General features: G+C 52.5%; 391 protein-coding genes, 1 pseudogene and 3 riboswitches (2 of these 395 cut by a window edge). Of the genes and pseudogenes, 297 read left to right on the top strand and 95 right to left on the bottom strand.

The window, feature by feature from the left end; translation table 11 throughout:
* Positions 1-966: the 3' portion of an Imm51 family immunity protein gene (locus tag NSU01_RS34710; protein ID WP_076243659.1), read on the top strand. Its footprint begins 765 nt before the window's first position; 966 of the gene's 1,731 nt are visible here — the last part of the coding sequence; its start codon lies beyond the left edge, outside the window; it ends in the stop codon at positions 964-966.
* Between the two features lie 244 nt (positions 967-1,210).
* Here NSU01_RS34710 and NSU01_RS34705 read toward each other — a convergent pair whose 3' ends face one another.
* Positions 1,211-2,563, bottom strand: a complete 1,353-nt coding sequence (locus NSU01_RS34705; protein ID WP_339302387.1) for a collagen-like protein — start codon at positions 2,561-2,563, stop codon at positions 1,211-1,213.
* A gap of 710 nt (positions 2,564-3,273) precedes the next feature.
* Between NSU01_RS34705 and NSU01_RS34700 the strand changes: the two genes are divergently transcribed.
* Positions 3,274-3,942 carry an HAD family hydrolase gene (locus NSU01_RS34700; protein ID WP_076243657.1) on the top strand — a complete coding sequence of 223 codons (669 nt, stop codon included), beginning with the start codon at positions 3,274-3,276 and terminating at the stop codon, positions 3,940-3,942.
* Positions 3,943-4,041: 99 nt separating this feature from the next.
* On the opposite strand, the gene NSU01_RS34695 is transcribed toward NSU01_RS34700, so the two are convergent.
* From NSU01_RS34695 to NSU01_RS34685, 3 genes are all read right to left on the bottom strand, one after another.
* Positions 4,042-4,392 carry a helix-turn-helix transcriptional regulator gene (locus NSU01_RS34695; protein ID WP_076243656.1) on the bottom strand — a complete coding sequence of 117 codons (351 nt, stop codon included), beginning with the start codon at positions 4,390-4,392 and terminating at the stop codon, positions 4,042-4,044.
* A gap of 19 nt (positions 4,393-4,411) precedes the next feature.
* Complete coding sequence (locus tag NSU01_RS34690) at positions 4,412-4,759, bottom strand: helix-turn-helix transcriptional regulator (RefSeq protein ID WP_039310963.1); 348 nt, start codon at positions 4,757-4,759, stop codon at positions 4,412-4,414.
* 102 nt (positions 4,760-4,861) lie between these two features.
* Positions 4,862-5,221, bottom strand: coding sequence for a helix-turn-helix transcriptional regulator (locus tag NSU01_RS34685; RefSeq protein ID WP_039310966.1), 360 nt, complete (start codon positions 5,219-5,221; stop codon positions 4,862-4,864).
* A gap of 189 nt (positions 5,222-5,410) precedes the next feature.
* Between NSU01_RS34685 and NSU01_RS34680 the strand changes: the two genes are divergently transcribed.
* Both NSU01_RS34680 and NSU01_RS34675 read left to right on the top strand, forming a co-directional pair.
* Positions 5,411-5,887 carry a hypothetical protein gene (locus tag NSU01_RS34680; RefSeq protein ID WP_256703834.1) on the top strand — a complete coding sequence of 159 codons (477 nt, stop codon included), beginning with the start codon at positions 5,411-5,413 and terminating at the stop codon, positions 5,885-5,887.
* Positions 5,888-5,908: 21 nt separating this feature from the next.
* Positions 5,909-6,163: a hypothetical protein gene (locus tag NSU01_RS34675; RefSeq protein WP_042140475.1), complete on the top strand. Its 255-nt coding sequence runs from the start codon at positions 5,909-5,911 to the stop codon at positions 6,161-6,163.
* Between the two features lie 2 nt (positions 6,164-6,165).
* On the opposite strand, the gene NSU01_RS34670 is transcribed toward NSU01_RS34675, so the two are convergent.
* Positions 6,166-6,369 carry a hypothetical protein gene (locus NSU01_RS34670; RefSeq protein ID WP_039295077.1) on the bottom strand — a complete coding sequence of 68 codons (204 nt, stop codon included), beginning with the start codon at positions 6,367-6,369 and terminating at the stop codon, positions 6,166-6,168.
* Positions 6,370-6,510: 141 nt separating this feature from the next.
* Between NSU01_RS34670 and NSU01_RS34665 the strand changes: the two genes are divergently transcribed.
* On the top strand, positions 6,511-6,882 hold the full coding sequence (locus tag NSU01_RS34665) for a RidA family protein (protein WP_042140474.1): 372 nt from the start codon (positions 6,511-6,513) through the stop codon (positions 6,880-6,882).
* An 84-nt stretch (positions 6,883-6,966) separates the two neighbouring features.
* Here NSU01_RS34665 and NSU01_RS34660 read toward each other — a convergent pair whose 3' ends face one another.
* Together NSU01_RS34660 and NSU01_RS34655 are read right to left on the bottom strand one after the other, a co-directional pair.
* The gene (locus NSU01_RS34660) at positions 6,967-8,100 is read right to left on the bottom strand and encodes an SMP-30/gluconolactonase/LRE family protein (protein ID WP_052422160.1); all 1,134 of its coding nucleotides are present in this window, start codon (positions 8,098-8,100) and stop codon (positions 6,967-6,969) included.
* The gene (locus tag NSU01_RS34655; RefSeq protein WP_042140473.1) at positions 8,100-8,900 is read right to left on the bottom strand and encodes an SDR family oxidoreductase; all 801 of its coding nucleotides are present in this window, start codon (positions 8,898-8,900) and stop codon (positions 8,100-8,102) included. The genes NSU01_RS34660 and NSU01_RS34655 overlap by 1 nt, the downstream gene beginning before the upstream one ends.
* A gap of 296 nt (positions 8,901-9,196) precedes the next feature.
* On the opposite strand from NSU01_RS34655, the gene NSU01_RS34650 reads away from it, so the two are divergent.
* Positions 9,197-9,892 (top strand): TetR/AcrR family transcriptional regulator, encoded by a 696-nt coding sequence (locus tag NSU01_RS34650; RefSeq protein WP_179093497.1) that lies wholly within the window; start codon positions 9,197-9,199, stop codon positions 9,890-9,892.
* Positions 9,889-10,647 (top strand): sugar phosphate nucleotidyltransferase, encoded by a 759-nt coding sequence (locus tag NSU01_RS34645; protein WP_076243655.1) that lies wholly within the window; start codon positions 9,889-9,891, stop codon positions 10,645-10,647. Before NSU01_RS34650 ends, NSU01_RS34645 begins: the two co-directional genes overlap by 4 nt.
* 89 nt (positions 10,648-10,736) lie before the next feature.
* On the opposite strand, the gene NSU01_RS34640 is transcribed toward NSU01_RS34645, so the two are convergent.
* Positions 10,737-11,384: a Vat family streptogramin A O-acetyltransferase gene (locus NSU01_RS34640; RefSeq protein ID WP_076243654.1), complete on the bottom strand. Its 648-nt coding sequence runs from the start codon at positions 11,382-11,384 to the stop codon at positions 10,737-10,739.
* 146 nt (positions 11,385-11,530) lie between these two features.
* Between NSU01_RS34640 and NSU01_RS34635 the strand changes: the two genes are divergently transcribed.
* Entirely contained in the window at positions 11,531-12,796 is a 1,266-nt protein-coding gene (locus NSU01_RS34635) for a YncE family protein (RefSeq protein ID WP_042140470.1), read from the top strand.
* A gap of 33 nt (positions 12,797-12,829) precedes the next feature.
* Complete coding sequence (locus NSU01_RS34630; protein ID WP_042140469.1) at positions 12,830-13,051, top strand: hypothetical protein; 222 nt, start codon at positions 12,830-12,832, stop codon at positions 13,049-13,051.
* An 82-nt stretch (positions 13,052-13,133) separates the two neighbouring features.
* Here the strand turns inward: NSU01_RS34630 and NSU01_RS34625 are convergent, their stop codons facing one another.
* Positions 13,134-14,399, bottom strand: a complete 1,266-nt coding sequence (locus NSU01_RS34625; RefSeq protein ID WP_076243653.1) for a HAMP domain-containing sensor histidine kinase — start codon at positions 14,397-14,399, stop codon at positions 13,134-13,136.
* On the bottom strand, positions 14,399-15,076 hold the full coding sequence (locus NSU01_RS34620; protein ID WP_042140467.1) for a response regulator transcription factor: 678 nt from the start codon (positions 15,074-15,076) through the stop codon (positions 14,399-14,401). The genes NSU01_RS34625 and NSU01_RS34620 overlap by 1 nt, the downstream gene beginning before the upstream one ends.
* Before the next feature lie 333 nt (positions 15,077-15,409).
* Between NSU01_RS34620 and NSU01_RS34615 the strand changes: the two genes are divergently transcribed.
* The 3 genes from NSU01_RS34615 to NSU01_RS34605 are packed head-to-tail and all read left to right on the top strand — an operon-like array spanning position 15,410 to position 19,124.
* The gene (locus tag NSU01_RS34615; protein WP_076243652.1) at positions 15,410-16,153 is read left to right on the top strand and encodes a polyphosphate polymerase domain-containing protein; all 744 of its coding nucleotides are present in this window, start codon (positions 15,410-15,412) and stop codon (positions 16,151-16,153) included.
* Positions 16,146-16,829 carry a DUF4956 domain-containing protein gene (locus NSU01_RS34610; protein ID WP_042140465.1) on the top strand — a complete coding sequence of 228 codons (684 nt, stop codon included), beginning with the start codon at positions 16,146-16,148 and terminating at the stop codon, positions 16,827-16,829. Before NSU01_RS34615 ends, NSU01_RS34610 begins: the two co-directional genes overlap by 8 nt.
* Positions 16,830-16,856: 27 nt before the next feature.
* Positions 16,857-19,124, top strand: a complete 2,268-nt coding sequence (locus NSU01_RS34605) for a carbohydrate-binding domain-containing protein (protein WP_076243651.1) — start codon at positions 16,857-16,859, stop codon at positions 19,122-19,124.
* 81 nt (positions 19,125-19,205) lie between these two features.
* On the opposite strand, the gene NSU01_RS34600 is transcribed toward NSU01_RS34605, so the two are convergent.
* Entirely contained in the window at positions 19,206-20,120 is a 915-nt protein-coding gene (locus NSU01_RS34600) for a phosphatidate cytidylyltransferase (RefSeq protein ID WP_042140464.1), read from the bottom strand.
* Positions 20,121-20,511: 391 nt separating this feature from the next.
* On the opposite strand from NSU01_RS34600, the gene NSU01_RS34595 reads away from it, so the two are divergent.
* From NSU01_RS34595 to NSU01_RS34585, 3 genes are all read left to right on the top strand, one after another.
* A complete protein-coding gene (locus tag NSU01_RS34595; protein WP_076243650.1) occupies positions 20,512-21,057 on the top strand; it encodes a hypothetical protein in 546 nt (181 codons plus the stop codon).
* Between the two features lie 110 nt (positions 21,058-21,167).
* Positions 21,168-21,644 (top strand): DinB family protein, encoded by a 477-nt coding sequence (locus tag NSU01_RS34590; RefSeq protein WP_076243649.1) that lies wholly within the window; start codon positions 21,168-21,170, stop codon positions 21,642-21,644.
* Positions 21,645-21,888: 244 nt separating this feature from the next.
* Complete coding sequence (locus NSU01_RS34585) at positions 21,889-22,770, top strand: phosphotransferase (protein WP_042140461.1); 882 nt, start codon at positions 21,889-21,891, stop codon at positions 22,768-22,770.
* A 12-nt stretch (positions 22,771-22,782) separates the two neighbouring features.
* On the opposite strand, the gene NSU01_RS34580 is transcribed toward NSU01_RS34585, so the two are convergent.
* The 3 genes from NSU01_RS34580 to NSU01_RS34570 all read right to left on the bottom strand — a co-directional run bounded on the left by NSU01_RS34580 (position 22,783) and on the right by NSU01_RS34570 (position 25,310).
* The gene (locus NSU01_RS34580) at positions 22,783-23,670 is read right to left on the bottom strand and encodes a diacylglycerol kinase family protein (protein WP_076243648.1); all 888 of its coding nucleotides are present in this window, start codon (positions 23,668-23,670) and stop codon (positions 22,783-22,785) included.
* Positions 23,671-23,814: 144 nt separating this feature from the next.
* A complete protein-coding gene (locus tag NSU01_RS34575; RefSeq protein WP_076243647.1) occupies positions 23,815-24,774 on the bottom strand; it encodes a catalase family peroxidase in 960 nt (319 codons plus the stop codon).
* 80 nt (positions 24,775-24,854) lie between these two features.
* Positions 24,855-25,310 carry a GNAT family N-acetyltransferase gene (locus NSU01_RS34570; protein WP_042140458.1) on the bottom strand — a complete coding sequence of 152 codons (456 nt, stop codon included), beginning with the start codon at positions 25,308-25,310 and terminating at the stop codon, positions 24,855-24,857.
* 166 nt (positions 25,311-25,476) lie between these two features.
* Here NSU01_RS34570 and NSU01_RS34565 point away from each other — a divergent pair, with 166 nt between their 5' ends.
* Positions 25,477-25,818 carry a zinc ribbon domain-containing protein YjdM gene (locus NSU01_RS34565; protein WP_042140457.1) on the top strand — a complete coding sequence of 114 codons (342 nt, stop codon included), beginning with the start codon at positions 25,477-25,479 and terminating at the stop codon, positions 25,816-25,818.
* Between the two features lie 71 nt (positions 25,819-25,889).
* On the opposite strand, the gene NSU01_RS34560 is transcribed toward NSU01_RS34565, so the two are convergent.
* On the bottom strand, positions 25,890-26,633 hold the full coding sequence (locus NSU01_RS34560) for a hypothetical protein (protein WP_042140456.1): 744 nt from the start codon (positions 26,631-26,633) through the stop codon (positions 25,890-25,892).
* 180 nt (positions 26,634-26,813) lie between these two features.
* Here NSU01_RS34560 and NSU01_RS34555 point away from each other — a divergent pair, with 180 nt between their 5' ends.
* The 3 genes and pseudogenes from NSU01_RS34555 to NSU01_RS34545 all read left to right on the top strand — a co-directional run bounded on the left by NSU01_RS34555 (position 26,814) and on the right by NSU01_RS34545 (position 29,169).
* Positions 26,814-27,569, top strand: a complete 756-nt coding sequence (locus NSU01_RS34555; RefSeq protein WP_042140455.1) for a hypothetical protein — start codon at positions 26,814-26,816, stop codon at positions 27,567-27,569.
* 154 nt (positions 27,570-27,723) lie between these two features.
* A pseudogene (locus NSU01_RS34550) lies at positions 27,724-28,137 on the top strand (alpha/beta hydrolase); the annotation flags it as partial.
* A gap of 33 nt (positions 28,138-28,170) precedes the next feature.
* Positions 28,171-29,169: a sensor domain-containing diguanylate cyclase gene (locus NSU01_RS34545; protein ID WP_042140454.1), complete on the top strand. Its 999-nt coding sequence runs from the start codon at positions 28,171-28,173 to the stop codon at positions 29,167-29,169.
* 22 nt (positions 29,170-29,191) lie between these two features.
* On the opposite strand, the gene NSU01_RS34540 is transcribed toward NSU01_RS34545, so the two are convergent.
* Entirely contained in the window at positions 29,192-30,226 is a 1,035-nt protein-coding gene (locus NSU01_RS34540; RefSeq protein WP_042140453.1) for a stalk domain-containing protein, read from the bottom strand.
* Between the two features lie 175 nt (positions 30,227-30,401).
* Here NSU01_RS34540 and NSU01_RS34535 point away from each other — a divergent pair, with 175 nt between their 5' ends.
* The 4 genes from NSU01_RS34535 to NSU01_RS34520 all read left to right on the top strand — a co-directional run bounded on the left by NSU01_RS34535 (position 30,402) and on the right by NSU01_RS34520 (position 34,301).
* Positions 30,402-31,088 (top strand): TetR/AcrR family transcriptional regulator, encoded by a 687-nt coding sequence (locus tag NSU01_RS34535; protein ID WP_052422159.1) that lies wholly within the window; start codon positions 30,402-30,404, stop codon positions 31,086-31,088.
* A 68-nt stretch (positions 31,089-31,156) separates the two neighbouring features.
* Entirely contained in the window at positions 31,157-32,083 is a 927-nt protein-coding gene (locus NSU01_RS34530) for an ABC transporter ATP-binding protein (protein WP_042140452.1), read from the top strand.
* A complete protein-coding gene (locus tag NSU01_RS34525; protein WP_076243646.1) occupies positions 32,080-32,829 on the top strand; it encodes an ABC transporter permease in 750 nt (249 codons plus the stop codon). Before NSU01_RS34530 ends, NSU01_RS34525 begins: the two co-directional genes overlap by 4 nt.
* Before the next feature lie 53 nt (positions 32,830-32,882).
* Positions 32,883-34,301 (top strand): DHA2 family efflux MFS transporter permease subunit, encoded by a 1,419-nt coding sequence (locus NSU01_RS34520; RefSeq protein WP_042140451.1) that lies wholly within the window; start codon positions 32,883-32,885, stop codon positions 34,299-34,301.
* Between the two features lie 33 nt (positions 34,302-34,334).
* On the opposite strand, the gene NSU01_RS34515 is transcribed toward NSU01_RS34520, so the two are convergent.
* Positions 34,335-34,763 (bottom strand): MarR family transcriptional regulator, encoded by a 429-nt coding sequence (locus NSU01_RS34515; RefSeq protein ID WP_042140450.1) that lies wholly within the window; start codon positions 34,761-34,763, stop codon positions 34,335-34,337.
* 119 nt (positions 34,764-34,882) lie between these two features.
* Here NSU01_RS34515 and NSU01_RS34510 point away from each other — a divergent pair, with 119 nt between their 5' ends.
* Positions 34,883-35,467, top strand: coding sequence for an NAD(P)H-dependent oxidoreductase (locus NSU01_RS34510; RefSeq protein ID WP_076243645.1), 585 nt, complete (start codon positions 34,883-34,885; stop codon positions 35,465-35,467).
* On the opposite strand, the gene nudC is transcribed toward NSU01_RS34510, so the two are convergent.
* Positions 35,451-36,353 (bottom strand): NAD(+) diphosphatase, encoded by a 903-nt coding sequence (gene nudC, locus NSU01_RS34505; RefSeq protein WP_083705483.1) that lies wholly within the window; start codon positions 36,351-36,353, stop codon positions 35,451-35,453. The two genes, NSU01_RS34510 and nudC, sit on opposite strands and share 17 nt — an antisense overlap.
* 230 nt (positions 36,354-36,583) lie before the next feature.
* Here nudC and NSU01_RS34500 point away from each other — a divergent pair, with 230 nt between their 5' ends.
* The 6 genes from NSU01_RS34500 (at position 36,584) to NSU01_RS34475 (ending at position 43,435) form a co-directional block, all read left to right on the top strand.
* Positions 36,584-37,438: an SDR family oxidoreductase gene (locus NSU01_RS34500; protein ID WP_076243644.1), complete on the top strand. Its 855-nt coding sequence runs from the start codon at positions 36,584-36,586 to the stop codon at positions 37,436-37,438.
* A gap of 154 nt (positions 37,439-37,592) precedes the next feature.
* Positions 37,593-39,206, top strand: coding sequence for a copper amine oxidase N-terminal domain-containing protein (locus NSU01_RS34495; RefSeq protein WP_076243643.1), 1,614 nt, complete (start codon positions 37,593-37,595; stop codon positions 39,204-39,206).
* 255 nt (positions 39,207-39,461) lie between these two features.
* Positions 39,462-40,556, top strand: a complete 1,095-nt coding sequence (locus NSU01_RS34490; RefSeq protein ID WP_076243642.1) for an iron-siderophore ABC transporter substrate-binding protein — start codon at positions 39,462-39,464, stop codon at positions 40,554-40,556.
* A complete protein-coding gene (locus NSU01_RS34485; protein WP_042140445.1) occupies positions 40,549-41,589 on the top strand; it encodes an iron ABC transporter permease in 1,041 nt (346 codons plus the stop codon). Before NSU01_RS34490 ends, NSU01_RS34485 begins: the two co-directional genes overlap by 8 nt.
* A complete protein-coding gene (locus NSU01_RS34480) occupies positions 41,586-42,617 on the top strand; it encodes an iron chelate uptake ABC transporter family permease subunit (RefSeq protein ID WP_076243641.1) in 1,032 nt (343 codons plus the stop codon). The genes NSU01_RS34485 and NSU01_RS34480 overlap by 4 nt, the downstream gene beginning before the upstream one ends.
* Positions 42,617-43,435, top strand: coding sequence for an ABC transporter ATP-binding protein (locus NSU01_RS34475; protein WP_076243640.1), 819 nt, complete (start codon positions 42,617-42,619; stop codon positions 43,433-43,435). The genes NSU01_RS34480 and NSU01_RS34475 overlap by 1 nt, the downstream gene beginning before the upstream one ends.
* A gap of 38 nt (positions 43,436-43,473) precedes the next feature.
* Here the strand turns inward: NSU01_RS34475 and NSU01_RS34470 are convergent, their stop codons facing one another.
* Entirely contained in the window at positions 43,474-43,839 is a 366-nt protein-coding gene (locus tag NSU01_RS34470) for a hypothetical protein (RefSeq protein ID WP_256703833.1), read from the bottom strand.
* Between NSU01_RS34470 and NSU01_RS34465 the strand changes: the two genes are divergently transcribed.
* From NSU01_RS34465 to NSU01_RS34455, 3 genes are all read left to right on the top strand, one after another.
* Complete coding sequence (locus tag NSU01_RS34465) at positions 43,798-44,049, top strand: LytTR family DNA-binding domain-containing protein (protein WP_245647981.1); 252 nt, start codon at positions 43,798-43,800, stop codon at positions 44,047-44,049. The genes NSU01_RS34470 and NSU01_RS34465 overlap by 42 nt on opposite strands.
* 16 nt (positions 44,050-44,065) lie before the next feature.
* Positions 44,066-44,500, top strand: a complete 435-nt coding sequence (locus tag NSU01_RS34460; RefSeq protein WP_076243638.1) for a DUF3021 family protein — start codon at positions 44,066-44,068, stop codon at positions 44,498-44,500.
* Between the two features lie 142 nt (positions 44,501-44,642).
* Complete coding sequence (locus tag NSU01_RS34455; protein ID WP_083705481.1) at positions 44,643-45,878, top strand: dienelactone hydrolase family protein; 1,236 nt, start codon at positions 44,643-44,645, stop codon at positions 45,876-45,878.
* Between the two features lie 17 nt (positions 45,879-45,895).
* On the opposite strand, the gene NSU01_RS34450 is transcribed toward NSU01_RS34455, so the two are convergent.
* The 3 genes from NSU01_RS34450 to NSU01_RS34440 all read right to left on the bottom strand — a co-directional run bounded on the left by NSU01_RS34450 (position 45,896) and on the right by NSU01_RS34440 (position 48,372).
* A complete protein-coding gene (locus tag NSU01_RS34450) occupies positions 45,896-46,723 on the bottom strand; it encodes a GNAT family N-acetyltransferase (protein ID WP_042140439.1) in 828 nt (275 codons plus the stop codon).
* 151 nt (positions 46,724-46,874) lie between these two features.
* Complete coding sequence (locus NSU01_RS34445) at positions 46,875-47,813, bottom strand: hypothetical protein (RefSeq protein ID WP_076243637.1); 939 nt, start codon at positions 47,811-47,813, stop codon at positions 46,875-46,877.
* Positions 47,770-48,372: a sigma-70 family RNA polymerase sigma factor gene (locus tag NSU01_RS34440; RefSeq protein WP_256703832.1), complete on the bottom strand. Its 603-nt coding sequence runs from the start codon at positions 48,370-48,372 to the stop codon at positions 47,770-47,772. Before NSU01_RS34440 ends, NSU01_RS34445 begins: the two co-directional genes overlap by 44 nt.
* Positions 48,373-48,596: 224 nt before the next feature.
* Between NSU01_RS34440 and NSU01_RS34435 the strand changes: the two genes are divergently transcribed.
* Positions 48,597-49,466: an AraC family transcriptional regulator gene (locus NSU01_RS34435; RefSeq protein ID WP_076243635.1), complete on the top strand. Its 870-nt coding sequence runs from the start codon at positions 48,597-48,599 to the stop codon at positions 49,464-49,466.
* A gap of 379 nt (positions 49,467-49,845) precedes the next feature.
* On the opposite strand, the gene NSU01_RS34430 is transcribed toward NSU01_RS34435, so the two are convergent.
* Positions 49,846-50,772 (bottom strand): AraC family transcriptional regulator, encoded by a 927-nt coding sequence (locus NSU01_RS34430; protein ID WP_076243634.1) that lies wholly within the window; start codon positions 50,770-50,772, stop codon positions 49,846-49,848.
* Positions 50,773-50,928: 156 nt separating this feature from the next.
* On the opposite strand from NSU01_RS34430, the gene NSU01_RS34425 reads away from it, so the two are divergent.
* The gene (locus NSU01_RS34425) at positions 50,929-51,663 is read left to right on the top strand and encodes an SDR family oxidoreductase (RefSeq protein WP_076243633.1); all 735 of its coding nucleotides are present in this window, start codon (positions 50,929-50,931) and stop codon (positions 51,661-51,663) included.
* A 188-nt stretch (positions 51,664-51,851) separates the two neighbouring features.
* Here the strand turns inward: NSU01_RS34425 and NSU01_RS34420 are convergent, their stop codons facing one another.
* Complete coding sequence (locus NSU01_RS34420) at positions 51,852-52,943, bottom strand: GIY-YIG nuclease family protein (RefSeq protein ID WP_042140434.1); 1,092 nt, start codon at positions 52,941-52,943, stop codon at positions 51,852-51,854.
* A 140-nt stretch (positions 52,944-53,083) separates the two neighbouring features.
* On the opposite strand from NSU01_RS34420, the gene NSU01_RS34415 reads away from it, so the two are divergent.
* The 7 genes from NSU01_RS34415 (at position 53,084) to NSU01_RS34385 (ending at position 60,577) form a co-directional block, all read left to right on the top strand.
* Complete coding sequence (locus NSU01_RS34415; RefSeq protein ID WP_042140433.1) at positions 53,084-53,533, top strand: YdeI/OmpD-associated family protein; 450 nt, start codon at positions 53,084-53,086, stop codon at positions 53,531-53,533.
* A 93-nt stretch (positions 53,534-53,626) separates the two neighbouring features.
* Positions 53,627-54,469 carry a MerR family transcriptional regulator gene (locus NSU01_RS34410; protein ID WP_042140432.1) on the top strand — a complete coding sequence of 281 codons (843 nt, stop codon included), beginning with the start codon at positions 53,627-53,629 and terminating at the stop codon, positions 54,467-54,469.
* Between the two features lie 123 nt (positions 54,470-54,592).
* Entirely contained in the window at positions 54,593-56,584 is a 1,992-nt protein-coding gene (locus NSU01_RS34405; RefSeq protein ID WP_042140431.1) for an FAD-dependent oxidoreductase, read from the top strand.
* 74 nt (positions 56,585-56,658) lie between these two features.
* Positions 56,659-57,207 carry a hypothetical protein gene (locus NSU01_RS34400; protein ID WP_042140430.1) on the top strand — a complete coding sequence of 183 codons (549 nt, stop codon included), beginning with the start codon at positions 56,659-56,661 and terminating at the stop codon, positions 57,205-57,207.
* Positions 57,208-57,378: 171 nt separating this feature from the next.
* On the top strand, positions 57,379-58,803 hold the full coding sequence (locus NSU01_RS34395; protein ID WP_076243632.1) for a hypothetical protein: 1,425 nt from the start codon (positions 57,379-57,381) through the stop codon (positions 58,801-58,803).
* A 78-nt stretch (positions 58,804-58,881) separates the two neighbouring features.
* Positions 58,882-59,163, top strand: coding sequence for a hypothetical protein (locus NSU01_RS34390; protein WP_042140428.1), 282 nt, complete (start codon positions 58,882-58,884; stop codon positions 59,161-59,163).
* Positions 59,164-59,734: 571 nt separating this feature from the next.
* The gene (locus NSU01_RS34385) at positions 59,735-60,577 is read left to right on the top strand and encodes an EcsC family protein (RefSeq protein WP_042140427.1); all 843 of its coding nucleotides are present in this window, start codon (positions 59,735-59,737) and stop codon (positions 60,575-60,577) included.
* Positions 60,578-60,718: 141 nt separating this feature from the next.
* Here NSU01_RS34385 and NSU01_RS34380 read toward each other — a convergent pair whose 3' ends face one another.
* The gene (locus tag NSU01_RS34380; protein WP_039294950.1) at positions 60,719-61,042 is read right to left on the bottom strand and encodes an antibiotic biosynthesis monooxygenase; all 324 of its coding nucleotides are present in this window, start codon (positions 61,040-61,042) and stop codon (positions 60,719-60,721) included.
* A gap of 81 nt (positions 61,043-61,123) precedes the next feature.
* On the opposite strand from NSU01_RS34380, the gene NSU01_RS34375 reads away from it, so the two are divergent.
* The 8 genes from NSU01_RS34375 (at position 61,124) to NSU01_RS34340 (ending at position 69,607) form a co-directional block, all read left to right on the top strand.
* Positions 61,124-62,383 (top strand): nitric oxide synthase oxygenase, encoded by a 1,260-nt coding sequence (locus NSU01_RS34375; RefSeq protein ID WP_076243631.1) that lies wholly within the window; start codon positions 61,124-61,126, stop codon positions 62,381-62,383.
* 451 nt (positions 62,384-62,834) lie between these two features.
* Positions 62,835-63,383: a TetR/AcrR family transcriptional regulator gene (locus NSU01_RS34370; protein ID WP_042140426.1), complete on the top strand. Its 549-nt coding sequence runs from the start codon at positions 62,835-62,837 to the stop codon at positions 63,381-63,383.
* Positions 63,384-63,972: 589 nt separating this feature from the next.
* Entirely contained in the window at positions 63,973-64,959 is a 987-nt protein-coding gene (locus tag NSU01_RS34365) for an NAD-dependent epimerase/dehydratase family protein (RefSeq protein WP_076243630.1), read from the top strand.
* A gap of 90 nt (positions 64,960-65,049) precedes the next feature.
* Positions 65,050-65,406, top strand: coding sequence for a nucleotide excision repair endonuclease (locus tag NSU01_RS34360; RefSeq protein WP_076243629.1), 357 nt, complete (start codon positions 65,050-65,052; stop codon positions 65,404-65,406).
* 474 nt (positions 65,407-65,880) lie between these two features.
* On the top strand, positions 65,881-66,603 hold the full coding sequence (locus NSU01_RS34355) for a hypothetical protein (RefSeq protein ID WP_042140423.1): 723 nt from the start codon (positions 65,881-65,883) through the stop codon (positions 66,601-66,603).
* A gap of 5 nt (positions 66,604-66,608) precedes the next feature.
* Complete coding sequence (locus tag NSU01_RS34350; RefSeq protein ID WP_081970345.1) at positions 66,609-67,916, top strand: polysaccharide deacetylase family protein; 1,308 nt, start codon at positions 66,609-66,611, stop codon at positions 67,914-67,916.
* A 192-nt stretch (positions 67,917-68,108) separates the two neighbouring features.
* Positions 68,109-69,206 (top strand): 23S rRNA (adenine(2503)-C(2))-methyltransferase RlmN, encoded by a 1,098-nt coding sequence (gene rlmN, locus NSU01_RS34345; protein WP_039294932.1) that lies wholly within the window; start codon positions 68,109-68,111, stop codon positions 69,204-69,206.
* A gap of 113 nt (positions 69,207-69,319) precedes the next feature.
* A complete protein-coding gene (locus NSU01_RS34340; RefSeq protein WP_042140422.1) occupies positions 69,320-69,607 on the top strand; it encodes a DUF6509 family protein in 288 nt (95 codons plus the stop codon).
* Between the two features lie 150 nt (positions 69,608-69,757).
* On the opposite strand, the gene NSU01_RS34335 is transcribed toward NSU01_RS34340, so the two are convergent.
* The 3 genes from NSU01_RS34335 to NSU01_RS34325 form a co-directional block, all read right to left on the bottom strand.
* On the bottom strand, positions 69,758-70,507 hold the full coding sequence (locus NSU01_RS34335) for an alpha/beta hydrolase-fold protein (protein WP_042140421.1): 750 nt from the start codon (positions 70,505-70,507) through the stop codon (positions 69,758-69,760).
* A gap of 13 nt (positions 70,508-70,520) precedes the next feature.
* Positions 70,521-71,690, bottom strand: coding sequence for an ATP-grasp domain-containing protein (locus NSU01_RS34330; RefSeq protein ID WP_076243628.1), 1,170 nt, complete (start codon positions 71,688-71,690; stop codon positions 70,521-70,523).
* 89 nt (positions 71,691-71,779) lie between these two features.
* Positions 71,780-72,217 carry a MarR family transcriptional regulator gene (locus tag NSU01_RS34325; protein ID WP_039294917.1) on the bottom strand — a complete coding sequence of 146 codons (438 nt, stop codon included), beginning with the start codon at positions 72,215-72,217 and terminating at the stop codon, positions 71,780-71,782.
* 257 nt (positions 72,218-72,474) lie between these two features.
* Here NSU01_RS34325 and NSU01_RS34320 point away from each other — a divergent pair, with 257 nt between their 5' ends.
* Positions 72,475-73,959, top strand: a complete 1,485-nt coding sequence (locus NSU01_RS34320; protein WP_076243627.1) for a DHA2 family efflux MFS transporter permease subunit — start codon at positions 72,475-72,477, stop codon at positions 73,957-73,959.
* A 96-nt stretch (positions 73,960-74,055) separates the two neighbouring features.
* On the opposite strand, the gene NSU01_RS34315 is transcribed toward NSU01_RS34320, so the two are convergent.
* Entirely contained in the window at positions 74,056-75,495 is a 1,440-nt protein-coding gene (locus NSU01_RS34315) for an FAD-dependent oxidoreductase (protein WP_076243626.1), read from the bottom strand.
* 179 nt (positions 75,496-75,674) lie between these two features.
* Between NSU01_RS34315 and greA the strand changes: the two genes are divergently transcribed.
* Together greA and NSU01_RS34305 are read left to right on the top strand one after the other, a co-directional pair.
* Positions 75,675-76,157 (top strand): transcription elongation factor GreA, encoded by a 483-nt coding sequence (gene greA / locus NSU01_RS34310; RefSeq protein ID WP_039294914.1) that lies wholly within the window; start codon positions 75,675-75,677, stop codon positions 76,155-76,157.
* Positions 76,158-76,647: 490 nt separating this feature from the next.
* Positions 76,648-77,574, top strand: a complete 927-nt coding sequence (locus tag NSU01_RS34305) for an AEC family transporter (protein WP_076243625.1) — start codon at positions 76,648-76,650, stop codon at positions 77,572-77,574.
* A gap of 263 nt (positions 77,575-77,837) precedes the next feature.
* On the opposite strand, the gene NSU01_RS34300 is transcribed toward NSU01_RS34305, so the two are convergent.
* Both NSU01_RS34300 and NSU01_RS34295 read right to left on the bottom strand, forming a co-directional pair.
* Positions 77,838-78,680 (bottom strand): aldo/keto reductase, encoded by an 843-nt coding sequence (locus NSU01_RS34300; protein ID WP_076243624.1) that lies wholly within the window; start codon positions 78,678-78,680, stop codon positions 77,838-77,840.
* 357 nt (positions 78,681-79,037) lie between these two features.
* Entirely contained in the window at positions 79,038-80,243 is a 1,206-nt protein-coding gene (locus NSU01_RS34295; protein ID WP_076243623.1) for an MFS transporter, read from the bottom strand.
* A gap of 167 nt (positions 80,244-80,410) precedes the next feature.
* Here NSU01_RS34295 and NSU01_RS34290 point away from each other — a divergent pair, with 167 nt between their 5' ends.
* The gene (locus NSU01_RS34290; RefSeq protein ID WP_144026064.1) at positions 80,411-80,806 is read left to right on the top strand and encodes a helix-turn-helix domain-containing protein; all 396 of its coding nucleotides are present in this window, start codon (positions 80,411-80,413) and stop codon (positions 80,804-80,806) included.
* Positions 80,807-80,917: 111 nt separating this feature from the next.
* Here the strand turns inward: NSU01_RS34290 and NSU01_RS34285 are convergent, their stop codons facing one another.
* The 3 genes from NSU01_RS34285 to NSU01_RS34275 form a co-directional block, all read right to left on the bottom strand.
* Positions 80,918-82,093 carry an ATP-binding protein gene (locus NSU01_RS34285; protein ID WP_042140411.1) on the bottom strand — a complete coding sequence of 392 codons (1,176 nt, stop codon included), beginning with the start codon at positions 82,091-82,093 and terminating at the stop codon, positions 80,918-80,920.
* 8 nt (positions 82,094-82,101) lie between these two features.
* Entirely contained in the window at positions 82,102-85,707 is a 3,606-nt protein-coding gene (locus tag NSU01_RS34280) for a response regulator (RefSeq protein WP_256703830.1), read from the bottom strand.
* 171 nt (positions 85,708-85,878) lie between these two features.
* A complete protein-coding gene (locus NSU01_RS34275) occupies positions 85,879-86,454 on the bottom strand; it encodes a hypothetical protein (RefSeq protein ID WP_076243622.1) in 576 nt (191 codons plus the stop codon).
* A 233-nt stretch (positions 86,455-86,687) separates the two neighbouring features.
* Positions 86,688-86,791: riboswitch (purine riboswitch) on the top strand.
* 166 nt (positions 86,792-86,957) lie between these two features.
* Between NSU01_RS34275 and NSU01_RS34270 the strand changes: the two genes are divergently transcribed.
* The 20 genes from NSU01_RS34270 (at position 86,958) to NSU01_RS34175 (ending at position 111,174) form a co-directional block, all read left to right on the top strand.
* Positions 86,958-87,587, top strand: a complete 630-nt coding sequence (locus NSU01_RS34270) for a xanthine phosphoribosyltransferase (protein WP_076243621.1) — start codon at positions 86,958-86,960, stop codon at positions 87,585-87,587.
* The gene (locus NSU01_RS34265; protein WP_039304744.1) at positions 87,581-88,879 is read left to right on the top strand and encodes a nucleobase:cation symporter-2 family protein; all 1,299 of its coding nucleotides are present in this window, start codon (positions 87,581-87,583) and stop codon (positions 88,877-88,879) included. Before NSU01_RS34270 ends, NSU01_RS34265 begins: the two co-directional genes overlap by 7 nt.
* A gap of 140 nt (positions 88,880-89,019) precedes the next feature.
* A complete protein-coding gene (locus NSU01_RS34260; RefSeq protein WP_076243620.1) occupies positions 89,020-92,091 on the top strand; it encodes an ATP-binding protein in 3,072 nt (1,023 codons plus the stop codon).
* Positions 92,092-92,131: 40 nt separating this feature from the next.
* Complete coding sequence (locus NSU01_RS34255; protein ID WP_076243619.1) at positions 92,132-93,268, top strand: response regulator; 1,137 nt, start codon at positions 92,132-92,134, stop codon at positions 93,266-93,268.
* A 99-nt stretch (positions 93,269-93,367) separates the two neighbouring features.
* Positions 93,368-94,717 (top strand): MFS transporter, encoded by a 1,350-nt coding sequence (locus NSU01_RS34250; RefSeq protein ID WP_076243618.1) that lies wholly within the window; start codon positions 93,368-93,370, stop codon positions 94,715-94,717.
* 38 nt (positions 94,718-94,755) lie between these two features.
* On the top strand, positions 94,756-94,962 hold the full coding sequence (locus NSU01_RS34245; RefSeq protein WP_042140406.1) for a hypothetical protein: 207 nt from the start codon (positions 94,756-94,758) through the stop codon (positions 94,960-94,962).
* Between the two features lie 29 nt (positions 94,963-94,991).
* The gene (locus tag NSU01_RS34240) at positions 94,992-95,696 is read left to right on the top strand and encodes a hypothetical protein (protein ID WP_042140405.1); all 705 of its coding nucleotides are present in this window, start codon (positions 94,992-94,994) and stop codon (positions 95,694-95,696) included.
* On the top strand, positions 95,693-96,916 hold the full coding sequence (locus NSU01_RS34235; protein ID WP_076243617.1) for a glutathionylspermidine synthase family protein: 1,224 nt from the start codon (positions 95,693-95,695) through the stop codon (positions 96,914-96,916). The genes NSU01_RS34240 and NSU01_RS34235 overlap by 4 nt, the downstream gene beginning before the upstream one ends.
* Positions 96,903-97,556 (top strand): hypothetical protein, encoded by a 654-nt coding sequence (locus NSU01_RS34230; protein ID WP_042140403.1) that lies wholly within the window; start codon positions 96,903-96,905, stop codon positions 97,554-97,556. Before NSU01_RS34235 ends, NSU01_RS34230 begins: the two co-directional genes overlap by 14 nt.
* Positions 97,553-97,945 carry a DUF350 domain-containing protein gene (locus NSU01_RS34225; protein WP_042140402.1) on the top strand — a complete coding sequence of 131 codons (393 nt, stop codon included), beginning with the start codon at positions 97,553-97,555 and terminating at the stop codon, positions 97,943-97,945. Before NSU01_RS34230 ends, NSU01_RS34225 begins: the two co-directional genes overlap by 4 nt.
* A gap of 99 nt (positions 97,946-98,044) precedes the next feature.
* Positions 98,045-99,061: a potassium channel family protein gene (locus NSU01_RS34220; protein ID WP_076243616.1), complete on the top strand. Its 1,017-nt coding sequence runs from the start codon at positions 98,045-98,047 to the stop codon at positions 99,059-99,061.
* 184 nt (positions 99,062-99,245) lie between these two features.
* Positions 99,246-100,409: a glycosyl hydrolase family 8 gene (locus NSU01_RS34215; RefSeq protein WP_076243615.1), complete on the top strand. Its 1,164-nt coding sequence runs from the start codon at positions 99,246-99,248 to the stop codon at positions 100,407-100,409.
* A gap of 18 nt (positions 100,410-100,427) precedes the next feature.
* Complete coding sequence (locus NSU01_RS34210) at positions 100,428-101,975, top strand: hypothetical protein (RefSeq protein ID WP_076243614.1); 1,548 nt, start codon at positions 100,428-100,430, stop codon at positions 101,973-101,975.
* Complete coding sequence (locus NSU01_RS34205) at positions 101,972-103,522, top strand: hypothetical protein (RefSeq protein ID WP_076243613.1); 1,551 nt, start codon at positions 101,972-101,974, stop codon at positions 103,520-103,522. The genes NSU01_RS34210 and NSU01_RS34205 overlap by 4 nt, the downstream gene beginning before the upstream one ends.
* Before the next feature lie 37 nt (positions 103,523-103,559).
* Positions 103,560-104,810 carry a glycosyltransferase gene (locus tag NSU01_RS34200; RefSeq protein WP_076243612.1) on the top strand — a complete coding sequence of 417 codons (1,251 nt, stop codon included), beginning with the start codon at positions 103,560-103,562 and terminating at the stop codon, positions 104,808-104,810.
* 43 nt (positions 104,811-104,853) lie between these two features.
* On the top strand, positions 104,854-106,950 hold the full coding sequence (locus NSU01_RS34195; RefSeq protein ID WP_083705480.1) for a cellulose biosynthesis cyclic di-GMP-binding regulatory protein BcsB: 2,097 nt from the start codon (positions 104,854-104,856) through the stop codon (positions 106,948-106,950).
* Complete coding sequence (locus NSU01_RS34190) at positions 106,940-107,794, top strand: diguanylate cyclase (protein WP_042140397.1); 855 nt, start codon at positions 106,940-106,942, stop codon at positions 107,792-107,794. Before NSU01_RS34195 ends, NSU01_RS34190 begins: the two co-directional genes overlap by 11 nt.
* A gap of 49 nt (positions 107,795-107,843) precedes the next feature.
* Positions 107,844-108,632 (top strand): SDR family oxidoreductase, encoded by a 789-nt coding sequence (locus tag NSU01_RS34185; RefSeq protein WP_076243611.1) that lies wholly within the window; start codon positions 107,844-107,846, stop codon positions 108,630-108,632.
* 242 nt (positions 108,633-108,874) lie between these two features.
* Positions 108,875-109,123, top strand: coding sequence for a type B 50S ribosomal protein L31 (locus NSU01_RS34180; protein ID WP_039304788.1), 249 nt, complete (start codon positions 108,875-108,877; stop codon positions 109,121-109,123).
* Between the two features lie 476 nt (positions 109,124-109,599).
* The gene (locus NSU01_RS34175; protein ID WP_076243610.1) at positions 109,600-111,174 is read left to right on the top strand and encodes a diguanylate cyclase; all 1,575 of its coding nucleotides are present in this window, start codon (positions 109,600-109,602) and stop codon (positions 111,172-111,174) included.
* A gap of 92 nt (positions 111,175-111,266) precedes the next feature.
* On the opposite strand, the gene NSU01_RS34170 is transcribed toward NSU01_RS34175, so the two are convergent.
* Positions 111,267-112,304, bottom strand: coding sequence for a copper amine oxidase N-terminal domain-containing protein (locus tag NSU01_RS34170; protein WP_076243609.1), 1,038 nt, complete (start codon positions 112,302-112,304; stop codon positions 111,267-111,269).
* Between the two features lie 147 nt (positions 112,305-112,451).
* Between NSU01_RS34170 and NSU01_RS34165 the strand changes: the two genes are divergently transcribed.
* The 11 genes from NSU01_RS34165 to NSU01_RS34115 all read left to right on the top strand — a co-directional run bounded on the left by NSU01_RS34165 (position 112,452) and on the right by NSU01_RS34115 (position 124,046).
* A complete protein-coding gene (locus tag NSU01_RS34165) occupies positions 112,452-115,022 on the top strand; it encodes a DUF2339 domain-containing protein (protein ID WP_076243608.1) in 2,571 nt (856 codons plus the stop codon).
* Positions 114,988-116,307, top strand: a complete 1,320-nt coding sequence (locus NSU01_RS34160) for a hypothetical protein (RefSeq protein ID WP_042140392.1) — start codon at positions 114,988-114,990, stop codon at positions 116,305-116,307. The genes NSU01_RS34165 and NSU01_RS34160 overlap by 35 nt, the downstream gene beginning before the upstream one ends.
* 17 nt (positions 116,308-116,324) lie before the next feature.
* Positions 116,325-117,038: an HAD family hydrolase gene (locus NSU01_RS34155; protein ID WP_042140391.1), complete on the top strand. Its 714-nt coding sequence runs from the start codon at positions 116,325-116,327 to the stop codon at positions 117,036-117,038.
* Between the two features lie 30 nt (positions 117,039-117,068).
* The gene (locus NSU01_RS34150) at positions 117,069-118,181 is read left to right on the top strand and encodes an MBL fold metallo-hydrolase (protein WP_042140390.1); all 1,113 of its coding nucleotides are present in this window, start codon (positions 117,069-117,071) and stop codon (positions 118,179-118,181) included.
* Between the two features lie 69 nt (positions 118,182-118,250).
* Positions 118,251-118,529 (top strand): hypothetical protein, encoded by a 279-nt coding sequence (locus NSU01_RS34145; RefSeq protein WP_042140389.1) that lies wholly within the window; start codon positions 118,251-118,253, stop codon positions 118,527-118,529.
* A 280-nt stretch (positions 118,530-118,809) separates the two neighbouring features.
* On the top strand, positions 118,810-119,010 hold the full coding sequence (locus NSU01_RS34140; protein ID WP_019914790.1) for a cold-shock protein: 201 nt from the start codon (positions 118,810-118,812) through the stop codon (positions 119,008-119,010).
* Between the two features lie 196 nt (positions 119,011-119,206).
* Positions 119,207-119,437 carry a cold-shock protein gene (locus NSU01_RS34135; RefSeq protein ID WP_039304815.1) on the top strand — a complete coding sequence of 77 codons (231 nt, stop codon included), beginning with the start codon at positions 119,207-119,209 and terminating at the stop codon, positions 119,435-119,437.
* 207 nt (positions 119,438-119,644) lie between these two features.
* Entirely contained in the window at positions 119,645-119,893 is a 249-nt protein-coding gene (locus NSU01_RS34130; RefSeq protein ID WP_042140388.1) for a hypothetical protein, read from the top strand.
* A gap of 155 nt (positions 119,894-120,048) precedes the next feature.
* Entirely contained in the window at positions 120,049-121,824 is a 1,776-nt protein-coding gene (locus tag NSU01_RS34125) for a sensor histidine kinase (protein ID WP_042141796.1), read from the top strand.
* Entirely contained in the window at positions 121,808-122,608 is an 801-nt protein-coding gene (locus tag NSU01_RS34120) for a response regulator (RefSeq protein ID WP_042140387.1), read from the top strand. Before NSU01_RS34125 ends, NSU01_RS34120 begins: the two co-directional genes overlap by 17 nt.
* Before the next feature lie 112 nt (positions 122,609-122,720).
* Positions 122,721-124,046, top strand: coding sequence for an extracellular solute-binding protein (locus tag NSU01_RS34115; protein ID WP_076243607.1), 1,326 nt, complete (start codon positions 122,721-122,723; stop codon positions 124,044-124,046).
* 91 nt (positions 124,047-124,137) lie between these two features.
* On the opposite strand, the gene NSU01_RS34110 is transcribed toward NSU01_RS34115, so the two are convergent.
* Together NSU01_RS34110 and NSU01_RS34105 are read right to left on the bottom strand one after the other, a co-directional pair.
* Positions 124,138-124,740, bottom strand: a complete 603-nt coding sequence (locus NSU01_RS34110) for a class I SAM-dependent methyltransferase (protein WP_179093495.1) — start codon at positions 124,738-124,740, stop codon at positions 124,138-124,140.
* A gap of 103 nt (positions 124,741-124,843) precedes the next feature.
* Positions 124,844-126,223, bottom strand: a complete 1,380-nt coding sequence (locus NSU01_RS34105; RefSeq protein WP_076243606.1) for an MATE family efflux transporter — start codon at positions 126,221-126,223, stop codon at positions 124,844-124,846.
* 288 nt (positions 126,224-126,511) lie between these two features.
* Between NSU01_RS34105 and hxlA the strand changes: the two genes are divergently transcribed.
* Both hxlA and hxlB read left to right on the top strand, forming a co-directional pair.
* Positions 126,512-127,144 (top strand): 3-hexulose-6-phosphate synthase, encoded by a 633-nt coding sequence (hxlA, locus tag NSU01_RS34100; RefSeq protein ID WP_042140384.1) that lies wholly within the window; start codon positions 126,512-126,514, stop codon positions 127,142-127,144.
* A gap of 6 nt (positions 127,145-127,150) precedes the next feature.
* Complete coding sequence (gene hxlB / locus NSU01_RS34095; RefSeq protein ID WP_042140383.1) at positions 127,151-127,708, top strand: 6-phospho-3-hexuloisomerase; 558 nt, start codon at positions 127,151-127,153, stop codon at positions 127,706-127,708.
* Positions 127,709-127,875: 167 nt separating this feature from the next.
* On the opposite strand, the gene NSU01_RS34090 is transcribed toward hxlB, so the two are convergent.
* Together NSU01_RS34090 and NSU01_RS34085 are read right to left on the bottom strand one after the other, a co-directional pair.
* Positions 127,876-128,196, bottom strand: a complete 321-nt coding sequence (locus NSU01_RS34090) for a cupin domain-containing protein (protein WP_042140382.1) — start codon at positions 128,194-128,196, stop codon at positions 127,876-127,878.
* Between the two features lie 266 nt (positions 128,197-128,462).
* The gene (locus NSU01_RS34085) at positions 128,463-131,024 is read right to left on the bottom strand and encodes a heparinase II/III family protein (protein WP_179093494.1); all 2,562 of its coding nucleotides are present in this window, start codon (positions 131,022-131,024) and stop codon (positions 128,463-128,465) included.
* Positions 131,025-131,317: 293 nt separating this feature from the next.
* Between NSU01_RS34085 and NSU01_RS34080 the strand changes: the two genes are divergently transcribed.
* The 8 genes from NSU01_RS34080 (at position 131,318) to NSU01_RS34045 (ending at position 140,408) form a co-directional block, all read left to right on the top strand.
* Positions 131,318-132,214 (top strand): sugar ABC transporter permease, encoded by an 897-nt coding sequence (locus NSU01_RS34080; RefSeq protein WP_042140380.1) that lies wholly within the window; start codon positions 131,318-131,320, stop codon positions 132,212-132,214.
* A gap of 45 nt (positions 132,215-132,259) precedes the next feature.
* Positions 132,260-133,123 (top strand): carbohydrate ABC transporter permease, encoded by an 864-nt coding sequence (locus NSU01_RS34075; protein ID WP_076243752.1) that lies wholly within the window; start codon positions 132,260-132,262, stop codon positions 133,121-133,123.
* Positions 133,124-133,183: 60 nt separating this feature from the next.
* Entirely contained in the window at positions 133,184-134,947 is a 1,764-nt protein-coding gene (locus NSU01_RS34070; protein WP_076243604.1) for a sensor histidine kinase, read from the top strand.
* Complete coding sequence (locus tag NSU01_RS34065; protein WP_083705479.1) at positions 134,922-136,583, top strand: response regulator; 1,662 nt, start codon at positions 134,922-134,924, stop codon at positions 136,581-136,583. Before NSU01_RS34070 ends, NSU01_RS34065 begins: the two co-directional genes overlap by 26 nt.
* A gap of 91 nt (positions 136,584-136,674) precedes the next feature.
* Positions 136,675-138,069, top strand: coding sequence for a sugar ABC transporter substrate-binding protein (locus NSU01_RS34060; RefSeq protein WP_042140378.1), 1,395 nt, complete (start codon positions 136,675-136,677; stop codon positions 138,067-138,069).
* 156 nt (positions 138,070-138,225) lie between these two features.
* Complete coding sequence (locus tag NSU01_RS34055; RefSeq protein WP_042140377.1) at positions 138,226-138,609, top strand: helix-turn-helix domain-containing protein; 384 nt, start codon at positions 138,226-138,228, stop codon at positions 138,607-138,609.
* Between the two features lie 40 nt (positions 138,610-138,649).
* Entirely contained in the window at positions 138,650-139,789 is a 1,140-nt protein-coding gene (locus tag NSU01_RS34050) for an NADH-dependent flavin oxidoreductase (RefSeq protein WP_179093493.1), read from the top strand.
* Positions 139,790-140,000: 211 nt separating this feature from the next.
* On the top strand, positions 140,001-140,408 hold the full coding sequence (locus NSU01_RS34045; RefSeq protein WP_063779850.1) for a helix-turn-helix domain-containing protein: 408 nt from the start codon (positions 140,001-140,003) through the stop codon (positions 140,406-140,408).
* Positions 140,409-140,453: 45 nt separating this feature from the next.
* Here NSU01_RS34045 and pepT read toward each other — a convergent pair whose 3' ends face one another.
* The 4 genes from pepT to NSU01_RS34025 all read right to left on the bottom strand — a co-directional run bounded on the left by pepT (position 140,454) and on the right by NSU01_RS34025 (position 145,056).
* Positions 140,454-141,686 (bottom strand): peptidase T, encoded by a 1,233-nt coding sequence (pepT, locus tag NSU01_RS34040; RefSeq protein ID WP_076243603.1) that lies wholly within the window; start codon positions 141,684-141,686, stop codon positions 140,454-140,456.
* Positions 141,687-141,782: 96 nt separating this feature from the next.
* Positions 141,783-142,442 carry a sortase gene (locus NSU01_RS34035; protein WP_083705477.1) on the bottom strand — a complete coding sequence of 220 codons (660 nt, stop codon included), beginning with the start codon at positions 142,440-142,442 and terminating at the stop codon, positions 141,783-141,785.
* Between the two features lie 28 nt (positions 142,443-142,470).
* Positions 142,471-143,493, bottom strand: a complete 1,023-nt coding sequence (locus NSU01_RS34030; RefSeq protein ID WP_144026062.1) for a hypothetical protein — start codon at positions 143,491-143,493, stop codon at positions 142,471-142,473.
* 546 nt (positions 143,494-144,039) lie between these two features.
* Positions 144,040-145,056, bottom strand: coding sequence for an LLM class flavin-dependent oxidoreductase (locus tag NSU01_RS34025; protein ID WP_076243601.1), 1,017 nt, complete (start codon positions 145,054-145,056; stop codon positions 144,040-144,042).
* A gap of 1,401 nt (positions 145,057-146,457) precedes the next feature.
* Between NSU01_RS34025 and NSU01_RS34020 the strand changes: the two genes are divergently transcribed.
* From NSU01_RS34020 to pgmB, 5 genes are all read left to right on the top strand, one after another.
* A complete protein-coding gene (locus NSU01_RS34020) occupies positions 146,458-147,462 on the top strand; it encodes a LacI family DNA-binding transcriptional regulator (RefSeq protein WP_042141790.1) in 1,005 nt (334 codons plus the stop codon).
* 435 nt (positions 147,463-147,897) lie between these two features.
* Positions 147,898-149,328, top strand: coding sequence for an ABC transporter substrate-binding protein (locus tag NSU01_RS34015; protein WP_042140373.1), 1,431 nt, complete (start codon positions 147,898-147,900; stop codon positions 149,326-149,328).
* Between the two features lie 239 nt (positions 149,329-149,567).
* The gene (locus tag NSU01_RS34010; protein WP_042140372.1) at positions 149,568-150,683 is read left to right on the top strand and encodes a sugar ABC transporter permease; all 1,116 of its coding nucleotides are present in this window, start codon (positions 149,568-149,570) and stop codon (positions 150,681-150,683) included.
* On the top strand, positions 150,683-151,774 hold the full coding sequence (locus NSU01_RS34005) for a carbohydrate ABC transporter permease (protein ID WP_042140371.1): 1,092 nt from the start codon (positions 150,683-150,685) through the stop codon (positions 151,772-151,774). Before NSU01_RS34010 ends, NSU01_RS34005 begins: the two co-directional genes overlap by 1 nt.
* Before the next feature lie 31 nt (positions 151,775-151,805).
* Positions 151,806-154,922 carry a beta-phosphoglucomutase gene (pgmB, locus tag NSU01_RS34000; RefSeq protein ID WP_231575251.1) on the top strand — a complete coding sequence of 1,039 codons (3,117 nt, stop codon included), beginning with the start codon at positions 151,806-151,808 and terminating at the stop codon, positions 154,920-154,922.
* Between the two features lie 255 nt (positions 154,923-155,177).
* Here the strand turns inward: pgmB and NSU01_RS33995 are convergent, their stop codons facing one another.
* Together NSU01_RS33995 and NSU01_RS33990 are read right to left on the bottom strand one after the other, a co-directional pair.
* Complete coding sequence (locus NSU01_RS33995; protein ID WP_076243600.1) at positions 155,178-155,666, bottom strand: DinB family protein; 489 nt, start codon at positions 155,664-155,666, stop codon at positions 155,178-155,180.
* Positions 155,667-156,438: 772 nt separating this feature from the next.
* The gene (locus NSU01_RS33990; protein WP_076243599.1) at positions 156,439-157,416 is read right to left on the bottom strand and encodes a LacI family DNA-binding transcriptional regulator; all 978 of its coding nucleotides are present in this window, start codon (positions 157,414-157,416) and stop codon (positions 156,439-156,441) included.
* 345 nt (positions 157,417-157,761) lie between these two features.
* Between NSU01_RS33990 and NSU01_RS33985 the strand changes: the two genes are divergently transcribed.
* Positions 157,762-160,716 carry an ABC transporter substrate binding protein gene (locus tag NSU01_RS33985; RefSeq protein WP_076243598.1) on the top strand — a complete coding sequence of 985 codons (2,955 nt, stop codon included), beginning with the start codon at positions 157,762-157,764 and terminating at the stop codon, positions 160,714-160,716.
* Between the two features lie 150 nt (positions 160,717-160,866).
* Here the strand turns inward: NSU01_RS33985 and NSU01_RS33980 are convergent, their stop codons facing one another.
* Entirely contained in the window at positions 160,867-162,258 is a 1,392-nt protein-coding gene (locus tag NSU01_RS33980; RefSeq protein WP_076243597.1) for an aldehyde dehydrogenase, read from the bottom strand.
* A 74-nt stretch (positions 162,259-162,332) separates the two neighbouring features.
* Complete coding sequence (locus tag NSU01_RS33975; protein WP_042140367.1) at positions 162,333-163,037, bottom strand: Crp/Fnr family transcriptional regulator; 705 nt, start codon at positions 163,035-163,037, stop codon at positions 162,333-162,335.
* A gap of 144 nt (positions 163,038-163,181) precedes the next feature.
* On the opposite strand from NSU01_RS33975, the gene hcp reads away from it, so the two are divergent.
* Positions 163,182-164,834, top strand: a complete 1,653-nt coding sequence (gene hcp / locus NSU01_RS33970; RefSeq protein ID WP_083705475.1) for a hydroxylamine reductase — start codon at positions 163,182-163,184, stop codon at positions 164,832-164,834.
* A gap of 504 nt (positions 164,835-165,338) precedes the next feature.
* Here the strand turns inward: hcp and NSU01_RS33965 are convergent.
* Entirely contained in the window at positions 165,339-166,307 is a 969-nt protein-coding gene (locus NSU01_RS33965; protein WP_076243596.1) for an aldo/keto reductase, read from the bottom strand.
* Between the two features lie 5 nt (positions 166,308-166,312).
* Complete coding sequence (locus NSU01_RS33960) at positions 166,313-167,242, bottom strand: LysR family transcriptional regulator (RefSeq protein WP_076243595.1); 930 nt, start codon at positions 167,240-167,242, stop codon at positions 166,313-166,315.
* A gap of 96 nt (positions 167,243-167,338) precedes the next feature.
* Here NSU01_RS33960 and NSU01_RS33955 point away from each other — a divergent pair, with 96 nt between their 5' ends.
* The gene (locus tag NSU01_RS33955; RefSeq protein WP_076243594.1) at positions 167,339-168,256 is read left to right on the top strand and encodes a DMT family transporter; all 918 of its coding nucleotides are present in this window, start codon (positions 167,339-167,341) and stop codon (positions 168,254-168,256) included.
* A 67-nt stretch (positions 168,257-168,323) separates the two neighbouring features.
* Here NSU01_RS33955 and NSU01_RS33950 read toward each other — a convergent pair whose 3' ends face one another.
* On the bottom strand, positions 168,324-169,949 hold the full coding sequence (locus NSU01_RS33950; RefSeq protein WP_042140363.1) for a flagellar assembly protein A: 1,626 nt from the start codon (positions 169,947-169,949) through the stop codon (positions 168,324-168,326).
* Between the two features lie 102 nt (positions 169,950-170,051).
* Positions 170,052-170,145: riboswitch (cyclic di-GMP riboswitch) on the bottom strand.
* Between the two features lie 518 nt (positions 170,146-170,663).
* Between NSU01_RS33950 and NSU01_RS33945 the strand changes: the two genes are divergently transcribed.
* Genes NSU01_RS33945 through atzF form a run of 8 tightly spaced genes read left to right on the top strand, consistent with a single transcriptional unit; the run spans position 170,664 to position 178,971 of the window.
* Complete coding sequence (locus NSU01_RS33945; RefSeq protein WP_076243593.1) at positions 170,664-171,347, top strand: isochorismatase family cysteine hydrolase; 684 nt, start codon at positions 170,664-170,666, stop codon at positions 171,345-171,347.
* Between the two features lie 54 nt (positions 171,348-171,401).
* Positions 171,402-172,415, top strand: a complete 1,014-nt coding sequence (locus NSU01_RS33940; RefSeq protein WP_042140361.1) for an ABC transporter substrate-binding protein — start codon at positions 171,402-171,404, stop codon at positions 172,413-172,415.
* 13 nt (positions 172,416-172,428) lie between these two features.
* Positions 172,429-173,238: an ABC transporter ATP-binding protein gene (locus NSU01_RS33935; protein ID WP_083705474.1), complete on the top strand. Its 810-nt coding sequence runs from the start codon at positions 172,429-172,431 to the stop codon at positions 173,236-173,238.
* Positions 173,235-173,987, top strand: a complete 753-nt coding sequence (locus NSU01_RS33930; RefSeq protein ID WP_076243592.1) for an ABC transporter permease — start codon at positions 173,235-173,237, stop codon at positions 173,985-173,987. The genes NSU01_RS33935 and NSU01_RS33930 overlap by 4 nt, the downstream gene beginning before the upstream one ends.
* Positions 173,987-175,057 (top strand): ring-opening amidohydrolase, encoded by a 1,071-nt coding sequence (locus NSU01_RS33925; protein ID WP_076243591.1) that lies wholly within the window; start codon positions 173,987-173,989, stop codon positions 175,055-175,057. Before NSU01_RS33930 ends, NSU01_RS33925 begins: the two co-directional genes overlap by 1 nt.
* A 52-nt stretch (positions 175,058-175,109) precedes the next feature.
* Complete coding sequence (locus tag NSU01_RS33920) at positions 175,110-175,541, top strand: cupin domain-containing protein (RefSeq protein WP_076243590.1); 432 nt, start codon at positions 175,110-175,112, stop codon at positions 175,539-175,541.
* 13 nt (positions 175,542-175,554) lie between these two features.
* Positions 175,555-177,192, top strand: coding sequence for a PucR family transcriptional regulator (locus NSU01_RS33915; protein WP_042140357.1), 1,638 nt, complete (start codon positions 175,555-175,557; stop codon positions 177,190-177,192).
* A gap of 6 nt (positions 177,193-177,198) precedes the next feature.
* Positions 177,199-178,971, top strand: coding sequence for an allophanate hydrolase (gene atzF / locus NSU01_RS33910; RefSeq protein WP_076243589.1), 1,773 nt, complete (start codon positions 177,199-177,201; stop codon positions 178,969-178,971).
* A gap of 472 nt (positions 178,972-179,443) precedes the next feature.
* On the opposite strand, the gene NSU01_RS33905 is transcribed toward atzF, so the two are convergent.
* Positions 179,444-180,544 (bottom strand): FUSC family protein, encoded by a 1,101-nt coding sequence (locus tag NSU01_RS33905; RefSeq protein WP_042140355.1) that lies wholly within the window; start codon positions 180,542-180,544, stop codon positions 179,444-179,446.
* 294 nt (positions 180,545-180,838) lie between these two features.
* On the opposite strand from NSU01_RS33905, the gene NSU01_RS33900 reads away from it, so the two are divergent.
* Genes NSU01_RS33900 through NSU01_RS33875 form a run of 6 tightly spaced genes read left to right on the top strand, consistent with a single transcriptional unit; the run spans position 180,839 to position 185,167 of the window.
* On the top strand, positions 180,839-181,963 hold the full coding sequence (locus NSU01_RS33900; RefSeq protein ID WP_171720783.1) for an ABC transporter ATP-binding protein: 1,125 nt from the start codon (positions 180,839-180,841) through the stop codon (positions 181,961-181,963).
* Positions 181,953-182,759: an ABC transporter permease gene (locus NSU01_RS33895; protein WP_042140354.1), complete on the top strand. Its 807-nt coding sequence runs from the start codon at positions 181,953-181,955 to the stop codon at positions 182,757-182,759. The genes NSU01_RS33900 and NSU01_RS33895 overlap by 11 nt, the downstream gene beginning before the upstream one ends.
* A 20-nt stretch (positions 182,760-182,779) precedes the next feature.
* A complete protein-coding gene (locus NSU01_RS33890) occupies positions 182,780-183,607 on the top strand; it encodes an ABC transporter permease (RefSeq protein WP_076243746.1) in 828 nt (275 codons plus the stop codon).
* Positions 183,604-184,677, top strand: a complete 1,074-nt coding sequence (locus NSU01_RS33885) for an ABC transporter substrate-binding protein (RefSeq protein WP_076243588.1) — start codon at positions 183,604-183,606, stop codon at positions 184,675-184,677. The genes NSU01_RS33890 and NSU01_RS33885 overlap by 4 nt, the downstream gene beginning before the upstream one ends.
* 38 nt (positions 184,678-184,715) lie before the next feature.
* On the top strand, positions 184,716-184,886 hold the full coding sequence (locus NSU01_RS33880) for a hypothetical protein (protein WP_179093492.1): 171 nt from the start codon (positions 184,716-184,718) through the stop codon (positions 184,884-184,886).
* Positions 184,887-184,945: 59 nt separating this feature from the next.
* A complete protein-coding gene (locus tag NSU01_RS33875; RefSeq protein WP_076243587.1) occupies positions 184,946-185,167 on the top strand; it encodes a hypothetical protein in 222 nt (73 codons plus the stop codon).
* 486 nt (positions 185,168-185,653) lie between these two features.
* Here NSU01_RS33875 and NSU01_RS33870 read toward each other — a convergent pair whose 3' ends face one another.
* The 4 genes from NSU01_RS33870 to NSU01_RS33855 form a co-directional block, all read right to left on the bottom strand.
* A complete protein-coding gene (locus tag NSU01_RS33870) occupies positions 185,654-186,328 on the bottom strand; it encodes a hypothetical protein (RefSeq protein ID WP_076243586.1) in 675 nt (224 codons plus the stop codon).
* 136 nt (positions 186,329-186,464) lie between these two features.
* Positions 186,465-187,289 (bottom strand): class I SAM-dependent methyltransferase, encoded by an 825-nt coding sequence (locus NSU01_RS33865; RefSeq protein WP_042140351.1) that lies wholly within the window; start codon positions 187,287-187,289, stop codon positions 186,465-186,467.
* 53 nt (positions 187,290-187,342) lie between these two features.
* The gene (locus NSU01_RS33860; protein ID WP_042140350.1) at positions 187,343-188,194 is read right to left on the bottom strand and encodes a 1,4-dihydroxy-6-naphthoate synthase; all 852 of its coding nucleotides are present in this window, start codon (positions 188,192-188,194) and stop codon (positions 187,343-187,345) included.
* Complete coding sequence (locus tag NSU01_RS33855) at positions 188,194-188,877, bottom strand: futalosine hydrolase (protein ID WP_076243745.1); 684 nt, start codon at positions 188,875-188,877, stop codon at positions 188,194-188,196. The genes NSU01_RS33860 and NSU01_RS33855 overlap by 1 nt, the downstream gene beginning before the upstream one ends.
* Positions 188,878-190,087: 1,210 nt before the next feature.
* Between NSU01_RS33855 and NSU01_RS33850 the strand changes: the two genes are divergently transcribed.
* The 9 genes from NSU01_RS33850 to NSU01_RS33810 all read left to right on the top strand — a co-directional run bounded on the left by NSU01_RS33850 (position 190,088) and on the right by NSU01_RS33810 (position 199,818).
* Positions 190,088-190,561 carry a MarR family transcriptional regulator gene (locus NSU01_RS33850; protein WP_042140349.1) on the top strand — a complete coding sequence of 158 codons (474 nt, stop codon included), beginning with the start codon at positions 190,088-190,090 and terminating at the stop codon, positions 190,559-190,561.
* Between the two features lie 208 nt (positions 190,562-190,769).
* Complete coding sequence (locus NSU01_RS33845) at positions 190,770-191,171, top strand: DoxX family protein (protein WP_039308226.1); 402 nt, start codon at positions 190,770-190,772, stop codon at positions 191,169-191,171.
* Between the two features lie 127 nt (positions 191,172-191,298).
* A complete protein-coding gene (locus tag NSU01_RS33840; RefSeq protein WP_076243585.1) occupies positions 191,299-192,249 on the top strand; it encodes a ring-cleaving dioxygenase in 951 nt (316 codons plus the stop codon).
* A gap of 2 nt (positions 192,250-192,251) precedes the next feature.
* Positions 192,252-192,869 carry an alpha/beta hydrolase gene (locus NSU01_RS33835; protein ID WP_179093504.1) on the top strand — a complete coding sequence of 206 codons (618 nt, stop codon included), beginning with the start codon at positions 192,252-192,254 and terminating at the stop codon, positions 192,867-192,869.
* 261 nt (positions 192,870-193,130) lie between these two features.
* Positions 193,131-194,360 (top strand): multidrug effflux MFS transporter, encoded by a 1,230-nt coding sequence (locus tag NSU01_RS33830; RefSeq protein ID WP_042140346.1) that lies wholly within the window; start codon positions 193,131-193,133, stop codon positions 194,358-194,360.
* On the top strand, positions 194,357-195,223 hold the full coding sequence (locus tag NSU01_RS33825; RefSeq protein WP_042140345.1) for a DMT family transporter: 867 nt from the start codon (positions 194,357-194,359) through the stop codon (positions 195,221-195,223). Before NSU01_RS33830 ends, NSU01_RS33825 begins: the two co-directional genes overlap by 4 nt.
* A gap of 89 nt (positions 195,224-195,312) precedes the next feature.
* Positions 195,313-195,672, top strand: coding sequence for a FlxA-like family protein (locus NSU01_RS33820; RefSeq protein WP_042140344.1), 360 nt, complete (start codon positions 195,313-195,315; stop codon positions 195,670-195,672).
* A gap of 383 nt (positions 195,673-196,055) precedes the next feature.
* The gene (gene mprF, locus NSU01_RS33815) at positions 196,056-198,713 is read left to right on the top strand and encodes a bifunctional lysylphosphatidylglycerol flippase/synthetase MprF (protein ID WP_076243583.1); all 2,658 of its coding nucleotides are present in this window, start codon (positions 196,056-196,058) and stop codon (positions 198,711-198,713) included.
* A gap of 241 nt (positions 198,714-198,954) precedes the next feature.
* A complete protein-coding gene (locus NSU01_RS33810) occupies positions 198,955-199,818 on the top strand; it encodes a nitroreductase family protein (protein WP_042140342.1) in 864 nt (287 codons plus the stop codon).
* On the opposite strand, the gene NSU01_RS33805 is transcribed toward NSU01_RS33810, so the two are convergent.
* On the bottom strand, positions 199,811-201,730 hold the full coding sequence (locus NSU01_RS33805; RefSeq protein ID WP_076243582.1) for an ATP-binding cassette domain-containing protein: 1,920 nt from the start codon (positions 201,728-201,730) through the stop codon (positions 199,811-199,813). The two genes, NSU01_RS33810 and NSU01_RS33805, sit on opposite strands and share 8 nt — an antisense overlap.
* The gene (locus NSU01_RS33800; protein WP_339302386.1) at positions 201,727-202,545 is read right to left on the bottom strand and encodes an ATP-binding cassette domain-containing protein; all 819 of its coding nucleotides are present in this window, start codon (positions 202,543-202,545) and stop codon (positions 201,727-201,729) included. The genes NSU01_RS33805 and NSU01_RS33800 overlap by 4 nt, the downstream gene beginning before the upstream one ends.
* Positions 202,546-202,663: 118 nt before the next feature.
* Here NSU01_RS33800 and NSU01_RS33795 point away from each other — a divergent pair, with 118 nt between their 5' ends.
* Positions 202,664-203,272, top strand: a complete 609-nt coding sequence (locus NSU01_RS33795) for a biotin transporter BioY (RefSeq protein WP_042140341.1) — start codon at positions 202,664-202,666, stop codon at positions 203,270-203,272.
* 889 nt (positions 203,273-204,161) lie between these two features.
* On the opposite strand, the gene NSU01_RS33790 is transcribed toward NSU01_RS33795, so the two are convergent.
* Both NSU01_RS33790 and NSU01_RS33785 read right to left on the bottom strand, forming a co-directional pair.
* The gene (locus tag NSU01_RS33790; protein ID WP_042140340.1) at positions 204,162-205,646 is read right to left on the bottom strand and encodes an alpha-amylase; all 1,485 of its coding nucleotides are present in this window, start codon (positions 205,644-205,646) and stop codon (positions 204,162-204,164) included.
* Between the two features lie 98 nt (positions 205,647-205,744).
* Positions 205,745-206,590, bottom strand: coding sequence for a DUF72 domain-containing protein (locus NSU01_RS33785; RefSeq protein WP_042140339.1), 846 nt, complete (start codon positions 206,588-206,590; stop codon positions 205,745-205,747).
* A 271-nt stretch (positions 206,591-206,861) separates the two neighbouring features.
* Here NSU01_RS33785 and NSU01_RS33780 point away from each other — a divergent pair, with 271 nt between their 5' ends.
* A complete protein-coding gene (locus NSU01_RS33780; RefSeq protein ID WP_042140338.1) occupies positions 206,862-207,716 on the top strand; it encodes an MBL fold metallo-hydrolase in 855 nt (284 codons plus the stop codon).
* Between the two features lie 71 nt (positions 207,717-207,787).
* Here NSU01_RS33780 and NSU01_RS33775 read toward each other — a convergent pair whose 3' ends face one another.
* Entirely contained in the window at positions 207,788-207,916 is a 129-nt protein-coding gene (locus NSU01_RS33775; protein WP_256704016.1) for a hypothetical protein, read from the bottom strand.
* A 105-nt stretch (positions 207,917-208,021) separates the two neighbouring features.
* Complete coding sequence (locus tag NSU01_RS33770) at positions 208,022-209,614, bottom strand: histidine kinase N-terminal 7TM domain-containing protein (protein ID WP_076247682.1); 1,593 nt, start codon at positions 209,612-209,614, stop codon at positions 208,022-208,024.
* Between the two features lie 368 nt (positions 209,615-209,982).
* Here NSU01_RS33770 and NSU01_RS33765 point away from each other — a divergent pair, with 368 nt between their 5' ends.
* The 6 genes from NSU01_RS33765 (at position 209,983) to NSU01_RS33740 (ending at position 216,770) form a co-directional block, all read left to right on the top strand.
* Entirely contained in the window at positions 209,983-210,765 is a 783-nt protein-coding gene (locus NSU01_RS33765; protein WP_039305637.1) for an ABC transporter ATP-binding protein, read from the top strand.
* 2 nt (positions 210,766-210,767) lie between these two features.
* Positions 210,768-211,580: an ABC transporter permease gene (locus NSU01_RS33760; RefSeq protein WP_076247680.1), complete on the top strand. Its 813-nt coding sequence runs from the start codon at positions 210,768-210,770 to the stop codon at positions 211,578-211,580.
* Positions 211,580-212,479: an ABC transporter permease gene (locus tag NSU01_RS33755; RefSeq protein ID WP_083705706.1), complete on the top strand. Its 900-nt coding sequence runs from the start codon at positions 211,580-211,582 to the stop codon at positions 212,477-212,479. Before NSU01_RS33760 ends, NSU01_RS33755 begins: the two co-directional genes overlap by 1 nt.
* Before the next feature lie 165 nt (positions 212,480-212,644).
* On the top strand, positions 212,645-213,748 hold the full coding sequence (locus NSU01_RS33750) for an ABC transporter substrate-binding protein (RefSeq protein ID WP_076247677.1): 1,104 nt from the start codon (positions 212,645-212,647) through the stop codon (positions 213,746-213,748).
* A gap of 141 nt (positions 213,749-213,889) precedes the next feature.
* Positions 213,890-215,356: a CoA-acylating methylmalonate-semialdehyde dehydrogenase gene (locus NSU01_RS33745; RefSeq protein ID WP_076247675.1), complete on the top strand. Its 1,467-nt coding sequence runs from the start codon at positions 213,890-213,892 to the stop codon at positions 215,354-215,356.
* Between the two features lie 46 nt (positions 215,357-215,402).
* Positions 215,403-216,770, top strand: a complete 1,368-nt coding sequence (locus NSU01_RS33740; RefSeq protein ID WP_076247672.1) for an aspartate aminotransferase family protein — start codon at positions 215,403-215,405, stop codon at positions 216,768-216,770.
* On the opposite strand, the gene NSU01_RS33735 is transcribed toward NSU01_RS33740, so the two are convergent.
* Positions 216,736-218,424, bottom strand: coding sequence for a PucR family transcriptional regulator ligand-binding domain-containing protein (locus tag NSU01_RS33735; protein ID WP_042140331.1), 1,689 nt, complete (start codon positions 218,422-218,424; stop codon positions 216,736-216,738). The genes NSU01_RS33740 and NSU01_RS33735 overlap by 35 nt on opposite strands.
* Before the next feature lie 334 nt (positions 218,425-218,758).
* On the opposite strand from NSU01_RS33735, the gene NSU01_RS33730 reads away from it, so the two are divergent.
* From NSU01_RS33730 to NSU01_RS33715, 4 genes are read left to right on the top strand one after another with little or no spacing between them, the layout of a single operon-like run.
* The gene (locus tag NSU01_RS33730) at positions 218,759-220,147 is read left to right on the top strand and encodes an NAD(P)-dependent oxidoreductase (RefSeq protein WP_083705705.1); all 1,389 of its coding nucleotides are present in this window, start codon (positions 218,759-218,761) and stop codon (positions 220,145-220,147) included.
* A 26-nt stretch (positions 220,148-220,173) separates the two neighbouring features.
* Entirely contained in the window at positions 220,174-221,463 is a 1,290-nt protein-coding gene (gene preA / locus NSU01_RS33725; RefSeq protein WP_076247670.1) for an NAD-dependent dihydropyrimidine dehydrogenase subunit PreA, read from the top strand.
* 1 nt (position 221,464) lies between these two features.
* A complete protein-coding gene (gene hydA / locus NSU01_RS33720; RefSeq protein WP_076247667.1) occupies positions 221,465-222,892 on the top strand; it encodes a dihydropyrimidinase in 1,428 nt (475 codons plus the stop codon).
* 1 nt (position 222,893) lies between these two features.
* Positions 222,894-223,133, top strand: coding sequence for a hypothetical protein (locus NSU01_RS33715; protein ID WP_042140327.1), 240 nt, complete (start codon positions 222,894-222,896; stop codon positions 223,131-223,133).
* A 139-nt stretch (positions 223,134-223,272) separates the two neighbouring features.
* On the opposite strand, the gene NSU01_RS33710 is transcribed toward NSU01_RS33715, so the two are convergent.
* The 4 genes from NSU01_RS33710 to NSU01_RS33695 form a co-directional block, all read right to left on the bottom strand.
* Complete coding sequence (locus NSU01_RS33710; protein ID WP_042140326.1) at positions 223,273-223,770, bottom strand: GNAT family protein; 498 nt, start codon at positions 223,768-223,770, stop codon at positions 223,273-223,275.
* A gap of 110 nt (positions 223,771-223,880) precedes the next feature.
* Entirely contained in the window at positions 223,881-224,555 is a 675-nt protein-coding gene (locus tag NSU01_RS33705; protein ID WP_076247665.1) for a hypothetical protein, read from the bottom strand.
* Between the two features lie 231 nt (positions 224,556-224,786).
* The gene (locus NSU01_RS33700; RefSeq protein WP_076247663.1) at positions 224,787-225,881 is read right to left on the bottom strand and encodes a response regulator; all 1,095 of its coding nucleotides are present in this window, start codon (positions 225,879-225,881) and stop codon (positions 224,787-224,789) included.
* A gap of 11 nt (positions 225,882-225,892) precedes the next feature.
* Positions 225,893-229,018: an ATP-binding protein gene (locus NSU01_RS33695; protein ID WP_076247661.1), complete on the bottom strand. Its 3,126-nt coding sequence runs from the start codon at positions 229,016-229,018 to the stop codon at positions 225,893-225,895.
* A gap of 219 nt (positions 229,019-229,237) precedes the next feature.
* Here NSU01_RS33695 and NSU01_RS33690 point away from each other — a divergent pair, with 219 nt between their 5' ends.
* Positions 229,238-229,873: a TVP38/TMEM64 family protein gene (locus NSU01_RS33690; protein WP_042140322.1), complete on the top strand. Its 636-nt coding sequence runs from the start codon at positions 229,238-229,240 to the stop codon at positions 229,871-229,873.
* Here NSU01_RS33690 and NSU01_RS33685 read toward each other — a convergent pair.
* A complete protein-coding gene (locus tag NSU01_RS33685; protein WP_076247659.1) occupies positions 229,859-231,370 on the bottom strand; it encodes an aminotransferase class V-fold PLP-dependent enzyme in 1,512 nt (503 codons plus the stop codon). The genes NSU01_RS33690 and NSU01_RS33685 overlap by 15 nt on opposite strands.
* A gap of 169 nt (positions 231,371-231,539) precedes the next feature.
* Positions 231,540-232,016 carry a DsrE/DsrF/DrsH-like family protein gene (locus NSU01_RS33680; RefSeq protein ID WP_076247657.1) on the bottom strand — a complete coding sequence of 159 codons (477 nt, stop codon included), beginning with the start codon at positions 232,014-232,016 and terminating at the stop codon, positions 231,540-231,542.
* A gap of 128 nt (positions 232,017-232,144) precedes the next feature.
* Between NSU01_RS33680 and NSU01_RS33675 the strand changes: the two genes are divergently transcribed.
* The 5 genes from NSU01_RS33675 to NSU01_RS33655 all read left to right on the top strand — a co-directional run bounded on the left by NSU01_RS33675 (position 232,145) and on the right by NSU01_RS33655 (position 236,753).
* Positions 232,145-232,870, top strand: a complete 726-nt coding sequence (locus NSU01_RS33675) for a response regulator transcription factor (RefSeq protein WP_076247655.1) — start codon at positions 232,145-232,147, stop codon at positions 232,868-232,870.
* Positions 232,860-233,948, top strand: coding sequence for a HAMP domain-containing sensor histidine kinase (locus NSU01_RS33670; RefSeq protein ID WP_083705703.1), 1,089 nt, complete (start codon positions 232,860-232,862; stop codon positions 233,946-233,948). Before NSU01_RS33675 ends, NSU01_RS33670 begins: the two co-directional genes overlap by 11 nt.
* A 72-nt stretch (positions 233,949-234,020) precedes the next feature.
* Positions 234,021-234,899, top strand: a complete 879-nt coding sequence (locus tag NSU01_RS33665; protein WP_076247653.1) for an ABC transporter ATP-binding protein — start codon at positions 234,021-234,023, stop codon at positions 234,897-234,899.
* A complete protein-coding gene (locus NSU01_RS33660; protein ID WP_076247652.1) occupies positions 234,896-236,491 on the top strand; it encodes a hypothetical protein in 1,596 nt (531 codons plus the stop codon). The genes NSU01_RS33665 and NSU01_RS33660 overlap by 4 nt, the downstream gene beginning before the upstream one ends.
* A gap of 37 nt (positions 236,492-236,528) precedes the next feature.
* Complete coding sequence (locus NSU01_RS33655) at positions 236,529-236,753, top strand: hypothetical protein (RefSeq protein ID WP_076247650.1); 225 nt, start codon at positions 236,529-236,531, stop codon at positions 236,751-236,753.
* 12 nt (positions 236,754-236,765) lie between these two features.
* On the opposite strand, the gene NSU01_RS33650 is transcribed toward NSU01_RS33655, so the two are convergent.
* From NSU01_RS33650 to NSU01_RS33630, 5 genes are all read right to left on the bottom strand, one after another.
* The gene (locus NSU01_RS33650; RefSeq protein ID WP_076247648.1) at positions 236,766-237,650 is read right to left on the bottom strand and encodes a helix-turn-helix domain-containing protein; all 885 of its coding nucleotides are present in this window, start codon (positions 237,648-237,650) and stop codon (positions 236,766-236,768) included.
* A 156-nt stretch (positions 237,651-237,806) separates the two neighbouring features.
* Complete coding sequence (locus NSU01_RS33645) at positions 237,807-238,130, bottom strand: hypothetical protein (protein WP_042140314.1); 324 nt, start codon at positions 238,128-238,130, stop codon at positions 237,807-237,809.
* Positions 238,131-238,192: 62 nt separating this feature from the next.
* Positions 238,193-240,337 carry an EAL domain-containing protein gene (locus tag NSU01_RS33640; protein ID WP_076247646.1) on the bottom strand — a complete coding sequence of 715 codons (2,145 nt, stop codon included), beginning with the start codon at positions 240,335-240,337 and terminating at the stop codon, positions 238,193-238,195.
* A gap of 258 nt (positions 240,338-240,595) precedes the next feature.
* Positions 240,596-241,219, bottom strand: coding sequence for a GPR1/FUN34/YaaH family transporter (locus NSU01_RS33635; protein ID WP_042140313.1), 624 nt, complete (start codon positions 241,217-241,219; stop codon positions 240,596-240,598).
* A 120-nt stretch (positions 241,220-241,339) separates the two neighbouring features.
* Complete coding sequence (locus NSU01_RS33630; RefSeq protein ID WP_076247644.1) at positions 241,340-243,706, bottom strand: EAL domain-containing protein; 2,367 nt, start codon at positions 243,704-243,706, stop codon at positions 241,340-241,342.
* 172 nt (positions 243,707-243,878) lie between these two features.
* Here NSU01_RS33630 and NSU01_RS33625 point away from each other — a divergent pair, with 172 nt between their 5' ends.
* The 4 genes from NSU01_RS33625 to NSU01_RS33610 all read left to right on the top strand — a co-directional run bounded on the left by NSU01_RS33625 (position 243,879) and on the right by NSU01_RS33610 (position 247,677).
* Positions 243,879-244,799, top strand: coding sequence for a prenyltransferase (locus tag NSU01_RS33625; RefSeq protein WP_231575246.1), 921 nt, complete (start codon positions 243,879-243,881; stop codon positions 244,797-244,799).
* A gap of 38 nt (positions 244,800-244,837) precedes the next feature.
* On the top strand, positions 244,838-245,611 hold the full coding sequence (locus NSU01_RS33620; protein WP_076247642.1) for a DUF6081 family protein: 774 nt from the start codon (positions 244,838-244,840) through the stop codon (positions 245,609-245,611).
* Between the two features lie 33 nt (positions 245,612-245,644).
* On the top strand, positions 245,645-246,604 hold the full coding sequence (locus NSU01_RS33615; RefSeq protein ID WP_076247687.1) for a 1,4-dihydroxy-2-naphthoate polyprenyltransferase: 960 nt from the start codon (positions 245,645-245,647) through the stop codon (positions 246,602-246,604).
* 74 nt (positions 246,605-246,678) lie between these two features.
* Positions 246,679-247,677 (top strand): Gfo/Idh/MocA family oxidoreductase, encoded by a 999-nt coding sequence (locus NSU01_RS33610; protein ID WP_076247640.1) that lies wholly within the window; start codon positions 246,679-246,681, stop codon positions 247,675-247,677.
* Between the two features lie 462 nt (positions 247,678-248,139).
* Here the strand turns inward: NSU01_RS33610 and NSU01_RS33605 are convergent, their stop codons facing one another.
* Positions 248,140-249,507 carry a dicarboxylate/amino acid:cation symporter gene (locus tag NSU01_RS33605; RefSeq protein ID WP_171720733.1) on the bottom strand — a complete coding sequence of 456 codons (1,368 nt, stop codon included), beginning with the start codon at positions 249,505-249,507 and terminating at the stop codon, positions 248,140-248,142.
* 440 nt (positions 249,508-249,947) lie between these two features.
* Here NSU01_RS33605 and NSU01_RS33600 point away from each other — a divergent pair, with 440 nt between their 5' ends.
* The 5 genes from NSU01_RS33600 to NSU01_RS33580 all read left to right on the top strand — a co-directional run bounded on the left by NSU01_RS33600 (position 249,948) and on the right by NSU01_RS33580 (position 259,552).
* Complete coding sequence (locus tag NSU01_RS33600; RefSeq protein WP_076247638.1) at positions 249,948-250,790, top strand: hypothetical protein; 843 nt, start codon at positions 249,948-249,950, stop codon at positions 250,788-250,790.
* A 77-nt stretch (positions 250,791-250,867) separates the two neighbouring features.
* On the top strand, positions 250,868-254,596 hold the full coding sequence (locus NSU01_RS33595; protein ID WP_076247636.1) for an S-layer homology domain-containing protein: 3,729 nt from the start codon (positions 250,868-250,870) through the stop codon (positions 254,594-254,596).
* A gap of 307 nt (positions 254,597-254,903) precedes the next feature.
* Positions 254,904-255,659 carry an ABC transporter ATP-binding protein gene (locus NSU01_RS33590; RefSeq protein ID WP_231575454.1) on the top strand — a complete coding sequence of 252 codons (756 nt, stop codon included), beginning with the start codon at positions 254,904-254,906 and terminating at the stop codon, positions 255,657-255,659.
* A complete protein-coding gene (locus tag NSU01_RS33585; protein ID WP_076247634.1) occupies positions 255,652-257,316 on the top strand; it encodes a hypothetical protein in 1,665 nt (554 codons plus the stop codon). Before NSU01_RS33590 ends, NSU01_RS33585 begins: the two co-directional genes overlap by 8 nt.
* A 226-nt stretch (positions 257,317-257,542) precedes the next feature.
* Positions 257,543-259,552, top strand: a complete 2,010-nt coding sequence (locus tag NSU01_RS33580) for an EAL domain-containing protein (RefSeq protein ID WP_076247632.1) — start codon at positions 257,543-257,545, stop codon at positions 259,550-259,552.
* 143 nt (positions 259,553-259,695) lie between these two features.
* Here the strand turns inward: NSU01_RS33580 and NSU01_RS33575 are convergent, their stop codons facing one another.
* Positions 259,696-261,396: a methyl-accepting chemotaxis protein gene (locus NSU01_RS33575; protein WP_076247631.1), complete on the bottom strand. Its 1,701-nt coding sequence runs from the start codon at positions 261,394-261,396 to the stop codon at positions 259,696-259,698.
* 207 nt (positions 261,397-261,603) lie between these two features.
* On the opposite strand from NSU01_RS33575, the gene NSU01_RS33570 reads away from it, so the two are divergent.
* A complete protein-coding gene (locus NSU01_RS33570) occupies positions 261,604-262,035 on the top strand; it encodes a MarR family transcriptional regulator (RefSeq protein WP_076247628.1) in 432 nt (143 codons plus the stop codon).
* 101 nt (positions 262,036-262,136) lie between these two features.
* On the opposite strand, the gene NSU01_RS33565 is transcribed toward NSU01_RS33570, so the two are convergent.
* Positions 262,137-264,029, bottom strand: a complete 1,893-nt coding sequence (locus tag NSU01_RS33565; RefSeq protein ID WP_076247626.1) for an LTA synthase family protein — start codon at positions 264,027-264,029, stop codon at positions 262,137-262,139.
* A gap of 252 nt (positions 264,030-264,281) precedes the next feature.
* On the opposite strand from NSU01_RS33565, the gene NSU01_RS33560 reads away from it, so the two are divergent.
* Positions 264,282-266,594, top strand: coding sequence for an ATP-dependent DNA helicase (locus tag NSU01_RS33560; protein WP_076247624.1), 2,313 nt, complete (start codon positions 264,282-264,284; stop codon positions 266,592-266,594).
* A 51-nt stretch (positions 266,595-266,645) separates the two neighbouring features.
* Complete coding sequence (locus tag NSU01_RS33555; protein ID WP_042140302.1) at positions 266,646-267,614, top strand: Gfo/Idh/MocA family oxidoreductase; 969 nt, start codon at positions 266,646-266,648, stop codon at positions 267,612-267,614.
* A gap of 84 nt (positions 267,615-267,698) precedes the next feature.
* On the opposite strand, the gene NSU01_RS33550 is transcribed toward NSU01_RS33555, so the two are convergent.
* Both NSU01_RS33550 and NSU01_RS33545 read right to left on the bottom strand, forming a co-directional pair.
* On the bottom strand, positions 267,699-268,382 hold the full coding sequence (locus NSU01_RS33550; RefSeq protein ID WP_083705701.1) for a CidB/LrgB family autolysis modulator: 684 nt from the start codon (positions 268,380-268,382) through the stop codon (positions 267,699-267,701).
* Complete coding sequence (locus tag NSU01_RS33545) at positions 268,379-268,750, bottom strand: CidA/LrgA family protein (RefSeq protein ID WP_039305543.1); 372 nt, start codon at positions 268,748-268,750, stop codon at positions 268,379-268,381. The genes NSU01_RS33550 and NSU01_RS33545 overlap by 4 nt, the downstream gene beginning before the upstream one ends.
* Before the next feature lie 111 nt (positions 268,751-268,861).
* Between NSU01_RS33545 and NSU01_RS33540 the strand changes: the two genes are divergently transcribed.
* The 7 genes from NSU01_RS33540 (at position 268,862) to NSU01_RS33510 (ending at position 278,947) form a co-directional block, all read left to right on the top strand.
* A complete protein-coding gene (locus tag NSU01_RS33540) occupies positions 268,862-269,749 on the top strand; it encodes a LysR family transcriptional regulator (protein ID WP_076247622.1) in 888 nt (295 codons plus the stop codon).
* Between the two features lie 89 nt (positions 269,750-269,838).
* Positions 269,839-270,123, top strand: coding sequence for an aspartyl-phosphate phosphatase Spo0E family protein (locus tag NSU01_RS33535; RefSeq protein ID WP_076247620.1), 285 nt, complete (start codon positions 269,839-269,841; stop codon positions 270,121-270,123).
* A gap of 141 nt (positions 270,124-270,264) precedes the next feature.
* Positions 270,265-271,671, top strand: coding sequence for a hypothetical protein (locus tag NSU01_RS33530; RefSeq protein ID WP_052422144.1), 1,407 nt, complete (start codon positions 270,265-270,267; stop codon positions 271,669-271,671).
* Positions 271,672-272,017: 346 nt separating this feature from the next.
* On the top strand, positions 272,018-272,404 hold the full coding sequence (locus NSU01_RS33525) for a MarR family transcriptional regulator (RefSeq protein WP_052422143.1): 387 nt from the start codon (positions 272,018-272,020) through the stop codon (positions 272,402-272,404).
* Positions 272,397-274,157 carry an ABC transporter ATP-binding protein gene (locus NSU01_RS33520; RefSeq protein ID WP_076247618.1) on the top strand — a complete coding sequence of 587 codons (1,761 nt, stop codon included), beginning with the start codon at positions 272,397-272,399 and terminating at the stop codon, positions 274,155-274,157. Before NSU01_RS33525 ends, NSU01_RS33520 begins: the two co-directional genes overlap by 8 nt.
* Positions 274,154-276,058: an ABC transporter ATP-binding protein gene (locus NSU01_RS33515; RefSeq protein ID WP_076247616.1), complete on the top strand. Its 1,905-nt coding sequence runs from the start codon at positions 274,154-274,156 to the stop codon at positions 276,056-276,058. Before NSU01_RS33520 ends, NSU01_RS33515 begins: the two co-directional genes overlap by 4 nt.
* 663 nt (positions 276,059-276,721) lie before the next feature.
* On the top strand, positions 276,722-278,947 hold the full coding sequence (locus NSU01_RS33510; RefSeq protein ID WP_076247614.1) for an MMPL family transporter: 2,226 nt from the start codon (positions 276,722-276,724) through the stop codon (positions 278,945-278,947).
* Positions 278,948-279,044: 97 nt separating this feature from the next.
* Here the strand turns inward: NSU01_RS33510 and NSU01_RS33505 are convergent, their stop codons facing one another.
* From NSU01_RS33505 to NSU01_RS33495, 3 genes are all read right to left on the bottom strand, one after another.
* Positions 279,045-279,356 carry an antibiotic biosynthesis monooxygenase gene (locus NSU01_RS33505; protein ID WP_076247611.1) on the bottom strand — a complete coding sequence of 104 codons (312 nt, stop codon included), beginning with the start codon at positions 279,354-279,356 and terminating at the stop codon, positions 279,045-279,047.
* Positions 279,357-279,397: 41 nt separating this feature from the next.
* Positions 279,398-280,117, bottom strand: coding sequence for a 3-ketoacyl-ACP reductase (locus NSU01_RS33500; protein WP_039305517.1), 720 nt, complete (start codon positions 280,115-280,117; stop codon positions 279,398-279,400).
* Between the two features lie 163 nt (positions 280,118-280,280).
* Positions 280,281-281,834, bottom strand: coding sequence for an FAD-dependent oxidoreductase (locus NSU01_RS33495; protein ID WP_076247608.1), 1,554 nt, complete (start codon positions 281,832-281,834; stop codon positions 280,281-280,283).
* A 156-nt stretch (positions 281,835-281,990) separates the two neighbouring features.
* On the opposite strand from NSU01_RS33495, the gene NSU01_RS33490 reads away from it, so the two are divergent.
* From NSU01_RS33490 to NSU01_RS33395, 20 genes are all read left to right on the top strand, one after another.
* A complete protein-coding gene (locus NSU01_RS33490) occupies positions 281,991-283,358 on the top strand; it encodes a spore germination protein (protein ID WP_052422142.1) in 1,368 nt (455 codons plus the stop codon).
* On the top strand, positions 283,358-284,455 hold the full coding sequence (locus NSU01_RS33485) for a GerAB/ArcD/ProY family transporter (protein WP_076247606.1): 1,098 nt from the start codon (positions 283,358-283,360) through the stop codon (positions 284,453-284,455). The genes NSU01_RS33490 and NSU01_RS33485 overlap by 1 nt, the downstream gene beginning before the upstream one ends.
* Positions 284,452-285,558: a Ger(x)C family spore germination protein gene (locus tag NSU01_RS33480; protein ID WP_042140292.1), complete on the top strand. Its 1,107-nt coding sequence runs from the start codon at positions 284,452-284,454 to the stop codon at positions 285,556-285,558. Before NSU01_RS33485 ends, NSU01_RS33480 begins: the two co-directional genes overlap by 4 nt.
* A gap of 73 nt (positions 285,559-285,631) precedes the next feature.
* Positions 285,632-286,027, top strand: coding sequence for a transcriptional repressor (locus NSU01_RS33475; RefSeq protein WP_039305505.1), 396 nt, complete (start codon positions 285,632-285,634; stop codon positions 286,025-286,027).
* A 203-nt stretch (positions 286,028-286,230) separates the two neighbouring features.
* On the top strand, positions 286,231-288,285 hold the full coding sequence (locus NSU01_RS33470) for a methyl-accepting chemotaxis protein (RefSeq protein ID WP_052422141.1): 2,055 nt from the start codon (positions 286,231-286,233) through the stop codon (positions 288,283-288,285).
* A gap of 91 nt (positions 288,286-288,376) precedes the next feature.
* The gene (locus NSU01_RS33465) at positions 288,377-289,189 is read left to right on the top strand and encodes a uroporphyrinogen-III synthase (protein WP_076247604.1); all 813 of its coding nucleotides are present in this window, start codon (positions 288,377-288,379) and stop codon (positions 289,187-289,189) included.
* 200 nt (positions 289,190-289,389) lie between these two features.
* Positions 289,390-290,022 (top strand): ThuA domain-containing protein, encoded by a 633-nt coding sequence (locus tag NSU01_RS33460; RefSeq protein WP_042140290.1) that lies wholly within the window; start codon positions 289,390-289,392, stop codon positions 290,020-290,022.
* Positions 290,023-290,180: 158 nt separating this feature from the next.
* The gene (locus NSU01_RS33455; protein ID WP_039305489.1) at positions 290,181-290,537 is read left to right on the top strand and encodes an ATP synthase subunit B; all 357 of its coding nucleotides are present in this window, start codon (positions 290,181-290,183) and stop codon (positions 290,535-290,537) included.
* Positions 290,538-292,208 (top strand): AarF/UbiB family protein, encoded by a 1,671-nt coding sequence (locus NSU01_RS33450; protein WP_042140289.1) that lies wholly within the window; start codon positions 290,538-290,540, stop codon positions 292,206-292,208.
* Positions 292,209-292,633: 425 nt separating this feature from the next.
* Positions 292,634-294,550, top strand: coding sequence for a DEAD/DEAH box helicase (locus NSU01_RS33445; RefSeq protein ID WP_076247602.1), 1,917 nt, complete (start codon positions 292,634-292,636; stop codon positions 294,548-294,550).
* Between the two features lie 200 nt (positions 294,551-294,750).
* On the top strand, positions 294,751-295,710 hold the full coding sequence (locus tag NSU01_RS33440) for a M15 family metallopeptidase (protein ID WP_042140288.1): 960 nt from the start codon (positions 294,751-294,753) through the stop codon (positions 295,708-295,710).
* 945 nt (positions 295,711-296,655) lie between these two features.
* The gene (locus NSU01_RS33435) at positions 296,656-296,994 is read left to right on the top strand and encodes a DUF3243 domain-containing protein (protein ID WP_042140287.1); all 339 of its coding nucleotides are present in this window, start codon (positions 296,656-296,658) and stop codon (positions 296,992-296,994) included.
* Between the two features lie 229 nt (positions 296,995-297,223).
* Positions 297,224-298,249: an LLM class flavin-dependent oxidoreductase gene (locus tag NSU01_RS33430; RefSeq protein ID WP_042140286.1), complete on the top strand. Its 1,026-nt coding sequence runs from the start codon at positions 297,224-297,226 to the stop codon at positions 298,247-298,249.
* Between the two features lie 632 nt (positions 298,250-298,881).
* Complete coding sequence (locus tag NSU01_RS33425) at positions 298,882-299,361, top strand: glutathione peroxidase (protein WP_039309160.1); 480 nt, start codon at positions 298,882-298,884, stop codon at positions 299,359-299,361.
* Positions 299,362-299,615: 254 nt separating this feature from the next.
* Positions 299,616-301,250, top strand: a complete 1,635-nt coding sequence (locus tag NSU01_RS33420; RefSeq protein WP_076247600.1) for a formate--tetrahydrofolate ligase — start codon at positions 299,616-299,618, stop codon at positions 301,248-301,250.
* Between the two features lie 375 nt (positions 301,251-301,625).
* Positions 301,626-302,990, top strand: a complete 1,365-nt coding sequence (locus NSU01_RS33415; RefSeq protein ID WP_076247598.1) for an FAD-dependent oxidoreductase — start codon at positions 301,626-301,628, stop codon at positions 302,988-302,990.
* Between the two features lie 240 nt (positions 302,991-303,230).
* Positions 303,231-304,058, top strand: a complete 828-nt coding sequence (locus NSU01_RS33410) for a formate/nitrite transporter family protein (RefSeq protein WP_039309150.1) — start codon at positions 303,231-303,233, stop codon at positions 304,056-304,058.
* Between the two features lie 466 nt (positions 304,059-304,524).
* Positions 304,525-305,742, top strand: a complete 1,218-nt coding sequence (locus tag NSU01_RS33405) for an MFS transporter (RefSeq protein ID WP_076247595.1) — start codon at positions 304,525-304,527, stop codon at positions 305,740-305,742.
* A gap of 61 nt (positions 305,743-305,803) precedes the next feature.
* The gene (locus tag NSU01_RS33400) at positions 305,804-306,307 is read left to right on the top strand and encodes a GNAT family N-acetyltransferase (protein WP_039309145.1); all 504 of its coding nucleotides are present in this window, start codon (positions 305,804-305,806) and stop codon (positions 306,305-306,307) included.
* Between the two features lie 11 nt (positions 306,308-306,318).
* Complete coding sequence (locus tag NSU01_RS33395; RefSeq protein ID WP_083705700.1) at positions 306,319-306,963, top strand: MOSC domain-containing protein; 645 nt, start codon at positions 306,319-306,321, stop codon at positions 306,961-306,963.
* Positions 306,964-307,089: 126 nt separating this feature from the next.
* Here the strand turns inward: NSU01_RS33395 and NSU01_RS33390 are convergent, their stop codons facing one another.
* Positions 307,090-307,638 (bottom strand): GNAT family protein, encoded by a 549-nt coding sequence (locus NSU01_RS33390; RefSeq protein ID WP_039309141.1) that lies wholly within the window; start codon positions 307,636-307,638, stop codon positions 307,090-307,092.
* 40 nt (positions 307,639-307,678) lie between these two features.
* Positions 307,679-307,924 (bottom strand): DUF2164 domain-containing protein, encoded by a 246-nt coding sequence (locus NSU01_RS33385; protein ID WP_039309139.1) that lies wholly within the window; start codon positions 307,922-307,924, stop codon positions 307,679-307,681.
* Positions 307,925-308,171: 247 nt separating this feature from the next.
* Between NSU01_RS33385 and NSU01_RS33380 the strand changes: the two genes are divergently transcribed.
* Positions 308,172-309,884: a glutamine--tRNA ligase/YqeY domain fusion protein gene (locus NSU01_RS33380; RefSeq protein ID WP_076247591.1), complete on the top strand. Its 1,713-nt coding sequence runs from the start codon at positions 308,172-308,174 to the stop codon at positions 309,882-309,884.
* 102 nt (positions 309,885-309,986) lie between these two features.
* On the opposite strand, the gene NSU01_RS33375 is transcribed toward NSU01_RS33380, so the two are convergent.
* Positions 309,987-311,204, bottom strand: a complete 1,218-nt coding sequence (locus NSU01_RS33375; RefSeq protein WP_042140280.1) for an MFS transporter — start codon at positions 311,202-311,204, stop codon at positions 309,987-309,989.
* A 236-nt stretch (positions 311,205-311,440) separates the two neighbouring features.
* On the opposite strand from NSU01_RS33375, the gene NSU01_RS33370 reads away from it, so the two are divergent.
* Genes NSU01_RS33370 through NSU01_RS33360 form a run of 3 tightly spaced genes read left to right on the top strand, consistent with a single transcriptional unit; the run spans position 311,441 to position 314,977 of the window.
* Entirely contained in the window at positions 311,441-313,306 is a 1,866-nt protein-coding gene (locus NSU01_RS33370) for an ABC transporter ATP-binding protein (protein WP_042140279.1), read from the top strand.
* On the top strand, positions 313,236-313,907 hold the full coding sequence (locus tag NSU01_RS33365) for a response regulator transcription factor (protein ID WP_042140278.1): 672 nt from the start codon (positions 313,236-313,238) through the stop codon (positions 313,905-313,907). Before NSU01_RS33370 ends, NSU01_RS33365 begins: the two co-directional genes overlap by 71 nt.
* Positions 313,908-313,909: 2 nt before the next feature.
* Positions 313,910-314,977, top strand: a complete 1,068-nt coding sequence (locus NSU01_RS33360; RefSeq protein ID WP_076247589.1) for a HAMP domain-containing sensor histidine kinase — start codon at positions 313,910-313,912, stop codon at positions 314,975-314,977.
* Here NSU01_RS33360 and NSU01_RS33355 read toward each other — a convergent pair.
* Entirely contained in the window at positions 314,970-315,713 is a 744-nt protein-coding gene (locus NSU01_RS33355; protein ID WP_076247587.1) for an SDR family oxidoreductase, read from the bottom strand. The genes NSU01_RS33360 and NSU01_RS33355 overlap by 8 nt on opposite strands.
* Positions 315,714-315,986: 273 nt before the next feature.
* On the opposite strand from NSU01_RS33355, the gene tnpB reads away from it, so the two are divergent.
* Complete coding sequence (tnpB, locus tag NSU01_RS33350) at positions 315,987-317,126, top strand: IS200/IS605 family element RNA-guided endonuclease TnpB (RefSeq protein WP_042140275.1); 1,140 nt, start codon at positions 315,987-315,989, stop codon at positions 317,124-317,126.
* A 192-nt stretch (positions 317,127-317,318) separates the two neighbouring features.
* Here tnpB and NSU01_RS33345 read toward each other — a convergent pair whose 3' ends face one another.
* Together NSU01_RS33345 and NSU01_RS33340 are read right to left on the bottom strand one after the other, a co-directional pair.
* Positions 317,319-317,918 carry a TetR/AcrR family transcriptional regulator gene (locus NSU01_RS33345; protein WP_042140274.1) on the bottom strand — a complete coding sequence of 200 codons (600 nt, stop codon included), beginning with the start codon at positions 317,916-317,918 and terminating at the stop codon, positions 317,319-317,321.
* A gap of 108 nt (positions 317,919-318,026) precedes the next feature.
* On the bottom strand, positions 318,027-319,631 hold the full coding sequence (locus tag NSU01_RS33340; RefSeq protein WP_305954219.1) for a PLP-dependent aminotransferase family protein: 1,605 nt from the start codon (positions 319,629-319,631) through the stop codon (positions 318,027-318,029).
* A gap of 214 nt (positions 319,632-319,845) precedes the next feature.
* On the opposite strand from NSU01_RS33340, the gene NSU01_RS33335 reads away from it, so the two are divergent.
* From NSU01_RS33335 to NSU01_RS33320, 4 genes are all read left to right on the top strand, one after another.
* Positions 319,846-320,457: a LysE/ArgO family amino acid transporter gene (locus tag NSU01_RS33335; protein WP_076246058.1), complete on the top strand. Its 612-nt coding sequence runs from the start codon at positions 319,846-319,848 to the stop codon at positions 320,455-320,457.
* Between the two features lie 176 nt (positions 320,458-320,633).
* Complete coding sequence (locus NSU01_RS33330) at positions 320,634-322,025, top strand: helix-turn-helix transcriptional regulator (RefSeq protein WP_179093570.1); 1,392 nt, start codon at positions 320,634-320,636, stop codon at positions 322,023-322,025.
* A gap of 316 nt (positions 322,026-322,341) precedes the next feature.
* Positions 322,342-322,521, top strand: coding sequence for an aspartyl-phosphate phosphatase Spo0E family protein (locus NSU01_RS33325; protein WP_042140272.1), 180 nt, complete (start codon positions 322,342-322,344; stop codon positions 322,519-322,521).
* 85 nt (positions 322,522-322,606) lie between these two features.
* Complete coding sequence (locus tag NSU01_RS33320; RefSeq protein ID WP_052422139.1) at positions 322,607-323,923, top strand: helix-turn-helix transcriptional regulator; 1,317 nt, start codon at positions 322,607-322,609, stop codon at positions 323,921-323,923.
* A gap of 105 nt (positions 323,924-324,028) precedes the next feature.
* Here the strand turns inward: NSU01_RS33320 and moaA are convergent, their stop codons facing one another.
* Positions 324,029-325,030 carry a GTP 3',8-cyclase MoaA gene (gene moaA, locus NSU01_RS33315; protein ID WP_076246026.1) on the bottom strand — a complete coding sequence of 334 codons (1,002 nt, stop codon included), beginning with the start codon at positions 325,028-325,030 and terminating at the stop codon, positions 324,029-324,031.
* Positions 325,031-325,414: 384 nt separating this feature from the next.
* Here moaA and NSU01_RS33310 point away from each other — a divergent pair, with 384 nt between their 5' ends.
* On the top strand, positions 325,415-326,110 hold the full coding sequence (locus NSU01_RS33310) for a molecular chaperone TorD family protein (RefSeq protein WP_039309109.1): 696 nt from the start codon (positions 325,415-325,417) through the stop codon (positions 326,108-326,110).
* A 204-nt stretch (positions 326,111-326,314) separates the two neighbouring features.
* A complete protein-coding gene (gene cls, locus NSU01_RS33305; protein WP_042140271.1) occupies positions 326,315-327,823 on the top strand; it encodes a cardiolipin synthase in 1,509 nt (502 codons plus the stop codon).
* A 368-nt stretch (positions 327,824-328,191) separates the two neighbouring features.
* Here the strand turns inward: cls and NSU01_RS33300 are convergent, their stop codons facing one another.
* Positions 328,192-329,736, bottom strand: coding sequence for a phospholipase D family protein (locus NSU01_RS33300; RefSeq protein ID WP_083705631.1), 1,545 nt, complete (start codon positions 329,734-329,736; stop codon positions 328,192-328,194).
* 281 nt (positions 329,737-330,017) lie between these two features.
* Between NSU01_RS33300 and NSU01_RS33295 the strand changes: the two genes are divergently transcribed.
* From NSU01_RS33295 to ychF, 11 genes are all read left to right on the top strand, one after another.
* The gene (locus tag NSU01_RS33295) at positions 330,018-330,947 is read left to right on the top strand and encodes a MerR family transcriptional regulator (RefSeq protein WP_231575245.1); all 930 of its coding nucleotides are present in this window, start codon (positions 330,018-330,020) and stop codon (positions 330,945-330,947) included.
* A gap of 209 nt (positions 330,948-331,156) precedes the next feature.
* Positions 331,157-332,713 carry a phytoene desaturase family protein gene (gene crtI / locus NSU01_RS33290; RefSeq protein ID WP_076246029.1) on the top strand — a complete coding sequence of 519 codons (1,557 nt, stop codon included), beginning with the start codon at positions 331,157-331,159 and terminating at the stop codon, positions 332,711-332,713.
* Entirely contained in the window at positions 332,710-334,230 is a 1,521-nt protein-coding gene (gene crtI / locus NSU01_RS33285; protein WP_076246031.1) for a phytoene desaturase family protein, read from the top strand. The genes crtI (NSU01_RS33290) and crtI (NSU01_RS33285) overlap by 4 nt, the downstream gene beginning before the upstream one ends.
* Positions 334,223-335,080 (top strand): phytoene/squalene synthase family protein, encoded by an 858-nt coding sequence (locus NSU01_RS33280; RefSeq protein ID WP_042140267.1) that lies wholly within the window; start codon positions 334,223-334,225, stop codon positions 335,078-335,080. Before crtI (NSU01_RS33285) ends, NSU01_RS33280 begins: the two co-directional genes overlap by 8 nt.
* Before the next feature lie 2 nt (positions 335,081-335,082).
* Positions 335,083-335,868 (top strand): carotenoid biosynthesis protein, encoded by a 786-nt coding sequence (locus NSU01_RS33275; protein WP_076246034.1) that lies wholly within the window; start codon positions 335,083-335,085, stop codon positions 335,866-335,868.
* Complete coding sequence (locus tag NSU01_RS33270) at positions 335,837-336,577, top strand: lysophospholipid acyltransferase family protein (RefSeq protein WP_042140265.1); 741 nt, start codon at positions 335,837-335,839, stop codon at positions 336,575-336,577. Before NSU01_RS33275 ends, NSU01_RS33270 begins: the two co-directional genes overlap by 32 nt.
* A complete protein-coding gene (locus NSU01_RS33265; RefSeq protein ID WP_042140264.1) occupies positions 336,574-337,731 on the top strand; it encodes a glycosyltransferase family 2 protein in 1,158 nt (385 codons plus the stop codon). The genes NSU01_RS33270 and NSU01_RS33265 overlap by 4 nt, the downstream gene beginning before the upstream one ends.
* Complete coding sequence (gene crtI / locus NSU01_RS33260; protein WP_076246036.1) at positions 337,728-339,203, top strand: phytoene desaturase family protein; 1,476 nt, start codon at positions 337,728-337,730, stop codon at positions 339,201-339,203. The genes NSU01_RS33265 and crtI (NSU01_RS33260) overlap by 4 nt, the downstream gene beginning before the upstream one ends.
* Positions 339,204-339,342: 139 nt before the next feature.
* On the top strand, positions 339,343-340,482 hold the full coding sequence (gene fni, locus NSU01_RS33255; protein ID WP_081970319.1) for a type 2 isopentenyl-diphosphate Delta-isomerase: 1,140 nt from the start codon (positions 339,343-339,345) through the stop codon (positions 340,480-340,482).
* Positions 340,483-340,526: 44 nt separating this feature from the next.
* Positions 340,527-340,997: a GNAT family N-acetyltransferase gene (locus NSU01_RS33250; protein WP_256703950.1), complete on the top strand. Its 471-nt coding sequence runs from the start codon at positions 340,527-340,529 to the stop codon at positions 340,995-340,997.
* Positions 340,998-341,409: 412 nt separating this feature from the next.
* Positions 341,410-342,510, top strand: a complete 1,101-nt coding sequence (gene ychF / locus NSU01_RS33245) for a redox-regulated ATPase YchF (protein WP_039309103.1) — start codon at positions 341,410-341,412, stop codon at positions 342,508-342,510.
* 348 nt (positions 342,511-342,858) lie between these two features.
* Here ychF and NSU01_RS33240 read toward each other — a convergent pair whose 3' ends face one another.
* A complete protein-coding gene (locus NSU01_RS33240) occupies positions 342,859-344,313 on the bottom strand; it encodes an IS1182 family transposase (RefSeq protein ID WP_076248992.1) in 1,455 nt (484 codons plus the stop codon).
* Between the two features lie 495 nt (positions 344,314-344,808).
* Here NSU01_RS33240 and prfA point away from each other — a divergent pair, with 495 nt between their 5' ends.
* From prfA to argH, 76 genes are all read left to right on the top strand, one after another.
* Positions 344,809-345,876, top strand: coding sequence for a peptide chain release factor 1 (prfA, locus tag NSU01_RS33235; protein WP_039309100.1), 1,068 nt, complete (start codon positions 344,809-344,811; stop codon positions 345,874-345,876).
* A 4-nt stretch (positions 345,877-345,880) separates the two neighbouring features.
* On the top strand, positions 345,881-346,936 hold the full coding sequence (locus NSU01_RS33230; RefSeq protein WP_076246351.1) for a HemK/PrmC family methyltransferase: 1,056 nt from the start codon (positions 345,881-345,883) through the stop codon (positions 346,934-346,936).
* Between the two features lie 157 nt (positions 346,937-347,093).
* Positions 347,094-348,278: an FtsW/RodA/SpoVE family cell cycle protein gene (locus tag NSU01_RS33225; protein ID WP_076246353.1), complete on the top strand. Its 1,185-nt coding sequence runs from the start codon at positions 347,094-347,096 to the stop codon at positions 348,276-348,278.
* 602 nt (positions 348,279-348,880) lie between these two features.
* The gene (locus NSU01_RS33220) at positions 348,881-350,080 is read left to right on the top strand and encodes an FtsW/RodA/SpoVE family cell cycle protein (RefSeq protein ID WP_076246355.1); all 1,200 of its coding nucleotides are present in this window, start codon (positions 348,881-348,883) and stop codon (positions 350,078-350,080) included.
* 76 nt (positions 350,081-350,156) lie between these two features.
* On the top strand, positions 350,157-350,936 hold the full coding sequence (gene spoIIR, locus NSU01_RS33215; RefSeq protein WP_076246358.1) for a stage II sporulation protein R: 780 nt from the start codon (positions 350,157-350,159) through the stop codon (positions 350,934-350,936).
* Positions 350,937-351,119: 183 nt separating this feature from the next.
* Positions 351,120-352,397: an L-threonylcarbamoyladenylate synthase gene (locus tag NSU01_RS33210; RefSeq protein ID WP_076246360.1), complete on the top strand. Its 1,278-nt coding sequence runs from the start codon at positions 351,120-351,122 to the stop codon at positions 352,395-352,397.
* 100 nt (positions 352,398-352,497) lie between these two features.
* On the top strand, positions 352,498-353,070 hold the full coding sequence (locus tag NSU01_RS33205) for a manganese efflux pump (RefSeq protein ID WP_042140256.1): 573 nt from the start codon (positions 352,498-352,500) through the stop codon (positions 353,068-353,070).
* Positions 353,071-353,169: 99 nt separating this feature from the next.
* Positions 353,170-353,757: a low molecular weight protein arginine phosphatase gene (locus NSU01_RS33200; RefSeq protein ID WP_042140255.1), complete on the top strand. Its 588-nt coding sequence runs from the start codon at positions 353,170-353,172 to the stop codon at positions 353,755-353,757.
* A gap of 50 nt (positions 353,758-353,807) precedes the next feature.
* A riboswitch (ZMP/ZTP riboswitch) is annotated at positions 353,808-353,891 on the top strand.
* Between the two features lie 99 nt (positions 353,892-353,990).
* Positions 353,991-354,644, top strand: coding sequence for a TIGR01440 family protein (locus tag NSU01_RS33195; protein ID WP_081970317.1), 654 nt, complete (start codon positions 353,991-353,993; stop codon positions 354,642-354,644).
* Between the two features lie 69 nt (positions 354,645-354,713).
* Positions 354,714-355,961, top strand: a complete 1,248-nt coding sequence (gene glyA, locus NSU01_RS33190) for a serine hydroxymethyltransferase (protein WP_076246363.1) — start codon at positions 354,714-354,716, stop codon at positions 355,959-355,961.
* A 444-nt stretch (positions 355,962-356,405) separates the two neighbouring features.
* Complete coding sequence (upp, locus tag NSU01_RS33185; protein ID WP_020426095.1) at positions 356,406-357,035, top strand: uracil phosphoribosyltransferase; 630 nt, start codon at positions 356,406-356,408, stop codon at positions 357,033-357,035.
* A 67-nt stretch (positions 357,036-357,102) separates the two neighbouring features.
* Entirely contained in the window at positions 357,103-358,263 is a 1,161-nt protein-coding gene (gene wecB, locus NSU01_RS33180) for a UDP-N-acetylglucosamine 2-epimerase (non-hydrolyzing) (RefSeq protein WP_039309304.1), read from the top strand.
* 179 nt (positions 358,264-358,442) lie between these two features.
* Positions 358,443-358,676: an AtpZ/AtpI family protein gene (locus tag NSU01_RS33175; protein ID WP_042140254.1), complete on the top strand. Its 234-nt coding sequence runs from the start codon at positions 358,443-358,445 to the stop codon at positions 358,674-358,676.
* The gene (locus NSU01_RS33170) at positions 358,669-359,046 is read left to right on the top strand and encodes an ATP synthase subunit I (protein ID WP_042140253.1); all 378 of its coding nucleotides are present in this window, start codon (positions 358,669-358,671) and stop codon (positions 359,044-359,046) included. Before NSU01_RS33175 ends, NSU01_RS33170 begins: the two co-directional genes overlap by 8 nt.
* A 29-nt stretch (positions 359,047-359,075) precedes the next feature.
* Positions 359,076-359,843 (top strand): F0F1 ATP synthase subunit A, encoded by a 768-nt coding sequence (atpB, locus tag NSU01_RS33165; RefSeq protein WP_042140252.1) that lies wholly within the window; start codon positions 359,076-359,078, stop codon positions 359,841-359,843.
* A gap of 107 nt (positions 359,844-359,950) precedes the next feature.
* Complete coding sequence (gene atpE / locus NSU01_RS33160; RefSeq protein ID WP_036699216.1) at positions 359,951-360,163, top strand: F0F1 ATP synthase subunit C; 213 nt, start codon at positions 359,951-359,953, stop codon at positions 360,161-360,163.
* Positions 360,164-360,260: 97 nt separating this feature from the next.
* Positions 360,261-360,749, top strand: coding sequence for a F0F1 ATP synthase subunit B (gene atpF, locus NSU01_RS33155; RefSeq protein WP_039309309.1), 489 nt, complete (start codon positions 360,261-360,263; stop codon positions 360,747-360,749).
* Positions 360,746-361,297, top strand: coding sequence for a F0F1 ATP synthase subunit delta (locus NSU01_RS33150; protein WP_042140251.1), 552 nt, complete (start codon positions 360,746-360,748; stop codon positions 361,295-361,297). Before atpF ends, NSU01_RS33150 begins: the two co-directional genes overlap by 4 nt.
* Positions 361,298-361,308: 11 nt before the next feature.
* Entirely contained in the window at positions 361,309-362,820 is a 1,512-nt protein-coding gene (gene atpA, locus NSU01_RS33145; RefSeq protein WP_042140249.1) for a F0F1 ATP synthase subunit alpha, read from the top strand.
* Positions 362,821-362,973: 153 nt separating this feature from the next.
* On the top strand, positions 362,974-363,843 hold the full coding sequence (gene atpG / locus NSU01_RS33140; RefSeq protein ID WP_039309316.1) for an ATP synthase F1 subunit gamma: 870 nt from the start codon (positions 362,974-362,976) through the stop codon (positions 363,841-363,843).
* 124 nt (positions 363,844-363,967) lie between these two features.
* Positions 363,968-365,365: a F0F1 ATP synthase subunit beta gene (gene atpD, locus NSU01_RS33135; protein ID WP_039309318.1), complete on the top strand. Its 1,398-nt coding sequence runs from the start codon at positions 363,968-363,970 to the stop codon at positions 365,363-365,365.
* 57 nt (positions 365,366-365,422) lie between these two features.
* Entirely contained in the window at positions 365,423-365,839 is a 417-nt protein-coding gene (locus tag NSU01_RS33130) for a F0F1 ATP synthase subunit epsilon (protein WP_039309326.1), read from the top strand.
* Between the two features lie 281 nt (positions 365,840-366,120).
* Entirely contained in the window at positions 366,121-366,378 is a 258-nt protein-coding gene (locus tag NSU01_RS33125) for a DUF1146 family protein (protein WP_042140248.1), read from the top strand.
* 198 nt (positions 366,379-366,576) lie between these two features.
* Positions 366,577-367,959, top strand: a complete 1,383-nt coding sequence (gene murA / locus NSU01_RS33120) for a UDP-N-acetylglucosamine 1-carboxyvinyltransferase (RefSeq protein ID WP_042140247.1) — start codon at positions 366,577-366,579, stop codon at positions 367,957-367,959.
* A gap of 246 nt (positions 367,960-368,205) precedes the next feature.
* A complete protein-coding gene (gene spoIID / locus NSU01_RS33115; RefSeq protein ID WP_076246366.1) occupies positions 368,206-369,366 on the top strand; it encodes a stage II sporulation protein D in 1,161 nt (386 codons plus the stop codon).
* A 61-nt stretch (positions 369,367-369,427) separates the two neighbouring features.
* A complete protein-coding gene (locus NSU01_RS33110; protein WP_042140245.1) occupies positions 369,428-370,168 on the top strand; it encodes a M23 family metallopeptidase in 741 nt (246 codons plus the stop codon).
* Positions 370,169-370,394: 226 nt separating this feature from the next.
* Positions 370,395-370,682, top strand: a complete 288-nt coding sequence (gene spoIIID / locus NSU01_RS33105) for a sporulation transcriptional regulator SpoIIID (protein WP_019915029.1) — start codon at positions 370,395-370,397, stop codon at positions 370,680-370,682.
* A gap of 128 nt (positions 370,683-370,810) precedes the next feature.
* Positions 370,811-371,809, top strand: a complete 999-nt coding sequence (locus tag NSU01_RS33100; protein ID WP_042140244.1) for a rod shape-determining protein — start codon at positions 370,811-370,813, stop codon at positions 371,807-371,809.
* 46 nt (positions 371,810-371,855) lie between these two features.
* Complete coding sequence (locus NSU01_RS33095) at positions 371,856-372,734, top strand: flagellar hook-basal body protein (protein WP_042140243.1); 879 nt, start codon at positions 371,856-371,858, stop codon at positions 372,732-372,734.
* A gap of 67 nt (positions 372,735-372,801) precedes the next feature.
* Entirely contained in the window at positions 372,802-373,623 is an 822-nt protein-coding gene (locus tag NSU01_RS33090; RefSeq protein ID WP_042140242.1) for a flagellar hook-basal body protein, read from the top strand.
* A gap of 9 nt (positions 373,624-373,632) precedes the next feature.
* Positions 373,633-373,866 carry a DNA-directed RNA polymerase subunit beta gene (locus NSU01_RS33085; RefSeq protein ID WP_042140241.1) on the top strand — a complete coding sequence of 78 codons (234 nt, stop codon included), beginning with the start codon at positions 373,633-373,635 and terminating at the stop codon, positions 373,864-373,866.
* A 305-nt stretch (positions 373,867-374,171) separates the two neighbouring features.
* Positions 374,172-374,594: a 3-hydroxyacyl-ACP dehydratase FabZ gene (gene fabZ, locus NSU01_RS33080; RefSeq protein ID WP_039303787.1), complete on the top strand. Its 423-nt coding sequence runs from the start codon at positions 374,172-374,174 to the stop codon at positions 374,592-374,594.
* Between the two features lie 50 nt (positions 374,595-374,644).
* Positions 374,645-376,363 carry a phospho-sugar mutase gene (locus NSU01_RS33075; RefSeq protein ID WP_076246369.1) on the top strand — a complete coding sequence of 573 codons (1,719 nt, stop codon included), beginning with the start codon at positions 374,645-374,647 and terminating at the stop codon, positions 376,361-376,363.
* A 147-nt stretch (positions 376,364-376,510) separates the two neighbouring features.
* Positions 376,511-378,550: a DUF5693 family protein gene (locus NSU01_RS33070; protein WP_042140239.1), complete on the top strand. Its 2,040-nt coding sequence runs from the start codon at positions 376,511-376,513 to the stop codon at positions 378,548-378,550.
* On the top strand, positions 378,523-379,698 hold the full coding sequence (gene csaB, locus NSU01_RS33065) for a polysaccharide pyruvyl transferase CsaB (RefSeq protein WP_076246371.1): 1,176 nt from the start codon (positions 378,523-378,525) through the stop codon (positions 379,696-379,698). Before NSU01_RS33070 ends, csaB begins: the two co-directional genes overlap by 28 nt.
* Positions 379,699-379,705: 7 nt before the next feature.
* The gene (locus NSU01_RS33060; RefSeq protein ID WP_042140237.1) at positions 379,706-380,464 is read left to right on the top strand and encodes a WecB/TagA/CpsF family glycosyltransferase; all 759 of its coding nucleotides are present in this window, start codon (positions 379,706-379,708) and stop codon (positions 380,462-380,464) included.
* Positions 380,465-380,577: 113 nt separating this feature from the next.
* A complete protein-coding gene (locus tag NSU01_RS33055; RefSeq protein WP_042140236.1) occupies positions 380,578-381,705 on the top strand; it encodes an MraY family glycosyltransferase in 1,128 nt (375 codons plus the stop codon).
* 187 nt (positions 381,706-381,892) lie between these two features.
* Positions 381,893-385,528 carry an S-layer homology domain-containing protein gene (locus tag NSU01_RS33050; RefSeq protein ID WP_076246374.1) on the top strand — a complete coding sequence of 1,212 codons (3,636 nt, stop codon included), beginning with the start codon at positions 381,893-381,895 and terminating at the stop codon, positions 385,526-385,528.
* Positions 385,529-385,700: 172 nt separating this feature from the next.
* Entirely contained in the window at positions 385,701-386,042 is a 342-nt protein-coding gene (locus tag NSU01_RS33045) for a hypothetical protein (RefSeq protein WP_042140234.1), read from the top strand.
* A gap of 584 nt (positions 386,043-386,626) precedes the next feature.
* Positions 386,627-389,449, top strand: a complete 2,823-nt coding sequence (locus NSU01_RS33040) for an S-layer homology domain-containing protein (RefSeq protein WP_076246377.1) — start codon at positions 386,627-386,629, stop codon at positions 389,447-389,449.
* Positions 389,450-389,534: 85 nt separating this feature from the next.
* Entirely contained in the window at positions 389,535-390,098 is a 564-nt protein-coding gene (locus NSU01_RS33035) for a hypothetical protein (protein ID WP_076246379.1), read from the top strand.
* 191 nt (positions 390,099-390,289) lie between these two features.
* Complete coding sequence (locus NSU01_RS33030) at positions 390,290-390,562, top strand: alpha/beta-type small acid-soluble spore protein (protein ID WP_039303766.1); 273 nt, start codon at positions 390,290-390,292, stop codon at positions 390,560-390,562.
* Between the two features lie 203 nt (positions 390,563-390,765).
* Positions 390,766-391,968 carry a methionine adenosyltransferase gene (gene metK, locus NSU01_RS33025; protein ID WP_076246382.1) on the top strand — a complete coding sequence of 401 codons (1,203 nt, stop codon included), beginning with the start codon at positions 390,766-390,768 and terminating at the stop codon, positions 391,966-391,968.
* Between the two features lie 196 nt (positions 391,969-392,164).
* On the top strand, positions 392,165-396,199 hold the full coding sequence (locus NSU01_RS33020; protein ID WP_076246385.1) for a SwmB domain-containing protein: 4,035 nt from the start codon (positions 392,165-392,167) through the stop codon (positions 396,197-396,199).
* Between the two features lie 251 nt (positions 396,200-396,450).
* The gene (locus NSU01_RS33015; protein WP_076246564.1) at positions 396,451-399,168 is read left to right on the top strand and encodes a stalk domain-containing protein; all 2,718 of its coding nucleotides are present in this window, start codon (positions 396,451-396,453) and stop codon (positions 399,166-399,168) included.
* A 57-nt stretch (positions 399,169-399,225) separates the two neighbouring features.
* Entirely contained in the window at positions 399,226-400,383 is a 1,158-nt protein-coding gene (locus tag NSU01_RS33010; RefSeq protein WP_042141753.1) for a sensor histidine kinase, read from the top strand.
* A 4-nt stretch (positions 400,384-400,387) separates the two neighbouring features.
* Positions 400,388-401,110 (top strand): response regulator transcription factor, encoded by a 723-nt coding sequence (locus NSU01_RS33005; protein ID WP_039303779.1) that lies wholly within the window; start codon positions 400,388-400,390, stop codon positions 401,108-401,110.
* A gap of 320 nt (positions 401,111-401,430) precedes the next feature.
* Complete coding sequence (locus tag NSU01_RS33000) at positions 401,431-401,874, top strand: hypothetical protein (RefSeq protein WP_052770132.1); 444 nt, start codon at positions 401,431-401,433, stop codon at positions 401,872-401,874.
* 500 nt (positions 401,875-402,374) lie between these two features.
* Positions 402,375-404,651, top strand: a complete 2,277-nt coding sequence (locus NSU01_RS32995; RefSeq protein ID WP_076246388.1) for a helicase-related protein — start codon at positions 402,375-402,377, stop codon at positions 404,649-404,651.
* Positions 404,652-404,934: 283 nt separating this feature from the next.
* The gene (locus NSU01_RS32990) at positions 404,935-405,600 is read left to right on the top strand and encodes a ComF family protein (RefSeq protein ID WP_339302385.1); all 666 of its coding nucleotides are present in this window, start codon (positions 404,935-404,937) and stop codon (positions 405,598-405,600) included.
* Positions 405,601-405,742: 142 nt separating this feature from the next.
* On the top strand, positions 405,743-406,150 hold the full coding sequence (locus NSU01_RS32985; RefSeq protein ID WP_042218081.1) for a TIGR03826 family flagellar region protein: 408 nt from the start codon (positions 405,743-405,745) through the stop codon (positions 406,148-406,150).
* Between the two features lie 106 nt (positions 406,151-406,256).
* Entirely contained in the window at positions 406,257-406,544 is a 288-nt protein-coding gene (gene flgM / locus NSU01_RS32980; protein WP_039302663.1) for a flagellar biosynthesis anti-sigma factor FlgM, read from the top strand.
* A 12-nt stretch (positions 406,545-406,556) separates the two neighbouring features.
* Entirely contained in the window at positions 406,557-407,057 is a 501-nt protein-coding gene (locus NSU01_RS32975; RefSeq protein ID WP_039302665.1) for a flagellar protein FlgN, read from the top strand.
* 57 nt (positions 407,058-407,114) lie between these two features.
* A complete protein-coding gene (flgK, locus tag NSU01_RS32970) occupies positions 407,115-408,710 on the top strand; it encodes a flagellar hook-associated protein FlgK (protein WP_076246391.1) in 1,596 nt (531 codons plus the stop codon).
* Between the two features lie 14 nt (positions 408,711-408,724).
* The gene (flgL, locus tag NSU01_RS32965; RefSeq protein ID WP_076246394.1) at positions 408,725-409,642 is read left to right on the top strand and encodes a flagellar hook-associated protein FlgL; all 918 of its coding nucleotides are present in this window, start codon (positions 408,725-408,727) and stop codon (positions 409,640-409,642) included.
* A gap of 15 nt (positions 409,643-409,657) precedes the next feature.
* Complete coding sequence (locus tag NSU01_RS32960) at positions 409,658-410,224, top strand: DUF6470 family protein (RefSeq protein ID WP_076246397.1); 567 nt, start codon at positions 409,658-409,660, stop codon at positions 410,222-410,224.
* A gap of 123 nt (positions 410,225-410,347) precedes the next feature.
* Entirely contained in the window at positions 410,348-410,794 is a 447-nt protein-coding gene (locus NSU01_RS32955) for a flagellar assembly protein FliW (RefSeq protein WP_076246399.1), read from the top strand.
* A 1-nt stretch (position 410,795) separates the two neighbouring features.
* Positions 410,796-411,038, top strand: coding sequence for a carbon storage regulator CsrA (gene csrA, locus NSU01_RS32950; protein WP_076246401.1), 243 nt, complete (start codon positions 410,796-410,798; stop codon positions 411,036-411,038).
* Between the two features lie 245 nt (positions 411,039-411,283).
* Positions 411,284-412,666 carry a flagellin gene (locus tag NSU01_RS32945; protein ID WP_076246404.1) on the top strand — a complete coding sequence of 461 codons (1,383 nt, stop codon included), beginning with the start codon at positions 411,284-411,286 and terminating at the stop codon, positions 412,664-412,666.
* Between the two features lie 1,043 nt (positions 412,667-413,709).
* The gene (locus NSU01_RS32940; RefSeq protein ID WP_083705651.1) at positions 413,710-414,111 is read left to right on the top strand and encodes a flagellar protein FlaG; all 402 of its coding nucleotides are present in this window, start codon (positions 413,710-413,712) and stop codon (positions 414,109-414,111) included.
* Between the two features lie 17 nt (positions 414,112-414,128).
* Entirely contained in the window at positions 414,129-415,643 is a 1,515-nt protein-coding gene (gene fliD, locus NSU01_RS32935) for a flagellar filament capping protein FliD (protein WP_256703962.1), read from the top strand.
* Between the two features lie 29 nt (positions 415,644-415,672).
* Complete coding sequence (gene fliS / locus NSU01_RS32930) at positions 415,673-416,071, top strand: flagellar export chaperone FliS (RefSeq protein WP_076246406.1); 399 nt, start codon at positions 415,673-415,675, stop codon at positions 416,069-416,071.
* Positions 416,064-416,399, top strand: a complete 336-nt coding sequence (locus NSU01_RS32925; protein ID WP_076246409.1) for a flagellar protein FliT — start codon at positions 416,064-416,066, stop codon at positions 416,397-416,399. Before fliS ends, NSU01_RS32925 begins: the two co-directional genes overlap by 8 nt.
* 228 nt (positions 416,400-416,627) lie before the next feature.
* Positions 416,628-416,825, top strand: a complete 198-nt coding sequence (locus NSU01_RS32920) for a cold shock domain-containing protein (protein WP_019915069.1) — start codon at positions 416,628-416,630, stop codon at positions 416,823-416,825.
* 440 nt (positions 416,826-417,265) lie between these two features.
* Positions 417,266-418,705, top strand: coding sequence for an S-layer homology domain-containing protein (locus tag NSU01_RS32915; RefSeq protein ID WP_076246412.1), 1,440 nt, complete (start codon positions 417,266-417,268; stop codon positions 418,703-418,705).
* A gap of 260 nt (positions 418,706-418,965) precedes the next feature.
* Positions 418,966-419,523: a ribosome-associated translation inhibitor RaiA gene (raiA, locus tag NSU01_RS32910; RefSeq protein WP_042140221.1), complete on the top strand. Its 558-nt coding sequence runs from the start codon at positions 418,966-418,968 to the stop codon at positions 419,521-419,523.
* Between the two features lie 312 nt (positions 419,524-419,835).
* Positions 419,836-422,340 (top strand): preprotein translocase subunit SecA, encoded by a 2,505-nt coding sequence (gene secA / locus NSU01_RS32905; RefSeq protein WP_076246415.1) that lies wholly within the window; start codon positions 419,836-419,838, stop codon positions 422,338-422,340.
* Positions 422,341-422,902: 562 nt separating this feature from the next.
* A protein-coding gene (gene prfB, locus NSU01_RS32900; protein ID WP_144026153.1) for a peptide chain release factor 2 occupies positions 422,903-424,016 on the top strand; the annotation gives its coding sequence in 2 pieces (ribosomal slippage) (positions 422,903-422,974 and positions 422,976-424,016; 1,113 coding nt in all).
* A gap of 97 nt (positions 424,017-424,113) precedes the next feature.
* Entirely contained in the window at positions 424,114-424,998 is an 885-nt protein-coding gene (locus NSU01_RS32895) for a YitT family protein (protein WP_042140219.1), read from the top strand.
* A gap of 189 nt (positions 424,999-425,187) precedes the next feature.
* Positions 425,188-426,237, top strand: coding sequence for an N-acetyl-gamma-glutamyl-phosphate reductase (argC, locus tag NSU01_RS32890; protein ID WP_076246420.1), 1,050 nt, complete (start codon positions 425,188-425,190; stop codon positions 426,235-426,237).
* A gap of 22 nt (positions 426,238-426,259) precedes the next feature.
* Positions 426,260-427,492: a bifunctional ornithine acetyltransferase/N-acetylglutamate synthase gene (gene argJ / locus NSU01_RS32885; RefSeq protein WP_042141746.1), complete on the top strand. Its 1,233-nt coding sequence runs from the start codon at positions 426,260-426,262 to the stop codon at positions 427,490-427,492.
* A gap of 112 nt (positions 427,493-427,604) precedes the next feature.
* Positions 427,605-428,420 (top strand): acetylglutamate kinase, encoded by an 816-nt coding sequence (argB, locus tag NSU01_RS32880; RefSeq protein WP_076246423.1) that lies wholly within the window; start codon positions 427,605-427,607, stop codon positions 428,418-428,420.
* A 151-nt stretch (positions 428,421-428,571) separates the two neighbouring features.
* Complete coding sequence (locus tag NSU01_RS32875) at positions 428,572-429,864, top strand: aspartate aminotransferase family protein (RefSeq protein WP_256703963.1); 1,293 nt, start codon at positions 428,572-428,574, stop codon at positions 429,862-429,864.
* A complete protein-coding gene (argF, locus tag NSU01_RS32870; RefSeq protein WP_076246425.1) occupies positions 429,861-430,829 on the top strand; it encodes an ornithine carbamoyltransferase in 969 nt (322 codons plus the stop codon). Before NSU01_RS32875 ends, argF begins: the two co-directional genes overlap by 4 nt.
* Before the next feature lie 688 nt (positions 430,830-431,517).
* The gene (locus NSU01_RS32865) at positions 431,518-432,753 is read left to right on the top strand and encodes an argininosuccinate synthase (RefSeq protein ID WP_039302739.1); all 1,236 of its coding nucleotides are present in this window, start codon (positions 431,518-431,520) and stop codon (positions 432,751-432,753) included.
* A 138-nt stretch (positions 432,754-432,891) separates the two neighbouring features.
* Entirely contained in the window at positions 432,892-434,307 is a 1,416-nt protein-coding gene (argH, locus tag NSU01_RS32860; RefSeq protein ID WP_076246427.1) for an argininosuccinate lyase, read from the top strand.
* A 232-nt stretch (positions 434,308-434,539) separates the two neighbouring features.
* Here argH and NSU01_RS32855 read toward each other — a convergent pair whose 3' ends face one another.
* Positions 434,540-435,343 (bottom strand): alpha/beta hydrolase family protein, encoded by an 804-nt coding sequence (locus NSU01_RS32855; RefSeq protein WP_042140214.1) that lies wholly within the window; start codon positions 435,341-435,343, stop codon positions 434,540-434,542.
* Positions 435,344-435,549: 206 nt separating this feature from the next.
* Between NSU01_RS32855 and NSU01_RS32850 the strand changes: the two genes are divergently transcribed.
* The 3 genes from NSU01_RS32850 to NSU01_RS32840 are packed head-to-tail and all read left to right on the top strand — an operon-like array spanning position 435,550 to position 438,479.
* Positions 435,550-436,149, top strand: a complete 600-nt coding sequence (locus NSU01_RS32850) for a prepilin-type N-terminal cleavage/methylation domain-containing protein (RefSeq protein WP_076246430.1) — start codon at positions 435,550-435,552, stop codon at positions 436,147-436,149.
* Positions 436,133-436,684, top strand: a complete 552-nt coding sequence (locus NSU01_RS32845) for a prepilin-type N-terminal cleavage/methylation domain-containing protein (protein WP_076246433.1) — start codon at positions 436,133-436,135, stop codon at positions 436,682-436,684. The genes NSU01_RS32850 and NSU01_RS32845 overlap by 17 nt, the downstream gene beginning before the upstream one ends.
* A gap of 13 nt (positions 436,685-436,697) precedes the next feature.
* The gene (locus NSU01_RS32840) at positions 436,698-438,479 is read left to right on the top strand and encodes a hypothetical protein (protein WP_076246436.1); all 1,782 of its coding nucleotides are present in this window, start codon (positions 436,698-436,700) and stop codon (positions 438,477-438,479) included.
* Positions 438,480-438,601: 122 nt separating this feature from the next.
* On the opposite strand, the gene NSU01_RS32835 is transcribed toward NSU01_RS32840, so the two are convergent.
* Positions 438,602-443,206, bottom strand: coding sequence for a DUF5057 domain-containing protein (locus tag NSU01_RS32835; RefSeq protein WP_076246439.1), 4,605 nt, complete (start codon positions 443,204-443,206; stop codon positions 438,602-438,604).
* A gap of 367 nt (positions 443,207-443,573) precedes the next feature.
* Here NSU01_RS32835 and NSU01_RS32830 point away from each other — a divergent pair, with 367 nt between their 5' ends.
* The 8 genes from NSU01_RS32830 to NSU01_RS32795 all read left to right on the top strand — a co-directional run bounded on the left by NSU01_RS32830 (position 443,574) and on the right by NSU01_RS32795 (position 452,106).
* A complete protein-coding gene (locus NSU01_RS32830) occupies positions 443,574-445,238 on the top strand; it encodes an ATPase, T2SS/T4P/T4SS family (protein WP_076246442.1) in 1,665 nt (554 codons plus the stop codon).
* A 43-nt stretch (positions 445,239-445,281) separates the two neighbouring features.
* The gene (locus tag NSU01_RS32825; RefSeq protein ID WP_076246445.1) at positions 445,282-446,331 is read left to right on the top strand and encodes a type IV pilus twitching motility protein PilT; all 1,050 of its coding nucleotides are present in this window, start codon (positions 445,282-445,284) and stop codon (positions 446,329-446,331) included.
* The gene (locus NSU01_RS32820) at positions 446,331-447,536 is read left to right on the top strand and encodes a type II secretion system F family protein (protein WP_076246448.1); all 1,206 of its coding nucleotides are present in this window, start codon (positions 446,331-446,333) and stop codon (positions 447,534-447,536) included. The genes NSU01_RS32825 and NSU01_RS32820 overlap by 1 nt, the downstream gene beginning before the upstream one ends.
* A 193-nt stretch (positions 447,537-447,729) precedes the next feature.
* The gene (locus NSU01_RS32815; protein WP_076246451.1) at positions 447,730-448,173 is read left to right on the top strand and encodes a prepilin-type N-terminal cleavage/methylation domain-containing protein; all 444 of its coding nucleotides are present in this window, start codon (positions 447,730-447,732) and stop codon (positions 448,171-448,173) included.
* Positions 448,174-448,259: 86 nt separating this feature from the next.
* Positions 448,260-449,009, top strand: a complete 750-nt coding sequence (locus NSU01_RS32810) for an A24 family peptidase (RefSeq protein ID WP_076246453.1) — start codon at positions 448,260-448,262, stop codon at positions 449,007-449,009.
* Between the two features lie 15 nt (positions 449,010-449,024).
* Complete coding sequence (gene pilM, locus NSU01_RS32805; RefSeq protein WP_076246456.1) at positions 449,025-450,653, top strand: pilus assembly protein PilM; 1,629 nt, start codon at positions 449,025-449,027, stop codon at positions 450,651-450,653.
* Positions 450,637-451,263 (top strand): type II secretion system protein GspM, encoded by a 627-nt coding sequence (gene gspM, locus NSU01_RS32800; RefSeq protein WP_076246459.1) that lies wholly within the window; start codon positions 450,637-450,639, stop codon positions 451,261-451,263. Before pilM ends, gspM begins: the two co-directional genes overlap by 17 nt.
* Before the next feature lie 240 nt (positions 451,264-451,503).
* On the top strand, positions 451,504-452,106 hold the full coding sequence (locus tag NSU01_RS32795; protein ID WP_076246462.1) for a DL-endopeptidase inhibitor IseA family protein: 603 nt from the start codon (positions 451,504-451,506) through the stop codon (positions 452,104-452,106).
* A 19-nt stretch (positions 452,107-452,125) separates the two neighbouring features.
* On the opposite strand, the gene NSU01_RS32790 is transcribed toward NSU01_RS32795, so the two are convergent.
* Both NSU01_RS32790 and NSU01_RS32785 read right to left on the bottom strand, forming a co-directional pair.
* Positions 452,126-452,524 carry a hypothetical protein gene (locus NSU01_RS32790; protein ID WP_076246465.1) on the bottom strand — a complete coding sequence of 133 codons (399 nt, stop codon included), beginning with the start codon at positions 452,522-452,524 and terminating at the stop codon, positions 452,126-452,128.
* Between the two features lie 209 nt (positions 452,525-452,733).
* The gene (locus NSU01_RS32785; RefSeq protein ID WP_076246468.1) at positions 452,734-454,161 is read right to left on the bottom strand and encodes a VanW family protein; all 1,428 of its coding nucleotides are present in this window, start codon (positions 454,159-454,161) and stop codon (positions 452,734-452,736) included.
* A 289-nt stretch (positions 454,162-454,450) separates the two neighbouring features.
* Here NSU01_RS32785 and ftsE point away from each other — a divergent pair, with 289 nt between their 5' ends.
* From ftsE to NSU01_RS32760, 5 genes are all read left to right on the top strand, one after another.
* The gene (ftsE, locus tag NSU01_RS32780) at positions 454,451-455,137 is read left to right on the top strand and encodes a cell division ATP-binding protein FtsE (protein ID WP_042140204.1); all 687 of its coding nucleotides are present in this window, start codon (positions 454,451-454,453) and stop codon (positions 455,135-455,137) included.
* Positions 455,127-456,041 (top strand): permease-like cell division protein FtsX, encoded by a 915-nt coding sequence (gene ftsX / locus NSU01_RS32775; protein WP_042140203.1) that lies wholly within the window; start codon positions 455,127-455,129, stop codon positions 456,039-456,041. Before ftsE ends, ftsX begins: the two co-directional genes overlap by 11 nt.
* Before the next feature lie 43 nt (positions 456,042-456,084).
* Positions 456,085-457,392, top strand: a complete 1,308-nt coding sequence (locus NSU01_RS32770; RefSeq protein WP_042140202.1) for a M23 family metallopeptidase — start codon at positions 456,085-456,087, stop codon at positions 457,390-457,392.
* A 117-nt stretch (positions 457,393-457,509) separates the two neighbouring features.
* Positions 457,510-458,976, top strand: a complete 1,467-nt coding sequence (locus tag NSU01_RS32765) for a S41 family peptidase (protein WP_076246471.1) — start codon at positions 457,510-457,512, stop codon at positions 458,974-458,976.
* A gap of 178 nt (positions 458,977-459,154) precedes the next feature.
* Entirely contained in the window at positions 459,155-460,468 is a 1,314-nt protein-coding gene (locus NSU01_RS32760) for a PDZ domain-containing protein (protein WP_083705661.1), read from the top strand.
* A gap of 621 nt (positions 460,469-461,089) precedes the next feature.
* Here the strand turns inward: NSU01_RS32760 and NSU01_RS32755 are convergent.
* Positions 461,090-461,373, bottom strand: the end of a protein-coding gene (locus NSU01_RS32755; RefSeq protein ID WP_042140200.1) for a response regulator transcription factor. The gene runs 376 nt beyond the window's last position; 284 of the gene's 660 nt are visible here — the last part of the coding sequence; its start codon lies off the right edge, out of view — the gene reads right to left on this strand; its stop codon occupies positions 461,090-461,092.

Genomic DNA, 461,373 nt, shown 5'->3' with positions numbered 1-461,373 from the left:
GTGGTTATTGGGGACTGTCCGTCTGCAGGCCACGATGTGGTGATGCTGGATTACCGCTACTGCGGGCCGGAGGGAGAACCCGAGGTCATTCATGTGGACCAGGAGAACAACTATGAAATTACGTTCCTGGCCAAGGATTATGAGACCTTCATCCGCGGGCTGGTGAGCGAGGAGGTCTATGATACATCGGAGGAAGATAAGCAGGACGATCTGCGGAAGGTAGCCGCCGGGCAATTCTCTCCTCTGCTTCAGGAGCTATGCGATAAAGTCACCGGAGTGGACAACATAGAGGGGATCATCCGCAGCATCTGCACCGCCATCGTTGAAGAGAAGGGTCATTTCTCTCTTCATGCAGACGAACGCTCGACCTTGATGTATGATCTGCAGTTCTGGCTGTACACCAGCGCCTATCCGCAGACGAACCGTGACCAATATCTTGAGGACTATTCGAAAATAATCGCGTTCGGCGGAGAATTCAGCACAGGCGGATACGCCCCGGGCTTCATCTCCGACTGGCTGGATGAACGGGTGCGGCAGGGAATGATCGTGGAGAGTGAGGGAGCACTGCGGTTCACGGATATAGCAGAGGAACAATTGCTTGAAAAGCTGAAGGAGGCGGAAGCCACGGAAGCTGTGGATGTTAAGCCTTTTATTATAGTAGAGCAGGAGAATGGCGGGAAATCTGTGATTCTGAACGTGGGCAGCTACAAGGCCGAAGTGTTTGCTGCGCGGGAAGAAGAGGGATTCGAAGGCAATGGATATGACTGGGGCTCTCTGGCTGCGGTATTCCTGGAAGAACAGATGCCTGAACTGGCCGGAATCATCCGGTTTGACCCGGAGGCCGGTATGTTCTGCGCGTATGCCTCCGATGGAGCTGCGGTCGTAGCCTTCGCCTCCGCATTCAAGCGGGCTTGTGAGGACGACGTATTGATCCGGGATCTATTCTCGCGTGCGGAGCTGGATTAAGCGGGGCGCTTGACCGGCATATAGAAACGGGGACTGCCGTTTTATAGGACAGTTCCCGTTTTATTTGTACCATGCGCCAAGGAAGGGTTAAGCGAGTCCCGCCAGCCAAGGCGACAGTAGGATAGAATCGCTCGTATTGATAGATTGGCCTGTTGTAAATCCCGTGAGGTTCTGTGATCTGAAATTAATCGGCGGTGCTGCCAGCCCGGAGGTGCCTGTGCTCCGGCCTCCGAGGTTGGAGCCGTTAACCTGGTTGTAGACAGCAAGATGATACGTAATATTCCCCGATAACGTCAGAGGTGCCGTCAGCGGCAGAATGAATATTCCAGCTTGTAAAGTGGTTGCTACAGTGTACAGTGGTTACTCCAATAACTGTAGACTGGTTAGTACTGGTCGGCTGCAGTACAGCCATCTGAAAAATACCCGTAGAGCCTAGTTGAGTAACGTAAGCAGCAAGCCTGTTGATCGTTATTTGCGATCCGCTGAATGCGAGCGCCCCGATAGCCTCATTATTTCCGCCCCCGGCATTAAATGGGATCTGGGTGTTGAGATCCCCGATTTTCAGCGTCTCGATGAATCCTGAGCCTGCACCCGTTATACCCGTTGAACCCGTTGCGCCTGCCGGTCCGGTCGCACCAGTGGCCCCGGTCGCACCAGTAGCCCCGGTAGCCCCGGTAGCCCCGGTAGCGCCAGTAGCTCCGGGCGGTCCGGCATTTCCCGGCAAGCCCATAAGGCCCATCGCCCCGGTCGCACCGGTAGCCCCGGGAGGCCCGGCAGCTCCCGGTAAACCCATAAGACCCATCGCCCCAGTAGCGCCAGTAGCTCCGGTTACACCCATCAAGCCCATTAAGCCCATAGCCCCCATGAGTCCCATCTCACCCATAGCCCCCATCGAACCCATGAGTCCCATCGAGCCCATCAATCCCATCGTCCCTGTAGCTCCGGTCGCCCCGGTCGCTCCGGTTACGCCCATGAGTCCCATCGCGCCCATAAGCCCGATGCTGCCCATCGCCCCGGTCGCTCCAGTCGCCCCCATGAGTCCCATCGCCCCGGTCGCTCCGGTTACGCCCATGAGTCCAATCGAGCCCATAAGCCCGATGCTGCCCATCGGGCCGGTCGCCCCGGTCGCCCCCATGAGTCCAATCGAGCCCATAAGCCCGATGCTGCCCATCGGGCCGGTCGCTCCGGTCGCCCCCATGAGTCCAATCGAGCCCATAAGCCCGATGCTGCCCATCGGACCGGTCGCTCCGGTCGCCCCCATGAGTCCAATACTGCCCATGAGCCCGATGCTGCCCATCGCTCCGGTCGCCCCGGTCGCACCCATAGCGCCAATACTGCCCATGAGCCCGATGCTGCCCATCGCGCCCGTGGCCCCGGTCACGCCCATTGCTCCAATGTTGCCCATAAGCCCGATGCTGCCCACCGCGCCCGTGGCGCCTGTCGCGCCCATGGCTCCAATGTTGCCCATAAGCCCGATGCTGCCCATCGCACCCGTCGCGCCTGTCGCGCCCATAACTCCTATACTGCCCATGAGTCCTACAGCGCCAGTGGCTCCCTGCATCCCCATTGCAGCCATGTTTTGCATGAGTTCCATCATACTCATTGCGCCCGGTGAAGCGGCTGTCACGCTTGGCGGGTACTTAGCGTTTTGGGAGGCAGAATCTCCTTTAGCACTTCGTTTCCCTTTTAACATCCTGCTTTTTTTCAGATATCTTTTGTATTTGTAGGTTGTAGTGCTGTAGAGCGGAAGCTTTATCCGTTTTCGTTTGAATTGCTGCATCTTCAGCTTTCTGTGCTTATTTGCATCCGACTTATTCACGTTATCCCACCTTCTGCCGGTCAGGTTTATACATAACCACTCGGGCTTCTGTATAACGTATGAGGGCTAATGTGGAATGGAGTAGACGTATGCCTCGTGGATTCCGGTTTCTTTTTACAATGGTACAATCGCTTTGAATTCCTCCAGCCTGCAACCGCAACTTCTCCATTAGTCTTAATGGAGTGCACACATCAGAGAGTGAATCGATGGAGGGTGAGGCAACCCCTTCTCTTCTGTCTGAGTTGCAAGTTCACTCTACAATGGAGGTAATTACATGCTAACAAGGTTCAAGCTTCACAAGCTCGCGGTGTACTTACTGATTCTGGCTTTACTGGCGGTTCCGGTTCCGCTGGGTAATGTTACATCTGCTGCGGCACAAATTTCAGCACACGATTTACCAAAATGGTTTTCACTAGTTTAAATCTGGCGCTATACTAGGAGGGATAATGATCATTTATAACGAATTTTAGGTAAAAAGGAGTGAGTGAATGACAATCAAAGCGGTTCTTTTTGATCTGGATGGAACACTGCTGGACCGTGACTTATCACTATTAGAGTTTGTCAGAGATCAATACGACCGTTACCCGGAGTTTCAGATCGTTAATAAAGAAAGTTTTGTTAAGCGGTTCATCGAACTTGATAATCATGGTTACATGTGGAAGGACAAAGTTTATCAGCAGATTATAAATGAATTCTCTATTCAAAACATGGAATGGACGTTACTTTTAGAGGATTACATAAGAAATTTCCAAATGTATTGTATAGGTTTTCCGAACTTGTTAAGCATGCTTACTGAGTTGAAGAACAATAACATAAAGTTAGCACTGGTATCAAACGGTTTTGGACAATTCCAATATGATAACTTCAAAGCGCTACACATCGAACATTTATTTGATGAGGTATTAATACCAGAATGGGAAGGGCTACGAAAACCCGATAAAGCAATCTTCAACCGTGCATTGGCAAAACTTGATATAGCCGCCGAGAATGCCCTTTTTGTTGGAGATCATCCTGATAACGATATACGGGCAAGCCGTGATGTTGGAATGAAGGCAGTCTGGAAACGAAATAAACAATTTGAAACTGTTGTTGATGCTGATGCTGTTATTAACAATTTAGAGGAATTAATCAATATCGTATTATATAACGCAACTTGATCAGCGTAAGTACTCTTCGAATACGTTCTCCAATTCTTTGTACAAGCTCTGACTTGGATTCATCTGGCATCTTGGCTCACCCCATGGAGTAGATATTTCTTATTTAGTATTTTTTTCTCCAGAGATATCCAGTGCAGCAATCACTTCCAGATTAATCTTTGTCAGTGCTGCTATTTCTTCTGTGCTCCTACAACTAATCAGAGTCATATGTTCATCTAAGGCCTTACGGCGGTCGGTATCATCCTCGAAACGGAAAATTTCTTCAGCTGGAATTTGAAAGGCAGCTATTATTTTCTCCAGTGTCTCCAAAGAAATGTTGCGGTCCCCTCGTTCAACCCCGCCGATATAACTGTAATGAAGTGATGCTACTTCCGCCAGTTGTTCCTGGGTCCATCCTTTGGCTTTTCGAAGCTCACGTATCCGACTTCCTACACTTTCTGGTAAATTCACGGGATCACCTCAGATATGCTCAATCCTCAAAAGCTCGCCGTACCTCTCTAACAATCTTATTCAAAGTGTTTATTTGCTTAACACTCAACTCACTAACAGTAACCGCATACTCATCAATGGCTCCCCGCTGCGCGGCTTCGACCTCATTAAGATCATCAATATTATGAAAAAGTTCCAACGGTTGAATTTTCAAAGCGACTACTATCTTCTCCAGTGTATCTATAGAAAAATTCCGTTCCCCACGTTCTACGGCCCCTATGTATGCATCATCCAAGTTGGAGAGTTCTGCTAACTGTTGTTGTGTTAGTCCTTTTGCTTTTCTTATAGCTCGAATTCGATCTCCGACAGTATTCCGTAAGTCTGTCATAGTAATCACCTTTTCCAAAGGTTAAGAGGGCAAAATACTACTAGCGGTGAGAAGAAACCCATTATCGATATTAAGCGGGGAGTTATAATCTTTGTAGCATTTTTAAAGGTCGTGCTTCTTCTCTTCCCAATCCAAAACCGACTTTAGTACACTAAGCGCCATCTCCTGGTCTGCTGATGGACGTTCAATAAGTAACTCTACAATTTGACTAATTGCATCCTTCTGCTTCATGGGTCCAATGTAACGGAACAATTCCTCTAATGATATACCCAGACCTCCAACTACTTTTTCCAAAGTCTCAAGCGTAAGGTTCTTCTCTCCACGTTCTACTTGTCCCACATAATTCGTATGTAAACCTGACCGTTCTGCAAGCTGCTCTTGCGAAAGGTTTATTTCTTTGCGTACTCTTCGAATACGTTCTCCAATTCTTTGTACAAGCTCGGACTTGGATTCATCTGGCATTTTGGCTCACCTCATGACAAGCTTAACTGAGTAAACATGCCTTATTAACACTCTATAAATTGTATTTGACTTTAAAATGTTATTTATAGATAATTAATGTGTCTTCCATTATTTCCTTTTAGTTGAATAAAATACACGCTTAAAAGAAATATTAGGACTTTATTCCACCGAACGAAGGAGGCCCCACCCGTGCGCCCTTCCATTCTGAAATCACTGAATCCGGAGATTATCATTGAAATGATAGAAATGGCTTACCGCTTCGAGGAATGGGACAAGATGCTGGATGCTGCCGGGATTCTGTATAGCTATGCGCAGTGCGTCTATGAGGAGCGTCAGTATCATAAGGCCAAAAAGCTTCCCGTACCCCTTCTGGGTACAGCGCGTCCGCTGGTCTACTACTTCGGGTTCAGTCATCTAATGCAGGGCATTGCCTTTCAGAAGCAGGAGAAATATGGTGAGGCCAGGGAGACTATATACCGCTATGCCGAGCTTGGCTGGATGGAAGACTTGGGGCTGGAGGGGCTGGCGATTGCCGAGGAGTTCAGAGGTCTGGCGCGTGCCAACCTGATATGGTGGAGATTCTGTCCGGAAAAACAGAATTTCTGGAGGAGTATACCCGGTTCTTGCAGGATAATCCAGAGGAGCTGCTGCCAGGTCTCGGTGTAATTTTACAGGCTGCGGTTCAGTATGGGCTTGATGTCGATGATCTGCTGTATAGATTCGCGGAATAGAGCGCCGGAGGCGCTGGACTGGACGATGCATTCTTTAAGGCTGGCCCACCAGTCCAGGCATGACGGCAACTTCAAACGCTGTCTGGCGTTGTTCGAATCACTGCGTGAGGAAGTGACGATAGAAGAGGAGCGGCGGTATCATGAGGTACTGGCAGCGTGTCTGGGACAGGTTGTTATGGAGCTTCCAGAACTTCCGCATGCGGGAGTCTAGAATCAGACCGTCTTCTTCTTCTGCACAAGAAAGATCAGCCCGCCAACCAAAAACCCGCTGATTACCCCGGCTAATATGGATTTAAGGATACTGATTACAATATCTGTAGCCGTGCTGTCAGGAGTTGCCGTCAGATTCACAATAAACAGCAGGCTAAACAGAACAGATGTAATCAGGAAAGATTTTGAGGTAAGAAATCGTTTCATGGTTCTCCTCCGTTTCAGGTGCAATCCTTTTCAATCAGTTTAATATTACCATAATTATCCTACAAAACCACGACACACAGCTGTCCGGTTTCCAACGTTATACTGGGCTTATCTCAGATGACAAGGGGCGAACAAGCGAATATGAGCGAAATCATCAGACATGATGTGAACAAGGACTATGCGTATTCAGGTTTTGTTGAAGCGGGGGATTTCATCTTCCTCAGCTTTTGTGTGGGCAATGTAGGCGGAACGGTGGAAGAGCAGGTAGAAGGTGCGCTGAATGATATGAGGGACCGTCTGGGGCAGGTGGGTCTTACGCTAACAGATGTGGTGAAGATGGATATTCTGCTGCGGGATGTATGGGATATTCCGGTCATGGAAGAGGTGTTCAAGCGCAGATTCCAAGGCAATTATCCGGCACGCAAAACCATATCCACCGAGTTCGCGCATATTGGCGGCCCGGATGGACTTAAGGTTCAGATCGACGGTGTGGCGTATCGTTCACGCGCGTAGTGCTTGGAGGTTAAGAAGAAGATGCCTCAAGCCAAATAGCAGCCCCTCCTGTCAGAGTGAGCTGCTGTTTGGGATACCCAATCCTTACGGCTTCAAAAGCACCCGATGAACACCCTGGCTTCCTCCCGGTGCGGTTCCGAGATATAAATATCCTCCCTGGCTTACGGCAGTGGTGATGCCATACAAGGTTCCTTCAGGATCATGCCAGCTGTTCACAAGCTCTCCTTCGGGTCCATATTCTGCGACAAGTCCGTGCTTCACCGGCGCACTTGCTCCATTTAACAAGGCCTGCGGAACTTTGGACATCGTCGCTGCTACCCAGGGATGACTATGCATGTAATCGGCAAAAGCCAGACGGGTTGTGAATACCCCCACCCAGAAATGTCCCTGAGCATCGCGGGTGATATTGTCTGGAAACCCCGCCAGGTTCTCCGCAAAAATATCAGAGGTGCCTTGTTTGGGCCCCTTCAGCCAATACCTTGTCAGCTGGTAATGGTACGATTCAGCAACAAGCACGAAATCTTCTTCAGCAGACAATACGACTCCGTTGGCGAAATATAAATCCTTCAGCAGAACGGTTGTCTGTTTGGTCTGCGGATCATATTTCAACAACCGTCCATGCGGTTTGTTCTCGGCAATTTCTTTGAACATGACCTTACCATAGTTAGAGGTATCGGAGAAATAGACCGATCCGTCTTGCGCGATGTCCAGCTCGTTCGCCAGATAGATCGGTCCTCCATCTACTTCAGTGGCCAATACTTCAATCTTTCCATTCGGGTCGATCGACAGCAGCCCCTTCTGAATATCCGCCACAATCAAATTTCCGTCAGCATCGAATTTCAGCCCGTTAGGTGTTCCCTGGGTATCGGCGAACACTTCGGCTGGCTGCGCCTTGCCTTCCGCATCGAAGGCCACTCTGTAGATTGTGCCGTCAGAGTCGCCTGTATACAGCCGCCCCGTAGAATCAAAAGTGATAAATTCCGGGAACTTCGCGCGGTCTGTCACAAGCTCTGCGGAGCTAAGCTTGCTGTTCTCTTTCCAGGGACCCTCCTTCTCAAAAGAAGGGGCGGCAGGTGCAGACCATTCAGCAGGCTCTACCGGGGCAGGCATCAGCAGGAATCCGGCTATTCCCAGCACAATTACCCCGAGCAGGATCAAGCCCCATCTGCGAATGTGTTGACCGGTGGAACGTTTACGTGGATTGGTTTCTGTAGACATTATAGATCCTCCTTAGGGTGTGTGGGGCGAAGCATACCACCGACCAGCCGCAGACTTTGTCTGCGGGTCATGAACCGGGTAATCTGGGCACTCAGGTAATTGCGGAGTCCCGGAACAATGTACTGTTTCCCTCTGGCCATAGCGCGCAGTGTAAGGGCCACTACCCGCTCCGGTGAGTCCTTCGCGCCGCCGACAGAAGCATCCTCCGTACCCACCACGTTGAAGAAATTGGTCTCCGTCGAGCCTGGACACAGGGCGAAGAATTGTACGCCGCGATTACGATTCTCCCACCACAGGGCGTCGGTAAAGGACAAGACAAAAGCTTTGGTCGCCCCGTAGACGGCCATATAAGGCAGCGGCTGAAAGCCTGCGGTAGACGATACATTGATCACAGCGCCTGCCCCTCTGTGGAGCATTCCGGGAAGGAATAAATGAGTCATATCGACTACAGCGGTGACGTTGAGCATCACTTCTTCATGCTGGCGTTCGCCGGAGACCTCCTCAAACAGGCCATGGGTAGCAAACCCCGCATTGTTAACCAGCAGATCGATACTCAGGCCAAGCTGTTGGCATTGCTGGTACAGATCTCCGGCAGCGCCTTCGAGCGATAGATCCAGGGGAATGACCCGGCACTGGACTCCATGGCTGCGCGTCAATTCCGCTGCGAGCGCATCGAGTTTGCTTTTGGTTCTGGCTACAAGCACCAGATGACTGCCTTCCTTGGCTAATTGTCTTGCGAACTGTTCACCGATTCCCGAAGAAGCTCCAGTGATCAGTGACCATTTCCCTTTAGTATTCATAGTTTCTACTCCTCTGTTACAATGTTTTGTTATGGAAACAACGTTACCGGATTCGAAAAAAATATGACCGATCTTAGCGGCCGTAATGTCCGTTCTCAATGGCATAAGTCCGTTCTCAGCGGTATGAATACAATTGGTAACGGTGTTTCCTATGTGAATCATAGTAACCAAAATGACACAACTGTGTCAACTCATTTTTTTCAGCGTGAAGGTTCAATTGACAACCTATGTTCAAATGTTTAGAATTCCTGTTAGAACCCGGCAACTCTGTTGCTGGTCAATAACATGATAACCGGATGAAGGTGATTCTTATCAGTACCGAAGACAAACCCACACCCTCCACGGGGCGGGTATTAAAAACATATCAGGAAGCCCGTCTGCAAAATACGGAGAATCTCCGTAAGCTTGTGGTGGATGCCGCCGCTGCCATTCTGCAGGAAGAGGGGCCGGAGGCCGTCACTGTGCGCAGAGTATCGCAGAAGATGGGCTGCTCCACCAAGATCATTTACAGTTTGTTTGTCAATAAAGAGGGACTGGCCCAGCAATTGTATCTGGAGGGCTGCAAACTGCTGGCCCAGCGTTTTGAAGAAGTGCCGCCATCATCGGATTTGCTGCAGCATTTGCTGGATCTGGGCGAAGCCTTCTGGCAGTTTGGACAGGACTACGCCAGCTACTATAAGCTGATGTTTGGGGGGGCTTTTGCCGAGTTCAAGCCGGATGCGGAGAGTATGCAGGGCACGATGACAGCCATACACCGTCTGCTGGTTCTAATCAGCACTGCCCAGGAACAAGGACAGATTTCGGATCAGGAAGAGACGGGGACCCTGGTCAGCACGATATGGGCATCGCTGCATGGTGTAATCCACCTGTATATGGGCGGGTTCCTTGGTGATGTAGAGGCAGCCCATACCATATACAGACAAACAATGGGTTTGCTGTCTGAGTCCTTGTTTGCGTCATCAAGCCGGGGTAGAGGAGCGAACAAGGGATGATTGCACTAATCTTGGCTGCGGGGTACGCGACCCGCCTCTATCCGTTAACCCGGGACACACCCAAGCCGCTGCTCCCTGTTCAAGGGAACCGGACGATTCTGGATCTGCTGATAGGTCGCCTGGAGGTGCTGGAGGACATCACGGAGATTCTCATTGTGACGAATGACCGTTTCGTTCATGCTTTTGGGCAGTGGCATCAGCAGTATCGGGGATCGAAGCCGATCCGTATTCTGAATGACGGTACTTCCTCCCCGGAAGGACGTTTAGGTGCAATTGGCGATATCCAATATGTGCTGGAGCGGGAGCAGCTGCAGGAGGATCTGCTGGTACTGGCAGGAGACAATGTGCTGGGATTCGGCCTTGAGGGGTACTTGGAGTATTTTCACAAGGTGGGTACCGACTGTATTCTTGTCCGTAAGGTAGATGATCTGGCAGAGCTTCGCAGTATCGGCGTGGCGGAGCTGGATGCGCAGATGCGGGTCCTGTCGCTGGAGGAGAAGCCGCAGGAGCCGCGTTCCAACATCGGCGTGTTTGCCCTCTATATCTACAAGCGGACTACCCTGCCGCTGATCTCCCGCTATCTTGCCGAGGGAGGCAACCCGGATGCGCCGAGTTATTTCCCGGAGTGGCTGCATTCCCGCCAGGAGATGCGGGCCTATTATACGGAGGGGACGATCGATGATGTCGGCACCCCGGAGGCGTATGCGGAGATGCGGGCCAGACTGGGCGCGGGCGGGGATAAGGCATCTTACTGAACTTAATAGCAGAAAAAAGGCTGTCCGGGAAGGTAGTAATACCCTTGGACAGCCGTTTTTGTATTTAACTGTAGTCCGGTGCTGCGAGTTTAGCTGCCAGCCGCAAGACTTCTGATCCGCTCCGGATCACTGCTGCACAGCACCTCAAGATTCGCCGTAATCTTCTCCGGGCTCCAGTCCCACCATTTCAGCTCCAGCAGCAGCCGGATCAGTTCATCGCTGAAGCGCTGCCGCAGAATCCGGGCCGGATTGCCCCCGGCGATATGGTACGCGGGAACGTCCTTGGTGACAGTAGCATTAGCGGCGATGATCGCCCCGTCGCCAATCGTCACGCCCGGCATGATTGTAGCATTCTGGCCGATCCAGACATCGCTTCCGATAACGGTATCGCCTTTGTAGGGCAGATCCGCCAGCTCAGGCGTCGCCTGCTCCCAGCCGCCGCCCATAATATTGAACGGGTAGGTGGTCACCGAGCCCATCCGGTGGTTGGCCCCATTCATAATGAATTCGGTACCGCGGGCGATGGCGCAGAATTTGCCGATGATCAGCTTGTCCCCGATGAACTCATAATGATGGGTAACCCGGCTCTCGAAGGATACCGATTCGTCAGGGTCATCATAGTAGGAGAAATCTCCCGCAATAATGTTGGGACGTGTGATTGTATTTTTGATGAAACGGACTTGCCTGATATGGGGATTGGGATGGACCTCGTTCGGGTTAGGGCCAATAGAATGCATAGAGTCACACCTTTCTTGGATAAATGGGCAGTCGAGCCATAATTTAATTCTAGCTATAGTATAGTCCAATCCGGACTCCAGTTCTTACATACCTTATGAGAGACTGGTAGTTTTTAATCTCTGATTACAAGGGAGGATTCGCTAGAATGGCTATTCTGTCAACAGGACCTATTGAAAATAATGAAGTGAGCGGTGTCAGGCCTACTGTGCAGGTGACGGTTAAGATCGATAACCGGAACGCGGTGAATCCGTCCGCTATTCTGATCCAAGGGTACAATCTAATCCTCACAAGGACGCTATATGTGAGCGAGCTTATTACGGTTTCCCCGGACGAGGTGATTACAAGAAATTATTTTGCCGATCTGGATGCCTATGAATTTGTCTTTACAACGGAAGGTCTTGCCGAATTGCAGACGGAAACCTCAGTGTGGGGTAAAAATTCAGCCGGGCAGCTGGTTACCGCCCACCGTCTTGTCTCAGCCGAGCTGCTAGGTGCTGAAGAGGGGGGAGTCACAGGCTCCGTCAACCGTATCTATGTTGCCAATTTCAACAGCAATGATGTTTCTGTGATCAACGGCGCAACAAATGCGGTGATCGCAGTCATCCCTGTAGGTGTGAGTCCTGCAGGAGTCGCGGTGAACCCGTTAACCAACCGCATCTATGTTGCTAATTTGAACAGCGATAACGTATCCGTTATCGACGGAGTAACCAATATGGTGCTGGCCACCGTTCCTGCGGGGGACGGAGCAGGCGGAGTTGCGGTCAATACGGCTACCAATGCCATCTATGTTGCGAATTTTAATGATAATACGGTCACTGTCATTGACGGATTAACCAACACTGTGGTGACTACCATTATTCCCGCTGGCGGTTCTCCTTTTCCAACGGGAATCGGCGTGAATTCATTAACCAATACTATTTATGTAGCTGAATTCAACTCGGATATTGTTACCGTCATTGACGGGGCTACGAATACGGTTATTACACAGATTCCCGTGCAGGTGAACCCGTTCCGGGTGGGTGTTGATCCCTTGACGAACCGGATTTATGTCTCGAACCTAACCAGCAACACCGTTTCCGTGATTGATGGAGCAACCAATACGGTGATAACTAACGTACCCGTCGGTACGACTCCGGGTGAATTGGGAGTGAACATCTCTACCAATGCCATCTATGTACCGAACCGGGATGACGACAATGTATCGGTGATTGGCGGATTAACCAATACGGTGATTACTACCATTCCGGTGGGGAATAACCCTAATGGTGCAGGCGCTAATCCATTGACGAACCGTATCTATATTACTAATCAGGATGATAACACGGTATCGGTTATTGATGGGGTCACCCAGGCTGTAATAAGCGTTATTCCGGTTGGTGCGCGTCCGTTCTCCGTCGGTGTCAATCCGTAGGCGTTCATCATCTTACCGCAGGGGGTGAAGGATATGATAGAAATAAACTCGGCAGAAGACATTATGATCCAGCTGTCTGGCATGGACCAAGTGAATTCTGAAGCCCGGATCTACGTTCCCGGATTAGGTGAATTCACGATTGTATTGCAGAAGAAAGAGGAACGCATGGCTGAAGATCCGGGCCGCAGCAGCGGGGCTGAAGCAGATGAACGTATAATGCCGGCAGCGGGATTAACAAGGAACCCTTATCTTTAGAGATAATCAGTAAATGAGCCTCTTCCGGTAAGGGAGAGGCTCATTTACTGGGAATATAAGATGGGTATGCTTGTCGCAACCCTCAAGGCAGCTGCACATAGAACGTCGTTGACTCTCCTATCACACTCTTCGCGTAAATCTTCCCTTTGTGCTGATCGACGATCGACCTCGCGATAGCCAGACCCAGGCCGTAGCCGCCCTGCTTGCGGGCTCTGGAAGTGTCCGTCCGGTAAAAGCGGTCAAAGATCCGCGTCAGATGCTCGGCAGCGATGCCTTCCCCGGTATTCGAGACGGAGAGGAGGACATCGTTATTTTGCTTTTTGAGTAAGATGGTTACAGCGCCCTTAGGATTCGTATATTTCACTGCGTTGTCCAGCAGAATCATCACCACTTGCTTAATCTGTTCGCTGTTCCCCAGTACGGTAAGCTCCGGTTCGATGTTGTAGTCGAAGGAGATATTCTTCTCGAAGATAACAGCCTCCATGGTCAGAATAATATTCTCTACCGCATCGCTCATATTGAACTTGCTGTGGATCATGCCTGTCCGGGAATCATCCATCTCTGTCAGGTACAGCAGGTCGTTGGTCAGCCGGGTCATGCGCTCCGTCTCTGACTTAATATACTGCAGCCACTTCGCCTGATTGCGGATCGTATCGTCACTGTTGGAGAGCAGCACATCCGCGTTGGTGTTGATGATCGTCAGCGGCGTCTTCAGCTCATGCGAGGCATCGGCGATGAACTGCTTTTGCTTGTCGAAGGCCTCCCGGACCGGCGCGATCGAGCGGTTCGCGAAGAACCGGCTGGTGAAATAGAGAATGATCAGCATCAGCAGGCCGACAGCTGTGAAGGTGTAAATCAGGTTGGTCAGGATCTTCTGCTGGGAAGAGATGTCCATGAAGACGATCTGCTCCTTATCCCCCGTATGCTTAACCATGAAGATCCAGCGGCTGCCGTCCAGCGTGAAGCGGCCGATGTCCTTGCCTGAGCTTAGGGCTTCCTTAAGTGCAGCGGTATAGAAGTCATCATCCATCGTGAATTTGGAGTCCTTGCTGATCAGCGTGCCGCTTGCATCGGTCTGTATGGTGAACGAGACGGAACGGTCAGGCTGGTAAGCATCAATTGGCCCTTTATCCATGGGCATGCCGCCGTCTGCTGCACCGCGGGGCCCTCCTTGTGCGCCGCCGGGTCCCTTCTGCTCATTGTCCGCAATCCGGTGCAGCGCCATATTAATATCGCTCTGCACATTGACGTACATGATGATATAGATCGTGGCAAAGGCGAGCAGCATCATGATGGAGATGGTAGCGAGATTGACAATCAGGAACCGGTTTCTGAGTTTATTGAACATTAAGTATTCACCTCTAATACATAACCCACGCCTCTAATCGTGCTGATGCGTACCTCTGAATTCAGGAAGGTAAGCTTTTTGCGCAAAAAAGAGATGTAGACCTCCACGTTATTATGCTCCGCTTCGGAATCGAAGCCCCACAGCTTCTCAATGATCTGCTCCTTCGAGGTTACGGCCTGCTTCCTTAAGATCAGCAGCTCCAGCAGCTCGGTTTCCTTAAGGTTCAGCTTGATTTCCTTGCCCTTCACGGTCAGCTTCGGATTCGCCGTATTCAGCTCAATATCTCCGAACTTCAGGCCATCCTCAGGAATCACTTCCCCTTTGCGCCGCAGGGCGGCCCGGATTCTGGCCAGCAGCTCCTCCGAAGAGAACGGCTTGGCGATATAGTCGTCTGCTCCGTGATCGAGTCCGGTGACCATATCGGTGATCTCCCCTTTGGCTGTCAGCATGATCACCGGCGTGGAGATGCCGTCCTTCCGCAGGGCCTTCAGCACGCTGATTCCATCCATCTCCGGCATCATAATATCGAGCAGCAGCAGGTCATAGATCCCGCTCTGCGCATAATCGAGACCTGATCTGCCGTCATGGACGGCGTCCACCGAGTAATTGTGCTTCTTCAATATTTGGGTCAAGGCTTCCGCCAGATGAATCTCGTCTTCTACAATTAATATTCTCATGGGATGAATCATCCTCTTCATAAGTAATGTACTTGCTGCTGAAGCCATTATAGCAAGATTACCTTTAATCAACCTTAACTGTACTGCTGTTCAGGTGCTTCCGGAGGTATTCAGGGCGAAATCATCGGATGAAATTCCAATCGTTCCAGGGCACTTATATAGAAGATACATCCGGAAGTGTTATCCCTGTGTTAAAAAGTCAGCGCAGTGTAAAACCATTTAAGATTCATTAAAGGTTCGGGGGCTAAGATACATTCATAAGCAAGCGAGGCACACACGAAAGTGCAGATAAAGGCAGTCTCCATTACACAACCCGAAAGGATCTGAACCCATATGGCGATCGAAGTGTTCAACCGTTACGAGAACAAATATCTGCTTGGCACTGAATCCTACATGAAGCTCTATAACGAACTGCTCGAATACATGGAACCCGATGAGTACAACAAACAGCATGAGTACTACTCCATCACCAATCTATATTATGACACACCCCATGATTCCCTGATCCGCAGCAGCCTGGCCAAGCCGAAATATAAGGAGAAGCTTCGCATCAGAGCATATGGCATTCCTAACGGCGAGACCAAGGTCTATCTGGAAATTAAGAAAAAGGTGTTCGGCCTGGTGAACAAGAGAAGAACCCCGCTCAAGCTGAATGAAGCCTATGAGTTTGTCGCCAGCGGGATCGAGCCTGAATTCAAGAGCTACATGAACAAGCAGGTGATTGAAGAAATCAAGTACATGCTGACCCGCTATGACCTGCAGCCGAAGCTGTACCTGTCCTATGACCGCAAGGCGATGTTCTGCAAAAACAACCGCGACCTGCGCATCACCTTCGATACGAACATCCGCTGCCGGCGGTACGATCTGAAGATGGAGCACGGCGTATACGGCGAAGAGCTGCTGGAGCCGGGCCAATGGCTGATGGAAGTGAAGGCCGAGAAGACGATTCCGGTCTGGCTGGCCAAAATGCTCTCGGAGCACCAGATGTACCGCACCAGCTTCTCCAAATACGGCAACGAATATAAAAAAATGCTGAAGAACAGCAAAGCAGAAAGAGAGAGTGCCCTATATGCTTGATTCGATTTTTTCCGCAGCTCTGACCACTACGGAGCTAACCTTCACTAATGCAATTCTAACCATATTGATCTCGATTGTACTTGGCGGACTTATCAGCTTCACCTACATGAAGACGAACCCTGCCGGATATTCGCAGAGCTTCACGCTTACGATGGTCCTGCTGCCGGTCATTGTGGCCATCATCATTCTGCTCATCGGCAGCAACGTGGCCCGGGCCTTCAGCCTTGCCGGCGCCTTCTCTATCATCCGGTTCAGAAGCGCACCCGGCGATCCGAAGGATATCACCTTCGTCCTGTTCACTATGGCCTCCGGCCTGGCCTGCGGGGTTGGATCATTCGGATATGCGGTACTCTTCACCATTATTCTCTGTATCCTGATGGTCGTGCTGAACCGCACAGGCTTTGGCCTCAGAAAGTCGATGCAAAAGACACTGAAAGTGACCATTCCCGAGAATCTGGGGTATGAGGAAGCTTTCGCGGAAGTCTTCAACAAGTTTGGTGTGGCTTACGAGCTTAAGAAAATCAGAACCACCGAACTAGGCAGCCTGTATGAACTGGTCTATGCCGTAACGATTGATGAGCACACCAGCCAGAAGGAACTGCTAGATGCTATCCGCACACGCAACGGTAACCTTGACCTCTCACTGACCATGGCTCCTGTCATGAATGACTATTAATGCTGGACTAGAAGGGAACGATGACAGATGAAGAACTTAATCTTAGGCAGTAAAATAGGACTGGTACTGTTATGCGCCGCAGTCATGTCGGCTTGCAGCACAAACGCCGCTACGCAAAATACTGCAAGTAACAACGCAGGTACTGCAGTAACGGCTGAGCAGAGCAGTACGTCTGCCGCAGTGCAGCTGGCAAGTGTGAAGCTGACGGATCTGGTAGCTTTTGATGAAGACGATGCTGAGACGGCCTGGACGGAGGCGGATTCGACCGCGGTTACACTGGCCGGAACGAGCGCTGCTGTCGACGGCGCCGGTGCCACAGCTGCAGGCGGAACAGTAACGATTACGGAAGCAGGGACTTATGTACTCAGCGGCACGCTCAGTGACGGACAGATTATTGTAGACGAGCAGGCGAAGGGAACCGTACGGCTGATAATGAACGGTGCACAGCTGACGGAGAGCGACAGTGCACCCATCTATATTAAGGAAGCGGGTAAAGTAGTGATTACCCTGCAGGAAGGCACAGAGAATAGCGTGACTGACGGAGCGGCTTATGTGTTCGCAGATGCGGCTACCGATGAACCAGGCGCGGCCATCTTCAGTAAAGCTGATCTGACCATTAACGGTACCGGCAAGCTGACGGTAACCGGTAATTACAACGATGGTATTTCAAGCAAAGACGATCTGAAGATCATGTCCGGCACGATTGAAGTGAAGGCAGCAGATGATGGCATCGTCGGCAAAGACCTGATCGCCGTACAAGACGGTACGATTACGATCAACGCAGAGGGCGATGGCATTAAATCGACCAACGACGAAGAAGCGGACAAAGGCTTCATCGCGATTGCAGCAGGAACCTTTGATATTACCGCAGGCAATGACGGCATTCAGGCCGAGACGGCGGCTGTAATTGACGGCGGAACCTACACCCTGGTAACCGGCGGCGGCAGTGTAAATGCGGAAGTGAAGGCTGGTGAAGGCGGAATGGGCATGGGCGGCGGTGGCTTCGGCGGCCAACGTCCGGGAGCAGAGACTTCCGGGGATCAGGCAGCAGCAGGAGGAACTCCGCCTGCGATGGATGCAGCGGCAACAACAGACCAGGCTGCAGCTGCCAGCACCGATGCCGCTACCACCACGGAGACTGAATCGACCAGCGCCAAGGGGCTGAAAGCAGGCGGGGACCTCACCGTGAACGGAGGAAGCTTCAAGATTGATTCCGCAGATGATGCGGTGCACAGCAACAGCAATGTCTCCATCACGGACGGACAATTCGAAATTGCCGCAGGCGATGACGGAATCCATGCGGATTCCCTGACCTCCCTGTCCGGCGGAACGATCAACATTACGAAGAGCTATGAAGGGATTGAAGGAGGAAATATTACCGTATCCGGCGGTGAGATTCATGTAGTCGCGACGGATGACGGCGTGAATGTGGCCGGCGGCAACGATGATAATGCGGCTGCTGGGGGAACGCAGGCACAAGATCAATTCACTGCCGGCACCGGAAGCAACCTGCTGACCATCAGCGGCGGAACCCTGACCGTGGATGCAGCAGGCGACGGTCTGGATTCGAACGGCTCAATCACGATGACCGGCGGAACCGCAATTGTGAATGGACCTGAGAACTCGGGCAACGGCGCACTGGATTATGACGGAACCTTCAACATGACGGGCGGATATCTGGTGGCAGCAGGCGCTTCCGGTATGGCACAGGCTCCTGGTGAAGAATCCAGCCAGTATTCGGTAGGCATGACCTTTTCGGAAACCCAGCAAGCGGGTACAATGGTTCACCTGGAAGACGCTGACGGAACTACCATCCTGACCTTTACTCCATCGAAGAGCTTCCAGACGGTAGTTGTGAGCTCCCCTGAGCTGAAAGAAGGCTCATACACTGTCTATACCGGAGGCAGCTCTACCGGAACAGCCGTAGACGGATTGTATACGGATGGCGAGTACAGCGGAGGCAACGAATTCGTGACCTTTGATACCACCGGCAGTGTAACCTGGGTCAATGAATCCGGTATAACCACTGCCCCAAGCGGCATGGGCGGCCCTGGCGGCGGAGGCGGATTCGGTGGTGGAGGCGGCAGAGGCAACGGTCAAGGCGGCCAAGGCGGCACACCGCCAGCTGACGCCGGCACCACCAAGCCAGCCGATGCGGGCACCACGAAGCCAGCAGACGCAGGGACTACCAAGCCAGCGGATGCAGGCACCACGAAGCCAGTAGACGCAGGAACTACCAAGCCTGCCGATGCGGGCACCACCAAGCCAGCGGATGCAGCGGCCAGCACTAAATAAGCAGGCTGAGCATTTGTAGCCTGACAGCACAACAGAGACTATCCATTAGCGGATAGTCTCTGTTTCTGTGTTTCAGGGCGGCTACATGAAGTCGAAGAAGTAACGGATCACATGGAAGAATACCGGAGCGGTATAGGTAAGACTGTCGATGCGGCTGAGGTAGCTTTTCTTCAGCGCAGCGAATTTATCATCATCGCCGATCAGCAGATCGCGCTTGAGCACAGATACGGTCAGGCTGCCGAAGAAGCCGCTGAGGCTGATCAGCATGCCGGAGAGATACCCGAAGGCCGGGTTCAGCGGTGTGAGGTGCGGATAGATCAGATAGGACACCGCTGTAGTCACAACGAACGCGCAGGCGAATCCTTCCCAGGTCAGGTAGGGGTTGGAGGTAGGGACGATTTTGTGTTTGCCGAAATAGATCGAGGCCAGATAGTGAACGGCATCATTAAGCTGGGTCAGCACGACCAGAAACAGGACAAGACCAGCCCCATATTCCGGCGACGCAAACTGGAAGTAGGCCAGGTGGCTTAGCCCGAAGACCATCAGCATCAGCCCCCACTGGGTGGCGCTGACACTGCGCAGGAAGCCCAGCGTTCCTTTGTTAATCAGCCTGGGCAGCGGCAGCAGCAGGAACACATAGACCGGAATGAAGACAATGAACATCCCGTACCACTCGATATAGACCCAGTAGAATTGCAGCGGAATAGACAGGTACGCCCAGAGGAACAGCCTGCGGTCCGCCTTTCTTGTCCGGATCATGGAGAAATACTCTTTGAGCGCGAAGAAGGCCAGTACCATCAGGGACAGCAGGGAAACGACGGAATTGGACAGGGTAGCCAGGCAGAAGATGAACAGCATGCCCCACCAGGTTTTGATCCGGAAGCCGATTCCGGTATAGTCCTTGTCCTTCTGCAGTCTGCTGACAGCAAGATACAATAAGTGTATAACCGATAAAGCTGCGAAAATAAGTACGAGCGTAAATAACGAGCGGTTCATCAGCAATCACCAACTTATCTATGGGTGGAATTTCAATAAAGGAATTTTATGTTAGAATAAACAGAGTGTCCAGCTTATTTTGAAGCTTACACTTGATCTGATTCGTTTCCGGCAGTCTGTAGCCTTCTTAGTAGGCACTGCAGGCATGAATGTTGTACGTTCTACAACTCAGAATCATTAATAGCCGGGTGTACGGGAGAATTGTTGTATGAAATACAAGAATAAGTCCCGCTAAGCCGCTTGGAAGAGGCGAAATGCTGCCTTTTGTACAACAATTTTGAGTTTGAGCCGATTTAATGAGGGAAATGTTGTATTATGTGCAGGATTCTAGCGAGTTACCGGATCACTGCCACATAAGGCCTATATACCAGACTATAAGGGGAAAATTGTAATGTCAGCTGATTCTTCGGTCTATATTCTGCTCACCAATACAGGTACGCTTTTTACGAAGCTGATCCAGGGCTACACCAAGGCTCCGTATAATCATGCCTCCATCTCGTTTAACCGGGAGCTGTCAGAGCTGTACAGCTTCGGGCGGAAGCATCCGGCCAATCCGCTGAACGGCGGGTTCGTGAAGGAGGATATCCGTACAGGTACATACAGCAAGTATCCGGGTACAACATGCGTCATCTACAGGCTTCAGGTTACAGACCGTGAGGTGGAGAAAATGAAGCGGGTTCTGCATGTCTTCATCCGCAGCCGCCAGAAGTATCTCTATAATATTCTCGGCGTCATCGGCATAGCGCTGAAGGAGCCGGTTGAATTCAGCAACTCCTACTTCTGCTCGCAGTTTGTTGCCGAGATTCTGGAGCGCTCAGGGATTAAGCTGTGGAATAAGCTGCCTGCACTCGTGACCCCGGATGATTTCCGGCAGAGCGACCGGCTGGAGCTGGTTTATTACGGTAAGTTAAGCGATTATCATCCTTTAGGGATGTAGAGAAAGTCCTCGTTCCCGTTAAGGGAAGAGGACTTTAATTATAGTTGAACCCTGCCTGGCTTAGGATGTCCGGATTGTGGTATTTTCAGTAAGAAAAGGAGAGTGGAAGTATGGTTCATGCCAAGGATGTGCTTGCCAATCAATTATTGGCGAATGCCAATGACCCCAGCTGGCATCTTCCGTTCATTCAGGCGGTAGAGGCGGTTACAGAGGAAGAAGCTTTCTGGAAGCCCGGAGCGGGCTTGAACAGTATTGCTGAGCTTACCCGGCATTTGCTGTACTGGAATGAGACCTGGCAGAGCAGGTACGGGGCGGGGCGGGTGGATGCTGTCCCTCCGGTTGGTGATAACAACCGCAGCTTTGTGGTTCCGGAGGGTACTGCATTCAGCGAGCTGCGGGGAAGCCTGCTGCAGGTCTTGCTGCAATGGCAGACCCTGTTGTCCGAAGAGGGACTGGAGGAGCAGGTGGAAGGATTCCCTGAACCGGCTGCCTGGTGGGAAATCATCAGCAATGCGGCTACGCATAATGCCTACCATATCGGCCAAATGGTTGTGTTACACAAGCTATACATCACGCTTCGGCAGTAACCTATCTGCGTAAATACTGCCGGAACGATAAGAAGCATCCCGAACAGACCCGTAAAGTTACTTGCGGGTCTGTTTATGCTGCAAATATAAGAATGTATATGTTGCACACAATTTCCCCTGAAGCTTGATACCTGAAGTTGACCGCCGGGCTGCTTGTGCAGAAAGCCTTAATCTGTAATAAACTGGAGCATGTGATATTCTTGGATTATTGTCTACTGAAGGAAAAAGAGAGGGATTTCATATCATGAATGCTAATATCATCAGAGCGCTGGAAATAAGATATGCCTGCCGGTTGGAGCGGCTTACAGGAGGGTATACAAATTTCGCCTATCTGATGGCGGGGGCGGAGCCTCCGCTTGTAGCCAAAGTAACGAATCTGTCCAACGAAGACACGCTCAATGAGATCCAGGCAATGAAGCTGGTGCAGGGAAGCTGTGATACACCCGCCATACATGAGGTGTCAGAGATGGACGGGATGCGGATACTCGTGATGGACTGCATGCCGGGCGTAAGTGCACAATCCGTCCTCGATGCAGGAGACTGGGCAAGAGCGGAACAAATATACAGCAGAATGGGCCAGCTGCTGGCTTCCCAGATTCATTCGCAGCCGTATCAACTGCTGGAGCAAGGTCTGCGCCTCAGCAACAGGTCCGCACTTAGTCAGATGATTAAGAGGTTAGAATTCGTACCGAGTCCCCTGAGCAGGGATTCGCTCCAGCTCCTGTCGGCTGCCGATGCCCAGGACCAGCCTTGGGTTCTGACGCATGGGGATTACGGGGTACATAATATACTTTGTGAACCGGAAGGTACACTTCATGTGCTGGACTGGGAATGGGCAGAATGGGGCGGTCCGCTTAATGACGTGGCCTGGGTCTGCTGGTTCACGAAGCTGCATTACCCCGGGCAAGCCCAGAAGCTGAATGCAGCCTTCATCCGGGGCTACCTGTCCGGGAATCCGCTGTCGTTCACACCGCAGCAGTTGAAGGCATCCAGCCTATATAAAGTATGGAATGTGCTGCACCGGCTGCGGATTGCTCCCAAAGAGGTGCAGCGTGAGTGGGTTCGGCGTCTGGAGTGGACGCTGAATGAGGATTTCAGCGATCTGCACGGGAGTAGCCATTCATAACCGGCTGGACAGTCACTGCTCCGGAACAATAACCCGGATGTGACGCGGAATCGTGCTTAGCCGGATTGGGAGCGGCGGGCCTTCTTCACCATCGACATTGGTCTTCACCGGCTCGGGAGAGTGCACCGCGACTTCTCTGGCCGTGAAGTAGATAACATCTTTATGATTTCTCAGGTTGCCGAGCAGCAAAGAGATGCTGACTGTAACGGTGTTCAGCAGATTAAGATCCTTGACGATGAAGCAGTGAAGCAGCCCGTCATCTACAGCAGCACCGGGCGCAAGCTTCTCGAAGCCGCCTACTGAATTCGTAAGCGCCGCGATAAACAGCGGCGAAGAGCCTTCCCAGACCTCCCCGTCATGCGTAATGGTCAGAGTGTGTGCGCTGTTGCTGGCCAGCTCCTTAATGCCTTCTTTCAGATAAGCCAGGAAACCCAGCCGGGTCTTGTCTTCGGTGGTAACAGAAGAGAGTGAGCCGGCCAGTGAGCCCGCAGCAACCACATTTACGAACAGCCGGTCGTTCAGCCGGCCCATGTCGACTCTTTGCGTACGGGAGGAAGAGAGCGTCCGGATGGCATCCGCAGGACTTAGCGGAATCTGCAGGGCACGGGCGAAGTCATTCACCGTTCCCATGGGCACGATCCCCAGCGTAGGGCGGTGCTCCTGATCGGCAAGCCCGTTCATGGTCTCGTGAAGGGTGCCGTCTCCGCCGATGGCCACCACCAGATCATAGCCCCCGCTGCATGCCTGCACGCAGAACGCAGTTGCATCCCCCTCCCCGGCGGTTTCATGGATGGTAACCTGATATCCTGCGCTTTGCAGAATCTCTTCCGCACTGCGGATATAGTCCCGCGCGTCTGCTTTGCCGGACGCAGGGTTAATGATAATCATAGCCTGCTGCATACTGCACTCCTCTCTGTGTGTCTGGATTATTATCCATTACCCAACCAGGCCTAGCGATTGAATCAAAAGCGCCAAAGGGCAGCAAAAAGTCCCTTTGGCGCTTAATTTGTATCCGGACAGCCTTCACCGCAGCTCCGGCCGGGATTATCTTCCTTCACTCCGTCTATGATGAGAATCGGCATAGGCTGCACTGCGGAAGTTAAGAATCGGATCGTCCGACAGCTGTATCCCGGACGTGATTGCGGTGGGGTCCATTACCAGCCCCTCCGGTTCCGGAATGATCTCCGAGATATGCAGCCGGCCGAGATCGATTCTCCGGCGGTCCTCAGGCCAGGCACAGGTAGGGTTATCCGTCGGGTCCCCTTCTTCACCGAGAACAGCCACAAGCTGGAAGATGGCCGACTCATCTTTGAAGCGAAGCTCAAGTTCATCCTCCAGGTAATGCTCCGGCTGCTGAGCCGCATCCTCAGCCGATAAGGTACGCACTCCCGTCTCGGGAATCCACTCGAACCGCACGGGCTGCTGCTTTCCCTCTGAATTCACCATATAATAAGCATGAATGCAGTGATAATGACTCTCCGCATAGCTGGCAGGCGGCTTCAGCCGTTTCACGGCCAGCAGACTCGTCTTGCTCTCACTGAAGTGGACCGTGATCTCCTTGATCAGCTCCAGGGTCCCGAGTGTGCCGGCCTGTGCGCGGTGGGCCGTACGGACAATATCTATGAATGACTCAGGGGTGCGGGCAAAAAAGACAGGTATCGTCACTCCGACCAGATTGGTAATCCCTCCATCCGGCAGGCTGAACTGGACTGCCATACCCTTGGCGGGCGAGAGAAGGTCCGCCAGCGCCGGATCGGTGGAGCTGCCCGAGAAACGTACCACTGCGTCCACCTGCTGCTCCTGAAGATGTGCTGCGGTAGTGAATTCCATGCCCAGGCCGCTTGGCCGGAAGAAAGCGCGGCAGCAGATTCCCTTGGCATGCGCGCGGCGGTATCCGGGATGCACCCCGGACAGCTCCTCGATCGCGTCTACGGCCTCAGCGGCCAGGCTGGAATATTCCTCCCCGCTTGCGGGAAGATGGCTGATCCGATCAGATGTATTCATGCCATACTCACTCCTCGTAAGATTATTTGTACCCGGACAAGCTGCATCAGCTGGATCATAGTTATTACCACACCGGCATTTTACTTAAACTGCTTCTCGTAGACATCCACTTCATTATTGTGGTTATCCATGGCACTTCTGATCCGGACAAAACCGTTCGCAGTCCAGAATGCTTCACCGGCCTTATTCTCGAGCTGAACCGCCAGCCTGGCCGCAGGTAAGCCCTGCTGCTTAAATATCTGCTCCAGCTTATGAACCGCAGTCTTCCCGATACCCTGCCGGCTATACTGCTGGTGAATTACCAGAAGCCCGATCCATGGATGATGATCCTGTCCGTAATCGGGAAGGTAGGTAATTAGCCCGGCGTAACCGCTATGGGCCTTGATGTACAGCATCTTTTCTCCCATTTCGAGGTTCTTCCTGTTGTCTTCGCGGATCTCCAGCGGATCGAGGTACGCTTTATGCTCCACCATAAGGTTGAATGCAGGCTGGGAATTAAGGATTGAGGCTTGAATCTGAAGGCTTTCCGGAGACAAGGGGTCGGAAACTTCTTCTAATTGGATGATGATAACCACCAGCTTTCTATTAGACGAATATCTAATTAGATGATAATATAATTGTCGCTGGCTAGCAAGCTATATGCTAAAATTAAGCAGGATTATCCCAAAAAAAGTGCTTAAGCAGAAATGGAGAAAAGAAATAATGAATGAATTACCAAACTGCCCGCAGTGCAGTTCCGTGTACACCTATGAGGACGGAGCGCTTCTGGTATGCCCGGAATGCGGACATGAGTGGTCTTTGAACACAGAGAATGCAAGCAACGTGGACCAGAAGGTGGTTAAGGATTCGAACGGCAATGTTCTGGCTGACGGGGACACCGTAACGGTGATTAAGGACCTCAAGGTAAAAGGCAGCTCATCCGTTCTGAAGATAGGCACTAAGGTGAAGAACATCCGGCTGGTGGAAGGCGACCATGATATCGACTGTAAAATCGACGGATTTGGTGCGATGAAGCTGAAGTCGGAGTTTGTCCGCAAAGCATAAAACAGAAGGACCGGTATCTGAACCCCAGCGGGCAGCAGATTCCGGTCCTTCTATTTCTTGCTGCTAAAGAATCATCGCCCCGTATTTCTTCCGTTTCCATTGCTGTTTCCGCTCCGGGCAGCCCTGCGGCGGCTGGAATAGAGGGCATATCCGAATAAAACAGTCATGAGCAGGAAGAACAGCAGGTGATAATTCAGGCTTTTCTCCGGCTTACCGATATAATTCAGCACATTGGCGGCGATGAAGCAGAGGATAAGAAATACAGTATTAAGCTTGTAGCTCTTGCTGTTGCGCCGGGAGATCTTATCGGTAAAGGAGCGGTATTCGCCGTCTTCCCCGGTCCTCTCCCAGTCGGAGCGGGCGGTATTTTTTTCACTGTGTTTGAAGAGAAGGGAATGCAGCAGCGAGTTATTATCATAGATTGAAGGGATAACCTTCTGGGACTGTTCAGGGGTATAGAGCACAAAGGTGTTATTCATAATTTCCACATAAATCCGGCTAAGGTCGATTTCCTTCACCTTGCGGTAATCCCGGTAGCGCATATGGTCCTTGGTCAGTTCAATAAAGGTGCCTTTGATTGTGAATAAGTACCATAGACTGCCTGCCAGCATCAAAAGGCCGAAGCCTGCAAAGATCCACACGGCAGCCCGGGCCTCCCAAGTGAAATAAAAACCGGCAGCAATAAACAGGCTGGATATAACTGCCCCGGCACCTGCCAGTACATAATGCCATCCGGGCAGCCGGAACATGAGCGGGTACGGCTGCTGGTCCAGGTCAACGGGAACAATCACAGGCTTTTTTGCATAACTTGGCATCCTAATCCCTCCCGAATTATTAATAATAATGGTTATTTACCCACGTTCAGCATATAACCAGCAGTTCGGGATTCATTCCTCTATTGAAAGGGGAAGGATGTAGTACAGACGTCCGGAGCAGGCGGGCCCCCATTGTCCAAAAGCTGATGCGCACAAACTTTGTAGGAGGGAACTTGCCCAATGAAAAGGTACATCGGATGCGCTGCCTTTATGGCAGCTATGTTATGGCTTACCGCCTGCAGCGGGACACCGGAGGGAGCACCAGCGCCTTCGCAGGAGCCGCAGCACACACAGGAAGCACCGCAGTCAACTCCCGGGACAGCCCCCGTAGACCCACCGCAGCAGACACCGCTACAGACACCCAATCCAACAACGGTCCAATCGCCAGCATCATCAACCCCATCAGCCCCATCAACCGAAGAAGGACAGCCGCCCGATATTCTGGAGGCAGCAGCAACCGTGATCACCGCACTTAAAGAGAAGGATATGGATCAGCTTGCCGACTGGGTACATCCTGAGCGGGGAATCCGTTTTTCACCCTTCGCCTATGTCGATACAGCTAATGATCTTGTATTCACCAAAGATGAGGTGGACACCTTGTTGGAGGATCCTGCAAAACGCGTGTGGCGGTTGTTCGAAGGTACGGGTGAGGTAATTGAGCTGAATTTTGCGGATTATTATAAGTGGTATATCTATGATGCTGACTTTGAGCAGGATGCCGGGATTGCAGTGAATAAGGAACTGCGTAAGGAGCAGACCTCCGGAAATCTCAATGAAGTCTATCCGGAAGCGAACCATGATTTCGTCGAATATTACATCGGCGGGCTGGATTTGGCTGAGGAAGGGATGGACTGGCGCAGCCTCTATCTTGTTTTTGAGACAAACGGTGATGATCATGCGCTGGTTGGTATTATTCACGATCAATGGACACCATGAGACGCGCAGATACATGCAGACACATAATGATTGCTTGAACTTTGCATAGGTGCGCCCCAGAATGGAGGGAATGTGATGAATAAAGGGAGCAAGTGAGCATGAGTAGTGTTATGGCACGCAACAAGGTAAGGGTTATTGGAGAAGGGGAGCAGACTATATCGGCGGGTTTGAGCGGAGTGATATCGCCGAGCTGCTGGAAATGATGGAGATGAATTTCTCCGGCTGGGCCGGATTTATGGCGCCGCTGGCGATGAAGAATCCCGAGCTGCCTGAGCTCACGAAGGAGCTGGAGCGGACCTTCATTTCCGGGGACCCGGTCATTGCCCGGGAATTCGCCGAGGTTACCTTCCTGTCTGATCACCGGGCGGAGCTGGCCAAGTCAACCGTTCCCGCACTGATTCTGCAGTGCTCGGATGACAGTATCGTGCCTATAGAGGCCGGGGAATACCTTCATAGACACTTACGTAACAGTACCTTCCGGCTGCTGGAAGCCAAAGGGCATTATCCGCATATTAGCCACCCGGAAGAGACGATTATGCTGATTAACGAATATCTGCAATGCGATTGAAGCCATTAAGAGGTATGGAGAGGGTATAGGAACATGGATAAACGGCTGGAATATGCCCCTTGCGGGTATATTTCCATTACACACGAGGGTATAATCACGGAGATGAACCAGACCTTCCTCGATATGACGGGCTATAAGCGGGAAGGGCTGGAGCACAAGCATTTGGAATCGATTATGTCAAAAGCGAACCGGCTTGTTTTCCATTCGTACTTTTATCCTAATATCAATTTGCACGGGCAGGTGGATGAGCTGTTCATCAGCTTGAAGCACAGCGGCGGCCAGTCCATTCCGTACATCCTGAACGGCAGGCGGTATGAGCATGAGGGCGTAGAGGTTATTGATTGTGCCTTGGTTCAGATGAGCAAGCGCATGGATTATGAGCGGGAGCTGCGGTCTGCCAAGAAGCAGATAGAGGAAGCTTACTGGGAGAAGGAGCAGACGCTCGCCGAGCTGAAGCAGCTCCATGCCGAGATTGAGCAGAAGCAGGCGGAGCTGCTGGAGCTGAATGCCATTCTGGTGGAACGCTCCACTACGGACAAGCTTACAGGACTGAAGAATAGACGGTATTTTCAGGAAGCACTGGAGGAGCATATCGCACGGTATAGGGAGCAGGGACGTTTATTCTCGCTGCTGATCCTTGATATAGACCACTTCAAACAAGTAAATGATACGCTGGGGCATCAGGCAGGTGACTATGTGCTGAAGCAGGTGGGGAGCATCCTCCGCTATCATTGCCGGGAGCAGGATATGGCTGCCAGATATGGCGGCGAAGAGTTCGTGCTTATTCTTCCGGACATCAATGCCCAGGAGTCGATACTAATTGCCGATAACCTGCGTCATGAAATTGCCCGGGCGGCATGGGGATCAAATATCCCAGGCGGCATTACAGCGAGCGTGGGTATTGCTACATTCGCAGGCACGGGTAATGAGACAACCCTGCTGCGGCAAGCGGATCAGGCGCTCTACACCTCCAAAGAGCAGGGCCGGAACCGTGTCACGCATTGCATGGATTCCAGCGCCCTGCCTTGGTAGAGGAGTAAGAATGTACTTGATGTTATAAAATTCTGCGTGCGGTAACGAAACGTTTCTTCCACTGGCTGCCGAACGCCTCGATATGTACACCGAGGTCTTTGGAATAGGTATGCAGCATCTGATTATTTCCGGCATAGATAGCCACATGTCCAATATCAAGCCCGCGGGCGCTGAAGAACAGCAGATCTCCCGTGCGCAGCTCGTCCACTCCAACCTCAGTGCCTTCCAGCGCCTGATCATAAGACACACGGGGAAGCTCGACCGACAGCGTGTCCGCAAATACCCGTTTCACAAAAGACGAGCAGTCGAACGTATCGGTCTGATCGGGCGAAGCCCCGAATACATAAGGCGCATTCAAATATTTCTTCCCGTAGGCAATCAGTGCGTCCCCTTGCTTCTGCAGCAGAGAGGTACTTCTGTAATCTGTATATTTCGGCTTGGAGGACAGATATCCGGTCACATGATCTTCCGTCTGCACCTCCAGCCAAAGGGCATTCACTTCGCGGATGACCTTGATTTTGCTGCCTGCGGGTAGCAGGGCAAGCGTGTTGGCTTCACTGTCCGAGTCCGGGGAGCTGCGCAGATTCACGCCCCAAGTGACCGAGGTATGATAGTTGGCAGCCGAAGAGATGGAAACGGAACCTGTGGATGCTTCCCAGGTGACGGTGCTGCCCAGGGCCTCACTGACGAAGCGCAGAGGAATCATGCTGTAGCCCTGCGACAGCTGCCCCGGTACGCTCAGGGTGAACGGTTGCCCGTTCAGCCGGGCAGTGGCTGAACCAAGGGTGTAGGTCAGGGTAGTGCCGCCTTTGGTGGCCGTCACGGTCTTGCTGGTATTATTCCAGGAGAGCCCGGCGCCCTGGGCTTCAAACAGGTTACGCATGGGTACGAGCACAGTACCGCTGATATTCAGCGGCCGGGCTTCGGGCTGAAGCTGCTGCCCGTCCAGATAGATGGAGATAGGCTTAATCGTAGTGGCTGCTTCTGCATGGACAGAGGCTGGAGCTAACAGGGTCAGCCCGAGCAGGGAGAGCAGCGCAGTTCTTCTTGTTGTCATGGATTCATCACCTTATGGATAGATTTAACTCTATACATTGGACGTTGCCGGGAAGAAATGGTTCTGTGCCAATTGTTGGAAGGGGAGGCCGACCCAAGAGGAATGGGCCAGGCCTAATTGAGCTGCACTTGACTTCTGCAGGAATTCATCATAAAATCTAACCAGTTAGTTATAAATGGAGGTGGCAAGTATAGCATCAGCAGAAAGTAAACGAAGCCCCAAAATTTACGATGCTGCCCGAACCAGAGGGATTATTCTTGATGCTGCCGAGAATATCTTTGCCGAACTTGGCTATTCAGCGGCAAGGATTGATGTCATTGCGAAGGCGTCCGGGTACAATAAAAGTCTGATTTATCAGTATTTTGGCGACAAACTGGGTCTATATACAGAAGTGGTCAAACGCGCGGACCAGATTGGCGAACAGATTACAGGCACGTTCGTTAGCGGATTATTGAAGAATGAGAAGCTTGCATCGGACCCTGAGGCGTTCAGGAGCTTCCTGGAATCTATGACCCGGGAGACGGTGTCCTTCCTCCTGGAGCACCGGAGTTACCTGAGAATTCTATTCTGGGAGGCCGCTGAAGACTGGAAGACCTGGAATCAGATCACCTATCGTCCGGACGATGCTACACAAATGCATGAATTGGCCTTAGCTGCACAGAAGAACGGAATCCTCCGCCAGGATCTGGACCCGGCATTGTTTCCGATTATGATTATGAATGTGACTACAGCTACCCTGCAGTCGTCTTCACGGTTTGAACATTTGCTAGGGACACTCGATTCCCCAAAGATGAGAGAAGAGACCACCCGGCAGATCGTGCAATTTATTATCCATGGCGTTATGGAGCCGTCTTTGCTGTAAGAGGCGGCTGTTCTTTTGGACAAAATATAAACAACTAGTTAGTTTTAAAGAAAGGCAGGAGTGATGTTATGACCGCAATGATTCAGACGGAACGGTTAACGAAGCATTTTGGCAGCAATCATGCTGTGAATGGACTGTCGCTGGAGGTGAACCAGGGCGAAATCTACGGCTTCCTGGGACTGAACGGTGCCGGCAAAACAACAACCATCCGCATGCTGCTGGGCATGATCCGCCCTGATTCGGGGTCCTCCTATGTATTCGGACAGCGGGTGGATGCGGGCAGCCATAAGCTGTGGGCGAATGTAGGGTACATGGTCGAGACGCCCTACTCCTACCCTGAGCTGACCGTCCGCGAGAATCTGGAGATTATCCGCAGGCTGCGGAGTATTCCTGACCGCAAGGCCATTGACAGCATCATCGATAAGCTTCAGCTTACCGCTTACCGGGACCGCAAGGCAGGGACGCTCTCCCTCGGCAACGGGCAGCGGCTGGGTCTCGCCAAGGCCATGCTGCATCATCCGCAGGTGCTGATACTGGATGAGCCGACGAACGGGCTTGATCCGGCCGGGATTGTAGAGGTGCGGGAGCTGCTCCGGGAGCTTGCACTTCAGCACGGCGTAACGATTTTTATCTCCAGCCATATTCTCGGTGAGGTCTCCAGGCTGACGACGCGGATTGGCATCGTGCATCAGGGCCGGCTGCTGCAGGAGGCGGATGTGAAGGAGCTGCAGCATCTGCTCCGCAAGCGCCTGCTTGTGCAGACCCGGGACACGGCCAGTGCCCGGAAGAGGCTGATTCAGGCCGGATATGCTGTGCAGGAAGCCGGAGAGGGAACGCTGCTGCTTGCCGATGAACGTGCTATCGCGAACCCGGACCATATCTCCAAGCTGCTTGTGTATGCGGATATGCCGCCCACGCTGATTCAGGTGGAGGAAGAGGATTTGGAGGCTTATTTTCTAAGAATGATTGAGGCTGAAGGAGGAAAGAAAGGATGAATCAATGGATATCAGCCTTGGGGGTAGAGGTGCTGAAGCTTCGCCGTTCCAGGCTGTTCTGGATCTCGCTTGCCGCCAGTATGATGGTGCCGGTCATGATCGGGCTGGTCTTCTCGGGAACGATTGGCTCCCAGAGCAGCTTCGAGGGTGAGATCAATATGGCGGGACTCCTGAAGGAGCTGGGTATTGTGATCTCTATGGGGGGCCTCATCGGATTCGGTTTTGTGTTCAGCTGGATCTTCGGCCGGGAATATTCCGACCGCACGCTCAAGGATCTGCTGGCCCTGCCGCTGTCCAGATACGGGGTGGCCGCCGCCAAGCTGCTTGTTGCCGCTGTCCTCAGCATGGGGCTGGCGCTAATGGTGTTCATCGTCGGCTGCTTAACAGCAAGGATTGTCGGCTTGGATGGATGGAGCCTGGAGGTCATTCTTCATGGCTTCGGACGTTACGCGGAGGTCAGTCTCATGGTGATCTGCCTGAGCATACCTGTGGCGTGGATGGCTTGTATCGGCCGTGGTTATATGACTCCGCTAGGTGTGGTTCTGCTGACCATTGTAGTTGCCCAGTTCGGCGGGGCGCTCGGCATTGTGGAATATATTCCATGGGCCATTCCCGGATTGTTCAGCGGCGCTTCGGGGGAGGAGAGCTCCCATCTGGAGGCGATTAGCCGTATGCTTCCGTATCTCACCGGCGGCATTGGCGTAATAGGTACTCTTGCCTGGTGGCGTTATGCCGACCAGACATAGATCAGGCGGAATTTTAGAAGGTTATCAATACGTATCAATGGAGGGGAATTAATATGGAGAAAATACCAAAGGGAACCGTACTAATCATGGCTATTCTAATTATCGGGACTATGCTCGGGCTGCTGAATCAATCTTCACTGAATACAGCACTGCCGAACATTATGGGCGATTTCCAGGTGTCCACGAGTACTGCCCAATGGCTGACAACGGCTTTTGCACTGGTTACAGGCATTGTGGTTCCGATCACGGCTTTTCTGATTCAGAGGTTTACAACCAAGCAGGTCTTCGTCTTTGCCATGGGTATGCTGACTGCGGGAACGCTCCTGTGTGCGGTCTCGCCGAATTTCGGACTGCTGCTCACCGGAAGAATCGTGCAGGCCGTCGGAGTGGGCATCATGCTTCCCCTGGTGCAGACGTTAACGTTCATCCTGATCCCGGTTGCCAAGCGGGGGTTCACGATGGGGATGATCGGGCTTGCAGTTAATTTCGCCCCGGCCATCGGACCTGTATTGAACGGGTGGCTGGTAGAGGATCATTCCTGGCGTTTGCTGTTCTATATTCTGGCTCCATACTCGCTGCTAATCACCGTCATTGGAGTCTTTCTCGTTAAGAATGTTACCCCGCAGGTGAAAAGCAAGGTGGATGCGTTATCCATGACGTTATCCTCGCTTGGCTTCGGCGGCGTATTATACGGATTCAGCGTCTCCGGCAGCAGAGGTTGGGGAAGCACGGAGGTGCTGATCTCCCTGGCGGCCGGGTTCATTGCGCTGGGCCTGTTCGTCTGGCGGCAATTGACCATGGAGAATCCTCTGCTGGAGCTGCGGGTATTCACCAGTCCTGCTTTTACTATGGCTACAGTGATCAGTATGATTCTGATGATTATCATGCTGAGTGCCCAGCTGCTGCTGCCTATTTACATGCAGACCATGCTTGGTTATACCGCGCTCAAGTCAGGTCTCATGCTGCTTCCCGGTGCGATTCTCATCTGTATAATGTCGCCCATAGCGGGCAGGCTATTCGATAAAATTGGTGCCCGGACGATGGTTATCACCGGACTCGGCTTGACGGTCCTCTCTGCCTTGCTGTTCTCGAATCTGACAGAGCATACGACCTATACGTTCCTGATGGTCGGCTACTCTCTGCGGATGGTCGGCGTCAGCCTGACCTTGCTGCCGGTCATCACCAGCGGGATGAATTCCCTCCCGCCTGCCCTGATCCGGCATGGGATTCCCGTGAATACCACGCTGCGGACCGTCGCCGGTTCCATCGGAACAGCGCTGCTTGTCACCATAATGACCCATAGCGGTGGCGGCCAGAAACAAACGGGAGATGTCCACAGCTTAATTCACGGGATGAATGTGGCTTCTATGGTAACGACAGGAGCCGCAGTAGCTGCGCTGATCCTGGCTTTCTTCATCAAACGCAAGGAAGCCCCTGCCGAGATTCCGGCGAAGGGCGTTGCTGTGAAATAACCAATGGTGTAATAGGGATAGGATAGTCTAGGCTTAATAAAATACTTTCTGCTGCAAGAGATCGAGCGCCTGCTCGATCTCTTTGCGTTCTGCAGCCGTTATACCCGCAATACGCTGCTCGAACCGGACGGCGATCTGCTGAAAGGCTTCGTTCATCAGCGCTTCGCCTGCGGCAGAGAGCATAATACCCTGCTTGCGGCGGTCATCCGGGTCGGTGATCCGGGTACAGACGCCCTTTTGGCTGAGCTTTTTCACTTCACGGCTCGTATTGGGCATCGACATCTGCATACAGTCACTGACCTCGCTGAGTGTTACCGGCTGGCTGACGGCGATGTATTCGAGAATTTTATATTGCAGCGGCGTTAAGGCCTCTGATTTCACATCTTTGGTAATATCGTTTGTTATTTGATGGACGGCAGCACTGAAGGCTACGAATTTCTGGAACAGCTGGTTGTTGTCCATAAGATCACCTCAGAGGAAAACATACCAAATTAATTATCAAAAAACAATTATCATTTGACAACTAAATTAAAACTATGCTATGTTTTTGTTATCAAATGATAACTAAAGGGGGTACACTGATGAACACACTCGTTATTTATACACATCCGAACCACCGCAGTCTCAGCTATGCCTTTCTGCAGGAAGTGCTGCGCGGCAGCAAGGAGAATACGAAGATTAACGAAGTCAAAGTGCTTGATTTGTATGAGGCCGGATTTGATCCGGTGCTGGTGTTTAATGAGAATAAGCGCAGACGCGATATGTACCGTGATCCGGAGCTTGAGGAATACAGGGAACAGCTGCTGTGGGCCGATCAGATTGTGCTGGTCTATCCGATCTGGTGGGGAAGACCGCCGGCGATGCTGATGGGGTACATTGACCGCATGTTCGCTTCAGGCTTCGCGTACCGCGATAAGGGAGGACTATTGCCGGAAGGGCTGCTCAAGGGGAAGCGCGTTATCTGCATCTCCAGCATGAAGGGGCCGGCCCACTATCCGCTGCTGTGGCTGAATAACTCACACAAGGCGCTGATGCGCAAAGCCCTATTTAATTTTGTGGGCATCCGCAAGGTGAAGTTCTTCGAGTTCGGCAGCATGGAGAGTCCGAAGGGCAAGCAGAGCCGTAAGCTGGAGCAGATTTACCGCTATTTCAAGACGGTAGGCTGAATCGGGTCCCGTCTATAATTTCCTTGTCCGCAGCGGCACCTGACTCAGAGTGCTGCTCTACGACCCAGTCGATGATTTTGCGGGCGATGCTGACCGGAGGCGGAATAACGGGTAATTGATCCATAGGGAACCATGCGGCATGATCAAGCTCTTCGCCGTCGACCGTTATTTCTCCGCTCTCATACTCTGCAAGGAAGCCGACCATCAGGGAATTGGGAAAAGGCCACTGCTGGCTGCCGAAATAGGTTATATTCTTGACCTTCAGGCCGACCTCTTCCATAGTCTCACGCCGCACACAATCCTCCAGGGTCTCACCCGGCTCGACAAAGCCGGCAATCAGCCCGTACATCCCGTTCTGGAAATGCGGAGCATGGGCGAGCAGAAGCTGATTATCTTTCAGGATTGCTGTAATGACGGCAGGCGCAAGCTGCGGATAACTAACCAGCCCGCACTGCGGGCAGATCCGGGACCGTTCCGTCAGAGAGTGGGCGGTTTCAGTTCCGCAACGGCCGCAGAACCTGTGATTGCCGTCCCAGACCAGCAGCTGCAGTGCTTTGCCGGCAAGATGGAACAGGTCTTCCTCCAGCACCTCATATAAGGAGCGCAGCGGACGGAAAGCGAGGCCCGGCGGCTCGGGAGCTTCCGCGCTTACCTCTGAGGCGTAGCAGGGGAGACCCGCGAAGGTGCCTAGGTAGAGTATGCGCAGCGGTGTAACCGCCAGCTCTTCAAGGGAGCGGGCCATAGGGATGCCGGGAGGAGAGGAAGGCTCCGTAACAAGCAGCTTGCCGGATTGGAAGATGAGCTGGCAGGCCTCGCCGGTGAATTCAGATTCCGGAGTCAATCCCGGAACATAGCGTGTATAGATGCTTTCTCTCTGTTTCTCCATTATGCAGAACCTTTCTGAAAGGGGATTTGTCTATTAAGAATAGCATGATAAGGGAATGCTAACCATTCAGCACTATGCGTATTCCATCCCTGTCATCAGCTGATGAAACAATCCATTTGACATTCCGTCAACATGTAACTACAATAGTTACAGGAGAGCAAATCACCTATGTTTACGGGAAATAACAACTGCTATTCAAATAAACGATACTCATAATGGAGGAAATTGAAATGAAAATCGCATTAACAGGAGCAACGGGTCACTTTGGTTCCATCGTAGCAGAAACATTGCTGAAGACCGTACCGGCTGAGAATATTGTAGCCAGTGTCAGAAATCCGGAGAAGGCAGCTGAGCTGCAAGCACGCGGAGTCGATGTCCGTCATGGCGATTTTGATCAGCCGGAGACGCTGGATGCAGCCTTTGCCGGCGTAGAGCGCCTGCTGATTGTCTCGGCAGACGGTGACAATGATACACGTATCCGCCAGCATAAGGCCGCTGTGGATGCCGCTGTCCGTGCGGGTGTAGGCTTCATCGTCTATACCAGCGTAGGCGATGCCGATAACAGCTCCCTGTTCCTGGCACCGGTACACCGTGCTACCGAAGAGTTCATCCGTGAATCCGGCATTCCTTATGCCTTACTGCGCAATAATTGGTATCTGGAGAATGAAGTCGGCTCCATTCAGGCCGTGAAAGCCGGCGCACCTTGGCTGACCTCCGCGGAAGACGGCAAGGTGGGCTGGGCCACACGCAGCGATTATGCCCAGGCGGCTGCTGCGGTTCTGGCCGGTGAAGGCCGTGAGAATGTCATTTACGAATTGTCCGGCAAGCCGCTCACCCAGGCTGAACTGGCAACCGTGGTTGGTGAGGTGCTCGGGCAAGAGGTTAACGTACAGCAAGTAGATGACGCTACTTATGCGAAGATCATGGCCGGTGCAGGCGTACCGGAAGCTGCGCTGCCGATTGTAGTTGCCATCCAAGGCGCGATCCGCGACGGTGCACTGAATATCGAGAGCGGTGACCTGGAGAAGCTGCTGAACCGTCCGCTTACACCGCTTAGTGAAGGTGTACGCCAGCTTTTGGCCTAATCTCCTATCCCGGCATAGCAGCCTATGATGCCTATTTTCAAAAAAATCCCCACTTGCTAAATTTAGCGTGTGGGGATTTTTTTTGATCTATGGGTGATCCATACCTGAACTGTCCGCGTAACACTCATAACACTAACCTAAGGAGTGAAGCGAGATGACAATGAAGAAATGGATCGTTCCCATGTTAAGCATGACCTTGCTGATGCCGACAATGGCGGGTGCAGCGTCGCCGGCTGCTACAGCAGTGAAGGCATCGGTGAACACACCGGCAGCTGAACTGAGAGCCGGACTGGATTATTTGCTCTCCGAGCATTTCACCCTGGCGGTAACGGCCATGACCAAAGCCTATGACGGAACACCGGATGCGGCGGCCGCCTACAAGGCGCTTGATCAGAACGCACTCGATATGCAGCCGGCTATTGCTTCGCTGTATGGCGATGCAGGCGCAGCTGAATTCGAAAGAATCTTCCGCGCCCATAATCAGTACACAGAGGATCTTGTGAAGGCAACGAAGAACAAGGATACAGCCGCAATTCAAACGGCAGAAGATAAAGTAAGCGGCTTTGTAGACGAATTCGGCAATTTCCTCGGCACGGCGACAGAGGGCAAGCTTCCGGCAGCCGCAGCGAAGCAGGTCATCCGCAGTCACGAGGATCATGTCCAGGAGGTATTCGAGGATTATGCAGCGGGCGATTACCAGGGCGCCTATGAGGCCTACCGTAAAGGCTACGCTGAAATGTTCAGCATCAGTAAGGCATTGTCGAGCGCAATCGTTACCCAGATGCCTGCCAAATTCGAAAGCACCAAAGCCGATACCAAAGCAGCTGATCTGAGATCCGCACTCAATCAATTGGCTGGCGAGCATTTCGCCCTGTCAGTTCTGCAAATGCAGGAGCAATACGAGGGAAGGGCCGCTTCAGATGCGCTGATCCGCGCGGAAGCCATGAACACGGCTGACTTCAAAGCAGCCATTGCCTCCATCTATGGGGCAGAGGGTGCAGCGGCATTCGAGCAAATCTGGGTAACGAACCATGTCAACGCCCAAGCTGATTTTGTATCGGCAGTCAAAAATAAGGATGCAGCAGCCAAAGCCGCGGTAGAGGCGCGTATCGCCGGATTCGCAACTGAATTCGCCGCGTTCCTTGATTCGGCAACCGCAGGCAACCTGCCTAAGGCTGCAGGCCAAGCCGCGCTGACAACCCATGAGAATCAGGTACAGCAGGTGCTTACGCAGTATGCGGCGGGCGACTACACCGCTTCTTACCAGACGAACCGCGAGGGCTACAAGACCATGTTCAGTGTCGGACAAGCGCTGGGCAATGCGATTGTAACGCAGTTTAACGACAAGTTTCAGGAAGCAGTTACACCTGCTACAACAGATCCTGCAGCAATGACCAAGGTCTGGATGAAGGTAGGCAGCGGCGTGCTGAACATTAACGGCACTGTAACGCAAATGGATACAGAGCCCTTCATCTGGAGCGGCATGACCTACATTCCGCTTCGTTACCTGAGCGAAGGCATCGGGGCTGAAGTGAAATGGGATAAAGGGGCGCAGCAGGTCACGATTAAGGCAGGCAGCGACACACTGGTATTCTGGATGAACAAGGACTTCATGGAGGTCAACGGGATGAGACAATCTGTTGGCGCCAAAGTATTTGTGAACGACGACAACAGAACAGTCGTACCTCTCCGCTTTATTACGGAGCTGCTTGGCTGGGATGTACAATGGGGTGGAGATAAATCCATCACGCTAACTAAAAGCATGTAGGGTGAGGCCATAAACCCTTCAGCCTAACCGTAGAATCCCCGCAAACGGAGCACTTGAACAGTGCCCGCTTGCGGTTTTTTTTCGTGCGAAATCCATTTTTTACATTGACAACCTGTCCAGGCAACTATATATTTATCGATAATGATTCTCATTATCGTATAAAGTTGCACAATGTTATTTGGGATGAGGGGTCACTCCGCCGTTTAGTCAGCAGCAGAATAAAAAATACATTATAAGATAAGGAAGGGTCCACGCATGAACACAACAAGAAAGTTCTCTTTGAAAACATTATTAATTCCATTTGCACTTACTATAGCGCTGGTTGGATGCTCGAATCAGGAGTCTAATTCAGCAGCTTCACCATCTCCGGCTGCAACTGCTGCGGCATCTGCTGAAGCGGCTGCTACAGAAGCACCAGCCTCCCAGGATGCTACGCAGTATCCGATTACGATCAAGCATGCGCTTGGTGAAGCTGTACTTGAGAGCAAGCCTGAACGCGTAGTGACCATTCAATGGGCGAACCATGACGTGGCTCTCGCGCTTGGCGTTGTACCTGTAGGCTTCTCGGCAGCGAACTTCGGCGTTCAGGATGACAGCGGACTGTTGCCCTGGACAGCAGATAAGCTGAAGGAGCTTAATGTAACCGATCCGAATGTGTTCCAGGATACCGACGGTCTTGATTTCGAGGCCATCTCGGATGCAGACCCGGATGTCATTCTGGCCGCATACTCCGGAATTACACAGGAAGACTATGATACGCTTAGCCAGATCGCTCCGGTAGTCGCTTATCCGACGGCTCCTTGGGCAACCACCTGGCGCGAGCAGGTCCTGTTAAATGCAGAAGGGATGGGCATGAAGGCAGAAGGGGAGCAGCTGATCAAGGACACCGAAGCCCTGGTTAACGAAAAGGCGGGCAAATATCCGCAGATTAACGGTAAAAAAGTGGTTTGGGTTAACTTCTCCGCTGAGGACCTGTCCAAACTGCATATTTATACGCCTGTGGATTCCCGTGTCTCGTTCCTGTATGAGCTGGGAATGGTTTATCCGGAAAGCATTACCTCCCAGATTACGGACCCTACCAGCTACTCTTTGAGCTTAAGCGCAGAGAATGTGGAAGCCCTGTACGATGCTGATCTTATCGTCGGATATGGGAATGACGAATTGCTCAAGACACTTCAGGCAGATTCGCTGCTGGGCAAAATCCCTGCCATTGAAAGAGGTTCGGTTGCCTTCATCGACAGTGATACACCGCTGGTAGCTGCCGGAACGCCTAACCCGCTGTCCATTGCATACACGATTGATGAATACCTTGCCTTAATTGGAGGAGCTATTGATAAAATAAATGAATAGTTCACCGCTTTCGGACGATAAACAGCTAAAATTGCATATCCCGAAGAACTTTACCCCGGTCCTGATGAGTTGCCTGGTATTGCTTGTCTTGTGCGTGATAGCCTCCCTTGTACTGGGAGCGCGTCACGTGGGGTGGAATGAACTGATCGATGGTTTATTTCATCCGGAGGTGGACAGCTATGGGGCAAACGTAGTCCGCAAGCGGATTTCCCGGACGGTATTCAGTTTAATGTGCGGCGGGGCACTCGGAGTGTCGGGAGCGCTGATGCAGGCGGTTACCCGCAATCCGATTGCCGACCCGAGCATACTGGGAGTGAACACGGGGGCATCCTTGTTTGTGGTTTGCGGAATTGCATTCTTGAACATAAGCTCCGCGAACCAATATATATGGTTAGCTCTGGCCGGAGCTGCGATTACTGCTGTATTCGTATTCGGAATCGGCTCAATGGGACGTGGCGGAGCCACGCCCATTAAGCTCGTTCTGGCGGGTGCTGCCATAAGCGCTGCCTTATCTTCTCTGGTCACAGCCATCATGATTCCGCGTTCTTATGTTATGGACCAGTTCCGGTTCTGGCAGGTGGGGAGCGTCGGCTCGGGAACCTGGAGCAGCATTACGACATTTATCCCGTTCCTGCTCGCAGGTATGCTGATCGCGTTCATTACGGCCCCGGCCCTGAATGCGCTGGCACTGGGCGATGATGTGGCGACGGGTCTGGGTGTGCGGACAGGCACACTGCGGCTCATTGCGGCGCTTGCAGGTGTTCTGTTATGCGGTGCCGTTACGGCACTGGCCGGGCCGATCGGCTTCATCGGCTTGTTATCAACTCACGTCATACGTCTTATCCTTGGATCAGACCTGCGTTTCGTTATCCCTATGTCAGCGGTTACCGGAGCCATTATTCTGACGATATCGGATGTAGGCGGCAGGCTTATTGGAAGCCCCGGGGAGCTTGAAGTCGGTGTAGTTACAGCGTTTGTAGGGGCACCGATCCTAATTCTATTAGCGATGAAATCGAAAGTGCGGTCATTATGACAAATCAGGCGATTGAATATATTATTGCAGGCAGACGCCGCAGACACCGCCGGGGCATACTGGTGACCAGCCTCCTCGCAGTACTTGCACTTATTCTGTGCTGCGCGATGCTTCTGCTCGGGAACACGATCTATCCGGTGACAGATGTCATCCGGGCGCTCTCCGGAGAGGAGCTCAAGGGAGTCTCTTTCGCGGTGAATATTATCCGGCTGCCGCGGATGCTGGCGGGACTGTTCGCCGGATTTGCCTTTGGCATTGCCGGGTACACCTTCCAGACCATGCTGCGTAACCCGCTTGCGAACCCGAATGTGATTGGCATTACGTCCGGCTCAAGCGCGGCGGCGGTGTACTGCATCGTCATAGTTCAGGCAAGCGGAGCGGTTATCTCCCTTGCTTCGGTAATTGCCGGTCTGGCTACGGTGCTGCTGATTTATGTACTATCCAGAGGGAAGACCTTCTCCATCGGGCGGCTGATCCTGATCGGGATCGGCTTGCAGGCTATGCTGGATGCTGTAATCTCCTATCTGCTGCTGATTAGCTCCGAGAAAGACGTTCCCTCAGCCATCAGATGGCTGACCGGCAGTCTCAACGGCTCGCAAATGCGCGAGCTTCCGCCGCTGGTGATCATCGTAATCATCTGTACGCCAATCATCATTCTGCTGGGCAAGCATCTGAGTATATTGGAGCTTGGAGAACAATCGGCCACCTCGCTCGGCATAAGCACAGATAAGACAAGAATTGCGCTGATTGTCAGTTCTGTCTGTATGGTTGCGATTGCTACGGCTACTACAGGACCGATTGCCTTTGTCTCCTTCCTGTCGGGGCCGATCGCGAAGAGACTCGTTGGAACAGGTGCCTCGAATATCCTTCCGGCGGGTCTTGTCGGAGTTAATTTGGTTCTCGCGTCCGATCTGATCGGACAATTTGCTTTTGAGTACAGATTCCCTGTAGGCATCATTACCGGATTACTCGGAGCGCCATATCTGATCTTCCTGTTAATCCGGATGAATCGAAAGGGAGAGTTATAATGAACAAGACACATCATTTCGGGGCCGAACAGCTCATAGCGGGCTATGAGAATAAGACGGTTATCCACGGTATAGACCTGGTGATTCCTGATCATAAAATAAGTGTGATTATCGGCTCGAACGGCTGCGGCAAGTCCACGCTGCTCAAAACAATGGCCAGACTTATCAAGCCTGCCTCGGGTAAGGTTACCCTCGACGGCAAGCCGATCTCCAAAATGCCCGCCAAACCATTGGCCCGCGTAATTGGGCTCCTGCCGCAGTCTCCGATTGTTCCGGAAGGAATCTCTGTCGCCGACTTGGTGGGACGGGGCAGATTTCCGCATCAGTCCCTGCTTGGCGGATGGTCCAGGAAGGATTATGAGGCCGTTGCCGAAGCGATGGAGATTATGAATATCACCGAGTTCGCCAATCATAACATCGATGAGCTCTCCGGCGGACAGCAGCAGCGCGTCTGGATTGCCATGGCACTGGCCCAGCAGACGGATATCCTGTTTCTCGATGAGCCGACGACCTTCCTGGATATTACCTATCAGGTCGAGATTCTCGATCTGCTCACCGACCTGAACCGCAAGCACGGAACGACGATTGTAATGGTGCTGCATGATATCAACCTGTCTGCGCGGTATGCCGACCATATTTTTGCGCTTCACACGGGTAAGCTTGTCGCTGCCGGTACGCCTGCAGAGGTGATTACAAGCGCGCGGGTCAAAGAGATTTTCGGGCTGGATTGCACGGTAATCGCTGATCCCGTCTCAGGCTCTCCGCTGGTGGTACCCAGAGGACGGTATCATGATAGGCAGGCGAATGCTCTAAAGTAAGGGACTGGCAGGCATCACATCCCTGACAGGTCCATGTTTCATACAAGGCTGTCCGACCGGTCAAACCGGAGGACAGCTTTTTGTGTATCCTTCCCCTTGTAGCCGTCAGACCGTTCCCTTATCATGAGAATGAAACAGGCAACGGGAATTGAATCTGAACGATTGCAGGTGATCCTATCAAAATTTCCATCGAGCAAATCAGCAGGGAGCAAGAAGAGGAGATCCGCATCCGGTGCCATGAAGTTGATGAAGAGATCTCTGAAATCGTAAATAAGCTGAAGACAGAAACCCTGATCATCCTGGGATATCAGGAGGACCGGCTCAGCCGTATCAAGCTCAGTGATGTCTATTATTTTGAAGCCGTGGACGGCAAAGTATTTGTCTACAGCGAGAATCAGGTCCATGAAGTGAAGCAGAAGCTGTATGAGCTGGAGGAACTATGCAGAGACAAGAACTGCTTCCGCGCCTCCAAATCCACGATTCTGAACATCGCCAAGATTGCCAGCGTGCATCCGTCCCTTAGCGGCCGGTTCACAGCTTTGCTTGATAACGGGGAACGTGTAGTGATATCAAGACAGTATGTGCCGGCACTCAAACAAAGACTTGGATTATAGGGGGAGGGATCACAGCATGAAGCTATCTGAATTTGTCAAAGACATCATCCGCGATTTTCTGATCATCTTCGCATCCATCATGATTATCATTACAGTGCTGCGGCAGATTTATATCCCGGAGCTCGCATTTGACCTGATATCGATCTATACGATTATGGGCTTTTCCCTGCTTGGGGCATTAACGGGAATCATCTGGTACACTCCGCATGAGATAAGCGAGCGGGCCATGCGTGTTAGAATCGTTGTTCATTTTCTCACCCTGGAGATTCTGTTGATTGCCCTTGCCAGCCTGATCGGAGTTGTGACTGGTGTATCCGGCGCACTCCTTCTTGCCCTCCAAATTGCCGTGGTATATGCCGTAGTCCGGGTGCTGTCCTATGGGAAGGATAAGAAGGAAGCAGAGCAAATTAACGAGAGACTTAAGGCTGTTAAGCAAGAAATTCACCATTAATCCCGAAGCCAGTGCCCCACTTTGTGGGGTTATTCTGCATCTTATTGCCCTGTAGCTACAGCTTACCGTAAATCTATATACACCCTTTTCGCAGTTTTTTATGATGAGGTCATAACTTAACTGGAAGAGGAGAATCCCCCCTATGCACAGCCTTGGCAAGCTCAAAAGTTGGATTAGAATTACCCTGTTTATCGTATTCGTTATATTGACGCTTTCTCCCGTTATCGATTGGAGCTTCAGCTGGGTACTGCTGGCAGCACTGCTGTTCATGTTTGCGCTGAAGGGTACGATTGATCTTATCCGAAGGAAGGCGAATGCAAGTACGCCCAAACGTTCATTCAGGGTATTGAAAATCATTATAACCGCTGTGGCACTGCTAATCGCACTTATACCGCCCATTCTATTCCCGCAGTACCGGGCACCTGAAGTGACCGGGGAATATGAGGTCAGAACGGCTGTTTACACGTATACGGACCCTAACCGGATTGAAGAATTCACGTATACCGGGGACAACCGGTTTGTGAATGTGGAATTCTGGTATCCGGGCAATGCCGGGGGAACCTATCCGCTGGTGGTCTTTTCCCATGGGGCCTTCGGAATCAGGGAGAGCAACAATTCAACCTTTACGGAGCTGGCCAGTCACGGCTATGTAGTGGTTTCCATTGATCATCCTTACCATTCCTTTTATACACAGAGCGTGGACGGGAAGATCACTATGATTAATGCAGATTATCTGCGGGAGTTTAACGACTCCAACAAAGACGGGATTTACACCATGGAAGAGCTGTACGGCTTTACGCAAAAATGGATGAAACTGCGGACCGGGGATATGAATCTCGTGATCGATACAATTCTGGAGAAGGCCGTAAGTGACCAGGACCCCGTGTACCGGCTGATCGACACTGAGCAAATTGGCGTATTCGGCCACTCCATGGGCGGTGCGGCAAGCGTGGCGCTCGGCCGGGAGCGCGGCGATGTGGATGCTGTCGTGAATCTCGATGCCCCATTCTTCAGCGAGCTTGTGTATGACCCTGAGATTAAGGATCTGGCGGCAAAAAATGAACCGTATCACGTACCGCTGCTGAACATTTACACGGACGATGTATGGAGACAGCTCGGGAAGAACTCGGCTTACGCGGCGAACAAGACCGATAATCCAAACTTTATGGATGCGTATGCCGTTCATTTTCAAGGCGCCAAGCACTTAAGCCTGACCGATCTTCCGCTATTCTCGCCGATCCTTGCGAATAAGCTGCAACGCGGGCAAGCAGATATTGATAAGTATTACTGCATTGAGACGATGAATGCGCTGATTTTGAAGTTTTTTGATTATACGTTAAAAGATACCGGCCGCTTTGAGCCGCAGGCGGTGTATTGATGGCAATGCAGCGGCGGCTATAAGGTGAACCCCGGGAACATTGTCCGTTGCTCCACCTCGGTGAATCCCAAGGATCTGTATAGCCCGGCTGCGCGGGTATTTAATTCCCAGACCTCAAGCCGGGCTATGTTCAAATCGTAAGCTAAAAAATATCTGAATATGTAATTCAAAATCACTTTGGCGATCCCGGTTCCGCGGACGTCGGGCGACACATATACCGTTTCAATATGACCGCAGCCATCCTTCGCGAAAAAGGTGCAGCCTCCCAGCAGTTTGCCTTCTTTTAGAAACGAGAGGTTGTGGAAATGGGGGGAGCTGCCTTGTTCCGCAAGTGCGTCCAGATTCAGCGGCGTAACAAAGATCTCATCATACCGCTCTTTATACTCCGTAAGCTCTTGGTCAGAATTAAGGTTCACCGGTGTAACCTCTATATCTTCCGGCAAGGTATAGGTGAAGCCATCTTGAATGGAAGCCTCCATAACAACGCTGTAATTGGCCTCCAACCCGTTGCCCATATAGAAGCGCAGTTTCTCCTGATCCGGTTCAAATCCGGCGTATATTCTGGCGGTTAGATCCGGCCGCAGCCTCCGCAGCTCTTTAGCCCTTGTAAGCACTCCGTCAAATAGCCGCTGGCTAACCTCATTATTCTGTGATTCGGCTAAATGATCAGCGGGATTCACACTTATATAAATCAGATAAGGGGTATCGGGTGTCTGATGATGATTGATTGCCGGATACGTAAAGGCGCTCCCTAAGTAGTCCCCATGTTCACCGAATGCAATAAATATATTCTCTCTGCAGTTGCCGTACTGGTCTTCTTCCGGATTGATTATTTCAATATTCATCTAGCGCCCTCCTATATATCGTGTGGAGCTACCCCAAGAGGCAGCCCCTATACGTATTATGACATGATTCGGCCGGAGGCTGGAGGTAGAGTATTTCTTAAATAGTTTGCGGAAACCTGGAGGTTCATCCGGGAAAAGAATTCGTATTCTTTCAATGCAGAAGCGGCTTCGCGATGGCGATCAGTGCTTCTTTGCTTAAGAATTGTCCGCTCATCTCGTCAATCTGGTACTGGTAGGTGTCCCTACTTCCCGGAACCGCGGCTGACCACGTTAGGCTATTGCCGCCTTTATACTTGGTGTAGATCATTTCAGTGCCGTTGACAACGGCTTTTTCTGGGGTGAAATCTACTTGTTCATCTACATAAGCCGTGAATTCGCCTTCGCTTCTTGTTGTTGTCACCGTAATTTCCTGTTCTCCCTGCCTATAGACCGCAGTTAAATTGAGGATTTGGTCCGACAGCTCTACCGGCATTATCCCGTAGTTTCTGCCCGCTGCCTCGGCCTGCTTGCGCAGCTGATCAGCGATAGCCTTTTCTTCGTCCGGGGTAGGCGGGTGGAGCAGGGTGACCGGTTTGAAGTAAGCGGTGGCTGTCTGGAATTCATAACCTCCCGGAAGCTTGTCGGCTACGGTCAAAGATTGAGCCGATAACTTATTGCGGAGCGAAGACAGGTCGGTATAGACTAACGGTTTGTACTCCGTATCCAGCTTCCCGTCCGGATTATGGTCCAAGACGTAGAAGATAGCAGCGGTACCATTCTCAAGCATAGCTTCGCCTAATTCATGGCTGAGGTTCAAGCGCTGCAGCTCCTCCTCCTCATAGGCAGGGAACGCCTTCGCGGGCTTGACCTGATATACAACCTCACCCTGCTTGTTCTTCAGCGACTGATATTGAACGGCTGCAAATCCGGTGGAAGCTGTGAGCAGCATGCCCGCAACCACCAATAAGCTAATTTTATGTTTCATCCAGAAGACCCCCTTCACTTGATGTCCTGTCTCTAACCTCTTCATCACTTCCCCGGATATATCCGGATGGGAAAAGCGCGGATTATGAAGAAGTTCCTTCAGCTCCTGATCCTTGTCCGTATCCATAATGCTTCACTCCTTTCGCCTGAGCGTAAAACTTCCTGAATTTCCTGGCGGAACGTTCATACCGTTTGCGCAGCCGCGCGGTATTCTGGTGAAGCATCCGGCTGATTTCCTGATAGCTCAGCTCCTCCACGGTGCGCAGCAGCAGTAAGTTACGCTCCTCGGCCGTTAACATAGCCATCGCCTGCTGCACCGCAGCGTCCGGGTAATTAGCCTCCATATGCTGATCGACCGGCCGGTTCTCCTGGTCATCACGGTAGAACAGACTCAAGTATTTCGTCAGCTTGCGCTTGCGGATCACATCAATACACTGGTTATAGGCAATGGTGTACAGCCAGGCGCCGAAGGGGAGATTAGGATCATATTGTCCCAAAGAGCGGTATGCCTTCAGGAATACTTCCTGTCCGCAGTCCTCAGCCTCGTTATATTGGCCCAGCATATGATAGCAATAGAAGAAAATCGGCCGCTGATAAGCCTGCATAATGGCCTCGAATTTCTGGATATCCCCTGCCAGCACGGCTGCAATCCGTTCCTGCAGATCGGCGTTCTCCAAGCTTCTCACCCCCTTTATGCTCTGTACAACGAACCATCTGTTCATATTGTGACATTGCCGGCTAAATTTTTGAAAAAGATACGACAAAATAACGCCCTAGCCTTGCGGCTGGAATAAACGTCCCGGTTAGAGGATTCTATAGAAGCAATATCGAACATGATATTTCGGTGCATGGATTGCAAGGTTTCCTGTCTCATCCTCCCCTATAATCAGACTTGAAAGGAGGGACCGGTATGGATTGGCTGGACCGCATGAATAACGCAATGGAATATGTAGAAAAACATCTGGCGGATGTGATTGATTTCAATCAGGCGGCCAGGATTGCCTGCTGCTCAACGTACCATTTTCAGCGGATGTTCTCGTTCATAACTGATGTGCCGCTCTCGGAGTATATCAGGCGCAGAAGGATGACCCTTGCAGCCTTTGAGCTGCAGCAAGGCGGAACCCGGATTATCGACATCGCTATAAAGTATGGTTACGAATCGCCCGAAGCCTTCTCCAGAGCGTTCAAAAAAATGCATGGTGTAATGCCAATGTCAGCGCGCGACAAGGGCGTCTCACTTAAGGCTTATCCCCGGTTATCCTTTCAACTTTCAATTCGGGGAGATGTAGAAGTGAACTATAAAATCGAAGAAAAACAAGCTGTTGAAATGTTTGGCGTATCTACTGTAATTAATGCCGATGGCGAGAATCCGTTTATTGAAATCCCTGCCTTTTGGACCCGGTGTATTGCTGGCGGAGATGTGGGCCGGATTCGGGCTGCCGCGGGACTGGGGGAGAACGGCCAAATTCATGCGGTAATGTATAACAAGCAGGGTGAGAAATCTTCATACATGATCGGATATATTATACCCGAAAGCGGCTTGCCGGAAGGCTTTGAACAGCTGCATATCCCTCCGCAAACCTACGCAATTTTCACGACCGGCGTTTATCCTGATGGAGAAAGCAATATTCATGATTTATGGAAGCGTATTTGGGGGGAATGGTTCCCGGGCTCGAATTATGAAGCCACAGAGGGTCCTGAGTTTGAAATGACGTATGACCGGGGCAATAACATGTATGAAATGGAAGTCTGGATTCCCGTTGTTAAAAAGTCCGCTTAATGATAGTTGTATTTTGTACAATTATAAACAGCGAAAAGGGTTGCTTGCCTCATATAACTGCAGTCTGTACAACTAAATCTGCCCTAAAGGGGAGAATCAAGGTTAAAATGGCAGTTTAATTGTACGAAATACAACTAAACGGATAATCGCTTATAAATCAGCCGATTTAGTTGTACAAAGTGCAATTAAGCCTACCGCATATACCGTAATAAGGTTACTCAAGCCCTCATATTTCTTAAACAATCTGCTGAAATAATGTGTATCTGAAGAACCGGCGCCAGATAGCTCGTCTTCTCGTAACGGCTGTCCTGCAGAATCTCTGATTCTTGCTTCCAAAACTCATAATGAATTCAGCGGCTTCTGTCCTGCGGCAGTTCGCCTATTCATCCGCGTGAACACTTAAGGTATTGCGCAGATGCTTAACATCGTTCATGGGCGGACGCCCGAACATGCGGACATACTCCCGGCTAAACTGGGAAGGGCTCTCATAGCCCACGCGAAAGCCCGCGTCAGCGGCTTCTAATCCCTCTGACAGCAGCAAACGGCGTGCGTTCTGCAGCCGGATGGCCTTCTGATACTGCAGGGGGCTGATTGCTGTGACCTTTTTGAAATGCTTATGCAAGGAGGAAGGGCTCATATTGGCTTCCTTCGCCAATTCTTCAATCACAAGGGGCTTGGAGTAATCGCGGTTAATCAGATGTATAGCTTTGGAAATGTTATACGAATAGCTGCCGGCAATGGAGAATTGGCTGAGGATAGCCCCATGATCCCCTTTCATCACACGGTACAGAATCTCGCGGATCATCATCGGTGCGAGGAACTCAATATCCTCAGGGGTATCCAGAAGACGGACCAGGCGGACCAGCCCCTCCAGCAGCGGTGTATCGGATTGGCCAAGCAGGATCCCGCGTTCCGTCTTTGCTTCCCGCTGCGGACCACTGCTGTGGATGATGTCCAGTATGACCTCCGGACGAATAGATAACTGCAGGCTCAGATAGGGAAGCTCCGGCGTGGCTTCCGTAATCATCCCGACTACAGGCAGATGCACCGGGCTGACCATGTAGCTGCCCGGACTGCATCTGTAAGTATCTCCCGCCAGCGAAGCTGTCTTGGAGCCTTGTACAATCACGTATAACGAAGGCGTATTGACCGAATGTCTCGGCTCGGACACCTGGCTTGCGCGTCTGAAGCATAGCTCCGGCACGTCTGAAGCATGTGTTCCTTCTGAAGGCGCATGACGCTGAATAAGCAGAATCAGTTCTTGTAAATGAGCAGGGAGAGTAGAGAGGGAGGAGATGTCGTTCATGCTTCACTGCTCCTTTACACGTAGGTCTAATGGCTAATTATATATACACCGGAGAGGATTAGGCAAGGATCGGAGGCGATCTGTCTACCTGATTGGGCCGCTGTTTACTTACAATGAACAGGCAAGGCCATTAGACCGTAGAGAGAAGGATGCAGTATGAGCATTGAGAATAAAGTTGTCGTCATTACGGGTGCGAGCAGCGGGATCGGGGAAGCGGCAGCGCTGCTCCTTGCGGAGCGCGGGGCAAAGGTAGTGCTTGGAGCGCGCGGAGCAGACCGCCTGGAGGCGCTGGCAGCACGCATTGTGAACAATGGCGGCGAAGCCGTTTATGCAAGCACGGACGTGAGACAGCGGGAGGATCTAAGCAGACTCGTTGCACTTGCCTGTGAGCGGTACGGGAAGATAGATGTGCTCGTCAGCAATGCCGGAGTGATGCCTATTTCCCCGCTCGACGACCTGCGCGTCGAGGATTGGGAGGACATGATTGACGTTAATATCAAAGGTGTTCTGTATGGTATTGCCGCAGCGCTGCCGGTCTTCCGTGAGCAGGGCTTCGGACATTTCGTGAACACTGCGTCTACAGCGGGACACAAGACGGTTCGTAACCAGTCGGTCTACTCTGGAACGAAATTCGCCGTGCGTGCCATCTCGGAGGGACTGCGCCAGGAGGCGGGCGACAAGCTGCGCGTCACCATCATTTCGCCCGGTATCGTCAAGACCGGCTTCACGGACAGTGTGACAGACCCGGCAGTGAGAGATCAGCTTGCCGCCGTCCGCGATAAGCTGGCGATGACACCGGATGCAGTAGCGCGTGCCATTGCCTACGCGATTGAACAGCCGGATAATATCGATGTGAACGAGATCGTGATCCGTCCTACTGCGCAAGTGTAACCTATTAGTCAGGACTGCCTGCGGCCCTCGAGCAGAGGAAGGCTGCAGCCGAATGCTCCTCTATATTAGAAACCAGGACCGCTGCTTGCATGCAGAGGTCCTGGTTTATTGTTGCAGCGATTTATTGTTACCGCGAGTAGGTTAACGGTCCATTCCTGAATCACCTGGAGAGCCGGTATCAGCGCTGATTATAATGCGCTCCCGATCAGCCCGTTAATCCCTTCCTCCAGCCCGGCGGTATCCTTATCCTCCAGCCATTCCTGCGGAACCAGCAGATAATTGCCGGAGCTGCTCTTAAGATAGCTGTAGATGATCTGGGCCTCATCGATCTTATGACGGCTCATTTCTTCTGTAGCCGCAATCAGGCTGCTGCTGCGGAAATGCTCCAATGCGGCAGTGGTAATCATCTTGGTAAGCTGTCCGCTGTCCAGCGCTTCAGTCGCCAGCCGGGTGCGGTAGAGAATCACGCTGCCCTTGATGAGAATCAGCTTGTGGGACTGCCCGTCCACCGGCTCCAGCACGATAATATTCTTGTTCTCCCCGGTGAAGCCGATCACCTGCTCCTTGTGCAGCAGCGAGTGGACCGCCCCGAGGTAATCACGGTACTTGGCAGCTGCTTCGAAGTCAAACCGCAGCGCAGCCTCCTCCATCCGGGCTTCCAGTCCGCTTACGATTGAATTGCCGCTCCCGTTCAGCAGTGCAATGATCTGCCCGATAATCTCCTCATACCGCTTCAGAGCCTCACCGCCCCCGCACATGCCGATGCATAAGCCCAGCGAATGGTTGAGACAGCGGGTGGTCCGGGAATGGGGGCTGCTGCAGAGAATTCTCTGCGATTCCTTAATGCCCTGTACAGCCCGCTCCACAGTGCTGCGGCTGGTGTAAGGACCATAGGAGAGACTATTTGCCTGTGTGCTGGGCTCATAGCCGATTTCGATCTGCCGGTACGGCGCAGTACCCACGATGGAAATATAGCTGTAGGCGAGCGGATTTTTCATTTTGCGGTTGTACATCGGCTTGATCTCTTTGATCAGCTGGCATTCCAGCATGAAGGCTTCGAATTCCGTATCGGTCAGCCTGTATTCGAGATCGCGGATATGCTTGACGAGCTGCTTCACCTTGGGCGAGTGTCCTTTGTTATTGTAGAAATAGGACTGGACCCGCTTCTTCAGCTGCTTCGCTTTGCCGACATAGATGATATGTCCCAGACTGTCCTTCATCAGATACACGCCAGGCGATAAAGGGAGGTCTGCTACCTTTTCTGTTAGATTCGCGGGCATGGCAGCCGCCTCCGTTCGTCACATTCTTCAGTACCTTTAAGTATAAACCATGCCGCCCTCACCGGCGACTGGAAAAGCCCCATTCCCTGCACTACAATGGGAATAAAAATGGCTAAGCGCCTATCCAGGAGGTAATAAATATGAAATTCCGGACAACCGTTATACTGGGCGGCAAGACGGCCACGGGGATCCCTGTTCCTGCGGAGGCGGTAGCAGAGCTCGGGACAAGCAAGAAGCCGGCGGTGAAGGTAACGATCGGGGAATATAGCTATTCCAGCACGGTAGCGACGATGGGCGGACAGTTCATGATTCCGCTCAGCGCGGAGCACCGCAAGGGCGCCGGTGTCAGTGCCGGTGATGAGATCGAAGTAGAGCTTGCGCTGGATACCCGGCCGCGTGAAGTGGAGGTACCGGCTGATCTGGCTGCGGAGCTGGAGCAGCATGCCGGAGCGAAGCAGTTCTGGGACGGATTATCCTACACGAATAAACGGCGGTTTGTCCTCTCGATTGAGGATGCCAAGACGGCAGAAACGCGGCAGCGGCGGCTCAATAAGACGATGGCAAGCCTGAGCGAAGGCAAGGCGCAGTAGCACCCGTGTGACATAATCCACAAAGTCTCCCGGCCAAACCCTCTATCATTGAACTGATGAAAGAATGGGATCAAGTAAGCTGGGGGGCTGCTGATGAAATATTCTATCGGTGAATTCGCGTCAATTCTAGGGGTGACGGCAGATACACTGCGCTTATATGAGAAACATGATATTGTCCGGCCGGTGAAGGATCAGCATAACAATTACCGGTATTTCAATGATCTGGACGCGCGCAATTTACTGTCGAGCAGATGGTACCGGAGCATGCAGATTCCGCTTCAGGATGTGGCCGGACTGATTAAAGACGCACCTTCCGAGCAAGTGGTAGAGTCGATAGCGGCTGCCGGAATGCAGCTGGAAGAAGAGATACGCCGCAGCACGCTGCTGCTGAATAAGATTCAGGAGATTCATGCCGAGCTTGGGGGGATCAGCGAATCCTTTTATACCTGCAGAATCAAGCAAGTGCCGGGTATGTACCGGATTCAGCAGACGAACAAGAACCATTTGCTGCAGAAGGATGGTCTCAAAAGAACCGTCCAGTCCTGGATGGAGCTGCTGCCGTTCACCTTCTATTCCTTCCGTATTGAGAATACAGAATGCATCTATGGAGCCGAAGAGCTGGATTACAGCTGGGGGCTTGCCCTGCTGGAAGAGGATCAGCAGAAGCTTGAGGTTTGCCTGAATGACAGTGTGGAGTATCTGGAGCCGGCAACCTGCATCTCTGCAGTGATTGTCAGCACCTATGAGGAATACCTCGAACGGGAGTCCTTCGGATTCATGCTGGATTATGCGAAGGCGCAGAAGTATACAGTCAGCGGGGATATCAGCGGTAAAATCCTGTTTACAGAGCGCACGAACAGCTGCAACAAAACCTATCTGGAGATCAATATTCCGGCAAAACAAACAGAAACGGAGCCGCCCGCTTTTATACTTTGAGAAATATTTCACATATATTTCATTGACCTTGGTGCTGTACCAAGGTTTACACTCTGTGCGTAGTCAGCAGTTCTTAGAGAGAGAGAGAGGCGGGGCTGCACTAACCACACAGGGGGAGAAATAATGCATAAGCAAGCAGTACGGCCGTTGTTAAAAGTAAGCGTATGTCTGATCCTGGTTCTGTCGCTCATCAGCGGCTGCAGCGGCAATAATTCAGCCGGACCGGCAGCATCGGAGCAGCCTTCAGCATCACCGGAGGCTACGCAGCCGGCGGATACAAGTGCGGTACCGGATGCTTTTAAAGCGGGAACCTATAAAGCGGAAGCTGACGGCAAAGACGGCAAGATTCAGGTTGAGGTTACACTCGACGCCGAATCCGTAATCACGGATATCCAGGTGGTCAGCCAGAACGAAACGGCCGGCATCGGCGTGGAGGCCATTAATAAGATTAAGGAAGAGATTATTGCCGGCCAGACTCTGGCCATAGATGCAGTCAGCGGTGCTTCGGAGTCGAGCACGGCGATCCTGACAGCCGTTGAAGATGCGGTGAAGCAGGCGGGCGGCAACGTGGAGGCTTTTAAATCGAGGGCTGTAGTGAAATCGGGAGAAGGCAAGACGGAGCAGCTGTCTGCGGATGTCGTTGTCGTGGGTGCAGGCGCATCCGGCGTATCTGCAGCAGTCTCAGCAGCCGATAAAGGCGCAAAGGTCATTCTTATTGAGAAAACAGCTACGATTGGCGGAGCAAGCAATCTGTCCTGGGCAGGTAAGTTCTACAACTCTTCAGCCGCTGTCAGCAGCGGACTTAAAGTGGAAGTAGAGAAGGAGATTGCCGACTGGATCGTTAATAATCACTGGAGAGTAGACGCAGCGGCAATCCGCCAGTACGTGACCAAGTCGGGTGAAACCTATGACTGGCTGACAGGCAAGGGCTACACCACTACCTTCCTTAACTTTGGCGGAGAACAGCTGCATATGTTACCGGCCTATGACACCCGCCAGGATCTGCTGAAGGCGATGCTTTCAGAATCCGTGGAAAAGGGCGGCGGACAGGTAATCACCGAAACAACAGCCCAGAAGCTGATTACAGGCAGCAATGGTGAGGTTACCGGAGTGGTTGCCGGGAAGGCGGATGGAACTGTGCTTGAGATCACCGGCAAAAGCATTGTCATGGCTACCGGCGGTTATGCCGGCAACAAAGAGATGGTCAAGGAAGCCTTCGGCTTCGAAGGCGTCAATGGCGGACTAGGACAGAATATCGGCGAAGGGCTGCAAATGTCCTGGGATATTGGGGCGAAGGTTCCCGATAACTTCGGGGGACAAATGCTTCACCAGACCCTGGCCAGAGCAACGGACAAGCTGAAGGCGGAGTATGAGCCGTTCGAAGCCAGCTATCCGCTGATGCTCTCCTACCTGCCAACGCTGATGAATGTCGGCCCTTCCGGGGCGAGATTCCGGGATGAGGCGGCAACACTAACCGCAGTAGCAGCGGCGAACACGAGTGCTTTTAACGGAGCCTATCATCTGGTCATTCTCTCGCAGGCGCAGATTGATGCCCTCAAGACCAAGGGAATGCATGGCTTGAAAGCACCCGGACTGCCGGGAATGCCGCCGGAATTCTATGCTTCTTTTGCCGATAAATTCACGCTGGACCAGCCTTGGAAGGATGCGGATAAAGTCTTCGAGTCCATGGTTGCCAACGGTGACGGCTTCAAGGGTAATACCATTGAGGAATTGGCAAAAAATGCGGGTATGGATGCTGCGGTATTCGCTGCTGACTTTAAGCTGTATCAGGAAGCGGCGAAGACCGGCATCGATACCGAGTTCGGCAAAGCGAAGGAATATCTGCTTCCGATGGGTGAGAGCGGCCCGTATTATGCAATTATTTCCGAGATCAATAATCTCTGCTCGGTGGGCGGCCTGCTTGTAAATACCAAGTTTCAGGTGCTGAATGACAAGCGTGTGCCCATCAAGGGATTATATGCCGTGGGCGTGGAGTCCGAAGGTGTACTCTTTAACGATACTTATGTAGGAAATGGCGTCGGACTGGGGTATTCCTTCACCTCCGGGCGGCTTGGCGGCGAGGATGCAGCAGCCGGGGCACTGGGCACAAAATAGAACGGTTTAAGCAATCTTCTTCTTTTCACCGATAAAGAGTTGTCCTGAACTTTTATCGAGAAGAGGAATGTTCGATGTATATTCCCATTTCCCGGATTCAAGCCGCTTCACTGACCCGTTCACCGCATCAGGAGGCCCATGCTCCGGCAGAGTCGTCTGTGCTTAGTTTCTCGGAGACTTTGGCAGCTGTTGCTGCGGCCATTGAAGATCAGGCACGCAGAATCAGGAAGAAATACGGCCTGCCTGTCCGGATCACAGCGGTGTCCAAGGACGGGAGCAAGGGTGCGGACAGTGCCGGCAAGGGAGCCAGGGATGATGTGCGGGAGATTGTGATTGCCCCGAATATCCTGCAGCAGATGAGCAAAGATCCTGTGACCTTAAGAAAAATATACGGCTACATTGATGAGTATGTCGCCAAAGATCACCTCTCTGCTGATCATAGCCTAATCATCTACAGGGACGGTACTTGTACCCTGTCCCTTTCTGCCCCTTCACCGGAAGAAGCAGGGAAGAGCAGCGGGGGCCCTGCCGGGCAACCTGGCCTGTGGAGCGGAATCTCCACCCAGGACCGGCTGCAGCAGCTGGCCTTCATCCGGGCGCGGAGGGCAAACCGGCAGCCTTAATAGGAAACACCTGTATATTGATCTCGGAATCCTTGGTTTGCGTGGATTCCGGGATCTTTTTTTTATAAGATGGCGCAGCCGTGCCCGGTTGTACGAACACCAGCCTATGCCCCTGCATAGCATATAGCACTGAGCTTGCTATAAGGAAGTGGAAAGGGGGCGCGCAGGATAATGGGTATCCAGCTTACGGCGATTCATTGGGTGTACTTAGTGTTTATTGTGTTCATTCTGGCGCTGCTGATCCGGCGGCGTGATACGACAATGATCTGCGTGACCGGGATTTTGGCGCTGGGTCTGCTGGCAACGGCTACGCTCAGCGGGTCGGTATCGGGAATCTTCAATTCCTTTGTATATGCTACCAAAGAGCTGCTCGGCACCATTATGATTATCTCCATTATTGTGGCGATGAGCCGGATTCTGATTATTACAGGCATCAACGAGACGATGGTATCCCCGCTCACCCGGTTTCTGCGCACACCAGCGATGGCCTATTGGGGGATCGGGCTGATCATGATGGTGACCTCTTTCTTCTTCTGGCCTTCCCCTGCGGTGGCACTGGTCGGTGCAGTCCTGCTGCCTGTCGCTGTCCGGGTCGGCCTGCCTGCACTTGGTGCAGCGGTGGCAATGAATCTGTTCGGGCACGGGATCGCCCTCTCCGGCGACTATATTATCCAGGGAGCGCCGAAGCTGACTGCGGATGCAGCGGGTCTTCCGGTATCCAGCGTCATGCAGGCTAGTATTCCGCTGGTTATCGTGATGGGGGTTGTAACTACTGTCACTGCCTTCTGGATGATGCGCAGAGACCAGAAGAATGGAACGTGGAGAGACGGCCTGGTGGTCACTGCCCAAGGCACAGCAGGGCCGTTGTCTGCAGCCGGGACGGGCGATGACGGGACGGTACTCATGAGCGCCGGGCTTCGAAAAGCGCTGGCCATCGCCATCCCGCTGCTCTTCCTTCTGGATGTGATAGCCATGTTCATGCTGCACCTGCAGGGTGGTGATGCTACAGCTCTGGTCGGCGGAACCGCCGTGCTGATCCTGATTGTCGTTACCCTGCTGGCCCACCGCAGCCAGGGACAGGGGCTGGAGAAAATCACGGCCTATCTCATTGAAGGATTCATATTCGGCTTCAAGGTCTTTGGACCGGTCATCCCGATCGCAGCCTTCTTCTATCTTGGCGACTCGGCCTTCACCGAACTGTTCGGCCAGGTGTTGCCGGACGGCTCGCATGGCATCGTGAACGACCTGGGCGTTGCCCTGGCGGATCACGTGCCGCTTAATGGCGCCGTGGGAGCCGTGACGCTGACGGTGATCGGCGCGATCACCGGTCTCGACGGCTCCGGCTTCTCCGGCATCTCGCTGGCCGGCTCGATTGCCGGGCTGTTCGCCGCCGCGATCCATTCCGGCGCGGCGACCCTCACTGCCCTTGGGCAGGTAGCCGCCATCTGGGTCGGCGGCGGCACCCTGATCCCGTGGGCGCTCATTCCCGCCGCGGCGATCTGCGGCGTCAGCCCCTTCGAGCTGGCCCGGCGCAATCTGAAGCCGGTCCTGCTGGGTCTGGCGGCGATGACTCTCACCGCCATGTTTCTGGTGTAGGAGATGTCTGCATAAGATCCACGCCCCCAATCCATCCTAGAGAAGAACAGAAACCGTGATTGAGGGGGAAGTATTCTTATGAAGCATTACGAATCCAGTCTGCGGACGAACAGCACGGTGGATCAGGCACAGGATTCTGTGACCAAGCTGCACAACGCTGTAACTCAGGCGTTAAGCCATCCAACGGAGCAGATGATTGACCAGGCGGAGAATAGCCTGGAGCATGCCGAGGAAGCCGTTCGCCATGCTCCCGAAGGATCGGTCGGCGGACACGGTGTAGACTTGACTGAAGACAGGCTGGCCGAAGAGAAACGCAGACTCGCTTCACTGGACGAACCTGGCGCCAAGGCCCGCAGCTAAAGCCAGAGCTAAAGCCTGAGCAATAGCCCAGCGTGATCTGCACCGAGTCTGAAGCCGGCCTGAATTCGGCAGGCTATTAAGCACCTGCGTTACTGCTGCAACAGGCATTTCCGGATTTACTCCGGGAATGCCTGTTTGCTATATAAGAAGCACTAAAAAAATAACAAAAAGCGAAAGAAGCGGAGGGGAAATTTGGAACTGTAGGAGCGATAGCGCCCGCCTGAAAGCTTTCCGCAGGAAAGCTCGCTACGGAAGCATACCCAGTCACCGGATTTCCACTGCGAACAGCGGTAATAATCAAGAAATCTGGGGACAACAGCGGCCGGAAGTCCAAATGTTCACGCAGTGACGACTAAGCTTCACGTTCAAATCTTAAGTGCGTCTTATATATTTATCTAATTCGGGGCCAGCATATACAAACTTGTGCAATCATTCGGAGTGAATAAGGTTATAAGGTATCAGGCACATCTATAATTTACGTGAACCGGATCAGGGGAAGGCTACGTAGTAATACCACTAAGACGCAGACGCAACAAACATGACAAGACCATCATTCAAGGGAGGCATAAATATGCCGGAAGCTAATGATTCACGGGTACCGCTGGAGACACCGGAGATACTGCATGCCGAGCTTGCCCGGATTGCCAAGTGGGAGAAAGAGCAGAATAAGCTGATGATCTGGGACCGGATTACCCGTCTGCCGTTCAAGCTGCTTGATAAAATCACACCGAAGATTATTCATGAGAAGGTAGGCAAGCTGCTGGATGAGCTGGGCAGCTACATCCAGAATGGCGGCAACTATCTGGTTGCCGGGCGCAAGGTAGGCACGCTGATCGGGGAGGCAAGCGTGGCAGCCGGGGGGACGGGCAACGGGCCGTATCCGCTGGCTGTAATGGATGCGGCAGCGCTCCGGCTCTCAGAGAGGAGCCGGAATACGGCAACTGCCCAAGGGGCAACTACCGGCTTCGGCGGAATCTTCACCCTTGCTGCCGATATTCCGGCTGTGCTCGGCCTTTCATTGAAGGCCATCCAGGAGATTGGCCTATGCTATGGCTACGATCCGACAGATAAGGCGGAACGGATATTCACTGTGAAGGTGATGCAATTCGCATCCTCCGATATTGTCGGCAAGCGGACGATTCTGCGGGAGCTGAATTTGCAGGCCGGCGGGGATGGCAACATCATTGCCGGAACGAACGCGGCAGTCTCGAAGATTCAGGGCTGGAAAGAGGTTGTTATGGTATACCGTGACAATTGGGGCTGGAAAAAGCTGCTCCAGACTGTTCCGGTTGCAGGCATGTTCTTTGGCGCGTATCTCAACCGGAAGACGCTGGAGGATGTGACGGAGGCTGCCCGTATGCTATACCGCAAAAGACGGATTATCGCCAGGCTGGCTGAGCTGGAGCTGAAATAAGTGCTCTGATTGAAGCGGAACTGCGCATGGATGGCAGCGGGGCTGCCGGCAAGGCGGGCATCATGAGATAGAGGCAAGGATTACTGCCCTGGGGCTGCATTCCTTGCCTCTATTTCAGGAAAGGTATAAGGGTTCAGCCGCCTATGGGGCAGTTGAACCGAACGCCAGCCCTTTTCCGCCCACAGGTATTAGCTTGACCGGCTCGACTCCGGCAATCAGCGGCATGGCCCGCTGGATCGTGGCACGGGTGGCCTCCAGGGCAAGGGAAGCAGCATGGGCTTCCGCACTGCTCCATACTTCTGTGACCCAGAGGATATCCGCCTCGGATTCCGAGAGGTTCACGATATACAGCTCGCATTCTTGGACAGGCTCAGCCGCCGCTGCGGCTTCCAGCAGAATGGCAGCCAATGCCTCCCGTTCACCCGGTTTAGCGGTGAATTTCGCGTACATTCCGAATTTGCTCAACCTCATCACCCCAGCATGTAGTTATCCGCTCCAATAGCGGAGTTGATCAACATTATTTTACCAGAAACAAGGAGGGAAAGAATGAATCGAATAGATCAGCAGCCTAACATTGATGAATTAATCGGGCAGGCGGAAGCCTTCATCACTGCATGTTACCAGGAGCTGGACAAGTCAGAGAGTGAGCGGGAGCGGCGTCTTGCACATATACGCGAAGAAGTGATTCTTACGGGCACCTATATACATACGGAGGAAGAACTAACCCATGGGGCGAGGATGGCCTGGCGTCATAACAGCCGCTGTATCGGAAGGCTGTTCTGGCATTCGCTTACAGTGCTTGACGCGCGCGGGGCAGAGACTGCGGAGGAGGTGGCCGAGGCGCTATTCCGGCATGTGGAGCATGCGAATAACGGCGGCAGGATCCGGCCGGTCATAACCGTATTCCGCAGCGGAGAGCAGCCGGATAGAGCTATCCGGATCTGGAATCACCAACTGATCCGTTATGCCGGCTATCCCGGGGACGGGGAGCAGCCGCGTGCCGGTGATCCGGCTTCAGATGAGTTCACTGCGGTCTGCCGGGAGCTGGGCTGGCAGGGGACAGGCGGGGATTTCGATATTCTACCGCTTGTCATCAGCATCGGCGGGGAGGAACCCCGCTGGTTCCCCGTCCCGCCGGGACTTGTGCAGGAGATTCCGCTCACTCATCCGGAGATCGGACGGTTCCCAGAGCTGGGCCTGCGCTGGTACCCCGTTCCGGTTGTCTCGGATATGTGCCTGGAGATCGGCGGCATCCGTTACCCGGCGGCGCCCTTCAACGGCTGGTATATGGAAACGGAGATCGGCTCCCGGAATCTGGGGGATACAGAACGTTATAACCGCCTGCCGGCAGTGGCCGATCTGCTGGGCCTGGACCGTTCGACTAATACCTCGCTGTGGAAGGACCGTGCGCTGCTGGAGCTGAACCGCGCGGTACTGCATTCCTTCAAGCAGGCCGGGGTCAGTATTGTCGATCACCATACAGCGGCAGATCAGTTCGTCCGCTTCCAGGAACAGGAGAAGCGGCAGGGGCGTGAAGTATCAGGCAAATGGGGCTGGCTGATCCCCCCGATGTCGCCTTCGTCCACACCGATCTGGAACGATAACACCTTGAGAGATTTGCATCTAAGTCCGCGCTTCATGTACCAGCAGAAGGCGTACGCGGACAGGTTAGATGCAGCAGCCGGTCCATCCAGTGAAGCTGGCGGCTCTGCCTCGTTGCATGCGGGGACGGATGATCCGGCAGCAGAGTCTGAGCAACAGGGCGCTGCCGAAGCGATGACATGTCCTTTCCATCACCTCCACTAACTCCGGTCCGGCGTCCGGTCCGGCAAAATAAATAATTATATGGGAAATAATTGGCTTAGCGCCGCGTGCAATCTCTCTGCACGCGGTTGAAAGGGGGGCTGGTGCGGCGATGCGCGATTTGATTCAGGCGGCACGGCTGTCTAGGCGAAAGGGCTTGGCAGTATGGCGGCCGGCAATAGTTGCTTTTGTTTTCATTTTTGCAGCTGCTAATCCAAAGTGAAATTTAGCCGGAATGGTGAGTGAGGTCTAAATTAACCTTAGGGAGGTGCTGATTGGTGCTGATTCGTGCTGATTCGCCTTCCGGGAGATTTTGTTCAGTAATTATTATTTTTCAGGCTGTGGTTGATTATTTAAAGATTGAAGTATATACTGCTAAACAAGAGAGTGATTGATCAATAACCTAAAGACAGCCAGACGATCACCTAACATTCCGGCAGAAAGGGAGACCTATATGAACAAGCAATCGGGCACTATCCGTTCCAAAGGAGAGGAGACCATTCCGGTAAACCGCAGGGAGCAGATTCTGGAGTCGGCTGTGGTTGTGTTTGCAGAACATGGCTATTACCGGGCTACAACCGCGCAGGTGGCCGAGAAGGTGGGGATATCCCAGCCGTATATCTTCAAGCTGTTTAAGAATAAGGAAGAGCTGTTCATTGCTGCGCTGGAGCGGGCTTTTGAACGGATTCTCCGCACCTTCTCAGGGCTTCAGGCTCCCGCAGACCAGCTGCTTGCAGAGGCCATTCAGCTATACGAGCAACTGATGGAGACCCATCCGAATGAGATTATTCTGCAGGTGCAGGCCATCGGCATCCGGGATGAAGCTATCCGCCAGTCGATGCAGGCTGGTATTCTGGAGGTAACCCGTCTGATGGAGAGCAAGTTCTCGGCAGCAGGGTTTGCGCACCCGGAGGTGGAGGTGAGCACCTTCATGGCTAACGGTATGCTCTGCAATATCGCCCTCACGCTGGGAATGCCGGAGCTGAAACCGAAGCATCTGTAAGCACCGGTGCGGGCAGGAGGATGATCGGGAGTAACGGTGCAACAAGCGCGGGAGGAGGATTAAGCAAAATTCACAGCCACTGGCAAGAGTCAGCTGCATAATTCCCGATCCATCCGGATCATCATTTTTTCAGTTTTCGAGTAGTGACTGATCAATAACTTAGTAATGCAATGGATAACTAGCAAAGAATTAAGCAAAGAACAAGCAAAGCTTGAACGAAACGAAATAGTGGTACGTGTCCATCATTTTCATTATGAACGCAGGTAATCGGCCATGAATAGATAATGTTGTACGTATTACAACTTGAGCTCATGAATATGGTGGGATTCGTAATTATTGTTGTACGAAATACATGAATTGTTCCGCTTAGCGGCTTGAATCAGATGGAAATGCTGCCTTTTGTGCAACAATTTTCAATTTAGCCCGATTTCATGGGTAGAATGTTGTATTTCGTGCAGGATTTCAGTTAACAGCTTAAATTTAGTTCGGCTATATACCATTTATTTTTATTTTTATTATTTAGTTAGTGATCAATCACTAATAAAAATTAACAATAAATAAAAATTCATTATACCAGGAGGAATTTCAAATGATAAACAAAGCGATGGTACTGGGAGCAACCGGAGGGACAGGAACGGTGATTATTGCCGAGCTGCTTCGAAGAGGGATCGGGACTGTAGCCTTTGGGCGCTCCATGCCGAAGCTGGAACAGCTCACGGCCAAGCTCGGGAATCCGGCAGGGCTGAGCCTGCAGACCGGAGATGTGTTCCGTGCGGATGATGTATTCAAGGCCGCGCGCGGGGCTGATGTTATTTTTCACAGTGCATCGGTGCCTTATCACGAAATGGCCGCGAAGCTGCTGCCGATGGGTGAAGCTGTGATGGAGGCCGCGAACCGGCTGGGGGCGAAGGTAGTGGCTGTGGACGGGATTTATCCGTATGGCAGAAGAGTGAATGAGCAGCCGATTGACGAGAACTATCCGAAGAATCCGCATACCCGCAAGGGGAAAATAAAGCTGGAATTCGAGCGGATGTTCTTCAGCCCGCGCTGGAGCGGCATGAAGGGAATGATTGTCCGCCTGCCGGATTATTACGGCCCCACGGCCAATGAAGCCTCTTACCTCGGATCGACGCTGGAAGCCATAGCTGCCGGTAGACCTGCGGTGTTCATCGGCAATATGAACGTTCCGCGCGAATACGTCTATCTGCCGGATGCGGCAGTGATGATGGTGGAGCTTGCCCTCCGCGAGGAGGCCTACGGGCAGAACTGGAATATTCCTGGAGCCGGCGTGATCTCCGGCAAAGAGATCGTCCGGATTGCCCGCGAAGCTGCCGGAAGCTCGAAACTGGTTATCCCCTTAGGCGCAGCAGGCTTGTCACTGCTCGGCCTGTTTGTACCGGTAATGAAAGAGATTGTCGAGATGCTGTATCTGACGAAGGAGCCGCTGCGGCTCAGCGGTGCGAAGTACGAGCGGGTAGCCGGGCCGGTTCCGGCCACGCCTTTTGAACAGGGGATAACAGCGACGATCCATTCCCTCCAGAACCGTGCAGCTGAAAATGTGCAAATCCCCTCATAAAACAGGAGTAATCTGCAGAAGATAGAAATAGTCAGGTTTCCCAATCTGTGATACTATTTATTTCTATATACAATGAGGAAGTGAAGCTTAATGATCAGCATTACCATTCCGGCACCGGAAGTTACTATTTTTAAGCAGGAGAACCCTGTGCTCAGCCATATTTTCGGATTTACGGATTTTCACCTGATTACCCGCGAAGCCGGCGGCATCTTCATGTTCTACAATGACAAGGATGAGCTGCTGTTTGTAGGCAAGGCACGCAAGCTTAGACCGCGGATCAAGAAGCACTTCGAAGATAACGTATCGGTCATGAAGCCTCACCGTGATGAAGTTACCAAGATTGAAGTCTGCCTCGTGGAAGACCCGGTCGACAGAGAAATTTATGAGACTTACATTGTGAACAAGCTTAAGGCGAAATATAATGTGGAGAAAGTACTTTATAAATAATGGTTTGGATGAAAAGCGTGGTCCCTGCTTCCTGCGGACTGCGTTTTTTTGTTGTTCAGGAAATTATGCTGTTTGACCTTTTGCAGGCGGGGTTCCCGATGTAACTTGGATAATGATGCATGAAGGTGCCGTCCGGTCAGGATGGTGCCTGTTTGCTGTACAGTTAAGCGTTAAATCCCGGATTTGAACCGGGAGATGTATTACTCTGGCCTTAGGATGCTATGACAACACGCAGGAGTAATCCGGGATTTTCAGGCGCGTTGTGGTCCTTGTTTTTCGGGAACGCCCAGTACAAATGGCAGGGGTAATTCATCCTGAAATGGGCCAGGCAGCAGCTTGCTGGCGCAACTTGGGCCTTTGGATACATTTAGTAAAGTTAGATACTAAGGCTCACTAACGCATCCGCTAAATCAACTATAATAAACTCGTACATGCTCGACATATTTTGACATTTATAATGAGGTGATTATATAGATGGCGGCTCCGTTTTTTAAGAAGAAAGAAGCTGTGGACAAAACGGCCAAACCGGGTATGGTTCAAAAGGTTCAACTGGCCGAACCTCCGCCCGAAGATAGCGATAATTATGAGAAGGCTGAAAGTGCCCCCGGCCTCGTGTCCGTCGGCAAAGCGCAGCTGGATAAAAAGTCGCTGGATCTGGTCTTCGCAGTAGAGCAGATGATTCAGGCCAGAGCGCATGCTGAAACGAACAACCATGAGCTGCAGGACCGGCTGAATCATTCCAGCAGTCATGTGGAGAGGCTGGGACGGGATCTGAGGAACCTGAACAAGGTAATTGAAGAGCGGGAGAAGAGCATCCTGGAGCTAGAGCATAAGCTGGTGGAGAAGAATCTGAAGGTGGACCAGGTACTGGAGGATTACCGTGAGCTGCACACGACCCTGTCAGGAGAAATGGATGAGCTCAAGAGCACCATTGATCTGGAGCAGCAGAAATATGCCAATCTTGTACAAAAACATAATGATGCCATCTCGGAGAAGCTGAAGCGGATGAATGAGCTCGAAGAGAAGATCGGGCGCCTGGAGACAGAGAACAGTCACCTGAAACAGAAATACGATACGGTCCGGCAGGAGAAAACCTACCTCTCCAGCATGATCAGCGATTTCACCAACCGCATGACCGTACCCTTTGGCGGAAGCACTCCGCCGGCAGAGCGTAACGACAGCAACGGAGATACATAGGACTTATGCCAGTACACCCGGCGAACACTGCTCGGATGGTAGAGCTGCTGTCCCTTGAGCAGAGGCAGGGCGTCTATCAGATGGAGGTAGGTTTAACCCACAGCAGCGGTTCCGCCCGCCATATACTAATCATCGATGAATATACATATGTGCAATTGAGTATGCTTGGCCCCTTCGCGGGTCAGCGTGTGCGTCTGTCTCTCTATCCCAAATGGGACCCCTTCCGCCGCAGCTTTTTCAGCTCCCTGATCAAAATGAACCAGACGTTTAGCGAAACGCTGTATTATGCCTGCTCTGAGGAGTATGCCTCGCAGCTTGTAAAGGCGCGGCAGGAGGAAGAACGTCCAGCCGGGCCCGGGCCTGCTGCTCAGGTACCGTCACTTGAATTGCCGCAGCACAGACCTGGACATCTGAAGCGCAGCCGCAGCCTGCGGCCTGTCCGGGCCATACTGCTGCGCGGTATTCTGTTCAGCTGCCTCATCGCATTGTTCCTGCTGCGCATGGACGGCAAGCTGTTCAGCAACAGCGCAGAAGCCCATGAGGACCCGTTGCAGGCGGCCGTAGCTGCGGACGTCAGCAGTAGTCCCCTTATTAATGTTATACCGGTGATCCAGACGGCGGCCTACCAGAGCAGCGAAGTCCAGGCAGTCCCGGAAGAGGCTCCGGAAGATCCCCTGGAAGATACCCCGGAAGATACGTCTGCAGCGGCTCCGGAGACTTCGGTTGAAGAGATTGAACTGGACGGGAACAGCTATGAATACAGCCTGCCTCAGGGGTATGTGGCCTTATCCTTCGATGATGGGCCCTCGCAGTACACAAGGCAGATTGTAGATATTCTGGACGAGTATGGTGTGGCGGCGAACTTCCTGTTTATTGGACAGAACGCCAGCAGCCGCCCGGCAGAGGTCAGCTATGCTAATGAGCATGGCATGCCAGTAGGCAGCCACTCCTGGGATCACAGTGATATGACACGGAACAGCCCTGAGGAGAACCGCAAGAATCTGGAGCGGGCCAGCCGGGAATTGGAGTCGAACATGAACTCGGCGGTAACTATCTTCCGTCCGCCTTATGGTGCAGTTAATGATGAGCTGGCCGCTGAGGCGAAGCGGCAGCATATGAAGCTGCTGCTCTGGAACCGGGACCCCGAGGATTGGAAAGCCGATAATGCCCCGCAGGTTCTCCGTTATTTCCATACAACGGACCCGTCCGGCGGCATCTATCTGCTGCACGAAAAAGCAGTTACGGTCCAGGCGCTTCCTGAGATCATTGAGTATCTTCAGGCACAGGGACTGAAGTTCGCCGTCTTCAAATAAAAAGCAGGAAGCGTATCCCGGATCGCGGGGTGCGCTTTTCTGCGTATGTGCACGGAAATGACCCGGAATCGGCAGCGTTTCCCCTTGTTTTAATAAACAAAATTTGAGACAATAAGTTATTGTTGTTGCTAATGTCCCCCGCAAGGTAGAATAGATTGATTGAACTTTAAAGTTTTGAAAAGAGGATATGAAATGAATAAAGAATCCATTTATGGATTGACTTTGGAACAACTGACCGCCTGGCTGCTGGAGCATGGGCACAAGAAATCCCGTGCATCCGCTGTCTGGGAATGGCTATACCGCAAGCGGGTTACCAGCTTTGCAGAAATGACGGGGATGAACCCGGACTGTGTACAGCTGCTGGAAGAGCATTATGTCTTTCAGACGATGGAAGAGCATGTGAAGCAGGAATCGGCTGACGGCACTGTCAAATTCCTGTTCCGCTTACAAGACGGCAACCTGATTGAAACGGTGCTTATGCGGCAAAAGTACGGTCTGTCCGTCTGCGTCACCACTCAGGTCGGCTGCAATATCGGCTGCAGCTTCTGCGCAAGCGGGCTGCTGGCGAAGAGCCGCGATCTCACCAGCGGCGAGATTGTCGAGCAGATTATGAAGGTTCAGCTTGATCTGGATCAGGCCGGTCTTGGGCAAAAGGTCAGCCATGTAGTCGTAATGGGCATCGGTGAGCCGTTCGATAATTTCCGGCATCTGCTGAATTTCCTGATTACGATCAAGGATCACAAGGGTCTGGCCATTGCCGGCAAAGGCATTACCGTATCCACCAGCGGTCTGGCTGACAAAATCAGAGAATTCGCCGACGCCAATATGCAGGTCAATCTGGCGATCTCCCTGCATGCGCCGAATAATGAGCTGCGGACACAGATCATGAAGATCAACCGTGCCATTCCTATAGAGAAGCTAATGCCGGCGATTGATTACTACCTGGAGAAGACCAACCGGAGAATTACCCTGGAGTATATCCTGCTGAAGGATATCAATGACCGTGAGGAGCATGCCCTGGAGCTGGCCGAGTTAATCGGAGACCGGCGTCAGCTGGCGAATGTGAATCTGATCCCTTATAATCCGGTAGATGAGCATAGCCAGTATCAGCGGAGCGAGCGGGAATCCGTACGTGCGTTCTTCGACACGCTGAAGAAGCAGGGCGTCAGCGTCAGCACCCGGCTGGAGCACGGAGTCGATATTGATGCGGCCTGCGGACAGCTTCGCAGCAAGCAGATCAAGAAGACCAAAGGCAAGGCAGAGGTGCCGGCAGCGCAGTTTCCCGGATAAATTAGGCAGCAGTTTGTCATCATAAGTACGATGCTGTCTTGTAAAAGGAAGCAAAGGCGTTTCTACTTGTGTTACAATAATCTGGCAGTGATTTTAGAAATGAGGAATGCGACGTGTTGACATTTACAAGCTACACCGTGGAGAACGTAAGAGATCCTTTTGGAATACTAAGCGGCAAGCGATATGAGTTCGTCATTAACCTGGATGTGCCGGAAGATGATGAGCTATACGTAGAGAACGGTGTTTCGGCCCGCGTAATTGTGAAAGTGGAAGAAGAGCAGACAAGCATTGTCAGCTACGATCTGCAGGAAACCTCGTCAGGCCAGCTGCTCGATTTCGATATGGAAGAAGACGAGGAAGCAGCACTGGTTCTGTTCTGTTCAGAGCATTTGCCTGAATAAGACTCGGCTGTAAGTGCTGGAAGGAAACTGCTGAACCTGGCGGTTTCCTTTTTTATGCCGTGAACCGGGTGAACGCATGCCAAAAACGGGGCTGCCGCAGTCATCTGCAATGATGGCTGGATAGTCCCGTTCTTTTTATCTATAAACGTGCTATAAGCAGCCTTCCACATAATAATGAATCTGCTTGTTCCACCACGGCCAGTCATGACCGGCATCATGCCCCCAGTAGTCGATCCGTGCGGGAATGCCTTTGCGTCCGAGCACATCCTGAAGCAGCCGGGTCTCATGCAGCATTTCATCCTCATACGCGCCTTGTCCGACGCAGACGATGATGTTGCTGCTGCGGTACTGGTTCAGATAATAATCATCCGTCAGTCCCGGCAGATAATGCAGCGGTGAATTCAGGTAGATCTGCTCGCTCATATAGTCGCCGAAGAAATAATAGGTGGAATAGACGCCGCTCAGGGCGATTAAGGTATCGAAATATTGCGGATAACGGAAAAAGAAGCTGGCACTGTAATAAGCGCCCATAGAGCAGCCTGAGATCAGAATGCGCTGATCGGTCCCGCCGTTGTTCTGCTTGCTCTGGTGGAGGATGCCGGGAATCAGCTCATGCGCGATATATTTATCATACTGCTCATGGCGGTGCACCCGGTCCTCGTTATTCCAGTGAGTGGAGAAGAAGGTCTCTTCATCAATACTGTCGCAGGCCCATATCTGCAGCTTGCCCGCTTCAATGAAGGAGGAGAGCGTGTCAATCATGCCCGAATCCTCATATTGATAAAAGCGTCCAAGCGACGTGGGGAAGACGAGCATCGGTTTGCCGGCGTGGCCGTATATTTTATATTCCATGTCTCTGCCCAGGTTGTGGCTGTACTCCTTATGGTAGCTTATCCTCATCCGTTAACACATCCTATCCCTCTTCTTGGTGAATATAACCTCTGATGTCCCTGACCTCCGAAAGCTCGGGAGAACGGAACTGATAAGCGCTGTTACCCATCGCTCTGCTGAAGACCTCTTCGATCTCGGCATAATTCACAATCTGCCCGCCGAATGTGCGGTAGATGTCCTCGTGGCTGTGAGCGTAATGCTTATGATTCTTGCGGCTGGCATAGCCGGTGTAATATTTGCCTTCGTAAGGACCGCCGACCTCATTGTGTACGATCATGCTGGCCCATTCTTTATAGACATCCACATCGTATGCGAAGTTAATGGCATCGGTCATCCAGGCGCCCGGGGGACGCATATTCACTTCCAGGGCAATGATCCGGCCATCCTTGTGTGATTTGAACAGCTCGATATGGAAGAACCGTTCCCGGATGTCAAAAGCCTTCAGAATATTCTTCCCGGCCTCTTCTACCTCGGGGCTGATATCTCTCAGACAGAAATAGTAGAGGTGGTTATCCGTGTTGACGACCTCCATGACACTATTCTCGAACAGGTGGCTGACCGCGAACCGCACATTACCGTCAATATCCACCAGCCCGTCATAGGTGAGGATAACGCCATCGATGAATTCCTCAATAATAAAGGCTACATCCCCCGGCTTGGTGTCAAAAAAGTGCTGCAGCTCCTCTTCGTTATTAATCTTGTACGTATTGCTGGCACCGGAGCCGAGATCGGGCTTAACCACCAGCGGGAAGCCGGCGCTTTGGATGAAGCTCTCCACGCTTTCACGCGTAGTCCCGGTGGAGAACTGAACGGTGCTTACACCGCTTTTATGGAAGAATTCTTTCATCTTGGATTTCTGCTTCAGGTTGGAGACGAAATCGGACTTGGTGCCGTAAATGTTGAAATCCGTGCGGATAGCGGCATCCTGCTCCAGCCAGTATTCGTTCAGCGACTCGAAGCGGTCAATCTTACCGTATTTATAGGTGAAAAAAGCAACGGCCCGCAGGATCTCCTCGTAGCTCTCCAGATTGCTTACTTTATAATACTCCGTCAGTGCCGACTTCAGCTTGTCCTCCAGCTGGTCATATTCGGCATCGCCAATCCCGAGCACCGTCGCCCCCTGCTGCTGCAGCTGGGTACAGAAATCAGCGCTGTTCTTGGGGAAATGCGGGGAAAAGAAGATAAAATTCATGCAGAACCAGCCCCTTTGGCTAAAATATAATTCCGAGTTAAACTGTATGATTAATTCAATCTACCAGTTTCGTCATTATTCGTCAATCCTTAGTCTGGCTTTTGCTGCAGTTTCCGGTTGAGCCTGGCCAGCAGCCCGCTGAAGGTCTGGCAGTCCCCGGGAGACCAGTCTTCAAAAATCTGCTCATAGCGCTGCAGCCGGATGTCCCGGGCCTCGGCAAACGTCTGCGCACCCAGCGCGGTAATCTGAAAATAGCTCGATCTTCCATCCTGCGGATCAGGCACCTTTACCACATAATCCTTCGCCTCAAGGACGCTCGTCTGCCTGCTGATGGTAGAGGTATCGAGGCCGAATTCTTCGGCGAGCGCTTTAACGCCTACCTTATCGTGGTTCGACAGATGGTGGAGCAGGGTGTAGGAGGAGCGGTCCAGTCCGCCATGTTTTTTATCCAGCGAGCCGAGGCGGATTAGCGTAATCAGCTCATGGTTCAGGGTTTCGAGGTTTTTATCAGTCTGTTCATCAGCCATAGTTAGTATCCGTCCTTTATGATTGAGTAATTCTTAAGGTCCAGCCTTATATGTCTCCATATTATAAGTGATAATACAGCCCTAAGCGAAAGCTGCGGTTATTTATAAAAGCATAATGAAACTCTAATGAAATAAGTCATATTGACTTTCAAGAAGATAGTTGTATAATACACATATGTTGAAATGATTGTATCATACACCTATATTAGTGTGAAGCTAATGTTTATAGTGGTGGCAGTACAGAGGAGAGAGCATACTTGGGTAATCAGACGGCAAAAAATTCATCATTCTGGCTTATTATTCTGGCCATCTTTTTCGGTAATTTCATGGCCATTCTCAGTACAACAACGATTAACGTTGCGTTCCCGGTGTTTCTGAAAGACTTCCATGCAGAGATCAGCACGGTGCAATGGATGATTACGGGTTATCTGCTGGCTACCGGCGTAATTGCTCCGGTCGTAGGATATTTCGGCGACAAGTGGAGCTATAAATATCTCTATGTGTTTGCCCTGTCGGGCTTCACCTTGTTCTCCGGGCTGTGTACCGTGGCCTGGAGTATTCATTCCCTGATTATCTTCCGGACCCTGCAGGGAATATTCGGCGGGCTGATTATCCCGACGACGATGACGATGATTTATCAATTTATCGAGAAAGAGAAGCAGGCTTTCGCCATGAGCCTCTGGAGCCTGTCCTCCATGCTGGCTCCTGCCTTCGGGCCAACGCTCGGCGGCTGGCTTACCGGCTACTTCGGCTGGAAATCGCTGTTCATGATCAATCTGCCGATCGGCATCATCGCGATTGTGGTAGCGCTGAAATGCCTGCCGTTCCAGCGTCAAACCGCCAGCAGCAGAAGCTTCGATCTGCCGGGATTCGTAACCGTGATTCTGAGCAGCGCCTTTATTATTCTCGCTTTCAATAAGGGGAATGCCTGGGGCTGGACCTCATGGAAGACCTTATCCCTGCTGCTGATTGGTGCAGCAGCCTTAACCTACTTCATCCGCCGGGAGCTGTCTCTGCAGGAGCCGCTGCTGAACCTTAAGGTGTTCAAGCAGAACCGGTTCACCTACAGTCTGATCATTAACTGTATTATTACCGTTGCGTTATACTCGGGGACCTTCTTAATTCCGGTCTTCCTGCAGGACATCCAGCAGTCCACTCCGCTGAAGACGGCACTTGTACTGCTGCCCGGCTCGATCGTAATGGCGGTCATGTCACCGGTCGTCGGCAAGCTATATTCCCGGATCGGCCCGTTCTGGCTCATTCTCAGCGGTATTCTGCTGCTGAGCGCTTCAACCTGGGAGCTTAGCCATCTTACGCTGGCCGTTACACATACCCGTGTGGCGATGCTGATGGCCCTGCGCAATGTTGGCATTGCCCTGGCCTTCATGCCGGTGACGAATGCCGGGATGTCAGCCGTACCCAAGCAGATCACAGGGCATGCTTCTTCTGTGACGAACTGGGTCCGCCAGGCTACAGGCGCGTTGTCCATTGCCGTGTTCAGCTCTTTGCTCGCCTCCAGATCACTCGCCCATCAGCAGGAACTCAGCGGCGGAGCTTCTGCGGCAGGTGCGCTGATCAAGGCGCAGGGAATGACCCTGGGCGTACAGGATATTTTCCTGATCGCTACGGTGGTTGGACTGCTGGCGATTCCGCTGACCTTTCTGCTGAGAAGCGGAAACGGCAAGGCAGCGGCAGCTCCTGTGTTGCAGGCCGGGGCCGGGAAGCAGAGGGCGAACAGGTAAAAGGGCTGCCGCTGGATATACAAACAACCGTCACTCCAGATTCTCGCGGATCAGAATGGCGGTTTGCTGTGTATACATAATATAGATAGAAAGTTTCTACTGTAGGACAATCTGATAATCTTGTTTCAGATAGGCTCGAATCCGCTTGAAATCCGCTTCCGTAAGGTTAGCCAGCGGCTTGTTGCGTTCCCGCCCAAGAATGATGCCGATGGTCTGTGCTGCCAGTGCGGTGGTCGGCATGATTCGTGCACTGCCGTAGGCCTTGATGCTGGCACCGACATTTTTTCCGGTCACCAGCACATTGTCATAAGACTTCAACTCGAAGGAGCGCAGCGGCAGTCCATAACGGTCCGGCTTGCCGTAGCCAATACCGGTCGGAATCGCCCGGGTCCCCTGCAAATCTATGGAGTAGCCGCCGATACTTACATTATCCCAGAACATCCGGCTATTCATCAGATCCGGGTAATCCAGGACATATTTAGTCTCATACCGGTTATAGTCACGAATATAGAGGTACTCCGGAAAGCCATTCAGCTCTGCTTTGGCGAAGCCGGGAATATTCTTGCGCAAGAAGCTTAGAATGAAAGGTGCTTCAGCTTGCCCCCTCTGAACTGCGGACGCTACGGATTTGGGGTCTGAGGGGTTTACATCGTAAATGAGCAGCCCGTTGATGATTACCTGGCCGTTTTTTTGGTAGGTGGCATTCAATCCTCGTAGCCTCAGCTGCTTGTCCTTAGTGATGTAGGTATTGGTAATATTGCTGAACCCGGTAGCGAAATGCCAGTCCACATAGGTATTGGGGCCATATTTCTTGCGCACATTCGTAAGCGGATAATCCTCCAGAATACGCTGGTGCAGCAGATTCCAATCTACATTTTTGAAATTGAGCATATAGGTAGCGGCCATATAATCCGGTTTCTTACCGTTATATATAGTTTCCATTCCCGGAATCCGGGCTTCCTTCAGCTGACTGCTTAGGGCGTTGTAATCCGTATTCTCCACCCAGTAACGGGACTGAATTGTAACTTTGTTGCCGTCCTTGCCGTGGTATGTAAGCGAGCTAAGTGTTTTGCCGCTGCCTGCTGTCTTAGTGTCTACATGATCCAGAACGACCCCGCTTTTCAGCGGAATTCCTTGAATGACCTTGTCAAAATACGTCTGGAAATCCGCAGCCTTGCGGATGGTTCCGGCTTTGTATCCGTTGAACAGGTTCTTGATTTCGCCTTGTACGAGACTTCGCTGCTTATTGTCATTCACGTCATCGAGGAAGAACATTTGTCCTTGGATCAATTCACCGCCCGGTTTGCTGCGGGGATCAAGCATCAGCACCTTAAGGCCCGCCTTAACGGCTTCCTTGGCGAGCAGTACGCCTTGAATTTCACTTCCGATAACAACGACATCATAGCTTGAAACCGCTGGTGAAGATGACGATGGCTTTGCTGCAGCTGCAATGGACAGGCTCGAACCCGAGAGCAGAATCAGTGCGGCGGCCAAGCAGATTGTAAAGCGGTATACTTTAGAGGATTGCATAAACATCAATTCTAAGTGCTCCTGACTGTGGTTGGATTTGGAATCTGTCCCTATTGTAAATGATAATGGGTTATTTTTGCTGTGCTGGAATTGTGGCGATTTGCCGCTGTAGCGCTTTCTCTTCGCATGTTGGGCGAATATGAGTTAGAATACAATAAAGCGAGCAAATAATAGGAGTTGTATACATGTCCAACAATGAAGAAGTGTTTTTGACGAAAGAAGGGTTAGCCAAGCTCGAGGATGAGCTGAGAGAACTTAAGGGAGCAGGGCGCAAGGAGCTTGCAGCCCGGCTTAAGCTGGCGATCAGCTACGGCGATTTGAAGGAGAACAGCGAATACCACTCTGCGAAGGAAGATCAATCCTTCATGGAGACACGGATCATGATTCTGGAGAAGATGCTGATCAAGGCGCAGATTGTGGATTCAAGCAATATGGATCTGAGCACAGTCAGCGTAGGCTGCATCGTCATTCTGAATGATGTGGAATACTCCGAAAAGATTGAATATAGAGTGGTTGGTCCCGCAGAGGCTGATGTGCTGGACAACAAGATTTCTTACGAAAGTCCGCTCGGCAAAGAGCTGATCGGCAAAAAAGTGGGCGACATTATCAGCGTCAATGCCCCGATGGGCGTCATCAAATATGAGCTGCTTGAGATTAAAATGCTGTAAATCTTAAATCCTGTAATTCTTAAATCCTGTACCCTGCTTTAATAAGGGTACAGGATTTTTTGTTTAAAGATAAGAATTTATATGCTGCGCCTGATAACCGGTGGTGGAGGTAGAGCCAGTGGATCGAAATAGATGGAATTCAGAATAGAGAAAAGGCAGGAAATTAAATGACGTTAATCCACTTAATTGCGGCAAAGGATCATAAAAAGCCGAATTAAGATACGTTTTTCCAACTATTATCTCAGAGTGGGATGCCTATGCCGTCAATTCCAGGTGAATGTCATGCACCTTGGCAGAGCAGGGTAGTGAGGTCTAATCTATCCTTTGGTAAGGTGCCGATTCTGCCCTTCGGGCGGAAATTGTTGCAAAGACTGCAAGCGGCGGGCTGCCATAGGCAGTTTCTATTAAGGATATTGATTCCGGGTCTTAGACGCTCCTTGCCCCAAAGGGTATAGTAGGGAGTAACTAAAGAACAGAGGGGTCCTGGCGTGTGATTCAGACTGTACTATCGACACTTGTAGAGGTTATTGTGCCGCTGTCCATTCCGGTGGCCGCCGGGGCGCTGCTCGGACGTTATAAGAATCTTGACACGAAGCCCCTGCTGACGCTGTACCTGTATTTTCTCAGTCCGGCAATTATCCTGGATACGCTTGCTACGGCGGAAATCTCCTTCGATGATGTCTATAAGACGCTCGCATTCTCGCTGCTGAATCTGTTTCTCTTATGGGGGCTGGCTACCCTGATCGGTAAAATCCTGAAGCTGGCTCCGCCGGAAGCCGCCGGCCTGACGCTCATCTCCACCTTCACGAACAGCGTCAATTACGGTCTGCCGCTGGTGCTGCTGGCCTTCGGCCAGCTGGGCCTGGACAAGGCATCGGTCTATGTCATCGCCCAGATGGTGATTGTGAATACGATCGGCGTGTATTTTGCCGCCAGATCACAGTTCTCGGTGCGCAGCGCCGTGAAGTCAGTCTTCTCGCTGCCGGCAATCTATGCGGCCATTCTGGCCCTGCTGCTGCGGGCGCTCGGTCTGCATATGCCGCATGAACTGGCTTCGGGCGTATCGATGGCTGCAGGAGCCTACTCGCCGGTAGTGCTGGCGATTCTCGGCGCGCAGATGGTGAAGGTCCGGGCTGCGCATACGGAGCGCAACGTGCAGCTTGCATTCTGGACGGGGCTGACCGTCCGGCTGCTGCTGGCTCCGCTGCTGGCCGCACTGGTGCTGCTCGCGCTGAACATTACGGGCCCCTTATTCTCGGTGCTGCTGATTCTGGCCTCGATGCCGGTAGCGGTCAATTCCGTGGTGCTGGCCGAACGCTTCGGCAGCTCGCCATCACTGGTCTCGCGCTGTATTGTCTGGACTACGCTGGCGTCCTTCCTGGCTCTACCTGTGCTTATTGCTATGGTGGGCGGTTAGGGTTGCAGAGACGGCAACGAAGGGGAAAACGGGGCAAGGAGTGAGAGTAAGGAGTAAGAGTAAGGAGTGAGAGTGAAGAGTAGGAGTAAAGATTGAGAGTAAAGAGTGAGAGTAAGGAGTAAGAGTAAGGAGTGGGAGTAAAGAGTAGGAGTAAAGAGCAAAAGAAGCTCCCGCCTTCAAACTGTGAAGGCGGGAGCTTCTTCTATTAGCAGATATACAGCATGCTGCACATCAGGCTGGACACCAGGCGGAACGCCAACCGCTTAGAAATCGAAATTGTCCGGATCGGGACCGGTCCGCTGATCACGATTGAGGCTGTCAATGCGGTCCATGTCGGCGCTGCTTAGCTCAAAATCGAACAGGGAGGCGTTCTCGATGATCCGCTGCTCTCTGGTTGATTTCGGAATGGTGACGATCCCATGCTGCAGATCCCAGCGCAGGATGATCTGGGCAACGGACTTGCCATGGCTGGCGGCGATTTCCGTTAGCACCGGCTGATCCAGTAGCTGGCCCTGCATCAGCGGAGCCCATGCTTCGATCTGGATGCCATGTGTCTTAGCGAAGCTCCGCAGCGGCTGCTGGGACAGATAAGGATGCAGCTCAACCTGATTGACCATCGGCTTGATCTCCGCATCCTGCAGGATATCCTCCAGATGATGAATCTGGAAATTGCTGACGCCGATGGCTTTGACGCGGCCTGCTGTATAGAGGGCTTCGAGCGCTCTCCAGGACTCCTTGTATTTGCCCTTCACCGGCCAGTGAATGAGATACAGATCCAAATATTCTAGACCCAGCTTCTCAAGACTGGCCTCGTAAGCGGCAAGGGTCTCTTCATAACCAAGGTCTGCATTCCAGACCTTGGAGGTTATGAACAGCTCTTCGCGGGTCAGCTTGTTCCCGGCCATAGCTTCCTTGACCGCTTGCCCGACCCCGTGTTCGTTGGCATAGACTGCGGCTGTATCAATACTGCGGTAGCCGTGGGCAATTGCGGACTTCACCGCCTGCACCAGCCCGTCGCCGTCCTCTACCTGAAAAACTCCGAGTCCAACCCACGGCATACTCACGCCGCCCTGAAGTATTGTTCTATCTTGTAAATGCTGTGCCATATCGAATGACCTCCTGAAGGAATAGTGTAGTTACGGGCAAAATGTTGTACGTAGTGCAGCTTTGATTCCTTGATATCCGGATTTACTAAAGGATTGTTGTATTAAATACAATAATTTCTTCGATAAGCCGCTTAGAAGACAAGAAATGCTGCATTTCATACAACAATCTTAAAATTTGCCCGGAATAAAGAGGGAAATGTTGTATTATGGGCAGGAATTTAAGAAGCAAGATGCTCTCCCCGTCACAGCCAGCGAGGTATTACGAGAAAGGGATTGCGGCAGCTATAGCCTATAATCAGACCATGCATACCGCTTGACTGCGCACACTGCCTTTTGCGGCATACACAGCACTTAAGCTTAAGCAGCTTCCGCCCGCTGCATACGTTCGTCTCTGTTCTCCAGCGCCCGGCTCCAAGCCGTGAGCAGAACGGCCCCGAACACCATGACAGCGCCTACCCAGGCGGTGTGGATCAGTCCCATATGATCGGTGACCAGGCCGCCGAGGTAGGCTCCGATGGCAATGCCTGCGTTGAACGCGGCAATGTTGACAGCAGAGGCGACATCTCTGGCGCCGGGCGCGAACCGGTCAGCCAGCATTACTACATAGACCTGCAGCCCGGGGACGTTCATGAAGGCGAGCAGCCCCATGAAGAAGATGGTGATCAGGGCAGCGGTTTTGAATGGAGCCGTGAAGGTGAGGATCAGCAGCACGGCGGCCTGCAGGGCGAACATATAGAATAAGGCGTTCATCGGCTTGCGGTTCGCTGCTCTGCCGCCGATCACATTGCCGATGGCAATGGCGATACCATAGACGAGCAGGATCACAGCGACCGTCTTCTCCTGGAAGCCGCTGATCTCATGCAGCAGCGGGGAGAGATAAGTGAAGACGACGAACGTTCCGCCGTAGCCCAGGGCTGTAATGGCAAAAGCCAGCAGCAGCCGGCCGTTCGTCACCAGCTTGACCTGCTCGCGCAGCGGCGTGCGGGTCCCCTTGCGGAGTCCGGCGGGCACTAGAATCAGATTGGCGATCAGCGCTAGAATGCCGATCACCACAATGGCGGTGAAGGCAGCCCGCCAGCCCAGCTGCTGTCCGAGGAAGGTGCCGAGCGGCACGCCAGTGACCGTGGCTACGGTAAGGCCGGTGAACATAATGGAGATGGCGCTGGCCCTGCGGTTCTCAGGCACCAGGTCGGCGGCGATGGTGGAGGCGATCGACATGAACAGGCCATGCGAGAGGGCAGATATTACCCGGGCGGCCAGCAGGGTGCCGATTCCGCCAGCAGCGGCTGCAAGACTGTTACCGGCGATGAATACGAGCATCAGCAGGAGCAGCAGTGTTTTGCGGGAGACTCTTGTGGTCAGCGAGGTTAGCACAGGCGCACCGAAGGTTACGCCGAGCGCATACAGAGTTACGGTTAATCCGGCGGTGGTCACGGATATATTCAGGTCATCAGCTATGAGCGGCAGCAGCCCGACACTGATAAACTCGGTTGTTCCTATCGCAAAGGCGCTGATCGCCAGAGCCAGCAGCGCGAGGGTACTTCTTTTTGTGTCCAGAGACATGTTCTTCACTCCTACTATGGTAATCACCGGCCGGTAAGTGCTATTATGGAGTACAGATACGCAAATGGATAGTACGTACTTTAAAGTACTATAGGTACCAAAAAGTACCCATAACTACCCGCTGGGAGACACATACAGGGATGTAAAGTGAGCATACAGGAGGCATTATAATGGCTAAAAAATATAATATTTCAGTCGAGGCTACGCTTGAGGTCATCGGGGGGAAGTGGAAATGCGTTATTCTCTGCCATCTGACGCATGGCAAGCTGCGGACGAGTGATCTGAAGCGCCATATGCCGAATATTACGCAGAAAATGCTGACCCAGCAGCTCCGCGAGCTGGAGCAGGACGGCATTGTCAACCGGATCAGCTATAATCAGGTTCCGCCCAAAGTGGAATATGAGCTGAGTGAATACGGACAGACACTCGGCTCCATTCTGGACTCCCTGTGCGCATGGGGAGAGCAGCATATTATTAAAGAGTATGGCGATAAATTCGCCGTGCTTGAGGACAATGTGCTGAATAACAAGAAGGTGGAGCTGCTGCCCGGCGGCGTGGAATAAGGCGCAGCAGACCTATGACCGTACACAAAGAACCGCAAGCCCCGAAGGCTTGCGGTTCTTTGATATGCCTGGTGTCCGGCCAGCTGCCGAGATAAACAGCTGGACAAGGCGCTAATCCGGTTGTCCTTCACTGACCTGAATCGTGAAGATAAAGACGGCCCCTTGCTCAACATCCGGCTTAGCGTAGATTGTTCCGCCCATCAGATCGACCAGCATTTTGCAGATGGACAGCCCGAGTCCGGTACCCCCGAACTTACGGTTGATCGTAGCGCCGATCTGGGTGAACGGCTGGAACAGGTATTTCATTTTGTCCGCAGGAATGCCGATGCCGGTATCTTCAATAATGAACTCAAGCTCCATTACCCTATCCATCGCTTGCCGGAGATGAACCCCTACCTTAACGCCGCCCGAGTAGGTGAATTTGATTGCATTGCCGATCAGGTTGTTCAGTACCTGGCGCAGACGGTTGGGATCGCCTATGAGCAGTGCGGGAATAGCTGGATCAATGAAGGTCTCCAGGACCAGATTGCGTTCCTTGGCGAGTGCCCGGAAGAGATCAACGGTTTCCTTGATGCAGGAGTGGAGGTTGAACAGCTCATAGTCCAGCTCCATTTTGCCGGATTCGATCTTGGTGAAGTCCAGGATATGATTAATGACAGACACCAGTGCGTGGCCGCTTGTATGAATGATTTCGGCCATTTCCAGATCATCCGCCGCCAGCTCAGAGGTCCGCAGCACATCCGACATGGCAATAATTCCGTTCAGCGGTGTGCGGATTTCATGGCTCATCATGGCGAGGAAGCCGCTTTTGATCCTTAGAGCGACTTCGGCAGTGTCCTTCAGCTCGGTCAGAACGCTATTCGCCGCCTCCAGCTCCTGGGATTTAAGCTGCAGCTCTTTGCGGGTCCGATAGAGGCGGACGAAGCCGTCAATTTTGCTCTTAAGCACGATCGGATGGAAAGGCTTGGTCAGGAAATCTATAGCTCCGGCTGAATAGGCCATCATATAGTTCTCCAGCTCTGAAGTCAGCGCGGTGAGGAATATAATCGGGATGTCACGTGACTTTTGACGCGCTTTGATCCGCTTCGCCGTTTCGAATCCATCCATGTCCGGCATGAGCACATCCATAATAATCAGGGCGAACTCCTGCTCCAGCAGACATTTCAGGGCCTCCATGCCGGAGGTTGCACCAATCAGCTGATAAGGTGTGTCGGCCAGCAAAGCCTGCATAGACAGGAGCTCATCCGGCCGGTCATCGACAAGTAAAATATTAATAGGGTACTCCATAATTCCTCCTACTGAATCAACCATAATTTCAGCACACTCACCAGCTGTGTCGTATTGATCGGTTTGGATATATAATCGTTCGCTCCGGCCTGCAGGCATTTGACCCGGTCTTCCTCCAGGGCGCGGGCGGTCAGCGCGATAATTACCAGCTGGTCATACTCCGGTCTGAGCCGGATATGCTTCATGGTCTCGTAACCATCCATCTCAGGCATCATAATATCCATGAATACGAGCTCAACGCCCGGGTGTATCTCCAGATGCTCCAGGGCTTCTTTACCGTTCTGGGCAAAGCTGATCTCCATATTATAACCTTCGAGCACACTGGATAACGCAAAAATATTACGCATATCATCATCCACAAGCAGAATGCTTTTTCCGGCAAAGGCCGACTCCGGATTGTGCAGATTCTCGATCAGCTGCTGCTTATCCAGCGGCAGGTCAGCATGCTTGCGGTGGAGGTATAAGGCCGTGTCATCGTAGAGCCGTTCCATAGACCGTACATTCTTGATAACAATGCTCTCGGCGTAGTGCTTGAGGCGCTGCTCATCGGTCTTGCTGAGATCCTTGCCTGTATAGATAATGACCGGCAGGGTTTGCAGCTTACGGTTGGTTTTGACCTGCTCCAGCAGATCGAAGCCGGAAATATCCGACAGGCCTAAGTCCAGCACCATGCAGTCAAAATGATGACTGGCCAGATGCTCCATAGCTTCCCTGCCTGTGCCGACCGCAATAATGTTCACATCGGGATGCGCGATGAATTCGACAAGGCTGCTGCGCAGAATCTTGTTGTCTTCAACAATCAGCAGGCTCTTCACCGGACGGCGGATATACGTCTCAATCTGCAGGAAGGCTGCCTCCAGTTCGGCATAATCACTTGGCTTCTTCCAGAAGGACAAGGCGCCCATCGCCAGGCTCTGCTGATTCTCCTCGGCTGTCGAGATGACATGCACCGGAATATGGCGCAGCTCCGGCCGGCTCTTCAGCCGGCTGATAATCGACCAGCCGTCCAGAACGGGAAGATGCAGATCCAGCAGGATGGCATCGGGCTTGTAGGCATGTGCCAGCGCCAGACCCTGATCGCCCTGGAAGGCAACGATCGCCTTGAAGCCCCGGCTGCGCGCCAGTTCAAGCAGCATAGTGGCGAATTCCGCATCCTCCTCTATGATCAGCAGGAGAGTGTCGCCGGGGAGCAGATTGCCGCGGTCATCCTCCATCTCGGCATATTGCAGCAGCTTCGGATTGGTGATGGAAATATCGGGAACGAACGATTCCCGGAAAGCCGGATTCTCCCGGCTGCCGGTCTCGGAACCCGGCATATCCGCAGTGGCTGCGGCTGCAAAGGTAGCGGCAGCCAGCGCCTGTGCGTCCTCTCCCGGCTCAACTGCAGGAATGATCAGCGAGAAGGTACTGCCTTTGCCTTCAACGGAATCCACTTCAATTCTTCCCCCCAGCAGGGTAGCCAGCTCGCGGCAGATCGTAAGTCCAAGACCGGTGCCGCCGTATTTGCGGCTGGTGGTGCCGTCCGCCTGCTGGAACGCTTCGAAGATGCTCCCCAGCTTGGAGGCGGCAATGCCGATGCCGGTATCGCTGACAGCGAAGACTACTTCTTCGCCGCTGGTGCGGATGGACAGGGAAACGGAGCCTTGCTCCGGGGTGAACTTAATAGCATTGGACAACAGATTATTCATAATCTGCTGCAGTCTGTGGCCGTCGGTCATCAGATGGTCAGGCAGCCTGTTGTCTGAATGGACATCGAACCGGAGATTCTTTTTCTTGGCCTGCTGTTCAAAATGGCGGAAAATATGGTTGCTGAGGTCCTGTAAAGAGACCGGTTCAAGAACAGGAGTCATTTTGCCGACCTCCAGCTTGGCCAGATCGAGAATCTCATCGATCAGCTGCAGCAGATCCTTGCCTGCTGAGAAGATAGTATGCACATATTCCAGCTGTTTCTTCTCAAGATTGCCTTCCTTGTTCTCGGCGAGGATCTGCGAGAGAATCAGCAGGCTGTTCAGCGGTGTGCGCAGTTCATGCGATACGTTGGCGAGGAATTCCGATTTATACTGGGCAGCCATGAAGATTTCCTGGGCCTGCGCCTGAATTTCTTCCTTCTGCTGCTCGGTAAGCCGGACTTGGAGCAGCAGCTGATCATTGGAGGCCGCTAGCTCTTCTTTCTGGGTCAGAAGCTCGTCGGCCTGAGCCTGGAGCTCGTCGGTCTGGGCCTGGAGTTCTTCCGTTTGAGCTTGAAGCTCCTCAGTCTGTGCCTGGAGTTCTTCCTTCTGATCCAGAAGTTCATTCGTTTGGGCCTGAAGCTCTTCAGCCTGATCGGCAATCTCGGCTTTTTGGCGTTCTGTAAGCTGGAGCTGCTTCTGCATATCGCGGTTCGCGGCCGATAATTCATCGGCTTGTGCCTTGATCTCTGTCGATTGCCGGCTGGTAATCTCCATTTGCTGCTGGAGCTCCAGATTGGAGGCGTACAGTTCTTCCGTCTGCTGCCTCAGCTCATCGGCCTGGGCTTCAATCTCGGCTTTTTGTTCCTCTGTCAGCTCCATTTGCGCCTGAAGCTCTTCATTGGAGGACAGCAGGCTCTCGGCCTGCATCTTCAGCTCTTCTCCCTGATCCTGCAGCTGATCCGTCTGCAGCCGCAGCTCCTCGGTTTGTGCCATAAGCTCTTCGGTCTGTGCCTCCAGCTCTTGGGTCTGTGCCGTCAGTTCCTCGGTCTGCGCTTCCAGCTCGTCCTTCTGCAGCCGGGTTTCGCTCAGCAGCTCTTCAATTCTGGCCACGCCGGCCAAAGTATTGATCAGCACCCCCATGTTTTGACCCGCCCGCTCGATCAGCTGATGCTCCTTATAACCGAACGGGTGCAAAGCGGCCAGCTCCATTACGGCGACCACTTCCCGCTCATGCATGATCGGAACTACGATAAGCGAAGATGGGGAAGCTTCACCCAGCGCGGAATGGACTTTGATATAATGCTCCGGAAGATCCTCCAGCACGATGGTCTGCTGATCCACCGCGCATTGTCCGACCAGTCCGCTGCCCAGCTGAATGGGTTCGCGGCGGCCTGCCGATTCGTCAAAGGCATAGCCGGCTGCGAAGTTTAGCTGACCGCCCTGCTTCAAATATACGGCTCCATAGCTTCCGCCGACAGCGGCAGCCAGCCTGCCGATAAATACACGCGCTGCCGTCTGCAGATGCACCGATCCCTGAAGCTGCATTGCCATCTCTGACACTTGCGTATTAATCCAGGCCTGCTCCTCCGCTTTCATGCGCAGTTCGCGTTCTTCAGCGGACCTGTGGTGAAGATCGGCTGCCAGCTTGTAGTAAGAAGCTGCGAGCAGTCCGAATTCATCCTTGCGTACGGTTGCCGCGGCTGCAGGATTAATTGTCCCGTCGGCGATATCCCGGGAGATGTTCGTAATCCGGTCCAGCCCGTGGTCAATATTCCGGTGAATGCTGAAGATGAGGCCTATTCCAATCAGAATCCCGCCCCCGCTTAATCCATTAATGAAGATACGCGGAATGCCTTCCAAATAGAGTGAAGATATAATAATCATACTGCCCAGCAGCAGTATAGTAACCGATGTTGCTAACCAAACCTGTTGTTTAATCCTCATAGTTCGCCGCCTTTGTTCAGTTAATACTACTAAATATATATAAGTATACTTTTAATAGACGCCCGGCGATATAGAGGACACAGAGAAAACACCGGAAAACCTGGTTTTTACAAGGTTTCCGGTGTTATTTGCCAGTTTAAGCGTGATTGCATTTCCCGGCAGGCGGCGGCGTCAGCGCCGCCGCCTGCCGCCCTGACGCCGCCGGGCAGCAGCCCGGTTCGAAGCAAGGCCGCCTGCACCGCCGCCGACCGCCTGCTGCTGCTTGGATCCGGGACTCTCGATGGCGGCATTGGTTCCGCCCGAGCTGTAGGTTCCGCTGCCGCTGCCGACCTGTGTGGCCGAGGAGCTTCTGCTGCCCCCCGGAAGCTTCACGGTCTGGTTGTTCACGACGATGACAATCTCCTTCCCCCAGCCGTGCGGATGAATCAGGGGGGCGTGATGTCGTCTGCCACGCTGTCCCTTACAGCCTTTACTGCCCTTACTGCCCCTGCTGCCTATGTTCGCCGCCGTCCCCCCGGCTCCGACACTCTCCTGCTGGCGGGTATAGGGCGAAGCAATGGCAGCATTGCTGCCCGCTGCGCTGCTCCGGCCGGCGCCGCTGGCAATCTGTGTGGTATTGGCTGCGTTGGTATATTGGTTATTGATAACAAACACCAGCCGGCTGATGCCGGCCAGCGGGGTGCGGGTAACAATCCGCTGCTTCCCTTTTTGAATAATGACAGTTATCCGGTCTTTTTGCTTAGCCATCCGTATCATGCCTCCCTGCACAGGTTTTCCTTATCATTAATGCGCAGAGGAAGGAAGGGTGAGGAATACAGGCGCTGTCCCCCCATAAACAAACGGTTGCCTAGTGAGCAGGGAGAATCGATGATGAAATACGCGTGTATTTCATGAAACACTTTGAAATTCACAGCAAATATACTTAAAATTTTGCTTGTAAGGATCATACAGAGCGTGTAAGATATACGAAGGTTTTTAAAAACAGACTTATCATAATACCTCATATAATCTTGGGAATATGGCCCATAAGTTTCTACCGGATGACCACTGTAATTATCCGACTATGAGTGAAATAGCGCATCTAGGGTTCCGTTTCTTGTGCTGCGGCAGGGGAAGGACTGGTCCAAGCGATGCGGACACGCTTATGTGTTACACCACTAAGGGACAAAAACCCAGAAGGACAGATTCACTTGAGAGAAGCACTCAAGGGGATCTGTCTTTTTTATTTTAAAGGAGGAAGAATCGCTGTAATGAAAGTACTGGAGGAACGCATTAGACAAGAAGGCTTAATTCTATCGGAGACTGTGCTGAAGGTAGATTCGTTTCTGAACCATCAGGTGGACACGGAGCTTGCGCTGCAAATCGGGCAGGAATTCAAAGCTATCTTCGGAGACCAGCCCATCACCAAGGTGCTGACTGTAGAGGCCAGCGGCATCCAGTTCGCCATGGCTGCAGGCATTGCGCTGGGTGTGCCGTTTATTTATGCCAAGAAAAAGAAGGCTGTTACCCTCTCCGAAGCGGTCTATTCCGCACCGGTGCATTCCTTCACCCGTCAGGAAGACTACCTGATCAGTATCTCGCAGAAGTATCTCGGACCTGGCGACAACGTGCTGATTGTCGATGACTTTCTGGCTACCGGCGCAGCGCTTGTAGGACTTTGCGATATCGTGGAGGAGTCCGGGGCGCAGCTGATGGGAGTCGGCTGTGTCATTGAGAAGAGCTTCCAGGAAGGACGCAGCCTGCTGGAGCAGCGCGGAATTCCGGTACATGCCCTGGCGCGGATTGCTTCGATGTCTCCGGGGGAAGTTCACTTTATAGATGATTCCCGCACCGGCACTGCCCGTGCGGAAGAATTAATTAAGGAGAGTGCAGGATGCTAAGCAAACAGAAGATATTCGCCCTCGGGCTTCAGCATGTGCTGGCTATGTATGCCGGAGCTGTGATTGTGCCGCTGGTGGTCGGCGGGGCACTGAATTTGAACGGAACGCAGATGGCGTATCTGATCGCAGCAGATCTGTTCACCTGCGGACTGGCAACGCTGCTGCAGATTATGGGCAGCAAGTATTTCGGAAGCGGCCTTCCCGTTGTACTCGGCTGTACCTTTACCGCAGTCAGCCCGATTATCGCTATCGCTTCAGGCTCCAATCTCCCGACAGCGTACGGGGCTATTATTATCTCCGGTCTGTTCGTTGTACTGGCAGCCCCGATATACGGGAAGCTGCTGAAATTCTTCCCTACAGTAGTAACCGGCTCCGTAGTAACTATCATCGGGCTCTCGCTGATCCCGGTAGCGATGAATAATGTGGCCGGAGGACAGGGCAGCGCTGATTTCGGCCAGCCCCGCAATCTGCTGCTGGCCCTGATTACACTGCTCGTAATTCTGGCGGTGAACCGCCTGACTACAGGTTTCCTGCGTTCCGTATCTGTACTGGTAGGTCTGGTTGTCGGAACCGTAATCGGCTATGCCATGGGCATCGTACATTTCTCTACAGTGACTACGGCCTCTTGGGTGAGTGTGGCCCAGCCATTCTACTTCGGCTGGCCGCAGTTCAGTATTACGGCGATCTTCACGATGATTATCGTTAATATTGTGTCCATGGTGGAATCGACGGGTGTGTACTTTGCCGTGGGCAAGGCAACGGATCAGCAGGTAGAACAGAAGCAGATCGTGAACGGCCTGCGTTCTGAAGGGCTTGCCATCATGCTCGGCGGATTGTTTAATGCGTTCCCTTATACGGCGTTCTCCCAGAATGTCGGCTTGCTGTCGCTGACCCGGGTGAAGACGCGCAATGTTATTTTTGCCGCCGGCGGAATTATGATCGTGCTCGGGCTGCTGCCGAAGCTGGCAGCGCTGACTACAGTCGTGCCAAACGCGGTGCTTGGCGGGGCGATGATTGTCATGTTCGGATCGGTTGCTGCATCCGGCATGTCGATTCTCTCGGATGTTGACCTGCGTAAGGACGGCAATCTGCTCATTGCCGCCTGCAGTATTGCTGTCGGTCTCGGCTCTGCTGTGCTGCCGTCTATGTTCGACCAGCTGCCGGAGTTCGCCAGAATGCTGCTGCAGAACGGGATCGTCTCCGGATCTCTGACAGCAATTATTCTTAATATCTTTCTGTCCAAAACCCAGGAGAGCACAGCTTCCGCAGTCGCCGCTCCGGAGGTAAAGTAAAATATTCCTAAAATTTTAACCTAATAAGATAAGCAGCCGATTCCGAAATAAATGGGAATCGGCTTTTTTTATTGCACTTAAATAAACAGAATTTAATGTATAATTTATACAATGACAGCTAGAAGGGAATGGCATGGGGCATGAAAAAATATTGGCTGAGTATTCTAGGCAGTCTGGTGCTGGTGTTGATCATTCCATTGCTCTCTATCCTCCAGACTCTCCATATAAACCGCGGAATGCCGCAAGCCCGGCAAGGGATGATCGATCTGCGCAGCTGGGACTTCCGCAAAGACGGTGTTGTGAAGCTGAACGGGGAATGGGAGCTGTACCGCGGTGCGCTGCTTATGCCTGAGGCGTTCTCCCCGGAGCGGAGGAACCCGGTCATGCCTGCCGTGTCCGGAATGGTTCATGTTCCCGGGAAATGGAATCCTTATATATCCGTCACCGGTGAACCCGCAGCCAAAGGGTACGGCACTTACCGTCTGCAGGCCAGGATTGCCTATGGGGAAGCCGTAATATACGGTCTGCGCACCAGCAACATCCGTACGGCAAGCCGGGTCTTCGTGAACGGGCAGGAGATTGGCAGCAGCGGCAGCCCCGCCCCCATGGCTTCTGAGGGGAGGCAGAATAATATACCCTATACGGGGTTTGCTTCGGTGACCGGAGATACCATGGAGATTATTGTACAGGTGGCGAATTACAGCTACTCCTCCGGCGGTATCGTTCTGCCGATTGTCATCGGTGATCAGGCCTCTATTCTGAAGCACCGCGAATTTGCGCTGTTTGTAGACGGCGGAGCGCTGTTCGGATTTATTATTCTTTCTTTATTCCTGCTGATGTTCTCCAAGGTAAGAGAGAGCCGGGGGGTCACCCTCTATCTGGGTCTATTCTGCATGGCGGCCTTTGTCTACATTCTGACCCACGGCGAGAAGCTGATCGCGGCTGGGCTTCCCGGGCTTCCGTATGAAGTTGTGCTCAAGCTGCAGCTGGCTTCTTCCACGCTGGTCTACTATTATCTGCTGCGCTATGTCGCCAATTCCGTGAATTACCCGATGTCTATTGCAGTCATTAAGGCCTCTAAAATGATTACGAGCGTGCTGCTGCTGATCTCTATATTCATGCCGGCCTATCTGTTCAGCTATCTGGAGGGCCTGCTGCTGACCTGGGGCTCGGTAAGTATCGGCTTTGTGCTCTACTCTATGGTTCAGGGGACAAGACGGAATCCGAAAAATATGTTCCTGATGATGGTCAGCATTGAGAGTCTCAGCGTCGTTATTATCTGCTATCTGGTCAGTTTTATGAACCTGTCATTCAGCTATTTTATAATCTCTTATGAAATTGTCCTGTTCGGATTCGTTCAGGCGATTGTTATGACCCGGCAATATGCGTCGTCTTTCCTTGAGGTGGGGCAGCTGTCACGCAGGCTGCAGACACTGGATGGCTTGAAGAACGACTTCATCTCCGATACTTCCCATGAGCTCCGCAAGCCGCTGCAGGGAATGGTCAACATGGCCCAGACACTGGCGCAGGGTGCGGCAGGTTCCGTGAGCAGTGCCCAGAGTGAGCAGTTGCTCATGATTGTCTCGACGGGCAAGCGGCTGTCTGCCTTAATCAATGATATGTCTGACTTCGCGAAGCTGAATCACGGTTCGCTGTTTCTGCGCCGGCAGGCGGTGGATCTCCGCACCGCGGCTGTCTCCATTATGGAGGTGACGCGCCAGGTATACGGAAAGGACAATCTTGAATTCCGCCTGGACCTGCCCGGCAATCTTCCCCTGCTGGAGACGGATGAACAGCGCCTTGCTCAAATTCTGCATAATTTATTGGCAAATGCCGTCAATTATACGCCTCAGGGCGTGATAACGCTGTCTGCAGAGGTTAAAGAAGAGTATGTTGCCATTCTTATCACGGATACGGGGCAGGGGATTGCTCCTGAGCGTTTGCATTCCATCTTTGATGCCTATGATCCAAGCGGACCCGCAGCCCAGAAGGCCTACCGGGAAAACGGCCTCGGTCTCAGCATTACCCAGAGGCTGGTTGAGCTGGCCGGAGGAGAGATAGAGGTGCATTCGGAGCTGGGGCAAGGCTCTGTCTTCCGCTTCACGCAACCTATCCTGCGGAGAAGCAAAGCTCTGCTGGAGCAGGAGTATCTGGAAATTACCGGATGGGAGACGGCAGCGGCAGTCCAGCTGCCGGGAGAAGAGCCGGTCCTTCCGCCGCCTGCGGAATGCTGCTTCATTCTGGTTGTGGATGATGATCCTGTCAATCTTCAGGTGCTGGTTAATGTGCTGCAGCTGGAGAATCATTCGGTGATTACGGCCAGCAGCGGGACCGAAGCTATAAGTAAAATACAGCAGTACCCTGAACTCGATCTTGTCATTGCAGACTGGGTGATGCCGGAAATACCCGGATTGTTATTATGCAAAACGATCCGTGAACGGTTTGTTCTGTCGGAGCTGCCGATTCTGGTGCTGATGGCGAGCAGCCGTCCCGAGGATATCCAGGCTGCGTTCGAGGCCGGAGCCAATGATTATCTGAGCAAACCGGTGGAGCTGCGCGAGTTCAGGGCGCGTGTGCAGACACTGCTCGATATGCGCAAGTCTGTCCGGATATCCGTTCAGGCGGAGATTGCCTTCCTGCAGGCCCAGATCAAACCGCATTTCTTGTATAATGCGCTCAATGCGATCATCTCCGTATGTCCGGTAGACCCGGATAAGGCCACAGATCTGCTGCTGGATCTCAGCCAGTACCTGCGGAGCAGCTTTGACTTCCAGAACCGGGGACAGACCGTTCCTGTTGAGAAGGAGCTGGGGCTGGTTCAGTCCTATCTTGCCCTCGAGCAGGCGCGGTTTGACGAGCGGCTGAATATCGAGTTCGATGTCCCGGACGATATTATGGGGCTGGTTCCGCCGCTCAGCATTCAGCCGATTGTAGAGAATGCCGTCAACCACGGGCTGATGCAGAAGGAGGCTGGAGGGACAGTGCGGCTGTCGATTCAGCTGCTGCCCGGCCAGCTTGTAGTTGCCGTCAAAGATGATGGTGTCGGGATGTCTCCGCAGCGGATAGCGGAGGTTCTGTCAGAAGAGCGGACAGAGGGCGGTATCGGATTGCGTAATATTCAGCGCCGGCTGCTCAAAATGTACGGAACAGGCCTGAGTATTCACAGTGTGCCCGGCCAGGGGACGGCGATATCTTATACAATTCCCAGGTAAGCGACAACTCGAGAACGATGACATGAGGTGAGTCCTTTCAATGAAAGCGATACTAATCGATGATGAAAAGCCTGCATTGCAGCATCTGGAGCGCCTGCTCCTGAAAGACGGACGTCTGGAGATTACCGGCAAGTATACGTCGGCTAGACGGGGACTGGAGCATCTGGAGCAGGAGAAGGCGGATATCGTCTTCCTGGATATAGGCATGCCGGAGATGAACGGGCTGGAAGCCGGCGAATATATTGCCGGTCTGGACCGGAGCACGCGGATTGTCTATATCACAGCATACAGTGAGTATGCTATTGAGGCTTTTGAACTGAACGCCGCCGACTATCTGCTGAAGCCGGTAACCTCCCAGCGCCTGAGCAAGACGCTCGAACGCCTGGAGGTTCGCATAGAGCAGAATGAAGCGAGTGTGGAGACGCTCCCGGAGCCTGCAGCTGCCGTCAAGCAGCTCTCGATTCTCTGCTTCAAACGTCTCGAGTTCATGGACAGCACGGAGCCCGGGCGCAAGATGCAGTGGAGAACCAGCAAAGCGCAGGAAGTGTTCGCCCTGCTGCTCCATAACCGCGGCCAATGGATTCTTAAGGATACCATTGTGGATTGGGTCTGGCCGGACTTCCAACCGGAGAAGGCAGTAACCAACCTGCATACAACGGTGTACCATATCCGTAAACTGCTTAAGGCCTGGGATATGGACGTGCAGGTTGAGTTCTCGCAGGAGCGGTACAGGCTGACCAAGGAGAATGTGCTGCTTGATCTGGAAGAATTCGAGCAGGGATACTGCAGTACCTCTGTGGAATCGGAAGAGGAATGGGCGCGCAGAGAAGCGGTGCTGAGTCTGTACCGCGGAGATTATCTGGAAGAACATCATTATGACTGGGCAGAAACGCGGCGCAAGGAATTGCAGGTCCGCTTCATCCGCATGTCGCTGCATTCGGCCGAATATGAATTATCCTCCGTACGTCCCCGGCAGGCACTGGACAGGCTGCTGGTTCTGCAGGCACTGGACCCGTATTCCGATCAAATCTGCCGGCTGGTGCTGAGAAGTTACGCCGACCTGGGAGATTTCATCGGGTTTAGGAAACACTATGATAAATATAAGGAACTGCTGCAGCGGGATTTAGGCATCCAGCCGGATCATGTCATAGACAGCTGGGTCCAGAAGGTGCTATAAATCAGCCGGGGGCATTCATCCTAAGGACATTGCCATTAATATTTGTTAGGCATAGAATTTAGTTGAGCCTGAACAGATAATATAGATAGGGATGGAGTAATGAACGACAAAGTTGTAATGCCCCTATGGACCTTTTGCCTGTTTATCGTTGTTATGAACACCACTATGTTTAATGTATCGCTGCCCACAATTATTCAGGATCTGCAGATATCAGCGGACCTGGGCTCGTGGATCATATCGAGCTATTCCATCGGTTATGCCCTGTCAACTGTGATCTACAGCAGGCTATCTGACCTGGTGCCGATCCGCAGACTGCTGACCATCGGCCTGACTACGCTGGGTCTGGCCTCCGTCTGCGGATTATTCGCGCACAGCTTCAGCATCCTGCTGTTGACCCGTATCCTGCAGTCTGCAGGAGCAGGAGTTATGGCAGGCCTCGGACTTGTGCTGGCCAGCCGCTATGTTCCTGTCGGGAGACGCGGCGCAGCTATCGCCATGATCTCCGCAGGCAGCGCGATGGCATTCGGGCTCGGGCCGATTATCGGCGGTCTGATCAGCCAGTATTTCGGCTGGAACGGCCTGTTCGGCATCACCTGCCTCGTGCTGATCGTTCTGCCTGTGCTGCTGCATCTGCTGCCGAAGGAACAGCCCCAGCCTGCCGCTTTTGACGTGACGGGGGCGGCCCTGACGGTTCTTAACGCAGGCAGCCTGCTGCTGGCGGTCACCAGCCAGTCCTACCTGTGGCTTGCGGCCAGTGTAGTGTCGCTGCTTATTCATGCCCGCCATCTGGCCCAAGCGGAGAACTCCTTCATTAACCCTCAGCTGCTGCGCATGCCCGGGTATCTGAAGCTGACTGCGATCGGGTTCTGCATTCTGGTGCTGAACCTCGGCAATCTGTTCCTCATGCCGCTTGCCCTGGCGGGCCTATTCCATGAATCGGCGCTGAGCATCGGCTTGTTCATTGCGCCCGGAGCGATTCTGTCCGCGATTCTGACCCGCTACGTCGGCCACTGGATAGACCGCTACGGCAACCTCCGGTTCCTGATTATCGGCCACGGGGTGCTTGCCGCTGTCCTGGCCGTCTTTGCCATGAAGCTGTCCGTTTCCCCGTTCATTCTGCTCGCGGGTTATCTGTGCTTCTCGCCGTCATTCTCGGCGACCATGGCTTCCCTGAACAATGAGGCGTCGGGCATTCTTCCCCGCAGCTGGATCGGCTCCGGCATGGGGCTGCTGCAGCTGATCCAGTTCTTCGGCGGCTCCGTTTCTGTCGCCGCCCTCGGCTTGCTGCTGCATGCTAAGCGGAACCTGGAGCCTGCCGCCGCCTACAAGCATGTTTACATTCTGCTGTTTGTGGTGAGTTTATGTTCATTAAGCCTGGTGCTGTGGTACAGATATTCCAGGCTGCGCGAGTTGAAACGAAATAATAGCGGCAGCGTATCAGAAGCATAAGATCGTTCAGAAGGGATTGGTATGGAGTGGATAATGGAATGAATGTCATCCTGTTTGAGAAGATGCCCGAAGGCGAGCTGCAGATTATTGAGGAGCGCGTCTGGAGCATGAACATGATTACGGCCCTGGAGCATGTGAATTATATAGTCGTAGGCGGCCGTGAGTTCGAGGCGGTAGAGGGCCGGCTGAATGTGGACGAAGGGAAGCTTGAGCTTCTGCTGGTTCCGATGCGTACCGAAGGTTAAAGAACATTATCAGGAAAGGAGGGCCCAAGTTGGCAAAAGACGAAAATGTTAAAGAACCTGCTGTAAGCAGGCTGTTCACCCCTGACGGCAAGCCGATCCGCGTATTGTCGACCTCGCTCGGCATTGCCCTGCTGGCCAATGCGTTATTTATTCCCGGAGGCGCTGGTGCCAGCGGGAGTACCGGCGGTACAGGGGATGAACCGAAGCTGGTGTCCTGGTCTACCGAGGAAGTTAAGAATTATTTCGACAAAAATGTTGACTGGAATATTCCCTATCCGGATGAGAATCAGGAAGAGACTGTCCAGGAAGGACAGGGAGCGGTAACATCAGGCGGGACAACAGTAATCAACAACTATGGCGGTTATAACTCGGGATTCGGCTGGGATGATGTGCTTCTGTACCACATGCTGTTCAACAGCGGCTCTTTCTACTCTTCAAGAGGGTGGTACAATGACCGGCCGACTTATTACGGAGGCACACGCACTGCCTATAAGCCGCCAACCTACAGCAGCGGCAGCTTCCAGAACAAGCCTGTAGCCGGATCAGTGGTGAAACCGAAGACCTCGACTTCATCGACCGGCTCCATCACCAGAAGGAAAACCTCTTCGAAATCAGGCGGAATCGGCGGCACCTCCAGCGGGCTGGGCTCGGGCAAATCAAGCTCATCCACGTCCAAATCCAGCTCCAGTAAAAGCTCCGGCAAAAGCTCAAGCAAGAGCGGCTTCGGCGGATGATCCCGGCAGAGAGCGTCTTCGAATATCTGGACCAGTCCGCTCTGGAGCGGGCACCCCGGGTACAGCAGCTGCATGAGCTGGGCTTCACCTGGGCTGACCTGGAGGAAGAGGAATATTGGCTGGATGCTATAGCTGTGATGCGCGGTGAGACCTACCGGGAACTGAAGGATGCCTCATCAGGACTGTGGATGATTCTGGATAAGGCGGTCCGCTACGTCCATCTTAAGCATGACCTGTATGATCTGCTGGGAATTCCCCCGGTGCTGTGGCAGATGCTCGACGACTGTCCTGTGCCGGAGCCGGGGCTGATCAGCCGGTATGCCCGATTTGACTTTGCTGTAGCCGGCGACGGAACCATTAAGCTGCTGGAGCTGAATGCGGATACACCGACCGGCTATGTGGAGGCCTCTATCGCCACGCCGTGGATCTGCGCAGAGGCGGGTATCGGGAATCCGAATGCCGCAATGAAGCAGCAGCTTGCAGCAGCCTGGGGCGCTGAACGTCCGGATACGGCAGCCTGTGTTGCCTATGGCAGCCATCAGGAGGATACCGGAACGATAGATGCCCTTGCAGCGCATAGCGGACTGGATATCCGCTGCGTCGATTGTCTGGACCTGTGGATTGATGAAGGTGTAGTGAAGGACGCAGAGGACCGGATCATTGAGCGGATGTTCGCGCTCTATCCGAAGGAGTGGATGGCAGTGGATGAAGGCGGCGACGCCCTGGCTTACGCCATCGAGACCGGGAAGCTACAGCTGTTCAACGGGCCGCATAGTATTATCCTGCAATCCAAGGGGCTGATTGCTGCGGTATGGGGGATGTATGAGCTGGGTGTGCTGTTCAGCGAAGAGGAACGCCAGGTCATCTCCCGTTACATACTGCCTACGTACAATAAGGCGGTATTCTCCGAAAGCTTTGTGTCCAAGTCTGTCTTCGGCCGGGAAGGCGGGTCCGTGCGGATTTTTGATGATAGCGGAACGCTTGAAATAGAGGATGAGGAAGGGTATGACAGCAGTCAGCTGTTCCCGGTGGTCTATCAAAAAAGAGCCGAAATGGCCCGGATTCAGACCAGCGAAGGGGAGCTTCACCTGCTGACCGGTATGTTCGTGATTAACGGGAAGCCCTGCGGGCTGCTCGGCCGGGCTGGCGGACCGATTACAGGCAATGCCAGTCATTTTATCGCGCTAGGAGTGAGGGGGCTTGAAGATGAACAAGGGTAGAGAGGGACGTGCCGCCGGACGCAGATTCCGGGCCGGGGCGCTGACTGCAATGCTGCTTCTGGCAGTCATGCTGCTAAGCGCATGCTCGGGAAACAGTAACAGTGTGTTCCACACCGATACCGAAACAACGGACAGCGTGTCGCGGGTGCCGTGGGATTACCGGGTAGTCGAAGGCAAGGTGGGTGATCTGATCGGCAGCGACATGACCGTACTGCCGGATAACGAGCTGCTGCCGAACGACGGCAATTATGCTACAGGCGACACCGTATGGACACTGCAGTTCATGGATGCGGAGCTGGTAACAGATGCTGATCAGAAGAATGAGATCCGGCTGTCCTCCTGGACCACGCTGAAATCATACGGTGACCAGAAGACGGCAACGGAGGATCTGGCGAATCTGAAGGTGTCCATCACAACGGATGTGGATCTTGTCGGGGTGTACAAAACCCAGTATCAGGACAAAACCAGAAACTTTGCCGTACTCGAGCTGCCTTCCGGCAACCGGATTAAGCAGCCGATTGATGACAAGCGCTATACCGCGCTGGAGAAACAAAAAACAGCCTCCGTGGTGCTGGAGGAAGTACATGATTTCGCCGACTATGATTCGGCCTATGCGAAATTCCGGGGGTGGGCTAATTGACGATCGTTATTAATCTGGTGGTTAGTATTCTGACCATTGTTCTGCTTCAGGTGCTGGGTATGGTTATATTCACCCTGATGACTCCTTTTAAGGATATGGAAGAGCTGAAGAAGGGGAATGTCGCTGTATCGCTGGCCTTTGGCGGCAAGTTCCTGGCCACGGCGATCATTCTCGGCGTAGCGGCATATACCAATACCTCCATCTGGTTCATGATGCTCTGGTTTGCGGTAGGCTATGTCTGTCTAGTTGCCTCTTACTGGATTTTTGAGCTGTTCACTCCGGGCTTCCGGATTTCGGAACAGCTACAGAAGGGGAATGTTGCAGTAGGCGTAACACTCTGCATGGTATTCATTGGAACAGCGTTTGCGGTCAGCAGCCTGATTATTTAAAAGGACCGGCCAGACAGCAGGGCAGCTGCCGTGCCTCGGATGTTCTGGCAGCAGCTGCCCGGCCGGTTTAAGCTAACTACCCGAAAGCAGGGATGAGCGTTGCACTTTCTAATCCGAATTTCCGGTAAGCTGCTTCATCTAAAAAAGAAGTCTATAGGTCTGATCATCCTGGCCTTTGTCATTCTGAGTGCATCCACTGCCTTCCTGCTGGAGCCGGATACTTTTCATAGCTGGTTCAACGCCTTTTATTGGGTGATGACCACCATGGCAACCGTAGGCTACGGTGATTATTTCGCTACTACAGTCACCGGCAAGGTGTTTACGATATTTTTATATATCTTTGGCATCGGTCTGCTCAGTTTGGTTATCGGTAAGATTATCGACGCCATGGGAGAGATGCAGCGCAGGAGAGGAGCCGGAACTTTGAGCTTTCACGGACATAATCATGTCGTACTGATTAACTGGAACCGCAAAACACAGGCGGCTGTGGATGAAATTCTGTGTTATGATGCGAGCTGCAAGATCGTAATTATTGATGAGAACGGCCGCCATCCGCTGGAACAGCTGGAGCAGGTTCACTTCATTAACGGGGATGCCTCCAGTGACGATATTCTGCTGAAGGCGAATATCGGGAGCGCCAGAGCGGCAATTGTGTTCGGCGATACCCGTATAGACGAGGCCTCGCTGAGCGACGGCAAGACGCTGCTGATCGCCTCCAGTATTGAGCGGATCGCCCCGCAAGTACATACCACCGTAGAAATCATGCAGGAGAAGAACATTCAGAACTTCAAGCATGTTCAGGTGAACGAGTTCGTACTCTCCCATGATGCCATCTCCAGACTCGCGGTAAGATCTGCCCTGCAGGAAGGCAATTCTGAAGTGATTACCCAGCTGCTCAGCCGCCAGCATGGTGATGATATCTATGAGATTCCGCGCAGCCGTGCGTGGAATACCTATGGAGATGCCTTTCAGGATCTGCTGCGGCAGGGGGCTACCCTGCTGTCCGACCGCAGTGACCTTGGCATTAACCGTAAGCTGGGGCAGCCGATCCCGGATGATGCCAGGCTTTATATCGTCGCCGATGAGGAGACTTACCGCAGGATCACAAGAGGCTGAACTATATACCATAAGCAGAGCTGCCCGGATCGGAATGATCCGGGCAGCTCTGCTTTTTTTGAAGAAATGGCATAATTTATAAATTAGACACATAATGTTCGCAGAAACAGTAAACAATGTGACATAAATTACCGTTATATTATTATGGCCAATATAAGGACTTGTCTTTTAAGGATGTGATGAATTGGGGAGTACACTCAGCAAGGCGGCTGCAGTGGGTATATCGCTGCTTCTAATCACCTCATGCAGCAGTAATCAGGCCCGGCCCGTACCTTCCGCGGCTACTTCTTCTCCGGCAGTTACTCCTGCGGGAACGAACGTGCCGGAGGAGCCGCTGCTTGACACAGCGGACGAAGAACAGCAATTACTGAAATTCATAGATACGCAGCTCACGGGACCCTATGGGGTATATACGAATTTGCAGGAAACCGGTGAAGCGGCGGAGATGGCTACAGGCCATGAGGTTCTGAGCGAATCGGCCTCGCTTCTGATGAGGGCGGCCGTGCTTAACGGCGATCAGGAGAGATTTGACCAGCAGTGGACGCTGGCCCGCGATACCTTCGATATGGAGGGCGGTTTCAGCTACCGGTTCAGTCCCAAGCAGCAGAAGCAATACACTGTGAACGCAGCGGTAGACGACCTGCGGCTGATCGGCGCGCTGTATGAAGCAGGACAGGCATTTCATCAGCCGGAGTACACGGAAGCAGCCGATAAATATAGCCGGAGATTCTATGATAATAATGTAAAAGATGGATACATGTATGATTTTTATGACAATATTTTCAAAACCACCAACGGGTTCGTAACTTTGTGTTATATTGATCTGAGTGTGTTGCGAAAATTGTCGATATCTAGCGAATTAAGCGGGATATTGTTGAATAATATGGGCGGGATTCTGGAAGACGGATATTTGTCTGACTCCTTCCCGTTCTATGAGACAAGGTTCGATTACAAGACTGGCCAGTACAGCTCCGAACACATCAACACCGTAGAGTCGCTGCTGACCATTCTTCATTTGGCCGAGAGCAACCGGCAGAAGCCGGCGAGCATCCGTTATATCAAAGAGCAGGTTACGGCGGGCACACTGTACGGGCAGTATACACGTGACGGCCAGCGGACGAATGATATCCGTTCTACGGCGATTTATGCGCTCACGGCCATGATCGGTGCTGTGCTGGGCGATCAGTCTCTCTATACGGCCAGTATTGAACGGATGAATGAATTCAGAGCCGTGAATGCTGCAAGTCCGCTGTATGGCGGATTCGGTGATGAGGCTGCCGGGCAGGCATATTCTTTTGACAATCTGATGGCGCTCCTCGCTTATTCCTATTCCAACCAACAACTATAGTAACGAAGGTGAATCGGTATGATAGACAACCCAGTGAAAACATCAACCCGGCCCGGCATAACCCTTGCCAGCCTTCGGATTACCCCGGCGTTTGCCGCGGCTTTTGGCGTCTTGCTCGTAACAGTCATCGCGCTCTTTACCGCTCCCTATGTGGGAATGGCAGATAACGGTGACTTTTTCCGGATTATATATAGCAATGGACTGTACTTCAACCTCCTGGATTATGACAGCCAGTATTTCGGGTATTTCATCAAGCAGTTTGGAATCTACCAATACTATAACGAGAACAGCTCGATGCTGGTCTCCTCCCAGTCCCTGTTTATCAAGCTGGCGCTGTTCGTCAATAAGCTGGTATTCAGCAGGGAAGTGTTCGATATCCGGTTTCAGGCCGCGATCTATACGCTCCTGTATGTGGCTGCTGTCTACCTGCTCATTGAAGCCGTTACGTTCAAGATGTCCCGGAAGCGGGGGATGATTGTTGCGGTTCTGGCAGTTTTTATCTTCGGGGACACGGGGTATACCGCCTACTTCAATTCGTTCTTCGGCGAAAGCCTGGTAATGGTCACGATGATTCTGGTGTTCGCTTCATGGCTGCTGCTGTACCGCAAACGATACAACGATTACGCCATGCTGGCGGTACTTCTGGTCAGCACGCTGATCCTAACGACCTCCAAGCAGCAAAATGCTCCTGTGGGCATGGTGATTTCCCTGCTCTCTATCTCACTTGTCTGGATCCGCCGGGATAAATTGTTCCGCTGGGTCACTCTCCTGTCCGCCGCCCTGATGATGTTCGCCGGTATTGCCACCTATCTTAATATCTCCAAAGAATTCGTGAATATTAACCAGTATCATGCCATGACCCGCGGAGTGCTGATGGAATCAGAGAATCCGGAGACCGCGCTTCAATCCTTCGGGATTAATGAACAGTACGCAATCCTCAAAGAGAATACCTATTATGACCAATACGGGACCGTGGATGTGAAATCGGATCTGCTGGAAAAGGATTTCTACAGCCAATACGGTTTTGTCTCGATTCTGAAATATTATGTTACGCATCCGGACCAGCTGGGCTCGATTCTCGATACGGCTGCCGAAAGCGCCTATACGATCAAGCCGGCGGCGATGGGGAATTATGAGAAATCTGCTGGCAAGGAGTTTCGGGCGCAGAGTCATTTCTTCAACGTGTACAGTACGCTGAAGGAGAAGCTGGCTCCCCGCACCTTTGCCTTCATCCTCCTCTGGATGGCTGTGATTACAGGTGTCTATATGCCTTCCTTCGTGAGCGCGGTCCGGGCGCGGGACTACCGGGGAATGCAGCGGTTGTTCGTGATTCTGGCTACAATGCTAGTCGGATTGTCCGGCATTGTAGTCTCCATTATCGGAGCAGGCGATGCCGATATTGCGAAGCATGAATTCCTGTTTACCTTAGCCTTTGACCTGATCACTTTCCAGGTTATATCGAGCGTCATTGGCCGCGGAATCTCCTCCCGGAAATCCATGCCGGCTGCACCGCCTTCCGTGCCGGCCCCAGAATACGCTGCCCTGAATAATGGGGTGAGTATTTGAAACGCGGAGGAATTATCGTTCTGCTGCTGCTCCTGGCAGGGAACCTCCTGCTGCCCGCCCCGGCGGCTTCCGCCGCCGCGTCACCTGCCGCTGCGCAGCATATTCTGCTGCTCTATGACAGCCTGGCGAAAGGCACGGGGAAGGAAGGGAATGTGGCAGAGCTGCAGCGGCTGCTTGCCGCCTACAGTGCACAGGTTACGCTTAAGAATATATCCGATTATGAACAAGGCAGCCTGACTGCCTACTCCGGAATGATCACCGTCATTAACAGTGCGGAGCTGAAGATTACGAATAGCGCTTATCTGCAGGACGCAGCGGGCTATAAAGGATCTGTGATGTATGTCGGATACCGGCCGCTGGACCGCGTGCAGCAAGCCTTGCAGCTGAAGACAGACATCTGGCATGGAGCCAGCGCAAGCCTCTCCATCGGCGGGTTCACCGGCATTCCGCTGGAAGTGGAAGAAATGCCTTATATTACTGCTTCACAGGGCGGCCGTACGTACGGCGGGTGGTCTTTTGAGGATGGCGGGGTGCAAATGCCCTACGCGGTAAGCCTCGGCGAATTTACTTATATGCCTTATCTGAAGCAGGGGGATTTAAGCAGCATGGCCGCGGCTTATGTATTGAAGGATTGGCTGAAATCCTCCGCCCGGCCCCGTACGTATCTGGTGCTCAAGGAGATTTATCCCTTCTCCGATCTCGAGCTGCTTGAGCAAACGGCAGACAGGCTGTACCAGAGCGGAATTCCATTCATCGCCAGTGTCCGGCCGGTGTTCGGAAATACCGATTTTCCGGCGATGAAGCGGTATCTGGAAGCCCTGAGAACGGTGCAGGCCCGCAATGGGAGCATTGTTGTCAATGCTCCGGCGGTCAGACCGCCGATCAGTCTTAGTGACCGGTCGCTGCATGTCAAGATGAACAGCTTCATCAATGTGCTGGCAGAGGCCGGTGTAGCCCCGCTGGGGATGGCTGCAGAAGGCTACTGGACGTATGACAAGGAGTATTCTACGGCGGGTATGGGCTTCTTCGACTCGGCGGTACTCTACGCGGATGAAGAAACCAGATATATGGAACAGACGGACACCTCGGTGACCTTCCCGTCCACCCTGTACAGTCTGCCGCTGGAATTCCTGCAAGGGATCAGCAGGACCGGCAAGGCGATGCCGGAGCTTCCGCTGAATGCGGCAGTTACTGTCGACTTGCCTGAGGATGAGGCTGCACTGGACAGTCTGATGCAGAATCTGGAGGAAGAGTGGTATACGTTCGCCGACTATAAACGGGAGGCCCATAACGTTGTTACAGATATCAACACTATCGAATCAGCGGATGGGGTAATTTACATTAACGGCAACAATCTGAATGTCGATTATACCCCGCAGACAGTCGCAGCCGATTACCAGTACCAGGAGAAGCAGGCTACAAGCTTCAACAGGCTGTTCAGCGTGCAGAACCAGTTTTTTATTATTGTGATCCTGATTGCCCTGCTTCTGTTCGGGGGTCTGCTTACCATCGGTTACCGGCTGTACCGGAGGAAATATTTGAAATAAGGAATCCGGAAAAATCAAACAACATTAGGAGAAAAATATGACGGTCTCAGACGTGCTGATGGTCATTGCGGTGATCTGCATCTGGTCACTGCTGCTGGTGAATGTAGCGCTGATTATAGCGGGCTACCTGTACTATATTGAAACTGAAAATAAGGCAGTGCCGGAGATCAGGGGTGAGTATCCGATGGTGACGATTATGGTTCCTGCGCATAACGAGGGCGTGGTCATCAGCAAAACGGTGGAATCCCTGCTGGCGCTGGATTACCCGCATGACCGGTATGAGATCATCGTCATCAACGATAATTCCTCGGATAACAGCGCGGAGCTGCTGGGCGATATCCAGCGGAGGAACCCGCAGCGCAATCTGATCATCATTAATACGGATGCAGTTACCGGCGGCAAAGGCAAATCCAATGCGCTGAATATCGGCTTCACCCGCAGCAGGGGGGAACTCATTGCTATCTACGATGCCGACAATACACCGGAACGCACCGCTTTGCGCTATCTTGTGGCTGAGATCATGAATGACTCCACCCTGGGAGCAGTGATCGGCAAGTTCAGAACCCGCAACCGCGATGCAAGCCTGCTGACCCGGTTTATTAATATTGAGACCCTGTCGTTTCAATGGATGGCGCAGGCCGGCCGCTGGAAGCTGTTTAAGCTATGTACGATTCCGGGAACGAATTTCATTATGCGCAGGTCGATTGTAGAGAGTATCGGCGGCTGGGATGTCAAGGCAATTGCCGAGGATACGGAGATTAGCTTCCGCATTTATATGATGGGGTACCGGATCAAGTTCCAGCCGAAATCGGTCACCTGGGAGCAGGAGCCGCAGACGGTGAAGGTCTGGTTCAAGCAGCGGACACGCTGGGCGAAGGGGAATATCTATGTCATTGTGAAGAATCTTCCGCTCCTCTTCGACCGGAAGGCGGCGAAGATCCGCTTCGATATCCTGTATTATGTCTCGATCTATTTCCTGCTCCTGATCTCGCTGGTCACCTCTGATGTTCTGCTTGTCCTCCATGCGATGGGGTATGTCCATACGACCATTGCCGGACTCAGCAGCTTCCTGTGGCTGCTCGCCATTGTTCTGTTCGTGGTCGGAATCTTCGTTACGCTGACTACGGAGAAAGGCGAGATGAGCCTGTCGAACCTGTGGATCATTCTGCTGATGTATGTTTCGTACTGCCAGCTGTGGATGGTGGTCGCCGCTTACGGACTGTATAACTATCTCAAAGACGTCATTTTCAAACGGGAAGCCAAATGGTACAAAACCGAGCGCTACTGATGCGCCGGAGGAGAAGAAATAAGCGATACAGGAGATACGGAACATGATGAAAAAACAGATAATGATAGGGCTGATTTGCCTCTCCCTTTTCCTGGTTCAAATTCCTGCGGCACTGGCAGCAGCAGTGCTTCCCGGTGACGCCACGATGACTTACGAGACTTCATTTACGGGCAGCGAGATCTCTCTAACGGGGACAAGCTCCCAGCAGCAGTATTTCACAGTCATGGATTACTGGAACGTCGATGCGGTGAACATCAGGCTGCATTTTCAGGTGTCACAGATTAATGCGGAACAGCAGTCAAGTGTGACACTGTCGCTTAACGGCATTCCGTTCTACTCCTTCAGACCGTCCGCTGAGAATAACGGGGAGCAGAGCCTGAGCGTTCCGGCGCCTAAGGGCTTCCTTAAGGAAGGCAGCAACACGCTGAGTATCCAGGGGAATCTGAAGACCGATACGGAGGGTTATCAGCTCTGCAGTGTAGACAATACGCAGGACAGCTGGCTGCATCTGTTCAATACCTCCAATATATCCGTGAAGTACGCGCCTAAGGCGATTACGGGCGGGATTGCGGATTTCAGTGCCAGATTCTCGGGAATGGATACGGTGAAAAGAGGACAAAGCCTGCTGGCCGTGCCGGAGAATGCCACCGGCTCTGAACTGGAGAGCGCGACCTACGCCCTGTCGGGCTTCGCCAAAGGCAATACGCTGAACGATAAGACGATTCCGCTGCTGCCCTACCGTGAGGATACCCTGAAGGACAAGCGTGCAGTGGTGCTTGTAGCGATGTATGACCATCTTCCGGCCACCTTGAAGAATCTGGTAAGCACTACAGCTGATCTCAGCACCCATGCCGTGATCCAGCTGGTGAACAAGGATTCCTCACCGGTGCTGGTGGTTACCTCCAGGGATGAGAGCCTGCTGATCAAGGCCGGACGCTTCATAGCCAGCGGGGAGCTGCTGAGCCAGATCCGCGAAGACCTGAAGCTTGTGGATGATGCTACCGATGTAGCAGACCCGGCGCCGCCCATCAGCTCCAATGTTACGTTCACGGAGACCGGGGATAAGCTGACCGGACCGAATCATCAGGAGCAGACTTATTTCGTTTCGCTGCCGTCCAACCGCTCGATTGCGGATGACGGAAAAATCAGCCTCGATTTCCGCTATGCGGGGAATCTGGATTTTGAGCGTTCACTGGTGACGGTGAGCATCAATAATACGCCGGTCGGCAGCAAGAAGCTGACGAAGGAGCTGGCTAACGGTGATGTGCTGACTCTGGATGTGCCGCAGAGCCTGAACATCTCCGGCAATTTCTCGATCACGGTGGCGTTTGATCTGGAGATGGCGAATGCCATCTGTACCCCTAATACGGAGCAGATGCCCTGGGCCTATGTCAGCAAGGAATCGATGATGCGCCTGAACACGAAGGACCGCACAGAGCTGCTGCTGAGCAACTATCCGTACCCGTTCCTGCGCGACGGCATCTTCAACCGTGTGGCGGTCGTTCTCCCGCAGGAGATGGATGACTATGCCTATCAGAGTCTGGGCAATATCTTCAACATGCTTGGCCAATATGCCGGAGGCAACACCGGGGATGTCCATTATTACAGCGATGATGTAGCTTCGGATAATCTGAAGGACAACAATATCATTGCCATCGGTACTTATAAGAACAATAAGGTGATCCGCGACAACAACGACAAGCTTTTCTTCAAATACAACAAAGACGGCTCGACCCTGCTGTCCAATGAGAAAATAGCGATCGAGGAGCAGTACGGTGCCGGCATCGGTACGCTGCAGCTGCTGGACTCACCCTATGAGAGCGGACGGGGCCTGCTTGCGGTTACAGCGGTCAGCTCGGAGAGCTACTACCTGGTCTCGAAGCTGATTGCCAGCGAGAAAGACCGCTGGAAGGTCTACGGGGACGGTGTGGTTGCAGACAAAGACGGCCAGGTTAACGCGTACCGCTTCAAAACCCTCTCAGGCGCGGCGAAAGAATCAACAGTGGCGCAGATTATTGAGCGTTCAGATGTGCTGGGCTTTGTGGTTGCGGCTGTTCTTATGATCACGCTGGTCATTGTATCGCTGCTGCTCCTGCTCCGCAAACATATGAAGAAACGTGGTGATAAGCGTGAGACGTAACCGCAGCAGCCTAATCTCTGATCTCGGGTTTCTGGCCTTCCTGGTCCTGATGTTTGCCTGCACCGTATTCATTGCCGGCTCTCCGGATCACTATATCCAGAACATCATTATTCTGAATGTGGCCTTCCTGCTGGCGCTGGTCACGTATTTCACCACGGTAACTGCGGGACTGACGCTGAATCTGGCGTTTATCTTCGGCTACGGCTTCTTCGTGGTCTATCAAACGGTGTCCGAAGGGGCATCGATTGGCGTTAATACGTACTTCTGGCTGATTATGACTCCGCTGATTACAGTCGTCCTCTGGGTGTTCACGTCCAGCAGCCGTGAGCTGCAGGCCGAGAATGAGCGCCTGCAGAAGCGGACGGCCAATCTCGCCACGGTGGATGAGAATACGGATCTGCGCAACAGTATCTCTTTTCAGAAGGATGCCAGCCTGTTCACCGGGATATCGACACGGTATCACATTCCGCTTACACTGCTTGTCGTCAAGGTGAAATACTGGAATGAGATCCGCCGTCTGATTCCGGAAGAGCAGCTGTCCGAAGCGATCTATGATGTCTCCCAGCTCAGCCAGTCCAGTATCCGCACCAATGATGCGCTGTATCTGCTGGACAAGGAGGACGCTACCTGGGGGCTCCTGCTCTTCACAGACCGTGAAGGGGCCAAAATTGTCATTGAGCGGATCAAGCTCCGCCTGCAGGAATTGAATGATACCGAATTCTCCGGCAAGTATAAAGTGAACCTGGGGCTGAAGATTGGGGCAGTGGAGTATGAGGCGGACAAAATTGAGAATCCGCTCGATTTCATTGTTCAAGCCAAAAATCAGCTCGAATACGATGTATAATGCAGATTAGGGTTCTTGCTTCAATCCAATCTGACAGGAGGATATCATTATGGATTTGGGTCTTGGAGGAAAGTCAGTGCTCGTAGCCGCCGCCAGCAAAGGGCTGGGGCTGGCAACCGCACTGGAATATGCGCGTGAAGGCGCGCGCGTGACGATCGCGAGCCGGAGCCTGCCGCAGCTGGAGGCGGCGCGGCAGGCGATTCTGGAGGCCACGGGGCAAGAGGTTGCCGTGGCGGAGATGGATGTGACCCGCCCGGAGGATATTGAACGGGCGGTCCGGACGGCCGCCGAATATGGAGGCGGCCTCGATGTGCTTGTCACGAACGCCGGCGGGCCTCCGGGCGGCAGCTTCGGGGATATGGCCGACGCGGACTGGAGCGGCGGCTTCGAGCTTACGCTGATGAGCACGGTCCGCCTGATCCGCGAAGCGCTGCCGCATATGCGCAGCGCTGGCGGAGGGCGGATTGTCAGCATCAGCTCGGTCTCGATCAAGCAGCCGATCCAGGGGCTGATTCTCTCGAATGTGTTCCGCGCAGGGGTGAACGCGCTGAACAAGAGCCTGGCCACGGAGCTTGCGCCCGAAGGCATTCTGATCAACAGTCTGGCGCCCGGACGCATCGGTACAGACCGGATTCTACAGCTCGACGGCAAACGGGCGGAAGCGGTGGGGACTTCGCTTGAGCAGGTCCAGGCGGAGGCGCTGAAGGGGATTCCGCTCGGCAGAACGGGAACCCCGGAGGAGTTCGGTAAAGCGGCAGTATTTCTCGGTTCTTTTGCCAATACTTATATTACCGGCCAATCCCTGCTTATCGACGGCGGAATGGTGAAATCGCTCTAACGTTCATCCCTAAGCCGATTGCAGGACAACCCGGTCCGCGGTGCCTGAATGCAGGGTGACAACCCCCCTTTTTTCCGGCTCAAAAGGTTGACTCCAGGCCCGCTTTCACGTATGATAGTATGGCGTGTAAAAATCGGAAGATTTACGCATCTCCCTTCGTCTAACCGGAATTATTAAATAGACCAAGAGATGGCTTCATAATACCATAGAAGTTGTATTAGTACGGAAAGGAGGTTATTACAATGAAAGAAGGCATACACCCTAAGTTCAACCAGGTTATCTTCTTCGATGCAAGCGTAGGCTACAAATTCCTGAGCTCGTCCACCAAGTCTTCCGGTGAAACGATGGAATGGGAAGACGGCAACACTTATCCAGTGATCCGTGTAGACTCCAGCTCCGCATCCCACCCGTTCTACACAGGTAAACAAAGAGATACCGAAACTGGCGGCCGTGTTGACAAGTTCAAACAACGGTTGGCACAGAAGAAATAATGGTATTCCTACTATAGAGGATATTCCCGCATCCATGCAGATGGTGAAGGAGTATCCTCTTTGTTTTGTTTATGTACGCCTGTTTAAGCGGCCTGCGCAGGGGGTATTAATGCTTAGGTGGGAAGTGGAAGGTATCAATTAGACGTTTGGAAGGGCATGCCTGCGTGTTTTCCGAAAGGTAGTTGATTAACCCATGTACTACTTGAAAAGACGGAGAAGATCGAGATTACGCCGATTCTACTCCGGTTTAGCACCCTAGCAACTGGAATCCTGCATAACTATAAATTCGCTTCTCACCTTTTGAAGACTCTACGGGCTGCCCGTAGGGTCTTCGTGTATGTTCAGGCATCTCCATGGAACGGCGGGCGGACGCCTATACCTTGGGTACAGATAGTATTTTTGGAAGAAAGATTCATTTGTACGAAAGAGTAGGATATAATAAGGCAAAGTTATCTCAAAAATAGGAGAAATATGACATGCCGTGGATGCAGGGTTATCCTTATTATTTAGTAATGGGCAGCGTTCTAAGTCTCTACATGGGCATCGGTTCTTTCAAGCACCGCCACACACCGGGAAGATGCTATTTATGGATATTGATGCTGCTGGTCAGCCTGATATTCGCGGCTACGGCCGGAGAGATTCTGTCGGATTCCTTTCAAGCCAAGCTATGGTGGAAGAACTTGCAGCAGGGCCCGCTTTTTTTGAGTGCTATCTTTACCTATGCCGTTATTAAAGAGTATGTTTCCCGTTCCTCTGAGGGTTTGGCCAAGAGGCTTATTTTCTTTTGTATTCCGGTCGTGCTCGATGTTGTGCTGATCTTCACCGATTCCTATCATCATCTGATGCGCAGTGAGGTTGGGCTCGCAACAGTGGCAGGTGTTACCGGAATTGCAGTGAAGCCTACAGTGTTAAGCATGATCCTTATTGCATATGACCAGCTGTTCGGGTTGTATGCAGTCTATTTACTGGCGATCTCCCTCCTGAATGCTCCTGCATATTATTTCCGCCGTAATCTGATGCTGCTGCTCGGGCTGGTAATTCCGGTACTGACGGTCCTTCTGCTTCCGCTGCTCAAAATTACGATTACCGGGTTCACAGCGTTTACCTATCTTCCGCCCATCATCGTGGCGTACCTCTCCTTGTTCCGTGATCCACGGCTCTCCTTGTATCCGCTTGCCAAGAATAAAATCTTCGAGAATATGAAAGACGGCATTGTACTGACGGACCGCTATGACCATATCATTGATGTCAATGAAGCTGCGGATGCGATGCTCTCCGGGCTGCTGGAAGAGAAGGCGGACACCTGGAGGGGCCGAAGCATACATCTGCTGCTGAAGCAGTACGGGCAGATTTCGGACCATTATGCCAAGCGGTTGGAAGGCCAGTTCGAGATCGAGCCTTCCGGCAAGGACGGTGCCTGTTTCGGCGTCGCACTTATTGCCACGGAGCGGACCCGCACAGAGAACACAGGCATGCTGATGGTCTTCAGTGATCTTAGTGAGAAGAAGAGGTATGAACGCGAGCTGCTGCATCAGGCTACCGTTGATGATCTGACCGGCCTGTACAACCGCAGGCATTTCATGCGGCTGGTGCAGAATTATTCTGCGCAGCACGGGGCGGGAATGGCGCTGCTGCTGTTCGATATCGATGATTTCAAGTTAATTAATGATACATACGGACATCTGGCCGGTGATCAGGCGCTGGTAGATTTGTCCCGGAAGATTATGAAGGTGTACGAACATAACGGGATTTCCGGCCGGGTGGGGGGCGAGGAGTTCGCGGTCTGCTTCTTTGCCGGCAGCGAGGCCGAGGCCTTGAGAGAAGCGGAGAGTTTCCGCGCTTCCCTGGGCGAGCACATCGTCCTGCTGGACGGGGGGCACAGCATCCAGCTGACCGTCAGCATTGGCATCGCCTTCACTGAGCGCAGCGATGTGACCTTCGAGGATCTATACCGCGAGGCGGACGAAGCCCTGTATCAGTCCAAGGCTAAGGGCAAGAACAGAGTAACCCTCGGCCGGCAGCCTGTCGTGCGGCAGGCGGCCAAGGGTTAGCCGGGCACCCGGACATTATACAGCAAAGCCCCCGGTTTCTGCCGATGCAGAAGCCGGGGGCTTTCTATTGGAACTGTAATTATTCATATTCTTTAGGGTTGAACGGTCTCCACGACGACTTTGAGCGCGGTTCCGATTGGCGGCAGACTCCGGGTCATTACAGGGGAGTAGAAGCCCATAACCGTAGCGCCCTGCACCAGAGCAGACTGTTCTACAGCTTCTCCGCTCGCGTTCACCAGCAGAGTATCCTCCGTCAGGCGAAGCACGATCTCGCTTTGCGACAGATCGCTGAGGGCGCTGCCCTTGATACGGAGGCTGAGTGAGCCGTCTTCGGCCTTGATGATCTCTTCAAGAGTGCCTTCCGTACACAGCATATCAGCCTGAGCCTTGGTATCCTGGACCGTTATCCGGTAAGCGGGCGTCTGCGGCGGCAGGCTGCGGGTGGAGAACACTGCGTGCTCGGCCTCTACCGTCATACCGATCTGAAGATCGGCTAAGGCCAGCTTGGTACCGTCGGTCTTCTCATATACCGTATCTCCGCTGACATTCAGTACGAGCCCTGCGGTTCCGGTGCCCTTGATCTGAATGGAGGAAGTGCCGCCGGAATTCCGGATGGCGGTGATGACGCCGGTCTCAAGGACATGCTCTGCGGCTGAAGTGATCACGATATTCTTCCCCTCCACACTAACGGTCTGATGCAGTACCTCACTTACGAAGGATGCGGGGACATACATTTTGTCTGCCTTAGTCAGCGGAGCGGTTCCGAGTGAGGTGTACATTTTATTGATCACATAGCGGTCTTCGCCGCTCTTCACAGCTGTGTATATATTTCCTTTATTCAAGTCGACAGCTTTGGTTGCCGTGTTCCAGGTTATCTTGAAGCCCAGTGACTCAGCGACGGTACGCAGCGGAATCAGCGGCTCCTTGGTGCCGGAAGGCAGAAAGCCGGTCTCTGTGATGGCTGTACCGTTAATGGCAATGGCGTACGTGCTTAGTGAGGCGCCGGCTTTGTTCTGGGCAGCCTTGGTCTGGTTTGAACTGGTTGCTGCAGGGGCAGCGGAGACCACTCCGGTAGTGAGGGCCAGCGACAGCGTCAGGAGCGCTGCGCTTGTTCTGAGAGAAGTTTTCATGGGACAGCTCCTTTGGTTATGTTAGTAGGTAAGTATGTGTTATTTCTCTAACGCCGGTTGGACCCATTATGTTGCACTGGAATACCTGGGCAGATATAGTAAAATGAAAATATTAACAATTGCTGATAGCAGGCACTGGGGGGCGCTATGGAGGATTTCAGAGATCGGCTGAGGGCTGTACAGCAGCAGCAGGACGGGCTTTTGAAAGAATACCAGGCTTTGATTGAGGAATATGAGAGCAGCGATCTGGTTCATGAGAATGAAGCGCTGAAGAAGGAGAATGAAGAGAACAAGCTGATCCTCAGGGAACTGAAAATTCAGGCTTCAATATTGCGGCAGGATAACTCCGAGCTGCGGACGGCACTGACGGAGCAGATTCTGGATGAGAAGCTGGGCATTCTGCGGGTATCGCGGCAGAAGCTGCAGACCTACTTTGGCTCGCAGAATAATGCCTACCTCGACAGGCTGACTTCCTTCGAGCTGGAGACCAGGCAGCGTATTGATGTCACGTTCAGACGTGCCAAAGCTGAGCTGGGGCAAGACCAGGCGCAGATAGCCGCCATGCTGGGAGAAGTGCAAGGGAGGCTGAATGAGAGTATTCTCCTGCGCAGAAAGCGGCAGCGTGAGGTGGAGCAGTCACTGACAGGGGCGCTTGACAGCCGTATGGATGTCTTTGCCGCTGAGGGGGTCAGCGAGGAAACGCTGCTGCGCCGCCGCAAGCAGAACCGGATTGAAATGAAGATCGGTCTGAACTGGATCAACCGCCTGGGGATTCTGCTGCTGATTCTGGCAGTGGGGGCCGGGTTCAGATACAGTTATTCCACCTGGTTCAATGACTATATGAAGGGCAGCGCCTTCTTTCTGCTTGGCGCTATCATGCTGGGCGGCGGCGAGTGGCTGTTCCGCAAAGGCAGGGGAGCCTTTGCCCTGGGTCTGATCGGAGGCGGGGTATCCGTACTCTACGGCTCGGTCTTTTACAGCTATTTTTTATTGGAGATTATCGGTTTATGGGCCGGGATCGGTCTATCCGTACTGGTCACTCTATCCGCTGTGCTGTTATCGCTGCGCTATGAGTCGCGGACGATCTGTTCCATGGGGCTTGTCGGCGGTTATCTGCCGCTGTTCTCTTATATAGGGGCGTTCGGGCTGGAAGGCAGCGCAGTGTACGCGGCTATGGGGTATCTGTTCGTGCTGAACCTGCTCATTCTGCTGGTCTCCTTGCGCAAGCGCTGGGTGATTGTCAATTACATCAGCTTCCTGTTTAATATACCCTCCATGCTGCTGCTGATTAATCTGTCGGACAGCAGTGCAGCGGGCATGCTCTGCGCTATATTAACCTTTGTCATGTATCTGGGCATCACACTCTGGTACCCGTTCAAATACAAGTCGAAGCTCGCCTGGCTGGATTTCTGCCTGCTGGGCTGCAATACGGCCATCAGCTGCGCAACCTTGTATATTCTTTTCCTGGATGCAGGTCTGGGCGAGTTCAAAGGCGCGCTTGCCTTGTTCTTCTGTCTGATGTACCTGGGGCTTGGCGTTCTGCTCGAGAAGCGGATGCCGCAGGAACGGGAGAGCAGAGTGCTCTTCTACGCCACCTCTCTGACCTTTGCCGTACTGATGATCCCGTTCCAGTTAGGAGCGGCCTGGTGGTCCATCGGCTGGCTGATTGAGGGAGTGCTTCTGACGGTCTACGGCCAGCTGTACCGCTTCAAGGCAGTGGAACGCTCGGGCTGGGGGATTCTCCTGCTCTGCCTGGGGACGTTCTTCGGCATCGACGGGCTGCTGCGCGTGTCCGAGCTTAATCCTGTGGTCAACTACAGCAATCCGTATTTTGAGCTGAAATATACCTTTATTACTGCGGGGATGGCTACTGTAGCCTTGTTCTATGCAGTCCGCCATTCCCGGGAGGAGATTCTGCTCCGCAGCTCACCTGCTGAGGTGCAGGGTGTAGTCTGGTTCAAATATGCGGCGATCCTGAATTTCTATGTATATCTGGTGTATGAAGCCTTACGTCTGTACGACCGTGCAGTCCCGGAAGATATGGCACACAGTACATTCTACAAGCTGCTGCTGGCAGCCTTGCTCACGGCCGGCCTTGCCTATGTGCTGCCGAAGGTTAAGGTGCTCTATGATGCGGTGGTCGGCTACATGGTTATGCTGATGTACGGGATCACTTATGCTATATGCATCGGCATCACGCTGGGTCTGCCCAGCCTGCAAGGCGGATTGTCCGGAAGCTCCGGGGCAGATCTTCTGGTGCTGGGTCTGCTTATCCTCTTCAATCTGTTCGTGTGGTTCAGCGGCGGAAGACTGCTGCGGACAACGCTCCTGCGCGACTACAAGAATATGGAGCTGGTCCCGGTCGCTATGGGCATCTATCTGCTGGTGATGATTACTGCATTCCTGGGTGTGCAGATCCGGCTGCATGATGGCGGGCTGGCTTTCAGTCTGGTCTACCTGCTGCTCTCGGTGCTGTTCATTATATACGGCTTCCGCAAGCGGTACCTGTACATCCGCCGTTTCGGACTGGGTCTGTCACTGCTGGCAACCGGCAAGCTGCTGCTCTATGATCTGACCCTGCTGAACACGGGCAGCAAGATCATCGCTTATTTCAGCTTCGGACTCTGCCTGCTGGGGATTTCGTATCTCTATCAGCGGATATCGGCCAGAATGGAGGAAGCCTATGCGCTCGCAGAGAAAGACCAGCCGGAGAGCTAGGGCGGCAGTGCTGCTCGCGGGGCTGGGAGGATTTCTGCTGTTCACCTCCGCTTATCCGGCGGAGGGCACGGCAGCGGCAGCAGGTGGCTTGGCGGAGAAGGCTGACAGCGGGCAGTGGAAGTTCTCGCGGGCCATCGGAATTCCGGAGCCGGCCCCTTATTATGAGGTATATCTGGATGAAGGCGTGTATGGCTCGGCAGCAGAGGATTTGCGCGATCTGCGTATTACCGGCAGCGCCGGCAAGCCGGTTCCTTATTATCTGGAGAGCGGAGAGGGAACGGTAGAGGAGCGCAGCACCGCCTATTCATCGATCCTGATCCGCCACGCGGATCAAGGGCCGGACACCCTGCTGGATTACCGGATTACACCGCTTGCCGAGCATGTGGATATTCAGGGTAACAAGCTGGTGTTTGAGCTTCCGGATGAGTCTTTCCTGAAGCATGTGGAGGTGTGGGGAGGTTATGACGGGAATGCCTGGGAGCCGCTGGCCACAGGGGATTTGTACGCTACGAACGGGTTAAGTGCGGACAGCATTGAGCTGGAAGGCAGCTACAAGTTCAGCTTTTACCGGCTCGTGGTAAAGAGTAATCCGGAGAGGCTGGATTTTCCCGGCCTGACCCTGGTGGACAGTAGCCGGGAGGTGAAGATGGCCGGATTCATGAGGCAGAAGACGCCGGAGTATGAGATCCGCCAGGTGGAGAACCGCACCGAGATCGTCATCAGCAACAAGGACCGGCTGAAGATTGCCAGGCTGACACTCGGCAGCACCGGGAACTTCTCGCGGCGGTATGAGCTGTATGACAGTGACGGTATAAGGCTGCCGGTGGCGGGCAGCGGGGAGCTGTACCGGCTCGATTTCAAGGATACCCGGATTTCGCGGACGGACATCCAGCCGCTTCAGGCCTCCTCTTCGGCTGCCCTGCGGATTATAATCTATAATCTGGATGATACCCCGATATCAATTACCGGCCTGAAAATAGAATATCTGGTGGACCGCCTTGTCTTTGCAGGAGGAGAGCAGGAGCAGGGAACGTATTCGCTGATCTACGGCAATGCCCTGGCACTTGCTCCGCAGTATGATATTATTAATTTCAAAGACCAGATTGCCGGGGACAAGCGGGTTACAGCTACGCTTGGTGCAGAGAATATGATACCCGAAGCACCGTCAGAGTCTCCGGCACAAGGCGGATGGTTTCAGAGTGAATGGGGATTCAACCTTATTATTATCGCGGTCTCCCTGCTGCTTATTCTCATCGTGGCCCGTAAGCTGGGCCGGACTAAATAGGAAGGGATGCCGGATCTATGTACCAGACTTATATTTTTGACCTATACGGAACCTTAATTGATATTGAGACAGATGAAGAGCATCCGGAGGTATGGGAGCGGCTGGCGCTTCATTTCAGCTATCACGGGCTGCGCACGGCAGGGGCGGAGCTGCAGTCCCGTTTCCTTGCCGAGCGTGATCGTCAGCTTCAAGCTGCTGCACAGAAATGCCAGTTTCCCGATTTCGTCATGGAAGAGGTCTTCCGTGCCGTGGCCCGTGACTTAGGCGGGAATCCCGGGCAGGCCTGGCTGCATGAGACTGTCCGCTGGCTGCGGACCTTATCCATGAACCATATCGCGCTCTATGACGGAGTCCCGGAGATTCTCCGGACCTTGCGGTCGCACGGCAAGAAGGTCTATCTGCTCTCGAATGGCCAGAAGACCTTCATTGAGGCAGAATTAACCATGCTGAACATTCTGCATTTATTCCATGGGATAGCCATTTCCTCCGAAGCCGGCGTAAGCAAGCCGGACCCGCTATTTTACCGGTATTTAGCAGATAACTATGGTGCCGAGCTAAGTTCGGCAATTATGATCGGTAACGATCCGCGTACGGATATGGCCGGAGCGGACACGATCGGCATGGATTCGTGTTATATTCATACAGCTTCCTCTCCGGATAACGTTCCGGTGAAGAGCACGGTGCAGATCTGGGATGGGGATCTGCGCAAAATTCCGGGCTGGAGCCTGTAGAAATGAACTGGCAGAAAGAAGGTTTACCGCATGACTCTGATTATTTTAGATATTGCAGCTTCACTGGTGATACTTGTTGCAGCGGCGTATCTGCTTATGACCCTCTATCCGGCGTTTGGACGGAGGGCGGGGAAGCAGGAAAAGGCGCTGAACAGCCGCTCGCTTAATTATAGCAAGGGCAAATTCGCTTATCCGCAGACGGCTGAACTCATCGGCGAGAGAGCTGGCGGTAGCGGCCTGTCCATTCTGAAGGATTTCATTAAAGGCAATCCCCGGTCCAGACCGGCCGAGCCCCTGCAGCCGCTGCCGCTGCCGCCTGCATCCATCGGCCAAGGCCCGGGCACCCGCGTTACCTGGTTCGGCCACTCTGCGGTATTGCTGGAGATGGACGGGGTTACACTGTTCCTGGACCCTATGCTGGGTAACGCCCCGTCTCCGTTTCCGTTCATCGGCGGCCGCCGTTACAGCAAGCAGCTGCCGCTGGAGATTTCCCAGCTTCCGCAGATTGATGCGGTTGTGCTCTCCCATGATCATTATGATCATCTGGACTACGGCACCATCCGTAAGCTTAAGGATAAGGTAGGCCTGTTCATTGTGCCGCTCGGTGTCGGCGCCCATCTGCGCCGCTGGGGGGTAAGCGGAGAGAAGATCCGCGAGCATGACTGGGGAGACGAGCTTGCGTATGCAGGCCTGACCTTTACCAGCGCGCCGGCCCGGCATTTCTCCGGCCGGAGTCTGCTGGACCGCAACACCACACTGTGGTGTTCATGGATAATCCAAGGAGCGGATACGAAGCTCTTCTTCAGCGGGGACAGCGGCTACGGGCCGCATTTTGCCGAGATTGGACGCAAGTATGGCCCATTCGATCTCACGCTGATGGAATGCGGCCAATACGATCCGCGCTGGGCCGATATCCATATGCTGCCGGAACAGACGGTTGAAGCACATATAGATGTGCGGGGAGGTCTGCTTATTCCGGTTCATTGGGGGGCGTTCACCCTGTCGATGCATGACTGGACCGATCCGGTGGAGCGCATTGCAGCTGCGGCTGCAGCTAAAGGGGTACGGCTGGCTACACCAAGAATAGGGGAGACTGTAGTGGCCGGAGCTGCGGAGTATCCTGCTCTTCCCTGGTGGAGATGAGGCTGCGCGGCCGGAAGGGACTTGTGGTACAATCATTGTGCATAAATGCCAAGGAGCTGACTAACGAATATGAGTAACGAAGTGAACGAGCAGGAACTGGTGGAAGTATTGTCTGCACAGACGAAGGTGGATGCAGCCGTGATCCGGCTGGTGCTGAAGCATGAGCAGGCCTTCATCAACAAAGCCAAGGCCAATGCCAAGGGCGAGATTGATATTGATAATGATGATCTGGTCGATTATGTTACTGCGCAGCGCGATGTTAAGCTGGATGAGCTGACTGTAGAGACTATTCTCGATGCGGAAATGGACTATCTGATGGACAAGGGACTGGCCGGATATATCGACTAAACCCTGCAGCTGCCGGGTGCGCGGTGCGGTTGTTCATGGAGCACCGTGCGCCGGGTACGATATAATTCCACTTGTTTTTAAGTAATTTTAAGTAATCCTTTGCTTTTAGAGAAATAGTGTGCTACAATGAAGTCAATCATAAATTTAACCCTTAATTCACATATTGTAAAAGGTTATCATTTGTGCGTATGAATCCTTTTCCAATGTGTGAATTTTTATTTGTTCGTACAATACGTAGGAATAAAAGGACATGTGTTAAATAAAACTTGGAGGTAATATCATGCAAACAGGTACAGTAAAATGGTTCAACGCAGACAAAGGTTTCGGTTTTATCGAGGTTGAAGGCGGAAGCGACGTATTCGTACACTTCTCCGCAATCACTGGCGACGGCTTCAAATCTTTGGACGAAGGCCAACGCGTTGAGTTCAACGTAACTCAAGGCGCTCGTGGACCACAAGCCGAAAACGTTGTAAAACTGTAGTATTAAAAATAGACTGCCCTTAACACAAGTTGAGGGCAGCTTTTTTTTTGAACAGGCCAGAACAAGCTACCATCCTGCCATAACAGTCCGGTTGGGCTGGAAATATGTCTTTATTCGAAGGGTATGCTTCCGAAGCGGGCTTTGTACGAACCGATTCAGGAAGTATATGCTAACAAAGCTATTAGGAGGGGTACTTATGTATTTTCGTAAAAAAGCGCTGGAGGATCTTCCCCAAGAAGACACAGCCATTTGGTCCTGCACTAAGGAAGATTGCTCCGGGTGGATGCGCGACAACTTCGCCTTCCAATATGTCCCTACCTGCTGGCAATGCAACTCGCCGATGACCAGAAGCATGAAGATACTGCCTATGCTTGTGAATACGAATTTTGACATGAAGGCGATCAAGAAGGGCATTACCATCCGGTAATCTGCCAATTCCTGAACGCTCTGTACAGAATCAGATTATAGCAGTAACACCATAGCAGTCAGTTCCCTGTGGGGAACGGGCTATTTTTTTTGTCTTGGCAGCGGATGGGTGTCCGGGGTTGACAATAGCGGGGAATCAAGGGATATTAGAGATGAGGATGAAGAATACATAATTGGAAAATGGTCTCAATGGCAAGGAGGTTGTGGTATGGCTATGAACAAATATCTTAGGCTTCTTCTTCTGATTATGGTTATCTTGAATACAGTAAATATTAAATATCGCAATCCAGTTTTGCTTGTTGCCGTACCTGCTATAGCAATTATAATCTTTATTCTGGATATTTACCTGGAGCCCACCCGCCGGAAGGTACTGATGTACAGCATCGGCGCCGTCCTGCTGGCCTTACTGTGGATAGCCCTGGACCGGGAGTGGATCACTCCGCTAATGTTCATCTAGTCCCTTCTGCTGCAGCCCTTAAACAGCTCCTGGAACAAGGAGCACTGCTTAAGGGCTCTTTGCTGCCCTGTGCCGGGCAACTAATTTCTCTTGACAAACCCCGGGACTTTTGGAGAATAGAGTTGGAAACGCTGCCAAGGAAAGAAGGAATTCCGATGTTCCAGAGATTCAAAGAACTCAACACGCTGCGCAATCAAATATTCATCGGCTTTGTGCTGGTTATGCTAATCATTCTTCTGGTTTCAGGGGCGTTTGTATATGACCGGGTATCTATTCTGCTCAAAAATAATGCCGAGCGGCATATCCAGCAGACGGCGGTTCAGGCGAACGGACGGCTGAATGCGCTGATTGGCCAGATTGACAGCCTGATGGAGCAGGTGGCTAATCATCCTACGGTGCAGCAGCTGCTGCTGGAGGAGCTGAACGGCAATGAAGTGTCATTCAATCAGCGGCAGTCGCTGCTGCAGATTATCTCCAGCTATCAGGCGTATATGCCGAGCGTAGGATCTCTTGAGCTGTATACCGCCGATTACCGGCTGCTCTTCCCGATTAAGGACGGCAGTCTGGGGACGAGAATCAACGAGCCATATATCAGCGAGGCTAATATCCAGAAAGGGCGGCTGGTCTGGATCGGCGTCGATCCGCATGACAGCCAGAGCCTGCTGGCCATCCGCCAGGTTAGCCTCATGGACCGCTGGTTCTCGCGGGGAGGGTATCTGATGGCGCGCATCCAGCGCAGCTACTTCCAGCTGGATGATCCGATCTCCGGCAGTGAAGGAGGCGAGTCTGTGCTGCTGGTGAATGATGAAGGCCGGCTCCTGGGCAGCAGCGGAACACCGGAGGCGGACCTGCTGCCGCTGCTGGAAAGTGTGGACCAGACGGTCAGCTTTCACGGCAAGGAGTATGTACAGGTTAAGCTGCGCTCGGACAAGACCGGCTGGACACTGCTTGTGCTGACCCCTGTCAGCTATGTCACCAAGGGGTTATCTGTACTGCGGACGGTTCTGCTGCTGTCAGGGGGGCTGGGAGCCCTGCTTTTCCTGATCATGTCGTTTCTATTGTCAACGATGATCACGAGGCCGATTATTCATCTGATCCGGGCTATGCGCAAATCGCGCTTAGGCGTGCTGACGCCCAACTCGCAGAAGGTATCTACGATGGAGCTGCGGGAGCTGAATTATACCTATAACGGCATGGTGGCCAATATGAATGATTTGATCCGGGTCGTCTACGAGAAGGAAGTATTACAGAGCCGGACCGAGCTCAAGGCGTTGCAGGCGCAGATCAACCCTCATTTTCTGTTCAACACCCTGGAAGCCTTTAACTGGTCGCTTGAGGAGAAGGGGGAGGAGGAATTGGCCGGATTGGTCGTAGTAATGTCCAGGCTGTTCCGCTATATTATTGGCCGTCCCAATAATAAAGACGAGTGGGTTGCGCTTAGTGAAGAGGTTGAACAGATCAGGCGTTATCTGAAGATCATGGAGATGCGGATGGGCGAGCGCCTGTCCTGGGATATTGTGCTGGACCCGCGCGAGGCGGCTGTTCCGGTACCCAAGCTGCTGATTCAGCCGATTGTGGAGAATGCCATTCTTCATGGAGTGGAGAGCCGTGTCGGCAGCGGCAGTGTGGAGGTTACGATCACCCCATCGCCACGCGACGGCTGGACCTCGGTGAAGGTATCCGACAATGGTCCCGGCATGGATGAGGATACTCTGCGGGCGCTGCGCAATACACTGGAGGGCGGCCCGCCGATCTCCGCCAAAGGCAACGGGGTCGGCCTGGTGAATGTGCAGCGGCGGCTCCAGCTGTATTACGGGCAAGAGGGCATCAAGTCGGAGGGTCTGATCATTGAGAGCAGATTATCCGAAGGGACCGTTATTACTTTTGAAATTCCAAGCAATGGAGGATATACCTATGAGTCTGAGCAATAGGACGATTCTAATCGTGGATGATGAACCGAGAACACGGCAGGGCATCAAGCAGACGCTGGAAGTATGGGCAGCCGGCCGGTATGCCGTGGAGACCTGTGACAACGGGGTTGAGGCGCGCGAGCGGCTGCGGCAGGAGCGGGTCCATCTGCTGATTACAGATGTGCGCATGCCAGAAGTAAGCGGACTGGATCTGATCCGTTCCCTGCAGGAGTCAGCCTGGAAGCCCGTTATTATTGTCATATCCGGCTATGCCGAATTTGATTATGTGCAGCAGGCTATGCGGCTGGGGGCGGTCAACTACCTGCTTAAGCCGCTGGACAAGTCCGAGCTGCTGTCCGTGGTTGAGGATGCGCTGAAGCGGGAGGAAGAGCAGCAGCGCCACGTGAAGCTGGAGAAGCTGGTGGATCATAAGCTGATGGAGATTGACCCGGATCAGGCGCGAATGGGGCAGCCGGTCAAAGAAGCGATCGCCTATGTGGAGCAGCACCTGCATGAACAGCTGACAATGGCAGAGGTAGCGGGCCTCATCCATCTGAATGCCAGCTACTTCAGCGTATTGTTCAAGGAGCAGGCCGGAGTATCCTTCAGCGAATATTTGGCACGTCTGCGAATTCAGCGGGCTAAGGAATTACTGCTGCAGACCACACTGTCTATAGGGGAGATCGGGGAGCGTGTAGGCTATAGGACGGATAAGTACTTCATTAAGGTGTTTAAATCGCTGGAACAGTTAAGCCCAAGCCGCTATAGGCATAAGATGAAGGGCGGATCGCAGGAAATCCATTAAATGTGGAATTTTAGCCAATAAGTGTAGTCTTATATCCCTCCGGGTACGATGCTAAAATTTGATTGGTAGCGATTACATCAGGCCGCGTAATGTGAAATGGGAGGCTATAGCAATGTTGAGGAATAACATAATCAAGGGACTGTTCCTGACAATTACATTGGCCCTTGTTCTGACAGGCTGCAGCTTCACACAGGATAATAGTAGTGCGGCGGCAGCCACCAATGCTTCGGCCCCAAAAATAACGATTCATATGATGCACTTATGGCCGGCCGGCCTCTCCGCCCAGCAGAATAAGCTGGTTAGCCAGATCATCGGGGAATACGAGAAAGAGAATCCTAATATTATAATCCAGCAGGGCGTGCTGGAGAATGAACAGTACAAGAATAAGCTGAAGGTGCTCTCTGCCTCGAATGACCTGCCGGATGTAGGAATCACCTGGGCAGCGGGCTTCATGGAGCCTTATGTAAAGGGGGGATTATTCGCTCCGCTGGATGACATCCTGAATGGTACGCGGTTAAAGGGTAAATTCGTAACAGGCACTACCGAAGCCTACGTGGTCGATAATAAGACCTACGCACTGCCGATTGAGCTGAACATTTCACCGATATACTATAATAAGGATATTTTTGCGAAATATAATCTCCAGGTGCCTGCTACATACGAGGAGTTCAAGCAAGTGGTAAGAACGTTATCCCATCATGGCGTGGCTCCGGTTGCCCTTGGCAACAAGGACCGCTGGACCGGCTCGTTATGGTATATGTACCTTGCTGACCGTATCGCCGGCAGTGATACACTGAAGCGCGCAACGAAGGGGACAAGCTACTTCGATAATCCCGGCCTGGTCCGGGCTGCGGCTGAAGTGCAGACGCTGGTGGATATGAACACCTTCAACAGCGGTTTCAACGGGCTATCCAATGATGAGGGCAAATCGGAATTCTTGAATGAGAAGGCGGCAATGTATCTGACGGGTACCTGGGAGCTTCCCAACTTCACAACGAATCCGGAGATTCCGCAAGACTTCAAGGATAAGGTAGGGTTCTTCAAGTTCCCGACTGTGGAAGGCGGAAAGGGCAATATCAACAGCTGGGTTGGCGGTCCCGGTGTCGGACTGTTCGTAGCCGAAGCTTCCGAGGTTAAGGAAGAAGCAAAAGCATTTGTCGAATATTTCGTATACAAATGGGGAGAGGCCTCTGTAACCACTGCAGGTGTAATTCCGGCGACCAAAGTGGATACCACGAATGAAGAGCTGCCGCAGCTGTATGTCGAACTGCTGAATGAATTAAACCATGCGAGCAGCATCACCCTGTTTGCTGATATCCAGATGAAGCCGAACGCCGCCCAGGTCCATCTGGATATGATTCAGGCGCTGTTCGGCAAAGCGATTACACCAGAGCAGTTCGCCGCCAAGCATAAAGAAGCAGTAGCCAAAGGAACCTGATAAGCGTACAGCCTTATCACAAAGGGATGCCAATTAGCCGGATTACACGGCCGGGGCATCCCTTATTTGCGGAGGCGGATGATTAAGGAAGTCAGACGTTCCTGCGGCAGGAGAAGCAGAAGAATACCTCATCGCTGTATTCAGCCTGTCCGAAATTATATTTAGCCGCAAGCGCGGCCAGCGCTGCATCCGCAGGGATCGGCTCACGCTCATTTGTATGGCCGATCCGCGCATGATGCTCCCGCAGACCCTGGCGGGTTCTGGAGTGGGCAATCATGAAGATTCCTCCGGCTTGCAGATTCTTCCCTGCATTGGCGAACAGCATATCCAGATTGGAGAAATGGGGGATGCTGTTGTAGATCAGCACATAATCGAAGGGTGTTCCGCCGGAGAATGGCTCCTCGAAATCCGCGCATGCGGTCCCGGCATCCGGGAAGCTCTTGTGCAGTTCTTGCAGCATGGCCGCTGAGATATCGAGCGCAAGGTAGCGGCTGGGGTCTATCTCAAGCTTATGGAGTGCTGCGGGGATAACGCCTGTGCCGGAGGCCACATCCAGCAGGCTCTGGCCACTGCGGATGCCAAGCATCTGCAGGACCTTCCCGGCCATGGCCACATCCTCTTCGCTGTTGCTCCATATTGGGGCCATTGCGCTGAAATGTGCCAGGTCTTCCTGTTTGTGCGGATTCGTTGTCATTGTCTTCCTCATCCTTCCTGCCAAATGAATAGGATTATGTATTCAAAAGGCGGTCCGCCTGAGTCGCAGAGATCAAGGTGAACCGCCTGTTTGTTGCTGCAGATTAATGCGCCGGCGCAGCGCTCAGCGGTTCTGCAGGTTCATGCTGGATCAGGCCGTGCTTCTCCCAGGCTCTGCTCTTCCAGCGGAAGTACATAATGACCGCCCGTACCCATTCATCGAATGCAGTGGCCAGCCAGACTCCGGCCAGACCGAGATCAAGCGTGAATACCAGGAAATAGCCCAGCGGCAGACTCATGCAGACCATGGAGATCAGGCCCATGTAGACCGGGAACTTGGCATCGCCTGAAGCGCGCAGCGAGTTGATAATGACCAGGTTGCAGGTACGTCCGGTCTCGAGGAAGAAGCTGAGCAGGATCACTTGTGCGCCCATAGTTATAATCGTTTGATTATCCGTGAACAGGCCCATCAGCGGCACGCGGAACAGAATAACAACCGCGTCCATAATTACGGTGACCAGCAGCGCCCACTTTACACTGGAGAACACCCGCGAATAAGCTTCCTTGGGCCTCCTAGCACCCACGAGATGGCCGACAATGATCGAGGTGCCCATGGATACGGCTACGCTGAAGAGGAAGATGTAGCTGGAGATGTTCAGCGCGTACTGGCGGGTAGCCATGGCTTCAGCACCCAGATAAGTGATATATAAAGTGAAGACCAGCTGGCAGCACTGATAGATCACCGATTCAAAAGCGGACGGGATGCCGATTTTGAGAATCTGCAGCACATATTTTTTGGAGAGATGAGTGTAATAGGTCCATTTAACCCGCACATCCATGATCCGGTAGAGCAGCAGGAAGAACAGGACCAGACAGATCAGGCGGCTGGCAACCGTTGAGATGGCTGCGCCTTCGACACCGAGTGCCGGCAGTCCGAAATGTCCGAAGATCAGCAGGTAATTGCCCCCGACGTGGATCACGTTCATTAGCAGAGAGACTACCATGGTCTGTTTCGTGAACCCGTGCGTCCGGATGGTGGTGGCCAGGGCGTTCAGCAGTGCCTGAAGGAAGATTCCGCCCCCGACAATATGCATATACGATTTGGCATAGACGAGAATTTCGCCTGTCACATTCAGTGCCGTCAGCAGCGTTCCTCCGAACAGCAGCAGAATTGTACTCAGAATAATCCCGACCGCAAGATTGAGCGTTATGGCGTTGCCGGTTACCTTGGCTGCTTCTTTGGGCTGCCTGGAACCGAGATACTGCGACACAACAATGGCCGCGCCGTTCCCGATGACACTGAGCACGAGAATGGCTATGGCAATAATCTGATTGGCTGCCCCGACACCGGAGACTGCATCATCCGACACGGAGCTGATCATGAATGTATCTACACTCCCCATGAGCATAAACAGGAACAGCTCGAGGAAAATCGGCCAGGTCAGCTTAATTAAATTGAACTCTTTGGGTTTGCTTGCTTCCATAATAAACTGTACACCTTCTTGTTGTTGAAATAGGATTGCCGCCGGAGAATTTGTAAATCTAATGTATGGTAGCACAGCTTTTGTGAAAATGCAGTAAATTTAAGAAAATCCTGAATAAATTCAACCTTCCTTTTCAAAAAGACGCACCAGACAGCCCGGCCCCCGCCCAATAGTATCCTTCAGGTAACTACATCACAATAAAGTGCCTACTTCCCTTATCGGCAGTATATCCCTAAACTTAGTACATCACTTACTAAAATATATTAATGACGAGGAGATTCTAAACCTATGAAATTACAGCTAGCACTCGATCTGGTGGATATTGCGGGAGCCAAGGCCATTGTTGCGGAAGTGGCCGAATTTATAGATATTGTGGAGATTGGAACACCGGTTGTTATTAATGAAGGTTTGCATGCGGTAAAAGCGATCAAGGACGCTTTTCCGGCACTTACGGTCCTGGCCGATCTCAAAATCATGGATGCCGGCGGCTATGAAGTAATGAAAGCTGTAGAAGCAGGAGCGGGAATCGTTACCGTGCTTGGCGTGTCCGATGATTCAACGATCCGCGGCGCGGTGGAAGAGGCCAAGAAGACCGGTGCAGAAATCCTGGTCGATCTGATCAACGTGAAGGATCTGAAGGCCAGAGCCGCTGAAGTGGACGCACTTGGCGTTGATTATGTCTGTGTACATTCGGGATATGATCATCAGGCAGAAGGCAAGAATTCCTTCGAGGATCTGAGAGCGATTAAGAGTGTGGTTACAAAAGCAAAAACAGCGATTGCTGGCGGAATTAAACTGGGCACGCTGCCTGAAGTGATTGCTGCGAATCCTGATCTGGTAATCGTGGGCGGCGGCATTACCGGCGAAGCGGATCAGAGAGCGGCTGCGGCGGAAATGAAGCGCCTTGTAAGCCAGGCCTAAGCAGCTATGGATACGCTGGATTACGCACGTGAAATTGTGAAGGAGCTGCAGGGCTCAGTCACCGGGCTGAACGCCGCAGAAGGTGAAGCCATGGCGGAGCTGCTGCTGCGCTCCGGGCAGATCTTTGTAGCCGGTGCCGGCCGCTCCGGCCTGATGGGCCGGGCGTTCGCAATGCGGCTGATGCAAGCGGGGCAGGCTGCGTTTGTCGTCGGAGAGACGGTCACCCCGGGGATCGGCCCCGGTGATGTGCTTGTGCTGGGCTCCGGCTCCGGCGAGACCAAGGGGCTGGTATCCATGGCGGAGAAAGCCAAGGCGATCGGGGCAGCTGTGGTGCTCGTGACCATCAGCCCTGATTCGTCACTGGGGCGTCTCGCTGATTATATCGTCAAGCTGCCGGGTTCGCCCAAGGATCAGACAGGCGGGAGCTATGCTACGATCCAGCCGATGGCCTCCTTGTTTGAGCAGACGCTGCTGGTATTCTACGATGCCGTCATCCTGCGGATGATGGAGCAGACGGGGCAGACCACCGGCAAGATGTTCGGCAAACATGCGAATCTGGAATAACGTAACGTAAAGACAGCCTGTCCGGAACTTCCGGGCAGGCTGTCTGCATTGTAAGGGTGCCAGGCGATGGCGCTGCTGATGCTAATGCTGCTGCCGGAATTGGCAGCAGCACTGTCTATTATGACAGGTGCAGGCGGGATGTGCCTGTCCTTGCCCCTGCACTCAGCTTAACGCTTAAGCAGATCCTCACGGATCGGTGTGAACACATCCAGCAGCGCCGAATTGGCTTCAAGTGCGGTTACCCCATGCTTGGCGTTAGACGGAATAGCTATGCTCTGGCCTGCGGACAAGGCGTATTCCTTGCCGTCGATGCGGAAGACGAAGCTGCCGCGCAGACAGTAGCTCATCTGCTCATGCACATGGCTGTGCTCGTAGCCCTCGGCGCCTTCCTCGAAATGAACCTCCATCATCATCAGACTGGCTGCCGCATTCAGAATGCAGCGTTTGACGCCCGGCTCCGCCGGTTCCCATACTCCTAGATTACTCATACTTTATTTCCTCCTTGTAAGTGTTATAGGCATAAATGTTGTACGTTTTGCAATAATGCTTCCTTGATAGGCCGGGTGTTCGGGACAATTGTTGTAGAAACTGCAAGAATAATTCTGCCAAGCCGCGTGAACGGGACGAAATACTGCCTTTTATACAACAATTTTGGATTTGGGCAGATATTATCAGGAAAATGTTGTATTCCGTGCAGGATTTTATAGAAGGTACTGGAGCTCTGCCGTGAATAGCAGATGAATCGGGAAATTCCTTATTGCGGAACGGCAATCTGAATCATTCCCGGCTTAAGAATCAGGGTATCGTCCGCCGCGTGGCCGCCGCCCTCTGCTTCCGCACCCTCCGTGCCGAGTACCCGGAGCGGGACGCCGCCGGGAATACGGACGCGGCGGCTTTGCCCTGAGCCGTTGATGGCGGCAACGAACCATGCACCGTCTGCGCGGGAAATCTTGTATACCCGCACGCCTCCGCCGGCGTCTTCGCACAGCAGCGGCTCCAGCCGCAGCGGGGGAGCTGCTGCTGTGCGCGGATGCAGCAGCACCACATAGTCTTCGCCCGCCTTGCCGTGCGCACGGAAATGCTGCTGCGCCGCCAGCGGGTAGGCTCCGCCTACGGCACCTTCTCCGGCAGTGATGACCGGACTGGACGGCTCTGCAATATGCGCACTCAGCCTCATGCCGCCTAAGGCTGCTACCTCAATATTCTGCCCCGTGATCTCAGCCTCTGTACTCAGTGTATGCAGATTCCATACGCTGTCTGCTCCGCCCTCAATCCGGTCCCATACCAGATAAGCGTCAAAGCCTGCCTTGATATACAGGAAATTCCGCTCATACTCACCGGCACGTGTATCCGGGATCAGGCTTCTGGCATAATCCAGCTCGTCTGTGAAGATGACCTCCCGGCAGACGCTTTGCAGCGGACCGTCAGCATAGCCGCCTGAACCATCAGCGAATTGAACGATATTATGCGCCGCGCCTGATACATACCAGTGCCGGTCCCCGTTGTAATAACCGCCGGTTCCGGCATCAAGCGTCAGCGGAACCCCGTCTGCCCAGATGGAGAAATGGCCTTCGTCATGATGGGCGTGATAGGTCAGCGGCGAAGCCTCGTAGATGGCATAGTTCCGCAGGTTCTGCTCCCCGCTACGGAAGATGACGTAGCCGATGCCGGGATAATGGACGGAGCGGAGGGCGGGCTGCTGCTCCGGCAGATCCGGCCGCGGATACAGCAGGGCGACCAGCGGCAGCGGGAAAGCCCCGGTATCCTGGACCGGTGTGCCGCCGTGCTTCCAGGTCCAGACCATTTCCGCCGACAACTGCGGATCTTCCTCTGCATAGAACGGGGCCGCGTAGCCGAGCAGGCGGAACCACTTCTCCTGTACATTGGCATCGCCGACGGCAGGAGTCAGCAGAACAGGTCCGGCGTCATGACCGCCCTGGATGATGTCCTCTGCGGTGACGATGCCGATCAGGAAGCGGTACATCGCTTTTACCTTAGGGTGCCTGAAGTAATCCATTCCCTGCAGCCGCTTCAGCAGCACGAAGAACAGGAAATACCGGTGCAGCACGGCGCCGTGATAACGCACATTCTCCGGCCAGGCCCCCTCCTGATCCACTACTTCCGCCAGCTGCCAGTCTACTACGGAGCAGGCATGCTTCAGATAGCCAGCACTCTCAGGCTCCTGCGGGAAGAGCAGCGCATAGACACCAAGCCCGGTCGCCCGGTCCGCATTCCAGTTGCTGCGTTTGCCGCCCTTCTCATCAGGGAAGGTCTCCAGATCGAACCGGTAGTAGGCGGTGTCCATCATCATCGCTGCAATATAGCGGAGATCGGAGAGCAATGCCTCTATTTCCCCGGCAGTTAACACTCCGCTCCCGGCAATCTGGTCATAGATGACCGAGACGGCAGCCAGTCCGCGCCCGATATGCACAGCGCCGTAGGTGTCATCATCATGCCAGCCGTCCCGGCGGAAGATATCCATGCCCTGCCGCATATCGGACAGCATGTACTGCAGCTTGCGCCCCGCCCGGGCGGCATAATGATCTTCACCGCTTACCTTATACAGATTGGCGTCCGCACCGGCAGCCTCCAGCAGATAAGCCCAGTTGGTCAGCGTGGGCCGGTTGAAAAGCGCTCCGGACTGCTCCGGCCCGAGCGGCTGTCCGTCTTCGTCCAGGAACGTAACTCCAGTGCATACGCCGCCGCTGCCAAGCGGAGCTTCCAGGCTGAGCTCCGTCTGGATGCCGTAATAATCGCCTGCGGTTACCGGCAGGCGTTCTTCGTAACGCAGCACGGTAATGCCTTCCTCCGTTTCATTGCTGATGCGTACACAGAGCACATCCTCCTCCTGCGCACCTCCAGCCGGAGTGACGCCGGAAGGCTGCAGTCCGCTTCCGCCCCCGGCCAGCCGTTCAAGCGCCACTCTGCTGCCGCTTCCCGGCTCCTGCGTCCAGCCTTTCAGCGACTGGCGGAAGCTTCCATTAATCAGCGTCACTGGCAAGCCGAGCTGGGAATGCGTCAGCTGTACACCGCCGATCCGGGCAACGCCCTGCCCCCGGACCTGTACGGACAGCTGCAGACAAGCGGCCTGGGCGGGCACCTTGAAGACGAACGGCTCCACCCGGAATACACCGAGGCGGCTAAGCGGAACCGCTTCTTCGCGTGCGGTGAATTGTGCGGACAGCTGCTGCTGTCTTACATATTCCTGCGAGATCGCCGGATACTGCTCTATTCTGGCGCGAAGCCTCTTCTGCTGCTCCTGGTCATAGCCGCCGAAGGGGCCGGCACCGGCGGTGCCATAATTAGATGAATGCATAGGCAAATTTGCAGCCTCCCTGTGAATGCGAGTTCATTAATTAAACTTACTTAATTTCTACCATAAGTATAGCTGCCCGGGGACGGGACCCGGGATGGGTAAACGGAGGGAGGAGAGGGGACAAAGCAACTGAAATCACCCTTCAAGGCAGGGCTCCCGGCTTTGAAGCCGGATTTCATGAAAAAGTGAATTTCTCCCCCTTAGCGCAGTTGCTTTCTCCCTAACTGTGTCTGCACAGCGGGATTTATGATTAAGGAAAGAAACGCGAGCCGAATAGACAGGAGGAACAATCAATGAATGGAACGAAACGGCAAATAAACGCCTGGACCTTTGTAGCACCCAGTTTGATTCTGACGCTGATTTTTGGAGTGTATCCCGTCTTTTGGGCATTGAAGTACATGTTCTATGATTATCAGGGTTTTGGTACACCGCTCTTCATCGGCCTGGATAACTTCGAACGGTTGTTCCGGGATAAGGATTTCTGGCAGTCAGTGGTGAACACCTTCGTTTACGCAGGCGGCAAGCTGATCATTACGATCCCGCTGTCCTTTGTACTGGCTGTAGTGCTCAACCGCGCCCTGAAGGGACGCCAGCTGCTGCGGGCCATTTATTTCCTGCCTACCGTAATCAGTGCCTCGGTAATGGCGATTGTGTTCTACGTTATTTTCAACTCCTACAACGGAATGGTGAATCAGCTGCTGATGGGCGCCGGAATTGTATCCGCTCCCATAGACTGGCTGGGCGCCAAGCATGCCCTGGTCACGGCAATTATTATCGCGATCTGGGGCGCAGTCGGCAACTATATGCTGCTCTTTATCGCGGGGCTGCAGAATATTCCGGAGGATCTGTATGAAGCCGCTTCCCTGGACGGTGCCGGGCCGCTGCGCAAAATGTGGAGTATTACCGTCCCGATGCTGGGACCTGTGCTGCAGATGATCATCATGCTGGCGATTACTGTATCGCTTAAGGGCTACGAGAGCATTATGGTGCTTACCGAGGGCGGTCCTTACGGCAAGACGGAAGTCATGTATCTCTATCTCTATAAATTGTTCTTCCCGGTATCCAGCGGAGGATCAAGCATCCAGCAGTTCGGTTACGGCAGCGCGGTCGGATTTGCTACGGCGGTTATCGTCGGCATCATTACCCTGATTTACTTCTATGTCTCCAAGAAACTGAATGATATCTACTAAAAGAGAGGAGAATGAACAGTGAGCACAATGCATGCGGAAACGAAAATGGCTTCGGCGCAGACCAGCCGTTCCTTAAAGAACAAGGCGCTGCTGTCCCGGGTACTGTTGTGGATTTTCCTGCTGATCGTAGCAGCGTTTGCGTTATTCCCCATCGTATTGGCGTTCTTCGGATCGCTTAAATCTAATCTGGAGCTGACTACAGGAACTACTCTGCTGCCGAAGGAATGGATCTTCGATAACTATGCCCAGGCCTGGACATCCGCCAATTTCGCAAGGTTTACCTGGAACAGCGTATTTATAAGCACCTTTACGACGTTAGGGACTTTATTGATAGGAACGATGGCTGCCTATGCGGTAGCGAGGGTGGATTTCTACGGGAAACGCCTGTATGTGGTCATTCAGTCCTGCACCCTGTTCATCTCTATCGGTGCTGTCGTGCTGCGTCCCCAGTTTGATCTCATGGTCTCACTGAATCTGCAAAAATCGCTCTGGGGCGTCATTATCATCCTGATCAGCGGTCATGCCACTGCATTCTTCATGCTGATCGGTTTTGTGCGGGCAATCCCGAAGGAACTGGATGAGGCGGCGTTTATTGACGGCTGCAACTTCTATAGCGTATACTTTCGTGTTATCTTGCCGCTCCTGACACCGGCCCTTGGGGTCACAGCGCTCTGGACCTTCCGCGGCGCCTGGAATGAATACATTCTGCCGCTGGTATTTACGATGACGCAGCCTGGATTACAGACGCTCACAGTAGGCCTGGCCGGATTGAAATATGGTGTTGGTGATGCGGCACAGCCCCAATTAATGCTTGCCGGCGCATGCCTGTCGATGCTGCCGATGATCATTGTCTATATTTTTGCCAACAAATCATTCATGCAGATGACAGCGGGCTCCGTGAAGGGCTAAGCGGGCTAAGGCTAACGCGGCGGTCCACCGGCAGCCAGTCTTAACGAAGGGTGTGTAATCATGCTGAAGGCCTGGCTGTACCGGACCTCGCTGAAGAAAAGAATATGGCTGACATTCACCGGGCTGACCGTCTTTTGTATCTCGGTCACCGGCCTGTGGGCCTACTCGATTGCTTCGCGGGCCATGGAACGCAACTCCATCGACCTGAACCGCAATGTGCTGAACCAGTCCGTTAACGTGCTGGACCAGAAGCTGAAGCAGATCATTGTGGCGTCCTCCACCATGATGCTGAGTGAAGCGTATAAGCAGACGATGCGGGATATACAAGCGGATAATACCGACCGGTTCTTTGCGAACTTCTCCTTATTGCAGGGCCCCTTCACACAGGCGGAGCTGACAGAGAACTCCATTGAATCGATCCTGGTCAGTACACCGGACGGGGATTTCTACTCCGCCGGCAATCTGCGCAGAACAGCGACTCCATTTATGGAGTCTTTGCTGTATCAGCGGATCAAGGATAATCCGGAATCGAACTGGGTGGAGAGCCATGAGGACGAGCTGTTCGCGGGCAAGCATCATGTAATCTCTCTGCTGCTGCAGCCGCTGACGGAGAGCTATGTGCCCGATGTCTTCCTGACCGTTAATGTGAAAGAGGACATTCTGGAGGATACCGTCAGCGGAGGCGCGAGTCTCGGCAGTGCGAAGTTTCTGCTGATCAACAAGGGCGGAGCCAGTGTCTTCGGAGATAAGGAACGGCCAGACTGGTCCCGCTCAGTGGTATTTATGAACAAGCTGCTTCAGGCGGACAGCGGCAATTTCGAATATTCTGCGGGCGGCGGGACGATGCTGGTCAGCTACGCAGATTCGCGGTATGCGGGGGACTGGCTGCTGGTCAGCTACCAGTCGAAGGAGGAGCTTCTTCAGCCTGTACGCAGCATTCAGTGGCTGGTGCTGATGATTATGGCCGTGTGCATTGTCATCGCGCTGCTGCTGGCGAGATACCTCTCGGCATTGCTGCTCGGGCCGCTGCTGAAGCTGCAGAAGACGATGTCGCGGGTGGAGCATGAGGATCTGGATGCCCGCTTCGAGAGTCCGTTCCAGGATGAGATCGGGGAGGCGGGCCGCAAATTCAACCAGATGCTCGACCGGATCGGCGGGCTGATTCTTGAGGTCAGGGATACGGAGAAGGAAAAGCGCAAAGCGGAGATCAAAGCGCTGCAGGCGCAGATTGAACCCCATTTTTTATATAACACGCTCAATACAATCTTATGGAAATGCGAAATGGACGAATATGAAGATGTGAAGCAGATGGTGATTTCCCTGTCCGCGCTGTTCCAGCTGGGCTTGAACAACGGGCAGGAGATTACGACACTGGGTAAGGAGCTGGAGCATGTCCGCCAGTACCTGAATCTCCAGCAGCAATGTTATGAGGGCCTATTCGAATATACGATAACTGCTGGAGCGGAGCTGCTGGAGCTGCCTGTTCTGAAAATTATCATTCAGCCCCTTGTGGAGAATTCCATTCTGCACGGGCTGAAGGAGCTCCGGGGCGAAGGCATGATTACGATCTCTGTGGCAATAGAGGCGCAACATCTCGTGATCCGGGCGGCTGATAACGGGTCGGGCATGGATGCGGAGCAGCTGAATGCCCGGCTGAAAGAGCCGGCCGGCAGCGGGGGATATGCCCTGACCAATATCTGCAGCCGCCTGCAGTTATATTACGGCAAGGAAGCCTCTTTAACCTTCCGCAGCCGTCCACACATAGAGACTGAAGCGGTTCTCTCAATTCCAATGGAAGGTGGAGTTTATCCTGAGCCACGCTGAACCTGTAAAAATATGCATTGTAGATGATATTCCGGCTGTGGTCCGGGGCTTGTCCCAGCGGATTCCCTGGGAGGAGCACGGGATCGCCGTCGCTGCAACGGCGGCCAACGGAGAAGAAGGGCTGCTGCAGATCCGTAAACACCGTCCGGATATTGTTCTGACCGATATCCGGATGCCATTCACCGACGGGCTGGAGATGATGAGGATGATTCTGGCGGAGCAGCCGGGGATCAAGCTGATCTTCCTGACGGGTTATTCGGATTTCTCTTATGCCCAGGAGGCGGTGAAGCTCGGGGCCTTTGACCTGATCGTCAAGCCCTTTACCAAGCCGCAGGTGCTTGAATCCGTCCTGAAGGCCAAAGAGGTGCTGGAGCGTGAACGCTCGCAGGCTGAACAGATGCGGGGGATGGAGCAGAAGCTGCGGGAGAGTATGCCTTATCTGCGTCAGGAGTATATGCGTCTCCTGATCCGTTACGGCAGCAGGCAGCAGCACCGCAGCCAGCAGTGGGATTTCTATGCGATTACAATGAACAGCCGCGACTTTTGTGTGATGGTGGCGGAGATCGACTTTTTTGCCGAGCGTACGGCCGCGCTGGCGGTCTCTGAGGTTGAGCTGATCCGATTCGCGGTGCAGAACATTCTGGAGGAGACGATTGGCGGGTACACGCAGGGTCTCGTGTTCCGCGAGCGTGTTAATCAGTTCATTATCGTGATGAATCCCCCGGCGGAGCTTGATGCGGAGCAGCTGGCCGAGCAATGCCGGGAGAATGTCTGCCGGCATACGTACCAGACCGTGTCAATCGGACTCGGCGGGGAAGTGGAGGAGGCAGGCCAGCTGTCGGTATCCTACGCCCAGGCGCTGTCTGCGCTGACCAATACGTTCCTGACCGGCGGGAACAGTGTATACCGCTATGTGGAATCGCCGGAGAGGGATGCTGCGCTGCCTAGATACTCTTTTGACAAGGAGAAAGAACTGCTCTATTGCTTGCGTTCGGCTAATCTGGCTAAGGCGGAAGAGCAACTGGACAATATTTGGAATGAGTGGCTAAGTGCCCCCGTGCTGCCCGATCCGGCGATCGTCAAGACGATGTGTCTGGAGCTGGCCCATTCGGTCCACCGTGTCTTCTCCGACAAAGCTTCAGACGCAGAGGTCAAGCTGCTGGAGAAGAAGCTGGCCGATATGAATACCTCCGCCTCATTCGAGGAGCTGCGGGGTCAGATCCGGGAATTCTGCCGCCAGGGCTGCTCCTACGTGCAGATACGCCAGTTCAGTGAAGCGCGTGTGCTGGTGGAGCGTGCCATCGCCTACATCAATGAGAATCTGCACCGCAACCTTGCGGTTGCTGATTGTGCGAGGGAGGTTCATCTGAGCCCCAGTTATTTCTCCAATCTGTTCAAGAAAGAAATGGGGATGACACTCGCCCAGTACATTATCAGCCGCAGAATGGAGAAGGCCAAGGAACGGGTGCTTGAGGGCATGCAGGTTCAGGATATCGCCATCTCGCTGGGCTACGAGGACCGTCCTTATTTCACTGAACTGTTCAAGAAATATACCGGCATGACGCCGACCGACTTCCGCTCCAAATACACTTCGGAGGTGCAGCGCGGAAACAGTGATTTCGTCTCCCCTGAATAGTTGTTTTCTCCTTCACTTACAAACGCGCAGTCATTCTATAATTTTTATATGAAATGAATGCGATTACACAAAGAAAAGGGAGGGTTTCAAGATGAAAAGAAATCAATGGATGCTGGCAGGAGCTTCGCTGCTGCTGGCAGGATCGCTGGCTGCATGCTCCTCGTCAACTGCTTCAAATAATACAAAGGCGGAGGGCGGGGATACCTCCGCTGAGCAAACCAAGCTGGTCTACTGGTCCATCGACCGTCATGATTCAGATTTTATTGAGCAGAAGATCAGTGAGTACGAGGGGCTTAACCCTAATGTGGATATTGAATTCAAAGTGATGGCTGACAACTACGCCCAGTCAGTGGATATCGCCTTCTCCAGTAAACAGGCGCCGGATATTCTGCGCGTGGATACAGGCAATGTACCGGCCTGGGTCAAGAAAGGGTATCTGGAATCGTTCGACAGCTACATCACACCGGAAATGAAGAGCCGGTTCGAGAGCGTGCTCATTAATGAGAAGAATATGGTTGACGGCAAAATCTACACCCTGCCGAATATTGGCCAATTCTGGCGCCTGATCTATAACGTGGATCTGTTCGAGAAGGCCGGGATTACAGAGCCGCCAGCTACACTTGCCGAAATGGTGGAGGATGCCAAGAAGATTACTGAGGCGGGTAAAGACAGCGGTGCTTACGGCTTCGCCGGTAATTTCAAGAGCGGAAGCGGGTTTGAACGCATTGCCCATCCGATCACAACCCTCAGTAAGACAGAAGGAACGGAAGGCTTCAACTTCCAGACCGCTAAGTTCGACTTCGGCATGTACAAGGAGACGCTTGAAGCCCTGCGGCAGATCGTAGTGGACGGCAGTATGATGCCGGGTTCGGAATCGCTTGATATTGACCCGCTGCGGGCACAGTTCGCTCAAGGTAAAATCGGGATGTATTTCAACCATTCTGTTGAGCCTAGTGTGTACAAAACTCAATTCCCGACCGAAATCCGCTGGGCGGCAGCACTGCCGCCAACCGTGGACGGCCAGCAGAACGGCGCCAGCCAGGTCATCTCCGGCAGCTATCTGGCGATGAGCAAAGACTCCGGGCAGAAAGAGGCCGCCTGGAAGTTTATCGAGTGGATGTACAGCGATGAGGTGCAGATCGCTTACCAGGAAGGCGGATACGGGGTTTCTGTTATTCCTTCTGTTGCTGCCGCAGCGAAAGCTCCGGATATCCCGGGAATTGAGGACTTCCTGCCGACCAAGTATGACGGAATCTATCCGGCAACTCCGTTCACTGCTACAGAAGGACGTCTGGAAGGAACGAAGAAGATGGATGTGTTCAACAGATATATCTTTACCGGCGGAGATTTGGACAAGGATCTTCAGGATCTGAACACACGTTATAACGCCGCCCTGGACAAAGCCAAAGCTGCAGGCGACACTACGATTGAAGCCCAGCCGGACTTCAGTGCAGCCAGCCTGCAGGGAAGCCTGGTCAAGGAATAACAAGGGAAGAATAATACCACATGCAGCATACAGACCGCAGGCCATAGGCCTGCGGTCTGTTACGTTATATGGGTCTGCCCCAGGGCGTCTGCTGGCGATGTGCAGCCCCCGGGTGTATTGTAGTATGATATTAAAGAACGAAAGGAGGGACTTATATTGGCGACTGAGATTAAAGACCGTATCAATCTGAAGGAAATCAACTGCGAGAAGGAGCTTACGCTTGCTGTCATCGGCGGCAAATGGAAGCTTATCATATTGTGGCACCTGGGTCTGGAAGGGACCAAACGCTTCAGCGAGCTGAAGAAGCTGATTCCGCATATTACGCAGAAAATGCTGACCAATCAGCTGCGTGAGCTGGAGGAAGATCAGCTGGTATTCAGGCGGGTGTATGCTGAAGTCCCGCCGAGAGTAGAATACTCTATGACGGAGTATGGGCATACGCTGATGCCTGTGCTGCGCATGATGTATGACTGGGGCAAGAATTACGGGGAGAACGTCATTTGGAAAGATGACCCTGACCGCGACAGATCGATGAAATGAAATTCATATAGATTTAGACAAATGGAGGAGATTGATAATTATGCTGCTGAAGACAGAATATAGCCCGCTGCTGGAGACGTTTAAGTTCGCGAACGGCATTGAACTGAAGAACCGTGTGGTGATGGCGCCGATGACTAATTTCTCCTCGAATGAGGATGGAACCGTCTCAGAGCCGGAGCTTGATTACTACATCCGCCGATCCAAAGGGGCAGGAATGGTTATTACCGCCTGTGTATATGTATCACGCGGCGGGAAAGGCTTCCCGGGTGAATTCGGTGCTGACCATGACGGGCTGATTCCGAGCCTGCGCGGGCTGGCCGAGGCCATTAAGGGTGAAGGGGCGAAGGCGGTTCTGCAGATCTTCCATGGCGGGCGCCAATGCCCCCCGGCACAGCTGCCTGACGGACAGACGGTCAGCGCAAGTGATGTGCCGTCGGAGCTTCCGGGCGGCGGGCAAGGACCGGTTCCGCGCGCACTGACTGATGAAGAAATTACCGGAATTATCGCTGATTTCGGAGAAGCTACACGCCGGGCGATCGAAGCCGGATTCGATGGTGTGGAAATTCACGGTGCCAACGGCTATCTGCTGCAGCAGTTCTTCTCCCCGCATTCGAACCGGCGCGAAGACCGCTGGGGCGGCGATCTGCAGAAGCGTCTGACCTTCCCGCTGGCTGTTCTGCGCAGTGTCAAGGATGCGGTGAAGCAGCATGCACAGGGGGAATTCCTTGTAGGGTACCGCTTCTCGCCTGAAGAGCCGGAAACACCGGGAATTACGATGGCTGATACCTTTGCGCTAATCGATGCACTGACAGGGGAAGGGCTTGATTATCTGCATGCTTCCCTGATGGAGCTGTGGTCGCAGCCGCGCCGGGGTACCGAGGACAGCCGTCCGCGGATCGAGCAGATTGTAGACCGCGTGGGAGGCAAGGCTCCGGTAATTGGAGTAGGCTCGCTCTATACCGCCGCTGATGCCCTGAAGGGTCTGGACAGCGGGATCAGCCTGGTCGCTCTGGGCCGTCCGCTCCTGATTGAACCGGACTGGGTTCAGAAGGTTGCCGAAGGGCGTGCAGCTGAGATTAAGACTGAGCTGGACCCTTCCGCCCAAGCTGAGCTTGTAATCCCGGACCCGCTCTGGAATGCACTGATTCATACGCCGGGCTGGCTGCCGGTGAAGCAGTAAATAGCAGGAGGGCGTCTGTCCTGCGCCTGTAACCTATTCATGACCTCTGGGTGCCTATATTTAAGGCTTCCAGAGGTTTTTTGCCATATTGGCATAAACGTGGAAATGTATATATGATACAATCGTATTAATTAACGGAACATCCTACAATGAGGAGTTTGCAGATATGAATGTACAGGGGAGAAACGATAGTTGCGGCGATGCGGAAGAGATGAGGCGTGATGAAGAAATGGATTCTTTTCAGCGGACGCTCGAGGTCATCGGCGGTAAATGGAAAGGAGTCCTGCTCTACCATCTAATCAGCGGTACAAAGCGGTTCAATGAACTGCGCAGATTATGTCCGGGAATTACCCAGCGGATGCTGGCCATGCAGCTGCGGGAGCTGGAGCGTGACGGTCTGGTTCATCGTGAGGTGTACCCGCAGGTGCCCCAGAAGGTAGAGTATTCTCTGACCGAGTGGGCCCGGGGCCTGGAATCCGGCCTGCTTAGTATTAAACACTGGGGAGAAGGATACAGGGAGGTGCTGGCCCAGAGTGAACCTGAGCTGCAGGCTGCCGGCGGCCGGGCCGGAGAAGACTCCGTGGAAGCAGCTCCGCGCAGCACAAATACCCCCGGATAAGCGGGATGCGCTTTATCCGGGGGTATTTGTGCTATGCAGGAGGCGTTAAGCTTTTTGCTCAGCCAGACGGGCAATCTCTACGATAACCTTAACAGCCTTCAGCATTACGTCTACAGAGGCGTATTCGAATTTGCCGTGGAAATTCTCGCCGCCGGTGAAGATATTCGGTGTCGGCAGGCCCATATAGGACAGCTGTGAGCCGTCAGTCCCTCCGCGGATCGGGCGGATCACCGGAGCTATTCCCAGACCCTCCATCGCTTCCCGGGCGATGTCAACGATGTGGCGCACCGGCTCGATTTTTTCACGCATATTATAGTACTGGTCATTCATCTCCAGCACTACATTGTCTGCTCCGTAAGTAGACTTGAATTCATCCACAATGGCAGCGATATGGGCTTTGCGGTTCTCGAAATTCTCGCGGTCAAAGTCACGGATAATATACTGCAGCTTGCTGTGCTCGGCATTGCCCTGCATGGAGATCAGGTGGTAAAAGCCCTCGTACCCATCCGTGAATTCAGGCGCTTCACCGGCAGGAAGCCGGAGATGGAAGGCCATGGCGATTTTGGAAGAGTGGATCATCTTGCCCTTGGCTGTACCGGGATGTACGTTGACCCCATGGAAGCTGATTTTGGCGGCAGCGGCATTGAAGCTCTCATACTCCAGCTCTCCGAGCGGGCCGCCATCAACGGTATAGGCATAGGAAGCGCCGAATGCTGCAACGTCGAACTTATGCGGGCCGCGTCCGATTTCTTCATCCGGGGTAAAAGCAACTCTGATCTTGCCGTGTTTGATCTCCGGATGCGCGAGCAAATACACCATCGCCGTAACGATCTCCGCAATACCAGCCTTGTTATCTGCCCCCAGCAGGGTAGTGCCGTTGGTGGTAATCAGGGTATGCCCCTTGTAGCCGCTCAGCTCCGGGAAGCTCTGTGTGGTAAGGACGACGTTCAGCGCCTCATTCAGCACAATATCGTTCCCGTCATAGTTCTCAATAATCTGCGGCTTCACATCCGTGCCGGTGAAATCAGTCGCCGTATCCAAATGGGCCAGGAAGCCGATTACCGGAACATCCTTGTCCGTGTTGGCTGGCAGTGAAGCCATTACATACCCATGCTCGTCCACTGTGACTTCCGTCAGCCCGATCTCCTGCAGCTCCTCTACCAGCTTATGGGCAAGCACCATTTGGCCGGGGGTGGAAGGGCAGGTCTCGCTGTCCTCATTCGATTGGGTATCCATTTCAGCATAAGAAATAAAACGCTTGATCAGCTCTTGTTTCAATTCAGGTCATCTCCTCTTCATCTTCGTATGTCTATATTATCACGATCCGCCAGAGGTCTCATCCCCGTGCGGACTTCCGAAGAGAGAAATGTCTGCTTACGGCTGCCGTACCAGCGGCTTGCCTGCAATCAGTTTGGCTGAGAGCAAATAGCGGTCAGGAGCTGAACCAACGTAGGAGAAGGGATAACAGGTGATCAGGGTAAGGACAGCTTCTTCGCTTGGCTTAATCGCTCCCCGTGCTTCTGCGTCTACAATCCTGCTCCCTGTGATTTCATAGGTGAACTTCCCGTCCGCCGTCTCGAGTTCAATGATATCGGACACATCCAGATCCCCAAGGCTCCGGAACACTGTGTCGCGATGTCCTGCCAGTACGCTGTTGCCGGTGTAGCCTATGGCTGGGCTTCCTTCGTCATGTCCTGCCCCTTTTTTTAGAGCGGCCCGTCCCGTCCCCTCCAGAATAGCCACCCGTTTGTCCAGCTTGGGAAAATAGATCTCGCCAATAACCTCCCCCTCCGTATATGCGGGGTTGACGCCGCCTTGTTCTGCTGGGGGGCTGATCATGCCGTCAGGCAGCGGAGTCTCTTCCTCTGTTGCGGGGAAGAGCTGGGCTTCCTCCCTCTTTTTCTCCCAGGTTTGCAGGGCTTTCCGGGCTTCTGCAGGCGCTTTGAAGATCTGGACGGCCGAATACAGCATGACGCATAAAGAGAGTATGAAGATCAGCTTCACGGCTAAGGATATACCGGAACGCTTCTTCATACTCTCTCCTCCAGCCTTGTGTGAAATATTATTTCTTCGATCCGAGCTTGCGGATAGCGATCAAGCTAATGATGGCTACGGCCATGCTGGCCAGAATCAGATTGTACCAAGGTTCAGCGGTATCCGGCAGCTTGCCGTCCTCATCCGGTCCGGCGAGCGGAAGCTCGTCATCGGTAAGGGTTACCCCGTTATCCGGTGAAGGCGCTGGTGTACTGCCGGCGGTGACAGCTCCGGCGTCTGGCGTAGCAGTCGGGCTGCTGCCTACATTGTTATCCCCGTCGCCCAGCGGTACCGGTGCTTCACTTACAGTCACTTCATCAACTGCCGGTGTTGCCGTAGCGGTTGGTGATGGGGCTGGCGTTAGGGCAGGTGCCGTGCTGCTGGATGGCGGATCCGTCGGAGCCGGTGTTGCTGTTGGTGTGCTGCCTGGTCCCTCTGGTGTTGCCGTTGCAGTCGGTGCTGCCGTAGGCTCAGCTGTAGGGTCTGGTGTAGCAGTCGGTATCGGCGTTGCTGTTGGCTCAGCTGTAGGGTCTGGTGTAGCGGTTGGTATCGGCGTTGCTGTTGGCTCAGCTGTCGGCGCAGGATCTGCCGTGGCGGTGAATTCAAAGGCTACGCTCACCGTCTTCCCCTGAAATTCATTGCCGGCTTCAGGCGGGAATAACACATCCATCTGGATGTCCTCTTGCGCAGCGCCCTCAAGCGAGCCGATAGTCACCCGGCCTTCTGCCTCGCTCATTACCCCTGTATAGATGATTACTCCCTCTTTTTGCAGGGTCATTTGCAGGATTTTGTACAATTCTGCGTCCCCGGAGAGGAATTTGAAGTCTACAGAATAATCAAACGGGTCATTTCCGTCGTTGATCACCGTATAGTCTGAAGCCATAGTATCTCCCGGCTGCATGTTGTTCATGGTCGCAGTGCTGGTCGTATGCGAATTCACGGTCAGCTTAATCGTGTCCTCGGCGCTGGCCCCACCGGCATGCCATACGACACCAGCCAGAACAACTAGAATATAAGCGCCTAGCAAGGACGCGCGATAGCTCTTTTTCACATTCCCGCCCCTCTCTTCTGGGAAGTCATCTTTACTCTATTTCTAGTTCACTCGCCCGCCTACAACCCGTATTTCCTAGCCTATAACCGCCTAATTCTGCAGTTTCCAGCCGCGATTCGCCGCAATTCATGCTTATTACGCATGTCATGTCGAATAAAGTGGTTTTTAATAGAACCACTACGAAACAGGGCGATAGTACCCGAAAGAACGAACCTGAAGAATGCAATTGCGCATTTGTTCGTTATAACGAATAACTACAGTATAATCAAATTTAAAGATAAATAAAAACATTCAAATCGGTCTAAATGAGGTATAAATGGAGGTTTGATTCACATTATAATTTGTTTTCTACAGTTTACTGCTGTTCACTCATTATTTCTCCGTATATTAATAAATACGTAGTATTTTATAGAGAACGGTTCATTGTTAATATGTAAATGAAGAGACTAGCGGTATTTCTTGCATACAAATAGCCCATTTAAGCTACAGGCACGGATCTCTCCGTGTGTAGTTAAATGGGCCGGGTATTTGATGGGCGGTATCGGTTTATTGCTCCTGCAGCAGCTCGGATACCAGCTTATAAGAGTGCAGGCGTGCGGAGTGATCATAAATCTGTGATGCAATAATCCACTCGTCGGCAGCCGTCTCCTCGAGAATCTCCAGCAGCCGTTCTTTGATTAGCGAAGGATCGCCGGCAATGGAATATTGTTGTTTGCTTAGCAGCATGGCTTTCTCCTGCGGTGTCCAGATTCCATCCAGGCTGTCCACCGGAGGCTGGAGCTTGCCGGTACGGCCGCGGATGATATTCAGGAATTGCTGCTGCTGTGAGGTAGCCAGTCTGCGCGCTTCCTCCACCGTATCTGCGGCGGTTATTCCCAGTCCGATCATGACATGGGGCTTATCGAGCACTGCGGAAGGCTTGAAGCTGCTGCGGTACAAATGCAGTGCCGGCAGCAGGTAATCCGGTGCAAAGTGGCTGGCAAAAGCAAACGGAAGACCGAGCTGGCCCGCAAGCTGGGCACTGAAGCCGCTGGAGCCCAGCAGCCAGATCGGAATATTCAGTCCTTCGCCGGGAACGGCGCGTACACCGAGCGGGCGGCCGCCTGCCCCGTTAGCGTCGAAATAAGCCCGGAGCTCGCTGAGCTGCTCGGGGAATTCGCTGCCGTCGCTGCCAAGACCACGGCGCAGCGCTCTGGCAGCCGCCTGGTCGGAGCCGGGGGCCCGGCCGAGGCCAAGATCGATGCGTCCGGGATATAAGGACTCCAGCGTGCCGAACTGCTCGGCGATAACAAGCGGTGCATGGTTGGAGAGCATGATGCCTCCCGAGCCGACGCGGATACGCTTGGTTCCTCCAGCTACATGTCCAATCACAAGGGACGTGGCAGAGCTGGCAATGCCGGGCATATTATGATGCTCCGCCAGCCAGTAACGGTGGTATCCCCATTCTTCGGCATGACGTGCTAAATCAAGTGTGTTATGAAATGAATCCGCCGCTGTTCCGCCCTCGTGAATAGGGGCTAAATCCAGCACGGAGAACGGAATGTCGTGCAATTGCTTCACCATAATCCCTCCTATAATGGATGCTTCAGCATCAGTAAGCAGTATTTGCAGCTATAGATTGATCTACCCGCCAATTATAACATGAAATAATATTATTTACACACTTTAAGTAAGCGGTGTGGATGAAGAGAGGATATTACGGATGGAGGGATATTGCGGATAGAGGGATATTACGGATGAAGAATCTATATCGCTTGATCCGGTATTCTTCCGGATCAGTACAGGATCAGCACAGGATTAGCACCGGGCTCATTGCTTGATCTGCAGGCTGGCTGCGATGGCCCCTTATCCTAAGCATTGTCTAGATTGAACTCAAGATTTCACCATAAAACTCCAACATAAAACTCCAACATAAAACCAATCCTGGCTAATCCGTTATTCTGTGAATTGAACTTCTAGGCGGCAACTGATGACGCAGGAATCTCCCGATTTTATCCGCTTTCTGGGGCAGAGATCCAGTAACTTTTTATAAAATCCTGCAAAATCCTGCACCAAATACAACATTTCTCCTCTCCTATCGGTCCTAATCCAAAATTGTTGTACAAAAGGCAACATTTCACCTTGTTCAAGCGGCTCAGCAGGATTATTGTTGTATTTCCTACAACAATCCGCCCGATCACCCGGCTATCCATCAATCAAAGTTGTAAAACGTACAACATTTCTGTCTGCAGTTCTGCAGTTCTGCAGTTCTGCAGTATCTACAGTATCTAAAGTGCTTCCTAAGAGGTCTCCACTCTACCGCAGAAGTCTCCACTCTGCCGCTGGAGAATCAAGTGTAAGGCATTGACGTACTCCGCCAGTCCCGCAGTGACTGACCGGTAATTTGAATGGTTCTTGTATCAAGTGCGGTTTATCTAACTGTATTTTGTGCAACTAAAGCGAACACTCATTGCGGTGCTGCATTCCACACTCGCTACTCTCAACAGATATGCAGGCGTTGTTCAGCAAGTTAGATCCATATACATAAGTTCACTCCATATAGGTACAGCGATTAATGTGTTATAGCTACATATGTTCTGCAGAGTTAGGAGTAAGGTGCAAAAGTGTATTGAGAAGCTTTTCAGATGGACGGAGGTGATTAAAAAAGAGGCGTTGTCCAATAGCCAAACAGGCAAAATCCGCAGCCGGTGAATAGCATGATGGGGATTAATTATCAGAAATTCCTTCCGGGGAAAGCGTAATGTAAGCGCATAACAAAGGTCTTGCCAATTTACGGGAGCCTTGCTATAATCGCTTTGAAAAGCTTTTCTAAATAAAAACGGCTACGCTGTGCTTCAGGAAGCCGATGCTTCCGGAGCAGCGCTATTACATATCGGCGCAGGTATCCGTTTCAGCGAGGAAGATAAGGAACATTTATTGCGTAAGCATATAAACTCTTATCTTTATAAAAAGGAAGTCAGAGCTATGAAGCCAACAATCAGAGATGTAGCCAGAATGGCCGGTGTATCCATCAGCACGGTTTCCCGTGTAATGAATGCGCCGGACACAGTAGTTGAGAGTAAACGCAGCCGGGTGATAGAAGCCATAGAAGCGCTGAAGTATCAGCCTAATGCGTTTGCGCGCGGTTTGATTTACAAGAAGTCTTTTACACTGGGCCTGCTTATTCCCGATATTGAGAACCTGTATTTCGCAGGGGTGATCCGGGGGATGCAGGATGCCTGCATTAAGCTCGGCTACAGTCTGATGATCTGCAATACAGACCGTGACAAGGAGCGGACGCTGTCTTATATCGATACCTTCCATGAGAAGCAGGTGGACGGAGTCGTGTTCGCCAGTGATGTGCTGTACCCGGAGTATTATGAGAAGCTGGTAGGCTGCAGAATTCCCTTCGTGCTGGTCTCCTCCCATTCCGATGAGTATGAGGTGGCTTCGGTGGAGGTCGATGATGAGAAGGCAGCGTATGATGCGGTGAAATTCCTGATTGAGCTGGGTCACCAGGAGATCGGAATGATCGGCTTCAATCATGATAACTCGGTGTCCGGGCCGCCGCGTGTTGCCGGATTCGTCAGAGCGCTCAAGGAATTCGGTCTGGAGCGCAATGTGGAGAAGGTCAAATACGCCAATCACCGCTTTGAACAGGCGTATCAGGCATCGCATGAGCTGTTCAGTGAGTATCCGGAGCTGACTGCTGTATTCTGCGTAGCCGATGAGTTCGCCATGGGAACGATCTCTTATCTGAAGGACCGCAATATTCTGGTGCCGGGTCAGGTGTCGGTAATCGGTTTCGACAATCTGCGGATGTCCGGCATGTTCATTCCGAAGCTGACGACGATCGCCCAGCCGATTTATCAGCTGGGTTACCGGGCTGCAGAGAAGCTGCATGAGTTATTAACGACCGGCTCTGTGGCTGTCATGAAAGAAAAGATGGAGCATAAGCTGGTTGTAAGAGAATCCTCACGTGAGAAATGAAATCTGCTTGCGGGCAGGGTTGAAGCGCTGCTGCCTGGATTGTGGAGGGGCAGAGCGGTCTCTTTTTCTAAATTTGAAAAGCTTTTCACAGGGGTTCAGCAGATTAATGCAAGTTATTATGGTTAGTTTACACGGGAATCCGCTATAAATACGGTTGCCAGAGGTAGAAAGGTGCAGGAATATCACAAATTAAAAATAAAACATAGGAAAAGATGAATTTGCAGTATTGGAAACGCATTCATTATGTGATATTATGGAAATGTAAGCGCTATATTAATGTTGCTGACTCAGGAATCCCTGACATTAAACTGTACAAATTATCATACTCTGAAAAGCTTTGCAAGGAGGTGGTCCAGTGCTCAGCCGGTAGTCATTCCGGGAATTAAGCTGACCTAATGCAGTCTCTAAAAACAATTAAAGGGGATGTATGAAACAATGAAGAAAGCTCCAGGACGTAAACTGTCACTCGCTATGGTGCTGTGTTTATCCTTCACCATGATGCTCAGCGGATGCGGCGGGAATAACAATAATGCGGCACCGACGGATGCACCGGCGGCAACAGAAGCTCCGGCAGCAACAGCAGCTGATAACAACCAGGAATCGACAAATAATGCAGAGGCTACAGCTGACGGCAGCCCGCTGGACTTAGCGATGAAAGGTGAATATAAAGGGACTAAGGTAACGATGTTCGGCCCGTTTGTGGACGCCGACCAGGTGAAATTTGAGAGCAGCATCAAAGAGTTTGAAGAAAAAACCGGCATTGATATTCAATATGAAGGCTCCAAGGAATTCGAAGCTACGATTAATATCCGTGTTGACGGCGGCAATGCTCCGGATATCGCTGACTTCCCGCAGCCGGGTCTCCTGGCTTCCATTGCGAAGACCGGCAAGGTAGTCGATCTGACCGGTGTGCTGGATCAGGAGAAGCTGACAGCCAATTACAATAAGAGCTGGCTGGATATGTCCACCATGGACGGTAAAGACGGCAAGATTATGGCCGGGATCTGGAACCGCAGCAATGTGAAGAGTCTGGTCTGGTATCCGAAGAAGCAATTCGATGATGCCGGATACACGGTTCCGCAGACTTGGGATGAGATGATGGCGCTGACAGAGCAAATTGCCAAAGACGGTGATCCTGCCTGGGCTATCGGTATTGAGAGCGGCGCGGCTACCGGCTGGGCAGCCACCGACTGGGTAGAGAACATTATGCTGCGTACCACAACTCCTGAGAACTATGACAAGTGGGTAGCCGGAGAACTGCCGTTCACTTCTCCTGAAGTGAAGAATGCAGTAGATGTGATGTCCAAAATCTGGCTGAACAAGGATTATGTATACGGCGGCGCTAAATCCATCGTAACCACGGCTTTCGGGGATGCTCCGAAACCAATGTTCGAGAATCCTCCCAAAGCCTGGTTCAACCTGATGGGGAACTTCATTACGAGCTTCTTCCCGGAAACCGCCAAGGTTGATGTAGATTATGACTGGTTCTACCTCCCGCCGATTGATGAGCAATACGGCAAGCCGGTTCTTGTAGCAGGCGATATCTACGCGATGTTCAATGACCGTCCTGAAGTACGTGCAGTCATGGAATTTTTCACCACCGGTGAATCGATCAAGAGCTGGGTACAATCCGGCGGTGTAGTGGCGCCAATGAATGATGCCCCGCTGGACTGGTACCAGTCCGAATCCGACCGCCGGATGGCGCAGCTGGTGCAGGATGCTTCAACCCTGCGGTTTGACGGCTCTGACCTGATGCCGGGCAAGGTGGGTGCAGGCACGTTCTGGAAAGGCATGACCGACTATGTGAGCGGAACGGCTACTCTGGATCAGGCACTGGAGCAGATCCAGTCCGGCTGGAACAACTAAGGAGCGTGTAAGCGGGACTTAGGGGGACGCAAATGATGAAGAGGGGCAGGGCAGCAGTGATGAATCCTGCCCCTCTTTTTCTTGAAATATAAGAATTTATATGTTTCACACCATAATTTATCCTTCTATTTCTCGCTGAAACGATACCGTCCTTATAAGGACGGCAAAGCCGTTTCCACTTGTTAAAGAATGCTTATGTAGAGAGTTTTGCTGCGCAAAACTTATTAGGAGGAACTGATATGGATGCACAAATAAAGCCGGAGGCCGGTGCCCCAGGTACGCAGGTCAAGCAGAGAATCAGCGGCCGGGCGGTGCTTTTATCGCTGGGGGTGCTGCTCGCTAACATTGTGATCAACGGGCTGATCTTCTTGTTTTTCCGCGATTCTACGCTTAATCCGCTGCTAACTGCGGTGCTTGCCGTGCTATGGGGTGTACTGGGTGTATATCTGATCTATTACACTCTGACCTGGGCGGTTGAGCAATATCCCGATCGTATCCGCAGGAAAGTGCTGCCCTACGTATTTGTCGGACCCGCGGTTATTATTCTCGGCTGGCTGTTAATCCTGCCTGCGCTGCGGACCTTGTACTTAAGCTTCTTCAATGCTTCTTCGGAGAAGTTCGTCGGACTCAGCAACTATGCTGCAATCTTCAGCGACCATCTGATGGCAACCGCACTGCGCAACAATCTGCTCTGGGTGTTCGTGGGGACGCTGGCCTGTGTATGCTTCGGGCTGCTTATTGCCATCCTTGCCGACCGCAGCAGTTATGAACGTATCGCCAAATCGATTATTTTCATGCCGATGGCCATATCCTTTGTTGCCGCAGGCGTGATCTGGAAGTTTGTCTATTATTATCAGCCGGGCGATGAGCAGATCGGACTGCTGAATGCGATCGTAACCTATTTCGGCGGCGAACCGCAGGCCTGGACGAGTATGCTGCAGCCCTGGAATAATTTCTTCCTCATTATTATCCTGATCTGGATGCAGACGGGGTTTGCCATGGTCATCTTCTCTGCAGCGATCAAAGGTGTTCCTGACGATATTCTGGAAGCCGCACGGGTGGATGGCGCCGGTGAGGTGAAGATTTTTTTCGGTATCATGATTCCGTTTATCTCCTCGACCATTCTGACGGTAACCACAACCATTATTGTCTTTACATTGAAAATATTTGACGTCGTCATGGTGATGACGGGAGGTCAATACGATACAGAAGTAGTAGCGACACAGTTCTACCGGCAATTCTTCATGTACCGCAACTTCGGTTACGGCTCAACACTGGCTATCGTACTCCTGATCGCGGTATTGCCTGTTATTCTTATTAATCTGCGTCAGTTCCGCAAGCAGGGGGGATTCTAATGGTCGGCAAAAAGAAGAGAAAAAGCAGCAAAACCGTTGTTAACCTGATACTGGGCGTCATCTGCTTCATCTGGATTCTGCCGACGTTCGGGCTCTTTGCCTCCTCCTTCCGTCCGGCTGCGGATATTCTGCACACCGGCTGGTGGAAGGTCTTCCCCCATCAGGAGTGGAAGGCCGGCGAAACGCTGCAGCTGTCCAAGGATGTGGATCTGCGGCAGCCGATTGAGGTGAACGGTAAAACCTACAGTGATGATCAGCTCAAAGCAGGTGTAAAGGCGGATGACAGCCGCCTGATGTGGGAGAACCGCAGAGCGCGCACGGTCAATATGCAGGAACAGGGCTGGAAGACTACGCCTGACCTGACGCTTGATAATTATAAGAATGTACTGTCCGGCAAGGAATACAAGCTTAAGGAAGCCGATGGCAGTGAGACGGTGCAGAAGGGCAGCGGATTATCGCAGGCGTTCTGGAATACGCTGACGATTGCTGTACCGGCTACGGTGATTCCGGTGCTGATCGCCTCTTTTGCCGCATACGCCTTCGCCTGGCTACGCTTCCCTGGACGCAAAACACTGTTCGTCATCATTATCGCGATGCTGGTCATTCCGATACAGGTTGCGCTGATTCCGGTACTGAAGGATTACACGTCGCTGGGACTCAACGGCAGTTATCTCGGAATCTGGCTGGCGCACACGGCCTTCGGCCTGCCGCTGGTTACGTACTTTATGTATAACTTCATCAGCCAGCTGCCGAAGGATCTGTTTGAATCAGCCTTCATTGACGGGGCCAGCCACTTTACCATTTTCAGCAGGCTGATTCTGCCGCTCTCTGTACCTGCGCTCGCCTCCATCGGAATCTTCCAGTTCCTCTGGGTGTGGAATGATTATCTGGTGTCGCTGATCTTCATCGGCAACCAGCCGTCGGTGCAGGTAATGTCCATGAAGATCGCCGATCTGGTCGGCTCACGCGGTAATGACTGGCATCTGCTGACTTCGGCTGCGTTTATCTCAATGCTGATGCCGCTGGCAATCTTCTTCCTGCTGCAAAAGTATTTCGTCAGAGGTCTGATGGGCGGCTCGGTGAAAGGCTGAGCCTGTGGCTCAGAGCAGGTACCGGGTGTGCATGAGTACCGCCATTTCCGGCGGCAATGTAAAGAGCGGAGGTCTGTCCCCCGGAGATCCGATGCGGCGGTCAGGAGAAATTCGCAATCAGGAGGAGAATATAGAGATGAAGATGAAGCCCTATGAACATCCGCCGGCATTATATCCTTACCGCGAGTGGAGTCTCGGTGAGGAACACTACGAGGATGAGTATAATCAGCGGAGCGAGAGCGTATTCGCGCTCGGCAACGGATATATAGGTATGCGCGGTAATTTCGAGGAAGGCTACCACGGCAAGGCGGGCACTTCCGTAGCCGGGAACTATCTGAACGGATTCTATGATTCTGAGCCGATTGTCTATCCCGAAGGGGCCTTCGGGTTCCCTTCCCGGAATCAGGCGATGCTGAATGTGACTGATGCGCGTATGATCGAACTCAGTATTGAAGGACATGATTTCCGGCTGGACCAAGGGAAGGTTCACCGGTATGAACGCCGTCTGGATATGCAGAGTGGTATTCTGCACCGGGAGGTGGAGTGGGAATCTCCTGCCGGCCACCGGGTGCTGCTGGAGATCCGCCGGATGGTGTCGCTTGCGCACAAGCATCTGGCCGCAATCGACTATGCAGTGACCGCGCTGAACTTCTCCGGCACGCTGAAGTTTGAGTCTGCCGTGGACGGCGAGATCCGGCGGCCGGAGGCCACGGATGATCCGCGGCTGGGCGCAGGCAGTGCCGAGCCCAGCCTGCTGCTGGAAGATACCGGCTACGATGCTGCCACCCGAAAGCTGTGGATGAAGCAGCGGACACGGCATACGCGGTTTGCGCTGCTGACCGCAGTCAGCCATGCGCTGCAGGCAAAGTCCGGCCGCGAGATGAGCAACCAGCTGATCGGACAGCGGATATCGGTGTGTTATGCTGCTGCAGTGCGCAGCGGTGAGACCGTAAGACTCACCAAATATATAACCTATCACACCTCCAAGGATTACGTGGAGGAGGAGCTGCAGGGCCGGAGTGACAGGGTGCTGGAGATGGCCGGAGAACTTGGATTCACCGGTCTGGCCGGGGAGCAGCAGGAATATCTGGATACCTTCTGGGCGCATACGGATGTCGAAATCAAGGGCGACCCGGCGCTGCAGCAGGGTATACGCTTCAATGCTTTTCAGCTGCTGCAATCGGCAGGCCGGGACGGCGCGACCAATATCGGAGCCAAAGGCTTAACCGGAGAAGGCTATGAAGGCCATTACTTCTGGGATACGGAAATGTACATGCTGCCGTTCTTCACCTTCACCCAGCCTGAAGTCAGCCGGGCGCTGCTGGAATTCCGCTATGCTACGCTCGGCAAGGCGCGGGAGCGTGCGGCGGTCATGTCCCAGAAGGGGGCGCTGTATCCATGGCGGACGATAGACGGCGAGGAGAACTCCGCCTACTTCCCTGCCGGGACCGCCCAGGCCCATATCAATGCCGATATTGCCTACGGGCTGAAGCAATACGTGCTGGCAACGGGCGACACGGAATTTCTGGTTGCCCAAGGGGCGGAGATTCTGTTTGAGACCTCGCGCTTCTGGGCCGATCTCGGTCACTACAACCCGGCGCGCAGAGGCGCCTTCTGCATTGATGCTGTGACTGGACCGGACGAATATACGGCGATTGTGAATAACAATGCCTATACCAATCTCATGGTTCAGGACCAATTCATGTATGCCTATGAGACCGCCCTGCTTCTGCAGGAGGAATATCCTGCTGACTATGAACGCCTGCAGCTGGCTATAGGACTGTCCATGGAAGAGGCAGAGGGCTGGAGGGAAGCCGCCGAGAGGATGTTTATTCCTTTTGACAATGATCTCGGCATCTATGCCCAGGATGATACGTTCCTGGCGAAGCAGAAATGGGATTTCGAGCACACACCGCCGGATAAATATCCGCTGCTGCTGAATTATCATCCGCTGGTGATCTACCGCCACCAGGTGCTGAAACAGGCGGACCTCGTGATGGCTATGTTCCTGCTCGGGAACAAGTTCAGCCTGGCGGATAAAATCCGCAACTATCATTATTATGAGCCGCTAACCACCCACGACTCCTCCTTGTCGCCTTGTATTCACAGCATCATGTCTGCTGAGATCGGCGATTTAACCGGGGCATATGCCTATTTCGACCGCACCGTGCGGATGGATCTTGATGACATTAACCGCAACGCCAAGGACGGGCTGCATATGGCGGCGATGGCCGGCTCGTGGATGTCGATCGTGAACGGTTTTGGAGGGTTGCGGCTGTATGAAGGGAAGCTGAGCTTTGATCCGGCCCTGCCGGAGCAGTGGGAGAGCTACCGCTTCAAGATCACCGTGCGCGGGCAGCTTCTGGATATATTCATTGATCGTGAGGATGCCGTATATACGCTACTGGCCGGCACAGGTCTCGAGATCTTGCATAAGGACCAGCCGCTGAGGCTGCTTCCGCAGGAGCCGGTGAAGATTTCGCTTGCGGGCCGGCTTCAGGCGGTAATCTTCGATCTGGACGGCGTCATTACCGATTCGGCTGAATATCATTATCTGGCCTGGCAGGCACTCGCCGATGAGCTGGGCATTCCCTTCAGCCGCGAGAAGAATGAACGGCTGAAAGGGGTCAGCCGGATGGAATCGCTGGAGATAGTGCTGGAGGGCAGCGGACTTGCGCTGCTGCCAGAAGCCGAGAAGCTCCGGCTGGCGGAGAAGAAGAACGATCATTACAAGCAGATGATCGGCCGTATCACCCCGGCTGACCTGCTGCCGGGGATTCCTGAGCTGCTGGATTCCCTGCGCGAGCGGGGAATCTCTGCGGGGCTGGCCTCGGCCAGCCTGAATGCGCCGCTGATTCTGGAGCGCCTCGGCGCAGCCCATTGGTTCCAGGCGGTCGCCGACCCGGCTGAGCTCCGGAAGGGCAAGCCCGACCCGGAGATCTTCCTCAAGGCGGCGGAGCTGCTTGGGGCCGCGCCGGGCAACTGCATCGGCGTGGAGGATGCGGCCGCAGGGGTCGCCGCGATCAAAGCGGCGGGCATGAAGGCCGTAGGCATTGGCAACGCGGCGCAGCTGGGTGCGGCTGACCTGCTGCTGCCGTCTACCTCGGCGCTGGATGCCGGGAAGCTGCTGGAGCTGTGTGCGAGATAAGTGGCAGATAGGCTTGGCTGCGGTGGTGGAAAGGATGGAAGTACGGAAGTACGGCAAGAAAAGGGAGGCGTAGTATGCTGTAGTGCTCCGCTTTTCATTTAAGTGAGATATTAGACGCCCGTGTTCTCCTCAGTAGGTGGGGGAACACGGGCGTCTTTGTTGAAATTCAGGAATGTATAAGGTACACACGGTTGCTTCTCCTTCTATTTCCCGCTGGAATGGACCGTCTTTATTAAAGGACGGCAAAGCTATTTCTTACTGGTCAGGGTTATTTTTCGCTGGGCTATCCCAGTCCTGGTCCGGGAGCATTTGCCGCAAGTGATGCTTCATGTGATCCACGTAGTCCTCAACCAGCCATTGCAGGGTGACCGTAGTGCCATCATTCCGCAGGAAGAGGAGTGCCAGCTGCTCAGCAGACATGCGTGAAACTGCGCGTAGGACCGACTGATTCAGGCTGATCCACAGGGTCAGTATTTCATCATGCGGAGCCGAGGCATACTGCTGGGCAGACATCCATTCATTCTGGTCGTAATAAGCCAGCTGAAGAGGCTGCGGTTCGTACTGGACCTTGATAAACCGGGTGAGATTGTTGATCGCCGAATCGCATAAATGTCCAAGTAGTTGCAAACAGGACCATTTGCCTCCCGGACGCGGTGCGGCTGCTTCCTCTGGAGTGAAACGGTTATACGCAGCGGGTACTGCTGCCAGCAGCTGCTGCAGCTCAGCAATCGTAGGCGTTAGCATCGAACCATCCCTGCCTTTCAACTATAAAGTGTGAATAGGATTGGATAAGGAGTTTATCCCTGAATTCAAATATAGAAACTATATAAAAACTATATAAAAACTATATAGAAACTATTGAGAAACTATTGCTGTATTTCTGATTCCGCCGGAAGTGGGCGGAATGGGGAAAAGAAAGGGAAAAATCCCACTAATTCCGCCGGAAGTGGGCGGAATGGAGAAATGAAAGGGATAAATCCCTCTGATTCCGCCGGAAGTGGGCGGAAGGAGTAAATGAAAGGGAAAAATCCCACTAATCCCGCCGGAAGTGGGCGGAATGGGGAAAAGAAAGGGATAAATCCCTCTAATCCCCGCCGAAAGTGGGGGGAATGGGGAAATGAAAGGGATTAATCCCACTAATCTCGCCGGATGTCGGCGGAAGGAGTAAAAGAAAGGGATAAATCCCTCTAATCCCGCCGGAAGTGGCCGAAATGGGGAAAAGAAAGGGATTAATCCCTCTAATCCCCGCCGAAAGTGGGGGGAATGGGGAAATGAAAGGGATTAATCCCACTAATCTCGCCGGAAGCGGGTGGAATGGGAAAATGAAAGGGATAAATCCCTCTAATCCCCGCTAGAAGTGGGCCCAAGGAGGAAATGAGGGGCAAAAGTGCCCTTGATTTTCCCAGATGTGCACCCAAGGAGGAAATGAGGGGCAAAAGTGCCCTTGATTTCGCCAGTTACGCGCCCAAGGAGGAAATGCCTATATCTATGCCTCTGCCTATATCTATATCTATCCCTAAGTCGTAGCGCCCTCCTCCAGCTCCACGGGCAGGATGTATGCTGATTCGACATGCTCACCCTGCACCTGCCGCAGGATTAGATCGACGGCCAGCTTGCCCATCGCCTCCATCGGCTGGCGGATAGAGCTGATGGCCGGATACAGCAGGCTGCGGAGGGAGATGCCGTCATAGCCGATAATCCGCACATCTTCGGGAACGCGCCGCCCTCTGATCTGGCAGGCCTTCAGGGCATAGGCGGCAATGATGTCACTGCCGGCGAAGATGCCGTCCACCTCAGGATGCTCGCGGAACAGCTGGGCCAGCAGCAGCTCATAGGCTTCGAAGTCGAAGCTGTTGTTGTCCGTATGCAGCGAAACGTACTGGGCGCCGTGCTGCTTCGCAGTTTCTTCGAAGGCGACGCAGCGCAGATGCGATAAGATATTCAGCTTGGGATGCCCGCCGATATGGGCCAGGCGGCGGCAGCCTTTTTGAATCAGCAGGGTCGTGGCCAGCCGTCCTCCCGCGTAATTATCCGAGCATACATAAGGAATATCCGGCGAAATCTGCCGGTCAAAGGTAACCAGAGGCAGGTTCATCTGCCGGTAATCCTCTACTTCAAGCGTGTGGCTGCCCATAATAATGCCATCCACCCGGCTTGCGCGCAGCATGTTGATATACTCCTGCTCCTTCTGCTTGTCCTGCCACGAGTTGCACAGCAGCAGCTTGTAGCCTTCCCGGTAGGCATGTTCTTCAATATGACTGGTCAATTCCCCGAAAAAGGGCAGGGAAACATGCGGAATAATCAGTCCGATAATGTTTGATTTTGAGCGGCTGAGCGAGCGGGCCAGTTCATTCGGGCGGTAATTGAGCTCGTCCATCGCCTGGTGCACCTTCTGCTTCAATTCTTCACTTAAGTAACCCCTGTTGTTCAATACCCGGGATACGGTAGTTGCCGATACGCCAGCCTTCAGCGCAACGTCCTTGATGGTCGGCATGGCCTGGCCTCCTGTCTAAGCAGTCAACTGCAAATTCATTCTAACGTGAGCGCTGTTCTCTGTCCACAAAGGCCGCAGCTCCGCTCTATTTGTTGTTTATTAAAATATCGTTTCCCCCTATAATTATAAGAAAGCGGCAAATTTAAAAGATAAGAATTCATTTGCTTTATGCAATAAATTATCCTTATCTTTTACGCTGATACCGGCCGGTGCAGAATGGGGTGCTTTTTTCACTCAAAAGAGGGATGGGAAATGGGTATAACGAATTAGTATTTATTATAATGTCGAAATTCCTCGTTTTATAATCGAAATCTGACTTTGAGATAGATGAACGGGAGTGTGCGAATGGGTGTAGATAAAATTCATCTCAGGTTGTTAAAAAGCTTGCTCTTGCCGCTGTTTATCTTACTGTGTACGACAGAAGGCACACACGCCTACGCCGAAGAACTTCCCGCTCAGAATGTGCTGGTGCTGCATTCCTATCAGAAAGGCTTTGCCTGGAGCGATGAACAGAGTGCCGGAATTGAAGAACGCCTCAAAAGCGCAGCCGCTCTGCCCGTAATCTATACCGAGTATATGGATTGGAAACGGTATCCCAATCAGGAGAACCTCGAACACTTCTACGAAACGATCAAATTCAAGTATCAGAATATCCGTATTGATGCGGTTCTCACCACAGATGATGCAGCCCTGAGCTTTGCCATGAAGTACCGCCGGGAGATCCTGGATGATGCTCCGATCATCTTCAGCGGTGTCAATGAGCTGGGCGTGGCCGGCATCCCGGACATTCACAACATCACAGGCGTTATCGAGAAAATTGATCCTACGCGTACGATCCAAATGGCGCTGGAGATCAACCCTTCCGTGAAGAAGGTTTATGTTGTTTTTGATAATTCGGAGAGCGGATTGTCGACCGGCAAAATGGTCATGGATCAGATTGACGCGCTGAACCTGGGGCTGGAGATCCTCCCTATGAACCGCTTTTCTATAGAACAAATTAAAGCAACGGCATCCGCCCTGTCTCCGGACAGTATTGTGCTGATGACTACATACTATAGTGACTCGACCGGAAGGATTGTTGAGTTTGACAGGTTCTCAAGTGAACTGGGCAAGAGCAGCGGTGTTCCGGTGTACCATATTTATGATTTTGGACTAAACCACGGTGCCTTCGGCGGCAGTCTGATCAGCGGCAGAATTCAGGGCCAGACCTCAGCGGAGCTGGCGCTGCGCATCCTGCAGGGGGAGAGTGCGGATAATATCCCTGTTGTGACTGACAGCAATGTCCGCAATGTATTTGACTACAACGAGCTTCAGCATTTCAGCGTACCCCTGGACAAGCTGCCGGAGGGCAGCGAAATCATTAACAAGCCGTTCTCCTTCTACCAGACCTACAAAGTGCTGGTACTGAGCATTATTGCCGCTTTTGCCGTGCTGCTGACCTTTATCTTTGTATTATTATTCTATGTGCAGCTGGTGAAACGGATCAGAAGCAATCTGGAAAAAAGCAATGAACGCTTCAGCCTGGCCACCTATGGCGCGGACGCGGTCATCTGGGACGTGGACATGTCCACGATGATCTATTACTTCTCGGACAGCTGGTACGAGCTGCTGGGGTATGAACGGGATGAGGTCAATGAGACCCGCGGCGGCTGGAGAGACCTCCTGCATCCTGAGGATGCCGAGCAGGAGGACCGGCTGCGGACCCAGCATCTGGAGGGTCGTTCTTCGTATTACTACGCTGAATACCGGATGCGCAGCAAGTCGGGGGAATACAAGTGGTTCCAGGCCCGGGGCAAGGTGCTGCGTAATGCAGGCGGCGGATATATCCGGTTTGCCGGGTCGATGGTCGATGTCACCGACCGCAAAGGGTATGAGAGCAAGTTGCAGATGAGCTATCAGGAGCTGGAGTCTACTTATGAGGAGCTGACAGCACTGCAGGATGAGCTGCTGGAGCAGTATAACAAGGTGGTGGAGAACCAGGCGCTGCTGCAGACCAGTGAAGAGAAGTACCGCCTGCTTGCCTATAATGATGTACTGAGCGGCCTGCCGAACCGGCTGTCGCTGTCTGAAGAGCTGAAAAAATTTATTCAGGAGCACTCCGGCGGCCATGCGGCACTGTTCTTCCTGGACATTGATAATTTCAAGTATATCAATGATTCGATGGGCCATACCTTCGGCGATGAGCTGCTGGTGAAGGTCGGCGAGCGGCTGCTGGAGCTGTCCGACGGGCGCAGTAAGCATTTCCGCTTCGGCGGTGATGAGTTTGTGATTCTTTTCAAGGATGTAGACGGGTATAGTGAAGTGATCCGCTATGCGGACTCGTTGGTTCAGGGCTTCAAGGAGCCGTTTCAGCTGAGTGCCAGTGTCGTGCATATCTCGGCCAGTATCGGGATTGCCCAATATCCGGAGAATGGCGTGAACGCGGAGGAGCTGCTGAAGAATGCCGACATTGCCATGTATAAAGCGAAGGAAGCGGGCAAAGGCATTTATGTGATCTACGGGCGTGAGATGCAGCAGCATTTTGATGAGCGGATGATTATTGAGATGCATCTAAGAAACGCCATCTCCAATAACGAGCTCTCGCTGCATTATCAGCCGCTGGTGGATATCGGTTCGAACGAGATTTGGGGCTTCGAGGCCTTGATCCGCTGGAACAATCCCGTGCTGGGCTTCGTATCGCCGTTGTCCTTCATTAAGATTGCCGAGGATTGCCGGCTGATTGTGCCTATCGGTGAATGGGTGCTGCGCACCGCCTGTCAGTTCATCAAGGATCTGCAGAGCCAGGGGTATGCGGGCTACCATATCTCGGTTAACATCTCGGTCATTCAGCTGATGCTGGATGATTTCACGAACATGGTGCTTACGGTGCTGCGGGATACCGGACTTGCCCCGGAATATCTGGAGCTGGAGATTACAGAGTCGATCTTCATGGAATCCTTCGAGGCCATCAGCTCCAAGCTGGAAGCGCTCAAGGAAAAGGGGATCGGCATCGCGCTGGACGACTTCGGTACGGGTTATTCTTCACTGAGCTATCTGAAGCAGCTGCCGATTACCACACTGAAGATTGATAAGTCCTTCATTGACAGTATCGATACCCCGAACAACATGTCGCTGGCCAGCTCCATTGTGACCATCGGCCACGATATGGGCCTGAATGTTACCGCAGAAGGGGTGGAGACCCCGGAGCAGCTGGCTTTTCTGGAGCGGACGAGCTGTGACAAGATTCAGGGCTATTATATCAGCAGGCCTATCCCGGAGAAAGAGGTTGCGGGCTGGGTTGCCGGACGGCGTGCGGGCTGAAGCAATAAGTATACGGAATGTACTCCGTTGATAGTCTGGGTATGTAATATAACAACAAAAAGGGAAGTTCCTTTTAGCAGGGGAGGCTTCCTTTTTGTTTTTTCTTTTGCGCAAAAGTGGGGTAGAGGGCTATCCGGTCTCCTTAATCCTCTACTTCAGCAGCTTCCGGGCCAGCTTGACCTTATTGCCGTATGGCGGATAGACAATCCCGAAATCCAGTCTCGTGCTTCGCTTAACAATGCTCTTGCGGTGGGAGAAAAGCTCAAAGCTATGCTTACCGTGATAGCCGCCTATCCCGGAATTCCCCACACCGCCGAACGGCAGATGAGTGCTGGCTACATGGGAGATTGTATCATTCACACAACCTCCCCCGAAGGAAACGCTGCCCATCACCTGTTCCTCGACCTGCTTATCCTCAGTGAACAGATAGAGGGCGAGCGGCTTGGGGTGATCGTTGATACTCCGGATAGCTTCGCTAATCTGGCTGTATTCCATAATCGGCAGCACAGGTCCGAAGATTTCATCCTCCATCAAGGCATCGCTCCAGGAAGCCGGGTAGATCAGGGACGGCTCGATGTAGAGATCCTCCGGCACAACGCTGCCGCCCAGGATCAGCTTATCGCGGTCCTGCTCAAGCATCTTTTCAATCCGCCGCAGCTGGCGTTCATTCACAATCCGTCCGTAGTCTGTGTTATGCCGGATATCCGTTCCGTAGAATGCGGTGATGTTGTGTTTAATCCGCCCGATCAGCTCAGCTGCAACATCGCTATGGACCAGCAGGTAATCCGGGGCGATACAGGTCTGCCCGACATTAATCAGCTTGCCCCATACGATCCGTTTGGCCACGGCCTCCAGATTGGCGGTCTTGTCGACAATGACCGGACTTTTACCGCCCAGCTCAAGGGTTACAGGCACCAGATTCTTCGCTGCCGCCTCCATGACAATTCTGCCTACAGGCACGCTGCCGGTGAAGAATATATAATCGAATTTCGCGTGAATAAGCAGATTTGTCGTTTCTTTCTCACCCTGCACCACCCGGATATATGCGGGGTCAAAGGTCTCCCGGATCATGTCTTCAATGACTGCCGAAGTAGCAGGGGTACTCTCGGAAGGCTTCAATACCGCGCAATTGCCGGCGGCAATGGCCCCGATCAGCGGCTCAATCAGCAGCTGGAACGGATAATTGAAAGGTCCGATGATGAGTGCAGTCCCATAAGGCTCTGCTAGAATGCTGCTCTTCGCCGGGAACATGTGCAGCGGTGATCTTACCTTAACCGGCTTCATCCAGCGCCGGAGATGCTTCATCATATAGCCGATGCTGTCCAGCGTAAATCCGATTTCGGTGGCGTACGCCTCGAATTCACTCTTACGCAGATCTTTATTCAAGGCGGCGATAATCCGGGGCTCGCTGCGCTTGATAGCGTCCTTCAGCTTCTGCAGCTGCTCCAGCCGGAAGCCGGGGGTTCTCGTGATTCCGCTGCTGAACCATTGTCTATGCTCTGCCAGCAGCTGGTCGATATGGGGGGCGGTTAACTGCAACATGCTTGCATCCTCCTCGGGTGAATCTATAGGGTTCGTCTAGTCTAGCCCGGTCTGCTCTGCACCGGGGACGTTCTTCACAGGTTGCCTGCTGAAGAGGGCAGGCTCAGGAGGTAATCATTCATCCGGCTGCGGTCCAGCAGTGTGATTTCACTGCCCTTGAAGTCAATCCAGCCCTGATCGCGCAGGAATCCAAGCTCCCGGGACAATGAAGGACGGGCGGTATTCAAATGCCCGGCCCATTCTTTGCGGCTGAAGGGAAGCTTCAGCGTATCGGAGGCCTGCTGCGTGCCCTGCTCCAGCAGGAAGTCTATGATCCGGCGCCGCAGCGGCCCGGCGGACAGGTTCTCGATTTTCCGGTTAACAAGCACCAGCCGTTCGGACAGATTCTCAATGAAGCGGGTGAGGATATCTGTGTCCGCAGCGAATATTCGCAGCAGCTCCTGCTTGCCGATGAACATCACCTTGCAGGGTCCCGTTGCTGTTACCGTGGCGGGGGCTACATTATCCCTGCGGAATAACACAGCCTCCCCGATGGTCTGTCCTTCCTTGAGGTGGGCGATGGTAACGCTGCTGCCGGTGGAATGCGTCTTCTGCACCTCGACCCGGCCGGAGAGCAGAATTCCCAGCCGGTCAGCCGGATCGCCTTCGGCGAGGATGATGGCATTCCTGCGGTAAGTGCTGACGGTATAGGCCAGCGTATGCAGCAGCAGTTCGATCTCTTCTGCGGATTTCCCGCGGAATAACAGGCAGGCTTGCAGCGCGGCAGGCTCCGGTTTCATACATTTCCTCCGAATTCATAATAATCGGTAACATCCGTTACCGATTGATAGACGAAAGTCTACTACAATTACTGGTAACTGTAAAGGCGGGACGCAGCGCTGTCCTGTCCAGCTATCCAATTCATAATAAGGAGTGAATGTGTAATGAGCGACATGTTTTGTTTTCAGTGCCAGGAGGCGGCCAAGGGGACGGGTTGTACGATTCAGGGGGTATGCGGCAAGACCAGTGATGTAGCCAATCTGCAGGATCTTCTGGTGTATACGCTCAAAGGTATTGCGGTGTTCGCACGCAGCGGCCGTGAGCTGGGCATTACCGATCCGGTGACAGAGAAATTTATTATAGAGAGCCTTTTCGCTACGATTACCAATGCTAACTTTGTTCCGGAATACTTCACTGCGAAGATCCGGGAGGGGCTTGCCCTGCGGGATAACTGGCGCAGCAGAATTGCGGATGCCGGAGTGATTGCGTATCTGTCAGAACATGACGCAGCGCTATGGAGCGCCAGTACGGACGGGGAACTGACGGACAAGGCGGCAACCGTGGGTGTACTTGCTACAGAGCATGAGGATATCCGCTCTCTGCGTGAGCTGCTCACCTATGGTCTGAAGGGAATGGCTGCTTACATGGAGCATGCGGCGGTGCTGGGATTCTATGAAGCAGGCGCACATGCTTTTATGGAAAAAGGCCTGACGGCCGTGCTGGATGATACCCTGAGCGGGGGCGAGCTGACTGCCCTGGTCCTGGAATGCGGCAAGTTCGGTGTGGATGTAATGGCACTGCTTGACCGTGCGAACACGGCGGCTTACGGCAGTCCGGAGATTACCAAAGTGAATATAGGTGTGGGCACGAACCCCGGCATTCTGATCAGCGGACATGACCTCAAGGATATGGAGGAGCTGCTGAAGCAGACGGAGGGTACAGGAGTCGATGTGTACACGCATAGTGAGATGCTGCCCGCCCACTATTACCCGGCCTTCAAGAAATACAGCCACTTCGTGGGCAACTACGGTAACGCCTGGTGGAAGCAGACTGAAGAATTTGACAGCTTTGGCGGCCCGGTTCTGATGACTACGAACTGTATCGTACCGCCAAAAGAAAGCTATAAGAACCGGCTGTACACCACAGGCAACACTGGTTATCCGGGAGTTCAGCATATTGCAGCAGGAGCAGACGGGGTGAAGGATTTCTCCGCTCTGATTGAGCAGGCCAAAGGCTGCAGCGCTCCGGTAGAAATCGAGACAGGTGAGATTATCGGCGGCTTTGCCCATGCGGCGGTCATGAATCTAGCAGATGAGGTAGTCGGCGCCGTCCAGAGCGGCGCAATCAAACAATTCTTCGTGATGGCGGGCTGCGACGGACGGATGAAGAGCCGAAGCTATTATACAGACTTCGCGGCGGAGCTGCCTGAGGATACAGTGATTCTCACCGCAGGCTGTGCCAAATACAAATATAATAAGCTGGCGCTTGGCGATATCGGCGGAATTCCCCGCGTGCTGGATGCCGGCCAGTGCAATGATTCCTACTCCCTTGTGGTCATAGCGCTGAAGCTGAAGGAAGTCTTCGGCCTGGACGACATCAACGATCTTCCGATCTCCTACAATATTGCCTGGTATGAACAAAAGGCGGTAATTGTGCTGCTGGCGCTGCTGCATCTGGGCGTGAAGAACATTCACCTCGGCCCTACACTTCCGGCATTCCTGTCACCTAATGTAGCTAAGGTGCTGGTAGACAGCTTTGGCATCGGCGGCATTACCACCGTACAGGAAGACATGGAGCGGTTTATAGCAGCGGTGTAACACAGAATGTTGACCGTCTAACCTGCGGCGCTATGTCTCACAAGACTATCGGATGGCCGCTTTTGCCGGGAATTTCCTGATTCATCCATTATCCGTGACAGAGATCCGGTAATATTCTAAGATATTGCACGGAATGCAACATTTTGCCCGTTAAACCGGCCCAAAACTAAAATTGTTGTATAAAAGGCATGAATTCTCCTGCTTCAGGCGCTTAGCAGGATCAATTCTTGTATTTCCTACAACAATCCTCCGCCACAACCGGCTATCTATGAATCAAAGTTGTAGAACGTACAACACTTATGTCTGCAATGCTTACTTCATAGTCTTCATTCTGCCGGCAACAAGACAAGTGTGAGGATCTGATGTATGCCGTATTCTGCAAGTCCCACCGCGGGCCGGTAACTTGTCTGGTGGTGACTTAAGCGGGGTTTGTCTATGTAACGCACAAAAAAGCGGGCCCACGGTACACCGTGGGCCCGCTTTGGTATGTCCAGCCGGCAGCGGTTACGGCAGCCGGTAGACGGCGAACGGCTCCCCGCTGCGGAAGGCGGCGCTGGCCTGATCCAGCTGCTCAAGCGTTGCCGCATCCGGCCGGACGGAGAGACTCTGCAGGTTATGCTCCACCTGCTCCACCCGGGTGGCACCGACAATCACCGTGGAGACGGCCGGCCTGCTCATCAGCCAGGCCAGAGAGAGCGCCGCCGGTGAAGTGTCCAGCTCTTCCGCTATACTGCTAACCTGCTCCCCGAGCGAGATGCGTTCCGGGGTAAGGAAGCGGCGGAAATTCGGGTCGGTTTCCGCTCTGGAACCGGCAGGGGCACTGCCGGCATATTTGCCGGTGAGAATGCCGCCGGCCAGCGGGAAGTACGGGATGATGCCCAGTCCCTGGTCCAGACACAGCGGAAGCAGCTCTGCTTCAGATGTGCGGTCGGCAAGCGAATAGCTGCACTGGATCGAGACGTATTTGGCCCAGCTGCGCGCTTCGCTGATGCCCAGCGCCTTCATCAGCTCCCAGGCAGCATAATTGGAGGCCCCGACATAACGTACTTTGCCCGCAGAGATCATATCATCGAGGGTGCGCAACGTCTCCTCCAGCGGGGTGTAGGGGTCGAAGGTGTGAATCTGATACAGATCTACATGATCCGTCTTCAGCCGCCGCAGGCTGCCTTCCAGCTCCTGCATCAGATGGCGGCGGGAAGAGCCGCTTCCGTCAGGCCCGTCATGCTTCGGAAGGCCGGCTTTGGTAGCCAGGACGGCCTCATGGCGTCTGCCCTCAAGCGCGAGGCCGATAATCCTCTCCGACTCGGAGCCGGCATAGATGTTGGCGGTATCGATGAAGTTGATTCCCTGATCCATTGCGGCATGAATGATACGGATCGAGGTCTCCTGATCCGCCCTTTTGCCAAATGAGTTAGTTCCAAGGCCCAGCGCAGATACCTGCAGGCCGCTATTTCCGAGACGATTATATTCCATGTTAATCACTCCTTATCGGTATCGTTAATCAGGCCGGCTGCGGCCGGAGACGGCGGAGCGGCTTCATTGCCGGAGAACAGCTGCAGTGCAGTATCAATAAATAATTGAACGGCAATAGAGGTCTCCTCCAGGGAATGGACGGCGATATGAATGTCGCGGTAAGCATCAGGCGCCAGCTCCCGGACCACGACATTCAGCGGCAGCGACAAGAGGGAGAGCTGAGACATCACACCGACGGCGAGCCCCTCCCTGATCATATTCAGTGCGGTAATGTAGCTGTTGACCTCGTATTTCACATTCAGCCTGCTTCCGGCCCGGTTGAATAAGTCCACTACCGGAGGCTCATAGCCCGACCGGCAGAGCAGCATAGGCTGAGCTTCCAGATCCTTCACACAGATGATCTGCTTGTGCCGAAGCTCGTGATCCCCGGGCAATACGGCGTAGAGCTTCTCCCGGAACAGCGGCAGGGAGGCGAAACCTTCGACCGGCGGAATCATCAGGCCTGCGTCAATGAACCGTGATGCCAGCCAGTCCTTCACCTCGGCGACCGAACCCTCATATAATCTGATCTCAATTCCGGGGTATTTGGCAGTGATGGCACTGATAATCTTCGGGACAAAATAGGCAGCGGCAACCGGGAAGGCGCCGATGCGGATGAGGCCCTTCTCCAGGCCTTTCTCGGCGGCAAGCTCCTGATCTATCTTATCGAGGCCGCTGAGGATTCCGCGGCAGATAACCAGAATCCGCTTGCCGATATCCGTAAGTATCAATCCGCTGCGCCGGTCGCGCAGCAGCAGCTTCACGTCCAGCTCGGCTTCGAGTGCGGAGATGGCCCGGCTGACTGCGGGCTGGGTCATATTCAGCTCAAGACCTGCCTTGGTGAAGCTGCGGCTCTCAGCGATTAAGACAAATAGGCGAATTTGAGTGTTATTCATATCTAATCTGGTATGCCCCTCATGATTATAATTCATTTCAATTATGACTGAATCTATTGTATCATTTGGGAAGAAATCAGAACAAGAGGTGAACTCATGCAGAAGCGGAAGCAAACCATTGGCTTATTAGTGTTCCTGGTTATTGTCTGGGGCATCAACTGGCCGCTCTCCAAAATTGCCTTAACGTATGCCCCGCCCTTGCTGTTCGCCGGAATCCGAACGGTCATTGCCGGTATTATACTAATCATCGCGGCGCTGCCGAAGCGGAAGCAGCTGCATTTGCGCCAGCTCTGGCCCGTCTATCTGGTGTCAGCCTTCCTCAGTATCGTCTTCTACTATGGCTTCCAGACGATTGGCCTGCAGTATGTGCCGTCCGGATTATTCTCGGCCATTGTATTCCTGCAGCCGGTGCTGCTCGGAATCTTTGCCTGGATCTGGCTGGGCGAGCGGATGTACGGGCTTAAGATCGCCGGCCTCGTAATCGGCTTCCTCGGGGTAGCCTCGTTAAGCCTTGGGGGATTAACCGGAAGTATCTCGCCTATAGGCGTACTGCTGGCCTTGGCTAGTGCACTCAGCTGGGCGCTGGCTACGGTCTACACCAAACGCAATGCAGCCAGAGTAGATATGCTGTGGATGACCGCAATGCAGATCATGATCGGCGGGGTAATCCTGCTGGCGGCAGGCTCAGCTTCGGAGAGCTGGGCGGATATTACCTGGAGTAGTACTTTTATAATAAATACACTGTTCATCGCGGTCTTCGTGATTGCGCTGGGCTGGTTGGTATACTTCAAGCTGATCAATGAAGGAGAGGCCGGCAAGGTAGGCTCGTTCACCTTTCTGATTCCGCTGATTTCCATCGGCTCCAGTGTAGTCTTATTGCATGAACAGATTACGTTGAATCTGGTCATCGGTATGCTGCTGATTGTGAGCAGCATTATTCTGGTGAATGTCAGGCTGGGCCGGAATGCCGGGAGTGTCCTGCAGACCCCGGTACCCGGTCTGGGTAAGGAATAAACAAACGGCTGCTCCCTCAGAAGAGGGGCAGCCGTTTGTACTTGTCAGGGGTTACATTACAGCAGGCTTAGACCGTTTCTGCGTCCGCGTCCCGCAGGATCAGTTCTCCGCCGGACTCCAGGATACTGTTATGGGAACGGGCGATATTAATGAAGACATGCTCCTCCTGGAGCAGTTCAATGTCTTCACACAGATTACGCAGCAGCCGGGAGAAGCTGTTCAGAACACTGTCAGTGATAAACTCGGTGAACTGCCCCGGATGGGTAAAAACCTCCAGCATCTGCTTGAGCTGATCCGTACCGGGCTGGGGGGCCCCTTCCATGCACAGCAGTGCGGATTTAAGATCGCTGATCAGGCACTCTATATGGCTGTACTTATCCTCCAGCAGCAGCATAACCACCAGACCGTATTTCACGGATTGCTGGCGGGATTCTACATTCTTGGCCAGCAGCCGGGCGGCTTCCCGCAGTCCGCCAACTTCAGTCAGCAGAAGACTGGAGAAGCGGTGCAGGCGGTGCTGGTGTACCCCGGCAAGTCCGGTGTGCAGGCTGCAGCCGGTTACTTGACCGCTTATATAGATACTGCCTGTAGCCGTAATTGTAGATTGGCAGACGTTGCCGTAGATATACACATTCCCTAACGCCTCAATACACATAGGGCCTTCAATATCTGAGGGTACGACGATGTCACCTGCAAACATAATCTCACGGGCTGTTGCCGCCATTTCCTTGGTGATGAGGCATAGGTCCGGGAAATCGCAGGTTGTGACGCTGCCGGAGTCTCCGCAGATGCGGGGTCTGCCCGTACGCAGAGCCGCGATCTCCCCGTTTGGAAGCAGCCGTGCATTGTCTCCGGCTGCGAAATAAATATCCTGCGGTGGAGGTGGAGGCAAGATGCCTCCTTCTACGTCGAATCCGGGAATTCCCTCTTCGGGCGGCAGCTTGCGGGCGAATACCTCTCCCTCTCTGGCGAAGGGGGCTCCCGGAAACCGCAGATAATCTAAGGAATCTGCAGCTTCCGCAGTTCGTCCCTCCCGGAGCATTCCATTGCCTGTGAGCGTATGCTCCGGGAGGGATAGCTGCAGCCTTGATTTCTTGCCGGGCAGCGGGGCTCTCCCTTCTGCGATACAGACAGGGAGATATGTAGGGTTGTTCAGTTCGGCGTATAGGGCCGGGATATTCAGATTCCGCAGAATGGAGCGGTTATCCAGCGAAGAAAGAATCTGTTCTATGGTGAGCGTGGACAGCAGCATCGCCCGGTTAGGCTCAGCCCGGACTGCGGCTTCGAAGGAAGCCGGGCAATTGACCAGATTCCAGGCGTACTTCTCTGCACGGTACAAGGTGAAATGCACTTTGAGCTTGTCAGGTGAAACCGTAATCTGATACTGTGGCTTCTCGCAAATTTCCCAGGTAATATGATCCGCTGAGGTTACCTCAGTAGGCTCTGTAACGGTCTTCCAGTTGATCTTCAGCACTACAGGATGAACAGCGGAGATCCGGGCGGGCTTGCCGCCAGAGAGCGGGGGAGTAATGAAGATCTGATTATTCTGCACAAGGATAATTCCATCCTTATCTCCATTCATCCCGCCGGAAGTCCGGCCCTCCACAGAGAAAGAATCCAGGAATCCGGTCCGTTCAAGCATCAAGGATTCCACGAAATCATATCGGGTTGGTTCGATGAATTGCTGCGGCATTATCTTAACCTCGCTTTTTCGTATAATCAATGGCATTCGTACAGAAAAGAGCATCATAAAGCCTGGGGGATCTCCCGGTGACTGATGGCTTACGTGGTCTCTATTGGCAGCCTGGCGACCATAAACGCGGATTCTCAGCATTCTTAGGCCCATTGCTTTGCGTCCTACCCTTTCAGGAAGTTTGCCTTTAGAAATAGATCAATGATATACACTCAGCATGAGGCGATTTCAATCGACTGTAATCGACAAAAAAGGTCATAACTGGTTCCTGCGCTGCAGGAACTTCTGCAAACAAGCTTAATTCTAGTACTTAAGGAGCTATTTTTCAACTGTATTCTGCCAATTTATTAATAATCTTGAAATGTGCAGCTCTATATTGCTTGAAAAACTGGTTTCCCAGCGCTTACAGCTTATGGGAGGAGTCTGCTCTGCAAGAACAGCCGGATCTTTGAGCTGGAGAACGGACTGCTGCTGAGGCTGCCTGCGTTGGGCGGCTTTTTTAATATATGAATAGGGTTAATCCGGGGCTTATATGTAATGTTTATGTTATATATGTAGAATAACACAAACAATTAGCGCATTATTTCGTAATAAAAACGAAGACATTGCAAATTTGTTGTAATATAATCTAACAAACAGCAGGAAATATAAAATTAATGTTAATAAACATAACATTAAATACATGCATTGAATTCTGGAAGGGGAGCATGAACCATGCAGATTACAGCAGCACCTTACACCTGGCCCTATGACGGCGTCCTTGATCCGGCGAAGACGGCACTGATGATTATCGATATGCAGACGGATTTTTGCGGCAAAGGCGGTTACGTGGAGCGAATGGGCTACGACCTCTCATTAACATCCAGAGCGATTCAGCCGATTGGGCGGCTGCTGGCACGCATCCGGGAAATTAACGGATTCACCGTTATCCATACCCGGGAAGGCCATAAGCCGGATCTGTCCGATCTGCCGGCGAATAAACGGTGGCGGAGCAGACAGATCGGTGCTGAGATCGGCTCGGAAGGACCGGCGGGACGGATTCTCGTACGGGGCGAGCGCGGCTGGCAGATCATTGATGAACTGGCACCTATACCGGGAGAGCACATTATTGACAAGCCGGGTAAAGGCAGCTTTTATGCTACGGACCTGGATTTAATATTGAAGAATAAAGGGATTACCCATCTGATTCTGACCGGAATCACGACGGATGTCTGTGTACACACGACGATGCGCGAAGCCAATGACCGCGGTTATGAATGTCTGATCCTGGAGGATTGCACGGGTGCTACGGATTATGCCAATCACCTGGCAGCGCTCAATATGGTCAAAATGCAGGGCGGTGTCTTCGGCAGTGTGAGTGATTCGCAAGCGGTGCTGAAGGCGCTGGAGCAATTCTAAATACGAATTACGAATGACCAGTATTCCAAATAACATCATAACGGGGGAATCACCATGTGGAACAAGTCCAGAACCAAAGCGCTTATCCTGCTCACTTCACTAATGCTGCTCATTACAGCCTGCGGCAACAATTCGGATACCGGCAAGGCTGAGGGACAGGGGGCGGAAGGCTCCGGTGAGCTTAAGAAGGTTGTTCTGAGGTTGAAGTGGATTCATCAGGCGCAGTTTGCCGGGTTCTATACCGCAGTTGAAAAGGGCTTCTATAAGGAAGCGGGGCTGGATGTGGAGATTCGGCCGGGAGGCTCGGATTTTCCGGCGGTACAGATGGTCGCTTCGGGCAGTGAGGAGTTCGGGGTAACCGGTGCTGACCAGATCATTATTGCCAGAGAAAAAGGCGTACCGGTTAAGGCGTTATCTGCGATATACCGCAAAACCCCGTTCGTAATGTTCACGCTTAAAGAATCCGGTATCACCACAATGGAAGATCTTGTCGGCCAAAAGGTGGGCATCAAGCTCGGCGGCAATGAAGAGCTGACCTTCCGTGCTATGGAGAAAAGCGCGGGCATCGAAACCTCGCAAATCGAAGAGATGCCGATCAAATATGATCTCAGCCCCTTATTGACCGGCCAGGTCAAGGCATGGCCCGGATATGTAATTAATGAGGTGCTGGCTGTGCAGGAGCAGGGCAAGGAAGTCAATATTATCGACCCGAACGACTATGGCATCAATTTCTATGCCGACACCCTGTTTACCACGGAGTCCGTGATTGAGAAGGATCCGGAAATGGTCCGGAGTTTCGTACAGGCCTCCATGAAGGGCTGGGATTATGCGATGGAGCATCCTGAGGAAGCGGCAGAATTCGGCCTGAAATACGGAGAAAAGCTTGATCTTGCGCATGAAATCAGCATGATGAAGGCCAGCATTCCGCTGCTGGAGCCGGAGAAGCTTCCGCTCGGCTCGATGGATGAGGCGGCGTGGGAGACGCTGCAGCAGAATCTTATCGATCTGGACTTTGTGAAAAAGCAGCAGGACATTGGCTCATTGTTCACCAATGAGTACTTGAATTAAGGAGGGAACCGGTATGACAACATCGATGAAAGAACAGATGGATTCCGCCCCTGTGAAGAATCCCGGTACCCGGGACACGATGCTCTCCTTGCGCAATTGCTCTCTTTCCTTCGGCAATGTGCCTGTGCTTGATAATGTCAGTCTTGACGTATACCGCAATGAATTCATCTCCATTCTCGGACCGAGCGGCTGCGGGAAATCAACGACACTGCGGCTGATGCTGCGGCTGCTAAGCCCGGAAGGAGGCGGGGAGGTTGCCTATTCCTCCCCGGACCTGTCGCTGGGCATGGTCTTTCAAAAGCCTGTACTGATGCCATGGCTCAGTGCCCTGCAGAATGTCATGCTGCCCCTTGAGCTGGGCCCGAAGAAGAAATTCAGCAAAAAGGAAGCGCGTGAAAAGGCGGAAAGTGCCCTGCGGCTGGTCGGCCTGCAGGATTTCCAGAACCACTTCCCGCATCAGCTGAGCGGCGGAATGCAGCAGAGGGCGGCGATTGCCAGAGCCTTGGCCGCCGATCCGACCGTGCTGCTGATGGATGAGCCGTTCGGTGCGCTGGATGAACTGACCCGCGAGAAGCTGAACTTTGAGCTGCTGCGTCTGTGGGAGAGTCCGGAGACAAGTCTAAGCAGCATTGTAATGGTTACCCATTCTATTCAAGAATCCGTGCTTTTGTCGGACCGGGTGGTGATGATGTCACCCCGGCCGGCCGGGGTGACAGATATTATTCCGGTACCGCTGCCTTCACCGCGTCAAGTAGGAATGGAAGAGCTGCCGGAATTCCACCGGACCGTCAAGGAATTGAGAAAGCGGGTGAAGCATCTATGACAGCCAAACTCAAGGACAGCCTGTACCCGGTCACCTTTGCACTCGGCTTCCTGATCTTGTGGGAGCTGGCCGTACGGCTCCTGTCGGTTCCGATGTATTTGCTGCCTTCTCCAACCCAGGTGGTCTCGGCCATCGACGGTTCGCTGTGGTCCCATACGCTGGTTACCCTGGGTGAATCCCTGACCGGATTCATGCTCGCTAACATACTCGGCCTGATTACTGCAGTTATTTTTGTTCATTCCAGGCCGATTGAGAAGGGGATGTTCCCGCTCGCTATTGCCCTTAAGACTACACCGCTGGTTGCGCTGGCGCCGCTGCTTGTCGTGTGGCTGGGGACCGGATATACCTCGAAGGTCATCGCTTCGATGCTGATCTGCTTTTTCCCGATTCTGGTGAACAGTGTCAAAGGTCTTAAGGCGATTGAATACGAGGCCTGGGAGCTGTTCTCCACCTATAAAGGAACCAAAAGCGAAATCTTCTGGAAGCTGCGGCTGCCGACCAGTCTGCCTTATATCTTCTCCGCACTGAAAATCTCGACCTCGCTTGCCATTGTTGGAGCGATTGTCGGCGAATTTGTCGGGGCCAATAAGGGGCTGGGTTATGTGGTGCTCGTCTCTTCCTATCATATGGATACTCCGGTGATGTTCTCGGCCATTATTGCTTCGGCGCTGTGCGGCCTGCTGCTGTTCTGGTGTATCGGGCTGCTGGAGAAGAAGGTTATTTTCTGGACAAGGAGCGATGATCTGTGATGAAATGCTCGGTGATCAAAATCCCTGCTGGTGCGCCGAATGACATGTCCGGCCTGCAGGCGGCGATAGAAGAGGGGCTGTTCCGCCCCGAAGAGGTTGCAGCTGTACTGGGAAAGACCGAGGGGAACGGCTGTGTTAATGATTTCACACGGGGTTATGCCGTTATGGCGCTGAAGGCGTTCTTCGCCGGGGTGTCCCAGGAACAGCAGCCTGCAGAAATATCCTATGTGATGTCCGGAGGGACGGAAGGTGTGCTCAGCCCGCATTTCACGGTCATTAGCCGCAGCGGCCAGGCAGAGACGGGCGTAAATGCTGATGGTCTAAAGTCACTTGCGGTCGGTACGGCCAGAACACGGATCTTCCGGCCGGAGGAGCTGGGCCGGCTCAGCCAGGTGGACGCTGTGGCGGATGCCGTGGCCCGGGCGGTCCTGGATGCCGGAATCACCTCGAAAGCGGATGTGCATTATGTGCAGATTAAATGCCCGCTGCTCACTGCAGAGCAGATGTATGACGCGCACAGCCGTCAGGTATCGCTCGTTACAGAGGATACCTATAAATCCATGGGATATTCCAGAGGTGCATCCGCACTGGGGACTGCCGTTGCCCTGGGTGAAGTGGAGCGCTCGACCTTAAGTGAAGAAGATATATGCGTGAACTGGGATAAATTCAGCGCTGTGGCGTCTACTTCGGCCGGAAGTGAGCTTGCCTACTGCGAAGTGATTGTGTTCGGCAATTCGCTGTCTGCGGAAGGCCCGTATCACATCGACCATGCAGTCATGAAGGATGCTATTGACGGCGCAGCGCTGCAGGGCCTGCTGGACCGGTATCCCGGTGAGGAGCTGGTGCAGGTGCTGGCCAAAGCTGAAGCTGATCCGGACGGAGTCATCCGCGGACGGCGCCATATCATGCTGGATGATTCGGATATCAATCATACCCGGCATGCGCGGGCTGTGGTCGGCGGTGTACTGGCCTATGTCGGCGGCGATCCGATGATCTACGTATCCGGCGGAGGCGAGCACCAGGGGCCAAAAGGCGGAGGGCCGGTAGCGGCTGTATTCCGCCGCAGATAGCGGGCTTTTTTCAACCTATACCTATAACTTATACATCATGGAGGAATGGATTATGCATACACAGGAAACGGAAGTGCTGACAGCGGCGGACATGACATGGGAGTTAATGCCGAATCATATTGAGCTGTACCACCGGGAGATCGTCTCGGCAGCGCAGGCGGACCGTCTGGGCATCCGGATGAGCTCGATTCTGTGGGAGAAGCTGGGCGTCGGCGGCCAGGTATTACCGCACCATCATGATGTGGTGGAGATTATTCATATCACTGTGGGGGAGGTCAAGCTGCTATGCGAGGGTGAATGGTACAGCTACCGGGCCGGGGATACCTTCCATGTACCTGCAGGTGTAGTCCACTCCGTTGCGAATGCGGGGGATTCGCCGTCTGAGCAGATCAGTATTTTTGTACCGGCCGAGGCGAATGTACCTGCGAACCATTTTTTTGGCACCACTCTGATCGAGGATGTGTATTCTTCCAAGCTAAGGTAAAGGCGGCGGAGCTATGGGCAGCAATGTAATCACCGGATTGAACTGCAGCGATATCCTGCTGATTCCCGATCTGAAGGAAGCGGTGGTCCTGGCGGGAGCCGGAGGTCTTGGGCGTTACATTAACCGTGTCAATGTGATGGAGGTTCCCGATGTGATTGACTGGGTCCGTCCGGGAGAATTTCTGATTACCAGCGGTTTCCCCTTCCACGGTCAGCCGGAGCTCATCACCGAGATTATTCCCCAGCTGAACCAGAAGGGCGTATCCGCGCTTGGGATCAAGACAAAACGTTATATTGACGAAATTCCGGCACGGGCGCTGGAGCTGGCGGATCAGCTTAATTTCCCGATCTTCGAGCTGCCGGCGGCTATCTCCTTCTCCGACGTTGTACGTGACATTATGGAACGGGTGCTCGTGCAGGAGGCCAGGGAGCTCTCCCAGCTGCAGAGCCGCTTCCAGAAGCTGTCCAAGCAGCTTCTGCATGGCGACGGCATCGAGGATTTCCTGCTGACGCTGGATGGTATGCTGCATAATCCGGTCGTGCTGCTGGATGATACCGATCAGGTCCTCTGTTCCCCGCAGGCAGAGGCGCTGGAGCTGGCAGAGCAGCTTCCGTTATGGATGCAGCTGCGCCAGGAGGGCAGTCTCGGGATAACCTTCCTGACGGTCGGAGAGCGGCGGATCCGCGCCTATGTATCGTCCGTCCATGACAAGGGAGTGGATCAATGCCTGCTGGTGCTGCTGGAGTGGAACCGCGAGCTGGCGGTTGTAGATCAGTTAACCATTGACCGGGTGGGGGTACTGGTCGGGCTGGAGATGATCAACGCCGGTGCCCGCCGGGAGGTTGAACTGAAGTATGTCGACCAGTTCCTGCAGGACTGGATCAGCGGCCGGATTGCCGCAGCCGAGGATTTGAAGCTGCGGGCCGAGGCCTGCGGCTGCCCGCTTCCTGAGCGTCCGCTGCGCGCCGTAACCGTCGGCTGGCTGGAGGAGAAGCCGGAGCTTAAGCAGCTGCAGCAAGCGGTGAAGCGGGTGCGGGCCCGGGGAGATCTTCAGCATGTGAAGCTTACGATCCTTGAAGGAGAATTGGTTCTGACGGTTCCGGAGCAGCCGGATATTCCATTGGAGGAAACGCTGGGACGACTGCTGGCTGAGATGAACCGGGTGTTTGCCAAGGAGAGCTGCGCCTTCTGCATCGGAGATCTTGCGGAAGGTCCCGACCAGGTGCGCTTCAGCTATGAGTCCGCCCGCAAAATCGCCCGTATCTGCGAGGTCAGCGGTTACAGCGGGGCTTATGTGGATTACCGGAAGCTGGGTGTCTTCCGGCTGCTGTACCATTTGCCGGAGCTTGCGGAGATCAGCGCGTACAGGGACCAGTACATCGTTCCGCTGCTGGAGTATGACAGCAAGCATGGCGTGTCTCTCGTGCAGACACTCCAGCTGTATTTCAAATGCAACCGCAACATCAAACGGACCTCAGCCGAGCTGTTCACCCATTATAATACGGTGACTTACCGGATAGAACGGGCCTGCGAGCTGCTGGGACTCAGCCAGAATGACGGTGACGATATGCTGGAGCTGCAGCTTGCGCTTAAGCTGCACGAGATGAGCAGCGGCCGCAGGGTACGTACGGATCCGCAGAGAAGGAGATGAAGCATCATGACGGCAATAACTGAATTTCCCGCCAAGCTGACCGCAGGCTGGCTGCGCGGGCAATATTTAAGCGGTGTGCTGGACCCGGAGGAGGTGGTCCGGGAGATCATCCGCCGCGCTGCACGCGACAAGGAAATGAACATCTGGATTGAGCCGCCTGCCGAGGCGCATATCCGTCCCTTTCTTGAGAGACTCAGGGAGCTGGACCCGCAGAGCCATCCGCTGTGGGGCATTCCGTTCGCCGTTAAGGATAACATCGATGTTAAGGGACTGCCCACAACGGCAGCTTGTCCTGAATATGCTTATCAGCCGGATCATGACTCTTCGGTTGTCGCAAGATTGGTTGCTGCGGGAGCCATTCCTCTCGGCAAAAGCAATCTGGACCAGTTCGCCACCGGTCTCGTCGGTGTACGCAGCCCTTACGGCGAGACGCATAACGCCCTGCGCCCGGAATATATCAGCGGAGGCTCCAGCGCCGGATCCGCCGTGGCTGTTGCCCGTGGCCAGGCCGTGTTCAGCCTGGGCACCGATACCGCCGGCTCGGGCCGCGTGCCTGCCTCGCTGAACGGGCTGGTCGGCTATAAGCCCAGCCTCGGCGCCTGGCCGGTGCGCGGGGTAGTGCCCGCTTGTGCCAGCCTGGACTGCGTCACCGTGTTTGCGCACAATCTGGAGGATGCCCTCGCGGTGGACCGCGCAGCGCGCGGCTTCGATGAAGCCGACCCCTGGTCGCGTTCCGTGAAGCTGGGGCCCGCCGCTCTTCCGGCGAAGCTGCTGCTTCCGGAGGCTTCGCCGGAGTTCTATGGCCCCCATGCCGAAGAATACCGGGAGGCCTGGGGACGGGCCGAAGCAGCCGTGCAGGCATTGGGGCTGCCGGTTGAACGGGTGGACTGTACGCTGTTCTCCGAAGCGGCAGCTATCTTGTACGAGGGTCCATGGGTAGCCGAGCGCTGGGCCGGTCTGGGTGAGTTCGTGGAGAATCACCGTGAAGCTGTGCTGCCGGTGACGGAGTCCATCTTGTCTTCCGGGGCGGCCGGGAGCCATACGGCCGCAAGCCTGTTCCAGGCCATGCACCGGCTGCAGCGCTATAAGCGGGAAGCGGAGCTGCTGCTGAAGGATGCCGTGCTGGTGCTCCCGACCTGCGGCGGAACCTGGACCCGGGAGCAGGTTGCCGGTAATCCGGTAGGGGCCAACTCCGATATGGGGCGCTATACCAACCACTGCAACCTGCTTGATCTGTCAGCCGTGGCGGTTCCTGCCGGGGATGCGGCGGAGGGCCTGCCGTTCGGCATCACGATGTTCGCTCTGGCGGACAGCGAGCATCTGCTGGCCGGAGCGGGCGCACAGCTTCTCGGAGAGAGTGGTCCGCCGGAAGGTGCTGATGATGAGACGGCATCTCCGGGTATGATGACACTGGCTGTCTGCGGTCTTCATATGCGCGGCTTCCCGCTGGAGAAGCAGATGCTGGAACATGGTGCCCGGTTCTGGCGGGAGGCGCGGACAGCCCCGTGCTATGAGCTGGTCAAGCTCCAGACGGTGCCGCCGAAGCCAGGCTTGCTCAGACAATCGGCAGGCGGAGGCTCTGTCGGGCTGGAGCTGTGGCAGATGCCGGCGGCATCGCTGGGCGCATTCGCGTCGCTCATACCCGCTCCGCTGGGCCTGGGGCGGGTGGTGCTCGAAGACGGCCGGGAAGTGACAGGCTTCATATGCGAAGGCTATGCTGCCGCCGGAGCCGAGAACATTACGGCGTACGGGGGCTGGAGATATCTTCCTGTGAATTGAATAATGTCCTGTTGGAGCGCGCGAACGCCCCGCAAGCAGAAGTATTGCTTGCGGGGCGATTTGATATGCCTGACAAGCGGTGTAGATTCCAGGCTGCTCATGGGTTTTTTTGATATTCCGGAAGAAGGCAAGATAATAATTACGCAGTGCCCCGCCTTATGGTACATGCGGTATACTTAATTGCACTTTGTACAACTAAATCCTCTGATTTATAACCGATCATCTGTTTAGTTGTATTTCATACAATTAAACTGCTCTATATAGATTGGGTTTCACTCATTCGGGCAAATTTAGTTGTACAGAATACAGTTATCAGAGGAAAGCCATCCTTTTTGCTGTTTTTAATTGTACAGAATACAACTATCACGGAATGCTCACTTCGGTCTAAACTTCACATAATTGATGAATTGTTAAATTGTTGAATGGATCACTTGTACTAGCCCCCACCCCAAAAAAAAGGACGCTCCCCAGCTTATAGCTTATGGGAGAGTCCTTTTTGTATGAAACGTATAGCGCGCGCCGGTACAGCCTTGGCTGGTTGTGCTGCGGCTGAGATTGCCGCATAATCGGCACGTTCAATCTCTTCAAGAATCCGGTTCAGATGCGAGAACACCGCGCCAAGATCACGGAATGCGGCGAGCGGGCATTGGCCCTGCAGCTCAGAGAACCAGGCCAGCTGTACATCACGGGCGCGGCGCAGGCTCTCGGGGAGCGAACGCCCGCATTCCGCATCCGACAGTGTCCGGGTGCCATATAAGGCAATGCAGTCTGCCGTTGCCGTTACCACCTCTGTCATCCAGTCGGCTGCGGCATAGTGGGCAGGGAGCAGCGAGAGCTCTTCGGAAATTCCTTTGACGTAGGAATGCACCCTGCTGAGATGGGAGGTTGCCTGTGACAGCGTACCGAGCTCTTTGCGGCACTGGTAATGGGAGAGCGTGAAGTGCAGCTCCTTCTGCAGCTGCTTGCTCTTGCCCAGCAGTTCACCGGAAAGCTTAAGCGCGGTCAGCGCCTGTGCGGCATCCCGTCCCCCGGAAGTTAGACCGGTTAAGGCATCGGACAGTGTCAGGCTGCCCCTCAGTGCCAAGTCTTTGACCTTGACGAACCCCTTGGGCGGAACGATAATCATATTTATGATTAAGGCAATCAGTACACCGATTAAGGTCTCGGCGACTCTCCAGACGATATATTGGTCATGATAGAAGGTGAGCGCCAGGACGGAAGTGACACCAACCTGTGAAACGGCCTGGATATTAATCCGGCAGGCGGTGGCTACGCCTATGCCGAGCAGCAGCATCAGCAGAATCGAGAGTGCACCAACGTCGAAGAAGCGGCCCACAACCAGGCTGGCGATTCCGCCTAGCACAATACCGAGCAGCCGGTACACCCCTTTTTCGAGGGAGGCTTTGACACTGCTCTGGGTGATAAGAATCGCCGCCAGCGGCGCAAAGTACAGATAACGGTCGCCATACAGGCTGTGTACCGCGAGCCAGGATAGTGATGCAGCAAGGGTAACACGTATCATATAAAGGGATAATCCGAACTTCTCAAGGCGGTCTTGTAACCCCTCGTTCATGGTAGTCATCTTCTTTCGCAAATGTAAGAAAAATTTTATGTTTTTCAGCCGTTTTCATTATAGCACCTCAAAACAGGCCCCGCCGGGTCCATTTTTTACGAACTTGTTAAGTTTCTGCAATGCATTTAATAATGTAAGCTATCGCATATATAGGATTATTCCTATATGCTATATATATTGAAGTCTGTCGAACATAGGGAGGAATTGTCGCTTATCCGCGCTGAGCATGCTGTTTCTGGATTGTCTCCCGCAAGAAGCGGGTAAAATAGGTTGTACTACATAAGGTAAGGGAGGTTGTTAGCTATAGCTACCCCGGAAGGCACTATTATTTCATTTGATCAGGTTATTAAGCAATATGACGACGAAGAGGCTGTACTCAAAGGCGTGAGCTTCGAAATTGAACGCGGTAAATTCTATACTCTGCTGGGCCCCTCGGGCTGCGGGAAAACGACCATTCTGCGACTCATCGCCGGCTTCGCCGAGCCGACTGAAGGTTCTATTTATCTGAACGGTAAAATCATCAACCACATTCCCGCCAACGAGCGGCAGGTTAATACGGTATTCCAGGACTATGCGCTGTTTCCGCACCTGAACGTATTCGAGAATGTGGCTTTCGGACTGCGGATTAAGAAGCTTAAGAAGGATGTTATTAATCAAAAGGTGCAGGAAGCGCTGCGCTTCGTCAACCTGGTCGGGTATGACCAGCGGGCCATTAATGAAATGTCCGGAGGACAAAGACAGCGGGTCGCAATTGCACGCGCGATTGTCAACGAGCCGCAGGTTCTGCTGCTGGACGAGCCGTTATCGGCACTGGACCTTAAGCTGCGCACGGAGATGCAGTATATTCTGCGGGAAATGCAGCAGCGGCTGGGTATCACCTTCATTTTCGTTACCCATGACCAGGAAGAGGCGCTGGCGATGTCCGACTGGATCTTCGTCATGAACGGCGGAAAGATTGAGCAGAGTGGTACGCCTAATGATATCTATGATGAACCGATCAACCGCTTCGTGGCGGATTTCATCGGCGAGTCGAATATCGTGCCGGGCGTAATGATTGAGGACTATGTGGTTGAATTTAACGGCCACCGGTTCGAGTGTGTCGATGCCGGCCTGAAGCCGAATGAAGCCGTGGAAATTGTGATCCGCCCTGAGGATCTGGAGATTGCCACCGTAGAAGCGGGCAAACTGAAGGTGCGCGTGGATTCCCAGCTGTTCCGGGGAGTGCATTATGAGATCAGCTGCTATGACGGCTCCGGCCACGAATGGCTGGTCCATTCCACCCGCAAGGCGGAGGTAGGCAGCGAAATCGGGCTGTATTTTGATCCGGAAGCGATCCATGTTATGCGTTTCGGCGAAACGGAGGAAGAGTTCGACAAACGTCTGGAGGCTTACGGCGAGGTGGAGAGCGATGAAGAGTAAGGGCAAGTCGTACTACCTCATCCCATATTACCTGTGGATTGCGTTGTTTGTTATTGCACCGGTGCTGCTGGTTGTCTATTATTCCCTGTTCGATCTGGACGGGAAGCTGACGCTGGACAACTACGTCAATTTCTTCACGCCGGTATATATGAGAATGATGCTGAATTCCTTCTGGTATGCTTTTCTGATCACACTGTTCTCGCTCTTGGTGGCGTACCCGGCTGCTTATCTGCTGACGCGCACGAAGCACAAGCAGCTGTGGCTGCTGCTGATTATTCTGCCGACATGGATCAATCTGCTGCTGAAGACATATGCCTTCATCGGTATCTTCGGCACCTTCGGCCCGGTCAATAATTTCTTTGATCTGGTGGGGCTCGGGGAGCAGCAGATCCTGTTCACCGGCTTCAGCTTTGTGTTTGTATCGGTCTATATTTTCATTCCATTCATGATTCTGCCGATCTTCAGTGCACTGGATGAGATGAATCTGTCGCTGGTGGATGCTGCGCGTGATTTGGGCGCCTCCGGCTGGACGACGTTCCGGCGGGTCGTATTCCCGCTCACGATCTCCGGGGTCCGCTCCGGCTGCATGGCGGTATTCATTCCCGCGCTGTCGCTGTTTATGATTACGCGTCTGATTGCCGGCAACCGGGTGATTACACTCGGCACCGCTATTGAGCAGCATTTCCTGGTCACACAGGATTGGGGCATGGGCTCCACGGTAGCGGTATTCCTGATCGCCATTATGGCGCTGTTCATGATACTTACGGGCAGCTCGCGGAAAGGAGGGCGCGCGTGAAGAGCAAGAATAGAAACAAAATCAAAAATAAAAACGGGATTGCGAATATCTATCTGGTGCTGGTCTTCCTGGTTCTGTACGCGCCGATTTTCTATCTGATGTACTACTCGTTCAACAGCGGCGGAACCATGCATGAATTCGAGGGCTTCACGCTGGATTATTACCGCGAAGTCGTGGCCGATACCCGGCTGATGATTATTATGATTAACACACTGGTCATTGCGCTGCTGTCCTCGGCAATTGCAACGCTGATTGCGATCATCGGAGCACTGGCGATTCAGCATGTCCGCAGCCGCCGGGCCAAGAACACGCTGCTCTCGCTGAATAATGTGCTGATTGTCAGCCCGGATGTAATTATCGGAGCCTCCTTCCTGATCCTGTTCACGATTGTCGGGATCAAGCTGGGCTTCACCTCCGTTCTGCTCTCGCATGTGGCGTTCAGTATTCCGATTGCCGTTATCATGATCCTGCCGCATCTCCAGGAGATGAGTCCGACACTGACCGACGCCGCCCGGGATCTTGGAGCCACGCGCCGTGATGTGCTGACGAAGGTGATTCTGCCGATCATCAAACCGGGGATCTTCAGCGGATTCTTCATGGCCCTGACCTATTCCCTGGATGATTTCGCGGTAACCTTCTTCGTAACAGGCAACGGATATTCCACCTTGTCAGTTGAGATCTATTCGAGGGCGCGCCAAGGGGTCTCATTGTCGATTAACGCACTGTCGACACTGATCTTCCTCTTCACCATCCTGCTGGTAATAGGCTACTACTACCTTAACCAGCGGAAGAGCCGCCCGGTTATGCATATTGCAGAACCGGTTGCTGAAGCGGGGGTGCCTAGATGAAACAGCTGGTAAATACGTTTCTGGCGATTCTGATCGTAGCATTCGGGCTGATGTTCCTGGCCTCCAGGCTGAACTCGGCCGAAGGCTATTCCGGCGGCAATACGCTGACGATCTACAACTGGGGCGACTACATCGATCCCGAGCTGCTGGAGCAGTTCCAGGAGGAAACGGGCATTACAGTGATCTACCAGACCTTTGACTCCAATGAGGCGATGCTGACCAAGGTTGAGCAGGGCGGTACGGTCTTCGATGTCGTGGTCCCTTCCGACTATGCCATTGCTAAGATGCGGGAAGAGAAGCTGCTGCTGCCGCTGGATCACAGTAAGCTTCCGAATCTGGCCAATATCGGTTCCAAATTTATGGATCTGTCCTTTGATCCCGGCAACCTGTATTCGGTGCCTTATTTCTGGGGGACGGTAGGTATCATCTACAACCCCGAGATGACGGAGGGCATCGATTTCAGCAGTTGGGATTCATTGTGGGATAAGCGGCTGGACAATAATATCTTCCTGGTCGATGGAGCACGCGAGGTGATGGGCATGGCGCTGAACAGTCTGCACTATTCCGTCAATGACAGGAATGAAGAGCATCTGCAGGAAGCTCTGACCAAGCTGAACCGGCTGTCGCCGAATGTGAAGGCGATCGTTGGCGACGAGATCAAGATGCTGCTGGCGAACGAAGAGGCGGCTGTCGGAATCGTCTGGTCCGGTGATGCTTCGGAGATTATGGATGAGAACGACAAGCTGGATTACGTGGTGCCGGAGGAAGGCTCGAACATATGGTTCGACAACATGGTCATTCCGCGAGGAGCAGCCAATATCGAAGGGGCACATAAGTTCATCAACTTCATGCTCCGCCCGGATGTGGCGGCGCAGAATACGGAATACGTCGGCTACTCTACGCCGAACGTTCCCGCCCTTGAGCTGCTGCCGGAGGACATCTCCGGCGACAAGCGCTTCTACCCGCCCGCCGAGATCACAGACCGGCTGGAGGTCTACGATAACCTCGGCAAGCGGATGCTTGCCCATTATAACGAGCTGTTCCTGAAGTTTAAGATGAATAAGAAGTAGGTTGCCGGTCATTGAGTGCCCGCATGCGGAGGTTTCGCATGCGGGTGTTTTTGTTGCTGGAGGGAGGGGCTAGAAGGATGGGGCTGGAGGGGGAGGTGAGAAGGAGGGAGAGAAGGGGAGGCTGGAGGGATAAGGTTAGAGGGATTGGGCTAGAAGGGGGAGGCTGGAAGGCTAAGGCTAGAGGGGTGAAGCTGGGGGCTAGGGCTTGAGGGAGAGAAGGGGGAAGCTGGAGGGCTAAGGCTAGAGGGATTGGGCTAGAAGGGTGAAGTTGGAGGGAGAGAAAGGGGGGGAGGCTAAGGCTAGAGGGATTGAAGAGAAAGAGTTAGCTGGAGGGCTGAGGCTAGAGGAAGGGGAGAAGGATGAAGCTGAAAGGCGAGGGTCAGAGGGGTTGCCTAGAAGGGCGAAGCTGAAGGTTAGGGTCAGAGCACAGGTGAGGGACATGACTTGTTGGAGAATTGCATGGCTCCCTCACCGGCTACTGAAGCTATAGGAGGCAGTGTTAGTTGGATTTTCTCCACTTGCTGATGAACAAATAAACCCTGCGAATACAGCAGTTGGATAAACAGCACTTAAATTATTACATTTCACCCCAAGTAGCTGAAATCACCCAAATTAGTTGCTGTTTTTCCACTTGCTTGCCCACGATCCTACGAAATCGATAAATTAAGTTACCTTTTTCCACTTACTGTTACAGCAGTTGATTCGCGGTACTATAGCCTACAGCCAGCAGCGGGTTCAACGATCCACCTGAACGTTGCTGGCGGTTCTGGTTAAAGCTCAGCGTACTTTTCGGATACATGTTACTGGGCAAACGTCGAGCGGACAAAGTATAGTGGTGATCCACTTGATGTTGCAATGTTCATCTACGTCAGTCTACGGCCTCGCAACGGATCGCATTAATGCTGGTCCGCTGCCCGCAGTCGTTACATTAAATTTGGTCTGCTGCGGAACCGCAAGTAGATTGCTCCTTATGAGACTAATTAAAATATTCAAGCACACTGCGTTTCAGCTCATACCGTGCGGTCCGTTCCTGAATACTGGTGGGGACGGGAAGGAGCCAGCCTTTGTCAGCCAGATTGTGTAACGTCCGGACTGCGGTTCTGTAATCGACAGAGAAATGTTCCTTCACATCCTGCGGGCGGATGGGCCGGGCCAGCTGGATAATCAGCCGGATTACCTCCTGCTCCATTAGTTGTACACGTGACACAGGTGCCTCGGCAGGCTGATATCTGCCCAGTACGAGCCGCAGTAGGGTCATACAAAGCTCAGGGCGCTGCTCAACATCATCGTACGCGAATGAAATCACATGATAGCCCATGGCGTACAGGAACGTTTCCCGGTTAAGTTCGCCGCAGTATTTAGTCCAGTCCATATCGCGTACATGTGAGGCATAGCCTTTGATCTCGATGAGCAGCTTCACGTATCCCGGTAACCAGGCGAAATCTGCAAAATAAGATCTTCCCCGCCAGTCCATGACTTCATACTCCGGATGAAGTCCGCCAAAGTGGCCCCGCAGAGGCCACCAGATGTTCCTCAGGAACAGAACCTCGGCATGCCGGTGCCCCCGCTCCAATCGTGCCCGCCGTTCTCCCTCAGGCCTGCTGCCCAGATGTCCGTTGATAAACTGCAGATGTGCTTCTTCGAATATCATTACGCTCCAACCTCCCCGTGAAAATAGAAAACGCCCCGGCTCCCCCAATTGGGGAAAACCGGGACGTTCTTCGTCTCGCTGTTATTAAGTATAGTTTACAAGCTTGATTCTGACTAGAATATAGCAGGAAAAGTTTCTATTTCACGCCGATCCGCATCCGGTAGCTAATCAGCACCTGCAATGTCCGGCCTCGGAAGTAGTTCTTAACCTCTGCCGAGAACTCGGCAATATCTTGCTCAAGTGAGGCCGGGCTAAGCTTCAGAACCGATTGCATTCCGCCTTGGCTGAGGGCAAGGCCGATATAGCGCTCTGCATCGCAGGCTTCTGTGTTGTGAAAAACGATTTCTCGCGCGTAAGTGAAACATCCGCTGGCTTTGATCCGGCCGAGATGTCCTTCCTTGTCCCATTTACGGGCCTGTTCGGCATCGGGCTGAAGCCCGGCGAGCAGGTCATCCGAAGTGGCGATCAGCCCATTGTAACGGGCTTCAATAGCAGGGTTCAGTACCAGAGGCCAATCGCAGTCATAGGCAGCGAACACTCCGCCGGGACTCAGGCAGCGGGAGATTTCCTGAAGTGTGCTGGCCGGGTCCATCCAGTGGAATGACTGCGAGCAGGTGATGATGTCGACGCCCTCTGAGGCGAAGGGAAGCTGATTGGAGTAGCCTTGGACAAAAGATACGGATTCAGTCCCGCTGTGCAGGCGGTCCAGCTTCTCCTGCGCTTTGCCCAGCATATCCGGGTTAGGCTCCACTCCGGTTACGGAGTCGGCGGCATCTTTCCACAGGAAGGTGGACAGACCGGTGCCGCAGCCTATATCAGCGACCACGGCCGGACGGCGGCCCAGGTAATTACTCAGCAGCTCAATAACCAGCGGCGGCGCTTCGGGCCGGTAACGGTCGTATTCGTCCTGATATCCCAAGAAGCGGTCAATATTAGGCTTGCTGTTGCCTGCAGGAATCATAGGAATCAGCCTCCATATGAGTTTTGTTTGTTCCTTAATCTAATTAGTCCAAGCTAGCGCAACAGCTCCGGATCAATGACAGGCACGAGACCCTCGGCAGCGGCACGGGTCAGCAGGGCAGAGATTGCTGCGTAGCCGTCTTCGCCCAGGTTCATCGTGAACTCGTTGACATAAAGATCGATATGCGATTTGGCTACTTCCGGGGAGAGCTCCTGGGCGTGGCTCAGGACATATTCCTGGCAGTCCAGGGGATGATCCCAGGCATACTGCAAAGAGCTGCGGATCCAGCCGGTAATGGACTCGTGGTCCAGATCCCGGCGGGCGATGATCGCGCCGAGCGGAATAGGCAGGCCGGTGTCGCTTTCCCACCAGCTGCCGAGGTCAGTCAGCAGGTTAAGATTATAGGACGGGTAGGTGAAGCGGGCTTCATGAATGACCAGCCCGGCATCAATCGTGCCATTCTGTACAGCAGGCATGATTTCATCGAAGGGCATGACGACGATCTCGGCCGGGCCGTCCGGCACCTGCTGCGCAGCCCATAGCCGGAAGAGCAGATAGGCGGTGGAGCGCTCGCTTGGCACGGCTATTCTGCGGCCGGATAGCTGACGCGGATGTTTGATGGCGCCTGCGCCTTTGCGCGTCAGTACGAGCGGGCCGCAGCCCCGTCCAAGCGCACCGCCGCAAGGCAGAAGCTTGTACTTATCCAGCACCCAGGGAAGCGCGGCGTAGGAGATCTTAAGCACTTCCGGACCGGCGCCGTCTGCCGCGAGTCCGTTGGTGATATCAATATCGGCAAAGGTCACCTCCAGCTTGGGTGCATCCGGTACCAGCCCGTGCGCCCAGGCATGAAATACGAAGGTATCATTCGGACATGGAGAAAAAGCAATATGAAGTTCGGTTGTCATTACAGCACCTCCAGTAGAATAGCCGCTGCCGCTGTGAGGGCGTCCAGGGCTTCTTTGATCTTCCACGCGGCCCGGTCGCGCGGGCCGACCGGGTTCGAGATCGCGCGCAGCTCCAGCGCTGCGATCCCCAGGGCCTTGGCGGCCACGGCGACCCCGTGGCCTTCCATCGCTTCCGCCGCCGCCTGCGGATGGCGCGCGGCAAGCTCCGCGGCCGTCCCGGCGGTGCCGGTCGCGGTCGATACGGTAAGCACGGTGCCCGTGCTTACCGCAAGCCCGGCCGCTGCCAGCGCGGCCGCAAGGGCCTGGACCGTGCCGCCCGGCGCAGGCACGGACACGCTGCCGAAGCCAAGCTCGGCAGCGCTGCGGAAGCCCTCCGGCGTCTCTGCGCCGAGGGCCGCGTCAAGCATCTCGCTGGCGACGACCAGCGAGCCTACGGGTGCACGGCCGGGGAAGCCGCCGCCGATCCCGGCGCTGATGACACAGCCGTAGGAGCCGGCTGCCAGAGCGGCGGCGGTGCCCGCCGCAGCCGCAGCGGTGCCGGCGCCCGCTGCGATGACATGGAACCTGCGGCTGCCCTGCAGGCCGCGCAGGACGGCATCCCGCTCGGCTGCGACAGCGGTCACGATCAGCACGTTAGCGCCCGGCGGAATAAGCCGGGCAGCAATGCCGGACGCGTCCCGCATTGCTCCGTCCTGCACGCCTGAATCCCGCTCAACAAAATCCCGCACCGCTCCATCCCGCACTGCTGTACCCCGTTCCGCAGAATCCCGCACTGCTAAATCCTGCTCAGCTGTACCCAGTTCAGCAGAATTCCCTTCCGCTATATCGCGGCCCCGGGCATCCCATTCCGGTAGTTCCGTTGAATCCATCCAGGTGTTGCCTCCTTTATATGTAATGAACTGCTTCCTTACATTCGCACCCAAAAGGATACGCCGTTTTGGGAGTGAGGTCAAACCGAGTCCTTGCTGTAATCTTTCATTATCAAGTGAACTCAAGCTGTATCTAGATTGATCTGAAGGAGTTTCCGAAACAGATGTTTAATCCAACTGTAATTGAATCATCCTAAGCTCAATCCTGATTGGATTCTATTCCCTATTGCACTATGTACAGCAGATGGCTCTAAAATCCGCCGGAAATTAGAATCTATAGCACTCTGTACAGCAGAATACTGTGGAACCGGCGGCTTTGAGCAGGAATCTGGAAATCAATTGTATGAAATACAACAGACTTTACCGATGGAACTTTTAAATGTACTTGGCATGTGGGACAGACCATTGCGCCAGAGGGTTATCTGGGGAAGGCAATGCGGAGCGCATAGCGGATAATTGTATTTTGTGCAGTTAAAAGACAGCGAAAAGCCATATCAGCAAGGATAACTGTATTCCGTACAATTATAATTAGGAAAACTGCTCTTATACGGCATAGTAGCGTTTTATAAGTGTACAAAGTGCAATTAAAACTGCTCCTGCGCAGAAATAGGTCTTTTTAGTTGTACAAACTACAGTTAAAATTTGAGCGATAGCCTCACTCTATACAACCAGCAATTCGGAGTTCAACCAAGACGTCTGGTGGGAGACCGAAAGCTATTAATCGAAAATTAATCCCCTAAGCCTTCCTTAGTACCTCGCTCTATACTTACATCAGCACTCCATCAGCACTCCAATCAATACTCCCCCAGCGCTCACCAAGTTACTCCATCAATCCCTTCCCTCAGTAATCCCCCGTTAATCCCTGAGTATTTTCACACAACTTCCTATATAGTCACCATATACTCTGGTATATAAAAAATCTTCCCCTAATCAGTTGACAATGAAATCGTCATGCTGTATATTTATCTTAACTTAAAGATAATTAACTTAAAGATAAACGCGAACACGACAGGAGGTGCACATAATGAGCGGCAATAATGACACAGCAGGTACAGCAGCTGACAGTACAATCGATCAGGAGCAGGCGGCATCACTGAAATTATTCGTTGTTCTGTCCAAGGCTTACAAGAGCCTGATGGATCAGGCGGTGAAGGATATGAAGAGCCACGGGCTGGCATCGGCGGAGTTCATGGTGCTGGAAGTCCTGTATCATAGAACGCGGATTCCACTGCAGCAGATTGGCGAGAAGATTCTGGTCACCAGCGGCAGCATCACCTACAACATTGACAAGCTTGAGAAGCGCGGACTGCTGAAGCGCGTTCCATGCGAGGACGACCGCCGTGTGACTTATGCCGAGATTACGGAAGCGGGGCGCGAGCTGTTCGATGATATTTTTCCCCGTCATGTCAGTTCCATACACAGCCTGATGGGCGGGCTGGACAGTGAAGAGAAGGCTCAGGCCACTCAACTGCTGAAGAAGCTGGGCAAGGGTGTATAGAAGACCGGGAATAGCACAGCAGGTACCTGAACAGCAGGTCGGAACCCGATAGATGACAGTCAGCTTTAGCAGCGGGATGAGGCATTGATGATCAAGCTAAGTCCCCGGATGTAACCGGTAATTATATATAGATCAGCAGGACCAAAAATTTTTACCTAATATCTTAACGTTAAGATAATTAAAATCGAGAGAATGGAGAGTGTTTAAAATGGTTAGTGTAGGTTTATTGTTGATGAGATTGGTAATTGGTGTAGCGTTTATCGGGCATGGTGCACAGAAGCTGTTCGGCTGGTTCGGCGGCTACGGCCCCAAAGGCACAGGCGGCTGGATGGAGTCGATCGGCATTAAGCCCGGCGTACGTATGGCGGTGCTGGCAGGACTGATGGAGCTGGTCGGAGGACTGCTGTTCACACTCGGTCTGTTGACTCCGGTAGCTGCTGTGCTGATTGCCGCAACCATGCTTGGCGCAATAGTCAAAGTCCATGCTCCTAACGGGTTCTGGTCTACAGCTAACGGGATCGAGTTTCCATTAACGGTACTGGTGGTTGCGGTCGGGGTGGCTCTGGCGGGTCCGGGTTCGATTTCACTTGATGCACTTTTCTTTAAATAATAGCCGGTACGCCAGGCGGCCTGCTCCACAGACAGCGGGCGGCTGCCCAGGGCGGACGTCAAGATAGCATCCTCATTTTACAAAAGAACAGGTTGTACAACACACCCAATTTCAGGAGGTAATAATCATGACTATGCAAACTGCAGGAATTCATCATATCACCGCTTTTGTAGGAGACGCTCAGCGTAACGCTGATTTCTATGCCGGAATTCTCGGACTGCGCCTTGTCAAAAAAACCATCAACTTCGACGCACCCGACGTCTATCATCTCTACTTCGGCAATGAGCAGGGTGCACCGGGCACCATTATTACCTTCTTCCCCTGGTCTACCGGACGCAAGGGCAGAATCGGCGGCGGTCAGGTTGGCGTAACCACTTATGCTGTGCCGGCAGGCTCCATCGGGTTCTGGGAGCAGCGGCTGGCCGCTTATCAGATTCCGGTTACCAAGGTAAGCCGGATCGGCGAGTCTTATCTCTCCTTCGCGGACTTCGACGGTTTGCGGATTGAGTTGGTGGAACGTGAAGAGGGTTCCTTGAGCACCTGGTCCTTCGCCGGAGTACCTGTAGAACATGCGATCAAAGGCTTCGGAGGTGCTGTTCTCTACAGCGCTGCCCCGGACAAAACAGCAGACACTCTCTCCCGTACGCTGGGAATGGAGCGGATTGCTGAAGGTGACGGCTACATCCGGTACAGAGCTGCCGGTGATATCGGGAATATTATCGATCTGAAGTCTACTCCGGTTCCGCAGGGGGCTGGCGGCACAGGTACCGTCCACCACATCGCCTGGCGCGCCAAAGATGATGCCGAGCAACTGGAATGGGGCCGCCGCGTACAGAGCCATGGTTACCAGCCGACTCCGGTGCAGGACCGCCAGTACTTCAATGCCATCTACTTCCGTGAAGAAGGCGGAATCCTGTTCGAGATTGCGACCGATCCTCCCGGCTTTGCCCGTGATGAAGCACCGGACGCGCTGGGACAGAAGCTGATGCTTCCGGCATGGTTTGAACCGCAGCGTGCGGCGATAGAAGATAATTTAAGCCCATTTGAAATCCGCGAAATCGGGGTGAATCAGAAATGAATATGACGCATGTATTCCATCAAGGTACGGATGTAACTCAGCCGACGCTGGTATTATTCCACGGCACAGGCGGCAACGAGCATGACCTGCTGCCGCTGGCCGGGCTGCTGGCTCCCGACGCTTCGGTGCTGGGCATCCGCGGGAATGTACTCGAGAATGGCATGCCGCGCTTCTTCCGGCGGCTGGCTGAAGGGATTTTCGACGAGGAGGATCTGATCTTCCGCACCCATGAGGTGAAGCAGTTCCTGGACGAGGCTGCAGCGAAGTACGGATTCGATGCCGATAATCTGGTTGCAGTCGGCTACTCTAACGGTGCGAATATCGCCGGCAGCCTGCTCTTCCATTACGGAGGCATCTTCCGCGCGGCAGTGCTGCTGCATCCGATGGTGCCGCTGCGCGGCCTTGCGATTCCGTCGCTGCAGGGGGTTCCGGTCTTTATCGGGGCAGGAACCAATGATCCGATCATCCGCTCCGAAGAGACACGTGAGCTGGAATCCCTGCTGAGCGGCGCGGGAGCCGAAGTCACCTCGCACTGGGGCAATCAGGGACACCGCCTGAGCACAGCCGAAGCTGAAGCGGCCAGGGATTGGCTGGCCGGACTCACAGCTTCCGGAGAATGATATAACTATACAGACAACCGCCTGCGGTAGCTGCTGATCAGTGATATGATCGGCCGGCCGGCTCCTGCAGGCGGTTCTTTGCGATATATAAGTTATAGGTCCAAGATATATTGCTCCCCCGTTCTATTCCCCGTTAATGCACAAAAGCATTGAACATTCAGGTTGTGATCGGGTAGTATGAAGAATAAAAAAACGGACCTGAGCAAAAACGGATTTGCCGTCTTTTAAAGAGGTACCATAAGAAAGGTTGCGTCACTATTTATGATTAAGCAAAACCATATTTCAAGCCTTGCGGAGGGCGGGCCTTCGAAGAAACAGCGGCTGCAGCTGGCGGTCATTCTGGGAGCCATCGCCACGATTGGCCCTCTGTCGATTGATATGTATCTGCCGGCTCTGCCTGCGCTTAGCACCCATTTCGCCACCAGTCCGGCCATGGTGCAGCTCAGCCTGACCTTCTTCCTGCTGGGGCTGGCCTCGGGCCAGCTGGTGGCCGGACCGCTCAGCGATGTGCATGGACGCCGTGTTCCGCTCTTTATCGGTATGGTGATTTATGCGGTTTCTTCACTGCTCTGTGCGTTCAGTCCTTCTATCGGCCTGCTGGTGTTTCTGCGTTTCATCCAGGGCCTGGCCGGATCAGTAGGCGTGGTCATCTCCCGGGCGGCGGTCCGTGATATGTACAGCGGCTCGGAATTAACCAAGTTCTTCTCGCTGCTGATGATTGTCAACGGGCTGGGGCCAATCTTCGCTCCTGTCATCGGGGGACAGCTGCTGAGAGTAACGACCTGGCAGGGTGTGTTTGTAGTTTTGTTTGTGTTCGGACTGCTCTTTGCGGCCATCATTCTGCTGCGTCTGCCGGAGACATTGCCCAAAGAACGCCGGATCAAAAGCGGGCTCAAAGGAACGCTGCTCACCTTCCGTATCCTGCTCGGCAATGCCAAGTTTATGGGCTATGCCCTCTCCCAGGGTTTCGTTACAGCAGCCATGTTCGCTTATATTTCCGGTTCTTCCTTCGTATTGCAGATTATTTACGGGGTATCCCCGCAAATGTACAGCCTGATCTTCGCTGTTAACGGGCTCGGCATTATTATCTCCGGGCAGATTGCCGGCCGGTTGTCCGCAAGAGTAGGGGAGCGCAAGCTGCTGATTAGCGGACTTCTGCTCTGTACTTTCGGCGGTGTCCTGCTGCTGGTTACCCTCCTTGCCGGAGGCGGACTGCTGCCGATTCTGGTCTGCCTGTTCGCCGTGGTCTCCAGTGTGGGTCTGGTGAGTACAACCAGCTTCTCGCTTGCCATGCAGGATCAGGGAGAAACCGCAGGCAGCGCCTCTGCACTCCTGGGTCTGCTTCCCTTGCTGCTGGGCAGCTGTGCGGCTCCGTTAGTCGGACTTGGCGGCAGTGACTCTGCTGTGCCGATGGCGCTGGTCATCGCGGGAGCAGGCATCCTGTCCATTTTATCTTACCTGCTGCTCTGTAAAAGGGCGGACAAGCCATGAGCCGCAAGGATCTCACCACCCTGCTGCTGCTTGCCTTTGCCTGGGGAGCCTCCTTCCTGTTCATGCGGATCGCCTCTCCTGAATTGGGGCCGGTCTTCACGACCGAGCTGCGTGTTACGCTTGCCGGAGCAGCCCTGCTGCTCTATGCGTTTGTGACCCGGCGCAAGCTGGGTATCCTGAAGCACTGGAAGCAGTTCCTGCTGCTCGGTGCCATTAATGCCGCGCTTCCGTTCACCCTGATCTGCATGGCTGAGCTGCATCTGAGTGCTTCGCTGGCGGCAATCCTTAATGCCACGACCCCGATGTTTGCGGCCCTGGCCGCCTGGGGAACCCGGCAGGAGAAGCCGGGCCTGGCCAAGTCGGCCGGCCTGGTCATTGGTCTAATTGGCGTAGCTGTTCTGGTCGGCTGGAGTCCGGTACCGCTCACAAGTACAGTTCTCTTGTCAGTAGGGTACTCGCTCTGCGCTGCATTGTGCTATGCATTTGGAGGATTATATGCTTCCCGTGTAGGCTCCGGCCTCACTCCGCTGGCGCTTGCTGCCGGACAACAGCTGGGTGCAAGCGTGGTGCTGCTGCCGCTGGCGGTTATTTTTGCCCCGGATCATCTGCCCTCGGCCGCTGCGGTATACTCCGTACTTGGTTTGTCGCTGATCTGTACCTCGGTGGCTTACCTGCTGTACTTCCGCCTGATCGCCAGCGTCGGCCCGGTCAAAACCGTCAGTGTCACATTTCTCGTGCCTGTATTCGGCCTGATGTGGGGAGCCATCTTCCTGCATGAGCCGGTCTATGCCAATACCCTTGCCGGACTGGTCATCATCCTGCTGAGCGTAACACTGGTTAACCGGAAGCCGCGCAAGTCTTAGGACAACAGACATTCAGCAAACTTTCAGCGCATTTTAACGTTCTTCTGGGGTGAAGGGGCTATATTGAAGAGGTGAAAGGAGGGATAGGCATGAATATTTCATCCGTATCCGCATCAACGTCCACCTCGTATACGTCCTCCAGTGCAACGGACACAGCCGCGCTTGAGAAGCAGAAGGCAAAGCTGGAAGCTGATCTTGAGAAGGTAAGTTCAAGTAAAGACGACGAGAAGACCAAAGAAACCAAGACCAAACAGCTTGAGCAGCAGATCAAGCAGATCGAAGCGCAAATTGCCCAAAAGTCACAGAGCGCCAGCAGCTCCTCTTCGGCTGGAAGCGCAGCTGCACCACCGGAGAAGCCTGCTGACAGCAGCAGGCTGACGGCGGCGTCTGCACAGGAAATCGCGAACGCAACTACAGATAGCGAAGGAAGATTTGACATTCGGGTATAACTCGGGTGAACAGCATGCCTGAGTAGAGAACCGCCATTGCCGTGGTGACTGGTTCTCTATTGCGGTATGGTAACCCTTGTGCAGCAAGAAATAGGCGTCCGGACCGATCGCAGTCCGGGTGCCTATTTTTTGTATCCCAGTATTTTGTATCACAGGATCAATCAACCTTCGGTTTTCTGCTGAAACTCAAGCAATTCTCCGGTTACTGCGGACTCTGCAGTGATTTACACTTTGCCGGCTGTCTAACTCTGGTGAACATACAACCGTTATACGGGTCATCTGCTGCTGATATTGCTATAATAGGTTCTATGGAAAATGCTGAATATTGTTTAGCTAAGGGTGAGTTCAGCAGTAAGGGCAGGTGAAGTCATGCATTCAAAGTCATGCATTCAATGAAACAAAGATTGGAACGCTTCAGATTCGTGAGGCTGCTTCTGTCCATCTACCGGATTAAGGCGGTAAGGGCGCTTGTTCCGCTGCTGATCATCGGTCTTGTCTATTGGGAAGGGCAGAATGAGCTGAAGCAGATTCATTTGGGGATGATCATTCATGAATTAAAAGCAGTCCCCGCGCCGGCCATTCTGCAGATGCTGGGCATTTCCCTGCTCTCCGTTGCGGTCATGAGCACTTATGATTATTTAATCCGCGGGCATTTCCGCTTGCAGACCAGCTACTTAAGCACCTTCCGCTATGCCTGGATCGCTAATACGTTTAATAACCTGATCGGCTTTGCCGGTCTGGCTGGCGCGGGCCTCCGGACGCTGCTCTACAAAAAAAGCGGTGTGCCCTCGTCCGTGCTGGCACCGGCAATCGTATTTCTGTCACCGCTGATGATTACAGGGCTGTCGCTGCTCTCCTGGTGCACCCTTACCGGAATCCTTCCGGCGGATGCCCTTCTGCATGAACATCGCTGGCTGGTATTCGCGGTGTGGGGAATGGCGCTTTATTTGCCGTTTTTTGTGATTCTCCAGCGTTCCTCACTATTCGCCAAGTGGATTAACCGGGGGCAGGGCAGGACATCCTGGCTGACGGTAGCGGCTTCTGTCGGAGCTTCCCTTCTGGAGTGGACCTTTGCCGGACTGACCTTCTGGATGATTGCCGGTCAGCTGCTCGGCGGTGCTCCGTTTGTAACGGTCTTCAGCATCTATGTCGTTGCCGCCATTGCCGGCATTCTAAGCATGGCTCCCGGAGGCATCGGTGCCTTCGACCTGATTGCCCTGCTTGGACTTACCCAGCTGGGAATCCGGAGCGATCAGGCCATGGCCGTACTCGTCATCTACAGATTATTCTATTACATTGTGCCCTGGCTGATCGGACTGGTGCTGGCGGCGCTGGAGATCGGGCTGCCGGGTAAGAAGGGGACTGAACGCAGCGGAGACAGAGTTGAAACTCCCGTTACCGTATGGCAGAGGATATGGGGCTGGCCCGGCCAGTACACCTTCCTCAGCGACCTGGGGGTCTGGGCACTCGGCAAGCTGGTGCTGGCCAGCGGTCTGATTCTGCTGCTGTCCGCAGCTACACCTGAGCTGCTCTACCGGCTGCGGATCACGGAGGATCTCCTGTCCCTGCCGGTGATGCAGATTTCCCATCATCTGTCCGTGCTGATCGGCTTCATGCTAATTCTGCTGTCGCGGGGAATTTCCCTGCGTGTCCGTAGAGCGTATATCTGGACGAGTCTGCTGCTCCTCGGAGGGGCGGTATTTGCTTTTACGAAGGGGTTTGATTATGAAGAGGCGCTGTTCCTGCTGCTGGTAGGCTTAATCCTCTGGATCTCGCGGACCCGGTTCTACCGGATCAGTGTACCGCTCAGTACCAGGAGCACCGTATGGTGGCTGGCTCTGACTTCAGTTGTAGCACTCGGTTATTATGGGCTGGGGAGTTATTCGCATCACGGTTTCCTGAAGCATCTCCCATCCGGAATCCGGCCGGAATGGCTGCGGCAGCACAGCAATGTGGCGGTTACAGCTATTGGCGGACTGATCTTCTCCTGGTTGCTGCTGACTATGCTTGTTGCTCTCCGGCCGCAGCGCAAGGCCGATGAGCTTTTCGCGGATAAGGATATGGCGCGGCTGGAGCAGTTTCTGGCGGAAGGCTGGGGCAATGCCTTAAGCCATATGCTGTTTCTGGGCGACAAAAGCTTCTACTGGGCCCGGGAGGGCAGAGTGTTATTCGCTTTTGCCAGAGTAAGGGACAAGCTGGTGGTACTGGGTGATCCTCTGGGTCCGGTGGGCCTGGTCAATGACGCAATCAGCGAGTTCCGCCAGGCGGCGGATTTGTATGGACTCGCCGTAGTGTTCTACCAGGCTACACCAGCCTACCTCCCGGTGTATCAGAGCCAAGGCTACCGGTTCTTCAAGCTGGGCGAGGAAGCGTTGGTGCCGCTTGAGAACTTCAAGGCCAGCGGCCCCCGCAATGCCGATCTGCCCGGTGTGGCAAGCCGGTTTGAACGTGAGGGCTATGTCTTTAAGATTGCCGAGCCCGCGCATTCTGCAGACCTGCTGCAGGAGCTCCGGACGCTGTCGGAGGAATGGCTGGACGGGCGCCTGGAAAAAGGGTTTTCGCTGGGCTGGTTCAGCAAGCCGTATCTGCAGCTCGCTCCGCTGGCGCTGCTGCGCGGAGCTGACGGGCAACTCATGGCTTTTGCCTCCGTTGCCCCGGGCTATGACGGACACAAGACCGTGTCCATTGATCTCATGCGCCACCGCAAGGATACCCCAAACGGGACTATGGATTACTTGTTCCTGTGTCTGCTGGAGTGGGCGAAGTCGCGGGGGTTCCGCAGCTTTAATCTGGGTCATGCCCCGCAGCCTGGTGCCGGCCGGAATACCGGAGCGCTGCGCGAGGAGAAGGTGGCCCGCCTGGTCTTTGAACGCGGCGGCCACTGGTACGGATTCTCCGGCCTGCGGCGGTATAAGGAGAAATTCGGGCCGCAGTGGGAGCCGCGGTATCTGGCCTATCCTGCATCGCTTACCCTCTACCTTTTAACCCTCGATCTGGTGAGACTGGTTTCCCGCCATCCGGGTCCGGAAGATAAGGAATAAGAGCTGGACGATTCTCCTGAAATAGGGGATACTAATTTTACCAGCAACCGGACCGCAGAACAGGCAACTATTGAGTATAGATCATTTTGGGAGGGCTCCTGTTCTTAGCGGAGCCCTCTTTTTTGGGCTTGAAGCTGTAACAGGAAGGCTGAGCCAGCCAGTAAGGACTGGGCAGTTCAGGTCAGGGCAAGGCAAGGCAAGGCAGGGCAGGGTTGCGGGATAATTTGAGGAGGCGGATGTTATGGGGAATGCAGTAATGGAAATTATGGAGAAACGCAAGTCTGTGCGGACTTATGAGACCACACCAATTGATACAGCAGCCCATGCCTCCATTATGGAGTATCTGGATAAGGAAGAGAATTTGCGCGGTCCTTTTGGCGGGATATCAGGGATTGAATGGATCTGGGCCAAAGGCGGGGCGGGGGAAGGCAAGGGCATGAAGCTGGGCGCTTACGGGATCATTGTGAATCCGCAGGCTTATCTGGTAGGCTCCGTGCGTAACGGGAAGCTGGCACTGCTGGAGTTCGGATATACCTTCCAGAAGCTGATTCTTTTTGCGACCGGGCTGGGTCTTGGAACCTGCTGGATTGGCGGAACCTTTAACCGCAAATCCTTTACCCGTGAGCTGGAGCTTGCCGAAGGGGAGATTATTCCCTGCATTACGCCGCTCGGCTACGCGCGGGAGAAGCAGCGGCTGCTGGATACCACGATGCGGTATGTGGTCAGAGCCGACAATAAGAAGCCTTGGCAGGAGCTCTTCTGTGACGGTGATTTCAGCAAACGGCTGACACCGGAAGCCGCCGGGAAGCTGGCCGTCCCCATCGAGATGGTCCGGATCGGCCCGTCAGCCTCCAACAAGCAGCCATGGAGACTTGTCTTGTCTCCAGACCGGCAGCAGTTGCATTTCTACTTGGAGCATACGCCTAATTATAGCGGCAATAAGCTCGGGTTCCAGATGCAGCGGATTGATATCGGCATTGCCGCCTGCAATTTCGAGCTGGCCTGCCGCGAGCTGGATATTGCAGGCACCTGGACCATTAATGATCCGGGAATAGAAGCCGGCAGTCCGAATACAGAATACATGCTCAGCTATACACTTAGCTGATCCGGGCAACCCACCACAGCAGGCCTGCTGCCGTCAGGATACCTAGCGCAACCCATGTATCGCGCTTGTTCCAGGCCAGCTGATAGACAGGAGTCCGCTGCTTGGCGGGATCATACCCGCGCGATTCAACGGCTGTAGCCAGCTCGTCGCCCATGCCCAGGACAAGGATCAGCAGGGGTACGATGATCAGGGTAATCTGCCGCGGGGACCAGCGCGCCAGTCCGCGGGCCCTCCTGCCGCGCGAGCTTAGCGCCAGCTGCAGCTGTGTCAGCTTGCCGAGAATCCAGGGCACGAACTGCAGCGTCACGGACACAGCCAGCGACCAGTTGCGGGTCCGGATTCCAAGATGTCTCAGCGGAGCAATTCCCCATTCCAGCCCTTCACGCAGCGGAGCGCCGGTAGTGGTCTCTGTGAACAGAAACCCGAGGACGATCAGCAGCAGAAACCGCAGCACGCTGATCCCTCCGCGCTGAAGTCCCGCAGAACTGAAGCCGAGCGGACCCATACTGAAGCCGGGCGAGTTCCAGCTGAGCCCGGACAGCAGCCAGAGAAACAGGAACATGAGGAGGAACGGGCGGAAGAAGCGGAAGGCTCTCCGCCAGGAAATTCCGGCCGAAACCGTGAGTCCGGCCAGCAGGCTTGCAGCCAGCAGCAGCGGGAGGAAGGTGTCCATCCCCAGCACGGTCAGTGAACCGAGAATCATCCCCAGCCATTTGACCCGGGGATCCAGTCCCTGCCAGCGTAACCGGCCAGGGGCTTGTTTGATTGATAAGTGGTCAGATGTTGCGGGCTCCCCGTAAAGTCCCTGAGGAATCATTGAAGCCAGGGCCTCGCTTGCCGGGCCTGGCGTGGCGGCAGATAGATCCGGTGCAGCTCCGCTTGCCGGGTCTGGTGTGGCGGCGGATAGATCCGGTGCAGCTCCGCTTGCCGGGCCTGGTGTAGCGGCAGATAGAGCTGGTGCGTCTCCGCTTGCCGGGCCTATTGTGGCGGCAGATAGAGCTGGTGCGTCTCCGCTTGCCGGTGGAGATTCCGTCACGCTTCTTCTCCATTCGCTGGGCTCCTTGTGGGCGGCCGCAGGAATGCTGACAGACTGCGGAACGGGCAGAGGCTGCTTATCCAGTCCGGCGAGCAGCTCCTCCAGATTGTCCGGCAATGCTTCAAGCCAGCCGCGTTCTACAAGCCTGCGGCCTATCGAGGCATAAGCCGGAGGCGTAAGTCCGGCGGCTCGCAGCAGTCCGGGATCCGCTGTCAGTGCCGCAGCAGGGCCATCATAATGGACCGCGCCCTGCTTCATCACGATCACCCCGTCGGCAACCGGCAGAAAGCTGTCCAGATCATGCGTGCCGATGATCAGAGTCAGGCCGCTCTGCCGCAGCTCCTGCACCATTTCCAGCAGCGACTGTGCCGCCTGCGGGTCCAGTCCTGCGGTCGGCTCATCGAGAATGAGAAGCCCGGGCCGGGAGGCTATGGCTCCGGCAATACAGACCCGGCGCTTCTCGCCTCCGCTAAGCAGGAAAGGGGAACGTCCGGCGAACTCATCATAAGGCAGCCCGGTCCGCGCGAGGGCGCTGCGGATGATGCCGTCCCGCTGCACCTTAGGCACACCGCGCTGCGTCAGGCCGTATTCGATATCCTTATGGATGCTGTCTGCGAACAGCTGGGTCTCCGGCTGCTGAAATACCATAGCGACAGCCTCCCCGGCCTTGTGGTCCGCAGGCTTCGTATCCTCATGAATGATATTGCCGGATGCCGGATGCTCCAGCCCGGCGAGCAGGCGCAGCAGAGTGGACTTGCCGCTTCCGTTAACTCCGCAGAGCACGGTCAGTGTGCCTGAGGGGATATTCAGGGAGATATCCTGCACGGCGTACTTGCCGTTGTAATGGAAGGAGAGATGCTCTGCCTGAATCCTCATAGCATCGCCTCCAGCTGCAGCTCGGTCAGCGGGAGCAGATGAAGCGGCCAGTTCTGTCTCTGCAGCAGTCTCCCGATGCGGACCACGGGCGATGGAACCCATCCGAGCGCATCCGGCAGGCCGGAGGCGTAGAACAGGGTGCGCGGATCACCGTCATAGAGCAGCCGGCCATCGCCCATAACGGCAATGCGCGGGCTCTCGGCCAGCTCCTCCATCCGCTGCGTGACCCAGAGCACGGTTGTGCCGCTCCTCCATAACTGGCGGGCCAGCTCTAGAATATCCTGCCTTCCCGCCGGGTCCAGCATGGAAGTGGCCTCATCGAAGATGATCATGCCGGCATCCAGGGCAAGGCAGCAGCCGACAGCCAGGCGCTGGCGTTCTCCGCCGGACAGACTGGCGACATCTGCTTCTGCTTTGTGGGCCAGTCCTACCTGCTGCAGAATATCATGGATTCGCGTAACCATCAGAATCCGGTCCAGCCCGCGGTTCTCCAGCCCGAAAGCGATGTCCTCGAAGGGCGTAGAGCCCACCGTCTGTGCCTCGGGATTCTGAAATACAAGCTGGACCTGCTGCTTCACGTCCGCGCGGTTCTGAGGCGAGCGCAGATCCAGCCCGGCGACGGACAGACTGCCTCCTGACGGGGGAATCAGCCCGTTGAAGATGCGGACCAGCGATGTTTTGCCGCAGCCGTTGGCTCCTGTGAGTGCAACCCATTCTCCCCGTCCAATATGGATACTAATCCCTTGCAGAACCGGGCGCCTGTGCTGGCCATCCCGTAAAGACAAGGTCAAATTATGCGCCCTGATCATCCTCATGCCCGCTTTCCTTACAGCTCTAGTCAACAATCGCTCCCCATTATAACAAAGATTTGAGGATTGATGTATCCGGAGGGGGATGATATAGTGATCCTAAAAAAAGGGGGTACTCCCGGCAATGAAGAAATGGACGACCCGCGGCCTGATATTCAGTGCACTATTCGCCGCAGTTATGATCGCTCTGAGTTATTTAAAGATCTCTCTGCCTTTTTCTACTGTACCTATTACAATGCAGACCCTGGCTGTCATGCTGGCCGGTTCTATTCTGGGGGCACGCTATGGCACGCTCGCCGTACTGATCGTGATCGGACTTGCTGCTGCGGGCTTCCCGGTGATGGGCGGAAGCGGCGGACTCGCGGTGCTGGTTGGCCCGACCGCAGGCTATATATTCTCCTGGCCGTTCGTAGCCTGGCTGATCGGCTTCTTCGCCCAGCGTATAAAGCAGGATAAATATACTTTCGTGAAGCTGCTTGCGGCTAACTTTATTTTTGGTGCGCTGCTTGTCTATCCTGGCGGCGTATGGTGGCTGGCCCACTCAACCGGCATGGACTCGCTGACCAAGGCGTTAACTGCAGGTATGTGGCCGTTCATTCCGGGCGACCTGACCAAGGCAGTGCTGTGCTCTGCCGTAGTGACGGCTGTGTGGAAGGTGTATCCGATCGACCGTATTTTAAATAGTGATTCCGGCGTCTGGGCAGACGGAGAGAAGTCAACCGTCATTCGTTAGCTGGCTGTGGTTAGTTGAGGCTGCTAGTTGGCTGGCTGAGGTAGCGAATGGTTGGCTGAGGCTGGCTAGTGGCTGACTGAGGTGGCGAATGGCTGGCTAAGGTGGCTAATGGCTGGCTAAGGTGGCGAACGGCTGGCTGAGGTGGCGAATGGCTAGCTGAGGTGGCGAATGGCTGGCTGAGATGGCGAATGGCTGGCTAATGGCTGGCTGCATGGAGCAAAGAGGCGATTTCGCTGCCGTATGGCAGGGAGTCGCCTCTTTTATTGTTATTTAGAAAATTATGATATCCGTCTGTAGTGTATAGAACGTGCATGATGTCCTGGTTACGTTTCTTTGGAGCTTGGAGCCAATCCGGTTGAAGGACAAATTTGTTCTTGTATCAGGAATTCCACCGAATCCCCCGGAAGTCGGCAGCACGGTGAAATCAAAGGGATAAATCCCTCTAATTCCGCTGAAAGTGGGCTGTATGGTGAAATTAAAGGGATAAATCCCTCTAATTCCGCTGAAAGTGGGCTGTATGGTGAAATTAAAGGGATAAATCCCTCTAATTCCGTTGAAAGTGGGCTGTATGGTGAAATCAAAGGGATAAATCCCTCTAATTCCGCTGAAAGTAGGCTGTATGGTGAAATTAAAGGGATAAATCCCTCTAATCATACCTGGACGTTGACCAAAGGAGGAAGTGAAGAGCAAAAGTGCCCCTGATTTCACCGCCTGTCCTCGTCCGTCAGCCTACCGCCCGCCCCGCCTGTCCTCGCCCGCCCGCCGCCAGCCCGCCCCCGGCTGTCCTCGTCTGCCCGTCGCCCGCTCGCCGACTATCCTCGCCAGTCCACCGCCCGCCCCGGCTGTCCACCGCCCACCGCCAGTCCACCGCCCGCCCGGAGTCCAATGCTCACTCTTTCACGCAATCGTCCTCCGGCTCCGGATCGGGCAGAGCCCAGACCGAGACGCTTCCGCCATTCACCGGGAATACTGCCCAGCCGTCTTCTCCGATGGTGACAGTCTCCTGGCGGTTGCCGGTCAGATCCTCCCATACTTCCCCGCCGCGCGCTTCGCCGGCGAACATCCGCTTCTCCCCGTTGTCCCCGTTCGAGATCACTACGGCGCAGCCGGAGCCTTCGATCTCCGGAACACCGCGCCGCACCCAGCCGATGGTGTTGGGATGGTCGAAGTAATCATCCTGGTCGCCGTAGGCCTTGTTGTAACGGGCACAGAGCAGAGGATCGATGGCGTCCTTCTTGCCCTCCACCGGCGCCGGGCCACCGATACCGTAATAATCGCCGTAGAAGACAACGGGGTATCCGTCCCTCCGCAGTAGAATCAGGGCATAGGCACTCTGCTTGAACCAGTCGCCGACCCATGATTCCAGCGCCTCATGTGGCTGGGAGTCATGGTTGTCGACGAAGGTGACGGCATTGGCCGGATGCGTCTGGACCAGCGTATCGTCAAAGATATGCGTCAGATCGAAGTCCCTGCCCGCCAGCGCAGCCGAGTAGAGCTTGTAATGCAGCGATACATCGAACAGATCGATCTGATAGTCAACGGTGTTCAGGAATTCGCGGCAGGCCTCCAGATTGGAGTTCCAGAATTCGCCGACAATGTAGAAGTCTTCGCCGCGTTTCTTTTTCATCTCCGCCGCAAATTCTTTAACGAACTCATGGTTGATATGCTTAATGGCATCCAGGCGGTAGCCGCTGCACTGAAGGGTGTCGACCAGCCATTTGCCCCAGTTCAGCATTTCGTTCTTCACGTCTTCATTACTGTAATCAATATTGGCGAACATCAGATAGTCGTAATTGCCGAATTCATCATCCACATTCTGATTCCAGCCTTTATTCGTACCATCGATCCGGAATACGCCGTTCCGGCTTGCCTTGGCATCGAAATCGGTGCCGTTGAAGTGGGTGTGGTTCCATTTGAAGCTGGAGTACTCATCCCCGCGCCCCGGAAAATCAAACTTGGTCCAGCCTTCAATCTCAAACGGCTGGGAGATATCCTTATTGCGGTCGTTAGGATCGACCTCAATGACCTCAAACACCTCTGTCTCATCTGCCCCGGCCTTATGGTTCATGACCAGATCCACGTAGACCGCGATGCCGTTCTTCAGACATTCGGCAATCGCGTCGACCAGTTCCTGCTTGGTTCCGTATTTCGTGCGTACGGCACCCTTTTGATCAAATTCGCCCAGATCGTATAGATCATAGACTCCATAACCGGTATCTTCCGGAGAGACCGCCTTGGTTACGGGAGGGACCCATACGGAATCAATTCCCGCCGCCTTCAGGTCAGGGGCCATTTGGGCAAGGCGTTTCCAGTGTTCTCCGTCTGCGGCAACATGCCATTCAAAAAATTGCATCATAGTATGGTTTCTCTTCATTCCTGGTAGCCTCCTTAAGGGTTGTGAAACGAATGGAACAATTCTTGGGTCTGTTGCTTCAGCAAGGAGTAGAAGAGATTTATGTAGACCTCCGAACCTCAGGTGAATAAGTCCAGCTGGCGCGGGGCCAAACCGCCGTCAATCCCAAGCAGGGACTGCAGCTCCTGCGCATTGGGGGTGGCATCACCGGCGGAATTATTATTAAAGACTACATAGATATCACGGCAGCTCTGCGTAAGTGTAAGCAGACGGTTCTTCCATTCCACCAGTTCTTCGGTGCTGTAACGGTACAGATAGCGCAGCTTGCGCCAATCGGGATGACTGCTCTGATTCCAGCCTCCGGTATTGCGGCCGTGCAGCCGTACATAGGTGATGTCCGGCGTGGTAGCGACCGGTACAATCGGGATCGAGCCTGAACCCGCCTGCGGCTCATCGGCTATGGTATGAATCCAACCCTCCTGCTCCAGGAACTGCAGGGTTCTGCTGCGCAGCTCAGGACTGTACCAGGAATCGTTGCGGAACTCGATGGCGGAGGGCACATCCAGCATTCTTTCCTTAGCCTCACGCAGGAATTCCACATTGTCCTTGGTGCAGTCGAACCAGGGCGGGAACTGGAACAGCGTCATGGCCAGCTTGCCTGCCGAACGCACAGGGGCAATGGAGGTATGGAAGGCGCGGTACATCTCCTCCGGCGTATCGTAATAATTTTTTTTATCACGGAGATGTCCGGTCATCCCCTGGTAAGCCTTCACAATGAACTTGAACTGCTCCGGCGTCTGGTTAACCCACTTCACATAATTCTTGACCGGCTGCACGGCATAGAAAGAACTGTCGATCTCCACAATGGAAAAATAAGCGCTATACGCAGGAAGCCGGTCGGCAGGTTTGATTTTGCCGTACAGCTCCTCGTGGTCTCCGAAGCCGGTAAGCCCGATCTTAATCATAGAACGCCCTCCTTGTATCAGTCTGCTCTATGCCAGTTTCAACACTGGCTATCTCTTATTAAACTGAAAACCCGTCAAGGCAAACAAGGGCATTTGATTAAAAGCTGAAACTCAGGCAACATGAAGATAGGATTTGGAACAGAATACCGTGAATGAAAAACTGCCAATGGTGCTGTTATCACCAAAAGAGGAAGAGGATATACTCCGGCAGAATGCCTTTTATTCTGCTTACCCTACCCTTTAAGGTATAGCAATAGAAAGGAAGTTGTGTATGGAACATAAGTTTCAGGAGCTAAGTCCGCATATTCTTATCATGCATGCGGAGCATGACACGGACCGCCCGATCCTGGCGGCCGTCTCCGGCTCACGCCGGACACTGCTGATGGATGCGGGGAATTCCCCCTCCCATGCGGAGCTGTTCCGGGAAGAGCTGGCAAGAAGGGGCTGGCGTCAGCCGGATCTGCTGGCCTTGACGCACTGGCATTGGGACCATACCTTCGGGATGACAGCCTGGAACGTCCCTGTGATTGCCCATGAAGAAACAGCGCTAGTACTTAACCGGCTCGTAGGGCTGGGCGGAAGTGATGAAGAGCTGGAAGGCCTTGTGCAGGAGGGGACAATCAGTGAGGAGAGTGTAGCGCATATCCGCCTGGAATATGGCTCCCCGCGGGTAATCACCGTGGATACGCCTGATATTATATTTAGCGGAAGCATTACTGTAGATCTGGGCGGAGTCACTTGTGAGCTAAGCCATGTGGGCGGTGATCATTCAGCCGATTCCTGCGTCCTGCATGTTATAGAAGATAAAGTTCTTTTCCTGGGAGATGCCCTGGGACCGTCCGTATATGGCGGGCCGCGCCGCTACAGCAGTACCGGTTTCCTTAAGCTGCTGGAGCGTATCTACGGCTATAAGGCGGCCCTGCTTGTAGAATCACATGGAGTACCAATGACGGAACAGGAATTCCGTGCAGACCTGGTACCTTGGGAACGTCTTGCCCGGATTGTAGATGTCTTCGGGGATAACCGCGAGCGGGTGCTGCTGGAGCTGAAGACGTATCTTCAGCTGGAAGAGCTGCCGCCGGGCTTATTGCGGAGCGTGGAATATTTCCTGGAGGGCGCAAGGTGATACTCCGCAGCCGAAGCCGAGACTAGTCCCAAAAAGCAACCACCCGTTTCAGCCTCTCCAAGTCATGCGGATTAAGCTTCAATGTTGAAGACGGCACACCTGTACCGCAGTAAATAGACGGATAGTACGAATCTGCCGTTCATGATGGAGGATTTCAAACCCACATGCTGGGCCTCTAATATTTCTGTTAACTTATCCACGACATTACATCCCCTTTGGTACCCGATAAGAATTTTCCCAAAAACAACACTACCCCCGTGCTCAGGATTCTGTCCGGGCATGGGGGTAGTTGTACTGTTATGAAATTATACCGGCTTGAAATGCGTGATCGCAGAGCCGCTGGACAGATGAACGGCATTGCGGCCGTTCCGCTTGGAGGTGTAGAGTGCATGATCGGCTTCGGAGAGCAGCTCCTCCAGCGATATATTACTGCGGAAGGCTTCCACCACGCCGAAGCTTGCCGTTACATTAATGGACCCTGACAGCGTGTAGAAAGCGCTGCGCTCGATATCCCCGCGGATTTGCTCCGAGATGACCGCCGCCTGCTTCAAGGGAGTATCCGGCAGACATAAGACGAATTCCTCGCCTCCATAACGTCCGAAGATATCCTCTTCCCGCACATGCCGGCTGCATACACCCACTACATGCTGCAATGCCATATCGCCATATTGGTGTCCGTACCGGTCATTGATGCTTTTGAAGAAATCGATATCCAGCAGGATGATCGAAAAGGGGGCGGAGCGTTCGGCCGCTTCCTCCAGCAAGCCCCGGCTCAGTTCCATGAAATGCGTCCGGTTATATATACCGGTAAGGCTGTCGATGGTGGCCAGCTGCAGGAGCTTCTCCTGGAGCAGTGTCCGTTCAGTGACATCGATCAGCATAATCATCCGTCCGGCCAGATGCCCGTCATGCTTCTGCACAGGGGAGGAGCGGATCTGGTAAAAACGGACATCCTCCCCCATATTCCAGACGAGCTCCTGCTCCTCGCTGTCCCCGGGATTGGAATTCATCACATAATCGACAGCTTCCTTGCCGGCGGGAAGGAACAGCTGGGCCAGCGGCCTGCCGATTGCGGAGGCATCGAGATCCTGCAGCATCTCGGCTGCGGCCCGGTTGTAATCAACAAGCTTGTCCGAGAGGTCCATGACCAGCACGCCGTCCCGCATGCTCTCGAACAGATTCTCGCGGGCAATAGGTGCGGCGGTAAGCATGCCCCGGGAGAGAATAGCCCATATATACAGGGTGGACGTTACACTCATAATTACGGGCACGGGGTCCATTCCATACGGAGTTGCATCCATCAGGTAGAGGAATGCGCCCAGTGCGGGCAGGAACTGCCCGATGAAAATAATCACCATCTGCCGGAGATACACCCGCTTCATCCGGTTCCAGCGCCAGAGAATAAGGCACATGCCCGCCAGCATGCAGCCGAAGGTCAGACTGCCTTGCACAATATACCAGGGGCCCATGACGATATCGATCAGCGGTGTAGGGGCACCTTCCCGGAAATGCATGGATTGATAGAACAGGTGGTGGTACTCGTTGGTCCATACGAGCACGGTAGAGATTACGGGCACCGAATACAGGACGGTCAGCAGTTTTTTGGAAATCAGACGCTCCAGACCTACGAAGTGCATAATCATTAGCATGCTGGAGGGGGCGATATAGGGCATACCGAGGTACTCCACCTTAACCCACAACGCGATTTCCTGCATGGTGCTGCCGGAGAGCTCCAGCGCGAACCCGAAGGTATATATCGCCGAAGCGGCTGAGCTTACAATGAAAGCTTTTAGACCGGAAAAATCTGTCTTCCTATAATAGGCAAACAGCGCCAGCAATCCGCTCAGCACACCTGAGATAGAGACGATGACTATATAGTTGGAAATCATGGATTCCATGGGTAGCGCCTCCATGTGTAGGAATAGGCTTTGAACATTGGCTAAAGGTCTCCTATAGAAGAGTAGATATAGTTAAATGATATCACACATCTGCATAGATAACAGTTGGCAGGAATCCGGCAACAGAGGGTGAGAATACATACTAACTTTATCGGCACAATTCCAGATTATTAACAATGCAAACGGGCTCCTGGACAAAATGACGGAATTTCTCAGCGTCCATTTTACGATTTGTCTAATGTGGGTCTGCAGAGCAAAGTGTAAGATGTTAGTTAATCGAACATGTAAAGAGAAAAAGGCGTTTTTTCACAACATATGTGTTATGTTATTTAACATATAATAGTTCAGGGATGAAGGGGGAGCTGGAAATGTCATTAGTAGCGACGAAAATTCCTGAAATACAGCTGGAGAGCGTCGAGATGCGTTATAAGACGGAAACGGCTGACGTGCTTGCGCTGCATCAGGTAAGCCTTGATATTGCCAAAGGAGAGTTCGTGTCCCTGCTGGGACCTTCCGGATGCGGTAAAACCACACTGCTGAGACTGATGGCAGATCTTATAACACCAACAGCCGGAAATATCATGGTGGCCGGAAAGACGGCGAAGGAAGCGCGGCTGGCACAAAAGTATGGGATTGTCTTTCAGAGTCCGGTGCTGTATGACTGGCGGAAGGTCAAACATAATATTACGCTGCCACTGGAGCTGATGGGCGTTAAGAAATCGGTCCGCGAGGATAAAGCGCTGGAACTGCTGGATCTCGTGGGGTTGCAGGGGTTTGCTGATAAATATCCCTGGCAGCTGAGCGGAGGGATGCAGCAGCGCGTAGCCATCGCCAGAGCACTCTCGATGGAGCCGGAAATTCTGCTCATGGATGAACCCTTCTCTGCGCTGGACGAATTTACCCGCGAACGCCTGAATGAAGAGCTTCTCTCCGTCTGGAGCAAGGTCCAGAGCACGATTGTATTCGTCACCCACAGCATTCCTGAATCCATCTTCCTGTCAGACAGAGTATTCGTACTATCCCCGCATCCGGGAAGACTGTCTGCGATTGTTGATATTCCGCTGCCGCGCCCGCGGACGGCGGAGATGAGAAACAGTCCTGAGTTTTTTGAACTGATCGCCCGCATCCGCGACAGCTTCGAAGGGGTGTAGGCATGAAGCAGAACAGTGCGTTTATGCGGGAGCGCGTGCTGCCGCTATTCGTCTGGATCTTTGGTTTGCTGGTGGTCTGGGAGGCTGTCTCATGGTGGCTGCTGAATGTAGCGAAGACACCGCTCGCCCAGTCTAAGCTGCCTTATGTCCATGAAGTGGCCGCAACCCTCTGGAAGTATAGCGGGACGCTCCTGCAAGAGGGCGGGGCCACCTTCGGCAATGCCGGTGTCGGATTTCTGATCGGAGCGCTGGCCGGGGTCATTCTGGCAGTGCTGATGAGCCTGTCGAAGACAATAGAACAGCTTGCCTTCCCCTATGCCATTGCTTCGCAGATGATTCCAATCCTTGGCCTGGCGCCGATTATCTACGGCATTGTACGCGACGAGCAGGTGTCGCGGATTATTATATCCGGGTATATCACCTTTTTCCCGGTGGCGCTTAACATGCTGCGCGGACTGCGCAGTGTGGATCTATCCGCGCTGGAGCTGATGCATTCCTATGCTGCTAAGCCTTGGGCAGTCTATTGGAAGCTGCGTTTCCCCGCAGCGCTGCCGGGTCTGTTCAGCGGCCTGAAGATTGCTGCACCGCTGGCTGTAACAGGCGCTATTCTCGTTGAGCTGATGGGTGCGCAGCATGGCATCGGTGTAATTATGCTCCGCAATCTCTACTATGGCCCTTCCCATACGTATATGTTCTGGTCCACCGTACTGGTCGGCGCCCTGCTCGGCATGGCAAGCTACTGGCTGATGAGCCTGGCCGAACGTCTGGTGGCGCCTTGGCAGCCGGAATTCCGTCCCAAAGGAGGGAGCCGCTGATGGCAAGCAATTCTGTACGCGATATCCCATTCATTACTTCTGCCGGCACGGAGGCGGGTTCTGCTCCAATCCCGGCATCTAACAACGGAATTTCATCAGAACCAGGGAAGCAAAAGAATCCCCGCCGTCCCTTGCGGCGGCTGAATCCCGGAATCATCCTTCCCCTCCTGGCCGGGCTGATATTCCTGGTGTTGTGGGAATATCAAGTGTTTCACCGAATCTTCGATTTGAAGAAATATCAGCTGCCGTTGCCCTCGGCCATAGCGGAAGCTATGCGGGACAACTTCAGCCTGCTGCTCTCTTACACCGGATATACCCTCACTGAAGCCGTCCTTGGCATGCTGATCGGTTCAGCCTGCGGCTTCCTCATTGCGCTGGCCGCAACGGCCTGGCCCCGCTGGGGCGGGGGCAGCCTGACCATGGTTGCTGCGCTGAATGCCGTGCCGATCGTGGCGCTTGCCCCGATCATGAACCTGTGGTTTGGTGACGGCATCGGCTCACGGGCCGCTATTGTTACCGCAACCACGATGGCAGCCATGGCCATCAATGCCTACAAGGGTATGGCGGCTGTTGATCCGCTGGCCCTTGACCTGATGCATTCCTATGCAGCGGGCAAACCGGCAGTATTCCGCTATCTGCGGATTCAGAACAGCCTGCCCTATGTATTCACTGCGCTGAAGATCAACGCTACGGCGAGTATGATCGGAGCCATTGTCGGGGAGTTCTTCTTCTCCTCGCGGGGACTGGGCTATCTGCTCTCCAACTCCATTAAGGTGGCCAAAATGCCGCTGGGCTGGTCCTGCATTGTGCTGGCAGCCATTGCCGGAGTCATCTTTTACCTGGCCGTTGAACGGCTGGAGAAGGCATTCATCAAATGGCATCCCTCCCAGCGTGCGTAACACTTGCAACAACCGTAACACCCTGTACCTGTTACATCCGGCTTCTGCGCTGACGGGATATAGAGAAGCTGTCAACGCATGACCGTATGCATAGAGCATCACGATGGCAACCATGCTGTGTTTGGCCGGATTACAAAACTCAATTTGGTAGGGGGAGTTGCTGAGATGAACGGTAAAAAAAGCAAATTTCGTGGCGGGTTAATGATGGCGGCGGTTATTATGATGATTTCACTACTGGCAGGCTGCGGCGGCAACAACAATAATGCTCCTGCGGCAGAGGCGACAGCGGGCAATACGGCTGCGGCTTCGCCGGAAGCGGCGGCAACCACAGAACCGGCGGCTGATCCGGTTACCGTGAAGCTGCAGCTCAAGTGGGTTCCGCAGGCGCAGTTCGCCGGCTACTTCTTAGCCCAGGACAAAGGTTACTATGCCAAAGAAGGGCTGAAGGTTGAGATTCTGCCCGGCGGTCCGGATATCGTGCCGGAGCAGCAGGTGGCGGGCGGTTCGGCGGATATCGGCGTAGACTGGGTGGCGAGTCTGCTGACCAGCCAGGAGCAGGAAATGCCGCTGGTGCAGATCGCCCAGATCTTCCAGAAGAGCGGCCTGGTGCTGGTATCCAAGAAGGATGCGGGTATCGCTACACCGGCTGACCTGAAGGGCAAGAAGGTCGGCAACTGGATGGGCGGTAACGAGTTCGAAATTCTGGCCCTCTTTGATAAATACAAACTGGATTCTAATAAGGATCTGAACTTCACCAAGCAGGGCTTCACCATGGACCAGTTCCTCGGCGGTGAGATCGATGCGGCATCGGCCATGACCTACAACGAATATCAGGTGGTGCTGGAATCAGGCATCAAGGCAGAGGATTTGAGCGTAATCGACATGAATGACGAGGGTGTGGCGATGCTCGAAGACAACCTGTTCGCCAACAAGGAATGGCTGGATGCCAATAAAGAAACGGCAGCCAAATTCGTCCGTGCTTCCCTCAAGGGCTGGGCAGATGCGATTGCCGATCCTGAAGCGGCTGTTGACAGTGTAATGAAGCTTGCGGAAGAAGGCAGCACGTCCCGCGAGCATCAGCTGACGATGATGACTGAAGTTGCCAAGCTGATTCAGCCGGAGGGCTTCGATGCTTCCAAGATGGGTTATACGGATGCAGCGGCATTCCAGCAGACAGCCGATATTGCGCTCAAATTCGGTGTAATCAAGACGGCATCTGATGTGAATGCAGCCTATACGAACGAAATTGTCGAGATGGCGGCAAAATAACCAATTTCCTTCTATATATAGTGAGTTTAAGAATCAGCAGGGCATCATTCTTAAGTTCAGCTTATATAGCTATAATAGATGGCCGCCCGGGCACGGCGGTCATCTATTAAACAGCCCAGAATATGGAAAGAGGTGCAGACTATGTCTCTGCTCGTGGGGCAGGCCGGTAAAGTGAAGAACTATGTGAATGGTGCTTGGGTGGAATCCTCATCCGGGCAGGAAGAGGAGGTGTTCAATCCGGCAACGGGCGAAGTGATTGCTTATGTGCCGATCTCCAGCCGTGCTGAGCTGAACGTTGCCGTACAGGCAGCCTCAGAGGCCTATGCATCGTGGAAAAGAGTAGCTGTACCGCGCCGGGCGCGCTATTTCTTCCAGTACCAGCAGCTGCTGGTGCAGCACTGGAATGAGCTGGCGGAGCTGATCACGCTGGAGAACGGCAAAAGCCTGGAGGAAGCGCTGGGCGAGGTACAGCGCGGTATTGAATGTGTGGAATTTGCCGCCGGCATTCCCACACTGATGATGGGCAGCCAGCTGCCGGATATCGCTACAGGTGTGGAATCCGGGATGTACCGCTACCCGCTGGGGGTAATCGGCGGCATCGCCCCGTTCAACTTCCCGATGATGGTGCCCTGCTGGATGTTCCCGCTGGCGATTGCCTGCGGCAATACCTTTGTGCTGAAGCCCTCCGAGCGGACGCCGCTCTTGGTGGGCCGGCTGGCAGAGCTGTTCGCTGAGGCGGGGTTTCCGCCGGGGGTACTGAATGTGGTGCATGGCGCACATGAGGTCGTGAATGGTCTGCTGGAACATGAAGAGGTGAAGGCGATTTCCTTCGTCGGCTCACAGCCGGTGGCGGAATATGTATATAAGCAGGGTACGGCGCACGGCAAGCGGGTCCAGGCGCTGGCCGGAGCCAAGAACCATTCGATCGTGCTGCCTGATGCGGATCTCGACAACGCAGTGAAGAATATCATTTCCGCCGCCTTCGGCTCAGCGGGTGAGCGCTGTATGGCCTGCTCGGTGGTCGCGGTGCATGAGACAATCGCGGACGAACTGGTGAACCGTCTGAAGGAGGCGGCCGACGGACTGAAGATCGGGGACGGCAAGGAAGACGGCGTGTTCCTGGGGCCGGTCATCCGGCAGTCGAACAAGGACCGGACGATTGCCTACATCGAGACAGGGCTTGCCGAGCAGGCGGAATTGGTGCGGGACGGCAGGAAGGATGCGGCTGCTGCTGCTGGCAGCGGCTATTTCATCGGCCCGACGATCTTTGACCATGTGCAGACGGGCATGGCGATCTGGCGTGATGAAATCTTCGCGCCCCTGCTGTCTGTAGTGCGGGTTAAGGACCTGGCGGAGGCGATAGCCGTCACGAATGAGTCGCCTTTTGCCAATGGGGCCTGTATCTATACGGACAGCGCCAAGGCGATCCGCGAGTTCCGCGAAGAGATCGATGCCGGGATGCTGGGGGTTAATCTGGGTGTACCGGCCCCGATGGCATTCTTCCCGTTCTCAGGCTACAAGAAGTCGTTCTATGGCGATCTGCATGCCAATGGCCGCGACGGCGTTGAATTCTACACCCGCAAGAAAATGGTCACCGCGCGTTATTAGTTGATTCATACAAATATCAAATGGGATTCCGAGAGGAGAGAGTGTCGTGCAGAGCCTGGGCAAAGAAAGCGAGCAGTTGCTCAAGAAGGATCAGCAGTATTTATGGCATAATATTACACCATACAGCGAGCAGAACCCGCCGATGATAGCCGCATCCGCAAGCGGTTCATGGGTTACCGATATTGATGGCAACAAATTTCTGGACGGGATGTCCGGGCTATGGTGTGTGAATGTCGGGTACGGTCGTAAGGAGCTGGCGGAAGCGGCGTACAATCAGCTGCTGACCCTGCCGTATTTCCCGCTGACACAGAGTCATATGCCGGCGATCGCCCTGGCGGAGAAGCTGAACGAATGGCTGGAGGACGATTATGTCATCTTCTTCTCCAACAGCGGCTCGGAAGCCAATGAAGCCGCCTTCAAAATCGCCCGCCAGTACCAGCAGCAGACCGGCCAGCCTTACCGTCATAAATTCATTGCCCGCTACCGCGGATATCACGGAAGCTCGATGGGCTCCCTGTCGGCGACCGGCCAGGCGCAGCGCAAATACAAATATGAACCGCTGGGCGGCGGATTCCTGCATGTGGCTCCGCCTGACAGCTACCGCCGTCCTGAAGGCATGACGGAAGAAGCGTTTAACCTCCAGTGTGCGCAGGCTATTGAGGACATGATCATCTGGGAGGGCGTGGAGTCGGTCGCGGCGGTGATTATGGAGCCGGTCATTACCGGCGGCGGCGTCATTGTGCCGCATCAGGTCTACCTGGACCGGGTGCAGGAGATTTGCAACACCCACGGCGTGCTGCTGATCATCGATGAGGTGATCTGCGGCTTCGGGCGGTCCGGCCGCAAGTTCGGCCACCACAACTTCGGTATCAAGCCGGATATTGTCACGATGGCTAAGGGGCTGACGAGTGCCTATCTGCCATTGTCGGCCACAGCGGTGCGCAAGGAGATCTATGAAGCCTTCAAGGATAACAGCGATGACTACGGCCACTTCCGTCATGTTAATACCTTCGGCGGCAATCCGGCTGCCTGTGCACTTGCGCTAAGTAATCTGGAGATTCTGGAGCAGGAGAATCTGGTGGAGCGCGCCGCCATTCTGGGCTCAAGGCTGGCCGATGAATTCGCTAGTCTTCTGGATCATAAGCTGGTAGGCGATATCCGCAGCTTCGGGCTGGTGCTTGGCATCGAGCTGGTAGCGGATAAAGCCACCAAACAGCCTGCTGACCTCAGCATCGTCAAGGGTATTATCGCGGAATGCAAATCCAAGGGGCTGATCATCGGCAAGAACGGGGATACGGTAGCGGGCTTCAATAATGTCCTCACGTTCGCTCCTCCTTTATCCTCCACCGATGAGGATATTCAGTTCATTATCGACACCTTCAAAGCTGTGCTGAACGGGAGCTGGGCAGACTGAACTTCTCCGGGTACAGGAACTGGTAAGCCCGCAGGGCCACTTGAATGGAGATCCGGTTCTCCGGAAGCATGAAGTCCTCGCCGAGCAGCTCGGTGATTTTGTCCAGCCGGTAGTAGAGGGATTGCCGTACAATGAACAGATTCCGCGCGGCAATCTGCTTCGAGCCGTCATGGTCGAGGTAGACGCGCAGTGTCAGCATCAGCTCGCTGCCCTTGGCCTCATCGTGGTCGATCAGCGGGCCGAGATAGCTGCGGATGAAATTCTCCAGCGTCTTGCCGTCGTTCAGGCTCAGCAGCAGCTGGAAGACGCCAAGCTCTTCATAGAACAGAATGGACTTCTGGTAACAAGAATAGAGAGACAGCGCTTGTACGGCTTCCTGGTATCCGGCATGGGCATGTTTCAGACCTCTATGGGACTTGCTGACTCCGGTAACGAGCTGCAGGTCCTTCAGCTTCTCATCCGAGCGGATATGCTGCAGGGAATCGAGCGCCTGCTGCAGACGCAGCTTGCCGGGCAGCTTGGACTGGATATCCAGCGCAATGACAGTCAGCCGGTTATTCTTCAGCGTAATCAGCGGGCGCAGGGAGTACTTCTCGAAGATCGAGCGCAGAATGAGCGAGAGATGGAAGGTGATCGATTCCCAGTCATTCTCCGAGCTGTTCCATTTGACGTCACGCGGGTTCTCAATCTCGATCAGGCATACGCGGTACGGCAGCTCGTTAACCACGTTGAAGTCGGGTCCGACCAGCCCTTTGAGGCGGTTATCATCCTGGCCGCGGCCGCTAACGAGCTCATCCACCCACAGATTCTCGGAGAAAAGCTTGCGTTCCTCCATATACCGCGTGCGCAGCAGCTCCTGGGCGATCGACAGGGAGGCGGAATCCAGCAGCAGGCAGTCGAATTCCTGCGGCTTGTGATTGCAGACCATTAGGATATAGGCCCAGGTCTGGTCCAAGGCTCCGACTGGCTTCAGGGCAATGGTCTTATGGCCATACTCACGGATATGCGGTGCGGCATCCGGTTGAACGCCCTCCATTTCTTCACTGAAGGCCTCGAAGAAACTCAGCAGCGGCTGCTGCTCCTCGGGCGGCAGGGCCGGGAAGAACAGGGGTTTACCCTGAAGCTGCATATAGACAATCTGTGTGCGGGTGCTTTTGCATAGTAACTGCAATACCTTAAGGGTCCCCTGGGAGGTCAGCGTCAGACGGTGGAATTCGCGGGAGATGCTCTCCAGCTCCTGCAGCATGCGGTGATGGCGGTTGATGATGAGGGAATGCAGATCGAGTGTGATATCAACAAAACGCACAGTGCGGGTAAACTGTATCAGCGGGAAGTCGTGGTGGTTAGCCAGATCAATCATTTCCTGCGGAATCGAGCTGAAATACGCTCCAAGCTCAATGCATAAACATGCGGCGTTCTTATCGATCAAATTCTGCATAAAAGATAATGAAGCGGCTAAATCAGAGCTTGCGCTCATCCCGGTGGTCAGAATCATCTCTTCTCCGTGAATCAGGCTGTCGAAGCTTGAGCTCTCCAGCACATGCACCCAGCGGACCGCCCGGTTCAGGCCGTTTCTTCCTCCAATCAGCTCCGCTTCCGCAAACAGCGGTCTCTTCAGCGCATCGCGGATCGTAAATACAAGTTCCCAATCCATAAGCTTCCCCCTCGTTGAACGTATGCCTTGCAGCCCGCCTGCGCGGCTTCTCCATTCTCAGCACATTCCCACAGGTAAAAAATAGACTTTTGAAATTAGACAATGTGTCTAATGTAACGAAAAATCGAATTGGCTATAGTTTGAATATAGAATGTCAGGAAATATGACTCAATATTGAATATGAATCAGTGTTGATGTTGGCTTAGAGTTCATTTTACTACAATAATCCTGATAAGTAAGTAAAATATTAAGGCAATCATCGTAATAATGTTATATTATATAACACAAACCTGATTCGAAAGCGGAAGCTATCATACAGAAGGAGGGATAACCGATGGAGCAGGCTTCACCGTTAACGTTCACACCTGATATGTTCATGCGCAATTTTGCCGAGGCTGAGCCGGGACTTACCCGCAAAGGTGCAATCGAGGAATCCAACCGCTGTCTGTATTGTTATGATGCCCCTTGTATCAAGGCCTGTCCGACCAGCATTAATATCCCTTCCTTCATCAAAAGAATCGCCACCGATAACCTCAAGGGTTCGGCGCAGACGATTATGGATTCCAATCCGGTAGGCGCCAGCTGCGCCCGCGTATGCCCTACCGAAGAGCTGTGCGAGGGTGCCTGTGTCCTGAATGACGCTTCGGCGCCGATTCAGATTGGCCTGCTGCAGCGTTACGCTACTGACTGGGCGATCAGCAGCGGAGTTCAGTTATTCAAGGCTGGCAGTCCCAACGGCAAAAAAGTTGCCGTGATCGGCGGCGGACCGGCAGGGCTGTCTGCAGCCAGAGAGCTGGCGCGGGAAGGCTTCCAGGTGGTGATCTATGAAGCGAAGCAGCTGGCAGGAGGCCTCGATACGCATGGGATCGTATCTTTCCGGCTGCCGCAGTCTATCTCCCTGTGGGAAGTAGAGCAGGTAGAGAAGCTGGGTGTAGAGATCCGCACCGGAATGAAGGTCGGAGTGGATATCTCTGTAGAAGAGCTGAAGGCCGGATATGACGCTATTGTGCTGGCTGCAGGCATGGGCTATGTCCCTCCGCTGGGCATCGAGGGCGAGAAGCTGTCCGGTGTCTATGATGCGATAGAGCTGGTGGAAACCACGAAGACCGGGATTCCTACCCTGGAGCTGATGGGCCGGCGCGTTGCTGTCATTGGCGCAGGCAACACGGCGATCGATGCGGCTACCTGCTCCGTGCGGCTTGGCGCAGCGAACGTGAAGATGGTCTACCGGCGGACCCGTACGGAGATGACGGCCTATGACTTCGAATATGAATTCGCCAAGCAGGAAGGCGTGGAGTTCAGCTGGCTGACCCTGCCGAAGCGGATTGTCGGGGACGAGCTTGGCAATGTTACCGGGCTGGAATGCGTGCAGATGAAGCTGACGGGCGAGACCGGTCCGGACGGCCGCCTTGCTCCGATGCCGGTGGAGGGCTCCGAATTCATCCTGCCCGTGGACGCGGTAGTTGTGGCGATCGGGCAGAAGCGGCGGATTGACCTCATTGAAGCGCTGGGCCTGGAGCATCACCGGGGTGTAGTGAAGATTGACGGGGCAACCGGGCGTACCTCTGATCCGCAGATCTATGCTGCCGGTGATATCGTCTTCGGTTCCGGTGCAGGTGAAGCGATGGTTGTCTCCGCCGCCCAGCAGGGCAAGGAGGCCGCCTATGCGATTGTGAAGCAAATGTCGGGCCATCAGGACAGTGTGGTTGGCTCTGCGGTATAGATTTCATAAGACAGGGAGGGAAATCAATGGCAGATCTCAGTATTGATTTTGCAGGAATCAAGTCACCGAATCCGTTCTGGCTGGCCTCTGCGCCGCCTACCAATACAGGTTATCAGGTGCAGCGTGCATTCGAAGCGGGCTGGGGCGGCGCGGTGTGGAAAACGCTGGGCGAGCCGGTCATTAACACCTCCTCGCGGTTTGCCGCCGTTCATTTTAACGGGCAGCGTGTAGCGGGCTTCAACAATATCGAGCTCATTACCGACCGTCCGCTGGAGGTTAACCTCAAGGAAATCTATGAGACGAAGAAGAGATTCCCGAACAATACGATTATCGCTTCGCTGATGGTTGAGCCCAAGCAGGAGAAATGGCATGAAATCGTCAAGCGCGTCGAAGCGGTCGGTGTAGACGGCCTTGAGCTCAACTTCGGCTGTCCGCACGGGATGGCCGAGCGCGGAATGGGCGCAGCCTCCGGCCAGCAGCCCGATCTGGTGCAGGCCCAGACCACCTGGGTCAAGGAAGTGGCGACAACACCGGTCATTGTGAAGCTGACGCCGAATATCACCGACATTACGGTCGTAGCCCGGCATGCCGTCAAGGGCGGCGCGGATGCGATCAGCCTGATCAATACGATCAACAGCCTGGCCGGAGTGGATATTCACAGCTGGAACACGATCCCGAATGTCGGCGGACAGGGTGCGCACGGCGGCTACTGCGGTCCGGCAGTGAAGCCGATTGCCCTCAGCATGGTGGCGGAATGTGCCCGTGACCGTGCGGTTGGTGTTCCGATTTCCGGAATCGGCGGCATCTCCACCTGGCAGGATGTCGTAGAGTTCATGTTGATGGGCTCCACCGGCATTCAGGTCTGTACGGCGGTTATGCATCATGGCTTCCGGATTGTGGAGGAGATGATCGACGGCCTGAATAATTACCTGGATGAGAAAGGGCTGGCTTCCGTCATGGAACTGATCGGCAAGTCGGTGCCCAAGTATTCCAACTGGGGCGATCTCGACCTCAACTATACAGTGGTTGCGCGGATTAACGAGGATAACTGCATCAACTGCAATAAATGCCATATCGCCTGCGAGGACGCTTCGCATCAATGTATCGACATGCTTACGAATGCCGAAGGCAAGGCGATTCTGCAGGTGCGTGAGGAAGACTGTGTAGGCTGTAATCTGTGTTCGATTGTCTGCCCGGCGGAAGGTGCCATTGATATGGTTGCACTGGATAGCGGAGCGGCCCCGATGACCTGGAATCAGCGTAATCAGGTCATTAGCGGATTAAACGGTTCTTATTCGGAAGTGGAGGTGGGTTAAGATGAAGAAGATCATCAAGAACGGCATTATCGTCACAGCAGCGGATACTTATACAGGGGATGTCCTGATTGAAGATGGGATCATCACCGGAATTGGCCTGAACCTTGAAGCGCCGGGAGCCGAGATTGTCGACGCTTCCGGCTGTTACGTATTTCCGGGGGGGATTGACCCGCATACGCATCTGGATATGCCTTTTGGCGGTACCGTCACTGCTGATGATTTCGAGACCGGCACGATGGCCGCTGCCTATGGCGGAACCACAACGGTTATCGACTTCTGCCTGACCACCAAGGGCCAGCCGCTGCAGCAGGCGGTAGACACCTGGCATGACAAGTCGCAGGATAAGGCAGTCATTGACTACAGCTTTCACCTGATGGTCTCGGAGCTTAACGACAAGGTGCTTGGCGAGCTGCCGCAGATTATTGAGAAGGAAGGCATCACTTCGCTGAAGGTGTTCATGGCTTATAAGAACACGTTCCAGGCCGATGATGGCGTGCTGTACAAGACGCTGCAGGCGGCCAAGCGTGAAGGCGCACTCGTTATGGTGCATGCCGAGAACGGCGATGTGATCGAGTATCTGGTCGACCAGGCGCTGGCTGCCGGCAACACCGATCCGATCTATCACGCGCTGACCCGGCCTCCCGAGCTGGAGGGCGAGGCCACCGGCCGGGCTGCATATTTAACCGGGCTGACGGATTCGCAGCTCTATGTAGTGCATGTGACCTGCGCCGAAGCCGCCTGGAAGATCGCGGAAGCCCGCAAGAAAGGGCTGCGCGTCTACGGTGAGACCTGCCCGCAGTATCTGGTGCTGGACCAGTCAGCGCTTGAGAAGCCGGACTTCGAGGGGGCAAAGTATGTCTGGTCTCCTCCGCTGCGCGAGCAGTGGAATCAGGACGTATTATGGGATGCGCTGTGGAGCGGCACGCTGCAGACGATAGGTTCTGATCAGTGCTCTTTTAACTTCAAGGGACAGAAGGATCTGGGACTGGGTGATTTCTCGAAGATTCCGAACGGCGGGCCAACCATCGAAGACCGGTTCAGCGTACTCTACTCTGAAGGTGTGCAGAAGGGCCGCATTTCACTTAACAAGTTCGTGGATATTATCTCCACCTCCAGTGCCAAGCTGTTCGGCCTGTTCCCGCAAAAAGGCACAATCGCTGTAGGCAGTGACGCAGATATCGTCATCTTCGATCCTGCGGTAGAAAGAACGCTCTCCGCTGAGACTCATCATATGAATGTGGATTATAATGCTTTTGAAGGTATGCAGATTAAGGGGGAGCCGGTGTCTGTGCTTAGCCGCGGAGAATTCGTTATCCGCGACAAGGCGTTCGTCGGTACAGCCGGTGCGGGCAAATATTTGCACCGCAAGCGTTTCGAGGCGGAAGCGCCCCGTCCGGCCCAGGCGGAAATCAGCGGAGGAGTGATCTGAGATGTCGGCATTCGACGAGTTCGACCAAGAGCGGCAGGCGATTGACAGCCTCCTGCTGCAGGGATATACGGTTACCGGCATCTTCGAGGATCTGGACGGCGCGAAGGTCCGATTTATCCGCAGGGAGCCGGCCGGAGAACCGGTAGAGCTGCTGCTGCTTACAGCAGATGCGCGCAAGCATGTGACGACGCTGATCTTTGGCGGCAGCAAGCCGGCGGCTCCGATTGAAACCCATACGTAAATCAGCAATACGGATAGAGAGCTGCGACCTTAGGATCGCGGCTTTTTGCCAATATTATCGTGGCGGTAGTTCCGGCATTCTAAATATAAAGACAGCCGGATCACTCCTGAACATGGGCTGACCGGCTGTTCTGCTGTAACTATTCGTATCTGTATTCCTGTCGCAGGATAGACATGATCTGCAGCGATTCGAAGCCTTCCTCAGTCCGTACACACTCGCGTAAGGTGCCTTCCAGTTTAAAGCCGGCCCCTTCATAGACATGCTGTGCTCTGGCGTTATAATCTTTGACGTCCAGCCACAGCCGGTGAGTATCTGTATGGGTGAAGACCCAGTTGGTCAGCAGCTTCAGTGTCATTGTTCCATAGCCGCAGCCCTTGGTCTGAATGACAATCCGCTGGATACAGACCGTGAGATTACGGTCCTGAATTCCTGTAAGGATCACGTAACCGGCCCGTTCCCCGGCTGAGTCTTGAACAATCAGGTGCATAATATCTCCGTCATCCAAAGCTGCTGTGTGCTGATCCCTGCTCCACTGGCCGATGAACCGGCGGTTTAGCTCAGCCCCCTCGGCATCCAGGACAAAGTCGAGATCTTCCAGGGTTGTTGCCCGTAACTTTATAAGTTCTGAATGCAGCATAACAATCCACCTGCTTCCTGAGTATGTATACAGCTATAGTACAGGAAGGAGAGACGGCTGCCAATCTGCAGTGTAATATGAAGCTGGATCTGGATTTGAGGGGTACTCCGCTATGCCAGACGGTTGGTTGACTCCGGGGATGAGAAGACAGATACGGACGGGGAACTGGTAATTTCAACAGGGGCTGGAGTGATCTCTGTAACATCGGGCGAGTATAGATAAAAGCTGTTGCCTGCTTCAGAGGTTCGGATTCTGGTGAATTCATTAGCAAGACTGATGGTCGAGGAGGATGCAAGTGTCTGTTCTCTGACCCGCAGCTTAAAGGTTACCAGCGTCTGGTCTACAGCCGGAATGCAGCTTAGTTTATTGGCCGCTTCGACCTGAATATCGATTCCGCGCATAGTGGTGTTCATTCCGAGATAGATGCTGCCGTCAACCGGGTTCTGGAAGTTGAACTGAAAGATATTATTCACTTCATCGCCGGGAGTATAGTCTGCATCCATATAGACAGACTGCTGCGTGTATTCAGCGTTGTCGAATACCTGACTGTCATATTGCACAATGAAGTTGAAATAGCTGTAGCCTTGGTCATTGGGAGCGAAATCCCGCAAAAGGACCTGTACCGTTACTTCATCACCGGGTAAATAGGAGCTTTTATCCGTGGTAACTTCTACGGACATCGCAGGAGCCGTACTATCTACAGTAACCTCACGAATCATCGACATCATAAGCGGCAGCAATCGGGTAGTTTTGACAACTTTTTTGAATCCGGTCCATGTATTCATTCTTCAACCTCCGTAGCTCTAATCATGCATCCTGTGCCTGAATCAACCTGTGTAAGAACAATGGTAACAATTGTCACTGATAAAACGCTGATAAACGTCGAACTATGACATAAAATATCGAATCGATGAGCACAAAATATACATATTTGCGCTAAAAAGCAGCCCGGGCAGGAGGAAGGAAGCCGGAGCTGCTTTTTTAGTGTGCTTTAATCTTTGAACATGCTTCAGCACTTATTTACCCAGGCGCTGATAGACCTCCATGAACCATTCCGGCAGGTCATCGCCCGTCTCGGCTTTGTAGGAGTCCCTGAATTCGGTGAATTTTCGCTGCGCCCTCAGAGGCTTGCCGATTTCATAATAAATGGAGATCAATTGCAGGGCATAACTCTCATCCAGCGGCTCCAGCTCGGCCAGGCGTACGGCGTAATCTTCAGCTTCATAATGACGTCCGGACTGTATCAGCTCCAGGGTAAGCTGCTCCAGCAGCTTAAGATAGATCCGGCGGTATTTGTCGCGGGAGGCATACACCCAGAGGCTGTCCAGCGATTGCAGCAGATCCCCTGTGTACTGGGCGGCAGCAACACGCATCTCCTCCGGCTGATTGTTCTGCAGTGCAAGCGTGGCTGCCTCCATGAATCTTTCGGTATCGCCTTCGATCCCCCTGGATTCCAGCCGGTAGTTTTCCCTGTCGAAGGTCAGCTCAATACTGTCCCCCAGCGCAGCCTTCTTTAAGGTTTTGCGGATCTGATAGACAGTGGTGTGCAGATATTGCTTGCCCTTCTCATAGTTCCATTGCGGAAACACATCATTCAGAATTACACTTACGCTGCCCTGTCTGTGAATCCATAGATAGGCGAATAATTCCTCCGCCTTATGAGTGCTCCATTTCACGGCGCCCTGCGGACCGGTCAGCTCATAACCGCCAAGAAGCCGGAAGGCCGTTTCCGCACTTCTTGTCCCGGTGGCGCCGGGCAGCATACGCTTGGAGAGTATCTTGTTCCACGTCTTGAGCAGGCGCGGGGGGTCTACGGGCTTCAGCAGATAATCCACCGCCGACAGCTCAAAGGCTTCAACGGCATAATTCCGGTACGCTGTCACGAATACGATATCCGTGTCCGGTGAGAAGGGCAGCAGCTTCTCGGCAAAAGCCAAGCCGGACAGCTCAGGCATCTGGATGTCCAGAAATAGAATGTCGGGCTTATGTTCTACGGCAGCCGTAAAAGCTTCGCGCGGATTATCATACACAAGAACAGAGGAAATGCCGTCACACTGAAGCAGCAGCTCACGCATCTGCTCCAGCGCCGGCCATTCGTCATCAATAACCATTACAGATATACTCAGGAGACCTCATCCTTCCATGGGATTGTTATAAGTACCTCGATGCCCCCGTTGCTCCCGCGTGTAATGACAAGCGGATAGCCGAACTGTGTCAGCAGCCGGCGGTTGATATTCCGCAGGCCGATTCCGGTGCCTTCTCCATGTGGAGAACGGTAGCCCTCGTTCATCCAGGAGGAGAGCTGCTCATCGCTCATTCCCTTACCGTTATCGGTGACGGTGATTAGGATGGCATTACCCTCCTGTCTTGTGGAGAGGATTACGGTCCCTCCATCAATCTTCTCCATCAGTCCGTGGCGGACGGCATTCTCCACGATCGGCTGCACAATCAGCGGCGGCAATGAAAATTCACTGACTTCAATATTATATTGGGCATTAAGCCGCTTCCCGAAACGGGCCTGCTCCAGTGACAGATAAGCCTCAATCAGTTCAAGCTCCTTCTCAAACGGAATCGCCGTTTCCTGATTGCTGAAATCGAAGCTGCCGCGCAGAAAATGGCTCAAATCGTACAGCAAATGCCGGGTTTTCTCATTGTCGCGTGTGCTCATCCAGATGATCGTATTAATGGCATTGTAGAGAAAATGCGGTTTGATCTGCGCGCGCAGCATAGCGATCTCCGAGCTTAGCCGGTCGGATACCGATCGTCTCAGCTGTACCAGGGTATTGACGCGTCCCTTGAGATCGCTCCAGGCATAAGGCTTATGAATGAAGTCGTTAGCTCCGGCACGGAAGGCCGCCTCATTGAAGTGAAGCTGCTGTCCGGCTGTGGCCATCAGGATCGGCAGATCCAGAGGTGTGTAAGTCTGGCGGATCATTCTGCACAGCTCAAGGCCCGACATTCCCGGCATCATGACATCGATGATGCAGAGGTCGAAATCACGGTCCTCTGCAAGCAGGGCCAGTGCGTCCTTACCGCTGCCCATACTGGAGATCGTATAATTCTCCAGCGACAGCAGGTTGGTCAGCGCCTTCAGATTGGCATAATCGTCATCCACAATCAGAATGCGGGGAGCATAGGGGCCTGCCTGTGCGGTGGAGTGCGTTACTGGAGCGGTTCTGTACTTCCATTCTTCATCCACAGCTTCAGGAGGCGCCTTCACCGTCGTAAGCAGCAGCTGGCGGTCTTCCGGCTCCTCCGTAACGGCAGCGTCAGCCTGCCCGGCGGGGAGTGTGAAGGTGAAGCTGCTTCCGCGGCCAAGCGTGGAGGACACGGTGATCCTTCCCCCATGCAATTCCACAAGCTTGCGGGTAATGGCCAGACCCAGACCGAGTCCGCCAGTCTCCAGCGAATCGGCTTCGTTAACCTGCTCATAATCACGGAAGATGCTCTCCAGCTGTTCCTGGGGAATGCCCCGGCCGGTATCGGTGACCGTAACCGATATGGAATCATCCAGCTGAACGGCCTCAATAATCACGCTGCCGCGATCGGTGAATTTCAGTGCATTGTCCATCAGGTTGTAGAGGATCTGCATCAGCCGCTGCTCATCGGCCTGGACCAGGAACGCACCCGGCGGAATGCGGTTCTTGATGCGGATCTCGCCGTTCTTGTTCAGAAACTGGAAGACTTCAATTACAATTTCTGCAACGCCCTGGATATCCACAGCACCCCAGTGCAGGGTGATGCGCTGCCGCTTGATCTGTTCATAATCAAGGATATCCCTGACCAGGAAGGCCAGCCGTCTTCCGGTTCCGAGGATCAGCCGCATATCCTCTCGCTGTGAAGGGGTTAGCGGCCCGCCGGCACCCTCATACATAGACAGTGAGATATTGATGATAGCATTCAGCGGTGTACGCAGCTCAATTGAAGTCTTGAGCAGGAACTCATCCTTGTCCCGGTCCTTGCGTTCGAGCTGAAGGGAGAGCTGCTTGATCGTCTGATAGGCATGCGCATGGCGTGCCGACAGGAAGAGTCCCTCGGCAAGGATGAAGATCGGGCCGGACACCGGCGGAATGGCATAGAACCCCGTGCCCAGGAACAGATTGCCTGCCAGGGAGAAGGTGAACATAATCGCCGCAATCACACCGATCAGCAAGTAATAGGAGCCGATCTCACGCCGCCAGGTTGCCTTGGCCATAACATAGAAGGTATAGCAGACCGAAATGAAGCTGAAGACCAGCAATATACTTGCGATCCGTGAGTAAATCAGGATCGTACTCATCAGTACAATAATGCAGAAGCCGAGCGAATATACGAAGGTGATCCGCCGGAAGAGCCGGGAATAGAGTGCGGGAAACAGGGAATAAGTATAGCTGGATACGAAGTAGAACCCGATTACGCCGGACATGACCTGTAATTTGCTGAAGGCTTCATAGGAAATGGAAGGAAGGTATTGGAACAATAGCTTCTCGCTGTGCGTTAGCATATAAAGAGCGATGGTGAAGCAATACATAGCCAGCTGCAGTGAAGAGTTGTCCTCTTTGCGCTGGAATCCCTGTCCCAGAAAGTAGAAGCTGATAAAAGCAAAACCGGCCACCAGCAAAATATCGTAGGTACTGTTCCGCTGGTCTATGGCCCCTATGGATGAAGGCGTACCGATCCGGATGGATTCCGCAATGCCGCCGTTCGCATAGGTGAAGTTGGAGGTATGAATCAGGATTTCTGCCTGACTGTCCTTGGCGCTGAAAGTAAAGGAATACGGGTTGTTGCGCGGCTCCGTGCTCTGAAGGGATACCCCCGGAAGTCCGCTTTCTCCCAGCAGCTCGCCATTCACGAATACCTGGCTGGCATTACGGATATTGTTCACCTTAAGGGCAAAGGCAGGAACTTCCGGCGGAAGCTGGAGCAGCAGGCGGTAGGTGGCATATCCGTAACGGGAGAACCCGGTAGTCTCAGTGCCCGGACCCCAGGCTCCGGGTACAGCCATATAAGCCGGAGCCTTAGCGGTACCGGGGAGTGTGTCTTGCGGGTCCAGCAGCTGTTGCCAATAGAACTCCCATTCACCGTCCAGCGGTATGACAGAGGAATCATCAAAGCTACATGCGGACAAATCTATATAACCGTTCTGCCGGCTGGAGCATTTGGAAGAGGGGGCACTCAGGAGCGGCACCAGCGCGGATGCGGCGAGCAGGCAGATGCACAGCAGGGCGAGCACTCTTTTGGCCAGCAGACTATAATCAAATGGTTTCATGAAGACCTCACTTCGGGCTGGCTGTTAATTCGACAAGATAAGAGTATATCCAGGTTCACGCCGACTCTGTTACTAGTTGATTTCATCATATCCCCGGCAGCTTATGCTTGTCTAGTCAGTTGACGTTGTAGCGTCAGGCGGACAGAAGTATTGTATAATTGAAACTCAATGCTATGTATACGGCAACTATTCCGAAATGTAATGAGGAGAGCTGAGGAAATGTTCTTTTTAGATATAATGTCATGGCTGACCGAGGAGCGGCTGCGGACTCTGCTGGAGCAGTACCGCTCGCTCGGGCCGCTGCCCGGAGTTGGACTTACCTTCATGAAATCATTCGTGCCGCCGCTGCCGACCATTGCGATTGTAGGGCTTAACGGGGCGGTATATGGGTTATGGCTTGGATTCCTGTATTCCTGGATCGGTCTTGTAGCCGGCTGTGTAACTACCTTTCTGATTATCCGTAAAATCGGCAGCCACCGCTACCTGCGCAAATGGGCGGAGCGGCCCAAGGTCGCCAAAAGCATGACATGGGTCCGCCAGAGCGGGTTCAGCTATGTTTTTCTGCTCAGTCTGTTTCCGGTAGGGCCATTTGTAGTCATTAATATGGCTGCCGGGCTTGCCGCCATGCGTCTTCGTTCCTACCTGATAGCCCTGTGCGCCGGCAAAGCCATTATGGTCTTCGCGGTCTCCTACATCGGCAATGATGTGGACCGGTTCATCCGTCATCCGGGAGAGATAGTCTACGTGCTGCTGTTTATCGGAGTGTCGCTCTGGGGGGTTAAGGCGATCGAGTCCAGATTCGCCCGGCTGGCCCGGGAACGGGAATCAAGCAGCAAACCGCTACAGAGAGAATAATTCGCGGATATCGCCCTCAGGCTCCCCTGTATCCCCGGTGTGAAGCCAGCTGTTGGTGGCAGAATTATAGCGGTAATCACTGCTCCATTCGCCGATGCGGCTGACGATGGAACGGACGGCGAAGGCCATATGCTCCACCTCCCGGTCCGTCATGATCGGGTGCAGGGACAGGCGGACCCAGCCCGGCTTCAGTGACTGGTCACCGGCGTGGATCGCCTGGATGAACGCCTGCGAATCCGCAGGGTCCAGCCCGAGCAGCTGATGGCCGTACGGGCCGGCGCAGGAGCAGCCTCCGCGCGCTTGAATGCCGAAGCGGTCATTCAGAAGCCGGACGGCGAGATTGTAGTGAATCTCCTTCAGCGTGAAGGAGATGATCCCGTGGCGCTCAGTCTGCGCGCCTGCCAGTACGGAGCAGCCAGGAATCTGCGCAAGCTCCGCGAGCAGCTTCCGGCATAGCTCCTGCTCCCGGACCACCATATATTGTCCGGGGCCGTTCATCTGATCTTTCAGTCTGATGCACAGCGCTGTGCGGATAGCCTGCAGGGAACCGGGAGTTCCTCCGTCCTCGCGTACCTCCACGTCAGCAATATAGCGCCGCCCGCCCCAGCGGTTGACCCATACCACGGTGCCGCCGCCGGGTTCATCCGGCACGCTGCCGGTGCTAAGTGCGGCATCAAACAGCAGCACTCCGCCGGTTCCGGGGCCGCCGAGGAATTTGTGCGGAGAGAAGAAGATGGCATCCAGCTTCTCCCGCGGAGATACGGGATGCATGTCAATCCGTTCATAAGGTGCGCTCGCGGCAAAATCGACAAAGCAAACCCCGCCATGCCGGTGCATGACGGCGGCAAGCTGATGGTAGGGTGTCTGGATGCCGGTGACATTGGAGCAGGCGGTGAAGGAGCCGATTTTGAAGCGGCGGTTCCGGTAGCGCAGCAGGAGCTCCTCTAACTGCTTAAGGTCAACCTGCCCGCCCGGTTCGGATGGAACGGTGACCACATCGCCGATGCCTTCCTGCCAGGGCAGCAGATTGGAATGATGCTCCATATGACTGACGAAGATAACCGGGCGCTCCTCCGGCGGACAGACGTAGTTCTGCTGCAGCCATTCCGGCAGCTTAAGGCCCATGATCCGCTGCAGCTTGTTCACCGCTCCGGTAGTACCGTTGCCGCAGAAGAGCAGCGCATCTCCGGGGCCGGCATTCACATGCTCCCGGATGATCTGCCGGGCTTCATTATAAGCCAGGGTCATCGTTAGCCCTGTAGTATTGGAATCGGTATGCGGATTGCTGACATAGGGACCGAAGCTCTCCTGCATTCTGCGCTCGATCGGCTCGTATAGCCGCCCGCTGGCGGTCCAGTCGGCATACAGCAGCGGCTGGCGGCCGTACGGGGTAGTAATCATATGACGGTTTCCTATAGTATGCTCGCGAAATGACGCGAAATGCTCCTGCAATGAAGACGGCGCCTCTGCTGCACAGGCGTGGCGGATACTCAGCACGGATAATCCCTCCAGACAATGAATCTGTTGTCGCGGATACGGAAGGGGACCGTCCTTGGAGGGATGGAGGTACCGCCCTTATATAAGGACGGCAAATCCGTTTCCGCTTGCCCTCAGTATATGCCCGCGCCCGGAATTAGGTTAAAGCCCATTTCGTACCTAATGCTGCTTAGATGAAGAGCTGAATATCGCTCTCCAGTGCGTCCTTCAGGTATGCCGCCGCGTCGATAATCTCCACTTCAGGCAGCAGCTCCTCTGGTTTGAAGCCCATAATTTCTACCGATAGCTTGCAGGCATAGAACTTGATGTTCTTTTTGCGCGCCCCTTTCAGGAAATGAATCAGCTTCGGCGCCCCCTGATCCTCAATCATCTCCTCCAGCATCAGCTTGCCTAGACCGCTGAAGTTCATCCGCGAGAGCGGCAGCTGCTCCGGCCCTTTGGGCGTGATAACATCCATCAGCTTCTCGTAGATACTCTTGTCCTCCAGCGTCATTGTGTCCGGGTCCCGGATGAGGAACAGCCCCCAGAACGAGAAGAACATCGTAACCTCTACCTCAATATCCCTTGCGGCATTCGCCAGAATCAGCCCCGCCATGGCTTTGTCATATTCTCCGCTGAACATCAGCAGATTTAATTTTTTACCCATTCGTTAACCCTCCATTAGTATCCATAGAATGTCATTAGTATGGTTGTACGGAGGTAAAGTATGCCTGCCCGGCGAATACAGCATACAGGCAAGGATTTTCAATATTTTGGATAAAGGCAGGGATAAGGTTGCAGGATGAACATATTTTGCTGGTAGACGACGAAAAAGGGATTCTAACGATGCTTGAACTGCTGCTCCATAAAGAGGGATTCCGGCATATTTCAACAGCAGCTTCTGGGCAAGAAGCTATGGCACTGGTCGAAGGCGCTTCCTTCGATCTCATTGTGCTGGATGTGATGCTCCCGGATACAGACGGATTCGGGCTGTGTCAGCAGATCCGCAGGTACACAACGGTCCCGGTGTTATTCCTGACTGCACGCTCGGGCGATTATGATAAATTAATGGGCCTTGGCATCGGAGGGGATGACTACATTACGAAGCCGTTCAACCCCATGGAGGTTGTGGCGAGAATCCGGGCGCAGTTGCGCCGGAAGAATCAGTACGGTGCTCCGGCGGCGCCGGCAGCGCAGGTTATGGACTTCGGTGTGTTTGCCGTGGATAAAAGCGCTGCTGTGCTGACCGTACATGGAGTGGATACCCCTTGTCCGGCGAAAGAATACGAGCTGCTGGTTTTTCTGTGCGAGCATCCCAATCAGGTGTTCACCGCGCTTCAGTTATATGAACAGGTCTGGGGACGGGCGCTGACAGGAGATGAGAAGACCGTGGTGATTCATATTTCCAGACTTAGAAAAAGACTTGGAGAAGATCCGGCAGATCCCAAATACATAGTGAATTTACGCGGCATCGGCTACAAATTCGTTCCCGCCAGGAAGGCGGCTATTCATGAAGATTAATCTGCGCCAGAGTCTTCGTCTTGTCTTATATCTCATGCTGAGTCTGCCTCTGCTTGCTCTGGTTATAAGTGGCGTTCTATTCCTTCTAACGGAGCAGATTCTGCCGCACGAGGGGCCAGAACAGGATCTCGCGGTATTGATCAGCTTGCCAGCCATCCTGTTCTGCTTCATGATCGTTGCCGGCTGGACATTAGGGAAGCCGCTGTATTACATTATCCGCAGAATTGACCTTCTGGCAGGTGGAGTATATGCCGATCCGGCGGGTGACCGGAAGATCTATTCCCGGAGATCGGTGAAGCTGAGGCGGCCGTACCGCTTGTTCAAAGAGCTGATTGTCCAGCTGCAGACATTATCTGGCACACTGGAGAACAGCAAGCAAGAGAGGAGACGTCTGGACGAGATGAGGATGGAGTGGGTCGCCGGGATCTCCCATGATCTCAAGACCCCGCTTACTTATATTAAAGGTTATTCTTCGATGATGCTGTCTCCCCAATATGATTGGACAAAGGAAGAAACCATTAAATTTCTAACAGAAATTGAACAAAAGGCCAATCATATGCAGGAGCTTATCGGTGATTTGAATTTATCCTTCCGGCTGGATGAGCAGCAGACTCCCCTGCAGCGGGAACGGACGGATTTGGTTGAATTCGTGCGGCGGATTGTGGCAGATGTGACTAATGATCCCCGTGCTGCCCGGTATAACCTGACCCTTGAAACCGCAGAGCCCCAGATTGAAGCGGAGCTGGACCCCCGGCTTCTTGGACGGGCGCTGCATAACTTAATCCTCAATGCTATTCTTCATAATCCTCCGGGCACCAGTATTAAGATTCTTATCAGGCAGGGTGTCCGGCTGGAGATTGTTATTGCAGATGATGGAGCAGGGATGAGCGAGGAGAACGTCAGCCGTTTGTTCGACAAATATTACCGCGGCACCTCCACTGATATCCTGTCGGAAGGAACCGGACTAGGCATGGCGATTGCGCGTCAGCTGGTGCTGGCACACGCAGGAGACATCAGCGTGACAAGCCGTCTTAATGAAGGAACTTCGGTCTGCGTAACGCTGCCGCTGCATAGTTAGGCTGATGTTTGTCTACCGTTTACTCCGATTTTACTTTGGAACCCTAGAATAAGAGGAACAGGGGGAATGAGTATGCTGGAGATAGAACGGGTTAGCAAGCAGTACAAGAAAGGGGTCTGGGCACTGCGGGAGATTAGCCTGCAGCTCAGGCCGGGAATTATAGGTTTGCTGGGGCCTAACGGGGCGGGCAAATCTACACTGATGAGGATTCTGGCGACCGTCTCACAACCAACAGCCGGGAAGGTCATCTGGAACGGGGCAGATATTCAGAAGAAGCCAGATGAACTTCGCCGGGTCTTGGGATATTTGCCCCAAGACTTTGGCGTATATCCCCATCTGAATCCGCTGGAGTTCCTGGAATACGCAGCCGCATTGAAAGGTCTGGGCGGCCGTCTGATGCGAAGGCGGATTATGGATATTCTGGAGCTGCTGAATCTCCAGCATTCCTTGAAGCGCCCAATCGGCAGCTTCTCCGGAGGGATGCGCCAGCGGATCGGCATTGCCCAGGCGCTGCTGAATGATCCAAGCCTGCTGATTATTGACGAACCGACCACAGGTCTGGACCCGGAAGAGCGGATGGGGTTTCGCAGCCTGCTGACAGACTTGTCCGGGGGGCGGATTATAATCCTCTCAACCCATGTAATCTCCGACGTCGAAGCTATTGCTGATCAGATTGCCATCCTATCCCGTGGGCAGCTTATGGCCTATTCTGATCCGGCTGTACTTTTAGGCAAGGTGCAAGGGAAGGTATGGTCCGTCCTCATCCCGGATGAAGAATATCAGTTAGGACGTAACGGGTGGCTGATCAGCGGTACGATCCGGCAGGAGAACGGGATGCTGGTCCGTATGGTCTCGGAGACGCAGCCGCTTCTGAATGCGGTGGAAGTAACCCCAAGTCTTGAAGAAGCTTACCTGTATGTCAGGGCCATACAGGAGGAGGGTGTAAAGTGAGGATCATCCGGACTATTTCTTATGTTGCGCGGGCGGATTTTCTTGAAAGAATCAGACAATACGCATTTCTGGTCATCCTCGGCCTAACCCTGCTGGCGGCTTACTTCTTTGTTCCTCCGGCAGAGGCTGCTTATGTCACTCTGGATCTGGACGGGTACCGGGGGATTTATAATTCAGCCTGGATCGGCGGCTCCCTAGCCATCTCCACTACACTGCTGCTGTCCCTGCTGGGTTTCTATTTGGTTAAGAACAGCATTGAGCGGGATGAGACCACCGGAGTCGGACAGATTATCGCTTCCTCCTCTGTGAAGAAGCTATATTATTTGCTCGGCAAATGGATCAGTAACTTCGCCGTTCTGTCCGTTATCACCGTAGCTGTCATGGCAGCCTCGCTAATTATGCAATGGGTCCGGGGAGAGGAACGGGCGATCGAATGGTGGCCGCTTGTATCTCCATTTCTGTTCCTGACGCTGCCTTTCATGTCTGTTGTGGCTGCTCTGGCTGTAGGGTTCGAGACAACCCGTATCCTTAAAGGGACGCTGGGCAATGTTCTCTACTTCGTTGTATATCTGCTCTTTATTGCGGGATCGGGTGTTATGCCATTCGGGCCGGATCTCATTATTTCAGCGATGCAGAAGGACCTGATGGAGTTCAGTCCGCAATCCTCCGGCTCCTATGGCATGGGAATTCTCATTCTGGAGAAGCCGCTCCGTCTGTTCGAATGGCAAGGTGTGGACTGGACGTGGCCGCTGCTGTCGCAGCAACTGTCGATTGGGCTCGCGGCCTTTATGCTGATTGCTGCAGCGTCTGTGCTGTTTCATGGGTTCAGGGAGGCAGCTTACGCTATAAGAAAACCTAAGAGGGCAGGAATGGGGCTCGCGGATGCGGATAACACAGCGTTTGATTCACACAAAGAAATTAGGCACCCTGTTTCCAGGGTGCATGTATCAATACTGCCGCCTGTAGTCATCAGGGATTCCTTCCTGACCTTAGTCCATGCAGAATGGCGCTTGATGATGAAGGGCGCTACACTAAGCTGGCTTGTCATTGCCTCCGTGCTGTTCATTCTGGGACTCGCAGTCCCTATTACCGTCTCAGCCGAGTGGATGATCTGGCCTGCCGTCTGGATCTGGCCGCTGAGGCTCTGGTCCGGACTGGGGAGCCGGGACGCACGCTGCGGGACGCAATACCTTGTAGCTTCGAGCCCGCGTTACGCCATCCGCCAGTTATCCGCGATGTGGATTTCAGGAGTTATGCTTACCTGCATTACAGGAGGAGGTATGCTCCTGCGAATGCTTCTCGAAGGAGATTGTAAACATATCCTCTATTGGGCTGCGGCGGTATTTCTGATTCCCGGTCTGGCCCTCGCATGCGGGGTATTGACCGGGACAGGCCGTACCTTTGAGCTGGTATACCTGATCATCTGGTACCTCGGTCCGTTCAGCAGAATGCCTTATCTCGATTTCCTGGGCACAAGGACTTCAGAGACTTCTGCGGAGAATCTGCTCATTACGAATATGGTCTATCTATTAATCAGCATGGGCTTGTTAACGGCTGCTTACCTCTCAAGAAGACGGCTGGACCAAGATTAATCACTACTATTAATCACGAAAAATGGAGGAAATCCGCATGAAACCCACATCATTTTCCAGACACATGACCAGAATGGCGTTAATCGGACTAGGTATCGGTCTAATAATGTTCCTACTTACCCAATCCGGAGTGTTTGAGATTCCGATTGTAGTCGGCACAACCTCATACGAGGGAATGGCCTCTTCTCTTCTGCTGCTCACCGGCTTTCCAATCCTGCTGATCCTGCTCGGTTTGATCCTTTACGGGGCACGGACAAGGTAACACCTTCAAGTGTCAGCTGAAGAACAGGCGGCTGTAATTCAGGCTGCCGTTCCCTGAACGGAAGGCACCCGGTGTCTGTCCGGTAAGCTTATGAAATACCTTAATGAAGTAACTGCCTGAGGAATAGCCGATCTGACCGGCAATGGCTTCGATGCTGTAGTCTGTTGTTCTCAGCAGCTTCACGGCATGCTCAATACGGACCCGGTTCAAATAGTCATTGGGGGTTACACCCACTGCCTTGCTGAAGGTCCGCAGCAGATGGAATTTCGAGAGGCCCAGCTTCCCGGCAAGCTGCTCCTGGCCGATCATGGAGCTGTAATTCGCTTCGATGAACCGGACGCATTCCCGGATGGCAGGCGGCCAGCCGGCCGCATCGCGCGGACCGCCGGAGGTATGCCTGCCTAGCTCCATCATGAATTGATGCAGCAGCGAGGAAGCCGAGTAGGGATCGGTAATCCGTCCGGCGTGGGCTTCACGGACGATATCGCGCAGCATGCGGACCGGCGGGCTTCCGGAATCCAGGGCCGGGGTTGCCCCGATTCTGGACTTGATATCATTCCAGAGCGGCAGCAGCGGCTCCGGCCGGAAGAGCAGGAAATAGAACTCCCACGGCTCCGTGCCGCCGGGATAATAATACCGGTGGCTGCCGGGGATCTCAGCCATGAAGGCCTGTCCGGGACCGATGCTGAAGCTCTCCCCGTCAAGCTCATAGATCCCGCTTCCCGAAACGGTGTACTGGAAGAGCAGCAGCGGACCATCACTGCGCTCCAGGCCGTTCCAGTGATAATCCGGGCTCAGCTCAACGGAATGCCCGGCTGCAAAGAGATTCAGCAGCGGCAGCCGGTCAGGCTCACTGAAGCGGAAGCCGTAGATGCCCAACGCTTTTGTACTGCTCACAGCAACTCCTCCTAAAAAAAGCCCCCATGCGGGAGCTTCAAATTCAAATATAAGAATTTATATGTTACACGCTATAAATTGTCCTTCTATTTCTCGCTGAAACGGATACCGTCCTTCAAAAGGACGGTATCCGTTTCCACTTGAAAGATTAGTGTATTATTCTCTGGTGCTGTCCTGCGGCTCTGCTGCAGACTCAGCCAGACGGGCGTTATCATAACGGCGGGCGGACAGCCAGATGCTTCCGGTAAAGAGCACGATCAGTCCAAGAATAATTCCGAAACGCCAGTCTCCTGCTTTGAAGTTCAACTGGAGAACTGTAAGTACCAATGCCACCTGGGTCCAGACGAGTGTGCGTTTGCGGAAAGCTGTAATATCTCCGGCCATCTTCGGCATGCCGCGGATAATGCGGTAGGCAAGGATGGCCAGGATCAGCGCAAATATAACGGTTCCGGCAATTTCGCCGGTAGTTAATCCATTCATGTTCTCATAATCCTTTCGGGTTAACTTCAGTCTTACCTTTATTATAACGAACGATCCTCCGTTTATGAAGCCAGCTTGCGGATTTCGTCGGCAGGCAGCGGAGGGAAGAACAGGAATCCCTGGATATGCGGGCAATCATGCTTCACCAGGAAGGCGAGCTGCTCCGGCGTCTCTACCCCTTCGGCAATCAGGTCATAGCCGAGCTGCGAGGCGACGAAGACGATGGATTTGATGATGGTCTCGTCAATGGAGCTGACTCCGATGCCGGTGATGAAGGTGCGGTCAATTTTGATTTTGTTCACGGGAAAATGCTTCAGGTAATTCAGTGAGGAATATTTCGTGCCGAAATCGTCAATAGAAACGATGATTCCGTGATCGCGCATCTGCTGCAGCAGCGGATAGTGTTCTTCCAGCAGTGCGGTACTCTCTGTAATCTCGAATTCCAGCATATCGGTATCCAGTCCGTACTGGTCAAGGACAGAGAGCAGATTCTCGATCAGATTGCGGTTGTAGAACCAGCTGTTGGAGATATTAATCGATGTCCGCAGCAGCGGCATTCCCAGGTTCCGCCACTCGCAGAGCTGGCGGCATACCTCGCGCAGCACCCAGTCGGTGAGCTGGATCATCAGACCGGCCTCTTCCACGGCGGCGATGAAGGTGCCGGGCCCGATCAGACCCTTCTCGGGATGGTTCCAGCGGATCAGCGCCTCCATACCGATCATTTTACCTGTGACGGCATTGATCTGCGGCTGATAATACAGCACGAATTCTTCCCGCTCCAGTGCAGAATGCAAATACTTAGCGATCATCGTCTTCTGCTCCAGCTTCTCGCGCAGCTCCCAGTCGAAGATGAAGAAGTTGGCGTCTTCCTGTGTCTTGGCCTGGTACATGGACATATCCGCGAATTTGAGCAGATCATCCTTATTCTTCGAATGCTCAGGGTACAGGGAGATGCCGATGCTGGTGGACAAGCTGAGATGTGCTCCGGAGATCAGCAGCGTCTGCGAGATTAATAAGCTAATCTGTTCGGCAATCACGGGGATTTGCTCACGCGGCAGGTCAGGGAAGATCATGACGAATTCATCTCCGCCGGTACGCGCGAACAGCTTGAAGGGCAGCTCACCGGATTTCAGCCGGCCGGCCAGTGTCTTAATCACCTGATCCCCTGTAGAGTGCCCAAGCGTATCATTGATTTCCTTAAACCGGTTCAAGTCGAAAAAGAACAAGGTATAAGTCTGAGTCGGGTCAGAGCATTGCAGCAGCCGCTCGAATTCATCCATGAAATAACGCCGGTTCGGAATGTCCGTCAGACTGTCGTAATGCGCGAGCTTCTCGTATAAACGCTTGGAGATGCTCAGATCACGGGTCCGGAGACTGACTACACGCTCCAGCTCACGGTTGAACCGGCTCTGATGCCATGAGACATAGAGAATGAAAGCAATTACAAGCAGGAAGGCAATATCAATCCACAGCACGCTGCGGAACAATTGCCACTTCTTATAGGAAGGCAGGGATATTCCCATCAGCCAATGCTGATTATAGGCCTGAACAGGAACGGTAAGCTGCAGGTCATCAGCATGGGATTCATTGCCAAAGAGGAACGTGTGGTCCTCGGCTGTAACATATATATTGCTGTCCTCGAGTGCAAGCTGGTTCACAATGTTATCAATCTTCACTGTAACCGAGACGATGCCCTCGAAAGAGTTGTCTTTGTAAATAGCTTGCCGGATTACCATTCCATAGCCGCCTTGGGCTAATGTACGGGGCCCGTCTACCGTAATGCCGCGGGAGCGTATCGTTTCTTGGATCATGCCGGGGGAGGCCAGGGAGGCATCCAGCAGCAGGCTTTTGCCCAGAATCGCTGTGTTGCCTTCAAGAGGGTAGAGGTAGCGGATAAGACCGTCAGGAGCGATCATAATGTTCGTGACATGGCTTGAGTTGTTGTTGTGTGCCGTTACCAGATAGTTATTAATGAGTGCGGGATCAGCATCGAAGCCGACCGTTTGAATAAAGGAACTTACGCCTTTGACAATTGCCACTCTCTCCTCAATATTTGAGGTCAGCATGACTGCCTGTGAGGACAGATCGGCCTTCTCAGCCCTGTATTCCCGGTTCACGGACAAGGAATAATAATAGAACAGCGAGAGCTGCAGGACGACTAAGAAGCCGACAATAATCGTTAAAGGCTTTTTATTAATGAAAGCCATGGATTGCCTCCGATACCCGAAAGATTAAAGCAGTAGATTTGCTATTCATAAAAAGCGGTTCCTGCACCGCAGAAAAATGTCGAGATATGTCGTAGGTGTTTCTATAGCATGTCATTTTTATCGTCTTTGCGCAAGGAAAAACCTAACAAACAGCCGTGTAAATTCAAAACGGATAAACACCTTCTGCCCCGAAGGCAGCAAGTATTTATCCGTTGCTCTTAAGATTGGAGCCCAAGTAGCTTGAGCCTGAACCTGTAATTATTTCTTGAAGATGCCCAGCGGTGCGCCGATCGGCAGGAAAGTACGTCCGAAATGAGCATTGAGCACAGATGCGCCGCAGCCGTAGAGCGATACAATTCCGATAGCCATTTCCGCAACGGCAGCCAGCTTGTGGAAGAATTCCGCAGCGACTCCGAAGGCATCCATAGAGAGGCCGAGGAACAGGAAGTCGATGAGAATGAAGATGACCAGCAGGACGCGGTTTGCTTCAACGGCGCCGAGCGTCATGAACAGGGTGAACACGAGATATCCTACAAAAACAAATCCGAGCTGCTTGGGATCAACGCCTTCTGCCAGCACCGTACCGAATACCCCGAGCTTGATCAGCCAGCTTGCGCCCATGCCGAACCAGAAGAATGCATAGGCACCAAAGGCGGTCATGCCAAAGGTGTTGTTGTGCTTGGCATCCTGAATGGATGCGAACAGCTGGGCGAAGGCTCCGAGGAAGATAGCCCATGGAATAGCGTAGCTTAGACCTGTTGTAATTTCGAGCTTTTGTGAAGAAGCGACCAAGGTGACGATAGCCAATCCGAACAAGCCGATGGCGCTGGGGTCGGCGGTGACAATTTTGACGGATTGAGTTGTTTGCGGTTGCGCTGACATAACAATTAAAGCCTCCAATTTTCATAATTGTTCGCATAGGATAACAGCACCCGGAGCGGGTGCTGTTATCAGCTTGCCTATCATATCATATACCCGGTAGCTTGCCTATAAAATTACTGCTTATTTTGACTCCGGAAAGTAATTTTTCTGCGCTAAAAAAGAATAAAGTGCCGTGACCTGAAGAGGCCTGCTAATATAGTATCCCTGCAGCTCGTCACTGCCCAGCGCGCGCAGCATGTCGAACTGCTCCTGATGCTCTATGCCCTCGGAGACGACCCGCAGCCCAAGGTTATGGCTTAGCTCAATAATCGCCTTGACGAGCACATCACCCGGCGGGGCCGGAGACATCTCGGAAACGAAGGAACGGTCAATCTTAATGACATCGACAGGGAAACGGCGCAGATAGCTTAAGGAAGAGAAGCCTGTGCCGAAATCATCAAGCGAGATCCGGAAGCCGTGGGCTCTAAGCTGCTGCAGTGACCGGAAGATGCTGTCCCCGGAGACCAGAACACTCTCTGTGATCTCCAGCTCCAGACTCGAAGCAGGCAGTTCATATTCATGAAGCAGATCGAGCAGCAGTTCGAGGAGGCCGGGCTGCATCAGCTGCAGGGCAGAGATATTAACCGCAGCGGTAACCTCCAGCCCCCGGCTGCGGAATTCACGCATATCGGAGCAGACCTGCCGCAGTACCCAGCCGCCAATGCCGACAATCGAGCCGCTGCTCTCCGCGAGCGGGATGAACTCGGCCGGTGAGATACTTCCGTAGCTCGGACTGGTCCAGCGCAGCAGCGCCTCCACCTTCGATACCTGTAAAGTGCCTGCACCAAGGATAGGCTGATAATGCACCTCGAACTCGTTCGCCACTGCGGCAGAGAGCAGCTGCTGGGCCAGGACCTTCTTGCGCCGGATGCCTGCCTCAAGATCCTCTGAATACAGAAAGATGTTATTGCGGCCTGTCTCCTTGACATGGAACATGGCCAGATCAGCCTGTTTGACCAGATAATCAGCATCTTCACCGTTCTGCGGATAAATACTGATGCCGATACTGGCCGTATTATATAGAAGATGCCCCTTAATATGGTGCGGCATGGAGAGGGCCTCCTGAATCCGCGACAGCTGCGTATGAATGCTCCCGGCATCGGGGACATCGGAGAGCAGAATGGTGAATTCATCCCCGCCAAGCCGGGAGACCACATCGTGTTTGCCGACAACCTGTGAGATCCGGAAGGCCGTCTCCTTCAAGATGGCATCCCCGAAATCATGGCCCAGAGTGTCGTTCACCGTCTTGAAATGATCCAGATCAATAAATACCAGGGCAATCTGCCGGTTGAGTCCTTTGGCCGCGGCGATGGCTTCATTCAGCTTGGCAAAAAAGAGTGAGCGGTTAGGCAGCTGGGTCAACGGGTCCAGCAGGGATTGCTGCCGCAGCTCGTCCTGCACCTGTTCCAGTGAATCGATCATCCGGTTGAATTCAACCTCCACTTCGCCGAATTCATCCCGCCCGGTGCTGGGAATCCGGATAGACAGATCCTTGCTGCTGCCAATAGCTCGGATATTTCTTACCAGTGATGACATCCGGTCCAGAATAAACCGGTTGACGAAGAGCATGCTTGCGGCAAGCAGCAGCAGCATGGAGATGAAATAGAGCATGCGGAAGGTGCTTATGGACTTCAGTCCGCTATTGTAGAGCTGCCGGGGCTCCTTCAGTGAGATGATCAGGCCCGGATCACCGAACAAATCATTCACCGCCGTATGAATCGACATCATACCGTCCGAGACCGGATGGGTCCAGGTCGGCTGGCCTCCGCTCTCCGCAAGCAGCGCAGAGGTGGCGCGGGACACGTGAATAGTGGAGAGGGTGTCCTTCCAGATATGCGAAATCTCTTCCGGGTGTAGCATTCTGCCGGCAACAGCAGTGCCAATCACCGGCTTGTCACTGCTGCTGCCGGCAATGGGCGTGAGTGTGATCAGCATAGGACCCTTATCCAGAATAACAACGCCGCTCCTGCTCTCTTCGGTTCCGGTGAAAGCAGGCAGACGGCTGTGGATCAGCTTGAAAAGAGTGAGCTGTTCCTGTGTCAGGGGGGTAACATTTCCTAATGCCAGATCGTAGGAGCCGCCATATATTGGACTGCCGTTCAAATCCAGCAGGGCGATCATATCGAAACGGTTGATTTCATAGGTGGTCTGGTCAAAGCTGCTGGGGGTGGGGGCAGTACCGCCGGATAAGGCCGGGCCGGTATTTCTTACGGATTCCATGAACCTGTAGGTTTCATCCCACACGGAGTAATTAAGAAGTCCGGTCTTCATGTCCTGCAGTTCTTCATTATAGGAAGCCACAGCTTTGGTCAAGTTGCGCTGCAGCTGCGCCTCGTCCAGCTTCTCGAAACGGTTAAGCAGAATCATGTGAAGAAGCAGGTAGGTAGCGCCTATTCCGAGCACGGCTACAAAGCCAATGAAGATAAATATTTTTTTGCGGAGTTTCATGGTGTTCCCCTTTAATATTTTAGACTTAATAGGAAATAAGTACCATCTATAATAGTGTACCACGATTAGGGAATATTTTGCAGCGTAAATCTCCCCAAAGTGTCGAAATTTGATGTATAATAATTTAATGATAATTATTATCAAATAATAATTGAAGGAGATAATCCTTGGCATGATGGAAAAATGGACGATTTTTAAGAAAGCCTCACGGTTTGGAGTTATTCCCGTTATGCTCATACCGGTTGTCCTGGGAACGGTCGGGGCATATGTATGGCAGGGAGTATTCCATCCGTTTTTGTTTGTTATAACCTTTGTCGGAGCAGCTGCGGCGCACCTATTCTCCAATATGGTGAATGATTTATGGGACTTCCGCAACGGAACCGACACGGAGGCGCATAATACACCTGAGGCCATCTCTACGAATTCCGGTTTCCTGTCCGGAGGAATGATGCGGGAGTCGCTGTTTGCGCTTCTGACCTGGGGCCTGCTGGCCGTTGCGGTCGCCTGCGGCTTACTGCTTAGCCTGTACAGCGGCTGGGAGATACTATGGTTTGTCGCCGGCGGTGCGCTGATCGCTTATTTCTATGTCGCCCCGCCGCTGCGCTTCGGCTACCGCGGCAAGGGCTACAGTGAGCTTGCGATCTTCCTTGCGTTCGGATTGATGCCTGTTCTGGGCGCCTATTTCGTTCAGACCGGGGAATTCAGCCTGAAGCCTGTCCTGCTGTCTCTGCCGATCGGGCTTCTGACAACGCTGCTGCTGTTCAACCACCACTTCCTGCACTGGAGAGCTGACCAGCAGGCCGGCAAGCGTACGCTTGTTGTAGTATGGGGCGAACGCAGGGCATTGATTTTCTCTCATGTACTGCTCTATATCTCATATGCATCCCTTATTGTTTGTGTACTGCTTGATGTACTGCCGGTGTATGCGCTGCTCGCCCTGCTGACGGCCATTGCACCGGTACATGTTTACCGCAACCTGCAGCCGCAGAATGCATCTGCCGCTTATCTGCCGCTCATGGGCGCCTCACAGCGGGCCTCTGTGCGCTGCGGGATGATCATGGCGGTGGCACTGCTCATTCAGGGACTGGTCTGAAACCGGAATTTATTACATTACAGAAAGCGGGAGAACCCATGGACAAGAACAAACCAATTAGTGAAGAAGTGCAACCGGCTGAGGTCAAACAAACCGTAATCGGAGATTTTCATACCATTCTGACTGAGGGTAAGGTCTGGAGAACCGGAGGCTTCACGCTGCCTGACGGCTCGTTCTGGGCTTACCGTGAACCGGAAGCTGTAGTGATTGTACGTAATGGATATCTGTATGTGCGGGCTCAGCTGAGCCGCCAGAACGACCATGTGCAGATTCTTGATAATGCCAAGCATATGTATTATTCGGCCCAGCCGGTAGAAGTGCCTGAAGAGGGGGAGATCAGCTTCGAGCTGCAGATCCGTGCCCGTACGCAGGGGACAGCGCCGGGTGATCTGTATGACGGGTATGTTTCGCTGAATTTGCTTGATTTCACAACAGGTGCCGCGCTCGATTTCTTCGCCGGTAACGATAAATATGCCAGTGTGTATGGAATTCTGCCGTTTCCGGGTGTAACAGTACCCGAGACCGGGGGAACCAAATACTTCTGCATTTTCACAGAGGATACCGGCTTCAAGGCGCGTGAATTCAATACTTACAAAATCACTTACCACCGGGGCAAAAACGAGGCTGTATTCTATGTGAACGGTCAAGAGGTGCGCCGCGAGCAGAATGTGCCTGTTAAATTCAACAGCTTCACTATCGCTTTGGGCATTATGACCGAGAAGGATCTGACGCCGGAGGGCAGCGTATCCGCACACGGGCAGACGGTAATCGCAGAATGGTCACCGGTGACGGTTACAACCTCTGCAAAGTAACAGTGCGCATCTAACAGATAAGGATGAATGGCCGTGAATATAAAAACCTTCTTCAAGTTTGTCGAGCTGCCAACGAAGGTAGCCAGTATGCTGCCGCTGCTGCTGGGGACACTCTATGCGTTATACCGGTTCGAGGACTTCTATATCCTGCGCTTCGCGCTGATGTTTGTATCGCTCCTCAGCTTCGATATGGCAACAACGGCGATCAACAACTATTATGATTACAAAAAAGCGGCAAAAACCCACGGCTACGGGTACGAAACCCATAATCCCGTCGTCCATTACAAGCTGAAGGAAAGCACGGTGGTGGCGACGATCGTCATTCTTCTTGTACTTGCGGCGGGCGGCGGGATCGCTCTGGTCTCCCAGACGGGACTGATTGTATTTCTGCTCGGCGGATTGTCCTTCCTGATCGGCATCCTGTATTCCTTCGGGCCGATTCCGATCTCGCGGATGCCGCTGGGGGAACTGTTCTCCGGCCTGTTCATGGGTTTCGTCATTATCTTCATCTCGGCCTACATTCACTCGGATCAGGCGGTGGTGACCCTCCTGCTTCAGGGCAACTGGATCAGTCTGCATATTAATTTCCTTGAGGTGCTGTATCTGTTCTGGTTCTCGGTGCCGGCTATCCTCGGGATTGCCGGCATCATGCTGGCTAACAACATCTGCGACATTGAGGATGATATGGATAACCGCAGGTATACGCTGCCTGTGTATATCGGACGCAAAAATGCGCTGCTGCTGTTCAAGCTGCTCTACTATGTTTCTTTTGTGGATCTGATCGTGCTGGTCCTGCTTGGCATTCATCCGGTATTGGTGCTTCTCCTCCTGCTGACACTGATTCCACTGCGCCGCAATATCGCGAGGTTCCAGCAGGAGCAGCATAAAGGTACGACCTTCATTCTGTCCGTCAAGAATTTCATGCTCATGAGCGCGGCAAGAATCATAGTGCTGGGTATAGCTGTTATATGGGTCTCCATATGGCCTGCTTAGAGATATACCCGATTCTATGATATTGTGTTTATAGGGTATACGCGGAAGAACTTATATAAGGAAGGTGTATAACTATGACACAGAAGCTTCGTTGGGGAATTATGGGCTGCGCGCAGATCGCCACAGGATCGGTAATGCCGGCCATCCAGGAGTCAGAGACCGGAGTGATTACGGCGATTGCCAGCCGGGGGCTTGAGAAGAGCAGCGCTGCTGCGGCAGAGTTCGGTATTGAGAAGGCTTATGGCAGCTATGAAGAACTGCTGGCCGATCCGGATGTCGATGCGGTCTATATTCCGCTTCCGAATCATCTGCACTATGAATGGGTGATCCGCGCGGCAGAGGCAGGCAAACATGTCCTGTGCGAGAAGCCGATTGCCCTGGACAGCCGCGAGGCAGCCGGGATGGTGGAGGCTTGCCGGAAGGCGGGAGTTCACTTGGCGGAGGCTTATATGTACCGCCATCATCCGCGGATCACTGAGCTTCAGGAGATCATAGCGGGCGGCGAGATCGGGGAGCTGCGCTCCATCCGCGGCACGTTTACCTATAACGATGCGAAGGATACTTCCAATATCCGCTTCAAGTCTGCCTGGGGAGGCGGATCGCTCTATGATGTCGGCTGCTACCCGCTCACAGCGGCGCGGCTGCTGTTCGGTGCAGAGCCGGAGGCTGTAACTGTGCAGGCGCTCTTCTCACCGGAGCATGATAATGTAGACATGATGGCCTCCGGCCTGGTTGAGTTCCCCGGCGGGCGGAGCCTGATCTTCGATTGCGGCATGTGGGCGTATAACCGCCAGCTGCTGGAGGTGCTTGGCACAGAAGGCCGGATCGAAATCCCGATGCCGTTCAACGCCAGGTTCGACGATGCACAGTTCTTCGTGTATGGCAGCAGCGGAGAGCCCCGGCAGGTGGAAGCCTTCGGAGCCAATCCTTACGTGCAGCAGGCGGATCATTTCGCCACTGCGGTCTTCAGCGGCAAGCCCTGGATCGCCGAAGAGGACCCGGTGCATAATATGAAGCTGATTGAGAGCTGCCTGGAATCTGCCCGGAAACGGGAAAGAATCAGCCTGGTGTAGCCGTCACAGGAGATAATAAGCTCCCTTCATGAATAAAATATTCTTTCAAAGAGAAACGGATACCGTCCCATGGGCGGTATCCGTTTCTGTATGTCTTTATGCTCTAGTGCAATATCAGCACTAAGGAAGTGAATTCATTCAACAAGGCAGCCATGTATGTATTCAGTTCCAAGTGGAGACTCAGTGATAGTTGTATAATGTGCAATTAAAAACAGCGAAAAGGCAGGCGTGCATCTAATAACTGTAGTCTGTACAACTAAATCTGCGAGAATGGTGAGAACCAAGGTGCACACGGCAGTTTAATTGTACGAAGTACAACTAAACCGATAATACCTTGTAAATCAGACGATTTAGTTGTACAAAGTACAATTAAGCATACCGCATATATCGTAATCGGGTCACTGCACACAAGTGTTTTTTCACTAGTTTAAATCTGACGCTATCCTATATCTGCTTGAGTACTTATATTGTGTTAAGAAGAATTTCATCCTCGTTATCGCCCCGGTTGAAGGCTTCGCGGTCGAATTCACCTTCAGAGTTGGCGACCAGCAGGGCAGTAACGGCAGTTCCGGTAGCATTGACAGCGGTACGTCCCATATCGATAAGCGCTTCTACTCCTGCAACAATGGCTATCCCCTCCAGCGGCAGGCCGAGTGCCGTTAATACGACGGTTGTTGAGATTACAGCCGGTCCGGGTACTCCTGCTACCCCGATGGAGGAGATGATACTGACCAGCACCAGTGTGACATAGTCGGTTCCGGTAAGCTGAATTCCATAGACCTGAGCCGTAAACACAGCCACAATAGCAGGCCATACGCCCCCGCATCCATTGAAGTTGACAGAGGCGCCGAGCGGAGCAACGAAGCTGGCAATCCGCGGTGAGACATGCAGACGTTTCGTAATAACCTCAAGATTCACCGGAAGTGTAGCATAGCTGCTTCTGGTGGTGAATGCAACGGTTAGCGTCGGGTAGACCTTGCGGAAGAAGCGGATAGGATTTACTTTGACCACGAGCAGCACGAGTCCGCCAAAGACCAGCACAAAGTGCAGAATCAATGCGACATAAGAGGTTACAATGACACTGCCCAGCTCCTGAAGGGTCTCCCAGCCATATCGTGCCGTAATTCCGGCAATCAGCGCGAACACGCCGTAAGGCGTTAACCGGATTACAAATTTGACTACCTGGTGCAGCACCAGGGTCAGGGATTCGATAAGATCGCGTACAGGCTTAACGGCCTCCGGTTTTTTGGAGCCGATTTTGATAATGGCCACCGCCAGGAAGATGGCGAAAATAAGCAGTGGCACAACCTTGCCGGTAGCTGCTTCATTAACGGGATTGGATGGGACGAGATCAAGAATAACCTGTGAGAATGTGGGGATTTCACGGGCGGTGAAGCCCTCCGGCACAGCCTGCTGGATGCCCTTTCCGGGATTGAACAGCAGGGCTACGGATAATCCGATGACCGAAGCAATCCCGGTTGTTCCGAGGAACCAGGCGAAGGTCTTGATTCCGATCTTGCGCAGGTATTCAAGATTTGTTAGTGAGGATATGCTATTGAGCACCAGAATGAATACGAGCGGCACAACGAGCATGCGGATCAGACTGACATAAATACTGCCGAAGGTAGTAATGGCATTGGTTTCGAATTCGAAATATTGAAAAAAGATTCCGGCCAGCAGCCCGATTCCGAGCCCGACCAGGACCCGGGTGCCGAAGCCGACCCGTTTGCGTGCCAGGAAATACAGGATGCCAAACACAAAAATAGAAACCACGAAGCCATACCAGTTTGTCTCAATGGCTGATAATAGATTGTTGTCGATGTTGTTCATTCCCGTTATAGACCCCCTAAGCCTAGTTTTTTGATGTGAATAATGAGATCAAATGTATAGACAAATTTTATGATTGTCAATGTATAAATATGTTAATTTTATTTAATCCGATAAAACAAATAGGATAAATAAAATTTTAATTGACAAGGGATGTCAGTATGAATAATATGGAACTTATCCGCAAGTCATTCAGGAATCGACTGGACTGCCAGAGATTCAACAGAAGCGCATAACCATGCGTTTTGTTGAGTCTCTTTTTTGATTCTATAGGGGGGGATGGGATACCGCTGCTGTAAGGAGAGCAATTCGTAAGAAGAATCGACTGGACCGCCAGAGATTCAATGAGCACGCAAACAGTGTGTCTTGTTGAGTCTTTTTGTGATGAGTAATTGAGTTCCCCAAAAACTGCCTAGGGCGAAATGAAAGGAAGGGTTACCTCTATGAAAAAGCTTACTATATCCGTAATTACTGCAGCCGTAGTGTTCTCAGTACTGACATATGCGGCAGTATCAGCCAAGCAGGACAACAAGGCTGAAGCAGCCGCAAAACCCCTAGTTGTGGAAGTGGCAGCTGCTGCAGGCACAATCACAAATGTTGTGGAAACCCCGGCGCCAGCTGATACTGCTGCAGCCCCTGCAGCAGAGCCTGTTAAGCCTGAAGCGGCAGCTGCTGCAACAACAGACACGGCTGAGACGGCAGCCGCGCCGATTGTTGCAGCCACGGCAGCAGCCTCTGCCGCACCGGCCTCAGTGAATTACGCACCTGAGGCCGGCAAGACGGTTGCGGCAGCATCCGCCGGGACGGCAGAGGTTGTCCAAGCCGAAGCCAAGGCGACTGCTGCTCCTGCGGCTAAAGAGACACAGCCGCAGGCTACAGCCAAGACGGCAGCCGCTGCTGTAGCTGCCCAAGCCCAAACGGCTGCGGCTCCCAAAGCCACAGCCGCTCCGCAGGCAACTGCCGCTCCGCAGACGGCATCCGCGCCGAAGACTGAGACTGTGCAACCATCTGCCGCACCAGTTAAAACGGCCGCCCCGGCTCCGGCCGCTCCAGCGCCGGCACAGGCCACCGAACAGCCCGCTCCGAAGAAGGTGACGTTCTCTACAACCGAGGTGGTCAAAGCGAGTGCAAGCGCCCCGGCCTCAGCCCCGGCTGCCAGCACATCCTCATCGCAAGCCTCCGGCAATTCCGCATCTCAAGCTGCTGATACCTCAGCCCCGGCGCCTGCTGTGAGCAATCCTGCTCCTGCCCCTGCCCCGGCTGCTGTAGAGGAAGTTTGCCCTTAAGATTTTCGCGTCTTACTAACTGACGGGCAGGCTGGTATTGCAAAGTACAGAAAAAAGATAAAGTTGAGGTGCAACTAATGAAAACACAGCAAAAACTTAATAAAATCCTCGCACCGCTGCTGGCGTCTGCTCTCCTTGTCTTGCCGGGTATCCCCGGCAAGGCGGCTGCAGAGCCAATCCTGCCAGCGGGCGGCGCTGGAGCAGTCAGCACATATAATTATTTTTATGAGAATTATCCAAAGCTGAATGACCGTAACCATGTATATAAGACGGCTACATATGAAGATATCGCCAATCTGTTTGAGAGTGAGGGTACCTATGCCGTACTGGTTGGCGGTACTTGGAGCGGGAACACACAGGCGGACATCGGATTTATCAATGAGGTTGCCAAGGAAACAGGCATTAATGTGCCGGTGATCTATAATTTTGATACCAGGCTGGACGGGGCCACTCTTGATATTGCAGACAGCAATAATCCGTATGCCTATAAATATGTGGATCTGGTCAATAAGTATTTGAAGAATCTTTCGCTGTATGACAAGGCAGACCCGCAGCACAATGTCAGTTATGTGAATGCGGCCGGCGAGACGGTTACTGCCAACAAGATTGATTCCCCATTCCTGTTCTTGTACAACAAGGATCATAAGGATGCGCAGGGCAACAGCGCGCCTGTTGTTTCTTACCTGAAGGACGGAAAGTCCTGGGAGCAATTCCTGACAGACGGCCAGCTTGACTCAGCCAAGGTTAATGATTATAAGGCCTCTGTGCGTCAGGTGTTTGAAGCAGCCTCCGCCTATAGTGTGATTAATGAGTCCGAGTATATTAAAACAGCGTTCAACCGCAACTATGCCGGAGAGAACAACGGGAATATTATTTTTACTCCGGAGGATAAGGACCTTGTGCTGGAGCATGTAACCTATCATCAGCTGCAGCAGATTTTGGCCAGTGACGGGAACTATGCACTGCTGTTCGGGGGCTCATGGTGCCCGAATACCCAGGCCATCATCAAATATATTAATGAACAGGCGATAGCCCATAACATAAGCAAGATCTATTTCTTTGATACGAAGCTTGATGCGGGTCTGACGGTAGCGGAGTCCGGCAATAACACCGGAACAAGCGGGCGGGCCAACCCTCATAATAACAATGAGCTGCAGATCAGAACGAGCAATCATCCGTATGCCAATCTGTATGTTGATCTGGTTAATACCTACCTTACCAATATCAAGACAGAGAACAATCAGGCAGCTAAGCCCTCTGTGATCAGCTATGTGAATGATCTGAACGAAACGGTCACCGGCGACAGACTTCAGGTGCCGTATCTCTTTACTTACAACAAAGATAACAAGGATGCTGCCGGAGAAAGCGCCCCTATTCTTGGGCATGTGGAGCTGATGTACTCCTGGACGAATATCCAGCCGGAGTATGTAAGCAGCGGATATTCCGATGGTGCCAGATATACTAATGCAATCCAGGCTTTAAACACGCTGTATTCCAGATTAGAGGCTGTGCCTGCAGGGCTGTATGGAAGTGCAGACGGCACCATCAGAGGAGCCAATGACCAGCTGGAATACAAGTACAAGACTGTACAGGATTCGGTCTATGAATATCAGCCGGCCGCAGGTGATACCATTTCTGGCCTGGTTCCGGGGACTTACCTGGTACGGTATAAAGCGACTACGGGTTCGCAGGGACCTATCATTAAACCTGCAGGAACCACTGTTATACCTTATGCTGCGGGAGAAGCAGTAGAGGTTGTTGTACCGCTGCCCGGAGAGCAGGCAGCCCCGGCAGGGTTGAAGGGACTCCCGCCGACCTCCGCAGCGAATACGGATGGGCAGATCAGCGGTGCAAGAGGGGCGCTGAGTACTGAGGAGCTGCAATTGCTGGAGTACAAGCTGACAACGGTAACGGAATATACGTATGCCAAGGATATACCTCCTATCCATCTTACACCTGGTAGCTATCAGGTAAGATATATTGCCCAGGAAGAGATTCCGGCAAGCCCTGAGGCGAATATTACAATTCCTGCCTTCACGGAGAGACAGGCGGCACCTGCCGGACTTACGGGAGTGAAGCCGACAACCTGGGAGAACAAGGACGGGAAGATCACAGGCACTACCGGTCAATTACAGATCAAGCTGTCCACGGTTACTGCCTATGTCTATGCGGGAGAGGGAGAAACCACGGGCTTAATCCCGGGAGTGTACGATCTGAGATATCCGGCAAAAGAAGGCTACACAGCCAGTCCGGTAGCAAAAGTGGTGGTTCCGGGCAATATTCAGGAACAGGCAGCCCCAACCGGCCTTAAAGGTGTTGCCCCAACCTCATCCGAGAATAAGAACGGAGCCATTACGGGCACCACCACAGCGCTTGAATATAAGTTGTCCACGGCCTCTGCGTACACACCGGGCCCGGACAAGGAAATTACGGGCTTGTCCGCCGGAACCTATAATGTCAGAGCAGCGGCTAAGCTCGGCTACAAGGCAAGCCCGGATACCAGTGTTGTCGTACCGGCATATGCACCGGCAACCGGTTCGAATAGTGGAGGAGGGGGCAATGGCGGCGCAGCTCCGGTTGTGCCGGTAGCTAGCGCCAGTCCGGCCCCATCCCCATCTGCTACGACATCCGGGGATACCGTAACTGTAGTGGCGGCCGCCACTGCTACAACGGATACAGCTACAGGCGTAACAACAGCTTCTATTTCTGCCGAAGCCGCTGCAGGCCTTGTGAACAGTGCCAAGGCTGCAGAAGCCGCAGGCAAGAAGGCTGTCCTGGAAATCAGCGTTGCCGCAGATGCCAATACCAAGACAGCGGAGCTCAGCATTCCACGAAGTGCATTTAATGAAGCAGCCTCTGCCACGAATGCCAGTCTTAAGATTAATATTCTGAACGTCGGGCAGATTACGTTCGATTCTACTGCTGTAGCCGGCATCAGTGCTGCTGCGGATAGCGGGGCAATACTCATTAGAATTGCCAAGGTGTCTTTAACTGAGGAAGGCAAATCAGTACTTGGAGACAGACCGGTATATGATCTGACTGTACGGGCAGGAGATAGCGAGGTGTCTGTCTTCGGCGGCGGGAAGGTGCACATCAGTCTTCCTTATACACCGCTGGCGGGTGAACAGGCACATTCTATTATCGTATATAACATCAACAAGGAAGGCGGCCTGGATGTTGTTCAGGGCAAGTACAAGGCAGCTACCGCAGCAGTCGAATTTGTGACCACTCATTTCTCGCAATATATCATTGCCTACAATAAGGTTGCATTTGCTGACATTGCTGATACTGCCTGGTACAACAATGCTGTAAGCTTCCTGGCAGCCAGAGGCATCACTTCCGGCACGGACAATAGCAGCTACAGTCCGAACGCCTTAGTAACCAGAGGACAATTCATTGTCCTGCTGCTCAAGGCCTACGGAATAGCACCGGACAGCAACGGAGCAAACTTTACAGATGCAGGAACAGCCTATTATTCCGGCTATCTGGCTGCTGCCAAGAGTCTGGGCATTGCTACGGGCTCCGGGGATAACCAGTTCAAGCCGGATAACCAGATTACACGGCAGGAGCTGTTCACCCTGCTGTACCGTGCGCTGAATGTTCTGGGTCAGCTGCCGGACTCCACGACAGATCTGGCGCTCTCCACCTACAGCGATGCGCCGCAGGTTGCCGGCTACGCACAAGAAGCTCTGCAGGCTCTGGTGCAGCGCGGTGTAGTAGAAGGTGACAACGGCAGAATTCATCCTTTGGAATTCTCCACACGGGCCGAGGCGGCACAGGTGATCTACAACCTGCTTGCCCGGTAAATGATAGGATAACATTTTCTCTAAGGGCGGCCAGAGGGCTGCTCTTAGAGAAAATATAAGAATTGATATGTTTTCTCTGCAAAGTATCTGTATCATCATCGAAGCTTAAGCCCCACTTTGTGGGGTTATTTGACGTTTACCCCTACACTGCACTTATTGCGATAACTCATAGGTAACTGGTGTTAAAATTTGCTAAAATAGGGATAACAGCTAAAACGTAATATGAAGATGATGGATGTGCATGCCGAAGGGAGAGAGGGTAGTGGGTAATACAGAAGAACCGGTCATTTCAATTGAAGGACTATGGATGAATTACAGTGACAGAATGGTGCTGCGGGGAATTGACCTGGAGGTATACCGGGGACAGATTATCGGATACATCGGACCCAATGGCGCCGGCAAAAGTACCACGGTCAAGATCATGCTGGGGCTCGTGGAGGGCTATAGCGGGTCGGTGCGTATTTTTGGCAGAGATATCTCAGACGGGGACACGGCCTACAAAAGAAGAATCGGCTATGTGCCGGAGGTGGCAGAGCTGTATGACAGCCTGTCAGCCCGGGAATATCTTACGTTTATCGGAGAGCTGTATGGCATGAAGAAGGCGGATGCTGAGCTCAAGGCGGAGAAGCTGATGGGACTGCTGAACCTGAATAAGGCCTACGATATGCGGATTGCCTCCTACTCCAAAGGGATGAAGCAGAAGGTGCTGCTGATTGCCAGCATGCTGCATGACCCGGATATTCTGTTCCTGGACGAGCCGCTCAGCGGTCTGGATGCCAACAGTGTAATGGTGGTGAAGGAGATTTTTGCAACACTTGCGGCCAGGGGCAAAACAATCTTTTATTCCTCGCATATTATGGACGTGGTGGAGAAGATCAGCAGCCGGATTATTCTGCTGGACGGGGGCGATATCGTTGCGGACGGAACCTTCGCACAGCTGCGGGAGCAGAGCCGGGAGGGCTCGCTTGAGGAGATTTTCAATCAGCTGACCGGATTTGACAAGTACAGGGATATCGCCAGTGAGTTCGTTGCTGTGATTGGAGAGGGTGCGCCGCATGCGTGATTTCTTTGTATTGAAGCTGCTGGACCGGATGCAATGGATATTTAAGGCGCTCGGAGCCGATTATGCCGTACTGCGCCGCATTCTTCAGGTTAAGCTCACGATGGACGGCCGGCGGACACCAACGATATTCTCGGGAACGCAGGAACCCAAGCTGAATATGGAAGGCTCTCCGTTCCGGGTACAGTGGCTGTATCTGCTGCTCGGGCTGATGCTGATCGCGCTGGTTGCACCTGCAGACAATTATATTCTGACCATGAGCCTGATGTTCAGCATAGTGATGTTCATGATCACAACGACGCTGATATCGGATTTCTCGACAGTCATGCTGGATTTGCGGGACAAAAACATTCTCTTCTCCAAGCCGGTGGACCGCCGGACGCTAAACATGGCCAAAAGCATACATATTCTGATCTATCTGCTCACGTTGACCCTGACCTTCACCGGCCCCTCGCTTCTGTTCTCGTTATTCCGGCACGGAGCGCTGTTCTTCTTCCTGTATGCTGCGGAGATCATCCTGATGGACGGCTTCATTCTGGTGTTTACTGCGCTGGTCTATCTGCTGATTTTAAGGTTTTTTGACGGTGAAAAGCTTAAGGACATCATCAATTATGTGCAGATTATTCTGTCAGTTGGCGTAACTGTCGGTGCTCAGCTCGTATCGCGCCTGTTCAATATCACAGAGTTCGGCCTGAATTTCACTCCTGCCTGGTGGCACTTCGCGCTGCCTCCCGTCTGGTTCGGGGCTCCGTTTGAGCTGCTGGTTGGGGGAGCGGAAGGCAGGCATCTAACTATCCTGGCCGTACTCGCTCTCGCAGCTCCTGTCGTGTTGTTTGCAGCCTATATCCGGCTGATGCCGCTGTTTGAACGCAGTCTCCAGAAGCTGGCTGAACAAGGCGCTTCAGGACAGGGCACCGGGCGGATATCCCGCAGGCTGTCAGAGATAACATGCCGCAACAAGGTAGAGGCGATGTTCTTCCGTTTCACCTGGTCGATGATGAAGCATGAGCGCGAATTCAAGCTTAGGGTATATCCAACTGTAGGCTTGTCCCTCGTGCTGCCCTTTATCTTTATCTTCAATCAGGTGTGGAGCGGGGACCTGGCAGCCATCAGAGGCTCCAGATCGTTTCTGTTTATCTATTACAGTGCTCTCCTGATGATGACGGCGGTACAGATGCTCCGCTACTCCACCAGCTACAAAGGCGCATGGATCTATAAAGTAATCCCCTTGCCGGGAACGGCTATGGTATACCGCGGGATGCTGAAGGCAGTGGTGCTTAAGCTGCTGGTGCCTTTGTTTACTCTGGAGGCCGCCGTATTCATCGGCTTGTTCGGGTCCAGGATTATTGCTGATATGGCCGCCGTATTGCTTGCGTTGCTGCTGTATTCGGTGCTGTGCTTTCTTCTGTTCCCCAGGGCGCTGCCGTTCTCGGAGAAGTATGAGGCAGCGCGGCGGAAGGAATTCACCGGCAGTGCTTTTGTGCAGCTGTTTGTTCTGGCGGGACTGGCCGGGATACATTATGTGTTCACCTTAATTCCCGCGGGAATATACATCTATCTGGTAATTCTGGCAGCTGCAAATGCCTGGATATGGCACCGGGCCTTCCTGCCGGAGGATTCGGGCAGCAGCCGGCTTCCAACCCTCCGCGCGGGGGGCTGAAGCCAAATATGGACATTTTTTGCCGACACTAAAAAAAGGGTCTAAGTTCCAGTATTTACTTAGACAGTCTGCCAAATACAAGGTAAAATACAGCTAAAGTTATATTTCAGGGATCGCCTATAATCTCTATGCACTCTTCCATTTATCTACTATTCGTATATTGATTTTTAACTTGAGATTCACACTGAAAACGACGATGATAATAAAACCGGTGAAGAGGTCAACTATGGATCAAATGGGAATCCACTATAATATTTGGATTGTTTTACTATCTTTTGCGCTTGCTGCAACAGCGGCATACTCTGCGCTTAATCTGATTTCGCAGGTTTCCCATTCCACTGGCCGGGTCAGGCGTCTCTGGCTGCTCTCTGGTGCCTGCGTGCTGGGAAGCGGAATTTGGGCCATGCATTTTGTAGGCATTATGGCCAGCCATCTCCCTTTCAAGGTCAGCTACCATCCGGGTACAGCCGTTCTGTCCCTGCTCGTCAGTATGTTGTCCTGTTATGCGGCACTCCAGATAGCGACGGCTTCCCGCCAGAGAATGTGGCGGTTTCTTATTGGGGGTGTCATACTGGGCGGCGGCATCTCACTCATGCATTATATCGGAATGTCCTCCATGGAGATGGAGGCAAAGGTTCATTACGAAATTAAGGACCAGGCCTTGTCCGTTCTGATTGCTCTGCTGGCCTCCTACATCGGAGTATTTATGTTTCGCAAATTCAAGGATTATCGAGGCTTTAGCCGCTGGAAGCTGTATTCAGCGCTGTTCATCGCCCTTGCGGTTACCGGAATGCATTATACCAGTCTGACAACAAGCCATCTGCAGTATGACAACTGGCTGGGCACGAAGCCTGTACTCATGGAGGCGGATGTCATTCTGCTGACCGGCATTTCGCTGGTTACCCTGTTTATGCTGGCACTCTCCGGGGGAGCTGTTTTTCTGGACAGGCATGTGCTGGAGCGTATGGCTTACCACGATCCGCTTACTGAACTGCCGAACCGGCATGGACTGGAGCGTTATTTCAAGGATGATTTCTTCGGAGGTATCTCGGGAGCCGTGTTCTTCGTCGACCTGGACCGCTTCAAATCCATTAATGATACGCTCGGACATGATATCGGCGACCTGCTGCTGCGGGAAGTATCCGAACGGCTGACCCGTTGTGTAGGCGGGAAGGGCAAGGTCTTCCGGCTGGGCGGCGATGAATTCCTGATTGCCCTGCCCGATTGTACGATTGGAGCAGCGGAGGAAGAAGCGCAGCATATTCTGCAGGAGCTTAAGAAGTCTTATAGCATCGAAGGCAATGAACTGTATGTAACGGCCAGCGTAGGGATCAGCATGACTCCCGCCCATGGAACGGACCGTTCGGCGCTAATGAAGGCTGCAGATACAGCCCTATATACCTCCAAGGACTCGGGCAAGAACAAGTTCAGTGTGTTTGATCTGGAAATGAACCGTCATCAGGTACGGCGGATGTCGCTGGAGAAGGATCTGCGCAAGGCGCTGGCCCGCTCGGAGTTCATGGTTGTCTATCAGCCCAAGTGGGATTCACTCATGAATGTTACCGTAGGTCTTGAAGCGCTGCTGCGCTGGAGACATCCGGAGCACGGAATCATCTCTCCGGCTGAATTCATTCCGATTGCCGAGGAGACAGGTCTGATTGTGCCGATTACCTACTGGATGCTGCATGATGTATGCGGACAGAATATGCTCTGGCATAAGGCGAAGGTGGCGAATGTAGCAGTTTCGATCAACATGTCGGCCCGGATGTTTGAGAACGGCAGTCTGTACGATGTGGTGGAAGAAGCGCTGTCGCGTGCTGGCCTGGAGCCGCATTTCCTGGAGCTTGAGATTACAGAGTCCATTGCGATGAACAACATGGAAGAAACGGTTGCCCAGCTCTCCAAGCTGCGGAATCTCGGAGTAAGAGTCTCGCTGGATGATTTCGGGACAGGCTTCTCTTCGCTGGGTAATCTGGATGAGATTCCGGTCAATACACTGAAGATTGATCAGGTATTCATCCGTAAGAGCAAGATGCACTCCAAGAAAGCTATTATCAGTAATATCATTGCCATAGCCAGCAATCTCAATATGGAGGTTGTTGCCGAAGGCGTAGAGACTACAGAGCAGATTGAACTGCTGCAATCCCTGGGCTGCAGAGTGATGCAGGGCTTCTACTACGGCCGGCCGATGCCGGTCAATGAACTGGGCCAATGGTTCATAGAGAATACGGCATAATGCATGCAGATTCATTCGAAATAAAAGGCTGTCCCGGCCGTGGATCATTCCACGTTCGGGACAGCCTTTTTTTGAAAGAGGAGAATTTATATGCCGTGGGTCACCGGATAGTACCTGCGTAATCCTCGAAGCCAGGCCCCGCTTTATGAGGCTATTTTAAAGTTCTCGACCAATACCTGCAGCTTCTCGGCGAGGGAGGAGAGGAAGGCTGCGGAAGATTCTACTTCCTCCATGGCGGCAAGCTGTTCCTGGGAAGAGGCCGATAAGGTCTCTGCACCTTCAGCTGTCTGGTTAGAGACGGCTACAATCTTCTGAATTGCAGTTACAAGGCCATCGGAGATCAGCGCCAGCTCACGGACGGTTGCCGAGATTTGCTGGCTCTGCGAAGACATATCGGAGACGGAGGTCTCGATCTCTGAGAAGGAATGTCCGGCAGCGATGATCATCTCTTTGCCTTGATGCATCTCTTCCGTGGAACGTTTCATGGTATCTCCGGCTTTGTCCATCTGATTCACAATCAGACTGACCAGTTCACCGATCTGGCCGGCAGACCTCGCCGAACGTTCAGCCAGCTTGCGGACAGAGCCTGCCACAACAGCGAATCCCCGGCCCTCTTCCCCGGCACGCGCCGCTTCAATAGCTGCATTCAGGGATAACAGATTCGTTTCTTCGGCAATACTGGCAATCGTACCGACAATATTCTCGATCTCCTTGGAATGGCTGCCAAGCGTTTGAATAATGCCGGAAAGATCGGAGATGCTTCCGCTCACAATCCCCATCTGGGATGTAGTCAAATCCATAGACTCCCGGCCTGTCCGGGCTTTCTGGGCGTTAATGGCGGCATTGTTCATCGCGCTATCCGCATTGTCGGCGATTTCGGTAATGAAATGCGACATTTCCTGTACGGCTTTGTAGCTGCCTTCGAGGTTCTGCAATTGCGTATGTGCACCGTCTGCCAATTCGAGGGTAACATTGACGCTGTGTTCCCCGGCGCGGTTGGTCTCCTGCGCACTGGCGGAGAGCTCCTGGGAGGAGGAGGCGACCAGCATCGAGGTATCATTAACCTGTGTAATCAGATTGCGCAGATTCAGGGTCATGTCATTGAAATCGCTCGACAGCTTCCCGATCTCATCTCTGCTCTTGAAGAGTAGGGGTTCCCGGCTAAGATCACCTTTGGCTACGGTATTTACGGAAGCGGACAGTTTGGTGAGCGGGTTCACCATACGGCGAATCATCAGATATGCGGCAATTATGGCCACAATCAGAATCGAGCTCCCGATAATGAAGGGCTGAGTAATAATTTCCATTGTCCGTGTCTGAATCAGCGGGCCGTCAAAGTTAATAGCCATCAAAGCAATGATTGGTTTGGTAGGGTCATGGTCCTGATAAATGGGGCCGTAGCCGGTTTTAAGCGAGGTTCCTTGATATGTATATACTTTGGAGTATGCGGAATGCTTCATGGTGGTAATCATTTCTTTATCTTCATCGGAGAAATAGAAGGGGTCTCCTGCTTTATAACCTCGTTCTTTGAACCGGGCGTCAGCGGCTAGCACTTTGCCGTCTAGCGAGAGGATGAACGCTTCTTTAAAAATAGGTTTATGTTCATTAATCCAGCCTATGCGTTCTTCAATGGCGCTTAACTTGCTCGTATCGCCTGCAGCCAGAGCAGCTATATCGGCGGGATCAATAAGGCCGGTAGTTATATTGGCACAGCCTACCAGTTCAATTCCTGCGGCTTCATCGATTTGCTTGTAAGCAGCATTATAACCGAAGAAGCCAATGGATGATCCGACCAGAAGCAGTACAATCAGCATCATCCAAGTTAATTTTGTTGCCAATTTCATAAAAATGATCACCAGCCCTGACTCTAAGTATATTAAGTGAGTTCTTATCACTGCTACGATTATAGCGCATCGCTGCTGCCAAGGCATCAGCCAGAATAAAGTATTTTTGTGTCGGAGAATGATGATTTATGTAAACGAAAAACATTGAATCTATAGCCAAGATAATGGTACGCTTGGAATAAGACAAACGGACTGGGAGCTGAAGGGATGACGCAAGATATCAATCCGTTGATCGAACGTGTGGGCATATCCATGTGGAAGGTGCAGCGCAAAATAATGTCGCAGATGTCTCTGCATAAGGAAATAGGATTAACGGTTCCGCAGTTCGGACTGTTGCATATGATTGCTCAGGAGAAACAGGCACGGGTTATTCATCTGGCTGATAAAATGGAGGTGAAATCCAGTGCGGTCACGGTAATGCTGGACCGTCTGGAACTGCTGGAGCTGATTGCGCGCGTTCCCGATGAGAACGACCGCCGGGCGGTAATCGTGACGATAACGGGTAAGGGGCAAGGAGTTCTGGAAGAAGCGCAACACCGGTCGATGCTGCTGCTGGAAGAGCACTTATCCATACTTGAGCCAGAAGAGCTCGAGAATTTCGCACACTATTATTTGCTGCTTGAGAAGCAGGATCGATAATCCTTGAACAGTTATAGCAGCCATGAAGTATATAAAATAAGCCAGCCCCCAAAGTTTCGGGAGGCTGGCTTATTTCTGTATATTCTACGACAGGCTCAGAACTATTCTTCAGCCGTTTCTTTGTCCGGCAGCTGAGTAACATAGCTGTCCGACAACTGGCGCAGCCGTAAGGCACGGGTATATTCATCCTCGGTGCCGGCCGGAGTATGACCGCCGCTCGCAAGCGGATATTGTGTATTATCCTCAAAGCTGTTGCCGGGAATGAGCAGGCCGGAGCTGGCGATAAACGAACCGGTAGGCAGGTAATACCGCTGAGGCAGCAGATTGTAAGACTGGCTGAGCAAATCCTGGCCGAAATGAATATTGTTATCCATCGATACGCCCAGCAGGCTGGCAGCAGTAGGCATAATATCCACTTCTCCGCCCACCTGCTCAAGTGTCTGCGGCGCCAATCCCTTGCCGTGAACGAGCAGCGGAATATTCAGCATATTTGCATAGGCATAATCATAACCGTAGATTTCCTTCATTAATTCCTTGTCGTCGTGATCAAGCGAGTAGATAGGCAGTCCCATATGGTCTCCGTAGACCATAATCAGGCTGTTATCCCATATTCCGTCCGCCTTCAGTTCATCCACGAATTGTCCGAAGGCATAGTCGGCATAGTTCTGCGACCGGATATAATCTCCGACGAAAGTACCTTCATAACGTTCAGGCAGCTTCATTTTATACTTTTCTGCAGGGATGGTGAACGGATGGTGGGCAGACATTGAAATTACCTGTGCGTAGAATGGCTGTCCCTCATCGCTCATTTCTTTCAGCTTCTCAGCAGTTTTGCTGTAGAGCATTTCATCGGAAGCCCCGAAGAAGAAGGTGTCCTCGTCCCCGAAGAACTTGTGATCGTAATAATGCTCCCAGCCCAGTGAGCTGTACAGCTCGCCGCGGTTCCAGAATTCCACATCATTCGTATGGAAGGTGGCTGTCTGATATCCGCTGGCCTGCAGCAGACGCGGCAGACTTGGCACTTCCTTATCCACATAAGACATTGTAGCTGCGCCTTGCGGTGGAATGTAGAAGGACGAATTAACTACGAATTCTGCGTCTGAAGTGTTGCCCTGGCCGACCATCTGATAGAAGTTGTTGAAATACAGGCTGTCCTCCATCAGGCGGTTCAGGTTAGGTGTGATTTCCTGGCCGTCCACCTTCAGACCGAGCAGGAAGTTCTGGAAGGATTCCAGCTGAATAATAATCAGATTATTGCCCTTGGCAGCCCCGGCATACGGGGATACCGCAGAAGGATCGATTCCCTTAAGCTGATTAATGGTATCCTGCGTAATCTCGCTGGCATTTACAAGCTCTGGTTTATCTTGAGCAAAGATAGTATATGCTTCATAATTAAGGATACCCATTTCCTGGGCCTTCTTAATTTCATTCATGCTTGCTTTGTTGGGAAGAATATTGAACAGGCAGAGTCCGAGTGAAACTGCGAACAGGACGACATGCAGCATTCTTCCGTTGTGGCGGTTAATTTTATCCTTCTTGTAGTTGCGTCCGTTCTTGTTAATGAAGAAGTAGAAGCCAAGGACGATAATGTCGGTGAAGATCAGCAGATAATAAGGGTCCATGAGTGAGAATACGCTGTTGCGCACCGCAGTGACCTGGTTCACCTGCTCTGCCGCATGGTAAGTGACAATAACCCCGTAATATTTGAAGTACATAATAGCGGCAAAAAAGATGGCGGTAACCAGCAGATTAACCGTCATGTAATATCCGAGTTTCCGTTTGGAGGCAAAACGCTCAATCAGGAAGAAAAGTGCCCAGACAAAAGGGATCTCCGTCAGTACCGATTTCCAGAACTGCAGGTCTTCAAAAATGACACCCCAGGCTAAAAGGCTTTTAAGGACGAAAATAATTGAGAAGAACACAAATGGCTTGAGCAACCATCGTTTTATCGTTACGGATGACACAGCTTCGCCTTCTTTCTTAAGAATAAACATGTTTCCCGGCTGGAAGGAAACAGCGGCATGAGGACAAAAGAATACCATTATCAATAAAGCCTATTATGCAGCGCCAGGCAAGGAATGTCAAAAATCAGAAACCGCCGCATACCCTTTGGGGAAAGCGTAAAATCAATCCTGAATGAATCCAAGGGCCGGTAACGCCCTCAGGCAGGTTTATATCCGTGATAAAGGACGAAAATGACGTCTGAGCCAAAAGAAAAATCCGGGAATTAATGGAGGTGATGCATGATGAGCTATGCAGAAATCGCTTTATCCGTGAGGGCACTGGTCGAGTATGCCTTCAGCAGCGGCAGTCTGGAGCCGGGATTCCGCAGCGGTGCGGCTATGGTGGAGGGTACGCGCAGCCATCAGCTGATTCAGAAGCAATATAAGGAAGCGGACCGCAAAGAGGTGTATTTAAAAACGGAGATTCCGCATGGGGATCTGCTGTTCATCATCGACGGGCGCTGCGACGGCCTGCTTGCAGCCGGGGACGGCAGCCTGACTGTGGAGGAGATCAAATCCATTGCCGGAACGCCGGATTCTGCCTTGGAAGGACGTGAGGTACACTGGGCGCAGGCTTTCATGTATGCCTATATCCTCACGCAGGATCTGGATCTCCCGGCAATACAGGTTAAGTTAACCTATGTGCAGCGGGGAAGTGAGGAGCAGTATAGCCTTTACCGGGAAATGACCCGCGAAGAGCTGACAGCCTTTGCTGAAGAGACGGTAGCCAAGTATGCGCCGTATGCTGAAATGATGGTCCGCTACAGGGCGAAGAGGGGAGAGAGCATCCAAAGCTTGTCGTTTCCGTTCTCAGGTTACCGGCCCGGCCAGCGCCACTTCGCTGCTGCAGTCTACACTTCGATTGCAGAGGGGGCCAATCTCTTCGCGCAGGCACCCACAGGCATCGGCAAAACGATGTCCACCCTGTTCCCGGCGGTCAAAGCCCTAGGAGAGGACAAGGTGTCCGGCATCTTCTATCTGACCGCCAAGACGGTTACACGGATTGCGGCACAGGAGGCGGTGATGATGCTGAACAGCCGGGGGCTGCATCTGCATGTGATTACGCTTACGGCCAAGGAGAAGGCATGTTTCCGTGAGGAAGGAAGCTGCGGTGCGGATTCCTGTCCTTTTGCAGAAGGCTACTATGACCGGATCAATGCCGCCATGCTCGATATGCTGGAGCACGAAACGCTGATGACACGCGAGACCATTGCCGCTTATGCCCGAAAGCATGAGGTCTGCCCGTTCGAATTCTCCCTGGATGCCGCCTACGCCTGCGACATTGTCATCTGCGATTATAATTATATCTATGACCCCCGGATCAGCCTGAAGCGGATGTCCGAGGAGCGGAAGAAAAAAACGGTGCTGCTCGTGGATGAAGCGCATAATCTGGTGGACCGGGGGCGGGAGATGTACTCCGCCTCGCTTACCAAGGCGCCGTTCCTGGGACTTCAGCGGCAATACAAAACGGTGAATCCGCGGCTAAGCAGCACCGCGAAAGCCGTAAATGCCTTCTTCATTGCGCTGCGGAAGAGCTGCGGGGACAAGGGGGCGGGAGAATGGACGGAGTATCCCGGGGAGCTGCCGGAGCTGCTTGAGCTTTTCGCTTCCGAAGCCGAGCTGGAGCTGCTGCATGCTTCCCCGCTGATTACTCCGCCGGCGGAGGAGGGGGAAGCCGGCAGCCTGCTGGATACGTACTATGCGGTGCAGGGAATGCTGCGTACGTTCAAGACCTATGATGAGCGTTACATTACCTATGCGGAAGTGCGCAGCGGTGATGTGTACCTGAAGCTGTTCAATCTCGATCCGTCGCATTTGCTGCAGCAGATGGCTAAGAGCTTCCGCAGTCAGATCCTGTTCTCAGCCACACTCTCGCCCCTCTCCTATTACAGGGATATGATCGGCGCAGATGAGGAGGACTACAGCCTGAGCCTGTCCTCGCCTTTTCATAAAGAGCAGTGGCAGGTATCTGTGCTTCCGGTATCCACCCGCTACCATGACCGGGACGCCTCCTTACAGCCGCTTAGCGATGCACTGAAAGGGATGGTCTCAAGGAAAGGCAATTACCTGGTCTTCTTCCCCTCTTATCTCTATTTGAAGAATGTATATGAAGTGTTCACTGAGAAATACCCGGAAGTCGCTACCCTGCTGCAGGGCAGCGGGATGAGCGAGACCGAGCGGGAGAACTTCCTTGCGGCGTTCCGCCCGGACAATCCGGATACTCTGCTCGGCTTTGCCGTGCTGGGCGGCATTTTCTCCGAAGGGGTGGATTTGCCGGGCGACCGGCTGAATGGTGTGATGGTGGTCGGGGTCGGCCTGCCGCAGGTGGGGCTGGAGCGCAATCTGCTGCGGAGCTACTTTCAGGCACAGGGGAAGAACGGGTTCGATTACGCTTATGTCTACCCGGGCATGTGCAAGGTGCAGCAGGCAGGGGGCCGGCTGATCCGCAGCGAGAACGACAGCGGCATTATTGTGCTGGCGGATGACCGCTTTCTCCAGAATTCTTACCGGCAGCTGCTCCCCGAGGAGTGGCGGGACTTCTTTGTCATGGCATAAGCGGGTATAATCGAATGAAAAGGCATTCATCAGACAACAGGAGGTAAGGACATGACGCTAAATATCGGAATAGTCGGAACAGGGTGGTTCTCCAAGGTGCATGCGGATTTGCTGGCAGGGATGGAGGATGTATCACTGAAGGCAGTCTGCGGCAGCAGCAAGTCAAAGGGTGAGGACATGGCCCGTCCTTACGGAGCCGAGGGCTACGGGGATATCATCGAGATGCTGGATGCGCACAAGCTGGATGCCGTCTATATCTGCGTGCCTCCACAGTCACACGGGGCGATTGAACGGTCGCTGATCCGAAGAGATATCCCTTTCTTTGTCGAGAAGCCGCTGGGCTCAAGCACGGCCATTCCGGCCAGCCTGCTGCAGGATATTAAGGAGCATCAGCTGCTGACTTCCGTCGGCTATCATTTCCGGTATCAGGAGAACATCCAGCGGCTGAAGCAATCGCTAAGTTCGGACAAGGTAGGGATGATCGTCGGAGAATGGATGGGCGGGATGCCGGGCGTGGCCTGGTGGCGCAACCAGGAGCAGTCCGGCGGACAATTCACGGAGCAGACTACGCATATCGTCGACCTGCTGCGTTACCTGGCTGGTGAGGTAACCGAAGTCTATGGGATGTTCGGCAACCGGATTATGCATGAGAAGCATGAAGGGGTGACCGTGTCTGATGTGGGTACAGTATCCTTGAAGCTGGAGAGCGGCATCATTGCCAGCATCTCCAACACCTGCGTGCTGCCTGGAGAAGTGGGTAAAGCGGGCATCAGCTTCTATAATGATAACGGAATGCTTGACTGGAACCCGGAACGTCTGCTGGAAGTCCGCAGCGGGGACAGCAAGGAATTCAAGAACACTGGTAACCCCTATGCGGTGGAGAGCGAAGCATTCCTGCATGCTGTGCGGACCGGAGACCGTTCCCGCATTCTCAGCGATTATGAGGACGGATATAAGACCTTGAAGGTGACCTGCGCAGCTTATGATTCCGCACAGAGCGGAGTGCCAGTGAAGCTGTAGGCTTGTACGGTTACTATGTAGAAAAAAGACCGGCAGCATGGCTTTCGCCGTGTGCTGCCGGTCTATGGCCCAAGCCGGGACGGCCTAGTGGAGGAAAACCGCGATTAGTGCCGGCGCAAGCCCGATAGAGAACAGCGCCGTCAGAATCATCGCGATACTGGAGATGGTGCCGGTCAGCGAGCTCAGCTCGAAGGCTTTGGACGTGCCTGTACCATGCGCTGCGGTTCCCAGCGATACCCCGCGCGCAATTTCATTGTCAATGCGGAAAAGGCGGAGCACAGACGGTCCCATCATCGTTCCCAGTACACCGGTCAGAATGACGAAGACCGCTGTAATGCTGGGAACGCCGCCGATGCTTTGCGAGATGCTCATGGCGATCGGTGTGGTCACCGAGCGAGGCACCAGACTGGTTGCCAGATCACCGCTAAGATGCAGCCATTTGGCCAGCAGCATGGATGAGATCACGGCAATAACCGTTCCTGACAGCACGCCTGCCGCAATTTCGGCGGCGTGCTTTTTGAGTACCCTGAAGTTTTTATGGAGTGGGATCGCAAAGGCGATAGTCGCCGGCTGAAGCAGGTCCGATAGCCATTTGCCTCCCGCATTGTAAGATTCATAGGAGCTGCCCGTCATCAGCAGGAAGGCGATGATCAGCAGCGGTGTAATAATCAGCGGAGAAGTGTACATTTTGCCGCTGGAGGCATAGATACGTTTGGCCAGAAGGTAGACAGCGATGGTGAGTCCAAGAAATAATAATCCGGTTATCATGAGCTTCTACGCTCCTTTATTCTATAAATAGCACCCGTGAGTACCCCGGAGCCGGCCATTACAGCAAACGTACCCACGAGTACAACCGCCAGCACCTGCAGACCGTCTGCCTCGAGCAGCTTCGAGTATTTCATAACACCTATAGCGGAAGGGATGAAGAAGAGCAGCAGCTCGGCAAGCAGCCACGAGGCGCCAACCTCTACCCAATTCAGCCGGATCACACCGGACTCCAGCAGCAGAAATAAGAGAATCATCCCGATAATGCTTCCGGGAAGCGGAATATGCAGAAATGAGGTTAACGTATTCACCAGCAGGGAGAAGACGGTAAGTCCGGCAACCTGCAGTAAGCCTAAGGCGATCTTTTTCATAGCGATTACTTCCTTTCGTCTTACTGAAAGTTTACAACCTTTTCTTTCATAGGTACAATGAATAGATTGAATATCTCACATTCCTTTCATCTATACATGGAGGTTATCGTTATGGACATCAGACAGCTGGAGTATTTCGTGCAGGCGGCCAGGCTGAACAGCTTCTCCAGGGCGGCGGAATCGCTGTACATTACCCAGCCCACGATCAGCAAGATGATCCGCAATCTGGAGATTGAACTGGGGGCGGATCTATTTTACCGGGAGGGCAAAAGCATCCGTCTGACCGATGCCGGCGAGCTTCTGCTGGTTAAGGCGCAGAATATTGTGGAATCCTTCACGAGCCTCTCCTCAGAGCTGGACAGTCTGCGCAATTTGAAGCAGGGGCATATCCGCATTGGGCTGCCTCCTATGGTAGGAGCCAGTTTCTTCCCTGCTGTCATCGGGGAATTTCACCGACGTTACCCGGAAGTGACGATAAGGCTGCATGAAGACGGCGCCAAAAAGGTAGAGGATGATGTGGAGTCCGGCCTGCTTGATATCGGGGCGATTGTCCTGCCTGTCAACAGAGCCAAGTTTCACTGCTTCACCTTTGTGGAGGAGAAGCTGCAATTGCTGGTTCCCGCAGGACACCGTCTGGACGGGGCGCAGAATGTGCCGCTGAAAGAGCTGGCAGAAGAGGAATTCGTGCTGTTCCGGGAGGACTTCGCCCTGCATGACCGGATTATATCGGAATGTGTCAAAGTAGGCTTCCAGCCCAAGGTGGTCTATGAGAGCTCTCAGTGGGATCTGATCAGCCGGATGGTAGCTGCCGGAATGGGCATTGCGCTACTGCCGGAGACCATATGCCGGGATATGGACCGTTCACGGATCGCTGTCATCCCCCTGACCGAGCCTGTGATTCCCTGGCAGCTGGGGATGATCTGGCGCAGAGACCGTTATCTGTCCTTCGCGGCGCGGGAGTGGATCGCCTTCGCGATGAAAGTGCTCGGGGAACTGTAAACGACATTTTTTTCTTTTTTTTCAAAATATGTTTTTTGGCATCATGAATTATGATAAGGGAGAAGTTGATAGAGAGAAGGTGAGTAACCGTGAACCTTTACCAGAATTCTCCCCATAACCAGAGCAGGGATTATAGAGAAGATGAGCTTTTTCTTACTATAGAAAACTTAAGAAGTGAATTGCTGGAAGTGGCTCAGGAGCGGAGTCTGAGTGATCATGCGGTTCTGGAACTCAGCCAGCGGCTGGACGGATATATTGTCCTGGCCCAGAATCTGATGATGGAGAGTCTGCGCAGCCGCAAGAACGGGGCAGCAGGGTACATCAAGAACACCAAAAACCAGCGGATCAGAAATAAAGCAGCCTTGCAGCAGTAGTCTAAATTATACAATAACTCCAGTTAGCGTCTGGATGTTGAGGTCTCACGATGTGGGGCCATTTTGTTGTGCTTTCAATAGTCATCACCTATAATGGCAATAAATAGAAGGGTTACAAGTGAATCCTTGAGGAGGTGCCGGGTGGAGGCGAAACTGACAACGCTACGAACGGAAATTGAGAAAAATTTGTCCCGCTCGGGCCATAATCTTGCCTCATTTGCCAAAATATCCGGACTCAACCGCGGTAGTCTCAGTGCGATCCTTCATGGCAATCCGCCCAAGCCGATTTCTCTGGGACAAATGGATGCGATGACCCGGGCATTCGGATTCCCGGAGGGCTGGCTGTATCCGCTATATGTGGAAGAGTGCTTTAGTGAGGACAGAATTTCCCGGCGCCGTGTGGAGCCTTTTTTGGTCCGGTGTGCAGAAATTGGCAAGCAGCAGTGTATTGATGAAGTGTTGAGCAGAATTATGGAATACCCCAGGCCGCTGGATATCGTCTATACGGTTGCGGAGAGGCTGTTCTGCAGCGGCAAGACACAGGAGTCGGTCGTGTTCTACAGGCTTATTGTAGAGAATGAGCCGGATAGCTACTCAGAACGGCTGGCCATCAGCCAGTACCGTATTTTCAAATCCCTGCAGTCTACTCCTGATGTGGATATGGAACAGAAGCTGCGCGCGGTAATCCGCTTCGAGCCGTTTCGCGGTCTGCTTCCCGAGGACATGCAGCTCGACGGGCTGCTTAAGCTGGCGAAGGTATGCTTTGCCCTGCACCGCTGGAAGGATGTAGAGAAATATGCCGATGAGCTGAGGGCATTAGCCCATGGGATCTACCGTGAGGAGCTGCGCAGAAGCAAGGGGAAACGGGTGGAGGCTTTCCAGGCGGAACGCCCGCTGGTAGTCTATTATGGCCATGGTTATCTATTGAAGGCTTCGGCGCTTACCAAGCGGGGAGAATATGAGCAGGCCAAGAAATACACCGCCGGTTATGCGGATCTGGGATGGTTTGAGCTGCTGGATGATGAAGGGCGCAGTGCCGTGGATAGCTTCCGGCTGTTTGCTGTAGCCAATGGCTTTACTCTTGAGATATTAATGGGCAATACTTCGGTGCTGCCGGCATATATAGCTTTTTTGGCAGAGCATCCCGGTGAGATCCTATCCGGTATGGTCATTATCCTGGAGTCGGCCAACCGTTTCGGATTCTCTGCAGACGCTGTGCTGTCACGCTTTTCCAGGGAAATGCTGCGGTTTGAACAATTTCAGGACCCGATTAATGTGGACCGTGTGTACCGTCTTTATTACCAAATCGCCATGTATTATATCTCCCGTAAACAGTACTCCAAGGGAATTGACTATATTATTCAATGTCTGCGGTTAACCGTCAGGCTGAATAGCGGAAAGGACTTCATTAATTGTGTGACGCTGTTCGAATTGAACAGAGATGCTTCCTCCGACACCCAGCAGACCGCTTACAGGGAGCTGCTGCGGGAGGTAAGACAGCGTGAAGAAGTTACTGATCATGAGAGCCAGCGTTTTGGCGTTATTTAGCTTTATCATTACTTTATCTAAGGATTACTCCCCGGCCATCCGTGCTGAGGGAGCTTTTGTACGTGGTTATGTGAAAAAAAGTACAAACATCTATCTACCTGCGTTCTTCAATCTGTAATAATTGATAGCGTATTCAGGAATTGACAAAGGTTTGCTCGGAAAATATAATTAGGTAGCCTAATTAATATAGTATTTAATTATTTGTATACCTAACTAAAAAGGAGGTGGGAACATTGGGATAAATAGAGAAGATGAAAATTCAGTCGGACACAAGCTTTTCTCCGCACTCCGGAAGCTGCGCAAAGGCCACCTGCATCATTCCGTGGAGGGTCATAAGCCAAGTGAGATGACTTTATTGATATGTATTGCACGGGCGTCCCATTCATCTGATGTAGGACTCAAGGTTTCTGAAATCAGCCGCTTTCTGGGGCTGACTCCGCCCACGGTCACCCAGCTGATCAACAGTCTGGAGGCTAAGCAGATGGTGGAACGGCAAGCCGACGCCTCCGACCGGAGAGTGGTACGCATCAAGTTGACGGAACAGGGGAAAATTATTACCCGCAAGGCCAAGAAGCACATGGACACCACGCTTAACAAAATGGTGGAGTATCTGGGTGAGGAAGAGTCTGACCAGCTGGCAGAGCTGCTGCTTAAAGTACATGCCTTCATGAAAGACAATCCTCCGCCTAATCTAGACCGGTTACAAATGAACGGAGATGAGAAACTTGATTAAATTACTAAAGCATTTGAGACCCTTCCGATTGGCAATAGCCGCAGTACTGATTCTCGTATTCCTGCAGTCCATGGGGGATTTGTATCTCCCGACCCTGATGAGTGACATTATTGATAAGGGGATTGTAGATGGCGATCAGCCTTATATCTGGAGAATCGGCGGCTTCATGCTGCTGGTAGCGGCCGGCGGTGCAGTCTGCTCCATTATTGCCAGCTATCTGTCGGCTAAGGTTGCAGCCGGCTTCGGTAAGAACACCCGGTCACGGATGTTCAACCATGTCGAGAACTTCACGCTGCATGAATTCGACAAGCTGGGTACGGCATCATTAATTACACGTACCACCAACGATATTACACAAGTCCAGACCGTATTAACTATGATGCTTCGCATGATGATTGGTGCTCCGATGATGATGATCGGCGGGATCATTATGGCGGTGTCCGAGGATGCCAAGCTCTCGCTGATCTTTGTAGTGGTCATTCCGCTGCTGGTTGGAGCGATCTTCTTCATTGGAATGAAGGGACTTCCGCTGTTTAAAGCCATCCAGATCAAGCTGGATAAATTAAACCTTGTGCTGCGTGAGCATCTGACCGGTATCCGCGTAATCCGCTCGTTCAATCGGATTGAGCATGAGAATAAGCGGTTTAGTCTGGCCAATGCAGATCTGACGGATACTGCAATCAAAGTGAATAAGGTTATGGCCGGACTGATGCCGCTGATGATGATCGTGATGAACTTCTCCATGATCGCTATCCTCTATTATGGTGGAATCCGGATTGGCGACGGCGATCTCCAGGTAGGTTCACTAATGGCCTTCATTCAATATGCAATGCAGATTATGTTCTCCCTCATCATGGTTTCGATGATGTTTGTCCTGATTCCAAGAGCCTCTGCCTCTGCACTGCGTATCAATGAAGTCCTCGATATGCAGCCTGAAATTACGGATCCGACAACCGCAGACCTGAAGACTACGGCTACAGCTACCCACGCGGACGGCCGTGACGGAATGCGCGGTTTTGTGGAGTTCGACAATGTATCCTTCTCTTACCCGGGGGCTGAACAGCCTGCGCTGTCCGGAATTACCTTCAGTGCACGCCCCGGCGAGATTACAGCTATTATCGGCGGAACCGGGTCAGGGAAATCAACGCTGCTAAGCATGATTCCAAGATTCTATGATGCTATTGAAGGTGCGATCCGCGTCGATGGAGTGGATGTACGCCAGATGACGCAGGAGGATCTGCGGAGCAAGATTGGCTATATCCCGCAAAAAGCCGTGCTGTTCACCGGTACCATTAACGAGAATATCCGTTACGGGAAGGAAGACGCTACGGAGGATGAAATCCTTCATGCCGCCAAGGTGGCCCAAGCCTATGATTTCGTAACCGCTATGAAGGACGGCTTCAATTCGGAAATCTCCCAGGGCGGAGGTAATGTCTCCGGCGGCCAGAAGCAGCGTTTGTCCATTGCCCGTGCACTGGTACGGAAACCGGAAGTGTATCTGTTTGATGACAGCTTCTCGGCGCTTGACTTCAAGACCGATGCCAAGCTGCGTGCTGCCCTGAAGGGGGAGACTACAGAATCTACAGTCCTTATTGTCGCACAGCGTGTCAGTACGGTTATGGATGCAGACCGGATTATCGTACTGGATGACGGTGAAATTGTCGGAATGGGCACACACCGTGAGCTGCTGGATAACAATGAGGTGTACCGCGAGATCGTATCCTCGCAGTTGTCAGAGGAGGAAATAGCATGAGTGAGCAGAATAGAGACATGAAACCGCCCCGGCGTTCAGGTGGCGGCTTCGGACCGGGCGGAGGACCCGGCGGTCCGGGCATGAGGATGCCGGCTGAGAAAGCCAAGGACTTCAAGGGAACGCTGCGGCGCCTGACCCGGTATTTGCGCCCGCGCCAGGTTCAGCTGATTATTGTGTTTGTGATGGCGATTGCCAGTACAATATTCAGCATTTTCAGCCCTAAAGTAATGGGTAGAGCTACCACCAAATTGTTTGAAGGCGCCTATGGCAAGCTGATGGGTGTACCTGGAGCGGAGATTGATTTTGGCTATATTAATGATATTCTGATTCTCCTGGCCGGACTGTATCTGTTAAGCTCACTGTTCAGTTATATACAGCAGTATGTGATGGCCGGTGTGGCGCAGAAGGTCGTATATGATATGCGTGAGCAGATCAACAGCAAGCTTGAACGGCTGCCGCTGAAGTATTTCGATTCCCGGACGCACGGGGAAATATTAAGCCGGGCGACCAATGATGTAGACAATATCAGTACTACCCTGCAGCAGAGCTTGACCCAGCTTATTACGTCCATTGTGACGATTATTGGTGTCATCGTAATGATGCTTACCATCAGCCCGTGGCTGACGTTGATTACCATAGTAACGCTGCCGCTGAGCTTCGTGGTCATTATGCTGATCACCAAACGCTCACAGACCTATTTCATCGGCCAGCAGAAGTCGCTGGGCCAGCTGAACGGCCATGTTGAGGAAATGTATACCGGACACCGTATTATCAAAGCGTTCGGACGCGAGAAGAACTCTTTGAAGGACTTCAACAAAATTAATGATGACCTGTACAATTCTGGCTGGAGATCCCAGTTCATCTCCGGGATTATTATGCCGCTGATGATGTTTATCGGGAACCTTGGTTATGTGCTCGTCTGTGTGGTCGGCGGGATCTTCGTAACCAAAAAAGCGATTGATGTCGGGGATATCCAGGCCTTCATCCAGTATTCGCGCCAATTCACTATGCCGATTACGCAGACAGCCAATATCGCCAACATCATCCAGTCCACCATCGCTTCGGCGGAACGTGTATTTGAACTGCTGGATGAAGAAGAGGAAGTTCCTGAGGTGGGGACTTCACTTGCGAAGCGTCCAGCGGATGCAGAAGAGGGCTCCGTGGAATTCCGCCACGTGAAGTTCGGCTATAAAGAGGATGCTATCCTCATTGAAGACATGAATATCGAGGTCAGCCCGGGACAGACTATTGCCATTGTAGGTCCGACCGGGGCCGGCAAAACGACCCTGATCAACCTGCTGATGCGCTTCTATGAGATCAGCGGCGGGGAGATTGTGATCGATGGTGTCAACATCACCAATATGAAGCGCAGCGAGCTGCGCAGCAAATTCGGTATGGTGCTCCAGGATACCTGGCTGTTCAACGGCACCATCCGTGACAATATCGCTTACGGCCGGGAAGGTGCTACGGAGGCTGATGTGGTCCGGGCAGCCAAGGCTGCACATGCCGACCACTTCATCCGTACGCTGCCGCTGGGCTATAACACGATCCTGAACGAGGAAGCCTCGAACATCTCCCAAGGGCAAAAGCAGCTGCTTACTATTGCCCGGGCAATCCTGGCCGATCCTTCAATCCTGATTCTGGATGAAGCCACCAGCAGCGTCGATACCCGCACGGAGGTGCAGATCCAGAAGGCTATGAATACGCTGATGAACGGCAGAACCAGCTTCGTTATCGCTCACCGCCTGTCCACCATCCGTGATGCGGATCTGATTCTGGTTATGAATCAGGGCAGCGTGATTGAGAAGGGCACCCATCTGGAGCTGCTTGAAGCAGGCGGCTTCTACGCCGACCTCTACAACAGCCAGTTCTCCGGGGATGATCTGCCGGACGTGGGCTAAACGGTATATGACCGCGGGTAAACTGTAGAGATTTACTCCAAACATCTGCTCTAAAATGTACTGTGAAGATGTATTTTAACAATCGGCTGTATCCCTCAGCTTAGCTCATAGCCCCGGCGTTCACTGCAGGCAGTCTGCGTGAACGCCGGGGCTTTTACTATATACGGTCAGTTGAGCTGGAATTAGGTGGCGGTAAAGGACTATTCGCTTAAAAATCCTGCATAAAATACAACAATCCCCCCGGTAAATCAGCCTAAAATCAAAATTGTTGTACAAAAGGCAACATTTCCCGTCTTTGAAGTAACATAACGTGGTAATTGTTGTATATCATACAATAATTCACCTGTGTACGCATTTATCTAAGGAGCAAAGTTGTACTCTGTGCAACATTTCGGGCAGAATCATGCCGCGCGGCTTAAGTAGAGCCATCTATTTTCCTTTGGTATCATATACTAGTTTCCAGATAATAATAGAAATAGAGACAACGGAGTTCACCCGTCATAGACACTATGAATCAGGGGGTTCTTGAGGCAATGTCGGCCACTGTAACTCTAACTATCTATTATTTTAGAAAAAAGGTTTGCTTAAAATTTTTAGGGTATATATGATAAGGATAGTAAAAATGACCCGCGGCTCATTTTAGGCCTGCGGATGGGAGAGAGGATGAAAGGAATGTCAGGCTACGGTAAATGGGTAGCAGGAGGCAAAACAAAATGGATTACCCTTCTGGTGTGGATTGCAGTTGTAGGGGCTTTGACTATGATCTGGCCTTCAGTGAACTCGCAGGTTGTCAATAACGCGCCCAACCTGCCGGAGGATTCGCAATCTGTCCGCGCAGCAGCCCTTGCAGAGGCAGAATTCCCTGCCGGAAGCGGCGTACCTGCTTTGCTCGTATGGCATCGTGAAGGCGGCTTATCAGAGGATGATCTCTTACATATAACTGCTGTATACTCCAAGCTTGAACAGCAGCCGCTCGCGCATCAGAACTTCGTTCCGCCGCTTGGTCAGCTGCCGCCGCAGGCGCTGCAGGCTTCACTGTCGGAGGATAGAAGCACACTCGTCACACCGGTGCTGTTTGACAAGAAGGCAGACAGTGACCAGCTCGGGGAATCGCTGACTGAGATGAAGAAGCTGGTGAGTACTGAAACAGGCACAGACCCTTCTGTAGTGAAGCAAGACAGCGGCGACTTAAGCCTGCGGGTTACCGGCCCTGTCGGGATATCGGTAGATGCCACAGGCCTGTTCAAGAATGCCGACGTTTCACTGCTGATTGCAACGGTAATTCTGGTGCTGGTCTTCCTGCTCCTGATCTACCGATCGCCGATTCTGGCATTGATACCGCTCATTGGCGTCGGCTTTGCTTATGGCGTGACTAGTCCGCTGCTTGGCAAGATGGCAGAGGAAGGCTGGATTACGGTGGATTCGCAGGCCGTATCTATTATGACGGTGCTGCTCTTCGGGGCGGGGACAGACTACTGCCTGTTTATGATTTCCCGGTTCCGCCAGATGCTGAAGGTTGAGGAGAACAAGGGACGTGCACTGCTGAGTGCAATCACCCATTCCTCCGGAGCGATCGCCATGAGCGGATTCACAGTTGTCCTTGCGCTCTTCGCGCTGCTGCTGGCCAAATACGGGGCGTACCACCGCTTTGCGGTTCCGTTCAGTGTCTCCATTCTGATTATGGGGATTGCCAGTCTGACGCTGGTTCCGGCACTATTGGCTATCTTCGGGCGAACCTCGTTCTTCCCGTTTGTTCCGCGCACTCCGCAAATGGAGATTGAGCGGGCCAAGGCCAAGGGGAAGCCGGTACCGGAGCCGAAGCGTTCGTCCCAAAAAGGAATCGGGCATCTTGTCATTTCCCGGCCATGGGCGATCGTAGGAGTAACCGTGGTGGTATTGGGCATTCTGGCTTCGTTCTCCAGCGGAATTAAATTCACCTATGATATCCTGTCCTCCTTCCCGAAAGATATGGAATCGCGTGAAGGGTTCGACCTGATAGGCAAGCAGTTCTCTCCCGGAGAGCTGGCACCGGCCAAGCTGATGGTGAATACAGAGGGCCTGAGCGGCGGAGAAGATCTGAAGGTCATTCTGAGCGGCCTGTCCTATGTGGACGTGGTGTCTGATCCGCAGCAGGGGGCCGTCAATAAGAACATCACTGCATATGATATTGAATTCAAGGCCAATCCGTATTCCATCGAGGCAATGAATCACATTCCGGCGCTCCAGGCTACGGTAGAGCAGGCACTGGCGGAGTCGGGAATTGAGAACGCGCAGGATAAGGTATGGATTAGCGGACAGACCGCTACCCAGCATGATACCAAGGAGCTCGGGGAACGGGATACCGATCTGATTATACCGGTGGTTATCGGGATGATTACAGTGCTGCTGCTGATCTATCTCCGGTCTGTAGTGGCGACCATTTATCTGGTAGCTACAGTAATTCTCTCCTTCTTCTCGGCACTTGGTCTGGGCTGGATAATTATTCATTATCTGCTCGGTGCAGATGCAATTCAAGGCGCAATTCCGCTCTATTCCTTCGTCTTCCTGGTAGCGCTGGGCGAGGATTATAACATCTTCATGATCTCTAATATCTGGAAAAAGAGTAAAGTTATGCCGCTGAAGCGGGCCATCGCCGAAGGTGTGAACGAAACCGGATCGGTAATCACCTCCGCCGGACTCATTCTGGCTGGTACCTTCGCCGTATTGGCGAGTCTGCCGATTCAGGTACTGGTGCAATTCGGCATCATCACCGCGATTGGTGTGCTGCTCGATACCTTCGTGGTCCGGCCGTTCCTGGTTCCGGCCATCACCGTGCTTCTGGGCCGCCGGGCCTTCTGGCCGGGCAAGCATCAGGACATGAGCGAGTCTCCGGCAGCAGGCCGCGAATAACCGGGTTGTGAACTACAGATGCAATAACAGGGATGCCCCGTCAAGCCTTAAAGGCTGCGGGGCATCCCTGTTGTGTATATGCGTATAACGGCTAGATTCAGTTACCGGGAGTTCGGCTGAGTACCAGCTCATACTTGTCGAGTGAGGCGCCGATAATGGCTTCATTCCGGCCGGCCCCGCGGTGCGAATCGCGGAAGGCGGGACTGGACGTCCAGCCGCTCAGCGCTTCCTCGCTCTCCCAGACAGTACAGATCTTCAGTTCCTCCACGCCTTCTTTGGGCGCGCCCTGCCAGACCTCCATGCGGATAAATCCGGGCATGCTCTGCACTCCATTGTCTGCGCCGAAACGCGAGGCGAGTGCTTCCCCATGTCCTTCTTTGATCTTAATCGTGTTGGTGACTACCAGCATGCCAAGTCCTCCTCATAGGGTGTGGGTGAAATCTGCCTTAGTTATTGCGGATTGGTCGTCCAGATGCCAGCGGTCTTCAGGAAGACGCGGTCTGGAAGCTTCAGGGCAGCGAGCGTCAGCTCGGCCACATCCTCGGGCTGCATCATCCGGTCTTCATCGCCGATCTTCAAGCCGGCACCGGTGGCCAGACCTGTGTTGACGGTGCTGGGGGTCAGTGCCACGACACGGATATTATGCTTGCGGACCTCCATCGCCAGCGCTTCTGTCATACCCATCAGAGCAAACTTGGAAGCACAATAGGCTGAGCCTGTAGCGAAGCCGCGTTCTCCTGCTGTAGAAGAGATATTAATGATGTTGCCGCTGGAACGCTCAATCATAGCAGGCAGTGCCGCACGGGTTACATAATAAGTGCCGAACAGATTGATCTGCATATGGCGCTCCCAGTCAGCGGGGTCCATCTCCAGGAAAGTGCCAAACTGGGCAATCCCGGCATTGTTGATAAGCGCGTCGAACGGGCCAAGGTCATTCTGCAGGGCGACAACAGCCCGCTCTGCTTCTTCACGCACCGCGATATCAGCTACAGCAATGCTGACCTTGATGTCATATACCTCAGTCAATGCCGATTTCAGTGCCTCCAGATCTGCTGAAGTTCTGGAGATAAGCCCCAGGTTGGCGCCTTCTTTAGCGAGTGCCATCGCGAGTGCTTTGCCGATGCCTTTACCTGCACCTGTAATTACAATACTGGTTCCTCTTAAATCCATAACCTGTCGTCACGCTCCTTAAGATAGGAAATTCTATATATTGGATGAACATAAGGCTATTATACCTGAGCGGACAGAGACAATCACGCCGGGACAGGCGGAGAGGGACAAGACAGTTCATTCTAATTGAATGTCTCTGTACACTGCTGTATAGGAAGCAGGCTCACTGCTTGGCTGTGAGGTTCTTAAGCGGCACTGTGGCCGGTCCTTCGAGCACATCGCCCTCATAAGAGAAGCGGGAGCCGTGGCACGGGCAATCCCAGGAGCGTTCCCCGTCATTCCACTCGCATTCACAGCCCATATGTGTGCAGGTTCTGTCCACGAGATGCAGCTTGCCCTCAGGGTCGCGGTAGCCGCCAACCCGTTTGCCGTCATGGAAAACAACGGCCCCTTCGTCCGGCGCAAGCTCGTCTGTTTTTTTATGGATAATCTCCACTTTTCCGGCTACAAGCTCTTTGGCGACCGAGAAGTTCTGCACGATGAAATTTTTGATGCCCGGATTAGCCTTGAAGCGTGTCGGATCGTACAGCTCCTTATAAGGGTTGCTGCTTCCCATAATTCCATCTGCAATCATGCGTGCAGCCAGCGTTCCGCTGGTCATGCCCCACTTGGCGAAGCCTGTGGCAATATAGACTTCTTCATCCTCCGCCCGCTTGCCGATGTAGGGGACCCGGTCCAGGGTAATCAGATCCTGCGCCGACCAGCGGAAGGGAATGCTGCGGATGCCGAGCAATTCTCCCGCAAACTTCTCCAGATTCTCATAGTGGCCGAAGGTGCAGATGCCCTGTCCGGTCTTGTGGTTATTACCGCCGACGATAACCAGTTTCCGCCCGTCCCATTCCACCGCGCGCAGCGAGCGGGTAGGTTCACTGGCACTCAGGTACATGCCGCCCTCATAATCTGCTTCCGGCTCAATAGCCAGACAATAGGACCGCTCCGCGTGCAGCCGCGAGAAATAGAGGGAGCCTCCATCATAGAATGGGAAATGGGAGGCGGACACGGCATGGCGGCATTTAATTTTGAACTTCTCCCCTTCGGTATAGAGAGTGAGATGCCCGTCCGTATCGACCTTTTCGCCGATCATCGTATGCTCGTATACCGTGCCGCCGTTGTCCAGCACGACCTGCAGCAGCCCTTTCAGGTACTCCAGCGGATGAAAACGGGCTTGTCCGGGCAGCCTGATCGCACCGCCGGCTCTCAGTGGCAGCGAAACCTGGTCCAGCCATTCTCCGGGCAGTCCAAGCTTGCGGTAGGCCTCGAATTCAGCAGCCAGCTGCTTGAGCGTCTTCTCATCTCCCATATCGGCATACAGATAAGCAGCTTCCCGCGTCAACCCGCAGGACAGCCCCAGTTCTTCAGCCGTAGCGATCATCCATTCCAGCGCTTCACTGTTTGACTGGAAATAGAGCCGGGCCTGTTCTTCCCCAAAGTGCTTCAGCAGATCACTGTAGATCATTCCGTGCTGGGCGGTGATCTTGGCGCTGGTGAAGCCGGTGGTGCCGCCGAGGATCTCTCCGGCTTCGAGCAGAGAGACCTTATACCCGGCCTTGGACAGTAAATAAGCTGTCGTAATGCCGGTAATGCCTGCTCCGACAATAGCTACATCTGTGACATGATCTTCCGCAAGCTCCGGAAAAGAGGGCAGCTCCGTGCTGCCCCTCCATAATGATTCCGGAAATTGCGGAAGACCTTGCGAGCGGTGATCCTGTGAATTCATGAGTTGATCCCTCCATTAGTCATTATTCATTTCATTTATTACCACACTTCCGGTAAAAGAAACGCCTTAGCCCGGCTGAAGGTGCATGAAAAGAGGGCGACAGTGCCAAAATAAGGGGAAGTCCCCGGAAATTCGGGCCTGGAGGGAGAAAGATCCATGTCAGGACAAATGCATAAGCAGGGAGTGACCCTCGAATGGATCAGGGAACAGCTGAGCGGCTTCGGTGACCTTGAGGACAAGATCATGGCCGTTCCCTCTGGAGAGGTCAGCCTGCTGTATATCAAGAGTGTTACGGATGGACAGACCATCAGCCGGAATGTGGTTGCGCCGTTCTACGAGATGGGCGATCCGGCAGCTTACTACAGCTACATTGCGGATTACCCCGGAAGTGAGGAGGTTACAGAGGGGAAGCGCGCGCTGGACCTTCTGCTTAGCGGTTATGCCTGTATAGGCCAGGCTGGCCGGTTCTGCTTCTTCGATGCGCTCAAGGCTGAGGTTAGCGGTGTTAAAGAAACGATAACCGAGAGTATCAGCCAAGGCCCGTCAGATGCGCTGGGCGAGAGTCTGGCGGTTAATCTGAACCTGATCCGGCGGCGTTATCAATCCTCGTCACTGAAGATGGAGTTCACCATCATCGGCAACGTGTCCAAGACCAAGGTGGCTATACTCTATGACGAGAGCAGAGTGAATCACAATGTCCTGGCCGAATTAAAAGAGAAGCTGGACTCTCTTAAGCTGGATGTTCTGCAGGCTGCCGGTGAGCTGGAGAAATATATCAGCAGCGACAAGCTGCGCATTTTCCCCAAAACGATTGTTACGGAGCGCCCGGACCGGGTGGTGTTCAATTTGGCTGAAGGCAAGGTCGCTGTAATGCTGGACACTACCGGATACGCGATTGTGCTCCCGTCTATTTTCAATGATTTCTTCACAGCTATGGATGATAAAATCCATCTTCCCTTTGTTGGACGTTTCTTAAAGCTGCTGCGCATTCTCGGTGTGGCCATGACACTGTGGCTGCCTGCCCTGTACATTGCTTTCACCTCCTATAATCCGGAGATTGTGCGCGTGCAGATTGCCCTGCTGATTGGGGGAAGCCGTGCTACGGTGCCTTATCCTTCTTTTGTCGAGGTCATTCTTATGATGATCATGATGGAATTTCTGACCGAAGCGAGCTTGCGGCTGCCCCGGGCTATTGGTCCGACGGCCACTACGGTTGGCGGTCTGATTCTGGGCCAAGCCGCTACTGCGGCAGGACTGATCGGCAACATTATGATTATTCTGGTTTCCGTTGTGGCGATATCCAATTTCCTGATTCCGCTGAATATGATGAGCTTCTCCATCCGTGTGCTGAAATATTTCTTCGTCATAGCTGCGGCAGTGCTCGGTCTTGTCGGTGTTGTCATCTGCCTGGTGGGCTTCACCATGTATTTATGCAGCCAGCGCAGCTTCGGCCAGCCGTATTTCAAGATGTTTTTCCTCGATACGCTGGGAACGGCCCTGAGGAAGAAAAGCGGTGGGGAGTGATGGCTAAGAGCCGCTATTTCTATTGTCTTTTTCTCATGAATACCCTGATCAACATCATTAATTTCGCCCCCCGGGAGCTGATCGATGCCCGCTTTGACGGGGCGCAGTCCTCCATTCTGGTTGCGGTGGTTACGGGCACCCTGTTTATCTACCTGTTCACCAAAGTCATCAATAAATTCCCCGGACAGGGACTGCCGGAAATCTTCGGGTCGGCCTTGCCGAAGCAGCTGGCTGCTCCGCTGATTTTTGTATATGCGGTTCTCTGGTATATGGCCGGGGCGCTGATCCTGCTGTCCTTTGTGGACATTACGCTGCGTTTTATCAGCCCGGATACAGGGCCGTATGCAATATTACTCGGCTTCCTGGCCGTTGTCTGCCTGTGTTCCCGGATAGACTCGCTGTCATTGCTCTACGGACTGGAGCTTACGCTGGGGATTACCCTGCCTTTAATTCTGTATACAACAGTCAAGGCGATTATTAACCCGGATTTCAGCTGGGATGCCGTGCTACAGGTGATGACTCACTCTCTGCATGCCCCGGATATGAACAGTATTGCGGCCGCAACATTTACCTTCAGCGGTTATATCAATCTGGCGGTATTCAACCGGGTATTTCATGGACTGAAGCTGAGGCATATATGGATTCTAAGTCTGGAAGGTTTTCTGGTGCTTGCCATATGCTTTTTTGTGCCGATCGGATATCACGGGACCGTTGGCGTTGATCGGCATGTGTATACGTGGTTTACAACGGCAGACAGCATCCGCATCGAAGCCTTCTTGATCGAACGCATGCTGTATATCTTCTATTTCGCCTACATTACATTATCTCTGGTCAGTGCCATTATCCAGTGGCATGTCGGCAAAGAGCTGCTGCTCAGTCTGTTGCCCTCCACGGCTAAGAAGCCTAAGAAAAAACTGCGTCAGGAGATCGTTATCCTGGTCCTGTTTGCTGCCGGAGCCTTCGCCCTTATGCGTATGGATCAATACGACCTTAATTTGCTTGGGGTATTCCTGCTGCATATCCGCTGGTACGGGGAGCTGCTGCTGATTCTCCTGCTGTTCTGGTGCTACTGGATTGTAAGGAGGCGGAGGGGATGAGAACAAAAAGGAGTGCAGTCTGCCTTCTGCTGTTGCTGATGTGCATGACAGTGACAGGCTGCAATTTCAAAGATATCGACCGGAGAATATTTGTGGTCGCCATCGGGATCGATCCCGGCAAGGTGGAAGGAACATTCAAGGTGAGCCTGAAGCTGGCAATCCCGCAAGGGGATGTTACCAAGATCGATGAGAAGATGCAGATCCTTACCGAAGAATCGGAGAGTATCTCCGAGGCACTGCGCAGAATGAAGTCCAAAGTGGAGAAGGAGCTGGACTATGTCCACTGCAAGTCGCTGATCCTGGGTGAACAAATCGCTGCCAAAGACATCAGGCATGTGATGGACTGGGCGGTGCGGCGCAGAGATATCCAGCTGATCCTGAATTTTGCCATCGGAAGGCCGGGGGCGCTGGAAGTACTGCAGGTGAAGCCGCCGTCCGAGCGAATCCCGTCCAACTCGCTGATTCTGGCGATGAACGGACAAGGCACAGAGTCGCCCTTTATCTCCAGAGTGTTCTCCTATCAGCTGATGCGGAGTATTTATGAGAATGGTATCGATCCAATTCTGCCTATTATTGAAGCGCAGGGGGAAGAGCAGTTCCTAATCGATAAGATTGCCTTGCTGGATAAGAATAAAATCAAGCTTGTTCTCACGCCTGACGAGACCAGACTGTTCAATCTGCTGTCCCGGTCCAATCTGCGGACGAATTTTCCGGCTCACATAGGCGGCGGGATGTACCAGTACTATACAGAGAGCAGCTCCTCCAGCTACCGGATTGTGACGCAGCAGGAGGATAACCCGTACATCCGGTACAACATTAAGATCCGGGCAATTCTGGAGGAAAATAGTACTGAGGATATGGTAACTCACCACATGCTGAAGGAGATCGGGGAGTCAGGAGCAGCGGAACTCAGCAAGGCAGTTACAGCATTGCTGATCAGAATCCGGGACAGCGGGATGGACCCTATGGGCTGGGGGCTGCATTACGGGGCCCGGCACTGGAATAATGACACAGAAATGGCGGTATGGGAGAGGCTCTATCCCCGGCTGAAATTTCAGGTTAAGACGGATGTGGATGTGAAATACTCGGGAATGATCAAATAGAGTCCTGCCCGGATTGACGCTTCCGGCACTAGGACTTATACTTGATCTAAAAACAAGTTAGAGGATGATAAAGATGAGAACGCTGAACTTAACCTCTCAACGTCAGGCCGTGTATGATATCGTCCGTAATTCCCATGACCATCCTACTGCTGCAGAAGTAATGAACCGTCTTGTAGAGCAGGGGCATAACCTGGCCTATGGGACTGTCTATAATTCGCTGCGGTATCTTTCGGATAAACAAATGATCCGTGAACTGAAGCTCGGAGAGGCGGCCAGCAGATATGATGCCCGTCTGGACGACCATCAGCATATTATCTGTGAAATCTGCGGCGCAGTGGATGAAGTGATGAGTCAGGTTCCGCAGGCGTGGATTGATACGGTAGCGGAGGATACGGGTTATTCCATCACCCATACACATGTTGTATTTGGAGGCGTATGTCCAGCCTGCCGGAATAAGAATTCGCACTAGAAAAAAGAATAAATATAACAAAAGACCGTTTTCATAAAAACGGTTTTTTGCTGTGTATATATGAAAATTATTAAGCAATATAGGAGAATTATAATGAATTCCCGGAGAAAAGAGGATTTCCAGGGGCGATATTTAATTATATATTGAGGCTGCAGATTTATCGTGCTTAAGACCCATAAAGAAAGAGAGAGTGAGCCCATCATATGAATAAAAAGGCGCGTCTGACCATCCGCACGAAGCTAATTCTTACATATTTGCTTGTTTTGCTTGTACCCAGCATCATTATAGGCTGGCAGACCTATCAATCGGCCAGCAGTAAAGTCGGGGAGCAGCTCACCCAAAATGCCACGGAAAGTGTAGTGGCGGTTAACGAAATTATCGATGCAAACATTCAATCCAAAATTGATGATATTAACTACTTCGCTGCGCAGCTCACGGCGGATTCTATTAACAATGAAGCGGCGGGGGCGGGGGCGCCTGCACTGGAGGCCAGACTTAAGGAGTATGCCAAACTGCATTCCGATGTGCTTGATATTTATGCCGGAACCAGTAAAGGCAAGGGCATCCGTGCGGCTGATATCCAGCTGCCGGACGGCTATGACCCGCGCAAGGAGAACGCTTATATCAATGCGCTTAAGCATGGCAGCGGGATTGTGATCTCACCGGTATTCCAGACGGTAAATAATGAGTCGGCTATTGCCATTTCAGCAGTGCTGGAAGGCGGGAACGGGGTAGTGGGTCTGGATCTGAACCTGTCTTCGCTGGCCGATCTGACAGATATCAAGGTAGGCGAGGAAGGTTATATTCTGATTATCGACAGCAGCAAGAAATTCCTGGTTCACCCGACCGAAGCTATTGGCGAGGAGTCCTCACTTGATTTCGTGAAGCAAATGTTCGAAAGTGAGAGCGGCAGCTTCGATTATGACTATAAGGATTCCTCCAAGAAGATGACCTTCATGGTGAATGAGCTGACGGGCTGGAGAATCGGGGGGACCATCAGCAAGAATGAGATTACCCGTGCGACAAGTGATATCCGGGAGACGGTATTAATTGTAATCTCTGTTTCTGTATTGCTGGCGCTGGTGCTTATCTACTTCAATGTCTCGTCGATCCTGAAGCCGCTGATGCGGCTGCGCAGAGCGACAGAGCTAATCGCCGGGGGCGACCTGTCACAGGATATCGGGGACTTCCGCAGAGATGAGATTGGCCTGCTGGCTGAGAATTTCCGCCTGATGGTCGGCAATCTGCGGCAGATGATTACCGGTGTACAGGAGATGACCGACAATGTCTCCTCATCCGCCGAGGAACTGACAGCGGGGGCTGAGCAGACTACCAAAGCGATAGAGCATGTTACGATAGCGATCCAGGAGGTAGCTGCCGGAACAGAGCGCCAGGTTAACAGTGTCAATAAAGGAATGATAAGTACGGCTGCCACTACAAGCGAGGTAGAGCATATTTCCGGATTCATGGAGCAGGTATCGGCGATGATGGACAAGACCTCGCTCTCCGCTTCAGAGGGGAATGAATCTGTAATCAGCGTAGTCGATAAGATCAACGGGATTCATGAAACGGTAGAGGAGCTGGGCGGGGTCATTGATAAGCTTAATGAGCGGACCGGACAGATCCAGGGGATTGTCGGTGTAATTACCGGGATCTCGCGGCAGACCAATCTGCTGGCGCTGAATGCTTCCATTGAAGCGGCCAGAGCAGGCGAGCAGGGCCGCGGTTTCGCGGTTGTCGCCTCAGAGGTGCGCAAGCTGGCTGAAGAATCAGAGAAGTCGGCAAGAATGATCTCCGAACAGATTACTTCCATTAATGCGGAGATGATCCAGGCTACAGCTACCATGGAGTATGCGAAGAACCGGGTATCCGAAGGTATTATGGCGGTCGATACGACCGGACGCTCCTTCTCACGAATCCGCAGGGCGGTTAAAGGGGCGGCGGAGAAGATTGAAGCGATGAATGGGGCAGTGCATACGCTGACGGCAGAAGCGGATAGTATGGAGAAGGCCATCGGAGAGATCCGAGGGATTACCCAGGAGGCGGCAGGCAATACCGAAACCATCTCTGCTGCTGCCCAGCAGCAGCTGGCATCGGTGGAAGAGATCGCTTCTTCCTCGGCAGATCTGAGCCATCTTGCCGATGAACTGCAGCGGCTGGTCGGCAAATTCAAATTATATCCGGGAAATCAGGCTCCGGGTGCAGCGGATACCGTCCGGCAGAGTAGCGGTAGTTCCGGAGACCAGCGGAATTCCTGAAGCAGAAAGTGCGCGGCGGTCTTCCCTTTTACCTCCTTTTGCAAGTATACTGATAAGCAATAATATGGGGTGACGAAGGAGAGAAGCATTCATGGCAGAGCAATTGAAGGGCATTACCATTGCCCTGGCGGGTCCGCGCAAGGCGGAAGAAATGGCCAAGCTGATACAGAATATGGGTGGGACAGCGCTGCACCGTCCGGCCCAGGGGACTTCATTTCTGGATGATGCTGCACTGCGTGACGGGCTGACGGCCTGGACAGACCAGCCGCCGGACCTGGCAGTTCTGACGACCGGAATGGGACTCGACGCATTATTCGAGATGGCCGCGAAGCTGGAGCTTGCGGACCGCTTCCTGGAAGTTCTCTTCGCTTCACCTATTGCTGCGCGCGGCTATAAAACAGTCAATGCCTTGAAGAAGCGGGGGCTGGAGCCCGTGGTGCGCGACGATGACGGCAGCACCAAAGGGCTGATCCGCGGTTTGCAGGATTGGGATTTGCAGGGCAAGCGGGTCAAACTGCAGCTGCACGGAGAGTCTGCCCCGCATCTGGTCCAGTGGCTGGAGCAGGCGGGAGCAGAGGTCAGCTGGGTGCAGCCGTACCGGTACACGCAGCCGGAGCCGGGAGCGCTGGCTCTGCTGCTGGCGGATATTACAGAAGGCCGGGTGAACGCGGTAGCCTTCACAAGTGCTCCGCAATTCCGTTTCCTGGCGCAGTATGCGCGGGAGCAGGGCAGGCTGGAAGAACTCGTTCAGGCTTTGGAGGATAAAGTGCTGGCTGTATCTGTCGGCCGGCTTACCTCCGAAGCCCTCAAGGAAGAGGGCGTGAAACGGATCATTATGCCGGAGCATGAACGAATGGGCAGCATGTTCGTAGAGCTGGGCCGCTATATCGCGGCTTCCCGGTAACCGGTAGCACCAGCCGGGCTGCACAGGCACCCATAGCAGGAATTCCCGTCCGGTACAGGACGGGAATTCTTTTTGGACAACCCGGATTAGCGTTTTCTTACTATAAAAGCAGCCGATTCGATGGACATCCGGGGCTGTTTTACTTAGAATAATAGGCAACGTTCCACCACAAAGATAAAGAAATAAGGAGGAGGAGACCCATGGATAAGAGAAAATGCCTGTTACTTGGCGATTATACCCACCCGCGGTTTCACCCGCTGCAAGGCGTAGACAAGCAGGTCAGCGAGATTCTGAATGATCTTCTGACCGTACAGTGCTCGGAGAATAAAAAGCTGCTGTTAAGCGAGCATTTGGCAGGATATGATCTCTGCATTGCATATAACGAATTATGGAACGAAACCGTATCTCCCCAGCAGACGGCGGGTTTGCTGAGTTATGTAAGCGGGGGCGGCGGCCTGATTGTCCTGCATACCGGTGTTTCGCTGGCGAAGCGGTATGAGCTGGCACATCTGATCGGCGGCAGATTCACCGGACATCCTCCCTATGCACCGCTGAATTTCAAGGTGCGGGAACATGATATTACCGAAGGCATTGAGGATTTCCAGCTCGATGAAGAGCCGTACCGTTTCGAATTCGACCCCTTCACCGATAAGAAGATTCTGCTTGAATATGAAGCGGACGGGGAAATGCTGCCTGCGGCCTGGTGCCACAGCTACGGTCAGGGACGGGTTGTCTATCTGATGCCCGGCCATCATGAGCCGTCGTTCCGTCATCCGGCAGTCCGCCAGCTGATTCTGGGCGCAGCCACTTGGGCGGCACGGATTCCCAGATAGACCCGGACTTTTGTGAAAGACAGTATATATTTTGGGGTCCCCGCAAAGTACCTGAGTAATCATCGAAGATTTGGCCCCACTTTGTGGGGTTATTTTGTGAATTGGCCCGCTAAGGGGTATACTCTAACCATAACTGGAATCTTTGGGAGGGAAGTACCATGAGTGATTTGTTCAAGAAAGCAATCTCTTTAGGAGTGGGCCTCACCATTGTCAGCAAGGAAAAGGTTGAAAAGGTCGTAGATGAACTCGTCAAGCGGGGCGAGCTTGCGCCATCGGAATCCAAGGCACTGGTTGACCGGCTGGTGGAGCGCGGTGAAGAAGAACGCGGTACCTTCAAAGCAGCTGTACATGAGCAGGTTCAGAAGGTGCTGAAGGAGCTCAAGGTGCCTGTTCAAGGAGACATTGCCGGACTGGAATCGCGCATTGCTGTGCTTGAACGCCGCGTGGCCGAGCTGGAGGGCAATACGGCTCCCCGCACCCAGGAGGATGTCGTGCCGGAAACGCATACGGAATAAATGGCAGTCCGCATAAGACATGCCGGCCGTTACCGGGCAATAGCCATGGCGCTGATGCGTCATGGCTTCGGCTATATGGTGGAGGAACTGGGCCTCTATCATCTCCTGTCCCTTCCGCGCCGGATTATTACGCAGGAGGTTCACGAAAGCGTAACACTCGGGGAGCGGATCCGCCGGGTGCTGGAGGATCTGGGGCCAACGTTTGTCAAATTGGGCCAGCTCGCCAGTACACGTTCCGATCTGCTGCCGGATTCGATTATACAGGAGCTTATTAAGCTGCAGGACAATGTGCCGCCGTTCTCGGCCGAGACGGCCCGCAATATTATCGAGCAGGAACTCGATCAGCATATGGATGCGGTCTTTGAGTACTTCGAGAACAACCCGCTTGCTGCGGCTTCCATCGGTCAGGTGCACCGGGCGGTGCTGCACGGCGGCCAGAGTGTAGCGGTCAAGATTCAGCGTCCCGGGGTCATGCGGACCATGAGCCGGGATCTTGAAATTCTGCTGGATCTAAGCGTCCTGGCTGAGCGGAAGATGGACTGGGCCAAGCAATACGGATTAACCCGGATGGTCGAGGAGTTCTCCCGCGCCCTGATGGCCGAGCTTGATTATGCCCAGGAAGGGCGCAATGCCGAACGTATAGCCGGGCATCTGACTGCCCAGGATAATGTATATATACCGGCCATCTATTGGGATTTCAGCTCGACACGGGTGCTGACGATGGAATACGTGGACGGAATTACGCTGAACCGCAGGGATGAGCTGCTGAACAAGGGCGTCAAGCTCAAGACTATTGCCCAGCAGCTTGTAGAGATGATGCTGAACCAGATTTTCATCCATGGCTTCTTTCATGCCGATCCGCATCCGGGCAATGTCATGGTGCTGGAGGACGGCAAGCTGGCTCTGATTGATTTCGGGATGGTCGGTCGGCTGAGCGAGGAAATGAAGGACGGGCTGTCCGCACTCGTGATCGCACTGATGCGCAAGAACACCGATTCGATGGTACGGGCCATTCTGCGGCTGGGCGTGATTCCGGAGGATGCCGACCGGATGGCGCTGCATGATGATATGGACCGGCTGCGGGAGCAGTATTATGATATCCCGTTCAAGCAGGTCAGCATCGGCAAGGCGCTGAATGATCTGTTCGGCATTGCCCGCAAGCACCGGCTGGTTATTCCGCCGGATCTCGCGATGCTGGGCAAGACGATGCTGACGCTGGAGGGCATGGTCGCCAGCCTCGACCCGGCCTTCAGCATAGTGCAGATGGCCGAGCCGTTCGGCAGGCAGCTGGTGAAGCAGCGCTTCAGCGGAAGCCGGCTGCAGCGCAAGCTGCTCGGCGGAGTAGCCGATCTTGCCGAGAGTCTGGTGGAGCTTCCTGCCCAGGCCCGGCAGCTCTCCGCACTGCTCAGCAAGGGGAAGCTCAAGGTGGAGATTGGGGTACCTGAGCTCCAGAATCTGGAGCACAAGTTCAGCCGGGTCGGCAACCGGCTCTCCTTCAGTATCGTACTGCTGGCCTTCAGCATTATTATGGCCGGTCTGATTGTTGCTTCCTCTCTGCGCGGTGAGCCTTCGCTGCTCTGGGATTTCCCCATCGTGGAGATCGGCTCCGTCATCGCTATGCTGATGATTATATGGCTGCTGTTCTCGATATTCAAATCAGGAAGATTCTAGCGGGATAAGTCCCGGGAAATAATTATTCTTCCGCAGATGCACACAAGCGGCGCGAAATCAAGTACAATATATAAAGATAACTTGCCCAAAATTAAAGTGTAATGGAACGCAAATGGAGTGCCGTCTGAATGTCCGGTGGATCGCTGCTGCCCCAGAAACCGAACTTCGACTGCAGCCTTGCGGGCCAGTGGAACGGAAGGGCTCCGGCAACGGGGTTCTTCCGCTTTTGTTTGATACGGATACCTGAGAGCGATATCTGGACTGGCTGTCCTGGCACAGCACACTATGCAGGACGGTGCAGCCGTTGCCGCCTGATAACGGGCTTATGCCGCAGGCCAAGCCTTGTGAATGCGTACATTACTCCGATAAATGGATGAATATAAGTTATGAAGTGAAAACTTAGGGAAAATAGTGAGGTGGAGCAATTGCCGGGTTTTAAAGAATTAGGAGTTTCAGAAGTACTAAACGATCTGCTCAAGGGGCAGGGAATCGTGAAGCCGACGCCGGTGCAGGAAGAGGCGATTCCGCCGCTGGTAGAGGGTCTCGATGTTATCGCCCGTGCCAAGACGGGAACAGGGAAGACACTGGCTTTCCTGCTGCCGATTATGGACAAAATCCGGGTAGAGGCGGCTTATCCGCAGGCGCTTATTCTCGCGCCGACGCGTGAACTTGCGCTGCAGATTACCGAAGAAGCGCGCAAGCTGGCGCGCCATACGGGAGTGAAGATTCTGGCAGTCTATGGCGGACAGGATGTGGAGAAACAGCTCCGCAAGCTGGAAGGCGGCAGACATCTGATTATCGGAACGCCGGGACGGCTGCTGGATCACCTGCGCCGGGAGACGCTGGACTTAGGCGGCGTGAAGATGCTGGTGCTGGATGAAGCGGACCAGATGCTGCACATGGGCTTCCTGGAGGATGTAGAGACGATCATTACGGCTGTGCCTTACCGCCGCCAGACGATGCTGTTCTCTGCGACAATGCCGGACCCGATCAAACGACTGGCTGCGAATTATATGAAAGAACCGCTGGATATCATTATCAAGAGTGGCTCTCCAATTCCGCTGGACAATATCCGCCAGCAGGTAGTGGAATGCTCTGACCGCAATAAGGAAGAGGCGCTGATCTCCCTAATCGAGCGGGACCGCCCGTACCTGGCGATCATCTTCTGCCGGACCAAACGCCGGGCCATCAAGCTGAACGAAGCACTGCAGGCGGCCGGGTATGACTGCGACGAATTGCACGGCGACTTATCGCAGGGCAAACGCGAAGCGGTTATGAAGCGGTTCCGCGATGCCAAGCTGCAGCTGCTGGTTGCTACGGATGTGGCAGCCCGCGGGCTTGATGTGGAAGGCATTACCCACATCTTCAACTACGATCTTCCGCTGGATGCGGACAGCTATATTCACCGGATCGGCCGCACGGGCCGCGCCGGAGGCAAAGGCCTTGCGATCACGTTCTCTTCGCCGCGTGAACGCGCCGGGCTCGAACTGATCGAGCACGGCATCTCCCAGCGGCTGGACCGCCGCCGGTACGAGAAGGATGAATTCGGCGTTGGCGAATTCACCTCTGTGCAAGGCGGCGGCTCGCCGCGCGGCGGGCGGCAGAGCGCAGCGCCTGAAGCGGCGCGTGCTGGACGCGGCGGCCGCGGGCAGGGACGCAGCGGCGGTGCTCCGCGCGCGGAAGCCGCAGGGCGTCCGGGCGGACGCGGACGCGGCGGCAAGGAAGCAGGCGGCTGGGGTGCGCCTGCGGAAGGCGGAAGCCGCAGCCGTAAGGACGCGGCAGGCGGTGGCGGCAAGCGCAGCGCGTACAGCGCGGCTGCGGCTCCGCGGGGCGGCGACTCCGCCGGCAAGAGCGCGGCGAAGCCAAGACCGGGCGGCGGCTACGGCGCCTTCGCCAGCGGCGGCGACAGCAGCCCGGCTCCGGGTTATGCGGCTGGAGCGAATGCCGCAGGCGGACGCGGCGGCAATAAGGGCGGCGGCGCCAGAAGCGGCGGCCCGAGCAGCGGCTACAGCACCAATGTGTCCAGAGGCGCGGATGCCGGCGGATTCAGCTATGGTGCTTCGAAGGGCGCCGGCTCCGGTGCCGGGTACAACCCGGGCGGCGCGAAGTCGAGCCCGAAATTCCGGGCGCATGTAGCCCGAAGCAATGAAGGCGGCGGCTCAGGCGCGCCCGCTACCAAAGGCGGTGGCTCACGCGGCGGTTATAGCGCCGGCGGCGGCTCCAAGGGCGGCAAAGGCGGCTTCAGCTCGGGCGGACGCAGCAGCGGCGGAACCTCATCGCGCGGCGGACGCAGTGGCGGCTCCGGCGGCGGTTCACGCGGCGGACGCGGCTCATCCAGATAAAGGCGCTTTACATTCATAAGTGAAACTTGTTACCATAGGGCAGTTAGCGTATCGGCTAATTGTTCTATGGTAATATTTGTGTTAGGGGCTGGTGCACATTTATCAGCCCGGACTGAAACATTTCGGCCCTTCAGCCTGTCTAATAATGTAACTAAGCTTTTAGAAAGAATACAGAACTTCTAGGAGGAACGAAACCGCATATGTCCAGAACCACCAAGATTGTCATCTTGTTCATCGTTGTCATTGCTGTCGGCTGGGGAATCGGGAAGTATACTAGCCCGTCCGCTTCCCGGGAAGACGGAACGAATATAAATACAGGTACCGATCTCGGGGCCGGGCCGGGTACGGCGCCGGAGACTTCGGCACTGCCAAGCGCAGAGCCGGACGGCCAGGAGCAGGGCTCCGGCAACAATACGGGGACTGAGCCTACACCGGCTGTAACAGAGGCGCCTGCGGATTCAACGAGCGGGGAGAATAATGCGGCCGGGACTCCGGAACCAACGGACAAGCCTGCCCCTACGGATAAGCCCGCAGCTACGGATTCCGGCAGTAATGGTGATGCAGAGATGGTTGCCGCCGAACCGGAGAGCATCGCGGTTATGGTTAATAAGCAGTACAGACTGCCTGATAAATATAAGCCGGCCGATCTGGTCTACCCTGATGTGCCTTTTATATTCTCGGAGAAGATCGAGAAGCGGATGCTGCGGCGTGAAGCTGCCACGGCGCTGGAGGAGATGTTTGCCGGAGCGAAGAAGGACGGTATTTATCTGGCTGGTGTATCCGGCTACCGTTCGGAAGCGACCCAGAGAAGGCTGTTCAATAACTATGTAGCCCGGGACGGCGAAGAGAAAGCCCGTACCTACAGTGCGTTGCCCGGACACAGCGAGCATCAGACGGGTCTGGCGATTGATCTGTCCGGCAGTGACGGCAAATGTGCGGCCGAAAGCTGCTTTGCCGGTACGAAGGAAGCAGAATGGCTTGCGGATCATGCCGCTGAGTACGGATATATTATCCGGTTCCTCGAAGGCAAGCAGGCGATCACCGGATATATTTATGAGCCTTGGCATGTCCGGTATGTAGGCAAGGAGATCGCCGCGTCCGTATCGGAGAGAGGAATTACCCTCGAAGAATATTATGATGCCGTTCCGGTGTCGAATTAATGTGAAATCGATGTACAGCCGGCCCCGTGGTTCACGGGGTCTTTTGTGAATAGTTGGACCTCCGGGCGTCTGCTGTTGCCGTAGTTGCCACATTTACGTATTTGAGTACTTGCAGTATTTGCAGTATTTGCAGTATTTGCAGTAGTAATCGTTGGAATTCCTCGATTCATCAGCTATTTGTGGCAGAAACAGAGTAGCTTTATACAAACTTTTATACAAAATCCTGCCCAAAATACAACATTTCCCTCATTCTATCGGCGCAAATCCAGAAATGTTGTATAAAAGGCAGGATTTCACTGTGTTCAAGCGGCTTAGCAGAATTATTCTTGTATTTTCTACAACAATCCTCTCGAACACCCTGCTATCAAGGAATCAAAGTTGCAGAACGTACAACATTTACACCTACAGTGCTTCCTAAGATTCTCCATTCTGCCGGCAACGAATCAAGTTTATGGAATTGATGTATTCATCCAGTCCCACACAGCGGCTGAATGGTAGTTTGTAGGGTTGTTACTGTATTGCGGTTTATTCTTGTAGGGTTGTTGCTAAATTGCGGTTTATATAGTTGAATGGCTGAGCCTGACGTAAGCGGACTGAGAAGCGCTTATTTCTCCGTTAATCATCATATTGGCGCCGAAGAGGACTGAGATTCCGTTATCTTATGTATTTTTGCCTGAAATGAGGATCTGTGGACATATAAGGGATTGTGAGTCCGCTTGATCTGCAAATACGGCCGTTCTTCCCGAATAAGGGATTCTCAGTCCGCGTCACTGACAGCCCGGGCCATGAGAGTGCTGACAGGTTTCTGTTTGCGCAGGAAAGCGGTGTGTCCACGGGATGACGATCAATCCTCCTATATCCTTCGGCGGGCTTCGTTTGGTTCACCCGCGGGGCCTCTGGTTAATTAGTGGGAAACCGCACACTAATAAATGGGAGGTGTTCTGAATGTCTGAACATAATCATGTGGTGAGCAAGGACGGAAGTGTGACGATGCACCGGGTGAACGATGCGCTGGACCGGATTGAGCCGGGGCAGAAGGAATTGATCCTGAATAATTTCGAGGATTTCAAAAGCTACTTGGGAAAGCGCATCCAACTGGCGCAGAAAATCGGGCTCAGCGATGAGCAGCTGGCTGTGGCTGCCGAGAAAATCGCCGATTATCTGGCGGCGTACGAAGAGCCCCGCAACAGTGAGGAGAAGCTGCTGCTGGAACTGTGGAAGGCCGGAAACAAAGAAGAGCGCCACCGGCTGGCGCATATGCTGGTGAAGATGGTACAGCATTAAGAAGCAGCAGACAACGGGTGCCGCCTTGAAGAGGCCAGTGCCCGTTGTTTCTGCATCTGCTGCCCCTCCTTCTGCCTTGTATCTGCCTATGGTCGGCAATGCAGACGGATGCTCAGATTGACTGATTCCGGGGATATATCCGGTGATATACCCGGTGATATAATGGACTGGACCAATATAGATGTTCCCGCCGAAGTTGAAAATTCAAACCCATTGGAGCTGCTCCTATATGAAATTAAGCATTCTGGATCAATCGCCGGTGTCTGAAGGAAGCACGCCTGCGGAGGCACTGGCCCAGACAGTATTGCTGGCCCGCGAAGCTGAGCGACTCGGGTATCACCGCTTCTGGGTTGCAGAGCATCACGCGGCGCCCGGACTGGCCGGCTCCAGTCCGGAGGTGCTGATGGCTCATCTGGCTGCTGTAACTTCGGAGATCCGCATCGGCTCAGGAGCTGTGCTGCTCCCGCATTACAGTGCTTACAAGGTCGCTGAGAACTTCCGCGTCCTGGAGGCCTTATATCCCGGGCGGATCGATCTGGGTGTGGGCAGAGCAGCAGGCGGCGGTGCGCTGTCCGCCAGGGCGCTGCAGGATAACCGTGTGAATCCTGAGGATATAGACCGTTATGAGCAGCAGCTTAAGGAACTTATTGCTTATCTGCATGATGAGACTGGGGCTGCGGAACCTCCGCACCGCTATGCCGGACTGCAGGCTACACCTGCCGTGAGTACAGCGCCGGAAATCTGGCTGCTGGGTTCAAGCAGTGCCAGTGCGGCGCTCTCGGCCCGGCTGGGGACCGGGTATGCCTTCGCGCGGTTTATCAACGGGAACGGGGGAGCGGAAGCGGTGCGGGAGTATGCGGATAGCTTCGCCCCATCCCGTGCTGCTGCAACGCCACAATCGCTGGTGGCAGTTTTTGCCGTCTGTGCCGGGACCTCTGAGGAAGCGGACCGCCTGGCCGCCAGCATGGATCTGTCGCTGGTGCTGCTGGAGAAAGAGCATCTCTCCACCGCCACTCCTTCTGTAGAAACTGCTATGAATTATACATATACACCTTATGACAGGTTCTCCATTAAGGATAACCGTAAGCGGATGGTCGTAGGATCGCCGATTGAAGTCAGAGAGCAATTGCAGGCGCTGGCGGAAGAATATCGATGCGGGGAGCTGATGATTTCATCGCATATTCACAGCTTTGAGGATAAGCTGACATCTCTCCGGCTTATTGCCGAAGCCTGCGGGCTGACGCGAAGAGGGTAGCTTTCCAGGGCCCGTTGAGAAATGAAGATGAAGGGCATAAAAGTACCTGAATCCGCCCAAAGTGGGCTGGCTGCGAACCTAAACAAGCCCAACGTATGCGAAAAACCGATTACAATGTGTCACTGCGGGGGCAAACGAGCCCACTGTATGCGAAAAAACGAGTACAATGTGTCACTGCGGAGGCTAACGAGCCCAACGTATGCGAAAAACCGAGTACAATGTGTCACAGCGGAGGCTAACGAGCCCAACGTATGCGAAAAACCGAGTACAATGTGTCACAGCGAAGGCAAACGAGCCCAATGTATGCGAAAAACCGAGTACAATGTGTCACTGCGGGGGCAAACGAGCCCAATGTATGCGAAAAACCGAGTACAATGTGTCACAGCGGAGGCTAACGAGCCCAACGTATGCGAAAAACCGAGTACAATGTAGCCCCAAATGGGCTGCTCACTTAACGATTATCCCTGCAGCTGCCACCCGCACCGCATTCGGAGCCTGAAATTTTGTATCACGCTGCCAATAGGATAAAATAAAGAGGAATGCTCGCAGTGATGCATAAGCTGCATAAGGGCATGGACTCTATAAGCCGCCAGGGTAAATACGAATATACAGCCGAAAGGAAGCGAAGCAGGATGTCGATCTATAGTTTTGCCGGAGTCACACCTTCGGGTACAGAAGTGCCGTTTAAGGACTATGAGGGCAAGGTGCTGCTGATCGCCAATACGGCCAGCAAGTGCGGGCTTACCCCGCAATACGGAGATTTACAGAAGCTGTACGAACAATACGGAGATCAAGGGCTTGTTGTGCTGGGATTCCCCTGCAACCAGTTTGCCGGCCAGGAGCCGGGTACAAGTGAGGAAGCGGAAGCCTTCTGCCAGATCAATTACGGCGTTACTTTCCCGGTGTTTGCCAAGGTAGATGTGAATGGGCCGGAGGCAAGCCTGCTGTTCCAATATTTGAAGGGTCAGCAGCCGGGTGACGGGGAGAGCAGCGATATCCAGTGGAACTTCACGAAGTTTCTGGTAGACCGCAGCGGCAATGTGGTGGCGCGTGTGGAGCCGAAGGAATCACCGGAGAGCATGAAGGACCTTATTGAATCGCTGCTGAAGTAAGTAAGGATAGCTGTCACAAAATAGTCCGCTCCCGGATTGGGGTGCACGCGCACCCTGTCCGGGAGTTTTTTTGATATCTAAGCAAGCGGTTTCTGCTTGACTGTAGAGACGGAAGTATCCCCAGTATGAAAATTATCCTTGAATCTTTTCAGAGACACTGTATCCTTTGAAGAGGAATGTTTCACTCATCTACGGAGATTGCATAAAGAATTATGGGATGCAGGATAATAACGGCAGGAGGGTTTCATAAAGGCATGAGGTTAATAACAGAGGTAGCATCGGCAGCAGGGATCAATGAAGAGCATCTGGAGTTGTACGGTAAATATAAAAGCAAACTGTCGCCGTCTCTGTGGGCGGAGCTGAAGCACAAACCGGACGGCAAGCTGGTCCTGGTTACGGCAGTTAACCCTACACCGGCGGGTGAAGGCAAAACCTTGACAACCATCGGATTAGCCCAGGCGCTGAATGCGGCGGGGATCAAGACGGTAGCGGCATTGCGTGAACCTTCGCTTGGACCCTGCCTGGGCATGAAGGGCGGCGCAACCGGCGGAGGCAAGGCGCAGATTGTTCCGGCAGACGAGATTAATCTGCATTTCACCGGGGATATCCATGCGGTGACCTCCGCGCATAACCTGCTCTCCGCGATGATCGATAATCATATTTTTCAGGGCAACGCCTTGAACCTGGACCCGCAGCGGATAGTATGGAAACGTGTGATGGATATGAATGACCGCAGTCTGCGGAATATAGTGACCGGTCTTGGCGACGGCAACGGGACGGTGCGGGAGAGCGGCTTCCAGATCACGACGGCGTCTGAGATTATGGCTGTGCTGTGCCTCTGCAATGACCTCGCGGATCTGAAGAAACGGCTGAGCCGGATGCTGGTTGGATATGACCAATTGGGACAGCCAATAACCGCGAAGGACATCGGAGCCGTTGAGGCGATGACTGCACTGCTCAAGGAAGCGGTCAAGCCTAATCTGGTGCAGACGCTTGAAGGCACGCCCGTGATTGTGCATGGCGGACCCTTTGCCAATATTGCCCACGGCTGCAGCAGTGTAATCGGAACCCGCTACGCCCTGAAGCTCGGAGACGTGGTAGTGACTGAAGCGGGCTTTGGCGCAGATCTTGGTGCTGAGAAGTTCATGGATATCAAATGCCGCCAGGCCGGCCTGACCCCTTCTGCCGCAGTGCTGGTGGTTACAGTGAAATCACTGAAATATAACGGAGGTGTCCGCAAGGAGGAACTGTATGCCGGCAACCGGGCAGCGCTGCTCTCCGGATTGTCCAATATGGAGCGCCATATTGAGAATCTCGGCAAATTTGGTGTGCCTGTACTCGTTGCCCTCAATCACTTTGAAGGGGATGCCTCGGCGGAGATTAACGAGGTGCTGGAGGCCTGCCGCCGGCTGGGTGTGCCTGCTGCGGTATCCAAGGTATGGGCTGAAGGAAGCGCAGGCGGGCAGGAACTGGCGCAGGAGCTGAAGAAGCTGCTGGACCGGGAAGAGGCCGTAAAGTTCGCGCCGCTGTATGAAGACAACCTGGACATTCCGTCCAAAATCAATAAAATCGTCACCGAAATCTACCATGGCGCAGAAGTGGCCTTCTCCCCGGCAGCCAAACGCAGTCTGGCTGTTATTGACAGGCTGGGCCTGCACCAGCTTCAGGTCTGTATGGCCAAAACGCCATATTCCTTCTCGGATCAGCCGAGGCTGCTTGGAGCACCGGAAGGCTTCACCATGGGTGTACGGGACATTACATTGTCCCTTGGCGCAGGATTTGCTGTAGTCATCACAGGGAACATTGTCACGATGCCGGGCCTACCCGCCAAACCGGCCGCAGAAGGGCTGCTGGTCGATGAAGATGGTGTGATCTCCGGTTTGGAATAAACGGTTTTTTGGCCGCATACAGGCGGCAGCCATCCATTAGATAGAGCCTCACTTGTTCCGCAGAAGGTTTGCGGTGTAGTGGGGCTTTTTTTGCTGCAAAGATTAGAATTTATACAGTTTCACACCCTAACGCTGCTTCCTGCTGCTTCCTGCTGCTTCCTGCTGCTGACAGACATAATGTCCTACTGGCGGGGAAAACTAATGCAAGAAGAAAAGAAATTCGTGCAGATAATTAAAAATTGAAATTGTGAACAATGTGAGAAAATTCACAAAAGTGCTTGTAATGTGATAAATATCACAATATAATCAGTGTATAAAGTGAAATTAATCACAACTACAGAGAAACAGGCTTGTAAATTGGAGGAGGAAGAAATCATGAAAGTAGCAGTCATTGGATGTACACACGCCGGAACCGCCGCAATTGTTAATACCGCACAGCTGTACCCGGATGCCCAGATTACGGTTTACGAGCGCAACGATAACATATCGTTCTTGTCTTGCGGCATTGCGCTTTACGTAGGGGGAGTCGTCAAGGACCCGCAGGGATTGTTCTATTCTTCCCCGGAACAGCTTGCAGCACTGGGTGTGCAAACGAAGATGCGCCATGAAGTGACGAATGTGGATACCGCCCGCAAAACATTGAAGGCCCACAACCTCGCTACAGGTGAAGAATTTGAAGATACGTACGACAAGCTGATTATGACAACAGGCTCATGGCCGATTGTGCCTAAGCTGGAAGGTATAGAGCTGGAGGGGATTCTGCTCTCGAAGAATTATAATCACTCCAACACCATTATTGAACAAGCGCAGAAGGTGAAAAGAATTACAGTAGTCGGAGCCGGATATATCGGCGTTGAGCTGGTTGAAGCTTTTCAGATGAACGGCAAGGAAGTTACCCTGATCGACGGGGAAGACCGCATTCTGAGTAAATATCTCGATGAAGAATTCACGGCTCCGATTCAACAATCACTTGAAGAGCATGGCATCAAGCTTGCGCTTGGTGAGAAAGTCGCAGCATTCGCCGGAGAGAACGGCAAAGTGACCAAGGTCATTACAAGCAAGGGAGAGCATGAAACCGATCTGGTCATTCTCTGCATCGGCTTCCGTCCGAATACAGAGCTGCTCAAGGGTCAAGTCGATATGCTTCCGAACGGTGCGATTATGGTCAACGATTACATGCAGACCAGCCTGCCGGATGTATATGCCGCTGGTGACAGCTGTGCGATTCATTACAACCCGACCGGTAAACATGCCTATATTCCGCTCGCCACGAACGCTGTACGCATGGGGACACTGGTAGCCCGCAATCTGGTCTCGAATACGATTCCTTATATGGGTACGCAGGGAACATCAGGCATCAAGATTTATGAAGACAATATTGCCGGAACCGGACTTACCGAGGATGCCGCCAAAGCCGAAGGTATGGATGCTGAAAGTGTTATGCTGATTGACAACTACCGTCCGGAGTTTATGCCGACATTCGAGCAGGTTCAGGTAAAAGTCGTATTCGAACGTGCGACCCGCCGCATTCTTGGGGCACAGATTATGTCCAAGATGGATCTGACGCAGTCGATCAATACCGTATCGGTTTGTATTCAGAATAAAATGACCGTGGACCAGCTGGCCTTCATTGATTTCTTCTTCCAGCCGCACTACAACAAGCCTTGGAACTTCCTGAACACTGCAGGACTTCAGGCACTGCCCAAGACAGTTGCCGTTAAAGAACCAGTGCATGTCTAATCACGCCTGATTTCGCCGGGGCCCGTTAAGGGCTCCTTTTTTTTATGGTTTTAACTATTAATTCCGGGTCCGAATGAGAAAAATATTCCGCCGCCTAACCTTTTATGGTAAATTTGACATGTCAGTGAAAACTTTCACTTAGGTTTTCTGAGAGTGATTTTTATCACGTTAATGTGATTGTGATCACGTTACAATGGCATAAAGGAACAAATTTTAAGTAATTAGAAGGGGATAGGAATCATGGCTTATAACAAACCGCAGGGGATCGCCGAAGTAACGGTAGAGAACGGAGTCAAGAAAGCGCACAATCCGCTCAGCACTGTACTTATTCTTGGTTTCCTGGGAGGAGCGTTTATCGCGCTCGGATTTTTGCTGGATATTCGTGTCATTGCCGGTGCGCCTGCCGAGTGGGGGTCCATCGCTAACTTCATCGGAGCTGCGGTATTCCCGGTAGGGCTGATACTGGTGCTGCTTGCCGGAGGCGAGCTGCTGACAGGCAACATGATGGCGGTGCCGCTTGCTTTTATTGCGAAGAAGATTTCGTTCTGGGAAGTGATTAAGAACCTGGTGCTGATTACACTCAGCAACCTGGCAGGAGCCTTGTTCGTTGCTTATTTCTTCGGTCATGTCGTTGGCCTTACATCGGACGGGGTGTATCTGGAGAAGCTGGTGAGTATGGCTGAGCACAAGATTGATGCGACCTTCCTGCAGGCCTTTATCTCCGGGATCGGCTGTAACTGGCTCGTGGCGCTGGCAGTGTGGCTCTCCTATGGAGCAGATAATTTCAGCGGCAAAATCCTCGGTATCTGGTTCCCGACAATGGCGTTTGTAGCCATCGGCTTCCAGCACGTTGTAGCTAACATGTTCCTTATCCCTGCTGCCATCTTCGAAGGACATTTCACGTGGGCGCAGTATTTCGCCAACTTTGCCCCGGTATGGCTGGGCAATCTTACGGGCGGCGCGATCTTCGTCGCAGCGGCTTACTGGATGGCTTACCTGCGTAAGGAGCCGGCAGCTGTAACGGCTGTTGAAGGAATCTCCGCTGCAGGTGTGAAGAAACACGCTTAATTCAAAATCCGCCGGTAATGACCGGCATGTTCAATAGTTTGGCCCCAGCACTTCCTGGCTTCTCGGCACCCTGTTTTTGGGAATCGCAGAGAGAAAGGGAGTGTTTTTTGTTAGCCCGGCTCTGCCTGGAATAACTTCAGGGCAAAACAAAATTCGCCGTGCATATCCGACTCGGGGGAACGAAATCGGATTCACGGCGAATAAATAGGGAGTGTTTCATATGCACTATTACCCTGGCCTGCGGGGAACGAATCAGGTCATTTCCACCTATTTTCTTTACGTGCAGAAGCTGCAGTTATAGAATATAAATAGCACGGCAGGCGGGAAGTGATTGGGAATTTCGCAGCAGTGAATTCAATGATGCTATGCGATAAAGCGTTAACGCGAGAACTTGCCCGTCATCCTGTTTTCAGATGATACTGGATGGATTAATGACACCTATGTTACAGGGGATGAAAGACAAGTTATGAGATTTTTGCAGGCCTATCCGAAGGAAGTCAAAGTGTTCTTGATTGCCAGTCTCATTAATGCAACCGGCAGTGCGCTGATGTGGCCGCTGGTTACGATGTATGTATTTGATGAGCTGGGACGCAGTATGAAAGATGCGGGAATTGTTCTGCTGGTTCAATCCCTCGGGGGGATTGCCGGGCAATTGCTGGGCGGATCTTTGTATCACAAGGTAGGGGTAAACCGCCTGATTGTCGGAGCACTGGCTATGAACGCGCTGACCCTGTTTGCTCTTCCTTGGGCAAGCGGCAGCTGGAGTATATTCATTATAGTTATGGGCCTGATGGGGTTGTTCAACTCTCTGTCTCTACCGGCTATTCAGGCCTTTATCGGCTTCCGGTTCGCGGAGCAGCGCGGAGAGCTGTTCAATATCGTCTATGTCTCGAACAATATCGGGGTAGCACTGGGTACCGCACTGAGCGGATTCCTGGGCAATTATATGCTGAGCTTTGTGCTGAACGGTGTGACTTCGGCGGTGTTTGCCGGATTCTTCTTTGTTTATCTGCGCAGGGTGGGGACAGCACCGTCGCCGTCCCATGAGACAATACAGAAGAAACACCCGCAGGGGGAAGCGTCAGGCTGGAAGCTGCTGGGGCATACGCGGATTTATCTGTACATGGCTATTGGTTCGATGTTTCTGCTGATCGGCAATTCGATCTGGAATACCGGAGTATCGCCGTTTATTATTTCAGAAGGCTGGTCGAAGCAGTTATACGGCTTCCTCTGGACGCTGAACGGCGTACTTATCTTTGCCGCGCAGCCGCTGGTCAGTCTGATCAAACGCTGGTTCGCAGGGACTTCTACTGCGCAGATGACAGCAAGCGCCGTATTCTATCTGGGCGGGTATGCGGTTATACTGTTCATGCCGAGCTACCCGGGCATGCTGCTGGCGATGGTGCTGGCTACACTGGGTGAGATGCTGATCTCTCCGGCCATGCCATCCTTCATCTCGGAGCATGCCCAGCGCAGTGCGCCCTTCTATCTCGGGCTTAGCGGCGGTATCGGCGCGGTCGGCCGGGTTATCGGCCCGTATCTGATGGGGATTCAATTCGACAGAGGCGGCCTTGCGCCGACAGGCTGGCTGGCCTGCGGGATGGCGGTTCTGTCCGTGGGATTCTTCGCGGTCCATGCCTACGTTAACCGCGGGAGCGTGAAGCTCCGGGGTAATGCTGCATAAACGGCTGCGCTGTAACTAATCCTTTTATTATCTGCTTAGCAAGGCAAGGGGTGTAGAAGCTATGCAACAACTAAACAGGGATTCGGCTTTCACCATCCGTCCCTCTGAAATCAGGGATGCCCGTGAGCTGATCATTCTCGATAATATGATCTGGACAGAGGAGACAACACCCGGTCCGCTGATGTGGCGCTCCCGGGAGGATTATCTGCTGCATGCACCGCCCGGCTCCCAGCTTGTAGCCTTGCAGGACGGGGAGCTATGCGGGTATGTCGGCTTCGGCTGTCCCAGCGGAATGGAGAGCAACCGCCATGTATGCGAGGTTAATATTGCCGTACATCCGCGCTTCCAGCGCCTGGGTGTAGGCAGCCGGCTGATCGCGGAGATCAAGCGCCATGCTGCAGAGAATGGAATCCGTAAGCTGCGCCTGCGTGTGCTCTCCTGCAATACACCGGCACTCTCGTTCTACCGCAAATGCGGATTCGAGGAGGAGGGACGGCTGCGGGAGGAGTTCTATCTGGGCGGAAGATATGTAGATGAGGTATTCATGAGCTGCATGCTGGACTAGGAGGAATCAAGATGGAAGTCGTCTCACTAAATGTAGGCAAGCCGAAGACCGTGGATTACCGCGGCAAACCGCTGGAAACGGGAATCTACAAGCTGCCGGTCCACGGCCCGCTGGAGCTTCATGCTGAAGGCTTCGACGGGGACGGGCAAGCGGATCTGGTAAACCACGGGGGCCCCGACAAGGCCGTCTGCGTCTATCCGGTTGAGCATTATGCCTACTGGGAAGAGCTGCTTGGCCGGAAGCTGGACTACTCCGCATTCGGTGAGAATATCACAGTGAGCGGACTTCTGGAGACCGAGGTGTGCATCGGGGATGTCTTTGAGATTGGTACGGCACTGCTGCAGGTAAGCCAGCCGCGCTTCCCCTGCTTCAAGCTCTCGCAGAAGCATGGACCGGCGGATATGCCTGCGCGGGTGCTGTCCACCGGTTACAGCGGGTTCTATTTCCGCGTGCTGCGTGAAGGCAGGATTGCATCCGGTGACCGGATTATTAAGCGGGAGAGCGGAGCGGGAAGTTTCCCTGTGAAGCAGGTGCTGTACTCAATGGAGCACGGGCGCAAGGATAAGACCGGACTAGCCGAGCTAGCCGGGCTGGACAGCCTCACGGCCGGCATCCGGGACAAATTCCGGGGCTGGCTTGCGGCAGCGGAGAATTAGACCGGAGCAATACCATGGGAAGACGGTACGCCAGAACCCCCGGGGCTTATGTTATGCCTCCGGGGGTTCTGGCGTATGCTGCGTATAAGTGCGCATAATAACATGATGCCTGATGCTGCCTTGCTGTCAGCCCAGCAGCTTCCATTCGCTGCGCAGCAGACCGTAGACTGCGTGGTTCACATAACCTGCGGGCAGCTTCTCCGCCTCGCGGATCACGCCTTCGAAGATGAATCCGAGCCGCTCGGGAATGGCCCTGCTTGCCGTGTTACCCGTGGCGCAGCGGATCTCTACACGGTTGAGCTCCAGCTCCAGCAGGGCATAATCCACGAATACCCGGCAGGCGCTGGTCATGTAGCCGTTGCCTTCATAGCCTTCACCCAGCCAGTAGCCGATACCGACAGACCGGTTATGCCAGTCAATCTCGTGATACCCGATGATCCCGGCCAATTCCTCCCGGACCCACAGTCCGGCCGTGAAGCCGCCATTGTCACTGCCCTGCTTCACGGCATTCTTGATGAAAGTAGTCAGGTGGGCCTGCTCGGCTACGCCGTCCACCCAAGGCAGCCACTGCCTGAGCCGGTGGCGCGAGCGCTCGACCAGGGCGTACATATGGCGGGCATGCTCCGGCATAAGCAGCTTCAGCTTCAGCTCTTCATCAATGACATAATTAAACATGTGGCTTCCCCCTCTGCGGCGTAAGGTATAAGCTTCTGCCCTAACGCTTTTTCCACTCCAGAGCGTAGATATCTTCCTCCAGCGCCTGCATGCGCTGTGAGGCCAGTGTCCGGCAGTCACTCAGTGCCCCGTTGTAGACAGCCGGCCCAAGCTCGTTCAGGAAGAACTCCAGCAGACTATCTGCTGCCAGATGGCCAATCGTTTCCCCGCGTTCGGCTTCGAAGTATGCGCGGATATTCTCGGTGATCAATTCCCGCTGCTCTTTGGGCAGTTTGATCGGTTTCATGGGTACCCTCCTCTTCTCGGTAATCCTATATGATCCATGCTACTCTATCGCCGGGAGAGAAGTCAAAGATGCAGTTTTATCGCTGCGGGATCTTATTGGCGCCTTAGTTTCACCGGGACAGATACGTTGTACATCAGGGACAGGAATGCCGTTTCTGTTTAACTTTTATTGAACATTCCCTGCCTAACGGGTATATTAATAGGAAACATGTTTATACAAGGAAGTAGTAATAATACAGAACGAAAGGTTGATCATTGTGGAGAACCAGGGTACACCCTCCAATTTCATTAAGAACGTCATTACCGAAGATCTCCGCTCGGGCAAGGTTAAGGAAGTGGTCACCCGCTTTCCGCCGGAGCCGAACGGTTATTTACATATCGGACATGCCAAGGCGATCTGGATTAACTTTACACTGGCTGATGAATTCGGCGGCAAGACCCATCTGAGATTCGATGACACCAATCCGGTCAAGGAAGACACGGAGTATGTGAACTCCATTCAGGAAGATGTGAAGTGGCTCGGATATGAATGGGAAGAGCTGCGTTTCGCCTCGGATTATTTCGGGGAGATGTATGAGCGGGCCGAACTGCTGATCAAGAAGGGCAAAGCTTATGTCGATGATCTCACGGCAGAGCAGATCCGTGAATTCCGGGGAACGCTGACGGAGCCGGGGCAGAACAGTCCTTACCGTGAACGCGGTATCGATGAGAACCTGGACTTGTTCCACCGCATGCGGGCAGGCGAATTCAAGGACGGCGAGAAGGTGCTGCGCGCCAAAATCGATATGTCCTCTCCGAATATCAATTTGCGTGATCCGGTCATTTACCGAATTTCTCACTCTCATCACCACAATACAGGCGATGAATGGTGCATCTATCCGATGTATACCTTCGCGCATCCGCTCGAAGATGCGATCGAGCATGTTACCCACTCTCTCTGTTCGCTGGAGTTCGAGGATCAGCGCCCGTTCTATGACTGGGTTGTAGCAGAATGCGAGATGCCGGCTGCGCCGCATCAATATGAATTCGGGCGCCTTAATCTGGCCCAGACCGTTACCAGTAAGCGCAAGCTGAAGCTGCTGGTGGATGAAGGCCATGTCGACGGCTGGGATGATCCCCGCATGCCGACGATATCAGGACTGCGCCGCCGCGGGTATACCCCGGAAGCAATCCGCAGCTTCGTGCATGAGACAGGCATTTCCAAGAGCCAGGGCCTCGTAGACCTGCAGATGCTGGAGCATTTCATCCGTGAAGACCTCAAGCTGACGGTACCCCGGACCATGGCTGTGCTGCGGCCGCTGAAGGTAGTTATTACGAATTATCCTGAAGGCGAAACCGAGTATTTCGAGATTGAGAACAATGTGGAGAACCCGGAAATGGGTAACCGCCAGATTCCGTTCTCCCGGGAAATCTATATTGAACGCGATGACTTCATGGAAGTTCCGCCGAATAAGTATTTCCGCCTGTTCCCCGGCAACGAGGTGCGGCTCAAGAATGCTTACTTCATCAAGTGCAACGAGTTCATCAAGGATGAGAACGGAGAAGTTATTGAGCTGCACTGCACCTATGATCCTGAAACGAAGAGCGGCAGCGGATTCACCGGACGCAAGGTCAAGGGAACGCTGCACTGGGTCGATGCGAGCCAGGCGGTACCGGCAGAATTCCGCCTCTATGAGCCGCTGATCTCCGCCGAAGAGGCTGAGACCGAAGCCGAAATCGAAGGACTGGAAGTTGCTGAGAGCAAGCCGGAGCCTACGTTCCTGGATCAGCTTAACCCGAAATCGATCGAGATCATCCAGGGCTTCGTCGAACCGGGCCTGAAGGACAGCGTGCCGCAGGACAAGTTCCAATTCTTCCGCCATGGTTACTTTAATGTAGACAGCAAATATTCATCACCGGAGCATCTGGTATTCAATCTGGTGGTTTCCCTGAAGAGCTCTTTCCAGCCCAAACAAGGCTAGACTCTCCATGAATGAATACAGGCTTGGCCTCCCGTCCGGGAAGCCAAGCCTGTTTGCTGTGTGCTGTGAATCGAACGGTCCCGCCCACCTCTGGTCCCATCGCTACTCCTCTGCCGCTCCGTCTTCGGGATCAGCCGGAGGCCGGTAGCCGCCGCGGATGAAGAAGAGCCACATCAGGCCGAAGCCGATGGTGCCGAACAGGGCGAGGAGCGCACCGGACTGATACATCGTCTGCACGCCGAGATTCTGATACATCCAGCCGCCGAGCACGCCGCCGAGGATGCCGGATATTCCGCTCCACGTAAGCGTGTAGAGTGCTTGTCCCGAGGACCGGTAAGCCCTTGGAACAAGCAGCATAGTAAGCTGGGTGCCGACATAGAAGAATCCGCCGAAGGTAATGCAGTGCAGCACCTGAATGAGGGCAACCTGTAGTGGAGTGGTCGCATCGGCCATCATCCACCAGCGCAGGAAGAACAGGGCGCTGACGAACGTGAGAGAGGCCAGCAGTACAGAGATTTTACGTTTAAGAATATAATTGCACAAGAGCAGCACTCCCATCTCCAGAATGGAAGAGAGGAACACGGCCAGCCCAATCATGGTCTTGCTTCCCCCCAGCTCTGTGATGTACAGTGACACAAAGGTATTATTCATCGTATTCGGGATAGAGACCAGAATGCCGAAGAGGATGAAGCAGAGGAAGAACGGGTTATAGAAGATCTGACGCAGTCCCCTGAATGGCAAGGGGGCGATTCCGATCGAATGATCAAGCTTCGGCATAGCGATCAGAGCAATCATCGCTGCGCACAGCAGTGCTGCAAAGAGATAAGACAGCACGGAAACACCGGCCCATTCAATCACGGGTCCGGCCAGTATGGCAGTAAACGCCCAGCCTAACGATCCCCAGAGCCGGTATGAGCTGAACCGCTGGCTGGTACCGTCGATATAGCTGAGGATCATGGTATTGCTCTGGGCGAACAGCGGCCCCTGGAAGAAGTAGAAGAACAGAATAGAAATATATATCATCTCGTATGTATTCGCCTGAAAGACTAGCTGGGACAAGACCAGCGTGCCGGTCAGCATGACCAGGACAATCCGCCGGATATTCTGATAACGGTCACTCCAGATACCCCAGAAGGGATTGGCAATAATAGAGACGAGCGCACCTACCGACATCAGGCTCCCGATCTCCAGCTTATTCATTCCCATGATCTGAAGATATAGCGGAAAGAAGCTGGTGAACAGGACGACCGTTCCATATACGAAGAAGTTGAACCATTTAAGAGAGGTGAAAGACAGCTGCTTATCGAGGTTCTCCCGCAAACTTTGCACTCCTTTCCCGCCAGATGCCTTGAATCCTTAGAACGGCAGAAGCTGCCGCTTCTATCACTGTAACATTTGTTGAAAAGGGATACAAACCAACTTATATAGGGAATTACAAATCAATGGTAAATTAACAGTTTAATTTCAGTTTACAAAGCACAGTTATTCTAGGTTGGAAGGCGGAAGCGGAACATCAGCTGTTCCTGACATCTATCCGCCGGAAAAGGGGATTAACCATGAAGAACACTCAAGCACCGCAAAAGCAGGGAGCCGCGATGAAGCCGTTCCTGAAGCTGCTGCACGAAACTAAACCCTCCTACATGCTGCTGGCTCTGGCTCTTGGCCTTAGTATGATTTCGACCCTAGTGGGTCTTGTTATTCCAATGTTCACGAAGAACCTGGTCGACGGCTTCTCGCTGGCTTCCGTCAGCAAGCTGCAGATTGCCGGAATTGCCGGAGCTTTCATCGCACAGACCCTTGCCGGCGGCGTCTCGATATATCTGCTGAATGCGGTCGGGCAGAAGATTGTCGCCGGACTTAGGGACCGGCTGTGGCGCAAATTCCTTGTGCTGCCTGTGTCCTATTACAATGAGAACCGGACAGGTGAAAGCGTCAGCCGGATGACCAATGATACGGGAATTCTCAAGACACTGATCTCGGAGCATCTGGCTAGCCTCTTTACCGGCGTGATCTCCATTGTCGGTTCAATCTCTGTCCTGCTCTTCCTGAACTGGAAAATGACGCTGGTACTGTTCACCGTCCTCCCGCTGTCCGCGCTGATTCTGGTACCGCTGGGCCGGCAGATGTACAAAATATCAAAAGGCACACAAGATGAGACAGCCTCCTTCACCGCCACACTTAGCGGTGTATTGTCTGAAATCCGGCTGGTTAAATCCTCGGGAGCCGAGCAGAAGGAATATGAAGCCGGACGCAGCGGAATTATGAACCTGCTGTCCTTCGGCATCCGTGAGGGCAAAATCAGCGCGATGATCAGCCCGCTGGTCTCCTTCGTCTTCATGATGCTGCTTGTGGTGATTATCGGTTATGGCGGAATGCAGGTGTCCTCGGGGGTTCTGACCGCCGGTGAGCTGGTGGCCTTCATTCTGTATCTGATCCAGATTATTATGCCGCTGACCCAGCTGACTCAATTCTTCACGCAGCTTCAGAAGGCCAAAGGTGCCTCGGAGCGGATTATCGAGACGCTTGCGGCAGAGGAAGAAGTGTATGAAGGTGTAGAAGAGGCTGGCAGCGAGGAAGGCCCAATCGATGTGGAAGACCTCAGCTTCGGATACAAAACGGGAGACAAAGTGCTGAACAAGATAAGCTTCACGATGCTGCCGGGCCAGGTGACAGCGATTGTCGGTCCAAGCGGCGGCGGTAAAACGACGCTGTTCTCGCTGCTGGAACGATTCTATGAGCCGCAGAGCGGTGTTATCCGGATGGGCGGCAAGCCGGTATCGATGTTCTCCCTGAAATCCTGGCGTAAGCGGATCGGTTATGTCTCGCAGGAAAGTCCGCTGCTGGCCGGAACGATTGCCGAGAATCTGGGATATGGACTGGACCGCGAGATCAGTAAGGAGGAGCTGCAGCGTGCTGCGGCCATGGCATATGCTGACGGCTTCATTGCAGAGCTTCCGGACGGGTACAATACGGACGTCGGCGAACGCGGAGTGAAGCTGTCCGGCGGACAGCGGCAGCGGATCGCCATTGCCAGAGCGCTGCTGCGCGATCCGAAGATTCTCATGCTCGATGAGGCAACGTCCAGTCTGGACAGCCAGTCGGAAGCCGTTGTACAGAAGGCATTGGGCAATCTGATGCAGGGCAGGACCACGATTGTCATTGCCCACAGACTGGCTACAGTCGTCAATGCGGACCAGATTATATTTATGGAGAAGGGCCGGATAACCGGCAAGGGAACACATGAAGAGCTGCTGCGGGATCATGAGCTGTACCGTGAATTTGCCGAGCAGCAGCTGCAGATGAATACCCCGGAGCTTCAGGGCAGAGTGATAGAGGAGGGTTCTACAGGAAATGGCCAAAATACTGGTAGTGGACGACGATCCGCACATCCGCGAATTGGTGGGAGTCTTTCTGAGAGCTGAAGGCATGGAAGAAGTGCTGAGTGCCTCCGATGGGCTGGAGGCGCTGCGGCTGCTCGAAGAGACCCCGGCCGATCTGGCGATTATTGATGTCATGATGCCGAATATGGACGGCTGGGAGCTGTGCCGGGAGCTGCGCAAGCAATATGACTTCCCGATCCTGATGCTGACAGCCAAAGGTGAAACCTCACAGATTGTCAAAGGCTTCGAGCTTGGTACTGACGACTATCTGGTCAAGCCGTTCGAGCCGCCCGTACTGATCGCCAGAGTGAAGGCGCTGCTGAAGCGGTACCAAATTTCTGCCGCCCAGAGCGTTACCGTAGGGAGCCTGCGGATGAACCGCAGAACATATGAGGTTGTATCCGAGCATGGCGATATTACGCTGCCGCTTAAGGAATTTGAGCTGCTGTTCAAGCTCGCCAGCTATCCGGGTCAGACGCTGACACGCGACCGGCTGATTGAAGAGATCTGGGGTTATGATTTTGAAGGGAATGAGCGGACGCTGGATGTGCATGTGGGCCGTCTGCGCGAGCGGTTTCCCCGGGATAAATTCGGGTTCGCCATCCGCACGATCCGGGGCCTTGGCTACCGGCTGGAGGGATAAGCATGCAGGACAGAATCAGAAAAGTATGGAAGAAAATCAATGTGATTGCGCCTATAGCCGGCATATTGACGATGCTCTTTATCTCCTGGAACGGAAGCTATTTCGGCTCAAGGCTGCTGGTCCGGCATTTCGGCTGGTCCTTCTCCGAATACGGCTATCATCTGTTTATTATGGGCATGCAGGTGATTATCTTCTTCTGCGTGGCTGGCGCCATCGCTTTCGCTACCCGCGGGCAGGACCAGAGATTCTATGTGCCGATCCTGACGGCGATGCGGCAGATTTCCAAAGGTGATTTCAAAATCGAACTGGAGAACAGCGGCCAGTACCGGCAGTTTGGCGGTATTGTGGAGGGGATTAACGAGATGGCCACTGAGCTGAGCCGGATGGAGACGATGCGCCAGGACTTCATCTCTAACGTATCGCATGAGATCCAGTCGCCGCTGACCTCCATCCGCGGGTTCGCCGCAGCCCTGCAGGATGACAGCCTCAGTACTGAGAGCAGGAAGCATTACCTGGACATCATTGAAGCGGAGAGCCGCCGCCTGTCCGGCCTGAGCGACAATCTGCTGAAGCTGTCGGCACTGGAGGCAGAGAGCTTCCCGTTCGAGCGGAAGCCCTACAGGCTGGATAAGCAGCTGCAGGAGATGATCCTGGCCTCAGAGCCGCAGTGGCTGGGCAAGGATATTGAGGTAGAGGCAGATCTTGCAGAAACCACAGTGGTTGCGGTAAAAGACCTGCTCAGCCAGGTGTGGACCAACCTGCTGCATAACAGCATCAAGTTCACCCCGCAGGGCGGACGGATTACCGTCTCCTTGCGCATCTCAGAGGAGCAGATTGAAGTGGAGGTGAAGGACAGCGGAATCGGCATTGCCGAAGAGGAGCTGCCGCGGATCTTCGAACGCTTCTATAAAGTGGACAAATCCAGAAGCGTCAGCGGGGGCGGCGGAAGCGGACTGGGACTGCCGCTGGTGAAGAAAATCGTTGAACTTCACGAAGGCAGCATACAGATAACAAGCCGTCCCGGTGAGGGGACGGCTTCAGTCGTACGTATACCTCTGCAAGTCAGATGAATCCGCCATTGACGCGGAGGGTCTGGCCGGTAATCCACCCGGAGCCTTCTCCGGCCAGGAAGCTGACCACGCCGGCAATATCCTCCGGCTGGCCCAGACGTCCGAAGGCATTGCCCTTCTTCAGCCCTTCCAGTACGGCCTCTGATTTGCCCTCCAGGAACAATTCTGTGGCTACTGGTCCTGGTGCCACCGCATTGATGGTGATGCCTTTGCTGCCGAATTCCTTGGCAAGCTGGCGGGTGAATTGCTCAACCGCACCTTTGGTGCCGGCATAAATACTGTAGGCCGGGAACATCTGGCCGTTGACGGAAGTGGAGAAATTAATAATCCGCCCGCCCTGTTCGAGGTGATAGAAGGCCTGCTGGCAGGAGAAGTAGGTGCCCTTGACGTTGATGGCGAACTGCTTGTCGAATTGCTCCTCAGTAGCTTCTCCGATCAGGGAGTTCATCATAATCCCCGCATTGTTGACCACGATATCGATCTTTCCATAGAGAGCCTTGGTCTCCTTGAACAGCTGTTCAATCTGGGCAGGCTTGCTGATGTCTGCCTGCAGGGCAGCGGCTGTTCCGCCGCCCGCCCGAATGGCCGTCACTACGTCATCTGCCTGGGCGGGACTGCTCGAATAGTTGATGATAACGGAAGCCCCCTGCTCCGCCAGCCGCTCAGCGACACTCCGCCCGATTCCTCTTGATGATCCGGTAACAATAGCCACCTTGCCTTGCAATGGTTGTGTCATTAGTAGTTCCTCCTTGAATTTAACAAAAAGTTGTCAGAATTCCCCCACTTCTAAAGTGGCTGGATGAATGACAACGGTTTGGACTTGGATTTTAAAGGGATTTCGGTTATGCTAGGGAAAGCGAATGTATGTTCCTGTAATGGTCTTGTCCGATTTGTTCGTGGATTGCGTCCATGGTTGATTTGGCCAGCCGGAACTTTGTTCTATTTTGCGGACTCGCCTTCGGGTTGAACAGCAAATCGAAGGCGCACCACGTACATAGGAGGCCTTCTTGTGCTCAAAACATTCAAATATCGCCTGGAACCCACAACACAGCAGGCGGAACTATTCGCCAAAACCTTCGGCTGCGTACGCAAAGTCTACAATCTCATGCTCCATGACCGCATCGAATCGTACCAAAAGCATCAAGAAACTGGTGAGAAAATCAAGTTCAAGGCACCCGCGCAATACAAAAATGAATTTCCCTTTCTTAAAGAAGTCGATAGTTTGGCTCTGGCTAATGCGCAACTCCACCTGAATACCGCCTACCGCCACTTTTTCCAGCAGCCCGCCTCTGGTTTCCCCAAGTGGAAATCCCGCAAAAATCCCGTTCAATCCTACACCACGAATAATCAAAAAGGAACGATTGCAATTCAGGCGGGTCGCTATCTGAAGCTGCCCAAAATGAAGCCGGTACGTATCAAACTACATCGACAACCGGAAGGGGTGATCAAGTCAGCGACGATCTCCCGCACCGCATCCGGCAAGTACTTTGTCTCCCTGCTGTGCGAAACGGACATTCCGCCCAAACCCCAAACGGGTTCGGTGATCGGGATTGATCTCGGTCTTGCGCATTTTGCAATTTTCTCGGATGGAACAAAGGTACCGAATCCGAGAGTTCTCGCCCAAACCGCCGCTACCCTAGCGAAAGCGCAGCGCAAACTATCGCGCCGGGCGCAGCAGGCGAAGAAGGACGGACATCTGCTCAGCGAGAGCCGCAACTACCAGAAGCAGCGAATTCTGGTCGCCAAGCTGCATGAAAAAGTGGCCAACCAACGAAATGACTTTCTGAACAAACTCAGCACGGATCTCGTCAACAACCACGATGTGATCAGTGTGGAGTCGCTGAATGTCAAAGGGTTGGTTCGGAATCGCAGACTTGCCCGGTCGCTTCATGACGTCTCGTGGTCAAGCTTTCTATCCAAACTGACCTATAAAGCGGCGTGGTACGGCAAACAAGTCGTACAGGTGGACCGCTGGTTTCCTTCGAGCCAGCTGTGCTCGGCTTGTGGGCATCCAGGCGGGAAGAAGGCGCTCCACATCCGGGAATGGAGCTGCCCCAGCTGCGGTGTCCACCATGACCGTGACGTCAATGCGAGCTTGAACATTCGAACCGAAGGGCTTCGCCTGCTGCAAGGCACAGGAGTGCGTTAACTGGACCCCGAACCGCAGGGACTGCGGGGATCGCTTGGGTAAGGCGCTGAGCAGATGCGAAGGGAGAGGAGAAGCCGCTCCCTCCATTTGCTTAAGCGCGCAATAAATCTGACCGCTGCTCACGGATGTACGCCGTTTTGAGCAAGTCCGGGTTGTTTCCAAGAAGCCGCCACCTCTATAGGTGGGGGTAGTTCACTGTACGGATAATCCTCTTTCCAGCAGTGTCCAGAGCTGGGCGAATTCCTGCATGATGCCCGGGCTGCGCCACTCATAGGCGTGCGCCGGATGGTGAAAGCGTGCGGTGCCATAGAGGACTGAACGTGCCTGTACCGCCGCCGGGATACTCCGTGATATAAGACCTTGTTCCATGCCCTGGGCAATGAGAAGGTCAATGTGATCGAGAAGCTTCCGGATATGGACTTCAACAAGCGCTGCCGATTCTTCAGTGACGGCTGCATACATTTTGAACATCTCGCTGTCCTGTGAAGCATGATGCTGCTTAAGCTCTACGAGCTTAGCGATATAATCTCTAAGCTGCCCCAAGGCATTGGTTGTGGGTATCGCGGCAATTTCAGTTAGCGGAGCTACAATCATCTCCTCCAGCCACCGTTCCGTCACCGCCTCCCGCAACGCAGCTTTGCTGGGGAAATGCCGGTACAGGGTTCCATGACTTACGCCCAGCAGCTTCGCTACATCAGTGACTGAAGCCTTGTCCGGCCCGTATTTGCGCAGGGTTTGTTCAGCGGCATTAAGGATTTCTGTCTTGCTCAAAAAAGAGCCTGTTTTATTCACGGGTATTTCCCCTTCCTGTGCATGAGCATAACATAGCATATAACAAATGACAAATAATTATTTTTGTCATTTGTTATGTGCTATTTGTTATCCGGCTATTCGTGTTAATCATGGAGCTTCCCTGATTACATTTGCCAGCAGGGCAATTCCGCGCTCCAGTTCTGCCGGAGAAGCATAAGCGTAGGACAGTCTGAGGTGCCCGCGGTCACTGCGGTCGTACAGATCGCCTGTATTCAGCAGCAATCCGGCGCGCAGGGCTGCAGTGAACAGCTTGCGCGGAGGCACAGGATGCAGGAGGGACAGCCAGATGTAGAATCCGCCTGCCGGTACATTCCAGGTTGCCAGTCCGGCACAATGAAGCTGCAGCAGCTCCAGCACAAGATCACGGCGCTCCCGGAGTCTGCCGCGCAGCACCTGCAGATGCTCCTCATGATAGCCGTCCTCAAGCCAACTGGCGGCAGCCAGCTGTGACAGGGAGCTTGCGCCGTAATCACTCTGCATTTTGATATCGGCCAGCCGCCGGACCACCGGCTCCGGGCCGACAATCCAGCCTATGCGCAGGCCGGGGCTGGCTGCCTTGGACAGGGTGCCCAGATGCAGCACTCTGCCCTCGCGGTCCAGCGCCTTCAGCGGCAGCGGAGGCGGTGCATCCAGCCACAGCTCCTGATAGGCACCATCCTCCAGAATAGGCAGCCCCAGGCTGCCTGTGACCTGCATGAGCTCCCGGCGCCGCCCGGCATCCATCAGAATTCCGGTGGGATTGTGAAAGGAAGGGATACTGTAGAGCATCGCCGCCTTGCTGCGGACAGCCTCAGCTGTAAGATGCTCCGGGATCAGCCCGCGTCCGTCCATGGGCAGCCCGCTGAATTTCACCCCCGCAGACTGAAAGGCATGAATCGAATACAGATAGGACGGCTTCTCCAGCAGGATCGATGAGCCGCGCGGCAGAAGGCCCAGAGCAATAAGCTGGAGTCCCTGAAGTGCCCCGGAGGTGATAAGAATGGAGGCGGGGTCGGCTGCAATGCCGCTTCGGGCCAGCATCCGGCTTACCGCAGCCCGCAGCGCCGGATTGCCGAGCGGTTCCTCATAAGAGAGCGGTGGAAGAATGCGCTGCGCGAGCCCGGCCAGCACCTGGTTCATCGCCGCCCCGGGCAGCAGCTCCGGCGCAGGCTCACCGGTGCCGAGTCGGATCAGACCCGGCTCATATTCGAGCCGGTTGATATCCTGTACGGTAGGCAGGTTGGGATAGTGAATCCCTTCCTCCACATAATCATTCCAGTTGCCCGTCCGCTCCATTGCTGCCGGAGCCGTGACCGTATCTGAACCGCCGGCGGGCCGGATGGCGGAACGTGTATCCGCTACAACTACGGTCCCGCCGCCGCGTCTGCCCTCAATCAGGCCCAGCGCTGTAAGCTGGCCCAGCGCCGTGACCACCGTGCTGCGGTTAACACCGAGCATGCGGCAGAGCTCACGCTGCGGAGCCAGCCGCATCCCGGGAGGCCAGGCCCCGCTGCTGATCTTGGCGAAGAAGTAGGAGGATATCTGACTATGAAGCGGCAACGGGGAAGCCGGGTCCGGCTTCCATGTGCCTTGCAGGACAGGGAGTGAGCCGTCCGGCTCCTTTTCAAGAGCGGCAGGTGCGGGAGCTTCAGGATGACCGGAAGGACCGGCAGGGCTTAAGTCTGGATGATCTGGCGGATGCTGATGTGTCAAGGGACCGGCTCCTCTTTTGTGGTTTCTTTCCTTGAGTGTACCATGGTTCATAGTCGTCTATTAAGCTTGGCTGGGTATGAGACGGACAACTTGGATGGTTACGGCAGCCTCTGCACCAGAGTACGATCAGAATGCGTTAACCGGGAAGAAGCAAGAAGCTGTGGAGGCTTGTCCATCCGGCAGCATCACAGCTTACATGAAGGAGGAAGAAGTTATGACGGAAGCCATTGTACATGGAACCATTCTGGCCTTCGGGCTTATTCTGCCGCTGGGCGTGCAGAATATATTCGTATTCAATCAAGGGGCACAGCACGCGAGATTCCGCAGTGTGCTGCCTGTAGTTCTGACGGCAGCGGCATGCGATACGCTGCTTATAACCGCAGCAGTAGGCGGTATTTCTCTAGTCATTCTATCGCTGGACTGGGTCACGCCCCTTATATACAGTGCGGGAATCCTGTTTCTCTGCTTCATGGGCTGGAGAATCTGGCACTCTTCTCCGGCGCAGGAAGAGGCGGGGCGCCTCTCTCCGAAGGGACAGATGCTGTATGCACTGTCCGTTTCCCTCTTGAATCCGCATGCGCTGCTGGATACGGTGGGCGTCATCGGTACAAGCTCGCTGCAATATGACGGTATGGTGCGCTGGGCCTTCGCGGCGGCTACGGTGGCCGTCTCCTGGATCTGGTTCCTGGGTCTTGCCGCTGCGGGCCGCCTGCTCGGCAGGATGGATGCCTCCGGTAAGGTGATTAAGAGGCTGAATACCGCTTCAGCACTATTGATCTGGGCGATCGCCGTCTACATGGGAATACAGCTGTGGCGGAGCTTTTAACGCCAATTTAGCCATGCAGAACCGGATTCGGCAACCGCGTTGCCAAACTGTTTCGAAAACTTCACACATTCATACTTTATCTGAATCTAGTCTATTGACCCTTGGAATATAATCGCCTACTATACAGATATAAACACAAAATTCTAAATTATGGGATTCGGAAGGGTGGTGTTTCCTTGGAGCCTGCAGCCACGATTCGAGATCAGCTAGTGGATTATTTATCAAAGCATGAGCTGTCCATCAATCAGTTTGCCATAAGATCCGGCATTAATTCCGGGACATTAAGCCGGATTATTAATGGTCATCAGCCGATTGCCATGAGCCATCTGGAGTTAATTACTGCAGGGATGGGGGTACGCGAGGACTATTTTTACAGTTTATATGTAGATGAATGCTTCTATCATTCGGCACCGACCTGGCGGCGGCTTCGGCCTTTTATTGTAAAGTGTGCAGAGCTTGGGCGCATGGACTGTATCGAGCTTCTGGTACATAATCTGCTTGATAATCTGACCTATGTTCCCATGTTGTTCGAAGTAGCCGAAGGATTGTTTCAGCAGGGGCATTGGCCGGGGGCGGCACTGCTCTACGAGAATGTAAGCGCCAGCGAGAAATACCAGTACTCCGAACGGCTGGCTATGTGCCAATACCGCCTGTTCCAGATCGCACTTGGAGATGATCAGAGCACGAACCTGCGCGCTGCTACTCTGTTTGAGAGCTACATCCCGCGTTTGGATGAGGCGGACCAGCTGGATGCGCTCAAAGAATTGATGAATGTCTATTATTCATTGCAACAATGGAATAAAGTGAATGAACTTGCGCTAGAACTGCTTCGGCTTGCGACGATTCGTTATGATCTTTATTGCCGTTCGAAACATAAACATATGGTGAAGACTGGAGAAAGGCCGCTGTGCTTTTATATATTATATGCTCATTTAATGCGCTCAATTGTATGTGAGGAATGCGGAGACTACAAAGCTGCTCTTGATCTTGTACCGTTATACACAGACATAGAATGGATTCAGGATGAGAGTGAAGATTCGAAACGAACCGTAGCCCAATTTCAGGAGTGGGGTAAGGCCAATACTTATCTATATCGCTTATTGGGTGGACAAGCAGAAGTGTTGGATGACTATGTGGAATATGTTTCTGCTCGGGAAGGTGAGATTTTTACAGCGTTATATAATATCATTAAATCTGCAAATAAGTATAATTGGAATGTAGACCATATATTAGAACAATTTTCTGATTATACGCCTTATAGAATACATCCGACAGAGTTTGGAGAGTACAATCAGCAGGTTATAGCGGATCAACACGCCAGATTTCTTGCAGAGCTTGGAGTATACTACTTGCAGAATAAGCGAAACGAAGGAATTGGGTATATATTAAAAAGCTTGGAATCATCTTCTAAAATAAATAGTGAAAGTATTGTCTTCAAATGCGTTGATCTATTTGAGCAATACCGTCATATAGCGGAAGAAGAAGAACAGAAACAATACAAACTTATAATTAGAGAGGTGCAGGATGCGAATGAAAAGAAAAATTTTAATATTGCTAGCCTCGTGTAGTTTGGCCTTATTGATTATCGTGCCTGTAGAAAGCATTGTAGACAAACCGATACAACAAATGGTTCAGCCCATGGGACATGGTGGCGGTGGAGGTTGAATAACGAAAGTTGTATTTCCGGAATAAAGAATGCATTCCACCGATAATTGAATATTCCCCAAAGACGGTCCTGCCATATAGGATCGTCTTTTTTTGGATAACTGTGGAAGGATTAAATATAATCACCCATATAACCACGTTAACAGGTAATGCGTTCAGACTAACATTTTATTATTTTACATAAATATCTATAATATTGCATAAGGAGGCGGGATTTCCATGTATAGTCCGGCAAGTGTCAGAATTCGTATTGAGAGAGCTAGAAGCAAGCTACATAAGTTGCAAGTCCAATATGGCGGTTTTGGTCATCCTAAGGTAATACGGCAATCCGTAGTGCTGGATGAACTGCTTAATTCTTATGATAATACCTACCGGATGAAGAAAAGGCCGCCTGCTTAGCAGTAACTGAACAGATGAAGTGAAACAACAGAGTAGTTAGATCTAATATTCTATGGATAAGCGTGTGAAAAGGGTGATAAATACTGTGGAGCATACAGTCAAAATCCGGGACGAAATAGCAGCGTATCTCTTCAGGCATAACCTGTCCATTAATCAATTTGCTATCATCAGCGGCATACATTCCGGTACACTCAGCCGGGTGATGAAGGGTCAGCAGGCCTTGGCGATGAATCATCTGATCCGTGTTACACGCGGGATGGGACTTCCCGAGGACTACTTTTACAGTAAGTATGTGGATGAATGTCTGTATGATTCGGCACCAACCTGGCGGCGGCTGAGGCCGTTCCTGCTGCAATGTGCGGCGCTGTCACGTCTGGACTGTATTGAGCGGATTGTACAGAATTTGCTGGATAATCTTCTCTATGTACCGCTGCTGTTTGAGGTCGCCGAGGAATTATTTGAGCAAAAGAGCTGGCAGGCGGCAGCATTAATCTATGAAAATGTGGGAGCCAGCGAGAAATACCAGCATTCCGAGCGTCTGGCGCTCTGCCAATATCGGTTGTTCTTAATAGGTCTCAGCGATGATCAACACAAAAATTTAATTGCAGCTACTTTATGTGAAGGTTATGTGGGCAGACTGGACGAGGTCAATCAATTAGATGCTTTACATCAGTTGGCTAATACGTATTTCTCATTACATGAATGGCAAAAGGTAATGGAATTAGCGGATGAAATGGTGAGGATTGCTACTAATCTATATGAGCTTCATAGAGAATCAGGACGTACTTATGAACAGGCATACAAGAGACCTTTATACACTTATATTTTATACGCTCAACTTCTTCAATCCTGTGCTCAAGAGGAGTGTGGGAACTATAAAACTGCATTGGATATGGTACCCCTGTATATGGATCATAGCTGGATTCGGGAAGATACTGAAGAAGCGAGACGGATCTCGGCTCAATTTAAGGAATGGGGAACGGCCAATACTTATCTCTATCGCTTGTTGGACGGACAAATCGAAGTGCTGGATGAGTACGTAGAGTACATTTCTACCCGGGAAAATGAGATCTTTACGGCACTATTCAAAATTATTGAATCGGCCAATCGTTATAAGTGGGATGTCGATCATATTCTGCTGAGATTCGCCAATTATATCCCTTACCGCAAATATTCCAGCGTCTTTGGTGAACGCAATATATTGATGCTGAAAGATAGCCATGCTCAGTTCCGCCGCGAGCTGGCAACCTATTATCTGGCCCGCAGACGTTATAAAGGCGATGACGTGACCATGCAGGGTGTGGACCTATCCGCCAAAATAGACTGTGAGCGTAATGTGATCCGGGGAACCTTATCCGTGGATTTTGAGATATCGATTTCGGATATCACTAAACTCGGCTGAGGATTGAGGAAAAGCATTCCCTTTGAATATTCATGCAAAACGGCTGAGAACCCCTCCGGGGAATCTCAGCCGTTTATTTGTTCAACCGGTAATGCCGCCCTGCGGTTAGCCGCCGATCTGTGACATGCGGCGGGCGGTAGGCGTATGGCTCTGCGCTTTACGCTCCAGGGCCAGCGCCATTTCATGATTATGCGGCTTGTTGCCGAGCGCCTGGCGGAAAAGAGCCTGCACCGCAGCAGGATCACTTATCAGTGGCCGCACATTATATTCATCCTCCCAGTAAAGGCAGGCTTTGATGTTGCCGTCGGCGGTGAGGCGCAGCCGGTTGCAGTTATCGCAGAAGTGCTCGCTTACCGGATGGATCAGTCCGAAGGTTCCTTTTGCCCCGGTGACACGCCGGTTCTGGGAGGGGCCATTCCCGGAAGGCATATCGGCTTCCTCGGTAGTCCAGCCTGCTTCATTGCAGGCTTCCACTACCGTTTCTAGCGGGAGATAGGTCTGCCGCCAGGCATCGCTTGCGCTGCCGATGGGCATATATTCGATGAAACGTACATTCAGCGGGCTGTTCAGCGTCAGGGCGATGAAGTCCTTGATCTCATCATTATTAATACCCTTCATCAGCACGACATTCAGCTTGATCGGCGACAGGCCGGCCGCTTCGGCGGCTTCAATCCCCTTCAGCACTTTGGCGACATCGCCGCCGCGGGTGATCATGGAGAACCGTTCCTGCCGAAGGGAGTCCAGGCTGATGTTCACCCGTGACAAGCCCGCCTGCTTCAGGGCTGCGGCTTTGGCCGGAAGCATCAGACCATTCGTAGTTAACGATATATCTTCAATACCGGGTATAGCGGAGATCATGGATACCAGCTTCTCCAGATCCTTACGGACCAGCGGTTCTCCGCCGGTCAGCCGGACCTTCCGCAGACCCAGCGGCGCAAGTGCTTCCACTACAGCGGTAATTTCCTCATAACTCATAATCTCGTCCTGCGGCTGGAATTGCATTCCTTCCGCAGGCATACAATAAATACAGCGCAGGTTGCAGCGGTCTGTAACCGAAATGCGGATGTAATCATGTATCCGTCCAAAAGGATCGGTCAGCGGCTCCATGGCACTACTCCTTCACCTGTTGAGTTTTATTTTAAATTTTAAAGACTTCATTCCTCTGCGTCAATGTGTACGGCTTCAGCTGGCCCAATCCGCAATTATGGAAGAGGAGGGAATGCATACAGCATAAGAAACGGACAACCTAAATAATATGTGACGAAAGATGAAAGACGCAGCCTAATTTTGACAAAAGTACGACAATTTCAGGGAATGGTCATAGAATGCTCACCGAAAGCGCTTAACAATTTCGATATAATTTAGGTGCGGAAGATTCAAACTTTATAACCTTTCACTTTTGCGAAGAACACAGCTATGATACCGGAAAGTTCAGGCGGCGACCTTAAGGAAGCCCCGGCGTCCGGCAAACCAATAGGGAGGATTTGCAAAATGACTATACCTACAGTTCCATCACTTGTCGTGCCGGAGGTTTGTAGCCGCTGGCTGGAGAGTCGGGGATTAATATATCAGCTTCTGGTTGATTTCTACGGAAGAAAACCATCGCTCTCACTGGTCGCCCAGTGGAGCCGCAACCGTGAGATGAGTATTGCTGCAGAAATGACCGAAGGCGGACGTGAACTGAAGCGTTACCTGTGCAGCCAGGAGCCAGCAATGCTGCCGGCCATCTGTGAGAAAGAGAAGCTCGAATATAAGCGGCTGATGAATGAGCGTGCTGCCAGTACTTTTGTGGCCCGGGAAGCAGCCCAGCTCGGCCGTGAAGAAGAATTCTGTAACGTACTTTCCGATGTGTATGCTTCGGCAGGCATTGTGTTCAAGAAATGCAGCGGGGAAGCTGACGACCATATCGCCATTGAACTGGAATTCATGGCAGTCCTGCATGAACGGATGCTGTACAACAGCTTCTCCATCCGCAGTGCAATGGAGCTTCTGGAGATCCAGGAGAACTTCCTCGAAGAGCATCTGCTGAAATGGACACCGCAGTTCTGTGAACGGCTGAACGCAGCGACTGACAGCCCGCTATATCTTGGACTCAGCCACATGCTGGAGGAATTCCTGCCGCAGGATCTGCATATGCTGCGTGCCTGGAAGGCTTCGCTGGAGAGCAGTGCGGCGGCAATGGTCTAAACAGCTGAATAATCAAGGCGTCCTTCCGAAGTGGAAGGGCGCCTTATTTGTTGCTGCGGCAGGTTCAGCTTCCTGCGAAGAGGTTACAGTATTGTTGCAATTTAAGTTTCGTATAGGATTCCAGTAGGAAGAAACGGTGTCTTCATGTAATATATAAATGTGTCAGTTTAGTGATGAACGGTAGAACGAGAAGGTAGGTTGCATATGAGAAGAGGACTGCAGGCTTTAGTCATCATAGGGGCTATGCTGGCTTTTTATTACTTTGGATTTGGTATTTTTGGCAGTACGGCCGGAACGATCATCAGTATTTTCTCCACATTGACGGTTATCTCTATCGGGCTGGGTATCTTCATGGAGAACCGTAACCCTTCTACCACAATGTCCTGGATTCTGCTGCTGGCCTTGATTCCGGTGCTGGGACTCGTTTTCTATTTTCTGTTCGGACAGAATGTGTTCAAACGGCGCAAATACGATAAGAAGGCCCAGCGCGACCTGATGGCCTATGAACGGATTGAGAATGACGCGCTGCGCATGCACCAGGATTGGTCAGTGTTCAGTCCCGGGCGCCAAAAGCTGCTGGGATTGTCGCAGAGACTGGGACGTACGCCGATTTCCTTCAATTCAGAGACGCGTATCCTGACCAACGGTGAAGAAACCTTCGGGACCCTGCTGCTCGAGCTGCGTCAGGCCCAGCATCATATCCATATGGAATACTATATTTTCCGGGCGGATCATATTGGGACACGCATACAGCAGATTCTGATCGAGAAAGCCCGGGCGGGCGTAGCTGTCCGGTTTATGTATGATGCGGTCGGAAGTATTCAGCTGTCCAAGGCCTTCCTTAAGGAGCTCAGTGATGCCGGCGTTCAGGTGGCTGCCTATGGCAACTCAACCTCCTTTTTCTCCAGCCGGGTGAATTACCGGAATCACCGCAAAATTGTTGTCATCGACGGCGATGTGGGATTCATGGGCGGACTTAATGTTGGCGATGAATATTTGAGCCGGAGTAAGACTTACGGCTTCTGGCGGGATACGCATATGCTGCTGAGAGGTGAAGCGGTGCGGACGATGCAGATTATCTTCCTGCAGGACTGGATGCACACCACCGGTGAGAAAATATTAGAGCAGGATTACCTCTCCCCGCAGCTGCGCTTCACGACCGGCGACGGAGCGGTCCAGATTATTGCCAGCGGACCGGATAACGAGCGGCGTGCACTCAAGAATATCTTTTTCTCCATGATTGCCTCGGCGGAAAAGTCAGTCTGGATCGCCAGCCCCTACTTCATCCCCGATGAGGATATCCTGACCGCGCTGCGTGTGGCGGCGATGTCGGGTCTGGATGTCCGTCTGCTGTTCCCGGCCAAGCCGGATAAGTGGATTCCGTTCCTGGCTTCGCATTCCTACTTCCCGGCACTGCTGGAATCCGGGGTGAAGATCTATGAATATGAGAAGGGCTTCATCCACTCGAAGCTGCTGATTGCGGATGGGGAGATTGCTACCATCGGCACAGCCAACATGGATATGCGCAGCTTCCATCTGAACTTCGAGGTGAATGCGCTGCTGCTGCAGACCGAGAGTGTCTCGCGTATTGTCGCAGACTTCGAGCGTGACCTGCTGTCCACGCGGCAGATTGTCCATGAGACCTTCATGGATAAAAGGCTGCTGGAGCGGCTGCTGGAATCGGCAGCCCGCCTGATGTCTCCGCTGCTGTAGTAAGGGAATCTAAAAAAGACCACCGGATGGAGCTGCTGCTCTCCGGCGGTCTTTTGTTCTTATTTAGGGACTTATGATATTCCAGTAATCACTCTGAATCCGCCGAAAGTGGGCGATATGGGTAAATTAAAGGGAAAAACCCCTCTAATTCCCGCAGATGCGGCCCAAAGGAGCAAATGATGAGCATTAGTGCACCTGAATTTACAGGGGCTACCCCAGAAGTCGCCCGAATGGAGCAATACGAGTTGGCCTTAAATCTACATTAGCTGCACAGGCCGCGCACACCGCATAAGCTCCAGCTGATTCACCATTAGGGTGATATTTATTTGTCCCAATAGAAGAATTTACAGGTTTCTGCTTGGGCATATTCAGAAGGTAGTGAGCCCGAGGCGGGTCTGCATCCGGTAGAGGAGATACTTAATCCATGTAATTTCACTCTGATATTCCTTCAGCGGCAGGCTGTACTCGGCTCCCTCGTTATTCCACAAACGGTTGAAGTAGCTCTCCATTTCAGCATATAGCGGCTGCCCCTGCGGCACGGATACCCAAAGGTTATTCTCCAGATTGTAGTCGTCCAGATTACGGGCCGTGAAATTCGTTGATCCGCCCAGAACGATGGAGTTGCCGGCTGCCTTGGCGATGAACAACAGCTTGCTGTGATACTGCTCCTTGCCCGTATTGTACCAGCGGATTGCGATATTCCCCTTAGACTTCCGGTTCAACTCCATCGCAACCGGGCGGTTCGGGATACCGATTTTGTCCCGTCCGAAGGCATTCTGATTGGGATCCAGCAGGAGCCTTACTTCAGCGCCGCGAGCGTCAGCCGTCAGCAGGGCATCAATAATTCCGTCGTCCGCCAGATAGAACATACCCATCCAGATGACATCCCCCTGCCCTGTTGCCTTGATATCATCCAGAGCGTACTTGTACACCTTGCCTTCGGTTAAATAGCGGACCTCGAGCTGCGGCTCCCCGGCGGGGAGGGCTTGCTGCTTGAAGTCCGGTGTCCTGCTCAGCAAAGGGCCCGCTTCCGAGAGGTTCGCGGCAGCCTGCTCACTCTGCAGAATGTCAGCCAGAATCGGACCCTGCACCTCCAGGGCAATGTTAGAGTGATAGGCGCTGGCGTCATGCACATTCCCCGAAGAGATCAGCGCGGTGTTCTCACTGAGCACCACTTTGCGGTGATTGGCTTTGACATTGAGCAGCTTCAGATACGAACGCGCAGTGATATCAGGCCCTCCGCTGGCCATAAGATTGGGAATCCAGCCCTTGCCGGATTGTCCGAACCACTGAATGAAGGTCCGCCATACAGCGGAGTAGGCCGGGGTCGAGTCACGCAGTGTATCCACATCCGTCATAATAACCTTGATTCCGGCGGCTTTCATCTCTTCCAGCAGATGATTGGGTGCAGAGCTGTAATTCGTATTCACCTCATCAGTAATGAAAACGATCTCCATCCCGGGATAGGCGGCTTTCTGGGCGATAAGCTTATCGGTAAGCTTCTGGCTGACTGCTGGGAACTGCTGGTCAGTGTGGGTATAGTCATTGAACAGGAACAGGTCGATTACGAGGAATTCTCTGGCTTCTCCAATAATCTGCAGAATTCTCGGGAGAATCTGTTCTTCTCTTGCTTCGGCCCCGCTGCTGTCCTGATAGGTCAAGTCGTGCCAGAAGGCTACATTCTCCACCTTATACGCAGGACTCTCCACGGAAAGCCCGGGAGGCAGCGGTTTATGGGTCTGGAAGATCATTACCCCGGCTAACCATATTAGGAGAAGGATGACGGCAATCAGTATCTTGGAGCGGCGGCGCAGAATAAACTGCGGTTTCCGCTTGCGGGGTGACGTAATCGCACCGGAAGCTATAATTAGCTGCGACTGTTCGGGTGTAATGGAGCGGCTGCCTTGATTCATGGGATGATCCTCCTGGGTGCTGCGGAGCCAGAGTCCGTAGGTCTTGGCGCCGGCATTGTAACTACCTATTAACGCCCGCTGAGGAGAAGTGAAGCAGTTGACTGCAAAATCATCTGAAAGATCTATTTTTGCTAAAATCGCCGGATTTATACCGTATCATTCCTGTAAAGCAGGGTTATACAGTTCTAATGACATACAGCAGAAGCAAATGTATAATGAGTGTAAATAATTTGTATAAGGTTTGAATCTTCAGAAGTATTCAGTGTAAATAGGAAAAGAGTGTGAGATACATCGTGTATTCCATCAAACAGGTCGTCGAAATGCTCGATATTCCTTCGGTCACTCTGCGGGCATGGGAGAACAGGTACCAGGCTGTTATTCCGGAACGTACCGAATCGGGCTACAGGCTGTACAGCCAGGAGAATATCGAGGACCTTCGCTGGTTGAAGGAACAGACGGACAAGCAGGGCATCAGTATTTCCCATGCCGTGCGGATGCTGAAGATGCGTAAGCAGAAACATCTGGATGAACGTCTGAACGCGGCGGGCGGCGACCCCAGAGATGCCATTGACAAAATGAAGCAGCAGATCTATACAGCCCTGCACGAAATCCAGGGCGAGCGGGCGGATGCATTAATTGATTTCGGGTTCTCATTATACGGCTATGAGGCTATGGTATATCAGGTGCTTGTGCCGGTGCTGGTCAAGGTTGGCGATGCCTGGGAAGAAGGGACGGCAACGGTAGCCCAGGAGCATTATATGACGCATATGATCTCTAACCGGCTGTCCCAGTTTTTTCATGTGTTTCCCGTTTATGCGCATTTGCCGAAGGTGCTCGCCTTTTGTCCGGCGGGAGAGCATCATCAGATAGGGCTGCTGCTGTTCTCGCTTTTCCTGCGTAAGAACGGGGTTGAGGTCATTTACCTGGGGGCCAATACGCCGGAGGAAGGTGTTATGGATATGCTGGAGAAGCAAGGCCGGATCGGGGCAGTCTGTCTGTCCGTTACGGATGAAGAGCTTGTACCGTACTGTGAAGATTTGCTTGGACGGCTCGGCAGCATGCATCCGGACCTGCAATTTATTGTCGGCGGCAAAGGATATGAAACGGCCGGTCCTGAGGCCACCAGGGCGACCTATAAGCTGGATGAGCCTCCGGAGCAGTGGCAAGCCTGGTTTGACCGGGAGTTTGCCCGAATGAAGCATAGAATGTAGCTTTTAGAACCGATCGGTACCCCTTGAGGGCCGGCCGGTTCTTTTTTGCTTTTACAGGCTGGGAACTCTAATTATTGGAAGTCGGATTGCTGATATTTACATGGCGCGGTAAAGTATGTATGATATTTGTATCATAATTGTATAGTTTTTGTATAATGTTTGAAAAGAGTTATCTGCCTCAAGACAGACAGCTATAAGGAGGAAGGCGCTTGACTGGACCCAAACGTACCGCGAAAGTTGCAATTATAGGCGCTGGACCAGGCGGACTGGCCGCAGCTATGCTGCTGGCCGCCGAAGGCTACGCAGTGGATCTCTATGAGAAGCAGGATACAGTTGGCGGAAGATCGGGAGAGCTCAAGCTGGGCAGCTACCGTTTTGACCGGGGTGCTACCTTTTTGATGATGCCGCATCTGCTGGAGGAGCTGTTCGCCCTGGCAGGACGTTCCGTGCATGATTATGTGTCCTTGAAGCCGCTTGACCCGCTGTATTCACTGCATTTCGGAGATACCGTATTTACGCCTTCTACGGACCAGGAGCAGACTGCCGGAGAGATTGAGCGGCTGTTTCCCGGCAACGGGAGCGGCTACCGCCGGTTTATGGCCGATGAAGCCGACAAGCTGGAGCGAGTCATTCCGCTGCTGCAGCGTCCGTTTCAATCCCTGGGTGACTATATGAAAAGAGATGTACTGCACGCGTTGCCTAAGCTGAACGCCGCAGATAATGTATACAACCGGCTGTCCCGGTATTTTGATGATGAACGGCTGCGGTTCTCGTTTACCTTTCAGGCCAAATATCTGGGAATGTCGCCCTGGGAATGTCCCGGTACGTTCACGATCCTGTCCTATATGGAGCACCGTTACGGCTTGTACCATCCGATAGGCGGAATTAACCGTGTCCTTCAGGCGATGTCTGAGGTGATTCAGGAATATGGCGGGCATGTGCACACCTCCAGCGGAGTGAAGCGCATAGTGGTCAAGAACGGGCATGCGGCAGGATTGCTGCTGGAGAACGGGGAGCGGGTGGAAGCGGATTACGTTGTGATCGGGGCCGACTTCGGCTCTGCGATGACGCAGCTGTTCGAGCCCGGCATTCTGAAGAAATACACCCCCCGCAAGGTTGCCCGGAAAAGATACTCCTGTTCAACAGCCATGCTGTATCTGGGTATCGATGGGGAGGTGGACCTTGGTCATCATTCGGTTCATTTCTCCGCCGATTACCGGCGTAATGTCGAAGAAATTACTAAGCTTGGGGTATTATCCGAAGATCCTTCCATATACGTCCATAATCCGTCGGTTATCGATAAGACGCTGGCGCCGCCGGGCAAGTCTTCACTCTATGTGCTGATGCCGGTGCCTAATCTGAGTGCAGAGGTCAACTGGCAGCAGACGAGTGCGGAAGTTGAAGCGCGGATGATGGAGCGCCTGGAGCAGATTCCCCAGCTTGCGGGAATAACCGGGCGGGTGGAAGAGAGCTTATTCTTCTCTCCGCTGGACTGGCAGAACAAGCTGAATGTATATAACGGCGCAACCTTTAATCTGGCCCATAATCTGGGGCAGATGATGCATTTGCGGCCGCATAACACCTTCGAGGAGGTGCGCGGCATCTGGCTGGTCGGAGGCGGAACCCATCCGGGCAGCGGTTTGCCGACGATCTTCGAGTCGGCGAAGATCAGTGCGCGGCTGCTGCGGGAGCATGACCAGGCCCTGCGGGGCAGCTTCCCCGTGCCGGCCGGCGCTCCCGGCGCGGGCGCGGGGGTTCCGCTATGAGCCGCGTAGCCGTTGTGGGCAGCGGAATCGGCGGGCTGACCGCAGCGCTGCTGCTTACCCGGCAGGGGCATGAGGTTGTAATGTACGAGCGCGCAGAGCAGGTGGGTGGGCGCGTTGCCTTTGAAGAAGAAGGCGGCTACCGGATAGACCGCGGGCCTACCATTGTGCTGCTGCCGGAGATGCTTCTGGATATTCTGGAGGAAGGCGGGCTGCCGCGCGGAAGTCTGGAGCTGCTGCGCCGTGATCCGCTTTACCGGGTTCACTTCAGGAGCGGGCGCGTGCTGACCAAATTCGCGGGGGCCGCAGAGCAGGCAGAGGAGATTGACCGGCTGTATCCCGGAGAAGGTAAGGGCTTCCTGCGGTTTATGGAAGATATGTCACACTTGTATCCAAAGGGCAGGGCTTCGTTTCTGGAGAGAGGCTATAAGAACGGGCGCGAATTTTTCAGCCCGGCCAATGTGTCGCTGATGGTCCGTCTGCGGGCTTACCGAAGTCTGCGCTCTGCTGTCGGGCAATATTTCAGGAATGAGGAGCTAAGGGATGCCTTCTCCCTGCAGAGCCTGTATATCGGCGGAGCCCCCTTCCGCACACCGGGAATCTATACGATGCTTCCCTACGCGGAGCATGCCTTCGGCATCTGGATGCTGAAGGGGGGATACGGCACCCTGCCGCAGATCATTGCCCGGGAGCTGGAGGGCCGCGGAGTACAGATTCATACCAGTACAGAAGTTGATTCCCTGATGGTAGAAGGGGGAAGATGCCGCGGGGTTGTTGTTCAAGGTCGGCAGATAACCTATGATGCCGTGCTGTACAACGGTGATTTCCCGCATATTGAGAAGCTGCTTCCATCCGGGTTGTTCAAGCGGGACAAGAATCTGGCCGGAACTACAAATAAGACAAGCAGCGCTACTGATAAACCGATCCGGCGCGGCAGCTTCACACCTTCCTCAGGCTGCCTGCTCATCTATGCAGCTGTATCCAAGCGCTGGCCGCAGTCTCAGGTTCACCAGTTCTTCTTGCCGGATAGTCTGGATAGCAGTCTCCATGAGGTGTTTGACCGCGGGCAGATCCCTGCTGATTCTTCATATTATGTGTTCAACCCGGTAGTGCTGGACGACAGTGCCGCTCCTCCCGGAGAAAGTATACTGTATTTCCTTGTCCCTGTTCCGGCAGCACCGGATAAGGATTGGGATGATATCGCCGAAGCACTCGCCGTCAAGGTGCTAAGGGATGCTGAGAAGCGCGGATTCCCGGGGCTTACAGCCAGTATAGTCTGGCGCAGGCTTAGAACGCCGGGGGATGCCCGTAAGGAAGGGATGTACGGGGGCGGGAGCTTCGGAATAGCCCCGATGTTGAGCCAATCCGGTGTATTCCGGCCTCAACCGAAGCCGTATCCGCTCCAAGGCCTGTATGCCGCAGGAGCATCTGTCCATCCCGGCGGCGGTGTGCCGATTGTGATGCAGGGAGCCAGGCTGGCAGTTCAAGAACTGATAAAGGAGATGAGCGGTCATGAATGAAAGGATATTGCAGCAATGTGAAGAACTGATGAAGAAAGGGTCTACTTCCTTTTATAAGGCTTTTAATTTTCTGCCAAGTCCCAGGCGTGAGGCAGTGCATGTTATTTATGCCTTCTGCCGGATTATTGATGACAGTGTGGATGAGCCTGACAGCTCGCCGTACAGTATTCATGAACTGAAGGCGCATTTCAGGGATCTGGAGGAGGCGGACGGACATTTCATCTGGCCGGCGCTGCGCTGGCTGTTCAGCAGCTTCCCGCAGCTTCAGCGTGAGCCTTTTCACCTGCAGATGGAAGGCCAGATCAGAGATCTCTCTTTCACCCGGTACGAAACGATGGAGCAGCTGAAGAGCTATTGCTATCTTGTAGCAGGGACTGTAGGGGAAATGCTGCTGCCCGTTCTGCGGGATGATCAGAATGAAGCGGCACGGGCAGCAGGGATATCTCTGGGTATAGGCATGCAGCTGGTGAATATTATCCGTGATGTAGGCGAGGACCTGCGGAGAGGGCGGAGATATGTGCCGCTTGAGGTTATGGAGCGACAGGGTTACAGCCAGCAGGAGCTGGAAGCCGGAGAGGTTAATGAGCCGTTTATTGCTGTGCTTCAGGAGCTTAGGGCGGAGGCGCTGCACTGGTTTGAAAAGGGCCTGGAGAATGTGCATACGTATCCTTGGGAGAGCGGCATGTCAATTGAACTCGCTGCCGCCTTCTATGCCGCCATTCTTGATGCCGTAGAGGCAGACGGCTATGACGTATTCCACAAGCGGTCTTATGTCAGCGATGAAGCCAAGCTCAAGCTGTTCCGGCGTACGGTGGTGCGCTATACCGGTATCACAACCGTGGTGGTGTAATCATGATCAGAGCCCTATTTTGGATCTGGTATGGAGTCGGCGCTCTGCTGCTGATCTGGTTTGGGATTCCGGAAAGTCTGAGCTTTTCCAATGGTTTGTTTCTAGTCTTTTATGGTGCATATGCCGCGCATTTATTATCCTCCGGGCAGGCTTGGCCCTTCATGTCTGACTGGTCAGTCATATCTATTGAACGCCGCCGTAAACTTTCCATGTGGCGTGCTGCAGGCCTGATCTGGATGGGAGGAATGGCAGTCGAATGGGTCGGCGTTCATTCAGGCCGGTTGTTCGGTGAGTATCACTACTCTACGGTGCTCGGACCTTTGTTGTTTGGCGTGCCTGTTACGCTGGGCTTCGCCTGGATCGCTGTCGTCTGCAATGCCGTACTTATCAGCTATGATTTCGGGCAGCGCGGCTTGCTCTTGCGGCTGCTGCGGGCTGTTCAGGTTGGCTTCTGGACGGTGCTTCTGGATCTGGTGCTTGATCCTGTTGCCCATGCCAGAAACTTCTGGCACTGGGAGGGCGGCGGCGGCTTCTATCAGGTGCCCTGGAGCAATTTCGGGGGCTGGCTGATTGCCGGCGCTGCCTTGTCCATGCTGCTGCCGGCTGTGCCGGTTACCTGCCTGGCGGCCCGCCGCGGTACCCGTCTGTACCAGGCGATTCTGATTCTGTTCGGTCTTATCAGTCTTACAGAGGGTCTGCCGGCTTGTGCAGTGATTGCCGGATTAGGCACTGCTCTGGCGGAAGGGAGCTTGCGTTATGCTGGAAGCCGTCAAGTCGGGAAGCTTTGACCGCTTGTTCTACCGCTATAATTCATTTTATCTGCTGCGCAGGCATTTCCATTCCATCGGAATATGCGGGGATTTGCAGCCTGCAGCGGCCGAAGGCAGAGGCATTCTCTATCTCATGAATCACAGTTCCTGGTGGGATGGCCTGCTCGCCTATCACGCGGCAGGGAAATTGGCGGGAAGCAGGCACTACTTCATGATGGAAGAGGAGCAGCTGCGCAAATATGCCTTCTTCCGGAAGCTTGGCGCCTACTCCATTAACTCCGCCAGTACGGGAGACTTGCGGGCTTCATTGCGTTATACAGCGGGACTGCTGCAGGCGGGAGAGAGCGTCTGGATGTATCCGGAAGGTGAGATCCTGCCGCTGGAGCATCGTCCATTGAGCCTGAAAGAGGGGGCGGCACTGGTGCTGCGTCTCAGTCCGCTGACTACGGTAGTGCCGGTAACGCTATATCATGGCCTGTTCCGCCATACCAAACCGGAAGCGACACTGCTCGCCGGAACCCCGCAGCTGCTGCCTTGGGCCGACATGGACCGCTCAGACATTGCCCGCAGCCTGGAGGCTGCGCTTGGTGAACAACTGGAGGCACACCGCAATCGGATTCTTAATCATAAAGGTTACATGCCGGAAGAATTCAGGCCGCTTCTGAAGAGGGGAAGATCCACCAATGAATGGCTTGACATGCTGAGGCCGGGCAGGGGGAGCCGATGATCACGGTCTTACAGATCATATCGGTTGTGCTGCTGCTCCAGCTGCTGTTTGCGGTGTGGAATGCAGCGCAGCTTCCCAAGCTGGGCGCGGGGATTAGCCGAGAGGCTTCAGAAGTACATCCGGTATCGGCAGCATCAGCAGTACGGCGCCTGTCCGTGCTGATCCCCGCACGGAATGAAGCGGATAATATTGCGGACTGCCTAACCTCTGTGCTGGCTTGCAGCTCCAGTGGAAGGAAAGTGGAAGTAAGAGTGCTGGATGATTCCTCGGCAGACGGCACAGGAGCGATTGCCGCTGCAATCCTTGGAGACAGGGCAGCCGTTCTGCGGGGACGGGAGCTGCCGGAAGGCTGGCTGGGCAAATCCCATGCCTGTGCCCAACTGGCGGAGGCTGCAGAGGGTGACTGGCTGCTGTTTTTGGATGCGGATGTCCGGTTGCAGCCGCTGGCTCTGGAGGCGGCCTTCACTGCGGCCGAAGCTCAAGGCGGCGGCATGGTCACAGGATTTCCCCGCCAGGTTACCGGCACATGGCTGGAGCGGCTGGTAGTTCCCCTGATGGTCTTCACGATCATCTGCCACCTGCCGGTTCCGCTCGTCCGCGGTTCAAGAGACCCGCGTTTTGTTGCGGCACATGGGGGCTTCATCCTGATCCACCGGGATACTTATACCCGCTGCGGCGGGCATGAATCGATCCGTGGTGAACTGGTCGATGATATGGCGCTGGCCCGTGCGGTGAAGCGGGCAGGAGAACCGGTGATCCTCGCAGATATCACCGGTCATGCTTCAATGCGGATGTATCACAATGCCAGGGAAGTGTGGAACGGCTACCGCAAGAATATCTATGCCGGTACCGGCCGCAGCCCCGTGCTTCTGCTGGCTGTGCTTACAATGTATTTATCACTCTATATGCTGCCGGTTGCAGCAGTCTTATACTATTGCATGACCGGACAGCCTTCATCAGCAGTTATGCCGGCTGTTGCAGTGCTGACTGGTATCGCCATCAAGCGGACCAGTGATGCGGCCGGCAGGCAGCCGGTCTGGTTCTGTTTGCTTTTGCCGGCCGGTATACTCTGCTTGTCCTTAATTGCCGTGGCATCCTGGCGCGGAAGCCGGTCCCGCGGGGGCTACGAATGGAAAGGTAGGCGTTATTTATGAAACCGAAGGCTGTGATTATAGGTGCCGGATTCGGAGGGCTGTCCTGTGCGGTAACACTGGCCGTCAAAGGCTGGGAAGTAACCGTCCTGGAACGGCAGCAGCAGCCGGGCGGCAAGCTGCAGCGTGTCGAAGCGGGAGGATACATGTTCGACCGTGGCCCGAGCACCATTACGATGCCGCATGTCTTCCGTTCGTTGTATGAGCTTGCCGGGACCCGCATGGAGGAGTATGTCCGGCTGTATGAACTGGAGCCGCGAACCCGCAATGTATTTACTGACGGCTCAATTGTTGATTTCTCCCGCAATATCGGGGCTATGCAGGAGGAAATTGCGTCTTATAGTCCTGAAGATGCTGTGCGCTATCCAGACTTTCTGGCCGAGGCCTCGCGTCTATACGAGCTCAGCGGGCAGCAGTTCCTGAACAGGCTGCTGCTGTCCTGGCGGGACAAATTATCGCCGTCTCTTGTACGGGACCTGCTGCGCGTCAGGCCTTTTCTTAATCTTCATGCCCTGCTGCTCCGTTATTTCAGTCATCCGAACACCCTGGCTATGCTGGGACGTTATGCCACATATGTCGGTTCCTCGCCGTATCGTGCGCCTTCGATATTTGCGATGCTTGGATATCTGGAGATCAGGGAAGGGGTCTACGGTGTCAGGGGCGGGACCTATGAGCTGATCAAAGGCTTAACTACACTTGCCCGGGAGCTGGGCGTACAGCTGGTTACAGGCACCGAGGTTACGGGGATTTCGGTAGTTTCCGGCGCTGTGGAAGGGGTGGATACGGCTCAAGGGTTCTATCCGGCCAAGACTGTTATAGCCGGCGGTGATGTGCTGAGCATCAACCGTATGCTGCTGCCCGAAGAGAACCGTCCGGGCATGACAGACCGCAAGATTGAAGCCTACGAGCCGTCCTTGTCCGGGCTGGTAACACTGGCGGGAGTGCCGCGCAGATATGATACCCTGCTGCATCATACGGTTTTTTTCCCTGAGAATTATGAACAGGAATTCAAGGATATCTTTGAGCATAAACGTCCTCCGCAGCAGCCTGCGGTCTATGTATGCCACTCGGGTTATTCCGAGCCTGAGCTGGCGCCGCCGGGCGGCAGCAATCTTTTTATACTGGCCAATGCGCCGTATCTGAGCCCTGCCTGTGACTGGAACGAAGAAACCGCTGCTTACGGGGAACATGTGCTGTCCGTGCTGGAGGGCCATGGAATTACAGGGTTATCCCAAGCGGATGTCCTGCAGCGTTATACCCCCCGGGATATCGCTGACGATACTCTCGCCCACCGGGGGGCCATTTATGGGATATCCTCCAATTCAGCGCGGCAGACCTTCTCCCGCCCGGGGAACCGCTCCAGGGACGTTAAGGGGCTCTGGTACGTCGGCGGAACTACACATCCCGGAGGAGGGACGCCAGTTGTATCCTTGTCCGGAAGGCTGGTGGGGGAGTATATTGCCGGGAGTCAATAAAAGACAGAAGAAATCCGCCTGTGTCAACTGCCGGGCGGTGTTGTGCTATAATGAAATGTACTTGTGCTTAAGAAGCCTATAAGTAGCGTCTCACGCTACCGGACATATATGAATACAGGGTAGAACGGAGGAAGACAGCATGAATCATATGCCGCAGGACGGTGTGCCGCGAAGTCCGGAGCAGCAGCCGGGCACAGAGTACGGGTCAGCATCGCGGGCAGCAGGCACTGAGGGACATAAATCTCTGCTGCCTGACTCCAGAACCGGGGAGCGCAAGATTGAGCATGTGCGGCTCTGCCTGAATGAAGACGTTGCCGGCAGCGGAATTACAACCGGCTTCGAGCAGTACAGGTTCCGCCATAACGCACTGCCGGAGCTGGACTTTGAGGAGATCGGGCTCGGTACGGAATTTCTCGGCCGGGGGCTGCGGACACCGTTGCTGATCAGCTCCATGACCGGGGGGAGCGAGGCGACCGGGCACATTAACGCCCGGCTCGCCGAAGCGGCCGAGCGCCGGGGCTGGGCCCTCGGCGTGGGTTCTGTCCGCGCCGCTGTAGAGCGCGCAGAGCTGGCGGCTTCTTTTCATGTGCGCGATAAGGCTCCCACGATTCCGGTTATAGCCAATGTCGGGGCGGTACAGCTCTCCTACGGCTTCGGTGTAGAAGAGTGCCGCCGCGCGGTAGAGATTGCCGGGGCAGACTGGCTGGTTCTGCATCTGAACGGGCTGCAGGAGGTATTCCAGCCGGAGGGAGACACCGGGTTCGCTTCCCTGCTGAAGCGGATAGAGGCGTTATGCCGTAACCTTGAGATACCGGTAGGTGTCAAAGAGGTAGGCTGGGGCATTGACGGAGAAACCGCAGCCCTGCTGTATAATGCTGGTGCTGCCTTTATCGACGTTGCAGGTGCGGGCGGCACATCCTGGAGCCAGGTGGAGAAGTTCCGCAGTACGGACCCGGTACGGCGCGCGGCTGCGGAGGCCTTCGCGGACTGGGGGATTCCCACGGCGGAATGCATCGGAGAGGTGCGGGCCATCTCGCCCCGCGGCGCGCTGATCGGCAGCGGCGGGCTGAAGCATGGTGTGGATGCCGCCAAGGCGCTGGCGCTTGGGGCCGATCTGGCCGGCTTCGGGCGGAATCTGCTGGGTCCGGCCGTCAGCTCCGAGGAGGCACTGGACCAGGCGCTGGCACAGGTTGAACTGGAGCTGCGCACGGTCATGTTCGGCATCGGTGCGCCGGATCTTGCTTCCCTGCGCGGTACCCCGCGTCTTATACGGCGCTAGAAGCAAGCCTATGAATATGGAATTAAAGGAAGGGCTAAAAAACAATGATTAAACTGGTCCAAATGGACGAATCGACTTTTCAATTTTTCTTAAGACAATCCACCCGTGATTACGCAGAGGACAAAATAAAGGCCGGAGCCTGGGATGCTGAGACCGCCATGAAATTGTCCCAGGAAGAAATGACACGTTTCCTGCCCAAAGGACTCTACACAGAGGGAGCTTATCTCTATTCTATAGTAGAGGCTGAGAGTGAAGCTGAGGCCGGGTACATCTGGTTTAATGTGAACGAGAACCGGGGAATCCGGGAGGCGTTCATCTATGACTTTTATATTTTCGAACCTTTCCAGAGTAAGGGGTACGGCAAGCAGGCACTGGCTGCATTAGATGAAGAAGCCCGGAAGATGAATGTGACCCGGATCGGACTGCATGTCTTTGGCCAGAATGACCGTGCTTTTGAGCTGTACAAAAAAATGGGCTTCCTGGTTACGGATATTACGATGTCTAAAATGCTATAGGTGCAGGGCAATTAGCTGCAGTTTTTCAATCTAGTCAGTCAGACAGACAGGCGGATTCTGCTTTGGAATGGAGAGTCCGCCATTATCGTATATGGAGACTCCGCGAGGGGTCTTTTTTGAAATATAAGAATTTTATATGTTTCACGCTATCAATTATCCTTCTAATTTTGGAGAAACGGATGCCGCCTCTTTCAGAGGACGATGAAGCCGTTTCTTCTTGCTGAATGGATACGCCGGGGTTCCGGGAAAGTAACGGAGTATTATTCGGGCTAAGGCCTCACTGTATGGAGATTAGACACATCCCCTTGACATCCGCTGTTGCTGGAGGTTTTGTTCTAATATATAATGGTTTAGATCAGTACGGTAATTCATGCGGTGATCAATTCAACCGAAAATAGGAGTTGTCATATAAATGGCTTTGAAAGCTGGAATCGTTGGACTTCCCAATGTAGGGAAATCGACATTGTTTAATGCTATAACACAAGCGGGGGCGGAATCCGCCAACTATCCTTTCTGCACCATTGACCCGAACGTGGGTGTCGTGGAAGTACCGGACGAACGTCTGAATAAGCTGGTCGAGCTGGTGCAGCCGCACAAGACGGTTCCGACCGCTTTTGAATTCGTAGATATTGCCGGACTCGTGCGCGGTGCGAGCAAGGGCGAAGGTCTGGGCAACAAGTTCCTGGCTCATATCCGGGAAGTGGATGCTATTGTTCATGTGGTCCGCTGCTTCGTCGATGAGAACGTAACCCATGTTGACGGCAAGGTAAATCCGATCAGCGACATCCAGACGATCAACCTGGAGCTGATTCTGGCTGACCTCGAAAGCGTCGAGAAGAAGATCGAGCGTTCCCGCAAAAACATCAAGGGCGGCGACAAGAAATTCGCTCAGGAAGTAGAAGTACTGGAGCGCGTTAAGGAAGCTCTTTATCTGGATCAGCCTGCGCGCAGCCTGGAATTATCCGATGACGAGCGTCTGATCGTGCGGGATCTTCACCTGCTGACCCTGAAGCCGGTGCTGTATGCGGCGAACGTGGGCGAGGATGAAGTGGCGACTGCTGAAGAGAACCCGTATGTTAAGCAGGTACGCGAATTCGCAGCGGCTGAGAATGCTGAAGTAGTGCCGATCAGTGCCAAGGTGGAGGCTGAGATTGCCGAGCTGGAAGGCGAAGACAAGGCGATGTTCCTGGAAGAGCTGGGTCTGCAGGAATCCGGGCTTAACCGCCTGATCAAAGCGGCATACAGACTGCTCGGACTCTACACCTATTTCACAGCGGGCGTGCAGGAAGTCCGTGCGTGGACTATCCGCAAAGGCACCAAAGCACCTGGAGCGGCCGGAGTTATTCATACGGACTTCGAACGCGGATTCATCCGCGCTGAAGTAGTAGCTTATACGGATCTGGTAGCAGCAGGCTCGATGAACGGTGCCAAAGAGCGCGGCCAGCTGCGTCTGGAAGGCAAGGAATATCTGGTGCAGGACGGCGACGTTATGCATTTCCGCTTCAACGTATAGACCATTTAACGTATAGACCATTTATAGTGTAGGGCAGAGAGGCCATTCAGAGTAGAGTTTATTACTTGCTGAATGGTTTCTTTTTGAATAAGGATAAGGATAAGGGTCAGCTCCTATTTGTGGAAAACCCGAAAAGGCGGCTTCAGAAGCCGGGGGTACGATGAACAAGGGTTCGGCTGGGACAGTGGCAGACGGCGAGCGTCTGCGGTCTGGTCTACCGTCTGGTCTGTCGCTACCGCCTGCCGCCTGCGGCGGAAAAGCAGTTGGATAATCTCCACTTGCTTATGAACAGAGTGACCCTTGCCAGGAAGTAGATGGAAAAACGCAGACTGTTGAAAAAGTCGATTTTCAAGCTGCTACATTCCCGGGAATTCCTAAATAGTGGTTAAAATCAGAAGATCTATCGTTTTTCATACCCAAATGAAAAACGCAGGCCTCCTTTTTAGCTAAATGCCGGGCTATTTTCTTCAGGTTCTGCGTAATGGCTGTCATCAACGCCTGCTCCTGTGCCTTGGCTTTGCCTCGCATCCGGCATCGACGGTACCCATGGAGGTTTTTGGCATCAGCAAAGCTACGCTCAATGGTTTGAGCGCGGTACTTGTAGATCTTTTCGCCTTCCGGGCTTTTCTTGTTTTGCTGCACTCTTTCTTTAAAGTCCTCCCATACATGCCGCTGAATCAAACGCTGGTGCTTCTGGTTTTCGGTACATTGCGTCAATTTCGGGCAGGTCGCGCAGTGCCCTTTGGCCGAGACATACTCATCATAACCATAGCGGTTTGTCGTTCGGTACGTGAGTTCTTGTCCTAAGGGACAGACATATACATCTTTTTGCGCATCATACGTGAAGTCTTCTTTCGTATAAAAGCCAGGTTTGCTAGGTGGTTTACGCTCGGCAATGACCGTCATCCAGGAGATCGTTTGCTTGCAAATGTGGGGGACCATGTAGCCTGAATCCAAGGCGATTGCCTCAAGCGTGTCGCCAAAACCAAAGGTCTCCAGTTGCCGTTTTAAACGTTCCATATACACCGTGGAATCATTGACATTGCCTGGCGTCACATACACATCTGTAATCATATTGTATTTGTGGTCCACCGTCCGGTGGTCCAGGTAAAAGAACCCTTCCGGTTTGTTCTTCCGGCTCATGTAGCCGCTCTCGGGATCGGTTAGGCTCGCCTTTTCCTTTTTCGGTTGCTCCTCTGCCGCTCTTTTACGTAGAGGAGCCAGGGGCTTTTTTCCATGAGCCTCCCGGCTTTCCTGGACAGCCCGGTCCAACTCCTGCAGATAGGCCTGAGGCGACCCGCTTGTGATTTGCTGCGTGTAGCGATTGTTATTGGCATTGGCCTCGATATGCGTCGAATCGGTGATGAGAAGCCGTCCCGCAATCATGTGGTGAGAGATCGCAAGCCGTACTACTTCGTCGAAAATATCCTGGAAGACGGTCGTTCCCTTGAATCGTCGATTGCGATTCGAACTAATCGTGGAGTGGTCCGGAACGGGGTCGCTAAGGCCCAGGCCCAAAAACCAGCGGTAGGCCAGGTTCACACCAATGTCTTTCTCCAGAATCCGTTCGGAGCCGATGTTAAAGAGATAGCCAACCAGCATCATTTTGAATAGACGGATGGGGGGGATCGAGGGTCGCCCTTGGGATTCGCTGTAATAGGGGCGCACGATTTCGGTGATGAACGAAAAATCCACATGCTTTTCGACCAACCGAAGGAGGTGATCGGGGGGGACCAATTGGTCTAAACAAACAAGCTCCATTTGATATTTCCCTCTATCTCCGTGATCCTTTTCGTTTAACATAAGACACCGCGCTTTCCAATAAAGTTACCTATATTATACTAAATTAACGCGGTGTCGTGTGAAATAAAGACTTTTTCAACAGTCTGAAAAACGGCACTTAATATTCAGCCAAATAGATCACTTTCGAGAAAACGTCTGAAATTTAATGACGTTTATCCAATTAAATTCCCTTTAACGCTGCAAAACACCGAAATTAAGATACGTTTTTCCAACTATTAATATCCATGGGAATGAGGCCGGGAGCGGCATCAGATATTTATTCAGTACCGGGTTATTTTGTAATCAGGACAAGCGCCTGATGCATAACTTGGCTGCAGCTTTTACATCATAAGGTGGCGCAGCTCAGGATTCAAAAGATTTCCTGATTCCGCGCTTTGTACTGTAGCCAATTGGCTGGAGTGGTGGTATAATATAAAGTCGTATATCTATTTATGTTGTATCGACAATGTTAAGTATGTATAACCGAAGAATTTGAATCAGGAGAGGTGAATTCCCTTGTTGGACCGATTGCAATCCCTGGCGGACCGCTATGAGAAACTCAGTGAACTGCTTTGTGACCCGGATGTTGCAAACGACAGTAAGAAACTGAGGGACTATTCCAAAGAACAATCCGACTTGCAGCCCGCCTTTGAGGCGTATAGCGAATATAAAAATGTAATGGAAGAGCTCGAAGCCGCCAAGATGATGCAGGCTGAGAAGCTTGATGATGAAATGAAGGAAATGGTCAAGATGGAGATCGACGACCTGTCCTCGCGACAGGTGGTTCTGGAGGAGAAGATCCGTCTGCTCCTGCTCCCCAAAGACCCTAATGATGATAAGAATGTAATCGTGGAAATCCGCGGCGCAGCCGGCGGGGACGAAGCAGCATTGTTTGCCTCTGACCTGTACCGGATGTATACCCGTTATGCCGATACCCAGGGCTGGCGCGTAGAGCTGATGGATGTGAACACGAACGATCTCGGCGGATTCAAGGAAGTTATCTTCCTGATCAACGGCCGCGGCGCTTACAGCAAAATGAAGTTCGAAAGCGGTGCGCATCGTGTGCAGCGTATTCCTACAACCGAATCCGGCGGACGAATTCATACTTCAACTTCTACCGTTGCGGTTATGCCGGAAGCGGAAGAATTCGAAATTGAAATTCATGATAAGGACATCCGTGTCGACACCTTCTGTTCCAGCGGCGCGGGCGGACAATCCGTTAATACGACCAAGTCTGCGGTGCGTGTAACCCATGTACCTACCGGTATCGTAGCTACCTGTCAGGACGGCAAGTCCCAGAACTCCAATAAAGAGAAGGCGCTGCAGGTGCTGCGTGCCCGTATCTCGGATCTGAAGCGTCAGGAAGAAGAAGCCAAGTACTCCGGAGAACGGAAGAGCAAAGTAGGAACCGGGGACCGCAGTGAGCGTATCCGTACCTACAACTTCCCGCAGAGCCGTGTAACGGATCACCGGATCGGCCTTACCCTGCACCGTCTGGAGCAGGTCATGAACGGAGATATCACCGAGATCATCTCGGCACTGTCTATTGCGGAACAAGCGGAATTGATGGAAAAAGGAGAATAATGCTTTGAAACACGACTCTTACGTCATGTCGGAATTGCAAAGCATCCGGGAAGCCTTTGCGGAGGCTTCTTCTTTTTTGGCCGGGCACGGATGCAATGAGCCGCAGCGCAGCAGCCAGCTGCTGCTGGAGCATGTGCTGGGCTTGTCCGGAGCGGCATATTATATGGCGCTGGCTGATCCATTCCCGCCAGCGCTCAAGGCGCAATGGGAAAAACTGGTCACCCGCCGGGCGGCGGGTGAACCGGTGCAGTACATCATAGGCGAGCAGGAATTCTACGGCCGAGCCTTCGAGGTTACGCCCGATGTGCTGATTCCGCGTCCGGAAACGGAGCTGCTCGTCGAGGCGATTCTGCGCTACGGCGCGGAGCTGTGGCCGGACGGGACGGTTGCGGTGCGGAGCGAAGCCGCGCAAGAAGCCGATGGGCCCGCGGGGGGAAGAGCCGCGGGCGGTCAGGCGCCGGGGCCTGCGCGGAGCGAAGCCGCGCAAGAAGCCGATGGGCCCGCGGGGGAGAGAGCCGCGGGCAGTGAGGCGGCGCGCCCGCGCGCCGTGCGTCCGCTGACCGCCGTCGACATCGGCGCCGGCAGCGGAGCGATCTCCGTCACGCTGGCGGCGGAAGCGCCGGCGTGGCGGGTCTGCGCCGGCGACATCTCGCCCGGCGCGCTGGCCGTGGCCGGGCGCAATGCGCAGCGGCTCGGCACGTCCGTTGACCTGCGGCTCGGCGATCTGCTCGAGCCGTTCGCGGGGATGGAGACGGATATTCTCGTCTCCAACCCGCCGTACATTCCCGGCGGCGACATCGCCGGGCTGCAGCGCGAGGTGCGCGACCATGAGCCGCGCACGGCTCTGGACGGCGGCGGGGACGGGCTTGATCCCTACCGCCGCATGATGGAGCAGCTGCCGCTGCTCCCGGCTCCGCCGCGCCTGGTCGGCTTCGAGCTCGGCCAGGGACAGGCCGGGCAGGTAGCTGAGCTGCTGGGGGCGGCCGGCCACTGGAACGAGATCATCACGATCGAGGATCTCGCCGGAATTCCCCGGCATGTGCTGGGGATCGCCCGCTAGCGTCCCCGTCCTGGATGCGGCTGCCAGTAGGCAGAAACCGCCAAACGGTGAAATTGTATTTATGCTGCCCCTTCCTTTACAATAGAAATGACGGGACCTCTGTATGCGGCTGCGGCCAGGTGACAAGAGGAACCAGTACTGAGTAAGGAGACAGAATATGCTTCAGAAGATTAAGAAGATAGACGGCGTCATCCTGGTCATTCTTGTGCTGCTGATGGTAGTCAGCATTTTCTCCATATACAGCGTTACCCACGGGCGCGACAAGCTGGACGGATCGCATATCAAAATGATCAAATTCTATATCCTGGGCTTCATCGCCTTCATTGGGCTCACCTTCGTGGATTATCGTCTGCTTGTTAAATATGCGCTATATGTTTACGTTACAGGCATTGGGATTCTGGTGCTGGTCAGCTTTATCGGTACAGAACAGAATGGCGCGCAGGGCTGGATTAAATTCGGGAGCTTCAGTCTCCAGCCCGCCGAGCTGTTTAAGCTGATACTGATCCTGTTTCTGGCTGCGGTGCTGGTCCGCAAAAATAAGAATAAGCTGCTGTTCTGGCGCGATGTCGTGCCGCTGGGTCTAATGAGCCTATTGCCGTTTTTGATCGTACTAAGCCAGAATGACCTTGGGAATGCGCTCTCCTATATCGTAATTCTGGTAGGCCTCCTCTGGATCGGCAATATCAAGTTCACGCATGCGCTGATCGGGCTGTTAATTATTGGCGGAAGCGCCGCTGCCGGAATCATGAGCTACATTCATTACCACGATGAAATTAAGGATTTCCTGACAGATATCGGCCGTTCCCACTGGGTAGAGCGCTTTGATCCATGGCTGGTGCCGGAAGAAGCGACGGCCAAGGCAAGCTATCATACTAAAAACGCCAAAATCGCCATAGCCTCCGGCGGTATGAGCGGCGAAGGCTATATGGAAGGCAGCTCGGTACAGACGGATCGTGTGCCGTATACGTATTCTGATTCGATTTTTGTACAGATTGCCGAGGAGTTTGGCTTTGTCGGATCGGCGCTGGTGCTGCTGCTCTACTTTATCCTGATTCACCGGATGATTCTGATTGCACTGGAGTGCAAGGACAGGGGCGGGCCGTTTCTGATTGTCGGCATTGTCGCGATGATGCTGTATCAGATTTTTGAGAATATCGGTGCCTTCATCGGCCTGATGCCGCTGACCGGGATTACGCTGCCGTTCATCAGCTTCGGGGGGACCTCACTCCTGATCAACATGGCCAGTATCGGTCTGGTAATGAGTGTACGCCTGCATGGTCAAGAGGTAGAGGAAGATTTGCCGAGTCCTACAATCTATTCTTCTCCGGTCAAGCAAGGCTAACTGTATACTATAATATCTCTGATTCAATCAGAGGTAATCCGCATGCCGGGGCTCTTCGAAAAGGAAGGGTTCCGGCATTTTGTTTGTCTGTACGCTAGTACAACATCAGAACTTAAGAAGTGAGTTGATTCTCAAGCATGCAGCGATGGATGTGTTCAGTTTCAAGGGGGAATTCAGTGATAGTTGTATTCTGTACAATTAAAAACAGCGAAGAGGGTATGGTCGCACCGTATAACTGTATTCTGTACAACTAAATCTGCCCGAATCGCCGAGAACCCAGCTATATGGAGGAATTAGGTGTACGAAATACAACTAAACGGATAATTGGTTGAAAGTCAGACGTTTTAGCTGTACAAAGTGCAATTAAGCTACCGCATATCCTGTAAGTGAGGCAATTGGATCACTCCAAGCCTTCGGCAAGTGATTAACCAGAATGGTTGTCACCTCATTAGTTTAAAGCTGATGCTATTCCCCGGCTGGCAACGATCACATAAATTGTATTTACGCCCCCACTTGTCTTACAATGGAAATTAGTGGATTCGGTTCCCTGGGTATACTACAGCAGGCCGGTCCATAATTCGCGTAGGTTAAGGAGTATTCCGATGTTACAGAGAATCAGACGGATTGACGGCTCCATCGTATTGATTTTGCTCTTGCTGATGTGTGTCAGTATTTTCTCGATATACAGCGTGACTCACGGGAGAGTTGACCTGGATGGCACACACATACGGATGATTCAGTATTATGTGCTGGGTTTTGTTGCTTTTTTTCTGCTTACCCTGTTTGATTACCGCCTTCTGGTCCGGTATGGACTCTATATTTACATCCTTGGGATCGGTATTCTGCTGCTGGTCAGCTTTTTCGGCAAGGTAAAAAATGGCGCCCAGGGCTGGATCGGCATCGGTGAATTAAGCCTCCAGCCGGCGGAGCTGTTTAAGCTGATCCTGATTCTTTTTCTGACCACTGTACTTGTCCGCAAACAAAGAAATCCGCTGCGCTTCTGGCGTGACGTGGTGCCGCTTAGCCTAATCGCCCTGGCGCCGTTCGCGCTGGTCATCATCCAGAATGATCTGGGCAATGCGCTCAGCTATATCGTGATTCTGCTTGGGCTTTTGTGGATCGGAAATATTAAATTCTCACATGCGCTGATCGGGATGGTTATTCTGGCGGGATCGGTGCTGGGCTTCATTCTGTGCTATGTCCACTATCATGAGCAGACGGTAAGCTTCATAGAGCAGACACTGGGCCGGGATCACTTCGTCAGGCGCTTTGACCCCTGGCTGGTACCGGATCTGGCAAGCAGCGATGCGAGCTATCAGACCAAGAATGCCAAGACGGCGATTGCCTCGGGCGGCCTCAGCGGCGAAGGTTATCTGCAGGGCGGCACGGTGCAAAGTGACCGGGTGCCTTATCTGTATTCTGAATCGATTTTCGTGCAGATCGGCGAAGAATTCGGCTTTCTGGGTGCAGCGGCGCTGCTGATGCTCTTTTTTATCCTGATCCACCGATTAATTGTGATTGCCCTGGAATGCAGGGACCGCGGCGGCCCGCTCCTGATTGTCGGAATCGTAGCTATGCTGCTGTATCAGATTCTGGAGAATATCGGGGCAATGACCGGGCTGATGCCGTTGACGGGGATTACGCTTCCGTTTATCAGCTATGGGGGAACCTCGATTCTGATTAACATGGCCTGTATGGGGATTGCCATGAGTGTGCGGCTCTACGGGCAGGATGTGGAGGATGATCTGCCGCTTCCGCTGCCCAAGCTGAGAGATGAGACTACTTTATTCTCAAAATCATAGATTACTAGGTTTGCAGTCTCTCATTCCCGGACATACTGGGAACATAAGAGTTTCAGAGGGAGAGGGGCTGCGCAAGATGAATAACGATCAGCTGGATAAAAGGGATTCCCTGCGGATTACATTCAAGTATACTGCCATTTTAATTTGTTTTTTTATGATATTGATGATGGCCTGGGAAGGGCAAAAAAGCGATGCTGCCGTAGCGGAGGTATCTATTCCGCAGGAGTCGATCCGTCTGCGTATTCTGGCGAATTCGGATGGTGCGGGAGATCAGCTGGTCAAACGCCAGATCCGCGACCAGGTGGTGGAGCAGATTAACCAGTGGGTGGCCGGACTGGAGGATCCCCAGAGTCTGGAGCAGGCGCGGGCGCTGATTCAGAGTCATCTCCCGGAACTGAATGACCTGGTGGGCGGAGAGCTTGCGCGGCGGGGAATTGATTATAGCTATAAAGTCGAACTGGGCACCGTACCTTTCCCGACGAAAATGTATGGCGGACGGGTCTATCCTGCCGGGGAATATGAAGCGCTGCGGGTCACGCTTGGCGCAGGCAAAGGTCAGAACTGGTGGTGTGTGCTGTTTCCGCCGCTCTGCTTCATTGATGCCGGCTCCGGTGATGCGGCAGCTGCGGAACCCGCTGCAGCCAAGAAGGCTTCGGCGGTCTCCGCTAAAGCTTCCGGAGACGGAGCCAAGGTGAAAACGGCGGATGGCGGGGTTGATAAGACTGCTTCCGGTATTACGGCTTCGGCCGGCGGGGACGGTGGTACGGACGCTGATGCAGAAGCGCCGAAGGTGAAGTTCTTCGTATGGGAGCTGCTGCAGAATTTGTGGAGCTGGATCTGCGGATTGTTCGCCTAAGCTTCCGGGAATTTGCGGAATGGCGGTTTACGAAATCTACAGTTTTCCTGCCGGATATGGTACGATAAATGCAGAACTTGAGCGGAAGTGGCTGCGGCTCCACCTGGTGGAGCCGTTTTTGGCTTTTTCCGGACGATGCAGTATTGAAGTGTGAAGTGATTAAACAGGAAAGCTTGTGATGAAATGACAGAGCCTAAGGATTCTTCGTTTGCGGTTCAGCGCCGGAGCGGCAATATAGATGCAACTCTTTATTGGAGTTTGACGTCCGGGATTACCGGACCCGGACCTGCTGCGGGGCAGGACATACCCTCTGTTCCATCAGCAGAGAGTGACAGGGAGGCAATCGCTGCTGCAGCAGCTATGCTGCGGAGCGGGGGCACCGTTGCTTTTCCGACCGAAACGGTCTACGGATTGGGGGCGGATGCCCGGAATACCCCGGCAGTAGAAGCGGTATTCGCGGCCAAAGGCCGCCCCTCCGACAACCCGCTGATCGTGCATATAGCCCGGCGGGAAGAGCTGGAGGGCCTGGTCATAGGAGTGCATCCGGTCGCCTCGGCGCTGATGGATGCCTTCTGGCCCGGCCCCTTGACGCTGGTGCTGCCGGTCCGGCCCGGCGTCCTCTCGCCGCTGGTTACGGCAGGGCTGGATACGGTCGGCGTGCGCATGCCGGGTCATCCGGTGGCGCTGGCGCTGCTGCGCGCCGCGGAATGCCCGGTTGCCGCGCCCAGCGCCAACCGCTCCGGGCGGCCGAGTCCTACGCTGGCCGCCCATGTGATGGAAGACCTCGCCGGATATATCGGCGGGGTTCTGGACGGCGGCGCGGCCGGGGTCGGCCTGGAGTCGACCGTGGTGCAGGTGCAGCCGGACGGGACGGTAGCGGTGCTCCGTCCCGGGGGCATCACCGCCGAGCAGCTCGCGGCGGTGGCGGGTACCGGGGCTGTGGCCCCAGCCCCGGCCCTGGCTCTGGCGGACGCTGCCGCCGGACATTCCGGCGGCCAGTCCCAGGCTACGCCGCCGCAGGTGAGCGGCGGCGGGACGGGCGGCGCTGCTGCGCAAGCCGCCGAGGGCAGCCCGGCGCCGCGCGCGCCGGGCATGAAGTACACGCACTATGCCCCGCGCGGCGCGCTGGGCATCGTACGCGGCTCCTCCCCGCAGCGCGTGGCGGAGACCGCCGCAAGCCTGCTGCAGGCGGCGCAGCGGGAGGGCGGGATCACGGGCCTGCTCCTCTTCGAGGAGCATAGGGCCCTGTATCCCGCCGACCCGGCCGCCTGCGTAGTTTCTCTCGGCTCGTTAGCCTCGCCGGAGGAAGCGGCCCGCTCCCTGTATGCCGCCTTGCGGCGCTTCGATGAGGCGGGAGCGACCTATATTCTGGCCGAGGCCTGCCCGGTCACGGGCCTCGGCGCTGCCATAATGAACCGGCTGATGAAAGCCGCCGGTGAAGCGGTGATCGACGCCGGTTAACAGCCTCTTCCCGGCTCTGCTATCCGCCTCATAGTCATGAATACCATCTTGTCCGCATATCGTTGTTGTACAAGAACTTACGGACTTTGGGGGTATATTCATGGGCATAGGCGGAATATATGAGGGCTGGGGCCAGCTCGTAACAGTTGCCATTATGGCAGTTGCGCTTGGAATGGATGCGTTCTCGCTCGGTGTAGGGATCGGGATGAAGGGTATCCGTCTGCTGCATGTGCTGCAGCTCAGTCTGCTCATTGCTTTTTTTCATGTGCTTATGCCGCTGCTCGGCTTGTTCACAGGCAGCTATGTCGGCCATCTGCTGGGTCAGGTGACCACCTATGCCGCCGGGGGGCTGCTTGTACTGCTGGGCGGACATATGATTCTGAATTCATTCCGCAAGGGTGACGGCGGGAGCCGGGCGGTGGATCACCGGACGGTATGGGGCATGCTGCTGATCTCGCTCAGTGTAAGTGTAGATTCCTTTTCGGTCGGGGTTTCACTGGGAATGTTTGTGAATAGCATAGTTATTACAGTGCTGGCCTTCGGTGTCTGCGGCGGCATGATGTCTATTACCGGACTGCTGCTGGGCAGGAGAGTAAGCCGCGGGCTCGGGGATTACGGTGAAGCACTGGGCGGAGCTATACTTCTGGCGTTTGGCTTGCTGTTCATCTTCTGATACAATAACGGAAATACAAATAAATAGAACATTTCATTGTTCAGTTCATTCGGAAGTTGTGGATTATCCGAAATTATATTTTTACCGGAGGTGGAAAGTATGCTGCATATTTTATTCGTCTGCACAGGAAATACCTGCCGCAGCCCTATGGCTGAAGGTCTTCTGCGGAAGCTGGCGGGAGAGCGGGGGATCGATGTGGAGGTGCGGTCTGCCGGAGTTTCCGCCATTTCAGGTACTTCCATATCCAGGCATGCTGCCGGAATCCTGCAGGATGAAGGCATTGAAGATCGTATAGTATCCTCGCAACTGACCGGAGAGGCTGTCTCTTGGGCTGATCTGGTGCTTACCCTGACCGGAGGACATAAGCGGCATTTGCTGCAATATTTCCCTGACGCAGTTAACAAGACTTATACTCTTAAGGAATATGTGCATACGCAAGAGTCTGTGAACGCCGATATCCGTGAACTGGATAGCCTGTATGCAGATGCCGAACTCAGCATTTCGCTGGGCGGAGAGCCGAGCGCCGCTGATATGCAACGGATTATTGAGATCCGGCAACGGATTCCGAGCTTCGATATCAGTGATCCGTTCGGCGGCTCCCGTGAAGATTATGAGCTGACGGCTGCTGAGATCCGGACTGCGTTGTACAGTTTACTGGATAAGCTGGAATCCTTACGGCGGTTGTGAAGGTGGTTGATTTTTCGCCGTCTATCCCTTAAGATGAAATAAATATTATCCGGTTCCGGTGTAACTGGCGACAAGTGTGGATCAAACCACGATGGAGCACCTGGAATAAACGGCCGGTCGCCTGGGCAAAAGAGCACATCCGCAGCTAAATCTGCGGACTGCTCTTTTTTGTTTAAATGTCGTATCTGTAGTGGGAATTGTGGGCATTATCAACGCTTGAAGGGGGCGGTAAGATGGACGAAGTCCGTAAGCAGGATCTATGGGGAGAGCGCGCGTCCGGTGCGCCTTCAGCAGCCGGGCAACAAGCGGACAGTGCAGAGCTGACCCTGGACGCCGCAGCTGCGGCGGTAGTCCGCGAACTGGCGGAAGCGGGTAAGCTCGGTCCGGGTAAAATTCTCGTCGTCGGGGCCAGCACCAGTGAAGTGGCGGGTGTGCGGATCGGCACCGGAGGTGCGCTTGAGGTTGCACAGCTGCTGCTGCAGGGGATTACGCAGGCCGCTGCTGAATTTGGCTTTCATCCCGTGTACCAATGCTGCGAGCATCTGAACCGTTCGCTGGTGATGGAACGTTCTTTGCTGGAATCACTGGGGCTTAGGGAGGTTTCGGCTGTGCCGGTTCCGGGAGCCGGAGGTTCCATGGCTGCGGCCGCTTACCGCTCTATGACAGATCCGGTGCTGGCCGAGACTATAGAGGCCCACGCCGGTATTGATATCGGGGAGACGCTAATTGGCATGCACCTCCGCCGCGTAGCCGTACCTTTCCGGCCTAGCCTGCGCTATATCGGGGCAGCCCGGGTGAACGCAGCATGGAGCAGACCGCCGCTGATCGGCGGCGAACGGGCAGTGTACCGCACGCCGGAGACAAGCGGCTCCGCGAATTGTGACTGAGAGCAGCGTATATAACTGGTTTCGTCTTAACACCACATAAATTAGAGTAACAGGGAGGAAATAAGAAACATGGAACAACTACGTAAGAGTGACCCGGCAGTACTGGAAGCGATGGGCTTGGAACTGAGCCGTCAGCGTGCAAACATTGAACTCATTGCTTCAGAGAATATTGTAAGCGAAGCCGTAATGGAAGCCATGGGCTCCGTGCTTACGAACAAATACGCCGAAGGTTATCCCGGCAAACGTTATTATGGCGGCTGTGAAGATGTGGATATCGTGGAGAACCTGGCCCGTGACCGTGCCAAGCAGCTGTTTGGTGCCGAGCATGTCAATGTGCAGCCGCATTCCGGTGCACAGGCCAATATGGCCGTTTACCTTGCCGCGCTTAATCCTGGCGATACCGTACTGGGTATGAATCTGGCGCATGGCGGCCATTTGACCCACGGCAGCCCGGTTAATGCTTCCGGTATCCTGTATAACTTTGTGGCTTATGGCGTACAGGAGGATACTTTCCTGATTGATTATGACGAAGTGCGTAAAGCAGCCTTCAAACACCGCCCCAAAATGATCGTAGCCGGAGCAAGCGCGTATCCGCGGACCATTGATTTTGCCGCACTCGGTTCCATTGCAAATGATGTGGGTGCCTTGTTTATGGTCGATATGGCTCACATTGCCGGATTGGTTGCAGCCGGTGTTCATCCGAGTCCGGTTCCTCATGCCCATTTCGTTACAACAACTACGCACAAAACCTTGCGCGGTCCACGCGGAGGGATGATTCTGTGCAGACAGCCATGGGCTGCTGCTATTGATAAAGCGGTCTTCCCGGGTTCCCAAGGCGGACCGCTCATGCATGTCATTGCGTCCAAAGCTGTTTCCTTCGGTGAGGCGCTGCAGCCATCGTTCAAGACCTATGCCGAGAATGTAGTGAAGAATGCCAAGGTTCTGGCAGATACGCTGATCGGCGAAGGCGTTAATATTGTTTCCGGCGGTACGGATAACCACCTGATGCTGCTGGATACCCGTAATCTGAGCATTACCGGCAAGGATGCGGAGAAGGTGCTTGATTCCATCGGAATTACAGTCAACAAGAATGCGATTCCGTTCGATCCTACCAGCCCGTTTGTAACAAGCGGTATCCGGATCGGTACACCTGCTGTTACATCACGCGGTATGGACGAGCCGGCTATGGTAACGATCGGCCGGATTATTGCGAATGTGCTGAAGAATCCGAAGGATGATGCTAATTTGACCCAGGCTGCACGTGAGGTGGCCGAGCTTACTGAAAAGTATCCGATCTATCCCGAATTGCAGTATTAATATTAAGCTGCTTATTCTGCCTTTGCGGGTCCGGTTCCACCGGATTCCGCAAAGGTTTTTTTGATAGGTGAGATTTCAAATGTTTTGTGGCCGGTTTCTGTTGCATAATGTTCACAAATTATAGTAAGAAAATGGTATGAATTATCATGTAATAATCATGAAAGTTCATGGAATTTTCAATAAAAGTAGTGAAAGAAATGTGAATAGTATTAAAAGTGCCTAATGGCACAAACTAAGTTTTGTTTTATATCCAGAGGCTTGGGGGAATTTCCTAAACTTTCCGTGTAGCTATGAAATTTGCGGAGACTGCCTTTGCAGACGGTTTTCCCCTTCTGTAGGTGAAAAGCGGCCTTGGTGATGATATAATAGACAAGATTTAGCCACGCGGGAAGCAAAGCGCTTACTCTGGCTATAAATAAGACTTACAATTACCGGAGGGACAAAATGGGAAAATTGGTGATTTGCGATCATCCATTGATTCAGCACAAACTAACATTTATTCGCGATGTGCGGACCAACACGAAAGAATTCAGAGAGCATGTCGATGAAGTAGCAACACTTATGGCCTATGAGATTACACGTGATATCCCGCTTGAGACCATTACGGTGCAGACGCCGGTGGCTGAAACGCAGAGCAAAGTGATCTCGGGTAGAATGCTGGGACTGATTCCGATTCTGCGCGCCGGTCTTGGCATGCTGGAGGGTGTCCTGAAGCTGCTTCCAGCGGCTAAAGTAGGACATGTAGGGCTTTTCCGTGATCCGGAAACGCTGCAGCCGGTTGAATATTACATTAAGCTTCCTACAGACGTGCAGGAACGTGAACTGATCGTTATTGATCCGATGCTGGCTACAGGCGGCTCAGCCATTGCGGCCATCACCTCCCTTAAGAACCGCGGATGCACCCAGATCAAGATGATGAACCTGATTGCTGCTCCTGAAGGCGTCGCTGCGGTGCAGGCTGCACATCCGGATGTGGACATCTATGTAGCCGCACTTGATGATCATCTGAATGAGCATGGTTATATTGTCCCAGGCCTCGGAGATGCCGGCGACAGACTGTATGGAACCAAGTAATAATACCCTCGAGGTATTAATAGAACAAATACAATTTCTGTAGTCTTCAGAAGAGAGGGTAGGGGTTATGTCCAAAATTAAAGTAATGACGATTTTCGGAGTGCGCCCTGAGGCGATCAAGATGGCGCCTCTGGTTCTGGAACTGAACAGACACCCTGAGCAGATTGAATCCATTGTCTGTGTAACTGCCCAGCACCGTGAACTGCTTGATCAGGTGCTGGAGGTATTCAAAATTACGCCGGATTATGATTTGGACGTAATGAAGGACCGGCAGACCCTTAATGAGATTACTATCCGGGTGCTTGAAGGACTAGAGCCAGTGCTTCGCGAGGTCAAACCTGACCTGGTGCTTGTACACGGGGATACGCTTACCACTTTCCTGGCCAGCTATGCGTCTTTCCTGCAGCAAATTCAGGTTGGGCATGTGGAAGCAGGTCTTCGGACATGGAACAAGCTTTCGCCTTATCCGGAGGAAATGAACCGTCAGCTGACCGGCGTGCTTGCCGATCTGCACTTTGCCCCGACCGATTGGTCAGCCGGCAACCTGAGACACGAGAACAAAAAAGAATCAAGTATTTATATCACAGGCAACACTGTAACTGATGTGTTTCAATATACCGTACAGCCGGACTACCGGCATCCTGTACTGGATTTTGCTTCAGGAAAAAGACTTATTTTGATGACGGCGCACCGCAGAGAATCCCAAGGCGAACCGCACCGTCATATTTTCCGTGCTGTCAAAAGAATCGCTGATGAATTTGAAGATGTAGCCATTGTGTATCCTGTGCACCCGAGTCCTGCAGTGAAGGAACCGGCGCATGAGATCCTCGGCGGACACCCTAGAATTAAGCTGATTGATCCGCTGGATGTCGTTGACCTGCATAATTTTTATCCGCATACCCACCTGATATTGACCGATTCCGGCGGCCTGCAGGAGGAAGCTCCCTCCTTTGGAGTTCCCGTGCTTGTGCTGCGTGATACAACCGAGCGCCCGGAAGGGATCGAGGCCGGAACATTGGAGCTTGTGGGGACGGACGAGGAGAAGGTGTATCAACGGACACATGCTCTATTGACCGATCAGAATCTGTATCAGTCCATGAGCCGGGCCGCCAACCCGTATGGAGACGGCAAAGCCTCCGAGAGAATTGTCAATGCGATTTTGCACCATTTCGGAGCTGTTAAAGAACGTCCGGAAGAGTTTCACAGAATGTTCACAAATAATAAATGATGGCACGACAACTAATATACTAAAGTAAATAAAAGCAGCATACAGTGAAACTGTACGGTTTATATGGTTTTGGTATGTTTTGCTGTGATTATTTTCATGTTTTCAAGCACTTTTGAGCAATTTTCGGTGAATTGACAAAGAGTCTGGATATTCAGTAAAATTAGTTGGGATTGTAGCCTATGAAGGAACAAAAGAACGAGGCCGGCCTGGGACGTATTGCTTTGGTTCTCGGGGGTGCAGGCAGCTTGCTTGCCGCTTACATTGTTATAGGTTTTTTTGTGGCAAGGTGGCTGCAGAACCTGATGGACGGACCTAAGCTTTGGCTGGCCATCGGAACAATTGCCGGGATGGTTCTCGGGGTTGTGAATGTTGCTTTGCTAATCAAAAAATTTCTGGGGGAGCAAAATGGATAATATGACTCCCGTAATCAATACCGTTACCAGGGTGACAGTAATCATTATGGCAGGCTTGTTAATGGGATGGGCTCTTCATCATGAGACCCGTGCAGTTACTCTGGGCATGTCGCTGGGCTTGCTGGCAGGACTCGTTAACTTTCGTTATCTTGCCCTCAAAGTAAGAAGGGTGACACAGGCGGTTGCGGATAAACAGAAAAGTTCTTTCAGCCTTGGTTTCGCTACAAGAATCAGTTTCGCTATTCTGGTCACCATGTTTTCGGTCAAAATCGAGCATTTCTCGCTGGAGGCAACGATTGCCGGCCTGTTCATCCCCCAGCTTCTATCTATTCCCGTGGGGATATATTTAGGAATCAAGAATAAGCTGTAGCCATATTAAAGAGAAAGGGGGATGATACTATGCACGAAATGCCTTTAATCTATGTTGGCGGAATACCGATTGACTTGTCAGCGGTACTGATGCTGGTGATCAGTTCGGTGATCGTGTTCGCTCTGGTCATGCTGTCCGTCCGCAACCTGTCTGTTGATAATCCGTCACGACTCCAGAATTTCATGGAGTGGGTCGTTGAATTTGTACAGGGACTGATCAGCAGCGCCATGGATTTGAAGAAAGGGAAGCCTTACATATCACTGGGATTGACGCTGATACTGTTTATCTTCGTCTCCAATCTCCTTGGTCTGCCGTTTTCCTTCATTACAGAAGCCGAAGGTCCGGTTCACATTTTTGGACATGTTATCGAAGCAACCAAAAATCTGACACATGGCGAGCATGTAGAGATTCTGTGGTATAAATCGCCGACTGCAGATATCAATGTAACCGCCGGGCTGGCGATTGTCGTGTTTGTACTAATGAACTATTTGGGAATCAAGCTGAATGGAAAACATTATTTCAAACACTATATTGAGCCGTTCCCGATCTTCTTGCCGCTTAACATCATTGAGAACCTGGCGAAGCCGGTGGCGCTTGCCATTCGTCTATTTGCTAATATTTTTGCCGGCGAGGTTCTGATCACCGTAATTCTGAAGCTGGGGATATTCAGTATCCCGTTCCTGGCTGTCTGGCAGGGCTTCAGTATCTTTGTTGGTGCGCTTCAGGCGTTTATCTTTACGATTCTGACGATGGTGTACATCGCGCAGATGACGATCCACGAGGAAGAAGCACATTAATGAACTGCCGTGAGGATAGCGGCAGCCGCCGGAATACTCTTCGCGGGAGATTTTTATATCATTAAGTCATTACAAAAAGAACCGAAATTAAAGGAGGATATTTACAAATGGAATTTTTGGCAGCAGCAATCGCGGTTGGTTTAGGCGCACTCGGTGCAGGTCTTGGTAACGGTATGATCGTCAGCAAAACAGTTGAGTCCATCGCTCGTCAACCGGAAGCACGTAACGCACTGCAGACAACAATGTTTATCGGTGTAGGTATCGTGGAAGTTATTCCTTTGGCCGCTACAGTTATCGCATTCCTGATCATGTTTACTTAATAAACCGTTTTTACGGTTTGGCGGGGAGGGCAAGTGCCATCCGCGCCTTACTTTTGTATATGTCCGCATGCCGCGGTAACGGAAAGGAGTGACCTCAGTGACTATCGTTTGGACAAATATATTGTTTTCCATTATCGCCTTTGGGATCCTGTATTTCCTGCTCAGCAAATTTGCATTCAGCAAGCTGTTCGGAATTATGGAGAAGCGCCGCGAAATGGTGCTGCAGCAAATGGATGAAGCAGCCAAGACCAGAGAACAGGCGGTCGCTTACGTAGAAGAACAGAAGCAGGCTCTGCAGCAGGCACGCCAAGAGGCGCAGGCTATCATTCAGCAGTCCCAGGTTACAAGCAACAATCAGGTTGACAAGCTTCTGGATCAGGCTAAAGCTGAAGCTACCCGCCTTAAGGACGAAGCAGTCCGTGATATTGAGAGCGAGAAGAACAAGGCTGTGGAAGCTTTGCGCAGCGAGCTGGGTACAGCATCGGTCCGCATTGCATCCAAGCTGCTTGAAAAAGAAGTTAAGGCTGACGGCGAACAGGAACAACTCGTTGATCAATACCTCAAAGAGGTAGGAGGCCGACCATGAGCCGCGATACGGTAGTTGCCAAACGCTATGCCAAAGCCTTGTACAGTGCAGCAGTGGATGAAGGCATTACACTTGAAGTGGAAGCCCAGCTTAGGTTAGTAGTCGAAGTGCTTCATTATGATGCAGAGGTGAAACAGTTCATTCTGGCACCGCGCATCTCGCAATCCGACAAGCTGAATGTGCTGCGCGGAGCGCTTAAAGGTAAAGTCTCGGAAGCGGTAATGAACATGGTAGAACTGCTGGTAGAGCGGGGCAGAACCGATATTTTCGCAGAACTGCTGGCCACGTACGTCAAGATAGAAGGGGACGCCCTTGGCATCGGCGATGCTACTGTCTACTCCGCCTATTCTCTGAATCAAGAGGAACAGGATAGTGTAGCGGCAGAGTTCAGCCAGCTTACAAACCGCAAGATTCGTGTTACCAATGTGGTGGATAAGAGCCTGCTAGGCGGACTGAAGGTCATCATCGGCGATACGCTGTATGACGGCAGTCTATCCGGCAAGCTGGAGCGTCTTGAGAAATCCTTTAATGATAAGCAAAGAAGATAGGGGTGAGGATATTGGGCATCAGACCTGAAGAGATCAGCACTTTGATCAAAAATCAAATTGAGCAATATAAAGCCGATATCGAAGTGGCCGAAATTGGCACCGTCATTCAAGTCGGAGACGGTATCGCCCGTGTCTACGGTCTGGAAAACGCAATGGCAGGGGAACTGCTGGAGTTCTCCAACGGTGTAGTAGGCATGGCGCTTAACCTGGAAGAAAGCAACGTCGGTGTTGTTATCCTGGGTGAATACACAGCCATTCGTGAAGGCGATCAAGTCAAACGTACAGGACAAATTATGCAGGTTCCGGTTGGGGAAGCCATGCTGGGCCGTGTAGTGAATGCACTGGGGCAGCCGCTTGACGGCAAAGGTCCAATTGCAACGACTGAATTCCGTCCTGTAGAACATAATGCACCGGGCGTTATCGACCGTAAATCGGTTCATGAACCGATGCAGACAGGTCTGAAAGCGATCGATGCCATGGTACCAATCGGCCGCGGACAACGCGAACTGATCATTGGTGACCGTCAAACCGGTAAGACTGCGATCGCCATTGATGCGATCATCAACCAAAAAGGCAACGGCATGAAGTGTATCTATGTTGCGATTGGTCAAAAACAATCTACAGTAGCACAGGTAGTAGAAACCCTCCGCCGTCACGGCGCGCTGGAATATACTATCGTTGTAACCGCGTCGGCTTCCGAGCCTTCTCCGCTGCTCTATATTGCTCCATACGCAGGCTGCGCAATGGGCGAATACTTCATGTATAAAGGCGAGCATGTTCTTGTTATTTATGATGACCTTTCGAAGCAGGCTTCGGCTTACCGCGAATTGTCCTTGCTGCTCCGCCGTCCACCGGGCCGTGAAGCATTCCCGGGTGACGTATTTTACTTGCACTCCCGTCTGCTGGAACGTGCGGCTAAGCTCAGCGATGCGCTTGGTGGAGGTTCATTAACCGCCCTTCCTTTCATCGAAACACAGGCTTCTGACGTATCGGCTTACATTCCTACGAACGTAATCTCGATTACCGATGGTCAAATCTTCCTTGAATCCGATCTGTTCAACTCCGGTCAGCGTCCGGCGATCAACGTCGGTATCTCCGTATCCCGTGTAGGGGGTTCCGCGCAGATCAAAGCAATGAAGAAGGTTGCCGGTTCCCTGCGTCTGGATTTGGCTCAATACCGTGAGCTTCAGGCCTTCTCCCAGTTCGGTTCCGATCTGGATAAATCTACGCAAGCCCGTTTGAACCGCGGTGCGCGTATGATGGAGATTCTGAAACAAGGCGTAAACCAGCCGCTTAATGTTGAGCACCAAGTGCTCAGTCTGTACACCGCTGTCAAAGGACATCTGGATGATATTCCTGTCAAAGACGTGAAGCGTTTCGAGAAGGAATTCCTGGCGTATATCGACAGCAGTGCAACTGAAATCCTTCAATCCATTACGGATACCAAGGATCTGACAGCAGACAACGAGGCAGCACTCAAAGAAACGATCGAGAAATTCAAAAGAGGCTTTGCTACAAGCTAATATATAGAGTTTGCTCAGTTACGCTTACGAAGTGAGCTTTGGCTGTGCCAAAGCTCAGCTTATGCTTACGATGTTAGCTTTGGCTACGCCAAAGCTCAGAGAATGCTTACGAAGTCAGCTTTGGCTACGCCAAAGCTCTAAGGTGGTGAAATCATGGCAAGAAGCATGCGCGATATTAAACGTCAAATTAAGAGCGTTCAGAACACCAGACAGATCACCAAAGCGATGGAGATGGTCGCCGCCTCCAAGCTGCGCAAAGCGCAGGAGAAAGCGGAAGCTGCGCGTCCTTACTCAGAGAAGCTCAAAGAGGTGGTCTCGAGTATTGCTGCCGGTACGCAGGATGTTCAGCATCCGATGCTGGTCAGCCGGCCTGTCAAAAAAACAGGGTATTTGATCATCACCTCGGATAGAGGTCTTGCAGGTGGCTACAATGCCAACATTCTGCGTAAAGTAACGATGCTGATCGCAGAGCGGCATAAGTCCAAGGATGAGTATGCACTGTTTGTTATCGGCCGCAAGGGCCGTGACTTTTTGCGCCGCCGTGAGTACCCCATTGTAGAGGAAATCACCGAGCTGTCTGATACCCCGAAGTTTGCTGACATCAAGTCGATTGCTTATTCGGCGGTAAACCAGTTTGAGACAGGCGTCTACGATGAGCTGTACATTTGCTACAACCAGTTTATCAATGCGATCAGCCAGGTTCCGACTGTAGACAGACTTCTGCCTATGGATGGTGTAGGAAAAGGCGAGCATCACGGAGCGACAGCTGCCTATGAATACGAACCTTCTCCTGAAGGCGTGCTGGAAGTTCTGCTTCCTAAATACGCCGAAACTTTAATCTACGGTGCTCTTCTGAACGGCAAGGCCAGTGAGCTGGGAGCTAAGATGACAGCTATGGGCAGTGCAACGAAGAACGCGTCAAAAATGATCGGAGAACTAAGACTTACGTACAACCGCGCCCGTCAGGCGGCAATTACGCAGGAAATTACCGAGATCGTGGCTGGTGCGAACGCGCAGTCTTAATATGAGTGGGTCCATGCCTCCGGGCTTGGCCCTGCCTTGTATTTATCCGCAGAAACGGATGATGCCTGTAAAGGGTAATGGACCGTTTCTACATATGTAACAGCTTTCGAGGAGGGAAATGAAGATGAACAAAGGACGCGTTGTGAGCATTATGGGTCCGGTTGTCGATATTGAATTTGAACGCGGCCAGCTGCCCGAGATATTCAACGCTATCAAAATTGTTGGGACTCTGAGCGATGGCCGTAACATGGATCTGACTCTTGAAGTTTCCAATCATCTTGGAGATAACCTGGTGCGTTGTATCGCCATGTCTTCCACAGATGGACTGGTACGCGGTATTGATGCCATTGACCAGGGAGGACCGATCTCGGTTCCTGTTGGTGAAGCAACACTCGGCCGCGTATTTAACGTGCTTGGTAATCCAATCGATAACGGCGCTGAAGTGGTGGCTGCAAGAAACCCGATTCACCGTCTGGCTCCTACATTCGATGAATTGTCCACTCAGGCAGAAGTTCTGGAAACCGGCATTAAGGTTATCGACTTGCTTGCCCCTTACGCCAAGGGCGGTAAGATCGGCCTGTTCGGCGGTGCCGGCGTAGGTAAAACTGTAACCATCCAGGAACTGATCAACAACATCGCACAGGAACACGGCGGTATCTCCGTATTCGCAGGTGTTGGCGAGCGTACCCGTGAAGGTAATGACCTGTATCATGAAATGACGGATTCCGGCGTTATCAAGAAAACGGCGATGGTATTCGGACAAATGAATGAGCCGCCGGGCGCGCGTCTGCGCGTAGCTCTGACCGGTCTGACCATGGCGGAATATTTCCGTGATGTTGAAGGCCGCGATACGCTGCTCTTTATCGATAACATATTCCGCTTCACCCAAGCGGGTTCCGAAGTATCGGCCCTTCTCGGCCGTATGCCTTCTGCGGTAGGTTACCAGCCTACACTGGCTACAGAAATGGGTCAGCTGCAGGAACGTATTACGTCCACTAAGAAAGGTTCTGTTACTTCAATCCAGGCGATCTACGTGCCTGCGGATGACTATACAGACCCTGCACCGGCTACTGCGTTTGCCCACTTGGATGCGACTACCAACCTGGAGCGTAAAATCTCCGAAAAAGGGATTTTCCCTGCGGTTGACCCTCTGGCTTCAAGCTCGCGTATGTTGGCACCTGAAATTGTCGGAGAAGAGCATTATAACGTGGCACAAGGCGTTAAGCAGCTGCTGCAGCGTTATACTGAGCTTCAGGATATCATTGCAATCCTGGGTATGGATGAGCTGAGTGAAGAGGATAAGGTCATTGTGTCCCGCGCCCGTAAGGTTGAGCGCTTCCTGTCCCAGCCTTTCCATGTAGCAGAACAGTTCACAGGCTTCAAAGGCAAATACGTGCCGATCAAAGAAACAGTACGCAGCTTCAAAGAAATCCTGGAAGGCAAGCACGATGATCTTCCGGAAGTAGCGTTCCTGTTCGTAGGTACGATTGAAGAAGCAGTGGAAAAAGCCAAAACGTTGTAATCTCGGCATGAGCCGGGTAGTGAGCTTTATTCTGTAAAGCTTTGAGGAGGAATGGAAGTGAATACCTTTTTGCTCGAAATTGTCACTCCGGAGCATCTGGTCTACTCCAAGCAAGTGAATAGCTTGACGGTACGTGGCGTGAATGGTGCACTGGGCATTTTGCCGGGACATATTCCGCTGGTAACTCCGCTTCAGGTTGCTCCGCTTAGCGTCAAAGCAGACGGCGTAACGGTGTCTATCGCCGTTCATGGCGGTTTCGTTGAAGTGCACAAAGATAAGGTAACGGTGCTGGCTGAAAGTGCTGAGCTGCCCAAAGATATTGATGTGGAGCGCGCTGAAGCAGCTAAGGAACGGGCTGAGCGCCGTCTTAAGCTGCAAAGCAAGCAAGATGAAATTGATCACCGCCGTGCTGAGCTGGCCTTGCAGCGCGCTGTAACGCGGATCAAAGTTTCGACCGGAAAAGGACAACAGTAGCAGAGAAGCGGTCAAGCCCAGGGCTTGACTGCTTTTTTTGCAAGTTAAGAATTATATGTTTCGGGGTCCCCGCAAAGTACCTGAGTAATCATCGAAGCCAAAGCCCCACTTTGTGGGGGTGTTTTGCTTAACTGAATCTAGCAGAGTATGAACATATCGTAAACACTTAGGCAGATAATACGCCAATTGTTTAAAAATTCGTAAAAGTACTGGATTCTTTTCCCCTGCGCAAGTATGATATAAGAGTCGATTTCCGAGTAACCTTACACGGGGGGCTAATGATGAACACAAGCTTATCCGCTGAATTGTCAAGTGCGATCGGCAGCAGCAGTTTAATTTCGATGGTAGTTTCTCTAGTCTGTGTCGCGTTATCCTGGTGGGCACTTCAGAACCTAAAGCTCGATCTGGTCATAAGATATCCCAAGAGTCCTCAGGGCAGGTTGCTGCATTTGCTGCTGGCCATTGTCCTCGGCCATTTCGTGGCCGGATTTCTGCTGGATTATCTGGGCTGGAGCGGACTTATCACCCGGATGTTTTAATGACGGTTGGTTTGGTTATATCTGTCATAGGCCAATGCAGTGAAAAAAGTGTCGAATAATAAGGTTTTATTATGTCAACACTGAAGTTTAAGGAATGCGTCTGCACATTAGGCGCAGTGACGGAATATTCAATATTTTAACTGACGAATTTCAAACTCAAATTAATTTCAGAAATAATGGACGCGGAGGGAAACCGAAATGAGCAAATTTATCGTCCGCGGTGGCAACAGATTGACCGGGAGCGTGAAAGTTAGCGGCGCAAAAAATTCCGTACTACCGATCATAGCCGCCTCTCTATTGGCAGAAGAAGGAGTTAGCGTCATTGTGGACGCACCTCCGCTAGACGATGTAATCACGATTAGCAAAGTGCTGGAATCTCTGGGTGCAGGTATTACATACCAGAACGATATCATTGAGGTTGATGCCAGAAATATTACTTCCTGCGAAGCGCCTTATGAATGGGTGCGCAAAATGCGGGCTTCTTTCCTGGTAATGGGTCCACTCTTGTCCCGTATGGGGCATACACGTATTTCCTTGCCTGGCGGTTGTGCCATCGGGACTCGGCCGATTGACCAGCATTTGAAGGGGTTTGAAGCACTGGGTGCAGAGATCAGTCTGGGCCAGGGCTACATTGATGCGAAAAGTAACGGAAGGCTGCGCGGAGCCAAGATTTATCTGGATGTGGCCAGCGTAGGTGCAACCGAAAATATAATGATGGCTGCGGCACTTGCCGAAGGCATTACTGTAATCGAGAATGCCGCGAAAGAGCCGGAGATTGTTGATCTTGCGAATTACCTGAACGGCATGGGCGGTATTGTGCGCGGTGCAGGCACCGGAGTGATCCGGATCGAAGGTGTTGAACGTATGCATGGGGTAAGACATCATGTCATTCCGGACCGTATTGAGGCTGGAACCTATATGGCAGCTGCAGCAATTACGGGCGGCGATGTATATGTGGAAGGCGCCATTGCTGATCATCTGGGCCCGGTTATTGCCAAGATGGAAGAGATGGGCGTTACGGTTATTCCAGACGAGAACGGTGTCCGCGTTATCAGCGACAAGCCGCTGAAGGCTGTGGATCTCAAGACGTTGCCTTACCCTGGGTTCCCTACCGATATGCAGTCGCAGATGATGGCGTTATTGCTGCGTTCCGAAGGTACCTCTGTAGTTACAGAGACTGTTTTTGAGAACCGGTTCATGCATGTGGATGAATTCCATAACATGAATGCTGAGATTAAGATTGAAGGCCGTTCCGCCATCGTTACCGGTAATGCCCGTCTTGTCGGTGCCAAGGTGTGTGCTACGGATCTGCGTGCAGGCGCTGCGCTTATTTTGGCGGGCCTGGTGGCTGAAGGCACTACAGAGGTTAGCGGAACGCATCATATTGACCGTGGTTATGTGCATCTGGCCGAGAAGCTGTCGGGTCTTGGTGCGGACATATGGCGTATTTCCATGGAAGAATCAGCGGCTGCAACTGCAGCTGTGAAGGAAGAAGTACTTAAGCCGGAACCGGCAAGAAGTGAATCCTTCAAGAGCGATGAGGTCAAACCGCGCTTTCAGATTCAGCCGTCCTGGGTATAATAGCAATTTTTAACCTGAAGGGACCAGCCCGCGAATAAGCGGCTGGTCCCTTTTTTGATAGACTGGAATTTATATGTTTGGGGTCCCCGCAAAGTACCTTTACCATCATCGATGCTAAAGCCCCACTTTGTGGGGTTATTTTGCTGCGCCTCCGGGCAACTCTCTTTCTCTCAGAATCACGTTCTATCAGGTGCTGGAAATTCATATCTATAAGAATCACCGGTGCTTATGGAAGGAGCCATAGAGATGAAAGAGTTAAGATTGCTGCGGCGCATCCTGAAGCGCCCGCGCAGCGTAGCGCGGGCGCGGGGCGGGGCGCCCCGGATCAGGCGGCTGGCCCCCGCCGCCTGGCTCGCAGCGCCGCTGCTGGCGGCGCTGCTGCTGCCACTGGCTGTTGTCCCGCTGCGCGGAGGCGGACAACAGCCAGCACCTCCGGCCGTGCCGCAGGCCACGGCCGCGCCGGCACCGCCGGGAGCGGCTGCTGCGGAAGCGCCGCAGCCGGAGGTCTCCGTCTATTTGTCGCAGAGCGGACAAATCGAGACCCTGCCGCTGGAGGAATACGTCAGCGGCGTGCTGGCGGCGGAGATGCCGGCGGACTTTGAGCTCGAAGCGCTCAAGGCCCAGGCCGTTGCCGCCCGCACATTCATTGCCCGCCGCCTGCTGGCCGGCGACCACAGCGGGGTACCCGTTCCTGAGGCGGATGTGAGCGATACGGTAAGCCATCAGGCTTACATCTCGCAAGCCGTGCTGGAACGGGACTTTGCGTCCGGCAGCAAGCGCGCCGGACTGGCGAAGCTCCGCCGCGCGGTCCTGGAGACGCGCGGGATCATCATGACCTATAAAGGGCAGCCGATTACGGCCTCCTTTTTTGCCTCCAGCGGAGGATATACGGAGAACTCCGAGGATTACTGGAATGCTGAGGTTCCCTATTTGCGCAGTGTAGCCAGCCCCTGGGAGCGGGAGATTACCCCGAACCTCGCGGTCACCTACACCTTCAGCAATTCGGAGCTCCGCAGCAAGCTCGGGCTTACTGCCAGGGAGCTTCCCGCTGCGGCGAATCTGGCTGCCTCAGGCAAGGCCTTGCAAGTCTCTTCATCTTCGGCCGGACTGCCCGCAGAAGTGATCTCGCTGACTGCAGGACACCGGATCAAGAAGATCTCTATCGGAGGTACTGTGTTCACAGGCCGGGAGGTAAGAGAGAAGCTGGGACTTCGTTCGAGTCAGTTCACCTGGAAGCGGAAGGACGGGAAGGTGCTGATCACAACCTATGGAAACGGCCATGGCGTCGGCATGAGCCAATGGGGGGCGAACGGTATGGCGAAGCAGGGAAGTACAGCCACGCAGATTCTCAAACACTATTACAGCGGGGTCTCTTTTACGGGAATCTCAACTCTTCTGAAAAAATAACTTGCAAGATACGTATAAAAGCGAAGCGCCCGGTAACACTGGTTACTGAGGTGATAACCATATGAATGAACAAGACAAAAACAAACCAAACCATGATGAATCTCTCAAAAACAAGCAGGGAGATTCAGGCGCTAAGCCTTCTTCATGGACCAGACTGTTATCCAAACGGTGGGTATTCCCGGCAGTCTACACGGCAGCAGCGGCAATTATACTAACCTTGGTGTGGGTCTATCAGGATGCCGGCCAGAAGCCGCTGAATCCGGACACCGCCGCGGTCGTTTCACAGGAAGGTGTTGCCGGGAATGAAACCGGAGCCCTGACCGGTGATCCGGAAGCCCTGGAAGTCGTAGCTTCAGCAGAAAGCCTGGCTTGGCCGGTAGCGAGCCCAAGTGAAGTCGAAGTGGTCAAACCGTACTATGATGAAAACGGCACAGAAGAAAATCATGTGGCGGCGATGGTGCAGTACAATAACACCTTTATTACCAACACCGGGATCGATATTGCCCGCGAAGACAACAAGACGTTTGACGTAAAGGCAGCCCTCAGCGGTGAAGTCACCAGAGTCGAAGATGTGGCAGTACTCGGTAAAGTGATCGAGGTTACATCTCCGGGTGATCTGAAGACAGTTTACCAGAGTCTTAGCGATACCAAAGTCAAGCAGGGTGATGAAGTGAAGCAGGGCGATACGCTGGCAACAGCGGGACAGAACGAATTGGAGAAAGGTCTCGGCAACCATGTGCACTTTGAAGTGCACGAGGACGGCAAGATTGTGAATCCTTCGGATCTGCTTCCACAGCGCTGAGCCGAAATTTCCGCAGGGGGCGAAAGCCTCCTGTTTTTTTATTTTTCTACCCGAAATGGACGGCGGGACCGGTTCTATCTGGAGAATGGAACTGCAAACGGCTCATAAATAGGTTGTCCGAGAAATAAAATGGGCCTTCCGGAGCTTGTCATGTCTTGAAAGCGCGAATATATAGGCCCGCCCCTCATATAATGTACCAAACTATCCACAGTTGGGAGGCGGGAGCGTGCACGATTACATCAAGGAACGTACGATCAAAATCGGACGCTGCATCGTGGAAACCAGGCACACGGTCCGGACCATAGCCAAGGAATTTGGCGTTTCAAAGAGCACGGTGCATAAAGATTTAACCGAACGGCTGCCGGAAATCAATCCGGATCTGGCCGATCAGGTGAAGCACATTCTCGAATATCACAAATCAATCCGTCATCTTCGGGGGGGAGAAGCCACAAAAATCAAATATAAGAAAACGACAGGCAAAAAGCGTGAGGTAGCCGTAGCATCAAAGCCATAAGATTTTCGGAATTTTAAGTAATAATTCAGCTTTACTACATTGTGTACACCCCCTAAAGTATGGTATTTTTAAATTTGGTACTATCTAACTATTCTCATTTAAAATAACACTTTGGGGGCTCTTTCATTATGCTTAGCAAGGATATCGGAATCGATCTCGGCACGGCCAATGTGCTCATTCATGTCAAGGGAAGGGGAGTCGTTCTGGATGAACCTTCCGTGGTCACACTTGAAAGTGATACGAAGAGAGTCCTTGCGGTTGGTGAACAGGCACGCCGGATGGTTGGGCGCACACCTGGAAACATAACTACAATTCGTCCGCTCCGTGATGGAGTCATTGCCGATTTTGCGATTACAGAAATGATGCTGAAATATTTTATCGACCGCGTCGGGGGCCGGACCTGGTATTCAAGGCCCCGTATTTTGATTTGCGCGCCTACGAATATTACGTCCGTTGAACAGAAGTCAATCCGTGAAGCCGCGGAACGCAGCGGAGCCAAGGAAGTTTTCATGGAAGAAGAACCCAAAGCTGCGGCAATCGGAGCAGGGATGGATATTTATCAGCCAAGCGGAAATATGGTCGTCGATATTGGCGGGGGAACAACGGATGTAGCCGTATTGTCCATGGGCGACGTTGTTACCGCCTCTTCGATTAAGGTCGCAGGGGACAAGTTCGACGAAGCCATTTTAAGATATATCAAACAGAAATATAAACTCCTGATCGGTGAACGTACAGCTGAGGATATCAAGGTTACTATCGGGTCCGTACGCCCGGGCGGCATGAAGGCTGAGCTGGATATACGCGGACGTGACATGGTGAGCGGACTTCCCCAGACGCTGACCATCACATCCGGTGAGGTGAAGGAAGCGCTGTGGGATCCGGTTTCTGCTATTGTGGCTGCGGCGAAGTCAGTGCTGGAGCGTACACCGCCGGAGCTGTCGGCAGATATTATTGACCGCGGAGTCGTATTGACCGGCGGCGGTGCACTCCTTAACGGATTGGACGAGCTGCTCTCTGAACAGCTGCATGTTCCGGTCTGGGTTGCCGAAGATCCGATGCACTGTGTAGTTAAGGGGACGGGAATTATGCTTGACCATTTAGATAAGGTTGTTAAGAAAAAGTTCTAGTCTGCCGATAATAAGTTAACAGCAGATTCAGGAAGGGACTGACCTCATGCTAAGAGGATTATATACGGCGGCTGCAGGAATGGTAACGCAGCAGCGCAGACATGATACAGCGACACAGAACATTGCCAATTTGAATACAACGGGGTACAAGCAGGTCGACAGCGTCAGTCATGCATTTCCCGAGGTGCTGATCTCGGCGATGAGCGGTGGCGTTACGAAGCCTGTCGGCCGGCTTAACACAGGGGTTTTTGCCGAACAGTCTGTTTCCCAGTATTTGCAGGGTGACCTTATCGAAAGCGGCAAAAACGCAGATTTCGCGCTGTCAACCGATTTGCAGGTAGAGGACCCGGATAATGCGGGCGCTTATCTTGCTTTTGACGGCTCAGGCAAATACATTAGTCCTGACGGCGAGGTAACTTACCGTCCGCAGGCGTTCTTTACAGTACAGGATAATGAAGGTAACAATTTATATACACGTAACGGAAGTTTTACGGTAGGTCCTACTGGAGAGGTGCTTAGCTCCGGGGGATTCAGCGTATTGGACAGTAATGGTAATCCGCTGAGATTGACAGGCCCTGAGGATAGCCTTAAAGTGGACGGGCAGGGTAACTTGATTAACAATGCGACCGGACTGCCTTCAGGAACCCGCATCGGGATCAGTGTAATTACAAGACCGCAGGAGCTGGTACGTGACGGGAACGGCGTTTTCCATGCCGATGATGCGGAGGCCGCTGAAATCCGTTACTCCAATGCCACCGATAATTTGCAGGTGCGTCAGGGGTATCTGGAGAACTCTAATGTGGATGCCACTCAGGTAACGGTGGATATGAACGCCGCCTACCGGGCTTATGAAGCGAATCAGAAGGTAATCCAGTTTTATGACAGCAGCCTGCAGAAGGCTGTTAATGATGTCGGCAGAATATAGACTGCAGGTGCACTGATGAAGTGAACCGGTTTCTTCTTAGTTATTAAGCTTTTGGGAGGTTAGATCTGTGAACAACTCGACAATCGGTGCCGCTGTGTCCATGTCCAGCCTACAGCAGCGGCTGGATATCATAGCGGATAACATTGCCAATATGAACACAAACGGCTATAAGAGCAAAGAAGGCTCTTTCGAGGACGTGCTCACACGTGTGCAGCAGCAATCCAAGGACTATGACCAGCCTGGCCGCAGTATGCCTCTGGGCTTCAATATCGGCTTTGGTGTCCGTGTGCCTTCGGTTACAAGCAACTGGGAAGAGGGCACTCTTCAGGAAACGGGGAATCCAACGGATTTGGCGCTTCAGGGTAATGGATTGTTCGGTGTTCAGGTCAACGGAGCTACTGCGTATACCCGTCAAGGTGATTTCCATTTCATCCCGGATACCGCGAATCCTGACAATATGATGCTTGTAGATAATACCGGTAACCCTGTGCTGAACACAGACGGGAATCCGCTCACAGTGCCAGCCAATGTGAGTGCTGCTATTGACGAGAGCGGCCGGGTACTTACCAAGACCGGTGAGAATGATCCTGCTATTATAGCGGGCACACTTATGATTGTAGAGCCGCTGAGCAAGAATGCTCTGCAAGCTGTGGACGGCAACTTCTATACGCTTGCCGATGGTGTGACTGCACAGCAGGCGTTTGTGCAAAGAGCCGCAGGTGAAGCGAAGGATGTGGGCGTACGTACCGGATATCTGGAGTCATCCAACGTGGATCTAAGTAAGGAAATGACCGAGATGATGCAGATTCAGCGCACCTATCAGCTTGCTGCCCGGGCGTTGTCCTCCAGTGACCAGATGCTGGGCCTGGCTAATAACATGCGCGCGTGAGGTGACGGAATGAGTCGTGAGAAGGTCAACAAACCGGAAGAAGAACAACAGCAGCAGCCGGTAAGGCGGCGCGGGATTTCGGCATGGACCATTATCCAGTGGTTCCTGATTCCCCTGCTGCTTGTTGCCGCGCTTGGAGGCGGCCTGGTCGTCGGTTACGTGATTCTCGGCAAAAAAGAATTTAGCGATGTGCTCCTGTGGAGCACCTGGAAGCATGTATATGATTTGGTGTTTGCACCATAAATAATTCCTGAATACAGGATTTCGGAAGCTCCCTTGTTGTACAGGGGAGTTTTCTTTTTTATACTGAAAAATGTATAATGATGGCGTGCCCTAAGAGCGCCAAAAAGGGCTCTCTCCGCCATGCTGCTGCGTGCGGTGGAGAAAGCCCCTTATCTCAACCTCCACTGCTGCAGGTGGTGAAGGATAGTTATAGTTTTTGCCGAAGCTGCCCATATTTATGCAGGGCGGTGAAGAATAAAACAAAAGCGCTGCTGTAGGCGGAGGTTTTATAGACGCGGTTACATCCGAAGGGAGCTTTGCTGATCATGCTGGATATCAATCAAATTCAAGAAATCATCCCCCACCGGCCCCCATTTCTGCTGGTGGACAAGATCACTGAAATAGAAATGGGCAAACGGGCTGTCGGCATCAAAAATGTGACGGTGAATGAACCTTTTTTCACCGGACATTTTCCGGGATATCCGGTAATGCCGGGTGTGCTAATCACGGAAGCGCTGGCTCAGGTGGGTGCAGTAGCTATTCTGGGGCTGGAAGCAAACCGCGGTAAAATAGGCTTCCTGGCCGGCCTCGACGGCTTCCGTTTCCGCGGCCAGGTCGTACCTGGCGATACTCTTGTGCTTGAGGTGGAGATTACCCGGCTTAAAGGCAGCATCGGCAAAGGCCAGGCTACCGCTAAAGTGGAAGGCAAGATTGTAGCTTCCGGGGAAATTATGTTCGCACTCAGCTAGATCCTGTTATAAAATTATTATAAATTATAGATGGAGAAGGAGAGATTCACATGACTGGATTAAGCCCAAAGGCCGCAGAAACCCTAACACGCTGGCTGAAGGACCCTTCCGTTGACGAGAGCACCAAGGCAGAGCTGAAGGCTCTTGCGGATGAGCCGAAGGAACTGGAAGAACGTTTCTATAGAGACCTCGAATTCGGGACAGGCGGTTTGCGCGGAGTGATCGGCGCCGGCAGCAACCGGATTAACCGATATACCGTAGGCAGAGCGACACAGGGCTTCGCTAATTATATTCTGGGACAGCATACAGGAGAAGGACGTCCTTCCGTGGTCATTGCCCACGATTCCCGCCGCTTTTCGCCGGAATTCACGCTGGAAGCTGCACTTGTGCTGGCCGGCAACGGAATTGAGACGCATCTGTTCCCATCCTTGCGGTCCACACCGCAGCTGTCCTTTGCAGTTCGCCATCTGAAGGCCTCAGGAGGCATTGTAATTACTGCAAGTCATAATCCGCCTGAGTACAACGGGTACAAAGTGTATAACGCAGAAGGCGGGCAACTGGTGCCTGACGAAGCGGAGAAGGTAATTGCTAATATTTTGGAAGTCGACTCCTTTAACGGCGTAAAGCGTATTTCCCGTGAAGCCGCAGAGAGTGCAGGCTTGCTGCACTGGCTGGGTGAAGCTGAGGATGAAGCGTTTACGGATACAGTAGCCGCAGTCAGTGTCGGCCGTGAAGAGATTGCTTCTACGCTTGGCCGTGATTTCTCGATTGTCTACACACCGCTGCATGGGACAGGCAACCTTCCGGTCCGCCGTGTACTTGAGAAGATCGGTTTCACCCAGGTACATGTGGTGCCCGAGCAGGAACAGCCGGATTCAGAATTCTCCACGGTGAAATCGCCGAACCCGGAAGAGCGTGAAGCCTTCACCTTGGCTATGAAGCTGGGTGAGGAACTGAATGCCGATCTGTTAATTGGTACAGACCCCGATGCAGACCGTATGGGTGCGGTTGTGCGGGACAATGAAGGCAAGTTTGTGGTCTTGTCCGGTAATCAGTCGGGCGCCCTCATGATTCATTATTATTTGAGCCGCCTGCAGGAGCAGGGCAAGCTGCCAAGCAATGGTGCAGTAGTTAAAACTATTGTGACCAGTGAGATGGGAGCGGCTGTAGCCAGCCATTACGGCGCTACCGTGTTCAACACGCTGACAGGATTCAAGTATATCGGCGAGAAGATGAACCAATTCGAGCAGTCCGGCGAATACACTTATCTTTTCGGATATGAAGAGAGCTATGGTTACCTGGCCGGCAACTACGCCCGTGACAAGGATGCTGTACTGGCTGCGATGCTGATCGCTGAAGCGGGGGCTTATTACAAAGCCCAGGGTAAGACGCTGTACGATGTGCTTCAGGAACTGTATGCACAATTCGGCTACTTCCTTGAAAGCCTCGAATCGCGCACCCTTAAAGGTAAAGACGGTGTAGCACAAATTCAGGGAATCATGAATGACTGGCGCACCAGCCCGCCGCATGAAATTGCCGGAGCCTCAGTTACAGAGGTGCTCGACTATTCACTCGGACTGAACGGTCTGCCTAAGGAGAACGTGCTAAAATATCTGCTCTCTGACGGCTCATGGTTCTGCCTGCGTCCTTCCGGCACCGAGCCGAAGATCAAGGTTTATTTCGCCGTCGTTGGCGAATCGCTTCAGAATGCCAAAGACAAAGTGGCTAAATTGACTAATCAGGTTATGGCCCGTGTAGACGGGAAATAATACTAAATATAGAACATGCCTGCGGAAACGGAGCTGCTCCTGGTAGAGGGACATCCGTTTCCGCTTAAATTTGACCACTGCAAGAGTGTTTGAGCTTATTATGACGGATTGGCAATTAGCTTTAAAGTGAAAGAGGAGGTACTTTTGGTGCATCAGAAATGGCAACGCTGGAATATAGCTTCGCGCAAATGGTTGTGGATTATCGTGGTGATTGGCCTGCTTGCTGCTCTCCCGGTTGTGTATGATCGTCTTCAGACGGAGAAGTCTTCCAAAACGGTTGAATTTGTCTTTGATTACCGCGATCTGGTCGAAGTAGCCAGCTACCGGGGGAATCCGCAGGATTATATCTCCGAGCAGCTCGACCGGCTGAAGTCTGCCGGTGTTCAGAGTATGGCAATATACGAAAGCACATTGGAGGATTTCCGCAAGGCCCGCCGCCTGATGCTGTGGGGAGCGGCTGATATCGCTAATCTGACCGATACTGTAATTCCTGAGAATGAGAACTATACATATGTCCTCTTTACCAGTGCGAAGAACAGTGGAACGCTCTCACCGATCATCCGGGAGGCATTTGCCGGCTTGGATATTGCAACAGAAGATTGGACCTACCGCGGACAACAAGGCCTGATTATCAAAACTCCCCTGGAGGATGCAACGCTCAAGCCGCTGCAGCCGGATCCGTCTACACTGGAGATGCTGCATGACAAAGGCTTCAATATTGTGCCGCGCCTTGTAGATTCGCTGGCGTATAATCAGGAAGCCGTTAAGAGTCTGCTGGACCGTTACGCGGAGCTTGGCGTCAAACGTCTGCTTTTCGAAGGCGAGTCTGTTAAAGGCTACTCCGATGATGCCGATCTGGCCAGTATCACAGCATTCGCCGATCTGCTGAAGGAGCGCGGGATGGGGATTGCAGCCATTGAGAATATTAAGGTACAGCAAAAAGGCTTCTCCAAACTGGCCTATCTGCTGGACTATAACGTGACCCGGCTGTACTCGCTCAGTGAGGCTGATTCCGGCCTGTCCACAGAAGTGATTGCCGACCGCTTTGCACTTGCTACGAAAGACCGTAACATCCGGATGATCTATCTTAATACGATTCCGTCACGGGATACATCCAAGGCACAGGTTACCGATACGCTCGACAATCTGGTTACCAGCCTTAGCGGGCCTGATGGTGCAGTTGCAAAAATTGAAGCTAACGGTTTTGAAATGGGACAAGCTACTGCGTTTGATGTGGTGGATTCCTCTTTCCAGCGTTATTTCAAATTAATTGCTGTAATCGGGGCTGTAGCCATGGTTGCACTCCTGGTTTCCTACTTTGTTCCTTGGCTTACACTGCCTGCATGGGTGCTGGGGCTGCTGGGAAGTGCAGGACTTATGGTTCTGAAGCCGGCGTTATTTGAACAGGCACTCGCTCTAGCAGTGGCTATAAGTGCGCCTACCGTGGCTATGGTGCTGGCTATCCGCAAGATTAATGAAATGGGACCGCCGTTGCGTCCCAATGCCTTGACCTTTGCTGTGATGGGCCCGCGCCGCAGGCTGACACATAGTCTGGTTCTTTACGTCAAAACAGCGCTCATCTCGTTTAGTGCAGTACCCTTTGTAATTGCGCTCTTGAATAATGTCACCTATGCCCTGGTGCTCAATCAGTTCCGCGGCGTAAGTCTGCTTCATTTAGCACCGATTGGACTGACTGCGCTGTATGTGCTTTTGTACCGTGGGGAATTCGCCTTCAACAAGACCGGTAAGCTGCTGCGGACGCCGATCACGCTCGCAATGGTAATTGCTGCCGGCGTGCTGGGTATTCTGGGGATGTACTATTTAAGCCGTACAGGCAACAGCGGCAGTGTAAGCTCGCTCGAGATGTCGTTCCGCACCTTCCTGGAGAATACTGTCGGAGTAAGACCGCGTAACAAGGAGTTCCTGCTGGCACATCCGCTCTTTATCCTTGGCGCTTTCATGGCCTATAAATACCGGAATGCTGCTTTTATTATGATTATTGCGGTTATCGGCCAGTTGTCCATGGTAGATACCTTTGCCCATATTCATTCGCCGGTTCTGATCTCGCTGGTCCGCGGACTTCTGGGTCTTGGACTCGGTCTTATCATCGGCATTATCGCTATAGGGGTATGGCAGATTGCGGAAGGGTGTTGGAAACGATGGTCGCCGCTGCTCAAAAAATTATAATTTCGGGTTATTACGGATTCCGCAACAGCGGAGACGAGGCGGTTCTGCAGTCCATTCTGAACGCACTCCGTAAGCAGTCCGAGGCTGCTGGAATAACGCTGACGCCCGTGGTGCTCTCCATTGATCCGGAATGGACAACCGCTGCTTACGGTGTCGAATCCGTGCACCGGATGAAGCTGGGGGAAGTCCGGAAGGCCATATCAGGGAGTGCCGGGCTGATAAGCGGCGGGGGCAGTCTGCTTCAGGATGTAACAAGCAGCAAGACTATTCCGTACTATCTGGCCATCATTAAGCTGGCCCAGTGGATGGGCAAGCCAACCTTTATCTATGCCCAAGGGATAGGCCCGGTGAACCGCAAGCTGTTTCATCCGCTGATCAAATCGGCTTTCCGTAAATGTGCTTATCTATCCGTACGGGACGAGCAGTCCCGCCTGCTGCTGCAGTCTATGGGTCTGGACAAGGACAAGATAGATGTCGTCCCTGACCCGGTTATGGGCCTTACGCTACCGGAAGATGTACGCAAAGAAACACATGAGCCGAGTAGCGGCAATGCGCATATCCATGATTCAGATATCTCTAATCTGCAGACATCACCTTATACCGTGGGCATCTCCGTACGTTTCTGGGAGCAGTCGCGCAAAGAGCTGGATGCATTGGCTGAAGGCCTGGTGAAGGTATCAGCAGAGCTGCCGCTTCACTTACGTTTTCTGCCCTTTCATCATTCTGCGGACAATGAGGCTTCACGTTATGTCATGCAGAAGCTGGGACAAGTTGTAGAGGAGCATGGGGGAACCGTCAGTATTTGCGAGGATGCGCTCCATCCGCAGCAGATGCTGCGTGAAGTAGGACAGTGTCAGGCGCTGATTGGCATGCGGCTCCACAGCCTGATCTATGCTGCCGGAAGACGGGTACCGCTAATGGGGGTCTCCTATGATCCGAAGATCGACCATTTCCTTGAACGGATCGGTTGCCGGCCGGTAGGTTCGACAGCTGCGCTGGAAGGTGATATGGTTGCAGCGGGACTTCTGGAGCTGCTAAAATCGGGGGAGTCATGGAAGCGTGAGCGTGAACCGCTGATTGCTTCGCTGGTTGAAGAAGCTGAGGCTCCGGCCCGGCAAGTTGCCCAATATTTCCGCCGTAAAGGATGAGTGACAAGTGAAAGCAGATAGCGCGATACCAACAGTGCCGATTTTCGGCATTCGAGTATCCAAAGTTGATATGAAGACAACGGTTTCTTATTTGACGGAGGCGGTTCATAATCGTGTTCCCCACCAGGTCATTACCGCTAACCCGATCATGGTCATGGCGGCCCTTGAGAATCCGTCGTATATGGAGATTATGAAATCAGCAGAGCTTGTAGTTCCCGACGGGACTGGTGTAGTGTGGGCAGCGGATTACTGCAAAGAGCCAGTCGCTGAGCGTGTAGCGGGTTTTGATCTTTTACATGAATTATTGCGCCAGGGTGAAAGCTACAACTGGAGAGTATATTTGCTGGGCTCAACCCCCGAGGTGATTCGCGAGACGACTTCTAGGTTACAAACTGGATATCCCGGCATTGTCATCGCAGGCTATCATGACGGGTACTTTGGTCCGGATGAGGATGAGCAGATCCTCGCCGGAATTCTCGAAGCTAAGCCTGACCTGCTCTTCGTTGCCAGAGGGGCTGACAGCCAGGAGCCATGGATTGCTAAATATAAGTCCCGGCTCCAGATTCCGGTCATGATGGGCGTTGGCGGGAGCTTTGATGTAATCTCCGGCAAGAGCCGCCGTGCCCCCAAAGCCTTCCAGAAATTGAGGGCAGAATGGTTATACCGGCTGATTAAGGAACCTACACGTTACAAAAGAATGCTTGCGCTGCCGAAATTTGCAGTAAAAGTGGTACGAGAGAAAGATAAAGTGACAAAAGACCAGTAATTTGAGGATATTTACTGAAAAAATCCGTGTAACAGCCTAAAAACGGTATTGGAATTTGTTTTTGGTTCAGCGTATAATTCAATGCGGTAGAGAAATGGGGGTCGACTGAACAAATGTTAATCATATACATCGCCGGATTTATTGTGTGCATGGGACTTGCACTGCTTTTGACGCCGCTCGTTAAGAAATTTGCTATTAAGATCGGTGCGACAGATGTGCCTAATGCCCGTAAAGTGCATACGAAGATCATGCCCCGCCTTGGCGGACTCGGCATATTTCTGGCGTTTGTGTTAGGCCTGCTTGCCGTATTACCGATTATTCCGTATGACTTCACTCCGCGGGAGGCTAACTTCATCAAAGCGCTGCTGTGTGGCGGCGGTCTGATTGTGCTGATCGGCGGTCTCGATGACCGGTTTGAGCTATCAGCCAAGGTGAAGCTGCTGGGCCAAATTGCCGCAGCCTGCATCGTAGTTTTCGGGTTTGGAATTACTGTTGATTTCGTAAACATTCCCTTTCATAATAGCTATTCCTCACTGGAGAGCTGGATTGCCATCCCTCTGACGATCTTCTGGATTGTCGGCGTCACGAACGCCGTGAATCTGATCGATGGACTGGACGGGCTTGCAGCCGGTGTATCCGGTATCGCGATTGCCACCATTGCTGTAATGGCCTTCCTGATGGGCAATACCATGGTTGCTCTGCTGTGCTTACTGCTTCTGGGCAGTATACTCGGTTTTCTGTTCTTTAACTTTCATCCCGCCAAAATCTTCATGGGTGATACAGGCTCGCTGTTCCTGGGCTTCTGCCTGGCGCTGCTCGCGCTGCTCGGATTCAAACAGATTGCAGTGGTATCGTTTATCACACCACTCCTGATTATCGGGGTTCCTTTATCGGATACATTCTTTGCCATCGTACGGCGTAAGCTGCAGAAGAAACCAATCTTTGCACCGGACAAAGGCCATCTTCATCACTGCCTGCGTGAACTTGGCTTCAGCCACCGCCAGACCGTATTGATTATTTATGGCATCGCAGCCTTCTTCGGAATTCTGGCTGTTATCCAGACCTCCGCTTCGCTATATGAAGCCAACTGGGTTACGTTTGTGGTTATCTGCGTCATGCTCTTCTTCCTGCAGATTGGTGCGGAGATCACTGGTGTGATCAGCAAAACCAAACGCCCGGTCATAGACTTAATCCTAAGAATGCGCATGAAGCTGGATCCTGAGCGCAGTTCTAAATCGTAATTCTTCATTTGTCATCCATACCATTTTAATTGTAGTGATCATCGAACCTTATTCCTCTGGAGTAAGGTTTTTTATTTTTTTGCTAATTATTAGTCAATTGCTGTCCGATAAAAATTATAGAGTTGGTTAAGACGCGGAATGCTGCACAGGCCGACAATAAACCAAAAAGCAGTAGGAGGTTTCTTACGTGAAAAAAAGATTAAAGACGATAGGCGGCATGTTTTTATCGATGGTGATCCTGCTATCCACTCTTTCATCAGCAGGTGCTGTTTACGCAGCGGATGCCGCAACGGGCCAATATTTTCAGTTCACCAAATTCAGTACAGATAAGTCCGCTCCAACCTCAGTGAATACTAACACTGTCGACGTAGAAGGCACGTTCAATGGAGTTTCTGCAGACAGCATCTACTATCAGGTGGATGGGATTGTCAATGGTAACGTAGTTCCGGGAGCGAGCGGTGCCGACGTTAAGCCGATCATTGAGAACGAGAAAAACTTCCGTTTTCCAGGCGTTAAGCTAAGCCAGGGCCTTAACCGGATTACAGTTTACGGTACAACGGCTACGGGAAGCTTGGCCAGCGGTGAAGCCTATGTTAACTTTTCAAACGTACCTGCCATTTATAATATAGCTTTGCCGGATGGTACGTTGTTGAGTGCTGATACACCTGCAATGGTGAATACCGCCGGGCTGACCTTAACACTGGAAGCACCAAATGCAACTGAGGTTATGGTCAATAACACCAAGATGTTTAACGGCGGCAGCAGTACCTTCGTTATTGCTGATATTCCGCTGACAGCGGGGCTTAACAAGCTCACGTTTGTTGCGACTACAGATTCAGGCACACGTACTTATGCGGTAACACGTGAAGTGGTGTATTCACCTATTGATAAGGGAACTCCGAATAAAACCAAAATCGGTGCTTACGCTTTGGACAACGGGAATCTGGTCTCTCCGACAGGCTCAGATACCACGGTTAGCGGCAGACTTTCCGGCTCCATTACCTTCAGAGTGGCTGAGGATACTTCCAAGCCGCCTCTTTCAAATTTAACTTTTAGCATAAAGAATGCCACTACTGGCAACAGTGTACCTACGAATGGTGAAACTACGGTTGACGGTAATGGAGTTAAGTCGGGAGAGTTTATCACTTTTAAATATACCAGTACTCAGGATGTTACTATTTCGGCCAATGGCAAATACATCATTACTTTCAATACTAACAATGGAACCTATGACGGCAAGAGCATCAATCCGCTTGATTTCACCTACCGGAATGCGAATGACCCTTCCATTACAGGTGTGGAACAGCTTTACAGTCCATCGGCGGGCAACCCGGTTACGTATTCTTCATCCGGTGTGTTCACCGGTAATTCCAACCTGTTTGAGCTTCCCCTGTGGCTGATGGTCAAGACCAGCGAGACCGCAACTGCTCCGGATAACCTGGAGATCAGCACTTACCAGAATGGAACAAAGGTCTCTGCTGACCGTTTTGTTGTGGATTCTACGAAGAAGACTTCAGATGGGTATAGAGTATTTAAGATTACAGGTATGCCTTCAGGCGAACAGACCCTGCAGATTGACTTGAAGAAGAATGGGGCAGTTATTGATACCAAGGTACTCTCCGTCAATTATGTTTCGGCCCCATTTATCGATGTGACTAATATTTATAATAACCAGGTGTTCAAATACACTGGAGAATTCACTTCTATTCAAGGGCGGTTGGTAAACTTCCCCGCCGGTGATAAATCATCCATCAAAATCACCATTAACGGAACAGCGGTTGTCCCGACGATTGTGAATGATGAATTTAGTTATACAGTTCCTACCGGTATTCCGCTGGTTTCTGGCCCGAACAAAATTGCCATAACGGGTGTAGCAAATGGCGTTCCTGTTTCCACGAATCTTACTGTATATTTGTTCCCGGATAATGCTCCTAATATCGATGGAGTTGCCCCATACCCGGTAGGGCAAACTACAGACCCAGACAAGTTATTCATTAAAAATTCAAATCTTAATTATACAACTAACCAATCTACTGCGGACATCCGTTTTGTCGCAAGCAACGCTACCCAGGTTGTCGTTATGAAGGATGGTAAACAGTATGCTGTGGCTGACTATAAGACGGATACTAATAATAATGGATTCTGGACTACAGAGTCCGCTTATCTAACTGTGCCTACTAATAAAGATGGGGAATTCATCATTAAAAACCAGGAACTGCCCACAACAGGCCTGCAGACCTTTGTGATTTCGGCGAGACTGGGTACAGTCGGTGTTACACAGACACTGCTGATTACCCGTGAGGTTCCTCCTTACAGCATTCTTTCACCGAAGCTTCCTAATGAAAGCATCATTAAGCAAAACTTCGTTGATGTAAGTATTCAGGCAGAAGGAGCTACGAGCATTGTTATTGGTAAGGAAGCGATGATCAAAGGGGCTAAAGATATCTTCCGCCTGGAGCTGAAGGGTCTGAAAAAAGGGAAAAACACAATCAAATTTACAGTCACAACAGGCACGACCAAAACGAACGGAACTTTTGATGTAACTTACTCAGATGAAGTGCTGCAAGGGGCGCAGTTGAAAACAACCCTTAACTCTTCAGGTAAGCTCACAGCATTCCAGAATGCGGTTAGCCTTGTTTTCCCAAAAGGAACGATGCTGCGGGATTCTACACCAACCCCAGGGACAACTAATACACGGCAAATCAATCTGTTCAACGATCAATACATCCTGGTTGGTATTGCTGATAAGCAGGACGGACGTACCGTGAAACAATACAATCCGGTTGGTGAATTTGATGGAACGGGATACCAGGACGGCAAGCTGGTTGAAGTTCCCGCAAGTAGCTTGGCTGCTGCGTATATGACACCAAAGCTTCATTATGGGTATGCTTCAAATCTGTATTGGATCGACCCGGGATACTTTGTTTCAGCAACTTCGATTAATGATTACTCAACTGTAGTTGCCTCTCATCCATATAAGAAAGGTAATGAATCTTTCCTCGGGCATATGGGCAGATGGATGGAGCCTACCCAGCAAGGGAAGATCACACTGAAATACGACTCGAGCATTGTTAATGCTGCAACGTCTAATATCTCTGTATGGAAGAATGTTGACGGCACGTGGTACAACATGGGCGGGGTAGTTAATACAGGCAGCAAGACGATCACTGCTACTTTTGACGGTTTCGGGTATTACACCGTAATGAGTCTGCGCTACAGCTACGATGACATCGTATCTCATACGTATGCACGCAGTGAATTGGAGACTATTCTCTCCAGAGGGATTATGAACGCAAAGGATGCCAATGAGTTTGGTGTCTATGAGAATGTTACCCGTGGTGAGTTTGCTACCATGCTTGTCAAAATAATGGGTATACAGCTTGATTACGAGCCAAACAATCTAACCTTCTCGGATGTAGTTAAGTATAGTGACTATCACTGGGATTACCGGTATATCGAGACAGCCGTACGCAAAGGGATTATACGTGGGACAGCACCGAGAATCTTCTCGCCTAATCGTACGTTGTCCAGAGAGGATGCAGCGGTGATGATCGCCAGAGCGATGAGCCTTAAGCTGGGCAGCAATGCTACTGACCTGGCAGCCCTACAGAAGCTCTTTACAGACACGGGTTCAATTGGATCAGTTTACTCTGCACCTTCCATCCTTGCGGCCTACAAGGCTGGTGTAATATCAGGAATTGAGAATAAGCTGGTAGCGGGACAAAAGAAGGCGACTTACCGGTTTGATCCTCAGGCTAACTTTACAAGAGCGGATGCGGCTGTCATGGCACAACGCATCATGGCTAAAATGAAGAGATTGTAGTATAACACCTCTATATATGAAGCGAAGAAAGCCTCTGACTCCCTGTTTGCGGGAAAGAGGCTTCTCTTTTGCATTTTCCATATACAAATCTTTGAATTGTGGGTTACTTTGCGTTACAATGGCCTAAGAAGCTGTAAGTACAACATTTAAAGCAAGAAGGAGAAAGCCATCGATGAAACCGATTTTATCAAAAGCACAATTGGATTACATGAAAGCAAAGAATATGTTTGAGAATAGAGCTAAGGTTATGGAAAAGGAAATTGCAGCTAAACGGGCGCTGCAGGAGATCACTCAGGAAGTAATGGAAGAACTTGTTCAATCTACAGGATTCCATGACGCCTATAATGAGCTGGTCATTTCCGAGAATGCCTTGATCGAATGGTCCCATACCACAATCAAACATGAGAAGAGCTACCGCGAGAACCGCGCAGCGATCGATGCTATGTATGAGAATGTGAACGCTAGTCCTGAGAAGCGTCAGGAATTGATACAGCTTTCCATGAAGATCCGATAGACCCTTTTGTATAGAAACAGTGTAACAGGTTGCCGGCATACGCTCGGTAGCCTGTTTTTATGTTCATTATTAGATAAATGCATTAGATAAATGCGTTTGTACTATATAAATATGGGTAACTATTATTAACTCATTGAGCTTCTGTATTAGGAAATGTTTGTTTATTATCTTAACAAATATTGCTTAATGACGTTTGGAAAGTGTCTATGCTATACTGATTCCCGTAGCCACCCAACATTAACAATAGTTAGTAGAACATACATATTGTATCTTCTATCGGAACGGGGCCGGGATACAAAAGAAAAAAGTTTTTTTTGAACAAAGCGCAACTTTCTCGAAACTATTGCGTTTAAGGTGTAGAGTCACTTGCACAAGGCAAATGCGGATTGACCCTTAGTGGTACAACGTATTGCCGAATGGAAAAATTAGCTTTACGTGACTAGAGGCACATTGTATAATACTTAGGTAGAATTAGGAATCTAGTATTACTATGCCTTGAAGCTGTTTACAAGTTTCTGTGATACCCGTCACAGACATTATTTATACTTAATATGCTCAACTCGGGAAAGGGGGTGCATCGGCTAATGAGTGACATGAGCTACCCAACTAAAGAAAAATCTCAGTTCATGAACGTCCAAGGAGGAGAAAAAAAGGTTATGAAGAAAATTTTATCCGTAGCATTATCTACAGCAATGGCATTCTCGATGTTTGCCTCTGTAGCATTTGGTGAAACAGCAAAAGCAACTCCACAACAGGCATTTGATGCTTTGGCAGCTAAAGGTATTCTCAATGGGTACCCAGACGGTCAAGCTCATCTTGAAAAAGACTTGACTCGCGCAGAATTCGCTAAGATCGTTACTAAATTGTTCGGTCTTACTGAAGTAACTGGCAAGTTGTCTTACAAAGATAAAGGTTACACAGCTACTAACTGGGCTGTTCCTTACATCGAAGCTGTTACTGCAGCTAACTTGATGCAAGGTAAAGATACTGTTAAAGGTCTTTTCGACTACAACGGTAAAGTAACAGTTGAAGAAGTAGCGGCTGTATTGTTCCGCGCTTTGAAACTGGAACAACCTACAACAACTGATAACTCCGCTTCTGTATGGGCTAAGGGCTATGCTCAAGCAGTTATCAACGCTGGTCTGGTTGCTCAAACAACTAACTTCAAAGCTAACGCTACTCGCTCTTTGGTAGTAGAAACAGCTTATGCAGTTGATCAAATGTCCGTAAAACCTACATTGACTGTAGCTTCTGCTGAAGCAGTAAGCCCAACCAAAGTAGTTGTAACTTTCTCTGACAAAACAACTGCAGACGTTGAATTGACAACTGCTCTGGTAGCAGGCGTTGAAACTACAATTAACTTCAAGCATCTTGAAAAAGACTACACTGCAAAAGTAACACTGCAAGCGCCTAAGGTTGTTTCTGCAACAGCTCCAAACGCTAAGCAAGTGGTAGTTAAATTCAACCGCGCTATTGATGTTGATACACTGGCTGAATCCAGCAAAGTTATCGACGGCGTTGTGAAAGTAACTAAGGTAGGAAGCAAGGATGATGAAGTTTCCAACGCTTATGTAACTTTCAGTGCTGATAATACAGAAGCTACTATTACTCTTCCAGGTGTTAAGGCGCTTAAAGGCAACTACACAGTTGTAGTAAGCGATGCTGTTAAAACTACAGCTGGCGAAGCTATCCCAGCATTCACCACTTTGCTGACTGTGGCTGATACTGTTGCCCCAACTGTTGCTTCTGTTACTTCTTCTGCTAAAGCAACTACTAAAGATGTTTATGTAACTTTCAGCGAACCAGTTAAAACTACTGGTATCGTGGCTTACGTAAATGGTTCTGCTGCTTCCACAACTGTCCAGAATGATACTTACACGGAATTCAAATTGAGTGGAGTAACATTGGATAGCGGAAAAACTTATGACGTATCCCTGCTTAATGTAACTGACTTTGCAGGTAACGTAGCTACACCAAACCCAATCAAAACAACTGTAACTGTTGTATCCGATGTTGCTGCTCCTGTAATCAAGAGCGTAACAGCTGTGAGCGACAAGTTCATTGAAGTTGAGTTTGACAAGAATGTTGACCGCGCATCTTTGGTGGGTAATGTTCGTCTCCTGAATGCTGTTGGTGAAAGCCAAGGTACATTCAGCGTGATTACTACTGCTAACGGCAAAAAGTTCACTCTGCAGAGTCCTTTGACTAGCTTCCCATCCACTGGCACTTTCACTGGATCCGTTGTATTCGGAGCAACTGTTAAGGATACACTCGGTAACACGCTGGGAACTGCTTCGAGTCAAGCGATCACTTTCACTAAGGATACTGTAGCTCCTACAGTTACTGGTGTTACTTACACAACTTCTGGTACTGTTAAAGGCATTAAATTGACATTCTCCGAAGATGTTGTAAATAGTGGAGTTGGTTCTGTAGTTCTGATCAACAACAAAACTGGTCAATCTACTTCGATTGCTAACACTACAAGCGGTAGCGGCAAATCGTTCATCTTGACTGCTGTCAATGTAGAAGCAGGTGAATACACTGTGCGTCTGCCAGAAGGACTCTTCAAAGATAAATCCTTCTCTGCTAACAAACTTGCTGCAACTGTATTGGCGGTGACTATTGGATCCGCAACTACTGATGGCGATGCTCCAGTATTGTTTAACAATGGCATTGTAATCAATGACAGTGCAAAAGCTGCTGTAACTGATACAGTTTACGGTGATGCTACTGTTACTGTTGACCTTAAAGATGCAAGCGGTCTGAACACTGCATCTGTATTGGATATTAACAGCTATACTTTGGATGACAAGGCATTGCCTGCTGGTTCTTATGTAACAATCCAGACTCTTACAGATGCTGGTGTTGTAACTACTCCTTCATCCAGTCCGAAGTTTGCTCGTGCAACAATTCATATCCCTAGCTCTTCTGTCACAGAAACTAAGGCTGATTACAAGTTCGTAGTTAATGGTGTTACTGATACATCTGGTAACCCTATCGAAGCAGTTAGCAAAACTGGTAAATTGACTAGCAGAACTAGCCCGCTTCTTACTTCGGCAGTAGTTTCCAGCGGCAATTCTTATGAGCTTATCCTTGGATTCTCTAAAGAAATTACAGTGCTGAATGATCAGGATCTGCAATTCTACATCAACAATGATGTTGCGGCTTCCAATGTTATCAATCAAGCTAACTACACAGTAACTAAGATTGTTAACGGATCGGATAAAGGCAAATGGTCGGTTACTTTCTTGAAGAAAGCTATCGATCCTAACGCAGCAGCTACGGATACTTTGGATCTGAATTCCAATGATGTTAACAGAATCATCGTTAAAATTGCTGGAACAGCAACTGCTCACGATGGTGATGGCAACATCATCACTGACGGTACTGAAATTTCCGCTAAGTAATCTCCGATTACCGAAGCAAAGAATAGCCTCTTCGGAGGCTATTCTTTTTTTATAGCCATTTATCCCGAGTGGAGGAGGAATTTAGTTGAAAACGGTTTGGAAAGTCTCGATGTCTGCGGTACTGTTAGCTGGTGGCCTATGGGCAGGTTCGATGCTTAATATTACAGCTGAAGGTGCCGGTGTAGGTTCACAGCCAGGCACAGCAGATGATCCTGTTGTCACCAAGAGTTATGTAGATCAACAGATTCAAAAAGCTTTGCAAGGTGGGGCCATTACTACACCAACGCAAGCTCCAAGTGCAACGAATGCGCCTGCCGCAACTACAGCTCCGACACCTGCGCCAACTCAAGGCACCGGAAATACCGGAACTGCTGGGAATGCCAGCGAAATCGTTGATGTAAAACCCGGACAGACTCTAATTGCCGGTGCAGGTGCAGAATTTATTGTCCGCGCAGGTAAGGCGATTATTTATTCCCAGGATGCTAACGGTGTCGCTGATCTGACAGATGGTGTAGATCTGGCAAACGGCGCGGCTGCTCCAACGAATCACCTGTTATCTTTCCCAAGGGATGGACGTGGAATCACGGTCCAGAACGGTCAGACATTAGGTCTTGTTGTTATGGTCCGCGGTTCATACACTTTGAAATAAGCATTTGCACATCGCATTGGTAAGCAGTAAAATGATGTTTTCCTTCCTATATTAAGAATGCCCTGTAATATGCATGAACATACACCCGGAACTCATTCCCACAGCTGACAAACATTGATCGGACTGAGGCCTCTGGAATTCGCACACAATACTACCTGTAATCTTAAAAAATTCACAGGAGGTGCTGTAACATGGCACGCACTAATCGTACAGTTGTACCAGAGAGCCGGGCAATGCTGAAACAAATGCAATATGAGATCGCTTCTGAATTTGGATTATATGGAGCATCATATGGCGGTGGCATGGATACGGAATTTGCTTCTGAGCTGGGAATGACGGGCGGGGCCGGTGCAACCGGTGGTACTCCGTATCTGGGACACCTTACTTCCAGAGATAATGGATCTGTAGGCGGGGAAATTACAAAGAGGTTGATCAAACAGGCGGAGCAGTCTCTTTTCGCATAAGCTGCCTTCAATTGACAGCAACCGGTAAATAAGATAATATGACTTTTGAGGAAAGCCTTAGACCTTTTCCATGTGGAAAAGGTTCATTTTTTGAATAAACCGGCTTATCAGTCTTTATTATTCTACTTAATATATTTGGCCTGTTAATTACTAAGGTGCCCCCTTATACAGTGTCAGACTAACAATATGGGAGGTAGTTGTACATGTCTATTAAAGGGCGTCATTTGTTTACTTCTGAGTCTGTAACAGAGGGACATCCGGATAAAATCTGTGACCAGATATCCGATGCGGTACTCGATGCATTTCTTGCTAACGATCCCAATGCCCGGGTAGCCTGCGAGGTAGCCGTAGCAACAGGCCTCGTGCTTGTTATTGGGGAGATCAGCACCAAGTCCGAATATGTGGATATCCCGGCAATTGTACGTAATACGATTAAGGAAATCGGCTATACCCGTGCAAAATATGGTTTTGATTTTAACACTTGTGCAGTGCTTAGTTCATTAAATGAGCAGTCTGCTGACATCGCCCAAGGGGTAAATGCAGCTCTGGAGAATCGGGATCCTGACCTTGTAGCTGAAGAAACGGCTAACATTGGTGCTGGTGACCAAGGGTTAATGTTTGGTTTTGCTACTAATGAAACTCCTGAACTTATGCCGCTTCCGATTGCTTTGTCGCACCGGATTGCCCGTCGTTTGGCGGAGGTTCGTAAGAATGGAACTCTTGAGTATCTGCGCCCGGATGGCAAGACTCAGGTAACAATTGAATATCAGGATGAGAGACCGGTTCGTGTAGATACGATCGTTGTTTCCACGCAGCATGCGGAAGAAATTTCTCTTGAGCAAATTCAGGCGGACATTAAAGAGCATGTTATTCTTCCTGTTGTCCCGGCTGAGCTACTGGATGAAGCTACTAAATATTTCATTAATCCGACAGGCCGCTTTGTGATTGGTGGTCCTCAGGGTGACGCCGGTCTGACCGGGCGCAAAATCATCGTTGATACATATGGCGGGTATGCGCGTCATGGCGGCGGTGCATTCTCCGGTAAGGATCCAACCAAAGTAGACCGTTCTGCAGCTTATGCTGCACGTTATGTAGCGAAGAATCTGGTTGCTGCAGGCCTTGCTGACAAATGTGAAATTCAACTGGCTTATGCGATTGGTGTAGCTAATCCTGTCTCGATCAATGTAGATACATACGGAACAGGCAAAATCAGTGAAGAGAAGCTGGCGAATCTTATCAGCAGCAACTTCGATCTTCGTCCGGCAGGCATCATCTCCATGCTGGATTTGCGTAAGCCTATTTATAGACAGACCGCAGCGTATGGACATTTTGGCCGTACAGATATTGACCTTCCTTGGGAACGTGTCGACAAAGCAGATATGTTGAAAGCCCAGGCAGGGATCTAAGAATATAATTTAACTATGCCCGTACAAGCCCCTTCTTTGAAGTGAGGAGGTCTGTACGGGCTTTTTGTGCCTTCTTATAAGCGAGGGGATGATGCCCGTGCTGCTTGAGGCTATCTTCTAAACTTTGGAAGCCCTTTAACCGAAATATAACAGTATAGAAGAAATGCTCGAGTGGCTGAAAGGAGCTTTATTAAGAATGAACAAGAAATTATCAATAGGGACGGCTATTATCATTGCAGGCAATCTGCTGTTTGGTCTGGGCAGTCCGGCTATCGGTGTACATACATCTGCGGTATATGCCGCTTCGGAGTTCGGAATAACAACATCTCCAGTTAATGGTGCTGCTTTTGTGAATGTAGGGGCTTCTTTGGGACTTAAATTTGACCGTCAGGTTATTCCGCAAACGGGGAAAATCACAATTACAGAGCAGGACTCCGGAACAATGTTTACGGAAATTGCTATTGGCAGTTCAGGATTGATCGGCAATTCTACTAATTACGAAATCAAATTAGGCTCCAGCTTGAAGTTTGCGCCTTATAAGACATACAGCGTGAGTGTGCCTAAGGGGCTGTTCAAAGATAGCTCAGGTAATGAATCGGCGCTAACCAGCTGGACTTTCACAACGGCTGGAGAGAGTAATCCGGCTATTGTAGCAAGCAGTTTGTTCCCTGCGAACAATTCTAGGGTGGAATCCGGAGCATTAACTCAGTTGAGTCTGCGCTTAGCTGGAGTCCTTACAGGAGGAGGTGGTTCCGTCAGGCTGATCTCTTCTGCGGATAACTCTGTAATACAGGAATTTCTCATCAGGGACGGAGAGCCCAAAGTAGGGCTGTTGAGCGATGCCACTTCCACTACTGTTACATTGACTCTGGCCAATAAGCTTCCAGCAGGCGGAAATTATTATGTGCTTATCGATTCTTACGCGTTCAAAGATGCCAATAATACTAATTTTCCGGGAATATCGAGCGGTAACGGCTGGAGCTTCTCCACGACCGGCAGCGGTACAATTTCAGCATCCACTGCCCCGGCAAATGCTTCATTTGGTGCATCGGCAAGCGGGGCAATCAAACTGTACTTTGACCGTCCGATGAGTCCGGCAGCCGGAACGATTTCTGTCTCACCAGGTACTCAGGATGACTCCAGAACGAGATGGATTAATGTCAACTCGACGAGCGTCACTGGCGGGGGAAGTTCGACGATTACACTGCTGCCAGCCTCGGCGACCTCGCCACTGTTGAATGGTACGTTGTATACAGTTACAATTCCGCAAGGGGCTTTTTATGATCAGGATGGGCATATATTTCCGGCTGCGGGTTCGTATTCATGGACGTTTACAACGGCTTCACTTACAAGTTTGTCGGCAACTGCTATATCGCCAGCAGACCGGAGTGAGTCGGTAGAGTTATCTAAGTCGATCACAATTAGCTTTAACAAGGAGGCGGTCTATAATAGTGCCGTCACTAATGGAGTTGTTCTATACAAAAGCAATGGAACAAAAGTGGCGGCAGCTGTCCAGCAAGGTGCTACAGCCAAGGATTTCATTATTAAGCCAACCGTAGCTCTCGAATCAGATACTATTTATTATATAGACATCGCTAAGGGGGCATTCACGGATGCGGGAGATCCCAGCTCACAATATGAGGGATTGAGCGGTACAAAATCATGGAGTTTCCGCACTGTGGCTGTGGATAAGACGGCTCCTCTGCTTACGGGTGCAACGCTGGATAACAACCGGACGATCCGCTTGAAATATAATGAGATGCTCAATTCATCGATAGCTTTGCTGGCATCCAGTTTTACGGTCAGTGTGAATGATGAGAATCGTACTGTAGATAGCGCTTATGTTCAGGGCGACAGTGTCTATCTTACTCTTAGTACAGGGATAGCCGTAGGGCAGAATGTCAAAATAAGCTATACTGGCGGAGTGCGGACCATCCAGGATACCAGCAGCAATGCTGCAGTAACCTTTTCAGCAATGCAAATTACCAACAGTATAGAATCTTCACTTCCTACACCTAAGGAAGGCAGAATTACAGGCAAAACGGTGATGCTGACCTTCAATGATACGCTCAAAACAGTATCTTCTTATGCCCGGGAACAGTTTATAGTAACATCTGAAGGATATTCGCTTGGAGTGGATTCAATTAGATCCAGCGGAAACACAGTATATATAACGACGGGCGCGGAAGCTGGAAATGGAGAGGTGGTAAGGGTATCCTACTATGCAGGCTCGTATCCGCTGCTCAACTCACTGGGACAGAATATTGCCGATTTTTCTGATTTTAATATCCGAAACAGTAATGACAGCGTAGCTCCGGTATTTCAGAATGCAACGGGAAGCGGAACAAAGCTTGTGCTGAACTATAATGAAGGTCTGTCAGAGAGCAATCTGCCGATGAACAGCCAGTTCTCAGTGCTGGTAGGAGGTACTCCTAACTATGTCACCAACGTGGCAGTAAGCGGAAGCAGTGTGAAATTAACGCTTCAGAGCAGCCTGGTTATTGGGCAGACGGTGACAGTCTCCTATGTACCTGGCGTTAAAGGCATTACCGATCTTAACGGCAACCGTGCAGCCTATGTTGATCTTAAACCAGTCGATCTTAGCGATATTGTAGTATCGGAAATCAGCAGTGCAACGGTGTCAGGGAATGAGCTTACACTAACTTTTGCCCAAAGCATGCTGACTTCTTCAATGCTTAGCACCTCCCAGTTTGCGGTCAGAGTGAATGGGACAAGTATGTTAGTGCAGAGCTATACTCTAACAGGGACAGTGCTCAAGCTGGTGCTTTCCGGATCTGTGACGAGCGGACAGACGGTCGATCTTTCTTATACCTCAGGTACATCTTTTATTAGAGATCTCAATGGAAATGCACTGGCTTCCTTCTCGCTGCTGCCGGTGAAGAACCTTACTGGAGTTACGACCGTAACAACGGACGGTAACCGGCCGTCCTATCTGGGTACGCTGGAGGCTAGTGAATTTGGAGAAGCGGTTCCTCTGCTCAAAAGCGATTCTTCGGTGATAGCGGCAGATCATTCCATCTACAGCCAAAATGTCAAAAGATACAGTCTTAATGCGGAGAGATTAGCTGCCAGTTATACTTTTTTAAATACACAAGGGACAGCCGCTCTGCTATTTGAGGTGCCTTCGACAGAATTAGCTGCTTATGTTACAGTACCTCTGCAGCCGCTAATGGATGCGCTCAATCGCAACAAGGCTTCGAACTTTGGTATACGCTACGGGGATCAGATCTTTAGTGTTGATCTCGGAAAGGTAGATTTGAACGGAATTGTGGCCAGCCTCAATACAACTGGCAGTAATATCTCGCTTATCTATCGTATAGAGAAAATGCCATCAGAGGCTTTTGCCCCATTTGCCCAAAGACTGCAAACTCAGGGGCTTACAAGTATAACCCCTCTTGCCGATCTTCGTTTGGCAGCATCGGTGACGGGTAATTATGCGAACGAGAATGCGCTTAGTTTACCCGGGAAATATTCGGTGAGGACGACAACTCCTAATAATAGTGAGCAGACTTCTGTAGCCAGATTGGATCTTTCCTATTACGATGCCGCTTATCTTCCTACAACAAGTATTACTAAAGGGACTTATACGGTCAAGCGTGCTTTGACCAGCGGGAATCAGATTGTGGGAGCATTCACGTCCACACGCTCTTTTACAGATATGGGTACACACTGGAGTAATACAGCTGTAGCGGAACTGGCAGCCAAGAATATTATCGATAATAGCTATGGAAGCCAGTTTAAACCGGAGCAAGCCATAACCCGCAGTGAATTTGCTGTTATGCTGAGCAGAGGGCTGGGGCTGTTAGGGGATAGCGGGACAGCGCAGCGTTTCACGGACGTGCAGTCGTCCAGCCAAACGGGCGATTACATCGGTGCAGCAGCGAAGGCCGGTATTATAACGGGCAACACAGACGGGACCTTCCGTGCGGGGGATAAGATCACCCGTGAGCAAATGGCAATTATGATGGTGAGGGCAATGGAGTATACAGGACAGCCTATAACGCTTAGCGCATCGGTTATGGATACCCTCAGTCCGTTTAAGGATAGGGCGAAAATTCTAAGCCAGAGTACGGAATTCGTAGCCAAAGCGGTCAAAGCAGGAATTATCCAGGGGATAAGCACCACGCAATTTCAGCCGCAAGGCAACGCTACCAGAGGACAGGCTGCTGTAATGCTGCATCGGATGCTGAAGATGGCAGTTTATATGTAAGTGAACTTTATACAATAATGGAGCATCCGGCACAATGTGCCGGGTGCTTTTTTGCGCGGCTGCTTGAGGTCTGATATGACTCGGTATAGTCTGAAATCCCTTCTGGTAATCTCTTTAAATCGCAACTTTTCAGCCGGAAATCAGTCTATTAAAGATGTAGCCTAAAATAGGAACTGATATCCAGATATTGATAGTGAGATTGAAGAGTACAAAATAGATGGGAGAGTAACGCTGAAATGAATGAGCTTTTCATGGGGAAAAAGAGTAAAGAGCAAGTAAACAAAAGTCAATGGTCTCCTGCTAAAAAGTGGATCGCGGCATCAATAGCAGGTGTAATATGGATCATGCCGGTTATCGGAAATGAAGGCATCGGATGGTTAGGCTCAAGTTCCGCTTCAGTAGCGCAAGCTGCTACAGCCTCCTTCTCAGTGACAAAGCTGAGCGAAGAAGTCATTACTTCAGGCGCGATGATGATGAAATATAAATTTACGACCGTGCGGTCCGGAAAAAGTGTAACAGGGCTGGCTGACGTGGTCCGGGTCGATTTGAATAACCCTTATGTCTCTGTAGATGTAATGACGGGCAAAGGCGGTAATCTGACTACGCGGCAAAGTACCGGAGGTATGGCGGCAGAGACCGGAGCAGTGGCCGCAGTTAACGGGGATTACTTCAATACCGGCGGGGAAGGTGCACCGATCGGCGGTCAAGTATCAGGCGGGGTTGTAGTATCTACACCTTCCCAGCTTGATGGAATGTATGCTTTTGCCGTGACCAAAGACCGTAAGCCGGTTATTGATGAATATACATTCGAAGGCATGCTGACTGCTGAGGATGGTTCACAGTTTCCGTTATCCGGTATCAATAAAGGGGCCTATAACCCTGAGGGCGGCAGTTCTACCTACAGTCATGCCAATGCCGCCTATATCTACACAGATGCCTGGACAGCGCTGGAGCGGCCTAAGAACAGCTCTACGACGCCTACAGAGGTACTGGTGGAGAATGATATCGTTACCCAGATTTCCCCTGATGCCGCCTTGCCGATAACCGTGCCTAAAGGGGCGTACATTCTGCGCACTCACGGGCTTGCAGCCCAATTTGTAAAAGCTCATCTGGTGGTAGGCCAGAAGCTAAGCAGTGTCTACACGCTTCGTTCCAAAACTACTCAGCAGGAGCTTGACCCATCCACACTGCAGATGATGATCGGGGGGCATACCATTCTCGTTAATAACGGGAAAGCAGCGCCCTTCTCCCGCTCCACCAGCAGCATCGGCGGATATCGTGCCCGCACAGCTCTGGGTTATTCAGAGGATGGACGATATGTATATGTCATTGCAGCTGAGAAAAATAACAATAGTGCAGGACTGTCTCTGACGGAGCTGCAATCGTTCATGACCAATATCGGTGTCTGGAAAGGGATCAACCTGGACGGAGGTGGCTCTACAACGATGGTAGACCGTCCGCTTGCGGAAACCTCCACTACCCTTACCTTTAATACAGAGTACGGCACAGAGCAGCGCAGCATCGTTAACGGCGTTGGTGTATATACTTCTGCTCCACAAGGTGAAGTGAAAGGAATTAAGATCAGCGGCAGTTCTGTATTGTTAATCGGTCAAAAAGCTACGTATTCTCTAAAAGGCTATGATACTTACTACAATCCAATTGATGTAGCTGCAGCTAATCCTGCCTGGAGCTCTAGCGGCGGTAGTGTTACGGTGAATGCAGGGGAAGCAACCGCAGTCAAGGCGGGAACCGTTAACCTGAAGGCTACCAGCGGTTCGGCCAGTGCAGAGACCAAGGTAACCGTTCTGGGCGGAGATGACCTGACAAGTCTGACTTCAAGCACAACTACTGCGCCGCTTATAGCTGGAGCCTCCGTATCTGTTCCAGTTAATGCGGTGTCGAAGAGCGGGGCAACGATTGCCGTTCCGGCTGCATCGCTGAAATGGGAGTTTATCGGCTTTAAAGGGAATGTAGGTGACGGTAAGCTTACTGTCGAATCCGTGGATCCGGGGGTAACAACCGGATATGCCATTGCCCGTTATGACGGCTTCAGCACAGCTGTTGTGTTCTCTGCAGCGGCGTCAACGGCTTGGGAGAATTTCGAAAATGCCACGTATCCATTTGCCTTCACAACCAACGCGGCAGGGGTAACAGGTACGGCGGTAGTTGTCCCGGGCAGTGCGGAACGGGCTGGCTCGAAGGTATTGTCGCTTAGCTATGACATGACGGCTGGCACCGGTAAAATGTATGCTTATGCCCAGTTCAACGGGACAACAGGCAAGAGTATTCCGGCAACGGCAACGTCTATGTCCGTAGACGTGATGGGGGATATGAGTCTTAACTGGCTGCGTGCAGAGGTAACGGATGCCAGCGGGGCAACAGCGTATATTGATCTGGCCAAAGTGATCGACTGGAATGGCTGGAAGAACCTCAATATTGATCTTTCCGGTTCAGGGATTAAATTCCCGGCTTCCCTAAAGAGACTTTACGTGGTAAATGTAGAGGAAGGCCAGGACGAGCGGGCTAAGACAGGTACGGTAGCCTTTGATAATATTTCCTTCGTTATGCCTTCGCTGTCCAGTGAAGCCGGATTGCCTAAGGGAACGGCGTCCATGAGTATCGGAGCCAAGTCGATGCTTGTAAACGGCACAAAGCAGGCGATCGATGTAGCGCCGATTGTAAAGGATGGCAGCACGTATGTGCCGATTAAATATGTGCTTGATGCCTTTGGCGGGAATGCCATATGGGATCAGAATACCAAGAAGATCATGGTGCTTCGCGGAGCGAAAGCGCTGGATCTGACGGTAAACAAGAAGGAATTCCTGCTTAACGGGAAACGCCAGAGTGCTGATGTAGCACCTTTAATCCTGAATGGCAGGACTTTAGTACCGCTTAGACTCGTGACAGAACAGCTAGGACTCACTGTAAAATGGGAACAGATAACGAAGACCGTAACTATCGAATCGTGATATGTTAGTATAAAGGAAAGCCTTTAATACGATCCGATAGAAATGGGGCAAGCATCCGTGGAATTTCAAGCCGATGCGATTGATCGCGTCATTAAGAATACCATCGACGTGATGGAGAGCAGCAAGTATCAGATTTTTGAAATATTGCAGGTTGCACGTGATGAGCTTGCTGCACTCACCAAAGAACTGCAGCGGGTTATGGAAGAAACGGATGAAACATTGCAAAAGGTAGACAAGCTGGAGCTGCAGTACCACCGCTCCCGGATCCGGCTGACCGAGGTCAGCCGGGACTTTGTCCGCTACACGGAGAAGGATATCCGGGTTGCTTACGAGAAAGCGACGGAGCTTCAGTTAGAGCTGATGATGACGAGGGAGAGGGAAGCCTACCTGCGGAGCAGACGGGATGAGCTGCAAATGCGGGCTCGGAGTGTCGAAAATTCTGTGGAGCGGGCCGAATCGATTGGTTCGCAAATGAGCGTTGTCCTGGAATATCTGTCTGGAGAACTAGGCCAAGTGACGAGAATTGTCGAATCTGCGAAAAACACGCAAATGGTTGGACTCAAGATAATCCAGGCCCAGGAAGAAGAACGGAAGAGAATTGCCCGGGAAATTCACGATGGTCCTGCTCAAATGCTGGCAAATCTAGTCCTAAGGACGGAAATTGTAGAAAGAATGCTGGTAAAGCAGGAATTTGGGCTGGTACAAGCCGAAGTAATAGACTTAAAGGGACAGGTAAGGTACAGCCTGGAAGAAATGCGTAAAGTGATTTTTAATCTCCGTCCGATGGCCCTCGATGATTTAGGACTGATTCCGACACTCCGGAAATACGTGCATGATTATGAGGAGAAGACGAAGATCCGCACTTCTTTTGAAACAAGGGGGAAAGAGCACCGGCTGTCTTCAGCGATGGAGGCTGCAGTCTACCGTCTTGTTCAGGAAGCTTTGTCCAACGCGGCGAAGCATGCCTATCCAAGTTATGTTCTGGTGGAAATTACGTATCAGGCACAGTTAATTAAGATCGTAGTGAAAGACAATGGTTTAGGCTTCAATGTGAAAAAGATCAGTGAGCAAGCCAACCGTGAAAGCTTTGGGCTGGTGGGAATGCGTGAACGTGTGGAATTGCTGGAAGGTAGAGTGGAAATACAGTCAGCAGAGAACCAGGGCACAACAATCATAATTCACATTCCGACGAATGTGGACAAAGGAAAGGAGTAATGTGATGGAAAACCAGAATTCTGGAAAATCGCCCATAAAGGTTCTTTTGGCGGATGATCATCAGTTGTTTCGTGAAGGGCTTAAACGTATTTTGAATATGGAGGACGACATTGAAGTCATAGGTGAGTGCGGTGACGGCATCCAGGTGCTTGAATTCTGCAATATCAACAAGCCGGATATCGTGCTGATGGATATTAATATGCCTATTGAGAACGGTGTGGAGGCTACACAGAAGCTGCGGGAAATGTTCCCGGATGTTAAAGTGATTATCCTCTCGATCCATGATGACGAAAGTTACGTCTTCGAAACCCTGCGCAAGGGTGCGAATGGATATTTGCTGAAGGATATGGAGGCAGAGTCGCTTATTAATGCGATCCGCTCTGTATGTGAAGGCCATGCCTTCATTCATCCCAAGGTAACCGGCAAGCTGATCAATCAGCTGCGCCGCATGACTTATCTTAACGAGACAGGTGCCATGGCCGAGACTCCGGTTAAGGAAGCAGGCGTGAAATTTGTCGCAGGCGACAACAATCCGCTGACCCGCCGCGAAGCAGAAGTGCTGCGTCTTATGGCTGAAGGCAAGAGCAACAAGATGATTGGAGAATACCTTTTTATCAGCGAAAAAACAGTCAAAAACCATGTCAGCAGCATTCTGCAAAAGATGGAAGTCGACGACCGCACGCAGGCTGTCATCAATTCGATCAAATATGGCTGGGTAACATTATAATTCACACGTAAACTTTTAACTGAGCGTTTTGGAGAATCCTAATGATCCTTATAAAACGGTACATAACTTGATTGCAGCGGTCCAGCTGCAGTCAAAGTATTGTTTCAGTCCGCATGATATTCGAATTTTGCAAAATGCTGATTTAAATATGTACCCGAAACCGGAAGCTTTAATCTGTCTTCCTGCAGGAAGGCGGAAATTCTGTGCTTTGCGATATATAAAGAGTCAGAATAACCGGGTCATCTGTCCCGGGAGGCTGGGCTGTCACCGTCCCTTTATCACCGGCATATAGTGTCGGTATAAGAGGGAGGTGCATCTCCATGATCGCCCAGTTAATCTCGATTGTGTCTATCTATGCATCCGCAGCAGCCCTTGTTCATATTCTGCATCGCAGAGAAGAGAGCCGGGAGGCAATGCGGCCTGGAAAGCGGCTTCATTATATTCTGATCACCCGCAATCATGAAGCTGTTGTGGAATGGTATATCCGAATGCTCGCAGTTTATGCTTTTTGGATGGGCAGACCGCTGTATGTCACTTTGATGGATGATGGTTCCCTGGATGGAACGCTGGCGGTTGCCTCACGGTTAGACTGCAGCGGCTCGTCTATCAGGTTCGCTCCGGTAATGCCGCACTACAACACTCTTGGCGAAGCGGAGCACCGGAAGGAAAACGTACTGGATCTGCGGACGCAGGAGCAGCCTTTTCCGCTGAAGATGATGCGGCTGCCGGGAAGCAGGGGATACGGATCGAAGCATGGCGAATGATAATTAAATATGTCGGCAACGGGTGAAGCACACTCTCCATTGATGGGGGAGTGTGCTTTTTTGTGTTTGATGAGCAAACACGGATTGCTTAGTGGTTCAGCCGGACACCAAACTTAAGGCCAGCTGCTTTAGTTGTATTCCGTGCAGCTATTATTCAGATTTAGACAGGATATCTGGAGATAGTTGCACTTCGTACATTTATTATTGCGGACATGAGGCCAAACTGCGGTTTTCCCGATTATAGTTGTACGAAATACACTTCAGTGGATAGATAGGCTGTTACAGCAATAAATAGTTGCAGTAACTGCAGTTAGGCTGTCTGCTGTTCAAGTACAGCTAAATCCAAACCTGACAGTGGCCGGAGTCTAAACATTTGCTGTAGTCACGGCTATCGCGGAGTAGAAAAATAAAAAGTTCAATTAATTTAGTGTGGATTCGGGGGGGATCGTAATCTATGGTCTCGGTGATGTGCCACTTTGAAGGAGAGAGGGAAGGAATTGATGAGAGTAGCAGTATATGCGGTAGAGCGCAATGCCGCTTGGGAGATCAGGATATCGCTAAATATGGCTGTGGACAGGTTGTGGTGGAATGCTGAGGGAAATGGAGGTGAAGGCTGGGGCGGCAGACAAGTGGACAGGCTTGTGCTGTTATCGCCATCGCTCCCATTGGGCTGGGGGGTGAAGCTGAGCGAGGGCTTCAGAGCTTCCCCTGCCATGCGTCTCTGGAGCAAGGAGGACTGGAAAAGATATGTTGCTAAATGCTTGAAGGCTGAAATCAGGCTAGAACAGGAGGAGGGAGGTCTCCGGGAGGAGGAGTGGCTGACTGCGGGAAATATCAGTGGAGAATCCATGCTAGACCGAACGGAAGGAGGTGTGAAGGAGGTTGCGATTTCCGGGAACTACGGTGGTCAGCCGGTATTTCCTAAGGAAAACTTGTTGGGATGGGGCGGCTCCGCTGCATTGGCAGCGGCAGCTAATCAGTTGGCAGCAGTGCTTGCCGGCCGTTCCCTGCTGCAGGGCGAAGTGGATGCGCTGGTGGCAGAGCGGCTGCCTGAGCTGGCAGGAAATTGGCCTGCTGCAGCGCAGCTGGCGCATCTGCAGGGGCGGATAAGGATTGAGGCGGCAGTTGCTTATAATAACCCGAAGCATGGCGGGGGAGTGTTGGGGTGGGTGAGTCAGGCGAAGCAGAGAGGGAAAGAGACGGAGCGAATAGGTAGCCGGGAGCAAGGTGGGGGAGTGCTGGGGTGGGGGAGGAAGATGAAGCAGAGCGGGAAAGAGACAGGGCAGATAGGCAGCCGGGAACAAGGCGGGGGAGTGCTAGGGTGGGTGAGTCAGGCGAAGCAGAGCGTGCATGTGTTGGGACGGGTGAGCGAGGCAGTTGCCGGGCGCGGCGTCCGCCCGCGCCTGACTGTTGGCCGGTTCCCCGTGGTCATCGGCCGCCTCTTGCACGCTGCGGCGCTCCGCCTGCCGCAGCTGCACCTGCCCCGGCGCGGCGCTGCCGCCCGCCGCGGGGCACCACGCTGCCAGCGCTGCGGCAGCGTACCCACGGGCCGCACGGCCTGCGCCGCGTGCGGCCTTGCCGGCTGCGCCTATTGCGAGGCCTGCCTCGCACTCGGGCGCAGCCGGGCTTGCGCGCTGCTGCTGCGCAGCGCGCCGCTGCCTGCCGTGCGCTGCACGGCAGGCGTCTCCCCCACCGTAGCGGCACGCCGGTGGGGGCTTAGCGCAGCGCAGGCGGCTGCGGCCGCCGCTGCGCTGGGGTTCCTGGCGGAGCCGCGGGAGCGCTCCGCCCCAAAGGGCCCAGAGCGGTTCCTGCTCTGGGCAGTAACAGGAGCGGGAAAGACGGAGATTACGTTCCCGCTCCTGGAGGCGGCGCTCGCAGCCGGAGGCCGGGCGCTGATCGCAACGCCGCGGCGTGACGTCGTGCTGGAGCTGGCGCCGCGTCTAGCCAAGGCCTTCCCGGCGGACATCCCCGCCGTGCTGTATGGAGGCAGCGAGGACCGCTGGAGAGCGAGCGCTATCACGCTGGCAACAACCCATCAGTTGCTGCGGTTCAATCAAGCTTTTGACCTGGTCATCATCGATGAACTCGATGCTTATCCTTACCACAATGATCCAATGCTGGCCTACGCTGCCGAGCAGGTTTGTAAGCCCTCAGGATCATTCATTTTCCTCTCTGCTACACCGCCGGCAGTATTACAGCGCCTCGCCCGTTCAGGAAGACTACCGCATGCGAGAGTGCCCGTCCGCTTTCACGGTCATCCCTTGCCGGTCCCAGTGCATTTACATATGCCGCCGCTCTATCGTTGTCTGAAGCAGGGGAGACTCCCTAGAAGTCTGATCCGCGCCTTACAAAGATCTCTTGCCCGCAAAGCACAGATTTTTCTCTTTGTCTCAAGGATTGCCCATATCGCAGGACTGCTGAAGCTTCTACGGCGGCTTTTCCCCGGACTAGCTATGGAAGGAACCTCCTCCAAAGATCCGGATAGAGCAGAGAAGGTGCTGGAATTCCGTAACTGTGCGATATCGCTTCTGGTGACGACGACAATTCTGGAGCGGGGAGTTACGGTTCCGCGCAGTGATGTGTTTATTCTGGATGCGGACAGCAGTCTGTTTGACGAGGCCGCTTTGGTACAGATGGCAGGCCGGGCAGGACGCTCCAAAGATGATCCGGACGGCCACATCGTATTCGCTTCCGCAGAGTGGAGCAAGTCGCAGCGCAGAGCCATTTCACAGATTCGCAGCATGAACGCGATTGCCCATAGGCAGGGATACCTGTGAGATAAGACGCTACATAGACTCTTTTATTCATAATTTTCTGCATTTAGCCTTAAGAAGGAGATTATAGATGAATTCCATAATGTCTTGGATAAAAAAAGCCCGATTATTAATCGCTCCTTCCCTGCTTCAATGCCTGTTCTGTGGTAAAAGAGGACGTCCTTCATCCGGTCTGCCCGGAATTTGCATAAGCTGCAATACAGGAATCCCATGGATCCGGTGTCCCCGGTGCCAGACCTGCGGTCGCCATGTCGGCTGTCCGGATTGCAGCCGCAGCCGTGAGCCAGTGCCGATCCGCTGCAACCGCAGCGCGGTGGCCTATACAAGTGAGATGCGTGAGCTGCTGGGTCAGTACAAATACAGAGGGAATGAACGCTTGGCCCCCATACTGGGCCTGATGCTGGACAAGGCATATACCATACTCCAACAAGAGCAGAGTGAACAACAACAAACCGCTACTTTACAAAGTAATTCTTCCCGCAGACCTTTTTCAGCAGTAAAGCCAAACTATTCTCTTATTCACCCGGCCCTATGGCAAGCTGATTTACTGGTCCCTGTGCCTGTAAGCTCAGCCCGCCTGGCTGAAAGAGGATTTAATCAGGCGGAGCAACTGGCAGATGTATTATCTCTACGGAGGGGGATTCCGCAGCTTCCGCTGCTGATTCGTACCAGGCATACCGGCAAACAGAGCTTTAAAAGCAGAAGCGAACGGCTGGCTGATATGAAACAAGTTTTTGCCGGGAATACAGAGCGGAAGCTTCTACAAAGGCTGGGCGGACAACTGGAGTCAATCGCAGCCCGGCTGCAGAGTCGCCCTATCCAGATTATTATTATCGATGATATTTACACCACAGGGAGCACAATGAGGGCCTGCGCTGAAGCACTTCACCGGCTCATTGGTGATTTGGGCTATGCGGCGGAGATATACAGTCTGACATGGGCACGTTCTTAGCGGTTTCGGCCGTTCGGAAATTAAATTAAACCTGCTCCACAACCGATACTAATCATAGACGGAACTTCAGCTATCATGTAATCTTATTAGCATAAGATATTTATAAGCTGTGCAGAATGTAAGGAAGGGAGCCGCGGTAGAAATGAATGTTGATAATTGTCCAAGATGCGGCCGGCTATATGTTAAGAATTTAATGAACCTGTGCCAGCCTTGTATCAAAGATTTAGAGCATGAATATGAAATCTGTGTAGATTACCTGCGCAAAAATAGAGGCACTAATATTCAGGAACTGTCCGATGCCACGGAGATCTCCATTAAGGAAATCACCCGTTTTATTCGTGAGGGCCGGATTTCCATAGCGAACGCACCTAACATGATGTACCCTTGCGAAGTCTGCGGGACCTTGATCCGGGACGGGCATATGTGTGACAGCTGCCGCAGCCGTTTGACCAAGGATCTGGCAAATGCTGCCAAGGAAACTGTAGACAAAAGCAGTACCAAAAAGACTTCTGATGCCGCATACCGCGCCGTGGACAAGTTCCGCAACTAATAAAATCTGCAAAAAAACGTTTGCAGCTATAAAGAATGTTTCAACAAAGGCCGATAAACTTAGTAAAGATTATCGGCTTTTTTATATCAGAAGGAAGGTGGAAGTTATGAAAATTAACGAGACCGGACGAATTAACGCGATGAACCCGTATCAACGGAGTGCGGAATCGCAAAGGCAGGAACAAATGAAGAAGAGCACACGCAAGGATGAGGTATCGATTTCGGATGAAGCCATTAAGCTGCTCCAGGCACAGAAAAGCGGCAAGATTGACGCTGAACGTGCGAACAAGATCGAAAGCCTGAAACAGCAAGTATCCGCAGGTACCTACCAGGTTGACGCAGCTAAGCTCGCAGAGACACTCGCCCCCTACTTTAAGCAATCCTCCGAGAATTAGGTGAACACACCCATGGCACTTACGACATTATTAGAATTGCTAGAGCGGCTGGACGAGGCGCATGTGCAAATGCTGGATTTGGCCGCTGTCAAGAAACAGACCATCATGGACAACAAGGTGGAGGGTCTCATCGACATCCTGAACCGTGAGTCCAAGCTTATGAAGGTGATCGGACAGCTGGAAGAGAAGCGTGCAGAAGCCGCATTCGTTTTTCTGCAGGGGGTTGGAATCCGTTCCAATCTGAATCTAAATCTTACCGAGCTGTCCCGCCTTGTATTTGATCCTGAGGACAAATCGCGCCTGCTGCATATCCAGCAGAAGCTTTCCGGCACATTGCAGCAATTGAAACTAGCCAATGAGCTGAATCAGAAGCTGATTGAGCAGTCGCTTACCTTTATAGATTATTCCCTGGATTTGCTTGTCGGAAGACCAAATCAGGAAATGACATACCATCATCCGTCCGACAAGGGCAGCAGTGTGACTCGGCCGGGCCTTTTTGATGCCCGAGGATAACCCGTTTATCCTCATGGCCTCTTTCACCGCAGCAATCACAAGGGAGGAACAAGTAGCATGACATCCACATTTCACTCGATTGAAACAGCAAGACGAAGCCTGTTTACCCAGACTGCTGCGCTCAATACAACCGGCCACAACATTGCCAACGCCAACACAGAGGGTTATACCCGTCAGCGTGTGAACATGAAGGCGGCTATACCTATCGAGGCCTATGGTCTCAATAACTCAACGCTGCCGGGACAAATGGGTACCGGTGTGGAGTTCACTTCCATCGAGCGGATCCGTGAGATGTTTCTGGATGATCAGTACCGTGGAGAGAGTTCCGCCAGCGGCAACTGGAGCATCCAATCAGATACACTGGATAAGCTGGAAGCCATCGTTAATGAGCCTTCGGATACCGGTATTCGTACCGTGCTTGATAACTTCTGGAAATCCTGGTCAGATCTCAGCAAGAACCCGGAAGATCCAACAGCCCGCAAGATTGTAGTACAGACTGCACAGTCACTAACTGATGCCATGAACTATATGAGTACACAGTTAAGCAATCTGGATCGGGATCTCAGCACCAACGTTGATGTTAAAGGAAAAGAAATACAGAGCTACCTCAGCTCTATCGCTGACTTGAATCAATCTATCTCCAAAATAGAAGGCATGGGAGACCAGGCGAACGATCTGCGGGATCAGCGTGATCTGATGACGGACAAGCTATCCAAGATTGCCAATATTACAATCCTTGAGACCGATGCCGGATATAACATATCACTGGGTACACAGCAGCTGGTTCAAGGAGCAACAGTTACTGCGGCTGTAGACAGTGCCTTTTTGAACACTGCTTACGCTTCTGGTGACCTGAAGGCTGGCGAAGCTTATGGAATGATTTTTTCCAGTACTACCTACGTTGCAGATTATAGGAAACAGCTCGACGCTATGGCCAACACGATCGCTAATGGCGAGGTGCAGGTTACCATTCCAACAGGCTCAACTTTACCTGCAGGAACCACAGTACTTAAAGATTCAGAGATCATTAATGCGGATGGTACCAAAACCTCTCTTCCAGCAGGGAGCGCAGTGCCTATTCCATTGACAGGTGATTTGAAAACTACAGTCAAAGGCCTGAATGGACTGCATCAACTGGGGTATGCAATGAATGGAAGCTCAGGCCGGCCATTCTTTACAGCTTCTGTTGCTGGTGAGGCGATCACGGCAGCTAATCTTCAACTAAATCCTGAAATTGCTGCTGATCCGACTTTGTTCGCTACCTCCCTTCGGACTACTACGGACAGTGCCGGAAATGTATCTGTTGTTAAAGGGAATAACACATTAGCTCTTTTGTTCAGCAATATGAAGGATAACAATACTTTCACTACAGCAGATGGCCTCAAATCAGGTACTGTAGGATCCTACCTTAGCTCAATGGTTGGGCAATTAGGAATTCAATCCCAAGAAGCCACACGCCAGACAAGCAACGCCGATTATCTGGTGGACCAAGTGAACTCCCGCCGTCAATCAGTAAGTGGTGTGTCTCTAGATGAGGAAATGGCTAATATGCTGGTATTCCAGCATGCCTATAGCGCTGCTGCCCGGTTCATGACAACCTATGATGAAATGTTAGATAAATTGATTAATTCTACCGGCACAGTCGGCAGATAAAGGAGGAACGGCATATGTTGAGGGTGACCTCCAATATGATGAATTCACAGCTGTTGCTTAATTTGAATCGCAATGCACGCACTATGAATGATACACAGCTACAACTGGCAAGCGGCCGCAAAATCAACAAGCCCTCCGATGATCCGGTAGGTATTACCTATTCGCTGCGTTACCGAGCGGAGCTGTCTTCCAATGAGCAATATACCAAGAATGTAGACAGTGCACTGTCTTGGCTTGATTACAATGACACTGTATTGGGACAGGCAGGAGATGTAGTTCAACGTTTGCGGGAGCTTACTGTGCAAGCTTCTACCGGCAGTAATCCACAGTCTGCTTTGGATAGTATCAATGCGGAAGTGATGCAGCTCAAGGAGCAGTTGGTAGATATTTCAAACAGCAAGCTTAATGGAAAGTATATTTTCAATGGTGAGCAGTATACTACCATGCCTTATGATTTTGCCAAGGGTGCCGACGGCACGTACGATACAACACTGGCTGTTACTACGGACACCGGACAAATTCAGTATATTGTTGGTGAAGGGGTTCAGATGCCAATTAATATGACTGGTAACGATGTATTCGGTGCTACAGGTGATCTCGATAATTTATTCTCAACTGTTAATAATATATCTGCTGCATTAAAATCTGGTGATTTTGCAGCAATATCAGCTCAACTTACTAATATCGACTCACGAACTGAAACTATATTAACAGCCCGTTCTGAAATTGGAGCCAAAACTAATCGTGTGGAATTAATGCAGGGCCGTCTGAGTGACTTGAATATAAACCTGACGGATTTACAGGCTAAAACAGAGGATGCTGATTATGAAGGACTGATTATGCAGTCGAAGATTCAAGAGAATATCTATAATGCATCACTATCTGTAGGAGCCAAGATTATCTCTACGACTCTAGTGGACTTCATTAGATAGCGGAGGTGGTTTTCGTTGCTACAGCCTATATTGCAAATTCGACAGGTCTCCGCATTGATCGGAATAGATTCTGATATAGGCAGATTCTCCATAACTCAGCCTAAGGCTGAGGTTAATATTACTACTACACCAGGAGAATTGAATGTTCAGACTTATCGGCCAGTGCTAACGATTGATCAGACCAGAGCACGTGCCGCCTACAACGGAGGCAGCGTGTTAGACATGAACAAAAGAATTTACTCTGGTATTCAACAGCTGTATCTTCAAGCAATTGCGCACAGAGTAGAGCAGGGAAGCCGAATGGCAGAATTCTTTAAACCTGGCAATACCATTGCAGAAGTATATGGAATGGATACTGAGCCTAATTCATTTCCTGATCCATGCGGTCCAGCTTCCTATGACAATGTTGACATTCATTTTGAGAACAGAGCGCCTGAAATTAACTTCAGGGCGTCAAAGGTTGAAATTCAGGTGGAAAGGCATCGTCCACAGACGGAGTATACTCGCGGGAAATTAAATATTTACATGCAGCAGTATGCTTCTATTCAATTTATTCCACCAGAATTGAATGTTCAAATGTAATGTAATAAGCTATGGATGTGCCAGAGAGCGCTTCTATAGCTTTTCTGTTATCTATACAAATCTCCATACGGGTTTATTTAGGAAGTCAGTTTTGCTATGCAGAACTTTTAAGGAGTGAATAACTTGATTATAGAAACATATACAATGGGTAAACTTGAAGTAAATGAAAATCAGATTTATCATTTTTCAAAGGGTATTCCTGGGTTTGATGAAGAAGTTGATTTCGCATTAATTGCTATGCCTGACGCCCCGTTTTGGGTACTGCAGTCTGTACAAGAGCAAGGTCTGTCCTTTCTATTGGGTGATCCATTCGTATTCTATCCATCTTATGAATTTGAACTTCCGGATGATGAAGCAGAGGAACTTGCAATTGAATCAGAAGTACTCGTTCGCTGTATTATTACCCTGAAGGAAGATGTAGAAGCTTCTACAATAAATCTCTTAGCACCGATTGTGCTGAATCCAATCGGATTAACCGGTAAACAAATTGTTCTCCACCGGACACCTTATCATACGAAACATAGCCTGCTGCAAGAGCAAACAGCAATAGATGGAAAGGATGGTGGATGATATGCTCGTACTGTCCCGCAAAAAAGGAGAGACCATCGTCATTCAGGACCAGATTGAACTGACGATCTTAAGTGTGGATGGTGATACTGTAAAGGTTGGCATCTCTGCACCCAAGCATGTCGATATTTTTCGTAAAGAGGTGTATCTCTCTATACAGGAGTCTAACAAGGAATCAGTGGCCCCACAGCAGAATGATTTGAGTGCATTGATTCATAGGCTTCGTGGACCGCAAAGCAACGAATAACATCTAAATTAGAGTATATAGAGGAAATATCTCAGCAGGTTTAAAAATAGCTGCTGTAGTATTTCCTCTATTTTTTGAGATGAATTTCGCATAACTTCAAAAAAACTTTTGAAAAACTCTAAACAGTTGAGGACATCCAGTCGATATATGTATTAGACGCTGATCCGGCAGGGCGGCCGACCTTAATGGTTTGGCGTTTACCACATGGATGTGGAACTAACTTAATTTCAGGGAGGAAATATCAAATGATTATTAACCACAATATTGCGGCGCTGAACACTCACCGCCAGTTGTCTACTAACACTGCAGCAACTAGTAAAAATATCGAGAAATTGTCTTCCGGTCTTCGCATCAATCGTGCAGGTGACGATGCTGCTGGCTTGGCTATCTCCGAAAAAATGCGCGGTCAAATCCGTGGTTTGGATATGGCTTCAAAAAATGGTCAAGATGGTATCTCTTTGATTCAAACAGCTGAAGGTGCTTTGAACGAAACACACAGCATTCTGCAACGTATGCGTGAACTTGCTGTTCAGTCTGCGAATGATACTAACACAGATACAGACCGTTCGGAAATTCAAAAAGAAGTTAGTCAGTTGAAAGATGAAATTGACCGTATTGCGAATACAACTGAATTTAACACTAAGAAGTTGCTTAACGGTGGAGCCGCGGTAGCAGCTAATGTCACTGAAAGCGGTACTAGTACAACCATTGATACATCGATGGTTGCTGTTCTTGGAGGATCTGCTGACACTAAAGTTGCTAGTACTGTAGAAATCACAGCAGCAACAAAAGCAACTAGTGATAAAGCTACTACTACTGCGACTTTTGCTACTAAAAATACAGCACTTGCTGCTGCTAGTGACATTACGATTAATGGAGTATCTTTTAAATTCGATGCAACGGATACAGTTCAAGATGCACTTGATGCTATTAACAAAGCAGGTATTGGTGTAACTGCATCCCATACTGATGGTGCTGGAATTGTTCTTACCTCCTCTGTAGTAGGAAGTAAAGCAGATATGACTACTTCTAATATCGGTGCTGGTTCTTTTGCAGGTGCGACTGTTACTGAAGGTGTTGACGCAACTGTAACTCTTACAGGTGCTGAAGCTTATACAGCAGATGGAAATGTTATTACTGTTCAAAGCGGAAATGCAAAAGGTCTTCAATTGGAAGTGAAAACTGGATTCACAGGATCCGCAGCTGACAATTTGGATGTTACAGTTGCTAGTAATGGTGGCTTGAATATGCACATTGGTGCAAATGAAGGCCAAACTATGTACGTGTCTATTACTGACATGCGCGCTGCTGCACTAGGTGTAAATGCGATTGATGTTTCTACTACTTCAGGAGCTGAGACTTCTATCACTACGATTCAATCTGCTCTCGATAAAGTTTCCGGTGAACGCTCCAAACTAGGAGCTTACCAAAACCGTTTGGAACATACTATTAACAACTTGAATACTTCTTCTGAAAACCTGACGGCTGCTGAATCTCGTGTACGTGACGTAGATATGGCAAAAGAGATGATGACTCAAACTAAGAACAACATTCTTGCACAGGCTGCACAAGCTATGTTGGCTCAAGCTAACCAACAGCCACAAGGCGTGCTTCAATTACTTCGTTAATCCTAAGCAATTACAAGGGACCCTGGAATTATTAGGGTCTCTTTTCTTTTGCTTTCTTTAATGTAACTATTAATCTATCTGAGTTGGGAAAACGGTAATCCTACGTAAATCCAACTCTCTTGAGGTGAGCAGCATGACTACTTTTCTTCGTGACTTAACTCACGAAGAAGGCAACTGACTCCTTCAGACTCCCGTAAGGGAGCCCACCTGTTTCAGGTCCGTCGAGCCTTGCTCATTCTGGCCTCCGCCGACCTTCACTCCAAAACGCAGTGAGATCTTTGAGCTTGCCCAAATCCCTCCAATTCAATAGTAGCCGCTATCCATTTACAAATTAGTCGCTCTCAAAATTGAAACAAGCTCTAGAGGAACGCAAAGTAGTGTCTTCGATCACTATCAAAATGCTCCGGGTAATCCTGGGCGAAGACATGATTACGTAGCAAAATACGTAAACGTGGAAGGATTCAAACGATCCTGAATTTAAGTCTGAAAAAATGAATCGAAGAGTTCTAGGAACCCTCCAGCGGACGGGCTTGTAATTTGTAAGAATAAGTTTGGGCCGCGCTCGCTTCAACCCTTCCGTAGGAAAGGCTGGTTTGAAAAACGTAGTTCCCTTCGACATCGCATCGAATGTCATTTGGATCCTTTCGAAAGTCTTCGAAGGTAGAAATTTTTCCAAACACTAAAATTTAGTATTGGCCATTCAAGGATGCCTTTCGCAGGCGAAACAAGAATAAACGCAAAGTCATTATTCTACGTGAGCAAAATAAGATCAAGATTGTCTGAGGGGGCACTAGAGAAGAATAACAAAAAAACAATCGTGAAATACACACGATTCAGCACAGCACATTTAGAGGGGCTCCTGTAGGGCTCTATTTTTTGTTTTCGACTAAAATGGGATAGAGACGCTGATAGAATAAATTGTTTCACTATATTTTTAATGAAACGGAACGTATTATTTTTTATTTGAAGCAAGTCCTAAATTATCCTTCAAATCTACCGATATATACAGTATAAAAATGAGTGTTGTTGGAGGTCGTGGATTCATGAATATACAGTTTTCACTTTCTGCTAGTTCTTCTATAGTCACTGGACAAAGCAGATCTGAAGTTAAACCGAGTGTTGAAACTACCATGCTGGAAAATCCGGTAAAACAAGCTTCTCCAATTCGGGACACCAAAGATATGCAGACGAGAGAGAAGCAGGGTGTTAACGTATCTGTTGCTGAAGAGCAACTCATCCGGACTATTGAGCGGGCCGTAAAATCCTTGGAAGGACCCCAGACTACTCTAGAAATCAGCATTCATGAGAAAACTCATGATATTATGGTAAAGGTACTTAATAAGGACACAGGAGAACTTATTCGTGAGGTGCCCCCAGAGAAGACTCTAGATTTGGTAGCAAAGATGATGGAGATTGCGGGCATACTTGTGGATGAGAAAATATAGTTTTTGGAGGTGTTGTTTTGGTTACACGTATTAATGGATTTTCAGGTATGGACGTTGATAGTATGGTTAAAAGCTTGATGACAGCCAAGAGGGCTCCATTAGATAAACTGAATCAACAAAAGCAGATTTTGAACTGGACGAGAGAAAGTTACCGTGAAGTAAACAGCAAATTATATGACTTTCGGTCGAATAAATTAATAACGCAGTATGGAGTGAATGAGGCGCTTAATTCAAACAAAGCGGTTACCACTGGCAATACTGATGCTGTGAAAGCAACAGCTTTAGCAAATGCAAGTGGTATCGATATGGAGATAAGTGTCAGTCAATTGGCAACAAAGACTACCGTACAGACTGCTGGAGCGGGCACTGGTTTTACCACTAGTTCTACACTGGCACAACTCCAGGCTCCACTTGATGCGTCAGATCCTAAATCTGATGCTGCTAAGGCAAAAGAGTACAAACTGAAGGTAAATGATAGAACTTTTACATTTACAGGAGCAACAAATATATCGACTGTCATCGCAACAATTAATGCTGATACCAAGGCAAATGTTGCTGCTACTTTTGATGAGATAACAGGTAAGCTTACTATAGCCTCCAAGAAGAGTGGACTGGATGGTTTAGTTACACTCGGTAGTGGAGCTAACGATACTTCATTACTCATTCTCTTTAACAAGAAGGATGAAGTTGATTTATGGGAATCGACTCCAGGGGATAATGCCAAAGTAAATATTAACGGAACTGATATGACACCAAGCAGTAATACCTTTACAGTCAATGGAATACAGTTGACACTAATTTCTAAAACTAACTTAGGTGGATCAGATGTAAAAACCAAAATTACTACGCAGATTGATACTGATAAAACTATGGAAACAATTAAAGGATTCATTTCGGATTATAATACGTTGCTTACTTCGTTAACATCAAAAATTGGTGAGGTCAAATATCGTGATTTTACTCCTCTGACAGATGAACAGAAGAAAGAAATGAAAGATGACGATATTACTGCTTGGACTGAGAAGGCTAAGAGTGGGCTTTTAAAAAATGACGATATTTTAAGTAACCTGACTTCTTCAATGCGCTCAATAATATCTGAAAAATTAGGTGGATTAAGCAGTATAGGGGTTACTACTGGATTATATTATGAGGGTGGAAAGTTAGTTCTTAATGAGACTAAACTGAAAGAAGCAATTACGGCCAATCCGCAAAAAATAATAGATATATTTCAAGGGTCAACTTCAGATCCTAACGCAGGTTTATTCGATAAACTTGCTGACAAAGTTACAATAGCTTTAAATAAATTATCAGAAAGAGCTGGTACTGATAAATTCTCAGCTAGTACTACTAGTTCGTTCAAAGCAGAAAGCGTTATGGGAAAAAAGCTCGTAGAATATAACTCTAGGATCAATACCATGTTAACAATGTTGGAAAATACTGAGACTCGTTACTATAAGCAATTTTCAGCAATGGAAACAGCTATGAATAAGCTTCAGTCGCAGTCATCCAGTCTTTTCTCCACTTCTAGTTAAGAATATTTTATAAATAGAGGGTGACACTTTTGCTTACATCTCCTTATGATAAATACAGACAGTCCTCTGTTCAGACCTCAACACCTGCGCAGTTGGTTATTATGCTCTACGATGGGGCTATTCGTTTCGTGAGAACAGCAATGGATGGGTTAGTAAAGAAAGATTACGAGAAAACAAATCTTAATCTTGGGAAAGCTCAAACGATCATAAGTGAACTGATGTCTACCTTGGATCATTCATTTGACGTATCCAAGAACTTATTTTTACTTTATGAATATACTAATTATCTTCTAATAGAAGCCAATATTTACAAATCCATGGAAAAAGCCGAAGAGGCCTTGGGTTATCTTATTGATCTCCGCGAAACCTGGCTGCAGGCGTCTAAGCTTGCCGCAACTCAGACTCAGACTGAGATTGCTAATGGATGAACTAATCCGTAGTCTGGACCTGCTTACCCGTGGGATGATGAGCAGGCTTCAGGAAGCAACATACGAGGAGCTTGTAGTATTTGTAGAGGAGCGGCAGAAACTTGTCGATTCCATTGCAGAAAAAGTCGCAATTTATTCTTCGTCGGCTGCACAAAAACAAGAAATCAATCGGATCCTAGGATACGATAATGAGCTGCTGGACCGGATGAATACTCTTCGTCAGGAAGCCCAGAACTTTCTGCAGAAACGCGGCCAAGCCAAGATGCAGCGTAACGCATACGAGGCAGGTTACACCCCCGACAGCATTCTAATGGACCGAAAAAAATAATAGATTCCAGATGTTTCAGCTGGGGAGCGGGCGGGTATTTAAATAGCGTCTGCTCCTTTTTTTGTATCTTGTATCACAGAATCTGCCTTTTTTATGAGAGATTTAAGGATGGTAAAATATTGCAAGTAAACATTTACTATTCCAATTGACAATAGAGAAGCAGCGGTGGTATAGTCGATTTGTGAGCAAGACTCACGTTCATCTGATGACGAAGGGAATGTTTAGTCAATGGAAGGTAAAGTAAAATGGTTTAACGCAGAAAAAGGTTATGGTTTCATCGAAACTGCCGATGGTGGCGACGTATTCGTACACTTCTCCGCGATTCAAACTGACGGTTTCAAGACATTGGACGAAGGCCAATCCGTAGAGTTCGATATCGTTGAAGGCGCACGCGGACCACAAGCAGCTAACGTCATCAAATTATAATCATCCGGCGAAGCCGACCTACATATATGGTAGATGGTTAGCAATTGAGACAACGCTAGCGTTAGACCTTGGGGATACTTCCCTGGGGTCTTTTTTATAATATAAGACTTCATCTGCGTTGCGTAATAAAGTATCCTTCTATTTCACGCTGAAACAGTACCGTCCTTATTAAGGATGGTACTGTTGTTTCTGCTTGCGTTCACCTAACAAATAACACGCAACATAAGGCGGAAAAGACACATCATTAGACACTTTGTAAAGTTTTATTTCAAGAATCCGTTAATTCCCTCCAAAATATGGGTAATGAGAGACGTTGGGCTTTTTGTTGCCTAGATAGCACCTCATTATTAGCTTAGGCGTATGCTTCCGAAAAGAACCTAGATAAGAAGACATGCAGTGAAGCCTATGCCCATCAAACACTCAGGAGGATGAACAAAAGAATGAAGAAAACATGGCGTGGCCTTATGGCCGGATTACTTGGTATTTCGATGTTGCTCGGATCATTAGGCAGTGTGTCAGCTGCGGCTACCCCCAAAGACATTCAAGGTCACTGGGCGCAGAAGCAATTGCAGAGCTGGCTGGATAAAGGATACCTGGGCGGTTATCCTGACGGAACGGTGAAGCCGAACAAGGCTATTACCCGCGGCGAGTATGTGGCACTGATCAATCGCCTGTTCGGGTTCACCGAAACGGCTTCCATTAGCTTCACGGATGTCAAAAGCACAAATTGGGTTTACAGCGAAGTAGCCAAAGCCGTAAAGGCCGGTTACATCGGCGGGTATGAGAATAATACCTTCCGTGCCAACAATCCGCTTACCCGGCAGGAAGCGGCTGTCATTGCAGCCAAAGTCCTGAAGCTGAGTACAAGCTCTACTACACTTAAGTTCAAGGACAGTGCCCAAGTGGCAGCCTGGGCCAAAGGTGCGGTTGTAGCAGCAGCAGACAAGAAGATTATTAATGGTTATCCGGACGGAACCTTCGGACCGAAGAAATCACTTACACGGGCTGAAGCGGTCGGAATCATTAGTAACTCTGTTGTCTATAAACCGTCAGGCACTGGTGGAGTGACACCTACACCTGCCCCTACGGCAACGCCTGCTCCTACAGCAACACCTGTGCCAAGCACCAGCCCAACAGCAACCCCGGTTACCGGTGGTAGTGGTGGCGGCACTGGCGGTGGTGGCGGCAGCGTTACCTTACCTTCTGTAAGCAACGTGACCTACGGTCATGTGGGTTCGGTTACTGCAGATGTATATGTTACGCCTTCGGTAACAGGGGCAGTATACTATGTAGTTGCTCCTTACAGCATGAATGTAACAGCACCAACTACAGCGCAAATGAAAGACGGATTGACTAGTGCAGGAACAGCAGGCGTTCACTCTGGCACAATCGCAACAACTGCTAATACAACCGTTGCGTTCTCTGTATATGGTCTGAGTGCAGGTACTGAATATACCGTATATGTCGCTCTGGCTGATAATTCAGGCAATTGGTCTGGCGTAACACCGCTTCGATTGAAAACAGCAGCAAGCAGCACCACATCGCTTACACAGGTTGGAGTGACTAGCATTGGAACGGTGACTGCCGATGTATATGCTAAATACGGCCAGACTGGCGAACTCGCTACACCGCTGAAATATGTTGTGGTTAAAGCAACCGAAGCTGATCCGAGCGCAGCGCAAATTGCTGCCGGGCAGGATAGTGCTGGCATTGTCTTAACGGGAACTTTTGCGGGTCCGAATTCTACAGTATCTCCAGGTGTCAAGCATACCTTTACGCTGAGCGGACTGACTTCCAACACAGCCTATAAAGTCTTTTTCATCGCTGGTTCTAATGGTAACTTCTCCCCAGTAGAGATTTTGCGCATCCAGACCAAATAAGTAAGACAAATAAATCAGACGCTACTGTCTGCAATATGCAATATGTCAGCAATCATTCATAATCTAGACTTCAAAGTGAGATAATACTGTAGCTGTAATGGTCCGGCCAGGGCGAGTTCATGCGCTAGCCGGGCCTGTTTATTGTTTAGGGCAAGGCTATGACATCTTTTGTTAGCTAAATGTAAAGGCTGTCATGATTTGTTTTTTACTTAGCTCTGACAATTTGCTATAATGAAAAGGTAAACAAAGGAGGAGTGCCCATGCAATTCAGCATTCGAGGTCAACAAATTGAAGTGACCGACGCTTTGAGAGACTATGTTGATAAGAAGCTCAGCAGACTTGAGAAGTATTTCGATGCACCCCCTACCTCAGAAGGATATGTGACGCTTGGCGTCGTTCGCGGCCTTCATACGGTGGAAGTTACAATCCCTCTGGCAGGTGTGACGCTTCGTGCGGAAGACCGCAGCGATGATATGTATGCATCCATCGATGCCGTAGTGGACAAGCTGGAACGTCAGATCCGCAAGCACAAGACCAAACTTAACCGCAAGTTCCGCCAGGAAGGCAGCTTGAAGACCTTGTTCGTAGAAGGTTCGGCCAGTGCCGTAGCTGTTGAGGATCAGGAACAGGATTATGATGATCTTGAGGTTGTGCGGAACAAACGCTTCACCTTGAAGCCTATGGATGTGGAAGAAGCGATTCTGCAAATGAACATGATTGGACATACTTTCTTCGTGTTCTCCAACATCGACACTTCTGAAGTTAGCGTTGTTTACAAACGCGATGACGGCAAGTATGGTTTGATCGAACAGAACTAACCTGCTAACCGGAAATTGCTGGTATAAGGAAGGGCTTCCGTTTCAGCCTGACGTGGACAATTAGACGAGCCCCTATTCGCTTGAAGCGAATAGGGCTCTTGTGCGTATATACAGAAGGTAGAGTTAAGAATACCTGCATCTGTTCCTATGAAAAGGCATTATGCAGAATAAGGTTGCGGCAGCTTGTATTGCGGCTTCTCTTACAAACTGTTACAATTTATGAAGCAGCGGAATCGAAATCATATATGGCCCTTTCAATTTGTTGAGGATGGGCTCGGTTCCACCATCTGTGTTGCATGAAAGGGGTTAACCATGCTAGGACTTGTTAAAAAAATATTTGGCGACGTTAATGAACGTGATGTCAAACGTCTCATGAAGACGGTCGAAGTAATTAATGGTTTGGAGCCGGATTTCGTATCGCTTACGGATGAAGAGCTGCAGGCTAAGACAGTAGAGTTCCGTGCCCGTCTTGAGAAGGGTGAAACCTTGGAAGAGATTCTTCCCGAGGCATTTGCAACCGTACGCGAAGCTTCCAAACGGACGCTGGGCATGCGGCATTTTGACGTTCAGTTAGTTGGGGGTATGGCGCTGCATGAAGGCCGGATCTCCGAAATGAAGACCGGCGAAGGCAAGACGCTGGTAGGTACACTGCCGGTATATCTGAATGCACTCTTGGGCAAAGGCGTGCATGTCGTAACCGTAAATGATTATCTGGCTCAGCGCGACAGCGCACAAATGGGGCAAATCTATAACTTTCTGGGCATGACGGTTGGGGTCAACCTCAACGGCATGGACCATAATGATAAACAAGCAGCATATGCCTGCGATATTACGTATGGCACGAATAATGAGTTTGGTTTTGACTATCTGCGTGACAACATGGTGCTCTATAAGGAACAGATGGTACAGCGTCCGCTGTATTTCTGTATTATTGACGAAGTCGATTCCATCCTCATCGATGAAGCCCGTACACCTCTGATCATTTCCGGACAAGCTGAGAAATCGACAGAGCTGTATTATGCAGCAGACCGTTTCGTGAAGAAGCTGACTGCTGAAGAAGACTACACTGTTGATATTAAGGTGAAGTCTGTTGCCTTAACCGAGAAGGGCGTTGCTGTAGCTGAGCGTGCTTTTGGCATAGAGAATCTGTATGATCACAGTCACGTTACGCTGAACCATCATATCGTACAAGCGCTGAAGGCGAATGCAATTATGCGCCGCGATGTAGACTATGTGGTTAACGAAGACGAGGTTATGATCGTCGATGAGTTCACGGGACGTCTGATGCAGGGCCGCCGTTACAGCGACGGGCTGCACCAGGCTATCGAAGCTAAGGAAGAGATTGAAGTCCAGAATGAGAGCATGACGCTGGCTACAATCACCTTCCAGAACTACTTCCGTATGTACCGCAAGCTCGGTGGAATGACCGGTACTGCGAAGACGGAAGAAGAGGAATTCAAGAAGATCTACGGTCTGGAAGTACTCCAGGTACCTACCAATAAACCAAATCAGCGTGTTGATATGCCTGACGTGGTGTACAAAAGCGAGAATGGCAAGTTCAACGCTGTAGTCGCTGAAATTGTGGAACGCCACAAAAAGAATCAGCCGGTGCTTGTAGGTACGGTATCGATTGAGAACTCCGAACGCGTATCTGAAATGCTGAAGCGCAAAGGTGTCAGACACCAGGTGCTGAACGCGAAGCATCATGCTGCAGAAGCTGAAATCATCTCTTTTGCCGGTCAGCCGGGAACCGTAACGATTGCTACGAATATGGCTGGACGCGGTACGGATATCGTACTGGGCGAAGGCGTGACCGATCTTGGCGGTCTGCATATTATTGGTACAGAACGTCATGAATCGCGCCGTATCGATAATCAGCTGCGCGGACGTGCCGGACGTCAGGGTGACCCGGGTTCCACGCAGTTCTACCTGTCACTTGGGGATGAACTGATGAAACGTTTCGGCGCGGACAACGTGCTGAACATGATGGACCGTCTTGGATTCGAAGAAGATCAGCCGATTGAGAGCCGTATGATTACCAAAGCGGTTGAATCTGCCCAGAAACGGGTGGAAGGCAACAACTTCGATATCCGTAAAGTCGTATTGCAATATGATGACGTGATGAATCAGCAGCGTGAGATTATCTACAAACAGCGCCGGGAAATTCTCGAGTCTGACAATATCAAAGACATTGTAGTGGAAATGATCAAACCGGTCGTTGACCGTATTGTGAATGCCCACTGCAGTGACGATATCCCGGAAAACTGGGAGCTGCAGGAAGTCGCGGATTATGTGAACAGCAAATTGCTGGAGGAAGATTCCCTGACCCGTGATGATCTATGGGGCAAAGAAGTAGAAGAAATCATCGAATTCATCTTTGGCCGTGTACTGGAGAAATATGCAGCACGTGAAGAACGTCTCGGCGCTGAGCTGGTGCGTGAATTCGAGAAGGTTATTGTACTTCGTTCCGTAGACAGCAAATGGATGGATCATATCGATGCCATGGATCAGCTTCGTCAAGGGATTCACCTCCGTGCTTACGGCGGTACCGATCCGCTTCGCGAATATCAGTTCGAAGGCTTCGAAATGTTCAATGCCATGACGGCGAACATTCAGGAAGAAGTGGCGACCTACATTATGAAGGCCCACATCGAGGCGAATCAGGAGCGTCAGTCGGTAGTGGAAGAAGATAAGATCTCCACGAACGCTGAGCCTGCTGAGAAACGTCCGGTGCATGTGGAATCTACAGTCGGCCGTAATGATCCATGCCCTTGCGGCAGCGGCAAGAAATATAAGAACTGTCACGGTCAGGCGTAAGAGAAGTAATTCACTTGTCTGGTTGTATAATAATTTCCCGCTGAAACGGTGCCATTTATGAAAAGTGGCAAAAATGTTTCTGTTTGATCAAGGTGAAATAATGAGCAGTCATCGCGCTGCGAATACCTTTCACCGTAATGCACCTCGAGTTTTGTTCACTGTCACTTAGGTTATAATGACAATAAAAGCGGCTGGGCCCGGGGGACTCCCCGTTTGCGGCCCGGCCGCTTTTTTGGGCTTTGAGGCCTTTGACGTGCATGAGCGAAGCAGACGAAATGTTTCTTAGAACCTAGCTAAGGCGAGAGTAACGGAGGGGAAGTTTGGAACTGTAGGAGCGGTAGCGTCCGCCTTTGTGTCCGGATTTACTCCGCTATGCGGTATAATCAAATAAATCTGGGCACAACAGCGGCCGGAAGTCCAAACATTCCCCGCAGTTACGAGCAACACCGTGCGGACCGGTTGTAAGAGGCGGGTAGTCAGCGGCGAGAATAGACGTTAATGCCGGTAAGTCCAAACCCAGCGGCCGGCGCAATATTTTATTTTGAAAGGTGATGTGATCCAAGTGATCGATCCTAATGTGAAGCAGGACCTGCGTGAAATAGGCAAGAAACTAACCAATCTTAGGGGGTCACTTTGACTTAGACCTTAAGCTGGAGATTATAGCGAACTTTGAAGAGAAGATGGCAGCGCCCGGGTTCTGGGATGAGCCGGAGAAGGCGCAAAGCGTTATTGGCGAGATGAACGCCGTGAAGTCGGTGGTCGATCAATACGATAAGCTGCAGCAGGATTATGACGATGCGGCGATGATGGCGGAGCTGGCGGATGAAGAAGGCGATGACGCGCTTGCGTCTGAGATTGCCGGAACGATCCGCGGTGTAAGCAGCAGGGTAGATGAGTTCGAGCTGCAGCTGCTGCTCAATCAGCCGTACGATAAGCTGAACGCGATCCTGGAGCTGCATCCCGGTGCGGGCGGAACAGAATCCCAGGACTGGGGCCAGATGCTGCTGCGCATGTATACACGCTGGGCGGAGAAGCGGGGCTTCAAGGTAGACGTGCTTGATTATTTGCCGGGTGATGAGGCGGGCATCAAGAGTGTAACGCTGCTGATTAAGGGCTACAATGTATATGGCTACCTGAAGGCAGAGAAGGGTGTACACCGTCTGGTGCGCATTTCGCCTTTTGACTCCTCGGGCAGACGGCATACCTCCTTCGTATCCTGCGATGTGGTACCGGAGATTGCGGACGATGTGGAAGTAGATATTCGTACAGAGGATCTTAAGATTGATACGTACCGGGCCAGCGGCGCGGGCGGTCAGCATATCAATACTACGGACTCAGCGGTGCGGATTACCCACTTGCCAACCGGAGTCGTGGTAACTTGCCAGAATGAACGTTCGCAGATCAAGAACCGGGAACAAGCGATGAAGATGCTGCGTTCCAAGCTCTATGAGCGCAAAATCCAGGAGCAGCAGGCGCATCTCGATGAGATCCGCGGCGAACAATCGGAGATTGCCTGGGGCAGCCAGATTCGTTCCTATGTGTTCCACCCCTACAGCATGGTGAAAGATCACCGCACTTCTGTAGAAACGGGCAACGTCGGAGCGGTGATGGACGGCGACCTGGATGGCTTCATTGACGGCTACCTGCGCAGTCAGATTAAGACGGAAACTGAATAAGGGCATGGATATTCCTACGCGTCTTCGGAGGTGTAGGGATTTTTTTCTGAAAAGAATAACAAGGACAGTAAGATCACATCTAAGGAGCAGGGCATCCATGCAAAAAATCAATTCACGCAACAAACCTCCGCTCATCCCGCTAAACGGGCCGCTGCGTCATACAGTGGATATTGCGCTCATTCTGATCGGCTCGCTGATTACGGGGCTGGCGTTCAACCTGTTCTTCCTCCCGAACCAGATTGCTTCCGGCGGGGTATCGGGGTTATCCGTGCTTGCCGAGGCCTGGTTTGGGGCGGAGCCGGCTTTTACCCAGTGGGCGCTTAATATTCCGCTCTTTATTCTCGGGGTCATATTCCTTGGTAAACAGTACGGCATCCGCTCGCTGCTGGGGAGCTTTGTGCTGCCGCTGTTTATCTTCCTGACGAAAGACGGACCGGTGCCGACTACGAATCCGCTGCTTGCCTCTATATATGGAGGAATTGGTGTGGGTCTGGGGCTTGGCCTGGTCTTCCGCGGGCGCGGATCTACGGGCGGACTGACCATACTCGCGCAGATTATTCAAAAGCTTACCGGCTTCAGCTTCTCGCTGTCCGTCGTGCTGCTGGATGGTACGGTGATTACGCTGGCTGCTTTTGTGCTGGGTATGGAGCAGGCAATGTATGCACTGATCGGGCTGTTCGTGACGGGCAAGGTAATCAATGCGCTGGAGGTAGGTTTCAGCACCACGAAGGTGGCGTATATCATCTCCGATCAGACGGAGGATATCTCGCAGGCGATTCTGAATGATCTGGACCGCGGGCTGACCAAGCTGAATGCGCAAGGCGGTTACACTGGAGACAATCGTACTGTCCTGATGGCCGTGGTAGGCCAGAATGAAATTACGAGACTCAAGGCGATCGTCCGCTCTGTAGATCCGAGTGCATTTGTAATTATTACGGAGGCCCATGAAGTGCTGGGCGAAGGTTTCAAAAGAGAAGCGTAGACTCCCTTTAGGGGAGCTCTGCGCTTTTCTTTTGATAAAAGGCATGGCCATTTCCAGTGGGAATATCGGAATAAAGTTAACGTTACATGTTGTATTTATATTAATTCGGTCGTATAATAATACATATTTGCAGAACGGTTATTCACAGGTAATAATGATATAAAGCAGAAACGGGAAGCGGGGATGACAATGACAGGCAAGCTGAGAGCGGCGATTGTCGGATCAACGGGATATGGGGGCGTGGAGCTGATCAGGCTGCTGCAGGGCCACCCTGATATAGAGATTACTTCAGTAATATCTTCTTCGAGCGCCGGTGTGCCGATTGAGGAAGGCTTCCCTCATTTAACAGGGATTGTGCAGCGTAATCTGGATGGTGTGGATGCGGCAGAGATTGCCGGCAGGGCGGATGTCGTATTCACAGCTACGCCTTCGGGAGTGAGCGCGAAGCTGGTGCCTCAGCTGCTCGAAGCCGGACTCAAGGTCGTTGACCTGTCCGGGGATTTCCGGTTGAAGGACGGCGCGGAGTATGAGCAGTGGTATAAGCATCCCGCTCCTCCGGAAGCTTATCTGCAGCAGGCGGTATACGGGTTATGCGAGGTATACGGCGAGCGTGCGGCCGGTGTGGATTTCATCTCTAATCCCGGCTGTTATCCCACAGCTACGCTGCTCGGACTGGTTCCGGCACTTGAGGCAGGCTGGATCAAACCGGACAGCATCATTATTGATGCGAAATCCGGGGTGTCCGGGGCAGGACGGGGAACGAGCCTGATGGTTCATTTTGCCGAGATCAATGAGAACTTCAAAGCCTACAAAATTAACAAACATCAGCACATCCCGGAAATTGAGCAGGTGCTTACGGATATCGCGGGGGAAAAAGTAACGGTAACGTTCACTACGCATCTTGTGCCGATGACCCGGGGAATTATGAGCACGATGTATGCCGGGCTGACCGGAGAACACAGCGAGCAGGAGCTCGTGGAATTATACCGTAAGTATTATGCAGGCAGACCGTATGTGCGGGTGCGCGAGCCCGGAGTGGTTCCGGCGACGAAGGAAGTCAGCGGATCGAACTATTGCGACATCGGCTTCGCCACAGACGCACGTACCGGACGGGTCACCATTGTGTCGGTCATCGACAATATCGTTAAAGGCGCTGCAGGACAGGCGATTCAGAACCTGAATTTGATGATGGGATGGGAGGAAACCCGCGGTCTTGGCTACATACCAGTGTATCCATAAAGTGCAGCGGTCAAACTATAACATGAGCGAGAACAAACTATATACCGTCGTGGAAGGCGGAAGTATTACTACACCTAAGGGCTTCACTTCAGGAGGGCTGCATTGCGGTCTCAAAAAAACCGAACGTAACGACCTCGGAGCTATCCTCTGCGAGGTTCCGGCGACGGCTGCTGCGGTTTTTACCACGAATGTGTTTCAGGCGGCTCCGCTGAAGGTGACACGGGAGAGTCTGGCGAATGGCACGCTGCAGGCGGTAATTGTGAACAGCGGGAATGCCAATGCCTGCACAGGTGATCAGGGTGAAGCGGATGCGTATGAGATGCGCGCTGCGGCTGCCCGTTATTTGGGCGTGAACGAGCTGGATGTTGCGGTAGCCTCGACCGGGGTAATCGGGGAGCTGCTAAAGATGAACTGTGTGCGCAGCGGCATTGCCGGACTGCCGGAGAAGCTGGATGGCGGCGCTGCGGGTGCAGAGGAGTTCAGCCAGGCGATTCTTACAACGGATCTGGTCAAAAAAGAAAGCTGCGTCAAGCTAACGGTTGGCGGTACAGAGGTATCGATTGCGGGTGCGGCCAAGGGTTCAGGTATGATTCATCCTAATATGGCGACGATGCTTGGCTTTATGACTACAGATGCTGTCATTGATGCTGAGGATCTGCTTAGCTTGCTGCGCAGTGCAACCAACTCTACTTTTAATATGATTACAGTAGATGGAGATACTAGCACAAATGATATGCTGGTCACTATGGCGAGCGGCCTGGCGGGAAATGAGAAGCTGACGCGTCTGCATCCGGATTGGGAGGCTTTTGCCGCGGCGTTCACACATGTGTGCCGGAGTCTGGCGATGGCGATTGCCCGTGACGGGGAAGGTGCCACGAAGCTGATCGAAGTGCAGGTGAATGGTGCAGTGCATGATGAAGGTGCTGCTGCGATTGCCAAGACTGTAGTCGGATCAAGCCTGGTGAAGTCAGCGATCTTCGGAGCGGATGCCAACTGGGGAAGGATTATCGCTGCTGTAGGCCGCGCGGGAGTGCCGGTATCGCCGGAACGGGTAGATATTAAGCTGGGAGATATAGAGGTGCTGCGGGCGTCGCGTCCGGTGGCTTTTGACGAAGAGAAGGCGCTGCATTATTTGCAAAAAAGTGACACGGTGCTGATTACAGTAACGTTATCAGACGGAAGCGGAAGTGCCACAGCCTGGGGCTGCGACCTCACTTACGATTATGTGCGCATTAATGCCGCATACCGCACCTGATCTGCGCTGGTTGGCGGCGGGCAGCGGCCGGAAGTCCAAATATTCACCGTAGTGACGACTGAGCTTTAAGTTAGTATCTTAAGTTCAGCTTATATAGGGAGGTAACTGAGAGATGACGTTTGAACCTATAGAGAAGCAGCCGGGCAGTGGCCTGTTCGTGATGAAATGCGGCGGGAGTACGCTGGCTGCGCTGCCGGATTCGTTCTTTGAGGATTTGGGTGAGCTGCAGCGAAGCGGGGTTCAGCCTGTCATTGTTCATGGCGGCGGTCCGGCGATCTCGGGGAATCTGGAGAAGCTTGGGATTGAGAGCAGCTTCGTGAACGGTCTGCGGGTGACGACGGAAGAAGTGCTCGATGTGGTAGAGATGACGCTGGCTGGAAGCATTAATAAGGCGATTGTCCGCCGGATTCAAGCCACCGGCGGGCAGGCGCTCGGATTATCCGGAGTTGACGGCAACCTGATTATGGCGCGTCCGGTTGCGAACAGCGATGTATTGGGCATGGTGGGAGAAGTGACCGAGGTCAGAGCGGAGATTGTGACGGGTATCCTCGCGATGGGTTACATCCCGGTAATCGCCCCTATTGGTGTGGATGGTGGCGGTCAGCGTTACAATATTAATGCGGATACAGCTGCCGGAGCGGTGGCATCTTTTGTGGAATCGCCTACGATGATCGTGGTTACGGATGTGCCGGGAATTATGCGTGTGCTGGACGGAGAGAAGGTTGTGCTCCCGTCTGTGACGGTGGCGCAGATTGAGGAACTGATTGCGGATGGTGAAATCTACGGCGGAATGATTCCTAAAGTGCGTGCTGCGATGGACTGCATTCAGGGCAAGGTGTCCGAGGTTGTCATTGTCGACGGCAAAGAGCCGAATGTGCTCAGCCGGGTGCTGCAGGGCGAAGAGCTGGGGACGCGGATTGTCCGATAATTATGCAGTTAGCAGCTTAGCTGCCGGAGTGGTATAGGGAGTGCAAGGTTGATCTGATTGGCATCTGGCAGATGGGGATCTGGTGTAGTGGAGAGTAAATTAGAAGCGCTGACGGTAATCCGGCAGCAGCATGGTGGGAGAGTGACTGAGAATGAGTGAGCTTACACAGGCAGATAAGGATTCTTTGACGGGGGCGCCGCAGGAACGTTCTGTGGAAACGAAGGAACAGGGGGCCGCTGCTGCTCCTGCCAAGCTGAGTGCGGTATTCCCGTCGTACGCCAGATATGATATTAGTCTGGTCAAGGGTAAGGGCAGCTGGGTGTGGGATGATCAGGGGAACAAATACCTGGATTTCATGTGTGGACTCGCTGTAACCAGCCTGGGCCATGCTCCAGAGAAGGTAGGCGCGAAGCTGAAGGAACAGATTGATACGCTGTGGCATGTCTCGAACCTGTTCCACATTCCGGGCCAGGACCGGGTTGCTGCGCTGCTTACAGACAACAGCTGTGCGGATCAGGTATTCTTCTGCAACAGCGGAGCGGAAGCGAATGAAGCAGCGATTAAGCTGGCGCGCCGGTATCACCAGAAGGTGAAGGGTGCGGACCGCTATGAAGTGATCACGTTCGAGCAGTCGTTCCACGGCCGCACGCTGGCTACACTGACAGCAACAGGGCAGGCGAAGGTAAAAGAAGGCTTCCTGCCGCTTCCGGCAGGCTTCAAGACTGTGCCTCTGCATGATCTGGAGGCACTGAAAGCTGCAATCACGGAGCATACGGCAGCGATCATGCTGGAGATGGTGCTGGCTGAGGGCGGCGTGATTGAAGTGCAGCAGGAATTCCTTGACGCTGTAGTCTCGTTATGCAAGGAACATGGACTGCTGCTGATCGTAGACGAGGTGCAGACCGGCATGGGCCGTACCGGCAAGCTGTTCGCCCATCAGCATTACGGCATTGAGCCGGATATCTTCACCTTGGCCAAAGGCGTGGCCAGCGGTTTCCCGGCCGGTGTTATGCTGGGCAAGGGTTACCTTCGTGAAGCATTCAGCCCGGGCAGTCATGCGACTACCTTCGGCGGCACACCGCTGGCCGCAGCGGTCATGGAAGCGACGATTGAGACGATGCTGGAAGACGGGCTGGCGCAGCGGGCTGCTGAGATGGGCGATTATCTGACCGGCTTGCTTAGAGAGAAACTGGCGGACACTACCTTCGTGAAGGATATCCGCGGCAAGGGCCTGCTGATCGGTATTGAATGTGCAGAGCCTGTGGCCGAGATTGTGCTGGCCGGACAGAAACGCGGATTGCTGTTCGTCCAAGCCGGACCGAATGTCGTTCGCCTGCTGCCTAATTTATACGTAACCCGCGAGGAGATCAACCAGGCGGTGGACATCCTTTCGGAACTAATTCATACTTATGCTAACAAAGGAAACGGGGAGGCAGATTCATGAGTCAGGGAACAACGGGCGTTACAGAGACTATCGCCGCACAGCTCAAGGGACGTGATCTTCTGGAGCTGAATGATTACAGCCCGGAGGAAATCACGTATTTGATTGATTTGGCGATTGAGCTGAAACGCAAAGCTAAGAACGGTGAAGTCTACCAGCCGCTGCTGGGCAAGACGATCGGTCTTATATTCGAGAAATCCTCAACTCGCACGCGCGTGTCGTTTGAAGTAGGCATGTATCAGCTGGGCGGTCATGCGCTATTCCTCAGCAAGAATGACATCCAGCTCGGCCGCGGTGAGACGGTTGGTGATACAGCGCAGGTGATGTCGCGTTATCTGGACGGTATTATGATCCGTACCTTCGGCCATGATAAAGTGGAAGAATTGGCCCGTTATGCATCCGTTCCGGTTATCAACGGCCTGAGCGATCTGGCGCATCCGTGCCAGGTGCTGGCGGATTACCAGACTGTATACGAGCACAAGGGCAAGCTGAAGGGCTTGAAGCTCGCGTATATCGGCGACGGCAACAACATGGCGCATTCCCTGCTGATCGGCGGAGCCAAGCTGGGCGTACATGTCTCGATCGCCGGACCGGAAGGTTATGAGCCAGATGCGGCTGTAGTAGCCGAGGCGCGCGAGATCGCTAAGGAGACAGGTTCGGTCATCACCGTTACCCGCAGCCCGCAGGAGGCGGTACAGGACGCTGACGTGATCTATACGGATGTATGGGCGAGCATGGGCTTCGAGGCTGAACAGCTGGCGCGTGAGGCGGCATTCAAGGACTATCAGGTCAATGAGGAACTCGTGAAGGGAGCCAAAAGCGACTATCTGTTCCTGCACTGCCTGCCGGCCCACCGTGAGGAAGAGGTCAGCACCGGTGTCATTGACGGCCCGAACTCCGTTATTTTCGATCAAGCGGAGAACCGCCTGCATGCGCAGAAGGCGCTTATGGCTGCTTTGATGGGCTAACCTAGTACAACCAGAACTGAAGAAGTAATTTAATACAACAAAGAAGCAATTGATGTATTCAGTTCCAAGTGAAATTCAGTGATAGTTGTATACTGTGCAATTAAAAACAGCGAAAAGGGAGGCTTGCCTCTTATAACTGTAGTCTGTACAACTAAATCTGCCCGAATAGGTGAAAACCGCGTACAACTGGCAGTTTAATTGTACGAAATACAACTAAATGGATAATCGGTTGAAAATCAGACGATTTAGTTGTATAAAGTACAATTAAGCTTGCATATATACCGTAACTGGTTTACTGCAAACCCTCAGCAAGCGATTTACCAAAGTAGTTTTTCACTAGTTTAAATCTAACATTGTACTAGGCCTATGTAAGTTCTGTTAGTTGTTTGAATCTTAGAGTAAAACAGGGGTAAGCCTGTTTGGATCTTATCTTATATACAAACCTATATAAGATGAACTGGATTGAAATAAGAGGGATAGAAGGATCGAAAGGGAATTTTGGAACTGTAGGAGCGGTAGCGTCCGCCTTTGTCTCCGGATATTGTCCGCTACAGCGGTATATTCAAAGATATCTGGAGACAACAGCGGCCGAAAGTCCAAATATTCTCTGCAGTGACGTCTAAAACCCGATTATGAGATTGCAGTTGATCTTATAACCTCCCCCACAACGAAAGGAAGTTGCACCCCCATGGCAAAAGAAAAAATTGTACTCGCCTATTCCGGCGGATTGGATACCTCAGTCATTCTGAAATGGCTGAAAGAAACGTATGACGCGGAGATTATTGCTTTTACAGCTGATATCGGCCAAAAGGAAGAGCTGGACGGCCTGGAGGAAAAAGCACTGGCGACCGGCGCCTCGAAAGTATACATCGATGATCTGCGCGACGAATTCGCGAATGATTTCATCTACCCGATGTTCCAGTCGGGCGCACTCTACGAAGGCCAATATCTGCTGGGCACAAGTATTGCCCGTCCGCTGATTGCTAAGCGTATGGTGGACATCGCCATCGCCGAAGGCGCAACTGCTATTGCTCACGGGGCAACCGGCAAAGGGAATGACCAGGTGCGTTTCGAATTGAACGCCGCAGCCTTGTCCCCAAGCATCAAAGTGATTGCTCCTTGGCGTCTTGAAGAGTTCCGTAACCAGTTCCCGGGGCGCGCGGAAATGATCGCTTACGCTGAAGCCAACGGTATTCCGGTACAAGCATCAGCAGCGAAGCCGTACTCGATGGACCGTAACCTGCTACATATCAGCTATGAGAGCGGCGTGCTGGAAGATCCTTGGTTTGATCCAAGCGCACCGGAGAATAAGGAAATGTTCCTGCTGTCGAATGCGCCGGAAGATGCTCCGGATGAAGCGGAATATCTGGAGCTGGACTTCCTGAAGGGCGACTGCGTAGCGCTGAACGGCGAACCGTTATCCCCGCTGCAAGTCATGGAGAAGCTGAATGAGCTCGGCGGCAAGCATGGCATTGGACGCGTCGATATGGTGGAGAACCGTTTCGTCGGCATGAAGAGCCGCGGCGTGTACGAAACACCGGGCGGAACGATCCTGTTCACCGCTCACCGCAAAATGGAGTCGATCACCATGGACCGTGAAGTCATGAACCTGCGCGACAGTTTGATCACCCGTTACAGCACGCTTGTGTATAATGGCTTCTGGTTCGCTCCTGAACGGCTTGCCTTGCAGGCTCTGGTGAAGGAAAGCCAGAAGAACGTAACCGGTACTGTACGCGTCAAGCTGTACAAGGGCAATATCATTGGGGCCGGTGTGAAGAGTCCGGTCAGCCTGTACAACCCGGATATCGCTACTATGGAAGCAGATCCTACACAGGCATATGATCAGGGAGACGCAACTGGCTTCATCCGTCTGAATGCTCTGCGCCTGAAGGTATCGGCCGGCGTAGCAGAGTCCAACAAGTAGCAGCATCTAGCCGCTTAGCGGTTTTTCAAAATATAAGAATTTATACAGCATCGCACAATATAAGCGGACAGAAGAAGGCCGTTCCTCCCATCCGGACAGGGGCGGCCCTTCTAACGTCAATCGAGGAGGAAACAACAGGTGAGCAAGCTGTGGGGCGGACGGTTTACCAAGGGAACGAACAAGCTGGTGGAGGAGTATACAGCTTCCATCGGATTCGACAAGGCACTTGCAGAAGAGGATGTGCAGGGCAGTCTGGCGCATGTCACGATGCTGGGCAAATGCGGGATTCTGCCGCAGGATGATGTGGAGACGATCAAGAACGGACTGAATAAGGTACTGGATAAGGTGCGTGCGGGAGAGATTGTGTTCTCCGTAGCCGATGAAGATATTCATATGAATATTGAAAAGAATCTGATCGAAGAGATCGGTCCGGTCGGCGGCAAGCTGCACACCGGCCGCAGCCGTAACGATCAGGTAGCGACGGATATGCATCTCTACTTGCGTAACCGTGTAGTAGAGCTGGTGGCTCTCCTGCATGAGCTTCAGGAAGCGCTGATCGCGCAAGCCAAGGACAATGTGGAGACCATTGTTCCGGGCTACACCCATCTGCAGCGCGCTCAGCCAATTCTGTTCGCGCATCATCTGCTGGCTTATGTATCCATGTTCCGCCGCGATGCGGAGCGCCTGACCGACAGCTACAAGCGGATCAACGTGCTGCCGCTGGGTGCAGGGGCGCTGGCGGGAACAACGTTCCCGATTGACCGCCACTTCGTGGCCGAGCAGCTGGGCTTCGACAGCGTCTATGAGAACAGCCTGGACGCTGTCAGCGACCGTGATTTCATTGTTGAGTTCCTGGCCAACGCAGCGCTGGTGATGACTCACCTGTCCCGGCTCAGCGAAGAGCTGGTGCTGTGGAGCAGCACGGAATTCAGCTTCGTGGAGCTGGACGATGCCTTCTGCACCGGCAGCAGCATCATGCCGCAGAAGAAGAACCCGGATGTGCCGGAGCTTGTACGCGGCAAGACAGGCCGTGTCTACGGCAACCTGATCGGGCTGCTGACCGTCCTCAAATCGCTGCCGCTGGCCTATAACAAGGATATGCAGGAAGACAAGGAAGGCATGTTCGATACTGTAGCCACCTTGACAGGAGCATTGCAGCTGTTCGCGCCGATGATCTCCACGATGAAGGTGAACAAGGCAGGGATGCGCGAAGCCGTGAATACCGATTTCTCCAACGCGACCGATATCGCTGACTTCCTGGTGGGCAAGGGTTTGCCTTTCCGCCAGGCGCATGAGGTTATAGGCAAGACCGTATTGTACTGCATCAATGAAGGCAAATTCCTGCTGGATCTTACCCTGGAGGAATTCAAACAGTTCTCGCCGCTGTTCGATGACCAGATCTACGCTGTACTGCAGCCGGAGGCTGTTGTGAACGCCCGTAACGTATACGGCGGCACAGCTACTGTTCAGGTGCAGGCAGCCATTGAACGGGCCGAGGCAGCTCTGCTGGCGGCTAACGAATGGGTTGTGCAGCATGGGGATGCTGCACAATAAGAAGCAGCTAAGCTGGCAGCGGATATAACTGAATCAACAAGTGGAAACGATACCGTCCTTTAATAAGGACGGTATCGTTTCAGCGAGAAAGATAAGGATCATTTATTGTGCAAAGCATATAAATTCTTATCTTTTCAAAAAGACTGTCCTCTACCGCATCGATAGGATGCGGGAGGACAGTCTTTTTTTGCAGAAAATGAAGTTATAATTCACATGCGTGGCGGGTACCCGCTTACAAGTCAGCGGACTTTGTTTTGCCGAGTGGCAGCCAGTTCAGTACATCACGGATCTTGGTATCCCAATATCCCCATTCATGCTCGCCCGGCCCTTCCTCGTAAGTCAGTGACAGCTTGGTCTTGGAGCAGGCCTTACGGAAAGTCTGATTGTCCTCATAGAGGAAATCCCCGGTGCCGCAGCATTGATAGAGAAGGGGCTTCGGCCCTTTGGAGCGGTCTACTTCTTTCATCAGCCACAGCAGGTCTTCAGGAGTGCCTGCAATGTCCTTGTCTCCAAAAATCTGCACATACTCCTTCGTCTTCTGCGATTTATCTTCCCAGTTCATGAAATGATGGGCCATATCCAGGGCACCGGACAGACTCGCGGCAGCGGCCCAATCTTCAGGCTTGCGCAGCCCCAGCTTCATCGCTCCATAACCGCCCATCGACAGTCCGGCTACGAAGTTATCCTCGCGTTTCGCCGACAACGGGAAGAAGGAACGGGCCAGCGCCGGCAGCTCCTCACTGATAAATGTCCAATACTGTCCGCCCGCCGCCATGTCGGTGTAGAAGCTGCGGTGGACCTGAGGCATAACAACGGCAATGCCCATCTGCGCGACATAACGCTCTATCGAGGTCCGGCGCAGCCAGATCGAATCATCATCGGACAAGCCGTGCAGCAAGTAAAGCGTAGGGTGAAGGTTCCCCCGTGACACATTACTCATTCCGATCTGTGTAGTAGTCTGCTGCGGCAGAATCACGGTCATCGAGGTGTTCAGCCCCAGCACTTCCGAATAAAACTTGCATTCGATTAAAGCCATTTGCATATCCCCTTTCAGCCCAAATAATAGCACAGCCGCTAAACGATATAAATTGTAGAAATCTCTAGATTTATTCCTTGCAAGCATTGCTGGTGCCGGAGTTGAAAGAATATAATGGAAGTAGGTAGAAAGATTCAGAGAGACGGAGAAGGGTGCAGGACTCAAGACCGATGATTGAATCCAATAGAGCATAGGGAGCGAACAGGATGTCTTGGAGAGACAAGTGGAACCGAAACCGTGAGCGGGGCAAGGAAGAGGGATTTACGCTGATTGAGGTGCTGGCAGCCATCGTGATTTTGTCGATAGTTTCTCTGGTGCTAACCTCCTACTTCACCAACGCGCTGTCCTATTCGAAATCGAACCAGAATAAGACGATCATGGTCAATCTGGCGCGTAATGCGCTCTTTTATATGGAGAAGCAGGATTTTGAGGCTATGGGCAACTATTTTGCTGTAAAAGACACAGGACCTGAACACCCAAGTATTGAAGCAGATCAGTGTGTTAATGCAACAACCTGTAGTTACAGTTCGTTTATTATTAATCCAGGGGTAATGCCTGACGTGCTGAATCCGGTAATCAATAATATCCCTTATCATGTGAAAATAACCTATCAAGTGCAACTGCATCAGGATATGCTGGCAGGGAAAACTATTGTTGATGGTGCAGAAAGCATAGATGCCCGTAAAAAGGAGATGGCCGATTACCTAATTCCTATTCAGGTAAAGGTTACCGGAGATGGTGGTCCTAATGGCCATTCAGCGAGTACCGTAGTGGAGGGTTATATTACCGATGAAAAAATACGTTGACCGGCTAAAGTCACAGCAGGGCTTCACGCTAATTGAGCTTATTGCCGCCATAACCTTATTTTCAATGATTGTGGGCATCATTTCTATGGTCACTATGTTTGGATTTCGCAGCTATCATAAAATAACAATCGAAAATTCTCTCAGAGATGAAGCGGATATTATTATGTCATCAATTATAAATGAATTATATACATTTGCCCCGGAGCGGCTGGAGAGTACGGACAATAATGACGGGATTCTCCTGAAGAAGAAATTGGTTGAGACAGATATCGACTATAAAAATATAGTCAAGATAGCTTTTACACAAGGACAGCTTGTCATTGGTGCTGAAGTAGACGGACCTACGAATGATTCCCGAACAGCAGTGAAATCGGATCTGACCGGTTCATCAATCTCCTCGGCAACATCTGACGGTAGGTCTTGTACCAAAGATGCGCCATGCGATAGCGGACTAATCGAAATAACCCTCAAATTGACGCAGAAGTATGACGGCAGGGATTACACCATGGAGATGAAGAGCAAATTTGGATTTTAGGAGGATGTAGCGGATGCCGGGAGTTAGACCGATATTGCGTCATTTGAGATCTTGGAAATGGAAGGGACTCAGCGGGCGTTTCCGGGAAGAGCGAGGTTCAGCCTTGGTGCTGGTTATGTTTATTGTACTGTTGCTTACGATTCTGGGATTAAGCGTGCTTACGGCAGCCGTTGGAGGTGCGCAGCGTACGGAGACACGGAAGAACGATGTGCAAAGTCTGCATTTGGCGGAGAAGACGCTGGATGAGGCTGTGGCATATATTACGGCAAGTTTGAATAGCAAGGTTAAAGATAGCGTAGACATGAGTCAGGCAGAAGTGGATGCTGAAATAGATATGTTTTTGAAAAGCCTAAAGGGCAGCATAGATGACCCGGATCAATCGGTTAAGTCCAGTGCATTGTTTGCCAGTACCGACCTTCAGCAGGCCGGCGGGGAGAGAGCAGTAGGTACAATTATTGATGTAGTCCCCCACACCACAAAGCAAGGAGATTCCGTAAGCTATACACTGACCCTTACCGCCCAAGCGGAAGTCAATGGAGTTATACGCAAATTAACACAGAATGTAGTGATCGATACCTATCCTGATTTTTTGAAGTATACTCTGGGTTCCGAAGGTAATCTGACTATCAATGGTTCACCTTATATTAAGGGGAATATCTACGCGGGGAATACGCTGACGATCAGTGATACTGCTCGCTACATCTACAATAACGACCGTGCATATATTTCAGAGCCTTTTGAATTAGTTGGTGAAGCGCATGTGCAGGCGTTGGACAAGCTGGTCTATATGAAAGGCAACCAGAAGTTCACGGGCAATGCTGTTTCAGAAAAAGTCATCCCTGCAGCGAATGTGAAAATCAAAAACCACCGGAGCTTTGTTGAAGTGAATGTGAAGTCCTCTTTTATTGATAAAGTTGAGGAAGCTATAGGTAGCGGGGCGAGTAGACAACGTATTCAGGAGAATATTGATAACGGGACATTGGCTGGATACCTTACAAGTAGTTATAAGGCAATTTTTGATAATCCGGGAGTGCTGCCGCCTAAACCAGATCCTGCGGATACTTCAGATGCTGGGAAGGAGCTTATTGCTAAATATGATGATATCAAGAACCGTCTGACTGCTCCCACCCGATCAGTGGTATATAAAGGAGATTTAACCCTGGATGGAACGGAACTTACTGGGATTAACTATACGAATAAAGGGGGGGACGGTAGTTCAACGGATCCACATTACTGGTATATTGTTGACGGTAATTTAACCATTGATAATGAGGGTGGTCCGAATTCCGTTAAAGTGCGCGCCAATATTTTGGTGACAGGCAAAGTGGAGATTAGAGGGGAAGTAGAGTTTGATTCCACTATTTATGTTTTGAAGGATTCCACAAAGGACATAGAAGATTTCACTACAATAGTAGAGGATGCGTCTATTAAAGGATTGAATAACAAGGAATTGGTCCTGATCTCCCAGGGGCAGATCCTAATCAATCGGTTGGCAGCCTTTGATAATAATGAACCGAAGCCACTGGCAGCATTCTTTTATACTGATTCTGATGCAAAGCTTTATGGGGTAGGCTCCATATTCTCACTCAGCGGCGGATTCTTCGCTAAGGGAGATTTAACGATTAATGCAGTTCGCGGCATAGCCACTGGTAATAATTTAGGTATTAATATACAAAGCAATAATTTGATCCGGTTTAAGGCTATCTACAATGATCAAATATTTACTGACCAGAAAGCGGGACTTCCCCGTGTCAAAGCGATAAATATCCGGGTAGAGGAACTGAAGCTGGAATAGGCATAAGGTATATAGTCAAAACAATTGATTCATCAGGGTTATACACAAACAGTTTTGTAAACAAAGAGAAACGGATGCCGTTCCCGGAGGGAGTGCATCCGTTTCTCTTTGTTTGCGTTTATCTAATAGCGGTCTTCATTGGTTACAGTGACCTGAATGGTATCCGTAATACTGGAATTCTCTTTAGAAGTAACGGTGATTTGGGCAGTGCCTTTAGTTTTACCTGTTATGACTCCTTCCCCGGTGAGCTTTACCACAGCTGGATCACTAGTGCTCCATAACAGCTTCCCTTCTACATCCTTAATGGTCATAGTTGTAGGGAACACACCAAGATCATTTCTGAACAGGTCATGTTCAGTACCTAATTTGATACTCAATGTATCTGGCAGGGAAAGATCAGTTAATCCGCTGCCCACAGTGACGTTCCATATAGCTTCGACCGGATGGTCAGCCGGCGCTCCGATTAAGGAAGCTTTGATAACCACCGGATGGTCAGTAGCCGTGATCTTTAGACCTTTAAGTTCAATAATGCTAGTGTTTGGTTTGTCAATCTTTTCTACATATTCACCGCCTTTGTCTAACAGTTCCCATTTGTAATCGGCAGGGTCCGCATCCTCTGGCAGTTCTACCTTAATGGTTAATTCAATCTTCTCATCAACATGTACTGAGTTTGGTCCCCAAATGGCAATCTCACGAACGGGATTAGTGAAGGTTACCTTATACTCCTTCGGAGCTGTTCCGTCTGGATAAGCATCAGTTATGGCGACTACCATTAGGGTAACCTCGCCGGATTTATCAGCTGCTAATGTAGCATGATCCTTAAGCGTGCCGCTTGCATCCTCGCTGAGCTTAGCTCCTGCTGCATTATCGTCTCCTTCTTTAATACTCCACTTATATTCTTTAACGTTATCATTTGCAGTATTATAACTGGCTACGTATTCGGCGGAAGTGTTTATCAGCACCGTTTTGGGGCCACTGATATTGAGTTCTGGTGTCATTACTTCAACATCAGCACTATCCGTCACTGTTTTGCCGCTGATATCTGTTACTGTAAGCTTAATCTCGGCTGTTCCTTCAGCAATCCCCCTGACTATACCAGTGTCGGAGATTGTTGCAATCCCCGGATTAAGAGATTCCCATTTGAAGGTTGTAGTTTCTTTATTGATATCGACCGGAAGATAAGTAGCGAGAGGGTCCATGTTCAGGCTGGTGTTAATACTGATTCTCGCTGGAACCAAAGTGACGCACATTACTTTGACAATGGAATCAAAGCTTAGAGTGTCAAATTTCATTGTTACTCTTGGCAGCACCGGTGCTGGTATTGGTGTAGGTGTGGCTACTACGACTGGTGGCAATGTACCATCGAATAATCCGGAATTGAGAGTACCTCCATTGTTAGTGTGGAGCTCCTTCGCGATAAGAGTGCCATATATATTCCCGCTATCAAATTGTACATTGGCTAATGGGGCAAGAATAGTAGCTTTCACTGCTACATCTCTAATGCTTAGTATTTTTGCTTCCGGGAAATTTAAAACAATATGATTATTTTGGATATTGGTTAAGTCAAAACCGCCGCGAATTGAGATGTTTTCGCCATAGACGTTAATAATTACCGTCGAGTTTTGCGGTGCATTAATTTTTACATTATTTAAGAGCACATCGTTGGAACTGCCAGGTTTTACATCGAATATATTTAAGTCTGAATGCGAACCAACAAAACTAAGATTATCAACACTGCCATTGGAAGCTAGTGAGGCCAGAGTTTTTGATTGGAGTTGTAGATATTCCCCAGTTTCATTGAAATTTATTATTTTTCCAGGAGTTACTTTGGTAGCAGTATTGTTCTGGCTTACTTGGGAAGTTCCGCCGTAAACTACATCGCCTGTGATTGAAGCACCGTTTGATGAATCAAATATGAAATTTCCACCAACAATCAACGCATTACTTCCTACGCCATTTGGTCTGTTTAGTCTATAGCTAGAGAATTGTGCATTGCCGCCGACAGCCATCCGACCATTTGTTTGGGCACTATTAATACTGGTATCACCCAGAATAAAGGCAACAAATTCATTGCTAATACTATTTATCGTGTTATAAATTTTAGTAGAATCTGTTAGAACCGGAGTAGTTGCAGCAGTCTGCATTGAATGCAAATCCTCAAAGCTCAAAATAGAGTTATCCAACTGGTAATGAGCAACTTTCTCAGTAGGTACTGCCTTGACGGTGAAGGTGATACCTTCAGCTAAATCAGGTACATAAGTCAGACCATCTGCTGACAAATGATACGTGAGTTTACCAAGATTCTTGGTAAGTGTGTAGCCTGATGCGGGGGTGCCGCTCTGAGTAAGGCCTAGAGACGATAAATTGCTGAATTCTAACTTTGATGGGAATACCTCGGAATACTGGATATCTGAGATCTCCAGATTCTGAACACCTTGATCTCCTTGCTCCACAGCGCTGGCTGGGATGCTGTTAGGTTTCACATTATACGTAATAATTGATGGCTCACCTTTCTCCACTGTTTTGGGAGATAAGGAACGGCTGATAGTCAAATTAGATTCTACCTTCTGTACATCAATGGTGATAGTCTCGGTTGCAAGAGCTCCTTGTTTGTCTTTGGCAGTAATCTCAATCTTCAGCGTGCCATCCTCATGTAACGGGTTATTGAAGGTATGAGAAAATGTTGCACCTGATTTGACCGTCGTCTCCTTCATGGTATCTACCGATACGTAGGTGCCCTTTTCTTTGTCAATTAGCTTACTTATGTTAATGGACGTTAAGAGATCCTTGTCCTTGAGATCAAGGTCAGTAGCCGCATAACTTACAGTGAGCTTATCCTGATATGAAGGCTTGGTACTCTTGTCCTGCGGTGTATAAATATTAATCTTCGGAGCGTGATTGGCGCCGGTGAACGCACGGTACATGGTATTGACGAACAACATCTGTTCCCAATCCGGGAAGCCTTTACTTGTATGTCCCGTACCGGAGAAGGTAATATTACCGACAGAATAAGTATAGAAATGATTGTAGCTATCATCTGTATCCCGCTCTGAACCTGATATGTTGTACCAGGGAATTACATCTGCACGCTCGAGATTCAGCGGAAAGAACTGGTCATGAGTAGTGGCAACAGTGTATCTGCCCGAATCATTACCTGCTTTGGTTAGATTGAATGGGTACTGGGTCAAAAGTCCTTGGTTGACCGGAACAACTTTAGTAGAAGTATTTACAGCATTGCCGCCCAGATATGTCCGGGGCAGCGTCTGTCCTACCATATCGTGGAAATAAGAACTCCAGTAGTTATAGTTCTTGACTCCGTTTGTTGTACTTTCCGGATAAGGATCAAGCTCCGTAGTACTCGTGATATAATCAACCTCCCGGAAAATGGTATCATGCGTCAGCATCAGGCTTTGCTTTGTTTCTTCAGCGAAGGCTTTGACTGCATCGGCTGATGCTTTGGACAACATCGGTGTGGTAGCCCTGTCATACATGTCTAGGAAACCGAACACGACCATATCAAAGTTCCCGTTCAGTCCTGAGGTTTTATCAGTGGTACTAGCATTTTCGGCGATGTAATTATTAAACCAGGTCATATCGTGCGGTGTGATTATCAGTTTATAGTAGTCGGGATTATTTAAGTAAGCTGCTTTCATGTTTTTGTTAGTGGTGCTTAGCAAATCACTTTCTGTCTTGCCGGCAGGCATAATCTGTAGAACCTTAATCTCCGGCTTAACGCCCTTATAGAGGATATTTCCTGTGTCAAAGTCTTTAAGTCCACTCAGTGTGCTGATTTCAATCCTCCAATACAGCGGCCCTGAGAAGGTAGAGGGAAGAGTATAGCTTAAAGTATCTGAGGGTGAGGTGATTTCTTTACTGACAACTACATTGTCTTCTGTGACAGGCAAAGAAGAATCCACATTAATATATAATTTGATCCGAACTTGAGTTAAGTCTGGGATATTATCAAGCCTGATGGAGAAGTCCAGTTTATCTCCGGATTCAAACACCTCAGTAGGATTCTCGCTGTAATTAGCGGGCTTGCTGGTAAGGGTCAATCTGGGCCTCTGTTTAAGAGTCCCCATTTTAGACCAGTTACCAGCCTTTACCTCAGTTGTAAAAGTGTCGAGTGCAGCCTTGTCCTTCAGAAAAGTAATATTGGTGCGAGTTGCAGTGCGGTAAGGATTAAATGTTTCATACAGGACACCTTGTGTGTCTTTGGTATTTTGCTGGGTAAAGGTTTCTTCACGAAGAATAACATTCAAGCCTTTACTAATGTAGTAATCGGTGATCTCTTTAGCTTTGAGTTTGGTAATGTCGTTTTCGACAGAAGTGGTCTTATGAGCTGCAATACGCTCATCAGGGGTAGAGGACCCCGTGCTGTTAACTTTCTTTTTGTTGAATGCCCCTTTACCGATATAGACAGCATCGTATTTGCCGTCCCAGTTATCACGCAGGGATACGAAGCGCTTCATAGTCATTGTATCAATCTTGACGTTGGCTAATCCCTGAAGACCATCGAGTTCACTCTTGGGGTATTTATCATTGGCATCCAGTGCCAAGCTTGCAGTGCTGGTTGGATCAGTGATCTCAAGAATACGGATGGTATACGAACTGTCTACTACTGCATTGACTGAAAGAACAAAAGAATGGACAAACAAAGCAATTAATATAGCCGCAAATGTACCCCCTGAAACTAGAAACCATGTTCTCCGCCGGAATGATTTCATCTAGCATCTCCCCCGTAAAGATATTAATAATCGATTGGTAGATTTATCGAAACTTTCGCTAAAATTGACCAAGTATTGGAAATCCTAATTGTAAAAATAACGGTTATATGCTATATATCATTCTAGGACAATTTACCTCTATAGGCAATCATAATATATGAAAAATTTACCTCAAATTTAAGTAATTAGAACTAGAAAACCATTGAAATTCCGGGAAAATGATTTCTGTAACACGCAAAGGACTACATATACGAAATCGGTATGAGTTTCCAGAAGGTTAGCAGCTTTGGATCCTTTTATTGCTAAATTATGTAAGTTTCTAACCAGTAAGAAAAATTAAACGGGTGAGAGCTGGAGATGAGTAACTTTGCCAATCATAAAAAAAAGACTGGGAGACTTGCTGGTAGATAACGGCATTATCTCGCAGGAGCAGTTGACCGAGGCTCTAGCCGAACAGCGCAAAACCAAACGCAAGCTTGGTGATCTGCTGATCTCGCAGGGTTATATTACCGAGCAGCAGCTAATTGAAGTATTGGAATTCCAGCTTGGCATACCTCATGTAAGCTTGTTCAAATATCAGATTGACCCGGCCATTACGCAGATTATTCCGGAGAGTATGGCCAAACGATATCAGGTGCTCCCGTTCATGAAGGAAGGCGGCAAGCTGATGGTGGCTATGGCTGATCCGTTGGACTATTTCGCCATTGAGGATTTGCGGATGAGTACAGGGTTCAGAATCGAACCTGCGATTTCCACCCGGGATGAGCTGCAGCGGGCGATTGCCCGGCATTACGGCATGCGTGATTCTATGAGCCAGATGATGGTTGAACTGCCCACCCAGGAAGAAATTGAAGAGACGGAGATTACCGATGAAGATTCGCCTATAGTCCGGTTGGTCAATCAGATGATTCAGCAGGCAGTGGCCTTGCGGGCATCCGATATCCATGTAGACCCGGGTGAGAATAACCTTTCTATCCGTTACCGGATTGACGGCACGCTGCGTACGGAACGTGTAATTCCCAAACAGATGCAGGGCTTTATTACAGCCAGGCTGAAGATCATGGCGAAGCTGAACATTGCGGAGCGCAGGCTTCCGCAGGACGGGCGTATCAAGATGCAATTTGATTACAAAATGGTTGATATCCGCGTATCTTCACTGCCGACAATGCACGGGGAGAAAATTGTACTCCGGCTGCTGGATCTCAGCACAGGCGTGAAATCAGTGGACAGTCTTGGCTTCAGTGAGTCGAATGCTGCTGTTTTTAGAGAAATGATTGCCAGACCATACGGGATTTTGTTGATTACTGGCCCAACAGGGAGCGGCAAAACGACAACCTTGTACTCGGCGCTGAACCAATTAAATGTGGAGAGCACAAATATTATAACGGTTGAAGATCCGGTAGAGTATCAGCTCGAAGGAGTCAATCAAGTGCATGTCAATGCTGCTGTTGGCCTTACCTTCGCAGCAGGGTTGCGTTCGATTCTCCGGCAGGACCCTAATATCGTAATGGTAGGGGAGATTCGAGATACTGAAACGGCAGAAATTGCAGTCAGAGCATCGTTAACCGGTCATCTTGTCCTTTCGACGCTCCATACCAATGATGCTATCAGTACTATATCGCGCCTTAGAGATATGGGCGTTGAGCCTTATCTGATTGCATCTTCCCTGATTGGGGTAGTAGCCCAGCGGCTGGTGCGTAAAATCTGCCCGGACTGCAAAGAAAAGTACAAGCCGTCTGAGCAGGAAGCGATCATGCTGCGAAAATATAATCTGCCAACAGACAGTCTCCATCGCGGACGGGGCTGCGGCAGTTGTAGCACTACAGGTTACCGTGGACGTATTGCCATTCACGAGGTGTTAACTATCGATGACCATATGCGGCAATTGATTACGGATCTGGCATCCGTCGATGAACTGAAAGCTGCCGCGCGCGAACGCGGGCTTGTGCAGCTAATGGAGGATGGCTTCCTCAAGGTTACACATGGAACCACGACGCTCCAAGAGGTTCTGCGGGAAACGGTATCGCAGTAAACAAGTCTTAATTAAGCTGACAAAACGTTGAGGAGGATAGCCAGTGCCGACATTCACGAGAGACATTATACAACTGCTTCATATGGCCTATACCTCCAAGGCTTCCGACTTGCATATCTCTGTAGGTTCAGCGCCGGTAATACGCATTGATGGAACCCTGTATCCGGTTGAAGGGGAACAGGTCACAGCCGGGGAATCACTGGCAATGGCAGAGGTGCTTATGGAGGAGCAGCATAACAGTATTTTTAATGAGACCGGTGAGATTGATTTCTCCTACCCGCTTGATAATGGAGTGCGTTACAGAGTAAATGTGTACCGTCAGCGGAGTGGAGTAAGCATCGCAGCCCGGTCTATTCCCGCTGATATTCCGTCGCTGGAGCAGTTATCCCTGCCTCCGATTCTGGCATCTCTGGTAAAGAAGCCGCAAGGTCTTATCCTGGTGACAGGCCCTACGGGCAGCGGCAAATCCTCAACGCTGGCGGCGATGATTCATTCCATCAACCAGTCCGAGAGCAAGCATATTGTGACCCTGGAGGATCCTATAGAATTCTTGCATAGTCATGGCAAATGCCTGGTGGATCAAAGAGAAGTGGGTAGCGACACGAACAGCTTCGCCAGCGGTCTCCGGGCAGCATTAAGGCAGGATCCGGATGTCATTCTGGTGGGGGAAATGCGTGATTTGGAGACGATCTCGTCAGCCGTTACTGCTGCTGAGACTGGACACTTAGTATTAGCAACACTCCATACGACAGATGCGCCGCAGACGATTGACCGGATTATCGACGCTTTTCCAGGCCATCAGCAGAATCAGATCCGTTCCCAGCTGGCTTCGGTGATGTTGGCTGTAATCAGCCAGCGCTTATTCCCTAGAGCTTCGGGCCGCGGGAGGTTATGTGCAACAGAGATTCTGGTGAATACGCCGGCGGTTGCCAACCTGATCCGGACGGAGAAGACGCATCAACTGAAGAATGTCATGCAGACAAGTAAGGCGCTAGGTATGCACACATTCGAGATGAACATCCGTGAATATCTTGCGGGAGGGCTTATACACCCTGCGGCGGCCAAAGCGTATATGAGTGAGGTGAATGGCTGATGGCATTATTCGAATATCAGGTCAAAACAGCGGCGGGCAGGCCGATCAAAGGTAAGCTTACCGCTACGGATAAGCCGGCAGCCATGGATGAGCTCCGCAAGCGCGGTCTGACGGTGTTCTCGCTGGTGGAACGTAAAACCTCCATTCTGCAAATGGATATTTATATAGGCAATCCGGTTAAAACTATTCACTTTATCATTTACTGCCGCCAGTTCGCTACACTTATGCGTGCCGGAGTATCCATTGTAGACGCTACGCGTATCCTGGCAGAGCAGACGGATAGTAAACCGCTACGTAAGGCATTGCAGGATGTTGGTTCAAGCCTGCTGCGGGGGATTCCCTTCTCCCAGGCAGTTCAGGATCACAAGCGGATCTTTCCACCGCTGTTTGTCAGTATGATACGCGCCGGTGAGGAATCGGGAAATATGGAAGGGACATTGGAGCGGTTGGCGATATTTTTTGAGAAGCAGCATACAACAACCGAGAAAATAAAATCTGCACTGACTTACCCGATTACTGTCGGCGTGATGGCAATAGGAGCAGTGATTTACCTGTTATGGGCAATTGTGCCGCAGTTTGTCACCATGTTTGAGTCTTTTGATGCCGAGCTTCCGGCGATTACCAAGATGGTATTGGCACTCAGCAAAAGTATTCAGGGGCAATGGTATTTCTGGATTCTGGGGGTACTTCTCTTAGTAGTTGCCTATCAAATAACTAAACGTACCGAGAAAGGTGCCTATGCACTTGATTACGCCAAGCTGAAGATTCCGGTCTTTGGCAAGTTGAATCAGAAGGGCTCGATTGCGCAGTTTACCCGGACATTCTCTTCCCTCTACGCCAGCTCGGTGCCCATCCTCCAATCCCTGGCTATTGTAGAGGAAGTGGCAGGCAATAAGGTAATCGGGCGTTATATCCGCAGTGCAAGTGATTCCCTTAGACAGGGAAATCCGCTCTCTGAGCCGCTGAAGAAGGCATGGGTATTCCCACCGCTGGTTACACAGATGATTGCCATTGGTGAAGAGACCGGAGCGCTGGATACGATGTTATCCAAGGTCGCTGACTTCTACGAGATGGATGTAGAGAATACAGTTGACCGTCTAAAATCTCTATTAGAACCACTGTTGATTGCCTTCCTGGCGGGAGTAGTCGGGGTGATCGTAGCAGCTATCATGCTTCCGATGTTCAGTCTGTACAGTAATATGTGAACCTTGCGGTTCCTTGCAATTATTGAGAGGGGTGACGCCGGAAAGGCGGAGCGGAAGCTGAAGCTGCTTCCGCAGGTGCTGGACGATGGAGAGAGCTGCTTCTATACCAAGAGCAATACAGCAGGAAGGTAGCAACATAGGATGAGATTTCTGTCGGAACATCACACACTACTATTATCAAGGGGGAAACGAAATGTTGGCACAGGCAATTAAGAGAAACCTTAGCAAGGAAGAGAATCAGAGAGGGTTTACGCTGATTGAGTTACTGGCGGTTATCGTTATTTTGGGGATTATTGCGGTTATTGCGATTCCGCTCATTGGTAATATCGTTACTAATTCACGTGAGGATGCAGATCTGGCCACAGCACGTCAAGTTTATGAAGCAGCAAGACTCTATGTCATTGGAGAACAAAATGGTAACTTTGTATCTAATACTTCGGTTACTCTAGAAACACTTCAAACAAATCACTATATTGAAGCCGGCTTAGTATTGCCTAGTACAAAAGTTGCACTCACCCCGGCTACAACATTGGTGAAATTTACTGCAGATGGAATATTGCAGTCTGTTACTTTAACTCCTGCCCCTGCAAAAGTTAGAAATGGTCTTTATACAGCTTCCCAAATCATTACCAAATAAATATATTTGAATTATTCGTTTATAGAAAGGAATCGGAACCATTCCGATTCCTTTTTTAAAATCCCCGAAAGGGACACTAACCCATCATGACTATTTTTATCGCAATCTATATAACTCTACTAGGCCTCACGCTCGGTTCTTTCTATAACGTAGTAGGACTACGGATACCGGCAGCAGAGTCTCTGCTGCATCCGCCATCGCAATGTCCCAAGTGCGGGACGCGGCTTACGCCACTGGATCTGATCCCGGTTCTCAGCTATCTGTTATCGCGGGGGAAGTGCCGGCATTGCGGAACTAGGGTGTCACCAATGTATCTATTTGGAGAAGCCGCAACTGGACTATTATTTCTGGTGATGTATCTGAAATTCGGCCTCACGCTTGAGGGAATTACAGGGATGCTGCTGGTCAGTCTGACGGTCATTATTACAGTCTCTGATCTGAGATATATGCTGATTCCTGACAAGGTGCTGTTATTCTTTGCGCCGGTATTTCTGGTACTGGTTCCTTTCATGGCGGAAGTTCCGCTATGGTATCATTTGCTTGGCGCTTTAAGCGGTGGAGGCGTTCTCCTCCTGCTGGCCCTGTTTGGGGGCATGGGAATGGGTGACGTCAAGCTGTTTGCACTGCTGGGCTGGATCATCGGCTGGCCAAATGTCATTGTGGCGTTTCTGATGGCTTGTGCGCTGGGCGCCGCCATCGGAGGAATTATGCAGCTGCTAGGCATTGTCCAGCGCAAACAGCCAATCCCGTTTGGCCCTTTCCTGGCTCTGGGTTCACTGCTCTCATATCTGTTCGGTCCGGACATTATCGGCGCATATCTTTCGTTTATCGGTTAGGAGGAACATCATCGGATGCTGAGATTAGGTCAACAAGCGGTCGGGATTTCCATTGAGGAATCCGCCATCCGCTGCGTCAGCTTGAAGAAGAATAAAACATGGGAAGTCCGCAAGAAGAAGGTACTTCCGCTGCATCCGGGCATGATTGTCGAGAATCAGATTGCTGACGGTGAGTCGCTGCTGGATATCCTTAAGCCCTGGGTTAAAAAACAGGGCCTTCGCGGTTCGAAGGTGTCCCTGGCTATTCCACCTGCTCAAATCATTATCCGTAAAATGAGTATTCCCAGCACTAATGAAAAACAGCTGGAGCAGCTTGTGAAGCTGGAGGTAGAAACGGGTCTGCATCTGCCTTTTGAAAATCCGGTGTATGATTACGTTACAACAAGCGTGGATGAAAATCAGAGCCATCTGCTGGTATTTGCCGCGCCGCGCAAGCCGATTCAGGATTATATCGATGTCCTGGAAGCGGCAGGTTTACGGGTGGGCAGTGTCGAGATTTCCGCTACGGCGTTAGCAAGAAGCATCATGCTGAATCAGGGCGAAGCCTTTGCAGAAACGATGCTGATCCATCTGGAGCAGTCACTGCTGGATATCTATATGTTCCGTGATGGCAATCCAGTCTTTATCCGTACGATTAATGTTGCCGATCTGCAAGCGGGTAGAGCAGAGCCGGTAGCTCCACCTATGCAGGAAGAGATCAAATTCAGGTCGGAGGCCGCCGCTACGCAAGAGAGTGTGGAAGAACATCTGTCACCTGAACAGATGCTGGAGATTACAGCTGAAATCTCGCGGATGCTGAACTTCTACCAATACAGCTTGCACGATGGCAGTACCCGTATCAGCAATGTACTGATTACTGGGACTTCAGGCATCCGCAGCCAGTTGCATGAGGAGCTTAGCCTGTCTTTATCCGAACAGGAGATTATCCCGGTAAGTCTGGATCAGTTGGAGACCAGTGCGGCTAGAAGCCAGAACCTGCAATTGAATAGCTACCGGATTGCAACCGGAGCTGCACTGGGTTCGGGTGCACAGCATATTAATCTCTTGCCCCGAGAAGATCGTGAGGCCATGTTATTTCCCTATTTGGCCATTGCACTGGTCGGAATCTGGCTGCTGGGCATAGTGGGCACCGGGATCTTTTATGCAGCGAATAAGGGGCAGATTAACGATCAGTCGGAGCAGATCCAGGGTCTGCAGGACCGGAGCGCATTGCTTCAATTGGAGCTGGCCAAAGCTAATAACGGCGGTTCAGGCAAGCTGGACCGTAAAGCGGCCGTTGAAGAGATCCTGAAGTACAAGCTGAATATTGTTTCTGTATTAAATGAGCTGGCTTCCGGGCTGCCGCAAGGGGCTTCGCTTAGCAATATTGGTTACACATACCTCACCTCCATTGATCTGACCGTCAAGATGCTCAAAATGGAGGATGCTTCCGAATATCTCGCTGAACTGCGCAAAATGTCCTTCACGGTTGACGTGAGTATTCAGAAGCTGTCTGAAGGAGATCCGTCCGGAAGTACGCAATCTCCAGCGACTCTAACGAGATTCTACACGGCAATATATCATGTGAATTTGGCGAAAAGCACGCAGCAGGATACTGATGCAGCTAACCCGGGGGAGGCGGATGAAAATGGAACAAATCAATAAATACCGCTCGCCTATTGTGCTGGGGGTTCTTGTCCTGTTCCTGCTGTTGTTCGCGTTCTTCCTTCTGGGGTTCCAGCCTACAAACAGCAGGATTGCGGAGCAGGAATCAGAGATGTCGCAGCTGGAGCAGCAAAACAGCCTCATGGAGAATAAAATAGAAGAGCTGAACCGTTCATCGGAGAATGACGATACTCAGGATGCACTTCTGGCCCAGCTTCCGCGCGGTGACGACAGCGAGCAGCTTATTCTTGATCTGCGAGCCATCGGAACAATGACCAATGCCAGACTGAAAGATATCGGGTTCACGCTGGATGATACAAATCCCATTCAGGTTATGACAGGTTCCTCCGAAGCAGTGTTCCCTTCCGTGAAGGCCCTGAAGATGACGGCCCTGGTGGAAGGAACTTATACTAATGTGCGAAGCTGGATGACTGCACTACAGCTTCTGCCCCGCATTATTAATGTGGACGCGTTCAGTTTCCAGCACTCCAGCGATTCCGGCAACATTATTTCAGCCAATATTACTTTTACGGCCTACTATGAGAAGTCTTCAGAACCTTCAGAAACTTCGGCACAAGTTGCGGCTCTGGATCAAGAGCAGCAGCCCTGAGCTTAGGCAATCATAGGTAGTGCTTTTTTACCCTATATAGTTCCATTTATTCCAGCTCTGGCCCCTATAAACAGGAGGACGGAGCTTTTTTATGCTGTTTTGGGGTTTAACCGTTTACACATGGGGTAGTATTGGGTATTTTAGCTTACGGGCTATCGTAAGTTATATAGTACTTATCGCAGCAGTTGGAGAGAAATAGTTCTTCAATTTATAAAACAGGATTACAAGGAGGCATTCAGGATGAACAAAAAAATGTTGATCGGTTCATTAGCACTATCACTGGGTCTGGTTTCTGCGGGAAGCGGAGCGCTCGCGGCTTCGCCAGCGGTGGGAATAGAGGGAGTAAGAACAGTAGCAGTGTCTGCACCAGGCAAGGAAGGTCCCGCTACGATTAATAACCTTACGGTACGGAGTGTGATTCCGTTGGTTGTCCATGCCAAAGCACTGTATACGTACGCAAGCCGGGGAGGCAACGAATACAAGCCGGAGCTATTCACCTACAAAACGCTTGAATACCGTTATCTGTCCAGTGACCTTGGCACGAAGCAGCAGCTGATGAACTATATTAAGAAAGCGTACACGCATAATGCTGCAGCTTTCTATGTACAGACACAGTTCCTGGAATATAACGGAAGAATGGCCCAGGTCCATGCGGACTTAGGCAATACACTGGATTATACGAAGGCAACAGCCCGGATGATCTCAAAAACGGCACAAGCTGCAGTGTTTGAGCTGACTGTGCCAAGTGAGGGTTCAGATGGAGTTACCGAAACCATAACGGTGAAGCTGAAGAAGGTAAGCGGCTACTGGAGAATCGACATGTCACCGGATACTCTTTTCTAGAGGGGATGGAGAACTGCACTCAGTGCAGCAGCTCCGCAGGGTGAAGAATACCGGCAATCCGGCCTTGATCGGTCACGATAATGCAGTCGTTTCTCATCGGTTCGGGACGCTGCGTGGCTTCGGCCCAGAGCAATTCAGCCGGGGTGGAGATGTCGGCCACCAGAGGTTTGCGGTTCATCAGTTGGGATACAGGTTCATGGTAGAATCTGTCCATACCCATCCGGCCTGTAGCCTTGAGGAAGAAGCGTTCGCACATGATCAGTCCCACGGGTTCATTGCTGCTGCTGCGGACGACGATGCATTTGGACTCCGGATGCTGGAACAATACCCTCAGGGCTTCGCGGCAGGTAAGGGAAGGCAGAACAGCAGGAGCTTGGCGGAGGATCGCGGACAGATCGGTGGTTGATGCTGTAGTCATAAGAATTCATCCTTTCTGAAGAGGTCTACTTCAACTGTAGCGCGCAATCGTAAATTATAATGGCTTCCCGGGTAAGCCCTATGTAAAGGATGCCATTATTTATTAAAAAGCATGCTTGGACTACAGTTTGAGTTTCCGCCTAATGTTACGCACGAACGGCTGTGCCTCCCTTTTACAAGGAGGGCACAGCCGTTTTTACTTGCAGCAGCTTATTGGCCCTTTACTCCGTCCTCCACCAGCTGTCTGCCCGGGGATTCCGGCTGCGCAGATTTGCTCATGCCGCCGCGGTTGATGGCAATGACGCGTTTCTGGGCGTAGTAGGTATCGCGCGAAAGTTTCTTCTTCTCCATGGTTTTACCGTCCACATAGCGGGTAATGTAAGTCTCTACTACATAGCCGGTTTTGCCGGCCTGCAGGACCCTTGTTCCGCCCTTCGGAAGCGAGGCATCGCTCACATACTTGTCGGTGGGAGGAAGTACCTCAACAGTGCGGGATTCTACGGAATAAGTAACGTTTCTCGGAAAAGTACCGAACAGCTTGACGGTCAGCGTGCGCCCCTGGACTGTGGATTTGATAATCAGATATTTGCCGGTATTGTTGCGAAAGCGGAAATTGATATAGCCCTCGGCAAAAGTGGCATCCTGGCCCTTGGGCAGGTAGCTGACCGGAAGAGAATGGTTGCGCCGTTCAACGATCTCAAGCCCGGAGCGCAGCGCGGCATTATACAGGGTGCTGGAGACCTGGCAGATTCCCCCGCCCGTGCCGGGCTGCAGCTTGCCGTTTACAATCACCGGGGCCTCGCGGAAGCCATATTCCGCCTGGGCCTTCTGGATCGCTTTTCCGTAATCGAAAATAGCGCCAGGCGGCAGTATAGTCCCGTTGACTGCTTTGGCGGCAGCCTCCACATTGAAGCTGCGCCCGGGTCCGCTGGCCCCGAGTGAGGTGCTGAACTGGGTGATTTTGCGCTCGATGCCTTGATCCTTGAGCGCCTGCAGTGTGACATTCGGCTGCTTGACCGTTAAGGGCACCTCCAGCAAAATGCGTTTACCCTCCAGTGCCCCGTTGCCGGCAAGCCGGGTTGGTACGGCCGCCTGCAGGGCAAGCTCCAGCGCATGCCAGTCTACCTCGAAGGAGGTGGTCCCGGGAGTATAGACGACACGGTCATCACTGGTAATCTGCCGCACCGCGTCGACAGGAACGCCGAAGGATTCTTTTTCCCAGGCCGGACTTAGGCTGTTCATGAGCTGCGAAATCTCCAGATGAATTCCGATATTCCAGTTCCCGTTCCAATTGTACCGGGCCTGTACCCGGTCCATTAGCGGACCGTCCGTCAGCGTCTTCAGGGCGCGCCGGAATTCCTGGGCTTCATAGGTTACCCCTGCCTGCTGCAGTGAGACACTCAGCCCGGTATCCCCCTTGGCCTTCAGAGTGAGCGGCGTAGCTTCCAGCGCCTGAAGTCTTGCCTCCAGTGCGGCCGTCACCTCGGTGATGTCCTGGCCGCTGATATCCCAGCCGGCAATGGCTGTTCCCTTGGGCAGGGTGGTCTGGGTGCCATATAAATGAAACCCTCCGGCAACCAGCGAGCCGGCCAGAATCAGGCCGAAACCCGCGATGAGGGCAGCGTGTACTTTTTTCATAAGCAATCTCCTTCTGTAGGGGCGGATTTGCGCCGGAAGCGGCGCGGGCCATGGACACAAGTGTTAAGGAACGCCTGGGAATGCCGATATATATAAGAGCTGGAGCTGGAGTAAACCTGATATTTTTATGTATATGTAAGGATTCGGTAAAACTTTCGGGTACTCAAGGGGTTAGGGATTTGTTACAATAGATACGCCTGCGATAATAATGCAGTTTATGGAAGCTTCCGCAGTTTGGTGCCCGGTGGACAAGGCCCGGCGGAATATGTCAGAATCGGGAAGTGAAAAGATGATCGAGATGCAGGATGTATGGAAGACCTATCCTAACGGAACCCATGCGCTCCAGGGGATATCTGTCAAGATCGACCGTAATGAGTTCGTGTATGTCGTCGGACCGTCCGGCGCAGGTAAATCAACGTTCATGAAATTAATTTATAGAGAAGAAACACCGACCAAAGGACAGATCTCAGTAGGCGGGTTCAATATCGGCAAGCTTAAGCCCCGCAAGATTCCTTATGTCCGCCGCAACATCGGCGTGGTGTTTCAGGATTTCCGCCTGCTGCCGAAGATGACGGCTTATGAGAATGTCGCTTTTGCCATGGAGGTTATCGAGGCGCCGAAGAAGGTTATCAAGAAACGTGTGAATGAAGTGCTCGATCTGGTGGGACTGCGCAGCAAAGCGGGACGTGAGCCCTCACAGCTCTCAGGGGGAGAGCAGCAGCGGATCGCCATTGCCAGAGCCATTGTCAACAATCCTTCCGTCATTATTGCGGACGAGCCTACAGGCAACCTGGACCCGGAGACCTCCTGGGGCATTATGCAGCTGCTGGATGAGATTAATTTTCGCGGAACAACGATCGTAATGGCTACCCACAACAGGGATATTGTCAACAAAATGCGCAAACGGGTGCTGGCTATTGAGAACGGGACGATTGTCAGAGACCAATTGAGAGGGGATTACGGTTATGAGTTTTAAAACCTTCTTGCGGCATGTGCGGGAAGGCTTCAAAAACGTATTCCGCAACGGCTGGATGTCAGTGGCCTCCATCACGTCCATCGTTGTCTCTCTCTTCGTGCTCGGAGTGTTTATATTGCTGGTGCTCAATGTCAATGAAGTAGCGGACAAAGCAGACAGCCAGGTGCAGATCAACGTGCATCTGACGCTGAATACGGACCAGAAAATGCGGGAGAAGCTGGAAAACGAAATCGGCAGTATGCCGGAAGTCAGCAAGGTGGAGTTCGTCTCCAAAGAACAGGGTCTGAAGGAATTCCGTGAAGATATGGGGCCGGATGCCGCCGAGCTCCTGGAAGGCTTCGATGAAGATAATAATCCGCTGCCGGACAAGCTACTCGTAGAGGTGATCGAGCCGACAACTGTTCCGTTTGTAGCTGAGAAGATAGAAGCGCTGAACAAGACCCATGAAGAGCAGCCGATCTACAAAGTGAATTATGGCAAAGGCTCGGTGGAGACCTTGTTTAAAGTAACTAAGGCTGTGCGCAACATCGGGTTTATTTTTGTGGCAGGTCTGGCGCTGATGTCCATGTTCCTGATCTCGAACACCATCCGCGTAACGATTCTCGCCCGCCGCAAGGAAATCGGCATCATGAAGCTCGTAGGGGCAACGAATTATTTTATCCGCTGGCCGTTCTTTATTGAAGGAGCACTCATCGGGCTGATCGGCTCGCTGGTTACTTCGGGTGCGCTGTATGTGGGCTATAGCAGTCTGGTCTCTTCGGTGCAGGGAGATCCGATGCTGGGGCTGCAGCTGATCCCATTTCAAGATATCTGGCTGCTGCTGTGCGGACTGCTGGTTGGCCTCGGAGTATTGATTGGTGTGTGGGGAAGTACCGTATCGATCCGCAAGTTCTTGAAGGTATAGCATAAATAAAATTCACATTTGAACAAAGGACGGGGAGTGCGAGTTGAAGAAGATTGTCGCCGGAATAGCCGTAATGTTGCTGGCTGTCACAATGTTCGGGCCCTCTGACGGATATGCCAAGAAAACAAGTGTTGCCGAGATTGACAAGCAGCTGAAGCAGCTGCAGCAGGAGGTCCAGGCGGCCAAAGCGGCGCAGGAGAAGGCGGCATCCCGCAATCAGGAAGCGCAGCACTATAAGAATAAGACGACGCTGAATCTCCAGTATGTGCTGGACCAGATTGACCAGGTGAAGGGCGAGATGACGACCATTTCCGGTAAAATCGCCAGTACGGAGGAGTCGCTTAATGTGACGGCAACTGAACTGGACGATGCAGAGGCACGTGTGGCTTCCCGCGAAAAACTGCTGGAATCGCGTGTCCGCCTGATGTACACGGATGGTGCAGTCTCTTATCTGGATGTGCTGCTGTCCTCCACCAGCTTCTCGGATTTCCTTGACCGGGCCGATTCCCTGAAGATGATCGTGGATCAGGATCAGGATCTGCTGGTGCAGCATAAGCTGGACAAGCAGACGGTCATCGCGAAGAAGCAGGAGCTGGAGGGGCAATACGCCCAGGCTAAGCAGTTGTATACCGATCTGGAGTCTCAGCGAAGTGTGCTGAAGGAGAAGGAAGCGGAGAAGCAGGAGCTAATCGCTTACTACGATGAAGAGATTCAAGAGGCTGAGGTGATCTCCGAAGAGCAGAATGCCAAGCTGGTGCAGCTGGCCAGCAACCGCTCTGCCCTGGAGGAGCAGAAGGACAAGCTCAAGGCTGAGGAAGCAGCACGCCGGGCAGCGGCGGCCAAAGCTGAAGCGGCACGCCGGGCGGCGGCAGCTGCAGCCAAAGCGGCCAAGGCCGCCAAGTCTGCGAGCAGCGGCGGAAGCTCCATTGCCAGCGTAGAGGAATATGCCGGCGGTGACGGGCCGTTCCTGCTGCCGGTAGGCTCGGCGCGTGTCTCCTCGCCGTATGGTGTCCGGACGCATCCGGTTACAGGTGAAGTCGGCAAAATGCATACTGGCGTAGACTTTGCGGTTCCGCAGGGTACGAATATTCATGCGGCGGATTCCGGTACTGTCCTGGTGGCGGAATGGTGGAGCGGCTACGGCTATTGCGTAATCATTGACCATGGCGGCGGGGTATGGACGCTGTACGGCCATATCCGCGAAGGCGGAATCAAAGTGAAACCGGGTGAACGGGTAGAACGCGGACAGACCATTGCCGAATCCGGTGCCACCGGACGCGTGACCGGCCCGCATCTGCATTTCGAAGTGCGGGTCGACGGCAAGACGGTTAATCCTATGCCTTATCTGTAAATTTAAGCTCTAATAAATATAATTTGATTCAGCGGCATATACTGGAAGAGATGCCGTTTCTCATGGAACGGACCCTTGCGGGTGATAAGATGGACAAGAAGGGACGGTGGGAACATCATGTTAAAGAAGAGTACCGCGGCCTTTATGATCGTCGCCGCGCTGCTGTGCGGCAGCCTGCTGACCCTGGGCGTGACCGGCTATGCGCATGTATTCGGACAAGCGGCAGGCGAGGGAATTGCGACGGTCCTGCAGACAGCCGGACTGCAAGACAAGGAATCCAAGAAGCTAGGTACCGCCCTCAGCCTGATCGAGAGCAATTATTATGAGACCGTGGACCGCGAGAAGCTGATCGACGGCGCTGTCAACGGTATGATGGAAGCACTGGGCGACCCTTATTCCAACTATATGGGCAAGGAAACGGCAGCAAGATTCGAGGAGAGTATCGAAGGCTCGTTCTCGGGCATCGGTGCTGAAGTCTCCTCGGATAACGGCAAGGTCGTTGTAGTCTCGCCGATCAAAGGTTCACCGGCTGAGAAGGCCGGCATTCAGGCCAAGGATGTAATCCTCTCCGTGAATGGCGAATCGCTGGAGGGGCTGGAGCTTAATGATGCTGTAGCCAAAATCCGCGGCCCCAAGGGAAGCGATGCAACCCTGAAGATTCAGCGTACCGGTACAGCAGAGCCGCTGGAATTCGTCATTACCCGCGATGATGTGAGACTGGAAACGGTCTACGCTACGATGGAGAAGGACAACATCGGAGTGATCGAGGTTACGCAATTCTCACAGAATACTGGGAAGCGGTTCGAGGAAGAGCTGACCAAGCTGGAAACGCAAGGCATGAAGGGACTTGTCATTGATGTCCGCAATGACCCCGGCGGTGTGTTGCCGGTCGTTATCGAAATGGCAGAGCAGTTTGTACCGGCCGGCAAAGCCATCGTGCAGGTCGAAGACAAAAACAAACAGCGCGAGGTCAGCACCTCAAAGGGCTCCAGTAAAAAGTATCCGGTAGTTGTGCTGATGAACAAAGGCAGCGCGAGCGCTTCGGAGATCATGGCTGGAGCACTGCAGCAATCTGCGGGTGCAAAGCTGATCGGTGAGGACTCGTTCGGGAAAGGCACCGTCCAGACCAGCTTTGAAGAGCAGCTGGGTGACGGCAGTCTGCTGAAGATTACGATTGCCAAGTGGCTGACACCAGACGGCACCTGGATTCACGGCAAGGGCATCAAGCCGGATATTGCGGTCGCCCAGCCGGATTACTTCTCGGTGGCGCCGATTAATAAGAGTGTAACGCTGCAATATAATATGAACAGCACGGATGTCAAAAGCGCACAGACGATGCTGGATGGTCTGGGCTATAAGCCGGGCCGTAAGGATGGATATTTCGATGCCGGTACCAAGGAAGCGGTCAAGAAATTCCAGAGCGCCGCTAAGCTGAAGTCAACAGGCGTGATTGATGCCAAGACCGCAGAAGCGCTGGAGCTGGCGCTGATCAAGGTCATTCAGGATCCGGCCAAAGACAATCAGCGGAATAAGGGAATCGAAGAGATCCGGAAGGAAATCAAGGCTACGGCGTCGAACAAGTAAGAAGGCTGATTCCAGCCTTCTTTTTTTCTACAAATAGAAGAAAGTTTATGTTGTACGCTAAAAGCTGAAGGCGATACAGAGTATTGCTGCTTCGATAACATAGACTCATTTTAGAGGACACCTAATACATTTCCACTAGTCCCGGACGAAAAGGAGTGTGACGAACGGTTTGAATGTGATGTTGGAACTGCTTGCTAGCTGGGGTACAGCGGTCATTCATCTGCTGATTCAGCCTTATTACTATATCGCTCTTATATTTATTGCACTCTATTACCGCAGGCAGGTTGCGCTGGAGCGGAAGCTCATCCATGTGAAGCTGCACAGCTGGGGCCGGGAAACATGGCGGACGGTGTGGACCGGCGGGGTTGCGGGACTTATTGTTTCCTTAGCAGCTGTAGCCTTGGGTATCTCTTTGTCCTATACGGCTGTAGCCTGCATCTGGGTGGTCAGTCTGGTATTAATGCTTTTTCGTGTGCGCTATTTATGCTTTGCGTATTCTATAGGTGTGCTGGGAATTGTACAGTTTGTTCTTTCGTTCTTTCCGGATACGCTGCAGAGCGGAGCCGCGGGAACGATTGCCGGGGCGCTGCGGGAGATGGATATCCCGGCGCTGCTGGTGCTGGCCGCGCTGCTCCATCTGGCTGAAGCGCTGCTGGCGCGCTGGCAGGGCGCCAGGCTGGCGACCCCGCTCTTCCTGGCCGGCAAGCGCGGCAAGGTGGTCGGCGGCTACCAGCTGCAGGCCTTCTGGCCGCTGCCGCTGTTTCTGCTGATTCCCCCGGGTGCGGGAATCGGTGAACTGCCCTGGCATCCGCTGCTGGGCGGGGGCCTGGGTCTGGTCTCCCTGCCGGTCATCATCGGCTTCAGCGAGATGACCCAGGGCATGCTGCCCGGACGCAAGGCGGCCCGCACTTCAGGACGGCTGCTGGTATACAGCATCGTCCTGCTCGGCTTAAGTCTGCTTGCGGACTGGTGGAGCCCGCTGACCCTGGTCGCGGCGCTAAGTGCAGTGCTCCTGCACGAAGGGTTAAGCTGGTACAGCGCTCTGGAGGAGCGCAGTATCAGTCCCGTCTTCGTGCATCCCCCGGCCGGCCGCAAGGTGCTGGCCGTGCTGCCGGGCAGCCCCGGGCAGGAGCTGGGCATCCTGCCCGGCGAGGTCCTGCTGAAGGTCAACGGGGTCCTGTTGACCGGCGCGGCGCAGCTGCATGAGGCGCTGCGCATGAACCCGGCGTTCTGCAAGCTGGAGGTGCTGAACCGCGAAGGCGAGAGCAAATACCTCCAGCGCGCGATCTACGATGGCGATCACCATCAGCTCGGCATCATTCTGGTGCCGGAGCCGGACGGAAGCGTGACCGCAGAGGCCAAGCCGTCCAGCATCTTCAGCATCATCGGGATGCAGACGGGAACCCGCCAGCGGGGGCATACGCCCGGGCGGCGGGGCCGGAAGAAGCCTGCCGCCTCTGCGGAGGCTAAGCAGAAACCTGCCGGAGTCTGACGGGGCAGCATAACTGAATGAAACCGTGAAGGCCAGTTCTCCCTGATTATCATCCAGGGAGAACTGGCCTTTTTTAGAGAAAGTTGAGAGAATACCTGCTTAATTATGCAACTTGAAGACACCATCATCCCGCAAACCCGCCAATCCAGCGAGAATCTTGTAGAAAGTACAACAATGTACGCTCAGTAGCCGCCAATCCGATGGAAATCCTGTATGAAATACAACAATATACGCCCACCACCCGCTCATCTGGTGGAAATCCTGCAAAAAATACAACAATATGCGCTCAGCACCCGCCAATCCGGCGAAAATCCTGCAAAAAGTACAACAATGCACCATTTTACCCGCCAATCCGGCAGAATTCCTGCATTACGTACAACAATATGTCCCGGTTACCCAAACCCGGCCAACCGCCAACCTATGGTTCATTCCAATCTCGTATACGCCAAATTTAATGTCCCACAGAAGTCCCCGTTCTATCTCCACCTGAAAAACCTAAAGTCTCCAGAAATCGAGACTACCCTCCTGAGGAGGAATCGCTGCCCCGCATGTACTACCGTGCTGCTCCCCGTGCCGCTCCCCATGTACTACCCGAGCCGCCACGATCCCCTACCCAAGCCCCTACCCGATCCCCTGACTCTTCAAATAGAGAATGGCGATCTGTGTCCGGTCCCGCAGCCCAAGCTTGCTGAGGATATCGGTAATATAGTTTTTGACTGTGCCTTCGCTTAAGAACAGCTTCCCGGCAATCTCTTTATTGGTAAGTCCCTCTGCAATCGAGGACACTATGGTCAGCTCTGCTTTAGTCAGCCCGTAGGATTCCAGAGCCTGCCTATGGGCGGCTTCCTGACGGACAGGCGGCTGGAGGAAGCCGGCCAGTTTGCGGGCGATATCCGGATGAATGA

It is taken from the genome of Paenibacillus sp. FSL H8-0259 (assembly GCF_037963255.1).
GTDB lineage: Bacteria > Bacillota > Bacilli > Paenibacillales > Paenibacillaceae > Paenibacillus_AQ > Paenibacillus_AQ phytohabitans.
This window is presented reverse-complemented; position numbering and strand designations above follow the sequence as displayed.

Excerpts from the sequence above, each read along its gene's own strand:
- NSU01_RS34705 (WP_339302387.1), bottom strand. The coding sequence starts at position 2,563 with ATGATGGAACTCATGCAAAACATGGCTGCAATGGGGATGCAGGGAGCC.
- NSU01_RS34700 (WP_076243657.1), top strand. The coding sequence starts at position 3,274 with ATGACAATCAAAGCGGTTCTTTTTGATCTGGATGGAACACTGCTGGAC.
- NSU01_RS34690 (WP_039310963.1), bottom strand. The coding sequence starts at position 4,759 with ATGACAGACTTACGGAATACTGTCGGAGATCGAATTCGAGCTATAAGA.
- NSU01_RS34685 (WP_039310966.1), bottom strand. The coding sequence starts at position 5,221 with ATGCCAGATGAATCCAAGTCCGAGCTTGTACAAAGAATTGGAGAACGT.
- NSU01_RS34675 (WP_042140475.1), top strand. The coding sequence starts at position 5,909 with ATGGGCTTGATGTCGATGATCTGCTGTATAGATTCGCGGAATAGAGCG.
- NSU01_RS34670 (WP_039295077.1), bottom strand. The coding sequence starts at position 6,369 with ATGAAACGATTTCTTACCTCAAAATCTTTCCTGATTACATCTGTTCTG.
- NSU01_RS34665 (WP_042140474.1), top strand. The coding sequence starts at position 6,511 with ATGAGCGAAATCATCAGACATGATGTGAACAAGGACTATGCGTATTCA.
- NSU01_RS34660 (WP_052422160.1), bottom strand. The coding sequence starts at position 8,100 with ATGTCTACAGAAACCAATCCACGTAAACGTTCCACCGGTCAACACATT.
- NSU01_RS34655 (WP_042140473.1), bottom strand. The coding sequence starts at position 8,900 with ATGAATACTAAAGGGAAATGGTCACTGATCACTGGAGCTTCTTCGGGA.
- NSU01_RS34650 (WP_179093497.1), top strand. The coding sequence starts at position 9,197 with ATGAAGGTGATTCTTATCAGTACCGAAGACAAACCCACACCCTCCACG.
- NSU01_RS34645 (WP_076243655.1), top strand. The coding sequence starts at position 9,889 with ATGATTGCACTAATCTTGGCTGCGGGGTACGCGACCCGCCTCTATCCG.
- NSU01_RS34640 (WP_076243654.1), bottom strand. The coding sequence starts at position 11,384 with ATGCATTCTATTGGCCCTAACCCGAACGAGGTCCATCCCAATCCCCAT.
- NSU01_RS34635 (WP_042140470.1), top strand. The coding sequence starts at position 11,531 with ATGGCTATTCTGTCAACAGGACCTATTGAAAATAATGAAGTGAGCGGT.
- NSU01_RS34630 (WP_042140469.1), top strand. The coding sequence starts at position 12,830 with ATGATAGAAATAAACTCGGCAGAAGACATTATGATCCAGCTGTCTGGC.
- NSU01_RS34625 (WP_076243653.1), bottom strand. The coding sequence starts at position 14,399 with ATGTTCAATAAACTCAGAAACCGGTTCCTGATTGTCAATCTCGCTACC.
- NSU01_RS34620 (WP_042140467.1), bottom strand. The coding sequence starts at position 15,076 with ATGAGAATATTAATTGTAGAAGACGAGATTCATCTGGCGGAAGCCTTG.
- NSU01_RS34615 (WP_076243652.1), top strand. The coding sequence starts at position 15,410 with ATGGCGATCGAAGTGTTCAACCGTTACGAGAACAAATATCTGCTTGGC.
- NSU01_RS34610 (WP_042140465.1), top strand. The coding sequence starts at position 16,146 with ATGCTTGATTCGATTTTTTCCGCAGCTCTGACCACTACGGAGCTAACC.
- NSU01_RS34605 (WP_076243651.1), top strand. The coding sequence starts at position 16,857 with ATGAAGAACTTAATCTTAGGCAGTAAAATAGGACTGGTACTGTTATGC.
- NSU01_RS34600 (WP_042140464.1), bottom strand. The coding sequence starts at position 20,120 with ATGAACCGCTCGTTATTTACGCTCGTACTTATTTTCGCAGCTTTATCG.
- NSU01_RS34595 (WP_076243650.1), top strand. The coding sequence starts at position 20,512 with ATGTCAGCTGATTCTTCGGTCTATATTCTGCTCACCAATACAGGTACG.
- NSU01_RS34590 (WP_076243649.1), top strand. The coding sequence starts at position 21,168 with ATGGTTCATGCCAAGGATGTGCTTGCCAATCAATTATTGGCGAATGCC.
- NSU01_RS34585 (WP_042140461.1), top strand. The coding sequence starts at position 21,889 with ATGAATGCTAATATCATCAGAGCGCTGGAAATAAGATATGCCTGCCGG.
- NSU01_RS34580 (WP_076243648.1), bottom strand. The coding sequence starts at position 23,670 with ATGCAGCAGGCTATGATTATCATTAACCCTGCGTCCGGCAAAGCAGAC.
- NSU01_RS34575 (WP_076243647.1), bottom strand. The coding sequence starts at position 24,774 with ATGAATACATCTGATCGGATCAGCCATCTTCCCGCAAGCGGGGAGGAA.
- NSU01_RS34565 (WP_042140457.1), top strand. The coding sequence starts at position 25,477 with ATGAATGAATTACCAAACTGCCCGCAGTGCAGTTCCGTGTACACCTAT.
- NSU01_RS34560 (WP_042140456.1), bottom strand. The coding sequence starts at position 26,633 with ATGCCAAGTTATGCAAAAAAGCCTGTGATTGTTCCCGTTGACCTGGAC.
- NSU01_RS34555 (WP_042140455.1), top strand. The coding sequence starts at position 26,814 with ATGAAAAGGTACATCGGATGCGCTGCCTTTATGGCAGCTATGTTATGG.
- NSU01_RS34545 (WP_042140454.1), top strand. The coding sequence starts at position 28,171 with ATGGATAAACGGCTGGAATATGCCCCTTGCGGGTATATTTCCATTACA.
- NSU01_RS34540 (WP_042140453.1), bottom strand. The coding sequence starts at position 30,226 with ATGACAACAAGAAGAACTGCGCTGCTCTCCCTGCTCGGGCTGACCCTG.
- NSU01_RS34535 (WP_052422159.1), top strand. The coding sequence starts at position 30,402 with ATGGAGGTGGCAAGTATAGCATCAGCAGAAAGTAAACGAAGCCCCAAA.
- NSU01_RS34530 (WP_042140452.1), top strand. The coding sequence starts at position 31,157 with ATGACCGCAATGATTCAGACGGAACGGTTAACGAAGCATTTTGGCAGC.
- NSU01_RS34525 (WP_076243646.1), top strand. The coding sequence starts at position 32,080 with ATGAATCAATGGATATCAGCCTTGGGGGTAGAGGTGCTGAAGCTTCGC.
- NSU01_RS34520 (WP_042140451.1), top strand. The coding sequence starts at position 32,883 with ATGGAGAAAATACCAAAGGGAACCGTACTAATCATGGCTATTCTAATT.
- NSU01_RS34515 (WP_042140450.1), bottom strand. The coding sequence starts at position 34,763 with ATGGACAACAACCAGCTGTTCCAGAAATTCGTAGCCTTCAGTGCTGCC.
- NSU01_RS34510 (WP_076243645.1), top strand. The coding sequence starts at position 34,883 with ATGAACACACTCGTTATTTATACACATCCGAACCACCGCAGTCTCAGC.
- nudC (WP_083705483.1), bottom strand. The coding sequence starts at position 36,353 with ATGGAGAAACAGAGAGAAAGCATCTATACACGCTATGTTCCGGGATTG.
- NSU01_RS34500 (WP_076243644.1), top strand. The coding sequence starts at position 36,584 with ATGAAAATCGCATTAACAGGAGCAACGGGTCACTTTGGTTCCATCGTA.
- NSU01_RS34495 (WP_076243643.1), top strand. The coding sequence starts at position 37,593 with ATGACAATGAAGAAATGGATCGTTCCCATGTTAAGCATGACCTTGCTG.
- NSU01_RS34490 (WP_076243642.1), top strand. The coding sequence starts at position 39,462 with ATGAACACAACAAGAAAGTTCTCTTTGAAAACATTATTAATTCCATTT.
- NSU01_RS34485 (WP_042140445.1), top strand. The coding sequence starts at position 40,549 with ATGAATAGTTCACCGCTTTCGGACGATAAACAGCTAAAATTGCATATC.
- NSU01_RS34480 (WP_076243641.1), top strand. The coding sequence starts at position 41,586 with ATGACAAATCAGGCGATTGAATATATTATTGCAGGCAGACGCCGCAGA.
- NSU01_RS34475 (WP_076243640.1), top strand. The coding sequence starts at position 42,617 with ATGAACAAGACACATCATTTCGGGGCCGAACAGCTCATAGCGGGCTAT.
- NSU01_RS34470 (WP_256703833.1), bottom strand. The coding sequence starts at position 43,839 with ATGGACCTGATTCTCGCTGTAGACAAATACTTTGCCGTCCACGGCTTC.
- NSU01_RS34460 (WP_076243638.1), top strand. The coding sequence starts at position 44,066 with ATGAAGCTATCTGAATTTGTCAAAGACATCATCCGCGATTTTCTGATC.
- NSU01_RS34455 (WP_083705481.1), top strand. The coding sequence starts at position 44,643 with ATGCACAGCCTTGGCAAGCTCAAAAGTTGGATTAGAATTACCCTGTTT.
- NSU01_RS34450 (WP_042140439.1), bottom strand. The coding sequence starts at position 46,723 with ATGAATATTGAAATAATCAATCCGGAAGAAGACCAGTACGGCAACTGC.
- NSU01_RS34445 (WP_076243637.1), bottom strand. The coding sequence starts at position 47,813 with ATGGATACGGACAAGGATCAGGAGCTGAAGGAACTTCTTCATAATCCG.
- NSU01_RS34435 (WP_076243635.1), top strand. The coding sequence starts at position 48,597 with ATGGATTGGCTGGACCGCATGAATAACGCAATGGAATATGTAGAAAAA.
- NSU01_RS34430 (WP_076243634.1), bottom strand. The coding sequence starts at position 50,772 with ATGAACGACATCTCCTCCCTCTCTACTCTCCCTGCTCATTTACAAGAA.
- NSU01_RS34425 (WP_076243633.1), top strand. The coding sequence starts at position 50,929 with ATGAGCATTGAGAATAAAGTTGTCGTCATTACGGGTGCGAGCAGCGGG.
- NSU01_RS34420 (WP_042140434.1), bottom strand. The coding sequence starts at position 52,943 with ATGCCCGCGAATCTAACAGAAAAGGTAGCAGACCTCCCTTTATCGCCT.
- NSU01_RS34415 (WP_042140433.1), top strand. The coding sequence starts at position 53,084 with ATGAAATTCCGGACAACCGTTATACTGGGCGGCAAGACGGCCACGGGG.
- NSU01_RS34410 (WP_042140432.1), top strand. The coding sequence starts at position 53,627 with ATGAAATATTCTATCGGTGAATTCGCGTCAATTCTAGGGGTGACGGCA.
- NSU01_RS34405 (WP_042140431.1), top strand. The coding sequence starts at position 54,593 with ATGCATAAGCAAGCAGTACGGCCGTTGTTAAAAGTAAGCGTATGTCTG.
- NSU01_RS34400 (WP_042140430.1), top strand. The coding sequence starts at position 56,659 with ATGTATATTCCCATTTCCCGGATTCAAGCCGCTTCACTGACCCGTTCA.
- NSU01_RS34395 (WP_076243632.1), top strand. The coding sequence starts at position 57,379 with ATGGGTATCCAGCTTACGGCGATTCATTGGGTGTACTTAGTGTTTATT.
- NSU01_RS34390 (WP_042140428.1), top strand. The coding sequence starts at position 58,882 with ATGAAGCATTACGAATCCAGTCTGCGGACGAACAGCACGGTGGATCAG.
- NSU01_RS34385 (WP_042140427.1), top strand. The coding sequence starts at position 59,735 with ATGCCGGAAGCTAATGATTCACGGGTACCGCTGGAGACACCGGAGATA.
- NSU01_RS34375 (WP_076243631.1), top strand. The coding sequence starts at position 61,124 with ATGAATCGAATAGATCAGCAGCCTAACATTGATGAATTAATCGGGCAG.
- NSU01_RS34370 (WP_042140426.1), top strand. The coding sequence starts at position 62,835 with ATGAACAAGCAATCGGGCACTATCCGTTCCAAAGGAGAGGAGACCATT.
- NSU01_RS34365 (WP_076243630.1), top strand. The coding sequence starts at position 63,973 with ATGATAAACAAAGCGATGGTACTGGGAGCAACCGGAGGGACAGGAACG.
- NSU01_RS34360 (WP_076243629.1), top strand. The coding sequence starts at position 65,050 with ATGATCAGCATTACCATTCCGGCACCGGAAGTTACTATTTTTAAGCAG.
- NSU01_RS34355 (WP_042140423.1), top strand. The coding sequence starts at position 65,881 with ATGGCGGCTCCGTTTTTTAAGAAGAAAGAAGCTGTGGACAAAACGGCC.
- NSU01_RS34350 (WP_081970345.1), top strand. The coding sequence starts at position 66,609 with ATGCCAGTACACCCGGCGAACACTGCTCGGATGGTAGAGCTGCTGTCC.
- rlmN (WP_039294932.1), top strand. The coding sequence starts at position 68,109 with ATGAATAAAGAATCCATTTATGGATTGACTTTGGAACAACTGACCGCC.
- NSU01_RS34335 (WP_042140421.1), bottom strand. The coding sequence starts at position 70,507 with ATGAGGATAAGCTACCATAAGGAGTACAGCCACAACCTGGGCAGAGAC.
- NSU01_RS34330 (WP_076243628.1), bottom strand. The coding sequence starts at position 71,690 with ATGAATTTTATCTTCTTTTCCCCGCATTTCCCCAAGAACAGCGCTGAT.
- NSU01_RS34325 (WP_039294917.1), bottom strand. The coding sequence starts at position 72,217 with ATGGCTGATGAACAGACTGATAAAAACCTCGAAACCCTGAACCATGAG.
- NSU01_RS34315 (WP_076243626.1), bottom strand. The coding sequence starts at position 75,495 with ATGTTTATGCAATCCTCTAAAGTATACCGCTTTACAATCTGCTTGGCC.
- greA (WP_039294914.1), top strand. The coding sequence starts at position 75,675 with ATGTCCAACAATGAAGAAGTGTTTTTGACGAAAGAAGGGTTAGCCAAG.
- NSU01_RS34300 (WP_076243624.1), bottom strand. The coding sequence starts at position 78,680 with ATGGCACAGCATTTACAAGATAGAACAATACTTCAGGGCGGCGTGAGT.
- NSU01_RS34295 (WP_076243623.1), bottom strand. The coding sequence starts at position 80,243 with ATGTCTCTGGACACAAAAAGAAGTACCCTCGCGCTGCTGGCTCTGGCG.
- NSU01_RS34285 (WP_042140411.1), bottom strand. The coding sequence starts at position 82,093 with ATGGAGTACCCTATTAATATTTTACTTGTCGATGACCGGCCGGATGAG.
- NSU01_RS34280 (WP_256703830.1), bottom strand. The coding sequence starts at position 85,707 with ATGAGGATTAAACAACAGGTTTGGTTAGCAACATCGGTTACTATACTG.
- NSU01_RS34275 (WP_076243622.1), bottom strand. The coding sequence starts at position 86,454 with ATGGCTAAGCAAAAAGACCGGATAACTGTCATTATTCAAAAAGGGAAG.
- NSU01_RS34270 (WP_076243621.1), top strand. The coding sequence starts at position 86,958 with ATGAAAGTACTGGAGGAACGCATTAGACAAGAAGGCTTAATTCTATCG.
- NSU01_RS34265 (WP_039304744.1), top strand. The coding sequence starts at position 87,581 with ATGCTAAGCAAACAGAAGATATTCGCCCTCGGGCTTCAGCATGTGCTG.
- NSU01_RS34260 (WP_076243620.1), top strand. The coding sequence starts at position 89,020 with ATGAAAAAATATTGGCTGAGTATTCTAGGCAGTCTGGTGCTGGTGTTG.
- NSU01_RS34255 (WP_076243619.1), top strand. The coding sequence starts at position 92,132 with ATGAAAGCGATACTAATCGATGATGAAAAGCCTGCATTGCAGCATCTG.
- NSU01_RS34250 (WP_076243618.1), top strand. The coding sequence starts at position 93,368 with ATGAACGACAAAGTTGTAATGCCCCTATGGACCTTTTGCCTGTTTATC.
- NSU01_RS34245 (WP_042140406.1), top strand. The coding sequence starts at position 94,756 with ATGAATGTCATCCTGTTTGAGAAGATGCCCGAAGGCGAGCTGCAGATT.
- NSU01_RS34235 (WP_076243617.1), top strand. The coding sequence starts at position 95,693 with ATGATCCCGGCAGAGAGCGTCTTCGAATATCTGGACCAGTCCGCTCTG.
- NSU01_RS34230 (WP_042140403.1), top strand. The coding sequence starts at position 96,903 with ATGAACAAGGGTAGAGAGGGACGTGCCGCCGGACGCAGATTCCGGGCC.
- NSU01_RS34210 (WP_076243614.1), top strand. The coding sequence starts at position 100,428 with ATGATAGACAACCCAGTGAAAACATCAACCCGGCCCGGCATAACCCTT.
- NSU01_RS34200 (WP_076243612.1), top strand. The coding sequence starts at position 103,560 with ATGACGGTCTCAGACGTGCTGATGGTCATTGCGGTGATCTGCATCTGG.
- NSU01_RS34195 (WP_083705480.1), top strand. The coding sequence starts at position 104,854 with ATGATGAAAAAACAGATAATGATAGGGCTGATTTGCCTCTCCCTTTTC.
- NSU01_RS34185 (WP_076243611.1), top strand. The coding sequence starts at position 107,844 with ATGGATTTGGGTCTTGGAGGAAAGTCAGTGCTCGTAGCCGCCGCCAGC.
- NSU01_RS34180 (WP_039304788.1), top strand. The coding sequence starts at position 108,875 with ATGAAAGAAGGCATACACCCTAAGTTCAACCAGGTTATCTTCTTCGAT.
- NSU01_RS34175 (WP_076243610.1), top strand. The coding sequence starts at position 109,600 with ATGCCGTGGATGCAGGGTTATCCTTATTATTTAGTAATGGGCAGCGTT.
- NSU01_RS34170 (WP_076243609.1), bottom strand. The coding sequence starts at position 112,304 with ATGAAAACTTCTCTCAGAACAAGCGCAGCGCTCCTGACGCTGTCGCTG.
- NSU01_RS34165 (WP_076243608.1), top strand. The coding sequence starts at position 112,452 with ATGGAGGATTTCAGAGATCGGCTGAGGGCTGTACAGCAGCAGCAGGAC.
- NSU01_RS34160 (WP_042140392.1), top strand. The coding sequence starts at position 114,988 with ATGCGCTCGCAGAGAAAGACCAGCCGGAGAGCTAGGGCGGCAGTGCTG.
- NSU01_RS34155 (WP_042140391.1), top strand. The coding sequence starts at position 116,325 with ATGTACCAGACTTATATTTTTGACCTATACGGAACCTTAATTGATATT.
- NSU01_RS34150 (WP_042140390.1), top strand. The coding sequence starts at position 117,069 with ATGACTCTGATTATTTTAGATATTGCAGCTTCACTGGTGATACTTGTT.
- NSU01_RS34145 (WP_042140389.1), top strand. The coding sequence starts at position 118,251 with ATGAGTAACGAAGTGAACGAGCAGGAACTGGTGGAAGTATTGTCTGCA.
- NSU01_RS34140 (WP_019914790.1), top strand. The coding sequence starts at position 118,810 with ATGCAAACAGGTACAGTAAAATGGTTCAACGCAGACAAAGGTTTCGGT.
- NSU01_RS34135 (WP_039304815.1), top strand. The coding sequence starts at position 119,207 with ATGTATTTTCGTAAAAAAGCGCTGGAGGATCTTCCCCAAGAAGACACA.
- NSU01_RS34130 (WP_042140388.1), top strand. The coding sequence starts at position 119,645 with ATGGCTATGAACAAATATCTTAGGCTTCTTCTTCTGATTATGGTTATC.
- NSU01_RS34125 (WP_042141796.1), top strand. The coding sequence starts at position 120,049 with ATGTTCCAGAGATTCAAAGAACTCAACACGCTGCGCAATCAAATATTC.
- NSU01_RS34120 (WP_042140387.1), top strand. The coding sequence starts at position 121,808 with ATGAGTCTGAGCAATAGGACGATTCTAATCGTGGATGATGAACCGAGA.
- NSU01_RS34115 (WP_076243607.1), top strand. The coding sequence starts at position 122,721 with ATGTTGAGGAATAACATAATCAAGGGACTGTTCCTGACAATTACATTG.
- NSU01_RS34110 (WP_179093495.1), bottom strand. The coding sequence starts at position 124,740 with ATGACAACGAATCCGCACAAACAGGAAGACCTGGCACATTTCAGCGCA.
- NSU01_RS34105 (WP_076243606.1), bottom strand. The coding sequence starts at position 126,223 with ATGGAAGCAAGCAAACCCAAAGAGTTCAATTTAATTAAGCTGACCTGG.
- hxlA (WP_042140384.1), top strand. The coding sequence starts at position 126,512 with ATGAAATTACAGCTAGCACTCGATCTGGTGGATATTGCGGGAGCCAAG.
- hxlB (WP_042140383.1), top strand. The coding sequence starts at position 127,151 with ATGGATACGCTGGATTACGCACGTGAAATTGTGAAGGAGCTGCAGGGC.
- NSU01_RS34090 (WP_042140382.1), bottom strand. The coding sequence starts at position 128,196 with ATGAGTAATCTAGGAGTATGGGAACCGGCGGAGCCGGGCGTCAAACGC.
- NSU01_RS34085 (WP_179093494.1), bottom strand. The coding sequence starts at position 131,024 with ATGCATTCATCTAATTATGGCACCGCCGGTGCCGGCCCCTTCGGCGGC.
- NSU01_RS34080 (WP_042140380.1), top strand. The coding sequence starts at position 131,318 with ATGAATGGAACGAAACGGCAAATAAACGCCTGGACCTTTGTAGCACCC.
- NSU01_RS34075 (WP_076243752.1), top strand. The coding sequence starts at position 132,260 with ATGGCTTCGGCGCAGACCAGCCGTTCCTTAAAGAACAAGGCGCTGCTG.
- NSU01_RS34070 (WP_076243604.1), top strand. The coding sequence starts at position 133,184 with ATGCTGAAGGCCTGGCTGTACCGGACCTCGCTGAAGAAAAGAATATGG.
- NSU01_RS34060 (WP_042140378.1), top strand. The coding sequence starts at position 136,675 with ATGAAAAGAAATCAATGGATGCTGGCAGGAGCTTCGCTGCTGCTGGCA.
- NSU01_RS34050 (WP_179093493.1), top strand. The coding sequence starts at position 138,650 with ATGCTGCTGAAGACAGAATATAGCCCGCTGCTGGAGACGTTTAAGTTC.
- NSU01_RS34045 (WP_063779850.1), top strand. The coding sequence starts at position 140,001 with ATGAGGCGTGATGAAGAAATGGATTCTTTTCAGCGGACGCTCGAGGTC.
- NSU01_RS34035 (WP_083705477.1), bottom strand. The coding sequence starts at position 142,442 with ATGAAGAAGCGTTCCGGTATATCCTTAGCCGTGAAGCTGATCTTCATA.
- NSU01_RS34025 (WP_076243601.1), bottom strand. The coding sequence starts at position 145,056 with ATGGTGAAGCAATTGCACGACATTCCGTTCTCCGTGCTGGATTTAGCC.
- NSU01_RS34020 (WP_042141790.1), top strand. The coding sequence starts at position 146,458 with ATGAAGCCAACAATCAGAGATGTAGCCAGAATGGCCGGTGTATCCATC.
- NSU01_RS34015 (WP_042140373.1), top strand. The coding sequence starts at position 147,898 with ATGAAGAAAGCTCCAGGACGTAAACTGTCACTCGCTATGGTGCTGTGT.
- NSU01_RS34010 (WP_042140372.1), top strand. The coding sequence starts at position 149,568 with ATGGATGCACAAATAAAGCCGGAGGCCGGTGCCCCAGGTACGCAGGTC.
- NSU01_RS34005 (WP_042140371.1), top strand. The coding sequence starts at position 150,683 with ATGGTCGGCAAAAAGAAGAGAAAAAGCAGCAAAACCGTTGTTAACCTG.
- pgmB (WP_231575251.1), top strand. The coding sequence starts at position 151,806 with ATGAGTACCGCCATTTCCGGCGGCAATGTAAAGAGCGGAGGTCTGTCC.
- NSU01_RS33995 (WP_076243600.1), bottom strand. The coding sequence starts at position 155,666 with ATGCTAACGCCTACGATTGCTGAGCTGCAGCAGCTGCTGGCAGCAGTA.
- NSU01_RS33990 (WP_076243599.1), bottom strand. The coding sequence starts at position 157,416 with ATGCCGACCATCAAGGACGTTGCGCTGAAGGCTGGCGTATCGGCAACT.
- NSU01_RS33985 (WP_076243598.1), top strand. The coding sequence starts at position 157,762 with ATGGGTGTAGATAAAATTCATCTCAGGTTGTTAAAAAGCTTGCTCTTG.
- NSU01_RS33980 (WP_076243597.1), bottom strand. The coding sequence starts at position 162,258 with ATGTTGCAGTTAACCGCCCCCCATATCGACCAGCTGCTGGCAGAGCAT.
- NSU01_RS33975 (WP_042140367.1), bottom strand. The coding sequence starts at position 163,037 with ATGAAACCGGAGCCTGCCGCGCTGCAAGCCTGCCTGTTATTCCGCGGG.
- hcp (WP_083705475.1), top strand. The coding sequence starts at position 163,182 with ATGAGCGACATGTTTTGTTTTCAGTGCCAGGAGGCGGCCAAGGGGACG.
- NSU01_RS33965 (WP_076243596.1), bottom strand. The coding sequence starts at position 166,307 with ATGGAATATAATCGTCTCGGAAATAGCGGCCTGCAGGTATCTGCGCTG.
- NSU01_RS33960 (WP_076243595.1), bottom strand. The coding sequence starts at position 167,242 with ATGAATAACACTCAAATTCGCCTATTTGTCTTAATCGCTGAGAGCCGC.
- NSU01_RS33955 (WP_076243594.1), top strand. The coding sequence starts at position 167,339 with ATGCAGAAGCGGAAGCAAACCATTGGCTTATTAGTGTTCCTGGTTATT.
- NSU01_RS33950 (WP_042140363.1), bottom strand. The coding sequence starts at position 169,949 with ATGCCGCAGCAATTCATCGAACCAACCCGATATGATTTCGTGGAATCC.
- NSU01_RS33945 (WP_076243593.1), top strand. The coding sequence starts at position 170,664 with ATGCAGATTACAGCAGCACCTTACACCTGGCCCTATGACGGCGTCCTT.
- NSU01_RS33940 (WP_042140361.1), top strand. The coding sequence starts at position 171,402 with ATGTGGAACAAGTCCAGAACCAAAGCGCTTATCCTGCTCACTTCACTA.
- NSU01_RS33935 (WP_083705474.1), top strand. The coding sequence starts at position 172,429 with ATGACAACATCGATGAAAGAACAGATGGATTCCGCCCCTGTGAAGAAT.
- NSU01_RS33930 (WP_076243592.1), top strand. The coding sequence starts at position 173,235 with ATGACAGCCAAACTCAAGGACAGCCTGTACCCGGTCACCTTTGCACTC.
- NSU01_RS33925 (WP_076243591.1), top strand. The coding sequence starts at position 173,987 with ATGAAATGCTCGGTGATCAAAATCCCTGCTGGTGCGCCGAATGACATG.
- NSU01_RS33920 (WP_076243590.1), top strand. The coding sequence starts at position 175,110 with ATGCATACACAGGAAACGGAAGTGCTGACAGCGGCGGACATGACATGG.
- NSU01_RS33915 (WP_042140357.1), top strand. The coding sequence starts at position 175,555 with ATGGGCAGCAATGTAATCACCGGATTGAACTGCAGCGATATCCTGCTG.
- atzF (WP_076243589.1), top strand. The coding sequence starts at position 177,199 with ATGACGGCAATAACTGAATTTCCCGCCAAGCTGACCGCAGGCTGGCTG.
- NSU01_RS33905 (WP_042140355.1), bottom strand. The coding sequence starts at position 180,544 with ATGAACGAGGGGTTACAAGACCGCCTTGAGAAGTTCGGATTATCCCTT.
- NSU01_RS33895 (WP_042140354.1), top strand. The coding sequence starts at position 181,953 with ATGAAGAGTAAGGGCAAGTCGTACTACCTCATCCCATATTACCTGTGG.
- NSU01_RS33885 (WP_076243588.1), top strand. The coding sequence starts at position 183,604 with ATGAAACAGCTGGTAAATACGTTTCTGGCGATTCTGATCGTAGCATTC.
- NSU01_RS33880 (WP_179093492.1), top strand. The coding sequence starts at position 184,716 with ATGCGGGTGTTTTTGTTGCTGGAGGGAGGGGCTAGAAGGATGGGGCTG.
- NSU01_RS33870 (WP_076243586.1), bottom strand. The coding sequence starts at position 186,328 with ATGATATTCGAAGAAGCACATCTGCAGTTTATCAACGGACATCTGGGC.
- NSU01_RS33865 (WP_042140351.1), bottom strand. The coding sequence starts at position 187,289 with ATGATTCCTGCAGGCAACAGCAAGCCTAATATTGACCGCTTCTTGGGA.
- NSU01_RS33860 (WP_042140350.1), bottom strand. The coding sequence starts at position 188,194 with ATGACAACCGAACTTCATATTGCTTTTTCTCCATGTCCGAATGATACC.
- NSU01_RS33855 (WP_076243745.1), bottom strand. The coding sequence starts at position 188,877 with ATGCGGGACGCGTCCGGCATTGCTGCCCGGCTTATTCCGCCGGGCGCT.
- NSU01_RS33850 (WP_042140349.1), top strand. The coding sequence starts at position 190,088 with ATGAGCGGCAATAATGACACAGCAGGTACAGCAGCTGACAGTACAATC.
- NSU01_RS33845 (WP_039308226.1), top strand. The coding sequence starts at position 190,770 with ATGGTTAGTGTAGGTTTATTGTTGATGAGATTGGTAATTGGTGTAGCG.
- NSU01_RS33840 (WP_076243585.1), top strand. The coding sequence starts at position 191,299 with ATGACTATGCAAACTGCAGGAATTCATCATATCACCGCTTTTGTAGGA.
- NSU01_RS33835 (WP_179093504.1), top strand. The coding sequence starts at position 192,252 with ATGACGCATGTATTCCATCAAGGTACGGATGTAACTCAGCCGACGCTG.
- NSU01_RS33830 (WP_042140346.1), top strand. The coding sequence starts at position 193,131 with ATGATTAAGCAAAACCATATTTCAAGCCTTGCGGAGGGCGGGCCTTCG.
- NSU01_RS33825 (WP_042140345.1), top strand. The coding sequence starts at position 194,357 with ATGAGCCGCAAGGATCTCACCACCCTGCTGCTGCTTGCCTTTGCCTGG.
- NSU01_RS33820 (WP_042140344.1), top strand. The coding sequence starts at position 195,313 with ATGAATATTTCATCCGTATCCGCATCAACGTCCACCTCGTATACGTCC.
- mprF (WP_076243583.1), top strand. The coding sequence starts at position 196,056 with ATGCATTCAATGAAACAAAGATTGGAACGCTTCAGATTCGTGAGGCTG.
- NSU01_RS33810 (WP_042140342.1), top strand. The coding sequence starts at position 198,955 with ATGGGGAATGCAGTAATGGAAATTATGGAGAAACGCAAGTCTGTGCGG.
- NSU01_RS33805 (WP_076243582.1), bottom strand. The coding sequence starts at position 201,730 with ATGAGGATTCAGGCAGAGCATCTCTCCTTCCATTACAACGGCAAGTAC.
- NSU01_RS33800 (WP_339302386.1), bottom strand. The coding sequence starts at position 202,545 with ATGAGGATGATCAGGGCGCATAATTTGACCTTGTCTTTACGGGATGGC.
- NSU01_RS33795 (WP_042140341.1), top strand. The coding sequence starts at position 202,664 with ATGAAGAAATGGACGACCCGCGGCCTGATATTCAGTGCACTATTCGCC.
- NSU01_RS33790 (WP_042140340.1), bottom strand. The coding sequence starts at position 205,646 with ATGAAGAGAAACCATACTATGATGCAATTTTTTGAATGGCATGTTGCC.
- NSU01_RS33785 (WP_042140339.1), bottom strand. The coding sequence starts at position 206,590 with ATGATTAAGATCGGGCTTACCGGCTTCGGAGACCACGAGGAGCTGTAC.
- NSU01_RS33780 (WP_042140338.1), top strand. The coding sequence starts at position 206,862 with ATGGAACATAAGTTTCAGGAGCTAAGTCCGCATATTCTTATCATGCAT.
- NSU01_RS33770 (WP_076247682.1), bottom strand. The coding sequence starts at position 209,614 with ATGGAATCCATGATTTCCAACTATATAGTCATCGTCTCTATCTCAGGT.
- NSU01_RS33765 (WP_039305637.1), top strand. The coding sequence starts at position 209,983 with ATGTCATTAGTAGCGACGAAAATTCCTGAAATACAGCTGGAGAGCGTC.
- NSU01_RS33760 (WP_076247680.1), top strand. The coding sequence starts at position 210,768 with ATGAAGCAGAACAGTGCGTTTATGCGGGAGCGCGTGCTGCCGCTATTC.
- NSU01_RS33755 (WP_083705706.1), top strand. The coding sequence starts at position 211,580 with ATGGCAAGCAATTCTGTACGCGATATCCCATTCATTACTTCTGCCGGC.
- NSU01_RS33750 (WP_076247677.1), top strand. The coding sequence starts at position 212,645 with ATGAACGGTAAAAAAAGCAAATTTCGTGGCGGGTTAATGATGGCGGCG.
- NSU01_RS33745 (WP_076247675.1), top strand. The coding sequence starts at position 213,890 with ATGTCTCTGCTCGTGGGGCAGGCCGGTAAAGTGAAGAACTATGTGAAT.
- NSU01_RS33735 (WP_042140331.1), bottom strand. The coding sequence starts at position 218,424 with ATGGATTGGGAACTTGTATTTACGATCCGCGATGCGCTGAAGAGACCG.
- NSU01_RS33730 (WP_083705705.1), top strand. The coding sequence starts at position 218,759 with ATGGAGCAGGCTTCACCGTTAACGTTCACACCTGATATGTTCATGCGC.
- preA (WP_076247670.1), top strand. The coding sequence starts at position 220,174 with ATGGCAGATCTCAGTATTGATTTTGCAGGAATCAAGTCACCGAATCCG.
- hydA (WP_076247667.1), top strand. The coding sequence starts at position 221,465 with ATGAAGAAGATCATCAAGAACGGCATTATCGTCACAGCAGCGGATACT.
- NSU01_RS33715 (WP_042140327.1), top strand. The coding sequence starts at position 222,894 with ATGTCGGCATTCGACGAGTTCGACCAAGAGCGGCAGGCGATTGACAGC.
- NSU01_RS33710 (WP_042140326.1), bottom strand. The coding sequence starts at position 223,770 with ATGCTGCATTCAGAACTTATAAAGTTACGGGCAACAACCCTGGAAGAT.
- NSU01_RS33705 (WP_076247665.1), bottom strand. The coding sequence starts at position 224,555 with ATGAATACATGGACCGGATTCAAAAAAGTTGTCAAAACTACCCGATTG.
- NSU01_RS33700 (WP_076247663.1), bottom strand. The coding sequence starts at position 225,881 with ATGGTTATTGATGACGAATGGCCGGCGCTGGAGCAGATGCGTGAGCTG.
- NSU01_RS33695 (WP_076247661.1), bottom strand. The coding sequence starts at position 229,018 with ATGAAACCATTTGATTATAGTCTGCTGGCCAAAAGAGTGCTCGCCCTG.
- NSU01_RS33690 (WP_042140322.1), top strand. The coding sequence starts at position 229,238 with ATGTTCTTTTTAGATATAATGTCATGGCTGACCGAGGAGCGGCTGCGG.
- NSU01_RS33680 (WP_076247657.1), bottom strand. The coding sequence starts at position 232,016 with ATGGGTAAAAAATTAAATCTGCTGATGTTCAGCGGAGAATATGACAAA.
- NSU01_RS33670 (WP_083705703.1), top strand. The coding sequence starts at position 232,860 with ATGAAGATTAATCTGCGCCAGAGTCTTCGTCTTGTCTTATATCTCATG.
- NSU01_RS33665 (WP_076247653.1), top strand. The coding sequence starts at position 234,021 with ATGCTGGAGATAGAACGGGTTAGCAAGCAGTACAAGAAAGGGGTCTGG.
- NSU01_RS33655 (WP_076247650.1), top strand. The coding sequence starts at position 236,529 with ATGAAACCCACATCATTTTCCAGACACATGACCAGAATGGCGTTAATC.
- NSU01_RS33645 (WP_042140314.1), bottom strand. The coding sequence starts at position 238,130 with ATGAATGGATTAACTACCGGCGAAATTGCCGGAACCGTTATATTTGCG.
- NSU01_RS33640 (WP_076247646.1), bottom strand. The coding sequence starts at position 240,337 with ATGGCTTTCATTAATAAAAAGCCTTTAACGATTATTGTCGGCTTCTTA.
- NSU01_RS33635 (WP_042140313.1), bottom strand. The coding sequence starts at position 241,219 with ATGTCAGCGCAACCGCAAACAACTCAATCCGTCAAAATTGTCACCGCC.
- NSU01_RS33630 (WP_076247644.1), bottom strand. The coding sequence starts at position 243,706 with ATGAAACTCCGCAAAAAAATATTTATCTTCATTGGCTTTGTAGCCGTG.
- NSU01_RS33625 (WP_231575246.1), top strand. The coding sequence starts at position 243,879 with ATGATGGAAAAATGGACGATTTTTAAGAAAGCCTCACGGTTTGGAGTT.
- NSU01_RS33620 (WP_076247642.1), top strand. The coding sequence starts at position 244,838 with ATGGACAAGAACAAACCAATTAGTGAAGAAGTGCAACCGGCTGAGGTC.
- NSU01_RS33610 (WP_076247640.1), top strand. The coding sequence starts at position 246,679 with ATGACACAGAAGCTTCGTTGGGGAATTATGGGCTGCGCGCAGATCGCC.
- NSU01_RS33605 (WP_171720733.1), bottom strand. The coding sequence starts at position 249,507 with ATGAACAACATCGACAACAATCTATTATCAGCCATTGAGACAAACTGG.
- NSU01_RS33600 (WP_076247638.1), top strand. The coding sequence starts at position 249,948 with ATGAAAAAGCTTACTATATCCGTAATTACTGCAGCCGTAGTGTTCTCA.
- NSU01_RS33595 (WP_076247636.1), top strand. The coding sequence starts at position 250,868 with ATGAAAACACAGCAAAAACTTAATAAAATCCTCGCACCGCTGCTGGCG.
- NSU01_RS33590 (WP_231575454.1), top strand. The coding sequence starts at position 254,904 with ATGAATTACAGTGACAGAATGGTGCTGCGGGGAATTGACCTGGAGGTA.
- NSU01_RS33585 (WP_076247634.1), top strand. The coding sequence starts at position 255,652 with ATGCGTGATTTCTTTGTATTGAAGCTGCTGGACCGGATGCAATGGATA.
- NSU01_RS33580 (WP_076247632.1), top strand. The coding sequence starts at position 257,543 with ATGGATCAAATGGGAATCCACTATAATATTTGGATTGTTTTACTATCT.
- NSU01_RS33575 (WP_076247631.1), bottom strand. The coding sequence starts at position 261,396 with ATGAAATTGGCAACAAAATTAACTTGGATGATGCTGATTGTACTGCTT.
- NSU01_RS33570 (WP_076247628.1), top strand. The coding sequence starts at position 261,604 with ATGACGCAAGATATCAATCCGTTGATCGAACGTGTGGGCATATCCATG.
- NSU01_RS33565 (WP_076247626.1), bottom strand. The coding sequence starts at position 264,029 with ATGTTTATTCTTAAGAAAGAAGGCGAAGCTGTGTCATCCGTAACGATA.
- NSU01_RS33560 (WP_076247624.1), top strand. The coding sequence starts at position 264,282 with ATGAGCTATGCAGAAATCGCTTTATCCGTGAGGGCACTGGTCGAGTAT.
- NSU01_RS33555 (WP_042140302.1), top strand. The coding sequence starts at position 266,646 with ATGACGCTAAATATCGGAATAGTCGGAACAGGGTGGTTCTCCAAGGTG.
- NSU01_RS33550 (WP_083705701.1), bottom strand. The coding sequence starts at position 268,382 with ATGATAACCGGATTATTATTTCTTGGACTCACCATCGCTGTCTACCTT.
- NSU01_RS33545 (WP_039305543.1), bottom strand. The coding sequence starts at position 268,750 with ATGAAAAAGATCGCCTTAGGCTTACTGCAGGTTGCCGGACTTACCGTC.
- NSU01_RS33540 (WP_076247622.1), top strand. The coding sequence starts at position 268,862 with ATGGACATCAGACAGCTGGAGTATTTCGTGCAGGCGGCCAGGCTGAAC.
- NSU01_RS33525 (WP_052422143.1), top strand. The coding sequence starts at position 272,018 with ATGACTTTATTGATATGTATTGCACGGGCGTCCCATTCATCTGATGTA.
- NSU01_RS33515 (WP_076247616.1), top strand. The coding sequence starts at position 274,154 with ATGAGTGAGCAGAATAGAGACATGAAACCGCCCCGGCGTTCAGGTGGC.
- NSU01_RS33510 (WP_076247614.1), top strand. The coding sequence starts at position 276,722 with ATGAAAGGAATGTCAGGCTACGGTAAATGGGTAGCAGGAGGCAAAACA.
- NSU01_RS33505 (WP_076247611.1), bottom strand. The coding sequence starts at position 279,356 with ATGCTGGTAGTCACCAACACGATTAAGATCAAAGAAGGACATGGGGAA.
- NSU01_RS33500 (WP_039305517.1), bottom strand. The coding sequence starts at position 280,117 with ATGGATTTAAGAGGAACCAGTATTGTAATTACAGGTGCAGGTAAAGGC.
- NSU01_RS33495 (WP_076247608.1), bottom strand. The coding sequence starts at position 281,834 with ATGAATTCACAGGATCACCGCTCGCAAGGTCTTCCGCAATTTCCGGAA.
- NSU01_RS33490 (WP_052422142.1), top strand. The coding sequence starts at position 281,991 with ATGTCAGGACAAATGCATAAGCAGGGAGTGACCCTCGAATGGATCAGG.
- NSU01_RS33485 (WP_076247606.1), top strand. The coding sequence starts at position 283,358 with ATGGCTAAGAGCCGCTATTTCTATTGTCTTTTTCTCATGAATACCCTG.
- NSU01_RS33480 (WP_042140292.1), top strand. The coding sequence starts at position 284,452 with ATGAGAACAAAAAGGAGTGCAGTCTGCCTTCTGCTGTTGCTGATGTGC.
- NSU01_RS33475 (WP_039305505.1), top strand. The coding sequence starts at position 285,632 with ATGAGAACGCTGAACTTAACCTCTCAACGTCAGGCCGTGTATGATATC.
- NSU01_RS33470 (WP_052422141.1), top strand. The coding sequence starts at position 286,231 with ATGAATAAAAAGGCGCGTCTGACCATCCGCACGAAGCTAATTCTTACA.
- NSU01_RS33465 (WP_076247604.1), top strand. The coding sequence starts at position 288,377 with ATGGCAGAGCAATTGAAGGGCATTACCATTGCCCTGGCGGGTCCGCGC.
- NSU01_RS33460 (WP_042140290.1), top strand. The coding sequence starts at position 289,390 with ATGGATAAGAGAAAATGCCTGTTACTTGGCGATTATACCCACCCGCGG.
- NSU01_RS33455 (WP_039305489.1), top strand. The coding sequence starts at position 290,181 with ATGAGTGATTTGTTCAAGAAAGCAATCTCTTTAGGAGTGGGCCTCACC.
- NSU01_RS33450 (WP_042140289.1), top strand. The coding sequence starts at position 290,538 with ATGGCAGTCCGCATAAGACATGCCGGCCGTTACCGGGCAATAGCCATG.
- NSU01_RS33440 (WP_042140288.1), top strand. The coding sequence starts at position 294,751 with ATGTCCAGAACCACCAAGATTGTCATCTTGTTCATCGTTGTCATTGCT.
- NSU01_RS33435 (WP_042140287.1), top strand. The coding sequence starts at position 296,656 with ATGTCTGAACATAATCATGTGGTGAGCAAGGACGGAAGTGTGACGATG.
- NSU01_RS33430 (WP_042140286.1), top strand. The coding sequence starts at position 297,224 with ATGAAATTAAGCATTCTGGATCAATCGCCGGTGTCTGAAGGAAGCACG.
- NSU01_RS33425 (WP_039309160.1), top strand. The coding sequence starts at position 298,882 with ATGTCGATCTATAGTTTTGCCGGAGTCACACCTTCGGGTACAGAAGTG.
- NSU01_RS33420 (WP_076247600.1), top strand. The coding sequence starts at position 299,616 with ATGAGGTTAATAACAGAGGTAGCATCGGCAGCAGGGATCAATGAAGAG.
- NSU01_RS33415 (WP_076247598.1), top strand. The coding sequence starts at position 301,626 with ATGAAAGTAGCAGTCATTGGATGTACACACGCCGGAACCGCCGCAATT.
- NSU01_RS33410 (WP_039309150.1), top strand. The coding sequence starts at position 303,231 with ATGGCTTATAACAAACCGCAGGGGATCGCCGAAGTAACGGTAGAGAAC.
- NSU01_RS33405 (WP_076247595.1), top strand. The coding sequence starts at position 304,525 with ATGAGATTTTTGCAGGCCTATCCGAAGGAAGTCAAAGTGTTCTTGATT.
- NSU01_RS33400 (WP_039309145.1), top strand. The coding sequence starts at position 305,804 with ATGCAACAACTAAACAGGGATTCGGCTTTCACCATCCGTCCCTCTGAA.
- NSU01_RS33395 (WP_083705700.1), top strand. The coding sequence starts at position 306,319 with ATGGAAGTCGTCTCACTAAATGTAGGCAAGCCGAAGACCGTGGATTAC.
- NSU01_RS33390 (WP_039309141.1), bottom strand. The coding sequence starts at position 307,638 with ATGTTTAATTATGTCATTGATGAAGAGCTGAAGCTGAAGCTGCTTATG.
- NSU01_RS33385 (WP_039309139.1), bottom strand. The coding sequence starts at position 307,924 with ATGAAACCGATCAAACTGCCCAAAGAGCAGCGGGAATTGATCACCGAG.
- NSU01_RS33370 (WP_042140279.1), top strand. The coding sequence starts at position 311,441 with ATGAAGAACACTCAAGCACCGCAAAAGCAGGGAGCCGCGATGAAGCCG.
- NSU01_RS33365 (WP_042140278.1), top strand. The coding sequence starts at position 313,236 with ATGGCCAAAATACTGGTAGTGGACGACGATCCGCACATCCGCGAATTG.
- NSU01_RS33360 (WP_076247589.1), top strand. The coding sequence starts at position 313,910 with ATGCAGGACAGAATCAGAAAAGTATGGAAGAAAATCAATGTGATTGCG.
- NSU01_RS33355 (WP_076247587.1), bottom strand. The coding sequence starts at position 315,713 with ATGACACAACCATTGCAAGGCAAGGTGGCTATTGTTACCGGATCATCA.
- NSU01_RS33335 (WP_076246058.1), top strand. The coding sequence starts at position 319,846 with ATGACGGAAGCCATTGTACATGGAACCATTCTGGCCTTCGGGCTTATT.
- NSU01_RS33325 (WP_042140272.1), top strand. The coding sequence starts at position 322,342 with ATGTATAGTCCGGCAAGTGTCAGAATTCGTATTGAGAGAGCTAGAAGC.
- moaA (WP_076246026.1), bottom strand. The coding sequence starts at position 325,030 with ATGGAGCCGCTGACCGATCCTTTTGGACGGATACATGATTACATCCGC.
- NSU01_RS33310 (WP_039309109.1), top strand. The coding sequence starts at position 325,415 with ATGACTATACCTACAGTTCCATCACTTGTCGTGCCGGAGGTTTGTAGC.
- cls (WP_042140271.1), top strand. The coding sequence starts at position 326,315 with ATGAGAAGAGGACTGCAGGCTTTAGTCATCATAGGGGCTATGCTGGCT.
- NSU01_RS33300 (WP_083705631.1), bottom strand. The coding sequence starts at position 329,736 with ATGAATCAAGGCAGCCGCTCCATTACACCCGAACAGTCGCAGCTAATT.
- crtI (WP_076246031.1), top strand. The coding sequence starts at position 332,710 with ATGAGCCGCGTAGCCGTTGTGGGCAGCGGAATCGGCGGGCTGACCGCA.
- NSU01_RS33280 (WP_042140267.1), top strand. The coding sequence starts at position 334,223 with ATGAATGAAAGGATATTGCAGCAATGTGAAGAACTGATGAAGAAAGGG.
- NSU01_RS33275 (WP_076246034.1), top strand. The coding sequence starts at position 335,083 with ATGATCAGAGCCCTATTTTGGATCTGGTATGGAGTCGGCGCTCTGCTG.
- NSU01_RS33270 (WP_042140265.1), top strand. The coding sequence starts at position 335,837 with ATGCTGGAAGCCGTCAAGTCGGGAAGCTTTGACCGCTTGTTCTACCGC.
- NSU01_RS33265 (WP_042140264.1), top strand. The coding sequence starts at position 336,574 with ATGATCACGGTCTTACAGATCATATCGGTTGTGCTGCTGCTCCAGCTG.
- crtI (WP_076246036.1), top strand. The coding sequence starts at position 337,728 with ATGAAACCGAAGGCTGTGATTATAGGTGCCGGATTCGGAGGGCTGTCC.
- fni (WP_081970319.1), top strand. The coding sequence starts at position 339,343 with ATGAATCATATGCCGCAGGACGGTGTGCCGCGAAGTCCGGAGCAGCAG.
- NSU01_RS33250 (WP_256703950.1), top strand. The coding sequence starts at position 340,527 with ATGATTAAACTGGTCCAAATGGACGAATCGACTTTTCAATTTTTCTTA.
- ychF (WP_039309103.1), top strand. The coding sequence starts at position 341,410 with ATGGCTTTGAAAGCTGGAATCGTTGGACTTCCCAATGTAGGGAAATCG.
- NSU01_RS33240 (WP_076248992.1), bottom strand. The coding sequence starts at position 344,313 with ATGTTAAACGAAAAGGATCACGGAGATAGAGGGAAATATCAAATGGAG.
- NSU01_RS33225 (WP_076246353.1), top strand. The coding sequence starts at position 347,094 with ATGCTTCAGAAGATTAAGAAGATAGACGGCGTCATCCTGGTCATTCTT.
- NSU01_RS33220 (WP_076246355.1), top strand. The coding sequence starts at position 348,881 with ATGTTACAGAGAATCAGACGGATTGACGGCTCCATCGTATTGATTTTG.
- spoIIR (WP_076246358.1), top strand. The coding sequence starts at position 350,157 with ATGAATAACGATCAGCTGGATAAAAGGGATTCCCTGCGGATTACATTC.
- NSU01_RS33210 (WP_076246360.1), top strand. The coding sequence starts at position 351,120 with ATGACAGAGCCTAAGGATTCTTCGTTTGCGGTTCAGCGCCGGAGCGGC.
- NSU01_RS33205 (WP_042140256.1), top strand. The coding sequence starts at position 352,498 with ATGGGCATAGGCGGAATATATGAGGGCTGGGGCCAGCTCGTAACAGTT.
- NSU01_RS33200 (WP_042140255.1), top strand. The coding sequence starts at position 353,170 with ATGCTGCATATTTTATTCGTCTGCACAGGAAATACCTGCCGCAGCCCT.
- NSU01_RS33195 (WP_081970317.1), top strand. The coding sequence starts at position 353,991 with ATGGACGAAGTCCGTAAGCAGGATCTATGGGGAGAGCGCGCGTCCGGT.
- glyA (WP_076246363.1), top strand. The coding sequence starts at position 354,714 with ATGGAACAACTACGTAAGAGTGACCCGGCAGTACTGGAAGCGATGGGC.
- upp (WP_020426095.1), top strand. The coding sequence starts at position 356,406 with ATGGGAAAATTGGTGATTTGCGATCATCCATTGATTCAGCACAAACTA.
- wecB (WP_039309304.1), top strand. The coding sequence starts at position 357,103 with ATGTCCAAAATTAAAGTAATGACGATTTTCGGAGTGCGCCCTGAGGCG.
- NSU01_RS33175 (WP_042140254.1), top strand. The coding sequence starts at position 358,443 with ATGAAGGAACAAAAGAACGAGGCCGGCCTGGGACGTATTGCTTTGGTT.
- NSU01_RS33170 (WP_042140253.1), top strand. The coding sequence starts at position 358,669 with ATGGATAATATGACTCCCGTAATCAATACCGTTACCAGGGTGACAGTA.
- atpB (WP_042140252.1), top strand. The coding sequence starts at position 359,076 with ATGCACGAAATGCCTTTAATCTATGTTGGCGGAATACCGATTGACTTG.
- atpE (WP_036699216.1), top strand. The coding sequence starts at position 359,951 with ATGGAATTTTTGGCAGCAGCAATCGCGGTTGGTTTAGGCGCACTCGGT.
- NSU01_RS33150 (WP_042140251.1), top strand. The coding sequence starts at position 360,746 with ATGAGCCGCGATACGGTAGTTGCCAAACGCTATGCCAAAGCCTTGTAC.
- atpG (WP_039309316.1), top strand. The coding sequence starts at position 362,974 with ATGGCAAGAAGCATGCGCGATATTAAACGTCAAATTAAGAGCGTTCAG.
- atpD (WP_039309318.1), top strand. The coding sequence starts at position 363,968 with ATGAACAAAGGACGCGTTGTGAGCATTATGGGTCCGGTTGTCGATATT.
- NSU01_RS33125 (WP_042140248.1), top strand. The coding sequence starts at position 366,121 with ATGAACACAAGCTTATCCGCTGAATTGTCAAGTGCGATCGGCAGCAGC.
- murA (WP_042140247.1), top strand. The coding sequence starts at position 366,577 with ATGAGCAAATTTATCGTCCGCGGTGGCAACAGATTGACCGGGAGCGTG.
- spoIID (WP_076246366.1), top strand. The coding sequence starts at position 368,206 with ATGAAAGAGTTAAGATTGCTGCGGCGCATCCTGAAGCGCCCGCGCAGC.
- NSU01_RS33110 (WP_042140245.1), top strand. The coding sequence starts at position 369,428 with ATGAATGAACAAGACAAAAACAAACCAAACCATGATGAATCTCTCAAA.
- NSU01_RS33100 (WP_042140244.1), top strand. The coding sequence starts at position 370,811 with ATGCTTAGCAAGGATATCGGAATCGATCTCGGCACGGCCAATGTGCTC.
- NSU01_RS33095 (WP_042140243.1), top strand. The coding sequence starts at position 371,856 with ATGCTAAGAGGATTATATACGGCGGCTGCAGGAATGGTAACGCAGCAG.
- NSU01_RS33085 (WP_042140241.1), top strand. The coding sequence starts at position 373,633 with ATGAGTCGTGAGAAGGTCAACAAACCGGAAGAAGAACAACAGCAGCAG.
- fabZ (WP_039303787.1), top strand. The coding sequence starts at position 374,172 with ATGCTGGATATCAATCAAATTCAAGAAATCATCCCCCACCGGCCCCCA.
- NSU01_RS33075 (WP_076246369.1), top strand. The coding sequence starts at position 374,645 with ATGACTGGATTAAGCCCAAAGGCCGCAGAAACCCTAACACGCTGGCTG.
- csaB (WP_076246371.1), top strand. The coding sequence starts at position 378,523 with ATGGTCGCCGCTGCTCAAAAAATTATAATTTCGGGTTATTACGGATTC.
- NSU01_RS33055 (WP_042140236.1), top strand. The coding sequence starts at position 380,578 with ATGTTAATCATATACATCGCCGGATTTATTGTGTGCATGGGACTTGCA.
- NSU01_RS33045 (WP_042140234.1), top strand. The coding sequence starts at position 385,701 with ATGAAACCGATTTTATCAAAAGCACAATTGGATTACATGAAAGCAAAG.
- NSU01_RS33040 (WP_076246377.1), top strand. The coding sequence starts at position 386,627 with ATGAGTGACATGAGCTACCCAACTAAAGAAAAATCTCAGTTCATGAAC.
- NSU01_RS33030 (WP_039303766.1), top strand. The coding sequence starts at position 390,290 with ATGGCACGCACTAATCGTACAGTTGTACCAGAGAGCCGGGCAATGCTG.
- metK (WP_076246382.1), top strand. The coding sequence starts at position 390,766 with ATGTCTATTAAAGGGCGTCATTTGTTTACTTCTGAGTCTGTAACAGAG.
- NSU01_RS33020 (WP_076246385.1), top strand. The coding sequence starts at position 392,165 with ATGAACAAGAAATTATCAATAGGGACGGCTATTATCATTGCAGGCAAT.
- NSU01_RS33015 (WP_076246564.1), top strand. The coding sequence starts at position 396,451 with ATGGGGAAAAAGAGTAAAGAGCAAGTAAACAAAAGTCAATGGTCTCCT.
- NSU01_RS33005 (WP_039303779.1), top strand. The coding sequence starts at position 400,388 with ATGGAAAACCAGAATTCTGGAAAATCGCCCATAAAGGTTCTTTTGGCG.
- NSU01_RS33000 (WP_052770132.1), top strand. The coding sequence starts at position 401,431 with ATGATCGCCCAGTTAATCTCGATTGTGTCTATCTATGCATCCGCAGCA.
- NSU01_RS32995 (WP_076246388.1), top strand. The coding sequence starts at position 402,375 with ATGAGAGTAGCAGTATATGCGGTAGAGCGCAATGCCGCTTGGGAGATC.
- NSU01_RS32985 (WP_042218081.1), top strand. The coding sequence starts at position 405,743 with ATGAATGTTGATAATTGTCCAAGATGCGGCCGGCTATATGTTAAGAAT.
- flgM (WP_039302663.1), top strand. The coding sequence starts at position 406,257 with ATGAAAATTAACGAGACCGGACGAATTAACGCGATGAACCCGTATCAA.
- NSU01_RS32975 (WP_039302665.1), top strand. The coding sequence starts at position 406,557 with ATGGCACTTACGACATTATTAGAATTGCTAGAGCGGCTGGACGAGGCG.
- flgK (WP_076246391.1), top strand. The coding sequence starts at position 407,115 with ATGACATCCACATTTCACTCGATTGAAACAGCAAGACGAAGCCTGTTT.
- flgL (WP_076246394.1), top strand. The coding sequence starts at position 408,725 with ATGTTGAGGGTGACCTCCAATATGATGAATTCACAGCTGTTGCTTAAT.
- csrA (WP_076246401.1), top strand. The coding sequence starts at position 410,796 with ATGCTCGTACTGTCCCGCAAAAAAGGAGAGACCATCGTCATTCAGGAC.
- NSU01_RS32945 (WP_076246404.1), top strand. The coding sequence starts at position 411,284 with ATGATTATTAACCACAATATTGCGGCGCTGAACACTCACCGCCAGTTG.
- NSU01_RS32940 (WP_083705651.1), top strand. The coding sequence starts at position 413,710 with ATGAATATACAGTTTTCACTTTCTGCTAGTTCTTCTATAGTCACTGGA.
- NSU01_RS32925 (WP_076246409.1), top strand. The coding sequence starts at position 416,064 with ATGGATGAACTAATCCGTAGTCTGGACCTGCTTACCCGTGGGATGATG.
- NSU01_RS32920 (WP_019915069.1), top strand. The coding sequence starts at position 416,628 with ATGGAAGGTAAAGTAAAATGGTTTAACGCAGAAAAAGGTTATGGTTTC.
- NSU01_RS32915 (WP_076246412.1), top strand. The coding sequence starts at position 417,266 with ATGAAGAAAACATGGCGTGGCCTTATGGCCGGATTACTTGGTATTTCG.
- raiA (WP_042140221.1), top strand. The coding sequence starts at position 418,966 with ATGCAATTCAGCATTCGAGGTCAACAAATTGAAGTGACCGACGCTTTG.
- secA (WP_076246415.1), top strand. The coding sequence starts at position 419,836 with ATGCTAGGACTTGTTAAAAAAATATTTGGCGACGTTAATGAACGTGAT.
- NSU01_RS32895 (WP_042140219.1), top strand. The coding sequence starts at position 424,114 with ATGCAAAAAATCAATTCACGCAACAAACCTCCGCTCATCCCGCTAAAC.
- argC (WP_076246420.1), top strand. The coding sequence starts at position 425,188 with ATGACAGGCAAGCTGAGAGCGGCGATTGTCGGATCAACGGGATATGGG.
- argJ (WP_042141746.1), top strand. The coding sequence starts at position 426,260 with ATGAGCGAGAACAAACTATATACCGTCGTGGAAGGCGGAAGTATTACT.
- argB (WP_076246423.1), top strand. The coding sequence starts at position 427,605 with ATGACGTTTGAACCTATAGAGAAGCAGCCGGGCAGTGGCCTGTTCGTG.
- NSU01_RS32875 (WP_256703963.1), top strand. The coding sequence starts at position 428,572 with ATGAGTGAGCTTACACAGGCAGATAAGGATTCTTTGACGGGGGCGCCG.
- argF (WP_076246425.1), top strand. The coding sequence starts at position 429,861 with ATGAGTCAGGGAACAACGGGCGTTACAGAGACTATCGCCGCACAGCTC.
- NSU01_RS32865 (WP_039302739.1), top strand. The coding sequence starts at position 431,518 with ATGGCAAAAGAAAAAATTGTACTCGCCTATTCCGGCGGATTGGATACC.
- NSU01_RS32855 (WP_042140214.1), bottom strand. The coding sequence starts at position 435,343 with ATGGCTTTAATCGAATGCAAGTTTTATTCGGAAGTGCTGGGGCTGAAC.
- NSU01_RS32850 (WP_076246430.1), top strand. The coding sequence starts at position 435,550 with ATGTCTTGGAGAGACAAGTGGAACCGAAACCGTGAGCGGGGCAAGGAA.
- NSU01_RS32845 (WP_076246433.1), top strand. The coding sequence starts at position 436,133 with ATGAAAAAATACGTTGACCGGCTAAAGTCACAGCAGGGCTTCACGCTA.
- NSU01_RS32840 (WP_076246436.1), top strand. The coding sequence starts at position 436,698 with ATGCCGGGAGTTAGACCGATATTGCGTCATTTGAGATCTTGGAAATGG.
- NSU01_RS32835 (WP_076246439.1), bottom strand. The coding sequence starts at position 443,206 with ATGAAATCATTCCGGCGGAGAACATGGTTTCTAGTTTCAGGGGGTACA.
- NSU01_RS32820 (WP_076246448.1), top strand. The coding sequence starts at position 446,331 with ATGGCATTATTCGAATATCAGGTCAAAACAGCGGCGGGCAGGCCGATC.
- NSU01_RS32815 (WP_076246451.1), top strand. The coding sequence starts at position 447,730 with ATGTTGGCACAGGCAATTAAGAGAAACCTTAGCAAGGAAGAGAATCAG.
- NSU01_RS32810 (WP_076246453.1), top strand. The coding sequence starts at position 448,260 with ATGACTATTTTTATCGCAATCTATATAACTCTACTAGGCCTCACGCTC.
- pilM (WP_076246456.1), top strand. The coding sequence starts at position 449,025 with ATGCTGAGATTAGGTCAACAAGCGGTCGGGATTTCCATTGAGGAATCC.
- gspM (WP_076246459.1), top strand. The coding sequence starts at position 450,637 with ATGGAACAAATCAATAAATACCGCTCGCCTATTGTGCTGGGGGTTCTT.
- NSU01_RS32795 (WP_076246462.1), top strand. The coding sequence starts at position 451,504 with ATGAACAAAAAAATGTTGATCGGTTCATTAGCACTATCACTGGGTCTG.
- NSU01_RS32790 (WP_076246465.1), bottom strand. The coding sequence starts at position 452,524 with ATGACTACAGCATCAACCACCGATCTGTCCGCGATCCTCCGCCAAGCT.
- NSU01_RS32785 (WP_076246468.1), bottom strand. The coding sequence starts at position 454,161 with ATGAAAAAAGTACACGCTGCCCTCATCGCGGGTTTCGGCCTGATTCTG.
- ftsE (WP_042140204.1), top strand. The coding sequence starts at position 454,451 with ATGATCGAGATGCAGGATGTATGGAAGACCTATCCTAACGGAACCCAT.
- ftsX (WP_042140203.1), top strand. The coding sequence starts at position 455,127 with ATGAGTTTTAAAACCTTCTTGCGGCATGTGCGGGAAGGCTTCAAAAAC.
- NSU01_RS32765 (WP_076246471.1), top strand. The coding sequence starts at position 457,510 with ATGTTAAAGAAGAGTACCGCGGCCTTTATGATCGTCGCCGCGCTGCTG.
- NSU01_RS32760 (WP_083705661.1), top strand. The coding sequence starts at position 459,155 with ATGTTGGAACTGCTTGCTAGCTGGGGTACAGCGGTCATTCATCTGCTG.